405 protein-coding genes, 6 tRNA genes, 5 pseudogenes and 1 riboswitch (2 of these 417 cut by a window edge) are annotated in these 461373 nt (G+C 66.7%); of the genes and pseudogenes, 179 read left to right on the forward strand and 237 right to left on the reverse strand.

Annotation, left to right across the window (positions count from 1 at the left end; genetic code table 11):
- Nucleotides 1-1195 carry the 3' portion of an SLC13 family permease gene (locus AC4AMJ_RS16225; RefSeq protein WP_489913309.1) on the forward strand. Its footprint begins 617 nt before the window's first position, so the window shows 1195 of its 1812 coding nt (coding positions 618-1812); its start codon lies beyond the left edge, outside the window; the stop codon is at nt 1193-1195.
- Between the two features lie 93 nt (nt 1196-1288).
- Nucleotides 1289-2350 (forward strand): beta-ketoacyl-ACP synthase 3, encoded by a 1062-nt coding sequence (locus AC4AMJ_RS16230; protein WP_489913311.1) that lies wholly within the window; start codon nt 1289-1291, stop codon nt 2348-2350.
- A gap of 314 nt (nt 2351-2664) precedes the next feature.
- Here the strand turns inward: AC4AMJ_RS16230 and AC4AMJ_RS16235 are convergent, their stop codons facing one another.
- Together AC4AMJ_RS16235 and AC4AMJ_RS16240 are read right to left on the reverse strand one after the other, a co-directional pair.
- Nucleotides 2665-3426 carry an ABC transporter permease gene (locus tag AC4AMJ_RS16235; protein WP_489900105.1) on the reverse strand — a complete coding sequence of 254 codons (762 nt, stop codon included), beginning with the start codon at nt 3424-3426 and terminating at the stop codon, nt 2665-2667.
- On the reverse strand, nt 3423-4442 hold the full coding sequence (locus tag AC4AMJ_RS16240) for an ATP-binding cassette domain-containing protein (protein ID WP_489900104.1): 1020 nt from the start codon (nt 4440-4442) through the stop codon (nt 3423-3425). Before AC4AMJ_RS16240 ends, AC4AMJ_RS16235 begins: the two co-directional genes overlap by 4 nt.
- A gap of 205 nt (nt 4443-4647) precedes the next feature.
- On the opposite strand from AC4AMJ_RS16240, the gene AC4AMJ_RS16245 reads away from it, so the two are divergent.
- From AC4AMJ_RS16245 to AC4AMJ_RS16260, 4 genes are all read left to right on the forward strand, one after another.
- A complete protein-coding gene (locus tag AC4AMJ_RS16245) occupies nt 4648-5316 on the forward strand; it encodes a PadR family transcriptional regulator (RefSeq protein ID WP_489913313.1) in 669 nt (222 codons plus the stop codon).
- A 51-nt stretch (nt 5317-5367) separates the two neighbouring features.
- The gene (locus AC4AMJ_RS16250; RefSeq protein WP_489900102.1) at nt 5368-6384 is read left to right on the forward strand and encodes a beta-ketoacyl-ACP synthase III; all 1017 of its coding nucleotides are present in this window, start codon (nt 5368-5370) and stop codon (nt 6382-6384) included.
- Nucleotides 6385-6540: 156 nt separating this feature from the next.
- Nucleotides 6541-8154, forward strand: coding sequence for a peptide chain release factor 3 (locus AC4AMJ_RS16255; protein ID WP_489900101.1), 1614 nt, complete (start codon nt 6541-6543; stop codon nt 8152-8154).
- Between the two features lie 40 nt (nt 8155-8194).
- Nucleotides 8195-8944: a hypothetical protein gene (locus AC4AMJ_RS16260; protein ID WP_489913315.1), complete on the forward strand. Its 750-nt coding sequence runs from the start codon at nt 8195-8197 to the stop codon at nt 8942-8944.
- Nucleotides 8945-8954: 10 nt separating this feature from the next.
- On the opposite strand, the gene AC4AMJ_RS16265 is transcribed toward AC4AMJ_RS16260, so the two are convergent.
- Nucleotides 8955-9959 carry an enoyl-CoA hydratase/isomerase family protein gene (locus AC4AMJ_RS16265; protein ID WP_489900099.1) on the reverse strand — a complete coding sequence of 335 codons (1005 nt, stop codon included), beginning with the start codon at nt 9957-9959 and terminating at the stop codon, nt 8955-8957.
- Between the two features lie 250 nt (nt 9960-10209).
- Here AC4AMJ_RS16265 and AC4AMJ_RS16270 point away from each other — a divergent pair, with 250 nt between their 5' ends.
- The 3 genes from AC4AMJ_RS16270 to AC4AMJ_RS16280 all read left to right on the forward strand — a co-directional run bounded on the left by AC4AMJ_RS16270 (nt 10210) and on the right by AC4AMJ_RS16280 (nt 13540).
- Nucleotides 10210-11754, forward strand: coding sequence for an ABC-F family ATP-binding cassette domain-containing protein (locus tag AC4AMJ_RS16270; RefSeq protein WP_489913317.1), 1545 nt, complete (start codon nt 10210-10212; stop codon nt 11752-11754).
- A gap of 51 nt (nt 11755-11805) precedes the next feature.
- On the forward strand, nt 11806-12540 hold the full coding sequence (locus AC4AMJ_RS16275; protein ID WP_489913319.1) for an alpha/beta fold hydrolase: 735 nt from the start codon (nt 11806-11808) through the stop codon (nt 12538-12540).
- 166 nt (nt 12541-12706) lie between these two features.
- Complete coding sequence (locus AC4AMJ_RS16280; protein ID WP_489900096.1) at nt 12707-13540, forward strand: SGNH/GDSL hydrolase family protein; 834 nt, start codon at nt 12707-12709, stop codon at nt 13538-13540.
- Nucleotides 13541-13638: 98 nt separating this feature from the next.
- Here AC4AMJ_RS16280 and AC4AMJ_RS16285 read toward each other — a convergent pair whose 3' ends face one another.
- Nucleotides 13639-15465: an ABC-F family ATP-binding cassette domain-containing protein gene (locus tag AC4AMJ_RS16285; RefSeq protein ID WP_489913321.1), complete on the reverse strand. Its 1827-nt coding sequence runs from the start codon at nt 15463-15465 to the stop codon at nt 13639-13641.
- A 218-nt stretch (nt 15466-15683) separates the two neighbouring features.
- On the opposite strand from AC4AMJ_RS16285, the gene AC4AMJ_RS16290 reads away from it, so the two are divergent.
- Nucleotides 15684-16400, forward strand: coding sequence for a glycoside hydrolase family 25 protein (locus AC4AMJ_RS16290; RefSeq protein WP_489900094.1), 717 nt, complete (start codon nt 15684-15686; stop codon nt 16398-16400).
- Nucleotide 16401: 1 nt separating this feature from the next.
- Here the strand turns inward: AC4AMJ_RS16290 and AC4AMJ_RS16295 are convergent, their stop codons facing one another.
- From AC4AMJ_RS16295 to AC4AMJ_RS16315, 5 genes are all read right to left on the reverse strand, one after another.
- Nucleotides 16402-17337, reverse strand: a complete 936-nt coding sequence (locus tag AC4AMJ_RS16295) for a 4-(cytidine 5'-diphospho)-2-C-methyl-D-erythritol kinase (protein WP_489913323.1) — start codon at nt 17335-17337, stop codon at nt 16402-16404.
- A 119-nt stretch (nt 17338-17456) separates the two neighbouring features.
- Nucleotides 17457-18344 carry a 16S rRNA (adenine(1518)-N(6)/adenine(1519)-N(6))-dimethyltransferase RsmA gene (gene rsmA / locus AC4AMJ_RS16300; RefSeq protein ID WP_489913325.1) on the reverse strand — a complete coding sequence of 296 codons (888 nt, stop codon included), beginning with the start codon at nt 18342-18344 and terminating at the stop codon, nt 17457-17459.
- A complete protein-coding gene (locus AC4AMJ_RS16305) occupies nt 18308-19429 on the reverse strand; it encodes a transglycosylase family protein (protein WP_489900091.1) in 1122 nt (373 codons plus the stop codon). The genes rsmA and AC4AMJ_RS16305 overlap by 37 nt, the downstream gene beginning before the upstream one ends.
- A gap of 143 nt (nt 19430-19572) precedes the next feature.
- Entirely contained in the window at nt 19573-20451 is an 879-nt protein-coding gene (locus AC4AMJ_RS16310; protein WP_489900090.1) for a TatD family hydrolase, read from the reverse strand.
- On the reverse strand, nt 20448-21290 hold the full coding sequence (locus AC4AMJ_RS16315) for a PhzF family phenazine biosynthesis protein (RefSeq protein ID WP_489900089.1): 843 nt from the start codon (nt 21288-21290) through the stop codon (nt 20448-20450). The genes AC4AMJ_RS16310 and AC4AMJ_RS16315 overlap by 4 nt, the downstream gene beginning before the upstream one ends.
- 700 nt (nt 21291-21990) lie before the next feature.
- Here AC4AMJ_RS16315 and AC4AMJ_RS16320 point away from each other — a divergent pair.
- From AC4AMJ_RS16320 to AC4AMJ_RS16340, 5 genes are all read left to right on the forward strand, one after another.
- On the forward strand, nt 21991-22701 hold the full coding sequence (locus tag AC4AMJ_RS16320; RefSeq protein ID WP_489900088.1) for an HAD family hydrolase: 711 nt from the start codon (nt 21991-21993) through the stop codon (nt 22699-22701).
- Nucleotides 22698-25049 carry a glycoside hydrolase family 65 protein gene (locus AC4AMJ_RS16325; RefSeq protein ID WP_489900087.1) on the forward strand — a complete coding sequence of 784 codons (2352 nt, stop codon included), beginning with the start codon at nt 22698-22700 and terminating at the stop codon, nt 25047-25049. The genes AC4AMJ_RS16320 and AC4AMJ_RS16325 overlap by 4 nt, the downstream gene beginning before the upstream one ends.
- 62 nt (nt 25050-25111) lie before the next feature.
- A complete protein-coding gene (gene metG / locus AC4AMJ_RS16330; protein ID WP_489913327.1) occupies nt 25112-26692 on the forward strand; it encodes a methionine--tRNA ligase in 1581 nt (526 codons plus the stop codon).
- Nucleotides 26689-27858, forward strand: coding sequence for an aminodeoxychorismate synthase component I (locus tag AC4AMJ_RS16335; RefSeq protein ID WP_489913329.1), 1170 nt, complete (start codon nt 26689-26691; stop codon nt 27856-27858). The genes metG and AC4AMJ_RS16335 overlap by 4 nt, the downstream gene beginning before the upstream one ends.
- Before the next feature lie 64 nt (nt 27859-27922).
- Nucleotides 27923-29227 (forward strand): helix-turn-helix domain-containing protein, encoded by a 1305-nt coding sequence (locus AC4AMJ_RS16340; protein WP_489900084.1) that lies wholly within the window; start codon nt 27923-27925, stop codon nt 29225-29227.
- On the opposite strand, the gene rsmI is transcribed toward AC4AMJ_RS16340, so the two are convergent.
- Nucleotides 29130-30026, reverse strand: coding sequence for a 16S rRNA (cytidine(1402)-2'-O)-methyltransferase (gene rsmI, locus AC4AMJ_RS16345; protein ID WP_489900083.1), 897 nt, complete (start codon nt 30024-30026; stop codon nt 29130-29132). The genes AC4AMJ_RS16340 and rsmI overlap by 98 nt on opposite strands.
- An 86-nt stretch (nt 30027-30112) precedes the next feature.
- Here rsmI and AC4AMJ_RS16350 point away from each other — a divergent pair, with 86 nt between their 5' ends.
- Together AC4AMJ_RS16350 and AC4AMJ_RS16355 are read left to right on the forward strand one after the other, a co-directional pair.
- Nucleotides 30113-31669 carry a dolichyl-phosphate-mannose--protein mannosyltransferase gene (locus AC4AMJ_RS16350; protein WP_489918446.1) on the forward strand — a complete coding sequence of 519 codons (1557 nt, stop codon included), beginning with the start codon at nt 30113-30115 and terminating at the stop codon, nt 31667-31669.
- 498 nt (nt 31670-32167) lie between these two features.
- The gene (locus AC4AMJ_RS16355) at nt 32168-33559 is read left to right on the forward strand and encodes an IS1380 family transposase (RefSeq protein WP_489895676.1); all 1392 of its coding nucleotides are present in this window, start codon (nt 32168-32170) and stop codon (nt 33557-33559) included.
- A 353-nt stretch (nt 33560-33912) separates the two neighbouring features.
- Here the strand turns inward: AC4AMJ_RS16355 and AC4AMJ_RS16360 are convergent, their stop codons facing one another.
- The 6 genes from AC4AMJ_RS16360 to AC4AMJ_RS16385 form a co-directional block, all read right to left on the reverse strand.
- Complete coding sequence (locus AC4AMJ_RS16360; RefSeq protein ID WP_489913331.1) at nt 33913-34290, reverse strand: GntR family transcriptional regulator; 378 nt, start codon at nt 34288-34290, stop codon at nt 33913-33915.
- A gap of 14 nt (nt 34291-34304) precedes the next feature.
- The gene (locus AC4AMJ_RS16365; protein ID WP_489900081.1) at nt 34305-35531 is read right to left on the reverse strand and encodes an arginine deiminase; all 1227 of its coding nucleotides are present in this window, start codon (nt 35529-35531) and stop codon (nt 34305-34307) included.
- A gap of 47 nt (nt 35532-35578) precedes the next feature.
- The gene (locus AC4AMJ_RS16370) at nt 35579-36802 is read right to left on the reverse strand and encodes an MFS transporter (RefSeq protein WP_489913333.1); all 1224 of its coding nucleotides are present in this window, start codon (nt 36800-36802) and stop codon (nt 35579-35581) included.
- 10 nt (nt 36803-36812) lie between these two features.
- Nucleotides 36813-37772: a patatin-like phospholipase family protein gene (locus AC4AMJ_RS16375; RefSeq protein WP_489900079.1), complete on the reverse strand. Its 960-nt coding sequence runs from the start codon at nt 37770-37772 to the stop codon at nt 36813-36815.
- Nucleotides 37773-37826: 54 nt separating this feature from the next.
- Nucleotides 37827-38273: a redox-sensitive transcriptional activator SoxR gene (gene soxR, locus AC4AMJ_RS16380; RefSeq protein WP_489900078.1), complete on the reverse strand. Its 447-nt coding sequence runs from the start codon at nt 38271-38273 to the stop codon at nt 37827-37829.
- A gap of 61 nt (nt 38274-38334) precedes the next feature.
- Nucleotides 38335-39192 (reverse strand): universal stress protein, encoded by an 858-nt coding sequence (locus AC4AMJ_RS16385; RefSeq protein WP_489913335.1) that lies wholly within the window; start codon nt 39190-39192, stop codon nt 38335-38337.
- A gap of 136 nt (nt 39193-39328) precedes the next feature.
- Here AC4AMJ_RS16385 and AC4AMJ_RS16390 point away from each other — a divergent pair, with 136 nt between their 5' ends.
- Nucleotides 39329-39661 carry a hypothetical protein gene (locus AC4AMJ_RS16390; RefSeq protein ID WP_489913337.1) on the forward strand — a complete coding sequence of 111 codons (333 nt, stop codon included), beginning with the start codon at nt 39329-39331 and terminating at the stop codon, nt 39659-39661.
- Nucleotides 39662-39740: 79 nt separating this feature from the next.
- On the opposite strand, the gene AC4AMJ_RS16395 is transcribed toward AC4AMJ_RS16390, so the two are convergent.
- Nucleotides 39741-41537, reverse strand: a complete 1797-nt coding sequence (locus tag AC4AMJ_RS16395; protein ID WP_489913339.1) for a cation:proton antiporter — start codon at nt 41535-41537, stop codon at nt 39741-39743.
- A 187-nt stretch (nt 41538-41724) separates the two neighbouring features.
- On the opposite strand from AC4AMJ_RS16395, the gene AC4AMJ_RS16400 reads away from it, so the two are divergent.
- The 5 genes from AC4AMJ_RS16400 (at nt 41725) to AC4AMJ_RS16420 (ending at nt 46818) form a co-directional block, all read left to right on the forward strand.
- A complete protein-coding gene (locus tag AC4AMJ_RS16400) occupies nt 41725-42741 on the forward strand; it encodes an AurF N-oxygenase family protein (RefSeq protein ID WP_489913341.1) in 1017 nt (338 codons plus the stop codon).
- A gap of 35 nt (nt 42742-42776) precedes the next feature.
- Nucleotides 42777-44312: a 4Fe-4S binding protein gene (locus AC4AMJ_RS16405; protein ID WP_489913343.1), complete on the forward strand. Its 1536-nt coding sequence runs from the start codon at nt 42777-42779 to the stop codon at nt 44310-44312.
- 80 nt (nt 44313-44392) lie between these two features.
- Nucleotides 44393-44887, forward strand: a complete 495-nt coding sequence (locus AC4AMJ_RS16410) for a hypothetical protein (protein WP_489900072.1) — start codon at nt 44393-44395, stop codon at nt 44885-44887.
- A 1-nt stretch (nt 44888) separates the two neighbouring features.
- On the forward strand, nt 44889-45827 hold the full coding sequence (locus AC4AMJ_RS16415) for an EamA family transporter (RefSeq protein ID WP_489900071.1): 939 nt from the start codon (nt 44889-44891) through the stop codon (nt 45825-45827).
- 193 nt (nt 45828-46020) lie between these two features.
- A complete protein-coding gene (locus AC4AMJ_RS16420) occupies nt 46021-46818 on the forward strand; it encodes a maleylpyruvate isomerase family mycothiol-dependent enzyme (protein ID WP_489918447.1) in 798 nt (265 codons plus the stop codon).
- Here AC4AMJ_RS16420 and AC4AMJ_RS16425 read toward each other — a convergent pair whose 3' ends face one another.
- Complete coding sequence (locus AC4AMJ_RS16425; RefSeq protein WP_489913345.1) at nt 46819-47427, reverse strand: helix-turn-helix domain-containing protein; 609 nt, start codon at nt 47425-47427, stop codon at nt 46819-46821.
- A gap of 19 nt (nt 47428-47446) precedes the next feature.
- Here AC4AMJ_RS16425 and AC4AMJ_RS16430 point away from each other — a divergent pair, with 19 nt between their 5' ends.
- Together AC4AMJ_RS16430 and AC4AMJ_RS16435 are read left to right on the forward strand one after the other, a co-directional pair.
- Nucleotides 47447-48178 (forward strand): AzlC family ABC transporter permease, encoded by a 732-nt coding sequence (locus tag AC4AMJ_RS16430; protein WP_489900069.1) that lies wholly within the window; start codon nt 47447-47449, stop codon nt 48176-48178.
- Nucleotides 48175-48495: an AzlD domain-containing protein gene (locus tag AC4AMJ_RS16435; RefSeq protein ID WP_489913348.1), complete on the forward strand. Its 321-nt coding sequence runs from the start codon at nt 48175-48177 to the stop codon at nt 48493-48495. Before AC4AMJ_RS16430 ends, AC4AMJ_RS16435 begins: the two co-directional genes overlap by 4 nt.
- A gap of 30 nt (nt 48496-48525) precedes the next feature.
- Here AC4AMJ_RS16435 and AC4AMJ_RS16440 read toward each other — a convergent pair whose 3' ends face one another.
- A complete protein-coding gene (locus AC4AMJ_RS16440; protein ID WP_489900067.1) occupies nt 48526-49917 on the reverse strand; it encodes a DEAD/DEAH box helicase in 1392 nt (463 codons plus the stop codon).
- Nucleotides 49918-50379: 462 nt separating this feature from the next.
- Between AC4AMJ_RS16440 and AC4AMJ_RS16445 the strand changes: the two genes are divergently transcribed.
- Both AC4AMJ_RS16445 and AC4AMJ_RS16450 read left to right on the forward strand, forming a co-directional pair.
- Nucleotides 50380-50877 carry an FBP domain-containing protein gene (locus AC4AMJ_RS16445; RefSeq protein ID WP_489900066.1) on the forward strand — a complete coding sequence of 166 codons (498 nt, stop codon included), beginning with the start codon at nt 50380-50382 and terminating at the stop codon, nt 50875-50877.
- An 84-nt stretch (nt 50878-50961) separates the two neighbouring features.
- The gene (locus tag AC4AMJ_RS16450; RefSeq protein WP_489913350.1) at nt 50962-51825 is read left to right on the forward strand and encodes a metallophosphoesterase; all 864 of its coding nucleotides are present in this window, start codon (nt 50962-50964) and stop codon (nt 51823-51825) included.
- A gap of 10 nt (nt 51826-51835) precedes the next feature.
- On the opposite strand, the gene AC4AMJ_RS16455 is transcribed toward AC4AMJ_RS16450, so the two are convergent.
- Entirely contained in the window at nt 51836-52741 is a 906-nt protein-coding gene (locus AC4AMJ_RS16455) for a LysR family transcriptional regulator (protein WP_489913352.1), read from the reverse strand.
- Between the two features lie 99 nt (nt 52742-52840).
- On the opposite strand from AC4AMJ_RS16455, the gene AC4AMJ_RS16460 reads away from it, so the two are divergent.
- The 3 genes from AC4AMJ_RS16460 (at nt 52841) to AC4AMJ_RS16470 (ending at nt 55413) form a co-directional block, all read left to right on the forward strand.
- Nucleotides 52841-53047, forward strand: a complete 207-nt coding sequence (locus tag AC4AMJ_RS16460) for a hypothetical protein (RefSeq protein ID WP_489900063.1) — start codon at nt 52841-52843, stop codon at nt 53045-53047.
- A gap of 144 nt (nt 53048-53191) precedes the next feature.
- Nucleotides 53192-54397, forward strand: a complete 1206-nt coding sequence (locus tag AC4AMJ_RS16465; RefSeq protein ID WP_489900062.1) for an arylsulfotransferase family protein — start codon at nt 53192-53194, stop codon at nt 54395-54397.
- A 191-nt stretch (nt 54398-54588) separates the two neighbouring features.
- Nucleotides 54589-55413 carry a formate/nitrite transporter family protein gene (locus AC4AMJ_RS16470; protein WP_489913354.1) on the forward strand — a complete coding sequence of 275 codons (825 nt, stop codon included), beginning with the start codon at nt 54589-54591 and terminating at the stop codon, nt 55411-55413.
- A 764-nt stretch (nt 55414-56177) separates the two neighbouring features.
- Here AC4AMJ_RS16470 and AC4AMJ_RS16475 read toward each other — a convergent pair.
- The 3 genes from AC4AMJ_RS16475 to AC4AMJ_RS16485 all read right to left on the reverse strand — a co-directional run bounded on the left by AC4AMJ_RS16475 (nt 56178) and on the right by AC4AMJ_RS16485 (nt 57352).
- Nucleotides 56178-56471 (reverse strand): HepT-like ribonuclease domain-containing protein, encoded by a 294-nt coding sequence (locus AC4AMJ_RS16475; protein ID WP_489913357.1) that lies wholly within the window; start codon nt 56469-56471, stop codon nt 56178-56180.
- Nucleotides 56472-56524: 53 nt separating this feature from the next.
- Complete coding sequence (locus tag AC4AMJ_RS16480) at nt 56525-56830, reverse strand: nucleotidyltransferase family protein (RefSeq protein ID WP_489900058.1); 306 nt, start codon at nt 56828-56830, stop codon at nt 56525-56527.
- A gap of 449 nt (nt 56831-57279) precedes the next feature.
- Nucleotides 57280-57352, reverse strand: a tRNA-Ala gene (locus AC4AMJ_RS16485).
- 279 nt (nt 57353-57631) lie between these two features.
- Here AC4AMJ_RS16485 and AC4AMJ_RS16490 point away from each other — a divergent pair.
- The gene (locus AC4AMJ_RS16490) at nt 57632-58399 is read left to right on the forward strand and encodes a hypothetical protein (protein ID WP_489913358.1); all 768 of its coding nucleotides are present in this window, start codon (nt 57632-57634) and stop codon (nt 58397-58399) included.
- Nucleotides 58400-58441: 42 nt separating this feature from the next.
- On the opposite strand, the gene AC4AMJ_RS16495 is transcribed toward AC4AMJ_RS16490, so the two are convergent.
- Both AC4AMJ_RS16495 and AC4AMJ_RS16500 read right to left on the reverse strand, forming a co-directional pair.
- Nucleotides 58442-59179 (reverse strand): IclR family transcriptional regulator, encoded by a 738-nt coding sequence (locus AC4AMJ_RS16495; protein ID WP_489913360.1) that lies wholly within the window; start codon nt 59177-59179, stop codon nt 58442-58444.
- A gap of 4 nt (nt 59180-59183) precedes the next feature.
- Nucleotides 59184-60641, reverse strand: a complete 1458-nt coding sequence (locus AC4AMJ_RS16500) for an APC family permease (protein WP_489913362.1) — start codon at nt 60639-60641, stop codon at nt 59184-59186.
- 209 nt (nt 60642-60850) lie between these two features.
- Between AC4AMJ_RS16500 and eat the strand changes: the two genes are divergently transcribed.
- The 3 genes from eat to eutC are packed head-to-tail and all read left to right on the forward strand — an operon-like array spanning nt 60851 to nt 64451.
- Nucleotides 60851-62275: an ethanolamine permease gene (gene eat / locus AC4AMJ_RS16505; protein WP_489913364.1), complete on the forward strand. Its 1425-nt coding sequence runs from the start codon at nt 60851-60853 to the stop codon at nt 62273-62275.
- A complete protein-coding gene (locus tag AC4AMJ_RS16510) occupies nt 62272-63675 on the forward strand; it encodes an ethanolamine ammonia-lyase subunit EutB (RefSeq protein WP_489913366.1) in 1404 nt (467 codons plus the stop codon). The genes eat and AC4AMJ_RS16510 overlap by 4 nt, the downstream gene beginning before the upstream one ends.
- Nucleotides 63672-64451: an ethanolamine ammonia-lyase subunit EutC gene (gene eutC / locus AC4AMJ_RS16515; RefSeq protein ID WP_489913368.1), complete on the forward strand. Its 780-nt coding sequence runs from the start codon at nt 63672-63674 to the stop codon at nt 64449-64451. Before AC4AMJ_RS16510 ends, eutC begins: the two co-directional genes overlap by 4 nt.
- A 93-nt stretch (nt 64452-64544) precedes the next feature.
- Here eutC and sepX read toward each other — a convergent pair whose 3' ends face one another.
- From sepX to AC4AMJ_RS16535, 4 genes are all read right to left on the reverse strand, one after another.
- Complete coding sequence (gene sepX, locus AC4AMJ_RS16520) at nt 64545-65891, reverse strand: divisome protein SepX/GlpR (RefSeq protein ID WP_489913370.1); 1347 nt, start codon at nt 65889-65891, stop codon at nt 64545-64547.
- A 198-nt stretch (nt 65892-66089) separates the two neighbouring features.
- Nucleotides 66090-66746 (reverse strand): GNAT family N-acetyltransferase, encoded by a 657-nt coding sequence (locus tag AC4AMJ_RS16525; protein WP_489900050.1) that lies wholly within the window; start codon nt 66744-66746, stop codon nt 66090-66092.
- Between the two features lie 21 nt (nt 66747-66767).
- On the reverse strand, nt 66768-68072 hold the full coding sequence (glp, locus tag AC4AMJ_RS16530; protein ID WP_489913372.1) for a molybdotransferase-like divisome protein Glp: 1305 nt from the start codon (nt 68070-68072) through the stop codon (nt 66768-66770).
- A 553-nt stretch (nt 68073-68625) separates the two neighbouring features.
- Complete coding sequence (locus tag AC4AMJ_RS16535) at nt 68626-69582, reverse strand: UTP--glucose-1-phosphate uridylyltransferase (protein WP_489900047.1); 957 nt, start codon at nt 69580-69582, stop codon at nt 68626-68628.
- A 112-nt stretch (nt 69583-69694) separates the two neighbouring features.
- Here AC4AMJ_RS16535 and AC4AMJ_RS16540 point away from each other — a divergent pair, with 112 nt between their 5' ends.
- Complete coding sequence (locus AC4AMJ_RS16540; protein ID WP_489900046.1) at nt 69695-70264, forward strand: 5-formyltetrahydrofolate cyclo-ligase; 570 nt, start codon at nt 69695-69697, stop codon at nt 70262-70264.
- Between the two features lie 405 nt (nt 70265-70669).
- Here AC4AMJ_RS16540 and AC4AMJ_RS16545 read toward each other — a convergent pair whose 3' ends face one another.
- Nucleotides 70670-70984 carry an FmdB family zinc ribbon protein gene (locus AC4AMJ_RS16545; RefSeq protein WP_489900045.1) on the reverse strand — a complete coding sequence of 105 codons (315 nt, stop codon included), beginning with the start codon at nt 70982-70984 and terminating at the stop codon, nt 70670-70672.
- Nucleotides 70985-71170: 186 nt separating this feature from the next.
- Between AC4AMJ_RS16545 and AC4AMJ_RS16550 the strand changes: the two genes are divergently transcribed.
- The gene (locus AC4AMJ_RS16550; protein WP_489900044.1) at nt 71171-72715 is read left to right on the forward strand and encodes an alanine/glycine:cation symporter family protein; all 1545 of its coding nucleotides are present in this window, start codon (nt 71171-71173) and stop codon (nt 72713-72715) included.
- Between the two features lie 151 nt (nt 72716-72866).
- Here the strand turns inward: AC4AMJ_RS16550 and nhaA are convergent, their stop codons facing one another.
- Nucleotides 72867-74129, reverse strand: coding sequence for a Na+/H+ antiporter NhaA (gene nhaA, locus AC4AMJ_RS16555; RefSeq protein ID WP_489900043.1), 1263 nt, complete (start codon nt 74127-74129; stop codon nt 72867-72869).
- 242 nt (nt 74130-74371) lie between these two features.
- Here nhaA and AC4AMJ_RS16560 point away from each other — a divergent pair, with 242 nt between their 5' ends.
- Both AC4AMJ_RS16560 and mscL read left to right on the forward strand, forming a co-directional pair.
- Nucleotides 74372-75046, forward strand: coding sequence for an SAF domain-containing protein (locus AC4AMJ_RS16560; RefSeq protein ID WP_489900042.1), 675 nt, complete (start codon nt 74372-74374; stop codon nt 75044-75046).
- A gap of 253 nt (nt 75047-75299) precedes the next feature.
- Complete coding sequence (gene mscL, locus AC4AMJ_RS16565) at nt 75300-76016, forward strand: large conductance mechanosensitive channel protein MscL (RefSeq protein ID WP_489900041.1); 717 nt, start codon at nt 75300-75302, stop codon at nt 76014-76016.
- A 719-nt stretch (nt 76017-76735) separates the two neighbouring features.
- On the opposite strand, the gene AC4AMJ_RS16570 is transcribed toward mscL, so the two are convergent.
- From AC4AMJ_RS16570 to AC4AMJ_RS16605, 8 genes are all read right to left on the reverse strand, one after another.
- Nucleotides 76736-78598 (reverse strand): ABC transporter ATP-binding protein, encoded by a 1863-nt coding sequence (locus AC4AMJ_RS16570; RefSeq protein WP_489913375.1) that lies wholly within the window; start codon nt 78596-78598, stop codon nt 76736-76738.
- A gap of 159 nt (nt 78599-78757) precedes the next feature.
- Nucleotides 78758-79411, reverse strand: a complete 654-nt coding sequence (locus AC4AMJ_RS16575) for an MspA family porin (RefSeq protein WP_489913377.1) — start codon at nt 79409-79411, stop codon at nt 78758-78760.
- 75 nt (nt 79412-79486) lie between these two features.
- Nucleotides 79487-80146, reverse strand: coding sequence for an MspA family porin (locus tag AC4AMJ_RS16580; RefSeq protein WP_489913378.1), 660 nt, complete (start codon nt 80144-80146; stop codon nt 79487-79489).
- Nucleotides 80147-80536: 390 nt separating this feature from the next.
- Complete coding sequence (locus AC4AMJ_RS16585; RefSeq protein WP_489913380.1) at nt 80537-80761, reverse strand: hypothetical protein; 225 nt, start codon at nt 80759-80761, stop codon at nt 80537-80539.
- Nucleotides 80762-80799: 38 nt separating this feature from the next.
- Nucleotides 80800-81393: a MogA/MoaB family molybdenum cofactor biosynthesis protein gene (locus AC4AMJ_RS16590; protein WP_489900036.1), complete on the reverse strand. Its 594-nt coding sequence runs from the start codon at nt 81391-81393 to the stop codon at nt 80800-80802.
- Nucleotides 81394-81437: 44 nt separating this feature from the next.
- Nucleotides 81438-82865, reverse strand: a complete 1428-nt coding sequence (locus tag AC4AMJ_RS16595) for a S1C family serine protease (RefSeq protein ID WP_489913382.1) — start codon at nt 82863-82865, stop codon at nt 81438-81440.
- Between the two features lie 138 nt (nt 82866-83003).
- A complete protein-coding gene (locus AC4AMJ_RS16600) occupies nt 83004-84479 on the reverse strand; it encodes a sensor histidine kinase (protein WP_489900796.1) in 1476 nt (491 codons plus the stop codon).
- A gap of 23 nt (nt 84480-84502) precedes the next feature.
- Nucleotides 84503-85189 (reverse strand): response regulator transcription factor, encoded by a 687-nt coding sequence (locus AC4AMJ_RS16605; protein ID WP_489900034.1) that lies wholly within the window; start codon nt 85187-85189, stop codon nt 84503-84505.
- Nucleotides 85190-85782: 593 nt separating this feature from the next.
- Between AC4AMJ_RS16605 and AC4AMJ_RS16610 the strand changes: the two genes are divergently transcribed.
- Together AC4AMJ_RS16610 and AC4AMJ_RS16615 are read left to right on the forward strand one after the other, a co-directional pair.
- Entirely contained in the window at nt 85783-89901 is a 4119-nt protein-coding gene (locus AC4AMJ_RS16610; RefSeq protein WP_489918448.1) for a bifunctional nitrate reductase/sulfite reductase flavoprotein subunit alpha, read from the forward strand.
- Nucleotides 89902-90200: 299 nt separating this feature from the next.
- A complete protein-coding gene (locus AC4AMJ_RS16615) occupies nt 90201-90923 on the forward strand; it encodes a hypothetical protein (protein WP_489913384.1) in 723 nt (240 codons plus the stop codon).
- An 86-nt stretch (nt 90924-91009) separates the two neighbouring features.
- Here AC4AMJ_RS16615 and AC4AMJ_RS16620 read toward each other — a convergent pair whose 3' ends face one another.
- From AC4AMJ_RS16620 to AC4AMJ_RS16640, 5 genes are all read right to left on the reverse strand, one after another.
- Nucleotides 91010-91327, reverse strand: coding sequence for a Rieske (2Fe-2S) protein (locus AC4AMJ_RS16620; RefSeq protein WP_489913386.1), 318 nt, complete (start codon nt 91325-91327; stop codon nt 91010-91012).
- The gene (gene nirB, locus AC4AMJ_RS16625; protein WP_489900031.1) at nt 91324-93837 is read right to left on the reverse strand and encodes a nitrite reductase large subunit NirB; all 2514 of its coding nucleotides are present in this window, start codon (nt 93835-93837) and stop codon (nt 91324-91326) included. The genes AC4AMJ_RS16620 and nirB overlap by 4 nt, the downstream gene beginning before the upstream one ends.
- Nucleotides 93837-94184 (reverse strand): molybdopterin oxidoreductase, encoded by a 348-nt coding sequence (locus AC4AMJ_RS16630; RefSeq protein ID WP_489900030.1) that lies wholly within the window; start codon nt 94182-94184, stop codon nt 93837-93839. The genes nirB and AC4AMJ_RS16630 overlap by 1 nt, the downstream gene beginning before the upstream one ends.
- Nucleotides 94185-94624: 440 nt before the next feature.
- Nucleotides 94625-96247, reverse strand: a complete 1623-nt coding sequence (locus AC4AMJ_RS16635) for an FAD-dependent oxidoreductase (protein WP_489913388.1) — start codon at nt 96245-96247, stop codon at nt 94625-94627.
- A complete protein-coding gene (locus AC4AMJ_RS16640) occupies nt 96247-97206 on the reverse strand; it encodes an AurF N-oxygenase family protein (protein WP_489913390.1) in 960 nt (319 codons plus the stop codon). Before AC4AMJ_RS16640 ends, AC4AMJ_RS16635 begins: the two co-directional genes overlap by 1 nt.
- 180 nt (nt 97207-97386) lie before the next feature.
- Between AC4AMJ_RS16640 and AC4AMJ_RS16645 the strand changes: the two genes are divergently transcribed.
- Nucleotides 97387-98157, forward strand: coding sequence for an SDR family oxidoreductase (locus AC4AMJ_RS16645; RefSeq protein WP_489900026.1), 771 nt, complete (start codon nt 97387-97389; stop codon nt 98155-98157).
- Nucleotides 98158-98256: 99 nt separating this feature from the next.
- Here the strand turns inward: AC4AMJ_RS16645 and AC4AMJ_RS16650 are convergent, their stop codons facing one another.
- Nucleotides 98257-98988 carry a HemK2/MTQ2 family protein methyltransferase gene (locus AC4AMJ_RS16650; RefSeq protein ID WP_489900025.1) on the reverse strand — a complete coding sequence of 244 codons (732 nt, stop codon included), beginning with the start codon at nt 98986-98988 and terminating at the stop codon, nt 98257-98259.
- A gap of 41 nt (nt 98989-99029) precedes the next feature.
- Nucleotides 99030-100046: an iron-containing redox enzyme family protein gene (locus AC4AMJ_RS16655; RefSeq protein WP_489913392.1), complete on the reverse strand. Its 1017-nt coding sequence runs from the start codon at nt 100044-100046 to the stop codon at nt 99030-99032.
- 66 nt (nt 100047-100112) lie between these two features.
- Here AC4AMJ_RS16655 and AC4AMJ_RS16660 point away from each other — a divergent pair, with 66 nt between their 5' ends.
- Nucleotides 100113-100424 (forward strand): CDGSH iron-sulfur domain-containing protein, encoded by a 312-nt coding sequence (locus AC4AMJ_RS16660; protein WP_489900022.1) that lies wholly within the window; start codon nt 100113-100115, stop codon nt 100422-100424.
- Nucleotides 100425-100447: 23 nt separating this feature from the next.
- On the opposite strand, the gene AC4AMJ_RS16665 is transcribed toward AC4AMJ_RS16660, so the two are convergent.
- The 4 genes from AC4AMJ_RS16665 to AC4AMJ_RS16680 form a co-directional block, all read right to left on the reverse strand.
- Entirely contained in the window at nt 100448-101317 is an 870-nt protein-coding gene (locus AC4AMJ_RS16665) for an IS5 family transposase (protein WP_489896485.1), read from the reverse strand.
- Between the two features lie 105 nt (nt 101318-101422).
- Nucleotides 101423-102061, reverse strand: coding sequence for a trimeric intracellular cation channel family protein (locus tag AC4AMJ_RS16670; protein WP_489900021.1), 639 nt, complete (start codon nt 102059-102061; stop codon nt 101423-101425).
- Nucleotides 102062-102200: 139 nt separating this feature from the next.
- Nucleotides 102201-102374: a 50S ribosomal protein L32 gene (gene rpmF / locus AC4AMJ_RS16675; RefSeq protein ID WP_489900020.1), complete on the reverse strand. Its 174-nt coding sequence runs from the start codon at nt 102372-102374 to the stop codon at nt 102201-102203.
- 176 nt (nt 102375-102550) lie between these two features.
- The gene (locus AC4AMJ_RS16680) at nt 102551-102790 is read right to left on the reverse strand and encodes a DUF4190 domain-containing protein (RefSeq protein WP_489918449.1); all 240 of its coding nucleotides are present in this window, start codon (nt 102788-102790) and stop codon (nt 102551-102553) included.
- A 63-nt stretch (nt 102791-102853) separates the two neighbouring features.
- On the opposite strand from AC4AMJ_RS16680, the gene AC4AMJ_RS16685 reads away from it, so the two are divergent.
- Nucleotides 102854-103237 carry a pentapeptide repeat-containing protein gene (locus AC4AMJ_RS16685; RefSeq protein WP_489918450.1) on the forward strand — a complete coding sequence of 128 codons (384 nt, stop codon included), beginning with the start codon at nt 102854-102856 and terminating at the stop codon, nt 103235-103237.
- A gap of 138 nt (nt 103238-103375) precedes the next feature.
- Here AC4AMJ_RS16685 and AC4AMJ_RS16690 read toward each other — a convergent pair whose 3' ends face one another.
- Nucleotides 103376-103927, reverse strand: coding sequence for a DUF4190 domain-containing protein (locus tag AC4AMJ_RS16690; RefSeq protein ID WP_489913394.1), 552 nt, complete (start codon nt 103925-103927; stop codon nt 103376-103378).
- A 79-nt stretch (nt 103928-104006) separates the two neighbouring features.
- Here AC4AMJ_RS16690 and AC4AMJ_RS16695 point away from each other — a divergent pair, with 79 nt between their 5' ends.
- Nucleotides 104007-104954: an AEC family transporter gene (locus tag AC4AMJ_RS16695; protein ID WP_489900018.1), complete on the forward strand. Its 948-nt coding sequence runs from the start codon at nt 104007-104009 to the stop codon at nt 104952-104954.
- Between the two features lie 351 nt (nt 104955-105305).
- On the opposite strand, the gene AC4AMJ_RS16700 is transcribed toward AC4AMJ_RS16695, so the two are convergent.
- From AC4AMJ_RS16700 to AC4AMJ_RS16790, 19 genes are all read right to left on the reverse strand, one after another.
- The gene (locus tag AC4AMJ_RS16700) at nt 105306-105941 is read right to left on the reverse strand and encodes a DUF1707 SHOCT-like domain-containing protein (RefSeq protein WP_489900791.1); all 636 of its coding nucleotides are present in this window, start codon (nt 105939-105941) and stop codon (nt 105306-105308) included.
- Nucleotides 105942-106056: 115 nt separating this feature from the next.
- A complete protein-coding gene (locus tag AC4AMJ_RS16705; protein WP_489913396.1) occupies nt 106057-108054 on the reverse strand; it encodes a VWA domain-containing protein in 1998 nt (665 codons plus the stop codon).
- A gap of 289 nt (nt 108055-108343) precedes the next feature.
- Nucleotides 108344-109789: a sigma 54-interacting transcriptional regulator gene (locus AC4AMJ_RS16710; RefSeq protein WP_489900016.1), complete on the reverse strand. Its 1446-nt coding sequence runs from the start codon at nt 109787-109789 to the stop codon at nt 108344-108346.
- A 22-nt stretch (nt 109790-109811) separates the two neighbouring features.
- A complete protein-coding gene (locus AC4AMJ_RS16715; protein WP_489913398.1) occupies nt 109812-110396 on the reverse strand; it encodes a maleylpyruvate isomerase family mycothiol-dependent enzyme in 585 nt (194 codons plus the stop codon).
- A gap of 5 nt (nt 110397-110401) precedes the next feature.
- The gene (locus AC4AMJ_RS16720; RefSeq protein ID WP_489900014.1) at nt 110402-110896 is read right to left on the reverse strand and encodes an SRPBCC domain-containing protein; all 495 of its coding nucleotides are present in this window, start codon (nt 110894-110896) and stop codon (nt 110402-110404) included.
- Nucleotides 110893-111294: an ArsR/SmtB family transcription factor gene (locus AC4AMJ_RS16725; RefSeq protein ID WP_489900013.1), complete on the reverse strand. Its 402-nt coding sequence runs from the start codon at nt 111292-111294 to the stop codon at nt 110893-110895. Before AC4AMJ_RS16725 ends, AC4AMJ_RS16720 begins: the two co-directional genes overlap by 4 nt.
- 184 nt (nt 111295-111478) lie before the next feature.
- Nucleotides 111479-112375, reverse strand: a complete 897-nt coding sequence (locus AC4AMJ_RS16730) for a TauD/TfdA dioxygenase family protein (protein ID WP_489913400.1) — start codon at nt 112373-112375, stop codon at nt 111479-111481.
- A gap of 392 nt (nt 112376-112767) precedes the next feature.
- Nucleotides 112768-113511 carry a sulfite exporter TauE/SafE family protein gene (locus AC4AMJ_RS16735; protein ID WP_489900011.1) on the reverse strand — a complete coding sequence of 248 codons (744 nt, stop codon included), beginning with the start codon at nt 113509-113511 and terminating at the stop codon, nt 112768-112770.
- 12 nt (nt 113512-113523) lie between these two features.
- Nucleotides 113524-115098: a bifunctional phosphoribosylaminoimidazolecarboxamide formyltransferase/IMP cyclohydrolase gene (gene purH, locus AC4AMJ_RS16740; RefSeq protein ID WP_489900010.1), complete on the reverse strand. Its 1575-nt coding sequence runs from the start codon at nt 115096-115098 to the stop codon at nt 113524-113526.
- A complete protein-coding gene (purN, locus tag AC4AMJ_RS16745; RefSeq protein WP_489918451.1) occupies nt 115095-115673 on the reverse strand; it encodes a phosphoribosylglycinamide formyltransferase in 579 nt (192 codons plus the stop codon). The genes purH and purN overlap by 4 nt, the downstream gene beginning before the upstream one ends.
- 136 nt (nt 115674-115809) lie before the next feature.
- Nucleotides 115810-117279: a cell division protein PerM gene (locus tag AC4AMJ_RS16750; protein WP_489913402.1), complete on the reverse strand. Its 1470-nt coding sequence runs from the start codon at nt 117277-117279 to the stop codon at nt 115810-115812.
- 201 nt (nt 117280-117480) lie between these two features.
- Nucleotides 117481-118620, reverse strand: coding sequence for a hypothetical protein (locus tag AC4AMJ_RS16755; RefSeq protein WP_489913404.1), 1140 nt, complete (start codon nt 118618-118620; stop codon nt 117481-117483).
- 105 nt (nt 118621-118725) lie between these two features.
- On the reverse strand, nt 118726-120735 hold the full coding sequence (locus AC4AMJ_RS16760; protein ID WP_489918452.1) for an acetoacetate--CoA ligase: 2010 nt from the start codon (nt 120733-120735) through the stop codon (nt 118726-118728).
- Between the two features lie 61 nt (nt 120736-120796).
- Complete coding sequence (locus AC4AMJ_RS16765; protein WP_489913406.1) at nt 120797-122437, reverse strand: AMP-binding protein; 1641 nt, start codon at nt 122435-122437, stop codon at nt 120797-120799.
- A gap of 39 nt (nt 122438-122476) precedes the next feature.
- Nucleotides 122477-123367 carry an HpcH/HpaI aldolase/citrate lyase family protein gene (locus AC4AMJ_RS16770; protein WP_489900006.1) on the reverse strand — a complete coding sequence of 297 codons (891 nt, stop codon included), beginning with the start codon at nt 123365-123367 and terminating at the stop codon, nt 122477-122479.
- A 4-nt stretch (nt 123368-123371) separates the two neighbouring features.
- The gene (locus AC4AMJ_RS16775) at nt 123372-123872 is read right to left on the reverse strand and encodes a MaoC family dehydratase (RefSeq protein WP_489900005.1); all 501 of its coding nucleotides are present in this window, start codon (nt 123870-123872) and stop codon (nt 123372-123374) included.
- Nucleotides 123869-125014, reverse strand: coding sequence for an acyl-CoA dehydrogenase family protein (locus AC4AMJ_RS16780; protein WP_489900004.1), 1146 nt, complete (start codon nt 125012-125014; stop codon nt 123869-123871). Before AC4AMJ_RS16780 ends, AC4AMJ_RS16775 begins: the two co-directional genes overlap by 4 nt.
- Nucleotides 125014-127068, reverse strand: a complete 2055-nt coding sequence (locus AC4AMJ_RS16785) for an acetyl/propionyl/methylcrotonyl-CoA carboxylase subunit alpha (RefSeq protein WP_489900003.1) — start codon at nt 127066-127068, stop codon at nt 125014-125016. Before AC4AMJ_RS16785 ends, AC4AMJ_RS16780 begins: the two co-directional genes overlap by 1 nt.
- A gap of 5 nt (nt 127069-127073) precedes the next feature.
- A complete protein-coding gene (locus AC4AMJ_RS16790; RefSeq protein WP_489913408.1) occupies nt 127074-128687 on the reverse strand; it encodes a carboxyl transferase domain-containing protein in 1614 nt (537 codons plus the stop codon).
- Between the two features lie 231 nt (nt 128688-128918).
- Between AC4AMJ_RS16790 and AC4AMJ_RS16795 the strand changes: the two genes are divergently transcribed.
- Nucleotides 128919-132482, forward strand: a complete 3564-nt coding sequence (locus AC4AMJ_RS16795) for an indolepyruvate ferredoxin oxidoreductase family protein (protein WP_489913410.1) — start codon at nt 128919-128921, stop codon at nt 132480-132482.
- Nucleotides 132483-132611: 129 nt separating this feature from the next.
- Here AC4AMJ_RS16795 and AC4AMJ_RS16800 read toward each other — a convergent pair whose 3' ends face one another.
- From AC4AMJ_RS16800 to AC4AMJ_RS16815, 4 genes and pseudogenes are all read right to left on the reverse strand, one after another.
- Entirely contained in the window at nt 132612-133238 is a 627-nt protein-coding gene (locus tag AC4AMJ_RS16800; protein ID WP_489900788.1) for a TetR/AcrR family transcriptional regulator, read from the reverse strand.
- 46 nt (nt 133239-133284) lie between these two features.
- A complete protein-coding gene (locus AC4AMJ_RS16805; RefSeq protein ID WP_489900787.1) occupies nt 133285-133905 on the reverse strand; it encodes a nitroreductase family protein in 621 nt (206 codons plus the stop codon).
- Between the two features lie 192 nt (nt 133906-134097).
- Nucleotides 134098-134394: pseudogene (locus tag AC4AMJ_RS16810) on the reverse strand (NUDIX domain-containing protein); the annotation flags it as partial.
- Entirely contained in the window at nt 134391-135821 is a 1431-nt protein-coding gene (locus tag AC4AMJ_RS16815; protein ID WP_489899998.1) for a carboxyl transferase domain-containing protein, read from the reverse strand. The gene AC4AMJ_RS16815 and the pseudogene AC4AMJ_RS16810, both read right to left, overlap by 4 nt.
- A gap of 77 nt (nt 135822-135898) precedes the next feature.
- On the opposite strand from AC4AMJ_RS16815, the gene AC4AMJ_RS16820 reads away from it, so the two are divergent.
- On the forward strand, nt 135899-136357 hold the full coding sequence (locus AC4AMJ_RS16820) for an SRPBCC family protein (protein WP_489900786.1): 459 nt from the start codon (nt 135899-135901) through the stop codon (nt 136355-136357).
- A gap of 27 nt (nt 136358-136384) precedes the next feature.
- Here AC4AMJ_RS16820 and AC4AMJ_RS16825 read toward each other — a convergent pair whose 3' ends face one another.
- The 4 genes from AC4AMJ_RS16825 to sucC all read right to left on the reverse strand — a co-directional run bounded on the left by AC4AMJ_RS16825 (nt 136385) and on the right by sucC (nt 139761).
- The gene (locus AC4AMJ_RS16825) at nt 136385-136876 is read right to left on the reverse strand and encodes an RDD family protein (RefSeq protein WP_489899996.1); all 492 of its coding nucleotides are present in this window, start codon (nt 136874-136876) and stop codon (nt 136385-136387) included.
- Nucleotides 136869-137579 carry a hypothetical protein gene (locus AC4AMJ_RS16830; RefSeq protein ID WP_489913412.1) on the reverse strand — a complete coding sequence of 237 codons (711 nt, stop codon included), beginning with the start codon at nt 137577-137579 and terminating at the stop codon, nt 136869-136871. The genes AC4AMJ_RS16825 and AC4AMJ_RS16830 overlap by 8 nt, the downstream gene beginning before the upstream one ends.
- 114 nt (nt 137580-137693) lie before the next feature.
- Nucleotides 137694-138584 (reverse strand): succinate--CoA ligase subunit alpha, encoded by an 891-nt coding sequence (gene sucD, locus AC4AMJ_RS16835; protein WP_489913414.1) that lies wholly within the window; start codon nt 138582-138584, stop codon nt 137694-137696.
- Nucleotides 138585-138597: 13 nt separating this feature from the next.
- Nucleotides 138598-139761, reverse strand: coding sequence for an ADP-forming succinate--CoA ligase subunit beta (sucC, locus tag AC4AMJ_RS16840; protein WP_489899992.1), 1164 nt, complete (start codon nt 139759-139761; stop codon nt 138598-138600).
- A 425-nt stretch (nt 139762-140186) separates the two neighbouring features.
- Between sucC and AC4AMJ_RS16845 the strand changes: the two genes are divergently transcribed.
- A complete protein-coding gene (locus tag AC4AMJ_RS16845) occupies nt 140187-141302 on the forward strand; it encodes a M23 family metallopeptidase (RefSeq protein WP_489899990.1) in 1116 nt (371 codons plus the stop codon).
- Nucleotides 141303-141566: 264 nt separating this feature from the next.
- On the opposite strand, the gene AC4AMJ_RS16850 is transcribed toward AC4AMJ_RS16845, so the two are convergent.
- Entirely contained in the window at nt 141567-144095 is a 2529-nt protein-coding gene (locus AC4AMJ_RS16850; RefSeq protein ID WP_489913416.1) for a UvrD-helicase domain-containing protein, read from the reverse strand.
- Between the two features lie 188 nt (nt 144096-144283).
- On the opposite strand from AC4AMJ_RS16850, the gene AC4AMJ_RS16855 reads away from it, so the two are divergent.
- Nucleotides 144284-145885 carry a hypothetical protein gene (locus AC4AMJ_RS16855; protein ID WP_489913418.1) on the forward strand — a complete coding sequence of 534 codons (1602 nt, stop codon included), beginning with the start codon at nt 144284-144286 and terminating at the stop codon, nt 145883-145885.
- Nucleotides 145886-145903: 18 nt separating this feature from the next.
- On the opposite strand, the gene AC4AMJ_RS16860 is transcribed toward AC4AMJ_RS16855, so the two are convergent.
- Nucleotides 145904-147832, reverse strand: coding sequence for a hypothetical protein (locus AC4AMJ_RS16860; protein WP_489913420.1), 1929 nt, complete (start codon nt 147830-147832; stop codon nt 145904-145906).
- A gap of 88 nt (nt 147833-147920) precedes the next feature.
- Here AC4AMJ_RS16860 and AC4AMJ_RS16865 point away from each other — a divergent pair, with 88 nt between their 5' ends.
- Together AC4AMJ_RS16865 and pgi are read left to right on the forward strand one after the other, a co-directional pair.
- Nucleotides 147921-148214: a chorismate mutase gene (locus AC4AMJ_RS16865; protein ID WP_489900785.1), complete on the forward strand. Its 294-nt coding sequence runs from the start codon at nt 147921-147923 to the stop codon at nt 148212-148214.
- A gap of 74 nt (nt 148215-148288) precedes the next feature.
- Complete coding sequence (gene pgi / locus AC4AMJ_RS16870) at nt 148289-149980, forward strand: glucose-6-phosphate isomerase (protein ID WP_489913422.1); 1692 nt, start codon at nt 148289-148291, stop codon at nt 149978-149980.
- 196 nt (nt 149981-150176) lie between these two features.
- On the opposite strand, the gene AC4AMJ_RS16875 is transcribed toward pgi, so the two are convergent.
- The gene (locus tag AC4AMJ_RS16875) at nt 150177-150707 is read right to left on the reverse strand and encodes a hypothetical protein (RefSeq protein ID WP_489899981.1); all 531 of its coding nucleotides are present in this window, start codon (nt 150705-150707) and stop codon (nt 150177-150179) included.
- A gap of 22 nt (nt 150708-150729) precedes the next feature.
- On the opposite strand from AC4AMJ_RS16875, the gene AC4AMJ_RS16880 reads away from it, so the two are divergent.
- Complete coding sequence (locus AC4AMJ_RS16880) at nt 150730-151401, forward strand: hypothetical protein (protein ID WP_489899979.1); 672 nt, start codon at nt 150730-150732, stop codon at nt 151399-151401.
- A 189-nt stretch (nt 151402-151590) separates the two neighbouring features.
- Here the strand turns inward: AC4AMJ_RS16880 and AC4AMJ_RS16885 are convergent, their stop codons facing one another.
- Genes AC4AMJ_RS16885 through AC4AMJ_RS16905 form a run of 5 tightly spaced genes read right to left on the reverse strand, consistent with a single transcriptional unit; the run spans nt 151591 to nt 156845 of the window.
- Nucleotides 151591-152340, reverse strand: a complete 750-nt coding sequence (locus AC4AMJ_RS16885) for an SDR family oxidoreductase (protein WP_489899978.1) — start codon at nt 152338-152340, stop codon at nt 151591-151593.
- A gap of 44 nt (nt 152341-152384) precedes the next feature.
- Nucleotides 152385-153425, reverse strand: coding sequence for a pyridoxal phosphate-dependent aminotransferase (locus AC4AMJ_RS16890; RefSeq protein WP_489913424.1), 1041 nt, complete (start codon nt 153423-153425; stop codon nt 152385-152387).
- On the reverse strand, nt 153422-154453 hold the full coding sequence (locus tag AC4AMJ_RS16895) for a 3-oxoacyl-ACP synthase III family protein (RefSeq protein ID WP_489913426.1): 1032 nt from the start codon (nt 154451-154453) through the stop codon (nt 153422-153424). The genes AC4AMJ_RS16890 and AC4AMJ_RS16895 overlap by 4 nt, the downstream gene beginning before the upstream one ends.
- Nucleotides 154450-155115, reverse strand: coding sequence for an SRPBCC family protein (locus AC4AMJ_RS16900; RefSeq protein WP_489899974.1), 666 nt, complete (start codon nt 155113-155115; stop codon nt 154450-154452). Before AC4AMJ_RS16900 ends, AC4AMJ_RS16895 begins: the two co-directional genes overlap by 4 nt.
- Entirely contained in the window at nt 155112-156845 is a 1734-nt protein-coding gene (locus AC4AMJ_RS16905) for a thiamine pyrophosphate-binding protein (protein WP_489913428.1), read from the reverse strand. The genes AC4AMJ_RS16900 and AC4AMJ_RS16905 overlap by 4 nt, the downstream gene beginning before the upstream one ends.
- A gap of 155 nt (nt 156846-157000) precedes the next feature.
- On the opposite strand from AC4AMJ_RS16905, the gene AC4AMJ_RS16910 reads away from it, so the two are divergent.
- Entirely contained in the window at nt 157001-158455 is a 1455-nt protein-coding gene (locus tag AC4AMJ_RS16910; RefSeq protein ID WP_489913430.1) for a sensor histidine kinase, read from the forward strand.
- A gap of 10 nt (nt 158456-158465) precedes the next feature.
- Here the strand turns inward: AC4AMJ_RS16910 and AC4AMJ_RS16915 are convergent, their stop codons facing one another.
- Together AC4AMJ_RS16915 and AC4AMJ_RS16920 are read right to left on the reverse strand one after the other, a co-directional pair.
- Nucleotides 158466-159131, reverse strand: a complete 666-nt coding sequence (locus tag AC4AMJ_RS16915; protein WP_489899971.1) for a response regulator transcription factor — start codon at nt 159129-159131, stop codon at nt 158466-158468.
- A gap of 6 nt (nt 159132-159137) precedes the next feature.
- Nucleotides 159138-160037, reverse strand: a complete 900-nt coding sequence (locus AC4AMJ_RS16920) for an Fpg/Nei family DNA glycosylase (protein ID WP_489899970.1) — start codon at nt 160035-160037, stop codon at nt 159138-159140.
- 25 nt (nt 160038-160062) lie between these two features.
- Between AC4AMJ_RS16920 and AC4AMJ_RS16925 the strand changes: the two genes are divergently transcribed.
- Entirely contained in the window at nt 160063-160803 is a 741-nt protein-coding gene (locus tag AC4AMJ_RS16925) for a 3'(2'),5'-bisphosphate nucleotidase CysQ (protein WP_489913432.1), read from the forward strand.
- A 507-nt stretch (nt 160804-161310) separates the two neighbouring features.
- On the opposite strand, the gene cobF is transcribed toward AC4AMJ_RS16925, so the two are convergent.
- Genes cobF through AC4AMJ_RS16940 form a run of 3 tightly spaced genes read right to left on the reverse strand, consistent with a single transcriptional unit; the run spans nt 161311 to nt 163792 of the window.
- The gene (gene cobF / locus AC4AMJ_RS16930; protein ID WP_489913434.1) at nt 161311-162066 is read right to left on the reverse strand and encodes a precorrin-6A synthase (deacetylating); all 756 of its coding nucleotides are present in this window, start codon (nt 162064-162066) and stop codon (nt 161311-161313) included.
- An 8-nt stretch (nt 162067-162074) separates the two neighbouring features.
- Entirely contained in the window at nt 162075-162896 is an 822-nt protein-coding gene (locus tag AC4AMJ_RS16935) for an SDR family oxidoreductase (RefSeq protein ID WP_489913436.1), read from the reverse strand.
- Nucleotides 162897-162931: 35 nt separating this feature from the next.
- Complete coding sequence (locus AC4AMJ_RS16940) at nt 162932-163792, reverse strand: sunset domain-containing protein (RefSeq protein WP_489913438.1); 861 nt, start codon at nt 163790-163792, stop codon at nt 162932-162934.
- A gap of 444 nt (nt 163793-164236) precedes the next feature.
- Between AC4AMJ_RS16940 and AC4AMJ_RS16945 the strand changes: the two genes are divergently transcribed.
- Complete coding sequence (locus AC4AMJ_RS16945; RefSeq protein WP_489913440.1) at nt 164237-165670, forward strand: MFS transporter; 1434 nt, start codon at nt 164237-164239, stop codon at nt 165668-165670.
- Nucleotides 165663-166349 carry an ArsR/SmtB family transcription factor gene (locus AC4AMJ_RS16950; protein ID WP_489913442.1) on the forward strand — a complete coding sequence of 229 codons (687 nt, stop codon included), beginning with the start codon at nt 165663-165665 and terminating at the stop codon, nt 166347-166349. Before AC4AMJ_RS16945 ends, AC4AMJ_RS16950 begins: the two co-directional genes overlap by 8 nt.
- Here the strand turns inward: AC4AMJ_RS16950 and AC4AMJ_RS16955 are convergent.
- A complete protein-coding gene (locus tag AC4AMJ_RS16955; protein WP_489913444.1) occupies nt 166333-167025 on the reverse strand; it encodes a nitroreductase family protein in 693 nt (230 codons plus the stop codon). The two genes, AC4AMJ_RS16950 and AC4AMJ_RS16955, sit on opposite strands and share 17 nt — an antisense overlap.
- 42 nt (nt 167026-167067) lie before the next feature.
- Complete coding sequence (locus AC4AMJ_RS16960) at nt 167068-167565, reverse strand: MarR family winged helix-turn-helix transcriptional regulator (protein ID WP_489913446.1); 498 nt, start codon at nt 167563-167565, stop codon at nt 167068-167070.
- A 60-nt stretch (nt 167566-167625) separates the two neighbouring features.
- Between AC4AMJ_RS16960 and AC4AMJ_RS16965 the strand changes: the two genes are divergently transcribed.
- On the forward strand, nt 167626-168792 hold the full coding sequence (locus AC4AMJ_RS16965; protein ID WP_489913448.1) for an FUSC family protein: 1167 nt from the start codon (nt 167626-167628) through the stop codon (nt 168790-168792).
- A gap of 77 nt (nt 168793-168869) precedes the next feature.
- Here the strand turns inward: AC4AMJ_RS16965 and AC4AMJ_RS16970 are convergent.
- Nucleotides 168870-168942: transfer RNA gene (locus AC4AMJ_RS16970), tRNA-Arg, on the reverse strand.
- A 330-nt stretch (nt 168943-169272) separates the two neighbouring features.
- On the opposite strand from AC4AMJ_RS16970, the gene AC4AMJ_RS16975 reads away from it, so the two are divergent.
- Both AC4AMJ_RS16975 and AC4AMJ_RS16980 read left to right on the forward strand, forming a co-directional pair.
- A complete protein-coding gene (locus tag AC4AMJ_RS16975) occupies nt 169273-170637 on the forward strand; it encodes an acyltransferase (RefSeq protein WP_489913450.1) in 1365 nt (454 codons plus the stop codon).
- A 90-nt stretch (nt 170638-170727) separates the two neighbouring features.
- Nucleotides 170728-172899 carry a glutamine synthetase III family protein gene (locus AC4AMJ_RS16980; protein ID WP_489913452.1) on the forward strand — a complete coding sequence of 724 codons (2172 nt, stop codon included), beginning with the start codon at nt 170728-170730 and terminating at the stop codon, nt 172897-172899.
- A 186-nt stretch (nt 172900-173085) separates the two neighbouring features.
- Here AC4AMJ_RS16980 and AC4AMJ_RS16985 read toward each other — a convergent pair whose 3' ends face one another.
- Nucleotides 173086-173394: a TraR/DksA family transcriptional regulator gene (locus tag AC4AMJ_RS16985; protein WP_489900784.1), complete on the reverse strand. Its 309-nt coding sequence runs from the start codon at nt 173392-173394 to the stop codon at nt 173086-173088.
- 59 nt (nt 173395-173453) lie between these two features.
- Nucleotides 173454-173852: a VOC family protein gene (locus AC4AMJ_RS16990; RefSeq protein ID WP_489913454.1), complete on the reverse strand. Its 399-nt coding sequence runs from the start codon at nt 173850-173852 to the stop codon at nt 173454-173456.
- 90 nt (nt 173853-173942) lie between these two features.
- Here AC4AMJ_RS16990 and AC4AMJ_RS16995 point away from each other — a divergent pair, with 90 nt between their 5' ends.
- Nucleotides 173943-174596 (forward strand): PadR family transcriptional regulator, encoded by a 654-nt coding sequence (locus AC4AMJ_RS16995; RefSeq protein WP_489913456.1) that lies wholly within the window; start codon nt 173943-173945, stop codon nt 174594-174596.
- Here AC4AMJ_RS16995 and AC4AMJ_RS17000 read toward each other — a convergent pair.
- On the reverse strand, nt 174579-176216 hold the full coding sequence (locus AC4AMJ_RS17000) for a PucR family transcriptional regulator (RefSeq protein ID WP_489913458.1): 1638 nt from the start codon (nt 176214-176216) through the stop codon (nt 174579-174581). The two genes, AC4AMJ_RS16995 and AC4AMJ_RS17000, sit on opposite strands and share 18 nt — an antisense overlap.
- 74 nt (nt 176217-176290) lie before the next feature.
- On the opposite strand from AC4AMJ_RS17000, the gene pruA reads away from it, so the two are divergent.
- Nucleotides 176291-177925, forward strand: a complete 1635-nt coding sequence (gene pruA, locus AC4AMJ_RS17005; protein WP_489913460.1) for an L-glutamate gamma-semialdehyde dehydrogenase — start codon at nt 176291-176293, stop codon at nt 177923-177925.
- 8 nt (nt 177926-177933) lie between these two features.
- Nucleotides 177934-178884: a proline dehydrogenase family protein gene (locus AC4AMJ_RS17010; protein WP_489913462.1), complete on the forward strand. Its 951-nt coding sequence runs from the start codon at nt 177934-177936 to the stop codon at nt 178882-178884.
- 290 nt (nt 178885-179174) lie between these two features.
- On the opposite strand, the gene AC4AMJ_RS17015 is transcribed toward AC4AMJ_RS17010, so the two are convergent.
- From AC4AMJ_RS17015 to AC4AMJ_RS17040, 6 genes are all read right to left on the reverse strand, one after another.
- On the reverse strand, nt 179175-179717 hold the full coding sequence (locus AC4AMJ_RS17015) for a molybdenum cofactor biosysynthesis protein (RefSeq protein ID WP_489913464.1): 543 nt from the start codon (nt 179715-179717) through the stop codon (nt 179175-179177).
- A gap of 19 nt (nt 179718-179736) precedes the next feature.
- Entirely contained in the window at nt 179737-181320 is a 1584-nt protein-coding gene (locus AC4AMJ_RS17020) for an AAA family ATPase (RefSeq protein WP_489913466.1), read from the reverse strand.
- Between the two features lie 121 nt (nt 181321-181441).
- Nucleotides 181442-182317, reverse strand: coding sequence for a catechol 1,2-dioxygenase (catA, locus tag AC4AMJ_RS17025; RefSeq protein WP_489913468.1), 876 nt, complete (start codon nt 182315-182317; stop codon nt 181442-181444).
- Between the two features lie 54 nt (nt 182318-182371).
- The gene (gene catC, locus AC4AMJ_RS17030) at nt 182372-182656 is read right to left on the reverse strand and encodes a muconolactone Delta-isomerase (protein WP_489899940.1); all 285 of its coding nucleotides are present in this window, start codon (nt 182654-182656) and stop codon (nt 182372-182374) included.
- A gap of 2 nt (nt 182657-182658) precedes the next feature.
- Nucleotides 182659-183765, reverse strand: a complete 1107-nt coding sequence (locus tag AC4AMJ_RS17035) for a mandelate racemase/muconate lactonizing enzyme family protein (RefSeq protein ID WP_489899939.1) — start codon at nt 183763-183765, stop codon at nt 182659-182661.
- Nucleotides 183762-184733: a LysR substrate-binding domain-containing protein gene (locus tag AC4AMJ_RS17040; RefSeq protein ID WP_489913470.1), complete on the reverse strand. Its 972-nt coding sequence runs from the start codon at nt 184731-184733 to the stop codon at nt 183762-183764. The genes AC4AMJ_RS17035 and AC4AMJ_RS17040 overlap by 4 nt, the downstream gene beginning before the upstream one ends.
- 269 nt (nt 184734-185002) lie before the next feature.
- On the opposite strand from AC4AMJ_RS17040, the gene benA reads away from it, so the two are divergent.
- The 4 genes from benA (at nt 185003) to AC4AMJ_RS17060 (ending at nt 192703) form a co-directional block, all read left to right on the forward strand.
- On the forward strand, nt 185003-186388 hold the full coding sequence (gene benA / locus AC4AMJ_RS17045; RefSeq protein WP_489899937.1) for a benzoate 1,2-dioxygenase large subunit: 1386 nt from the start codon (nt 185003-185005) through the stop codon (nt 186386-186388).
- Between the two features lie 261 nt (nt 186389-186649).
- On the forward strand, nt 186650-187183 hold the full coding sequence (benB, locus tag AC4AMJ_RS17050) for a benzoate 1,2-dioxygenase small subunit (RefSeq protein WP_489899936.1): 534 nt from the start codon (nt 186650-186652) through the stop codon (nt 187181-187183).
- 11 nt (nt 187184-187194) lie between these two features.
- Entirely contained in the window at nt 187195-189984 is a 2790-nt protein-coding gene (benC, locus tag AC4AMJ_RS17055) for a benzoate 1,2-dioxygenase electron transfer component BenC (protein ID WP_489913472.1), read from the forward strand.
- Between the two features lie 52 nt (nt 189985-190036).
- On the forward strand, nt 190037-192703 hold the full coding sequence (locus AC4AMJ_RS17060; protein WP_489913474.1) for a helix-turn-helix transcriptional regulator: 2667 nt from the start codon (nt 190037-190039) through the stop codon (nt 192701-192703).
- Nucleotides 192704-192831: 128 nt separating this feature from the next.
- Here the strand turns inward: AC4AMJ_RS17060 and AC4AMJ_RS17065 are convergent, their stop codons facing one another.
- The 4 genes from AC4AMJ_RS17065 to AC4AMJ_RS17080 are packed head-to-tail and all read right to left on the reverse strand — an operon-like array spanning nt 192832 to nt 196287.
- Nucleotides 192832-193488: a 3-oxoacid CoA-transferase subunit B gene (locus AC4AMJ_RS17065; RefSeq protein WP_489899932.1), complete on the reverse strand. Its 657-nt coding sequence runs from the start codon at nt 193486-193488 to the stop codon at nt 192832-192834.
- Between the two features lie 26 nt (nt 193489-193514).
- Nucleotides 193515-194297 (reverse strand): CoA transferase subunit A, encoded by a 783-nt coding sequence (locus AC4AMJ_RS17070; RefSeq protein WP_489899931.1) that lies wholly within the window; start codon nt 194295-194297, stop codon nt 193515-193517.
- On the reverse strand, nt 194294-195064 hold the full coding sequence (gene pcaD, locus AC4AMJ_RS17075; protein WP_489913476.1) for a 3-oxoadipate enol-lactonase: 771 nt from the start codon (nt 195062-195064) through the stop codon (nt 194294-194296). Before pcaD ends, AC4AMJ_RS17070 begins: the two co-directional genes overlap by 4 nt.
- Nucleotides 195061-196287 (reverse strand): acetyl-CoA C-acetyltransferase, encoded by a 1227-nt coding sequence (locus AC4AMJ_RS17080; RefSeq protein WP_489899929.1) that lies wholly within the window; start codon nt 196285-196287, stop codon nt 195061-195063. Before AC4AMJ_RS17080 ends, pcaD begins: the two co-directional genes overlap by 4 nt.
- Before the next feature lie 76 nt (nt 196288-196363).
- Here AC4AMJ_RS17080 and AC4AMJ_RS17085 point away from each other — a divergent pair, with 76 nt between their 5' ends.
- Nucleotides 196364-197257 (forward strand): LysR substrate-binding domain-containing protein, encoded by an 894-nt coding sequence (locus AC4AMJ_RS17085; RefSeq protein ID WP_489899928.1) that lies wholly within the window; start codon nt 196364-196366, stop codon nt 197255-197257.
- Between the two features lie 54 nt (nt 197258-197311).
- Here the strand turns inward: AC4AMJ_RS17085 and AC4AMJ_RS17090 are convergent, their stop codons facing one another.
- Together AC4AMJ_RS17090 and AC4AMJ_RS17095 are read right to left on the reverse strand one after the other, a co-directional pair.
- On the reverse strand, nt 197312-199288 hold the full coding sequence (locus AC4AMJ_RS17090) for a substrate-binding domain-containing protein (protein WP_489913478.1): 1977 nt from the start codon (nt 199286-199288) through the stop codon (nt 197312-197314).
- A gap of 17 nt (nt 199289-199305) precedes the next feature.
- Nucleotides 199306-199743, reverse strand: coding sequence for a type II toxin-antitoxin system Rv0910 family toxin (locus tag AC4AMJ_RS17095; protein WP_489899925.1), 438 nt, complete (start codon nt 199741-199743; stop codon nt 199306-199308).
- Here AC4AMJ_RS17095 and AC4AMJ_RS17100 point away from each other — a divergent pair.
- A pseudogene (locus AC4AMJ_RS17100) lies at nt 199721-200308 on the forward strand (DNA-3-methyladenine glycosylase); the annotation flags it as partial. The gene AC4AMJ_RS17095 and the pseudogene AC4AMJ_RS17100 sit on opposite strands and share 23 nt — an antisense overlap.
- Nucleotides 200309-200333: 25 nt before the next feature.
- On the opposite strand, the gene AC4AMJ_RS17105 reads toward AC4AMJ_RS17100, so the two are convergent.
- From AC4AMJ_RS17105 to AC4AMJ_RS17115, 3 genes are read right to left on the reverse strand one after another with little or no spacing between them, the layout of a single operon-like run.
- Entirely contained in the window at nt 200334-200612 is a 279-nt protein-coding gene (locus AC4AMJ_RS17105; protein WP_489913480.1) for an antitoxin, read from the reverse strand.
- 57 nt (nt 200613-200669) lie between these two features.
- Nucleotides 200670-203132, reverse strand: a complete 2463-nt coding sequence (locus tag AC4AMJ_RS17110; protein ID WP_489918453.1) for an HAD-IC family P-type ATPase — start codon at nt 203130-203132, stop codon at nt 200670-200672.
- A gap of 5 nt (nt 203133-203137) precedes the next feature.
- The gene (locus AC4AMJ_RS17115) at nt 203138-204319 is read right to left on the reverse strand and encodes an MBL fold metallo-hydrolase (RefSeq protein WP_489913482.1); all 1182 of its coding nucleotides are present in this window, start codon (nt 204317-204319) and stop codon (nt 203138-203140) included.
- A gap of 184 nt (nt 204320-204503) precedes the next feature.
- On the opposite strand from AC4AMJ_RS17115, the gene AC4AMJ_RS17120 reads away from it, so the two are divergent.
- Entirely contained in the window at nt 204504-205127 is a 624-nt protein-coding gene (locus AC4AMJ_RS17120) for a TetR/AcrR family transcriptional regulator (RefSeq protein ID WP_489899922.1), read from the forward strand.
- A gap of 112 nt (nt 205128-205239) precedes the next feature.
- Here AC4AMJ_RS17120 and AC4AMJ_RS17125 read toward each other — a convergent pair whose 3' ends face one another.
- Together AC4AMJ_RS17125 and AC4AMJ_RS17130 are read right to left on the reverse strand one after the other, a co-directional pair.
- On the reverse strand, nt 205240-206958 hold the full coding sequence (locus AC4AMJ_RS17125; RefSeq protein ID WP_489899921.1) for a purine-cytosine permease family protein: 1719 nt from the start codon (nt 206956-206958) through the stop codon (nt 205240-205242).
- 208 nt (nt 206959-207166) lie between these two features.
- On the reverse strand, nt 207167-207898 hold the full coding sequence (locus AC4AMJ_RS17130; protein ID WP_489913484.1) for an enoyl-CoA hydratase: 732 nt from the start codon (nt 207896-207898) through the stop codon (nt 207167-207169).
- A gap of 43 nt (nt 207899-207941) precedes the next feature.
- Between AC4AMJ_RS17130 and AC4AMJ_RS17135 the strand changes: the two genes are divergently transcribed.
- The 5 genes from AC4AMJ_RS17135 (at nt 207942) to AC4AMJ_RS17155 (ending at nt 212114) form a co-directional block, all read left to right on the forward strand.
- Nucleotides 207942-209069 carry an NAD(P)-binding domain-containing protein gene (locus tag AC4AMJ_RS17135; RefSeq protein WP_489913486.1) on the forward strand — a complete coding sequence of 376 codons (1128 nt, stop codon included), beginning with the start codon at nt 207942-207944 and terminating at the stop codon, nt 209067-209069.
- Between the two features lie 93 nt (nt 209070-209162).
- Nucleotides 209163-209456, forward strand: coding sequence for a helix-turn-helix transcriptional regulator (locus AC4AMJ_RS17140; protein ID WP_489899918.1), 294 nt, complete (start codon nt 209163-209165; stop codon nt 209454-209456).
- A complete protein-coding gene (locus AC4AMJ_RS17145) occupies nt 209453-210043 on the forward strand; it encodes a hypothetical protein (protein WP_489899916.1) in 591 nt (196 codons plus the stop codon). Before AC4AMJ_RS17140 ends, AC4AMJ_RS17145 begins: the two co-directional genes overlap by 4 nt.
- Nucleotides 210040-210945: an ABC transporter ATP-binding protein gene (locus AC4AMJ_RS17150; RefSeq protein ID WP_489899915.1), complete on the forward strand. Its 906-nt coding sequence runs from the start codon at nt 210040-210042 to the stop codon at nt 210943-210945. Before AC4AMJ_RS17145 ends, AC4AMJ_RS17150 begins: the two co-directional genes overlap by 4 nt.
- The gene (locus AC4AMJ_RS17155) at nt 210942-212114 is read left to right on the forward strand and encodes an ABC transporter permease (RefSeq protein ID WP_489913488.1); all 1173 of its coding nucleotides are present in this window, start codon (nt 210942-210944) and stop codon (nt 212112-212114) included. Before AC4AMJ_RS17150 ends, AC4AMJ_RS17155 begins: the two co-directional genes overlap by 4 nt.
- Here the strand turns inward: AC4AMJ_RS17155 and AC4AMJ_RS17160 are convergent.
- The 5 genes from AC4AMJ_RS17160 to AC4AMJ_RS17180 form a co-directional block, all read right to left on the reverse strand.
- A complete protein-coding gene (locus AC4AMJ_RS17160; protein ID WP_489913490.1) occupies nt 212100-213101 on the reverse strand; it encodes an enoyl-CoA hydratase/isomerase family protein in 1002 nt (333 codons plus the stop codon). The two genes, AC4AMJ_RS17155 and AC4AMJ_RS17160, sit on opposite strands and share 15 nt — an antisense overlap.
- 191 nt (nt 213102-213292) lie before the next feature.
- Entirely contained in the window at nt 213293-214576 is a 1284-nt protein-coding gene (locus AC4AMJ_RS17165) for a cryptochrome/photolyase family protein (protein WP_489918454.1), read from the reverse strand.
- Nucleotides 214577-214596: 20 nt separating this feature from the next.
- Nucleotides 214597-214965, reverse strand: a complete 369-nt coding sequence (locus tag AC4AMJ_RS17170; protein ID WP_489899912.1) for an FKBP-type peptidyl-prolyl cis-trans isomerase — start codon at nt 214963-214965, stop codon at nt 214597-214599.
- Between the two features lie 48 nt (nt 214966-215013).
- The gene (locus tag AC4AMJ_RS17175) at nt 215014-216336 is read right to left on the reverse strand and encodes a citrate synthase (protein WP_489899911.1); all 1323 of its coding nucleotides are present in this window, start codon (nt 216334-216336) and stop codon (nt 215014-215016) included.
- A gap of 71 nt (nt 216337-216407) precedes the next feature.
- Nucleotides 216408-217352, reverse strand: coding sequence for a carbohydrate kinase family protein (locus AC4AMJ_RS17180; RefSeq protein ID WP_489899910.1), 945 nt, complete (start codon nt 217350-217352; stop codon nt 216408-216410).
- Between the two features lie 65 nt (nt 217353-217417).
- Between AC4AMJ_RS17180 and AC4AMJ_RS17185 the strand changes: the two genes are divergently transcribed.
- Genes AC4AMJ_RS17185 through AC4AMJ_RS17195 form a run of 3 tightly spaced genes read left to right on the forward strand, consistent with a single transcriptional unit; the run spans nt 217418 to nt 220043 of the window.
- Nucleotides 217418-218062 (forward strand): 5-oxoprolinase subunit B family protein, encoded by a 645-nt coding sequence (locus AC4AMJ_RS17185; RefSeq protein ID WP_489913492.1) that lies wholly within the window; start codon nt 217418-217420, stop codon nt 218060-218062.
- On the forward strand, nt 218059-218946 hold the full coding sequence (locus tag AC4AMJ_RS17190) for a 5-oxoprolinase subunit C family protein (RefSeq protein ID WP_489899908.1): 888 nt from the start codon (nt 218059-218061) through the stop codon (nt 218944-218946). Before AC4AMJ_RS17185 ends, AC4AMJ_RS17190 begins: the two co-directional genes overlap by 4 nt.
- Before the next feature lie 56 nt (nt 218947-219002).
- Nucleotides 219003-220043 (forward strand): oxygenase MpaB family protein, encoded by a 1041-nt coding sequence (locus AC4AMJ_RS17195; protein ID WP_489899907.1) that lies wholly within the window; start codon nt 219003-219005, stop codon nt 220041-220043.
- A 347-nt stretch (nt 220044-220390) separates the two neighbouring features.
- Here AC4AMJ_RS17195 and AC4AMJ_RS17200 read toward each other — a convergent pair whose 3' ends face one another.
- From AC4AMJ_RS17200 to pdxH, 3 genes are all read right to left on the reverse strand, one after another.
- Nucleotides 220391-221476 (reverse strand): isopenicillin N synthase family dioxygenase, encoded by a 1086-nt coding sequence (locus tag AC4AMJ_RS17200; RefSeq protein WP_489899906.1) that lies wholly within the window; start codon nt 221474-221476, stop codon nt 220391-220393.
- Nucleotides 221477-221544: 68 nt separating this feature from the next.
- The gene (locus AC4AMJ_RS17205) at nt 221545-222819 is read right to left on the reverse strand and encodes an MFS transporter (RefSeq protein ID WP_489899905.1); all 1275 of its coding nucleotides are present in this window, start codon (nt 222817-222819) and stop codon (nt 221545-221547) included.
- Nucleotides 222820-223003: 184 nt separating this feature from the next.
- Nucleotides 223004-223729, reverse strand: a complete 726-nt coding sequence (gene pdxH / locus AC4AMJ_RS17210; RefSeq protein ID WP_489899904.1) for a pyridoxamine 5'-phosphate oxidase — start codon at nt 223727-223729, stop codon at nt 223004-223006.
- A gap of 125 nt (nt 223730-223854) precedes the next feature.
- On the opposite strand from pdxH, the gene AC4AMJ_RS17215 reads away from it, so the two are divergent.
- Together AC4AMJ_RS17215 and AC4AMJ_RS17220 are read left to right on the forward strand one after the other, a co-directional pair.
- Complete coding sequence (locus AC4AMJ_RS17215; protein WP_489913494.1) at nt 223855-224985, forward strand: citrate synthase 2; 1131 nt, start codon at nt 223855-223857, stop codon at nt 224983-224985.
- 212 nt (nt 224986-225197) lie between these two features.
- Nucleotides 225198-227057, forward strand: coding sequence for a BCCT family transporter (locus tag AC4AMJ_RS17220; protein ID WP_489899902.1), 1860 nt, complete (start codon nt 225198-225200; stop codon nt 227055-227057).
- Here AC4AMJ_RS17220 and AC4AMJ_RS17225 read toward each other — a convergent pair.
- From AC4AMJ_RS17225 to AC4AMJ_RS17235, 3 genes are read right to left on the reverse strand one after another with little or no spacing between them, the layout of a single operon-like run.
- Entirely contained in the window at nt 227014-228663 is a 1650-nt protein-coding gene (locus AC4AMJ_RS17225) for an ABC transporter permease (protein ID WP_489913496.1), read from the reverse strand. The two genes, AC4AMJ_RS17220 and AC4AMJ_RS17225, sit on opposite strands and share 44 nt — an antisense overlap.
- Nucleotides 228660-229568: an ABC transporter ATP-binding protein gene (locus AC4AMJ_RS17230; protein ID WP_489913498.1), complete on the reverse strand. Its 909-nt coding sequence runs from the start codon at nt 229566-229568 to the stop codon at nt 228660-228662. Before AC4AMJ_RS17230 ends, AC4AMJ_RS17225 begins: the two co-directional genes overlap by 4 nt.
- A complete protein-coding gene (locus AC4AMJ_RS17235; protein WP_489899899.1) occupies nt 229561-230226 on the reverse strand; it encodes a TetR/AcrR family transcriptional regulator in 666 nt (221 codons plus the stop codon). The genes AC4AMJ_RS17230 and AC4AMJ_RS17235 overlap by 8 nt, the downstream gene beginning before the upstream one ends.
- 207 nt (nt 230227-230433) lie before the next feature.
- Between AC4AMJ_RS17235 and serC the strand changes: the two genes are divergently transcribed.
- The 3 genes from serC to AC4AMJ_RS17250 all read left to right on the forward strand — a co-directional run bounded on the left by serC (nt 230434) and on the right by AC4AMJ_RS17250 (nt 233891).
- Complete coding sequence (serC, locus tag AC4AMJ_RS17240; RefSeq protein ID WP_489899898.1) at nt 230434-231579, forward strand: phosphoserine transaminase; 1146 nt, start codon at nt 230434-230436, stop codon at nt 231577-231579.
- A 522-nt stretch (nt 231580-232101) separates the two neighbouring features.
- On the forward strand, nt 232102-233088 hold the full coding sequence (sepH, locus tag AC4AMJ_RS17245; protein WP_489913500.1) for a septation protein SepH: 987 nt from the start codon (nt 232102-232104) through the stop codon (nt 233086-233088).
- Nucleotides 233089-233099: 11 nt separating this feature from the next.
- On the forward strand, nt 233100-233891 hold the full coding sequence (locus AC4AMJ_RS17250; protein WP_489913502.1) for a DUF6928 family protein: 792 nt from the start codon (nt 233100-233102) through the stop codon (nt 233889-233891).
- 22 nt (nt 233892-233913) lie between these two features.
- Here AC4AMJ_RS17250 and AC4AMJ_RS17255 read toward each other — a convergent pair whose 3' ends face one another.
- Nucleotides 233914-234213: a DUF2537 domain-containing protein gene (locus AC4AMJ_RS17255; protein ID WP_489900781.1), complete on the reverse strand. Its 300-nt coding sequence runs from the start codon at nt 234211-234213 to the stop codon at nt 233914-233916.
- Nucleotides 234214-234424: 211 nt separating this feature from the next.
- Here AC4AMJ_RS17255 and AC4AMJ_RS17260 point away from each other — a divergent pair.
- Nucleotides 234425-235198: pseudogene (locus AC4AMJ_RS17260) on the forward strand (Acg family FMN-binding oxidoreductase); the annotation flags it as partial.
- Between the two features lie 65 nt (nt 235199-235263).
- Nucleotides 235264-235392 carry a hypothetical protein gene (locus AC4AMJ_RS17265; RefSeq protein ID WP_489913504.1) on the forward strand — a complete coding sequence of 43 codons (129 nt, stop codon included), beginning with the start codon at nt 235264-235266 and terminating at the stop codon, nt 235390-235392.
- A gap of 81 nt (nt 235393-235473) precedes the next feature.
- Here AC4AMJ_RS17265 and AC4AMJ_RS17270 read toward each other — a convergent pair whose 3' ends face one another.
- On the reverse strand, nt 235474-236064 hold the full coding sequence (locus tag AC4AMJ_RS17270; RefSeq protein ID WP_489899894.1) for an Rv1733c family protein: 591 nt from the start codon (nt 236062-236064) through the stop codon (nt 235474-235476).
- Nucleotides 236065-236154: 90 nt separating this feature from the next.
- On the reverse strand, nt 236155-237039 hold the full coding sequence (locus AC4AMJ_RS17275; RefSeq protein ID WP_489899893.1) for a universal stress protein: 885 nt from the start codon (nt 237037-237039) through the stop codon (nt 236155-236157).
- 189 nt (nt 237040-237228) lie between these two features.
- Here AC4AMJ_RS17275 and AC4AMJ_RS17280 point away from each other — a divergent pair, with 189 nt between their 5' ends.
- Nucleotides 237229-238107: a universal stress protein gene (locus AC4AMJ_RS17280; RefSeq protein WP_489899892.1), complete on the forward strand. Its 879-nt coding sequence runs from the start codon at nt 237229-237231 to the stop codon at nt 238105-238107.
- Between the two features lie 13 nt (nt 238108-238120).
- On the opposite strand, the gene AC4AMJ_RS17285 is transcribed toward AC4AMJ_RS17280, so the two are convergent.
- Nucleotides 238121-238969, reverse strand: coding sequence for a TrmH family RNA methyltransferase (locus AC4AMJ_RS17285; RefSeq protein ID WP_489899891.1), 849 nt, complete (start codon nt 238967-238969; stop codon nt 238121-238123).
- A gap of 111 nt (nt 238970-239080) precedes the next feature.
- On the opposite strand from AC4AMJ_RS17285, the gene AC4AMJ_RS17290 reads away from it, so the two are divergent.
- Nucleotides 239081-240325 (forward strand): GNAT family N-acetyltransferase, encoded by a 1245-nt coding sequence (locus tag AC4AMJ_RS17290; protein ID WP_489913506.1) that lies wholly within the window; start codon nt 239081-239083, stop codon nt 240323-240325.
- Nucleotides 240326-240688: 363 nt separating this feature from the next.
- Here AC4AMJ_RS17290 and AC4AMJ_RS17295 read toward each other — a convergent pair whose 3' ends face one another.
- Nucleotides 240689-241138, reverse strand: coding sequence for a MarR family winged helix-turn-helix transcriptional regulator (locus tag AC4AMJ_RS17295; protein WP_489900780.1), 450 nt, complete (start codon nt 241136-241138; stop codon nt 240689-240691).
- A gap of 203 nt (nt 241139-241341) precedes the next feature.
- Nucleotides 241342-242805, reverse strand: coding sequence for an NCS2 family permease (locus AC4AMJ_RS17300; protein WP_489899889.1), 1464 nt, complete (start codon nt 242803-242805; stop codon nt 241342-241344).
- Between the two features lie 145 nt (nt 242806-242950).
- Here AC4AMJ_RS17300 and AC4AMJ_RS17305 point away from each other — a divergent pair, with 145 nt between their 5' ends.
- From AC4AMJ_RS17305 to AC4AMJ_RS17325, 5 genes are all read left to right on the forward strand, one after another.
- Nucleotides 242951-243199: a DUF2530 domain-containing protein gene (locus tag AC4AMJ_RS17305; RefSeq protein WP_489899888.1), complete on the forward strand. Its 249-nt coding sequence runs from the start codon at nt 242951-242953 to the stop codon at nt 243197-243199.
- A 95-nt stretch (nt 243200-243294) separates the two neighbouring features.
- A complete protein-coding gene (locus tag AC4AMJ_RS17310; RefSeq protein ID WP_489913507.1) occupies nt 243295-244056 on the forward strand; it encodes an IclR family transcriptional regulator in 762 nt (253 codons plus the stop codon).
- A gap of 73 nt (nt 244057-244129) precedes the next feature.
- Nucleotides 244130-245107: a PDR/VanB family oxidoreductase gene (locus tag AC4AMJ_RS17315; RefSeq protein WP_489913508.1), complete on the forward strand. Its 978-nt coding sequence runs from the start codon at nt 244130-244132 to the stop codon at nt 245105-245107.
- A 12-nt stretch (nt 245108-245119) separates the two neighbouring features.
- Nucleotides 245120-246322, forward strand: coding sequence for a cytochrome P450 (locus AC4AMJ_RS17320; protein WP_489913509.1), 1203 nt, complete (start codon nt 245120-245122; stop codon nt 246320-246322).
- A gap of 163 nt (nt 246323-246485) precedes the next feature.
- The gene (locus AC4AMJ_RS17325; RefSeq protein WP_489899884.1) at nt 246486-247859 is read left to right on the forward strand and encodes an MFS transporter; all 1374 of its coding nucleotides are present in this window, start codon (nt 246486-246488) and stop codon (nt 247857-247859) included.
- Nucleotides 247860-247916: 57 nt separating this feature from the next.
- Here AC4AMJ_RS17325 and AC4AMJ_RS17330 read toward each other — a convergent pair whose 3' ends face one another.
- A complete protein-coding gene (locus tag AC4AMJ_RS17330; RefSeq protein WP_489899883.1) occupies nt 247917-248771 on the reverse strand; it encodes an aldo/keto reductase in 855 nt (284 codons plus the stop codon).
- A 15-nt stretch (nt 248772-248786) separates the two neighbouring features.
- Entirely contained in the window at nt 248787-249182 is a 396-nt protein-coding gene (locus AC4AMJ_RS17335) for a (R)-mandelonitrile lyase (protein WP_489899882.1), read from the reverse strand.
- Between the two features lie 218 nt (nt 249183-249400).
- On the opposite strand from AC4AMJ_RS17335, the gene AC4AMJ_RS17340 reads away from it, so the two are divergent.
- Nucleotides 249401-250057 (forward strand): TetR/AcrR family transcriptional regulator, encoded by a 657-nt coding sequence (locus tag AC4AMJ_RS17340; RefSeq protein ID WP_489899881.1) that lies wholly within the window; start codon nt 249401-249403, stop codon nt 250055-250057.
- Between the two features lie 89 nt (nt 250058-250146).
- Here the strand turns inward: AC4AMJ_RS17340 and AC4AMJ_RS17345 are convergent, their stop codons facing one another.
- The 4 genes from AC4AMJ_RS17345 to AC4AMJ_RS17360 are packed head-to-tail and all read right to left on the reverse strand — an operon-like array spanning nt 250147 to nt 254636.
- The gene (locus AC4AMJ_RS17345) at nt 250147-250824 is read right to left on the reverse strand and encodes a GntR family transcriptional regulator (RefSeq protein ID WP_489899880.1); all 678 of its coding nucleotides are present in this window, start codon (nt 250822-250824) and stop codon (nt 250147-250149) included.
- A gap of 56 nt (nt 250825-250880) precedes the next feature.
- Entirely contained in the window at nt 250881-251777 is an 897-nt protein-coding gene (locus AC4AMJ_RS17350) for a dihydrodipicolinate synthase family protein (RefSeq protein ID WP_489913512.1), read from the reverse strand.
- A gap of 38 nt (nt 251778-251815) precedes the next feature.
- Nucleotides 251816-253216, reverse strand: a complete 1401-nt coding sequence (locus AC4AMJ_RS17355) for a protoporphyrinogen/coproporphyrinogen oxidase (RefSeq protein ID WP_489913514.1) — start codon at nt 253214-253216, stop codon at nt 251816-251818.
- Nucleotides 253217-253274: 58 nt separating this feature from the next.
- Nucleotides 253275-254636 carry an MFS transporter gene (locus tag AC4AMJ_RS17360; protein ID WP_489918455.1) on the reverse strand — a complete coding sequence of 454 codons (1362 nt, stop codon included), beginning with the start codon at nt 254634-254636 and terminating at the stop codon, nt 253275-253277.
- A 307-nt stretch (nt 254637-254943) separates the two neighbouring features.
- On the opposite strand from AC4AMJ_RS17360, the gene AC4AMJ_RS17365 reads away from it, so the two are divergent.
- From AC4AMJ_RS17365 to AC4AMJ_RS17380, 4 genes are all read left to right on the forward strand, one after another.
- Nucleotides 254944-255159, forward strand: coding sequence for a FitA-like ribbon-helix-helix domain-containing protein (locus AC4AMJ_RS17365; RefSeq protein WP_489918456.1), 216 nt, complete (start codon nt 254944-254946; stop codon nt 255157-255159).
- The gene (locus AC4AMJ_RS17370; RefSeq protein ID WP_489899877.1) at nt 255156-255551 is read left to right on the forward strand and encodes a type II toxin-antitoxin system VapC family toxin; all 396 of its coding nucleotides are present in this window, start codon (nt 255156-255158) and stop codon (nt 255549-255551) included. Before AC4AMJ_RS17365 ends, AC4AMJ_RS17370 begins: the two co-directional genes overlap by 4 nt.
- A 279-nt stretch (nt 255552-255830) precedes the next feature.
- Nucleotides 255831-256067, forward strand: coding sequence for a FitA-like ribbon-helix-helix domain-containing protein (locus AC4AMJ_RS17375; protein ID WP_489899876.1), 237 nt, complete (start codon nt 255831-255833; stop codon nt 256065-256067).
- Nucleotides 256064-256501: a type II toxin-antitoxin system VapC family toxin gene (locus tag AC4AMJ_RS17380; protein WP_489899875.1), complete on the forward strand. Its 438-nt coding sequence runs from the start codon at nt 256064-256066 to the stop codon at nt 256499-256501. Before AC4AMJ_RS17375 ends, AC4AMJ_RS17380 begins: the two co-directional genes overlap by 4 nt.
- A 96-nt stretch (nt 256502-256597) precedes the next feature.
- On the opposite strand, the gene AC4AMJ_RS17385 is transcribed toward AC4AMJ_RS17380, so the two are convergent.
- Nucleotides 256598-257542: an EamA family transporter gene (locus AC4AMJ_RS17385; RefSeq protein ID WP_489913516.1), complete on the reverse strand. Its 945-nt coding sequence runs from the start codon at nt 257540-257542 to the stop codon at nt 256598-256600.
- An 84-nt stretch (nt 257543-257626) separates the two neighbouring features.
- On the opposite strand from AC4AMJ_RS17385, the gene AC4AMJ_RS17390 reads away from it, so the two are divergent.
- Nucleotides 257627-258535, forward strand: a complete 909-nt coding sequence (locus tag AC4AMJ_RS17390; protein WP_489913518.1) for a LysR family transcriptional regulator — start codon at nt 257627-257629, stop codon at nt 258533-258535.
- Between the two features lie 33 nt (nt 258536-258568).
- Here AC4AMJ_RS17390 and AC4AMJ_RS17395 read toward each other — a convergent pair whose 3' ends face one another.
- The 13 genes from AC4AMJ_RS17395 to AC4AMJ_RS17455 all read right to left on the reverse strand — a co-directional run bounded on the left by AC4AMJ_RS17395 (nt 258569) and on the right by AC4AMJ_RS17455 (nt 272687).
- Entirely contained in the window at nt 258569-259453 is an 885-nt protein-coding gene (locus tag AC4AMJ_RS17395) for a PucR family transcriptional regulator (RefSeq protein ID WP_489913520.1), read from the reverse strand.
- A 143-nt stretch (nt 259454-259596) separates the two neighbouring features.
- Nucleotides 259597-260445: an enoyl-CoA hydratase-related protein gene (locus AC4AMJ_RS17400; protein ID WP_489913522.1), complete on the reverse strand. Its 849-nt coding sequence runs from the start codon at nt 260443-260445 to the stop codon at nt 259597-259599.
- Nucleotides 260445-261191: an enoyl-CoA hydratase-related protein gene (locus AC4AMJ_RS17405; protein WP_489918457.1), complete on the reverse strand. Its 747-nt coding sequence runs from the start codon at nt 261189-261191 to the stop codon at nt 260445-260447. Before AC4AMJ_RS17405 ends, AC4AMJ_RS17400 begins: the two co-directional genes overlap by 1 nt.
- Nucleotides 261192-261330: 139 nt before the next feature.
- Nucleotides 261331-262293, reverse strand: a complete 963-nt coding sequence (locus AC4AMJ_RS17410) for a PDR/VanB family oxidoreductase (protein ID WP_489913524.1) — start codon at nt 262291-262293, stop codon at nt 261331-261333.
- Nucleotides 262294-262384: 91 nt separating this feature from the next.
- Nucleotides 262385-263371, reverse strand: a complete 987-nt coding sequence (locus AC4AMJ_RS17415; RefSeq protein ID WP_489913526.1) for a GNAT family N-acetyltransferase — start codon at nt 263369-263371, stop codon at nt 262385-262387.
- Nucleotides 263368-265800, reverse strand: coding sequence for a CaiB/BaiF CoA transferase family protein (locus AC4AMJ_RS17420; RefSeq protein ID WP_489913528.1), 2433 nt, complete (start codon nt 265798-265800; stop codon nt 263368-263370). Before AC4AMJ_RS17420 ends, AC4AMJ_RS17415 begins: the two co-directional genes overlap by 4 nt.
- 39 nt (nt 265801-265839) lie before the next feature.
- Nucleotides 265840-267279, reverse strand: a complete 1440-nt coding sequence (locus AC4AMJ_RS17425) for an aldehyde dehydrogenase (protein ID WP_489913530.1) — start codon at nt 267277-267279, stop codon at nt 265840-265842.
- A gap of 56 nt (nt 267280-267335) precedes the next feature.
- Complete coding sequence (locus AC4AMJ_RS17430) at nt 267336-268520, reverse strand: thiolase C-terminal domain-containing protein (RefSeq protein ID WP_489913532.1); 1185 nt, start codon at nt 268518-268520, stop codon at nt 267336-267338.
- Entirely contained in the window at nt 268517-268954 is a 438-nt protein-coding gene (locus tag AC4AMJ_RS17435) for a Zn-ribbon domain-containing OB-fold protein (protein WP_489913534.1), read from the reverse strand. Before AC4AMJ_RS17435 ends, AC4AMJ_RS17430 begins: the two co-directional genes overlap by 4 nt.
- The gene (locus AC4AMJ_RS17440; RefSeq protein ID WP_489913536.1) at nt 268951-269271 is read right to left on the reverse strand and encodes a hypothetical protein; all 321 of its coding nucleotides are present in this window, start codon (nt 269269-269271) and stop codon (nt 268951-268953) included. Before AC4AMJ_RS17440 ends, AC4AMJ_RS17435 begins: the two co-directional genes overlap by 4 nt.
- Nucleotides 269272-269348: 77 nt before the next feature.
- The gene (locus tag AC4AMJ_RS17445; protein WP_489913538.1) at nt 269349-270830 is read right to left on the reverse strand and encodes an acetyl-CoA acetyltransferase; all 1482 of its coding nucleotides are present in this window, start codon (nt 270828-270830) and stop codon (nt 269349-269351) included.
- The gene (locus AC4AMJ_RS17450; RefSeq protein WP_489913540.1) at nt 270827-271864 is read right to left on the reverse strand and encodes an LLM class F420-dependent oxidoreductase; all 1038 of its coding nucleotides are present in this window, start codon (nt 271862-271864) and stop codon (nt 270827-270829) included. The genes AC4AMJ_RS17445 and AC4AMJ_RS17450 overlap by 4 nt, the downstream gene beginning before the upstream one ends.
- 7 nt (nt 271865-271871) lie before the next feature.
- Nucleotides 271872-272687: an enoyl-CoA hydratase/isomerase family protein gene (locus AC4AMJ_RS17455; protein WP_489913542.1), complete on the reverse strand. Its 816-nt coding sequence runs from the start codon at nt 272685-272687 to the stop codon at nt 271872-271874.
- A gap of 109 nt (nt 272688-272796) precedes the next feature.
- Between AC4AMJ_RS17455 and AC4AMJ_RS17460 the strand changes: the two genes are divergently transcribed.
- Nucleotides 272797-273636: a glucose 1-dehydrogenase gene (locus AC4AMJ_RS17460; protein ID WP_489913544.1), complete on the forward strand. Its 840-nt coding sequence runs from the start codon at nt 272797-272799 to the stop codon at nt 273634-273636.
- Nucleotides 273637-273697: 61 nt separating this feature from the next.
- Here the strand turns inward: AC4AMJ_RS17460 and AC4AMJ_RS17465 are convergent, their stop codons facing one another.
- Genes AC4AMJ_RS17465 through AC4AMJ_RS17485 form a run of 5 tightly spaced genes read right to left on the reverse strand, consistent with a single transcriptional unit; the run spans nt 273698 to nt 282074 of the window.
- Complete coding sequence (locus AC4AMJ_RS17465; RefSeq protein ID WP_489913546.1) at nt 273698-274438, reverse strand: SDR family oxidoreductase; 741 nt, start codon at nt 274436-274438, stop codon at nt 273698-273700.
- Complete coding sequence (locus AC4AMJ_RS17470; protein ID WP_489913548.1) at nt 274435-276600, reverse strand: molybdopterin-containing oxidoreductase family protein; 2166 nt, start codon at nt 276598-276600, stop codon at nt 274435-274437. The genes AC4AMJ_RS17465 and AC4AMJ_RS17470 overlap by 4 nt, the downstream gene beginning before the upstream one ends.
- 44 nt (nt 276601-276644) lie before the next feature.
- Complete coding sequence (locus tag AC4AMJ_RS17475; protein WP_489913550.1) at nt 276645-278168, reverse strand: class I adenylate-forming enzyme family protein; 1524 nt, start codon at nt 278166-278168, stop codon at nt 276645-276647.
- Nucleotides 278169-278220: 52 nt separating this feature from the next.
- Entirely contained in the window at nt 278221-279831 is a 1611-nt protein-coding gene (locus AC4AMJ_RS17480; RefSeq protein WP_489913552.1) for an FAD-dependent oxidoreductase, read from the reverse strand.
- Nucleotides 279828-282074 carry a molybdopterin-dependent oxidoreductase gene (locus AC4AMJ_RS17485; RefSeq protein WP_489913554.1) on the reverse strand — a complete coding sequence of 749 codons (2247 nt, stop codon included), beginning with the start codon at nt 282072-282074 and terminating at the stop codon, nt 279828-279830. Before AC4AMJ_RS17485 ends, AC4AMJ_RS17480 begins: the two co-directional genes overlap by 4 nt.
- A 74-nt stretch (nt 282075-282148) precedes the next feature.
- Between AC4AMJ_RS17485 and AC4AMJ_RS17490 the strand changes: the two genes are divergently transcribed.
- From AC4AMJ_RS17490 to AC4AMJ_RS17525, 8 genes are all read left to right on the forward strand, one after another.
- Complete coding sequence (locus AC4AMJ_RS17490; RefSeq protein WP_489913556.1) at nt 282149-284269, forward strand: molybdopterin-containing oxidoreductase family protein; 2121 nt, start codon at nt 282149-282151, stop codon at nt 284267-284269.
- Between the two features lie 235 nt (nt 284270-284504).
- Nucleotides 284505-285695 carry an aromatic ring-hydroxylating oxygenase subunit alpha gene (locus tag AC4AMJ_RS17495; RefSeq protein WP_489913558.1) on the forward strand — a complete coding sequence of 397 codons (1191 nt, stop codon included), beginning with the start codon at nt 284505-284507 and terminating at the stop codon, nt 285693-285695.
- Nucleotides 285692-286471 (forward strand): enoyl-CoA hydratase/isomerase family protein, encoded by a 780-nt coding sequence (locus AC4AMJ_RS17500; RefSeq protein ID WP_489913560.1) that lies wholly within the window; start codon nt 285692-285694, stop codon nt 286469-286471. Before AC4AMJ_RS17495 ends, AC4AMJ_RS17500 begins: the two co-directional genes overlap by 4 nt.
- The gene (locus AC4AMJ_RS17505; protein WP_489913562.1) at nt 286468-287094 is read left to right on the forward strand and encodes a PaaI family thioesterase; all 627 of its coding nucleotides are present in this window, start codon (nt 286468-286470) and stop codon (nt 287092-287094) included. Before AC4AMJ_RS17500 ends, AC4AMJ_RS17505 begins: the two co-directional genes overlap by 4 nt.
- A gap of 52 nt (nt 287095-287146) precedes the next feature.
- Nucleotides 287147-288340, forward strand: coding sequence for a CaiB/BaiF CoA transferase family protein (locus AC4AMJ_RS17510; RefSeq protein WP_489913564.1), 1194 nt, complete (start codon nt 287147-287149; stop codon nt 288338-288340).
- A 127-nt stretch (nt 288341-288467) separates the two neighbouring features.
- Complete coding sequence (locus AC4AMJ_RS17515) at nt 288468-290009, forward strand: class I adenylate-forming enzyme family protein (RefSeq protein ID WP_489913566.1); 1542 nt, start codon at nt 288468-288470, stop codon at nt 290007-290009.
- A gap of 25 nt (nt 290010-290034) precedes the next feature.
- Entirely contained in the window at nt 290035-290892 is an 858-nt protein-coding gene (locus AC4AMJ_RS17520; RefSeq protein WP_489913568.1) for an alpha/beta fold hydrolase, read from the forward strand.
- A 69-nt stretch (nt 290893-290961) separates the two neighbouring features.
- Entirely contained in the window at nt 290962-291786 is an 825-nt protein-coding gene (locus AC4AMJ_RS17525; protein WP_489913570.1) for a mycofactocin-coupled SDR family oxidoreductase, read from the forward strand.
- Between the two features lie 671 nt (nt 291787-292457).
- On the opposite strand, the gene AC4AMJ_RS17530 is transcribed toward AC4AMJ_RS17525, so the two are convergent.
- The 7 genes from AC4AMJ_RS17530 to AC4AMJ_RS17560 form a co-directional block, all read right to left on the reverse strand.
- Nucleotides 292458-293048: a TetR/AcrR family transcriptional regulator gene (locus tag AC4AMJ_RS17530; RefSeq protein ID WP_489913572.1), complete on the reverse strand. Its 591-nt coding sequence runs from the start codon at nt 293046-293048 to the stop codon at nt 292458-292460.
- Between the two features lie 5 nt (nt 293049-293053).
- Entirely contained in the window at nt 293054-293701 is a 648-nt protein-coding gene (locus tag AC4AMJ_RS17535) for a TetR/AcrR family transcriptional regulator (protein WP_489913574.1), read from the reverse strand.
- Nucleotides 293702-293824: 123 nt separating this feature from the next.
- Nucleotides 293825-295345: a class I adenylate-forming enzyme family protein gene (locus tag AC4AMJ_RS17540; RefSeq protein WP_489913576.1), complete on the reverse strand. Its 1521-nt coding sequence runs from the start codon at nt 295343-295345 to the stop codon at nt 293825-293827.
- A 43-nt stretch (nt 295346-295388) separates the two neighbouring features.
- Nucleotides 295389-296570, reverse strand: coding sequence for an aromatic ring-hydroxylating oxygenase subunit alpha (locus tag AC4AMJ_RS17545; protein ID WP_489913578.1), 1182 nt, complete (start codon nt 296568-296570; stop codon nt 295389-295391).
- Between the two features lie 132 nt (nt 296571-296702).
- Nucleotides 296703-297932 (reverse strand): cytochrome P450, encoded by a 1230-nt coding sequence (locus AC4AMJ_RS17550; protein WP_489913580.1) that lies wholly within the window; start codon nt 297930-297932, stop codon nt 296703-296705.
- A complete protein-coding gene (locus AC4AMJ_RS17555) occupies nt 297929-298174 on the reverse strand; it encodes a ferredoxin (protein ID WP_489913582.1) in 246 nt (81 codons plus the stop codon). The genes AC4AMJ_RS17550 and AC4AMJ_RS17555 overlap by 4 nt, the downstream gene beginning before the upstream one ends.
- Before the next feature lie 5 nt (nt 298175-298179).
- Nucleotides 298180-299049 carry an SDR family NAD(P)-dependent oxidoreductase gene (locus AC4AMJ_RS17560; RefSeq protein ID WP_489913584.1) on the reverse strand — a complete coding sequence of 290 codons (870 nt, stop codon included), beginning with the start codon at nt 299047-299049 and terminating at the stop codon, nt 298180-298182.
- A gap of 368 nt (nt 299050-299417) precedes the next feature.
- On the opposite strand from AC4AMJ_RS17560, the gene AC4AMJ_RS17565 reads away from it, so the two are divergent.
- On the forward strand, nt 299418-300077 hold the full coding sequence (locus AC4AMJ_RS17565) for a TetR family transcriptional regulator (protein WP_489913586.1): 660 nt from the start codon (nt 299418-299420) through the stop codon (nt 300075-300077).
- A 65-nt stretch (nt 300078-300142) separates the two neighbouring features.
- On the opposite strand, the gene AC4AMJ_RS17570 is transcribed toward AC4AMJ_RS17565, so the two are convergent.
- The 10 genes from AC4AMJ_RS17570 to AC4AMJ_RS17615 all read right to left on the reverse strand — a co-directional run bounded on the left by AC4AMJ_RS17570 (nt 300143) and on the right by AC4AMJ_RS17615 (nt 311167).
- Nucleotides 300143-301642, reverse strand: coding sequence for an aldehyde dehydrogenase (locus tag AC4AMJ_RS17570; protein WP_489913588.1), 1500 nt, complete (start codon nt 301640-301642; stop codon nt 300143-300145).
- Between the two features lie 851 nt (nt 301643-302493).
- Nucleotides 302494-303198, reverse strand: coding sequence for a hypothetical protein (locus tag AC4AMJ_RS17575; protein ID WP_489913590.1), 705 nt, complete (start codon nt 303196-303198; stop codon nt 302494-302496).
- 89 nt (nt 303199-303287) lie between these two features.
- Nucleotides 303288-304244 (reverse strand): MlaD family protein, encoded by a 957-nt coding sequence (locus AC4AMJ_RS17580; protein ID WP_489913592.1) that lies wholly within the window; start codon nt 304242-304244, stop codon nt 303288-303290.
- Nucleotides 304241-305242: an MlaD family protein gene (locus AC4AMJ_RS17585; RefSeq protein WP_489913594.1), complete on the reverse strand. Its 1002-nt coding sequence runs from the start codon at nt 305240-305242 to the stop codon at nt 304241-304243. Before AC4AMJ_RS17585 ends, AC4AMJ_RS17580 begins: the two co-directional genes overlap by 4 nt.
- Nucleotides 305243-305262: 20 nt before the next feature.
- Nucleotides 305263-306345, reverse strand: coding sequence for an MlaD family protein (locus AC4AMJ_RS17590; RefSeq protein ID WP_489913596.1), 1083 nt, complete (start codon nt 306343-306345; stop codon nt 305263-305265).
- 1 nt (nt 306346) lies between these two features.
- On the reverse strand, nt 306347-307351 hold the full coding sequence (locus AC4AMJ_RS17595; RefSeq protein ID WP_489913598.1) for an MlaD family protein: 1005 nt from the start codon (nt 307349-307351) through the stop codon (nt 306347-306349).
- Nucleotides 307339-308346 carry an MlaD family protein gene (locus tag AC4AMJ_RS17600; protein WP_489913600.1) on the reverse strand — a complete coding sequence of 336 codons (1008 nt, stop codon included), beginning with the start codon at nt 308344-308346 and terminating at the stop codon, nt 307339-307341. Before AC4AMJ_RS17600 ends, AC4AMJ_RS17595 begins: the two co-directional genes overlap by 13 nt.
- 2 nt (nt 308347-308348) lie before the next feature.
- On the reverse strand, nt 308349-309434 hold the full coding sequence (locus tag AC4AMJ_RS17605) for an MlaD family protein (protein ID WP_489913602.1): 1086 nt from the start codon (nt 309432-309434) through the stop codon (nt 308349-308351).
- Nucleotide 309435: 1 nt separating this feature from the next.
- Nucleotides 309436-310254: an MlaE family ABC transporter permease gene (locus AC4AMJ_RS17610; RefSeq protein WP_489918458.1), complete on the reverse strand. Its 819-nt coding sequence runs from the start codon at nt 310252-310254 to the stop codon at nt 309436-309438.
- 52 nt (nt 310255-310306) lie between these two features.
- Nucleotides 310307-311167, reverse strand: a complete 861-nt coding sequence (locus AC4AMJ_RS17615) for an ABC transporter permease (protein ID WP_489913604.1) — start codon at nt 311165-311167, stop codon at nt 310307-310309.
- Between the two features lie 257 nt (nt 311168-311424).
- On the opposite strand from AC4AMJ_RS17615, the gene AC4AMJ_RS17620 reads away from it, so the two are divergent.
- Complete coding sequence (locus AC4AMJ_RS17620) at nt 311425-311595, forward strand: hypothetical protein (protein WP_489913606.1); 171 nt, start codon at nt 311425-311427, stop codon at nt 311593-311595.
- A 27-nt stretch (nt 311596-311622) separates the two neighbouring features.
- Here the strand turns inward: AC4AMJ_RS17620 and AC4AMJ_RS17625 are convergent, their stop codons facing one another.
- Complete coding sequence (locus tag AC4AMJ_RS17625; protein ID WP_489913608.1) at nt 311623-312744, reverse strand: alcohol dehydrogenase family protein; 1122 nt, start codon at nt 312742-312744, stop codon at nt 311623-311625.
- Between the two features lie 228 nt (nt 312745-312972).
- Here AC4AMJ_RS17625 and AC4AMJ_RS17630 point away from each other — a divergent pair, with 228 nt between their 5' ends.
- The 6 genes from AC4AMJ_RS17630 to AC4AMJ_RS17655 all read left to right on the forward strand — a co-directional run bounded on the left by AC4AMJ_RS17630 (nt 312973) and on the right by AC4AMJ_RS17655 (nt 319629).
- Nucleotides 312973-313764: an enoyl-CoA hydratase-related protein gene (locus AC4AMJ_RS17630; protein ID WP_489913610.1), complete on the forward strand. Its 792-nt coding sequence runs from the start codon at nt 312973-312975 to the stop codon at nt 313762-313764.
- 35 nt (nt 313765-313799) lie between these two features.
- Nucleotides 313800-314549: an SDR family NAD(P)-dependent oxidoreductase gene (locus tag AC4AMJ_RS17635; protein ID WP_489913612.1), complete on the forward strand. Its 750-nt coding sequence runs from the start codon at nt 313800-313802 to the stop codon at nt 314547-314549.
- A 33-nt stretch (nt 314550-314582) separates the two neighbouring features.
- Nucleotides 314583-316271: a class I adenylate-forming enzyme family protein gene (locus tag AC4AMJ_RS17640; protein WP_489913614.1), complete on the forward strand. Its 1689-nt coding sequence runs from the start codon at nt 314583-314585 to the stop codon at nt 316269-316271.
- Nucleotides 316268-317476, forward strand: a complete 1209-nt coding sequence (locus AC4AMJ_RS17645) for an acyl-CoA dehydrogenase family protein (RefSeq protein WP_489899862.1) — start codon at nt 316268-316270, stop codon at nt 317474-317476. The genes AC4AMJ_RS17640 and AC4AMJ_RS17645 overlap by 4 nt, the downstream gene beginning before the upstream one ends.
- A 307-nt stretch (nt 317477-317783) precedes the next feature.
- Nucleotides 317784-318929, forward strand: coding sequence for an acyl-CoA dehydrogenase family protein (locus tag AC4AMJ_RS17650; protein ID WP_489913616.1), 1146 nt, complete (start codon nt 317784-317786; stop codon nt 318927-318929).
- A 31-nt stretch (nt 318930-318960) separates the two neighbouring features.
- A complete protein-coding gene (locus AC4AMJ_RS17655) occupies nt 318961-319629 on the forward strand; it encodes a TetR/AcrR family transcriptional regulator (protein ID WP_489899860.1) in 669 nt (222 codons plus the stop codon).
- Between the two features lie 367 nt (nt 319630-319996).
- Here AC4AMJ_RS17655 and AC4AMJ_RS17660 read toward each other — a convergent pair whose 3' ends face one another.
- A complete protein-coding gene (locus tag AC4AMJ_RS17660; RefSeq protein ID WP_489913618.1) occupies nt 319997-320590 on the reverse strand; it encodes a TetR/AcrR family transcriptional regulator in 594 nt (197 codons plus the stop codon).
- Nucleotides 320591-320662: 72 nt separating this feature from the next.
- Here AC4AMJ_RS17660 and AC4AMJ_RS17665 point away from each other — a divergent pair, with 72 nt between their 5' ends.
- Nucleotides 320663-321511 carry an alpha/beta fold hydrolase gene (locus AC4AMJ_RS17665; protein WP_489913620.1) on the forward strand — a complete coding sequence of 283 codons (849 nt, stop codon included), beginning with the start codon at nt 320663-320665 and terminating at the stop codon, nt 321509-321511.
- Nucleotides 321512-321621: 110 nt separating this feature from the next.
- On the opposite strand, the gene AC4AMJ_RS17670 is transcribed toward AC4AMJ_RS17665, so the two are convergent.
- The 3 genes from AC4AMJ_RS17670 to AC4AMJ_RS17680 all read right to left on the reverse strand — a co-directional run bounded on the left by AC4AMJ_RS17670 (nt 321622) and on the right by AC4AMJ_RS17680 (nt 324671).
- Nucleotides 321622-322698, reverse strand: coding sequence for a phosphotransferase family protein (locus AC4AMJ_RS17670; RefSeq protein WP_489913622.1), 1077 nt, complete (start codon nt 322696-322698; stop codon nt 321622-321624).
- Between the two features lie 94 nt (nt 322699-322792).
- On the reverse strand, nt 322793-324043 hold the full coding sequence (locus tag AC4AMJ_RS17675) for an acyl-CoA dehydrogenase family protein (RefSeq protein WP_489913624.1): 1251 nt from the start codon (nt 324041-324043) through the stop codon (nt 322793-322795).
- 49 nt (nt 324044-324092) lie between these two features.
- Nucleotides 324093-324671 (reverse strand): phosphatase PAP2 family protein, encoded by a 579-nt coding sequence (locus AC4AMJ_RS17680; protein ID WP_489913626.1) that lies wholly within the window; start codon nt 324669-324671, stop codon nt 324093-324095.
- A 128-nt stretch (nt 324672-324799) separates the two neighbouring features.
- Here AC4AMJ_RS17680 and AC4AMJ_RS17685 point away from each other — a divergent pair, with 128 nt between their 5' ends.
- Nucleotides 324800-326971 (forward strand): MMPL family transporter, encoded by a 2172-nt coding sequence (locus tag AC4AMJ_RS17685; RefSeq protein WP_489913628.1) that lies wholly within the window; start codon nt 324800-324802, stop codon nt 326969-326971.
- A 192-nt stretch (nt 326972-327163) separates the two neighbouring features.
- A complete protein-coding gene (locus AC4AMJ_RS17690; RefSeq protein WP_489913630.1) occupies nt 327164-327898 on the forward strand; it encodes a hemerythrin domain-containing protein in 735 nt (244 codons plus the stop codon).
- 178 nt (nt 327899-328076) lie between these two features.
- Here the strand turns inward: AC4AMJ_RS17690 and AC4AMJ_RS17695 are convergent, their stop codons facing one another.
- The gene (locus tag AC4AMJ_RS17695; RefSeq protein ID WP_489913632.1) at nt 328077-329219 is read right to left on the reverse strand and encodes an acyl-CoA dehydrogenase family protein; all 1143 of its coding nucleotides are present in this window, start codon (nt 329217-329219) and stop codon (nt 328077-328079) included.
- A gap of 61 nt (nt 329220-329280) precedes the next feature.
- Between AC4AMJ_RS17695 and AC4AMJ_RS17700 the strand changes: the two genes are divergently transcribed.
- A complete protein-coding gene (locus tag AC4AMJ_RS17700; protein ID WP_489913634.1) occupies nt 329281-329868 on the forward strand; it encodes a TetR-type transcription factor C-terminal domain-containing protein in 588 nt (195 codons plus the stop codon).
- On the opposite strand, the gene AC4AMJ_RS17705 is transcribed toward AC4AMJ_RS17700, so the two are convergent.
- Together AC4AMJ_RS17705 and AC4AMJ_RS17710 are read right to left on the reverse strand one after the other, a co-directional pair.
- Complete coding sequence (locus AC4AMJ_RS17705; protein ID WP_489913636.1) at nt 329837-332626, reverse strand: sacsin N-terminal ATP-binding-like domain-containing protein; 2790 nt, start codon at nt 332624-332626, stop codon at nt 329837-329839. The genes AC4AMJ_RS17700 and AC4AMJ_RS17705 overlap by 32 nt on opposite strands.
- Before the next feature lie 14 nt (nt 332627-332640).
- Nucleotides 332641-333432, reverse strand: coding sequence for a DUF3027 domain-containing protein (locus AC4AMJ_RS17710; protein WP_489913638.1), 792 nt, complete (start codon nt 333430-333432; stop codon nt 332641-332643).
- A 105-nt stretch (nt 333433-333537) separates the two neighbouring features.
- Between AC4AMJ_RS17710 and AC4AMJ_RS17715 the strand changes: the two genes are divergently transcribed.
- Complete coding sequence (locus AC4AMJ_RS17715) at nt 333538-335553, forward strand: MFS transporter (protein WP_489913640.1); 2016 nt, start codon at nt 333538-333540, stop codon at nt 335551-335553.
- A gap of 9 nt (nt 335554-335562) precedes the next feature.
- Entirely contained in the window at nt 335563-336114 is a 552-nt protein-coding gene (locus AC4AMJ_RS17720; protein WP_489899717.1) for a DUF2771 family protein, read from the forward strand.
- 18 nt (nt 336115-336132) lie between these two features.
- Here the strand turns inward: AC4AMJ_RS17720 and AC4AMJ_RS17725 are convergent, their stop codons facing one another.
- On the reverse strand, nt 336133-336546 hold the full coding sequence (locus tag AC4AMJ_RS17725) for a cold-shock protein (RefSeq protein WP_489900773.1): 414 nt from the start codon (nt 336544-336546) through the stop codon (nt 336133-336135).
- 244 nt (nt 336547-336790) lie between these two features.
- Between AC4AMJ_RS17725 and AC4AMJ_RS17730 the strand changes: the two genes are divergently transcribed.
- The 5 genes from AC4AMJ_RS17730 to AC4AMJ_RS17750 all read left to right on the forward strand — a co-directional run bounded on the left by AC4AMJ_RS17730 (nt 336791) and on the right by AC4AMJ_RS17750 (nt 339974).
- Entirely contained in the window at nt 336791-337000 is a 210-nt protein-coding gene (locus tag AC4AMJ_RS17730) for a hypothetical protein (protein WP_489899716.1), read from the forward strand.
- A gap of 2 nt (nt 337001-337002) precedes the next feature.
- Nucleotides 337003-337545, forward strand: a complete 543-nt coding sequence (locus AC4AMJ_RS17735) for a flavin reductase family protein (RefSeq protein ID WP_489918459.1) — start codon at nt 337003-337005, stop codon at nt 337543-337545.
- Nucleotides 337542-338630, forward strand: coding sequence for a GTP 3',8-cyclase MoaA (gene moaA, locus AC4AMJ_RS17740; protein WP_489913642.1), 1089 nt, complete (start codon nt 337542-337544; stop codon nt 338628-338630). The genes AC4AMJ_RS17735 and moaA overlap by 4 nt, the downstream gene beginning before the upstream one ends.
- A gap of 6 nt (nt 338631-338636) precedes the next feature.
- Nucleotides 338637-338885, forward strand: a complete 249-nt coding sequence (locus AC4AMJ_RS17745) for a MoaD/ThiS family protein (protein WP_489913643.1) — start codon at nt 338637-338639, stop codon at nt 338883-338885.
- Nucleotides 338886-339137: 252 nt separating this feature from the next.
- A riboswitch (cyclic di-AMP (ydaO/yuaA leader) is annotated at nt 339138-339322 on the forward strand.
- A 7-nt stretch (nt 339323-339329) separates the two neighbouring features.
- On the forward strand, nt 339330-339974 hold the full coding sequence (locus tag AC4AMJ_RS17750; protein ID WP_489913645.1) for a transglycosylase family protein: 645 nt from the start codon (nt 339330-339332) through the stop codon (nt 339972-339974).
- Between the two features lie 474 nt (nt 339975-340448).
- Here AC4AMJ_RS17750 and AC4AMJ_RS17755 read toward each other — a convergent pair whose 3' ends face one another.
- The 5 genes from AC4AMJ_RS17755 to AC4AMJ_RS17775 all read right to left on the reverse strand — a co-directional run bounded on the left by AC4AMJ_RS17755 (nt 340449) and on the right by AC4AMJ_RS17775 (nt 342829).
- Nucleotides 340449-340955, reverse strand: coding sequence for a DUF6328 family protein (locus AC4AMJ_RS17755; RefSeq protein WP_489913647.1), 507 nt, complete (start codon nt 340953-340955; stop codon nt 340449-340451).
- Nucleotides 340955-341407 (reverse strand): molybdenum cofactor biosynthesis protein MoaE, encoded by a 453-nt coding sequence (locus AC4AMJ_RS17760; protein ID WP_489899711.1) that lies wholly within the window; start codon nt 341405-341407, stop codon nt 340955-340957. The genes AC4AMJ_RS17755 and AC4AMJ_RS17760 overlap by 1 nt, the downstream gene beginning before the upstream one ends.
- Nucleotides 341407-341904: a MogA/MoaB family molybdenum cofactor biosynthesis protein gene (locus tag AC4AMJ_RS17765; protein WP_489899710.1), complete on the reverse strand. Its 498-nt coding sequence runs from the start codon at nt 341902-341904 to the stop codon at nt 341407-341409. The genes AC4AMJ_RS17760 and AC4AMJ_RS17765 overlap by 1 nt, the downstream gene beginning before the upstream one ends.
- A gap of 24 nt (nt 341905-341928) precedes the next feature.
- Nucleotides 341929-342390: a cyclic pyranopterin monophosphate synthase MoaC gene (gene moaC / locus AC4AMJ_RS17770; RefSeq protein WP_489900771.1), complete on the reverse strand. Its 462-nt coding sequence runs from the start codon at nt 342388-342390 to the stop codon at nt 341929-341931.
- Nucleotides 342391-342592: 202 nt separating this feature from the next.
- The gene (locus AC4AMJ_RS17775) at nt 342593-342829 is read right to left on the reverse strand and encodes a hypothetical protein (protein WP_489899709.1); all 237 of its coding nucleotides are present in this window, start codon (nt 342827-342829) and stop codon (nt 342593-342595) included.
- Nucleotides 342830-342893: 64 nt separating this feature from the next.
- Here AC4AMJ_RS17775 and AC4AMJ_RS17780 point away from each other — a divergent pair, with 64 nt between their 5' ends.
- Nucleotides 342894-345233 (forward strand): helicase-associated domain-containing protein, encoded by a 2340-nt coding sequence (locus tag AC4AMJ_RS17780; RefSeq protein WP_489913649.1) that lies wholly within the window; start codon nt 342894-342896, stop codon nt 345231-345233.
- A gap of 142 nt (nt 345234-345375) precedes the next feature.
- On the forward strand, nt 345376-347043 hold the full coding sequence (locus AC4AMJ_RS17785) for a DNA repair helicase XPB (RefSeq protein WP_489913651.1): 1668 nt from the start codon (nt 345376-345378) through the stop codon (nt 347041-347043).
- A gap of 330 nt (nt 347044-347373) precedes the next feature.
- On the opposite strand, the gene AC4AMJ_RS17790 is transcribed toward AC4AMJ_RS17785, so the two are convergent.
- A complete protein-coding gene (locus AC4AMJ_RS17790) occupies nt 347374-348687 on the reverse strand; it encodes an LppU/SCO3897 family protein (protein ID WP_489913653.1) in 1314 nt (437 codons plus the stop codon).
- 82 nt (nt 348688-348769) lie between these two features.
- Here AC4AMJ_RS17790 and AC4AMJ_RS17795 point away from each other — a divergent pair, with 82 nt between their 5' ends.
- Nucleotides 348770-349933: a pyridoxal phosphate-dependent aminotransferase gene (locus AC4AMJ_RS17795; RefSeq protein ID WP_489899705.1), complete on the forward strand. Its 1164-nt coding sequence runs from the start codon at nt 348770-348772 to the stop codon at nt 349931-349933.
- Nucleotides 349934-350302: 369 nt separating this feature from the next.
- On the opposite strand, the gene AC4AMJ_RS17800 is transcribed toward AC4AMJ_RS17795, so the two are convergent.
- Nucleotides 350303-351286, reverse strand: a complete 984-nt coding sequence (locus tag AC4AMJ_RS17800; RefSeq protein WP_489913655.1) for an LLM class F420-dependent oxidoreductase — start codon at nt 351284-351286, stop codon at nt 350303-350305.
- Nucleotides 351287-351390: 104 nt separating this feature from the next.
- Between AC4AMJ_RS17800 and AC4AMJ_RS17805 the strand changes: the two genes are divergently transcribed.
- Entirely contained in the window at nt 351391-352032 is a 642-nt protein-coding gene (locus AC4AMJ_RS17805) for a TetR/AcrR family transcriptional regulator (protein WP_489913657.1), read from the forward strand.
- On the opposite strand, the gene AC4AMJ_RS17810 is transcribed toward AC4AMJ_RS17805, so the two are convergent.
- A complete protein-coding gene (locus AC4AMJ_RS17810; protein ID WP_489899702.1) occupies nt 352025-353614 on the reverse strand; it encodes a GMC oxidoreductase in 1590 nt (529 codons plus the stop codon). The two genes, AC4AMJ_RS17805 and AC4AMJ_RS17810, sit on opposite strands and share 8 nt — an antisense overlap.
- A gap of 143 nt (nt 353615-353757) precedes the next feature.
- Nucleotides 353758-354708 carry an SMP-30/gluconolactonase/LRE family protein gene (locus AC4AMJ_RS17815; protein ID WP_489913659.1) on the reverse strand — a complete coding sequence of 317 codons (951 nt, stop codon included), beginning with the start codon at nt 354706-354708 and terminating at the stop codon, nt 353758-353760.
- Nucleotides 354709-354836: 128 nt separating this feature from the next.
- Here AC4AMJ_RS17815 and AC4AMJ_RS17820 point away from each other — a divergent pair, with 128 nt between their 5' ends.
- Genes AC4AMJ_RS17820 through AC4AMJ_RS17830 form a run of 3 tightly spaced genes read left to right on the forward strand, consistent with a single transcriptional unit; the run spans nt 354837 to nt 357571 of the window.
- Nucleotides 354837-355418: a TetR/AcrR family transcriptional regulator gene (locus tag AC4AMJ_RS17820; RefSeq protein WP_489899699.1), complete on the forward strand. Its 582-nt coding sequence runs from the start codon at nt 354837-354839 to the stop codon at nt 355416-355418.
- Nucleotides 355411-356931, forward strand: a complete 1521-nt coding sequence (locus AC4AMJ_RS17825; protein ID WP_489913661.1) for a flavin-containing monooxygenase — start codon at nt 355411-355413, stop codon at nt 356929-356931. Before AC4AMJ_RS17820 ends, AC4AMJ_RS17825 begins: the two co-directional genes overlap by 8 nt.
- Nucleotides 356903-357571 carry an acetoacetate decarboxylase family protein gene (locus AC4AMJ_RS17830; protein WP_489918460.1) on the forward strand — a complete coding sequence of 223 codons (669 nt, stop codon included), beginning with the start codon at nt 356903-356905 and terminating at the stop codon, nt 357569-357571. The genes AC4AMJ_RS17825 and AC4AMJ_RS17830 overlap by 29 nt, the downstream gene beginning before the upstream one ends.
- 31 nt (nt 357572-357602) lie before the next feature.
- Here AC4AMJ_RS17830 and AC4AMJ_RS17835 read toward each other — a convergent pair whose 3' ends face one another.
- From AC4AMJ_RS17835 to AC4AMJ_RS17845, 3 genes are read right to left on the reverse strand one after another with little or no spacing between them, the layout of a single operon-like run.
- Nucleotides 357603-358415, reverse strand: a complete 813-nt coding sequence (locus tag AC4AMJ_RS17835; protein WP_489913663.1) for a mycofactocin-coupled SDR family oxidoreductase — start codon at nt 358413-358415, stop codon at nt 357603-357605.
- A gap of 18 nt (nt 358416-358433) precedes the next feature.
- Nucleotides 358434-359054 carry a TetR family transcriptional regulator gene (locus tag AC4AMJ_RS17840; RefSeq protein WP_489913665.1) on the reverse strand — a complete coding sequence of 207 codons (621 nt, stop codon included), beginning with the start codon at nt 359052-359054 and terminating at the stop codon, nt 358434-358436.
- An 18-nt stretch (nt 359055-359072) separates the two neighbouring features.
- On the reverse strand, nt 359073-361310 hold the full coding sequence (locus AC4AMJ_RS17845; protein ID WP_489913667.1) for an MMPL family transporter: 2238 nt from the start codon (nt 361308-361310) through the stop codon (nt 359073-359075).
- A 198-nt stretch (nt 361311-361508) separates the two neighbouring features.
- Here AC4AMJ_RS17845 and AC4AMJ_RS17850 point away from each other — a divergent pair.
- Nucleotides 361509-362137, forward strand: a pseudogene (locus tag AC4AMJ_RS17850) (alpha-ketoglutarate-dependent dioxygenase AlkB).
- 99 nt (nt 362138-362236) lie between these two features.
- The gene (locus tag AC4AMJ_RS17855; protein WP_489913669.1) at nt 362237-362797 is read left to right on the forward strand and encodes a hypothetical protein; all 561 of its coding nucleotides are present in this window, start codon (nt 362237-362239) and stop codon (nt 362795-362797) included.
- Nucleotides 362798-362818: 21 nt separating this feature from the next.
- Here the strand turns inward: AC4AMJ_RS17855 and AC4AMJ_RS17860 are convergent.
- From AC4AMJ_RS17860 to AC4AMJ_RS17885, 6 genes and pseudogenes are all read right to left on the reverse strand, one after another.
- Nucleotides 362819-363693, reverse strand: a pseudogene (locus tag AC4AMJ_RS17860) (oxidoreductase).
- A gap of 105 nt (nt 363694-363798) precedes the next feature.
- Nucleotides 363799-365502, reverse strand: a complete 1704-nt coding sequence (locus AC4AMJ_RS17865; RefSeq protein WP_489899691.1) for an adenylate/guanylate cyclase domain-containing protein — start codon at nt 365500-365502, stop codon at nt 363799-363801.
- 162 nt (nt 365503-365664) lie between these two features.
- Nucleotides 365665-366213 carry a YceI family protein gene (locus AC4AMJ_RS17870; RefSeq protein WP_489899690.1) on the reverse strand — a complete coding sequence of 183 codons (549 nt, stop codon included), beginning with the start codon at nt 366211-366213 and terminating at the stop codon, nt 365665-365667.
- A 127-nt stretch (nt 366214-366340) separates the two neighbouring features.
- Nucleotides 366341-367099 carry an SDR family oxidoreductase gene (locus AC4AMJ_RS17875; protein WP_489899689.1) on the reverse strand — a complete coding sequence of 253 codons (759 nt, stop codon included), beginning with the start codon at nt 367097-367099 and terminating at the stop codon, nt 366341-366343.
- Entirely contained in the window at nt 367096-367896 is an 801-nt protein-coding gene (locus tag AC4AMJ_RS17880) for an enoyl-CoA hydratase/isomerase family protein (RefSeq protein ID WP_489913671.1), read from the reverse strand. The genes AC4AMJ_RS17875 and AC4AMJ_RS17880 overlap by 4 nt, the downstream gene beginning before the upstream one ends.
- Nucleotides 367897-367999: 103 nt before the next feature.
- Nucleotides 368000-368602, reverse strand: coding sequence for an NUDIX hydrolase (locus AC4AMJ_RS17885; protein ID WP_489899687.1), 603 nt, complete (start codon nt 368600-368602; stop codon nt 368000-368002).
- A 193-nt stretch (nt 368603-368795) separates the two neighbouring features.
- On the opposite strand from AC4AMJ_RS17885, the gene AC4AMJ_RS17890 reads away from it, so the two are divergent.
- Nucleotides 368796-369725, forward strand: a complete 930-nt coding sequence (locus AC4AMJ_RS17890; RefSeq protein WP_489899686.1) for a cytochrome c oxidase assembly protein — start codon at nt 368796-368798, stop codon at nt 369723-369725.
- A gap of 33 nt (nt 369726-369758) precedes the next feature.
- On the opposite strand, the gene AC4AMJ_RS17895 is transcribed toward AC4AMJ_RS17890, so the two are convergent.
- From AC4AMJ_RS17895 to AC4AMJ_RS17905, 3 genes are all read right to left on the reverse strand, one after another.
- Nucleotides 369759-370805 carry a hypothetical protein gene (locus AC4AMJ_RS17895; protein WP_489918461.1) on the reverse strand — a complete coding sequence of 349 codons (1047 nt, stop codon included), beginning with the start codon at nt 370803-370805 and terminating at the stop codon, nt 369759-369761.
- A 91-nt stretch (nt 370806-370896) separates the two neighbouring features.
- Nucleotides 370897-372408: a long-chain-fatty-acid--CoA ligase gene (locus AC4AMJ_RS17900; protein WP_489913673.1), complete on the reverse strand. Its 1512-nt coding sequence runs from the start codon at nt 372406-372408 to the stop codon at nt 370897-370899.
- Nucleotides 372409-373495: 1087 nt separating this feature from the next.
- A complete protein-coding gene (locus AC4AMJ_RS17905; protein ID WP_489913675.1) occupies nt 373496-374686 on the reverse strand; it encodes a PucR family transcriptional regulator in 1191 nt (396 codons plus the stop codon).
- 176 nt (nt 374687-374862) lie between these two features.
- Between AC4AMJ_RS17905 and AC4AMJ_RS17910 the strand changes: the two genes are divergently transcribed.
- Complete coding sequence (locus AC4AMJ_RS17910; RefSeq protein ID WP_489913677.1) at nt 374863-376584, forward strand: aldehyde dehydrogenase family protein; 1722 nt, start codon at nt 374863-374865, stop codon at nt 376582-376584.
- A 25-nt stretch (nt 376585-376609) separates the two neighbouring features.
- Nucleotides 376610-378208: a GMC family oxidoreductase gene (locus tag AC4AMJ_RS17915; protein ID WP_489913679.1), complete on the forward strand. Its 1599-nt coding sequence runs from the start codon at nt 376610-376612 to the stop codon at nt 378206-378208.
- Between the two features lie 444 nt (nt 378209-378652).
- On the opposite strand, the gene AC4AMJ_RS17920 is transcribed toward AC4AMJ_RS17915, so the two are convergent.
- The 3 genes from AC4AMJ_RS17920 to AC4AMJ_RS17930 all read right to left on the reverse strand — a co-directional run bounded on the left by AC4AMJ_RS17920 (nt 378653) and on the right by AC4AMJ_RS17930 (nt 382610).
- The gene (locus AC4AMJ_RS17920) at nt 378653-380257 is read right to left on the reverse strand and encodes a hypothetical protein (RefSeq protein WP_489913681.1); all 1605 of its coding nucleotides are present in this window, start codon (nt 380255-380257) and stop codon (nt 378653-378655) included.
- Nucleotides 380258-380469: 212 nt separating this feature from the next.
- Nucleotides 380470-381222 carry a 3-hydroxybutyrate dehydrogenase gene (locus AC4AMJ_RS17925; protein ID WP_489899680.1) on the reverse strand — a complete coding sequence of 251 codons (753 nt, stop codon included), beginning with the start codon at nt 381220-381222 and terminating at the stop codon, nt 380470-380472.
- Entirely contained in the window at nt 381219-382610 is a 1392-nt protein-coding gene (locus AC4AMJ_RS17930) for an MFS transporter (protein WP_489899679.1), read from the reverse strand. The genes AC4AMJ_RS17925 and AC4AMJ_RS17930 overlap by 4 nt, the downstream gene beginning before the upstream one ends.
- Before the next feature lie 114 nt (nt 382611-382724).
- Between AC4AMJ_RS17930 and AC4AMJ_RS17935 the strand changes: the two genes are divergently transcribed.
- Together AC4AMJ_RS17935 and AC4AMJ_RS17940 are read left to right on the forward strand one after the other, a co-directional pair.
- Nucleotides 382725-383660 (forward strand): LysR family transcriptional regulator, encoded by a 936-nt coding sequence (locus tag AC4AMJ_RS17935; protein WP_489913683.1) that lies wholly within the window; start codon nt 382725-382727, stop codon nt 383658-383660.
- A gap of 125 nt (nt 383661-383785) precedes the next feature.
- A complete protein-coding gene (locus AC4AMJ_RS17940) occupies nt 383786-385279 on the forward strand; it encodes an alpha-amylase (RefSeq protein WP_489913685.1) in 1494 nt (497 codons plus the stop codon).
- A gap of 25 nt (nt 385280-385304) precedes the next feature.
- Here the strand turns inward: AC4AMJ_RS17940 and AC4AMJ_RS17945 are convergent, their stop codons facing one another.
- The 4 genes from AC4AMJ_RS17945 to AC4AMJ_RS17960 form a co-directional block, all read right to left on the reverse strand.
- The gene (locus AC4AMJ_RS17945; RefSeq protein ID WP_489913687.1) at nt 385305-386099 is read right to left on the reverse strand and encodes an enoyl-CoA hydratase/isomerase family protein; all 795 of its coding nucleotides are present in this window, start codon (nt 386097-386099) and stop codon (nt 385305-385307) included.
- Nucleotides 386100-386283: 184 nt separating this feature from the next.
- Nucleotides 386284-386357: transfer RNA gene (locus AC4AMJ_RS17950), tRNA-Phe, on the reverse strand.
- A 38-nt stretch (nt 386358-386395) separates the two neighbouring features.
- Nucleotides 386396-386469: transfer RNA gene (locus AC4AMJ_RS17955), tRNA-Asp, on the reverse strand.
- A gap of 47 nt (nt 386470-386516) precedes the next feature.
- Nucleotides 386517-386589 (reverse strand) — tRNA-Glu (locus AC4AMJ_RS17960).
- 227 nt (nt 386590-386816) lie between these two features.
- Between AC4AMJ_RS17960 and AC4AMJ_RS17965 the strand changes: the two genes are divergently transcribed.
- Complete coding sequence (locus tag AC4AMJ_RS17965) at nt 386817-387227, forward strand: hypothetical protein (protein WP_489899675.1); 411 nt, start codon at nt 386817-386819, stop codon at nt 387225-387227.
- A gap of 106 nt (nt 387228-387333) precedes the next feature.
- A tRNA-Lys gene (locus AC4AMJ_RS17970) sits at nt 387334-387409 on the forward strand.
- Between the two features lie 314 nt (nt 387410-387723).
- Here the strand turns inward: AC4AMJ_RS17970 and AC4AMJ_RS17975 are convergent.
- Nucleotides 387724-387927 carry a YgaP family membrane protein gene (locus tag AC4AMJ_RS17975; protein WP_489913689.1) on the reverse strand — a complete coding sequence of 68 codons (204 nt, stop codon included), beginning with the start codon at nt 387925-387927 and terminating at the stop codon, nt 387724-387726.
- A gap of 190 nt (nt 387928-388117) precedes the next feature.
- On the opposite strand from AC4AMJ_RS17975, the gene AC4AMJ_RS17980 reads away from it, so the two are divergent.
- From AC4AMJ_RS17980 to AC4AMJ_RS17990, 3 genes are all read left to right on the forward strand, one after another.
- Nucleotides 388118-388909 (forward strand): hypothetical protein, encoded by a 792-nt coding sequence (locus AC4AMJ_RS17980; protein WP_489913691.1) that lies wholly within the window; start codon nt 388118-388120, stop codon nt 388907-388909.
- A gap of 140 nt (nt 388910-389049) precedes the next feature.
- Nucleotides 389050-389478, forward strand: coding sequence for an ester cyclase (locus tag AC4AMJ_RS17985; protein ID WP_489899672.1), 429 nt, complete (start codon nt 389050-389052; stop codon nt 389476-389478).
- Nucleotides 389478-389945, forward strand: coding sequence for an ester cyclase (locus tag AC4AMJ_RS17990; RefSeq protein ID WP_489913693.1), 468 nt, complete (start codon nt 389478-389480; stop codon nt 389943-389945). The genes AC4AMJ_RS17985 and AC4AMJ_RS17990 overlap by 1 nt, the downstream gene beginning before the upstream one ends.
- Nucleotides 389946-390050: 105 nt before the next feature.
- On the opposite strand, the gene AC4AMJ_RS17995 is transcribed toward AC4AMJ_RS17990, so the two are convergent.
- Together AC4AMJ_RS17995 and AC4AMJ_RS18000 are read right to left on the reverse strand one after the other, a co-directional pair.
- Nucleotides 390051-392057 (reverse strand): hypothetical protein, encoded by a 2007-nt coding sequence (locus AC4AMJ_RS17995; RefSeq protein WP_489913695.1) that lies wholly within the window; start codon nt 392055-392057, stop codon nt 390051-390053.
- 59 nt (nt 392058-392116) lie between these two features.
- Nucleotides 392117-393370 (reverse strand): ATP-grasp domain-containing protein, encoded by a 1254-nt coding sequence (locus AC4AMJ_RS18000; protein WP_489899669.1) that lies wholly within the window; start codon nt 393368-393370, stop codon nt 392117-392119.
- Between the two features lie 259 nt (nt 393371-393629).
- On the opposite strand from AC4AMJ_RS18000, the gene AC4AMJ_RS18005 reads away from it, so the two are divergent.
- The 5 genes from AC4AMJ_RS18005 to AC4AMJ_RS18025 all read left to right on the forward strand — a co-directional run bounded on the left by AC4AMJ_RS18005 (nt 393630) and on the right by AC4AMJ_RS18025 (nt 400189).
- Nucleotides 393630-395327 carry a BCCT family transporter gene (locus AC4AMJ_RS18005; protein ID WP_489899668.1) on the forward strand — a complete coding sequence of 566 codons (1698 nt, stop codon included), beginning with the start codon at nt 393630-393632 and terminating at the stop codon, nt 395325-395327.
- A 100-nt stretch (nt 395328-395427) separates the two neighbouring features.
- Nucleotides 395428-396168: a (Fe-S)-binding protein gene (locus AC4AMJ_RS18010; protein WP_489913697.1), complete on the forward strand. Its 741-nt coding sequence runs from the start codon at nt 395428-395430 to the stop codon at nt 396166-396168.
- Nucleotides 396165-397682, forward strand: coding sequence for a LutB/LldF family L-lactate oxidation iron-sulfur protein (locus AC4AMJ_RS18015; protein ID WP_489913699.1), 1518 nt, complete (start codon nt 396165-396167; stop codon nt 397680-397682). Before AC4AMJ_RS18010 ends, AC4AMJ_RS18015 begins: the two co-directional genes overlap by 4 nt.
- On the forward strand, nt 397679-398314 hold the full coding sequence (locus AC4AMJ_RS18020; protein WP_489913701.1) for a LutC/YkgG family protein: 636 nt from the start codon (nt 397679-397681) through the stop codon (nt 398312-398314). The genes AC4AMJ_RS18015 and AC4AMJ_RS18020 overlap by 4 nt, the downstream gene beginning before the upstream one ends.
- 96 nt (nt 398315-398410) lie before the next feature.
- Entirely contained in the window at nt 398411-400189 is a 1779-nt protein-coding gene (locus tag AC4AMJ_RS18025; protein WP_489899664.1) for an NAD-binding protein, read from the forward strand.
- Nucleotides 400190-400201: 12 nt separating this feature from the next.
- Here the strand turns inward: AC4AMJ_RS18025 and AC4AMJ_RS18030 are convergent, their stop codons facing one another.
- Nucleotides 400202-401086: an alpha/beta fold hydrolase gene (locus tag AC4AMJ_RS18030; RefSeq protein WP_489899663.1), complete on the reverse strand. Its 885-nt coding sequence runs from the start codon at nt 401084-401086 to the stop codon at nt 400202-400204.
- A gap of 41 nt (nt 401087-401127) precedes the next feature.
- Nucleotides 401128-402162: an alcohol dehydrogenase AdhP gene (gene adhP, locus AC4AMJ_RS18035; protein ID WP_489899662.1), complete on the reverse strand. Its 1035-nt coding sequence runs from the start codon at nt 402160-402162 to the stop codon at nt 401128-401130.
- A gap of 170 nt (nt 402163-402332) precedes the next feature.
- Here adhP and AC4AMJ_RS18040 point away from each other — a divergent pair, with 170 nt between their 5' ends.
- Complete coding sequence (locus AC4AMJ_RS18040) at nt 402333-403241, forward strand: alpha/beta fold hydrolase (RefSeq protein ID WP_489899661.1); 909 nt, start codon at nt 402333-402335, stop codon at nt 403239-403241.
- A gap of 678 nt (nt 403242-403919) precedes the next feature.
- Here the strand turns inward: AC4AMJ_RS18040 and AC4AMJ_RS18045 are convergent.
- Nucleotides 403920-404939 carry an NAD-dependent epimerase/dehydratase family protein gene (locus AC4AMJ_RS18045; RefSeq protein WP_489899659.1) on the reverse strand — a complete coding sequence of 340 codons (1020 nt, stop codon included), beginning with the start codon at nt 404937-404939 and terminating at the stop codon, nt 403920-403922.
- 98 nt (nt 404940-405037) lie between these two features.
- Between AC4AMJ_RS18045 and AC4AMJ_RS18050 the strand changes: the two genes are divergently transcribed.
- The 5 genes from AC4AMJ_RS18050 to AC4AMJ_RS18070 all read left to right on the forward strand — a co-directional run bounded on the left by AC4AMJ_RS18050 (nt 405038) and on the right by AC4AMJ_RS18070 (nt 410971).
- Nucleotides 405038-406057 carry an AraC family transcriptional regulator gene (locus AC4AMJ_RS18050; protein WP_489899658.1) on the forward strand — a complete coding sequence of 340 codons (1020 nt, stop codon included), beginning with the start codon at nt 405038-405040 and terminating at the stop codon, nt 406055-406057.
- 175 nt (nt 406058-406232) lie between these two features.
- Complete coding sequence (locus AC4AMJ_RS18055) at nt 406233-406793, forward strand: 2,4'-dihydroxyacetophenone dioxygenase family protein (protein WP_489913703.1); 561 nt, start codon at nt 406233-406235, stop codon at nt 406791-406793.
- Nucleotides 406793-407875, forward strand: a complete 1083-nt coding sequence (locus tag AC4AMJ_RS18060) for a zinc-binding dehydrogenase (RefSeq protein ID WP_489913705.1) — start codon at nt 406793-406795, stop codon at nt 407873-407875. The genes AC4AMJ_RS18055 and AC4AMJ_RS18060 overlap by 1 nt, the downstream gene beginning before the upstream one ends.
- Nucleotides 407876-408008: 133 nt before the next feature.
- Complete coding sequence (locus AC4AMJ_RS18065) at nt 408009-409478, forward strand: WS/DGAT/MGAT family O-acyltransferase (RefSeq protein ID WP_489913707.1); 1470 nt, start codon at nt 408009-408011, stop codon at nt 409476-409478.
- The gene (locus tag AC4AMJ_RS18070) at nt 409475-410971 is read left to right on the forward strand and encodes a wax ester/triacylglycerol synthase family O-acyltransferase (RefSeq protein ID WP_489899654.1); all 1497 of its coding nucleotides are present in this window, start codon (nt 409475-409477) and stop codon (nt 410969-410971) included. The genes AC4AMJ_RS18065 and AC4AMJ_RS18070 overlap by 4 nt, the downstream gene beginning before the upstream one ends.
- 26 nt (nt 410972-410997) lie before the next feature.
- Here AC4AMJ_RS18070 and AC4AMJ_RS18075 read toward each other — a convergent pair whose 3' ends face one another.
- The 4 genes from AC4AMJ_RS18075 to AC4AMJ_RS18090 all read right to left on the reverse strand — a co-directional run bounded on the left by AC4AMJ_RS18075 (nt 410998) and on the right by AC4AMJ_RS18090 (nt 413896).
- Nucleotides 410998-411936 (reverse strand): copper resistance D family protein, encoded by a 939-nt coding sequence (locus tag AC4AMJ_RS18075; protein ID WP_489913709.1) that lies wholly within the window; start codon nt 411934-411936, stop codon nt 410998-411000.
- Between the two features lie 15 nt (nt 411937-411951).
- A complete protein-coding gene (locus tag AC4AMJ_RS18080; RefSeq protein WP_489899652.1) occupies nt 411952-412497 on the reverse strand; it encodes a copper resistance CopC family protein in 546 nt (181 codons plus the stop codon).
- The gene (locus AC4AMJ_RS18085) at nt 412490-413236 is read right to left on the reverse strand and encodes a YcnI family protein (protein WP_489899651.1); all 747 of its coding nucleotides are present in this window, start codon (nt 413234-413236) and stop codon (nt 412490-412492) included. Before AC4AMJ_RS18085 ends, AC4AMJ_RS18080 begins: the two co-directional genes overlap by 8 nt.
- A gap of 132 nt (nt 413237-413368) precedes the next feature.
- On the reverse strand, nt 413369-413896 hold the full coding sequence (locus tag AC4AMJ_RS18090; RefSeq protein ID WP_489913711.1) for a YtxH domain-containing protein: 528 nt from the start codon (nt 413894-413896) through the stop codon (nt 413369-413371).
- A gap of 67 nt (nt 413897-413963) precedes the next feature.
- Here AC4AMJ_RS18090 and AC4AMJ_RS18095 point away from each other — a divergent pair, with 67 nt between their 5' ends.
- Both AC4AMJ_RS18095 and menC read left to right on the forward strand, forming a co-directional pair.
- Entirely contained in the window at nt 413964-414779 is an 816-nt protein-coding gene (locus AC4AMJ_RS18095) for a GNAT family N-acetyltransferase (RefSeq protein WP_489913713.1), read from the forward strand.
- A 28-nt stretch (nt 414780-414807) separates the two neighbouring features.
- Nucleotides 414808-415908 carry an o-succinylbenzoate synthase gene (menC, locus tag AC4AMJ_RS18100; protein WP_489913715.1) on the forward strand — a complete coding sequence of 367 codons (1101 nt, stop codon included), beginning with the start codon at nt 414808-414810 and terminating at the stop codon, nt 415906-415908.
- A 37-nt stretch (nt 415909-415945) separates the two neighbouring features.
- Here menC and AC4AMJ_RS18105 read toward each other — a convergent pair whose 3' ends face one another.
- Together AC4AMJ_RS18105 and AC4AMJ_RS18110 are read right to left on the reverse strand one after the other, a co-directional pair.
- A complete protein-coding gene (locus AC4AMJ_RS18105) occupies nt 415946-416686 on the reverse strand; it encodes a GntR family transcriptional regulator (RefSeq protein WP_489899647.1) in 741 nt (246 codons plus the stop codon).
- Nucleotides 416687-416707: 21 nt separating this feature from the next.
- A complete protein-coding gene (locus tag AC4AMJ_RS18110) occupies nt 416708-417859 on the reverse strand; it encodes an acyl-CoA dehydrogenase family protein (protein ID WP_489913717.1) in 1152 nt (383 codons plus the stop codon).
- 172 nt (nt 417860-418031) lie between these two features.
- Here AC4AMJ_RS18110 and AC4AMJ_RS18115 point away from each other — a divergent pair, with 172 nt between their 5' ends.
- The 3 genes from AC4AMJ_RS18115 (at nt 418032) to AC4AMJ_RS18125 (ending at nt 421082) form a co-directional block, all read left to right on the forward strand.
- Nucleotides 418032-418874, forward strand: a complete 843-nt coding sequence (locus tag AC4AMJ_RS18115; RefSeq protein ID WP_489913719.1) for an HpcH/HpaI aldolase/citrate lyase family protein — start codon at nt 418032-418034, stop codon at nt 418872-418874.
- Nucleotides 418871-419875: a MaoC family dehydratase gene (locus AC4AMJ_RS18120; RefSeq protein WP_489913721.1), complete on the forward strand. Its 1005-nt coding sequence runs from the start codon at nt 418871-418873 to the stop codon at nt 419873-419875. Before AC4AMJ_RS18115 ends, AC4AMJ_RS18120 begins: the two co-directional genes overlap by 4 nt.
- Before the next feature lie 61 nt (nt 419876-419936).
- Nucleotides 419937-421082 carry a CoA transferase gene (locus tag AC4AMJ_RS18125; protein WP_489899643.1) on the forward strand — a complete coding sequence of 382 codons (1146 nt, stop codon included), beginning with the start codon at nt 419937-419939 and terminating at the stop codon, nt 421080-421082.
- Nucleotides 421083-421397: 315 nt separating this feature from the next.
- On the opposite strand, the gene AC4AMJ_RS18130 is transcribed toward AC4AMJ_RS18125, so the two are convergent.
- Nucleotides 421398-422555 carry a CaiB/BaiF CoA transferase family protein gene (locus AC4AMJ_RS18130; protein WP_489913723.1) on the reverse strand — a complete coding sequence of 386 codons (1158 nt, stop codon included), beginning with the start codon at nt 422553-422555 and terminating at the stop codon, nt 421398-421400.
- A gap of 188 nt (nt 422556-422743) precedes the next feature.
- On the opposite strand from AC4AMJ_RS18130, the gene AC4AMJ_RS18135 reads away from it, so the two are divergent.
- From AC4AMJ_RS18135 to AC4AMJ_RS18150, 4 genes are read left to right on the forward strand one after another with little or no spacing between them, the layout of a single operon-like run.
- Nucleotides 422744-423853, forward strand: a complete 1110-nt coding sequence (locus AC4AMJ_RS18135) for an MBL fold metallo-hydrolase (RefSeq protein WP_489913725.1) — start codon at nt 422744-422746, stop codon at nt 423851-423853.
- A complete protein-coding gene (locus AC4AMJ_RS18140; protein WP_489899640.1) occupies nt 423850-424611 on the forward strand; it encodes a crotonase/enoyl-CoA hydratase family protein in 762 nt (253 codons plus the stop codon). Before AC4AMJ_RS18135 ends, AC4AMJ_RS18140 begins: the two co-directional genes overlap by 4 nt.
- Nucleotides 424612-424644: 33 nt before the next feature.
- Nucleotides 424645-425562, forward strand: coding sequence for a LysR family transcriptional regulator (locus AC4AMJ_RS18145; RefSeq protein ID WP_489913727.1), 918 nt, complete (start codon nt 424645-424647; stop codon nt 425560-425562).
- Nucleotides 425563-425567: 5 nt separating this feature from the next.
- Complete coding sequence (locus AC4AMJ_RS18150; RefSeq protein ID WP_489899638.1) at nt 425568-426443, forward strand: LysR family transcriptional regulator; 876 nt, start codon at nt 425568-425570, stop codon at nt 426441-426443.
- A gap of 235 nt (nt 426444-426678) precedes the next feature.
- On the opposite strand, the gene AC4AMJ_RS18155 is transcribed toward AC4AMJ_RS18150, so the two are convergent.
- On the reverse strand, nt 426679-427902 hold the full coding sequence (locus AC4AMJ_RS18155; protein WP_489899637.1) for an acetyl-CoA C-acetyltransferase: 1224 nt from the start codon (nt 427900-427902) through the stop codon (nt 426679-426681).
- Between the two features lie 43 nt (nt 427903-427945).
- The gene (gene fabG, locus AC4AMJ_RS18160) at nt 427946-428704 is read right to left on the reverse strand and encodes a 3-oxoacyl-ACP reductase FabG (RefSeq protein WP_489913729.1); all 759 of its coding nucleotides are present in this window, start codon (nt 428702-428704) and stop codon (nt 427946-427948) included.
- A 189-nt stretch (nt 428705-428893) separates the two neighbouring features.
- Here fabG and AC4AMJ_RS18165 point away from each other — a divergent pair, with 189 nt between their 5' ends.
- Together AC4AMJ_RS18165 and AC4AMJ_RS18170 are read left to right on the forward strand one after the other, a co-directional pair.
- Nucleotides 428894-430060, forward strand: a complete 1167-nt coding sequence (locus AC4AMJ_RS18165; RefSeq protein ID WP_489913731.1) for a copper resistance D family protein — start codon at nt 428894-428896, stop codon at nt 430058-430060.
- Between the two features lie 93 nt (nt 430061-430153).
- Nucleotides 430154-431338 carry an acyl-CoA dehydrogenase family protein gene (locus tag AC4AMJ_RS18170; protein WP_489913733.1) on the forward strand — a complete coding sequence of 395 codons (1185 nt, stop codon included), beginning with the start codon at nt 430154-430156 and terminating at the stop codon, nt 431336-431338.
- Nucleotides 431339-431456: 118 nt separating this feature from the next.
- Here the strand turns inward: AC4AMJ_RS18170 and AC4AMJ_RS18175 are convergent, their stop codons facing one another.
- From AC4AMJ_RS18175 to AC4AMJ_RS18190, 4 genes are all read right to left on the reverse strand, one after another.
- Nucleotides 431457-433091 carry a class I adenylate-forming enzyme family protein gene (locus tag AC4AMJ_RS18175; protein ID WP_489913735.1) on the reverse strand — a complete coding sequence of 545 codons (1635 nt, stop codon included), beginning with the start codon at nt 433089-433091 and terminating at the stop codon, nt 431457-431459.
- A gap of 8 nt (nt 433092-433099) precedes the next feature.
- Nucleotides 433100-433864, reverse strand: coding sequence for an SDR family NAD(P)-dependent oxidoreductase (locus AC4AMJ_RS18180; protein WP_489899632.1), 765 nt, complete (start codon nt 433862-433864; stop codon nt 433100-433102).
- Nucleotides 433865-434167: 303 nt separating this feature from the next.
- Complete coding sequence (locus AC4AMJ_RS18185) at nt 434168-435301, reverse strand: thiolase family protein (RefSeq protein ID WP_489899631.1); 1134 nt, start codon at nt 435299-435301, stop codon at nt 434168-434170.
- Nucleotides 435302-435426: 125 nt separating this feature from the next.
- The gene (locus tag AC4AMJ_RS18190; protein ID WP_489913737.1) at nt 435427-436797 is read right to left on the reverse strand and encodes an MFS transporter; all 1371 of its coding nucleotides are present in this window, start codon (nt 436795-436797) and stop codon (nt 435427-435429) included.
- A gap of 363 nt (nt 436798-437160) precedes the next feature.
- On the opposite strand from AC4AMJ_RS18190, the gene AC4AMJ_RS18195 reads away from it, so the two are divergent.
- The 3 genes from AC4AMJ_RS18195 (at nt 437161) to AC4AMJ_RS18205 (ending at nt 441612) form a co-directional block, all read left to right on the forward strand.
- The gene (locus AC4AMJ_RS18195; protein ID WP_489913739.1) at nt 437161-438357 is read left to right on the forward strand and encodes an acyl-CoA dehydrogenase family protein; all 1197 of its coding nucleotides are present in this window, start codon (nt 437161-437163) and stop codon (nt 438355-438357) included.
- Nucleotides 438358-438420: 63 nt separating this feature from the next.
- A complete protein-coding gene (locus AC4AMJ_RS18200; RefSeq protein WP_489899628.1) occupies nt 438421-439578 on the forward strand; it encodes an acyl-CoA dehydrogenase family protein in 1158 nt (385 codons plus the stop codon).
- 18 nt (nt 439579-439596) lie between these two features.
- Nucleotides 439597-441612, forward strand: a complete 2016-nt coding sequence (locus AC4AMJ_RS18205; protein WP_489899627.1) for an NAD(+) synthase — start codon at nt 439597-439599, stop codon at nt 441610-441612.
- Between the two features lie 507 nt (nt 441613-442119).
- On the opposite strand, the gene AC4AMJ_RS18210 is transcribed toward AC4AMJ_RS18205, so the two are convergent.
- Nucleotides 442120-443520 (reverse strand): WS/DGAT/MGAT family O-acyltransferase, encoded by a 1401-nt coding sequence (locus tag AC4AMJ_RS18210; protein ID WP_489913741.1) that lies wholly within the window; start codon nt 443518-443520, stop codon nt 442120-442122.
- Between the two features lie 144 nt (nt 443521-443664).
- On the opposite strand from AC4AMJ_RS18210, the gene gad reads away from it, so the two are divergent.
- The 7 genes from gad (at nt 443665) to AC4AMJ_RS18245 (ending at nt 451556) form a co-directional block, all read left to right on the forward strand.
- On the forward strand, nt 443665-445068 hold the full coding sequence (gad, locus tag AC4AMJ_RS18215) for a glutamate decarboxylase (RefSeq protein WP_489913743.1): 1404 nt from the start codon (nt 443665-443667) through the stop codon (nt 445066-445068).
- A 43-nt stretch (nt 445069-445111) separates the two neighbouring features.
- Nucleotides 445112-445624: a nuclear transport factor 2 family protein gene (locus AC4AMJ_RS18220; protein ID WP_489899624.1), complete on the forward strand. Its 513-nt coding sequence runs from the start codon at nt 445112-445114 to the stop codon at nt 445622-445624.
- A gap of 306 nt (nt 445625-445930) precedes the next feature.
- A complete protein-coding gene (locus AC4AMJ_RS18225; RefSeq protein WP_489899623.1) occupies nt 445931-446923 on the forward strand; it encodes an acyl-ACP desaturase in 993 nt (330 codons plus the stop codon).
- A gap of 128 nt (nt 446924-447051) precedes the next feature.
- On the forward strand, nt 447052-448137 hold the full coding sequence (gene dusB, locus AC4AMJ_RS18230; protein WP_489899622.1) for a tRNA dihydrouridine synthase DusB: 1086 nt from the start codon (nt 447052-447054) through the stop codon (nt 448135-448137).
- Nucleotides 448138-448293: 156 nt separating this feature from the next.
- Nucleotides 448294-450426 carry an LCP family protein gene (locus AC4AMJ_RS18235; protein ID WP_489899621.1) on the forward strand — a complete coding sequence of 711 codons (2133 nt, stop codon included), beginning with the start codon at nt 448294-448296 and terminating at the stop codon, nt 450424-450426.
- Nucleotides 450427-450526: 100 nt separating this feature from the next.
- Nucleotides 450527-451189 carry a phosphate signaling complex protein PhoU gene (gene phoU / locus AC4AMJ_RS18240; RefSeq protein WP_489899620.1) on the forward strand — a complete coding sequence of 221 codons (663 nt, stop codon included), beginning with the start codon at nt 450527-450529 and terminating at the stop codon, nt 451187-451189.
- A 217-nt stretch (nt 451190-451406) separates the two neighbouring features.
- Nucleotides 451407-451556 carry a hypothetical protein gene (locus AC4AMJ_RS18245; RefSeq protein WP_489913745.1) on the forward strand — a complete coding sequence of 50 codons (150 nt, stop codon included), beginning with the start codon at nt 451407-451409 and terminating at the stop codon, nt 451554-451556.
- Nucleotides 451557-451622: 66 nt separating this feature from the next.
- On the opposite strand, the gene pstB is transcribed toward AC4AMJ_RS18245, so the two are convergent.
- The 6 genes from pstB to AC4AMJ_RS18275 form a co-directional block, all read right to left on the reverse strand.
- Nucleotides 451623-452399, reverse strand: a complete 777-nt coding sequence (pstB, locus tag AC4AMJ_RS18250) for a phosphate ABC transporter ATP-binding protein PstB (RefSeq protein WP_489899618.1) — start codon at nt 452397-452399, stop codon at nt 451623-451625.
- 41 nt (nt 452400-452440) lie between these two features.
- Nucleotides 452441-453367 (reverse strand): phosphate ABC transporter permease PstA, encoded by a 927-nt coding sequence (gene pstA, locus AC4AMJ_RS18255; RefSeq protein ID WP_489899617.1) that lies wholly within the window; start codon nt 453365-453367, stop codon nt 452441-452443.
- Entirely contained in the window at nt 453364-454455 is a 1092-nt protein-coding gene (gene pstC / locus AC4AMJ_RS18260; protein ID WP_489899616.1) for a phosphate ABC transporter permease subunit PstC, read from the reverse strand. The genes pstA and pstC overlap by 4 nt, the downstream gene beginning before the upstream one ends.
- Nucleotides 454456-454496: 41 nt before the next feature.
- Nucleotides 454497-455618: a phosphate ABC transporter substrate-binding protein PstS gene (gene pstS / locus AC4AMJ_RS18265; protein ID WP_489899615.1), complete on the reverse strand. Its 1122-nt coding sequence runs from the start codon at nt 455616-455618 to the stop codon at nt 454497-454499.
- A 233-nt stretch (nt 455619-455851) separates the two neighbouring features.
- Nucleotides 455852-456772 carry a mycothiol synthase gene (mshD, locus tag AC4AMJ_RS18270; RefSeq protein WP_489899614.1) on the reverse strand — a complete coding sequence of 307 codons (921 nt, stop codon included), beginning with the start codon at nt 456770-456772 and terminating at the stop codon, nt 455852-455854.
- Nucleotides 456753-457541, reverse strand: coding sequence for a winged helix-turn-helix transcriptional regulator (locus AC4AMJ_RS18275; protein ID WP_489899613.1), 789 nt, complete (start codon nt 457539-457541; stop codon nt 456753-456755). The genes mshD and AC4AMJ_RS18275 overlap by 20 nt, the downstream gene beginning before the upstream one ends.
- Before the next feature lie 147 nt (nt 457542-457688).
- Here AC4AMJ_RS18275 and AC4AMJ_RS18280 point away from each other — a divergent pair, with 147 nt between their 5' ends.
- The 3 genes from AC4AMJ_RS18280 to AC4AMJ_RS18290 all read left to right on the forward strand — a co-directional run bounded on the left by AC4AMJ_RS18280 (nt 457689) and on the right by AC4AMJ_RS18290 (nt 460333).
- On the forward strand, nt 457689-458609 hold the full coding sequence (locus AC4AMJ_RS18280) for an LmeA family phospholipid-binding protein (RefSeq protein ID WP_489913747.1): 921 nt from the start codon (nt 457689-457691) through the stop codon (nt 458607-458609).
- Nucleotides 458610-459185: 576 nt separating this feature from the next.
- Nucleotides 459186-460025, forward strand: coding sequence for a sulfurtransferase (locus AC4AMJ_RS18285; protein WP_489899611.1), 840 nt, complete (start codon nt 459186-459188; stop codon nt 460023-460025).
- Nucleotides 460026-460027: 2 nt separating this feature from the next.
- A complete protein-coding gene (locus tag AC4AMJ_RS18290; protein ID WP_489899610.1) occupies nt 460028-460333 on the forward strand; it encodes a DUF1416 domain-containing protein in 306 nt (101 codons plus the stop codon).
- A 77-nt stretch (nt 460334-460410) separates the two neighbouring features.
- Here AC4AMJ_RS18290 and AC4AMJ_RS18295 read toward each other — a convergent pair whose 3' ends face one another.
- Entirely contained in the window at nt 460411-460860 is a 450-nt protein-coding gene (locus tag AC4AMJ_RS18295; RefSeq protein WP_489899609.1) for an SRPBCC family protein, read from the reverse strand.
- A 255-nt stretch (nt 460861-461115) separates the two neighbouring features.
- Here AC4AMJ_RS18295 and AC4AMJ_RS18300 point away from each other — a divergent pair, with 255 nt between their 5' ends.
- Nucleotides 461116-461373: the 5' portion of a heme-binding beta-barrel domain-containing protein gene (locus AC4AMJ_RS18300; protein ID WP_489900768.1), read on the forward strand. Its footprint extends 336 nt past the window's final position; only the first 258 of its 594 coding nucleotides appear in the window; its start codon is at nt 461116-461118; its stop codon lies beyond the right edge, outside the window.

Below are 461373 nucleotides of genomic sequence, written 5' to 3' on the forward strand. Positions count from 1 at the left end.
GACACTGCCTGCCGACTTCAGCAATTACGTCGGAACGGTCGCCGATCACTACGGTCTCGGCGAGCGCATCTACCGACTCCATGTCGGACCCGAATCCCCGTTCCTCGGCCGGTCGGTACGCCATGTGCTCCCGGCTGACGGAGACGTCGTGGGTATCGCAGTGCAGGGCGGACGCGGAGCCCCCTCCCTCGACGGCGGACAGAAGATCGAGGAGGGGGACGTGCTGGTGATGTCGGGCCAGGGAGACCAGATCGAGCAGTTCGCCCGCGACAATGACCTCACCGTCGAGGACGTGGCAGGCCGACACGGGACGCGGGGTCGACTCGTCGATCGCGACACCGGGATCAGTGAGATCGTGATCCCGCCGCGATCGGAGTGGATCGGCACCGAGGTGTTTCCCGGAATGGTGCGGCCGGAGGACGGGCTTTTGGTGCTGTCCATCCGACGTCGCAACACGGATGTGGGCGCCCGCACCGTCGATCTCGTCGAAGGCGACACGATGCTCGTCCACGGGCCGTGGCGGGCTGTCGACGCACTCGCCTCCGACCAGCGCATGCTGGTGGTCGCGTCATCGGAGCAGCTGCGGCGCCAGACAGTAGCGCTCGGGCGCGGCGCCGCGCGTGCCGCCGTGATCCTGGTGGCGATGATCGTCCTGTTGGCGACGGGCCTCGTGCCCCCGGTAGTGGCCGGCCTTCTTGCTGCGGTGGCGATGGTGCTCACCAAGGTCGTCACGTCCGAGCAGGCCTACCGCGCCGTATCGTGGCCGACACTCGTCCTGATCGCGGCACTGATCCCGATGTCGACCGCGATCACCGACAGCGGCGGCGCGGAGAAGATCGCCCGTCCGATCGTGGATCTCGTCGCCGACCAGAGCTCCTACGTACTGCTGATCGTGTTGTTCCTGCTCACCGCGTTACTCGGGCAGTTCATCAGCAATGCCGCGACGACCTTGATCGTCATCCCGATCGCGCTGGCGGCAGCGGGCGACGTCGGCGTCAATCCGCAACCGATCCTGATGCTGGTCTGCACCGCCGCCGCGGCCGCGGTCCTGACGCCGATCGCGACACCCGCCAACATGATCGTGATGAACCCGGGGGGTTACCGATTCGGCGACTACTGGCGGCTCGGCGCCGTCGTGATGGTCTGCTGGCTGGCGGTCGCCGTCCTACTGATTCCCGTGTTCTGGCCGTTGTGACGCCATGTCGACAGCGGTTTGTGCCACGGCTTCACGCTGCGCCGCAACCCCAACGCATACACTCTGGGTCGGCGCAACCCGAAGGGGGAACAAGTGGCGAAAATCGCGGCGAACACCGGCCACCAGAACGTGGCGATGCTGGGCATCGGGGCATACCGGCCGACGCGTCTGGTCAGCAACGACGAGGTGTGCCAGGTCCTCGACAGCACCGACGAGTGGATCTTCGAGCGCAGCGGCATCCGTAACCGCCGATGGATCAGCGGCGAGGAGACAGCCCGGTCGATGGCGGCCTCCGCCGCGGAACGCGCGATCCGGAACTCGGGAGTCGACCGGGAGAAGATCGGCGCGCTCATCCTCGCCACCAACAGCTGGAAGACCAAGATCCCGCACGGGGGTCCGATCGTGGCCTTCGACATCGGCCTCAACGGCATCCCGGCCTACGACGTCGCCGCCGGCTGCGGAGGATTCGGCTACGGCCTGGGAATTGCTGCCGACACAGTGCGCTCAGGGTCGGCCGAATACGTGCTCGTCGTCGGCGTGGAGACGATGTCGGTGGTGATGGAGCCGACCGATCGCAACACCGCATTCATCTTCGGCGACGGCGCCGGCGCGGTGGTCGTCGGGCCGAGCGAGGAGAACGGCATCTCGCCGACCGTCTGGGGCAGCGACGGCGAGAACGCCGAAGCCATCGGGCAGAACCTGGACATCCCTGCCTACATGGACCGCGCCGAGGAGTACCAGCACAAGGACCCGGAGACCGACCCGGTGGGCCGGATGTTCGTCACCATGCAGGGTCCGCGGGTGTTCCGCTGGGCGGCGATCACCCTGCCGAAAGCCTTGACGACGGTCCTGGAGACATCCGGGGTGGGGATCGGCGACATCGAGGTGTTCGTCCCCCATCAGGCCAACGCCCGCATCAACGAACTCATGAAGAAGAACCTCGGGCTTGCCGCCGACGTCCCGATGGCCAACGACATCGAGAACACCGGCAACACGTCGGCGGCCTCGATCCCGCTGGCCATGGAGGAGATGCTGGCCACCGGCAAGGCCAAGGGCGGGCAGACCGCGCTGCTTCTCGGTTTCGGTGCGGGGCTCAGCTACGCCGGCGCCGTGGTCACGCTGCCGCCGGCGCCGGAGGAGACGAGTTTCGGGTAAACCACTCGGAGTCGACCAAACCGCCGGTCGAGCAACGGTACAGCCCCCAAAACCCACAAAGCCGCCCAACCGCCGGTCGAGCAACGGTGCAGCCTCCAAAGCCCACAGAGCCGCCCAACCGCCGGTCGAGTAGCGGTGCAGCCCCCAAAGCCCAAAACTGCCTGCTGATCGAGTAGGCGCCGAGCCCCTGGGCGAGGCTCCGTATCGAGATCACTTGGGGTGCAGATGGAACCGGGTCTCGATACGCGACTCGGCTAGCGCCTCGTCGCTACTCGACCGGCGGTTGGGTTGACTCCGTCCGCCCGACCAGCCGCCTACGCGTTCTCCTTGCGGAACACCGCTGTCCCCCACCAGGTTCCGAGGGCGGCAAGGATGATCGCGGTGATCAGACCCCACGCGACCTGCGACGTCGCGATGTCGCCGACGAAGGTGTCGCGCACGGCGTCGACGACATAGCGGAACGGCATGAAGTCGCTCACCTTCTGCAGCCATTCCGGGCCGAGTGTCATCGGCAGGAGGATGCCCGACAGCAGCAGCACGGGCATCATCACCATGTTGATCACCGGTGCCATCACGTCCTCGCTCTTCGTGGTCAGCGCCAACGCGTTCGAGGCTGCCGCGCACGCCCCGCCCACCAGCAGGGTGATCAGGATTCCGACGACGATGCCGATGAAGGACCCGCGCAACCCCATCGCGACGCCGAGGAGAACCAGGATGACCGCCTGGACGAACAACTGCAGGACGTCACGCATGAGGCGTCCGGCGAGCAGTGACGTCCGGTTCGCCGGCGTGACCCGCTCGGCCTCGATGACACCCTCGCGCCACTCCCCGATCAGGCCGAAGCCGGCGAAGAACGCGCCGAACATGCCCAGCTGGACCAGCAGACCGGGCACCAGGAATGTGTAGGCGTTGTCCGCGGCGCCGGGAAACTGGCTGACGATCGGCTCCAGCAAGGGTCCGAACAGGACCAGGTAGAGCACCGGCTGCATGATGCCGATCAGGACCCACGCCGGGTTGCGCAGGTTCATCCGGATCTGGCGCCGGAAGACGATGTGACTCTCACGCAGAATGGTCATCGGGAGGCTCCTTCGGTCTGGAGTTCGCCCTGCGGCTGGGCTTCGGAGGGTGTCTCGTCCTGGGCGTCACGCAGGGAGCGCCCGGTCAGAGTGAGGAAGACGTCGTCGAGGGTCGGGCGGATGACCTCGATGGAGTCCAGCGACACCCCGGACGAGTCGAGTTCACGCAGCAGCCCGGGCACCTCGCGACCGGCTCGGCGGACCCGACCACGCAGGTGACGCCCGTCGGTCTCCACGTCGGTCGCGATCGACCCGAGCTTCTCGGCGGACACCGCCACCAGCGCCTCGTCGGTGACCTCTAGGTCGACCAGATCTCCCGAGACCTGCGCCTTGAGGTTGTCCGCGGTGTCGGCGGCGACGATCCGGCCGTTGTCGATGATGAGGATGCGGTCGGAGAGTTCGTCGGCCTCGTCGAGGTAGTGGGTGGTCAAGAAGACCGTGGCGCCGCGTTCGGTTCGGAGTCGTCGGATGTGCTCCCACAGATTGGCGCGCGCCTGCGGGTCGAGCCCTGTGGTCGGCTCGTCGAGGAACACCAGTGTGGGGTCGTGCACCAGCCCCATCACGATGTCGAGTCGGCGCTTCTGGCCGCCGGACATGTTCTTGGGCATGCGCTCCCAGAGGCCGTCGAGTTGCAGCTGGGAGAACAGCGCCTTGCCGCGCGCGGTGGCGTCGGCGCGCGACAGGCCATAGAGCATCCCGTGGTCGACGACCTCGTCACCGGCCTGTGCCTGACTGAAGGTGCCGCCCGCCTGAGACACATACCCGATGCTGCGGCGCACCATCACCGACTCGGTGACGACGTCATAGCCGTTGACCGTCGCGGTGCCGGCAGTCGGCCGCAGCAGTGTCGTCAGCATGCGCAACGTCGTGGTCTTTCCCGCGCCGTTCGGTCCCAGGAAACCGACGACCTCACCCTCTTCGATGTCGAGATCGACACCGTCGACGGCGCGTACCTCGCGTTTCTGCTTGCCTCGGCCGGTATGGAATGTCTGCACCAGCCCACGTGCGTGGATCATGAGTTCCCCTCTCACGGCGTGTTCACGAAACTAACTATTCAAGTTTGAATACCGACAAGTGTTCCACTCGTCTTGTCGGGAGTCAACGGACGAATCCGACGCCGACGACTCGCGTTGACTGACTCGCCTAAGACCCAGGATTCATCGAATTGCGGTCAACCACGGTCCTGGTAAGCGCACCGATCACGACCTACCCTTCTCAGTCATGGCAGCGACGACCACCAGACTGTTACTGCTGGGTGCCGTCGCGCTGTTCGAACCGGTCAACGGCTACCAGATCCGCCGCGAGCTGATGTCGTGGCAGGTCGACCAATGGGCGAATGTGAACCCGGGATCGATCTACCACGGACTGAGCAGCCTGGTCTCGGGCGGACTCGCCATCCGCCACGATCTCACCGACGGCGCCCGCGACGTCGCGGTCTACGAATTGACCGACGCGGGCCGAGCAGAGTTCGATCGCCTCCTGACCGAGGCCGTCGTCGAGGTCAACGTGTTCGACCGCCGCGATTTCCACGCGGCGTTCGGGATGTTGCCGATGCTTGACGGGACCCGCGCGACCGAACTGCTCCAGCAGCGTTACGACACTCTGTCGGCGGTCGTCTCGGAGTTCCCCACCGACAGCGCACCGGCGGATCTCCCGTACGTTCCGCCGCATGCCCTGCGGGGCATGCAGTTGTGGGGAGCCGAGGCACGCGCTGAACTGAACTGGCTGGCCGACGTGCTCGCCGACCTGCGATCAGGCCGCCTCGACCTCGAGAACGCAGACTGGACCCCGCCCGCCGACGACCCCGGCCACCAGATGACCGCCGATCGCGAACGATATCGAGCGATGATCGAGGACATCGGTGCAAACCGGGAGGCTACTTCCCAGTAGGCGCCGGATATGAGACCGTCTATGGCGGGTCGCATAGTGAAAGGGACACTCATGGCTGTCATCGCGGATACTGCCGGGATCAACAACATCGGCATGCTCGGTATCGGCGCCTATCGGCCCGAGCGGATCGTCACCAACGACGAGATCTGCGAGCAGATCGAATCGTCCGATGAGTGGATCTACACGCGGACCGGCATCAAGACCCGGCGATTCGCCCGGCGCGACGAGAGCGTCATGGAGATGTCGGTGAACGCGGGACGAAAAGCCATCGCCAACGCCCTGCTGTCCGGCTCGGACATCGACGCAGTGATCCTGGCCACCAACACCCATCTCCTGCTGACCCCTGCCGGTGCGGTCAAGGTGGCCACCGAACTGGGCGCCAACGGCGTCCCCGCGTTCGACATCACGGTCGGCTGCGCCGGATTCGGCTACGGGATGGCCGTCGCCTCGGACATGATCCGTGGCGGCAGCGCCACCCACGTACTGGTCATCGGCGCCGAGCAGCTGTCGGTCACGATGGACATGACCGATCGAACCAACTGCTTCATCTTCGGCGACGGTGCGGGCGCGGTCGTCGTCGGACCGACCGAGGACCAGCAGCTCGGGCCGGTCATCTGGGGCAGCGACGGCTCCCAGTTCAACGCGATCCGCCAGGACATCGACTGGGTCACCTTCCTCGACAGCGACCGCACCCAGCGACCCTATCTGCGCATGGAGGGCACCGCCGTGTTCCGCTGGGCCGCATTCGAGATGGGCAAGGTCGCCCAACGCGCCCTCGACGCCGCCAAGGTCGGCTCGGAGGAACTCGACGTCTTCGTCCCGCATCAGGCGAACTCGCGGATCAACGACCTGCTTGCCAAGAACCTGAAGCTGCGCGAAGGCGCGGTGGTCGCCAACGACATCGAACACACGGGCAACACCTCGGCCGCGTCGATCCCGTTGGCCATGGAGGACCTGCTGTCCACCGGGCGCGCCAAGCCCGGCGACACCGCCCTGCTGCTCGGCTACGGCGCCGGCCTGAGCTACGCGTCGCAGGTCGTCAAGATGCCGCCCGTTCCGTTCGAGTAGGCCCGGTTCCCCACCCCGCGCTTCCACCGATCATTCGCGCGCGCAGCTGCACGCGCGAATGGTCGGTGGCCGAGCGATAACCGAGCGCGTCCGATATCGACCACGGTCGTCCGATGAGTTTTGCCCACGCGACGGGCCGACCGGTAGCCTCGTCGGGTGAGTTCTGATGCTGCCACCCTGTCCCGCGAGGTGAAGCGGCGTCGTACCTTCGCGATCATCAGCCATCCCGACGCCGGTAAGTCGACGATGACCGAGGCGCTGGCGCTGCACGCCCGCATGATCAGCGAGGCCGGCGCGATCCACGGCAAGGCGGGCCGGAAGTCCACCGTCTCCGACTGGATGGAGATGGAGAAGGCCCGCGGCATCTCGGTCAGCTCGACGGCACTGCAGTTCAACTATTCGTCCGACAACGCCGACACCGACGTTCCCAACGTCATCAACCTCGTCGACACCCCCGGCCACGCCGATTTCTCCGAGGACACCTACCGGGTACTCACCGCGGTCGACGCCGCCGTCATGCTCATCGACGCCGCCAAAGGCCTCGAGCCGCAGACCCTGAAGCTGTTCCAGGTCTGTCGTCACCGCGGCATCCCGGTCATCACGGTGATCAACAAGTGGGACCGGCCGGGTCAGACGCCGCTCGAACTCATCGACGAGATCAGCGAACGCATCGGACTGGTCCCGACGCCGCTCTACTTCCCGGTCGGCATCGCCGGTGATTTCCGCGGCCTTCTCGATCGCCGGACCGGACAGTACGTCCACTTCACCCGTACCGCAGGCGGTGCCAAGGTGGCGCCGGAGGAGATCATGGACGGCGAGTCCGCCGCCGCGCGCGAGGGCGACGAGTGGACTGCGGCACTCGAAGAGAGCGAACTGCTCAGCGAGATGGGGCAGGACCACGATCAGGAGCTGTTCCTGGCCGGGCAGACCTCCCCGATGATCTTCGCCTCGGCGATGCTGAATTTCGGTGTGCGCCAACTCCTCGAGACCCTCGTCGAACTGGCCCCACCACCGGCCGGGCGCGACGACGTCGACGGCACCGTCCGCGAGGTCACCGACCCGTTCAGCGCGGTGGTGTTCAAGGTCCAGGCTGGTATGGACACCAGCCACCGCGACCGGCTCGCGTACATGCGAATCGTCTCGGGCGAGTTCGAGCGGGGCATGGTCGTCACACACGCCCAAACCGGAAAACCCTTCGCCACCAAGTACGCCCAGGCCGTCTTCGGTCGCGATCGCTCCACCGTCGACCGCGCCTACCCCGGTGACGTCGTCGGCCTGGTCAACGCGATGGCACTGGCACCCGGCGACACCCTCTTCGTCGAGTCGAAGGTCCAGTACCCGCCGATCCCGTCGTTTGCGCCGGAACACTTCTCGGCGATCCGCGTGACCACCGCCGACAAGTACAAGCAGTTTCGCAAGGCCATGGAACAACTCGACAGCGAAGGCGTCGTGCAGGTGCTGCGCAACGAACTGCGCGGGGACGCCTCCCCGGTCCTCGCCGCCGTCGGACCGATGCAGTTCGAAGTCGTCACGGCCCGCATGAAATCCGAGTTCAACGTGGACACCGTCATCGAGCCGCTCGGATACGCCCTGGCCCGGCGCACCGACCCCGACAGCGCCGTCGAACTCGGCCGCCAACGCGGCGTCGAGGTCTTCACACGGACCGACGGAGCTGTACTCGCGTTGTTCAGCGACAAATGGCGGCTTCAGTACGTCCAGAAGGAACATCCCGACCTCACGCTCGAACCCCTTGTCGCAACAGCGGATTGAGAGGCGTGCGGCCAGATCGGCGCGACTCCTCGTCAGGTCGATGGTCGCGGTTGCGGCTCTGATCGTGCTGTCGGCGTGCGGCTCTTCGGATACGACGGCCCCCTCGACATCCTCGACGTCGACCTCGGTGCCGGCCACCGCATCGGCCCGTCTCGACGCCGCCCGATGTCGCGAAGAGCCATCCCGCGGCCGCATCGAACGTGCCGGACACGACCTCGAATTCCGTTCCGGAACGCTGTATGTCGCCATGTCCGGGACCGGGCAGACGGCCGACGGCCGCGACCGAACCGCATCGGCTCGCGACGCCGACGTCGCCTGCTACGGCTTCAGCCGATGGGGCAACCCTGACCCGGAGGTACCTCCGGACAGTTTGTTGTTCGTGTTCAAGGGTCCGGGCACCGATGGCGCACAGGTCGAGTTCCTGGTCGGCGACCTCACGGGCGGGGTGTTGCCGCCCATCGGCGATGTCCGCCCGAAGGTGGGGCCGCTCACCGGGCCGATCAACGCCGCCGTCGGGATCTCTGTCGCCGGCACGTACTACCACTCGCCGACCTGTGCGCTGTCGATCAGATCGATGTCCGCGCAACGCGCTTCCGCGACGTTCACCTGTCCGACGGCGCCACGCTCCGATGCCGATCCGTTCGCCCCTGACGACGATGTCTCCTACGACGTCGACGAGTCGACCCCGTCGAGCGGATCCCCATCCCCCGCAGTGGGGTCCGTGCCGTCGGCGACGGCGGCCGCACCGTCGGCCGTGACGTTGTCGGGCTGGTTCGAACTGAGCCCCTGAACTGTCGTTGTCAGGCGACTCCGACGATCCGGGCGACCACCTCGGGGTCGACGTCGTCGATGGACACGGGGTCGAACCGCGGCTCGCGGTCCTTGTCCACCAACACTGCCCGCACCCCTTCGGCGAAGTCGTTGGTCGCCGTGATCCGCTCCGCCGCATACAGTTCACGGTCAAAGCATTCGTCGAGCATCGATCGCGCGCCTGCCTCGATCATGGCTGCGGTGACCCAGAGACTGGTCGGCGACGCCTGCTCGATGAGCTCGATCATCTGTGCCGCCCACTCGTCACCGACGGCGCCGCGCAGACCGCCGAGGATGGCCGAGGGGTTCTCGTCCGCGAAGTACTCGCCGACCTTGCGCAGCGGTATCGCGGACGTTGGACGATCCCGATGATCGCCGAGAACCTCCACCATCGGTGCACCGGCACGCAGCCGCTCCGCGACCCCGCCGATCTGCCTGGAATCGACGAAGTGCGTGGCCATGCCGATCTCCACGGCATCCGCACCACGGATGCGAGCACCCGTCAGGCCCAACCACATTCCCACTCCGTCGGGCAGCCGCGGAAGGAAGTAGGTGGAGCCGATGTCGGGGAAGAACCCGATCGCCGTCTCCGGCATGGCGATCATGGCCTTCTCGCTGACGATCCGGACCTCGCCGTGCACACTGATCCCCAAGCCGCCGCCCATGGCCGCACCGTCGATCACGGCGACATACGGCTTCGGGTAGTCGGCAACCAGTTGATCGAGCCGGTATTCACTCGCGAAGTAGCGGCTGACCGCCGCGTGATCGCCGGCCAGGGCGTACTCCCGGATGGCCCGGATGTCGCCGCCGGCGCAGAACGCGCGATCGCTCGCCGACGTCACCAGCACGGTGTCGATCGTGTCGTCGTCCCCCCACTCCGAGAGCACGCGATACATGTCGTCGATCATGATCTGATCCAGGGCGTTGAGAGCTTTCGGCCGGTCGAGAACGATCTCACCGACACCGTTGGCAACCGAGGTGCGAATGAACGACATGCGGCCACGTTAGCGCCTCGCCGGGTCGCCGCGGACCCTCGGCCGCGAAGCTTCGGCCACGCACCGTCGGCCCCCGGTATCGACGGAAAGGGATTGGCACATTCGACGGACTGCGCTACCGTGGTGGGGTCGTCGGCGATGCCGACTCCGTCGAATAAAGGGGAATGCCCGCATCATGAACATCTGAGGTTGGTCCCAAGCCGTCCCGTGCGCCATTGCGCCGACGCCACCCACCCTCAGGAGGCAGTTCATGTCCATGTCCCCATCTGCCCGTCCGGCACCGTCGATCACGCTGTCGCACCTCACGTTCGCGTGGCCCGACGGCACCCCGGTCGTCGACCATGTCTCCCAGACCATCTCGGACGGGATCTACGCCCTGGTCGGCGCCAATGGCGCCGGGAAGACCACCCTCCTGAGGCTCATCGCGGGTGACCTCAGACCCCGATCCGGCAGCGTCGGTGTCCGCGGCGACGTCGCCCTGGTGGCGCAACATCCCTACGACGATGGTGACGTCACGGTGGCCGAGGCACTCGGGATCGGCGAGATACGCGCCGCCATCACACGGATCGAGAACGGTTCGCTCGACGAGAACGACTTCGCGGTCGTCGGCGACGACTGGGACATCGAGGACCGGGCGATCGGCCAGCTGTCCGCACTCGCCCTGCCCACGGATCTCGATCGTCGTATCGACAGTTTGTCGGGTGGTGAGGCGACACTGCTCGCAATCGTGGCCCAGCTGCTCCGGCGACCGGCGGTACTACTCCTCGACGAACCGACCAACAACCTCGATACCAGCTCGCGCACAAGGTTGTTCGACGTCATTGCCCGGTTCGGCGGCACCGTCGTGGTGGTGAGCCACGACCTCGAGTTGCTCGAGCGCGTCGACGCCACCCTCGAGTTGTATCGCGGTGACATCCGTCTGTTCGGCGGGCCGTATTCGCTCTACCGCGCGACTCTCGAGGCCGAGCAGGAGAGCGCCGAGGCCTCGGTCGCGGCCGCCGCCAACGATCTCCGCAAGCAGCGGCGCGAGATGGTGGAGGCACAGATCAAACTCGATCGTCGCGCGCGGACGGCGGCGACCGCGGAGCGCGAGAAGCGGGTTCCGAAAATTCTCGCCCACGCACGCCGCAATGCCGCACAGGTGTCGGCCGGCAAACTGCGCACCGCACACCGCGACGATGTGACAACGGCATCCGCGCGACTCGACGCGGCCCGCGAGGACGTCCGCGACGACCGAACCGCCCGCATCACGATGCCGGCGGTCGAACTCGCCACCCGCGCACAGGTGATCGACGACGACAGGTTGCGAATCGACGGCCCGGAACGCGTCGCATTGGTCGGCGGCAACGGATCCGGCAAGACCACGCTGCTCACGAGCCTCATGTCCGCGGGCCGGGTGGTGGTGCCGTATGCGTATGTTCCCCAGCGGATCACGTTCCACGACGATCAGATGTCGATCGCGGAGGCGGTGATCCACGCCCATCCCGAGGTTCCGGTCCAGGATGTGCGAGCGCACCTGGCGCGCTTCCTGTTCCGCGGAGCTCGCGCCGATCGGGTCCTGCGCGAGCTGTCGGGTGGTGAACGACTTCGGACCGCGATGGCCATCGCACTGATCGCCGACCCGGCCCCGAAGCTCCTCATCCTCGACGAGCCGACGAACAATCTCGACATCGTCACCACCGAGGAACTCGTCGCCGCGCTGTCCGAGTGGACCGGCGCGCTCCTCGTGGTGTCGCACGATCGCGGCTTCCTCGACCGCATCGGGATCGACCGGACCGTCGACATGTCGGGATAGTTCACCGGGAGTTCGGCGATTCGGTCACCTCGGGTGGGATACTGGCGCCCGATGAGCACAGCGCGCGAAGTGTTGCCGGTCCCTGTCGTCCTCGTCCATGGACTCCGGGTCAGTGGAGCTTCCCTACACCGCATCGCCGCCGGAATCCCGGGCCGAGAGGTACGGACCCCCGACCTTCCCGGCCACGGCACCCGCGCGGACGAGACCTTCACGATGGACGGCGCGGTCCGGGCAACCCTCGACGCCGTGCGTGAGGTCGGCGAACCGGCGGTGGTCGCGGGCATGTCCCTCGGTGGTTACGTCGCGATGGCCCTGGCCGGTCGCCATCCCGAGGCGGTGTCCGGACTCGTGGTGATGTGTGCGACCGCGCAGCCGAGCAGACTACTGGCGGCCCCGTTCCGGCTGTTCGGGACCGCGACCAGTGTCCTGCCCCGGCAAGCGGCCTCGATCAGCAAAGGTCTGACGCGCCTGGCCGTGGGACAGCGGGTCGCGCACGACATGGAGGCAGGCGGGCTCGCGCTGCACTCGATTCGCGATGTGGTCGGCGAACTGTCGAGGTTCGACGCGCTCGACGAGATCGCCCGGTATCCCGGACCCGTCGAGTTCCTCAACGGCGGTTGGGATCAGTTCCGCATCCATGAGCAGCGATTTCTCGGTCTGTCGCCGAACTCCGAACTCCGCGTGCTGCCCCACGCCACCCACTTGTTCCCGCTGATCCAGCCCACCCGAACCGCCGAGCTCATCGACGATTTCGCGGTCCGATGCAACGATCTTCGACGGGTGTGAGTCGCGTCGCGAGGGCGCTCACTGCGAGGCACGGGTGTGTTCTCCCCTACAATCCTGTGGACGCGGGGTTGACCCGCGGGTAGTCGCGTCGTGAGGGGTTGCGGTGGGTCCGCGAGAGGTACGGGGTGGCCGGGGTGCCGTCCTACTGATGGTGACGATGGTCGCGATGACCGTCGTGGGTGCCGTCACAGCACCAACTGCGCACGCTGCGCCCGCATCGTCGCCGGTGCGCTACACCGGTGGGGTCTACGTCGCGATGGGTGATTCCCGAGCGTCCGGCGGTTTCTTCACCCCGACGCCCGACTACTTCCTCGGCTGCAAGAGGTCCGCTTTCAACTATCCGGCGATCGTGGCGGCCATGACGCTGCCGCGACGCTTCGTGGACACCTCCTGCGCCGGAGCGCAGGCACCGAACCTGTACCGCGCCGGACAGCGGACGGCGGCGGGTGTGAAGCCGCCCCAGCTACGGCTCGTACCGTCCGACGCCCAGGTGATCACCGTGAGTATCGGCGGCAACGACATGCGGTGGGGAGCGATCGTCTCACACTGCAACACCGCACCGTTCACCGATCGGTTCTGCCGCTCCGATCGGCGCCTCGCCGCCGAGGTCCGCTGGCGTGTCGCCCGGATGGAGAACCGGGTGACGCCGGCGCTGCGTGCGATTCGCGCCAGAGCCCCACGCGCCCAGATCATCGTGGTGGGCATCGGCGGCTTCATGGGCGCCCACGGATGCTGGCCGATGGTCCCGATCAGTGACCCCGACGTCCGGTGGATGAATCGCGTCTTCGACCGCGCCGGTGATGCGCTGCGCCGGGCGACGGCCAAGGTGAACGGCACGTTCATCGACGCCAATCGCCGTTCGGCAGGCCATGATCCGTGCAACCTGATCAACCCGTGGTATGAAAGCGCACTCTCGCGGACGATCGCCTATCCGTATCACATCAATCAGGCCGGCGCCGTTGCGATCGCCACGATGGTGAACGCCGCGATCCGGCGCTGACCACGCGCGTATCGGGTGCTGCTGGTGCTTCCGGCGCATCGGGCGCATCGGGCGCATCGGGCGCATCGGGCGCATCGGGCGCATCGGGCGCCGAAGGATCACTCGACGCGCTCGGCCGCCTCCAACCATTCCGTCTCGGCCGTCTCCTTGGCGTCGACGACCTCCTTGAGCTCGGCGTGAAGCTTCATCAGCTTGTCGGGTTCCGTTGCCGCTTCGACCAATTCGGCGTGCAGGCGCTCCTCCCGAGTGCTCAGCTGCGCGATCTGACGCTCGAGCCGATTCATCACCTTGCGCGCCTCCCGGTGTTCGGACGCACTCACCGCCGGACGTGAATCCGTGGGGGCATCGGTGCCACCCGATTGCGCGGCCGTCGAACGGCCCACCGTCGAGGCCGAAGCGTTTGCCGAGCCACGGATCTCGCGGCGGCGTTGCAGGTACTGGTCGATCCCGCCCGGCAGGTTGGTCAGCCTGCCGTCGCCGAACAGCGCCCATGTGCTGTCGCAGATCCGCTCGATCAGGTAGCGGTCGTGGCTGATCACGACGAGTGTGCCGGCCCAGTTGTCGAGCAGATCCTCCACCTGCTGCAACGTGTCGATGTCGAGGTCGTTGGTCGGCTCGTCGAGGAGCAGCACGTTGGGTTCGGCCATCAACACCCGGGTCATCTGCAGTCGTCGGCGCTCCCCGCCGGAGAGGTCGCCGACGGGTGTGCGCTGCCGGGCCGGCGTGAAGCCCAGACGCTCGGCGAGCTGGGCGGCAGACAACTCCTTGTCCCCCACCATGATTCGTGTGGCCACAGCCTCGACGGCGTCGAGCACCCGCTGGTCTTCGTCGAGGTCGTCGAGTTCCTGGCGCAGCCACCCGATCGAGACGGTCGTGCCCTCTTTGCGACGGCCCGGCGAGACGTCGACGGTGCCGGCGAGGGCACGCAGCAAGGTCGTCTTACCCGAACCGTTGACGCCGACGAGACCGATGCGTTCACCTGGTGCGAGTCGCCAGGTGAGGTCGTCGAGCAGAGTGTCCCCGGCCGGGGTGGTGATGTGTGCGTCCTCGAGTTCGATGACGACCCGGCCCAATCGGCGTTTCGCGAACGCCGACAGCGTGACCGAGTCCCGCGGTGGCGGGACGTCGGCGATCAGGCGTTCGGCCGCCTCGATCCGGTAGCGCGGTTTGGACGTGCGGGCCGGGGGGCCACGGCGCAGCCAGGCGAGTTCCTTGCGGGCCAGGTTACGTCGGCGCTCCTCGGCGGCATCGGACAGGCGGGACCGCTCCGCACGCGCAAACATCCAGTCGTTGTAGCCGCCCTCGTATTCGTCGACGCGGCCCGAATGTACTTCCCAGGTGCGGGTGGCGACGGTGTCGAGGAACCATCGGTCGTGAGTGACCACGACGAGGGCGCTGCGTCGGGAGACGAGATGCTCGGCCAGCCACTGCACCCCCTCGACGTCGAGGTGGTTGGTCGGTTCGTCGAGGATCAGCAGATCCGCCTCCGACACGAGCGCGGTCGCCAGTCCGACCCGACGGCGCTGCCCGCCCGACAGTTCGTCGACCCGCGCGTCGAGCAGGCCGTCGATGCCGATGCCGTTCAGGATGCCGCGGATTCGCGGGTCGCCGGCCCATTCGTGTGCAGCGACCTCGGGGCCGCCGACGACGACCTCGGCGACGGTCGCGCCGACCGGGAGTTCGCCGCGCTGGGTGACCGTCGCGACCCGGATGTCTCCGGCATGCGATATGCGCCCACTGTCGGGCTCGGTGATGCCGCCCAGAATCTCCAGCAGCGTCGTCTTGCCACCGCCGTTGAGGCCCACCACACCGATGCGCTGACCTTCGTGAACACCCAGGGACACCGATTCCAGCAACGGCTTGATGCCGTAACTCTTGCTGATGCGGTCGGCGTTGATCAGCGCGACCGGATTCGATGGTGCCACTCGGTAGACCCTAGCGCCTCGGCATCGGCACCCACGAACGGGCGACGTCGGACAGCGCCCCAGAGAAAGGCCAGCGCCGCCGTCGACATCATGTCAGCGGCCGCGTTGCCGAGGGCGCATTTCTGGGCTTCCTGCCTGATATCGCTCGCTCGGCGAATGACCTGCGTGGACACCGCCGATCCCCTAGCGTGGGTCGAGTGATCCTTCGTCGAGTGATCATGACCACAGCCATCGCGACCACCGTCGGACTCATCCCGGCGATGGCATCGGCACCCGCCCCCGCGGCCCCGCAGGTGGGACCCGACGTCTCCAGCCATCAGCACCCCGGCGGTGCGTCGATCAACTGGTTCGCCGTGCGTGCCGCGGGCCAACAGCTGGCGATGGTGAAGGCGACCGAGTCCACCTGGTACGTCAATCCGTACTTCGTCCCGGACAGTCTCGCGATGCGGGCCGCCGGCCTCATCCGCGGCACCTATCACTACGCGGACCCGAGCCGTTCGGCCGCGCAACAGGCCATCTTCTACGCGACCGTGGTGCTCGGCCAGAACGGCATCCTCGACCTGCCACCGGTCCTCGATCTCGAGCATTCCGGCGGTCTCGGTCCACGAGCTCTGGCGGCATGGGTGCGGGAGTTCTTCGCGGTACTCGAACCGCTGACCGGCCGCAAGACCATCCTGTACACCTACCCGCAATTCTGGAACACCGCGATGGGCGCTACGCGTGAGTTCGCCGACCATCCGCTGTGGATCGCGTCCTACAACGGCCGCGGTGCCCCGCAGATGCCGCGCGGCGGCTGGCGGACCTGGACGTTTTGGCAGTTCACCAGTTCCGGCTGGTTGCCGGGCGTGCCCACGCGGGTGGATCTGAGCCGGTACAACGGCTCGATCGCGGCGTTGCGCGCCTACGGCAACGCCATCAACGTCTTCGGCAGCTGACTCACTCCGTCATCACACGGGCACCGGGCACCGGACCGCTCGCGGTCCGCACTGCCCGGGCCACGCCGGCACCCGACAACTCCGCCGCGACGTTGACCGCCGACGTCTCGTCGGCACAGAGGAACGCGCAGGTCGGCCCGGAGCCGGACACAATCCCGTTGAGTGCCCCGGCGTCGATACCCGCTCGCAGCGTCCGGCGCAGCGTCGGCTGCAGGCTCAGTGCGGCCGGCTGAAGATCGTTGTGCAACAGCGGCGCGACGACCCGCGGATCACCCGAGGTGAGCGCCGACATGAGGGCGTCCGGTCGTTCGGTGACGATCTCGGTGTCGGACCGGTTCTCCCGCAACCGGTCCAGTTCGCGATAGACGGCCGGTGTGGACAATCCGGACCGAGACATCGCCAGCACCCAGTGGAACTCGCCGCGCGCCAGGATCGGCATGAGCTTCTCACCACGACCGGTGCCCAATGCCGTTCCTCCGTGCAGGGCGAACGGAACGTCGCTGCCCAGACCGGCGGCGATCTCGGACAACTCGGTGCGGTCCATGTCGAGGCCCCAGAGATTGACGGCGCCGACCAGGGCGCCGGCAGCGTCCGCGCTCCCACCCGCCATTCCTCCGGCCACCGGTATGCGCTTGGTGACATCGATGGCGACCCTCGGCGGTCGGCCGCCGCGCAGCGCCACCTCCTTGACCGCACGCACCGCGAGATTCGAGTCGTCGGCGGGAACCTCGGCGGCCCCTTCGCCCTGTGTGGCGATGTGCAGTTCGGTGGAACGACTCAGCCGCACGTCATCGCACAACGACAACGCCTGGAAGACCGTCACCAGGTCGTGATAGCCGTCGCCGCGGAGCGGGCCCACACCGAGGTACAGGTTGACCTTGGCCGGGACCCGCACGGTGACTGCGTCGGACACCACCGACAACGACGTTCGAGACACAGGAATTCAGCGTAATCGACGCACGATGAATGCTCTGACCGTGCCGACCGGCGAGGTTGGCGTGTGGTCCGCCGACCGGACCCGACGGCAGAGGTCTCGGCCCCCGCCAGTGCGCTCGGCTACTCCACTGTCGCGAGCCGGACGAAGGCGTCGACGTCGAGGCGTTCACCACGCACACCGGGGTCGATGCCGGCGGCGCGTAGGCGGCGTTCGGCCTCGGCGGCGCCTCCGGCCCAGGAGGCCAGGGCCGACCGCATGGTCTTGCGGCGCTGCGCGAACGCCGCATCGATCACCGCGAAGACCTTCGCGCGCAACACGGGGTCGTTCGGGTAGGTGTCGGTGCGATCGACCCGCACCAGTCCGGACTCGACTTTCGGCTCGGGCCAGAACACATTGCGCCCGACCGCACCGGCGCGCCGAACCGCACCGTGGTAGCGCGCCTTCACGCTCGGGACGCCGTAGACGCGGCTACCGGGACCGGCGGCGAGACGGTCGGCCACCTCCGCCTGCACCATCACCAAAGCGGTTGCGATATTGGGGAGTTCGCCGAGCAGATGAAGGAGGACGGGCACTGCGACGTTGTACGGCAGATTCGCGACGAGCGCGGTCGGCGCCGTGGGGAGATCGTCGCGTCGCACCGACATCGCGTCGGCGGTGACCACCTCGAAGGAGGCCGCCTGGCCGGGCGCGAAGTCGGCGACGGTCTGTGGGAGCCGCCCGGCGAGCACGGGATCGATCTCGACGGCGATCACCCGTCCAGCGGTGCCGAGAAGGGCCAGGGTCAGCGAACCGAGCCCTGGGCCGACCTCGAGCACGACATCAGCGGGCCCGACGCCCGACTCGGCGACGATACGGCGCACGGTGTTGGCGTCGTGCACGAAATTCTGGCCGAGCGTTTTCGTCGGCCGTACGCCGAGTTCGTCGGCGAGTTGACGGATCTGCGCGGGCCCGAGGAGCCGCGGCGCGTCGCTCAGCGCAGGCCCAGCTTCGACGAGCAGGACGGCCATGCGCCCCACCCCTGAGCCGCCTGGGTCTTCTTGGCGATCGCGATCTGCTCCTCGCGGCTGGCCAGGTCGGGACGCGGCGCGTACTCCAGGCCGCCCCACCGGGCCCAGGTGTTCTGATCGAACTGGACGCCGCCGTAGAAGCCGTTGCCGGTGTTGATGGCCCAGTTCCCGGTCGCCTCACACTGCGCGAGCTGGTCCCACACCGAGCCGTCCGGCACGAACGGCGCACCTGCCTTGGTACCGACCTTGACGGTGGCGGCGATCGGTTCGGTGAGCACCTCGGAGTCGAGCTTGTCGCGCTTGACGACCTTGCCGTTGACCATGGTGATCGAATAGGTGACCTTGGCCTCACCCGGCTTACCCGGCTTTACCACGACCTTGCGGTCGCGCACCAGCGTCGGATCCTTCTGCTCGATCTCCGGCGGCGCGACGTCTTCGGTGACGGTGCTGTCCATGGAGCGGATACGGGTCACCGTGATCTTCATGTTCTCGCTCACCGGGGTGTCGGCGGCCGGGGTCACCTTGTCGTCGCCGCCGAGGGGCTTGCCACTCTCGGCGAGCAGTTCACCGACCGTCTTGGCCGCGAGCACCGGACGGTAGGTCGTCACACCGTCGGTGAGGACCACACGCTTGGGTGTCGCGACATCCACGACGGCGCCGTCGACGGGCAGAGCCTTCGTCTTCGGGAAGTTGGTGTCGCTCGCACTGTCGGTCAGTCCGCGTTCGGCGAGGAACTGCTGGAGGTCTGTCGCGGTGGTCTTGACCACCTGGCGTCGACCGTCGACGTCGAGAGTCACCTCTTTGAGTCGGTTGAACGTGATCGTCTGCCCATCTCCGACACCCGCGTGCAGCGGCGGCGACACCTGGTCGCCGGATTCGGGGTCGAAGCCCTGCGAGCGGAGCACGGAGTCGACCGACAACGCCATGGTGGAGACGTGGTGGACCTGGCCGTCCACGTCGACCTTGACGTCCTTGTGGACGACGACGCCCATGATGCCGCCCGCGGTGAGGGTGGCCAGCACGGCGCCGACGGCGACGCGAGCGCGCGTGGACTGCGACTGGTTGATGCGAGCGAGAACAGACAAAGATCTACATCCTGATCGGGGACACGGGCCTCCGCACTGCGACAACAAGCGACCCCTGAGCCCCCCGGACTACACAGCCCAATCTGGCCGGAATCGCTGCCCCCACGGCAGCGGGATCACAATACGATAACGAACAGGGATGATTACTGCAAAGGCAGCTGATACGCGCGTCGCGCATTGGCCCCGAGAATGCGGGCCATCGCCACGTCGTCGATACCGCGCACCTCCGCCAATGCCCGGGCGGTGTACGGCAGGCAGTATGACTGATTTGGCTGGCCACGATAGGGATGCGGCGTCAAGAACGGCGCGTCGGTCTCCACCAGGATCTGCTCGTCCGGCACGATCTCGGCAGCCGCCCGCAATTCTGCCGCGTTCGCGAAGCTGACCGTGCCCGCGAAGCTCAACAGATAGCCCCGCTCGATACATTCGCGTGCAACGTTTTGGTCACCGGAAAAGCAGTGCATGATCACGGTCTCCGGCGCCGTCTGGGCAGCCAGGATGTCGAGCAGATCACGGTCGGCCTCGCGATTGTGGATCATCAGCGGCTTGCCGACCCGCTTCGCCAGGTCGATATGCCAGCGGAACGCCTCGGCCTGCACCTCGGGGCTCGCGCAGGATTCGGACTTGCCGGGCCAGTAGTAGTCCAGGCCGGTCTCTCCCACAGCGACCACGCGCGGATCGGTGACCATCTGTTCGAGTTCGGCCTTGGCGGCGTCGTCGAGGTCGCCGGCATGCATGGGGTGCAGCGCCACCGCGGCAAACGCGCGCTGATCCCACCGCGCCGCGTCGACCGCCCAGCGTGCGTCGACCATGTCGTCCGCGACCGTGACGACCTGATCGACGCCCACACGTGCCGCGTGATCGAGGATGTCGCGGACCGATTCGGGATCCCGCCCACCACAGGCGGCGAGATGCGTGTGGGAGTCGACCAGACCGGCCAGCGGCGTCGGGTCCGGCGGCGGCTCCCGACGACGACGCTTGCGCGCGGCCTTGTTGCTCTCGGTCTCCGCTGTCTGACTCACAGCACCACTGTGCCAGCGACGACCGTGACCGTCGCACCCCCCACCCAGATGTCGGTGCCGTCGTCGACGACGTGAACCCGCCCCGATCGGCCGAGTGCGGTGCCCTGCGCGGCGACGTACGACGCGGGCGCGAGTCCTTCCTCGCGGAGCCAGACGGCGATCCCCGCATTGAGGCTGCCGGTGACCGGGTCCTCGGCCACCCCGAGACCGGGCGCGAACGCGCGGACCTCGAATGCGACGTCGGGCTCGCCCGGCAGGCCGCCGTCGTAGGCGCCGATCAGTCCCACCTCGTAGGTGCCGAGCGCCGCCATATCGGGTTGGACCTCCACCACCCGATGGCCCGATGCCAACCTCAGCACCATCCAGTCGGGCCCGTTGGCGACCCATTCGGCCGCGGAGACCTCGTCGGTCGTCAGCCCGAGCGCCCCGACGACCTCACGCACGACCGCTTCATCGACCGCCCCGGATCGAATCCGCGGCGGGGCCGCGAACGCCAGCCGCTCGCCCTCGGACCGGAGCGGCACCAGCCCGACGCCGCACTCCTGGACGATCCGCTCCCCCTTGGGCGACCCCCCGGCGGCCAGCCACGCGTGTGCCGAACCCAGGGTCGGATGTCCGGCGAAGGGCAATTCCGCCGACGGGGTGAAGATCCGCAGACGGTAGTCGGCGTCGGGATGCGTCGGAGGCAGCACGAAGGTCGTCTCCGAGAGGTTCGTCCAGCGGGCGAATGCCGCCATCTGCGCATCATCGAGGCCTTCGGAGTCGATGATGACGGCCACCGGATTTCCGGCGACCGGGATGGAGGAGAAGACGTCCACTTGTGCGAATCGGCGAGTCATCGGTCCATCTTCTCCGGAGACCTTCGAGCGGCCAATCCAATTTCCACACGGCGCCACCGAATCCTGTTCCAGGTGCGACATCGGAAATCTGGTACTGTGCGTTCTCAGTTGACAGCGGGATCACAGTCACGGTCGGGGTGACTGTGCACCGACGACGTCGGCATGTCGGACCGGCGCGGCAACGCATACGCGGTATCTCGAAGTTGTCTGGGCCACAAAGAATCAGGCACCGACCCGCCGATGCCGCGACGGGTCGGCCTCGGCGGGGCATGGCAGCGGCGAGGGTCGGATGCGGAAATGTCGGTGACGCAGACTGTTTCGACGCCGTCGACGGCGTCGTCACATGGCCCGATCGTGGCGTGACCTGGACGACGGGCTCGCCCCCCGCGCGGTTGAGGACTCCGTGCTCCACCGGCCTCGCGCCCCTTCGCGACCCCCGCGCTGGGACCCGAGGCGGTCGCCGGCCTTCCACGCCTGATCGAAATCCTGAACTCCGGTGACACCGCTGCGATCCGCGATGAGGTGCACGCCGGTTCACCGAGAAACGTGATCGCCCGCTCGCACAACAGGAGTGGATCAGGTTCCGGAAGCACGATGCCGGCGTCACCGATGATCGACCGCACCGGCGCCGACGCGGCAGGCTCCTGTCAATCCCGCGCACGCCGCGCCAGCCGCCCTCCGGACAGGTAGCGTTCCCCCTGTGTTGGGTTTGCCAGATGCCATATCGGTCGCACTCTTCGATCTCGACGGCGTGTTGACGTCCACCGCGGTCCTGCATCGCCATGCGTGGAAAGAGGCATTCGACTCCTTCCTCTCCCAGCGGGATCCCGAGGGCTTCACCCCGTTCACCGAGCAGGACTACCTCGACTACGTCGACGGTCGTCCCCGCGACGACGGGGTTCGCGCATTCCTCCACTCGCGCCGGATCGATGACGTGTCCGAGCAGACGATGGCCGCCATCGGAGACGGAAAGAACAAACAGTTCGTGTCGACCCTGGAAGCCGGGGGTGTGGATCCCTACCCTGGTTCGGTGCGGTACCTGGAGGCCGCCCGCGAAGCCGGCCTGCGCATCGCGGTCGTGACGTCGTCGAAGAATGGAGCAGCCGTGTTGGACGCCGCCGACCTCACGAAATTCGTGGAGGTGAGGGTTGATGGTCTCGACATCGTCGCCAAGGGCTTGCGTGGCAAGCCCGCGCCCGACTCGTTTCTGTTGGGCGCCGAGCTGATGGGTGTGGAACCGGCGCAGGCAGCGGTCTTCGAGGACGCCATCTCCGGTGTCGAGGCGGCGGTCGCCGGGAAGTTCGGCTACGTCGTCGCCATCGATCGGGTCGGCGGCGGACAGGCTGCCGCCATGGCCGCCGCAGGCGCCGACCGCGTCGTCAACGATCTCGACGAGCTGGTGTCCGCATGAGCCCGGGCGCGGTGGAACACGGTTTCGACATCCACCCCTGGCAGCTGCGTTGGCGCGGACTCGATGTCGACATGCTCGGGCGCACCGAGACGCTGTTCGCCCTCTCCAACGGGCACATCGGGCTGCGGGGCACCTTCGAAGAGGGTGAGCCGGTCGATCATCCCGGGACCTATCTGAACGGCTTCTACGAACTGCGCGGTCTGCCCTACGCCGAAAGTGGCTACGGTTACCCCGAATCCGGCCAGACCGTGGTGAACGTCACCGACGGCAAGATCATCCGGCTGCTCGTCGAGGACGAGCCGATGGATCTGCGGTACGGCCGCACCGTGGAACACGAACGAACCCTGGACTTCCGGACCGGGACACTGCGGCGTCACACGCTGTGGACCTCGCCGACGGGCCGGACCGTCCGGATCCGCTCCGAGCGTCTGGTGTCGTTCACCAAACGCACGATCGCGGCGATCCACTACGAGGTCGAACCGATCGGCGAGGACATGAAACTGGTCCTGCAGTCCGATCTGCTGGCCAACGAACCGGTGCCCGCACCGGGGAACGACCCCCGTCTGGCCGCAGCCCTGGACCAGCCGCTGGTCTCCGACCTCGCCGCGTGCCGCAACTATTGGGGCATGCTCGTCCACCACACCAAGCAGTCGGGTCTGCACGTGGCGGCCGGGATGGACCACGAGATCGAGTTCCCCGACAAGGCCGATGCGTTCATCCGCGCCGACGCCGACCTGGCCCGACTCACCGTCGCCGCGAATGTGCCGGTCGGCAAGAAGCTCACGCTGACCAAGTACATGGGCTATGGATGGTCGGCACGCCGCTCGGTGCCCGCCCTACGCGCCCAGGTCGACGCGGCCCTGGCCATGGCCATGGAAACCGGCTGGGAGGCACTGAAAGCCGACCAGATCAGCTATCTGGAAGACTTCTGGCGCGATGCCGACGTCGAACTCGACGGCGATCCGGAGCTGCAACAGGCGCTGCGCTTCGCCCTGTTCCACGTGCTGCAGGCCGGCGCCCGAGGGCAGTCACGGGCAATCCCGGCAAAGGGACTGACCGGCCCGGGATACGACGGCCACACCTTCTGGGACACGGAGAGTTTCATCCTCCCGATGCTCACCTACACCGTGCCCGCGGCGGCCGGTGAAGAACTCCGGTGGCGGCACGCCACGATGGACAAGGCGAAGAGCCGCGCCGCCGAACTCGGGCAGCGCGGGGCGATGTTCCCGTGGCGCTCCATCAACGGCGACGAGTGTTCGGGCTACTGGCCCGCCGGCACGGCCGGGGTGCACGTGAGCGCCGACATCGCGAACGCCACGGCCCGATATCTGCGGGCCACGAACGACGAACAATTCGAGACCGAATGCGGCCTCGAGCTGCTCGTCGAGACGGCACGGCTGTTCGCCGGCCTCGGCCACCACGATGTCAACGGCAAGTTCCGCATCGACGGCGTCACCGGCCCCGACGAGTACACCGCCGTGGTGAACAACAACGTCTTCACCAATCTCGCAGCGCAACAGAACCTTCGGGATGCGGTGGCGGCGGTACACCGCCGTCCCGATGTGGCGCGTGAACTCGGGGTGACGGATGCGGAGGCCGCGCACTGGGAGTCCTGTGCCGACGACATGTCCATCCCGTACGACGACGCGCTCGGGGTGCATCAGCAATGTGAGTCGTTCACCTTGCTCGGCGCCTGGGACTTCGAGTCCTCCGTGGGCCGGTACCCACTGCTGCTGAACTATCCGTATTACGACCTGTACCGCAAACAGGTGGTCAAGCAGGCCGACCTCGTCTTCGCGATGTACATGTTCGGCGATGCATTCACACCCGAGCAGAAGCTGCGCAATTTCGACTACTACTACCCGCTCACGGTGCGCGACTCGTCGCTCTCGGCGTGCTGCGAGGCGGTCGTCGCCGCCGAGGTCGGCTACCTCGACCTGTCATATGACCTGATGTGTGAGTCGGTGTTCACCGACCTGCACGATCTGCACAACAATGTCTCGAGCGGACTGCACATCGCCGCACTGGCGGGCGCATGGACCGACTGCGTGGCCGGGTTCGGTGGAATGCGCGACTTCGGCGGGAAGATCACCTTTGCGCCGCGGCTGCCGAACCGACTGACCTACCTGTCCTTCCGGATGGCTGTCGGCGACGCCAAGATCGTGGTGGCGATCGACCGGTCGAGTGCCACCTATCGCCTGCTGTCGGGCCCGGGAATCGACCTCGCCCACCATGGCGAGAAGTTCCACCTGGACTCGACCCCGGTGACCAAGGAGATCCCCGAGTTGGTCAAGCGTGAGGCGCCGAAGGCGCCGCCGGGATGCGAGCCGTATCGCCGCTTCGACTGAGCATGCCGAACACGGGTGTGCAATCCGTGCACGGCGGTCCACCAAGTATCCTTGGCGACACTATGCCCGACGACTCGACGCGCACCGTATCCGCTGATCACGCCTCGCACGGCGCAGGCGAACCGTTCTACCTCACCACAGCCATCGCGTACCCCAACGGCGCACCCCACATCGGTCACGCCTACGAATACATCTCGGCGGACGCGCTCGCCCGGTTCAAGCGGCTCGACGGCTACGACGTGCGATTCCTGACCGGCACCGACGTGCACGGGCAGAAGATGCAGCAGACAGCGCAGGCCGAGGGCATCGATACCGCAGACCTGGCCAACCGCAATTCGGACCGTTTCGAGACGCTGCAGCGACGCCTCGGGTCCAGTTTCGACCGGTTCATCCGGACCAGCGACGCCGACCACAAGCGTGCATCCGAGGCGATCTGGCAGCGCATGTTCGATGCCGGCGACATCTACCTCGACACCTACTCCGGCTGGTACGACGTCCGCGACGAGACCTTCTACGCCGAGGCCGACACCACGGTCGACGACGACGGCAACCGCGTCGCCGCCGACAACGGGCACATCGTGACGTGGACCGAGGAGCAGACGTACTTCTTCCGCCTGTCGGCCTATCAGGACAAACTGCTCGAGCTCTACGAGACGCGCCCGGAGTTCCTGCGTCCCGATGTGCGTCGCAACGAGATCGTCAGCTTCGTCAAGGGCGGTCTCACAGACCTGTCGATCTCCCGTACCACCTTCGACTGGGGTGTCCCGGTCCCGGGCCACCCCGAGCACGTCATGTACGTGTGGGTGGACGCGCTCACGAACTATCTCACCGGCGTCGGATTCCCCGATGACGCCGCGTCATTCGACCGGTTCTGGCCGGCGGATCTGCACATCATCGGCAAGGACATCATCCGGTTCCACACCGTCTACTGGCCCGCGTTCCTGATGAGTGCGGCCATCGAACTCCCCGACCGTGTGTTCGCCCATGGCTTCTTGTTCAACAAGGGCGAGAAGATGAGCAAGTCCGTGGGCAACGTCGTCGACCCGAACGCGCTGATCGACGAGTTCGGCCTCGACCCGGTGCGGTTCTTCTTCCTGCGCGAGTTCTCCTACGGCCAGGACGGGTCGTACTCCACCGAGGCGATCATCAGCCGTATCAACGCCGACCTCGCCAACGAGTTCGGCAATCTGGCGCAACGCACCCTCTCGATGATCGGTAAATACTTCGGCGGTGCGGTGCCGACACCCGGACCGCACACGCCCGAGGACACCGTCCTGCTGGACAAGGCCGCCGCCCTGTTGCCCCGGGTCCGCGAACATTTCGACGTCCAGGCGATCCACCTCGGGATCGAGGCGATGTGGTCGGTGCTCGCCGACACCAACCGCTATATCTCGGCCCAGGAACCGTGGAAGCTCGCCAAGACCGACCTCGACCGGACCGCCACGGTGCTCCATGTGTGCGCCGAGGTGGTCCGCATCGTGGCGCTGCTGGCACAGCCGGTGATGCCCGAGTCGACCGGCCGCATGCTCGACCTGCTCGCCGTCGATCCGGACCGCCGTCAGTTCGTGGCCGTCGACGACCGCCTCGTCGCCGGCACCGAGCTCCCGAAGCCGAGTCCGGTCTTCCCCCGCTACGAGGCGTGACCACCCCGGCGCTCGACGTCTTGCGTGCACTGCACGCACATACCGTCGCGGCCGGACTGCCGCCACCCGCTGCGCTGATCGGCGACTGGTGGGACGCCGACGCGGTGATCGCACCGTCGATCCACCTACGGCCGGGCTTCGCGCCGCCCGACGCCCCGGACCGCTTCTGGTTCGGATATCTGGGTTTCCCGGTGCGCGCAGGCGAATCGTCGTTGCCCGCGGCCGTCGGTGGGCTGACCGACGAGATCGTGATCCTGCGGGACGGGCAGTGGCACCACGAGCACGTCGACGGATCGCCCTGTGCACCATGGATTCAGCGGTCGCTGAGCAATCCCCTTCCACCCGGGGACACCCGGTGGTCCGCGAAATGGGTTCCGCCACCGCGTGAGCCACATCTGGATGCGATCGGGAAATGCCTGGAGGCCATCCGCGCGGGCGAGGTCTACCAGGCCTGCGTCTGCACCGGGTTCACCGGCGAGATCGGCGGCGACCCGATGGAGTTCTTCGGCGACCTCACCGCTTCCACTCTTCCTGCGAAATCCGCCTTTCTCCAAGGAGATTGGGGGTCGGTAGCCAGCTTCTCACCAGAATCTTTCCTGCGGCGGACCGGAAACCTGGTGTCGTCAGCGCCGATCAAGGGGACCCTCCCGGCAAGTGAGGACCCCGAGACGCTGGCCGCGTCGGCAAAGGACGTTGCGGAGAACGTCATGATCGTCGACCTCGTCCGCAACGACCTGGGACGGGTCGCGGTCACCGGATCGGTCCGGGTGGCAGATCTGTTGACGGTGATCCGCGCGCCCGGTGTCTGGCACCTGGTGTCGCGCGTGGAGGCCATCGTCGACCCGGCCGTGGGCAACAACGAGTTGCTGCGCGCGACCTTTCCGCCCGCCTCGGTGACCGGCACACCGAAACTGCGCGCCATGACATTGCTCGCGCAGTGGGAGACCCACGCGCGCGGCGTCTACTGCGGGGCGATCGGGATGGCCGGTCCGGGCCAGGGTCTGGATCTCAACGTCGCGATCCGCACGGTCACGGTGACCCCCGACGGCGCCGCGACCCTGGGAGTCGGCGGTGGTATCACCATCGATTCCGATCCCAGTCGTGAATGGCAGGAATGCCTCGACAAGGCCGCCAGCATCGTCGGCGCCGACGTCCCCCATTCGTAGGATCATCACGCCCGGAAGCCGCGGCCACGCGGGCATGTCAGACCTCGTGCGGTAACATCGGAGAATGCGACGATCCATACTTCCAAGTACGGAAGGTACGGGTTCGGTCCGCGGTCGGGGTGATGAAAACGCATGCGAGATCACTGCCGAGCTGGCGGTACCGGCCGCACGTGCCGAGGTCGTCGAGTCGTGGCAACGGTCGCTCGACGCCGGGGTGCGGCCGGACAAGCACACGCCGATCCATCTCACATCCGATGAGTTCGCCGACCGCCGGTCCAACAACCCATTGGGCGATGGCGCCAAGCGGTTGCAGCGGGTCTTCCTCGAGTCGACCGATGACTCCGAACTGATGATGGGCATCTTCGACGCCGACGGGGTCCTGTTGTGGCGCGGCGGGACCCAACGCTGGCTCGAGGCCGCCGACTCGGTCGAACTGATCGAGGGCAGCCGTTGGGACGAAGGGTCCACGGCAACCACTGCGGTCAGCCTGGTGATGACCGACGACCGGGCCGCTCGCGTTGTCGGGTCCGAACACTTCAGCCACGCCCTGCACTCGCTGTACTGCGCGGCCGCACCGATCCACGATTCCCGCACCGGCGCGATGATCGGCATCGTCGGACTCGCCGGTCCTGCCGAAGCCATCCAGCCGTCGTCGACAGCATTCGCGGTGAGCATGGCCGGGCTGGGGGAACACGAGATCGCCGCGGCCCACATGCGTTCCCTCGCCGACCTACGACGCAATGCCGGCGCCCGCCTCACCGGCATACGCGGGCCTGCACTGCTGGTGGATCGTGACGGGTGGGTGGCCGACAGTCGAGGATGCACCGCACCGGCTGCAGTGGCCGCACCTGTCGACGGCGCCCATCAGTTCGTGCCGGGCATCGGCAGCTGCGTCACCGAACGGGTCGGTTCCGGATGGCTGCTCCGGCGCGTCGGACCAGCCCATCCCATCGTCGCCGAACTCGATCTCCGCGGGGAGCCGTCGCTGACCGTCGTCGGCGACGGCGACGAGTGGCGGACCGTGCTGACCCGACGACACGCGCAGATACTCCTGCTCCTGGCCGAGGCGTCCGAATCGGGTCTCACGTCCGCACGCCTGAGCCGCCTGATCTTCGGTGACGCAGGCCATGTCGTGACCGTCAGGGCCGAGATGTCCCGCCTCCGACGCAGCGTCGGCGCCCTGCTCACCAGCAGGCCCTACCGGCTGGCGCCGGGGGTGACCCTGCACATCGCCGCCGAAGGGTCCGGCGAGGGCACCGAAGCGGCGGTCGCTAGCCTTGCTGCTCCTGACGTCGCGCAAGCACCGCTTGATACACATCACGGCGGGAAGCACCGCCGTCCTGCGTCACCTGTGCACACGCCTCTTTGAGGCGCATCCCGTCGGCGACGAGCTGCTCCACCTCGTCGACCAGGTCTGCGGCGTCGCGCTGCTGCGCGACGTGACCCGCCAGCACCACGGTGATCTCCCCCCGGACTCCCTCGGCGGCCCACTCGGCGAGCTCGGCGAGTGGGCCGCGTCGTACCTCTTCGTAGGTTTTGGTCAGTTCGCGGCAGACGACGGCGCGGCGGGTCGGTCCGAGCACCTCGACCGCATCGGTCAACGTGTCGGCGAGCCGATGCGGTGATTCGAAGAACACGATGGTCCGTGGCTGATCGACCAGGCCGGCCAGCCACTCTCGGCGAGCGCCGCTCCGTCTCGGGGCGAAGCCGTCGAAACAAAAGCGCTCCGAGGGCAACGCCGACACCGCGAGTGCCGTGGTCACCGCCGACGGGCCCGGCAGACACGTCACCCGCAGATCGGACTCGGCACACGCCGCGACCAGTTTGTAGCCGGGATCGCTGACCGACGGCATCCCGGCGTCGGTGATCAGCAACACCGTGGCGCCACCGGCGATCGCATCGATCAGGCCCGGGGTGCGCGCCGCCTCCACCTGGTCGTAGTAGCTGAGCAACTTGCCGCCGATCACCACCTCGAGCGCCGCGGCGAGGTTGCGGGCACGCCGGGTGTCCTCCGCAGCGACGATGTCCGCGGAGGCCAGTGCGGCGCGTAGCCGCGGCGATGCGTCGTCGACCTGACCCATCGGGGTGGCGGCGAGGATCAGGAGGCCCTCGGCGTCGGTGTCCGCATGGTCCGGCGTCATCGCGAGATCCTGTTCTGCTGAGTTCATCATCAGTCAGCTTACGAGCGGCCGTTACGATCGGACGCGTGACCGACACCGCCCTCCTCGACCGAGCGATACGCGAGGACCGTGGTCTGGATGCGACAGTGGATCGCGGGCGCACCGAAGATCTGGGCACGAGCCCGGCACCGGAAATCCCCGCACCGTTGTTCGGGGCCCCGGATCGCCTGCGGGGATTCGTGGTCGGCCTGGTGATCACGGTGGTCGCCGCCGTGACCCGGTTCTGGGGACTGGGGCATCCCACCGACCAGGGCACGCCCGTGTTCGACGAGAAGCACTACGTACCGCAGGCCTGGCAGGTCCTGACCGGTGGCAACTGGATCGAGGACAACCCGGCATATGGCCTGGTCGTCCATCCGCCGGTCGGAAAATGGGTGATCGCCGCGGGCGAGGCGGTGTTCGGCTACGGCCCGGTCGGCTGGCGGATCACGCCGGCGATCGCGGGCGTCGCCATCGTCGTGATGATCTACTGCACGGTGCGACGGATGACCCGGTCGACGCTCGTCGGTGGGATCGCCGGCGTGTTCGCGATCTGCGACGGGGTGCTGTTCGTCCAGTCGCGCATGGGCATGCTCGACATCATCCAAGCAGTCTTCGTGGTGGCGACGTTCGCCGCCGTCATCGCCGATCGGGACCAGGTCCGGGCACGTCTGCACCGCGTCTATGTGGAGGGACGGATCGGCGACACGCCGTTCGGTCCCCGACTCGGCTTCCGGTGGTATCGCTTCACCGCGGGTGTCATGCTCGGGCTGGCGTGCGGTACCAAATGGTCGGGCATCTACTTCGTGTTGTTCTTCGTCGTACTCGCACTGGGCTTCGATGTCGCGGCCCGCAAGGCATATCACGTGCAGCGACCGTGGATGGGAGTGCTGCGGCGCGACCTCGTGCCGTCCGGGATGAGCCTGGCGGTGATGCCGGTGGCGATCTACCTCGCCACATTCATCCCGTGGTTCAACAGCGAGACCGCCGTGTACCGCTATGAGGTCGGCAACCAGATCGGTGTCGACGGACCCTTCTCCTGGGTACCCGGCGCGTGGCGTTCACTCTGGTTCTACGAGGCCGGCATCCTGCAGTTCCATGCCGGTCTGACCAATTCCGCCGGCTACCACCATCCGTGGGAATCCAAACCGTGGACGTGGCCGATGAGTCTGCGGCCCATGCTCTATGCGATCGAGAACGGTCCGGATCAGTGTGGTGCCGGTGAATGTGTCCGCGCCCAGATGCTGATCGGATCACCGGCGATGTGGTGGCTCGCGCTGCCCATGGTGGCGTGGGGACTGTGGTCCTGGCTGGTGCGGCGCGACTGGCGCTACGCCGCGGTGACCACCGCCTATCTCGCCGGGCTGCTCCCCTGGTTCGCCGACCTCGACCGCCAGATGTACTTCTTCTACGCGACCGTGATGGCACCGTTCCTCGCGATGGGCCTGGCGCTGTGTTGTGGTGACCTGCTCCGCTTCGCCGGCCGAACCGCAACCCGACGACCCGAGCGACGGACGCTGGCCATCCTCGTCGTGGCGATCTACATCGGACTCGTGGTGGCGAACTTCATCTGGCTGTGGCCCATCCTGACGGGAAGTCCGATCTCGCCCGCGGAGTGGCATCAACAGATCTGGCTGCCGAGCTGGGGGTGACGCGCCGCAGAGGTGACGGGTTCACGGAATCTCACGGCCTGATCCCTAGGAGCGAGCGTCTCCTCCGATCCCTGAGGAGCGAGGTTGCGAGCCGACCACCCGATCCCTGAGGAGCGAGGTTGCGAGCCGACCACCCGATCCCTGAGGAGCGAGCTTGCGAGCCGACCACCCGATCCCTGAGGAGCGAGCTTGCGAGCCGACCACCCGATCCCTGAGGAGCGAGCTTGCGAGCCGACCACCCGATCCCTGAGGAGCGAGCTTGCGAGCGTCACGAAGGGGCACGAGGGCCGGCCCTTCGTGACGGCCCTCCGCTGGCGCTCCGGGCCTCCTCAGGGACCGGGGGGGCGACGGCCTCCGCCGGCGCTGCGGGCCTCCTCAGCCTGGATCCACCGATGTTGTGGGTTGTTGGGGGTGTTGGTGAGACGAAATGCCCTGTCGGAGTGAGAGGATGGGACTTGTCGAAGGTCTGTCCAGTCACTCAGAAAGGGCATCTCGTAGATGCAATTGTGTCATACCGCGCCGGTGCGGTCGGTGAGGTTCGATGACCCGAATTTGCTGGCGGCGGCCGGGGTGGTGCCGGTGATGGCGTTGGCGCATCGCTGCGGGCTCGATGAGCTGGTGGATCAGTTCGTGCAGCTGCCCACCGATAAAGGTGCGCACGCGGGGGCCAAGGTGGCCTCGCTGATCGCCGGGATGGTCATGGGTGCTGACAGTATCGATGACATGGCGGTGCTGCGCCATGGTGCGATGGGCTCGGTGTTCGACCACCCGTATGCGCCCTCGACGTTGGGCTCGTTCCTGCGGGCCTTCACCTTCGGTCATGTGCGCCAGCTCGATGCCGTGGCCTGCCGGCTGCTGGCCGGGTTGTGTGAGACGACCCCGGCCGGTGGTAGCGGCGAGGAGCCGACGATGCTCGACCTCGACGACACCGTGGTGCAGGTCCATGGCTATCAGAAACAGGGCGCCGGGATCGGCTACAACGGCACCCGTGGTCTCAACGCGCTGCTGGCCACGGTGAGCGCCACCGACGCCGCACCGCTGATCGTGGCGCAACGATTACGTGCAGGTCCGGCAGGCTCGGCGCGCGGGGCGGGCAGTCTGCTGACCGAAGCGCTGCACACCGCCGCAGCCTGCGATCACCGCCGGATCCTGGTGCGTGCCGATTCGGCGTTCTACAGTCGCAAAGTCATCGCCGCAGCGCGGCGTGCCGGCGCCCACGTCTCGATCACCGCGCGCATGAACCCCGACGTCAAACGCGCCATCACCCAGATCGACGAGCGCGACTGGACCCCGATCCACTACCCGCGGGCGGTGACCGACCCCGATACCGGCGAGCTGATCTCGGATGCCGAAGTCGCTGAGATCGCGTTCACCGCCTTCGCGTCCGACCCGGCATCCGCGCAGGTGCCCGGACGACTGATCGTGCGCCGCACCCGCGCACTGCGACCCTCGGCCACGCCGGTCGAGCAACAATCCCTGTTTGAGCTGTGGCGTTTCCACGCCTTCTTCACCACCACCCCCAGCGAGGATGCCGACACCGTCACCGCCGACAAGATCCACCGCCGCCACGCCATCATCGAACAAGTCCACGCCGATCTGAAAGCCTCCGCACTGGCCCACATGCCCTCGGGGTGCTTCGCGGCCAACGCGGCCTGGCTGACGTGCGCGGTCATCGCGTTCAACCTCACCCGCGCGGCAGCCTCGATCGCCGGCCCACGCCTGGCCGCGGCCACCACACCCACCATTCGCCGGACCCTGATCCAGGTACCCGCCCGCACCGCCCGATCCGCGCGCACCCTGACCCTGCACCTGCCCGCCGACTGGCCCTGGCACAACGAATGGCAACGCCTGTTCGCAGCCACCCACCACCGACAACCCGCCGCAGCCTGACCTATCCACCCGCCACCCCGGCCCAACACGAGGACCCAGTGAAACAAGCCGAACTCAGAGATCGGCGAATACCCCCTACTCACCACACCTCAACGCGCACAACACAAGTCACGAAAACACAAAAGTCCACCCCACCCACCAATCGGTGGATTCAGGCTCAGGGACCGGGGGGCGACGGCGTCCGCCGGCGCTCCGACCTCCCGCAGGCGATGACGGGTCCACGGAAACTCACCACCCGATCCCTGAGGAGCGAGCTTGCAAGCTCACCACCCGATCCCTGAGGAGCGAGCTTGCAAGCTCACCACCCGATCCCTGAGGAGCGAGCTTGCGAGCGTCACGAAGGGCACAAACCGTCACTGCTCAGACGTGGCCTGCTTGACCAGCCGGACGATGGTGGCGTCGTCGATGCCCATCGTGCGGAGCGATTCCACGTGGGCGACGGTGGCCTGTTGCGCCTGATCGAGCGTCGCGTTGCGGCCGGATTTGATGAACGATCCGTGCCGCCCGCGGGTCTCGATGACTCCGGCGGCCTCCAGCTCCCGGTAGCTTCGCGCCACGGTGTTCGGCGCCAGATCGAGATCGGCGGCCAATTGCCGGACGGTCGGGATGCGCTGCCCCACCAGCAGCTCACCGCGGCCCACCAGATCGATGATCCCGATCCGTACCTGTTCGAACGGCGCGACACCGCCGTGGGCGTCGATGGTGAGCCGTGCCGCCATATCCACAGACATCGAAACCGCCGGCGTCAGAGCTCGTCCCGCGCCAAGGGACATGACATACACCGCGGCCCGCCCCGACCCGACCCGAGTTCGCGTCCCTCGATCTCGAGCACCTCGATGCCCGAATCCCGCAGGCGCTGGTTGGTCTCGACATTCCGGTTGTAGGACACGACGATTCCGGGCGCCAACGCCAGCGTGTTGTTCCCGTCGTCCCACTGTTCGCGTTCGGCCGTGATCGGATCGAGCCCGGTGTCGATGACCCGCAGTTTCTCGATCTCCATGGCATCCGCGGCGGCCTCCACGAACGGGCGGGCGCCCGTCACCGTGACGTTGCCGTCGACGGAGCGAAGGGTGAAGGCCGACATGGTCTCCGCGATGTTCGGGTACATGACCACCGCGTCGACGTCCACCATCGTGCACACGGTGTCGAGATGCATGAAGGCACGGGCCTGTTCGATCGGGACCGCCAGCACCGTGTGGGCCAACCCGTCATCGAAGAGGCTGCGCGCCAGAGCTTCCGCGCCGGCGGGTGTGGTCCGCTCCCCCACACCGACCGCGACGACACCGGGTGACAGGAGCAGCACGTCGCCGCCCTCCACCGGCGCCACCTGTGATTCATAGGCGCGCCGGGCGCCGGTGAAGCGCGGGTGGTGCGCATAGATCAGGTCGGTCAGCGACGTCTCGCGCACCCGGGCCGGCAAGGCGAGTGACGTGATGGCGAACCGGGGACCGATCCAGAACGAACTGTCCCGCGTGAACAGCAGATTCGGTAAGGGCTCGATGGCGAACTCAGGGCCGTGATGCATACGGCGGACCAGAGATGACGTGGCCGCCGCCGGGGTGAGAGGCAGTTCGTCGAACGTCATTCCGGCGGTGAGGACGTGTGAGAGTTCCGCCGCGGGCAGTCCACGCAGGTGACCGGCGAGATCGTCGGCGAGATGGGCGCCGAGTCGACGGGCGCTGACGGAGGCGGCGATGCCCTGGATGCGGGCCGCACCACTGTGTTCGATCGTCTCGGCGAGGAGATCGCCGAGGAGGTAGACGTCGACGCCGTTGGCACGCAAGACGTCGGCGAAGGCGTCATGCTCCTCCTGCGCCCGGGCCACCCACGGCAACCCGTCGAACAGAAGCTGGTCATTGTTGCGCGGAGTCAGTCGTCGCAACTCGTCGCCCGGGCGGTGCAGCATCACCGCACGCAATCTCCCGACCTCCGAGGTCGAACCCAGCAGGTAGTCCGCCGCAGCACTGCTCATGGATCAACGGTAGTTCGTCGGTGCCCATCGCACCGCTGTTGTGGCGACTATTCCTGCGTGTCGCGATCGACCTCGGTCAGGTGCGGGCCGCCACCGACCACGGCGGGAGCGGTTTCCGCGGCGACCAGCCACAACACGAAGGCGACGGCGGTGACGCCCCCGGTCAGGACGAAGGCCGGACCGAATCCCGCTCGGTCGGCCACGAAGCCGACCACGATCGGTCCACTGACGGCCCCGAGATCCGATGACATACCGTACGCAGCGAGGGCCGAACCGCCCTGTTGGCGGTTGCCCAGGACATCGGCGAGCGCGGCCTGATGAGTCGGCGCGAACAATCCCGACCCGATGCCGGCGGCCAAGCACAGCAGCAGCGCCACCCAGAGTGCCGGCGCGAAGCCGAGAGCTGCCGTGGCCACCGCGGCGACCGCGAGTCCGGGCAACATCACCGGGCGCCGGCCGAAGGTGTCCGACAGCCGTCCCGCGACGACGATCGCGGTGACATTCCCGGCGGCGAAGACCGCCAGGGCGACACCGGCCATCGCGGGTCCCTCGTCGAGTCCGTCGGTGATGAACAACGGGACCACCGCCACCCGGACACCCATCGATGCCCAGCCCTGCACGAAGTTGGACGACAGGATCGCGCGGTAGGTCTTGTCCCGCAGCGCGGTCCGGAACCCGATGACCCCGGTCTGCGGTTTGCTCGTGGCATCGGGCCGCCCACCCTGATCCCGCAGTTGGGTGGCCACCACGATCGCCGCGATCACCAATGCGATCGCATAGACCACGAACGGCATCCGCAGCCCGAAACCGACCAGTGCACTGCCGATCAGCGGGCCGGTGATGTTGCCGATCAGAAAGCCGGCCGAGAAGTACCCGGAGACCCGGCCACGGATCTCCCCCGGAGACATGCGGATCAGCAACGCCATCGCCGACACGCTGAACATCGTGGAGCCGACGCCGCCCGCGCCCCGGAACAGCAACAACTGCCAATACCCTTGGGCGAACGCGCATGCGAACGTGCTCAGGGCCACGATGAGCAACCCGATGAGGTAGATCCGACGTTCACCGAACACTGTGACCAGGCGTCCCGTGGTGGGGGCGAACAGCAATCGCATGACCGCGAACGCCGACACCACCGCCGACGCCGCGGTGAAGCTCACGTTGAAGCTACGGGCGAAGGCCGGCAGCGCGGGCGCGATCAGTCCGTATCCGAGTGCGATGACCACGTTGGCGGCCAACAACACCCAGATCCCGCGGGGAATCTGTTTCACGTCCGGGCCCTCATCCGCCCAGCTCGGGCAATTGGTCAAGCGCGTCGGCGGTCAACGATCGGCCCAGCTCGATCATCTCGGGAGCCTTGTGGAAATCCAGGGTGCGCACCGATTTCCGCGGTACGCGGATGAGGATGTCGGGCGGATATCCGGCCACCTGATAGCGGGTCAGCGTCTCCTGCATGATGTCCAGCGACCGGCTCAGCACCTCGATCCGACCCATCCGGTTGGGATCCGGACGTGCGTCGGAGTCATCCGGGGCGGACGCATCGGGAACGCTGGTGTCATTGGTGGCCGCGTCGAGCCCGAAGCGGTCGCGCACCGACCGGACGAAATCGGAGTCGAGGAAGGGCGCCACGTTGCGTCGCAGCAACCCTTTGGTCTTCGGCTCGCGCGACGCGCCCTCGTCCGGCCCACCGTCGGAGCCGAGAACCACGCCGATCGTCACATCGCTGCTGACCGACGCGGTCGGCGCGACCGGCAACGGATCGAGAATCCCCCCATCGCCGAGCAGACGTCCCTCGTATTCGTGGGGGCTGATCACGCCGGGGATGGCGATCGAGGCCCGTATCGCATCGACCACACTGCCGCGCTGGAACCACACCGCGCGTCCGGCATTGAGATCGGTGGCCACCGCGGTGAACGGCGTCGACAGTTCCTCGATGCGCATGTCGCCGAGGATCTCGCGCACCCGCGTGAGGACACGTTCGGCTCCGATGACCCCCGGCTTGGACAGGGACACGTCCATCAACCGCACGACGTCGAGCTGGGAGAGCCCGGTGATCCAGTCGACGTAGTCGTCGAGTCGACCGGCGCAGTGCAGGCCGCCGACCAACGCACCCATCGAGGAGCCGGCGACCGTGACGACTTCGAAGCCTCGACCCTCGAGTTCGGCGATGACGCCGATGTGCGCGTAGCCGCGTGCCCCGCCGCTGCCGAGGGCGAGCGCAACACGGGTCGTTCGGGCCATGAGCCGAGCCTATCGACTGCGCCGACTGCTGCGTCCACCACCGCCCGTCCGGGATCAGTCCCGCATCAACCTGCGTGGACCCGGACCGAGCTTGTTCATCTCGTCGCCCGGGTTCAACAGATGACACTCGCCCAGCGAGAGGCAGCCGCAGCCGACGCACGAGCCGATCATGTCGCGCATGTTCTCCAACAGCGCGATCCGGTCGTTGATGTCATCGATCCAGCGCTTGGACGCCGCCTCCCACATCGACTTCGGCGGGGATTCGTGGTCGCCGAGCTCGGAGAGGACGTCGGCGATCACCGCGAGCGGGATGCCCGCCGCCTGCGATGCCCGGATGAATGCCACACGGCGCAGCATCGCCCGGTGATAGCGACGTTGGTTGCCGGATGTGCGACGGCTGAAGATGAGCCCCTGGTCTTCGTAGAATCGCACCGCCGACGACGCGATGCCCGCACGTTGCGCCAACTCGCCCACCGACAGTTCGAGCTTCTTGAGGGACATGCGCCCAATGCTAGGCGACTTCAAGTGAACTTGAAGTCGCCTGGCATCGGGCGTCGATACCTCAGCTCCGGATCACCATCACGGGACAGTCGGCCTGATGGATGATCTTCTGGCTCGTCGAACCGAGCAGCAGGCCTTTGAAGCCGCCGCGGCCACGGCTCCCGACGACGATGACCTGGGCGTCGTCGGCCGCGTCGAGCACCGCCTTGGCCGGCTCCTCCGGAATCACGACACGTTCGACGACGACGTCGGGATAGTCGGCGCTGTAGCCCGACAACCGTTCGGCCACCGCCTCCACCGCCTCCCCCGACATTCGGGTGACCTCTTCTGGTTCGATGCCATACCCGTGCAGGGCGTCGACGTCCAACGGGGTCCACGTGTGCACCGCCAAGAGCTTCGTGTTGCGCAACGCCGCCTGTCGGAAGGCCTCGGCCACCGCAGCATCGCTGACCGGCGAATCGTCGACACCGACCACCACCGGGCCGTCACCACCCGGCCCGGCGACAACCACCACGCGACCGTGGAAATGAGCCGCCACGGTGACGCTCACCGATCCGAGGAAAAGCCCCTTGATCGAGCCCAGACCGCGAGTGCCGAGCACGATGGTGCCGGCGTCCTTGCCGAGATCGAGCAGAGCCCGCGCCGCATCGCCCTCGGCGGTCGAGGTGTGCACCGTGACCTCAGGCGCGGTCTGTTTGGCGAGTTCGGCCGCAGCATGCACCGCATCGGTCGCATCCTGGCGGATCGCGTCCACCACGTCCTGCGGGATGATCAGACCCGGCGCATAGTTGCTGGTACTGATGTCGTAGACACCGACGAGTTTGAGGTCGACGCCTTCGATCGAGGCGGCGTTGGCCGCCCATCGCACGGCGGCATCCGACGCATCAGACCCATCAACTCCGACGAGAATCGCACTCATGGTAGTTCTCATCTCCTCACTTCGGTCACGGTCAAGACCTTCATCTTCCATCCTGCCCCCTGGGCTGCGTGGCGGCAATGAGCAAAAGGTCCCGGTCACAGCAGATTTCGCACGGGGTAAGGTGGAGCCGAGGTGAATGACCATCAACCAGGACCAGAACCCGAACGAGGGTGCCCAACCACCATCCACGGGCGACGAGATGCGCCAAGCGGTCGTACACGGTGTCGTGACAATCGGTTTCGCGTTCGCCGCCCTCCTGATCGCATTGGCCTCCGACGACGGCGTCCGCAAGGCGCTGATCATCGTCGCGCCGCTCATCGTGTTGGCCGGCGGACTCGCCGCCCTCTGGCGCACCTATCGCAACTGGCGTGCGGGTGGACGCTGGCAGGTCTGGCAGGGCGCGTCGTGGTTTCTCCTCGCGCTGTTCATCGTCTTCCTGTTCAGCACCGGGCCGATCCTGGTGGAATGACCCCGCACGACGTGTCGGTCGGCGCGTGAGCGGCGGAAACAGATTGTTCGCGTGCAGATCTCGGCCCGACCTGATCCGATCAGTCGTCGAGCCGCATCTCGAGGCTGAGCTCCTCGGCGTCGAGTTGCTGGAGTTCCTTGGTCAGCAGATGCGAATGGTAGGTCCCCTCATCGCGCATTCGCAGCAACGTCTCACGCTGCGCGGCGATCATCGCTCGACGGGTCTCCTCGAAAGCCGAGCGGTACGCCAGATTGGCACCCACGACGTCGTCCTGCGACTCGGCCTCCAGGCGTTCCATCCGATCTCGAATCCACGGATTCCTCTTGGCGACGTCGGATTCGGCGAGCACCTCCTGCGCTGTCTGCGCCAGCTCCGACCGCAACCGGTCATGCTCGGCGGCCCGGTCATCGGTGACGTCCTGCAGGCGGAGCATGCGGATCAACCATCCGAGCGTGCCGCCCTGCAGGATCAGCGATGACGCGGCCACGACGAATGCGATCAGCACGAGCAGTGCGCGAGCCGGAGTGTCTGCCGGAAGGGTCTGCGCGGCGGCGAGAGTGACGACACCACGGAGTCCGGCCCAGACGATGATGGTCCCTTCCTTGGGTCCCATCGGCGTCGAGGTGAAGTAGTCGATGTCGGCGATCCGGCGAGTGATCCTGGTTCGATAGTGTTCGACCGCAGCAGGATTGGCAGCGAAGGCAGCCGTGGAGATCTGGCCGGTGTCGGGCATCTGACGGCGCTTGCCGCCGGGCCGTGGGGTCAGCCGTAGGCGTCGTGGCGGCCGGCCCACCGGCGGCGCCGGCTGATCGGGGATCTTCCTGGCCTTCTCGCTGATCCTCGAGTCGATCTTCTCGAAGTAGGGACGCAGTTGGGTACCCCGTCGGGCGATCCGATCGAGCCACCAGATCAGTGGGGTCATGTAGACCACCCGAACGAGCAGGGTGAGACCGAGTCCCGCCAGCCCGATCCAGACCGCCGTGGTGATGCCGCCGTGCTCCTCCCGAACATCGACGAGCAGCCCCCAGAGCTCGAGCCCCATCAGCAGGAACACGCCACCTTCGGCGAGGAATTCGACGGTTCGCCAGTTCTGACTGTCCGACAGCCGGTGCCTCGGTGACAGGTAACGCACCGCTCCGGCCCCGGTGATGAGGCCGGCGGTCACCGCGGCGACGAGCCCGGAGGCTCCCAGTTCCTCGGCGGGCAGATACGCCAGGTAGGGCACCGTGAAGGAGATCGCGGTGTTGACAGTGGCGTCACCCACGCGCCGACGGACCCACAGGTTGCAGTACCCGACGACGGCGCCGATGACGACCGCGGCGACGACGGCCCACACGAAGCTCAGCGCGACGTGCCCGAACGAGAAGCCGGCCGCCGTCGCCGCGACGGCGGAGCGCAGCAGCACGAGAGCCGTAGCGTCGTTGAGCATGCTCTCGCCCTCGAGAATCGCGGTGACCCGACTCGGAACGCCCAATCTCTTCGCGATCGACGTCGCGACGGCGTCGGTCGGTGACACGATCGCGCCCAACGCGATCCCGGTCGCGATGTCGATGCCGGGCAGCACCCAGGCGAAGAAGACACCCAGCAGGACGGAGCTGATCAGCACCAGCACCACGGACAGTGCGCTGATGGCGGTGAAATCCCGGCGGAAGTCCATCGTGGGCATCGAGACGGCGGCCGAGTAGAGCAACGGTGGCAGCACCCCGACGAGAATCCATTCGGGGTCGACGTCCACAGCCGGCACGAAGGGCAGCACGCCGACGATCGCGCCGGTCACCACCAGCAGCAACGGCGGCGCGATACGGATTCGGGGCCCCACGACATGAGCTGCGGCGATCCCGAGGACCGCGATGATCGCGAGCAGGATTTTGTCCATGCGGACCATCCTGACGCACCCGTGCAGCGCCGGTCACGGCATGCTGCGCCATCAGGGATTGTGACATTGAGTGTTGACAGATAAAGGTTACCCGAACTACGGTCACACATATCGACCGATCCGCCGGCACGACTCGCCCCGCGGTTCGCACGGAGGATCCGGACTACGAGAAGGACCAGCCGCCACCATGACCAGCACACTGCACAACGCCGGACAGACCTACGTCCCCGAGCGCGACAAGCCCGACACCGACGACAACTACACCCAGGTCCTCGATGACCTGTCGTCGGCGTCGGTGCACCGCAACTTCGATCCGTACATCGACATCGACTGGGATGATCCCGCGATGGCGATCGTCCCCGACGACCCACGCTGGGTGCTGTCCAAGGAGGTCGATCCGGTCGGCCGTCACCCCTGGTACCAGCAGTTGCCGCTCGACAAACAAATCGAGATCGGTATGTGGCGTCAGGCGAACGTGGCCAAGGTGGGCCTGCAGTTCGAGTCGATCCTGATCCGCGGACTGATGCAGTACAGCTTCAAGCTCCCCAACGGCGCCAAGGAGTTCCGCTACACGACGCACGAATCCAAGGAGGAGTGCAATCACACCCTGATGTTTCAGGAGTTCGTGAACCGCACCGGGATGAACGTGCCGGGCGCCAAGATCGGCTACCGGCTGATCTCGCCTCTGGTGCCGCTGGCGTCGACCATCTTCCCCACCGTCTTCTTCTTCGGAGTGCTCGGCGGCGAGGAACCGATCGATCACATCCAGAAGGACTTCCTGCGCACGCGCGCCACCCTGCACCCGACGATGGCCGCGGTGATGCAGCTGCACGTCGCCGAGGAGGCCCGTCACATCTCCTTCGCGCATCATCTTCTGCGGGAAACCGTCCCGCGCAAGGGCCGCATCCAACGCTTCCTGCTCTCGCTCATGTTCCCTCTCACCATGCGCATCCTGTGTGGCGCGATCGTCGTGCCGCCGAAGAGCTTCCAGAAGCGTTTCGATGTGCCCGACGAGGTCATGCGCGACATCTTCTGGCGGTCGGCGGAGTCGAAGAAGTTCCTGCGCAACGTGTTCGGCGACGTACGGATGCTCGGTGAGCAGTGTGGCCTGATGAATCCGGTGTCACGCCTGCTGTGGAAGATTCTCGGTATCGGCGGCCGTCCGTCACGCTTCCGCAGCGAACCGACCTACACCGCGGCCTGATCCGCGCTCGCCCACCTCTCACATCGGATCCGACCATGCCCCATGTCGTCACGCAGGCGTGCTGCGGCGACGCCTCGTGCGTCTACGCGTGCCCGGTCAACTGCATCCATCCCACGCCCGACGAGCCCGGTTTCGGCACGTCGGAGATGCTCTACATCGACCCGTCGACGTGCGTCGACTGCGGCGCGTGCGTCAGCGCCTGCCCCGTCGGCGCCATCGTCCCGGGACACCGACTGACCGATCAGCAGGCGCGCTTCACCGACATCAATGCCGCACAGTTCGTTTCGGCCGAGGACACCGCGGCGCGCTTTCCGGTCGATCCCGCCCGACGTCTACCGCTGGCGCCCCTGGACAAACCGCGACGCCTCGCTGTGGACGAGCCGCTCTCGGTCGGCATCGTCGGATCCGGACCGTCGGCGATGTACGCGGCCGACGAACTCCTGCGCCACCCGCGGGTGACGGTGACCATCTACGAACGTCTGCGCCGACCGTTCGGTCTCGCCCGCTACGGGGTCGCCCCCGATCACCTCGCCACCCGCTCGGTGATGCGGCTGTTCGACGACATCGCCCGTAATCCCAGGTGCGACATCCGGTTGGGTGTCACCGTCGGGCGCGACGTCGCCCTCGAGGATCTGCGGGACCGTCACCAGGCGCTGATCTGGGCCGGCGGTGCGCCCACCGACCGACCACTGGCGATCGAGAACGCCACCGCACCGGGCGTCCTGAGTGCGACGTCGTTGGTCGGTTGGTACAACGACCACCCCGACCACGATGATCTCGAGGTCGATCTCGAGACCTCGCGAGCCGTCGTGATCGGCAACGGCAACGTGGCTCTCGACGTCGCGCGCATTCTGACATCCGACCCGGATTCGCTGGCGGATACGACGATCTCGCGCCACGCTCTGCGTGAGCTGCGACGTTCCCAGCTCGAGGAGGTCATGGTGTTGGGTCGCCGCGGACCGGCGCACGCCGCGTTCACCCTGCCCGAGCTGGTCGGTCTGGTCGACGGCGGTGCGAACGTCGTCGTCGATCCCGAGGACCTCGCGCACGCCCCCGCGCACGTCGAGGACCCCACCGTCCGCGCCAAGCTCGACCTGCTGACCGAGGTCGCGGCTCGGCCCGCGCAGGGCGGTCGGCGGATTCGTCTCGCGTTTCACCGCTCGCCGTCGGCGATCGGCGTCGACGACACCGGTCACACCGATCGGCTCGTGGTGCACCGGACCGAGGTCGACGCGGCCGGCGCGATCCAGCAGACCCCCGACACCGAGATCATCGAGACATCACTGGTCCTGACCTCGATCGGATACCGCGGCCTCGCTGTGCCGGGCCTACCGTTCGACGATCAGCGCGGGGTCATCCCCCACGACGCCGGGCGTGTCCTCGACGACGGCACTCCCGTACAAGGTGTCTACGTGACCGGCTGGATCAAACGCGGACCGTCGGGATTCATCGGCACCAACAAGACCGACTCGGCCGAGACGGTCGCATCACTGCTCGCCGATTTCGAGGCCGGCGGGCTGTCGCGACCGGACCGGTCACCTCGTCGTCGGCTTCTCGACCTGCGGGGCTGACCATCGTGAGGGTGGCCGGACAGACCACCAACCTTCGCCAGGTGAGTGCCTGGGCGGGCAGGACGCCGTAGATTTGGCGCATGGGCTCCGGGTACGAACGCACCACCGTGTCCACCGACATCGACGACTTGCCGGCGGACATGCGCCGATCGCTCGACACCCACGCGCGCACGCATCAGCTGGCCCTCGACGACGCGTTGCCCGCGTGGCTCACCCGCAGCGTCAACCCGCCGTCGACAACGTTGCTGGGCAGGCTCTTTCATCGTCGGGCCAATCCGACCGATCCCGACTCCGAGCATCAGACCGCGGTCATCGTGCACCCGCGATACCTACTCGTGGTCATCTCCGGGGCCGAGCGGGGTGTGAGTGTGCTCGCCGCGCCACTGGCGACGGCGTCGGTTTCGCCCGGCGTGGCACTCACCGGCGCGAGCGCCGAGGAGCCGGGGTTCACGGTGTCCGGGTTTCCCGGCGCGGGTGGTCCCGGCAGCTTCTACGTGGGCCTGGGTCCCGAACCCGCTGCACGGCAGTGCTACGAGTCCGTGCGGGCGGCGGTGGCAGCGGCAAAGCAGCCCTGAGGTGGCGAGCGGCGCCGATCGGACATCGACCGGACTGGTCCTCGCCCTCGGCTCGTCGGCCGCATTCGCATTGTCGGGGGTGCTGGCGCGGGCGATGATCGACTCCGGATGGTCGGCGGGTGCGACCGTGACGGTCCGCATCGCGATCGGCGCGGCCGTGCTGCTGGTGCCCGGACTGCTCGCCGCCCGCGGTCGGTGGGCGGCGCTGCGCGAGGCGTGGCCGATTGTGCTCGCCTACGGTGCACTGGCGGTGGCGACGTGCCAACTCGCGTACTTCTATGCCGTCACCTATCTTCAGGTCGGCGTGGCCCTGCTCATCGAATACACCGCACCGGTCGCCGTCATCGGCTGGATGTGGGCCCGACACCGACAACGCCCCGGCCTGGGCACCGTGATCGGCGCGGTGGTGGCGATCACCGGGTTGGGTCTGGTTCTCGATCTCGGCGGCGGCGCCGACATCAGTGGTGTCGGAGTGGCGTGGGCACTGACGGCGATGGTGGGTGCGGCCACGTACTTCGTCATCTCTGCCGATGACCGGGTGGCCGTGCCGCCACTGACGCTGGCCGCCGGCGGCCTGCTGATCGGGGCTGCGGGTCTGGCAGCGGCGGGGGTGCTCGGCGTCCTGCCCATGCAGGCCGGGACGACCGATGTGCTGCTGTCGCGCATCCGCATGCCGTGGTGGCTGCCCCTGATCCTGCTCGGCGTGGTGACCGCCGCCCTCGCCTACTCGCTCGGCATCGCGGCCGGCCGACGGCTGGGCTCGCGGGTGATGTCGTTCGTCGGCCTGTCCGAGGTGCTGTTCGCGGTCCTGTTCGCCTGGGTGGCACTGGGTGAACTGCCCTCGTCCGTCCAGCTCGCCGGTGGTGTCCTGATCATCCTCGGTGTGCTCCTCGTGCATGCCGGCGAGGCGTCCACACGACGCGAGGAGACGGTGATGTGAGAACCCCGCACGTCGCGAACCTGGGACGGATGTCCCACTGCGCGACAGCAAGAAAAGGCGGAAATCCCGCCATTCACAATTGAATACAGGACGTCACATCTCGCAACAGTTGCGTCACGATCGCCCTCGCAGGCAGTGTGACGAGGGTTATCCTGAGGCCCTCGTCTTCTGGGGGTGGCCACGAGTGAGGACCATGTTCTCGCGGTTCGACTACATCGACGCCGCACGCGAATCCGGCGCACGGTTCGCCGGGTTGGTGCGCACCGTCGACGACCCCGAGACCCGGTTGCGACACACGCCCGGATGGACGGTCACCGACTGCCTGGGCCACGTCGCCTGCGCACCGTCGCGCTATCTCGACCTCACGCGCGGCGAGGGATCCGTGACCCGGCACGCGACCGACATCCCCGACTTCAACGCCAAACAGATCGCCAATCTGAGCACCCGCGCCGTCGCTCCGCTGACCGACCGGCTCCTCGACGACCTCGACGACCTCCTCGACACCGTCTCGCATTTCGGGGCCAGGGTTCCGGTGATGGAGTTCGACGCCGACTCACGTATCCGCTCCGATGCGGCACTCGGCATCCTGCTCGGGGAGTTCGTCGTCCACGGGCACGACATCGCGAGTGTCATCGGCACGCCCTGGCAGATCGATCCGCACCTGGCGCCGCTCATCGCCCGCGGACGACACCAGGTCCTGACCGGTTGGGTCGATGGATCGGCTTGCGCCGGACACACTGCGACCTACGACATCCGATTGCGCGGATGTACCGAACGGTTTGTGTACGAATTCACTGACGGATGCCTCGTGATCGATCCTGCCGACCCGCGGCCACCCGACGTGCACATCAGCGTCGACCCGGTCGTCGCTCTGTTGGTGGCCTACGGCCGGATGTCGCCGACGTGGGCCGCCCTGACCGGGCGCGCATTCGCCTGGGGGCCGAAACCGTGGCTGGCTGCGGGACTGTCCCGGCGGTTCGTGCCGGCCTGATCAGGTCGATTCGCTGATCATCACCGCAACGGTGCCCGGTTCGATCGCGGCGAAGGCATGCTCGATGTCGCCCGCGTACGACACATAGTCTCCCGGGCCGAGTTCCACCTCGGCGCCGGTCGGACCCACCATGGCGCGCCCGGCGCTGAGGACCACGAGCTCGACGACTCCCCGCGCGTGCGGGGCCGAGATGCGGGGCTGACCGGGTTCGGCCCGGATCAGGTACATATCCCGTCGCGTGCCGGGCCGCGCAGTGGACAACAGGGTGGCCGAATAGTCGGCGTCGGCAGCCGGGATCACCGGCCCGTCACCGAAGCGGATGACCTCCACGGGCCGGGCAGGCGCGTCGAGCAATGCCGAGAACTGCACGCCGAGCGCGGTGGACAATGCCCACAGCGTCTCCACGCTCGGATTCCCCTCACCCGACTCCAATTGCGAGAGAGTCGATTTCCCAACACCCGCACGGCGGGCGAGCTCCCCGATCGACAATCCGGCCCGTAACCGTTCGCGCTTGAGCGATGCGGCTACGAGCTCCTTCGGATTGACCGCGGCCGCCGCGCTGGCGTTCGATTCGTTGAACGATCGTCCTTCTTGACGAACATCACCCATAGTGTCCATCATAGTGGCCATGCGTTCGTTTTGGAGAACACTGGAATCGTCGACGGTCCGCGCCGTCGTGGTGATGAGTGCATCGATCCTGGTGATCGGAATGTCCTACGGAGTGGCTGCGCACACCGCGGGACTCGCATGGTGGCAGATCCTGCTGATCGCCACCGTCGTGCTCGCCGGATCGTCGGAATTCGTGTTCGTCGGCATCATTGCGGGCGGTGGCGCCCCGATCGTCGCCGCGCTCGCCGGACTGCTCGTGAACACACGAAACTTCGGTTACGGACTATCGGTGGGTCGGCATCTCGGGCGCGGACTGCCACTGGCCCTGGGCGCGCATCTGATCAACGACGAATCTGCCGCGATCGCGAGTGCCGAACCCGACTCTCGTCGGGCCAGGGCGGTGTTCTTCCTCTGCGGTGTCGGTGTACTGATCACCTGGCCGCTGGGTTCGGTGCTGGGTGCGGCGATCGGCGGCCTGGTCGCGAGCCCCGAGTCGCTCGGTCTCGACGCGGCGTTCCCGGCACTGCTCGCCGCGCTGGCACTGCCCGCGTTGCGTGAGGGGACCACTCTGGCCGCAGCCCTGGTCGGCGGTGGCATCGCGGTGGCGGCCGCGCCGTTCCTGCCCGCGGGAGTGCCGATCATGCTCGCTCTGATCGGCGTGCTCGTCGTCGAGGTCATCCGGCGCCGCCGTGCATCGGCGTCGGAGCGTCCGACCGCGGTCGAGGAACGGCAGCCCGAGGTGGCCCGGTGAGCGGGGCCGGATTGTTCACCGGCGTTGCCGTGCTGGCCGTCGGTACGTATCTGATCCGTCTGGCGGGGCCGGCCCTACGCAGCCGTTACGAGGTGGGTCCGGACATGGCGGCATTGATGGATCGTGCCGCGATCGTACTGCTGGTGGGTGTTGCGGCCACGGGGGCGTTGTTCGTCGGCCACGATTTCACGGGCTGGGCACGCCCGGCCGGAGTGGCCGCGGGTGTGATCGCCGCACTGTGCAAGGCGCCGCTGGTCGTCGTGGTCCTGCTGGCCGCCGCTGTGGCGGCCGGCCTGCGGGCGATCGGCGTGGCGTGAGCGCACGCCGACCGGACCGTCAGGAATGAATCAGGCGCCCGTACCCGCGGTGGCGCGGCGACGCTGCGGACGGCGGCGCGACGACGATCCGTCTCGCGACTGACCGGCCGCCGAGGTGTGCCCGGAACCGCGTCCGCCCTGCGAACGCGAGCCACGGCCACCGTTCGAGCCACGGCCGCCCTGTCCCCCACGGCCCTGGCCACCACGCTGAGCAGGTCGCGTATTGCGAGGCTGCTCGGTCCTCGGCGCAGGCGCGACGAACTCGGCGCGCGGACCGACAAGCGTGTCGACCTCAGGCGAGGTCGACGCCACGCGGGTCGGGGCAACCTTGATGTTGGCTCGACGCAGAAGTCCGGCGAGGTCCCGGCGCTGCTCCGGAAGGCACACGGTGACCACGTCGCCGCTGCTGCCCGCACGCGCGGTACGGCCCGAACGATGCAGGTACGCCTTGTGTTCGGCCGGCGGGTCGACGTGCACTACGAGCTGCACGTCATCGACGTGGACACCACGGGCCGCGACATCGGTCGCGACGAGCACCTTCACGTCGTCGCCACCGAACGCCTTGAGGTTCCGGTCCCGCTGCGCCTGGCTGAGATTGCCGTGCAGGTCGACGGCGGGGATGCCCTCATCGGTGAGTTTCTTGGCCAACTTCTTGGCCTGATGCTTGGTGCGCATGAAGAGAATGCGGCGTCCCTGGCCCGATGCCAGCTCGCGGACGAGGGCGTTCTTGTCACCGGGCGAGACCTCGAAGACATGGTGGGTCATCTCGACGGGTGCCGTGGTCTCCTTGGTGGAGTGCACCGTCGGGTTGTCGAGGAAGCGCTTGGCAACCTTGTCGACGCCGTTGTCGAGTGTCGCGGTGAAGAGCATCCGCTGCCCGTCACGCGGGGTGGCCGCCAGAATGCGCGTGACACCCGGGAGGAAGCCGAGATCGGCCATGTGGTCGGCCTCGTCGAGCACGGTGATCTCGACGTCGTCGAGGCGCACGATGCGTTGCTGCATCAGGTCCTCGAGGCGTCCGGGGCAGGCGACGACGATGTCGACGCCACGGCGGAAGGCATCTTCCTGCCGCTTCTGGCTGACGCCGCCGAACACGGTGGTGACGGTGAGGTTCATCGCGCGGGCCAGCGGTGCGATGACCGCGGCGATCTGGGTCGCGAGTTCACGGGTCGGCGCCAGCACGAGGCCGGTGGGGGCGCCCGGCCGGCGGGTCACCTTGAGATCGGCGAGCCCCGCGACCAGCGGAAGCGCGAACGCAAGGGTCTTACCCGAGCCCGTCTTGCCCGAGCCGATGACATCGTCGCCGGCCAGAGTGTCCTTGAGGGTGTCCGCCTGGATGCGGAACGGTTCGGTCTTGCCTTCGGCGGCAAGAACGTCGACGAGTTCGGCGGGCACGCCGAGGGAAGCAAAGGTGAGGGACAAGGTCCGTGTCTTTCTGTAGTGGACACGCGGCAGCGGAAACGATCCGGCCCTGCAAGGTGTCGATGGCGAAGACGCATCTGTGCGTATTCGTTCGCCGTACGAAGTCAAAGAGCAGGCGCTGACTGGCCTGTCGAAGAAGCGTTCTACGACGCGTTGACGGCACCCTTCGGTGCATCAATTGAGTCCAACGCTACGCGATGGGCGGCGATGTGGCCAAACAGGGTGACGGAGATCATGCGATATCCGACTCGCCGCGAATCCGGTTGACGAGCACCGGGCCGCCTGGGCACGATGCCATGCGTGCATGCAGTCTTGCCGTTGCCCGCAGGGCGTGGGGAGGTTGTCGGCGTCGCGCACGCCGACAACTGACGACCCCGCCCCGACCGACACGAGTGTCGCAATCGCGACCGTGTCGGTCTTAGTCCTGCCCTGATCACGACGACGCAAGGTCATTGAACACTGATGCATTCCCTGTCTGAACCACAGATCCGTAAATCGTTCGTCAATGCGACGCTGCGCGAACGCAACTCACTCACACTACCCGCCGGATTCGACGAACTCCGTTGGGAGGAACTGGATTTCCTCGGCTGGCGCGATCCGAAGCTGCCACTGGTCGGCTACCTGATCGTGCCGGCCGAGGACGCACCCGTCGGGATCATGCTCCGCCTGGGCGGGCGTCAGCCGCGCAGGCGCCCGCAGTGCTCGTTCTGCGAGGACGTCCAACTCCCCAACGAGGTCGCGTTCTACAGCGCCAAACTGGCCGGGGCCGCCGGGCGCAACGGCGACACCGTGGGGACCCTCGTCTGCTCGAACTTCGAGTGTTGCGCCAATGTGCGGGTACGTCCGTCGGCGATCTTCGCCGGAGACGACCCGGAGGCGATCCGTGCGCTGCGCATCGAGTCGCTGCAGAACCGCGCCCAGGGATTCGCGGCGCGCGTGCTCGGCCGACGATCGGCCTGACCGACCACCCTGGCGATGGCGATCACACGATCGACGATCGCTATCGCCGGCGGGTCGGTCGACCGGTCGGATCAGACTGAGTGCATGACCGGCCCCACGTCCACCGTCATCCAACTCAGCGACACACACCTGACCGGCTCGGGTCCCGGGACTCGCCCCGGACTCGACCCCGCACTCAATCTGCGGAGGACGTTGGCGCACCTCGACGCCTTCGGACACCACGTCGATGCGATCGTGGTCTCCGGAGATATCGCCGACACAGGTGAGGTCGGCGCCTACCGCGAACTCCGCGTGATGCTGGAGCCGACCGCAGAGCGACTGGGCGCCGAGATCTGCTACGCGATGGGCAATCATGACGATCGCGCGGCGTTTCGTACCGGGCTGGGGCTGGGCCGCAACGGTGCCGTGGATCCCACCATCCCATATGACGCCGTGCACCAGATCGGCGGACTACGGGTGATCGTGCTCGACACCACCACGCCCGACAGACACGACGGCGCACTCAGCGACGTCCAATTGACCTGGCTCGACAAGCATCTCGCGCATGCGGCAGAAAGCGGAACGATGCTGGTGATGCACCACCCGCCGATACGGTCACCGATACCGACGGTCGACTTGTTGCGGCTGAGGAACCCCGGCGCTCTCGCGTCGGTGATCGCCGGCTCTGACGTGCGCATGATCGTGTGTGGTCATGCGCATTACACGGGGGCCTCGGTGATCGCGGGTATCCCGGTGTGGATCGGCCCGCCACTGTCGTATCGCACCGATCCGACGCCACCGACCGGGCGGCACCGCGCAAGGTTCGGATTCGGCTTGAGCCGGATCGACTTCTTCGGTGACCGTGCGGTGGCCACCGCCATCGATGTCGTCGATGTCGACGATGTATACGACGAGCCGCAATCCGTTGTGCTCGCGCGACTCCGGGAGCTGACCCCGAACCGCCCGTGACGGGGTCACGTCAACTCCCGTCGGTGGCGGTCGACACACAGTCACGGAACTTCCCGACTGCCGGATTGGTCGACCGGACCGACCAGGCCATGTAGAGATCAACGGTCGGGATCGGGTCGATGAGCTTGATGGCCACCGTTGCGGCTCCCGCGGTGCCCATGCCCTCCGCGATCGCGCGCGACCGAGATGCAAAGGCGACAAGCGGTTTAGCCGCCACCAACTGTCCGGTCCCACCGGGGTCATCGGCAGTCTGCGCACCCGAGAGCGATACACCCGCCTCGGCTGCCGACGACACAAGAGCGTCGTACATGGCCGGGCACTGGTCGCGCGCAGAGAGCAGACAGTGTTGGGAGCTGAGTTCGGCGCACCGCACCGTCCATCGCCCGGCCCAGGGATGGGAGCGGCCGACCACCACCACGATCGGCACCTTCGAGAGGATCCGCTGCGAACCGATGTGGCGTCCCACGGGCCGCCCATACACGAATGCCACGTCGAGCGATCCGTCGACGACGGCGGCGACCTGCGGGCCGCTACGCTTCTCCCACAGCGACACCACGATCTCGGGATGACGCCCATCGAGCAGGCGCAGGGCCGCGGGCAACACATGACGACCGGCCGGGAGGTTGTAACCGATCTTCAGCGAACCCGTCGTGCCGGCCGCCGTCGATCGCGTGGCCTCGATCGCCGTGTCCAGGTCGGTGAGGATCGTGCGCACCCGCTCGGCGAACTCGATGCCGGCGCCGGTCAACTCGACCCGATGGGAGTCACGGATCACCAAGGTCACCTCCAACGAACGCTCGAGCTTCTGCAGTTGGGCGCTGAGTGAGGGTTGGGTGATGTGCAGACGCGCCGCGGCCCTCCCGAAGTGTCTTTCCTCGGCGAGCGCGATGAACGATCTCAGATGTCGGAGTTCCATGTCCGCCCTTGCTACGGCTTGTCACATCGGTTATGACACGGCTCGCGACTGATCGGCATTGCCTCACGGTGAACACTTTGTGTCCGTACGATGTACGCCGTGGGCAGTGATATCGACGAGGTCGCCCGAGCCCAGGCGATGATCTTGATCGTCGAACTCGAGCGCGTCGCCGACGATCTGGTCGATCAGCTCGAGAAGCCCGGCGTCACGCACCACCATCTGGTGACCGCCCGGCGAGAACTCTACGAGGTTCGCGAACACGTCCGACGCCTGCAGCAGACGTACTCGATCGGCCACGGATCGTGATGTCGGACCGTCGGCCCCTGCGGCGAGCCGGTGACCGACGCTTCACCGAACACCGCGTCAGCCCGATTCGGCCCTGTTGAGGCCTGCCGGCGACTACGATCACGTCGACGACGCGTCCCTGCAGTGCCCGGTAGGGAGGACACGATGCGGAAGAAGACTCGGCTGCGTGGACGGATCATCGGAGCCGCGCTGCTGATGGCGGGGATTGTCGGGATCTCGACCGGCTTCACTCCGGTGGCGACCGCCGAGCCCACCCTGCCCTATGGCACGCCGTGGTACACCGCCTGGATCAACAAACCGAACAGCCACCCAGGTTATGTCTTCTACACCACCGGGATGGCGGTCGCGCTCCCGATCCCGATCGACACGTCCGCCTTGCCCCAGCTCCGACCGGCCGCCATCATCGCCGACAAGTCCGGACGCGAAGTGTGGCGCTACACCCCGCCGGACGGTCAGCAGATCGCCGACTTCCGCCCCCAGACCTACCGGGGCCGCAAGGTGCTCACCTGGTGGCAGGGCGGCGGACCATTGTCCAAGGGGATCGGCTTGGGCGTGCACTACATCGCCGACACCCGCGGCCGCATCATCAAGACGGTCAGGGCGGGCGCCGGAATGACGTCAGACCTCCATGAGTTCCGGCTCACACCCGACGGGCGCGCCCTGATCATCTCCTACGTGCCGGTCCGTGCCGACCTCACCGCGGTCGGCGGGCCACGCAACGGCACGGTGTACGACTGCGTCGCCTCGGTGGTCGACGTCGCGTCCGGGAAGGCACTGATGCACTGGTCAGCGCGCGCCCACATCCCGCTGACCGAATCGACGATGCCCCTCGGGACAGGCAGCACCGGCTACGACGCGTTTCACATGAACTCGGTCTCGCTCGATCCTTCCGGAGACCTGCTCATCTCGTTCCGGAATCTCGATGCCGTCTACGACGTCGACATCCACACGGGGGCGGTGAAATGGCGGCTGGGCGGCAAACACCCAACTCTCGCCATGGGTCCCGGGACCTCCATCGCCGGGCAGCATGACGCCGAGTTCACCGACGCCCACACGATCCGCGTGTTCGACAACAACGAGGCCGGCAACACCCAGCTCGGCAACTCGAGTATCAAGTGGATCAGGATCGATCCGGCACGACGCACAGCGCGCCTGGTCCGCGCCACAACACATCCGGTCGGTCTCGCGAGTTTGGCGATGGGCAACGCCCAGAGCTTGGCCAACGGCGGCGTCTTCGGCAGCTGGGGGTCGTCGCCGCACATCGCAGAGTTCTCCCCCTCGGGCGAACTCGTCTACGAGGCCACGCTGCCGATCGGGACGTACCGGGCGTTCCTGGGCGACTGGCCTTGACGGATTCACCGTCGCCGACCGTTCATCCTCCACTTCTCGGTTCGTTCCCCCTCGCGGTGGACGAACCGAGAAGTGGGGAACGAACATACAAGCAGGTGAGTCTCCTACGATCGACCCTGTGACCTCCGACAGGAGTTGCCGAGAAAATGGCGGCGACACAACAGACTCCGCATTTCGATGAGTAGGCAGTGATGAGTGACGACGCACAGCGACGGCGTATCGGACGCAACGACGGCCCCGTCGAAGACGAACTCGAGCGCAGCTTCGAGGCCGTGGTCACCGAAGGTGCCGAACGCCTGCACCGCACAGGACGCGCCGTCATCGTCACCGGCCTCTTCGGCGGGATAGAGGTGTCGGTCGGCATCATGGCGATGCTGGCCGTGCTCGACCAGACTGGAAATCACCTTCTGGCCGGCCTGGCGTTCTCCATCGGACTCATCGCCATCTACCTCGCGCACAGTGAGTTGTTCACCGAAGACTTCCTGATGCCCATCACGGCAGTCGTGGCACGGGACGGCAGGATTCGTGACCTGGCCAAGCTGTGGAGCGGCACCCTCGCAGCCAATCTGGTCGGTGGCGCGATCATGATGTGGATCGTGACCCGCGCGTATCCCGAGTGGAGTTCGACGCTGGCCGAATCGGCCGAGCACTTTGTGAACGCCCCCCTCAATCTGCAATCCATCTGCCTGGCGGTGCTCGGCGGGAGCACCATGACCCTGCTGACCCGGATGCAACAGGGCACCGATTCGCCCGTCGCGCGGATAGTTGCGTGCGTCGGTGCGGCATTTCTGCTTGCAGGTCTCCAACTGTTCCACTCGGTTCTCGACTCGCTGCTGATCTTCGGCGCCATCTTCACGGGTGCTGACGTCAGCTACCTCGATTGGCTCGGATGGTTCTGGTACGCGGTGCTGTTCAACATCGTCGGCGGAGTCGTGCTCGTGACGTCGCTCCGGCTCCTCCGGACGAAGGAGCTCGTCGAAGAAGAGCGCCGGGACGGCAATTACAGCGAGGGGTGACCACGATCGTGGTCGTCGACGAGCTCGACAACCACGCCCACGTCCGCGCGAGCAGGTACTTCCGTCGTTACGCGGTCACGCTCTCGGTGGACCGGGTGATCCTCCGCGAAACCCATCCGGTCGGCGCACTCACGAGGTACCGCCCTCGTCCCGGAGACCGTCGAGCAGGACGACGCTTCGCCGGGGCGACCTGTGATCTCGACCTCGTAGCGGGTGCCCGTGAACGAGATTCGGGCCCTCGAGGTGAACTACTGCGGGACAGGGCCGCCGGGAACAAGCCCTCGCCCTTCTGACTACCGAATACTGCCCTGCACTGGGCTTTTCTCTGGTGGAGGCAATCCGAAGAAACTCGAACCTTGCGCACATGTCAAGAAAGTGGCGTGACCCGCGAGAACGGATCGTATCGACGCCACGCAGGTCGCCCAAGGCTAACTCCGACACCCCTCCGCCGCGCTCCAGACGCTCCCTGACCGCCGAAGACACAGCCGAGATCGCGCAGGCCTACGAAACCGGCCAGTCCACCCAAAACATCGGCACGCGCTACGGATTATCCAAGACTCGCGTTGCCCCCATCCTCCGCGAGCAGGGTGTTCCACTCCGCCGCCAAGCCCTCACCGATAAACAAATCAGCGAAGCCGCCCAGCTCTACGACGAGGGCAGGTCACTGGGTGGCTCGGCGTCCACTTCGGCGTCTCCCACGCCACAATCGGCAATGTCCGCAAGCGTCGCGGCATCCGACTGCGGCCGCGTCCAGGCTGGTGAAGCTACAGCTCCTTCTCGAACTGGCCAAGCAGTGCCTCCAGCACCGGTATCAGCTCCGACACATCCATCGTCGCGGCTGTCCAAACAATCGAGCTGTCTACCTGTGCATAACCATGCACAAGGCCATTGCGCTTGCCAATGATCTTGTGCACGTGCGGTATTCGACCAGCCATATCCTCATCGACTCTCCGAAGGTTGCGAAGGGCCTCTCCGATGATCTCCATTTGGCGCTCGGTCGCAGACTCCAAAAGTAGGTTACCGGCGTAGCCATCGAGTGAGACCTCGGCGAGGATCAACCGCGTTTCGCGCGGCGGTCAGCGCGTCCCAGATATAGGCGGCCGATCGGTTGTCAGGCCGCGTAGACATCTTCGGCTCCGTCGAGGATGGACTTGGCGACATAAGGGTTTTTCACCGCATTGGCCACGACGAGATCGACATTGCACCCAACGATCTGTTCAAGCGCAGCCTTGAGGTCGAAATAGTCATGAAACACGTTCTCGCGGCCGCTCTTGAACTCCACCAAGAAATCGACGTCGCTCCGGCCGGGATCGAAGCGGTCGGTTAGTACCGAACCGAAGACTCGCAACCGCTCGACCCCATGCCGCACGCACACAGCAGCGATCGCTTCAGCGTCGAGAGGGATCGCGGCGGTCATGGAGTTCAGTGTTCCAGATTCACCGCTTCGGCCACGAGCGTCGGAAGGACGCCGCGCGCGGATCTGGCTGCACAGGTCTCGCCAGCCGTCCGAACTCGCCGCTGCTTGGCAGCCAGTGCACTGCCTCCGGCGGCAAATACCATTCGCCATCGGTGAGGAAGAAGTACGAGGTGCCATCAGTCGACGGGCCACCAAGGCGAGCAATCTCACCAAGCGTGTACGGCGCGAGGGGTGATCATAGGTTGTTCACGACAACCGATCGGATTTGCTCATTCAGCCTCGGCCACCAGACGTCGATGGGGCTCGCTGGAGTTTTCGTCACCCAGCGACCATAGCCACGCCTACCGTCCAGATCAGCAGCACGCGATCAGGGGCCAGGAAGATTCAGCTTCCCAGAGAACAGCATCGGTGTAGATAATTCGAGTAAGGACCTTTGCCTGTCCGATCTGTGGAGCTAAGGGGAATCGAACCCCTGACCTACTCGATGCGAACGAGTCGCGCTACCAACTGCGCCATAGCCCCGGGCGACCATCAGATCGACCGTTGGCCACTTTAGTGGTGCGTCTCGGAAATAGGCAACTCGTCTCCGGCGTCCGATCGACGCCTGGCTGCGTTGTCGTCGGTCACGATAGCGCCGCTATCGCTCCCTCCTCCGCCTTGCCAGATCGCCGATCGCTCCACCGGATACGGGTCACCTATGTCGGTGACACACCACAAGCAGTTCTGCCCGGTCATCTCGCCAACCGCCCACCCAGGTCGCCGACGCGCGTCGCGACGGTGATTTTCGCATAGCCTCGGGTGATGGCTGACATGTCGGATGCGCAGGTCGCGGCGGTGCTCGACCGGGCGGTTGCGGGCATCACCCCGGTGCTCGACACTCTCGCGACGCGCGACCCTCTCGGGCTCAAGAAGCACACGTTTCACGACGATTCGCACGACGGCTCACCGGTGCAGCATGCCCTGCATCTGCTTGCGAACGGTCTCGAGTTCGCGGACTGGCCGGGAACGAAGGGGTGGACGGAGCGGTCGATGAACAGCCGCGCCGACTGGTGGGTCAACCGGATCGGCACGGTGAACACCATCGCCGTGGCCTATCCCGGATTGTTCGGGGCGTGGACGCGCCGACTACCTCTCGCGTCGGTGCTCGGTTTCGCCAACCAGGCCATGGTGCTGGTCGCGGTCGCCCGCGAATACGGCGTCACCGAGCGGTCGGGTCAGGTCGAATTGTTGACATCCGTGCTGTGCGGCCGCGACCTGAAGGTCACCGGCGCCTCGAGCGACCTTGCGCCGACCGATCCCGCCACGACACCCGCCGACGACACCACCGAGCATCATCGGACCCTGATCGGCGCAATATGGGACACCGCCTCCACCTTGCGCAGCCTGACGAACGAGTTCGAGCGCCGACCCCAGCCGATCTTCCCGTTCCGTGCTCTCGCCTACATCCCGATCCTCGGCGCCCCGGTCACCTACGTCGGCGAGCGATTCGCGTTGTCCCGGGCGGCGAAGCTCGGACGGCGATGGATCGTCGATCATCCGGCTGCCGTCACCGCGGCACCGGCCGGGTGAATCGCGATGGGCCGCCGCCTCAGCACAGAAGCGCACCCAACGTCAGTACAGAAGCGAACCCAGCGTCGTCGCCAGCTCACGGCATCCGGGTGCCAATCCCGCCAGGACGTCGATCCGGTTCGCGACACCGGTGACCATCACCGCGCCACGCACCTCGCCGGTGATGTCGTAGATGGGGACCGCGACGCTTGCCTGCTCCGGGACGAGCTCGCCGACGTCGCGTGCGAGATCGGTACGCCGGACGTCGTCGATCTCCCGGGCGAGGTCGGGCATGTCGACGAGGGTGTGCACGGTGAGGGCGGCCAGCGGTGGCCGGAGCACGTCACGCCACCGCGACATCGAGGCCAGGAGCAGTTTGCCCGCGGACGACGCGTGCGGATATCGCATCAGGTCGCGTTCACCGTAGAACGGGTGGTCGGGGTCGGCATCGAGCAGCCGAACGCTTTCCGGCCGGAAGTGCACGAGGTGCACCCCGAACCGAACGGTTGCACGGAACTCCTCGACATGTGCCCGCGCGGTGGCGTTGACGATCGGTGTGCTGGCCGCATCGACCATCGAACCCAGTCGCGCGCCCAGACCGAATCCGCGCAGATCGGCGGTGCGGACCAGGAATTCTTCGGCGACCAGCGAATTCAGCAGTCGGTACGTCGTCGCCTGTGGGAGGCGCAGGCGATCCGCGATCTCCTTCGCGGTGGTGCCGAGACCGAAATCGGCCACCGCCTCGATGATCTGCAACGACCGCGCGACCGCGTCGGGCTTCTCGCCCCTGCCTATCGCCACCGACTCACCTCAAGGTCGCCGTGGTGAGGACATCCCCGCGGCGCGTCTCGTCGAAGACGCCGACGCGCTCGAGCCGCTGGGGCGCGAGCCGCGCGATCGCCACCACGGCGACAATGGCGACCACCATGGTCGACGCGTACACGAGGAACAGCACCGTGCTGTGTCCGATACCGGCGAAAGCCGAACCGATCAGCAGGGCCGCCAGGATGAGCGCCGCGGTCACGGCCGATACCGCGATGCGACGACTCGGCTCGCCGATCGCCCGCAGTAGCGCGGGTGAGGCCAGGCAGGCGGACAGGTAGCTCCCCCCATAGCCCAGGGCACTGAGCGTCAGGAAGTCGCGGATACCCGCCTCCGGATCGCCACCGCACCACAGGAATACCAGGGGCCCGACCGCCACGACCGTCATGGCCACGATCGCCGCCACCGCCGGGGTGTGGAAACGCGTGTGGGCCCGCCCGAACGCGGCCGGCGCGACCCGTTCGCGGCCGAGGCAGAACAGCACACGGACCAGCGCGTTCACCGACGCGAGAGCACAGGCGAAGAACGAGGTGGCGATCCCGATGTCGAGGATCACCGAGGCGAATCGGGAGCCCTCGGAGAGGAACAGCGCCGCGAGCGGCGTGCTGCTCGACCGTATCTCGGGACTCGCCCCAAACATCGCCACCGACTGCGAGATGACGGCCAGGAGGTAGATCACGCCGGCTGCCACCGGGGTCCAACGCAAGGTGCGCGGGACCGAGAGGAATGGTTTGCGCGCCTCCGATGACAACGTCGTCGCGCTCTCGAAACCCACGAACGCGCTGACGGCAACGATGGTGCTCAGCCCGTACTCGTGATAGTCGCCCTTTGCGGCGAACACCTGCGACCACGGCGCATCCCAGTGGGCGATCCCCACGGCCACCATCAACCCGACCATGATGACCACCGCGACGATCTCGATCATGAGCGTGGCCGCCGCCGACACCTTGATGCCCCGAACCATCAGGACGCAGGTCGCAACGGCGCTCACGACGATGATGATCGTCATCGTCACCAACGGCACCGATGCCGCGACCCCGATACTGACGGCGATGTGCCCGAGATAAAGACCCACGGCGAGCAGGCCGGCCATGCTGACCGACCCGTACCCGACGATCGCCGACCACGCGGTGGGTAGCGCCACCCGCGGCCCGAGTCCCAGTGCGACATAGGAGTACAGGCCGCCCACCACGGCGATGCGTTGCGCCATCGGCCGGATACACGACGCGACCAGCAGGACCACCAGCAGCGCCGTGGTGAACGACACGATGCCGCCGAGTCCGCCGATCGCGGCGATGACGAACAACGGGGTGACCGCCGACGTCCCGGCCGGGGCGATGGCCGCGACGGATTGTGCGAACACGGGTATGAATGGGAGTTGCCGTCGCGACAGTCCGGCCACCGAGGACTGCTCGACGTAGAGCTGCGGGCGCGATGTCATGGCGCGTTTCAGAGTGGACGATCCGCGATGTCCACGCCGCATCCTTGTGTTACATCCACGTTAACGCGGTTGAGAAATTCTCTCGCCGATTCTCTCGGGTCGCGAAACGTGAGCGAGATCACACAGTCATCCGGCGTGCCTAGCCTTTCTTGCGTCACCACACCGTCGGCAACGACGCCGCACGTCACCGATTCCTTGAAGGAGACAGCATGACGCGCATCGACCCCGCCACCACTGCGGCGGCCCCACCCGATTCCGGCTACATGGACAAGCGACGACTGAAGACGGGCAGCGCCGGCTGGGTCCTGCTGGCCGGCCTCGGCGTGAGCTACGTCGTCAGCGGCGACTACTCGGGCTGGAACTTCGGCCTCGCCCAAGGCGGTTTCGGTGGTCTCGCGATCGCCGCCGTCGTCATCGCGGCCATGTACATCGCGATGGTCCTCGGCATGGCCGAGATGTCGGCGGCGCTGCCCGCGGCGGGCGGCGGCTACACGTTCGCGCGCCGCGCACTCGGCCCCTGGGGCGGGTTCGCGACCGGGACGGCGGTGCTCATCGAGTATTCGATCGCGCCCGCGGCGATCGCCACGTTCATCGGCGCCTACGTCGAATCGCTCGGGCTGTTCGGCATCACCGACGGGTGGTGGGTGTACCTGGCGGTGTATGCGCTCTTCATCGGCATCCACATCGCCGGCGTGGGCGAGGCGTTGCGCGTGATGTTCGTGATCACCGCGATCGCCCTGGTCGGCCTGTTGATCTTCGCGATCGGTGCCATCGGCCACTTCTCCTGGTCCAACCTCGTCGACATCACCCCCACCGACGCCGCCGGTGCGAGCGCGTTCCTGCCGCACGGCTACCTGGGAATCTGGGCGGCCATCCCCTTCGCCATCTGGTTCTTCCTCGCGGTCGAGGGTGTGCCCCTGGCCGCCGAGGAGGCCAAGGACCCGTCGCGCAACGTTCCCCGCGGCATCATCGCCGCGATGACCGTTCTGGTCGTGACCTGTGCGCTGGTGCTGTTCCTCGTACCCGGCGCCGGCGGTGTGGCGGCGATGCAGGAGTCGGGTAACCCGCTCGTCGAGGCCTTGGGCAGCGGCACCGTCGCGACCGTCGTCAACTACATCGGCCTGGCCGGTCTGATCGCGAGCTTCTTCTCGATCATCTACGCCTACTCGCGCCAGCTGTTCGCCCTGTCGCGGGCAGGCTATCTGCCGAAGTCGTTGTCGGTGACCAACTCCCGCAAGTCGCCGACGCTGGCGCTGATCGTTCCCGGCGTCATCGGGTTCATCCTGTCGCTGACCGGCGAGGGCGCGATGCTGCTGAACATGGCCGTGTTCGGTGCGGCGCTGAGCTACGTGCTGATGATGGTCAGCCACATCGTGCTGCGGGTGCGCCAACCCGACCTGCCGCGGCCGTACCGCACTCCGGGCGGCATCGTGACCACCGGGTTCGCGCTCGTGGTCGCCGTGCTCGCCGTGGTCGCGACCTTCCTCGTCGACGTCAAGGCCGCCATCGGCTGCGTCATCGTGTTCGCTCTGTTCCTGGCCTACTTCGCCCTCTTCAGCCGCAAACGCCTCGTGTTCGCCACCGCCGACGAGGAATTCGCCGCGATCGCCGAGGCCGAGGAGGGACTGTCGTGACCTACACCCAGACCATCCGCGGACACTCGTACCGGTTCGGCACTCTCGTCGAGGTGATGGCCAAGGCCACGCCCGCACGATCCGGCGACGAGCTCGCCGGCTGCGCCGCCGAGTCGGATGCCGAACGCGCTGCCGCCGCCTGGGTACTCGCGGACCTGCCGTTGACGGTGTTCCTCGAAGAGATGCTGGTCCCGTATGAGACCGACGAGATCACCAGGTTGATCATCGACGGACATGATCGTGCGGCGTTCGCGCCCCTCGCGCACCTGACCGTCGGCGGCCTGCGCGACTGGCTGCTGGAGCGGGCCACCGAACCGCTTGGCGGTCAACAGATCCGAGCCATCTCCCCGGGACTCACCCCGGAGATGGTGGCGGCGGTCTCCAAGCTGATGCGCAATCAGGATCTGATCGCGATCGCACGGCGCATCGAGGTCACCGCCGGCTTCCGCACCACCGTCGGACTGCCCGGCCGACTGTCGACGCGACTGCAGCCCAACCATCCGACCGACGACCCGCGCGGGATCGCCGCCGGGTTGCTGGACGGGTTGCTGCTCGGCGCAGGCGATGCGGTGGTCGGCATCAACCCGGCCACCGACTCGCCGCACGCGACCGCCACCCTGCTGGAGTTGCTCGACGAGGTGCGGGTGCGCTTCGACATCCCGATGCAGTCCTGCGTACTGTCGCACGTCACCACGACCGTCGACCTGATCGACCGCGGTGTCCCGGTGGATCTGGTGTTCCAGTCGATCGCGGGCACCGAGGGCGCCAACCGCGGGTTCGGGGTGGACGTCGCGCTGCTGCGTGAGGCCAACGAGGCCGGACGGTCATTGCACCGCGGCACCGTCGGCGACAACGTGATGTACCTGGAGACGGGTCAGGGTTCGGCGCTGTCGGCCGGCGAACACCTCGGCACCGGTGGTCACCCGGTGGATCAGCAGACGCTGGAGACCAGGGCGTACGGTCTGGCACGAGTCCTGGACCCGCTGCTGGTCAACACGGTCGTCGGGTTCATCGGGCCCGAGTATCTCTACGACGGCAAGCAGATCATCCGGGCGGGCCTCGAAGACCACTTCTGCGGCAAGTTGCTCGGCCTGCCGATGGGTGTCGATGTCTGTTACACCAACCACGCCGAAGCCGACCAGAACGACATGGACTCACTGCTGAGTCTGCTCGGACTCGCCGGTGTCGCGTTCGTCATCACCGTGCCGGGCGCCGACGACATCATGCTCGGCTACCAGAGCCTGGCGTTCCACGACGTCCTCTACCTGCGCGACGTGATGGGCCTGCGGGCGGCACCGGAGTTCGAGGCCTGGATGCAGCGCGTCGGTATGGCCGACGGCGCGGGGCGGGTACTGCCGATGGACCCGACGGCATCGCCGCTTCGGAGTCTGGCGTCATGAGCGGCGCGCACGAGCAGGAGGCAGTCGTCGCCGATCCCTGGGCCGCACTACGGCGCTCCACCCAGGCCCGAATCGGATTGCGGCGCAGCGGGTCCTCGGTGTCGACCACCGAGGTACTCGAGTTCCAGAGCGCCCACGCCGCGGCCCGCGACGCGGTGCACGCACCCATGGCCGTCGACAACCTCGTCGAGCGACTGTCCGGACTCGGCCTGGGCCCTGCGGCGACGGTGAGCAGCAGGGCGTCGTCCCGAGCAGAGTATCTGCGACGTCCCGATCTCGGCCGCCTCCCCCAAGATCTGTCCACGCTGTCGGCCTCGGGTGCCGATGTCGGCGTCGTGGTGGCGGATGGGCTGTCGGCGACGGCGGTCGACACCCACGCGGTGGCCCTGGTCGGCGCACTCGTGAATGCACTGGACGGGATGTCTGTCGCCCCACCCGTGCTCGCGAGCAGCGCCCGCGTGGCCCTCGGCGATCACATCGGCGCGGCTCTCGACGTCGAGACACTGGTGATGATCATCGGTGAGCGACCGGGCCTGTCAGTGGCCGACAGCCTCGGCATCTACGTCACCTACCGCCCGCGTCCGGGGCGCCGCGACTCCGAACGCAACTGCATCTCCAACGTCCATCCGCCGGACGGATTGGGCTACACCGACGCCGCGCGCATCACCCGCGGATTGATCGTCGGCGCCAGGCGGCTCGGGGCGTCGGGGGTGGCACTCAAGGACACCTCGAGTGCTCCGCTGGAGCCCGCCTCGCAGGACCGGGAGATCAGCTGATCTGCCGACGGAGCCGGCGCTGACGCAGCATGGGTCCCGACACCGTGCGTGTCGGGACCCATGCTCGCTCGGGATGTGGCCGCTTGACGTCGGTCAGCCGGCGACTCGGCGCAATCCGTCGTCCTCGCGCATCATGCGGCGCCGTTGGAACGGCGGAAGGTGGTCGAACACCGGGTCCTCGTCGTCGATCTCCAAGATGGTCGCGCCCCCCGGGCGGCGCAGCCGAGGTGGCGGCGGCGCGGCAGCGAACTCGGGGACGGCCTCTGCACGACGTCGCCGTTCGGCGCGTTCCCGCTCCGCACGGCGCGCGCGGGCGGCGCGCTGAGCACGGATACGCTGCTCCGTCGCAGCACTGCGCCGCAGATAGGCGAGGTAGGTCAGCAACACAAAGCCGATGACACCAGTGGCGACCCAGCCGGCGAGTCCGAGGAAGATTCCCGACGCCGCGGCGCCGATCAGCAGTATGACCAGCGCGATCAGCACCCGCTGACGCTCGCGGTAGCGCATCTCGGAGCGCTTGGCATCCGGGGAATAGGCGGTCCGCCGACGGCGCGACGGCGCCCGTTCCTCGACCTGGGGCTCCTGCTCCTCCGCGTCCTCGGCATCGACTTCGTCATCCGCATCGCGGGCGGTCGCCGACTCGTACTCGTCGTAGTCGTCGATGTACTCGTCGTCGGCCTCGTACTCGTCTGCGTCATATTCGTCTGCGTCATATTCGCTGTCGACGTCATCGTCGTACTCGTCGTCGAGCTCGTACTCGTCCTCGAGGTCATCCTCGTAGTCGTCGTCGAGATCTTCGTCGGCTCCGTCGGCGAGCTCGGCTCCATGATCGTCGGCCTCGAGTTCCTCGGCGGTCGCGATCTCGGCGTCCTCGACGTCGCCGAGATCATCCTCCACATCGTCACGCTCGGGATCGACGAATTCGCCATCAACGGTGATCTCGTCGTCGACCTCGTCCATGTCGGTGCCGCTGTCGGACTCGTCGGCAGCGTCCCGCGACTCCGAGTCGGGGTGCTCGGTGTCGACCGTGTCCGCGTCGACCATGCCCGCAGAGTCGACGTTGTCCGCCTCATCGGTGGCCGGCGCGTTCACCGCAGCGCCGGTCGCCCGCCGAACCGTCGTCTGCTCGGTCGAGTCGTCGCCGGTCGAGGTCTCGTCGGAATCCGTTGAGGTCGTGGCATCGTCCTCGTCGAGGACGGCGGTCGCCGATGCCCGCGTCGAACGCTTCGCCCGCTCGGACTTCCACGAAGGATCGTGCGGATGTGCGCCCGCAGACCGTCGGCGTGCGGTGTGGGTGCGGGTGCCGCCGCGGTGCAACAAACGCGTCTCCTTGACCGCGTCTGTCGTCTTCCGCATCTGCGGTCGACCCTTGATGACCATCGGAACCAGCACGAAAAGCCATACGGCCACGAGGCAGACCCACAAGACTGAGTTCGGCATGCGACTCTCCCTTCTTTCACTCTGGTTACACGAAGCCACCTCACAATCTAGGGCCGAGATAGTCGCGGCCAGCGCAGACGCGCCGGTCGTCGGCGACATTGCGCGAATTCATAGGCCGCTCTCAGGCCCACGCGACGAGCCATGACGCAATGCGGACGCTCAGCCGTGTTGTCAGCCCACTCTTTGCGGCGGCCGTGATCAGTGGAACGATGCGCGTCCGGCGCGGACGAGCGTCTCGACGGCGCTGCCGACCACTTCTTCGGCCGTGATGGCGAACAGTATGTGATCGCGCCAGCGCTTGTTGACGTCCATGTACCGCTCGAGCAGGCCCTCGCGGCGGAAGCCGATCTTCGTGAGCACCGCCTGCGACGCCACGTTTGCCGGTTGCACCGTCGCGTCAAGTCGATGGAGTCCGACCGGCCCGAAGCAGTGGTCGACGCCCAAAGCCACTGCGGCGGTGGCGATTCCCTGACCACCGTGCTTGGCGTCGACCCAATATCCGATCCACGCGCTACGCACCGCACCACGCTGGATGTTGCCGACGGTGAGCTGACCGATGTACACGCCGTCGAGTTCGATCACGAAGGGCAGTACCGTCCCCCGTTTGGCCTCCGAGCGCAGGACGGAATACAGCGGTGGCCACGCCGTCGGGTGGTGGCGTTCGGCCCATGACCCGATGCCCGTGGGTTCCCAGGGCAGCAGCGTGTTCTGGTTACGAATCCGCAGCTCACTCCACACCTTCGCATCCCGCAGGCGCACCGGCCGCAATCCCACCGCTCCCGCCTGCGTACGCAGCGGACCGAGATTCGCGGGCCAACCCGGATTGATCTGCGCCCCAGACAACCACCTCAACACGGATCCGAGTTTATGTGTGCACTAACCCCGCTGCGCCAGGAATGCCACCTCGACCTCATCACCGGTCCCGAGCTCCTCCACGTCGGGTTCGACGATGATCAGGCAGTTCGCCTCCGCGAGCTCGGCGAGCAGGTGTGAGCTTCCCGTCGCAGACGCACCGATCACCTGGACCAGATACTCACCCGAACGTTCGTCGCGCATCAGCTGACCGCGCAAGTAGCCCTTGCGGCCCTGCACCGAGGCGATCGGTCCGATGGTGCGCGCCGTGATGACCCGTCGCATGGGCTGACGTTTGCCGAGCGCGATCCGGATCAACGGACGCACGATGACCTCGAAGGTGACCAGCGCACTGACCGGGTTGGACGGCAGCAGGAACGTCGGCACCTCGTCGCGGCCGAGCCTGCCGAAGCCCTGCACCGACCCGGGATGCATGGCGACCCGGACGATCTCGAGTTCTCCCAGGTCACTCAGGGCTTCCACCACGGCGCGGCTCGCGGCGCCGCCGACCGCACCGCAGATCACCACGATCTCCGATCTGATCAGCTGCGCCTCAACCACTTCCCGCATCCGGGAGGTCTCGCGTTCGGCGATCCCCACCCGATTGACGTCGGCACCCGCGTCCCGCGCGGCGGCGGCAAGTGCATAGCTGTTGACGTCGTAGATCTGTCCCGGGCCCGGGGATCGGTCGATGTCGACGAGTTCGCTGCCGATCGAGATCACCGACAGTCGTGGTCGTGGATGCACCATGACCCGGGCCTGCCCCACCGCGGCGAGCAGGCCCACCTGTGCCGGCCCGATGATCGATCCCGCACGGACGGCCACATCACCGGGTTGCACGTCGTCGCCGACCCTGCGGACGTAGTCGCCGCTGTCGACGGCATGGCCGACCTTGACCTTCTGCTCGCCGCCGTCGGTCCACCGCATCGGTACGACGGCGTCGGCGAGCGTGGGCATCGGGGCACCGGTCTCGACCCGGACCGCCTGCCGCGGCTGCAGACGGGTGGGTGTCCGCGCCCCGGGTTCCACCTCGCCGACGACGGGCAGTTGCACGATCATCGCCTCGCCGGCGGTGAGATCGGCGAGATCTGCCCCACCGGCGTCGAAGTCCTCGATGTCGTCGGGGGCGATGGTTCCGGCGAGATCGACGTCGACGGCACGCACTGCGTATCCATCGATCGCCGCCTGGTCGAAACCTGGCATCGGCCGCTCGGTGACGACCTCCTCAGCACACATCAGGCCCTGCGCCTCTGAGATCGCCACCCGGACCGGCCGCGGTGCGACCGCAGCGGCGGTCACCCGGGTCAGATGATCTTCGACCGAACGCATCTCACCTCTCGCCCCATCTCTGCTGACAGACTTGGACTAGACGTTAGCCGTCGCGGGTCCAAGGTTGACCGAGGCGCGCTGACGCCGGCCCCGACCCTGAGGAACGGGCTGGACCCTCGGCCTCTGCCGACCGGGGGTCACTCTGCCTGAGGAACAAGCGTCACCCCCCGGAGGAACGGGTGTCACGCCCTGCCCCTGGGGAAGAGGCGTCACCACCCCCCGGAGGAACGGGTGTGATGCCCTGCCCCCTGAGGAAGAGGCGTCACCACCCCCCCGGAGGAACGGGTGTCACGCCCTGCCCGTAGGAACAGGCGTCACCCCCCGGCCCCTGAGGAGCGAGCTCGCGAGCGTCACGAAGGGCGCCCTTCGTGACGGACCTCCGCAAGCTCCGGGCCTCCTCAGGGACCGGTGGTGAAGTCCCTGAGGAGCCTCGCGAGGAACGAGCGATGCGTCACCACCGATCCCTGAGGAGCCTCGCGAGGAACGAGCGATGCGTCACCACCGATCCCTGAGGAGCCTCGCGAGGAACGAGCGATGCGTCACGAAGGGCCCGTCACCCCTCGGCGAGCCGCTTCTCCAGCCATTCGCGCAAGTCGGGACCGTAGTCATCCCGATCGAGCGCGAAGTCGACGGCCGCCTTGAGGTAACCACCGGGGTTACCGAGGTCATGGCGGGTGCCGCGGTGCACGACGACGTGGACGGGCTCGCCTTCCTCGATGAGCAGGGCGATCGCATCGGTGAGCTGCAACTCACCGCCGGTGCCCGGCTTGATCCGTCGCAACGCGTCGAAGATCTTGCGGTCCAGGATGTATCGGCCGGCGGCAGCCAGGTTCGAGGGCGCGTCCTCGGCCTTCGGCTTCTCCACCATCCCCTTCAGCCGCATCACGTTGGGGTTGTTGGCGTCGGGCAGTGCCTCGACGTCGAAGACGCCGTAGGCGCTGATCCGGTCCGGGGGGACCTCGATCGCGCACAGCACCGAGCCGCCGCGCCGTTGCCTGGTGCGCGCCATCACCTCGAGCACGCCACCCGGCAGCACCAGGTCGTCGGGCAGGAGGACGGCGACGGCGTCCTCGTCGTCGTCGAGGTACTCCTCGACACGACCGACCGCATGGCCGAGTCCGAGCGGTTTGTCCTGGACCACCGACGCCACTTCGAGCAGCGACGGCGCCTTGCGCACCTTGGCGAGCATGGCCGCCTTGCCCCGCTTGGCGAGGGTGTTCTCCAGGACGAGGTCCTCGACGAAGTGCGCGACCACGCCGTCCTTGCCCGGCGAGGTGATGATCAGCAGCCGCTCGGCTCCCGCCGCCTTGGCTTCCTCCGCGACGAGTTCGATGCCAGGGGTGTCGACGACCGGCAGCAGTTCCTTGGGGACGGTCTTGGTCGCCGGCAGGAAACGGGTGCCCAGCCCGGCAGCGGGCACCACGGCGGTTCGCGGGATCGGCGGGGTGTTGGGCACCGACGAGTACTCGGTGAACGCGTCGGTATTCTTGCCCACGTCGCTGGTGTTCATGGGAACACCCTAGTGGCGATTTCTGCCAAGATCCTGTTGGAGAAACTTCACATTCCTGCGTGCGGTTGCTCACAGACACGGGTGACGATACGAAGGCGGTCGGGTGCGGACGATGAAACGTCGGTTACGTGCGGAATTCGAAGAACGACGGGTCTCCCGCCCGATCGCGGTCCGCAAGAAGGCCGCCGCGGATCTGGCCGAATGGATGTACTCGGCACCCTTTCGTCTCGAGTACGACGTGACGGTGGCGGCCTACGTACCCTTCGGTTCGGAACCCGGTTCACCCGCCTTGCTCGATGCCCTCGCCGATCGCGGCGTCACAGTTCTCGTCCCGGTGGTACCCGCCGGTGAACCGACGGCCCTGGACTGGGTGCGCTACGACGGCGCGGACTCGCTGACACGTGGCCGATGGGGACTGCTGGAGCCGACCGGCGACCGCCTCGGTCCCGATGCCGTGGCCGCCGCATCGGTGATCATCGTGCCCGCCTACGCGGTCGACAAGTCGGGCACCAGACTCGGCCGAGGCGCCGGATATTACGACCGGACGCTGACCGGCCTCCTGGGCGAGACCGTGGCGATGGTGTACGACGACGAGGTCGTGGAGTCGCTCCCGTCCGCACCGCACGACGTCCGTGTCGGGTGGGCGCTGACCCCCGACGCCGGCTTCCGTCAGCTCGGCTGAGCCGCGCCCGGTCCGCGGATGCTGGTTCGTCCGCGGGTTCCTTACTCGTCCGTCGGTAATTTCGCGATGTGCATCGTCGGACCGGGACGGCAGGTAGACACGCCCTGCCAGACACGGCTCGCCTGTTTGCGCTTGACGGCGTGGGCCAGGTCACGGTCGGTGATGCCGGCGCTCAGCGCATCGGCCCGATGGATCGCAACGTCCGCGGCGGGATCTATTGGGTCAGGTCGCAGGTCGTCCACGGCCGTGACGATGCCCGCTCACCCACCGCGAAAGACCCCACGAGCAGCGGTTATCCACAGCTAAGCCAGTTGAGGCAAATTCGTCCGCCGGATCTGCATTCGTCGGTGCGAAATATCACGCGGACGAGTGGAGAACCGACGGACGAACTGCAAAGTCGGTGTGTCAGGCCGAGGCGGCGGCCGCCGGTGCGGCGGGCTTGCTCTCGGACTTGGTCGACTCCGACGAGGACGAACTCGACGAGCTGCTCGAGGATGAGCTGTCGCTCGACGAGGACGAGGAGCTCTCGCTCGACGACGACGCCGACCGCGAATCGGTGCGGTAGAAACCGCTGCCCTTGAAGACGATGCCGACAGAGTTGAACAGCTTGCGCAGGCGGCCGGAGCACTCCGGGCATTCGGACAGCGAGTCGTCGGAGAACGACTGAACGATGTCGAACTTGTTGTCACACTCCGTGCATGCATACGAATAGGTGGGCACCGACAACCTCCGGAAGACTAGTGAATCGTTGCACAGTGTAACCGATCTTGGCACTCCGGCATTCCGAGTGCCAGCCGACCGCGCGCTCGCACCTCACGGCAACCCTGCATACCTGTGAAAGTCATGAGAAAGTAATGGCTTGGCAAACCTCTGACCATGCAGGATCGATCCGGGAGCACAGCCTTTATGTCCGACTTCCTCAGTGACGTGAACGGTTACATCTGGAGCAACGCGCTCGTCTACCTCTGCCTCCTCGCCGGGGTCTACTTCTCCATTCGCACCCGGTTCGTGCAGGTGCGGCAGATCCCGGAGATGATCCGGCTGATGTTCAAGGGCGAGAAATCGCCCTCGGGTGTCTCGTCGTTCCAAGCGCTCACCATGTCACTCGCCGGCCGCGTCGGCACCGGCAACATCGCCGGCGTCGCGACCGCGATCGCCTTTGGTGGGCCCGGCGCGTTGTTCTGGATGTGGATGGTCGCCTTCCTCGGGGCCTCCACCTCGTACGTCGAGTGCACACTGGGTCAGATCTACAAGACCCGCGATGCCCTCACCGGTGAGTACCGGGGCGGGCCCGCGTACTACCTGAGTCGCGCATGGGCCCACACCAAGGCGGCACCGGCGTTCAAGGTCTACGGCATGGTGTTCGCGGCAGTCACCGTGCTCGCCTGTGGTCTGCTCCTGCCGAGCGTCCAATCGAACTCGATGGCCGTCGCGATGAACGAGGCCTGGGGCGTCTCCACCTGGGTGGTGGCGGTCGGCACTGTCATCATCCTGGCCTTCGTCATCATCGGAGGCGTCAAGCGCATCGCCGCGTTCGCGTCGATCGTGGTCCCGTTCATGGCGATCGTCTACATCATCGTCGCCCTCATCATCGTGCTGATGAACGCATCCGAGGTGCCCGAGGTGCTGCGCATGATCTTTGCGAGCGCGTTCGGGATCGACTCCACGTTCGGCGCCATCATCGGCACCGCCGTGATGTGGGGCGTCAAGCGCGGCATCTACTCCAACGAGGCCGGTCAGGGTACCGGTCCGCACGCGGCCGCGGCTGCCGAGGTCTCACACCCGGCCAAGCAGGGCCTCGTGCAGGCCTTCGCGGTCTACGTGGACACCCTGTTCGTGTGCACGGCGACAGGATTCCTCATCCTCTCGACGGGCGCCTACCGGGTCTTCGAGGGCGAGTCGGAATCCGGCGCGGTCCTCGCCGATGGCGGGTTGCTCCCGTCCGACGTCACGGTCGGTCCGACCTTTGTGCAGACCGGCTTCGACACCCTGTGGAGCGGCGCCGGCTCGACCTTCGTCGCGTTCTCGCTGGCGTTCTTCTGCCTGACCACGATCATCGCCTATTACTACATGGCCGAGACCAATCTTCGGTTCCTGCTGGGGAAGGCCTCGACGATCTACATCCGTCCGCTTCGCAGCACACTGGGCGCGAATCTGACCATGGCGCTGCAGGCGTTGATCCTGGTCTCCGTGGTGATCGGCGCGGTCTCCACAGCCACGGAGGCGTGGACGCTCGGCGATATCGGCGTCGGACTGATGGCCTGGCTCAACATCGTCGGCATCATCATCCTGCAGCAACCGGCGTTCAAGGCGCTGCGCGACTTCGAGCGACAGCAGAAACAAGGGATCGACCCGACGTTCGACCCGAAGTCGCTGGACATCGCCGGCGCCACGTTCTGGGAGTCCTACGATCCCCGCGAGCAGAAGACCCGCGAAGAGATCATCACCTGACCCGGTCCCGGGCCTTGAAAAACTTTCACCGAGAACCGCCCTCGAGCGGGCGTCCGCCGGCGATAGGCCGGCGGCGCCCCGCCCGAGGGCGGTTTCCGGTTGACGATCTCCCGGTGCGATGTCCAGAGTCGGGTGGCCGGAATGCCCTACCTCAGTCGATGACCTCGACGTTCTGATCCGGCACGTTGTCGCGATTCATGTCCGGGTCCCGCTTCTGGTGCGCGTCCCAGCGCAGCAGGAAGCCGGCCAGGACTGCGGCGACGACACTTCCGGCGAGAATGGCAGCCTTGGCCGCCGAGGCATGGTGTTCGTCGCCGCCTTCGAAGGACAACTCGGCGATCAGCAAAGCCACCGTGAAGCCGATGCCGGTGAGCATGCCGACCGGCAGCAGGTCGCGCACACCGATGGCGTCCGGTAGGCGCAACGGCGTGAACCGGGTCATGAGCGCGGTCGCGCCGAGCACACCGATCGACTTGCCGACGACGAGCCCGAGGAAGATCCCGATCGAGACCGGCTGCACGATGCCGGACTCACCCACCACGGTCACACCTGCGGACAGGAACGCGAAGATCGGTAGCGCGATGGCCGACGACGTCGGCCGGATGGCATCGTCGAATTGATGGGTTCGCGAGCTCGTCTCGCCGTGTACCAGCAGTGCGGGCACCGTGAAACCGAGCAGCACACCGGCGACTGTCGCGTGGACACCGGACGCGTGCATGAGCGCCCATGCGACGACCGCGACCGGAACGAGGACGATGGGGATCAACGCGCGGATGCGGGGACGCCGGAGCCGCACGAGCACGCCGAACACCGCGATGACCAACAGCGCGGCGCCGAAGAGAACGAAATTGATCGTCTCGGTGTAGAACGTCGCGATGACGGTGATGCCGAGCAGATCGTCGACGACCGCGAGGGTCAGCAGGAAGGTGCGCAGGGCGACGGGCAATCCACGGCCGAAGATGGCCAACACGGCCAGCGCGAAGGCGATGTCGGTGGCGGTCGGGATGGCCCATCCGCGCAGCGCCTCGGGATCACCCACCGCCACGACGCCGACGTAGAACAGTGCCGGCACGATCATGCCGCCGATGGCCGCGACGATGGGCACGCCCGCCAATTTCAGATCACGCAGGCTGCCGGCGACGAACTCCTGTTTGAGTTCCACGCCGACGATGAAGAAGAAGATGGCCAGCAGACCGTCGGCCGCCCATTCGCCGACCGAGAGGTGCAGGTGCAGCGACTCGGGGCCGAACTCGTAGGAGACCAAGGAGTCGTAGGCATCCCGCCAGGGAGAGTTGGCCCAGGCGACGGCGGCGACGGCCGCGATCATCAGCAGCACGCCGCTGGTGACGTCGGAGGACACCCATCGCCGGAACCGCTGGCGGGGCGATGGATGGTGGACAACAGCGCTCGACATCAAGACTCCTGGTCATTCGTAGTGGACACAAACCACTTGCGTAAGCGACACCATCCGTGCGGATGGCGGCCGACCAGACTTCCCGGCACACCGTTTCGGACATTCTCCCCGAAGGCCGGGACGGGGTCCAATCGAGAGGTCGATGCGCCTCGGGTTCTCCACAACGGCGACACCGCCGCCCGCTTGTCCACAGATCCCGCGGACCGACCTTCGCCGGATCATCGCGCGCCTACGGTCCGCTCATGCGTCTGTTCCCACGCGACGAGCTGGCACCGCGCATCGTCGACCGTGTCCGCCACGTCCTGCGGCCCGGTTGGGCTCGGTCGATCATGGTGCGCCGGGCCGCCTCGGTGATGCTGATTCTCGCGGCGATCGCGGTCACCGTCGCGGGTCACCGGACCGAACAGGCGCGGTCGGCCGTCGTCGCCGCACGTGATCTGCTCCCTGGTCACGTCGTGTCGGCCGATGATCTGGCGGTCCGCGAGGTCCCGAGCGGGCTGATCCCCGCGGGCGCACTGCGCCTCACCGCAGACGGACTCGGGCGACGACCGGCAGGCCGGGTCCACGCCGGCGAGATCCTCACCGACGCACGACTTCTGTCAGCGCGATTGCCGACACAGCTCACCGGACGAGCAGACGCTCGCCTGGTGCCCGTGCGCCTCGCCGACGAGGCGACGACGTCGCTGCTGCGGGAAGGCGATGTGGTCGACGTGCTGACCACCGCAGACGGACACACCTCGACGACCATCCTCGCGCGCGGCGCCGTCGTGGCCGTCGCCACGTTCACCGCGGACACGGGCGGCCTCGCCGCGGCACGGTCAGATGGCCGACCGGTCCTCCTCGCCATGGCCGAGACGGAGGCGCACCGCGTGGCCACCGCAGGCCTCGACGCCCCGCTCGCGGTCGTCCTGCATTGACCGGCGTGTGTGGCGACGCCATCGCCCGACCATGTCGCGTTTCGGCATCCCGTCGACCGTCGGTCCCGGAGTGTCGACCGTTTTCGTCGAGATGTGCGGCTCGCGCGCTTTCAGCAAAACACTGCAATGGTCGTTTACGATCCTGGATAGGGTTGCCGAGTGCGGTAGGGATGTCACCGCTCTCTTGGGTCGCACCAGCCCATGCGAATACCTGAAACAAGAGCGGGAAGCCGATACGAGAGGACCGCACACCGTGCTCAAGGGATTCAAGGAATTCATACTCAAGGGCAATGTCGTCGAGCTGGCCACCGCGGTCATCATCGGTGCGGCGTTCACCGCGATCGTCACTGCGTTCACCGAAAAGATCATTCAGCCGCTGATCAATGCGATTCCGATCGGCACCGATGCGGCCGAGGGACTCGGTTTCCAGATCACCGACAATCCCTCGACCTTCGTCGACATCGGTGCCCTGATAACCGCGCTGATCAACTTCCTGATCGTCGCGGCAGTCGTGTACTTCCTGATCATCGTCCCGTACAACAAACTCTCCGAACTCGGTGGATTCGGCAAGAAGTCGGAGGTCTCCGAGGTCTCACTGCTCACCGAGATCCGCGATCTGCTGGACCCGGAGGGAACGTCGAAGGCCAAGGAAGAGGCCGAACGCGAACTGCCCGACCATCTGTCGGACCCGGGCGCCGCGCCCGGAGGCTACAACGACCCCGGCGTCACGCAGCGGTTCACCGCGCCGCCACCGGCAGAGGCAGCCGCGCCCACGCATACCGGCCCGACCCATACCGGTCCGCCGCCCCAGTCGGGTCCGCCGTATCCGACGCCCGCGCCCGCACCGGGTTCCTATCCCCCGCCCGGGACTTACCCACAGGGCAACTATCCGCCACCGGGAACCTATCCCCCGGGACAATTTCCGGGCGAGTATCCGCCGCCGGATGCCCCGGGACGACATTCCCGCTGACCATCGACTCAATCGGGCCGCGCTCTTCGCCGAGGGCGGCCCGATTGTCGTTGTGCCGGACACCGCTGTTGCCCGACGTACAGCGCCTTGCCAGGTTCGCGGGCAGCTAACCGCAAGGTTACGACCCTAATGTCGCTCGAGTCGGTGGTGAGTTGTGCCGACAGACCTGATTCGAATCGACACGGAGGTTGCATCAGCAATGCCGCAGAAGCCGGGCCCGCAGGGTCACAACAACAATCGTCCGGGACACCAGGCACCGCGCCGCCCGCAGCAGCAGCAGCGCCGGCGGCCGCAGCCTCGTCCCTTCTTCCCGTTCCCCTTCTTCGGGAGCTGAGAAGCGGCAGTTCCAACTGACGAGTGACGACACGGGCCCATCCCCCTCCCGGGCCCGTGTCGTCGCGCATCAGGGCTTCGTTGAGCCATGCAACTATGAATGGCTATAGTCGACTGCTGGACTCATTCCGAGTCCGGCAGTTCGTCACAGGGAGGGATTTCATGCCACGAGGACACAAGCCGCCGCATCACCACGGCCCCGGACCCCGCCACGGCGGTCCGCGTCGCGGACGGCCGCTGCCTCCTCCGCCGGCTCACGGTCGGCACAAGGGGCCGCGTCGCGGACGGCCGATGTTCGGCATCTTCTTCGGAAGCTGACACGACCGGCACAACAACAATGTCGACGATCCCGCCGCTGTCCGTCGCAGCGGCGGGATCGTTGCGTATCAGGCCCTGCCGGTGGGATTCTGGGATGCCGACGCCGGATCGGCACGCACGAGACGGCCGGCCGATACGGTCAGCGTGTAGTCGGCGACGGCGGCGATCTCGGGATCGTGGGTGATGAGCACGGTCGTCCGCGCCCGCGCCAGGCGCAGGAGTGGGTCGAGTACGCGTCCGGTGGTTGCGGCATCGAGGCCGGTGGTCGGCTCGTCGAGGATCAGCAGCGGCGCGTCGCGCAGGAATGCGCGTGCCAGCCCGATCCGCTGTCGCTGACCGCCGGACAGATTCCCGCCGGCGTCGCGGAGGATCGTGTCGAAACCATCGGGCAGCTCCCCGATGAATCCGGTGGCGTCGGCGGCCCGGGCCGCAGCGATGACCTGCGCGTCGGTCGCATCCGGCCGGCCGTAGCGGATGTTGTCGGCGACGGACGCGTGAAAGATCGCGAGACGCTGTGGGAGCATGGCCATTCCGGCCCGGAGGCTCTGCAGCTTCAACGTTCTGATGTCGGTCCCGTCGAGGCGGATCACACCGGCGGTCGGATCGTAGAAGCGCAACAGGAGATACATCAGAGTGCTCTTGCCGGAACCGCTGTCACCGAGCAGCGCGACGAAGTCCCCGGCGGCGATCGACACCGACGCACCCTCGAGAACAGGCCGGTCGTCGTCGGGATAGGTGAAGCCGACATCGTCGAACTCGACTGTCACACCACCGGGTTCGGCGGAAGTGACTACCGTTGGCGCTGCGACGGATTCACCGATCCAGGTCGGCTCGTGATCGGCGGCAAGCGCGAATCTCTCTGGCTCCTCGGCATCTTCGGGGTCAGAGACGCCGATCGGGGCGTCGAGTATCTCGGCGACGCGTTCGGCGCTGGCCGTCGCCGAGGTCACCGACACCGCCAGCTCTCCGAGAGCCTGGATCTGCGGATACATGTACCCGAGGTAGCCGGTCAGCGCGATGAGTGTGCCGATGGTGGCCTGCCCCCGCGAGATCTGCCACGCGCCGACGACGATGACCGCCATGACACAGAGCATCTCGACGATGCCCACCGTCTGGGCGAAGGCGGCGTTGGCGCGGATCTCCGCGATGCGGGCGTCTCGCCAGAGCCGCGCCTGCACCAACACCCCGTTCCGGTCGCGGGCACCCTGATTGTCGGCCTGGATCGAGATCGCGTTGGTGATGCCCTCCTGGATGCGGGAGGTGATGCGTCCATTGGCTTTTCGTTCTCGGCGGGCCGCTGTCTTGACGACCTGGCCGAACCGCTGTGACACGACCCAGAGTAGCGGTGCGAGGACGAACGCGACCAGTGCCAGTTGCCAACTCGTCACGAACGCGGCAATCGCGTAGATGAGGGCACTGCCGATCGCCACCGCGGCGGCCATCACTCCAGACGACAGCAAGTACTCGATCTCGTCGACGTCGCTGCTGTGCCGCGCGATGAGATCACCTGTCTCGAACTCCCGACGGGTGTACGGCGCCAGTCGTTGCGTGTGCCCGTAGAGGCGATCGCGCAGGCGGAGCAGGATGCGCTCGGTGACCACTCCCCCGATCATCTCGGCGCCGAACGACAGCGCCGAGCCGATGAGGGTGACCACCACCCACAACACCAACGGCGTCCACAGTGCGGACAGGTCGCCGGTCACCAACACCGAATCGGTGATGTGCGCGAACAAGGCGACGGTCACGACGCTGGTGCCGACCTCGAGATAGAGCAACACGATCGCCAGCGCGAGCTTCCATCGCTGTCCCGCCATGACCGGCGAGAAACGGCGGATCGCGGAGAGGACGTTGAGAGTCGGTGGCTCGCCGTGAGCGTCGGCGCCCGCGCCGATCTCGGCGCCCCCGGGGTGTCGCTGTTCGGTTGCCGCCACCTGTGTTCTCCTCCCGGACCGTCCTCCCGATCGGGCGGACACGGTCCCGGAGCGACTCTAGTCACCGTCGGGCGAACACCGACGGGGCGGGATCGGATGTACCGATCCCGCCCCGCGCGGTTCGTGCTGGAGTCCGTTCACCGAACGGACTGCGGTCGATCAGCCCAGGCTGAACGGCTTGCCGTACAGGGTGATGACGCCCTTCACCGAATCGGTGTTGACGGTCACCTTGACCTTCGCCTTGGCGGAGGCGTAACCGGCACAGCCGTCCATGCCGAACTTCTCCTGGCTGTAGGCCACACCACCGGTGTTGCCCTTGAACGAGTAGCCGTTCACCGTGTAGTTCTTGTAGGCCGTGTCATCGCCCGAGGTGGTGTTGATGATCGGGACGTAGGTGGCCTGCCCGGGCGCGAGAGTGAAACCGCCGCCGGCGCTTGGGCTGTTGTTGCCCGTTAGTTCACCAAGGACGTTGGCCGAATCGGCCCCACCGCTGGCACCGAAGTTCACCTGGCAGCCGACGAGGTAGCCAGCGTTGACCGAACCTCCCTCAGCTTTGCCACCGACGGTGATCTTGACCTTGCCCGACATCCAGACCTCACGGCTGGTCGGTACGTTCGTGACCGCGCGCTGAATGTTGACGTATTCGTCGTATAGCCGGACTGTGACGGGCGTGCCGTCGACCAGGGTCTTGGTTACATAACCGCCAGGCAGCGGACCGGCCGCGGCGCCACCGGCACCCAGGCTGGTCAGGCCCATCACAGCGGCACCGGCGAGGCCGACACCGGCGGCCACGCGAGTGTTGATCTTCTTCATGATTCCCCTTCGTGGAATATCAATCTGCTCGGGGCAGATAAGTCAGAAAGTTGTGCTGGAGTTATCTGCTGCCGCTCAGTTGAGGCTGAAGGGCTGTCCGTAGAGGGTCGACTGCATGTACGAGCCGGATCCGTTGACCGAGCCGTCGTCGGTGTTGTAGCCCTTGGCGCCGACCACCTGCACTATGGTGCGGGCCGATGCGTAGCCGCCGCATCGCTGCACATCGATCCCGAACTGGTCGATCTGAATCGCGGCGACACCGCCCTCGCTGATGTCCTTGTCGGTGACGTCAGCGATCACAACCTGACCGGGGGTCAACGGGATCGAGAGCGAACCGCTCAGTGACGGGGACAGCGCTTGACCCACGATGTCAGCGGAAATGCCTCCGTTCACACCGCCCTCGAGACCGGTGATGTCGACCTGGCAACCGATCAGAACCTTGACCGCGATGTTGCCGTTCACGCCTGCGCTGGCCTTGGCCCGGTAGGTGCCGGAGACGACGGCGGCGCGACCTGCACCGTTGTTCGCCACGGACGGAGCGGGCAATGCCGACTCTCCGGTGCGCCAGGTCTGGAGGGATTCGCCCTCAATGCCGACGGTCTTCTTGTAGCCATTCGCCAGCGGGCCCGCCGCTGCGTTTCCCGCCCCCATGCTGGCCAGGCCAACGGCCGCCACCGCGGCGACGGCGCATGCACCAGCCACGCGGCGCAGCCCAAGCTTGCTGAACTTGCTCATTCGTTCCCTCTCACAGGATTCGGTTTTTTGTCCTGCACAACACACCCGTGTGTGATGCAGGTCGACCCTCGTGGGCTGCGGACCCCCGCCCCGCAACCGAACCCAATGTCGGTTTCGGTTCGCTGGAAGTCGCCTTCCGCATACCCCTGGCCACTGCTGCGTTGTCACCTCGCGACAGATCGCAGGACTCCCCGTCGGTGCTCATTACAAGTACCGATGCGTTGTCGTTGCGAACGTTATCGGAGCGAGATCGAGACGAGCAACAGATGCGATCAGCCGTGTCTCGATACCCACAATCATGATTGCAAACATCACATTCACGATTCGTAGATTTGAGAATGTTAACGGAAGGAAAACACGCTGCGTCAGCCATGTCAGCAGCACCCAGACCTAGTGGTGATGTGGCGGTCGATTGACCTCATACCAATCGCTCGACATCCCCTTGTGACCTTCCTCACACTCGTCGGTTGTGACCTCGGGGATCTCGACGCCGAAGATGTCGTCCAACGTCCGCCGAGCGCGCCAGTCCTTGTCAGGGCGTTTGCCAGGGCGTTTGGCGGTGCCGGAGTCGCTGGTAGGCAGCGTCTTGGGGGTGTGATCCGGGTTACTGTCCACGGCGGGTTCCGCCTTTCGGCGATTCTGATTATTCGCGATCAGAATTCGCTGATCGCCTCGATCACGTGCTGCGCCAGCGGGGCGACGGTGGCCATCCCGTCACGCACGGCCGCCCGCGAGTTGGCGATGTTGACCACCAGGGTCTGGCCGGAGATCCCGGCGAGACCGCGCGACAGCCCTCCGTCGGTGGCGCCGGCCGCCAGACCCGAACTGCGTACGGCTTCCTCGATGCCGCGCAGGCGGCGGTCCAGGAGCGGTTCGGTGGCCTCGGGCGCCACGTCACGCGCTCCGACGCCCACTCCGCCGACCGAGACCACGAGATCCACTCCACCGATGACGGCGGTGTTCAGCGCGTTACGGATCTCCACCTCGTCGCCGGAGACGGCGACTGTGGCGTCGACGTGGAAGCCGGCCTCAGCGAGGAGTTCACCGACGAGTGGGCCCAGGAGGCTCTGATCTTCACCGTGTGCGGCGCGATCGTCGACGACCACAACCAGTGCGCGACCGATCTCGTCGCCGCTCCTGGCGGCACGTGAGTCGTCATCACTGTGGCGCGCGACGAACTCACGCGCGGCCGCATCGGCGGCGACCACGTCGTCGGGGTCGATGGCGGTGGATCCGGTGTCGCTCATTCTCTAGCCTTTCTGCTCCACGAGGAGATACCCCGTGTGCTGTTCTAGCCGACGTGCAGGGTCTCCAAGGTGACCTGCGTTGTCTTGGTCTGGCCGTTGATGACATAGGTGATCGTGACAGTGTCGCCCGGCGCATGAGACCTCACCGCAGCCACCAGGGCGTCGCCGCTGGAGATGGCGCGGTCGTCCACCTTGGTCACCACCGCACCCGAGGGAATCCCCGCCTTCGCGGCAGGCCCACCCGCCGTGACGTCGGAGATGTAGGCACCGGGCTGGTCCACGTCGGTGTTGGCGCGTACCGAGACCCCGAGTCCCGCCTGCGTCGCCTTGCCGGTGTCCCGCAGTTCCTCGGCGACCCGGATCGCCTGGTCGATCGGGATCGCGAAGCCCAGGCCGATACTGCCGCTCTGCTGCTCCGCCGATGCGCCCAGGGTCGCTATCGCGGTGTTGACACCGATCAGCGCACCCTTGGCGTTGACGAGCGCACCACCGGAGTTACCCGGGTTGATGGCCGCGTCGGTCTGGATCGCGTCGATCACCGACGTCGTCCCCGACTCACGCGACGTGGACACCGGCCGGTTGAGCGCACTGATGATGCCGGTGGTCACGGTGCCCTCGAGCCCGAGTGGTGCGCCGATGGCGATGACGTCCTGCCCGACGGCGAGATTGTTGGACGTACCCACCGTGATCGGTTTGAGCCCGGACTTCTCCACCTTGATGACCGCGATGTCGGAGATCGGGTCTGCGCCGAGGACGCGTGCGGGCGCGCGGCTGCCGTCGGAGAAGATCACCAGAACCTGGCTCGCCCGGGCCTCACCGCCCTCCGACACGACGTGATTGTTGGTCATGATCACGCCGTCGTCGGAGAGGATCACCCCGGAGCCGCCACCCTCGGCATTACCCGAGCGCACGATGATCGACACCACCGACGGCAGAACGTCGGCCGCGACCGCCTGCACCGATCCGGCAGGCGCCTGCAGCTGCCCGTCCGAGCCGCTGTTCGGATCGCCGCCGAGCGGACCTCTGTGCGCCGTCGAGGAGACATTGTCGTCGGTGACGTTCGCGCCGACGACACCGCCGACCCCGCCCGCCACGAGTGCGAGCACGACCGCACCTGCGGCCAGTGCCGCCTTGCGGCCACCACCGGATCTCTTGGGGCTCGGAGACGGTTCACCGGGCCCGAACGGCGCTCCGGCCGGCGGCATCCCGGGGCCCATGGCGTAGTGGGGTTGCGCCGGGATCTGCCCCGATGCCGGTGCACCGTAGGGATCGGCGAATCGCTGTGTCGAAGCGGCATGGTGCCCGTAGGTGTTGGCGTCGGGTGCCGCCGGTCCCGAAGGCGCGTACGGGCCGGCCCCCTGGCCGGAGTTGGCACCGTACCCGGGTGCGCCGAACTGGCCCGTTCCATACGGACTCTGGCCCGGTCCATTGCCGGTGCCGTACGGGTCGCCCTGCGAACCGCCACTGGTCATGTCGTCTTCCTCGTTCTCCACGATCGCCTCACCCGGCGATGGTTCCCCGATGCACTCGCCGTCGGCCGACCGCCGACGTTGATCTCACCCTAGGCGATCGGGCCGAGGCGGCGATGACCAAAGTCGAGGTCCGTCACACTATTGACGAACCACCTGAGGGGAAGGTTCCACAGGAGTCGGACTTCCCGGCAAGGTCATTCGAATGAGTGCGCCGCCGAGATCGGACTGTTCGGCGGAGACGGTGCCACCGTGACGGGACACCACCTGGCGCACGATGGCCAGTCCCAGGCCCGACCCGGGCATCGACCGCGATTGTGTCGACCGATAGAACCGCTCGAAGACCAGCCCGCGGTCCTCCTCCGGAATGCCCGGGCCGGCATCGGCGACCGTCAGTTCCGCCGTGGTCGCATCGATCTGGCCGAGCCTGACCTGCACCGGCCGGCCCCGCGGACTCCATTTCGCGGCGTTGTCCAGCACATTGAGGACCGCGCGGTTCAGGCCGTGTTCCTCGCCGAAGACGTACCACTGGGTGAGGTGCGTCTGGAAGTCCACATCGCTGCGCCGACGACGAACCCGGTCCAGTGATCGGGTGATCACCTCGATCAGGTCGACCTCCTCGTGCACCACCTCTGGCGCATCCTCCCGCGCCAGGTCGACCAGATCACCGACGAGCGTGGACAGTTCCTCGATCTGGGCCATGACGTCCGAGCGGAGCTCGACCATGTCCTGCGGCGGCATCGCCGGCGCTCCGGGTTCGCTGGACGCGATGAGCAACTCGAGGTTCGTGCGCAACGACGTCAACGGAGTGCGCAGCTCGTGTCCGGCATCGGCGACGAGCCGCGACTGTCGATCGCGGGAATCGTCCAGTGCCCGCAACATCGTGTTGAAACTCTCCGTGAGGCGCGCCAACTCGTCGTTTCCGGTCACCGGCATCGGCGTCAGATCCTGTGTCCGGGCGACTCTTTCGGCGGCACGCGTCAGCCGCGCCACCGGTCTGAGGCCGGCGCGCGCGACCGTGGTACCCGCGAGCGCCGCCAGCGCCACGCCACCGCCGCCGACCACCAACAGCACCCAGGCCAACCGTTTGAGCACACGGTCGGTGTGTAACAGGCTCTGCGCCAACACAAGTGTGTTGCCGTCATCGAGCTTGCGCGCCAGGACACGCTGATTGTCGACGGTCCGCAGACTCTGCTGGTTGTTGCCGGGGAGCGTCGTGGACCGGGCGATATCCCGTTCGACGTCGTCGAACGGAACCTCTCCGATGAGATACGCACTGCCGTCGGGATGCACCAGCGCCAGCGAGATGTTCGTCGCGAAGACCGTGCCGGTCACCAGGGACTCCGGTCGCTGGCTCAGCAGTCCGGTCTTGGCCATCGCCGTCAATCCGTCGGCGCGACTCTCCAGTTGAGCATCCACCTCGTTGTACATCGCGCGGTAGACGACGAAATAGGCGGCCGCGGCCATCAGGCTGACCGAGACCAGCACCACGGTGGCCGACAGCAAGGTCACACGGGTCTTGAGCGACACCGCACGCGTCAACGGCATCGGCGCACGCATCTCCTTCGCGGTGCGCCGGGAGTGGAGTAGTCCGAGCCGCACCGACGACACCTGCATGGGGTCGGTGTTGTCGGCAACCACTAGGGCGGTGTCTCCCGCAACACGTAGCCGACGCCACGCACGGTATGGATCAACCGGGACTCCCCTTCGGCCTCCGTCTTGCGGCGGAGGTAGCCGACGTAGACCTCGAGGGCGTTGCCGGACGTCGGGAAGTCGTAGCCCCAGACCTCCTCGAGGATCCGGCTGCGGGAGAGCACGCGCCGCGGATTCGCCATCAGCATCTCCAGCAGCGCGAATTCGGTTCGGGTCAGGCTGATGGCGCGCTCGCCGCGGGAGACGTCGCGGGTCACCGGATCGAGGGTGAGGTCGGCGAACGTCATCGCCTCGGAGTCGGCCGCGTCGTCGGGAGTCGAGCGACGCAGGAGGGCCCTCAGCCGCGCCAGCAGCTCCTCGAGCGCGAACGGCTTCGGCAGATAGTCGTCTGCGCCCGCGTCGAGGCCCGACACCCGCTCCGAGACGGTGTCACGCGCGGTCAGCACGAGAATCGGCAGGTCATCGCCCGCCGAGCGCAGCCGGCGACACACCTCCAGACCGTCCAGACGTGGCATCATCACGTCGAGGATGGCGACATCGGGACGTTCGGCGACGATCTTCTCGAGGGCCTCGAGCCCATCGGCCGCGATGTCGACCGTGTAGCCGTTGAAGGACAGGGACCGACGCAGCGACTCACGAACCGCCCGATCGTCGTCGACCACAAGGATGCGCATACCTACAGTCTTATCGCGAACTGCTGAGAGCTGTCTGAGCCATGCCGAGGTTGCGTCGCGTCTCGTCAAATTTACTGCAGGCGATCTTCAGAGAAAAACAATGCGGCTGGGGACCCGCAGGTCGCCAGCCGCACAGTCGGCAATCTAACGCAGATTCGCGCGAATCAGGATCCGAAGAAGATCATCGGAAAGTTCCCGATGAATTCGCCGAGCGCTGTGATGTTTGTGATGACCGTCTCGATTGTTTGGAGGATCATGCGCACACTTTCTTCTTGAGGAACACGAGTACAGCAGGCTGTATCGTACCGGTCGACCGAGTTCCGTGCAGGTCTGGGAAGCCGGGACCACGCGTTGTATTCTTCGGGCATTTCATCGCCGTGGACGCACCTGTCGAGACCTAGAGCCGGGACTGGCCAGGACCGACGTCGGACTGCCGGGGCCGCTCACCGAGGGCCATTCGCCCTGTGAGGTCAAGTTGATAGGCGCGTAACTGGACGCTTTGCATCCAGAAACACGCCCCGACGACGCTGGGATGCGTGAAGTCCGTCGACGTCGTGCATTCGCTGTGTGCCTACTGCGGGGTGGGTTGTGGCATGGACCTCGCCGTCGGCGAGAACGGTCAGGTCACCAAGACCGTGGGCCGCAAGGACCACCCCACCAACTACGGCCGACTCTGCACAAAGGGCTCGACCACCTCCGACATGCTGGCCGCCGGCGGACGGCTCACGACCCCGATGGTGCGCACGGACCGCGGCACCGAACCACGACCCGCGGACATGGATCAGGTGATCACCGACACCGCGCGGCGACTGCGCGCGATCATCGACGAGGACGGTCCCGACGCCGTCGCCCTCTACGTCTCCGGGCAGATGTCGATGGAGGCGCAGTACCTGTCCAACAAGTTGGCCAAGGGATTTATCGGTACCAACCAGATCGAATCGAACTCGCGCCTCTGCATGGCCAGCGCCGGCACCGGCTACAAGCAGTCACTGGGCTCCGACGGTCCGCCCGGCTCGTACCAGGATTTCGACAACGCCGACGTCTTCTTCGTCATCGGATCGAATATGGCCGACTGCCACCCGATCCTGCACATGCGCATGATGGACCGCGTCAAGGCGGGCGCCAAGCTGATCGTCGTGGACCCCCGGAGAACCGCGACGGCCGACAAATGCGATCTGTTCCTCCAGGTCAAGCCCGGCACCGACCTCGCCCTGCTCAACGGCCTGCTGCACCTGCTCATCACCGGCGGGCATGTCGACGACGATTTCGTGGCGGCCTATACCGACGGGTTCGAGCAGATGCCGGATTTCGCCGCGCAGTACCCGCCGGAGACGGTAGCCCAGATCACCGGCATCCACGCCGACGACCTGCGCCGCGCGGCCGAGATGATCGGCACCGCCGACAACTGGATGAGTTGCTGGACGATGGGACTCAACCAGTCCACGCACGGCACCTGGAACACCAACGCGCTGATCAACCTGCACCTGGCGACCGGCGCGATCTGTCGGCTCGGCAGCGGCCCGTTCTCGCTGACCGGCCAGCCCAACGCGATGGGCGGCCGGGAGATGGGATACATGGGTCCGGGACTGCCGGGCCAGCGCGCCGTCATCTCCGACGACGACCGCGCCTTCGTCGAGACCAGATGGGGTGTCGAGCCCGGCACCCTGCGCACCGACGTCGGCGGTGGCACCATCGACATGTTCCGCCGGATGGCCGACGGCGAGATCCGGGCCTGCTGGATCATCTGCACCAATCCGGTTGCCTCGGTGTCCAATCGGGCCACGGTGATCGAGGGGCTCGAACGGGCCGAGCTGGTGATCACCCAGGACGCCTTCGCCGACACCGAGACCAACGCCTACGCCGACGTCGCGTTGCCGGCCGCGTTGTGGTCGGAGTCCACCGGCACGATGGTGAACTCCGAGCGCAACGTCACGCTCTTCGAACCCGCTCTCGGCGCGCCCGGGCAGGCACTGCCCGACTGGCAGATCATCGCCCGCATCGCCTGCGAGATGGGCTATGCCGACGCCTTCTCCTACTCGAATGCCGAGGAGATCTTCGACGAGATCCGCGGATTCGCCAATCCCCGAACCGGATACGACCTGCGCGGCATCACCTACGACGGGCTCCGTCGCACACCGATACAGTGGCCGTGCCCGCCCGCCGACCTGGTGGACGCGCCGGATCCCGGTGGCCGCAATCCGATCCGCTATCTCAACGACGGTGTCAGTCAGACGCTGTATCGCGCCGAGGACGGCTCAACCCCTGCCCTGGCCTTCGCGACCCCGAATCGACGTGCTCAGTTCTTCGCCCGGCCGCACGTGGATCCGGCCGAGATGCCCGACGACGACTACCCGATCCTACTCAACACCGGCCGCCTCCCCCACCAGTGGCACACCCTCACCAAGACCGGCCGCGTCGCCAAGCTGAACAAGCTGGCCCCGGGCCCGTTCGTGCAGATCCATCCCGACGACGCGGCACGTCTCGGTATCGGCCCCAAGGATCAGGTCGAGGTGGCTTCCCGACGCGGCCGTGCGGTGCTGCCGGCATCGGTCTCCGATCGGGTGCGGCCGGGCAACTGCTTCGTGCCCTTTCACTGGAACGACATGTTCGGTGAGCACCTGGCGATCAATGCCGTCACCTCGGATGCGATTGATCCGCAGTCGCAGCAGCCCGAGTTCAAGGTGTGCGCGGTGACGCTGGCAAAGGTGGCCGGACCGCCGGCAGAGGAAGAGTCCTCGACCGACGCAGCAGGTGTGACCGCACCCACCGACATTCGCGTCGCACACAGTCCCGTCGATGCTCTCGCGTCTGCGCTGGGTCTCTCCGCGCTCGACGATGTCCGGCCGTCCGATGCCGAACGCACCTACCTCGCGGGGCTCATCGCCGGACTGCGGGCACAGCCTCCGGTCGACGAGCGGCCGTATCTGCCTGCGGGAGCGCCCCTGCGCGCGAACGTCCACGCCTGGGCTTCGGGCCTGCTCGACGGCGTCTTCGCGCGCGCACCGCACCGTGCCGGCGACGTGCCCACCGACTTCGGGAGGGACGCCGCGGCCCAGGCGGCACGCGATTCGATCACGGTGCTGTGGGCCTCACAGATGGGCAATGCCGAGGAGTTCGCCACCGAGACCGCCGATCACATCCGGGCCAAGGGATTCGACGTCAACGTCACCGAGATGGATGCCGCCGACGTGGGCTCCCTGGCGGGTACGGCCCTGTTCGTCAGCTCGACGACCGGCGACGGCGAGCCCCCGGACAACGGGTCGGCGTTCTGGGACGTGCTGAGCGGTGACTCGGCTCCGGACCTGTCCGGATTGCGTTACGCCGTACTGGCATTCGGCGATTCCAGCTACGACAACTTCTGCGGACACGGCCGCAACCTCGATCAGCGTCTCGGCGAACTGGGGGCGAAGCGACTCCTCGAGCGCGTGGACTGCGAACCCGACTTCGAAGAACCGGCCGGCCAGTGGCTGGACCGGGTACACACGGTGATCGGCTCAAGTCAGAGTCATGTGTCGGCTTCGTCGGCCGATCGAGTCACCGTGGTGAGCGAACCGGCCGACTCATCCGCGCAACCGTCGGTGCGGACCGCGCCGGCCTACTCGAAGAAGAGTCCGCTGGTGACCCATCTGTCACGCAACGTGAAGCTGAATGCCGACGGATCTGCGAAGGACGTGCGCAACTTCGGTTTTCATCTGCCCGCCGACACCCTGAGCTACAAGGCCGGCGACGCATTGGGGGTTTGGCCGCTCAACAACGCCGCTCTCATCGACGAATGGCTCGACGCCACCGGTCTCGATGGAGGTGAGATCGTCTGCGCCCCAGGCGGCGACGAAATGCCCCTTCACCGCGCCCTGCGTGAACGGATTGAGTTCGCCAAGGTCACACCGGATTTCATGCGTTTCGTCGCCGAACGTAACGGGTCCGCGCACCTGCATTCGCTGGCTGCGGCGGGCAACAAGCAGGACATGGAATCCTGGACGTGGGGCCGCCAGTCGGTCGACGTGCTGACCGAGTACCCGGTCAAGGCGGACGCGGAGGAATGGATCTCTGTCTTGAAGCCACTTCAGCCACGGTCATATTCGATCTCTTCCAGTCAACTGCACAATCCCGAGGAGGTCGAACTCACCGTGTCGGCCGTGCGGTACAACCTGCACGGCAAACCGCGCGGCGGAGTGTGCTCGACGTTCCTCGCCGACCATTGCGACGGACAGGAGATCGGCGTCTTCGTGACATCGACGACGCACTTTCGGCCCCCCGCCGATCCGGACACGCCGATGATCATGATCGGACCGGGAACCGGTGTCGCGCCCTTCCGCGGATTCCTGCGGGAGCGACAGTCATTGGGACACGAGGGCAAGAATTGGCTGTTCTTCGGTGAGCAGTTCTCGGCCACCGACTTCTACTACCGCGACGAGCTCACCACGATGCTCTCCGACGGGTTGCTGACCCGCCTCGACGTCGCCTTCTCGCGCGATCAGGAACGCAAGATCTACGTGCAGGATCGAATGCGAGAACACGGTGAGGAGATCTATGGCTGGCTCCACGACGGGGCGCACGTCTACGTGTGCGGCGACGCCACCCGGATGGCCAAGGACGTCGACGCAACCCTGAAGGAGATCGTCGCCCACCATGGACGCCGTTCCCCTGCCGGTGCGGAGTCCTACGTCAAGGCACTCGCGGCCGACAAACGGTACGTGCGAGACGTGTACTAGCGGTGTGTCACGGAAATAGGTGTCGTCGAGCGCGCACGCACCGAGTGCACTGACCGAGAACGTCCCCGTGAGCGACGTCCGAGGGAGCATTCCTTCGGACGTCGCTCACGGGGACGTTTTCCGTCACGCGGCAGGGAACATTTCCGAGACGCACGACGAGGAGGGGTCGGGACACGCGGAGTCGAGGTTCGCATCCGCGGCACCCGACGGGGCTAGGGTCAGACGAACCGGGTCCGAGCATCCGCCTCGCGCCACGACCGCCGAGACAATGGGGTCCAGAGACATTGGGGTCTATCAGAATGCACACAGTCCGTTCATCTCTGCTGCTCGCCATGCTGGCCACCGCGGCCGCCGCAGTCGCCGGCTGCACCTCGACGTCCAGCGAGATGACGACGAGTTCGACGTCGAGTGCGGTCGTGTCGAGCCAGACCTCCACGACGAGCACCACTTCCTCGACATCCGCGAGTGCATCGGCAGCGCCGACGATCCCGGCCTCCCTCGCACCGTTCGGAACCGGCTATCCCACCGACGGCTCACCGTGCCGCCGGCTCGGCGAGAGCCCGCAGACGTCGCGCTGGCTCGATGACAGCGCGATCCTGATCGGATGTCCGTCCGAGGACGCGGCAAAGGCGCTCAACGGCACGGTCGTCGGTGTCGTCGACGGAGTCACCATCGTGTCGATTCCGCTCGGCGAGGCCAATCCCGGCCTGAGCGCGGTGCCGTCCCCGGCCGTGCAGACCACCAGCATCGCCTGCGCCGCGGTCGCGGCCGAGGCGACATCGGACTGCGTGACAAAGGTGACCCGCAAGTGGGGTGAGGACGGCACCACCCTCGTCGAGGTCACCAAGCCGGACGGGAAGACCCGTGCCCTGTTCTTCCATGGCACCACCCCGTACGGTGCCGACAGCGCCCAGGCCGACGGCTCCGCCGGCTTCGTCTTCGCCGTCACCCGGCAGGGTGACAACAGCGTCATCACCTTCGGCCCCGAGCGTTACATCGTCCCGGACTCAGCGGTCAGCTGAGGACCCGGCACGGACCGCACCAGAGTCGGCCCACCGGCCCTCGGTGGGGTGTCGGCCGGTCGCCGAGGTGTCGCCGGGCGCAGGCCCTACTGCCACACCACGATCCGGCCGTCCCGATCCTCCACGCGATACACACTCAGCGAACCGATCCCGTCTGCCGTGCAGCCCCCGTCCGAGAAGCGGAACACATACTGGTGCAGAGGACACACGACGTGACCCAGGTCGAACTGGCCGTCAGCGATGGGACCCGCCCGGTGTGGGCAGACGGCGTCGGTGGCCCGCAGGGTGCCGTCAGTCATCCGAAAGACCGCGACCTGTCGGCCGTCGACCGCGTAGGCACGCCCCTCGCCGGGCAGCAGATCCTCGGTCGGGCCGACCGGGACACCGGTGTCTACGCTGGTCATCGGACGGGCACCTTCGGCAGCGGGAGCAGCGGCAACGCCGACGTGAACTGTGCCGGTGACCGGGGCTCGTCCCGATCGAGCCACGGGTCGACGTAACCGGCGACGGCCTCGTCGATGCGTTCCTGCAGCCCCGAGACGATGCCGTCGCGGTCCTCGACGAGGATCGCGCGCAGTTCCTCGATACCGACCCGCGGTACCCAGGCGTAGGTGCGTTCGAGCCATTTGGCCTGCTCGCGGTAGTACTGGATGAAGATGCCGCACAAGCGAATCACCTCGTCCGGCGAGTCGACCGTCGCGAGCACGTCGCCCTTACGGATGTGGGCGCCCGCGGCTCCGCCGACGTAGATCTCCCATTTGCCGTCGCCGACGGCCACCACACCGAAGTCCTTGCACAGCGCCTCAGCGCAGTTGCGCGGACATCCGGTGACCGCCAGCTTCAGTTTGGCCGGCGACTCCAAACCCTGATAGCGATTCTCGATCGCGATCCCCAGCGACGTCGAGTCGCCGAGGCCGAAGCGGCAATAGTCCGTCCCCACACAGGTCTTCACGGTCCGGAACGACTTGCCGTAGGCGTATCCCGACGGCATGTCCAGGTCCTGCCATACCTTCGGCAGGTCTTCCTTCTTCACCCCGAGGAGATCGATACGCTGCCCACCGGTCGCCTTGATCATCGGGATGTCGTACTTCTCGGCGACGTCGGCGATCTTGCGTAGCTGTTGCGGCGAGGTGACACCGCCCTTCATCTGCGGCACCACCGAGAACGTCCCGTCGCGCTGGATGTTCGCGTGCACCCGGTCGTTCACGAAGAGGGCACCCGGCTCACGCTTCCAGTCCTGACCCCAGATCACCCGGAGTAGCGACGACAGCGGCATTTTCGACGCCGCGTCCTCACCGTCGGGCGCCAGCGCGGCGAAGACCTCCGTCACCGACCGCAGGTTCTGCCTCCGGATGGCGTCGATGAGTTCCGGTTTGGTCAGGCCGATCGCGGGCACGTACCAGTCCGCAGACTTGTCGACGGTGAGGGTGTCACCGGCCGCGAACTCCACGATGTCGCCGACGAGCTGCTTGCACGAACCACATCCCTTGCCCGCCCGCGTCTTCGCGCAGACCTCGCTCACGCTCGTGCACCCGCTCTGCACACACGAGACGATGTCCCCTTTAGTGACGCCGTTGCAGTTGCACACCTGCACGTCGTCGGCGAGTTCGGCAGCACCGGTCGCGGCGGTGGGGGTACCCATGTCGAACAGCATGGAGATCCGCTCGTCGGGCAGCGGCACCTTGTCGTCGAACGCCTGGGTGAGGAAGTTTGCCTTGGAGATGTCGCCGAGAAGCATGGCGCCGATCAGCTTGTTGTCGCGGACCACCACGCTCTTGTATGTGCCGCTGCGTGGTTCGTAGAACTGGACGAACTCGTCGTCCTCGCGTTCGGGGCCCTTCACGCCCATCGCGGCGACATCCACTCCGGCCACCTTGAGTTTGGTGGTCAGCCGCGACCCGTGATACTCGGCACCGGGATTGCTGCCGGTGATCACATCGGCCAGGACCACGGCCTGTTCCCACAGCGGCGCGACCAGCCCGTACACCTCACTGCGATGCTGTGCACATTCGCCGACGGCGAAGATGGAACCCTCGTCCTCACAACGCATCTGGTCGTCGACCACGATGCCGCGTTCGATCACCAGTCCGGCACTGCGCGCGAGGGCAACGTTGGGACGGATGCCGGCCGTCACCACGATCATGTCGGCGGGCAGTGATTCACCGTCGTTGAATCCGACGCCTGCGACACGGCCGGCGTCGTCACGCAGTACCGCGGTGGTGCGCTTGCCGGTGTACACGCCCACGCCGAGCTCCTCGATCTTGTTGCGCAGCACCTTTCCGCCACGCTCGTCGAGCTGCTGATTCATCAGATGTCCCGGCGAGTGGACCACGTCGACGTCGACGCCCTGCGTCTTGAGTCCGTAGGCGGCCTCCAAGCCGAGCAGGCCACCGCCGATGACGACGGCGCGGATGCCGTCCCGCGATGTCGCCATCTGCAACATTCCATTGGTGTCCTCGATGGTCCGGAAGCCGAAAACCCCGCGCGCCAGGCGGCCGTCGGATTCGCGCAGCCCGTCCATGTTGGGAAAGAACGTGTTCGATCCGGTGGCGATGATCAGCATGTCGAAGTCGATGACCCGCCCGCTGGCGCAGGTGACGGTCTTGGCGAAACGGTCGATGGCTTCCGCGCTGTCCCCGGCGCGCAGCGTCACACCGTTCTCCCGGTACCACGCCATCGGGTTGAGCATCAGATCGTCGTCGTCGATCGAGGTCTCACCCGACAGCACATGGCTGAGCATGATCCGGTTGTAGTTGCCGTACGGTTCGTCGCCGATCATCGTCACGTCGAACTGCACGCCACCACCACGAGTGAGGATCTCCTCGACGGTCCGCGCCCCGGCCATACCGTTGCCGACGACGACCAGCTTGCGTTTCGCCGTCGGTTCCCCGGCAGCCGTCACATCGACGGGCATCAGAAGACGACCATCCCGAAATCGATGACGACCTCCCCGGTCGTGCCCTCCGGCGCGGCGAGCACCAGCTCGAGCGTCGTGTCCGGATCGACGTCCTCGACGACGCGCAGCGGCACATTCACCGACGACTTCGCGCCCATGGGGAAGATCCGCATCGGTTGGCCGTCCCGCAGCAGGGTCACGTAGACGAGTTCGGCGGAGCTGTTGCCGCCGCGGAAGTAGAGCGGCTGTGCGGTCATTCCCGACGGCACCACATAGCTCAGCGACGGATCGATCGGTGCCGGCTTGGTGAGACCCGTGCCGGAGAACGCGTAGACGCCTTGCAGAAATCGCGGGGTGCTGGACATATCAGCCACTATCGTCACCGCGCGTGAATCGGTTCTTGCCTCGGTGTTACAAGGCGATTGTCAGGACCTCACCGCGCAGGTCGGCGGGTGTGATCGTGCGCGCCACCACTCGGCCGAGTCCACCACCCACGAGTCGAGTCGACCCAGGCACCAGCCGAGACCTACCAGCCGCTGGTTGAGTAAGCCCAGGCACCACCCGAGACTTCCCAGCCGCTGGTTGAGTAAGCCCAGGCACCACCCGAGACCCTCCCAACCGCCGGTTGAGTAGGCCGAGGCGCCACCCGAGACTTCCCAACCGCTGGTTGAGTAAGCCCAGGCACCACCCGAGACCCTCCCAACCGCCGGTTGAGTAAGCCCAGGCACCACCCGAGACTTCCCAACCGCTGGTTGAGTAGGCCGAGGCGCCAGCCGAGGCCGTATCGAAACCCCACCGCACCCGATCACCGGGGCACGCGGCTGAACCTCCCCGCGGCGCCGACCATATCGGCGACCTCGGTGAACTTCACCCTCGGTCGGCCCTCGCGAACACCGCGACGACGCTCGCTGCTGTCGATGGCCCGGATCCCGCGGTAGCCGATGACATGCCGGGTCCGCTTGCGCAACAGTGCACTGAAGGCCCTCGGCGGGTGTTCGGTACGGATCAGGGTGCCGTCGGCGGCGTCGCGGATGAAGTCCTCGACGGTCGACTCGGCGCACACCTTGTTGGCGCCGATCCCGCCGCTCGGACCGCGCTTCGCCCAGCCCAGGACGTACACGCCGGGGATGACCGCGCCTGCCTCGTCGACCATTCGGCCATCGGTGTTGGGGAACACGCTCCGGTCCTCGTCGAAGGGCAGGCCGGCGATCGGCGTGCACCGGTATCCGATCGACCGCACCATCAGATCGGCGGTAATGGTGTGGCGACGCTCCCCTGTCCGGACGGCCACGGCCTCGACGCAATCCTCCCCGATGATCTCCTCGGGTGCGGTGTGGAACAGGAAGACGATTCGACGCCGGGTCGGGTCGGCCGGTGCCGCGAGATCGGGCACGGCGGAGGGGTCATCGTGGACGACGACCTCCACACCCGGAATCGTCGCCAGGGCACGGTATTCCGCCGACGTGTAGGCGGCGTCGGCCTGATCTCGACGACCGAGCACCACCACCTCGTGGATGTTCTGCTCCTCGAGGATCCGCAGGGCACGGTCGGCGATGTCGGTGGTGGCGAGCGCCGCAGGCGGAGACACCAGGATTCGCGCGACGTCGAGCGCGACGTTGCCGGTCCCCACCACGACCGCCCGTCCCGAACCATCGGCCGGGATCGGCGGCGCCGCCTTGTCGGGCACGGCGTTGTACCAGGCCACCAGGTCCGTCGCCGACGTCGAACCCGGCAGATCCTCACCGGGGATCCCCAGACGACGGGACTGCATGGCACCGACCGCGTAGAACACGGCGTCGAAGTGCTCGGCGAGCTCGGCCGGGGTGATCTGGCCGGCGGCGGTGTCGGTGCCCACCTCGACGTTGGTCGCCATGGTGACCCGCGGATCGCGGTAGAGCAGGTCGAATCCGCGCAGCACTCCCTTGGTGCCGGGATGGTCGGGCGCCACACCGGCGCGGACCAGTCCGCCCGGCGTCGGCAATTTGTCGATGACGGTCACCGACGCCTCGGTGCGGTCCAGGATGGTGCGCAGGGCATAGCCGCCCGACGGTCCGGTACCGACCAGCGCAACCCGCAGCCCGGCAGGAAGTTTCGGGATCTCGGGGTACTCGACCGTCGGTGTGTCGCCGGTCGGCTCCGATCCCGGCGCAGGCCCCCACCCGGAGGTGATGTCGGCATTGTTCTTGTAGAAGTCCGCGTTGATGTCGATGAACACCGTGTCGCGGGCGCTCAACTTGTCCGCCGGATAGATCGCATCCACCGGGCACGCGTCCGCGCATGCGCCGCAGTCGATGCAGGCCTCGGGATCGATGTGCAGGATGTCGGAGCTACCGAACCCGCGTTCCTCGGGCGTCGGGTGGATGCAGTTCACCGGACACACGGACACACACGCCGCGTCGCTGCAGCAGGATTGAGTGATGACGAACATCAGAGCATGTTCGCTTTCCGGTAGTAGTACATCGCCGGGCGGGTCAGCAGCCCGACATCGTCGAGGAACTCCATCAGGTGTGCGCAGCTGCTGCGGATCATCGACTGGAAGTGGGAGTTCGAACGCATCTCGGCGACCGCACGATCAGCGTCGAGTCCCGCGTCGGCGAAGGCCTGCTTCTGCACCAAACTGGTGACGATGAAGTACGCGCCGAGCGCCACATAGAGCGCGCTGAACTGACGCCGGGCCCAGCCGACCCCGTTGAGCGATTCGCGCACCTCCTCGCGCGCGAACTTCATGTGTCGCGACTCCTCGAGCACGTGGATCTCGTTGACGGTCCGGATGAACGGCAGCACGCGGTCGTCGCGCATGCATCCGCGCTGGAAGACGTCGAGCACCTCCTCGGCGACCAGGATGCCGGCGTAGGCGACCTCGTTCTTGGCGGTGCGCTTGAACAGCTTGCCCAGACGGCCGACCTTCTTGGTCGGCTTGTACGACGTACCGACCATCTTCTCCGACGCCTTGGCGAACATGATCGAGTGGCGACATTCGTCGGCGATCTCGGTGAGCGCGAACTGGAACTCGGGACTGTGGTAGGCGCCGAGGTACTGATCGCGAATGACCATCTCCTGCAGGATCATCTCGAACCAGATGCCGATGTTCATGATCGACGCGAACTCGTGTCGGGTGACGTTGATGCGCTCGTCCTCGGTGAGTTCGTCCCAGTAGGCGGTTCCGTACAGCGACGACCACTCGGGGCTGCATCCGTACTTGGTGGGGTCCATCGGCTCCGACCAATCGATCTCGGTCATCGCGTTGCGCGACAGCCGCGCCGCCGACGCCAGCAGACGCTCGGAGACCTCGTTGGGCCCCTGATCACGCATGCTGATCACGTTCTCTGTGTGAGCGGTGTCTGGGCGAGCGCCATCGCTCTGCGTCCGTTCCATCGCTGCAGTCATCGGTGTCGACCTCCGGGCCGTTTGGTGAACAAGTGTTCTTTCATGACAATGAGCACTGTTATGACAATGCGTGTTGTCACGATAGCATCAGGGCGTGGGGCAGTAAACAGTCTCGGATATATACTCACGAGTAAGTTCCGTGAGAGCGACGAAATAGCAGGTCAAAGGCGGGAGAGCCATATGTCATCGATCTTCATCACCGGCGGGGCGTCGGGTATCGGACTCGCGACCGCCGAGCGTTTCGGCCGCGAAGGGTGGACCGTGGGGGTATACGACGTCGATGCAGAGGCTCTCGCCAAGGTCGCGGCGAATCACCCCCGGTTCATCACCGGAACCCTGGACGTCCGCGACCCCGAGCAATGGGGCACAGCCCTCGCAGAGTTCACCGCACACACCGGCGGCACCCTTGATGTACTCGACAACAACGCCGGCATCCTCGTCGAGGGCCCGCTGCACGAGATCTCGCCCGACGCCGTGCGTCGCCAGATCGACATCGACGCACTCGGCGTGGCGCTGGGCGCGCAGGCGGCCTACCCGTACCTCCGGAAGACACCGGGAGCCCATCTGGTCAACATCGCGTCGGCGTCAGCGATCTACGGACAGCCCGGCATCGCCACCTACAGCGCCACCAAGTTCTTCGTGGGCGGCCTGACCGAGGCACTCGAACTGGAGTGGGAACACGACGACATCCGTGCCGTCTCCATCTGGCCGCTGTGGGCCAAGACCGCCCTGGCCATGAACGACGCGAAGTCGACGAAGACGCTCGGGGTTCGCATCACGCCCGAACAGGTGGCCGAGAAGGTGTGGGAGTCAGTGCATCCGACCCGGCAGGACAAACTGCTGCACCGCACGAGCTACGCGGTGGGGACGCAGACCCTGGTTCTCGGCAACGCGGCGAAGTTCATTCCGAACTTCGTCAACCGGGCCGTGAACAAGTTCATCGCACAGTAGAAGACGAGAGCTGCTGTCGCGCAGCACCTCCCCGGTTCCGGCCGGCGTCGCCGGGCATCGGGGAGGTGCACGCGAAACTGCCCGTTGCGACCCCCGCCGTCACCACGGTCGACGCGCACGCACCACGACGAGATCCTCGTGCCGCTGTTCCCACGTGATCAGCCCGCGCTTGGCCAACCAGCCTGCCCGCGAATCCATCACGGGCCCGAACGGGATGGTCCACCGCTGCTGCACCGCAGCGTCGAACCCCGCTGCGCCGAGCGCCGCCACCGTGTGGTCGACGCCGGAGATCGCCGAGTGCACCAACAGCATCGTCCCGCCGGGCCGTACCAGCATCGGCCCACGGTCGATGATCGCGTCGATCACATCTCGGCCGTGTTCACCTCCGTCACAGGCGAAGCCGTGTGCCGACGGCGGTGTGTCGGTGGGGGCGGGAACGTAGGGCGGATTCGCGAACACCACGTCCGCGGCCCGACATTCGAGCTCGGTGATGTCGGCGCAGCGGGCGTCCAGCCTGACGCCGTTGGCGCGTGCGTTGGCCCGCATGGCCTCCACCGCGGCCGGATTGCGGTCCACCGCAGTCACATCCGTGGCCCACCTGGCCGCATAGAGGCTGGCCACGGCACTACCAGCACACAGCTCAAGAGCCGATCCGCCGCTCCCGCGGAGCCGAAACTCCTCGGCGACAGCCAGACACAGCAACGCGGAGTCGACGGCCGGTCGGTACACGTCGGGATGATCGGTGATGACAGGTATCGGAACGGGAAGGCTGGCGATGAGAGCCGACGTCGCCTCATCCCATGCCGCGCCGAGTGCGCTCTGGGTGGACATCCCGCGCACACTAACCGGAGTTCCTGAAGAGCTGCTGAAACTCACGATGTAACGCCCTCGAGCGGGTGCAATAGCGAGCTCGTCCCGGCTTCCCAGCGCTGCCAGATGTGCTCGGCCGCCAGTGCATCCAAGGCGATCGCGGTCAGCGCACCACGGAGAAGTGCGGGCCCGGCAGTCGGTTCGGCGCGTGCGAGGCGCCCGGCGACCTCCCGCACGATCAGCTGTTCGTGCACCGAATCTGCCTCGATGTGTTCGTCGTAGAAGAGCCGGGCCGAGCGATCGAAGCCGAGTCGCGCAAGGCCGCGACTGTAGTTCTTGCTCGGTAGCGCCGACGTCATCTCGACCGCACAGAGGTGGCCGACCAGTTCGTGCCGCAGCCGGCGCTGCATCCCGAACATCGACAGCGCGTTCACGCCGGTGAGCGTCGCTGCCGGAATCAAATCGACGTAGTGCGCATAGCCCGGGGACAACCCCATCGCACCCATCATCTGGGCGTACAGCGTCGCGTGCATCCGGTCGAGAACGCCACCGCCGTATTCGTCCATCTGCACCTCGATCAGGGCAGCCTTCGCGGCACCGTGCAGGCGCGGTATCGCCATCGTGTGCACATCGGCTTCGCGAAGCTGGTGCAGCGACCGATGGACGACCAGCTCGCGGAGGTGTGTCACGTCTGCTGTGCGCGCGATGAATTTCGACAGCGGCGGTCCGTCGTCGCGAGCCCCGATCAGCCACAGGGCTGCCGGCACGTCGCCAGTGGAGTCCACCGGGCCCACCAGATGATCGATCGCCTCGAGGAATTCGGCTTCGAGTAGCGAGCGTGCGGTGAGCAGGTCGATATCGGTCTCCCAATCGTCGGAGACGCCCTCGATGCCTCGCAGCTGTAGCTCATAGAGCATCGTCAGGGTGATGGCGACGTCTTCGTCGAGCAGGAAGTCGCGCCCGGTGGGCAGATCTCCTCCGACCAGGCCGGGCAGGTCGCGCGCGCCGCCCGGAGGAGGCTCGACGAGCGCCGCGATCAGGGCCCGACTACGCGGCCCGCGCGCGGCAGGAAGCGGCATCCGCGGCTGAGGGTCGCTGGTAGCGTCGTCGAGGTCGCGAATCGGATACGTGGAAAGTGAGGGCACATGGACTCCGGCGATCACATTGAGGGCGGACAGGTGGACGGCAACCAGGGAAGTGAGCTCCCCGCCTCACACCACACCTCGATCGTCGTCTGTGACGACGGCCCACTGTTGGTACGCGGACCGATCGATCTCTACCAACCCGACGGTAGCCGAATCCCCGTCCGACGTTCCACCATCGCCCTCTGCCGGTGCGGTCGCACATCCACGGCACCCATGTGCGACGGGACACACAAACTGCGCCGGCGGCGGCCCGGAAGCGAGTCCGACGATGCCGCCGATGACACGGGCGGCACCGGCCGATCCGACCGCTGACGCCTCAGAGCGTGTTTGAAAACTCAGGCAAGTTTGGCCAGTCGTCGTGACATGGTAGCGATGAGGGCGATGTACACCATGTTTTCGTGGTGGTCGGGTCGGGTTTCGTAGTCGCGGACGCAGCGGCGGTGTTTGACGATCCAACCGAAGGTGCGTTCGACGACCCACCTGCGCGGTAGGACGTGGAATCCAGTCATGTCGTCGGTGCGTTTGACGATCGTAACGGTTAGTGCCAGAACGTTTTTCGCCCAGATAAGCAGTCTGCCGCGGTAGCCGCCGTCAGCCCAGACCATAGTGATGGTGGAGAACTGGGCGCGCAGCGCGGCCAACACTCGGGCACCACCGTCGGCGTCCTGGATGTTGGCGACGTGGACCACGATCGCCAGCAGCAGACCGGTGGTGTCGACGGCGATGTGGCGTTTGCGTCCGTTGACCTTCTTGCCGGCGTCGTAGCTGCGACTGGCACCGGGCACGGTATCGGCGCCGGGGATCGATTGAGCGTCGATGATTGCCGCGGTCGGCAGCGGGTTGCGGCCGTCGGCCACGCGCAGCATGTCGCGGAGGCAGTTGTGGATGCGGCGCCACGCTCCACTGGTGACCCAGCGGTGGAAGATCGCGTAGACGGTCATCGCGGGTGGGAACTCCGAGGGGAGTTGTCGCCAGGCGATACCGCCGCGGACAACATAGAAAACGGCGTCGAGAACGGTTCGGCGACACCACTTCTCGGGTCGGCCACCGCGTCCTGCGGTGTTCCCGGCCGGTGGCAGGAGCGGTTCGAGGACCGCCCACTGGGCATCGGTGACACTGGAGGACGGATAGACCTCGCACCGATGACCAGACCCGTGGGTGGGGGTCGGGCAGGACGGGCACGCACCGATGGGTGATGATGGCATGGTGAACTCCTGGTGAGTACGTGTTGTTAGCACTCACTGACCTACCAGGAGTTCACTCAAATCCCATCCGTCACACGCCGCACATCCGAGTTTTCAAACACGCTCTCAGGACGGCCTCGATCGCCGTCGCAGCACACCCTCGGGTGCTGTCGGCAGCCGCCATCCGAACAGGAGTCCGGCAAGCCGCAGGCCGGTCGCGACCGCCGTCCCGACGATGAGCCAGATCCAGACCGGCCCCCACGCGTAGGTCCCGCACACGCCGACGATGCCGGCGCCGATCACCGCAGGCACGGCATAGAGGTCAGCGGGCTGCAGCAGCAGGGGCACCTCGTTGGCCAGGACATCACGCAGGATGCCGCCGCCCACCGCGGTGAGCAGACCCACCAGAGCGGCTGCGAACGCGCTGGTGTGCCGATCGAGTGCGAGCGCGGCGCCGCTGGTCGCGAACACACCCATGCCGACGGCATCGAAGATCAGGATGGTGCGGCGGAGTTCGGCGAAGGCCGGGTGGAAGAAGAAGACCGCGAGACTGGTCGCCGCACCGATGACGATCGGCGGCCAGTTCTCGATGGAGGACGGCGGAGTGATCCCCAAGACGACATCGCGGAGGATGCCACCGCCGACGCCGGTGAGGGCACCCACGGTGATGATGCCCCAGAGGTCGAAGTCCTTGCGCACGCCCAGCAACGCGCCGGATGCGGCGAAGACGACGATGCCGACGTCGTTGAGAATCTCCTGCAACACGGGAACATCGTGTCAGTTCCCCGGTGCCGCTTGCACAGAGCACGCCGACGACCGCCCCGGGAGATCCCGGGGCGGTCGTCGGTATGTCTTTGTGCGTGCGGGCGATGAGCCGACCGTGGTCGAGCTCAGTGCACGTCGCTCAGCGGCGATCCAGGTCGATGATGCCGGCCTTGGCGGCCTTCACGAGACGACGCGGCATACGCTGTGCGACGCCGTTCACCTTCACCTCTTGCAAAGCGGGGTTGTCCGCCTTCCACTGAGCACGACGGCTGCGGGAGTTCGCCCGCGACATCCGGCGCTTGGGTACAGCCATGGTTGAGCCCTTCTCCTACGTGTAAGTCTGTGGGTTCCCATCCGACCTAGGTCGACAGGTCCCGCCGATCGGTGCGCCCGGTCCGTCACAGCTCTTCAGCCGGTAAGGCGCGGCACACAACCTCCCCAGACTACCGGGCCGGGGTGCGAAGCTCCAAAACGTGCCGGCAGCCTTCGTCAGGCGGCCGCGAACGCCCCGATGATCAGGGCGATGAGCATGATCACCAAGACCACGACGATGATGGCGATCGAGATCCAGCCGAGGATCAGTCCCGCCTTGGCCATCCCCTCCCCCTCCTGGGTTCCCCCCGACGCCGCGATCTCGTCGCGCGCCGAGTTCCCCAGGATCACCGCGACCACGCCGAGCACACCGGGACATGCCACGAAGGACCCGATACCGCAGATCAGCGATGCGATGGCCTTGCCGTTGGTCTGACGGGCGACCGGATAGCCGACGCCGTAGGCGCCGGCACCGCCGTATTGCGGCGGAGCGCCGTACTGACCCCCGTAGTACGGCGAGCCGTACTGACCGGAGCCGTACTGAGCGCTGCCGTACTGACCGGAGCCGTACTGAGCGCTGCCGTACTGACCGGAGCCGTACTGAGCGCTGCCGTACTGACCGGAGCCGTACTGACCAGGGCCGTACTGAGCGCTGCCATATTGACCAGAGCCGTACTGACCGGAGCCGTACTCGGGGTTCGAACCGTACGGGGATGCCGCGTCGGGCTGGGGTGGTGTGGTGCCGCCATAGGGCGACGCCTGGCCATACTCTGGTGCGGCGCCGTACTGATGCGGCGGGCTCGACTGTGGTGCGCCCTCGTAGCCCGGAGTCGGCGGCGACGGCTCATCCGGCTGCGGTGTTGAGGCCGCGGGATCAGCGGGCTGTGCGTGCCTGTCCTCGTCCGGAGAGTTCGGTGTCGGATCGGTCGGGTTGGTCATCGATTCGTCCTTCCCCGGGACGGTGCCCGGACTCCAGCGTAGTTTGCCGACACCTCTGTGAGGTCAGCGCGCGATCTCTCTGCCGAGTATGGCCAGCATCACGAGCATCAGCACGATGCCGATCGCGCCGAAGACGATCCCGGCAACCGCCATACCCATCCCCGCGCTGCGACCACCGGACGACCTGATGTCCCGGCGGGACAGAATTCCGAGGACGACGGCGATGACCGGCAGCGGCAGCAGCAACCCACTGCACATCACGGCGAGTGGGAAGGACAACAGACCGCAAACCAGTGCGGCGATCGCGCGCCCGTCGGTCTGCGGCCGCACCCCGTCGTGGTACGGGTAGGGATAGTTCGGGCCTGGCTGGTTCGGCCCGACCGGACCCGGTTGATGCGGCCCCGGTTGATACGGCACCGGTTGATGAGGCACCGGTTGATGAGGAACCGGTTGATGAGGCGTCTGTTGGTACGGCCCCTGTTGATACGGCTGATACGGCGGCACGGAGGGATTCCGAGTCGACGGGTCCGCGAACGGCCACCCGGTATCCGGCGGCACCGCACTCCACTCGTCGTCGGACCGCCCTTCGGGTCCCGAACCGGGAGGATTGGTCACGACGCCCCCTTCGTGCGTGCCGGTCGGCGGCCGGCCACCACCGAATGTCCGATCCAGACTAGGGCAATACACTCGACCGGTGTCAGGCGTGGTCTCGGGCTTCACCGTCATCTTCATCGTGGTGGGGATCGGCTATCTCCTCGGACGAACCCGGGTCCTCGGCGACAGCGCGCACGAGGTGCTCTCGCGTCTCGTCTTCTTCGTGTGTACGCCGGCACTCCTGTTCCACTCGCTGGTGACGTCGGACCTGTCGGTCATCTTCTCCAAGACCCTGATCATCGCCGGCGGCAGTGCGCTCACGATCGGCATCGTGTACGTGATGGTCGCCCGGCTCTGGCTGCGACGGGAGATCCCTGAACTGGCGATCGGCGGGCTCGCGTCGTCGTATGTCAACAGCGTGAACCTCGGACTACCGATCGCCATCTTCGTGCTCGACGACGCATCGTTCATCGCACCTTTGCTGTTGTTCCAGATCCTGATCTATTCGCCGATGGCGCTGATCACGCTCGACGCGACCGTGACCGATCCGGCGCTGGGACACGCGTCGCGATCGACGACTCTGCGTGACGCGGTGATCGCACCGCTCACCAACCCGATCGTCTTGGGCGGCGTGGCCGGGCTGGTGATCTCGGCGATCGGGCTGCGCCCACCGGCGGCGATCCTCGAGCCGATGAAGATGCTCGGCAACGCCTCGGTGCCGTGCGCCCTGCTCGCCTTCGGCCTGTCGCTGACCGGCGCGACGGTGTTCAAGAAGGGCCACAGCCCACGCCGCGACATCGCCTTGGCCAGCGTGCTCAAGATCATCGCCATGCCGGTGCTGGTGTACGTGGTGGCGCGATTCGGTTTCGGCGAAACGGGTCACGCACTGTTCGCGCAGGTGGTCATCGCCGCGCTGCCGACCGCCCAGAATGTCCTCGTGTACGCGACGCGCTACCGTCGGGCGCAGATCATGGCGCGCGACACCGCCCTGATCACCACGCTGAGTTCCATCCCGGCGATCGCCGTCATCGCGCTTCTCCTGGCCTGACCGATACTCGGCCGTCTGACCCGAGCGCCCGCGCACCGACCGACCTCGTGCTCGCACCCACGCGCCGACAGAACCCAGAATCCCGCCGACAGAACCCATGATCTCGTCGACAGCACCCAGAATCTGCCGCGACGGAGAACCACCCTTCGTGACGCTCGCAGGCTCGCTCCTCAGGGAGCGGGCGGTCACCGTCGCAGGCTCGCTCCTCAGGGAGCGGGCGGTCACGCTCGCAGGCTCGCTCCTCAGCGAGCGGGCGGTCACGCTCGCAGACTCGCTCCTCAGGGAGCGGGCGGTCACGCTCGCAGACTCGCTCCTCAGGGAGCGGGTGACGCTCAGCACCCAAACCGGTGCTCACACCCGCGGAGGCTTGCGGTCTTTCCGCTTGACGTCGACCCCACCCATGAACGCGATGCCGACGACCCGGATCGTCGGAGCACCCGGGACGCCCTGACCCGACGCACGGCCACCGAATCCGCCCATGATCGCCCACCCGCCGACCTCAACCGTCACGTCGGGCGGAACCGTGATGTCCACCGACCCCATGATGGCGGTGCACCGGATGGTGAGGGTGGGCGCGGTGAACTCGGCGTCGCGAAGATCGAGGTCGACGCCACCCATGATCGCCGTCGCCGAGAGACTGTCCGCGAGCGCCACATTGCCGCGCACCTCGGTGGCGGACATCAGCGCGAACCGATGCTGAATGGGCCGACGATCCGAGGGCACGGCGACCCGGCTCACCCTGGTCTCCCCGACGAAGGGCATGGGCACTCCGAGCTCGCCCACGGGCAGATCGTCGGTGAGCTCATCGAGCTCCCCGAACGTCTTCGCCACCACGGCTTTCCCTGCCCGCTCCTCGTACTCGGCCGGCGACAAGCTGCCAACGGCCATCGCCGCGGACAGGATCCGATGCACGAGTTCGCGATCCGCGTCGGCGGCACGCAACCGCGCCCTGCGATCGTCGGGGGCCGGGAGATCGTCCGGGTTCATCACAATCAGCAAGCCTAGTGGCCGCCCAGGCACAGAACCACCCTGATTTCGATGGCCGCGAACACTCGAGAACCCCAGGAAAACCCCGAGATTTCCCCCGAGTCGTCCACCCGTATCACTTGCGGCGGCCCCGATGCGCGCTGAGGTAATCGCCCACCACGGCGGCACCGAGCCCGTCGATGTCAGGCGCTACCACTCGGCCACCGATCCGCCGCGCGATCTGATCGATGAAATGCGCCAGCCCCGGGTCCTCACCGAGCCGGAAGAACGTCACCTGCGCACCGAATCGGGCCACATGGTCGAGTTCACGCACCGTCAACGCGATCGTCTGCGGATGCGGCGGATAGAAGAAGAATGGCTCCCCACTCGGATCCAGATGCGCTGTCGGCTCGCCGTCGGTGACCACGAGGACCACCGGTTGTGCATTCGGGAAACGTCGCAGATGACGCTGCGCCAGCAGCAGGGCGTGATGCAGGTTGGTGCCCTGCTCCATCCGGGGCTGCAGGCCGGTCAGTTCGGCGATGTCGATGGACCGTGCATATCGGCCGAACGCGATCAGGTGCAGTTCATCGCTGCGGAACCGGGTGGAGATGAGGTGATTGAGCGCGATGGCGGTGCGCTTCATCGGCGTCCACCGACCCTCCATCTCCATGGAGAACGAGGTGTCGACGAGCAGCACGACCGCCGCTTGGGTTCGGGCCTCGGTCTCGGCGACCTCCACATCTCGCACGTCGATCCGCACTCCGGACCTGGCCATCTCATTGGAGACCAACGACGGTTCGTCGCTCTCGGAGATGGTCCGCAGCACCGCATTCGACACGGTTCGCGTCACGTCCCAGGGGTCGGTGTCGCCGAACTCCCATTCGCGTGACGCACCGGTCGGTTCGCCGAGTGCCCCGCTGCGACGCGTCTGCCGATCTCCACGTCCCGACAACTGTTCGGCGATGTCGCGGAAGATCGACTGCCCCAACTGCCGCATCGCCTTCGGACTCAGCCGCAGCTGACCGTCGGAGGTCCTGTCGAAAAATCCCTCCTCGGACAGCGCCTTCTCCAGCTCCTGCAGCGTCCGCGCATCCACGCCCGCCTGCTCCCCGAGCTGGCGTTCCAGGGCGTCGATGTCGATGTCGTCCATCTGTGCGCCGGCATACTGTTGGGAGAGTTGCTCGCTGAGCGCCTCGAGTTCGGAGATGTCGCGCAGTGCAGCCGCACCTTCGCCGAGACCCATCGGCTGGTCCCCCGAGAACGACTGCGCGTCGTCCCAGTCCAGACCCGGGCGCGCCTGACGAAGCGCCGAATCCATCTGCGACAGTTGACTCATCAGCTCCGGCGAGCCGAAGGCCTGCTGCGCCAGCTGATCGAGTTCGGCCCGCTGTTCCGGGGTCAGCGAGTTGTAGAACTGCTGAGCCGCCGCGGCACGCTGGGCCAGCGAGTCGATGAGTTCTTCGGTGTTGCGCGGGTTCTCGGGGAAGAACTCGCCGTGCTTGTCCATGAACTCGTCGAACTGCTCGGTGGTGTCCTCGCCACGGTTGTGCGCGTCGAGAAGCTGGTTGAGATCTTTGAGCATCTCCGAGATGCGCTGGCGGTCCTGCTCGCCGGCACCTTCGAGGGCCTCTTTCATCCCGGCGAAGCGCTGGTCGAGCAGCTCCCGTCCGAGCAGGTCCTTGATCTTCTCGTAGTCCTCCCGGGCCTGCGGGCTGCGCCAGTTGTATTCGGACAGTTCCTCGACGGCCTGCGCCGTCGACGCCGGAAGGCTGCCGATCTGCATCTCCGCGAAACGTGCATCGTCGTCGAGGTCGCGGGCGAGCTGCTTGCGCTCCTCCAGAACCGCCCGGTCGAGCAGTTCCCGGATCTCGGCGAATGTCCCGTCGAGATTGCGCTTCTTCAACAGCTCCTGGCGACGCCGGTTCACCTGTTCCCGAAGCCGGTCGAGCCCACGCATGTCCTGGGTTCCGCGACGCAAGAACTCACGCAATGCCCGCTGCGGCGACGCACCGGCCATCACGTCGTCGCCGATGTCGCGCAACGCCTCCCGCAGATCCACCGGAGGCGCAAGCGGGTCTGGACCACCGGTGTACCGCTGATATCGGGACCGGTGAAAACTCTTGTGCGCCATGGTCTGTGCCCCTCAGTTCAAGTGTGTGGAGAGCGAGGTTGAGCCCCGTGGAAGACAGAGCTCGCGAGCGTCACCCCCCGGCCCCTGAGGAGCGAGCTTGCGAGCGTCACGAAGGGCCGACCCTTCGTGACGGCCCTCCGCTAGCGCTCCGGGCCTCCTCAGGGATCGGGGGCTGAGCCGCACACCCTCGGCACCCAGGGATCGGGGGTTGCGCCGCACACCCTCAACCCACGTGGGACGGAGGTCGCGGCGCGCGCACTCACCCCTCACCGCCGCGAGCTGCGGCTGCTCAGCCATAGATCGTCTGCCCGGACTCGTCGGCCTCTTTGCCAATACGTCGTGCGAGGAACAATCCTTCCAGCGCGAGTTCGACCGCGCTGGCGCGTTCGCCGTCCACCTCGGCGTCGAGACGTTCGGCGATCGCGTCGAGCACCTCAGCGGTGACCTCCGGCGCGGGGATCGACCCGAGGAGATCCGCGGCGGTGACGCGGTCCCCGGTCACGACCGGTTCGCCGTTCTCCAAGGCGTCGACCAACGGCGCCATGTCGATGCCGCCGAGGTGCGCGCGCACTGTATCGGCGACCGACTTGCGCATGAGGTGCTCGAGGATCTCGAGTTCGCGGCCTTCCTCGCCGGATTCGAACTCGATCTTTCCGCGCAGCACCTCGATCACCGACTCCAGATCGACGACGCGGGCCACCGGAACGTCCTCGCCGGTCACGGTCGCGCGGTGCAGGGCGGCGGCCGCGACGGTCTCCGCGCCTGCGATCGAGAACCGCGCCGAGACCCCGGAACGCTGGTCGATCGACGGATGGTCACGCGCGTACCGCGTGAACCGCGCCAAGATCTCGGTGATGAACGTCGGCACGGTCGCGGTGAGGTCCGACTCCTGCTCGATCACCGCGACCTCGTCGTCGAGTTCGAGCGGGTAGTGGGTACGGATCTCCGCGCCGAATCGGTCCTTGAGCGGCGTGATGATCCGCCCACGATTCGTATAGTCCTCGGGGTTCGCGCTGGCCATCACCAACACATCCAGCGGGAGGCGGAGCGTGTAGCCGCGGACCTGGATGTCACGCTCCTCCATCACGTTCAGCATCGAGACCTGGATGCGTTCGGCCAGGTCTGGCAGCTCGTTGATGGCGACGATGCCGCGGTGGGCCCGCGGGATGAGGCCGAAGTGGATCGTCTCGGGGTCACCCAGGCTGCGGCCCTCGGCCACCTTCATCGGGTCGATGTCACCGACGAGGTCGGCGACCGAGGTGTCCGGCGTGGCCAGCTTCTCGCTGTAGCGCTGGCTACGGTGGCGCCACTCGATCGGCAGGTCGTCGAGTAGATTCGCCGCTTTGCGGATCGACCCCGGTGTGATCGGTTCATAGGGGTGTTCGCCCAGGTCGGAACCCGCGATGACCGGAGTCCACTCGTCGAGGAGCCCGACCAGGGTGCGCAGGATGCGCGTCTTGCCCTGACCACGCTCACCGAGCATCACCACGTCGTGGCCGGCCAGCAACGCCCGTTCGAGCTGCGGGATGACCGTCGCCTCGAACCCGACGATGCCCGGCCACGGATCGCGACCCTCGCGAAGGGCGGACAGCAGGTTGTTGCGGATCTCATCACGCACGCTGCGTTGGATGTGACCACTGGCGCGCAGTTCACCCAGCGTGCGGGCGGACGGATGGCGGGTTTCGGTGGTCTGAGAGGTATGGGACGTGAAATTCTCCTCTGGCACCCTGTCCACGGTACTCCGCTTGTGCGGCCCGTCACCGTGTGACAGAACCGGACCACTCCGGATCGCGGCCGATGAATGCGGCCAGGCGGGTCACCGGATCGGCGTCGTCGGCGACGGGAACGGCCGGGCCGTACTGGCCCGACGACCGCAACAGATCCTCGATACCGACCATCCCGGCGAGCAGCTGCTCGGCGAAGTCCGGATCGAGATCGGGCGGGTTACCCGCGGCGACGGCGAGGTCCCACGTGTGCATGAACACGTCGGCTGTATAGAACCGGTCGACTGCGTCCGCCAATCGGTGCTCGCCTGCCATCGGGTGACGGAATGTGTCGTCGGCGGAGGGCCCGTCGAGCAACTCCTGGACGGCCGCGGCATGAGCCAGCCACGCCGAGAGCGGATCCTCGGATACCTTCGGGCCCTGGCGAAGATCCACTCCCCCGCCCGCGAGAAATCCGGGGAACCACTCGACGAGGTGGGCGACGACATCGCGTGCCACCCAGCCGTCGACCGGTGTCGGGGCATCCCAGTCGGACACAGCGGCAATCTGATCGGCAAAATCTGCGGCCACGGCACGATGACGTTGGGCCACGGAGAGACCGGAGATCGAATCGGACACTGTGATCACACCTCACCCGAGGCCAGCAGCTTCTCGAGCGCGGCGTATCCCTCGTTGACGCCGGTCTCCATGCCCGAGGCCAGCCAGCCGTCGCGGGCTTCGAAGCTGTCGCACAGGGATTGGGCGTGTAGCCGGGTGGTGCCGTCGCCGAGGTCCTCGAACGAGAGAGTCTCCAGCGCCACTTGATCGGGCATGCCCTCGAAGGTGAAGGTCTGCACGATCGTGTCGTCGGACACCGTGTGGAAACATCCACGGAAACCGAACTCCTCGTCGCCCCGTGTCGACACGTATCGCCAACTCCCGCCATCGCGGGCATCCCATTCGATGACGCGGCTGCTGATCGAGTCGGGTCCGACCCAGCGGACGAACAGGTCCGGGTCGATGTGCGCCTTCATCAGTTGCGCCGGCGTTCCGCGGAAGTCGCGCGTGATCCGGATGATGGGCACCTCTTTGTCCGCCTCGATCGCGGCCTCCGCGTAGCGGGTCTGCACTGCACTCATGACGCCTTTCCTTTCCTTCGGGGTTTCTCGTCCTCGCGACGTCGTGCCGCGGGTCCGTCGTTCATGGCGATGGCGGGGCCATCATTCATTTCTGCCAACAGGGCGTCGAGTCGCTGATAGCGCTCCTCGGCCTGCCTGCGATAGCGCTCGATCCATTTGGTCATGAGGTCGAACACCTCCGCTTCCAGATGGACCGGGCGGGTCTGCGCCTCCCGGGTGCGGGTCACCAGGCCGGCATCCTCGAGCACCTTCAGATGCTTGGACACGGCCTGAATGCTGACGTCGTACGGGTCGGCGAGCTGGCTGACCGTCGCGTCGGACACCGCCAGACGGGCAACCATGTCGCGCCGGGTCGGGTCCGCGAGAGCGGCGAAAACCTTTGACAGCTCGTCTGCCACCTGACGCCTCCTCAACCGTTCGGTTGAATACGACTCTGCGCTCCTGACGCTCCGTTGTCAACCCTTTAGTTGAATACGATCGCGGGCCAGGCCATGGAATGCAGAAACCTCATCTGTCGTCTGAAACCCTTCGTGCGCGGAAGATTGCTGACGAGAGATGAGGTTTGGTGTTCTCCAGAGGCCGTCAGTCGGCGGGACCGAGCGGTGCATCGCCGCGCAGCGTGATCCGGTGCATCACCCGCCGGGTGTCGCCGTAGTCGCGGTTCGCGTAGTGCAGGGTGTTGCGATTGTCCCACATCACGATGTCACCGAGACGCCACCGATGACGGACGATGTGCTCCGGCTTGGTGATGTGGGCGTACAGCAGATCGAGGATGCCTCGGCTCTCGGCGTCGGAGACGCCCTCGATGTGGGAGGTGAAACCCGGGTTGACGAAGAGTGATCTGCGCCCCGTCTCCGGATGGATTCGTACCACTGGATGAGCGACCGGCACGAGTTCGGTGACTTCCTCCCCGTCCCAGGTGTTTCCGCGGCCATCACGCCGCTGTTTGAGGTAATAGCCGAAGGCACGGTTGCCGTCATGTACCGCAGTGAGCGAATCCACCAGACGGCGCATCGGCTCCGACAACGACTGATAGGCCAGCTCGGCGTCGGCCCAATTGGTGTCACCGCCATTGCGCGGCAACACGACCGGACGCAGGATCGATCCCATCGGCGGCCTGGGCATGAAGGTGACGTCGGTGTGCCAGACGTCGGCGAATCCGTCGTCGCTGCTGTCGAGCGCGTAGACCTCGCCCGGAACGTCACCGCTGTTCCACACCGGATGCCCGAACGTCAGATCCCCGATCCGACGGCCGAACTCGATGTGGGTCGCGTCGTCGATGTGCTGATCGCGCACGACGACGACCTTGTAATCGATCAGCGCGCGTCGCAGCGCGATGATCTGGCTGTCCGTGAGCACCGCGACATCGACCCCACGGATCTCCGCACCGAAGTGCGGACCGAATTCGTGGATGTCGAACTCGACGCCAGACGAGATCGTTGCGCTTTTCACCTGGCCGAGGGCTGAATCGATACTCACGGTGCATGTGTAGCCGTCCGGTGCGCGGACGACCAGACTTTTCCTCGCCGCGAGCGAAACGCCGCGGGTTCTCTCGACGCGATCCCGGATTCCGTCGACGCGATCCCGGGTTCCGTCGACGCGATCCCGGATTCCGTCGACGCCATTTCGGGTTCCGTCGACGCCATTTCGGGTTCTCTCGGCGCAGTTCCGGGTTCTCTCGGCACGATTCCGGGTTCTCTCGGCGCGATCCCGGATTCCGTCGACGCGATCCCGGATTCCGTCGACGCGATCCCGGGTTCCGTCGGCGCGATCCCGGGTTCCGTCGGCGCGATCCTGGGTTCCGTCGGCGCGATTTGGGGTTCTCTCGGCGCGATTTGGGGTTCTCTCGGCGGTGCCGGGACGGTGCGAGGTCAGCCGACGGCGAGCCAGGCCGCGAGGCAGAGTCCGCCGATGCCGACGACGATCCGCAACGGTTCTGCGGGCAGCCGCCGGACCACCGGGGGCCCGCACCAGCCGCCGGCGAGACACCCGATCGCCATCGCGAATGCGGCCGCCCAGTGCACCGGACCGAAGATCATGAAACCGACAGCGGCAACGGTGTTCGCGATTCCCAGGAACACCGACTTCGACAGCGCGGCGCGCCACAACGGCTCACTGGTGAGCACCAGCATCAATGCAAGGACCATGATGCCCGCACCCGCACCGAAGTAGCCGCCGTAGACGGAGATCAGGACGAGGCCGATGAGCCACGGTCCGGGGCGGTCGGCGTGGCTCGTGGCCCACCGCCGCAGCATCGGCTGGCCCAGCAGACACAGCGCGGCGAGCGCCACGAGGAACGGGACGATCGCCTCGAAGGCGCCTGGCGGGGTGAGCAACAGGGTCACGGCGCCGATCGTGCCGCCGACCAGGGAGGCGACGATGCCGCCGATCAATCGACGCCGGTCGCCGTCGAGCAGAACACGTCCCGACTGCGCCGTACTACCGATACCGACGGCCACCAGGGACACGGTGTTGGTGACGTTGGCGGCGATCGGTGGCAGCCCGACCGCGAGCAGCGCCGGATAGCTCACCACCGACGCCAATCCCGTGATGTAGCCGATGAGTCCGGCACCGAATCCGGCGGCGACGAGAAAAGCGAACTCGGCCGGACTCACGAACTCGGGGACTCAGTGCGCAAAGTGCCGCGCACCGGTGAGATACAGCGTGACACCGGCTTCGGACGCCGCCTCGATGACCTCGTTGTCACGGATGGAACCGCCCGGCTGCACCACCGCGCGCACACCGCCGGACAGCAGGACCTGCAGGCCGTCCGGGAACGGGAAGAAGGCGTCCGACGCCGCGACACTGCCGGCGGCACGGTCACCGGCACGCTGAACGGCGAGGTGTGCCGAGTCGACCCGGTTCACCTGCCCCATCCCGACGCCCACCGAGGCACCGCCGTCGGCCAGCAGGATCGCATTGGACTTGACCGAACGGCATGCCCGCCAAGCGAATTCGAGGTCCGCAAGGGTGTCCGGATCGGCCGGTGATCCGGCCGCGAGGGTCCAGTTCGCCGGGTCGTCGCCGTCGGCGTCGAGCACATCGCGCTGCTGCATGAGCAGCCCGCCGGAGATCGGTCGGGTCTCCACCCCGGTCCGCGCCGGAGCGGGCGCGGTGAGCACGCGGATGTTCTTCTTGCGGGTGAGCACCGAGAGCGCACCGTCGGCGAACCCGGGAGCGATGATGACCTCGGTGAAGATCTCCGCCACCTGTTCGGCCATCTCGACGGTGATCTCGCGGTTGGCGGCGATCACGCCGCCGTAGGCGCTGACCGGGTCGCACGCGTGCGCCTTGCGGTGGGCCTCGGCGATGTCCGCGCCGACGGCGATGCCACACGGATTGGCGTGCTTGATGATCGCGACGGCCGGTGTGTCGAAGTCGTGCGCGCTACGCCATGCCGCATCGGCGTCAGTGTAGTTGTTGTAGCTCATCTCCTTGCCGTGCAGTTGCTCGGCGGAGGCCAGTCCGCCGCCGGCCTCACTGACATAGAGGGCGGCCGCCTGGTGCGGGTTCTCGCCGTAGCGCAGCACCGACGACCGGTTCCAGGTGGCGCCCACCCAGTCCGGGAAGTTCGACGAATCGGCCGGCGGTGCCACCACACTGGACATCCACGAGGCGACCGCCACGTCGTAGTCGGCTGTGTGCCGGAACGCCTTCGCCGCCAGCGCTTTACGCTCATCAAGGCTGAAACCGCCGTCGGCGACCGCACCTCGCACCGCCTCGTAGTCGTCCGGGTTGACCACGACCGCGACCGACGGATGATTCTTGGCGGCACCGCGCACCATGGACGGCCCGCCGATGTCGATCTGCTCGACGCATTCGTCCGGGGCGGCACCCGACGCGACGGTCTCGGTGAAGGGGTAGAGGTTGACGACGACGAGATCGAAAGCGGCGACACCGAGTTCGTCGAGCTGGTCCACGTGGCTCTGCTTGCGGGTGTCCGCGAGGATCCCCGCATGCACCTTGGGGTGCAGGGTCTTCACCCGGCCGTCGAGGCATTCCGGGAATCCCGTCAGTGCCGAGACCTCGATGACCGGAACTCCGGCGTCGGCAATGGTTTTCGCCGTGGATCCGGTCGAGACGATCTCCACGCCCGCCTCGTTGAGAGCGGTGGCGAGATCGGCGAGTCCGGTCTTGTCGTACACACTGACGAGTGCGCGGCGGATGGGCCGGCGACCACCGGCGGGGCTCTGTGTGTTCACGGGATGTCGGCCTTTCGTCCGTCGATCACTACACCTCTGGTGACGAGTGCCGTCACCACGTCGGCGAGCAGTTCACGCTCGACCGATTTGATTCGCTCATGAAGACTCTCCTCGGTGTCATCCGGTCGCACCGCCACCGGCTCCTGGGCGAGGATCGGACCGGTGTCCACCCCGTCGTCCACGAGATGCACGGTGGTGCCGGTCACCTTCACCCCGTGGGCAAGGGCGTCGGCGACACCGTGAGCGCCGGGAAAAGCCGGCAGCAGCGCCGGGTGCGAATTGACGATCCGGCCGCCGAAACGTGAGAGAAAGGCCGGGCCAAGGATTTTCATGAAACCGGCGGTGACGACCCAGGCCGGGTCGAATGCCGCGACTTCCTCGGTGACCGCAACGTCCCAGGTGGCCCGGTCGGCGTGATCGGCCACTCGGCAGTCGACCAGGGGGACGCCGTGGTCTGCGGCTATCTCGGCGGCGCGGCATTGCCGATCGACCACGATCGCGACGATCTGGAACGGCGCATCGTCGGCGACCCGTCGGAGCAACGATTCGAGCAACGAACCGGTACCCGATGCCATCACCACGATCGGCACACGGCCCGAGGAGGGTACACGAACTGCAGATACTCCAGGCCCGGCAGCTGCGTTCACACTGAAGAAGCCTAGTGGTCGGTGCACCCGCCCGGATCGCCGGGGGCGGTGGCGGTCTGCGACGTCAGCGATTCTCGCTCGAGTATTCGACCTCGGTGGTGCGAGCGTCGGTGGTCTGGTCGGTGCGGTCGAACGGGCCGGGCACTGCGCCCTCGTCACCGTCGACGACCTCCCACTCATCGCCGTCGGCCCACTCGACGTCATCCGATTCGGTGGACCGGGCCTCGGTGTACCCCGAGTCCTCCTCCGCCCAATCCTCGCCTTCGTAGTCGTCGAACTCGCCGTACTCGTCGTCGAGGTCCTCGGGATCCTCGTAGTCATCGGTCAGGTACTCGTCCTCGTAATCGAGGTCGTAGTCGTCGTCGAAGTCCGCGTCGACACCATTGCGGCGAGCGGCCCGGGTGGACGGAAGCGCCCCGTAGATCAACGCGACGATCAGACCGACCACCGCGATCCATCCGAGTGTGAACACTCCCGCCGTGGGCAGCGTGACGCCCGCGTCACCGAACTCACCCAGTTCCCCGCCGGCCATCACACAGAGCACGACCACGGTCGTCGCCGCAACCGCCGAGGCCACCGCCACCGACCGCACGTTGGCGAGTGGATCTAGGTCGCGGCAGCGCAGTGCGACCACCAGCGCGATCGATGCGGGTATCAGGAAACCGATCAGACCCAGCATCCCGGCCGCGGATTCGGGGAGAGCGCCCAGGATCGGCACCGGTGGAAGCGGTCCGCCGCGGACATCGAGCAAATCGACCGACGCGGTCCCGATGTGGAAGTCGGACCCGACCAGGACCGAGGCGGCACCGACGACAGCGTTCGGCAGGTAGAGCACCGACAAGGCCGCCAACCCGAGGTAGCCGTCGAAATCGTTGCCGTCGGCCAGCAGCTGCCCGGTCACGTGCCAGCCGATGATCAGCCGCACGACGACCAGGCCGGCGGCGCAGGTGAGCAGCGCGGTGATTGCCAACACTCCACAACGCACACCGCGCCGCACGGATGGCGGGACCCCGAAGCGGTCGCAGAGCTCTTCTCGGCGACGCCATCCGATTCCGAGCAGAGCCGCGGAGCCATGGATGGCGAGTGTGTAGCCGAACGCCATCAGCGCAGACGGACTCTGGACCGGCATCACCGATGTCCCGTCCATCACGACGGCCAGCGACAGAGCGGTGATCAACATGGGCCCGCCCACCGCGGAACAGAAAACCGCCGCGAGCTCGGAGGCGGGACGCTCGGTGCCACTCGCCGATGCGGACATCCTGGCCGCGGCAACCGCGATCGCCAGGGTGGGCAGCATCGGCAATATCCCGATGGTCACGCCGCTGAGCGTGACCGGTACCTGATGGACAGCCAGCCAGATCGCACCGATGGCGATGCCGAGCCCGTCGAGTCCGCTGCCGGCGAAAAGCAGGACCGTAACGGTCACCGCGGCGATGATGACCATCGTGATCACCGGGACGGCGAACGCGACCATGACCAGTGCGCGCGCGGAACCCTCGGTCACCGACCGCTGGGCGCGGTTGAGTTGTCGCATCTGGCGGAGACGCGACGCGAGACTGTCAGCGGTAGGCGAGGGCATCGGTTACGAGACTGACACGATTGCTTCGCCTCACCGGGCAGACGCGCCGCGCAGACCTCAGAAAGCGACATGCGTCGCAGCAGTCGCATGGACGCTCGGGTCCCGACAGCACGATGCCCCGCCGATCGCGGCGGGGCATCATGGGAATTCTCGAGATCAGTGACCGTTCGGCTGCTCCGGCTTGCTGATCTTCGTGGTGGCATCGCCGGACGCCTCAGCGGTCGGGTGGTAGCCGGACGTCGACGAGCCGGACTCCGAGGCGCCGGCGGTCGGCGTGTACCCCGCACTCGAGGTGGTCGGCGACTGCGACTGCACCTGGCTGTAGGCCGACGGATCGTAATTGGCCTGCTTGGTGGCGCCTGCGCTCGAGGCGCTGTGGCCACTCGACTGTGTATCGCCGTAGGCGACGGCCTGAGTCGGTGCGTGGGCCGCAGATGCGGTGGCCGGGGGCTCCGAGGTGCCGGCAGCGTCGGATGCAACCTTCACCATCTCCAGGACGACGAGCAGCCAGAACACCGCGAGCGCCGCGATGATCAGGGTCAGAGCCAGCTGGGAGTAGTCGACACCCGAGTTGGAGATCAGGTTCGAACCCTTCGAGGCGGTGTAGATGACGTCATACAGCTGGCTGATCGCGGTGGCGACCGCGACGGCACTGATCACCGGAACCGTGACCCTGGTCTGCACCTTGGGATGCAGCGTCAGCAAGGCGAGTACGGCTATCAGCGCCAGATACGGGAGATAGGCGCCGCGGTTCCAGAAGCTGACGACCGCTTCCACCGCCGCGATGGAACCCACCGCGATCGCGAGGAGCTGACCGATGTTGGCGGGCAGCCCTTGCCCGACGGGCTTGGGTGCAGGTTGGCCGTACTGCCCGTAACCCTGCGGATATTGCTGCTGCCCGTAGCCCTGCTGCGGGTACTGCTGTCCATACCCTTGTGGGTACTGCTGTCCATACCCCTGGGGATACTGCTGACCGTAACCCTGCTGCCCGTAACCGGGTGTCGCCTGTCCCACACCAGAGGGTGCGTCGGCGCCGCCGGACCCGTAGCCCTGCTGGCCGTAACCGGGCTGGGCACCGTACCCGGGCTGGCCATAGCCCTGCTGGCCGTACCCCTGCTGGCCGTACCCCTGCTGGCCGTAACCGGGCTGGCCATAGCCCTGCTGCCCGTAGCCCTGCTGTCCGGGCGCCTGCTGGCCGTAGCCCTGCTGGCCGTAGCCCTGCTGACCAGAGTCTTCCTGGCCCTGCCCCTGCCCCTGCTGGCCATGCTGGCCGTAACCGCCCTGCTGGTAGGTCATCGCTTCTCCTGCTCGGTCGTGATTCGCCCCCGCGGTGAGCGCTGGTGTCGCGCCCCACGCTAGTACATGGTCCACGCGCGATCGTGTGCCGCGCTCATTCCCTCACTACCACCGATGGGCGCGACCCTGCGCGGCATACCAGTCGATCAGCCCGTAGTCGTCGACCGACTTCGGGTCGATGCTGACCTCGGCCCGGCCGGCGAGGATACCGGTCACGGGCACCTCCAGCTTCTTCCCGGTCCGGGTGTGCGGGATACCCGGCGCCTCGATCACCTCGTCCGGCACGTGACGCGGGGACAATCTCGCGCGAACCTCGGACGCCAGCCGCGCCCGCAGGTCGTCGTCGAGCACCGCGCCCGGGACGAGCGTGACGAACAGCGGCATCCAGTACGCCCCGCCGGGACCGTCGACACCCAGCACGAAACCCTCCGCGATCTCGTCGATGCCCTCCACCACCTCGTAGATGTCGGCCGATCCCATCCGGATGCCGTGGCGGTTCAGGGTGGCGTCGCTGCGACCGTGGATGATCAGTGACCCACGTGCGGTGACCGTCACCCAGTCCCCGTGGCGCCACACCGCGGCGTCGGACGGGGTCTCCCACTCGTGTTCGAAGTAGGCGCTGCGGTATCTCGATCCGTCCGGGTCGTTCCAGAACGAGACCGGCATCGACGGCATCGGCGCGGTGATCACCATCTCGCCGACCTCGTCGATGAGCGGCGTCCGGTCGGCAGCCCAGCTCTCGAGTGCGACGCCCAGATAGCGGACCGACAGTTCACCTGCCACGACCGGCACTCCCGTCGAGCCGCCGGCGAACGCGGTCACCACGTCGGTTCCACCGCTGATCGACGAGATCGGGACGCCGCCTCTGACGTTGTCGTCGACCCAGGTGAACAGATCGGCGGCCAGCGTCGACCCGGTGCTGCCCAGGGTGCGCAAAGCGGACAGATCGTGGTCGCGGCCCGGCACCAGGCCTGCCTTGCGGGAGGCCTGAAGCTGGCCCGGGCTCGTCCCGAAATAGGTCACGCGCTCCGATTCGACGATCTGCCAGAGCCGATCGGCGTCCGGATACAGCGGCGAGCCGCTGTAACAGACGATCCGTGCTCCACACAGCAGTCCGGCGACCTGGAAGTTCCACATCATCCAACTCAGGGCCGTCTGCCAGAAGAAGACGTCCTCGGGCCCCAGGTCAGCGTGCAATCCGCCCGCCTTGAGGTGTTCGACCACCACTCCCCCGTGGCCGTGCACGATGCCCTTGGGTTTTCCGGTGGTACCGGAACTGAACAGCACCCACAACGGATGATCGAACGGCACCGCGACCGGGTCGATCACGCCGGTGTCGGCCGGGTGCACCGCCTCGGTGTAAGCAATCCGACGCGGCCCGTCACCTGCCGACACCGCCTCACCTGCCGACATCGCCTCACCTGCCGACATCGCCTCACCTGCCGACGTCGCCTCATCGGGGGCGTCGACGACGACATGCGCGAGGAGTCCGGGCAGCAACCCGGCCAGCGCCACACTGTCGGCCGACTTGTCGACGACCTTGCCGTTGTAGCGATAGCCACCCGCACTGATCAACACCTTCGGCTGCAGCTGCGCCAATCGGCCGGCAGCGCCCTCGGGTGCATAGTCCTGGCCGCAGCCCGACCAGATCGCCCCGACATACGCGGTGCCGAGGAAAGCGATGACGGCCTCCGGGATGTCCGGCAGGTAGGCGGCGACCACGTCACCACGGCCGACGCCGAGCGAGCTCAGGGTCCGAGCAAAACCGTTCACCAGTTCGGGCAGCTCCGACCACGCGATCTCGGTGCGAGCACCATCCTCACCGATGCCGACGATCGCCGCGCCGGTACGGTCGGCGTGCCGCAGCACCGCGGACACATAGTTGAGCTCGACCCCGGGAAACCATTGCGCGCCCGGCATGTCCGCGATGGCGAGCACATCGGTGGCGGACTCCACGGCCGGGGATCCCGGACCCGCCATCGCACCGAGGTCGTAGAAATCCCAGATGGCACGCCAGAAGTCACCGGGTTCGTCGACCGACCATTGCCACAACGCTGCGTATCCGTCCAGGTCGCGGCCGGTCCGGTCTCGGACCAGGCGCGTGAACGAGGCCATCTGCGTTGCGCCGGAATCACTCCGGTCAGGTTCGGTCACATCATCTCACCCTAGGGCATGTCTAGCCGTGTCCGAACCCCAGGATCTCGACGGCCTCCTCGCGCATCTGGACCTTGCGCACCTTGCCCGTCACGGTCATCGGGAACTCTTTGACCACATGCACGTAGCGGGGGATCTTGTGCCGCGCGATCTTCCCGTTCGCGAAGACACGCAGGTCCTCGACGGTGAACTCGGTTGCGTCGTCCCGCAGTCGGACCCACGCCATCAGCTCCTCGCCGTACTTGTCGTCGGGCACACCGATGACCTGTGCGTCGAGGATGTCGGGATGGGTGTAGAGGAACTCCTCGATCTCCCGCGGGTAGATGTTCTCGCCACCGCGGATGACCATGTCCTTGATACGGCCGGTGATGCGGACGTACCCGTTGTCGTCCATCACCGCGAGGTCACCGGTGTGCATCCAGCCATCGGCGTCGAGTGCCTCGGCGGCCTTGGCGGGCTCGTTCCAATAGCCCTTCATCACCGAGTAACCCTTGGTGCAGAACTCCCCGGTCTCGCCACGCCGCAATGTCTCCCCGGTTCCCGGGTCGATCACCTTGATCTCCAGATGTGGACCGACCCGGCCGACCGTTCCGACGCGGAGTTCGAGCGGGTCGTCGACCCGGGTCTGGGTCGACACCGGCGATGTCTCGGTCATGCCGTAGCAGATGGACACCTGTTCCATATGCATCCGGTCGACGACCTGCCGCATCACGTGTTCCGGACAGGGCGAGCCGGCCATGATCCCGGTCCGCAGGCTCGACAGGTCGAAGCCGTGTGCGTCACCGCGCTCGTCCATCAGTGCGAGTTCCGCGATGAACATCGTCGGCACCCCGTAGAGGCTGGTACAGCGGTACTCCGACACCGCCGCCAGCGTGGCCTCCGGGTCGAAGGCCGGCGCGGGGATCACCATGGCGGCCCCGTGACTGGTCGCTGCCAAATTGCCCATCACCATGCCGAAGCAGTGGTAGAACGGCACCGGCAGACAGATCCGGTCGGCGTCGGTGTAATCGAGCAGCTCTCCCACGAGATACCCGTTGTTCCCGATGTTACGGTGCGAAAGGGTGGCGCCCTTGGGGAATCCGGTTGTGCCGGAGGTGTATTGGATGTTGATCGCGTCGTCGGGAGACAGCGATGTGGCAATCTGCGCGACGGCTGCCGCCTCGTCGGCCGTGGGTTCGGCCAGCAGGGCCGTCCACTCCGGTGTGTCGAACAGGATCACCTCACGCAGATCCGGACGTTTCGGCCGCGCCTCGGCCAGCATGGACGCATACGCGGAGTCCTTGAACCGTTCCGCCGCGAGCACAACGCTGCTGCCCGACTGGGCCAGTGCGTACTCGATCTCGTTCTGCCGATACGCGGGGTTGAGGTTCACCAGGATGGCGCCGATCTCGGCGGTCGCGTACTGGGTGAGCACCCATTCGAACCGGTTCGGCGACCACAGCCCCACCCGGTCGCCCGGGGCGACACCGAGGCGGACGAGGCCGGCAGCAAGCGCCCGCACATCGCGGTGGAACTCGGCATAGGTCCACTGCCGTCCGGCGGCCGCGTCGATGAGCGCCAGGTTGCCGGCGAACGACGCAACCGTCCGCGCCAACGTGGCACCGATGGTCTCGGTGAGGAGTTCGGGTGTGCTCTCACCCTCGGCGTAGGCCATTTCTGTCATGTCTCGCTCCGGTTCTCGTGAGGACTGGTGGGCCGACGATCATTCGGCGGTGGTGGACGGGCCCGTGGTCGCGACATCGCGGAGCGCGGCGGCCCGGGCCAGGACCACCTCGGCCTGCCGCAGCACCGGACCGTCGATCATCTGGCCCTCGATGCTGAACACCCCACCCCGATGCTCTTCGTTGCCGTCCATCACGCGCCGGGCCCAGTCGATCTCGTCATCCGACGGCCGATAGCCGGCACGGATGTGCTCGACCTGCGAGGGATGAATACACGCGGTGGCGGTGTATCCGAGTGCGACGGCGTCGCGGACCTCGGCGACCAGGCCGTCGACGTCACGGATGTCCAGATGCACCGAGTCCACCGCGAATTTTCCGTGTGCCGCGGCCGCGATGCGCACCGACGAACGGACGAAACGGGCGACGTCTCGGTAGGTCCCGGCGCGATCCTCGTCGGGTCCGAACCGGCTGGATTTTCCGCCGAGTCCGGCGACGAGATCCTCGGCACCCCACATGAGTCCGATGCAGTTGACGGCTTCGGCGATCTCGCTCACGCGGGTGGCGCCGAGCGGGGTCTCGATCAGCGCGATCGTCTGCAGCGCGGTGTGGATGATCGAATCCGCATCCTCGGCCTTGGCCTGCATGACCACCCGGTAATTGGTGTCACCGATGGCGGCGAGATCGCGACGGTAATCGCCGGTACCCGACGGATTGATCCGCACGATGGTGCGATCGGGATCCAGCGGGTTGGCGACCAGGGCCTCCCGCGCGGCCACCCGGTTCTCGGCGGCGACGGCGTCCTCGAGGTCGAGGATCACCACATCCGCACGATCGAGTGCCTTCTGGTAGCGCTCGGGCCGGTCGGCCGGACAGAACAACAAAGCCGGTCCGGGCGGTGTCCAGGGGTTGTGCAATTGCTGGCCGGGCTGCATTTCTCTACTCCACCGTCTTCTTGCGCACCAGCGTGGCCCGCGCCGCACGCGCAACGACCTCGCCGTGCTGATTACGTCCGATATGGGTCAAGTTCACCACGCCCTCACCCGGCCGGGACCGGGATTCGCGTTTGCCGGTGCACTCCGTTTCCGCATACAGGGTGTCACCTGCGAACAGCGGCGCCGGAAAGGCCACCTCACTGAATCCGAGGTTGGCGACGAGTGTGCCCTGGGTCAGCTGAGACACCGACAGACCCACGATGGTGGACAGGGTGAACATCGAGTTGATCAGCCGTTGGCCGCCGAAGCCCGGTTGCTCGGCCGACCACGCGGCGTCGAGGTGCAGGGCCTGGGTGTTCATCGTCAACGTGGTGAACAGGACGTTGTCGGCCTCGGTGACCGTCCGGCCCGGCCGGTGTTCGTAGATGGTGCCCTCGGTGAACTCGTCGAACCACAGACCACGTTGGACCACCCGTACCCGGTCGGCGGCACTCTGCTCGGTCATGCGAAACCCAGCTCCCGTGCGATGAGCATCAGTTGCACCTCGGTGGTGCCCTCGCCGATCTCGAGGATCTTCGAGTCCCGGTAGTGTCGGGCGACCGGGTACTCGTTCATGAAGCCGTAGCCGCCATGGATCTGCGTGGCCATCCGGGCGTTGTCCATCGCCGCCTCGCTGGAGACCATCTTGGCGATGGAGGCCTCCTTCTTGAACGGCTTGCCCGCCAGCATCTTCGCCGCCGCATCGTAGTAGGCGGTCCGCGCCACATGCGCGCGGGCCTCCATCCGGGCGATCGCGAACGACACCGATTGGTACTGCCCGATCGGTTTGCCGAACGACTGGCGCTCCTTCGCGTACTTCACGCTCTCGTCGACACATCCCTGCGCCACGCCGGTGGCGAGCGCGGCGATCGCGATCCGGCCCTCGTCGAGGATGGACAGGAAGTTGGCGTAGCCCCGCCCGCGCTCACCGAGGAGGTTCTCGGCGGGCACCCGAGCGTCGGCAAACGACAGCGGATGAGTGTCCGACGCGTTCCACCCGACCTTGTTGTAGGCGGGTTCGGCGGTGAAGCCGGGGGTGTCGGAGGGCACGATGATCGTCGAGATCTCCTTGCGGCCGCCGTCGCGGGTGCCGGTGACCGCGGTGACCGTCACCAGCGACGTGATGTCGGTGCCCGAGTTGGTGATGAACTGCTTGGCGCCGTTGATGATCCAGCTGTCGCCATCCTCTTTGGCGGTGGTGGCGGTCGCGCCGGCATCCGAGCCGGCACCCGGTTCGGTGAGACCGAAACCGGCGAGTGCCCGACCGGTGGTCAGGTCCGGCAGCCATCGCTGTTTCTGTTCCTCGGTGCCGAACTTGTAGATCGGCATGGCGCCGAGACCGACACCGGCCTCCAGGGTGATCGCCACGGACTGGTCGACCTTGCCGAGTTCCTCGAGGGCCAACGCGAGTGCGAAATAGTCACCGCCCATCCCACCGTATTCCTCCGGGAAGGGCAGCCCGAACAGCCCCATCTTGCCCATCTGCGACACGACCTCATAGGGGAAGCTGTGCTCCGCATCGTGTTTCGCCGATACCGGGGCGACGACCGACTGCGCGAAGTCGCGGACGCTTCCGATGAGGTCGGTGTACTCCTGACTGAGTTCCATCAGTCCTCCTTCTGCACGTGTGCGATTGTCTGTCCGGCGGCGACCTTGTCGCCGACCTTCGCCGAGACGGCCACCACGCCGTCCACCGGCGCCGTCAACGTGTGTTCCATCTTCATCGCCTCGACCACGATGATCGGGCTGCCCGCGGAGACGGTGTCGCCGGCCGTCGCCGGGACCGCGACGACGGTGCCCGGCATGGGACTGAGGATCTCGCCGGCGTTCTCGTCGGCAGCCTCTTCCAACAGTGGTCGGGCCAGGTCGAGCTGCCAGGAGCCATGCGGGCCGGCGACCCACCAGGTGCCGTCGACCTCGGCCTTCGACCAGGACTGACTGACCCCGTCGATGATCAGGCGACGCGTCTGCGAGCCGGGCGAGCTGCCGTCATGGCGATCGATGAGCCGATACTCGACCGCGGCCTGCCACGGCTCGCGGTCGGTGTCCTCATAGGTCACCGTCGCCCGCCCGGTCAGCTTCTCCTCGGTCGCGGACTCGACCAGGATCGAGACGGTGAAATGACTTGTCCCCGAGACCAAGCGGGTCACCACGGGTGTCGGTTCGCCGATGCGCCAACCGACCGCCGACTGCCAGACGTCGCCGCCGTCGCGGGGCCCGATACGGGCGACACCGACCAGCACCATGGCCTCCGGTACGGGTTCGGGCGCCGCATAGTCGATGACCAGCCGATCGAGCAGTTCGGTGTCGAGTGCGGCGTCGCGCACCGATTGCTGGGCGAGGACGTAGCGGCAGAAGTCGATGTTGGTGACCAGCCCGAGCACGCGGGTGTGCGCCAGCGCCTGGTCGAGGCGTTCGAGCGCCTCCTCACGGTCGCTGCCGTGTGCGATGACCTTCGCCAGCATCGGGTCGTAGTCGCTGCCGACGACCAGATCGTCGGCCATCGCGGAATCCACACGAATCCCGGTGCCCGGTGCGGTGTCCGGGTGTTCGAGATGCGCTATCCGGCCGCCGGTGGGCAGGAATCCGTTCGCCGGATCCTCGGCGTAGACGCGCGCCTCGATGGCGTGCCCGTGCAACACGATGTCGTCCTGGGCCAGGCCGAGGACCTCCCCGCGGGCCACCCGGATCTGCTGCTCGACGAGGTCGACGCCGGTGACCAGTTCGGTGACCGGGTGTTCGACCTGCAGGCGCGTGTTCATCTCCATGAAGAAGAACGCGTCGGGGCGATGCGCCGACACGATGAACTCGACCGTGCCCGCGCCCGTGTAGCCGACGCTGCGCGCCGCGTCACACGCCGCTTCGCCGATGCGAGCACGGGTCTGGTTGTCGAGCAGTGCCGACGGCGCCTCCTCGATCACCTTCTGGTGACGACGCTGCAGCGAGCATTCGCGCTCGCCCAGGTGGATGACATTGCCGTGTTCGTCGGCGAGAACCTGCACCTCGATGTGTCGCGGGGTGTCGACGAAATGCTCGAGGAACAGGGCATCGTCACCGAAGGCCGACCCGGCCTCGCGGCGTGCGCGCTGCAGTGCAGCGGGTAGCTCCGCAGCGTTCTCGACGCGGTGCATACCCTTACCGCCACCACCGGCGCTCGGCTTGATGAGCACCGGGAATCCGATGTCGGGTGCGGCGGCGATCAGGTCCTCGTCGGTCAGGCCCGGCCGGGACAGACCCGGCACCACCGGCACATCGCGTTCGGTGACCGCTGCGCGTGCGGTGATCTTGTCACCCATCGTCGCGATCGCCTCGGCCGGCGGACCGATGAAGGTGACACCGGCGTCGGCGAGTGCCGCGGCGAACTTCTGATTCTCCGACAGGAACCCGTAGCCGGGGTGCACCGCGTCCGCACCGGTGTCGACCGCCGCGCGCACCACCGCATCGATGTCGAGGTAGCTCTGGGTCGCGGCAGCGGGCCCGATCCGGACGGCGACGTCGGCCTCGCGGACATGACGTGCGTCCGCGTCGGCGTCGGAATAGACCGCGATGCTGCGGATGCCCATGCGGCGCAGCGTGTCGATCACGCGGCAGGCGATCTCGCCGCGGTTGGCGATCAGCACACTGCGGATGGGCCTGGTTGTTGTGAGAGTGGTCTGGTTCACGGTGATCACATCCGGAAGACGCCGTAGCGCGGTTCGGTGAGGGGGGCGTATCGGCATGTCTCCAATGCCAATCCGAGGACTGTCCGGGTTTGTGCGGGATCGATGATCCCGTCGTCCCAGAGGCGCGCAGTCGAGTAGTACGCGTCCGACTGGCGGTCGAACTGGTCGCGGATGGGCGCCTTGAACGCCTCCTCGTCCTCGGCCGCCCACTCGTCGCCGGAGCGTTCGACCTGGTTGCGACGGACGGTGGCCAAGGTGTCGGCGGCCTGCGGGCCGCCCATCACCGAGATGCGGGCGTTCGGCCACATCCACAGGAATCGCGGCGAATATGCCCGACCGCACATCGAGTAGTTGCCCGCGCCGAACGATCCGCCGACCATGACGGTGAGCTTGGGCACCCGCGCGCAGGCCACGGCGTTGACCATCTTGGCGCCGTTCTTCGCGATGCCGCCCTCCTCGTAGGCACGGCCCACCATGAACCCGGTGATGTTCTGCAGGAAGACGAGTGGGATGCGCCGCTGGTCGCAGAGTTCGATGAAATGCGCCCCCTTGAGCGCGGATTCACTGAACAACACCCCGTTGTTTCCGATGAAGCCCACCGGGTGTCCGTGCACATGGGCGAAGGCGGTGACCAGGGTGGTGCCGTAGTTGGCCTTGAACTCGGTGTATTCGCCGGCGTCGCTGAGGATCTCGATGACCTCCCGCACGTCGTAGGGTGTCCGCGAATCGGTGGGCACCACGTCGTAGAGGTCGGTCTGCGGGCGACGCGGCTCGCGCGACCCGATGGTCTCCCACTGCGCGTCATCACGCGGACCGAGCGTCGCGACGATCTCGCGGACCTTGGCCAGCGCCTGCTCGTCATTCTCGACGAGATGGTCGGTGACACCGGAGACCGACGAGTGCATGGCGCCACCGCCGAGCTCCTCGGCGGTCACATCCTCGCCGGTGGCCGCTTTCACCAGCGGCGGGCCGGCCAGGAAGATCGTTCCCTGATTGCGCACGATGACCGTCTCGTCGCTCATCGCCGGGACATACGCCCCGCCTGCTGTCGACGACCCGAGCACCGCCGCGATCTGCGGGATGCCGGCCGCGCTCATCGTCGCCTGGTTGAAGAAGATGCGGCCGAAGTGATCGCGGTCGGGGAACACCTCGTCCTGTTGCAGCAGCATCGCCCCACCCGAGTCCACGAGGTAAATGCAGGGCAGCCGGTTGGCCGCCGCGATCTCCTGCGCGCGCAGATGCTTCTTCACCGTCACCGGGTAGTAGGTGCCGCCGGAGACCGTCGCGTCGTTGGCGACGATCATGCATTCGCGTCCGGCGATCCGCCCGACACCGGCGACCACCCCGGCTGAGGGCACACGACCGTCGTACATCTCATGAGCCGCGAGTGGCGCGACCTCCAGGAACGGCGAACCGACGTCGATGAGTCGATCCACGCGATCGCGTGGGAGCAGTTTGCCGCGGGAGATGTGCCGGTCGCGGGCCTTGTCGCCGCCGCCCCGCCGAGCCTGCGCAAGCAGCTCGCGCAACCGGGCGACACCGGCGAGATGGACCGCGCGAAATCCCGCGGCCGAGTCGGCGGTATCGGCCGCTTCATTACTGAACGTGCTGGTCACCATCGACCTTTCAGTTAGTAGCGATTAACTGAATGCATCGTACGACACAGTCCGGCGACTTGTCACGCCTCACGTGGACCGCCATCTCATTGTCGCAGCCGACGTGACGTGGCTCACGTGTATTGCGTAGTGTGAAGGCAGGCCCACCACCCACGGGCCCGCACAACCCGACGCCCGCGCCGCCACACCCCCGGTGGTCGCGGACCGACATATGACAGAAGGCCAGGTAACCCCATGACCCTCGCAGACGATCGTGCGCACCGACTCGGTGCCCGCTCCGACGACACCGCCGGATTCACCGGCGCCTCGTTCTCACTCGACGAGCGCTACACCCGGGAGACCGGGACCATCTATCTCACCGGCATTCAGGCCCTGGTCCGGATGGTCCGCGACCGCGCCTACATCGACCGGCGACAGAATCTGCACACCGCGTCGTTCATCTCCGGATACGAGGGCTCACCACTCGCCGGTTACGACCTCGAGATCGCCCGCCGCCGGGAATACCTCGAGCCGTTCGACATCGTCCACCGCCCCGGCCTCAACGAGGAGCTCGCCGCGACATCCGTGATGGGGTCACAGGTCGCCGGACAGGTGGCTGAACTCGCCGCCGACGCCGAAGGCACCACACGTGACGGCGTCGTCGGCTATTGGTACGGCAAGGCAGCCGGTCTCGATCGCGCCACCGACGCATTGCGGCACGCGAACATGATCGGCACCCATCCCTGCGGCGGAGCCGTCGCGATCGTCGGCGACGATCCGGGCGCCAAGAGCTCGACCATCCCGTGCGCCTCGGAGATGGCGCTGGCCGATCTCTACATGCCGATCATCTATCCCGCCGATTCGCAGGACATCGTCGACCTCGGCGTGCATGCGGCGGTGATGAGCCGGGTCAGCGGGCTGTGGACGTCGATGAAGATCTCCGCGCACGTCGCCGACGGCTCGTCGACCGCCGAGGTGGACCCGAACCGGATCATGCCGGTCTATGGCGACCTGGGACGCAGCCCGCACGTGCCGAGTGGGCGGCTGTTGGGCGCGAGTCTCATGGAGCTGGAACAGAATCAGCTCACAACCCGCATTCCCCGAGCCCAGGAGTACGCCCGCCTCAACGGCCTGAACAAGATCGTGGTCTCCAGCCCCGACGACCGCATCGGCATCGTGACCGCGGGCAAGACCTACCTGGATCTGCGTGAGGCGTTGCGGCTCATCGGCATCACCGACTCTGACCTGAACCGCGCGGGAATCCGCATCCTGAAACTGGGCATGGTCTACCCGATCGAACGAGACATCCTGAACCGCTTCATGTTCGACACGGCCGGCGGGGACCTGGACGAGGTCATCGTCGTCGAGGAGAAGCGCGACTTCATCGAGACGATGATGCGCGACATCCTGTTCCGGCATCCACGCGCACCGCGGATCGTCGGCAAGACGAATGAGGACGGCTCGACGCTGTTCTCCCGCTTCGGCGAACTCGACACCGACGCGGTGGCCCGCGGACTTGCCAAGCGGCTCGCCAAGCACCACCACGTGGACGCCGCACAGGACTGGCTGGACCGGAAGTCGAAGCGGCGTGGGCGGATCGAGCTGCCGCTCGCGGTCCGCACGCCCTATTTCTGCTCGGGGTGCCCGCACAACAGCTCGACCAAGGTCTCCGACGGGACACTGGTCGGCGCCGGGATCGGATGTCATGCGATGGTGCTCCTGATGGACGAGCGCCAGGTCGGCGACATCGCCGGCGTCACCCAGATGGGCGGGGAAGGAGCCCAATGGATCGGGATGGCGCCGTTCGTGACCGCCGATCATTTCGTCCAGAACGTCGGCGACGGAACATTCATGCACTCCGGTTCTCTGGCGCTGCGCGCCGCGGTGGCATCGGGCGAGAACATCACCTACAAGCTGTTGTACAACGGCACCGTCGCGATGACCGGCGGACAGGACCCGGTGGGCGCGATGAGCCTGCCGCGACTGACGTCCCTGCTGCTCGATGAAGGGGTGAAACGGATCGTGGTCACCTCCGACGATCCGGAACGGACACGGGCGCTGCGCCTCCCGGGGCAGGTCGAGGTGCGCTCGCGCGACGACATGCTCGAGGTGCAGACCGAGCTCGCAGCAGTGCCCGGGACCACCGTCCTCATCCACGATCAGCACTGCGCAGCCGAGAAGCGCCGTAAGCGCAAGCGGGGCACCATGAGTACGCCCAACCAGCGGGTGATGATCAACGAGCGCATCTGCGAAGGCTGCGGCGACTGCGGCGAGAAGTCCAACTGCCTGTCGGTGCACCCGGTGCAGACCGAATTCGGCCGGAAGACACAGATCGACCAGAGTTCGTGCAATCTCGACTTCTCCTGCCTCAAGGGTGACTGTCCGTCGTTCGTGACCGTCACGCCCGGGACCAAACGCGCCGGCCGCCGCGCCGACGCCATCTCGGCTGCGATCCTGCCTGCACCGGCACTTCCCGCACTCCGGGAGTCGTTCGCCATCCGTGTCACCGGAATCGGTGGAACCGGAGTGGTGACCGTCTCGCAGGTCGTGGCGACAGCGGCGGTGCTCGACGGTCACGCCGCGCGCACCGTCGACATGACGGGGCTCGCGCAGAAGGGCGGTGCCGTCGTCAGCGATGTGAAGGTGACGCGCAGCGTCGTCGAACAGGCCGGCAAGGTGGCCTCCGACGACTGCGACCTCTATCTGGTGTGCGATTCGCTGGTCGGCACCGACCCGGCCAACCTCAAGGTCGCGGCGCCGGAGAAGACCGTGGCCGTCGTGTCGACCACCCAGATCCCCACCGGCTCGATGGTCATCGACACGAGTGTCGGATTCCCCGCCGACGCCGCGGTCCACTCGGCGATCGACGCGAAGGTCTCGCGCGCGGTGTATCTCGACCCGGGCACGCTGTCGACGGATCTGTTCGGCGACGAGCAGTACGCCAACATGCTGATGGTCGGTGCCGCGTATCAGGCCGGGGCGCTGGCGATCTCGGCGGAATCCATCGAACGCGCCATCGAACTGAACGGCGTCGCGGTGGATGCGAACATCCAGGCGTTCCGGCGCGGTCGGCAGATTGTCGACGACCCGGACGCGGTGACGCGCGCGTTGTCGGCGTTGCACGGTGTCTCGACGGTGGAGGTGGGCCCGAGTTCTCGGGCCACGTCCGCGGTGAGCACGCTCGGGAACCTCACCGAGGACCTGGCCCACACCATCGCCATCCGCTATGACGAACTGATCGCCTATGCCGATGAACGGTACGCCCGTGAGTATCTCGACCTGGTGGACCGGGTGCACCGCACCAGTCCGGCGGATGATCTGACCGACGCCGTGGCCCGCAATCTGTACAAGTTGATGGCCTACAAGGACGAGTACGAGGTTGCCCGGCTCACGCAGGACGAGGCATTCGCGGCCCGCATCGCCGAGCAGTTCGGTGACGACGCCAAGGTCGCCATTCGCCTGCACCCGCCGACGCTGCGCGAGATGGGGATGAAGGAGAAGATGTCGCTGGGCGCATGGGCCGACCGCCCTCTGGCCGGCCTCGCCAAGATGAAGCGGCTCCGCGGCACCAAGCTGGACCCGTTCGGCCGCAACGAGATCCGACGCACCGAACGCGCGCTGATCGTGGAGTACCGGGAGCTGATCGAAACCCTGCTCTCGGCCCTGCACGACGGCCGGTTGAGCACCGACCAGCTCTCCGCGATGGTCACGCTGGCCGATCTGCCGGACATGGTCCGCGGCTACGAGAGCATCAAGATGGCCAACGTCGAGCGCTACCGCGAGGAGGTCACGAAGCAGCGAGCTGCGCTGGGGCTGTGACCTCGGGTCACACTCGGGCGGTCTCGATACGCACTCACTGCGTTTGCGCTACTCGACCAGCGGTTTGCTGGTCGAGTAGCGCGCGAGGAACGAGCGAGCGAATCGAGACCACCGCACCGTGCAGGTGGCCTATCGCGCAGCCAGCAACGCCGACCACGCCATCGCGCTCAGCACTGCCCGCAGGTCGCTTCCGCCGAACGGGGGAAGTCGAGGCGACGAGTTCAACAACCCGAAGGTCGCATGGACCCGGACCCGCGCCTCTTCCCGGGTCAGCACCCGGTCGGAATCGGCGACGACGTCGAGCAGCACGTCCACCCACTGCTCGACGTAGCGTCGCTGCAACGACCGCACCCGATGGTTGGCCTCCGCCGTCATCGACGAGAGATCGCGGTCCTGGACCGAGATCAGATCCGGTTTGGTGACGAGCACATCGATGTGGAACCGGATCAGGTCACTCAGTGTCTGCTCGGGGCCGGCGCCGCGGGCGACCACCTCGGCCCCGCCCTCGTGCAGGCGCTGACTGATGTCGACGAGCATCTGGTCGAGCAGATCGGTCTTCGACGAGAAGTGCCGGTACATCGCCGGCCCACTCACCCCGACCGCCCGGCCGATGTCCTCCAGTGTCACACCCGAGAAGCCACGTTCGGCCATGAGTCGGGCGGCGGCCTCGAGCAGTTCGGCCCGCCTCGCCGCCTTGGCCTGACCACGACGTGTGCGAGCGGGCGGCTCGGGGGACGGCGACGGCGAGGTGGTCATGGTGAACTCGAACTCTACCGCCACCGCCGCTCGCCCCGGCGACGTCTCACCAACCGTTGACGTGCAGGATGTCGTCGAGCGGTTTGCGTCCGGCCGGCTTGAAATCGGTACCCGTGTAGTAGGCAACCGGAAGCAGCACCCCCTGGTGCACGGTGGGCGGGATGCCCAGGATCTCGGCGACCTCCTTCTCGTACACCAGGTGCAAGGTGGTCCACGCCGACCCCAGCCCGCGTGCCCGCAGTGCCAGTTGCAGACTCCATGCACCGGGCAGCAGCGATCCCCACAGACCGGCCTGATTGCCCTCCGGCAGCTCACCGCCGCTGTAGATGGCGCCGATCACCAGCACCGGAACCTGCGCCATCGTGTCGGCGAGATACTGGGCACTGGACGCGACGCGACGGGCGGTGTCGTCTCGCCTCGGCTGGTTGGCCGAATACGTGGCGAACGACTTCGCATACAGGTCGGCGACCTTCTGCTTGAGTTCTGGATCGGTCAGCACGATCCAGTGCCAGGTCTGGCTGTTGCTGCCGCTCGGCGCCTGCAACGCCACCTCGAGTGCCTCTTTCACGACCTCCAACGGAACCGGTCGTTCCAGGTCGAGACGTTTACGCACCGATCGGGTGGTGGTCAGCAACTCATCGGGATCCAGAGGCAGCAGTTCGGTCATGTCGTCCTTTCCGTCACAGTGGCCGACAACGTCGGTCACCTGCCCAGCTTGCGCCACGCCGTCCGGCTCTGTCGACGTCGCCGTCGCAGTCGAACGCATCAGACCGTGGCGATCGAGATGTTCGATCAGTCCCGCCGTCAACGGCAGTTCGGCGAGCTCGGGAACCGACACCCAGCGTGCATCGGCCGCATCGTCGCCGGCCTGCAATGTCCCCGACCGCACCTCGGCGACGAAATCGTGCACCTCGAAGACCACGCCGTCGTCGCCGGGAATGTCCACCACCCAGGCTTTGTCCCCGACGTCGACGTGCAGTCCGGTCTCCTCCACGACCTCCCGCTCCACCGCCCCCAGCAGGCTCTCGCCCGGCTCGACCTTGCCGCCGGGCACAGTCCATCGACCGGCCTGCGGCGGATGCCGCCGCTGCACGAGCAGCAGCCGGTCGTCGGCGTCCCACACGATGGCGCCGACGCCGACGATCCGACGGGTCACCGCTCACCGCCCGGAGTCCGGGTGCGCCGTCGCATCGACGGCCGTTTGCGCCGGCCGAGTTCCTCGCCGATCACCGTGCGCAGTGCGACGAAGCCGTCTGGGGCGGTGATGTCGACGAGGTGGTCGAGCGTTCCGTTCGCGTGCAGGGCCGCCGCCGCAATGCCCTGCTCGTCGGCCAGTTGCGCGGCGTGCTCGGTGTCGCGGTGCACGATGATGCTCGCACCTTCGGGCGGCAGCGGCGACAGCCATGCGTCCACCGCGGCCACCCGCACGTCGGCCGGGAACAAGGCCAGCGCGGCCCCGCCGGCACCCTGCCCGAGCAACACTGACACGGTCGGCACCGTCAGCTGCACCAATTCCGCCATGCAGCGCGCTATCTCGCCGGCGAGTCCACCTTCCTCGGCGGCCACCGACAGCTCCGCGCCGGGTGTGTCGATGACCGTCACCACGGGCAGCCGTAGGTCGGCGGCCATTGCCATCCCCTGACGGGCCATCCGGAGGTCGACGGGCCTGATCAGCTCACCAGCGGCCTGCCGGTCGCGGTCCTGGCCGATGACCACCGCGGTTGTGCCACCGAATCGGCTCAGCGCCAACCAGATCGGGGCGTCGCCGCGCAGCACGACCGAGTGGTCCGGGTCGAGGACCTCGGTGAGACCGGAGCGCCCTGCCGCACGGGTCGCGACCACGGCGGCCCAGGTCCCCGGGACCCGATGGTCGGTGTGCGCCGTCGATGCCGTCTGGTCTCCGGCGGACCGGAGCAGTCGGAGAACGCGGCCCAGCTCGGCACCGAGTCGGGGTAGCGGGACCAGCGCATCGACGACGCCGTGGGCGTGAAGGTTGTCCGCGGTCTGGACGCCGTCGGGGAACGGCTCGCCGTACAGACCCGCGTACACCCTGGGCCCGAGGAAGCCGACCAGCGCCGAGGGCTGTGCCCAGGTGATGTGGCCGAGCGACCCCCACGACGCGAACACCCCACCGGTCGTCGGATGGCGCAGGTACACCAGATACGGCAGCCCGGCTGCCTTGTGCGCGTTGACCGCCCCCGTGATCGCGACCATCTGCAAGAAGGCGGCGGTGCCTTCTTGCATCCGCGTGCCTCCCGATGCGGGTAGCGCGAGCAGCGGGAGCTGCTCGGCCGTCGCCCGTTCCACGGCGGCGACCACACGTTGCCCGGCACTGCGTCCGATCGAACCACCGAGGAAACCGAACTCACTGATCACCATCGCGACCCGGATGTCGTGGATGCGTCCGCTGCCCGTCACGATCGACTCGTCGATGGCCGTTCGTTCACGTGCACGTTCCAGAGCTGATCTGTACTCCAGACTGTCCGGCTCCCAGTCGACCGCCCGGTCCCACGACTCCCAGCTGTGCTCGTCGACGATGAGGTCGACCACTGTGCGAGCGTCGACGCGTTGTGGGTTGGTCACGTTTTCACCCTAGACCGATGAACTCGGCGATCGTCCTCGGTCATACTGCACGAAACCATCCACGACAGGAGATCCACATGGGCGACTACACCGTGACCCGGACCGAGACCATCGCTGCGCTGCCGGAGAAGATCCATCCACTCATCGTCGATCTCCACGAGTGGCGTCGATGGTCACCCTGGGAGGACATCGATCCCGATCTGAGCCGGGAATACTCCGGCGCCGAGAAGGGCATCGGCGCGAAGTATGCGTGGTCGGGAAATCGTAAGGCGGGCAAAGGCACCATGGAGATCACCGACGTCACCGAGCCGACCAGGGTTGCCGTGCAGGTCGCTTTCGAGAAGCCGATGAAGTCGACCAGCACAAGCGTTTTCACGCTGGCTCCCCGCGGAGCGCAGACCGAGGTGACCTGGACCATGACCGGACCGCACTCCCTGTTCTCCCGCGTTGCGGCACCATTGGGCCTGTTCGACAAGATGCTCGGCAAGGACTTCGAAAAGGGCTTGGCGACATTGAAGTCCGTGGCGGAGGTCTGATCGCGACCGGGTGGCCGGGTCACGGTCTCAGCGCGAGTACACGACCCGGGTCCCCAGCACGACATCTTGGATGGACCGACGCCGCAGATCGACGGCGACCCAGACGAGGCCGACCGGAAAGAATGTGTAGAACACCGCGCGCAGCAGAGCAACGCTGGGGCGCATCACATCTCGCTTGCGGCCACGCACCCGCAGTCCCATCACGACGCAGCCGAGCGTACGACCGGAGATCGCCCAGCACAGCGTGTTGTAAGCGATCGATCCGCCGATCAGGCCCGTCGCGGTGAACAACGGCCCCGGGTTGGGGAAGCTGAAGGTCGAGGCGTTGACGATCAGCATGGCGATCGCGAAACCGACATAGGCGCTGCCGAGAAGTGCCCAGACGGTGGCCAGATCGATGAAGGCGGCGATACCGCGGCTGACGATGCCCGCCGTCTTGTCGGTGTCGTGCAGTTCATGGTGCGAATGCTCACCCGACCCGGGAACCCGATTGGTCCCGGCGTCCTTCGCGTCAGTCATCCGCGCGGCCACCGACCTGCGGCGGCTCGTCCGCCACACCATTGACGCGCCGACGCAAGACGCGTCCGACGATGTTGGCGACCGCATCGTCGGCGCGCTCGCCGCTGCTGCGCACGTCGGTCATCACATCGGCCGTGACCGAGGTACTCGCCTCCCGGATGATGTCGGTGAGGTCAACGCCTTCGATGATGTCGTTGGCGAGGCCGATCAGGTCGACCCGATCGAGGATCGCCTCGACGTCGATGCGGGCGGCGATCGCGTCGATGTCGAGGGTGCCGGCAATCGCGTCGAGGTCGACGTGGGCGACTGCAGCGTTCAGGTCGACCCGGTTGCGGATGACGGCGTCGAGATCGACGCGGTCCAGGATCGCCTCGATGTCGAGGCCGGCCGCCACCGCGTTCAGATCGACGTTCTCGCGCACCAGGGTGGTCAGGTCCATCTCGGCGATGATGGCCGAGATGATCGCCACGACAATCGCCTGCACGCGCTCGACCACGACCGGCGCGGTCTCGAGCACCCGCTCCCCCTCGACCGCCAGTCGGGCCACCCCGCGTCGCCCGGCCGGGCCCACCACGGGAAGTCGCAGCACGAATCGGGCTCCCGCCGCCGCGAGCCGTGCCGACGCGATCGCTGCGCGCGTACCGACCGCGACCGCACCGACGGCCACGACGATCTCTCGCGGCACCTCGTTGTCTCGACCCACGCATGAATCGTAGTCACAGGTGAAGCCGAACAACGGCGTTGGCATCGAAGAAAGATGTAGCCGTTGTCCCCGCGTGACGGGGACAACGGCTACAGATCTCGGCGAGCGGTGCGGCTACAGAGCCTGGTACAGCTCGCGCGCCAGGTTGGCGGTCTCGCTCGGGGTCTTGCCGACCTTCACACCGGCGGCCTCGAGGGCCTCCTTCTTGGCCTGCGCGGTACCCGAGCTCCCGGACACGATGGCGCCCGCGTGGCCCATCGTCTTACCCTCCGGCGCAGTGAATCCCGCGACGTAGCCGACGACCGGCTTGGACACGTTGGCCTTGATGTAGTCGGCTGCACGCTCCTCGGCATCGCCACCGATCTCACCGATCATCACGATGACCTTGGTGTCGGGGTCCTTCTCGAAGGCCTCGATCGCATCGATGTGAGTGGTGCCGATGACCGGGTCGCCGCCGATGCCGATGGCGGTCGAGAAGCCGATGTCACGCAGCTCGTACATCATCTGGTAAGTCAGGGTGCCCGACTTGGACACCAGGCCGATCGGGCCGGTGCCGGCGATGTTGGCCGGGGTGATGCCGACCAGCGACTCACCGGGGGTGATGATGCCGGGGCAGTTCGGGCCGATGATGCGGGTCTTGTTGCCCTTGGACACGTTGTACGCCCACGCATAAGCACTGTCCTGCACCGGGATTCCCTCGGTGATGACCACCAGGAGCGGGATCTCGGCGTCGATGGCCTCGATGATCGCATCCTTGGCGAACTTCGGCGGCACGAACGCGATCGAGACGTCGGCGCCGGTCTCGTTGATCGCCTCCTCCACGGAGCCGAACACCGGCAGCTCGACGCCGCCCTCGTGGCTCACCGTGGTTCCGGCCTTACGGGCGTTCACGCCGCCGACGATGTTGGTGCCGGCCTTGAGCATGAGTGCGGTGTGCTTGGTGCCCTCGCCGCCGGTGATGCCCTGGACGATGACCTTGTTGTCTTTGTTCAGAAAAATCGACATTGCTCTGGTTCCCTTACTTGCTCGCCAGTTCGGCGGCCTTGTCGGCGCCGGAGTCCATGGTTTCGGCGAGCGTCACCAGCGGGTGATTCGCATCGGCCAAGATCTTGCGGCCTTCTTCGACCTTGTTGCCGTCGAGACGGACAACCAGCGGCTTGTTGGCCTCGTCACCCAGCTTGTCCAGGGCGCCGACGATGCCGTTGGCGACCGCATCGCACGCGGTGATGCCGCCGAACACGTTGACGAACACACTCTTGACCTGCTCGTCGTTCAGGATGACGTCGAGACCGGCGGCCATCACCTCGGCGGAGGCGCCGCCACCGATGTCGAGGAAGTTTGCGGGCTTGACGCCGTCGTGCGCCTCACCGGCGTACGCGACGACGTCGAGGGTGGACATGACCAGGCCTGCGCCGTTGCCGATGATGCCGACCTGACCGTCGAGCTTGACGTAGTTGAGGTCGTTCTCCTTGGCCTTGAGCTCGAGGGGATCGGTGGCGTCGCGGTCCTCGAAGGCCTCGTGTCCGGGCTGACGGAAGTCGGCGTTGGCGTCGAGGGTGACCTTGCCGTCCAGCGCCAGGATCTGATCGTCGGGGGTGCGAACCAGCGGGTTGACCTCCACCAGCAGGGCGTCTTCGTTGATGAAGACCTCCCACAGCTTCTGGATGGTCACGGCCGCGGCGTCGAGCACCTCGGCGGGCAGCTTGCCGGCCTCGGCGATGCTGCGAGCGAAGGCGAGGTCGACGCCCTTGACGGCATCGACGGGGATCTTGGCCAGCGCGTCGGGGTTCTCCTCGGCGGTGACCTCGATCTCGACGCCACCCTCGACCGAGCACATGGCCAGGTAGGTGCGGTTGGTGCGGTCGAGCAGGAAGGAGATGTAGTACTCCTCGGCGATGTCACTCGCCTCTGCGACCAGCAGCTTCTTGACGACGTGGCCCTTGATGTCGAGGCCGAGGATCGCCTCGGCGTTCGCGACCGCCTCGTCGACGTCCTTGGAGTACTTGACGCCGCCGGCCTTGCCGCGGCCGCCGACCTTGACCTGTGCTTTGACCATGACGGGTTTGCCGATTTCCTCGGCAATCTCACGTGCCCCGGCAACCGTGTCGGTAACACGGCCGGCCGAGGTGGGCACCTCATGCTTGGCGAAAAGTTCCTTCGCCTGGTATTCGAAGAGATCCATTCAGCTCACCATCTCGTAGGTTCGTCCGCAGAAGGATGTAACACCGCGGGGTGTATTGCGGGCCATATCGGACTCTAAACCTGCCGCGTATGGGCTTTGCCGCCGCACCCGCCGCTTGTGCGACAGATCACTCGCTCGGTCGGCTCTGTATACATCGGCAGCCACATCCGGACCCGACCGCCGGGGCGGCTCGAGCGTTCATGTACTGTCGCTGGTCGGAACGATCCGAGAGGGTTTGGCAAAGCGAATCCACCGTTCGCTCAAGTCATCTCCACTGTGGCCATCTTGTGATGCATCTCACATACGCACGGGTTTTACCCCCGTAGCGTTGGACTTGCCGCAATCATTTCGTTACCGTCGGCTGGCAGTTGGTCACAAAAGGATTACGGGCAACAACGGGTAATCCTCGTTGGTGAAGAGATGGGGTGGACGATTTGACGGGACGTGGTTATCCGGGCCGACCGGTCACGACCGCCGGGCAATCCGCCGCGCGCCTCGTCGACGACGAGTCTGCGTCGGAAGTCACCACGATCATCCCGATCGACGAGTTCGCTGACGAGTCGACCACCTGGGACTCCACCGACGAGGCGTGGGATGCAGGGTCGTGGGAACGCTACTACCGGCCCACCCGCTCGGAGATCACCCAGGACATCCTGATCCCCGAGAGCGAGTTCGACGCCTACGAGCACGACGAGCCGTTCGACGTCGACGGCGCCCGCCCCGACACCTTCTCCCTGAGCAGCACCGAGAGCGGCGAGCTCCCGCTGCGGATCGACGGCGAAAAGCCGTTTCGGACCAAGCCCGCCTCCGGCGCCACACGCCAACGGGGCAAGCACCGCCTCAGTGCGCCGCCCACGGCCCTCAAGGGTGGCCGGGCCGCACTCATCGCGATGGCTGCCGGCGCTGCCGTGGCCGCCGTCGCGCAGGTCGGTTCGACCGACACCACGACAGCCACCCCCACCAACGCCGCCAACGTCGGCACCACCGGCGAGGCCACCGACCTGGGTCCCGGACTCGCCGCCACCGCCCCGACGAAGGACCTGGGCACCTTCACCGACCAACTCGCCGTCGGCAAGCAGATGGCGGACGCGGAGGCACAACGCGAAGCGCTGGCCCGCCGCCCGATGTTCGAGTCGCCCATCCCGCTCGGCAAGTACGACTTCACATCGACGTTCGCGATGCGCTGGGGCAGCTTCCACGGCGGCATCGACCTGGCCGCGCCGCTCGGTACCCCGATCCACGCCGCGACCGACGGTGTCGTGATCGAGGCCGGCCCCGCATCCGGCTACGGCAACTGGGTCCAGATCCGCGCCGCCGACGGCACGGTCACGATGTACGGGCACATGGCGTCCTCCGGCGTCCTGGTGCAGAAGGGCCAGCGCGTCACCGCCGGCGACGTCATCGCCCTCGTCGGCAGCGAAGGCTTCTCCACCGGACCGCACTGCCACTTCGAGGTCTGGAAGAACGGGACCATGAAGATCGATCCGGCCCCGTGGCTCGCAGAGCACGGCGTCAAGCTGGCGGCCTACACCGGCGGATAGGGCTCGGCGGCACCCCAGGCGACTGCGGTTCCACCTCCTCAAGCGACTGCCGCGCCACCTCCTCAAGCGACTGCCGCGCCACCTCCTCAGGCGACTGCCGAGAGAACCCAAAATTTCGCCGAGAGAACCCGCAGTTCGCGATTTTCGCGCGGATGATCAGCGCGGCGGGTTCTCTCGGCGAAATTTTGGGTTCTCTCGGCCTCCATGCTGGTGGCGTGAGAGGGATGGTGCGGCTGCGCTGGTGGCGGTGCGGCCGGGCGGGGGCTAGATCTTGTCGCCTGGCAGGCCGCCGGCGGTCAGGAGAGTGACCCGCCCGACGTTTCCGCCGAAGTCGAACGTGATGCGTTCGGTCGCCCCGCTGCCCTCCTTCGCCACGGCCTTGCCGAGTCCGTACTTGGGGTGATTGATGCGGTCGCCCACCTCGTAGTTCACCTGTTTGTTCCGGCCGCGGGTCGGATCGGTCGAATACGACGAACGCCCGAGGCCACTGCCCCCGAACCCGGAGTCGCCACGGCCGAAGACCCCGCCCGACGATCCGAGGTGTCGGCTTGCGGACCGGCGCGGTTCGGTGCGGCGCCAGTCCACCAGATGCTGCGGAATCTCTTGTAGGAAGCGGGATTCCGGATTCGAGACCGGCTGCCCCCAAGAGGCCCGGGTCATCGACCGGGTCACGTAGAGACGCTCCTTGGCACGTGTGATGCCGACGTAGGCCAGGCGACGCTCCTCGCTGAGCTCGGCGGGATCCCCCAGCGCCCGCATGTGCGGGAAATGTCCGTCCTCCCAACCGGTCACGAACACGACGGGGAACTCCAAGCCCTTCGCGGTGTGCAGCGTCATGAGGGTGACCACACCGTCGCCCTCGTCGGGAACCTGATCGGCGTCGGCGACGAGCGAGACCTTCTCCAGGAACGCGGCCAGCGAGCCCGGCTCGGGTTCGCCGTCGTTGACCGGAACATCCTCGTCGAGTTCGTCGACTTCGTCGGCCGGGCTCGCGAGTCCGGCCGCGTCGGCGCTGAATTCCCTTGCCACCGCGACCAACTCGTTGATGTTGTCGAGTCGGGCACCGTCCTGCGGATCGCGCGACGCCTCGAGTTCGGCACGGTAGCCGGTGCGTTCGACGATGGCGTCGACCAGTTCGCCGATGTCGGCACCCTCCTCGGTGGCGTCCACGACGGCGACGTCCTCACTCGCCTCGCCCGCCGCGCCGAAGGTCGCGAGGAAGTCGTTGCGGAGCCCTTCGATCAGATCGACGAAGCCACCGATCTGCTTGACCGCACGGGTGTTCAGCAATCCGACCTTGCCTTCGGCACCCTCCAGCAACGCCTCGTAGAAGCTGATGCCTCGATTCTCCGAATGTACGGCGACACAGGCCTCGGCGCGGTCGCCGATGCCGCGTCGCGGCGTGTTGAGGATGCGTCGCAAACTGACCGCGTCGTCCGGGTTCGCCACCACCCGCAGATAGGCGACGACGTCGCGAACCTCTTTGCGTTCATAGAACTTCGTCCCGCCGACCACCTTGTACGGGATGCCGTGCCGCACGAAGACCTCTTCGAGGGGCCGCGAGCCGGTGTTGGTGCGGTAGAAAACCGCGATGTCCGAGTAGGAATACGGCGACAGAGGGCCCGCTCGCTCCGCTCCCGGCGCCCGGGACAACCCGCCGATCGAGTAATCGGTGAGATCCTCGATCTCCTTTGCGATGAACAACGATTCGTCGCGGTCCGAGTCGGCGACATAGCCGACGATCAGCTCACCGTCCCCGGAATCGGTCCACAGCCGCTTCTCCCGCCGGTTCTCGTTGCGAGAGATCACCGCATTGGCGGCCGACAGGATGGTCTGGGTGGACCGATAGTTCTGCTCGAGCAGGATCGTCTCGGCGTTCGGATAATCCCGTTCGAACTCCTCGATGTTGCGGATCGTCGCGCCACGGAACGCGTAGATGGACTGGTCCGCGTCCCCAACCACGCAGAGTTCCGACGGCCCCACCGGCGAATCCGTCTGCTCGTCTCCGACGAGTTCGCGGACGAAGACGTACTGGGCGTGGTTGGTGTCCTGGTACTCGTCGACCATCACGTGGCGGAACCGGCGACGGTAGTACTCGGCGACCTCCGGGTGACGCTGCAGCAACGAGACCGTCTCACCGATCAGATCGTCGAAATCGAAGGCGTTGGCCGCTTGCAGGCGCCGCTGATACTCAGCATAGATCTGCGCGACGACCACCACCGACGGTTCCCCGTCGCCTGCCTTCGCAAGCGCCTCGTCGGGGTCGATCAGCTCGTTCTTGAGGTTCGAGATGCTCACCGCGACACCCCGCGGGCTGAACTTCTTCGGATCGAGCTCCAGATCGCGGATGATCATGCCCAGCAGCCGCTTCGAGTCGTCGGAGTCATAGATGGAGAAGTTCGAATTGCGCGCCCCCAACAGCGCCGATTGGGCGCGCAGAATGCGTACGCAGGTGGAGTGGAACGTCGACACCCACATGTACACAGCACGCGGGCCCACCAGATCGATCACCCGCTCACGCATCTCGGCGGCGGCCTTGTTCGTGAAGGTGATCGCGAGGATCTGCCCGGGCGATGTGTCACGCTCGGCGAGCAGGTAGGCGATCCGGCGCGTCAGCACAGCCGTCTTCCCCGACCCCGCACCGGCGACGATCAGCAGGGGCGAACCGGCATGCAGAACCGCCGCGCGTTGCTGCGGGTTGAGACCGTCGAGCAAACGGGCCGTGGGGTCATCGGACGTGGCGACGCCGGCTCCGTGGGAGCGTTGCGCCGTCTCTCGGGTGGAGCTTGTCATCAGGAGACAAGGCTACCCCCGACGGCGGACAACTCCCGCGCCGCGCCGTTGCCCAGGCGTTACGATGTGCCCGAATCGGGGGTGGGGTCGGGTCATTCATCCGGCCCATGTCGCCGACCGGGTACGGCATGATCTGCTGTTTACATCGACGATCGTGGAGATCGTCTCGGTTTCGGAGGGTCTGGGTGATGAACGGTCGGTCCAACACCGTCCCCGCTCTGGTGTTCGGTCTGGGCGCACTCGCGCTGATCGCGGCGCTGGTGGTGACCTTCGTACCGTTCCCCACCGACGGGTCGTCGGCACCGACGTCGGCGTTCACCGCCCAGAAGGAACTCGACGAGGTCGCCTTCGCGCTCGGCAGCAGCCCGGGGGCGCGGTACACGGGCACGCTGACAACGACCGGCGAGGAACCGGGCGCGACACCGAAGACGGTGGAATTCGACGATCTGACGGTCGCATCCACAAAGAATGCCGACGGTGAGATCACCTACCGCTCGACCGCCGCCCAGTATCGCCAGATCGGCAACTACCGGTATGTCAACGCCCCGTCGCAGTTGTGGACCGACCTGTTCGGTGGCTCCGCAGGTGCCGGCCGGGTCGATCTCGGCCCGACCGAGAACAAGTGGACCGACCTGCGCTACTCCGGGCTTCCCGACCTGGGTTATCTGCTGTCCCCGGCTCTGCTCGCCGGCCGGATCGGCAACACCGAGCGGGTCGAGGCGCCCGAACTGGGCCTGCAACTGCCCGCGCCCAACGCGGGCCTGCCCGACGCCCGCTACTGGCCGACCAGTGACCCGGTGGTCACCGCGGTCGGCGATGACAAGGTCCGGGTCGGATCGATGGAGACCACGTTCGACCCGACCTCGAAGAAGGTCACCCACATCAAGGGAGAGTTCGTCCGCGGGGGCTATCGGGTGTCCATCGACACCGCGGTGACGCCGTTGCAGCCGGAAGATCTCACCACGCTGTTCGCCGACGAGCATGAGCTCGTCGACGACCTCGTCAGCGTTCCGGCACCCGCGGTTCCCCTTGCCGACAACGCGGTCGTCGCACGGGGCACGGGCTCATGTACGACTGCCGCATGCGAATTCGCACTCACCGCGAACGGCACCGTCGCAGCGGATGTGGCCGCCGACATGCGCGGGGTGAACGGCCACGTCAATTTCGGACTGACCGTCAGGTTCGCCGTCGACAACTTCCGGCCCGGCGAACGCGGCGGGACCTGCACGCGAGTGCTGACGACACCGTTCGGCGGGCAAGCCCAGACGAAGTGCTCGGCCACCGACCTCCCGCCCGGCTCCCGCAACGTCCGGACCGACACGACGATCCAATACCTGCCGTTCATCGACCTCGCCGCATCGGATCTCGACGACTACATCGTCAGTCAGGAGAAGTCGAGCACCCTGCCGATCACCATGGTGCGCACGGGATCGAAGAAGCCCGAAGCGGCTCGCTACAACGACCAGGAGGCGGGCTTCCCGAGCAGTTACGGGGTGAAGGCGGGCAACTACATCTTCGACGGGGTCGGTCCCGAGGGCAATCTGTTCGTCGCCTTCGCACCGGGCTACGCGGCGACGCACGTCATCGCCGGCCGCCTCGACCCGAGTTGGTCCGGAACCGCGCTGCTCACCGACCAACTCCGGGCGCAGGTGACCGCCGCCGGCGACCGCCCGATCACCTACGTGACCGCCGAAGAGGAACTGGCAACCGCGCTGCGCCGGCTCGCGCTCCTCGAAGGGGTCGGTCTGGACAAGGTGACAGTGTTCTCCGCACCGGTCGAGACGTCCTAGGTCGAGCGGACTCGGCGATCAGCCGACCAGCCGCGCCTCGGCGACTTCCCCCACCCGGCCCTCACCGGTGTGCAGCGCCAGCCCATCGGTGACAGGACGCACCGAGATGCTGCGGCCGCGACCCTCCAACTGCACGTAGGCGACGTGCAGACCCGGCTCGACAGCCACCCGTACGGGGGCGCCGTGGTCGAGTGACAGGTCGATCTGACCGGCGGTGTTGGCGCAGTAGCTCACGGCGATGGTCCATCGCCACTGCAGAAGTGGGCCGTCGAGGGTCAGCCGCGCGGGACCGGTTATCTCCGGTCGATCGCATGCGCCCCGACCGGGCCTGATCGTGCGTGCCGGGGTCACCGCCCCCGGCACCATGGTGCCGCTGCTGTCGAGGACGTTCAGCCGGTCGGTCGTCACGCCGAACTCGGGTCGGTCGCGCAGCCGCCCGAAGGTGTGGCTGATCTGGTTGTTCGGGTAGGCGACGGGCAGCAGTACCTCGAGCGGCAGGGACTGGTCGAACATCGTGTGGTCCTGATTGGCAGCGAGTGAACGCTTCGCGTTCGCGAGGTAGTCGCCGGTCGGGTCGTCACGCCACGAGGTCGCGAACGATGCCAGCGAGATCATCGCCGATGCGATCGCCAGGCCGGCCGCGATCGCCACACCCACGCCGACGAGTTGACCGCGCTCCGCTCGCTGGCCGGCGTGCCGACCCGACGCCGCCGCACGCGCGCCCTCCGTGCGCGACGCCACGGCCGGCGACCCGACGATGAGCGCGATCGCGATGGTGAAGACCAGTGCGGTATCGGGCAGATAGCGCATGGTCTGCGCCAGTTCGAGTGCCGTGTTGGCACTCGAGCGATTCCACATCACCGGGATCTGTGCGGCAATCATGTACCCGGCGGCACACAGCACGACGGCGAGCGCACCGCGCCGTCGTGCCACCGCCCACCCCACCAGCGCCGCCACGACCAGCCACCCGAGAATGATCATCCAGACTGGAGGGAAGCCCATCGGCGGACTCGGGACCCAGCGCTCCCACTCCCAGGGTCCGCCCACCATCGAAGGGACGACGGCATCGTTGATCGTCCGCCACACCAATCGCGCCGTCTGCGCCACCGAATGCTCACCGGCCGTGGCGTCGGACACCGAGAAGAAGATCAGTGTCCACACCACGAAGATCCCGCCCATCGATGCCCACAGGGCGCGCCCACGGGTGAACGCTCGGACGAGTGCGGACTCCGGGTAGGCGGTGGCTGCGGCCGAGTCGGGATCGTCGGCGATGCGAGTCGTGGCGGCACCGCCGGAGGCACCGGGTACACGCGGGGCGTCCGTGCTGCCGGAGAACCGCACGGCCAGCACCGCCGCCGCGAACGCCACGGGCAGGATGAACAACGACTTCTCGAAGAACGCCAAGGCCACCACGAAGATCACCGTCGATCGGATCAGGATCGATCGGGCGTCCGGGCGTCGACTGCTCGACCGCGCCAACAGCACCGCATCGGCAACAATCCAGGCCATCGCGGCCTGCATCGGCAGTGAGTTGAGTGCCGCCGCCCACCAGGCGAAGGCCGGCACCGTCATCGGCGTGAAGAGGTAGAACGCCAGCGCGCCCAGCGCACCGAGTCCCGCGGCGGGACCGGCGAGAACCCGGATCATCCGCCAGACCGCCAGCGACGCGAGTACCTGCAGCACGATCAGAGTGATCGCGGGGACGATCCAGTTGACCGGTGCGATCAGCGTCGACACCCCGGCCACGAGGAACGCCGCCGGCATGAAGTGACCGTCGTGGCTGTGCCCGAGGTAGTCCCAGCTGAGGATCGGGTTCGACGATGCACGTCCGATGAGGACCAGGTCATCCCAGTAAAAGTTGCTCGACAGGGCAAGCCAGCCACGGATCACGAGTTGTGCCACGATCAGAGCGATGGCCACCCACGAGACCGTCCGGCTGCTCAGCATGCGGTCCAGTCTCACGGCGTGAACCGCCCGTGGCAAAATCGGTCTGGTGACTCACGCCAACACACCTGACGAGACGGCCGGTGCCGCGATGCCGTTCGACGCGGATGACTACGACCTGTCTGACGACGTCTCGGGCTTGGCCGACGACATCGACGTCCTCCGTCTGGAGATCGACAGGCTCGACGCGATGATTCTCGCGTCGGTCAAGCGACGCTCGGCGGTCTCGAAGAAGATCGGTGCCATGCGCATGGCGTCGGGCGGTCCGCGCCTGGTGCACAGCCGTGAGGTCAAGGTGCTCGATCGGTTCGCCGAACTCGGTCAGGAAGGCCACACGCTGGCCATGCTCCTGCTGCGACTGGGCCGCGGTCCGCTCGGCCGTTAGCGGGGTGACTCCGACCCGATCACGGTCCGCGCATGACGTCGCGGGTCCACCGGCGACAGCATAGGGTGAAGGCCATGAGTGACGTCTCCGGCAGCGACTTCGACATCAGTGACCACGACGACATCACCGCCACCCAGTCCTGGCAGGCCCTCGCCGCGCATCAGCCGCACGTCTACGCGATGCATCTGCGTGAGGTCTTCGCCGTGGACCCGGAGCGTGGCCGGGAACTGACCATCGACGTCGGCGACCTGCACATCGACTATTCCAAGCATCGCGTGCTGCGGGAGACGCTGGAACTGCTCACCAGTTTGGCCCGCGAGGTCGGGCTGGAGGACCGGCGCGACGACATGTTCGCCGGCGAGCACATCAACACCTCTGAGGACCGCGCGGTCCTGCACACCGCGTTACGTCTCCCGGCCGACGCCTCCCTGACCGTCGACGGGCAGGACGTCGTCGCCGACGTGCACGAGGTCCTGACCGCGATGGGCGCGTTCACAGACAAGCTGCGCAGCGGGGAATGGAAGGGACACACCGGAAAAGCCATCACCGACGTCGTCAACATCGGGATCGGCGGCTCCGACCTCGGACCGGTGATGGTGTACCGGTCGCTGCGCCATTACGTCGACTCGAACATCCGCTGCCACTTCGTGTCCAACGTCGACCCCGCCGACATGGTCGGCACCCTCGCCGATCTGGACGCGGAGACCACACTCTTCATCATCGCCTCCAAGACATTCACCACATTGGAGACGCTGACCAACGCCGCGGCGGCGCGGAGTTGGCTGTTGGAGAAGCTCGGTGCCGGGGATGACGCGGTTGCCAAGCACTTCGTCGCCGTCAGCACCAATGCCGACGAGGTCGCGAAGTTCGGCATCGACACCGTCAACATGTTCGGGTTCTGGGACTGGGTGGGCGGGCGCTACTCGGTGGACTCGGCCATCGGCCTCTCGGTCATGGCGGCGATCGGCAAGGAGCGGTTCGCCGACTTCCTGGCCGGGTTCCACGTCGTCGACGAACACTTCCGCACTGCACCGCTCGAGCAGAACGCGCCGGTGATCCTGGGTCTGATCGGCCTCTGGTACAACAACTTCTGGGATGCCCAATCACGCGTGGTGCTGCCCTATTCCGACGACATGGCACGGTTCGCGGCGTATCTGCAGCAGTTGACGATGGAGTCGAACGGCAAATCGGTGACCGCTCACGGACATCACGTCACGACGGATACCGGAGAGATGTTCTGGGGTGAGCCCGGCACAAATGGTCAGCACGCGTTCTACCAGTTGCTGCATCAAGGCACGCGGATGATCCCGGCGGACTTCATCGGCTTCGCTCAGCCCACCGACGATCTGCCGACTGCGGACGGCTCGGGCTCGATGCACGATCTGCTGATGAGCAACTACTTCGCCCAGACCAAGGTCTTGGCGTTCGGCAAGACCGCCGACGAGATCGCCGCCGAGGGAGTCGCTCCAAACATCGTGGCGCACAAGGTGATGCCCGGCAACCGACCGTCGACGTCGATCCTCGCGCCGGAGCTGACCCCCTCGGTCATCGGGCAGCTTATCGCCCTCTACGAGCACCAGGTGTTCGTCGAGGGCATGATCTGGGGCATCAACCCCTTCGACCAATGGGGTGTGGAATTGGGCAAGACCCAGGCCAAGGAACTGCTGGGAGTCCTCGTCGACGACACTTCCCCAGCGCCCCAAGATGATTCATCGACCGACGCGCTGGTCCGCTGGTACCGCCAACACCGCGGCCGCAAGGCCTGACGCTGCGCCGCTCGCAAGCGTCACCCGCCGATCCCTGAGCAGCGAGCAGGCGTCACCCACCGATCCCTGAGGAGCCTCGCGAGGAACGAGCGAAGCGTCACGAAGGGCCTCCCTGTGGAGCGAGCGCGCTCGCGAACTTCACCCCGATCCCTGAGGAGCCTCGCGAGGAACGAGCGAAGCGTCACGAAGGGCCCGGCTACCAGCGTGATTCGTCGAAGACCTCGTCGGGGATCTCGTCGCCCGGTTGCACACCGAGCGCCTCGAGACGGCCCATCAACGCTGCGGCCACCGCGATGAAAGTGATCAGATCCTGTGGTTCCGTGGAGCGTTCGGCGGGATCGCCGCCCATGAACTCGTGCACGGCCGGCGGCACACAGTCCCCCATGTCGATCGCTCGCAGACCAGTCGCCGTGCGCCACGCGTCGAAGCTCGCGGCATCCACGGCTTCGGCGATGTCGCCGTTGCGCACCGCGGCGAGCACCTCACCCACCGACGCCAACGGCCCGCTGCTGCCGCTCGACGGATCGAAACCGACCACGGTGTCGCCGCCGATATCGGGATCGTCGGCGAGGGTGAAGTACACGATCCCCCGCCAATCGGCGCCGAGCGCCGCCACGTCATCGCGCCCGAAGACGTCGATCAGCAGTTCGCTGACCTCGTCACAGCGCCGCTCACCGAACAATTGAAACGCGCCATGGGCCACAACCTGCCCCTGCTTTGCCGACACATCGGCTACCTTACGCAGGGTGATGGGATCACAGACCGCGACGCAGGTGGCACGGCGTGTGAGTCTGCTCGCGTGCGCCGCGATCGCGGTCGTCACTGCCGGGTGCACATCGTCATCCACCTCTGACGAGGTGACGCCCACCTCGGTTCCGACCAGTGCTGCCGTCGCGGCGCCGCGCGGCCAGACCGATCTCTCCGCCACCGGGACCCCACTCACCTTCGGCGAATCCGCCGTCCTGCCCGCCCACACCTTCGCGGCCACCGGCCCGCACGCGATGTTCACCGTCACCGGGATCACCCCCGCCGAGGGTGTTCCCGACGACGCCACCAACGGCGGCACCGCCTACTTCTTCTACGTCACGGTGACCTCGTTGTCGACGCGTCCGGCGTCCGCACCCGACGTTTTCGGGTTGAGCGCCAGCGCCGACGGAAAGACCCCGGCCTTGACGTTCTCCCCTACACCCGGACTGCCCGACTGTCCTGCTTCGACGCCGCCCGAACAGATGCGACGGGGCGAGTCGTACTCCACCTGCCTGGTGTCCGTGGCGGATCGGGGGCAACGCCTCCAACGGGTGATCTACTGGGCCGACACCGCCGGCCAGGAAGCGCTCGACTACAAGAGCGCGCCCGTCGTGTGGTCACCGGCCGGATTGCCCGCATCCGCCTCTCCGAGCGCGGGCCCGGCCGCGGGCTGACACCCCATCGCGGTGCGAACCGGACCAACGGCCCGGGATCTACCTCCGACAGCACCATGAAAAGCGCCCTCGACATGCGCCCTGTGGAACGAGGCCGGCGACATAATGTCGGCGGCCGCTTCCTGTGGGGGCGCTTCTCAGGGGCGCTTCTCAGCTAAGCATGTCAATGCAGGGGCACACCGAACCGCGTCACACCATCCGACGGGTGATCGCCGACGGTAGATAGCGCAGGGCAGCCGCGATCGGCAGCCAGGGCCAGGTCGGGACGGGCGCCCAGGCGGACTCCTTCTCGATGGCGGCCACCATCGCCGCGACCCCCTTGTCGGTGCCGGTCATCATCGCCGTCTGCACACCTCGGTTGATGTCGGTCTCGATGTACCCGGGCAGAAGGACCGACACCGTGATCGGCGATCCGGCGAACTCGGCCTGCAGCCCCTGGCCGAGTGCCGAGAGTCCGGCTTTCGACGCCGAGTACGCGGCCTGGGCCTTGGGCAGGCCGCGGATCGCGCTCATCGAACTGACCAACACCAGATGTCCGTGCCCCTGGGCGCGGAAGATCTCCAGGGCCGCCTCGGCCTGGGCCAGTGCCCCGACGAGGTTCGTCTGGATCGTTTCGATGTTCGCAGCGGCGTTGCCGGTTCCCAACGGCGCCCCTTTCCCCAGGCCGGCGTTGACGATCACCCGGTCGAGACCACCGAGTTCGTCGGCCAGTGCGGTGAAAACCCCGGGGACCGAGTCGGTGTCGGTGACGTCGAGCCGCGCGGTGGCCACCTGCGCGGCGGCCGGCCGCAATTCGAGTGCGAGCTCATCGAGCCGATCGAGACGTCGGGCACACAGGGCCAGCGCCCGACCCCGGGCGGCGAACATGCGTGCCATTCCTTCACCGAGCCCGGAGCTGGCGCCGGTGATCAGGATCTTCTGCCGTGTCGTTGCGGTCACGGCACCCCAACCTACCCGGAACGGAGGGCTCGCAGGTCGACCGGTCAGGCGGTCATCGCGGTCATGCGCAGCACCGCGATCAGGTGATCGGTACTCGCGCGATCGCCGACCGTGATGCGGATTCCGTCGGTTGCACATTCTTTGGTCGCGACACCGCAGCTGCGCAGCAGTCTGCCGATGTCCACGCCCTCCGGGCCGGGCACGAACAGGAAGTTGCCCTGGCTCGGCAGGGTCGGGCATCCGATCGCGGCCAGCATGTCCGCCATCCGGCGACGTTCGGTCTGCATCGCCCGAACACGCTCGGCGAGTTGCTCTTCGGCAGCCAGCGCGACGGGCACGGCGGCCATCGCCGGGGCGCCCACCGCGAACGGGACCTCGTGTCGGTGCAGTGCCGACACCAGGTCGCGGGCACCGATACCGTAGCCGACCCGGAGGGCAGCGAGACCATAGGCCTTCGAGAACGTGCGCAGGACCAAGACGTCGGCGTTGATCGTCAGAAGATCCCTGAGATCGGGAGGGTTGTCACAGAATTCGACGTATGCCTCGTCGACGATGGCAAGCACACCGGGTGGCAGCGCACCGATGAACGCATGGAGTTCGGCGGTGTCCACGACGGCGCCGGTCGGGTTGTGTGGAGTGCAGACGATGACGGCGACCGTGTCCGCGGAGACGGCGGCCTGGAGGGCGTCGAGGTCGGGGCTGCCGTCAACGGCGAGCGGTACCGCGTCGACGCGCAGGCCGACCATGGACGCGAGGATCGGGTAGCCGTCGAAGGTCGGCATCGCGGTCACGATCGCGGGCGAGTCGATTCCACACGCGGCCGCCCGACGGCGACACATCTCGAGCGCGGACAGGGCGACCCCGGTGGCGCCGGCTCCCACCGTGATCTGGCCGGACGGCAATCGCAGATGATCCGCTATCTGGCTGCGCGTGCGGTCGGGACGAAAGTCGGGATACCGATTGACGTCGGTCAGGCAGTCCCGCAACGCCGCTGACACGGATGGCAGCGGCCCATACGCGGATTCGTTGAGGTTCAGCCGGACGGACGGAACCGCAACCGTTCCACAGTCGAACGGAGGACTCACGAGCGGCCACCCCACCGGAGCGCGGCGGCCGCCGCGAAATCGCCGGCGTGGGCGAAGGCCGCGGTCATCACCACGTCGCCCTCCTGGATACGACCGTCGGTGATCGCCGTGTCGAGGGTGACCGGGATGCCGACGGCGAACAGATTGCCGCACTCGTCGAAGGTGTCGGGATGTCGTTGCTCCGGGAGTTCCATGGCCTCACGCCAGTTGCGCAGGAATATCCGGTTGGGCTGGTTGGTCACGAACCAATCGAGGCCCGCGGGTGCGATGCCGATGCCGTCGGCGACCTCGATGGCCGCCTCCGGCACCATCCGGTTTCCACGGGCCAGCACCTTGGCGATCTTGGCCTCGTTGAAGCCGATGTGGATCTGGCCGGGCCCGGCCTCCCAGTACTTACGCGGCGGATTCGAGACGCCGGTCATGTCGGCGGAATACTGACCGTACGAGTGACAGGTCAGCCCGAGTATCGGGCTCCCGCCCTCACCACCGATACGCACCAGCGCCACTGCCGAACCATCGCCCGGGATACAGGCCTGCGGCTTGCCACGCACCTGTTCCTGCGTGAACACCTGGCCCGCGCTGTTCTGGGCCAGACCGATCAGCGCGGTGCGGCCGCCGTTGGCGCGCAGCAGCGCTCCGGCCAGATCGATCATGTGGATGAACGCCGCGCACCCACCGTTGTGGACGTCGAGAACCGTCGTCGGACGCAGGCCGAGTCGATGGGCCACTTCCCCGCCACATCCCCGCACGGGCACTTCGGGAAGCTGACTGTGTGTGAGCACCACATCGACGTCGTCGAAGATGTCGGCGCCGTGCCGCTCGGCGAGAACGCGCGCCGCAGACATCATCATGTCGGCCGACGTCTCACCGTCGGCTGCGTGATGGCGGAAGGCCGGTGACCGGAACATCGCGTTGCCGCTCAGGTCGTCTTCTTCGGCGTACTGAGCGAAATACTCTGCCGGTACCCGATTCTCGGGCAGGTAGGTGGCGAGATCCACCAAGGTCGTCGGCATGTCGGTGACGGTCATGAGCGCATCCAATCGGGGGTGATGGGCAGGCCGTTGCGGTGTCGGTACTCCGCGATGGCCTTGAGGTTCTCGAGTTCGAGTTGGTGGCCCCCGGAGAATGTCTCCCAGAAGTCGCCCACCCAGACCGGGCGCTCCGGTGGAGCGGTTTCCGGGTACGGGTTCTCGTCGTAGAACGGGTGATGACAGTTGGTCCACAACACCACCGAGCCGGGCCGGTCGAACACCACCTGCGCGTCGACGACCCGCATGAGGTAGATCATCCACAGGTGCCGGCCCTGATCCCACGCGCAGTGGTAGTCGACCGTCATCGCTTCGGCGTTGGCGACGGTACGGGTGTAGATCTTCGTGTCCGAGCCCAGCCGGTCCTGTGCGACCCACAGCCCGTCCTCCTCGGTCCGGGTGAATCCGCGCAGGCTATACGTCCACTCCTCCAACGACCTTGTGTCCGCGAGCCATTCGAAGAGCTCGCGCGGTGGCGCGGCCACGAAACTCTGGACCGGACAGAACTCGCCGTAGATCTGGTCGTGTGGGTAGACCGACCGCAGCCGATCCAACAGGATCGGTGTGGCGATCTTGCGCGGATGCGTCTCGATACGCGTCAGCCCCTCGAGGCCGGCCGCATCGTCTCCGAGATCGGACAGAGCGGGCAATACTGAGGTCATGAGTGGCCTTTCGGGATCAATGGTGCGAATGGAGGGATCTCGTCGGGATCCACGTCGATGACGAGACAATTGGGGCCATGTCGGGACAGCAGATCCGCCGCCGCGGAACGAAGACCGCTGCGGTCCGTCGCATGCGCGACGCCGAGATCCGGAAACATCGCATCGAGCCCGGCAGCAAGGTCAGTGGGCCGGAATCGGTTGATACTCGGTACGTTCGGGAAGAACAGGTGCTCACGGGTGATGCACATTCCGTGTGCATTGTTGTTCAGCAGCACGAAGGTGACCGGCGCGTTGTGTTCGATGGCGGTGTGGATCTCCATGCCGTGCATGAAGAATGCACCGTCCCCGGCGATGACCACGGTGCGCGTCGGCTGTCCGGTCGTCGTCGAGTGGATGGCGGTGCCGACGCCCGCCGCGAGAGCGTAACCCATGCCGCCCATGCCCAGCGCGACGACGAATCGGCCCCGGCCGAATGGCAGATGGTGGATCGCCGCCGCCCCCGCATTCCCGGCATCGGCGAAGACGACCGTGTCCGGCGGCAGCGCAGCGCCGATCTCGGTGATCGCGGTCTGCATGTCGAGGTCGACGCGAGGGGCGGGCACCGGGAGACGGGTCACCTCGATCGGCGGGCGGTGTGGCGGTGTGGCGACCGATTCCCGGATGCGATCGGTCAGGGCATCCAGACAACCACGGAGGTCGCCGCAGGACAGGTGGTCGACGGGTTGTGCCGATCGCGGTGGCTCGGCACCCAGGTGGATCACCCGTATCCGGCCAAGGGCGTCGTCAAGGCCGGCGCGATCGGTCATCGTCATGCGACAGCCGATCGCCAGGCAGAGCTCGGCTTGCTCGACCGACCGATGCGCCGAGGGGTGACCCATCACCCCGGTCACTCCCGCGTTTCCTTCTGCGTCGGCCAGGATGTCGCGGCCCCCGGGCGACGCGACGACGTCGGCACCCAACCGCGCGGCGAGGGCTGCGATCTGCTCGCCGAGACCGGCAACCGACGCCTCGTCCCCCGCCCAGATGACCACCCGGCCGCCCGAACGGACGACGGAGGCGAGGTCGTCGGCTATCCGGCTCAGTTCGGCCCGGACCTCATCGTGGGGCGGCCGTGTGTGCCGGATATGGTGCCCTGGATCTGCCCCGGCGGGCAGTGCCGAACGCTGAACATCCTTGGGCAGCAAGACAACGGCAGGTTGTCCTCGGTGCAGTGTCGCGATTGCGGTGGCGAGTGCCGCCGGCACCTCGGCCGGTTCGGACACCACCGAACAGGATCCGGCGACTGCGGACATGACGCCGGTGATGTCGATGGTGTCCGGCGGGGACAGCATGTCCTGAAATGCCCCTCGCCCGACCAGCGTCGTCGGCGCGGTCCCGATCAGCGCGAGCACCGGGACGCGACTGTCGTAGGACTCGGCCAGCGCGGGCACGACGTTCATCGCCCCGCCGCCCGACGTGGTCATCACGGCGGCGGGTCGTCCGGTGATCCGTGCGACCCCGTCAGCCATCGCGCCGGCCGCGAACTCGTGCTTGGCGACGACCGGCGTCATGCCCTCCGCACGGACCGCCGCGTCGTAGAGATCCTCCACGTTGGCGCCATGGACTCCGAACACTGTGGTGATCGACTCGCAGAGGAGTTGCTGCACAATGTATTCCGCTACAGTGCAGGAAACGGCTGAAGCCGGGTTCGCCTGTTCGGGCGTCGGGGTGCGGCTCGCGATCACGGTCATGTGCCAACTGTGCGTCGGTCTACCTGAAGGTCCGCTGAAAGCCGCAGCGCCAAGATCTTTGTCGGACGTTCACATGACATTTACGATGAGACGAACAGGTGCGATCGCCTCAACCGGCAGCGGCCGGATCAGTCGACACACCATGAGGAGCTCTGATGTCTGGCACTTTGCCCGGATGGCAGGCCCTGTTCAGCAGGCGCCAGGGCGTGCGTGTGCGCTCCACCGTTGTCGGGACCTGCCTCGTCGCCCTGGCACTCGCCCTCGGAGCGGTGGCCATGCTGTTCATGCTGCACCGCGCCGACAGTCGTTCGATGTACGACTCGACCAGCTATCGAGCCTATGAAATCGCCGACTACATCCGACAGGGTGGAGTGGGCGCCATCCCGCACGAGGAGTTGATCGTCGGGTCCGGGGTGGACATGATCCAGGTCATCGACTCGAACGGGCGGATCGCCACGTCGTCTCCCGGCGCGCCCCAGGTGCCGCTCACCGACCGGCGGCCGAGCCCCTGGACCTCGGTGACGGTCGAAGGCCAGATGATTCCCGGTGACCAGGGTGACTACTGCGGCACGATCGTGGGCGCACGACACGGCGCCGATCGCTACACCGTTGTCGCCGCCATCTACGCCGGCCCCTACCGCGAAGGCCTGGTCAACACGGCGCTGCTCCTCGCGATCGGGATACCCATCCTCGTCGTGCTCAGCGGGGTGTCGATCTACTACTTCGTCGGCCGCGGCCTGCGGCCGGTCGGCAAGATCACCCATCAGGTCAACCAGATCACGAGTTCGGATCTGTCGCTTCGGGTTCCGGTTCCCACCACCGACGACGAGGTGACCGAGCTGGCCACCACCATGAATGCGATGCTCGGCCGGCTCGACCAAAGCCAGCAGGCGCAGCTTCGGTTCGTCCAGGACGCATCGCACGAGCTTCGCAGTCCGCTGACCACCGTGGTGGGCATCCTCGACCTGGCCGACGACACCGACTCGCAGATCGACCTGCCGACGGTGCGCACGATCCTGCTGCCCGAGGCCCGCCGTATGCAGAACATGGTCGACGATCTGCTGCTTCTCGCGCGGGCCGACGAGCGCGGCGTGCCGCTACAACGCGAGGACGTCGATCTCGACGATCTCGTGGTCGACGAGGTACGTCGGCTCCGGGCGCTCGGACTGGCCCGCGTGGAGACCTCGATCACCCCGATCCGGGTGTCCGGTGACCGGGACAAACTCGCACGGTGTGTGCGGAACGTGGCCGAGAACGCAGCGCGGCACGCGACGTCACGGGTCCGGTTCGAGATGCACGCCGACGACGACCAGCCGATCGCGACGATCTCGGTGACCGACGACGGGCCGGGTATCGCCCCCGATCAGCGGGCCGCGGTGTTCGAACGCTTCACGCGGCTCGACGTCGATCGGAACAATCGCGGCGGCTCGGGGCTGGGGCTGTCGATCGTCCACGAGATCATCCGCGCCCACGGCGGGACGGTCACGATCGAGGATCCTCCGGCTTCGTTCGGTCACGGCACCACCTTCGTGATCTCGCTGCCGACCGCCGCTCGAACCACCGTCGACGACACCGCGGTCGGCGCGGAACTCGCACCGCCGAGCACGTGACGCCGGCCGACTATCGGATCCGGTAGCCGGCACCCCGGACGGTCTCGATGCTGCGCACACCGAACGGCGCATCCACCCGTTTGCGCAGGTAGCCGATATACACCTCGACGATGTTGGGATCGCCCTCGAAGTTCGTGTCCCAGACCGAGTGGAGGATGTCGGACTTCGAGACCACGGTGCCCGTGTTCCGGATCAGGTATTCGAGCACGGCGAACTCTCGCGGGGTCAAGGAGATGGGGGTGTCCCCTCGGCGCACAGAGTGCTCGGCCGGGTCGAGAACCAGGTCACCCACCACGAGCTGCGCCGGGCGCTCCGGCGCACCGCGCCGCAGCAGGGCGCGCAATCGCGCCTTGAGCACGACCACGGAAAACGGCTTGATCAGATAGTCGTCCGCGCCCCAGTCGAGCGCCTCGGCCTGATCGTATTCACCGTCCTTGGCACTCAGAACCAATACCGGGGTCCAGATGTCACGGGCGCGCAGTTGCTGGAGCACCTGGAAGCCGTTCAAACCCGGCATGAGGATGTCGAGCAGGATCACGTCGAAGTGACCTTCGGTGGCCCGCCAGAGCCCGTCGGTACCGTCGTGCGCAACGGTGACCGCCCAGCCATCGCTGACCAGCATGCGTCGGATCGTCTCCGCGGCCCTGGTGTCGTCGTCTACGACAAGGGCATGCACGGCAGCTCATTTCAATAGTCGCGACATCCGGCGGTCGGCCAACACCTTGCCACCGGTCTGACAGGTCGGACAGTACTGGAAGGATCGGTCGGAGAACGAGACCTCGCGAACCGTGTCCCCACACACCGGGCACGGCAACCCCGTACGGGCATGCACTCGTAGTCCGGTCCGCTTCTCGGACTTGAGACGGGCCACTTCTTGACCTTCGAGCCGACCGATGGCGTCGGTCAGCACCGAGCGTACCGCCTCGAAAAGCGCCTCGAACTGTGCGTCGGTCAGTGACTTCGCCGAAGCGAACGGCGACAGCCGCGCGGTGTGCAGGATTTCGTCGGAGTAGGCGTTCCCGACGCCGGCCAGCACACGTTGATCGGTCAGTACGTTCTTGATCCGGCCGGATGACGCGGCCAGGATCGCGGCGAACTCGTCTCGTCCGACCGACAGCACGTCCGGGCCCAGTGTGGCGATCCGCTCCACCTCGGTGACGTCGCGGACGACCCACACGGCCAGTCGCTTCTGCGTGCCGGCCTCGGTGACATCGAAACCCTCACCGGGCAGGCCACAATGGACCCGGATGGCGATGGGCCCTTTACCGCCGGGCCGCGGTGGCGTCTGCGACAGGTGATCGCTCCAACGCAGCCAGCCGGCCCGCGAGAGATGGATGACGAGGTTGATCACCGGCTCCGCGTCGGCGGACCCGTTCCCCGCCCCACCGGGAACTGTGCGGATGACCAGGTACTTTCCGATCCGGCCGACCGATTCGATCAGGCGTCCGGTCAACGCGGTGTAGGGCGGGTCCGCGGTCTTGAGCACCGCCAGCGATGCGACGTCCACACGCCGGATCGGAAACCCGGCCGCGCGACCGTCCACGTACTCCGCGATCGCCGCCACCTCAGGAAGCTCAGGCATGACTCCAGTGTGCTCTAGTAGGAGGATGATCTCGCGCCTTTCTGACGTCGACCTGGCGGCGCGCCTCGCCGAAGGCGCGGGCGAGATCCTGGTGGGCGTCCGGCACGGCGAGCTACTTCAGGGCCGCCACCTCGGTGATGTCGGGGATGCGATGGCGCAGGCCTGGATTGCGAACGTGATCGTCCGGCATCGCCCGCACGACGCGGTGCTGTCCGAGGAGGGCGCCGACATCGGCGACCGCTCGACCGCCGAGCGTGTGTGGATCATCGATCCGCTCGACGGCACGCGCGAGTTCGCGTCCGGCACTGCGGACTGGGCTGTTCACGTGGCGCTCACCGAGCACGGCGACGTGACGTCGGCGGCGGTCGCACTTCCCGCGGTCGGCGAGGTGTTCCGCTCCGATACCGTCAAACCCCCCAGCGGCCCGCTCACCGGACGGATGGCTGCGTCCCGTCACGGCGGGTCGTACGAGAGCGCGTGGGTGTCGCGCCGGCTCTCGCTGAACATGATCGGGATCGGCTCCGCAGGCGCGAAAGCGATGGCCGTGGTCCGCGGCGACGTCGACGCCTACGTGCACTCCGGGGGCCAGTACGAGTGGGACAACTGCGCGCCGGTCGGCGTGGCCCTGGCCGCCGATCTGCACTGCAGCAGACTCGACGGCTCGCCGATCGTCTACAACCAGCCACAGCCCTACATGCCCGACTTCGTCATCTGCCGCAAGGAGATTCGCGACGACATCCTCGCCGCACTCGGCGAGATCTGGTGACCGGTCGAACCAGGTGCGGGAGGGTACAAAAGTCACCCTTCGCCCCACTCGACCCGCCACCCGACAACGCAAACACCACCCCCGCGCCCTGAGTCTGAGGAGCCTCGCGAAGAACAAACGACGCGCCACCCACCGCTCCCCGAGGAGCCTCGCGAAGAACGAGCGACGCGTCACCCACCGCTCCCTGAGGAGCCTCGCGAGGAACGAGCGACGCGTCACGAAGGGCCCTTCGTGACGCATCCTCGCAAGCTCGGACGCTCCTCAGGGACCGGGGTCACGCCCCCAAGCACGGAGCTCCTCAGGGACCGGGGTGACCCCCCAAGCACGGACGCTCCACAGCAACCAGGGTGACGCCCCCAAGCACGGAGCTCCTCAGGGACCGGGGTCACGCCCCCAACCTCGGACGCTCCACAGCAACCAGGGTCACGCCCCCAACCGCGGAGGCTCCTCAGGGACCGGGGTCACGCCCTCGGACCAGCGACCGGGCGACACCCGCACACCGCGAGATCAAACCTTACGCAGCAAGTAGATGTCCATGATCCAGCCCACTCGCTCCCGCGCCTCCGCTCGCAGCGCGACGATCCGGTCGGCCACGTCGGCGACACGCCCGCTGACGAGGATCTCGTCGTCGGTCCCCACGTAGGCGCCCCACCAGATGTGGTCGTCCGGGTCGGCTGTGTTCCGGAAGGCGAGGTCGCCGTCGAGCATCACGATCTGGTTCGAATCCGCACCGGCAGGGGTGTCGGCGAGGCGTCGCCCGGTGGTGATGTGGATCGGTTCGCCGATGCGGTTGGCGGCGATGCGATGCGCCGCGGTGAGTGCACTCGCGCTCGTCACTCCGGGAATGACCTCGACGTCGATCGACAGGTCGGAATGCTCACAAAGGTCGTCGACGATGCGCAGGGTGCTGTCGTAGAGCGCCGGATCCCCCCACACGAGGAACGCCGCGACCCCGGCGTCGTGTACCTCCGCGGTGAGCACATCGGTGAAGATCGCCGCCCGGGCGGCGTGCCAGCGCCGCACCTCGGCGTCGTAGTCGTCGGGATCGCGGTCCCGCGGCGGGTCGAGTACCTCGATCACCCGATGCCCGGGCGCCGCGTGGCGGGCCAGGATGTCCCGGCGCGCAGTCGCCAACGATTCTTTGACACCGCCCTTGTCGAGCATCAGGAACACGTCGACGTCGGCGAGCGCGTCGATCGCCTCGAGGGTGATCTGCCGCGGGTTGCCCGGCCCGATGCCGATGACACGCAGGGTGATTCGCATCGGACCGGTCAGATCCGGACCTTACGCAAACCGTGTTTGCGCGCGGTCATGTCCAGGATCAGTTGGCGGGGCATCAGCCGCCGCAGAAGGAACACCACTCCGGCCTGATTCCCCTTGGCGTAGAAGGGTTTGGGATGCTCGGCAAGCGCCGCATCCACGATGACCCGGGCCATGGTGGGCGCATCGATTCCTTCGTCCTCGTTCTTACGGGTCGCTCGCGCGAGGGTGTCGTATTCGGCCTTGTAGGGCGATCGATCGCCGATGTGAATGCTGCGACGGTCACCGATACCGGTGGCGATCGTGCCTGGCTCGACCGAGATCATCCGGATGCCGTAGGGCGCGACCTCCCGTCGGGTGGCGAGTGCGAACGCCTTGAGCGCCGATTTCGTTGCGGCATAGTTGGACCGGAATGCCACCGGGAAGCTCGACAGCATCGATCCGACCATCACCACCGTCCCGCCACCGCGCTCACGCATCCCTGGCAGCACAGCCTTTGTGATCGCCACAGGACCGAACACGTTGACCGCGAACAGCTTTTCGATCGCATCCATCGGGGTGTCCTCGAGTGCGCCGGCCTGGCTCTCACCGGCGTTGTTGATGAGGATGTCGATGACACCCACCTTGTCGACGCACTCGTCGGCGCTCAGGTAGTCCGTGTTGTCCAGGCGCACATAGTGGACTCCACGGACCGGATCGGCGACCGCGTCGGGCCGACGACTCGTGCCGTAGACGGTGTGGCCGCGCTCGACGAACTGGCGGGCGACCTCCGCGCCGATGCCGCTCGAGGCGCCGGTCACGAGCACGACCTTGGGATCTGCTGCATCAGCCACGTCGAACACCGTAGCGCGTCACCCCGGATGGCCGGTCAGACAGCGTCGGCCTTCCGGAAGTGGGCGGCTTCGGCGGCCGATTCGCTGGCAAACCAGATCTCCGGCGCGACGTCGGCGTATGAGGGAAGGTCGGGGGTGTGATAGACACCGGCGTCTGCGTCGGCCTTGATCGGATAGCCGTCCGGCGGGTCGGCCGTGTCGGGCACCGGCAGGTGTGCACCCAACGGCACCGGCAACTCCTCGCCGTTTCGGTGGTAGGACCCCACGCCGTCCCCTGAACCGTGGTGGGTGGTGTCGCCGACGCCGAGTTCGGCATCGGCGGGCGGCGACATCACCTCGCCGATGTCGACGTTCATCAGTTCGTCGAGTGACTCGGGGCCGGGTGCCGGTTCGGGTTCATCGTCCCCGGCTCCTTCGACATCCCGTTCGACCTCGGCATCGGCTTCGACGTCGGCTTCGGCATCACCTTCGACGTCCGCTTCGGCGTCCGCGTAGACTTCCGCATCGGCTTCCGCCCCGACCGTGGCCTCGTCACCGCCCACGCCGCCGCCGACGGTCGTCATCTCGTCCTCTCGGGCCGGTTCGGGCTCCACCGCGGCGGCACCCTCGTCCGGTTCACGCCCATCGCCCACGACCGTCGACTCCTCCGCCGGGGACAGACGCAGCCTGCGCACGAGCCAGACGATCAGCAGACCGGCGAGGATCAGCAGGAACGGGATCAACAGCCACCACCAATCCGAACCGGCGTCCTCATCGGCGGCGTTCACGGTCCGGGCCTCCGCGAGCGAATGCGCGGCGGCCGGTGACGCCGACAGCAGCGCCGCGCCCGCCACCACGGCCAGGCCGAGCGCCAGTGCGCCGACTCGCTGCGGCCGAATCCGTGATGTCGTCGCCATGGCACCCCGACCTCGCCCATCGAAGTTGTGATCGAACTCGTCATTCCGAGGCGGATCGATCCGCCCGAAATACCAATTTGCCTCAATTGAGCCCCGGACGCGGGCCGATCGCAGAAAGTGATTCCACGGCGTGCCGGAAACCATTTCTTCCACCGTGCCGCAGCGCTTGAGCAGGTGGGGACGCACATACGCCGATTCACTGATCACCGGAGGAATGCAAACCGCATCGCGCGAGAAATGCGCGATCGATCAAGCCTCGATTTCCTCCGACAATGAAACGCTTCTCAACGGGATTTCGGATGCAGCCAGACGTGTGGCCCGCCGGGCGAGATTCCGACCAACCCACCCTCGCGGCGCTTGACCTTCGGCCGATATTCCGATATTCGTTAGAATATGGCGCGAAGGCCTAACGCGTCGGATGCGCGCGGTCCTGACCCCGCCGCGGTGAGCCCTGGTACGTGGCGCGAACTGTTCCACCCGGCCCACCGGACCGCGGTGGCGGTGTTCGCCGGCGGTATCGCGGTGTTCGCCATCAACACGTATCTGACCGCGGCCTCGCTGCCGAGCGCAGTGGCCGACATCGGCGGATCACGCCTCTATGCGTGGGTCATGACGGTCTTCCTGATCACCTCGGTGTTCTCGTCGATGATCGTCACCCGCACCTTGACCCGCTACGGGGCACGTGGTGCATACCTGATCGGGTTCGGCCTGTTCGGCGTGGGCTCGCTGGTGTGCGCGGTCACCCCGACGATGCCGATCCTGCTGGCCGGCCGAGCCGTCCAGGGCCTCGGCGGCGGCCTGTTGACCGGTCTCGCTTTCGCGGTCATCCGAGTTGCCCTGCCCGAGCGTCTCTGGGTGCGCGCAGTCGGGCTCACCTCCGCGATGTGGGGGGTCGGCAACCTGATCGGACCGGTCCTCGGCGGGTTCTTCGCCCAGATCGGCTTCTGGCGCGGGTCATTCTGGCTGCTGGTGGTGGCCACCGCGATCATGGCCGGGCTGGTTCGTGCGCTGCCCGCACGCCGGCGCGACACCGGACAGAGCGCCCCGCTGCCGATCGGGTCCCTCGTGATCCTGGTCATCGCCACCGTCGCGGTGTCGATCGCCGGGGTTGTCGACGACATCCGCACGGTGCTGGTCCTGATCGCCGTCGCCGCCGTGACCGCGGTCGTCTTCATCGCGGTCGACCGACGTCGCGCCGACGGACTCCTTCCCCGGCTGACCTATACGCGCGGCAGTCCGCTGAAGTGGATCTACGTATCGATCGCCATCCTGGCGATCGGATCGACCTCCGAGGCCTTCATCCCGCTGTTCGGTCAGCGGATCGCCGGCATGGCGCCGCTGTTCGCCGGGATGCTCGGTGCGGCGCTCTCCTGGGGATGGACGAGTGCCCAGATCGCGAGCACGACGTGGGCAGACGGCGCCCGGTCCCGCATCGTGCGCATCGCCGGACCGGCACTGCTGGCCGCGGGGCTGGCCGCCTACGGAGCGCTGCAGTTCGCCTCGTCCGGCTGGGCGGTACTGGGATGGTTCATCGCGTTGTTCGTGGCGGGAGCCGGCATCGGAATGGCCTTCCCACACATCGCCACCGCAGCGATGACCATCACCTCCGACGATGCCGAGGCCGCGCGGGCATCGGCCGGTGTGAACACCGTTCAGATGGTCGCGAACACCTTCGGGTCGGCAACCGCCGGGCTGCTGGTCAGTGTCGGCGCGGTCATCGGCGCCGACGCCGATCCCGACGTCACGTCGGCCCGATTCCTCGCCTTCGGCTTCGCCGGTCTGGCGCTGGCCGGAGTGTTCGCGGCCGTCGCCTCGGTCCGCCGGGCGCCGTCGACCGCACCCCGCACACACCGATGGGAAGGAGTCCGCCGTGTCTGACGACGGCCACACCGACGACCAGGAGTTCTCGGAGGCGGGCATCTACACCGAGCTGAGCCGGGTCGGCAAAGCGCTCGCAAGTCCCGTCCGACTACGCCTGCTCGACATTCTCGAGGAGGGCGAGCGAACCGTCGAAGAGCTCTCCGCAACGGCCGGATTCGGCCTGAAGAACACGTCGTCGCAACTACAGATCCTGCGGTCGGCGCAACTGGTCAGCAATCGCCGCGACGGAGTCCGCATCCATTACCGCATCGCCTCGCCGGAGGTCTCGCGATTGCTCGGGGTGTTCCATCGGTTCGCAGCCGACAACGTCGCGGCGGTGCGCGCCGAGATCGACACCTACTTCGCCGGCCATCGGGATCTGACACCGGTCACCGCCGATGACCTCGCCGCACTGATCGACGACGGCTCGGTGCTCGTCGTCGACGTCCGCGAGCCCGCCGAGTTCGAGCGCGGCCACATTCCCGGCGCGATCTCGGTGCCGCAGAATCGCATCCGCGAGCTGCTCGACACGCAGCCCACCGACCGCCGGATCATCGCGTACTGCCAGGGGCCGTATTGCCTGGCGTCGCCGAACGCCGCGCGCCGGCTTCGAGACGCCCACCGTGACGCCGACATCGTCGCCGGAGGCCTCACCGCCTGGATCAGATCCGGCCGTGAGCTCAGTCGGTCGAGCTGACCGACGTCGGGTCCGCCCCGAAGCCCGGTCCGTCGTACCGCTCGAGCGTGACGAACTCGTCGACGGCCTGTCGTCGCAGCTTCGTCAGCTGCCGCACCGGCTTGCCCAAGGTGACGACCGCCGCGACGGCATGGGATTCCGGGATGCCCAGCAGATCGCGGATCGCGGACTCCTCCGGAATGGCCATCGAGGTGAGGTTCCCCCCGAATCCCTCACTGCGAGCCCCGAGGAGGATGTTCCAGATCAGCGGGTACACCGACGCGCCGCTCACGACCCCCACGCGGTCCAGGTACTGGTCGACGGCGGCCACCTGCCGCAGGTCCACCGACACGACCAGCACGACCGGCGCGGTGCGGATGGGCTCCACGAAACTGGCCGGCACCGCGGTACGGTCGATGTCCTCTTGCGAAACTGCCGTGGGCACAACGGGATTCCAGGGGTTCTCGCCGACCTTTCGCTGGGCGACATAGCGGCGCACCGTCGGTTCGCCCAACTCGCCGAGCCGCTGCTTGGTCCCGGCGTCACGCACCACCACGATGTGCGCGCCTTGCCGGTTCCCACCACTGGGCGCGAACCGGGCATTGTCGAGGATGCGCCCCAGCACATCGTCGGGTAGCGGGTCATCGGTGTAGTCGCGGGCGGCGAAGGTGGTCCGCATGACGTCGTAGAGCTCCATGACCCCACTATGCCCCCGGCCCGCGCGGGCCCGGACAACTGCCTACAGCCGCACCGCCGCCGACACCTTCCGGAGCAACACCGTGAGCTCCGCACGTTCCTGGGGGGTGAGCCCCGACAGTGCGCTTTCGTCGTCGGCGAGCCGGCGCGGCAGCTCGGCCTCCACCAGGCGACGTCCCTCGTCGGTCACCTCGAGCAACACCACGCGACCGTCGCGCTCCGACTTGCGCCGGAGCAGCAGACCTCGGCGCGACAGGTTCTCGGTGATCTTGGTGATCGACGCCCCGCTCAGCATGGTGGTCGACACGACCTCACTGGCGCGAAGCGGACGCCGCGAACGCGCCAGCGCACTCAGGACGTCGTACTCCGATCGCGACACACCATGCGGTTCGAGATTGCGATCCAGACGATGGCTGCTGACGGTCGCGATGTGCTGGATGCGACCCATGATGCCGATCGGCCGGACGTCGTGGTCGGGGTACGCCTCGGCCCACTCCTGCTGAATCCGGTCGACGAGATCGGGCGCATCGGGGCTACTCACAGGAACATCGTAGGCACCGTCACATTTATTTCACTTATAAAATAGTGTTAAAGTACTTTCATGCACGTTGCCCTCGCCGATCACGCACGCCGTCGCCGCGACGCGCTCGCGCAGGCCGCCCACCCGACTGTGTGGCGATCCTCGCTGGCACTCAACGGGGCCCGCGCCGATGTCGGCGCTCCCGTGCGGGTCGGCATCGCCGTCGGACTGGCACTCGTGGTCGGTGGGCTGACCGGATATCGCGACGTCGCCGGACTGGCCGCCCTCGGTGCGCTCATCTCCGCGTTCTGTCGTCCCGACCCCTACCGTGTGCGCGTCGGGCGCCTGGCCGTGTTGGGCGTCGGGATCACCGCGTCGGTGGGCCTCGGTGCTCTTCTCGGCCTCGCCGGCGCATCGACGATGGTCGAGATCGTGGTCATCTCCGTACTGGGCAGCATGGCCGCCCTGCTACTCGGAACGTTGCGCATCGTCGGGCCCGGTGCCGTCGTGTTCGTGTTCGCGGCCACCGGCGCGATGGGATTCGCCACCGCGGGCGGTGACCTCGCCCGCGGGCTGATCGCGACCGTCCTCGGCGGCATCTGCGGCGCCCTCGCCTCACTCGCCCCGTGGCTGTGGCAGGGCGTGCGGTCGCTGGTACGGCCATCGATCGATGCCACAGCCGAGGGTGCACACGCGGCACCCCACTACGAGACGATCTGGACCACGCTACGCCGCCGACCTCGACATGAACTGGTGGCCAACAGCATCCGCATCTTCGTGGCGATGACCGTCAGCGCGGCGGTGGCCACCGCAGCCGGCTTCTCGCACCCGATGTGGGCGGCCATGGGCGCCGTCGCAGCCATGCAGGGCGTCGCGTATCACGTCACCGTGCAACGCGGGGTCCAGCGCCTGCTCGGCAACGTAGCGGGTGCGGTGATCGCCGCGGTGTTGCTCGGCGTGGGCCTCGGCTACTGGGGTGCCGTCGTGGTCATCGTGATCTGTCAGATCGCAGCGGAGACGTGGGCGACGGTCAACTACGCGATCACGTCGACCGTCGTCACACCGATGGCCCTGTTGCTCACAGCTCTGAGCGCCGGCCTGTCACCGGCCGCTGCGTTCGATCGGGTGGCCGACACCGTCATCGGCGTCGTCGTGGGTGTGCTCGTCGCCGCGTTGACGATCGCGCGGGGTGAGGTCGGCGACGGCGGGAAGGTCGCGGACCACCACATCGTCGGACGTGCGGCATAGGCAACTGGTGCGCCTGCATGAGTCTCTTTCACACACAGTAGGCGCACACCGGCCGGAGGCCGGCAGGGATGTCACGGTGCCCCAGGCAGGATTCGAACCTGCGACCCTTCCTTTAGGAGAGGAATGCTCTATCCCCTGAGCTACTGAGGCGAGGGACCGGGTGACGTGTCCGGGAGGCTTTACGATGTCTCGCCTGCGCTCGACTGCTACCTGCCCGCCCCGTTTCAGTCCCGTCGACCGCCACGCTGGGCGTGGTTGCCGACATCGGGAGTGTACGTCAGCAGCCGACGGAGACGATGAGGTACCTCACGGCGTCGGCGCGTCACATCGTCGAGGAGATACTCCTCAACGCTGGTCAGCGCGGGGGTTCTCGCACCGAGACGAGACCTTTCTGATCGAACTGCCAGGAACGGCCCGTACACTGCCCGGCGGCATGGTCAGACGTCGCAGGGGAGGGCGGAATTGCAGCAGGGCGCCGGCATGACGAACACGGACGCGGCAGACGTATCGGCCGACAACCTCGCCAGAGCGGGGGTGGTCACGGCATCGGATGCTGCAACGGTCGAAGCACCCGCCGCGCCGATCGAGGGCGGCAATCTCGCGTCGTCGGGCACCGCGTCGTCGGGCACCGCGTCGTCGGGCACCGCGTCGTCCAGGGCCGGTCGCGCACATACCGCCGATCTGGTTCGGGTCGTCCTGTTCACCGGCGTGGTCGTGGCGCACAGCATCAACGGCATCAACAACACCCCCGATGTGGTCCGGGCCAGCAATCTGGTCGGCACACTGCTGCATCTCACCCGCTACGGGTTCGTCGCGGTGACACTGTTCGTCCTGGTCCTCAGCACACGCAACCGCCCGATGTCCCCCGTGACGTTCTGGCGTCGGCGATTCGGCCTGGTCCTTGCTCCGTATCTGTTGTGGACGCTCATCTACGCGGTCACCGACCACCTGATCATCGCCGGCAATCCGTTCGGGTCGCCATCACAGTTCTTCGGTGACCTCGGCCTCGACATCATCGACGGCGAGGGGAAATATCAGCTGTATTTCCTGCTGATTTCCATGCAGATCTATCTGACCTTCCCGGCCATCGCCTGGTTGCTCCGCCGAACCGAGAAACACCACTGGACGCTCCTCGGCGTCGCAGGTGCGATTCAGCTCACGATGTTCGTGATCTACCAGTACGTGCCGCACCCCGGCGGCCACGCCTGGACCGTGGTCTACGACAACCTCTGGAAGACCCTCCCGATGTACGCCCTGTTCGTTGCGATCGGAGCCCTCGCGGCCTACCACCACGAGGTCGTCGAGCAGTGGCTGCGGGCGCACGTGATCCCCGTGGTGGTCGTGGCACTCGCCGCGACCACGGTCAGCATCACCGCGTACCTGCTCGCGACCTCACCGGGCAACGTGCCGCTACCGGCCAACACCCCGTGGAACCCGGCGACGCTGCCCTGGCTGGTGGGCGGGCTGGCGCTGCTGTGGCTGGGGGCGATGGCCTGGAACGATCTCCGTGCGTCCGGCCGACGCGTCGGATCCAGGGTCGTGAGCGCCGCAACCATCCGCGCCTTCGGCGTGTTCGCGGTGCACCCGCTGATCCTCGACGTTCTCGGCCGCTTCGGCTTCATGGGCGCCCTGTTCGACTGGTTCCCCAACTCCGCGGCCACTCGATCGGTCGTCCTGGTCGTCGTCACCCTGACCGTTTCCCTCGTACTGGTCGACCTGCTGCTGCGCACACCGCTGTCCCGATGGCTCGTCGCACGTTCGCGTATCCCACTGCGCCCCTCGGCCCAGCACACAGAATTCACACAAGTGACTCGTGTTTTCACGGCCGTCACATCCGAGAAATGACCCAGGTACCTCCTGCTCATAGCGTCGAAACGCTCACACAACGACCTTGCCCGTTGATCGATCCGGCAGGTGACGAACCCAGGAGTGACCATGAGTGGCAGCATGTCTCGCCGTCAGGCCATCGAGGCCGTGACGACCTACTCGGTGGAGACCGACGGTTTCCCCGAGCCGTTGGCAGACACCTTCGGGCGCAACGTCTTCACGCTTTCGGTGATGAAGTCGCGACTTCCCAAGCACGTCTTCAAGGCGGTGTCGGCGACCATCGACAAAGGCGCACCGCTCGACCCGACGCTCGCAGACTACGTCGCATCGGCGATGAAGGACTGGGCGATCGAGAAGGGTGCCTCGCACTACGCGCACGTCTTCTATCCGCTGACCGGTTTCACGGCCGAAAAGCACGATTCCTTCCTCGAACCCGACTCCTCGGGCGCATCGCTGGCCGAGTTCCAGGGCAAGACCCTGCTGCAGGGCGAGCCGGACGCATCGAGCTTCCCCAACGGCGGCCTCCGCGGCACCTTCGAGGCCCGCGGCTACACCGGCTGGGACGTCACCAGCCCGGCTTACATCCTGGAGAACCCCAACGGGAACACGCTGTGCATCCCGACGATCTTCATCTCCTGGACCGGTGAGGCCCTGGACAAGAAGACCCCGCTGCTGCGCAGCCAGCAGGCGATGAGCAAGCAGGCCATGCGCGTGCTCAAGCTCTTCGGTCACACCGACGTCGACACCGTCGTCTCCTACGCCGGCGCCGAGCAGGAGTACTTCCTGATCGACCGCCACTTCTACTTCGCACGTCCCGACCTGATGACCACGAATCGAACCCTGTTCGGCGACGCACCGTCGAAGGGACAGGAGTTCGACGATCACTACTTCGGGGCCATCCCCGACCGCGTGCTGGCCTTCATGATCGAGCTCGACCGCGAACTGTTCAAGCAGGGCATCCCCGCCAAGACCCGGCACAACGAGGTGGCCCCCGGCCAGTTCGAGCTCGCCCCGGTCTTCGAGAAATCCAACCTCGCTCACGACCACCAGCAGCTGATGATGACCACCATGAAGTCCGTCGCCGAGCGCTACGGCATGGTCTGTCTGCTACACGAGAAGCCGTTCTCGGGGGTCAACGGATCCGGCAAGCACGTCAACTTCTCGCTGGGCAACGCCAATCAGGGCAACCTGCTCAACCCCGGTGACACCCCGCACGAGAACGAGCAGTTCCTGGTCTTCTGCGCCGCGATCATCCGCGGTGTGCACAAGTTCGGCGGGCTGCTGCGTGCGTCGATCGCCTCGGCGTCCAACGATCATCGCCTCGGCGCCAACGAGGCTCCCCCGGCCATCATCTCGATCTTCCTGGGTGAGCAGCTGATGGACGTGTTCGATCAGATCGCCAAGGGCGGTGCCAAGGCAAGCAAGGAGACCGGCGTTCTCGAACTCGGCGTCGACACCCTGCCGCCACTCAAGGCCGACGCCGGGGACCGCAACCGGACGAGCCCGTTCGCCTTCACCGGCAACCGATTCGAGTTCCGCGCGCCGGGATCGAATCAGTCGATCGCGGACCCGATGGTGGCGATCAACGCCATGCTGGCCGAATCCCTGGACTATGTCGCGTCTTTCCTGGAGAAGGAGATGGCCGACGGCGTCGAGTTCGACGTGGCTGTGCAGAAGGTTCTGGAGAGCATCATCGTCGAGCACGGCAAGGTCGTGTTCAACGGCAACGGCTACTCCGACGAGTGGCAGGAGGAGGCGGCGACCCGCGGCCTGCTCAACCTGCGCACCACCGTCGATGCGATGGCGCAACTCGACGAGCCCGAGATCATGGATGTGATGAGCAAGTACGGCATCCTGAGCAACCGTGAGCTCAAGGCCCGCAAGGAGGTCGTGCTCGAGCAGTACGCCCTCGCACTGCTCGTCGAGGCGAAGGAGACCCTGGAGATCGCCAAGACGATGATCCTGCCCGCCGCGAACCGCTATCAGGGTGAGCTGGCCGGGACCGCGGCGAGCCTCAAGGCCGCGGGCATCGAGATCGATCATCCGGTCCTGCTGTCGCTGACCAAGAACATCAAGGATCTCTACGCGGCGATGTTGGTGCTCGAGGAGGCCATCGACGGCTTCCACGCCGATACCGTCGAGGGAGAGGCGGAATACGCGCTGAAGGCGCTGATCCCCGCCATGACCGATGTCCGGACCGTCGCGGACAAGCTGGAGAGCATGGTCGCCGACGACCTCTGGCCGCTGCCGACCTACCACGAGATGCTCACGATTCTCTGATCGCGGTGCGGGCCGGCCCGCACCGGCCCGCTCCCCTGCCGAAAAGCGCCCAGAGATACGCCCTCCTCAGGGTGGCCGTGAACAGAGTGTTCGCGGCCACCCTGAGGAGGGTTCTTTTCTGGGGCGCTTGTCGTATGGGCCGGGCGGCGGGTCGGCGGGTCGGGCAACGGATGACCAGCCGGCGGGTCACCACCTCCGGGTCGGGTTCCGCGTCGCACAGCCGATGCAGAGCCGCGCGGCCGGGAGTGCTTCCAGCCGTGCGAGGGCGATCGGGTCACCGCAGATCTCGCACCGGCCATAGGTGCCGCGGTCCAGCCTCCCCTGCGCCTCGTCGAGCTCATCGAGGCGAACTCGCGATCGCTCCAGCTGTGCCACCAGATGTCCCCGTTCGACGGCGAGGGTCGACCCTTCCGGGTCGTGCTCGTCGTCGGAACTGGCGTCGGCGGTCGCCTCGATCACGGCCTGCAACCGCGCCGTCAACGAGTCGATCAGCATCAGCGCCTCAGCTCGCTCGGCACGCAGAGCAGCACGGGCCACATCGGCATCCCGACCGGTCAATTGTCTGCCGCATAAAACATCTCGAACTGGATGCGGTCAGGGTCCTTGAACGTCAGCACCGCCCCGTACTCACGGTCGACAACCGGCGTGTACTCGACCCCGTGTGCCTCGAAATGCGCTTGCCATTCGAACAGTTCCTCGCGGCTGTCGACGGCGAGCCCGAGATGATCCAGGCCGGTTCGAGTGGGGTCGAAGGTCTCCCCGCGGTTGGCGGTGTGCTCCTGGAACTCGATCGGGAATGTGGGCGTGAGCCAGAGCAGGATCGCGTGCCATCCATCCTCGTCGTCAAGACGTGTGAACTCGCGTAGCCCGAAGACCTCTTTCCACCATCGGGCGCTCTTCTCGGCGTCGCTCACCGAGAACGAAAGGTGGGACAAACCGGCGTGGGTGGGCATGGTGTGCACCTCCTGATCTCGCGTGCATTGACAGCACGTCTGATGTGTTCCACGATACTCCGGATCGGAGTATTGTGGAAGGAGTCGTTCATGACCAAGCCGACGACGACCTCGTATGCCATCCTCTGCCTACTCGCGGTGCGACCATGGACCACGTACGAGTTGGCCAGGCAGATGGAGCGCAGTGTGGGCGCGATGTGGCCGCGAGCCGAGAGCGTCGTCTACGACGAACCCAAACGTCTCGTCACGCTCGGCCTGGCCGATTCCCGAACCGAGCACACCGGCAATCGTCGAAGCACCGTGTACTCGATCACGCCGGAGGGTCGACGAGCGCTGCACGCCTGGCTCGACGAACCGGGTGCGCCGCCGAGAACCGAGTTCGAGGGTCTGCTCAAAGTGGCCTTCGCCGACCACGGCTCCCTCGACGGACTGCGCGCCAACATCGCGGCGATCGGACAGCACGCGCTGTCCGAGGTCGCGCGAAGTGAGGAGCGCGCGCGGGAATACGCGGAAACCGGCGGCCCTTTCCCGGACCGCTTGCCGATCATCGCACTGGCGCAACGCTGGTTCGCCGAGCAGGCCTCGGCGCTCGCGCGATGGGCTGCCTGGGCGGAGGCCGCCACCGCGGACTGGAGCGGCGTGAGCCCCGACGAGGGTGCCATCACACCACCGGACGCGTTCGGCACGGACAGCACACCAGATCCCGGCCCGCATACCTCGGTCACGTCACACACTCCCCCCTGATCCGATGGCCCGCAAAGACAGTGCGACGACGAGGCGGGTGGCCGGGTCGTCGAGATCCATCCCGGTCACCGATTGCAGCCGACGGACGCGATAGCGCAGCGTGTTCGGGTGGACGTGGAGTTCCGCGGCCGCCGACCGGACGTCGCCGAAGTTGTCGAGGTAGGTCCGTAGCGACGCGGTGAGCTCGCTACCTGTCTGCGCATCCAGTTCTGCGAGCTCCACAACACGGGTGTCGACGAGTTCCGGATTGGCCGTCAGATGGGCGACGATCTCACCGAGCAGCACTCCGGTCTGCGACGCACCGACCGTGGTCACATCCGCGATCAGTTCGCCCTCGCGCTCGGCGGCGTCGAGCACCCGGTCCACCTGGGTGCGCAAGTCGGGCACGGCGTGCAGGCCACGCTCCGGCCCAGCGACGACGGCACGCAAACTCACGCCGAACTGTCGCTCGGCCGCGCCGACAACCGAGCGGCCCCAGGCCACCGCCGCAACGGTGTCCACCTTCGGCAGGATGACGTAGGCGCGCTCCCCCATCGTCGCCGTCACCGACAATGGGCTCAACGCGCTGGCGTGCAGCGTGAGTGCGGACACCTGGCCCGGAGCACCGAACGCACGCAACGACTTCGACGCCGCGTCCGTCGGAGCGAAGCCGACCACGGTGACCGCGACGTCGACGGCGATACCGAGCTGTCCGCCGAGGTAGTCGGCGTCGACCACCTCTCCCCGCGCGCCCAGCAGCCGCCGGACGACATCGTCGTGCGCGGTGCCGGCAGCACGTCGGCGTGAGATCATCCGCGCCGCAACGGCTGCGGCGCCCTTCAGCACCTCATCGGTGTCGGCTGCCAACGCGACTCGCCCCTCCTGCAACCACAGGACGCCGAGGAACTCGCCTGACTCGTCTGAGGACGGTCGGCGGATCGCGATCGCCCTTCGGGGACGCAACGCCAGGTCGGCGCGTTCGTCGACGACGATCACGTCGTTCGACGTCCGAAGGGCGTCCATCACACCCCACTGACGCAGCCAGGCGAGCATCTCCGGCGGTCCCTCGCGGCCCAGGATGGACAGCCTGCGCAGCTCGTCGGCTTCGTCGCCGGCCGTACTGTAGGCGAGTACATGTGAACGTTCGTCCTCGATACTGACCAGACCGCCGGTGCGTCGCGCGACCTCGCCGGCCAGATCGAACAGATCGCCGATGGTCCCCGACCGCATCGAATCGCCGCCGAGTCCCGACTCCGCGAGCGACGGGACTCCTTCGAGCACACGCATCACCAGGTGGTAGATGCGTTCCCATCGAGCGTGTGGGTCGATGGCGATCACGGCGACCCCGACAGCCCCGGCCCGCTCGACGAGACGGTCCGACGGCGACTTGCACAGGATCGCCACCGGTTGATGTGTGCCCAATCCGGACAGCCAGGTCAGGACCACGTCGTCGGGCACCCCGACGAACAGGAACAGCTCGGCGCCGCGGGCGGCGCGGCCAAGACCGAGGTGGATGTCGTCGACATCGAGCAGTGCAGCCGACGAGACCACCTGGTCAAGGCCGTTCGGGGCGGTCGACAACGTCGCGACCGTCCGATCGAGGGCCAGGAGGAGACGACCCAATTCGACACCGTTGTTCATACAGACAAAGCCTAACCTCCTTTGTTGTCCCATCGGCCATGTACTGGCGGGCCGAAGCACGATGAACTGCCTGTATGGACGCCATCACCACACCCCCACGACCATCGAACGAACCAGTCCACTCCTATGCCCCGGGCACCGCCGAACGTGGGCGCATCCTCGATGAACTCAATCGCCAGTCGACGGCCGAGCCCGTCGACCTGCCCCACGTCATAGGCGGCAAGGAACATGCCGGCACCGGCGAGCGGGTCGACGTCGTCCAGCCGCATGCGCATCACGAGGTGCTCGGCGTCATCCGCACTGCCACCCACGACGACGGACGGGCCGCCGTCGCGGCAGCCCGGGCCGCGGCACCCGGATGGGCGGCCACCTCGTTCGACGAGCGCGCCGCCGTACTGCTGCGAGCCGCCGATCTGCTGAGCGGCCCCTGGCGCGAACGAATCGCGGCAGCAACGATGCTGGGGCAATCGAAGTCCGTGCAGCAGGCCGAGATCGACGCACCGTGTGAGCTCATCGACTTCTGGCGGTTCAACGTCGCCTTCGCGCGCGAGATCCTCGCCGAGCAGCCGATCTCCTCGCCCGGGGTGTGGAACCGGATCGACCACCGTGCCCTGGACGGGTTCGTGTATGCGATCACCCCGTTCAACTTCACCGCCATCGCCGGCAACCTGCCCACGGCCCCGATGCTCATGGGCAACACCGTGATCTGGAAGCCATCGCCCACACAGGCTTTCGCCGCGCAACAGACCATGCAGTTGCTGCAGGCGGCCGGCCTGCCCGACGGTGTCATCAACCTGGTGCACGGCGACGGGGCCGAACTGTCGGAGGTGGTACTGGCCGACGAACATCTCGCCGGCATCCACTTCACCGGATCGACGAGGACTTTCCAGCACCTGTGGCGCGAGGTCGGTGCCAACATCGACCGCTACCGCAACTATCCGCGGCTCGTCGGCGAGACCGGCGGCAAGGACTTCATCGTGGCGCATTCCTCGGCCGATCCGGATGTCCTACGCACAGCATTGGTGCGCGGCGCATTCGAGTACCAGGGACAGAAGTGTTCGGCCGCGTCGCGGGCCTATGTGGCGCGGTCGGTGTGGGAGAAAATGGGCGACGACTTCCTCTCCGAGGCAAGCGAGCTCACCTACGGCGATGTGCACGACCTGTCGAACTTCGGCGGTGCGCTGATCGATCGGCGGGCATTCGACAAGAATGTGGCGGCCATCGACCGCGCGAAGACGGTTCCGCACATGACCGTCGCCGTCGGCGGACACTGCGACGACAGCGTCGGCTACTTCATCCGGCCCACCGTGCTGCTGTCCGATGACCCGACCGACGAGGCTTTCTCCACCGAGTACTTCGGTCCGGTGCTGTCGCTGCACGTCTACGACGACGCCGACTTCGACTCGACGCTCCGACTCGTCGACTCGACTGCGAAGTACGCGCTGACCGGATCGATCATCGCGACCGACCTCGACGCGGTGAAGGCGGCGGCAACGACCCTGCGTCAAGCGGCCGGAAACTTCTACATCAACGACAAGCCGACCGGAGCCGTCGTCGGACAACAGCCATTCGGCGGTGCCCGCGCCTCGGGCACCAACGACAAGGCCGGGTCGAAAGCCAACCTGATGCGCTGGACCTCGACGCGCACGATCAAGGAGACCTTCGTGCCGCCCACCGCATCCGACTACCCGCACATGGCGAAGGAGTGACACCCGCGATGAGCAAACTCTTCGACACCGCCCTGCGCCCGATCATCACCGCGGCGGCGGGCAGCGATCGCATCAAGGAGACCTCGCAACGCCTGACGATGACCCAGCGCGTGGTCGAGCGTTTCGTCCCGGGCGAAACCGAAGCCGATGTGCTGTCGGCGATCCGGACGTCGCTGGATTCCGGCTTGGCGGTGTCGATCGACCACCTCGGCGAGGGCACCACCGACGAGACGAGCGCAACGGCGACCGTCGAGGCGTATCTGTCTCTGCTGCGATCGATGTCCGGACTGACGACGAGCGTGCCGCATGCCCTGGAGGTGTCGCTCAAGCTCACCGCCCTGGGCCAGTCGCTGCCACGGCACGGTCGAAAGATCGCCGAGGAGAACGCCCACACCATCTGTGCGGCGGCGCGTGCGGCGGGGGCGTCGGTGACCATCGACGCCGAGGACCATCACACGGTCGACGAGCGACTCGACATCGTGCGGTCGTTGCGCCACGAGTTCGACGATCTGGGCACCGTGCTGCAGGCCTATCTGCGCCGCACCGAGGACGACTGCCGCGAGTTCGCCGCATCCGGGGCACGGATCCGCCTGTGCAAGGGCGCCTATGCGGAACCGCCGACCGTGGCGTTCACCGATCGTGGCCAGATCGACGAGGCGTACCTCCGCTGCCTGCGAATTCTGATGAAGGGCAACGGATATCCGATGGTCGCCAGTCACGACCCGACCATGATCGGGGCGGCGCATGAGCTGGCTGCCGAGTTCTCGCGGTCGTCGGACTCATGGGAACACCAGATGCTCTACGGCATTCGTACCGACGAACAGCAGCGACTGGCCGCCGAAGGGCATCGCGTCCGCGTCTACATCCCCTACGGCAGCGAATGGTACGGCTACTTCGTCCGCCGCCTCGCCGAGAAGCCGGCCAACCTCGGATTCTTCCTGCGCGCGCTGGCAGGTTGACGCGCGTGGTCTCGATACGCTCCGGACTCGCAAGCTCGCCCGGCGCTACTCGACCAGCGAAGGGCGCAGCCTCCGACTCCAGGGGCTACTCGACCAGCGAAGGGCGCAGCCTCCGACTCCGGCGGCGAGGAACCGTATCGAGATCACCACACCCACCGCTGATCGAGTAGGCGACGAGCCGCTAGGCGAGGAACCGTATCGAGATCACCACACCCACCGCTGATCGAGTAGGCGACGAGCCGCTAGGCGAGGAACCGTATCGAGATCACCAGGAGTGCACGCATTCTGGCCTACGACGGCTGAGCGCGCCGCACCTGGTCGGCCGCGCGCGCGGCATCGAGTTCGGCATCGGTGCGGATCACCGCCGGTCCGACCCGCAGGATGCCCGACGTCAACGGCTGTGCCCGCAGGCCACCGCGCCCGATGAGGGCCTTGCGCACACCCTCGCCGGCCACCGTGTCCATCCACGAGCACGGGTGCGCGGGGCGACCACCGCGAAACCGGACCGGCCCGTCACCCGTGTCGAGCTCGAACTCCCGGCCACGCAACGGATCGAGCTCGAGGCCGCGGACGACGACGTTGCGCCGCGCCACCGACGGGTTCACATCGCCGGCAGCCGCATGCCACGCCTCGAGGGCGAGAAACGTCACCGCGGCCTCGGTATGAGCACGCACCCCGAAGAACCGGTCGCCCCGAATCCCTTTGTCGGCGACGATCTCTACCCCGTCCGGGGTCAGGGTCTCGACCTCGCCGGCCGGTCCGTCCTTCGGACGCCCGAAATAGGCGTGCCGAGACGACACCAACAACGAGGCGATCTCGAATCGGTACTCCACAACTTCCGAGGGTAGGGCGTCAGCGCCGTTCGGCCACCGGCACGTAGTGCAATCCTCGGAACACCGCGCCTGCAGCGAACACCGACGCGTCGAGTTCGGTACCGCGGTGCCGGGCCATTCGCAACGCCATCCGCAGCAACATCTTGATGTCGCGCGGTGTGATGTCCGGGAAGCCGCCCACGAGGTCGTCGAGCAGGTCCTCACCGAGCAGAACGTCATTGCCGGCCGCGAGAATCTGCCAGACCTGACGCGCATCCTTCGGACCGGGTGGCTGGTATCCGATGACCGCCGCACATCGGGCCAGGATGGCCTCGTCGACACCGTCGATGCGGTTCGTCGTGAGGAACAGCAGGCCGTCGAAGTACTCGAGGGTGCGCAGGAACTCGGCGACGATCGCGTTCTGGGACAGATCGAGGCCACGTTCCATCACGAAGACGTCGGCCTCGTCGAGCAGCAGCACGGCATCCCAGCGCTTGGCGCGATCGAAGATCACCTCGAGGTTCTTGCGCACCAGTTCCGGGGTGACCCCCAACGAGCCGGAGTGGATGGAATACAACGGACGGCCGGTGACCTCGGCATACACCTCGGCGGTGAGAGTTTTCCCGACGCCTGGTCGGCCCTTGGCGAGGATGACGTTGCCCGCGGATTTGCCGTCGATGATGTCGCCGGTGAACACGGTGATGTCGGTGGTGAGGATGTTGAGCAACTCGCGCTGTTCCTCGGGCAGCACCAACTTGTCCTGCAGGTGAGGATCGTAGACGTAGTCGGTGAGGTCTCCGGTGTTCACATCCAGGAAGTCCTGGGCGCCGAGGTCGAAGACCCGCACGGCGGTGATCACCGGAACCGGGCCGTAGTCATCGCCGTCGAACAGGATCGACGACGCCACCATCCGCAGGGCCGCGATCTCCCCGGGTGCAACGTCGTGAACCACCTTGCGGTTCTCCCGCTTGTTCGGCGAACGGTAGTCGTCGGTACGGATCACCCGGCCGGTGAACCTGAACTGCTTGCCGAATCCTTCGTCGATGATCCGTTGATATTCGTCACGGCGAATCTGGTACTCCGCCTTGAGCTCTGGCGACTCCTTGTAGGCGCCACCGGCGACCAGGACGTCGGCAGGTACCTTGCCGACGACTTCGGTCTCCTCGAAATACAGCACCCGGGGTTTGCGCGACGGGCGCTTCACCGTGGCGTTGTCCGCCTCCATCGTGAATTTGATCCGTGGGCCATGCGTGCGGTCCGCATGCTCCATCGTGATGTCCATGACGAGGTACGGGTGGAGATAGCCATCCGACTCACGGACGTAGAGCCATCCGTCGATGAGGTCATGCCGCAAGAAGCTGTGGAAGATCTCGGTCGCCGCGTCGATATGGGGAATCCGTGGGAAGCGTCCGGAACGGGCCGACTGAATCGCGGTCACCGCCCGCGCGAACGAATCCTCGCCGGTGGACTCCGCGGTGGCCACGAGGTCGGCGAGCGCCGCATCGGTCAGGTCGCGATCGGCGATCGCGATCTCTGGTGAACGCCACGACTGTGCCTGCCGGCGGGCGGGTGCGAGATCGTCCGATGCGGTGGCGGCGACCAGCGTGGTGGGTGCGACGAGCATGAGGGTCCTTCGGCGAGCATGGGTTTCGAGCTGTTCGTGACGGCTTCCGGCCGGCGGCCGTCACGAGTCGGTCGATCTCCGCAGCGTGAGCGCGGAGATCGACCGAGGGTGACGCGACGTGTCAGTGCTCGGGGTCGAGCACGAAATCGTAGTCGACGGCGACGCCCTCACCGTTGGGGTTGTCGTGCGGGTCGAGCATGAGCTCGGGCTTCACGGCCGATGCGATGTCGTCGTCGTTGTGCGGGTCGCCGGGGAAGTAGAGCTGGGTGGTGATCAGCTCGTAGCCGGGGGCGCTGACCTTGAAGTGCAGATGCGCCGGACGCCATGCGTGCCAGCCGGCGGCGGCGATGAGCTGGCCGCAGGCTCCGTCGGTCGGGATCTGATAGGGCGCGGGACGCAGGGTGTGGATCTCGAAGCGTCCGTCCTCGTTCGCGGTCCAGGTGCCACGCAGATTCCACTCCGGAAGTCCGGGGGCGAACTGCGAGTAGAAGCCGAGATCGTCGGCGTGCCAGAGCTCGATCTTCGCGCCCGTCAGCGGCGTGCCGTCCACGGCTCGCACCTGACCGGCGAACACCAGCGGGGTACCGGGCTCGTCGTCGCGCATCGGGATGGTGCCGTTCCATGACAGCTCGGGTGAGCCGTCGATGTAGTACGGACCCTCGATGGTGCCCTTGCTGCCCTCGCGGTGCGCGCTGGCGACCTCTTCGACAGAGTGCTCGAGCCACACGTCGAGGAACAGCGGCCACTCGCCGTCCTCGCCGACCTTGATCAGCCATGCCTTGAGAGCGTTGTACTCCTCGTAGCTGACCTTGTCCTCGATGATGATGTCGTTGAGGCCCTTGATGACCTTGGACGCGAGGTAGTTGACGCGCTCGGTGTCGACGACGCCGGCCCGGGTTCCCGCCGATTCCATGCGTTCGCGGAATCGGGCCGAGGCGTTGGCGCCGGATTCGGCGGCCTTCGCGGTGACTTCGGCGTCAAAACTGATGTCGGTCATGGGTCGTGCTCCTTCTTGTGTGGCCTTGGGCTGACGCTGTGGGTGAGGGCCGACTCAGCCCGCAGCGATATCCGATGGATGGGTGGCCAGGGGGGTCACCGAGATGTTCATGTAGGGAAAAAGCGGCAATCCGGAAAGGATCTCGTGCAGTTCGTCGTTGTCGGTGACATCGAAGATCGAATAGTTGGAGTACTCGCCGACGATGCGCCAGATGTGTGGCCATTTGCCGCTGCGCTGCAGGTCTTGCGAGTAGCCCTTCTCCCGGGCCACGGTCTCGGCCCGGGTCTCGGCGTCGAGATCGTGCGGGATGTTGACATCCATGCGGACGTGGAACAGCATCGTCAGCTCCGATCGAGTCGATAGTGGTCGAGTTTGTCGGGATCGATCTCGAAACCGATCCCGGCGGCTGATGAACGGTGCAGGTGGCCATCGCTGATCTGCAACGGCGTGGCCAGCAGATCGTCGCTCATGTCGAGGAAGTTCGAGAGTTCGCCGGCATAGCGTGACGTCGATGCGAATGCGGTGCCGAACGCCAGCGCGCACGCGGTGCCGACCTGTCCGTCGATCTGGTTGCCGATCACCACTTCCACGCCGAGCCCCTCGGCGAGGTGATGCACTCGCTGCGACGCGGTGAAACCGGTGCGGGCGGTCTTGATGCTGATCGCGGTCGCCGAGCCTCCGAGGATCTCGCGCGTGACATCGGCTGCGGTCGGCACGGATTCGTCGGCGATGAAGGGAACGTCGAGTTGTCCGACCAGCCAGCGTCGGCTCATCACGTCATCCGCCGGGCACAGCTCCTCGGCGAACAGCAGCCCGAGATCGGCCATCTCCTTCATGGCGCGTGACGATTCCGACGCCGTCCAGCCGCGATTGCCGTCGACGTACAGTTCGATGTCGTCGCCGAACCGGTCACGCAGGGCGCGCACGACGTCGGTGTCCAGCGACACGGGCCGGCGACCGACCTTGACCTTGAAGGTGCTGATCCCGTAGGTGTCGCGCATCTTCTCGGCCTCGGCGACCATCGTCGCGGGGTCGTCGAAGCCGAGCATGTGGCTGACCCGCATACGGTCGGTGAAACCGCCGAGCAGTTCGGCCACCGGCAGGCCCAGCGACTTGCCCAGGGCGTCCCAGATCGCCATGTCCAGAGCCGCTTTCGCCGTCGGGTTCCCGACGGTCCGCGACACCCGGCCCAGCACCACTTCCCGTTCGAGCAGGGGCAGACCGATCACCTGTGGCGCGAACACCTTCTCGATGACCGCGACGATGCCGTCCTGGGTCTCGCCGTAGGTGAACGGGCGCGGCGGCGCCTCGGCGACACCGACGATCCCGTCGTCGGTATGCACCCGCACCAGCACGTGCTCGGCCGCGTGCACCTCGCCGGAAGCGAATTTCAGCGGCTTCGTGTACGGAATCGCGAAGGGGATCGCCTCGACCGCAGTGATTTTCATAGGTGTTCTCCAAACTGGGGATCCGACGGCAGGCCTGCGAAGCCGATCGCGGCGGGACCGGTTCCAACCGGGGCCGCGACGTCGGTCCGAACGGTGAAAGCGGAAGAAATGACGGCTGCGACGGCCTCGACGACCGGGTTGTCCTGATCGCTGCGCCAGGCGAGCGCGAGTTCGACGGTGCCGCCGTCGACCAGGTCTCGGATGACCAGGCCGTCCAGCGGCAGGGATCGCACCGAGGCCGGCAGAACGGCGACCCCGAGTCCGGCGGCGACGAGCGCGAGGAGCACCGCCGTCCCCGGCGCCTCGTGGGCGCGCTGGGGAACGAACCCCGCGCGATGGCAGGTCCGGATGGCGGCATCGTTGACGGCCGAATCGCGACTGTCGTACATCACGAACAGCTCGTTGCGGAGGTCCTCGACCGATACCACCGGTTCGACCGCGAGTCGATGATCCGCCGAGACGGCCAGCACCATCGGCTCGATGTCGATGGTGCGCATCGCGACCTCGTCACCCACCACGGGCGGGCGGAGCACACCGAGGTCGAGCGAGAAATCGCGCAGCGCCTCACACTGGACCGGCGTCAGCATGTCGGACTGGATCGCCAGGTCGACGTCGGGCAGCTCGCGCTTGATCACCCGCGCAATCCGCGGCAGGTGCGAGAACGCGGCGATCCCGGTCATCCCCAGCCGAACCAGGCCACTGCGACCCGCCGCGATGCGGCGCACGCCGTCGACGGCATCCTCGACACCGGCCAGGATGCGCTCGGCCTCGACCTTGAGGTATTCCCCGGCGGGCGTCAGTGCGACCTGGCGGGTGGTCCGGGTGAACAGGGTGACATCGAGTTCCGACTCCAGCTGGCGAATCGTGTACGACAACGCCGGCTGAGCCACATGCAACTGTGTCGCGGCCTGTCCGAAATGGCAGGTCTGGGCGACGGCTGCGAAGTAGCGAAGATGGCGGAGCTCCATGGTCGCTGCGCACCTCCTGTACTGCGTCTCGCCGTCGATCTGTCTCGTCCGGTCTGCCTCGTCGCACGTGGCGATCACTGTGACCGGCACCACGTCTGCATCCACGGTAGATCCGCCATACATACGACACAAGGACACAGATTCTCTCTATTGATCAATCTCATCGATCAATTGGATGCTTGGTCAGGACTGGCAATTGCCCTGGTGTGATCGGCAACACGCGGTGCCAGAGTCAAGGGACAGCCCACAGACCACCTGGAGGTAGAAATATGACCGCGTCGATCACCGACAACCTGCAGCATGTGCAGTCGATCCTGTCCGATGCGGTCATCGACGACCGGGAATCCGGCGTCTACCGAGCGAATCGTCGCATCTTCACCGACGAGGACATCTTCGAACTCGAGATGAAGCACATCTTCGAGGGCAACTGGATCTACCTGGCCCACGAGAGCCAGGTGCCCAACCCCGGCGACTACTTCACCACCTATATCGGCCGGCAACCGGTGATGATCACCCGCGACAAGGATGGCGAGCTGCACTGCCTGATCAACGCGTGCGCGCACCGCGGGGCGATGATCTGTCGTCGTAAGACCGACAACCGGATGACCCTCACCTGCCCGTTCCACGGCTGGACCTTCCGCAACGACGGCACCCTGCTCAAGGTCAAGGACCCCGAAGGGGCCGGCTACCCCGACACCTTCAACGTCAACGGTTCCCACAATCTCACCAAGGTCGCCCGGTTCGACAGTTACCGCGGATTCTTGTTCGGCAGCCTCAACGACGACGTTGCGTCGCTCGACGATCACCTCGGTGACACCCGACTCGTCATCGACATGCTGGTCGACCAGTCCCCCGAGGGCCTCGAGGTGGTGCGCGGCGCGTCCACCTACACCTACGACGGCAACTGGAAGGTGCAGGCGGAGAACGGCGCCGACGGCTACCACGTCACCGCGACACACTGGAACTATGCGGCGACCACGTCGCGCCGTAGCACCGGCGAATCGAAGAACGACACCAAGGCACTCGACGCCGGCGGCTGGGGCAAATCCGGTGGTGGCTACTGGTCGTACCCGAATGGCCATCTCTGCCTGTGGACCTGGGCGGCCAACCCGCAAGACCGGCCGCTGTGGGACAAGATGGACGAGCTGAAGGAGAAATTCGGAGACGCCAAAGGCGAGTTCATGGTCAAGGGGTCACGCAATCTGTGCCTGTACCCGAATGTCTATCTGATGGACCAGTTCTCGACGCAGATCCGTCACTTCCGGCCGATCGCACCGGACAAGACCGAGGTGACGATCTATTGCATCGCACCGAAGGGTGAGAGCGATGCCGCCCGCGCACATCGCATCCGCCAGTACGAGGACTTCTTCAACGCGTCCGGGATGGCGACCCCGGACGATCTGGAAGAGTTCCGCTCCTGCCAGCTCACCTTCCGCGCCCAGGCCGCACCGTGGAACGACATGAGCCGTGGCGCCGAGCACTGGCTGACCGGACCCGATCCCGTCGCGGAAACCCTGGGCATGACGGGCGTCATCTCCGCCGGCGTCAAGAACGAGGACGAGGGTCTCTATCCGGTGCAGCACGGCTATTGGCTGGAGACGATGCGCAAAGCGGCCGACGCCGCGGAAGGGGCCAACCATTCGCTGGTCGAGTAGCCCGAGGCGCCAGCCCCCTCCGCTGGTCGAGCAGCCCGAGGCGCCAGCCCCTCCGCTGGTCGAGTAGCCCGAGGCGCCAGCCGAGGGCGTATCGAGACCACGCCACCCTCGATCTCGATACGCGACTCACTCCGTTCGCTGCTACTCGATCCGCGGAAACCGCCACTCTCCAATTCGCTGGTCGAGTAGCCCGAGGCGCCAGCCGAGGGCGTATCGAGACCCGAGACCCGAGACCCCAGACACTCCGAACAGGATCACCCGATGACCACCACGCAGCCCGCGAACCAATCGACCAGTTCCGAAAAGCTCATCACCCAGAACATGATCGAGCAATTCCTCTACCGGGAGGCCCGCTACCTCGACGACCGCGAGTTCGAGAAATGGCTCGAGTGCTACGCCGACGACGTCGTCTACTGGATGCCGTCCTGGGACGACTCCGACCGGCTCACCGAAAACCCACAACGCGAGATCTCGCTGATCTACTACGGGAACAAGGGCGGACTCGAGGACCGGGTGTTCCGCATCCGGACCGAGCGCTCCTCGGCGACCTCGCTGCCCGAACCACGCACGAGCCACAACATCACCAATGTCGAGGTCATCGAACGGCGTGGCGATCTCGTCGACGTCCGATTCAACTGGCACACCATGTATTTCCGGTACAACACCGTCGACCCGTATTACGGCACCTCGTTCTACACGATCGATTTCTCCGGTGAGCAACCGTTGATCCGGCGCAAGACGATCGTGCTCAAGAACGACTACATCCACCACGTGGTCGACATCTACCACTTCTAGGAGTCCACCCCATGACCGTCACGACAGACCGCGACGCCGCGGCGTCGAGCAGTGCCGATTCCCGCACGCACCAGGTCGCCCTCGCCTTCGAGGACGGGGTCACACGGTTCATCACCTGCCGCGAGGACCAGACCGTCGCCGACGCCTCCTACCGGCAACGCATCAACATCCCGCTCGACTGCCGCGACGGGGCCTGCGGCACCTGCAAGGCGTTCTGCGAGTCCGGCGAGTACGACGGCGGCACCTACATCGAAGACGCTCTGACCGACGACGAGTCGGACGCCGGTTACGCGCTGCCGTGCTGCATGAAACCGCAATCCGATCTGGTGCTGCAGATCTCGGCGACCTCGGACATCGCCAAGACCCAGGCGGCCACCTTCACCGGCACGATCGTCGATCTCGATCGGCTCTCGGAGTCGACGATGCGGGTGGGCATCGAGATCCCCAACCGCGGTGATCTGGCTTTCCTCCCCGGTCAGTACGTGAACATCGCCGTTCCGGGCACCGACGACGGTGAGGGCGGGTTGCTGTCTCGCTCCTACTCCTTCGCCAACGGGCCGCACGAGGAACGTCTCGTCTTCCTGGTCAAGCTGACCTCGGGCGGCGCGATGTCGACCTACCTCACCGAACGGGCCACCCGCGGCGAATCGATCACCTTCACCGGCCCGCACGGTTCATTCTTCCTGCGGGAGGCGACCCGCCCGGTCCTGCTGCTCGCCGGCGGCACCGGCCTGGCCCCGATCCTGTCGATGCTGCGCAAACTGCATGACGACAACAGTCGCCGCAAGGTGCACCTGATCTACGGCGTGTCCACCGACACCGACCTCGTCGCACTCGACGACATCGAGTTCTTCGCCGGCGCGCTACTCGGATTCACCTGGGACCATTGCGTTTCCGATCCGGCCAGCACAGCGGTCAACAAGGGCTACGTGATGAGCCTGATCGAACCCGGCCACCTCTACGACGGCGACGTCGCCATCTATCTGTGTGGACCGCCACCGATGGTGGAGTCGGTGCGCAAACACGTCGCCGACGCCGGTATCGAGCCGACCGGCTTCTACTACGAGAAGTTCGCACTCGCGGTCCCGGCCGGTGCGGCTCCCGCCACCGAGGAGGCACCCGCAGACGCCGTCCCCGCTGCCACGTCGCCGGCGATCTCCGACGAGGGCGTGATCCCGGCGTCCGACGCGCGCGCCATCGCCGGTCAGATCACTCTGCCGCGCAGCGACATCGCCCCGTGGCCGGAACCGCTGACCGCAATCGCAGACGACGACTCGCGACTGCGCATCGGCGGCCAGCAGGTCTGGTCCCCGAGCGGCGGCGACGCCGTTCTCGATCCGGACGAGGGAACACTGCTCCCGGCCGCCGCCCGCGGGATCGCCGGCCACGAGGTGTTCGCGCCCCGAGACGTCACACCACTGCACCCTCGTGTCGCAGAGGAGATTTCGTCGTCACCCGAGCAGCCGTCCTCGTCGACCGAGACGCCGGACTCCCCGGCCGTTCCGGATTCGACGACGGTCACCGCCGAGGGCTACCAGATCGGCGAGGAACACCCGGAGATCCACGAGTCCGACGCGCTGTTCGAGGCGCGCGCAGCGCTGGAGCTCGGTGCGCTCGAGCTCACCTTCGGGCGTCTGACCAGTCGGCAACTGGCCGGATACCGTCTGCTCGCCGAGACCACGCTCCCGTTCGTGAAGGGTGACCAGTTCGTCGATGCCGCCGAATACACCGAGACCAACGCCAATTTCCACGATTACCTGTTCACGCTGACCGGCAACAGCCATCTGCTCGAGGCCTACAAGGCCCTCGGCGTGAAGGGCCGGATGAGTGAGGTGCTGCGCAACGCGACCTGGTGCCACCCACTGTGCGCGCAGGATCATGTGGACATCGTGGCCGCGTTCGAATCCGGCGACCACGATGCGGCGCGAGCGCTCATCTCGGCCCACGCCGATCGTTCCAAGCAGACCATGCGACGTGCGATGGCCGACGAGATGGCCGCGAAGAGACCACGTTTCGTCACCCCCGGCCGATTCGCCGGCAAGGTGGTGGTGGTCACCGGGGCCGCGCAGGGCATCGGCGAGCAGGCGGCCCGCCGCATCAGTGCCGAGGGAGGCAAGGTGGTGTTGGCCGACCGCGCCGACATCGTGGGCGACCTGGCCGACGAGCTGGCCGCCACCGGTCCCGGTGCCATTCCGGCGCTCGCCGATCTGGAGACCTACGACGGTGCGCAGTCCGTGGTGACGGCAGCACTGCGCGCCTACGGGCGCATCGATGTGCTGATCAACAACGTCGGCGGGGCGATCAACTTCAAACCGTTCACCGAGTTCTCCGATCAGGAGATCCGCGCCGAGATCGACCGATCGCTGATGACGACGTTGTTCGCCTGTCGCGCCGCCCTGCCGTCGATGCTGGAGCGGGGTGCGGGCGTGATCGTGAACGTGTCGTCGGCGGCCACACGTGGGATCAACCGCATCCCGTACTCGGCGGCCAAGGGTGGCATCAACGCGATCACCGCGTCGCTGGCGATGGAGTACGCCGACGCCGGAATCCGTGTGGTGGCCACCGCGCCCGGTGGTACCGAGGCACCCCCGCGGCGCATCTCACGAGGCACACCGGCCCCCACGAACGCCACCGAGGCGGACTGGTTCCAGGCGCACATCGACCAGACCCTGTCGGCGTCGTTGATGCACCGCTACGGCACGCTCGACGAGCAGTCCGCCGCGATCTGTTTCCTGGCGTCCGACGAGGCGTCCTACATCACCGGGACCGTGCTCCCGGTGGCGGGCGGCGACCTCGGCTGACCGGGCACCCGATTCGGGCAGGCGTCGACCGGATCGGACATACGATGAGGCGATGATCGTCGTGGCCGAGTGCGTGGGAAGGGATACCGAGATCAGCGGCCTGCTCACCCGCGCCCAGTCGATCACCGGTCCCGAGTTTCTCGTCATCCGCGGCGACCCCGGAATCGGGAAGTCCACCCTGGTGGCAAGGCTCGGGCACGGGCATCGCGACGCCCACGACGACACCCGGGCGTTGTGGGCGCAGGCCGCGCCCTGGGAGACCGACTCCCCCTGCGCGGTCGCGCGTCAGCTGCTCCAGGTCCCCGACTCGGCATCCCCGGACGAGCTCGCGCGTCTACTGGTGGGACGGCTCGACGGCACCGAGCCGGCGATCGTCGTCGTCGACGACGCCGAGTACGTCGATCCCGAATCGATGCAGATGCTCCTGTCGACGACGCGCGCACATCGGTCCCTACGGGTTCTGGTCGTCCTGACCACGTCGCGGTCCGGGGTCCTGTGGCCCGGACTGATCGCCGACGAGATGCGCCTCGACGGCCTGGGTGGTGCGGCGGTCGGCGAACTCGCCGGCATCCGGGGGCTGGTGCTCCATCCGTCGATGGTCGACCACCTGGTTCGGCACACCGGCGGAAACCCGCGAGACATCCTGGCCCTCTTCGACGAGGTCCCGACCCGCGTGTGGGCACGCAGTGACCACACGCTGCCGGCGCCCAACCACACCGTCGCCGACGTGCGCGAACGGCTGACACGGTGTACCCCGCAGGCACGTTCGCTCGTCGAAGCTCTCGCCGTGCTGGATGAGGTCGAACCGCTTGATGCCGCGGTGGCGCTCGCCGGCATCGACGACAACCCGCTCAGCGCCCTCGACGTCGCGGCCGGCAGCGGGCTGCTGGAGCGGCCCGCCGGGGTCACCCCAGCCGAAACCGAACCACGCCTGATCGATTCACTCACCCGCGCAGCAGTACTCGAGGTGATGGGCATGCGTGCCGTCGGTGACGCACATCGCCGCGCCGCGGACATCGTCACCGACCCCGCACGCCGACTGCACCATCGCGTGGCCGCGACCCCCACCTTCGATCCGGACCTGGCCGACGACCTCGATGAGTTGGCACAGCGCCGGGGCGCCGACGGGGCATGGGCCGAGGCGGCCGGGCTCTACCGGCAGGCCGGCCGCCTGACCGCGGACCCGGTCCTTCGCGACACCCGCATAACCCTCGCCGTCGATGCACTGTTGGCGGCCGGCGACTGCATCGATGCCGGCGCGCTGGTACCGGTGGTGGAGAGCATGCGTGAAACCCCTTTGCGCAACGCGTCTCTGGCATATCTCGCGATCCTCCGGGGACGCTCGGCGGAAGCACGCATACGTCTCGACCGAGCCTGGGGCATCGTCAATTTCGACCGTGATCCCGACATCGCCGCCGTCATCGCCCAACGCTATGTCCTGCACAATCTGGTGCGTTGCCAAGGCAACGAACTCGTGGAGTGGGCCGATCGCGCGATCGCCATGGCGGGCAGCCAGTCCCCCGCGGGCGTGGAGGCTGCGGTGATCCGGGGTCTGGGCCTGGCGTGGTCCGGGCGCCCGCAGGAGGCGGCGTCAGACTACGCCGGGCTTGCCGAACGGATCCGTTTCGGCGCCCAGGCCCAGCGCGCCACGATGGGTCGAGGGTGGCTGCAGCTCGGTCTCGATGACGTCGGCGCCGCGCGCAGCAATCTCGAAACGGCGGTGTCGATGGCGAACCTCGGCGGTTCCACACGGATCTCACTGTGGGCGCAAGCCTGGCTGGCACGCACCCAGTTCGTCACCGGGGATTGGGAACAGGCGCTACACACCGTCGACGCCGGCCGCTCGCTGGCCCGCGCCAGTGGTATCGAGCTGGCCAGTCCGTTGTTGAATTGGACTGCCGCGGCGATTCATTCGCTCCGCGGTGACTGGGATGAGGCCGAGCGCAGCGTCGAACTCGGTGCCACCGGAGCCGGGGATTACGAGATCATGCGCATTCCCGAGATGCTCGCCCGAGCCCAGATCGCGGAGGCGGCAGCAGATTACGCCAGGGTACAGCGCGTGCTCGATCCCTTGATCCGCTTGGCCGACGAGGTACCCGCGCTCACCGAACCGGGCTTCTGGCCGTGGGTGGACGTGTTGGCGAACGCGATGGTGATCGGCGGACGACTCGACGCGGCGGACGCATTGCTCCGACCGCACGAACAGCGGGCGTCGGAGCGCGGTCACCGTTCCGCCGGCGCACGGCTCAAGTACGCGCGCGGGCGATTCCTCGGCGCAACCGGCGAGATACCACTTGCCCGAAAGACATTCGAGGAGGCACTCGAATTACTCGACGGTCTCCCATTGCGCTATGACCTCGCCCGCGTCAACTTCGCGTACGGTCAGACCCTGCGACGCGCGGGGAAACGCCGTGCGGCCGATGCGATCATCACCACCGCCCGCGAGATCTACCTGTCGCTGGGTGCCACCACCTATGTCCAGCGCTGCGACCGCGAGCTCAAGGCGGGCGGCCTGAACGTGACCCGCGCGGATCGCGGCATCGTCGAGTTGACCCCCCAGGAGGAAGCGGTCACCGCGCTTGTCGCGCGCGGCCTCTCGAATCGGGAGGTCGCCGCCGAACTGTACATCTCGCCGAAGACCGTCCAATACCACCTGACCCGGATCTACGCGAAGCTCGGCCTGCGGTCACGCTCCGAGCTCGCCGCCGCACGCCGGTGACCGGCCTTGCCCGCCAATCGGCGTCGCCCGATGACCTCGGCACAGTTCTTCCCCCGGGTCTCGTCTTATCCGCCGAAAGCAGTTGGGGGATATGACGATACCCGGGGGAAGAACCGAGGAACAGGCCGTCAGGGGACGGGGACAGCGGCCGACGTGCGGTCCGTCAGCGGCGCGCCCGTCTTGGCCTCGACGTGTGCGAAGTCCACGCCGTCAGCCAGTTCCACGACGTCGAAACCGGTGCCGTTGACGTCGAAGACACCGAGGTCGGTGATGACGCGGGTGACCACGGAACGTCCGGTGAGCGGCAGCGAGCAGTGTGCGACCAGCTTGGGGTCGCCCTTCTTGGTGCTGTGCTCCATCAGCACGATGACCTGGCCGGCCCCGTTGACGAGATCCATTGCGCCGCCGATGCCCTTGACCATCGCGCCGGGCACCATCCAGTTGGCGAGGTCCCCGTTGCCGGACACCTGCATGCCACCGAGCACGGCGACGTCCACGTGACCGCCGCGAATCATCGCGAAGCTGGTCGCCGAGTCGAAGTAGGACGCTCCGGGCAGGACCGAGACGGTCTGCTTGCCGGCGTTGATCAGGTCGGGGTCGACCTCGTCATCGTAGGGATACGGGCCGACGCCGAGGATGCCGTTCTCGGCGTGCAGCATGATGCCGGAGTCGTCGGGCAGGTGATCGGGAATCAGTGTCGGCAGACCGATCCCGAGGTTGACGTAGTCACCGGGCCGCAGCTCTCGTGAAGCGCGGGCGGCCATCTCGGTGCGAGTCCAGGTCATGAGAGTTCTCCTACTGGTGTGCCGGGTCAGGCGTCGGTCTGGCCGGGGCGGGGACGTGTGGTGCGCTGTTCGATCTCCTTGCGCGCCGCCTGTTCCGGGGTCAGGGCGACGATGCGCTTGACGAAGATGCCGGGCAGGTGGATGTCGTCGGGCGCGAGCTCGCCGACCTCGACCACCTTCTCCGCCTCGACGATGGTGGTGCGGCCCGACATCGCGGCCGGCGGATTGAAGTTGCGGGCTGCCGCGTGGAACTTGCAGTTGCCTGCCTTGTCGACCACGGCCGCACGGATCAACGCGTAGTCGGTGACGATCGCCTCCTCGAGGACCATGTCCTGCCCGTTGAAGGTGCGCACCTCCTTGGGTTCGGAGGCCAGGGCGACGCTGCCGTCGGGGTTGTAACGCCAGGGCAGTCCGCCGTCGGCGACAAGGGTGCCGACACCGGTCGGGGTGTAGAAGGCGCCGATGCCGCTGCCACCGGCGCGCATCCGCTCGGCCAGGGTGCCCTGCGGGGTGAGTTCAACGGTGACCTCACCGGCGAGGAACTGGCGGCCGAACTCTTTGTTCTCACCGATGTAGGACGCGATGACCTTGTCGATCCGGCGTGCCTCCAGCAGCAACCCGAGGCCGGCGCCGTCGACGCCGCAGTTGTTGGATGCGATGGTGAGGTTGCCGGCGCCCTGTTCCAGCAACGCCTCGATGAGGAACCACGGGATGCCGGCGAGACCGAACCCTCCGACCGCGAGGCTGGCGCCGTCGGGGATGTCGGCGACGGCCTCGGCGGCGGAACCGGCCAGTTTGTCGATGCTCATGAGTGCTCCAAATGCTCTGTCAGTGCTGGGGTGATGATCTCGGGTTGTTCGGCGTTCGCCAGGTGTGCGGAGTGCGGGACGACCAGCAGTCGGCCGTTCTTCACGCTCTCGGCGATCTCTTCGAGTTTGGGCGGCGGAGTGGCCGGATCGTCGGCGCCGGCGATCGCCAGCGTGGGTGCGACGATCGAGGACAGGTCGGCACGTTGGTCCATGACCGCGATCGCCTCACAACATCCGGCATAACCCTCGGCCGACGTGTCGACGACCATCTGCTCGTGGTAGGCCTTGGAATCCGGCTGTGCCGCAAGGTAGTCAGCGGTGAACCAGCGCTGCACAACGGCTTCGGCCACGGCACCGCTGCCCCGCTCGCGCACGGTAGCAGCCCGATCGGTCCACGCTGATGACGGAGTGAGTTGGGCGCCCGTGCACAGCAGAGCAAGCCGCTCGACCCGCTCCGGGTTCCGCACACCGAGCCGCATGGCGGTCATTCCCCCGAGCGACAGTCCGACGATGTGCGCGCGTTCGATGTCGAGTCGGTCGAGCAGGGCGATCACGTCATCGGCGAGATCGTCGATCGTGTACGGTCCCTGCGGAACCGGCGATTGCCCGTGGCCCCGGGTGTTGTACCGGACCACGCGGAAGCGCTCTTCGAGAGCAGCCAGCTGCGCATCCCACATCCGGTAGGTCGAGCCCAGCGAGTTCGACAACACGACCGCGGGCCCCTCGGGCCGCCCGCTGACGACCGCTTCGACCTCCACGGCGCTCATCGGATCACCTCGAAGACCGCCGCCAACCCCTGGCCGCCGCCGATGCACATGGTCTCCAGCACCCGGCGTGAGCCCCGGCGCCGCGCCTCGTGGGCTGCGGTGGCCAGGATGCGGGCCCCGGTGGCCCCGATCGGATGACCGAGCGAGATGCCGGAGCCGTTGGGATTCAGGCGTTCATCTGTCGCGTCGACCTTCCATTCGGCGAGGACGGCGAGCACCTGGGCGGCGAAGGCCTCGTTGAGTTCGATGAGGTCGATCTCGTCGAGGGTCAGGCCCGCGCGGTCCAGCGCGGCTGCGGTCGCACCGACGGGACCGATGCCCATCGTCTCGGGGTCGCAGCCGGTGACCGCCCAGGAGGTCAGCGCCAGCATGGGGTCGAGGCCTCGACGTTCCGCTTCGGCGCGCGTGGTGACCACACACATGGCGGCACCGTCGTTCTGTCCGGACGCATTGCCCGCGGTGACCGTTGATTCGGGGTCGAGCTTGAGGCGGATCGGCCGGAGCTTGCCCATCGATTCGACGGTGGCATCGGCGCGCGGGTGTTCATCGCGATCGACGACGACGTCCGGCTTGCCCCGCTTGCCGGGCACCGTCACGGCCACCAGCTCGTCGGCGAAGCGCCCGGCCTCGTGAGCCGCGATCGCCCGCTGGTGCGAGGTGACGGCGAGTTCGTCCTGTTCCTGCCGCCCGATCCCGTAGCGGGCCCGGAGGTTCTCCGCGGTCTCGATCATGCCGCCGGGAACCGGATGGCTCTCACCACCCGCGGTCAGACGGCCGCGGTCGAGGCGGTCCATCAGCTCGACCCCGCCCTGCCGGATGCCGGTCCGCAGGCCCAGTGCATAGTGCTCGACGTTGGACATCGATTCGGCACCACCCGCGACGACCAGGCGCGCTCCCCCGGTCGCGACCTGCGACGCAGCGTTCAGGATAGCCTGCAGCCCCGAGCCGCAGCGTCGATCGACCTGCATGCCGGGGACTCCGACGCCCAGGCCGGCGTCGAGGGCGGCGATCCGCCCGATCGCCGGCGATTCACCGTTGGCGTAGCCCTGGCCGAGGATGACGTCGTCGACGTCCCCCTCGCCCAGTCCGGTGCGGGATGCCAGTTCCCGCAGCAGCCCGGTGGCGAGGTCGGTGACGGTGAGCGGGGCGAGAGCGCCCCCCATCCGACCTACCGGCGTGCGGAGCGGCGAACAGATGACGATGTCGGAGGCGGTGCTGGTCATACGTCAACGATAGGAACGCTCGCCGATATTGAGAAGTATCCATTTCGACATTTTTGATATGCGTAGAGTCTTAATCATGGAGTTGCGCCACCTTCGGTATTTCCGAGCGGTCGCCGAAGAGCTGCATTTCGGCCGCGCCGCGGAACGCCTGCACATCGCTCAGCCACCGCTGTCCCAGCAGATCCGACAGCTTGAAGAGGAGCTGGGCGTGCAGCTGCTGGTTCGCTCGACCCGTCGCGTCGAGCTCACCCCCGCCGGCGAGTCGTACCTCCGCCGGGTGGAGGAGATCCTCGACGCCGTCGACCTGGCCGGACTGCACGCGCAACGGATCTCGCAAGGTCGACAGGGTTCGCTGGCGATCGGGTGCGTGGGGTCGGCGACCTACTCGTTGCTCCCCCGGCTCGTCCGCGCGCTGCGTGAGGAACTGCCGGACCTGGATGTGAGTGTGCGCGGCGAGATGCTCGCGCCGGCCCAGCTCTCGGCGCTGCTGTCCGGCGAGATCGACCTGGCCCTGCTCCGGCCACCCGTCGGTGGCTCCGAGGTCGTCGTCGAGACGATCCGCCACGACCGGCTCTTCGTCGCGATGCCCGATGGCGATCCGCGTGCGGCGGGCGACACCGTGACGGCGACCGATCTCCGCGATGCGGACTTCATCGCCCACGCCGGCCAGGGCCGCTCGGTGATGAACGGGATCGTGGCCTCGATCTGCGCGGCCGCCGGATTCGTCCCGCAGATCCGCCATGAGGTCGCCGAGACGTCGACACTGGTCACGCTGGTCGCCGCGGGCCTCGGGGTGGCGATCGTGCCGGAGCCGACCGCGGCGCTCGGGATCGCCGGCGTGCGCTACCTACCGCTCGTACCCGATGCGCCCACGGTCGACCTCGCCGTGGCACGGGTCGCCGCGGAGCCCTCGCCGATGATCGAGCACGTCCTCACCGTGCTGCGCCGGGTGGCCGCCGACGACCATTGACAGCGAATCCGTCGCCGATCTCGATCTCGGTATCCCGGCTCGATCGGAAGCCGGTCAGCGGCCGGCCGCCTCGATCCTGGCCTGGATCGCATCGACGAACACGTTCTGGATGTCCTCCGGGGTCTTCGCGACATATGTGGTGCCACCCGGGGTGGCATCCGCGATCTGCTTCAACGCGTCGGTGTCCGCGTCGTCGGAGATACCGATGGTCAGCACGAGCACCGGTCGCGCCGGATCCTCGAGGCGTTTCAGCTCGGACAGCAACGTGTCCAGGCTGATGCTGTTGGGGTCCTCGTTCTGCCCGTCGGTCATGATGATGACCGAGTTCGAGTAGTTCGGGTCGTAGCTGCTCTGCACCTCCTTGAAGGCTGCGAGCGTCGTGTCGTACAGACCCGTGCCGCCCCCGAGCTGAGACGGCGCCAGACCGCGCCGCGTGGCCCGGGCCAGTTCGTCGCGGTGCGTTCCGCCGCCGACCGCGTCCGCATCGAGCCTGCGGATCGGTGACATCCACTTCCAGTCCTGGTCCGGCCCGCCCTTGTCGATGCCGAAGGCCCAGGCACCGATCATGGTGTTGTTCGGGAACAGCTTCAGCCCGGTCAGCGACGCTTCGGTCAACAGCCCGGCACGCGTCGTGTCCCCGGCCGGCGCAGCCATCGATCCGGAGGTGTCCTCGACGACGAGGGTTCGGATCGGCACACCGAGCACCTGCCACTGACGGATCGCCTTGTCGACCTGCGTCGGATCCTTCAGCTGGAGAACCTTCACCTGGCCCACGCCCGCGTTGTCCGGGAGTGGATCGCCCGCGGCATCGCGGTACCCCGACCCGTTGAGCGCCTTGACCCCCTCATCGGACGCGAGCTTGTCGGCGAGCGCCTTACCGGCCTCGGCCGCGGTATCACTGCGCGCCGCACCGGCCGTGTTCACCATCGGGTAATCCAACATGACGGTGCCGTCGGCCGGCACCGACGCCTTCAGTGCCGAGCCACTGTGGGTCCGGGTGAACAGCAGATACTGCTGCTCGGTGGTGACCACCGGGACGTCGGACGTGTTGGCCAGATTCAGCCGCACGCCGTCGCTGTCGTTCTCCAGGCGCGCATTGTTCTGCTGAATGGCCAACACCGTCATCGCCGATGTCAGCTGATTGTCGGTCAGATCGCCACTGTTCTCCTCGGCGAGCGCACCGACGATGGGGGCATCGCCGGTACTGGTGTCGATCGGACTACCGGTCCGCAGATCCTGGAGCTTCATCACGTCGACCCAGCTCGTCAGCTCGGGCACGGACTTGCCGACGACGACGGTCGGCGACGTCGCGATCGACGGCGAGATCAGGTTAAGGTCGCGACGAACCTGCGTGGTCACCCGGCGAGCCTGGATCTGCGAGTCGGCAACCCAGAGGTCGGGCGACTTGTCGCCGCTGGTCAGCTGGCCGGGCACCTCGGCGCCGGCCACTCCGGTGACCTTGAAATCGAAGCAGCTGTCCTCCGAGGCCTTCTGTGCGACCGAGCGCAACGCCCCGGTCATCGCCGGATCGGACGCGACCGCGACCGACGTGCGGTCGGCGCACCCCACCGCGCCCGTCCGCCACAGGACGAAGCCCGTGGTGAGCGCGACCACCAGCACCAACGCGGCAAGGCCCCAGATCCAGCCCGCCCGACGTCCCGACGACGCACGCCGGTGCTCGAAGCCGAACCCGTCATCGCCGGCGGATGCGCGACGGCCCGACCTGGTGTCGATCGGTCCACTCCGCGGCGCAGACCCGCCCACTCGCTGCGCTCCCGGCTCCCCGGCCACACGGCCCGCTCGCTCCGCTCCCGGCTCCCCGGCCACACGGCCCGCTCGCTCCGCTCCCGGCTCCCCGGCCACACGGCCCGCTCGCTCCGCTCCCGGCTCCCCGGCCACACGGCCCGCTCGCTCCGCTCCCGGCTCCCCAGGCACACGGCCCGCTCGCTCCGCTCCCGGCTCCCCAGGCACACGGCCCGCTCGCTCCGCTCCCGGCTCCGGGCGGTCACCGCCCGAACTATGGCGCCCCATCGCCGTCCCCCCTCAGATCAGCCGAACACCTCACGGAAAGTCGCCAACGACTTCCGCAGGTCCCCGGATACCGCCATGGCCGCGGCCTTGCCCGCCGGCCCGATCAACGGCAGGCCGCCGAGATCAACTGTGAACGTTACTGTCGACCCGGCCTCCGTCGGAAGGATGCCGAGATCGAGCTTGGCCTTGACGCCGCCCTTGCCGTTCCCCTTGAGCCGGACCTGCTCGCACGGGCGGTACTTCTCGATCGTCCAGTCGAACCGTATCCGGGTTCCCTTGACAATGACCACCGATGCGAGCGCAACGCCCTCGCCCAGTTCGTTCGGGGCCGGCAATGCGCAGCGCCACCCGTCGTGCAGCACGAGCCATTCCGAATAGCGCGTCAGATCGGACGCGGCCGCCCAGGTATCCTCGACGGACAAGTCCACGTCGATGGAGTCACTTGTCTTGGCCATGGTCAGTGAGCCTAGCGTCAGCGACCACGCCCGAGCCCTCCTGGGCACCGTTCTGATCGGGCACGGGGTCGCCGCACGCATCACCGAGGTCGAAGCGTACGGCGGACGTGACGATCCCGCGTCGCACGGATTCAAGCGGACAGCCAGGTCCGAGATCATGTACGGCCCCGCCGGGCGGCTGTATGTCTACCGGATTCACGGACACTTCTGCGCCAATGTGGTGACGGGTCCCACCGAGCAGGGTTCCGCGGTGTTGATCCGTGCCGGAGAGATCGTCGACGGGCTGGACCTGGCGCGCCGACGGCGTCCGACCGCGAAGCACACCCACGCCCTCGCGCGCGGACCGGGAAACCTCACCCGGGCGCTCGGCATCACGATGGACGATCTCGACAGTCACCTCGACGACGGTTCACCCGTCTACGTAGATCGGGGCGACCGGACGGTGCCGGCTGACATCGGTGTCGGACCGCGCGTCGGCGTTCGTCTCGCCGCCGACGTCCCCTGGCGGTTCTGGGTGCTCGACGATCCGACCGTGTCGGCCTATCGTCGACATCCCCGCGCCGACGACGCCACGAACGAGCCGACCCCTCCTACGGCTGCGGCCGATCCTGCGTCGGCGGCTCGGGCGTCGGCGAATCCTGTTTCGGCGGTTCAGGTTTCACCGGATCGGCAGACGGCTGCGGTGCCGCGTTCGGCGCCGGCGTCTCGTCGACGCCGACCGCCTTCTTGACCGCATCCTGCGCCTTGTCCACGTGTCCGGTGTACTTGCCGCCGGTCGCCTTGTTGACGGCCTCGCCGCCCTTGTCGATCAAACTCGGGTTGCCTTTGATCGCGGCCTTCGCCTTGTCCACCAGTCCCTTGAGATCCATGGGGCCAAGTGTAGAGACACGAGCCGGGGCGCTCGCTCCTGCGCGCAAACACCCCGGTCAGACAGCCGCCCGCTGCACATCCCGTCGCGCGATGATCCGCGGGACGATGCGGGACACCGCCTCCACCGCGGCGATACCCACCGCAGCGGAGACGAACGCCACCGAGATCATCTGCAGATTCGACGAGTCGAGCTTGAAGAGGTGCTGCGTCCATGGCCAGGTGAAGATGATGACGTAGGCACCCACGGACACCGCCAGCAACAGCACCTTCCACCAGTTGTACGGCCGGGCCACCACAGCAAGGACGTACAGGGCGACGGCGAGCAGCGTGATCAGCGCCGCGGTGGCGGCCTGGGTCTGCGCAGGGCTGAAGTCCACCGATTCGTGCGATCCGATGCTCATCCCATCACCGCCCGGATTGACGATCACATAGGTGGCGAAGGTGGCCAGACCGACGATGATCCCGTTCGGTACCGCCTGTGACAGCACGCGCCGCACGAACCCGGTGCGGGCGCGTTCGTTGTTGGGCGCCAGCGACAGGACGAAGGCGGGGATGCCGATCGTGAACCACGCCGAGATCGTCACGTGGATCGGCTGGAAGGGATAGCTGAGCGAACCGAACCCGAACAGCTTGCCGCAGACGCCGCCGAGACCGACGAACAAGGCCAGCAAGACCGCGTAGACGGTCTTGGTCAGGAACAGATTCGATACCCGCTCGATGTTGCCGATCACCCGCCGACCCTCGCCCACCACATAGGGAAGGGTGGCGAACTTGTTGTCCAGCAACACGATCTGCGCGACCGAACGAGCCGCCGAACTGCCTGACCCCATCGCCACACCGATGTCGGCATCCTTGAGCGCGAGCACGTCGTTGACTCCGTCGCCGGTCATCGCGACCGTGTCGCCGACCGACTGCAAGGCCTTGACCATCGACCGCTTCTGGTCCGGTCGCACCCTGCCGAAGGTGATGGATCGCCGGACGACGTCGGCGAGCGCTCCGGTGTCAGTGGGCAGGGTGCGGGCATCCACCGACGTCGCCGGCGATCCGAGGCCCAGCGACGCCGCGACCGCTCCGACCGACAGGGCGTTGTCGCCCGAGATCACCTTGACGTCCACTCCTTGGCTCCCGAAGTACTCCAAGGTCTCCTGGGCATCCGGACGTACCCGCTGCTCCAGCACCACGAGGGCGACGGGTGCGACGTTTCCGGGTGCCGGGACACCGCTGGGCGGCTCGGTGTCCACGACGACGTCGGTCTGCGCCAACAGCAGGACTCGCAGACCATGTGCGCCCAGCTCACCGGCGACCGAGGCGGTCTCGCTCGCCGGGTCCAGGAGAACGTCGGGGGCGCCTATCAACCAGTTGCCCACGTCCCGGTCGGCCTCGTCCCGGAACGACATGCCGCTCCACTTCTTGGCCGAGGTGAACGGTTCGATGGCGCTCATCGTCCAAGCGGGCGGATCGGGGTATGCCTCGGCGAGTGCCTGCACGCTGGCGTTGGGCCGCGGATCGTGTGCGGCCAGGGCGGCCAACACGTGGGCGAGCCGGTCCGACGCCGGGCCGTCGACCGGGCGGACCTCGGCGAGACGCATCCCGTTCTCGGTGAGGGTGCCCGTCTTGTCCGCACAGACCACGTTGACCCGGGCCAGGCCCTCGATCGCCGGCAACTCGTTGACCAGGCACTGCCGCTGTCCGAGCCGGATCACGCCGACCGCAAAGGCGATCGAGGTCATCAGCACCAGGCCTTCGGGAACCATCGGCACCAACGCGGCGACCATACCGAGCAGGGACGCCCGGATACCGCTGTTGCTGATGAACAGCTGATTGACGATCGTGAGGATGCCGGCGGGGATCAGCAGCCAGGTGATCACCTTGAGGATCTGATCGATTCCCGAGCGAAGTTCGGAGGACACCAAGGTGAACTTCGAGGCCTCCGCGGCGAGTTGGGCGGCGTAGGCGTCGGCACCGACCTTCGTCGCCCGGTACGCACCCGTCCCGGCGACGACGAAGCTGCCGGACAGGATCTGATCCCCCGGCGATTTGTCCACCGGATCGGCCTCGCCGGTGAGCAGTGATTCGTCGACGTCGAGCGCCAGGGATTCGACCAGCTCGCCGTCGACGACGACCTGGTCACCCGGACCGATCTCGATGATGTCGTCGAGGACCACCTCCTCCGGTGGGAGTGCGGCCGCCGTGCCATCGCGGCGCACGATCGGGGTGGCCTGTCCGACGATGGCGAGTTTGTCGAGGGTTCGTTTGGCACGGACCTCCTGGATGATGCCGATCCCACTGTTGGCGATGATCAGCAGCCCGAAGAGACCGTTGATGAATGATCCCGTGGCGGCGACGACGGCGAACAACACACCGAGCAACGCGTTGATGCGGGTGAAGACGTTGGCACGGACGATGTCGCCAACGGTGCGGCCCGAGCGGTCGGGGCGCTGGTTGACCCGGCCGTCGGCCACCCGCGCAGCGACCTCGTCGGCGGTGAGGCCGGGGTTACCGGTGGTCGCGGCGGACACCTGGGTCACGCCGACGCCTCCCACCACGCCGGGTGATCGAGTCCGGTCCCGACGCGGGAGACGAGGTCGATGGCGCCGCCCGGTGGCGGAACCATCACCGTGGTCGCGTTCGCCGCGGCCGCCGGAAGCAGACGCGCGATGGGATCGGCCCACGAGTGGCGGGCGAGATTGAACGTGCCCCAGTGGATCGGCAGCATCACCGAGTCACGGTGGTGGCCCCGGGTCATCATGCGATGCACGGTGACGGCCTCCTCGGGATTCACGTGCACATCCGGCCACACCGGGTCGTACGCGCCGACCGCCACCAACGTCAGGTCGACCGAACCGGCGCGGGCACCGACCTCGTCGAAGTGCTCCGAGAATCCGGTGTCACCGGAGAAGAACATTCGATGCGTCGGACCGGCCACCACCCAGCTCGACCACTGTGTGAGATTGCGCGTCAGGGAACGTCCGGAGAAATGCCGTGCCGGATAGCAGCTGAACGTGAGGTCGGTGTCCCCGACGCGCACCGCCAGGTCGTCCCACCAGTCGGCCTGGTCGATGCGTTCGGGCGCGATCCCCCACCGCATCAGGTGCGCACCGACACCCAGCGGCATGACGAATCTGGCCTGGGGTTGCCGGGTGGCGAGCTCGACGACGGTCTCCATGTCGAGATGGTCGTAGTGGTCGTGGCTGATCAAGACCACATCGATGGGCGGGAGGTCGTCGACGGTCACGGGCGACGGGTGCATCCGGGCCGGACCGACCAGCTGAGAAGGCGAACACCGGCGACTCAGGACCGGGTCGGTGAGAATCCGGGTCCCGTCGAGTTCGACGAGAACCGACGCATGCCCGAGCCATGTGACGCGCAGGTCGCCGGGTTCGTCGCCGAACCCGGGTGTGAGCACCTGGATCGCCCGTTTCGGGCGCCCGGGCCGACGGGCCATGTCCAGAATCACCCGCAGGTCGGCGTCGACCGCGGATTCGATGTCGTGCAGATTGCGGAACGCGCCGTCACGCAGCTGGGGAGATCCGACCGTGTGCGTCAAGATCTCGTCGGCGTCGGCGCCGAATGCACGCGCCGAGGTCACCCCGCGGCGGGCCAGCATGGCGGTGGCCGACTCCGTTGCGGATCGGCCGGCCGTCGACAGCGTCGACACCGCGCGCCGGGCCAGGCCCGCACTCCCAAATCCGGTCGTCGTGGTCACGAGGTCAGCCTAGTGCGGTCGGGCGCGCGAGAGGGACCGTTGGGTCCGTGTTCACCGCCCGATGACCCGTTTGGCGGGTTCGCCCCCGCCATCTCGCGCACGGTGTCCGATCTGCACTGATATTCTTCGGCGAACAGATTCACGCACATGCGCAGGCCGTGTGTGCTCATGGGGGTAGGCCTCGTTGGCACGAATGTCAGTCGAACAGCGGCGCGCGGCCCTGATCGAAGCCGCATACCGCGTGATCGCCGATCACGGCGTCGAAGGCGCGACCACGCGCCGTATCTGCGCCCATGCGAACATGCCGCTGGCGAGCTTTCACTACGCGTTCGACAGCCGCACGGCGCTGCTGTGCGCGGTGATGGAGACCGCCGTCCCATCCGACATCAGCCGGATGCTCGAGACGATCCTGCCGATGGCGGGCGGCACCGAGGCTCGTGGCCTGGAAGCGATGCGGAAGAACATGCAGGGCCATCTCGAGGCCTTCTACACGTTGCTCAAGGCTGATCCCGGGCGGATGCAGGCCACCATCTCACTCGGCATCTATGCGCACAATCACGCGGAACTGCAGGCCGTCGGCAAGCAGATGTATGAACGGCTCTACGAGGTGGCCGGTCTCGGCCTCGAGGTGACCGCCGAGCAGGCGAATGTGCGGTGGACCGAACCGGTCGCCAATCTCAGTCCGGTGATCATCGCGGCGACGAACACGATCACCCTCACCTATCTGAGTACGTCCGACGACGTGGCCATCGGGAAGATCATCGAAGTCACGGTGACCGGCCTGATGACCTACCTCGTCGAGGACTGAGCGGCGCCACCCCAGACTGCCGCATCGACGACGGCGACCGCCCGAATCGACAGCGCCCGGCGAAACGAGACATATCGCTTCGCCGGGGCGCGCCGAGACCAACTCGTAGCTGCTACGTCGCCGGCTGGGCGGGCAGCACGTGCTCGCCGGTCTTGTCACAGGACAGTGCGAGCGAGCTGATGTACTGCTTCTCACCGTTCGGCCCTGGAACCGCGGAGGCGATCATGTCCGGGCGCTCGAAGTCGATGCCGGTCACACAGCAGGTCAACCGCACATCGGTCGGGTTGCCGTGGTCGTCGTACATCGGGATGTCGATGCCGTCGTCGGTGCGTCGCAGGTAGTACTTTCCCTTGGTCGACAACGCGATGATCGGCGGCAGCACCAACGCGAGAATCAGCGCCACCAGCGGCGAGTACGGCTGGATGGTGTCGCCGAAGGCGTGGAAGTACACCAGGATCGACGCGCCGGCCGCCACGATCAGGGAGACGAATCCGACCGGGTTGAAGTTGAAGAGCATACCGCGACGGAACTCGGGTTCCTTCGGCGAGATCTTCAGCAGGTACTTGTTGATCGCGATGTCCGACGCCACGGCGACGATCCAGGCGATACCGCAGTTGGCGTAGAAGTTCAGCAGATTGTTGAGGAAGCTGAACATGTCGGCCTCCATCAGCACGATCGCGATGGCGACGTTGAACACCAGGAAGACCAGGCGACCCGGGTAGGTCTTGGTGACGCGGGTGAAGCTATTGGTCCATGCGAGCGAACCCGAGTAGGCGTTGGTGACGTTGATCTTGATCTGACTGATGACCACCAGGATCACGGCCAGCGTAAGGGCGAGCCAGTGCGGTAGGAAGTCCTGGTAGATCTCGACAAACTGGTGCACCGGCTGATTGGCGATGCCGGCGTTGTCGACAGAGATACCGATCAGGTACACGGCCAGGAACAGGCCGACGATCTGCTTGATGGCGCCGAAGAAGACCCAGCCCGGACCGGCGGTCAGGGTCGCGATCCACCACTTGCGGGAGTTCTCCGGGGTCCGCGGAGGCATGAATCGGAGGTAGTCGATCTGTTCGGCGATCTGCGCGATCAACGACAGGCACACACCAGCGGCGAGCATCGTGCCGGCAAAGCTGACACCCTTTCCGGCCGGGCTTCCGTCGGGATTGGCACCGCTGAAGGCGAAGAAATCGCCGATGGCGTCAGGATGCGAGATCACCAGGTACGCGAACGGCAGAACCATCATGACCAGCCACAGCGGCGTGGTCCACACCTGCAGTTTCGCCAGCGTGTTCATGCCGTAGATGACCAGCGGGATGATCAACACCGACGACAACAGGTACCCGAGCCACAACGGGATACTCAGGCCGAGTTCGAGGCCCTGGGCCATGATCGAGCCCTCGAGCGCAAAGAATATGAACGTGAACGACGCAAAGATCACGTTGGTCAGAACCGAACCGTAGTAGCCGAATCCGCTACCGCGCGTGATCAAGTCGAGGTCGATGTTGTATCGGGCGGCGTAGAACGCGAGCGGATACCCCGTCAGCACGATCACGATCGCGAAGAACCCGATGCCCAGCAGCGCGTTTCCGGTGCCGTTCGCGATGCCGATGTTCGCACCGATCGCGAAGTCGGCCAGGTAGGCGATACCACCCAGTGCCGAGATGGCGACGACGCCCGGACCCCACTTGCGGTAGCTGCGTGGCGCGAACCGCAGTGTGTAGTCCTCGAGCGACTCCCGGGCGGCCGCCGCCTGGGCGCCCGTCGCGATGATGCTGTGTTCGGCGTTCTCTATCTCACCGATGTCCGCGGTGAATTCCGCCTCTTTCGACATGCGTCTCCTCGAAGGATTCCAGGCGCACTCCCGGGGTGGAGAACGCCATTGGAGAAAGATATGGATGCTCAGTTTCGTTCACTTGACCGGTATGTTTCGAGCACGAAAACTGCGACGCCGCAGGGATTTCTACGGCCGGTAATGTCCGAAATCGAGGGAGACGCAACAGGGCCGCCGACCGGCCCGAGAACTCAGGAGTGCTGCAGATCTAACGTCCTGAGAAGACGGGGGCCCGCTTCTCTGCACGCGCGGCACGCCCCTCGGCCAGGTCGTCGCTTTCCCATGCCCGCATCATGGCCGCAGTCCGTTCGGGCGCGGGTCGGTCGCGAGCGCCGTCGTCGTTGAGCACCATCTTGTAGTGCTGGAGGGTCAACGGCGCCAGGTCGGCGATCATCGCGGCCCAGTGCTGCGCGTCGGTCAGATCACCGATCCGATTGGCGAATCCGAGCGCGTGCGCACGGTCGGCCGACAGCGGGTCGCACCCGATCAGCATGCCCCGGGCAGGACCGGAACCGACGAGCGACACCAGCCGCCGGATCGTCCATTCATCCACGGCCACACCGATCCTTGCCGCCGGGATACCGGCCAGCGCGTCCGGTGCCATCACCCGCAGATCGGCGGCCATGGCCAACTGCAGGCCGGCGCCGAGCGCAGATCCGTTGAGAGCTGCGATCACCGGGATGGGTGTGGCCTCGATCTGCTGCAACGTCGCCACCAGTTTGTCGAGGAAAGCCGGGTCGTAGACGGGCCCCGAGAGGTCCGCCCCGGCACAGAACACCGGCCCACGCCCGGTGATCACGATGGCCCGGGCCTCGGCGTCCACCGCCGCCGCGAAGGCGTTCGACAGGCCGGCGACCATCTCCTCGTCGAGAGCGTTGCGTTTGTCGACACGGTCCAGCTCGATGGTGATCACGGCATCGGATGCAGTCGAGTGAATCATGTGCCGCAGCCTACCCAGAGTCGTGATGACACACTGAACCATTGTGGGTGCCCCCGACCATGCGGAACCAGAAGCCTCCTGCGACGTCGCGGTGATCGGAGGCGGCCAGGCCGGTCTGTCCGCCGCCTACTTCCTTCAACGATTCGGGCTCGACGACCGCTACCAGGTACTCGATCACGCCTCCGGCCCCGGCGGAGCCTGGCAGTTCCGGTGGCAGACGCTGACCCTGGCCGCCGCCAATCGGGTGCACGATCTGCCCGGATACGGTCTGGTCGAAGCGCTGGGCCGCGACTGCAACACCTTTCCGGCCGCGACCGCGGTACCCGAGTACTTCGGCAAATACGAACGGAAGTTCGGACTGCGGGTGCACCGCCCCGTGGACGTCCGGACCGTTCAGCGCAGCGACGGCGGGTTCGCCGTCACTCTCGCGAGCGGCGCGCAGATCACCGCCCGGACGATCATCAACGCGACCGGCACGTGGGAACGACCTTTCGTCCCGCATGTGCCCGGCATCGGCGACTTCCGCGGCCGGCAACTGCACACCCATGACTACGTCGGACCCGATGAGTTCGCCGGAAAGCGGGTACTCGTCGTCGGCGCGGGAATCTCAGCGGTCCAATTGCTCATCGAGATCGCGCGCAATGCCGCAGATGTGCAGACGTTCTGGTGCTCGCGATCCGAACCCGTCTTCGACTCCACTCCGTTCGACCCGGAGAAGGGTCGGCGCGCCGTTGCCCGGGTCGAGGAGCGCGTCCGCGCCGGGCTGCCACCGACGTCGGTGGTCTCGGTGACCGGCCTGGCGCTGACACCGGCGATCAAGGCCGCTCAGGACGATGGCATCCTCGCCTGGCGGCCGATGTTCACCCGGATCACCGAAACCGGGGTCTGTTGGGACTGCGGCGTCGCCGACAGTTCGGGCGCCGACGCCCTCGACGTCGACGTCATCTTCTGGAACACCGGATTTCGCAGCGCCCTCGATCATCTGGCCCCGCTGCGGCTTCGCGGCGCGGGTGGCGGGATCACCATGACCGGTCGACTCGCCACCACCGTCGCCGACGACCCGCGCATCCAGCTGCTCGGGTACGGTCCGTCGGCCTCGACCATCGGGGCGAACCGTGCGGGACGCGAGGCGGCGCGCAACGTCGCGGACTACCTCGATCATCGCGGCTGATCTCGCTCTCGACGAACGAAGTGGGAACGGATCGAGATCCCTCTCCTGAGATCCAACTTGACAGAATGTTGTGTTTTCACAACACTTGGTTAGGTGAGTCCGGTCCGACGGGGAGAGAAGCTCCCGATTTTCAACCGCATCGGCGTACTGCGCGCGGAGCGGAAGATGTCACGGGCACAGCTCGCCGACCTGGTCGGCATCAATGTCCAGTCGGTGGGCGCCCTCGAACGCGGTGACAACTACCCCAGCCTGGACCTGGCGTTCCGCATCTGCGCCGTGTTCGACCTTCCGGTCGAGGCGGTGTTCGCCCGCACGGAGTTCGGGGCCATGTCGGCGGAGCTGTATCGCGGAACCACCGAAGCTCAACGAACCGGAGGTGAACCATGACCGACCCGAATTCGGCCATCCCGGCGGACGCGACGCCGGCACTGTGGCGACGTTATGACGAGTGGCGCGCCGAGCGCCATCTGCGGTTCAACGAAAAGCACTCCGGGAAGTTGACGGCACTCCGCAACCGCCGGGGAGCCCGACGGTTGGTGCTGCTCCAGGCGGCCGCGGTGGCCGTGGCGCTGGTGGGCGCGGTGATGGCGTACTTCACGCCCTGGTTCGCGATTCCGTTCATCCTCGGCGTCGTCCTCTCGTTGGCTGCTCAGTTCGCGCTGCGGATCGTGACCGGCTCGATCGCCGACACACCGATCCCGGCCCTCGACGAGATTCAACTCGCCCAGCGGAATTCGGCCCGATCCATCGGCTTCGTCGCCCTGTACCTACTCATGTTCATCCCCTACGTGATCCTCTTGGGTCTCGGCTTCCAGGACAGCGTGAGCGGCGACCTGGTCTATGCCACCGGCGTTCTGCTCATCACCCTCGTCGTGGCCGCGGTGGTCCTGCCGACGATGCTCACCGCCTGGTGGATGAACGACCCCGACCCCGAGGACCTCGCCGCGCGCGACGACGAACGGAGTGCCCCATGAACGACCCGTTGATCATCGACGGCCTGTACAAGCGGTACGGAGATCTGATCGCTCTACAGGACATGACCTTTCACGTCGAGCCCGGCGAGATCTTCGGCTTCGTCGGGAGCAATGGCGCCGGCAAGTCCACCACGATGCGCATCATCCTCGGCGTACTGGCCGCCGACGGCGGGCGGGTCCGTCTGGGTGATCACGCGATCGATCTGCAGACCCGTCGGGGCATCGGCTACATGCCCGAAGAACGCGGTCTCTATCCGAAGATGAAAGTCGGTGAGCAGCTGGTGTTCCTGGCCCGCTTGCACGGGATGTCCCCGGACCAGGCCCGCGAGAGCATGCGTCGTTGGACCACCCGCCTCGGCGTGGAGCAGCGTGTCGATGACAACGTGGCCGATCTGAGCCTCGGCAACCAGCAGCGCGTCCAGCTCGCCGCCGCACTGATCCACGACCCACAGGTCCTCGTGCTCGACGAGCCCTTCTCCGGTCTGGATCCCGTCGCCGTCGACGTGATGAGCGACGTCCTCAAAGAGAAAGCAGCCGAGGGTATTCCGGTGATCTTTTCGTCGCATCAACTCGACCTGGTACAACGGCTCTGCGATCGCGTCGGCATCGTCGTGCGCGGACAGATGCGTGCACTCGGTGCCGTCGCCGAACTGCGCGAACGCGACGGCGTCACCCTCGAGGTTCACGGGCCCCCCGCACTGACTCGGTGGGCGGACGGCCTCGCCGGTGTCCTGCACGCCGACTACGACACGTCGCGGGACGCGACCTCCCTGCGCATCGACCCCGACGTCGCCGACGACCAGGCGATTCTGACCGCTGCTCTGCGGATCGGCCCGGTGCACCGCTTCGCGCGGTCGACCCCATCGCTGACCGAACTGTTCCGAGAGGTGGTCGCGGCATGAGGACATCGATCCGACTTGTCGCGGAACGCGAGATCCTGACCCGCGCGAGAACCCGATCTTTCCTGATCAGCACCGGCTTGGTGATGGTCGTGATCATCGTCGGCGCGGTCGTGTGGTCGGCGTTCTCGGGGCACTCCGAACCCGACCGGGTCGGTGTGGTCGGCACCGATGCAGCACTCACGAGCACCATCGAACAGGTCGGCGAGGCCACCGGAAACCCTGTCGACGTGGTCGCGGTCTCGTCGGCCGAGGAGGCCCGGGCCCAGGTGGCCGCCGGTGGCCTCGCGGCGGCACTCGTCGCGGGCCCGGCATCACACACGTATGTGGCGATCTCCAAGAGCGGGCTGCGCCCCGCCGTCGACGGAGTCCTGCGGTCGTCGGTGAATCAGGTCGAGCTCGAAAGTTCTCTGACGCAACGTGGCATCGACGCGACATCGCTGGCCCGCCCCTCGATCACCACCGAACAGACCACCCCGGACAAACCGGACGAAGGTCAGCGGATCGTGATCGCGCTGGTCGGCACGATTCTGTTGATCACCGCGATCATGATGGGCGGGTCGATGGTCGCCGTGGGGGTCGTCGAAGAGAAGACATCTCGGGTCGTCGAACTGCTGCTCGCGACCATCAAGCCGCTACATCTGTTGTGGGGCAAGATCATCGGCATCGGCGTCGTCGCGTTGGCGCAGGTACTGATTCTTGGTGCGACGGCGCTCATCGCCGGTCGGATCACCGGTCTGCTGACGATCCCGACCGCCGCGATCAGCATGTTCGCCGCGGTGATCGCCTGGTTCGTCCTGGGCTTCCTGTTCTTCGCCACCCTCTATGCGGCAACGGGTGCGCTCGTGTCGCGACAGGAGGAGTTGTCGGCCAGTTCGGCGCCGCTCACCACCCTGGCCATGGCGGTGATGTACTCCGGGGTCTTCGGGATCCAGGCGCTCGATTCCACCTTCATCAAGGTGCTGACCTGGATTCCGCCGTTCAGCGCGGCGCTCATGCCGATCCGGATCGCCACCGGCGACACCACGATCGTGCAGGTCATCGTGACATTTGCGCTGATGGTGGCGGCCTGCGCGGCCGCCACCTGGTTTGCTTCCCGAATCTATGAACGAACGATCTTGCGTACCGGAACGCGCGTCAAGTGGTCGGAGGTCGTGTCACTGGCCCGATGATGGCTCGACAGTCGCGATCTCATCGGCGAGACCCCACGAGAGCGCGGTCTCGGCACCGATCGTCGTACCCGTCACGGCGAGATGAAAGGTACGCCAGCGATCGATTCGCCGCGGAATCCCCACGGTGCCACCGGCGCCCGGGATGAGCCCCATGCCGACCTCGGGCAGGCGGATCGCGACTCCGGGGTCGACGACGACCCGACCGGCCAGGCTGGGCAGCTCTATGCCCGCACCGACACAGGCGCCGTGCAGAAATGCCGTGGTGCGATCGGCCGTCTCGCCGATCCGCACCCCGGCGCCGCCGACCGTGCGGATGAAGTGTGCCGTCACCGGGTCGGGCGTGGTGCCGAACTCGTCGAGATCCCCGCCAGCACAGAACACCGGGCCTGTGCCGCGCAGATGGATCTCGGTGATCGAATCGTCGAGGACCGCGACATCGAGGGCTTCCACGAGGGCATCCCGCAACGCCGCGCCGAACGCGTTGCGGCGTTCCGGCCGATTCAGGGTGATGGTCATCCGGTGGTCGTCACGCTCGGCGAGCACCGGCGGGGCGAGCGGTGTCGGTGGCAGGGGCCGTGGGCCGCGCGCGCTGAGCCATGCAGCGAACTCGGCACCCCCGAGCAGGGTCGAATAGGCCCAGGACTCGATGTCGAGCGCCTCGCGAACCGTGGCGCGGACCCCGGCCCGCAGAACCGCGGCCAGCACCGTGGCCGCCTGCGGGTTGCGTGCGACGTGATCAGCCAATTCCTCTGCCGCCGAGCGGGGGTCGTCGGCGCCGACGATCGCTCGTCGGGTGAGGGCGACCTCCGGGTGCGCGTAGACGACATCGCACTGCTGCGTGACCTCGACCCAGTCAACCGGGCGATCCGCCTCCCCGAGGTAGCCGATCCGCACGTTTCCGGCGGAGCGATCCGGCGACCACTCCGCGTGTTCCCACTCCGCATGAGCGGCGACGTCGGCGAGAAACGGGGCAGGCGAACCGATCATCGTGTCAGCCTAGTGGTGTGTCTCGGAAGGAGGCGACGGGTCTCCGGCGTTCGATCGACGCCTGGCCGCGTTGTCGTCGGTCGAGATAGCGCCGCTATCACTCCCTCCTCCGCCTTGCCAGACGCCGATCGCTCCACCGGATACCGGCCACCTCCTTCCGAGACACACCACCAGCGAAGCCAGCCGTGCCGTCAGATCTGCCGGAAGCGGCGCAGGGCCTCCTCGCGCTCGGCCTTGTGGTCGACGATGTTCTCCGAATAGTCGTCGGAGTCGATCTCGGGGACCCACCGTCGCACGTACTCGCCGTCGGGATCGAACTTCTTTTGCTGGGTCTCGGGGTTGAACACCCGAAAGTACGGTGCCGCATCGGTTCCGGTCCCCGCCGCCCACTGCCAGCCGTGCTGGTTGGAGGCCATGTCGCCGTCGACGAGTTGCTCGAGAAACCACCGGGCACCCCACCACCACGGTAGGTGCAGGTCTTTCACCAGGAACGACGCGGTGATCATGCGGACACGGTTGTGCATGAACCCGGTCTCGGCGAGCTGCCGCATGCCTGCGTCGACGAGGGGGAATCCGGTGCGGCCCGAACGCCATGCGTCGAAACGTCGGTGGGCATCGGAGTCGGTGTCCAGATCGATGTCGTCGAACTGGCTGTTCCAGTTGTGCCACAGACTGTCCGGCCAGTGGAACAGCACCGAGGCGTAGAAGTCGCGGAACGCCAGTTCCCGGAGATATGCCTGGGCGCCTTTCGAGCGACCGAGGTCGGCGACCATCGTCCGGGGATGGACGTTGCCGAACTTGAGGTAGGCCGACATCCGGCTGCTCGCATCGAGATCTGGTCGGTCACGGTCGGTGTCGTAGTCGGCGAGGCCGCCCTCGACGAACTCCGACCACCGCGCGAGCGCGGCGCTCTCCCCTGCCGGATGGTCGAGTGTCACCGGGGCTGCTGGAATACGAATGCGCCCAGAACGTCGGATATCGCTGGGATTCACCAGGTCCGACGGATTCACCGTCGACGACGCCGGGCTGCGCCAACCATGCTCGCGCCACTGCTTGAAGTACGGGGTGAAAACCTTGTACGGGTCGCCGTCCGGCTTGGTGACCCGGCCGGGCGATACGAGGTACGGCGACCCGAGGGCTTCGAGCGGAACGTCCTTGAGAGCCGCGGCCACCGCAGCGTCGCGGCGCCGTCCGAAGGGCGAGAAGTCCTCGCTCACATGCACCGACGTGGCGTTCACCGCTGTCGTCAGCCGAGGGATCTCCTCCTGCGGCCGTCCGCGTACAACGAGGAGCCGCCCGGACAGTTGATCGTCCAGGTCGCGGAGCGAATCGAACAGAAAACTCAGACGTCGTGGACCCGACGACTGTTCGAGTCGCGGGTCCACGACGAAGCAGACCAGTATCTCGTCGCCTGCCTCACCGGCGGCGATGAGCGGCGGAAGGTCACTCAGACGCAGATCGCGTCTGAGCCACAGCAGTGCCGGTGCGCTCGTCGCTACCCCACGCCCAGCAGATCGATCACGAACACGAGGGTCTTGCCCGACAGTCGATGTCCGGCCCCGGCGGGACCGTAGGCGAGCTGGGGCGGAACCGTGAGCTGTCGACGTCCACCGACCTTCATGCCGGGAATTCCCTCCTGCCAGCCGGGGATCAGCCGATCGAGCGGGAAATTGGCGGACTGGCCGCGATCCCACGAGGAGTCGAACTCTTCACCCGACTCGAATTCGACGCCGACGTAATGCACATCCACGACGCCGCCGCGCTGCGCCTCGGCGCCGTCGCCGACGACGAGATCGGCGATCTGCAGTTCACTGGGGGCGGGGCCTTCGGGGAAATCGACTTCTGGCTTCTCAGCACTGGTCAACGGGACTCTCCTTTGAGTCGTCGGATCAGGGTCGGATCGAGCAGAGCGTCAGCGCTGCTGCATGGCCACGTAGTCACGCTCGGTGTAGCCGGTGTACAGCTGGCGCGGACGACCGATCTTCCCGGACGGATCCTCGTGCATCTCGCGCCAGTGGGCGATCCAACCGGGCAGCCGGCCGAGGGCGAATAGCACGGTGAACATCCGTGTCGGGAAGCCCATCGCACGGTAGATGACGCCGGTGTAGAAGTCCACATTCGGGTAAAGCTTGCGCTCGATGAAGTAGTCGTCGGACAGCGCCACTTCTTCGAGGCCCTTGGCGATGTCGAGCAGGTCGTCCTGCACGCCAAGCGATTCCAGGATCGTGTCGGCGGTCTTCTTGACGATGGCGGCGCGCGGATCGTAATTCTTGTACACGCGGTGACCGAAGCCCATGAGCTTCACACCGTCTTCTTTGTTCTTCACCTTGTTCATGAAGGCCTGGGTGTCGCCGCCGGACTCACGGATCTCGTCGAGCATCTCGAGCACCGCCTGGTTGGCGCCACCGTGGAGCGGACCCCAGAGTGCGTTGATGCCGCCGGAGATCGAGGTGAACAGGTTGGCCTGCGACGAGCCGACGAGGCGCACGGTCGAGGTGGAGCAGTTCTGCTCGTGGTCGGCGTGCAGGATGAACAGCATGTCGAGGGCCTTGGCGACCTCGGGGTTCACCTCGTAGGGCTCGGCCGGGAAGCCGAAGGTCATCCGCAGGAAGTTCTCCACGAGGCTCAGCGAGTTGTCCGGGTAGAGGAACGGCTGCCCCACCGACTTCTTGTAGGCATAGGCCGCGATGGTGGGCAGCTTCGCCAACAGACGGATCGTGGACAGCTCCACCTGCTCGGGGTCCTTGGGATCCAGCGAGTCCTGGTAATACGCCGACAGTGCGTTGACCGCGGAGGACAGCACGGGCATCGGGTGCGCATTGCGCGGGAAGCCGTCGAAGAAGCGCTTGAGATCCTCGTGCAGCAGCGTGTGCCGACGGATCTTGTCGGTGAACTCCTCGAGCTGAGCCGGGGTGGGCAGTTCCCCGTAGATCAGCAGGTAGCTCACCTCGATGAAGGTCGACTTCTCGGCGAGCTGATCGATCGGGATGCCCCGGTAGCGGAGGATGCCGGCGTCACCGTCGATGTAGGTGATCGCGGACTTCGTCGACGCCGTGTTGACGAAGCCACCGTCGAAGGTGGTCAACCCGGTCTCGGCGAGGAACTTGCCGAGGCCGACGGAGTCGGAACCCTCGGTCGCCTTCAGGATCGGAAGCTCCAGCTGACCACCGGGGTAGGTAAAGGTCGCTGATGCCGTATCGGACGCCTGGTCAGCTGGGACTGTTTCAGCGGACACTCGAACCCCTTTACTCAGGTGAGAGTTTATGTTCTACGCAGATCCGGATAAGGAAGCTGTTGGGTATCAACCTAGTCGCTTGCCAGCTCGCTCGCCCACGGAGGGTCCGCGCCCGGACGTGAAACGGTGATCGCAGCCACCTGACCTGCATATTCAGCGGTCTGCCGCCACTGGTCGGGACCGAGCTCGGCGAGAGCCCGCGGAGACAGTGCGCCGGTGCGGTCCAGATGTCGGAGCACTCCACCCATAACGCTGTCACCTGCACCGATCGTGTCGACCACGGTGGTCGCGGAGGCCGGCGAACGTACCGTTCCGGCCTTGGTGGCGACTGTGATCCCCTCGGCGCCGGCGGTCGTTATGATCGCGCTCACACCTGCCGCGAGCCAATCCTGCGGCCCGGTCCCGTCCGGGCCGACACCCAGCCAGTCGGCGTCCTCATCGGACAGTTTCACCAGGTCGACCGCATCCATCCAGGACGCGAACCGCCGACGATAGGCGTCCGCGTCGTCGATCACCGCCGTCCGGATGTTGGGATCGATCGCCACCAGACGGCCCTCCTCGTGACACTTGTGCAGCAGTGATTCATACACCGACGCACCGGGTTCCAGCACCATCGACAAGGTGCCGAAACAGACGGCGGCCACCGTCGACGGCAGTGTTCGGGGCGGCTCGACCAGCCGATCGGCGGTGCCTTCCACATAAAACGAGTACTGGGCCGCACCGTCGGCTCCGATGGTGGCCAGTGCCAGCGAGGTCGGCTCGGACCGACGCTGGACCAGCGTGGTCCCGACTCCCGCGGCATGCAGAGCCGCGATGATCGCGTCGCCGTAGGTGTCCGTGGACACCGCGGAGCACAACGAGACCGCGCTGCCGAGCCGGCCGAGCGTCACCGCGACGTTGAACGGACCGCCACCGAGCGCAGGCTGCAGCGCCGGGAGCCTGCCGGTGTTGCCCGCGGCCGATTCGGCCTGGACGACGTCGACCAGAGCTTCTCCGCAGACCACGATCTCACGCATCAACGACCTCCTGTTGCTGGTGTCATGGTGCCACTTGTGCGCATCGGCGCCGGTAGGTTGGGCATATGCGAGAGTTGCCCGCCGGATTCGATGCGGTGTTGCTCGATTTCTCCGCCGAACCGGCCCCACAGGCTGCCGTCGGCCGTGCGGCGTCGGCACTGCGCCGCGCCGTCGAGTCCGGCGCCTTGCAGGTCGCTGACCTGATCCCGAGTGGACAGACCCTCCTCGTGCAGTCCGAACGCGGCAGCGGTGTCGACATCCTCGGTATTCATCGGGCTCTTCGCGGTCTGGCCGACATCGCGGACGAGGATTCGACGCCGCGTGAGGTCCGCATCCCGGTGACCTACGACGGCCCCGACCTCGCCAGCGTCGCCGACATTCTCGGCATCACCGTCGACGACGTCATCGAGATCCACCGGTCCACGGTGTGGCGGGTGCAGTTCATGGGTTTCGCTCCGGGGTTCGGTTACCTTGTGCCGCACGATGTTCCGGACCATCCGTTTGAGCACGTCGGCCGGCGCGACGAGGCAAGGACCCGGGTTCCGGCGGGCTCGGTCGCCCTCGCCGCCGGCTACAGTGCGGTCTATCCCCGCGTCAGCCCCGGCGGATGGCATCTGCTGGGCTCGACCACGATCACCCTGTGGGACGAGACCGCCACTCCCCCAGCTCTGCTGGAGCTGGGATCACTGGTGAGGTTCGTCGACGGATGACCGAGGCACAGACGAAGGCGCTCATCGTCGCCGAGCCCGGACCGCTTGCCACGGTCCAGGACCTGGGACGGCCGGGCTACTCCCACCTCGGGGTACCCGTGTCGGGCGGCGCCGACCGAACCTCCATGACCCTCGCGAATCGTCTCGTCGGCAATCCGGAATCCGCCGCCGTCATCGAGACGACCATGGGCGGCTTACGCATTCGCGCGACCGGCGTGCTCGTGACCGCGGTGACCGGGGCACGTGCCGACGTGCTCGTCGACGGCTCACCGGTCGGTACCGACGCCGCGATCACGGTGCCCCACGGGTCCGAGCTCGCCGTCGGTATCCCGAGGTCGGGCTGTCGCAACTACGTCGCCGTGCGCGGGGGCATCGACGTCGCCCAGGTCTTGGGGTCACGATCCACCGATACGCTCTCCGGCCTCGGACCGGAGCCGTTGCGCGCCGGCTCGCGACTGTTGGTGGGTGTGGTGGCCGGCGCGTGGCCGACGGTGTCCTCCGCGCCGGTGGCCAACGACGATTCCGACGTCGCGGAGCTCGAGATCACCGCCGGACCCCGCCGCGACCAGGTGGCGTCGCCCCGCGACCTGCTGCGCGGGTTGTGGGAGGTCAGCGTCGACAGCAACCGGGTCGGCGTGCGTCTCGATCGTCCGACCGGCTCGGAGGAGCCGCTCGTGACACATCGATCCGATAGTGACGAGTTGGCCTCGGAGGGCGTGCCGCACGGTGCGGTGCAGATCCCGCCCAGCGGCCGTCCCGTCCTGTTCCTCGCCGACCATCCGGTGACCGGCGGCTATCCGGTGGTCGCCGTCCTGACATCCGGCGCGATCGACCTCACCGCCCAGCTCGTCGCCGGCCGGCTGGTCCGATTCCGGGAACGGTGACGCGCCGGCATCCTCCCGATTGACACCCCGCTGAGACGATTCTAGTCTTTCGTCTCATGACCGAGGTGCTGACGACCACTCCCGATGGCGCGACCGACGACCCGCGTGACGTGCGCGGTCCACGCGCCGAGGACTACGAGCCGTTGGGCCCCGACTCGCTGACGTGGCAGATCTGGGGCACCTGGACGGGCATGTTCCAGGGGCTGTGGGCGGGCTCGATGCAGAACATGCACCCGAAGTTGGGCGCCGCCGTCTGGGATCACTCGGACTTCTTCGGCGAGCGGTGGCAGCGCCTGATGCGCTCGCTCTATCCCATCAGCGGCGTGGTGTTCGACAGCGTTGCGGTGGGCAACACGACCGGACGCGAGGTCCGGGACTATCACCGTGACATCAAGGGGACCATGGAGGACGGCTCGCGCTATCACGCGCTCGATCCGGACGTCTTCTACTGGGCGCACGCCACCTTCTGGTACGGCAACGTCCGCTTGTGTGAACGATTCGGCCCGTGGCTCAGCGACGATCAGAAGCGTCAACTGTTCGAGGAGTCCAAGGCCTGGTACGCGATGTACGGCGTGTCGATGCGTCCCGTCCCAGAGACCTACGAGGACTTCCTCGACTACTGGGACCACATGTGTCGCAACGTTCTTCGCGATCATCCAGCGGTGCGCACGGTGCTTGACATCGGTCAGCTGCCGCCGCCCCCGTTCCTCCGGTTCATCCCGGAGTCGATCTGGTTCCGGCGCATGGCACCGACCAATCAGCGCTTCTTCACCTGGCTCACCACCGGGTTCTACGACGAGCCGGTCCGCGAGATGATGGGCCTGTCCTGGACCGAACGCGATGAACGCCGGTTCCGACTGCTGGGCCGCGCGATCAATCTCGTGATGCACCGTGCGCTGCCGAAACGCCTCCTGCGCCATCCGCGACCACGTGACGCCTGGGATCGGGTGACCGGCCGTGTCGCCACGGATGCGCCGCTGGTGCAGACCCCCACCCGTAACCTCCCGCCGGAGGCCGAGCACGACAACCCGATGCACTACTGCCCCGTGCACGCCGCGCGCCGGGCCACCTACCCGGGCCGGGTCAGCACCAGTTGAGCGTCCCGCCCTGTGATTCCCTCCCCCGCTGAGCCATCCTCCGCTGATCGAGTAGGCGACGAGCGCCTCTCTCCGCTGATCGATAAGCGAGGAGCGCCCCTCTCCGCTGATCGAGTAGGCGACGAGCGCCCCTCTCCGCTGATCGAGTAGGCGACGAGCGCAGCGAGGAGCCGTATCGAGATCACGCCCTCCCCGCTGATCGAGTAGGCGACAGCCTTATCGAGATCCCGCCCTCCCCGCTGATCGAGTAGGCGACAGCCTTATCGAGATCACGCCCTCCCCCGCTGATCGAGTAGGCGACGAGCGCAGCGAGGAGCCGTATCGAGATCCCGCCCACACCCCACCCCCTACTGCTGGCCCAACCCTCGTTGCATCGCCTGACGGACCCGCTGCGCCTCCCGCCGGGCGTATGGATTCGATTGTCCGGCACGTGAACCCGCAAGCTTGGCGCCGATGTGCTCGCCGACGGTGATCGGCGAGTATCGGCTGCCGGCACCCACACAGGACGGCAGGGTCGAGATCGTCGCGTCGATGTTGCCGTCGTGGAAGAACGCCGCCGAACGACGTCGCTCGATGGACCCGTCGACGACCGGCGGCTTGACCCGGTGCAACGTCGACATCCAGCGCTCGTTGGTCCAGCGCGCCATCAGGTCGCCCAGGTTGATCAGCAGAGCGCCATCGACCGGCTCCACATCGTGCCAATCACCGTGCCGGTCGAGCACCTGCAGGCCCTTCACCTGGTCGGCCCACAACACCGTGACGATGCCATAGTCGGTGTGCTCGCCCATACCCGTGAGGTCCCCGTCCAGTTTCACCTCGCCGGGCGGGAGCGCGTAGTTGTTCATCCGCAGGACGTCGAGCGAATGATCGGTGTAGCTGTCGAAGAAGTCGGGCGGAAGGTCGAGCGCGTCGGCGAAGATGCGGGTCAGCGCGTGGGCCACGCGAGAGGCCTCGGCGAAATAGGCCGACACCGCCGCCTCGAAGTGGTCGACCGATGGCCAGGTGTTGCCGGCGTACTGATCGTCGGGGAGGTCGAGGTCGGGATAGGCCGTCGCCTCCACACCGACGTTGAACGCCTCGAAGAAATCGTTCATACGATCGGCCGGCTCGACGCCGAGGCTCAACGACAGCGACTCCGACTTCGGCGGCGAATAACCGCGATTGATCTCGGGCGGCGTGCGATAGGCCTTCTTGGCGTCGAGTGGCAGCGCGAAGAAGTCGTCCATCACCGCGGTGAACTCGTCGATGACGGCCGGCGGGATCTCGTGGCCGACGATCTGGATGAAGCCGACGGTACTCGCCGCGTCATCGAGCTGAGTGGCCACCACCGCACGCTCGGCCGCGCTCCCGTTGGCCGTGTACGGGGTGATGTCGATGACCGGCACCGAAAAGGTCCCCGCGGGGTGGTCGACTACCGCGCTCATGGCTCCCATAGTGGCACCGAATCAGCGATCTCGCTGATCAGGCAGGTCGCCGCGCACGCCGGTCACGACCTGCGAGGTCACGCGAGCTGTCCGGCGCGGTACCGGACGAACGCCGGAATGGCCAGCGCGGCAACGATGGTCAAGACGATCACACCGATACCGCCGCCCGCGGTCGCCACCGCGGTGCCGACGACCGCGGCCGCCGCCCCGTGTGTGACGTCCGCGATTCGCGGGCCGCCGGCGACCACCACGATGAACACGCCCTGCAACCGGCCGCGCACCTCGTCGGTCGCGGCCGCCTGCAACATGGTCTGGCGAAACGCCGCCGAGGCCATGTCCGCGGCCCCTCCCACCATCAGCGCGACGACCACCACGGGCAGGATCGGCAACGCGGTTCCGTGGGCGAAGAACAGGGCACACCCGGCCACGGTGATCGCTGCACCCCAGATCAGGATGCACACGATGACCGCGAGCCCCTGCCGACGCACCCGCCCGACCCAGCCGGAGAACACTCCGCCGATCACCGCACCCAGCGGAATCGCCGCGAAGAGCAGGGCGAAAGCCCATCCGCCACCCTCCGGCCCGCCGAAGTTCTCGTTCGCCATCTGCGGGAACAGGGCACGCGGCATGCCGAAGATCATCGCGATCAGGTCGACGAGGAAGCTGGCCAACAGCACGCGATGATCGCGCAGGTAGATGAAACCGTCGAGGACCGAACGTAATCCGGCGACGGGCCGACGCTCACCGGGTGTGTGTTCGGGCTTGAGCGACGGCAACCGGATCACCGCCCACAGGGTGGCGAACAGGCCGATCGTGTCCACCAGGTAGAGCGTGGAGTAGCCGAGGACCGGGATCAACGCACCACCGGCGAGCGGTCCTGCGATGGCGCCGGCCTGCATGACGGTCATGTTCAAGGAGTTGGCCGCCGGAAGTTCGGTCAACGGCAGCAGGCGCGGCAGCACCGCCGTTCGCGTCGGCTGGTTCACCGCGAAGAACGCCTGCTGAACGGCGAAGACGCACAACAAGAGCCAGACATTCCCGACATCGAGCGCCGCCTGCAGCCAGAACACCGCACTGCATCCGATGAGGCCGAAGGTGCTGATGATCAGGATCAGTCGGCGGTCGAAGACATCGGACAACGCACCGCCCCAGAGTCCGAACACGATCAGCGGAACCAGGCCGAAGACGCCGGTCAGACCGACATACGCGGAGCTGCCGGTGATCTGGTAGATCTGCGCGGGTACGGCCACGACCGTGAGCTGTGCACCGATGACGGTGATGATGTTCGCCGTCCACAGCCGACGGAAATATGCGTTGGCGAGCGGGCTGGTGTCGGCGAGCAAGCGGGGCACCAGCGAAGTTTAGTGGAGGTAACGATTGCCGCGGTCGGCACGGCTCCCCTACCCAAAACCGCCCCAGACAGTGCGGCGGTCGGCATTTCGCCGGCGGCGGCGCCGTGCCGGGCGGAGTTCAGTGGGAAGTTGGGTGCGGACTCAGTGCGGACTCAGTGCGGACCCCGACGTCGCCGGGCGCACCTCACGGCTGCAGCCGCTGCACCCGCCAACCATCGTCGACCCACGTCAGCCGGACCCGGTTGTGCAACCGGTTCGCCCTGCCCTGCCAGAACTCGACGACCTGCGGCACCAGGCGGTACCCACCCCAGGTCGGCGGTACGGGCACCTCGTCGACGGAATCGAAGCCGCCGAACCGGTCGGCCACCGCGGCGGCACGGGCCTCGAGTTCGGCGCGGCTGCCGATCGGCTGCGACTGCTCGGACGCGAACGCGGACAGCTGCGACCCCCGGGGCCGCATGTACCAGTACTCCTGGGTCTCCTCGGGTGTCACATGTTCCACCGGCCCCCGGAAGTGCACCTGGCGCTCCAGGGCGATCCACGGAAATGTCACCGCGGCATACGGATTGGCCGCGAGATCCTGGCCCTTGTCGGAATCGTAACCGGTGTAGAAGACGATCCCGCCGGCATCGGCACCCTTGCAGAGGACCGCGCGCGTCGACGGCCTGCCCCCGGCGTCGGCGGTCCCGAGCACCATGGCGTTGGGTTCGGCGATCCGCGAGTCGATCGCCTCGCGCAGCCAGACGGTGAACAGGTCGAGCCATGGCGGATCACCGCGCAGCCAGGACGGATCGAGATTCTCACGGACACCGTCCGCACCCGCGGCTCGATCCCCCTCCCCGACGTTCGGCGGTATGCCACCGCCATAGCCGACACGCATGTTCGGCAGGTCTATCGGTTGATCCGCCATTTTCGAGAGGCTACTCCGCGAGGCATTGTTACTCTCCGGTATGACGGCTCATGGCACCTGATTTAGAGTCCTCAGTGTTTCCCACGCGCTCCACCACGGCACAGCGTCGACGTTAGGCGGTATCGATGTCCAACACAGTTCCCGACGACTTCGTACCCGGCCTGGAAGGTGTGGTCGCGTTCACCACCGAGATCGCCGAACCCGACAAGGACGGCGGAAACCTGCGGTATCGCGGCGTCGACATCGAAGACCTCGTGGAGAACAACGTCACCTTTGCCGACGTGTGGGCGCTGTTGGTCGACGGCAGGTTCGGCGACGGGCTCCCACCCGCCGAACCGTTCCCGCTGCCCATCCACACCGGCGACGTCCGGGTCGATGTCCAGGCCGCGCTCGCGATGCTGGCCCCCATCTGGGGTTACCAGCCGCTGCTCGACATCGACGACGCCACCGCGCGTGCCAATCTCGCCCGGGCCTCGGTCATGGCGCTCTCCTACGTCGCCCAGTCGGCGCGCGGCATTCATCAACCAGCCGTGCCGCAGCACGTCATCGACGAATGCGACACGGTGACGGCTCGCTTCATGACCCGATGGAAGGGCGATCCGGACCCCAAGCACATCCGCGCCATCGACGCCTATTGGGTCAGCGCGGCCGAGCACGGACTCAATGCGTCGACGTTCACCGCGCGGGTCATCGCGTCGACCGGCGCCGATGTCGCGGCCGCGTTGTCGGGTGCGATCGGCGCGATGTCGGGCCCGCTGCACGGTGGCGCGCCGGCGCGGGTGCTGCCCATGATCGAAGAGGTGGAGACCACCGGCGACGCACGTGGTCTGGTGAAGGGTGTGCTCGACCGCAAGGAGAAGTTGATGGGCTTCGGCCACCGGGTCTACCGGGCCGAGGACCCGCGCGCCCGGGTGCTGCGTCGCACCGCGCAGGAGCTCGGCGTCCCGCGCTACGAGGTGGCCGCCGCACTCGAACAGGCTGCCCTGACCGAGCTCCGCGAGCGGCGACCTGACCGCGCGATCGAGACGAACGTCGAGTTCTGGGCGGCGGTGATCCTCGACTTCGCGGAGGTGCCGCCGCACATGATGCCGGCGATGTTCACCTGCGGCCGAACCGCCGGATGGTGCGCGCATGTCCTGGAGCAGAAACGGCTCGGCAAACTGGTCCGGCCTGCGGCCATCTACACCGGTCCCGGACCGCGCCGCCCGGAGGACGTCACCGGCTGGAACGACGTGAAACCCGCGCCCGGCCTCTGATCCGGGGCCTTGTCGCCGCCGCACACGCCTGTGCTCCCGCGCCGCGCGTCAGGGCAGGCGATGTCGTAGGGTCGGTAAAGAGCGACCGTGGAAACGGTAAAGCAAACGTAACGATTGTCCGTCTTCCACCGCCTGACCACGCATTCGCCGCAGTACGGTCGAACGTGACGCGCCGAATGAGGACCGCGCAGTGCTCTTAGAGGGAGCGGAACATGTTTGCCCATGCCTGGCGGGAACAACACAAGCCGGTGTTCGTGACCGCATCACTGATCATCTTCGCGTTGCTGACCTTCGCGGTGATCTACGCGAGCACGGCGGCCGACGCCTTCCAACAGCTCAACGACTGGATCACCTCCGGCGTCGGCTGGTGGTACATCCTGATCGTCACCGGCTTCGTCATTTTCGCGCTGTACTGCGCGATCAGCCGCATCGGCAGCATCAAGCTCGGTAAGGACGACGAGGAACCCGAGTTCGGTGTGCTGTCGTGGTTTGCGATGCTCTTCGCCGCCGGTATGGGCATCGGCCTGGTCTTCTACGGCGTGGCCGAGCCACTGTCGCACTACGTCACCCCGCCGGAGGCCGGCGGCATCGAGGGCTCCACGGATGCCGCGGCCAACCAGGCGATGGAACTGACCCTGTTCCACTGGGGGCTGCACGCCTGGGGCATCTACGTCGTGGTCGGACTCGGTCTCGCGTACATGACCTTCCGCAAGGGGCGTCCGCTGGCGGTGCGCTGGCTGCTCGAGCCGCTCATCGGGCGCGAGCGGGTCGAGGGCTGGATCGGACATCTCGTCGACGTCGTCGCGATCGTCGGCACCCTGTTCGGCGTCGCCACCTCGTTGGGCTTCGGCATCCAGCAGATCTCCGCGGGCCTGGAGTATCTGGGCTGGCTGACCGTCAACAACTGGGTCGTGGTGATCATGATCACCGCGATCACCGGGCTGGCGATCTTCTCCGTCGTCACCGGGGTCACCAAAGGTCTGCGCTGGCTGTCCAACATCAACATGGCGGTGGCGGCAATCCTGGCCGCTTTCGTCCTGATCCTCGGCTCGACCCTGTTCTTGCTGCAGTCCTGGGTACAGAACATGGGCAACTACATCGCCAGCCTGCCCGAGCTGATGCTGCGGACCGCCCCGTTCGCCGACGACGGGTGGATGGGCTCGTGGACCATCTTCTACTGGGGATGGTGGATCAGCTGGGCGCCTTTCGTGGGCATGTTCATCGCGCGCATCTCGCGAGGCCGCACCATCCGTCAGTTCGTGAGCGGCGTGCTGCTACTGCCGACGTTCATCAGCGCCATCTGGTTCACGATCTTCGGTGACTCCGGCATTCTCCGTCAGCAACAGGAAGGCAACATGCTCGACGACGGGAGTGTCAACGCGAGCACCTCGTTGTTCCAATTGCTCGACGGTTTTCCGCTGGCCGCGGTCACCAGCGTGATCGCCATCATCGTCGTGGTGATGTTCTTCGTGACCTCGTCGGACTCCGGGTCACTGGTGGTCGACATGCTCGCCACCGGCGGAAAGATGGAGACCCCGTGGGTGACGCGGGTCTACTGGGCGGCGCTGGAAGGTGTGTGTGCCGCCGTCCTCTTGCTGGTCGGTGGCACCGATTCACTGACCGCGTTGCAGACGATGTCCATCGCCACCGCCGTCCCGTTCTCCATCGTCATGGTGCTCGCCTGCATCTCCCTGCTACGCGCGTTCCACTACGACCTCGCGGTGCGTCCGAGGTATCTGCATCTCAGTCTCGGCGACGGGACCGGGACACTCGCGCAGACCGAGCCCGCGCCGGGCGCGCATCGGCACGAGCGACACCGGGTACCCATCTCCGCGACGTTCGCCGGGTTGCCCGAGGAGGCCGACCAGCCCGAGCACGACGGTCTGATCGTCGCCGTCCACGAGGTTCCCCATCACGCCGTGACCGTCGACCCGGACACCGGTTCGTTCTCGATGGGCTCCTACGACGAGCCCGAGGATCCCCTCGGTGAGCATGTCGACCTCGCCGGCCCGGTGGAGGACGAACTGATCAACCAATCTGACGACGTCGAAAGCTCACCCAGCCAACCGTAGCGAAAACCGCTGACACACAGAGCATCACCACGACGGGCGTCCAGTTCATCGACTCCACCGGCACCAACGGTGAATGAGTGAAGGGCGACAGGTCATCGACCCACTGCGGTAGATCGAACATGCCCGACAGCGGGCCGAGGAACAGCGAGACGACCACGACGATCCAGCCGACATGCGCCAACACCGGCCGGATCGCATACAGCGCGAGCGCGAGTGTGACGACGACCAGGATTGCCGGGAGCTGTGCGGCACCCGTCTGCACCGCGTTGACCGCCGGTGTACTCCACCCGCCACCGGCGACTCCGGACCCGATCACCATGCCCAGCCCGACAGTGACCATCAGGATGACCGCGCCTCCCGCCGCGATGGCGACATACGTCCGGTAGTAGCGGGTGCGCGAGGTCGGCGTGGCGAGCAAGACCTCGGTGCGGGCACCGGTCTCTTCGGCCCGCAGCCGTTCGGCGAGATTCACTCCCCAGGCGCTCGATGCGACCGCGAGGAATCCCATCATCGTCATGCCGAACAAGGTGCTCAAGGTGGCATCCCCGAGGGCCGCGCGCAGGATCTGATCGAACTGCTGGTTGCCCTTCGTCAGATCCTCGACGGAGGGCTGCATGAAACCGACGATCAGCGAATAGACGAACAGCCCGCCCATCCAGGAGATGAGCAGCGGTCGGGACAGGCGCACGCCGAGGGCCTCGATGCTGGTCAGTCCGGCACTCTCGGCCGGACCCGCCCTCGGGGCGATCAGGCCTGCCCCCAGGTCACGCCGCACCGCCACCCATCCCGCCACGACGAGTCCGAACACGAAGACCGCCAGCGACAGGAGGGCGGGAAGCAGGTTGTCCGCACCGAACGGATCGATCTCCTCTGCCCAACCAATCGGATTCGACCATCGCAGCCACCCCCACCCGTCAGTCGCGTCGGCGGCACCACGCAGCAGATATCCCACGAGCACAACCGAACTCGCGGCGAGATTGGCGATGTGCGACGTGGTCGCGATCTGGGCAGCGACCAATGCCACGGCGATGGCGGCGAAACCGGTGGCCGCGTACTGGGCGAACACGGCCGCCACATCGGCCGGCCCGGCTCCCATCGGGACCAGGATCAGCGACATCGCCAGCGACACGATCACGGTGAAGCCGGCCGCGACACAGACCGCTGCCGCCGCGGGAGCGAGCCCGCCGACCGCGCCGGCCCGGATGAGCTCGGTTCGTCCGAGCTCCTCCTCCTTGCGGGTCTGGCGGACCGTCATCAACGCCGCGCAGACGCCGAGGGCCGCGATCAGGAAGAGACCCGCACGCCACGAGACCAGCGCTGCGGTGGGCTCGAGATGATCCAGTTCGCCCAGCAGGAACCGGAATGCGGCGTTGGACCCGGGGCCGAGCTGGAGATCGGCACGCTGCCCTGTGGTTCCGTACATCGCGGTGATCGCCCTCGCGGTGGACAGGTCGATGATGACGAAGAGGGCGATGGTGACCGGAGCGATGATCCGCTCGCGCCGCAGCCCGAGTCGAAACAACGTCCCGAAGCGCGCGAACTCGCGCGTCATCACTCCGGCGTCGGTCCCGACCCCCACCGGGGTCGGTGTGGTGGTCGCGGTCATGCCGGCATGTCCGTCCGGTCGTCGTAGACGTGTAGGAACAACTCCTCGAGGCTGGGTGGCTCCACGGCAAGGCTCGTGACGTCGTGTTGTGCGAGAACCCGGGTGACGCCGCCCAGCCCTGAGTCCTCGACCGTGAAGGTGACCGCCTGGCCGTCGACGACGAAATCGTGCACGCCGTCGACCGATTCCAGATCGGTGGCGCCCGAACGGATCGTCGCGGTGACCCGGGACCGGCGCAGATGCCGCAACTCGACCAGCGGACCGGACTGGATGGTCTTCCCGGCACGGATGATGGTGACCGACTCGCAGAGTTGCTCGACCTCGTCGAGCAGATGGCTCGACATGAGCACCGCGGCACCGCGGGCCGCGACGTCGCGGACACAATCGGTGAACTCACGGGTCATCAGCGGGTCGAGTCCCGAGGTCGGCTCGTCGAGCACGAGCAACTCACACTCAGCGGACAGCGCAGCGACCAGAGCGACCTTCTGCCGGTTGCCTTTCGAGTACGTGGACGCCTTCTTCGTCGGGTCGAGGTCGAACCGATCGATGAGTTCCGCTTTGCGCGCGGCAGATTCGCGACGCACGCCTCGCAGGGACAGGAGCAGGTCGATACATTCGCCGCCGGAAAGCTGCGGCCACAGGTTGACGTCGCCCGGAACGTAGGCGAGCCGTCGATGGATCGTCACCGCATCGACCATCGGGTCCATTCCGAACACCTCGGCGTGCCCACCGTCGGGCCGGTACATCCCCAGCAGCGTTCGGATCGTGGTGGACTTGCCCGCGCCGTTGGGCCCGAGGAAGCCGGCGATCTCGCCGCGCCGCACGGTCAGATCCAGCCCGTCGAGCGCGACGAATGTACCGAATCTCTTTCGGAGACCGGATACCTCGATCACCACATCAGCCATGTTCAGCATCATGTTCCTCCCGGTAGGTCAACACCGCGTCGAGCAGGGAGTCATCGGCCATGACCCCGTGCACCGCCAGTTCGGTCGCCGGCACCACGACCCGATCGACGTAGGACCGCAGGATCGCTCCCGCGTCGGACCAGTCGTCCGGCGGATTCATCACCACATCGACCAGCAGCGCACCCATCGACTGCGCGACCATGTAGCGCGCCCTGGCCGCCTCGTCACGCGAGGGCCGTATCGTGCCCGCCGCGACACCGCCGCGGAACGTTGCCTCGGCATCCTGCGCCAAGTGCTCGAGCAGTTGGCGTGCCATCTCGCCACCGGCCTGCAGACTGCGGATCAGATAGACGATGCGAGGACCGTCGGTGTCGATCGAATCCATCTTCGCCAGGAATCCGGAAAATGCCGAAGCACCCGGCTGCGACTCGAGACCCCGTTCGTTGGCCTCCCGCGTCTGGCGCAACACGTGCGCATCACACTCGGCGCGCAGCTTCTCCTTGCTGCCGAAGTGGTGGATGACCAGACCCGGACTGACCCCCGCAGAGTCGGCGATGGTCCGCACGGTCGCGGAGAACCCGTCGCGAGCGAACACCTCGACGGCGGTGTCGCGTAGACGTGCCCGGGTGGAGCGGTCATCCGCGTCGACTAAACGCATGTTCAACACGTTAAACACGCGTTCAGCCCGGGTCAAGAGCGCGTTCGCACCATCCGCGCACCCGGCACGTGTCCACGCACGTCGCGAGGCGTGCGCGACCACAGCGGGTGCGCGGGTGCCGACAGCTCATGCCGCCGGGACCAGGAGAATCCGCCCACAAGGGGCCGCAGCCCGGGTGGTCGGCGCCACAACCTTAGAATTGCCAGCATGAGTGACACCGCAACCGCACCGATCACGATCCCCGCCGACCTCCTGCCGTCGGACGGCCGCTTCGGCTGCGGGCCGTCGAAGGTGCGCCCCGAACAGCTCCAGTCCCTGGTCGACACCGGCGCGTCGGTGTTCGGCACCAGTCATCGGCAGGCACCGGTCAAGAACGTCGTCGGGTCCATCCGCGCCGGCATGTCAGAACTGTTCGCGCTCCCCGACGGCTACGAGGTCGTCCTCTCCAACGGCGGCACCACCGCGTTCTGGGACGCCGCCGCCTTCGGGCTGATCAAGCAGCGGTCGCTGCATCTGACCTACGGAGAGTTCTCGTCCAAGTTCGCGACGGTCGCCAAGAAGGCCCCCTTCCTGGATTCGCCGTCGGTGATCTCCACCGATCCCGGCACCGCCCCTGACCCGGCCGCGCTGACCTCCGAGGACTTCGGCGGTATCGACCTGATCGGCTGGGCCCAGAACGAGACCTCGACCGGTGTCGCAGTGCCGGTGACACGCCCCGCAGGCTCGGATGACGCACTCGTCGCGATCGACGCGACCTCCGGTGCGGGCGGTCTCCCGGTCAATGTCGCCGACGCCGATGTCTACTACTTCGCGCCGCAGAAGTGCTTCGCCTCCGATGGCGGGATCTGGATCGCGTTGATGAGCCCTCGTGCGCTCGAGCGGATCGCGCAGATCGCCGAGACCGACCGTTGGTGCCCGGAGTTCCTGTCACTGCCGACCGCCGTCGACAACAGCAGCAAGAACCAGACCTACAACACCCCGGCAGTAGCCTCGCTGCTCCTGCTCGACAACCAGATCCAGTGGATGCTCGGACAGGGCGGCCTGGACTGGTGCGTCTCACGGACCGCCGACTCGAGTTCACGGCTGTACTCCTGGGCCGAGGCCAGCGACTACGCGACACCATTCGTCGCCGATCCGTCGCAGCGCAGCCAGGTGGTGGGCACCATCGATTTCGACGACGAGGTGGACGCCGCCGCCGTGGCCAAGACGCTCCGGGCCAACGGTGTCGTCGACACCGAGCCGTACCGAAAGCTCGGCCGCAACCAGCTGCGCATCGGGATGTTCCCGGCAATCGAGCCCGACGACATCTCGCGGCTGACCCAGTGCATCGACTTCGTCGTCGAGAAGCTCTGATAGTCCCCCGCTGATCGAGTAGCCCGCGAGCAACCCCCCGCCGATCGAGTAGCCCGCGAGCCGCCAGGCGAGCGCGCGTATCGAGATCACCGCACACCCCACCAGGTCTCGATACACCGCCTCGCCTAGCGGCTCGACAGCTACTCGACCAGCGAAAAAGCAACCCCCCGCTGATCGAGTAGCCCGCGAGCCGCCAGGCGAGCGCGCGTATCGAGATCACCGCACACCCCACCAGGTCTCGATACACCGCCTCGCCTAGCGGCTCGACGGCTACTCGACCAGCGAAAACAAGCGGCTCGACAGCTACTCGACCAGCGAAGGGGATCAGCAAGCTCGACGACTGCCCGATCCACGCCACCCAGCGGGTAGCGTGGATCCCATGGGCCACTTTCGACCCTGTGGCCACGCCCGCCACAACCTTGCTGATCTGCGGTTTTGCCGCGTGTCCCGCACGGCCGCGGCGACAGCGTGGATTAACCTGACCCCAATGCCCGCACTCGTGGTCACCGGAGGAGGAGCAGAATGCGTGAGCTTCGCGTCGTCGGCGTCGAGACCGACGGCACCCATGTGATCTGTCGAGACGCCGAGTCGGGTGAGAAGTACCGGATCGCTGCCGATGAACGGCTCCGGGCCGCGGCTCGCGGTGACATCTCACGATTGGGGCAGATCGAGATCGAAATGGAAAGCTCACTACGGCCACGAGAGATTCAGGCCCGCATCCGGGCCGGCGCAACGGTCGCGGAGGTCGCGGCTGCGGCCGGGGTTCCGGTCGACAAGGTCGAACGATTCGCCCATCCCGTGCTGCTCGAACGTACCCGGGCCACCGAACTGGCGTCGATGGCCCACCCCATCCGTGAAGACGGGCCGTCGGTGTCGACGCTCGGCGAGACCGTGTCCGAGGCGATGACCGCGCTGGGCCACCACCAGCAGGACGTCGAGTGGGACGCGTGGAAGGGCGACGACGGCTACTGGGTCGTACAGATCTCCTGGCACATCGGACGCACCGACAACCACGCGCACTGGAGGTTCCAGCCCGGCTCACACGGCGGAACTGCCGACCCGCTCGACGACCTCGCCGACGAGCTGACACACCCCGAATCCATCGCTCCACGCCGTCGGCTCACACCGGTGGCGACACCCGAGCTGGCACCCGAACCCGAGCTCTCCCATCAGGACGACGGCCACGACGAGGTCACCTTCGACGCCGACCGCCTCATCGATGCTCAGCGCACCCGCAACGGTTCGGTGCCCCCGACTCACGACGAACACGGCACCGTGGCGATCGATTTCGGAACCCCCGACGATTCGTCGTGGACGGAACCGACCGACGACCCGAAGCCGTCTGCCGACACCCGGGACGAACCGGCGGCCACCACCGCATCCGGCGAGCACGCGCCCGACGGCCCCGCGGCCGATTCCTCTCCGAAGCCGCGACGCCGGTCACGCAAGCCGGCCGTCCCGGCCTGGGAGGACGTGTTGCTCGGTGTCCGCAGTAACGGCAACAGCTAGAGCCGCACGACGTGTCGGCACGCGCAGTCACCCTCTGGTTCATCGACAGCGACGACCCGGTCGCGCTGCTCCGTGATCTCCCGGCCACCAACGGCCCCGCCACCGACGTCGTCGCAGCCCACAAGCTCGCCGGGGCGATATACGGAGACCGGGTCCTCGTTCCGATGCACGACACCGACCTCGCGACGGCCGCGGCAGCGCAGGACCCGCATGTGTACGCGGGCTGGTATGGACCGATCTCCGTCATCTGTTGCTCGTTGTTCGCAGCGACCGAACCCTCGACGCTGACCCGGACGATCAACTCGATCCGTCGCAGCGCGGCCGCCACCTTGCTGCACACCGATCCCGAGCGGGCCCTCGGCGCATTCGCACGTTGGGAGAACGGTGAGCTGCGCCGGTCGTTCTCCGCCGAACCCGTCACGATCCTCGAGGACACCGGACTGCCCTACCCATTCGAGCGCCCGTTCTGGGCCGGCGAGCACCCCTTGCGGTATGCACCCGGCGTCGCCGCGGAACCATTGGCGTTGCCGTTCCATCCCCAGGAACTCGCCGAGCAGGCCAATCGCGAGTGGCTCGGCTTCCGATTCACCACACCGCTTGCCGAGACGGACCTCGATCCGACACGAATCCCGGTGACCGCGTTCGCCATTCATCCGGCGGATTACGAGCCTGGGGAATCGGACTGGCTCCGATACCAGAACAGCGGCCACCCGTCGCGACCCGACGACGCCCCCACCGAGGAAGCGGCCGCCGCGACGCCGAAGCGGCGGGGACGGATCGCCCGCTATTTCGGGTTCGGTTGATCCACCGACACGCGAGACATCGTCACCGGCCGAGGGCCAACAGCGCAACCGACGAACCCAGCCCCGCCAACAGGCCGATGATGAAACCCCACACGATCCACCGCCAGACAGGGCGTTCGCGCAGATCCCATAGCGTCCATCCCAACCCGACGGTGACGACCAGTACCGCGATGAGACCGAGCCATCGGACGAGACCGCCGATCAGTTCGTAGATGCCCACGAGGAGGAACGTCGCGAAGAGGGCGCAGAAGAGCGTGACGATCAGACCGAGCACCCAGGGCGTGGGTTCGTCGGTCCTCGCGTCGTCCGGTGGGGGCAGCATTAGCCTCGTGGACGCACCGCGGTCGTCGGCGGAGATCATCCTGTCATCATCCCCGATGGGTGAATCGCGGGCACGCGGACCATCTCCCGAGATCAGGGGTCGACAGTGAGAGGCGAAAGGCCTTCGTGGGTGGTGCGGGCGACCCTTGGGCCGTCCACGAACGTCGACAAGGATGGCACTTGACCGACGGGAGAATCCGATGTCCGGTGAGATGCCCACTGATCAGACGTTGCGCGAGATCATCGAGCTCGCCTGCCGGGCACCGTCGATACACAACAGCCAGCCGTGGTCCTGGCGGCAGGTCGGTCCGGAGCTGCGTCTGTTCGCCGACTACGCGCGAGCGGTTCCGGTAGCCGATCCGCACGGCAGGCAACTGATCATCAGCGTCGGCGCCGCGCTGCACCATCTGTGTGTCGCCGCTGCAGCACAGGGGTGGGTCGCGGAGGTCACCCGACTGCCCAGCCCGCCGCACCCCGAGCACCTCGCCACGGTCGAGTTCGTCAGCCGGCATCCACCCTCGGCGGCAGATCGCGCGCGGGCACGCGCGATCACTGACCGGTTCACCGACCGCTTGCCGATGCAGGCGCCACCGCAGTCTCGCCTGCGTGATGTGATCGGCGACGTCTCGAGCCGGTGGGATATCCGGTTGGTGGCCGTCACCGCCGAAGTGCATCCCACGCTGGCGCACGCGTCGCGGATCAGCGCCTTCAACCGACGCTACGATGCGTCCTACCAGGACGAGTTGCGATGGTGGACGTCGGACGACGAGGACCGGGACGACGGGATACCCGCTTCGTCTCTGACGTCACCGGTCGAAATCGAGCGCGTAGAGGTTGCCCGAGACTTCCCGAGCGTTGCCACAGTCGGTTCGCGTCGCGCGGACGTGGCCGTCGACCGGGCGAACGTTCTGGTTGTCACCGGTCCGGACGACACGGTGGCCGACCATCTCGCCTGCGGTGAGGCACTCTCGGACCTCCTCTTGGAGTCCACCGTCGCCGGACTCGGCACCTGCGTGGTGTCCCATGTGCTCGAGGTACCTGCAGCAGGGCGATGGTCGACAGACTGGTCGGCGCCGGCGCCGAGCACGCTCAGCTCCTGGTCCGGGTCGGCATCGGCGAAGGCCATCGGCCGCCGTCCACTCCGCGACGGCCGGTCGACGAGGTGTTCGCTACAGGATGATCTGGTGCCGACCAGGATGATCTGGTGCCGACGCGCAAGGCCGACAGCACCGACGTTTCGCCGCTCGTCCGGCGGGGACCATCACCGCCGAGTCGGTGAGTCCAGTGCCGCCCAGTCCTGTTCCCACAAGCGGAAGCGGTGGCGGTCCACGAGCCGTCGCACCCACCAGGCCAACGAGTACCAGATACCTGCCACCACGGCGATCGACAAGCTCGTGGCGACGAGGCCGGTGGTCAGCGCGTCGGTTTCCGACCGAGGCTCGGACACCACCGTTCCGCTCCGGTCGAGCCAGATCGTCTGTGTGCTTCCCGGTGCAGCTTGCGATTCGGAGGGGCTCGACAGTGGTCGCGGATCGGCGAGGTCGATCCGCCCGGTCACGACACGACCGTCGGTATCGGTCCATCGGGCCGTCACCGGCGCCCCCGGGGTCCGCGGTAGTACGGTCGCGGTCACCGGATGTCGTTCCTGCTGTTCGACTTTGACGGCATGCTGCACCTCGGCGAACGCGTTGCTCCCGATCATCAGTCCGCCGATGATGCCCAGGGCCGCGATCATGCCCAGCACGGTCAACGTCAGCGTCTCCACACGGTCCACCTGCCGGACGAGTCCGTTCGTCGACAGATGCATCACCCGCCACCAACGCAGTTCCCGGGCAAGCGAATCGAGCATCATCGGCCTCCGTTCACACGGGCTGGGACATCCGCGTCGGAGAGGAGTCCGAGGTCTGTGCGCCCCGCATCGGCTTCCCGGCGGTGAGGGTTGTCATCGCACCACCAGAACGGGACATCTGGAGTGGTGCACCACGTTCTGACTCACCGAACCACGAACGACTCCACTGACCTCACCCAGACCTCGGGAGCCGACGACGATCAGCCCTGCTCTCGCGGAGAGGTCGACGAGACCTCGTGCCGCCGCGCTGTCGCCATACTCGAAAGCCACTGTGACGTCGGGAAACTTCGCGCATGCGTCGGCGCACCGCGTTTCGAGCCATCTCAGGCCGTCGCGTCGGATCGCTTCCCAGTCGACCAAGGTCGTGGCGTACCCGACACCGACCAGCGCCGATACCGGCCAGAACGATGCGACGGTGAGCGGCGTTTCGCTCGACTGCGCGTGGTCGAGTGCCGTCAGCAAGGCAGCCTCGGAGGCGGCGGAGCCGTCGAATCCGACGACGATCCGTCTGCGGTCGGCCGAGGGGGACGGACGCTCACGCCACACGAGCACAGCACATTGCGCCGCATGGACGATCGCCATCACGTGACTGCCCAGCACCAGGTCACGTATCGGTCCCGAGTGTTGCGATCCGATGGCCACCATGCGCGATCGGGCGGAGAGATTGTGCAGGTGTGCAACGATCGATCCATCGACCAGTGATGTGGCGACGTCGACCTGCGGCGCGAGCTCCCGCACGACGTCGCGCGCTCCGGCGATCGCGGCCTCGCCGAGGTCATGCATACGTTTCCGACCGTTCTCTTCGCCGAACAGCGCGCCTTCATATGCGGCGTACCAGGCCGACTCGGGAACGGCGTGGACGAGGTGCAGCGGTGAGCCTGTGCGCACACATTCCGCGACCGCCCAGCGCAGCGCGCCGAGCGAGGTATCCGATCCGTCGACGCCCACGATCACCGGTGCCGCTTCGCCGTCATTCATGACCATCCCCTTCCGGGATCATCCCGCTACCCGCGCCTTGACGGTAGATCCGACGCCCTCCCCATCGCTGCCGTAATCCGGCCCCGCATCGGGGGTCTTTGGTCACTCGGTGCGGTGATCTCAGGCCGCTGTACCACCCGCCGGCGAAGCGTTGACTGATAGCCACAGGTACGTGGATAGGAGATGGCAATGTCGACAACCGGCGAGATCGTGGTGGGAGTGGATGGTTCCCCGGCTGCCCAGCGTGCCGTGGCGTGGGCAGCGCATCATGCAGCGCTGCACTCGAATCGCCTCCGACTGGTGTCGTCGTACTCGTCACCGGTGAGTGCGCGGGTACCGCAGTCCTACGGCGAAGCTCTGCGGGCCGCGGCAGAGCGTGACGTGGCCGATGCGCGAACAATTGCCCGCGCTGCGCTCGCGCAGCCCGACGCCGTCGAGATCACCTCCGAGATCATCGCGGGCGCGCCTATTCCCGAGCTCCTCCGCCGGTCCGAGGCCGCCAGGATGCTCGTCGTCGGAAGCCGTGGACTAGGCACGATGAGTCGAGCACTGCTCGGCTCGGTCAGCGCCGCGCTCGCCGCGCACAGCCACTGCCCCCTGGCGGTGGTGCGGGACTCACGCGACGTGCCGGCCGAAGCACCGATCGTCGTCGGCACCGACGGCTCGGCGGGGAGTCGGCCGGCGCTGGAGTTCGCCTTCGAAGAAGCCGGTGCCCGTGGTGTCGGCCTGACCGTGCTGCACGCATGGTCGGATGCGGACCTCGCAGCGATTCACGCGAGTCAGGGACTGCCAGTCTGGGATTGGGCAACTCAGCGCACCGAGGAGAAGTCCCGACTCGACAGCGAACTGGTCGATCTGTGTGCCAAATACCCCGACGTGCCGATCAGGCCCGTCGTGGTCCGTGACCGTCCGGCACGCGCCCTGCTCGACCACGGGCAGGGGGCCCAGATGTTGGTCGTCGGAAACCGTGGGCGGGGCGGCTTCAGCGGGATGTTGTTGGGGTCGACCAGCCGAAATGTCCTCTACTCGGCACAGTGTGTGGTCGTGATCGTGCCGGATGGCCGCTGATCGTCCCTCGCCTCTATACCGGCTCTGCTCTCGCACGTTCGTAAAACGCGATCGCCGCCGCGGTCGCGACATTGAGCGAATCGGTGCCCCGACTCATCGGGATGCGGGCCCGAACATGGCTGGCGCGCATCACGGTTTCGGAGAGGCCCGGCCCCTCGGCGCCGACCAGAAACGCCACCCGGTCCGCGTCCACAGCCTGCGCGAGCGGCACCGATCCCTCACCCGGCGTCAAGGAGACGAGCCGGAAGTCGTTGTCACGCAGCGCCGCCAGACCTTGCGGCCACTCGTCGAACCGGGCGAACGGAACGAGCAGTGCGTGACCCATCGAGACGCGTACACACCGCCGGTACAGCGGGTCGGCACACCCTGCGCCGAACAGGACCGCGTCCACGCCGAGGCCGGCCGCGTTGCGAAAGATGCTGCCGATGTTCTCGTGGTCGTTGACGCCCTCGAGAATCGCCACCGTGCGCGCACCGGCGATGGCGTCGTCCACCCCGAGAGGATCGGGTCGGCGCGCTGCCCCGAGCACGCCGCGATTGAGATGGAATCCGACCACGTCGGCCATCGCGCCGGCGGTCATCCGGTAGAACGGCACGCCGTCCAGCGACGGGTCGGCGAGGTCGTCGGCGAGTTCGGCCAGCCGCTTGTCGACACCGAGGAACGCGTGCGGGGCGAAGCGGGACGCGATCATCCGCTGCGCGACGAGAACGCCTTCGGCGATGACCAGGCCCTTGCCGATCCGGCCTCCGGGCAGTGCGGGCAGATCCGGACGCCGATCCACGGAGTTGAGATCTCGGAAGTCGTCGACCCGCGGATCGTCGGGGTCGTCGATGTCGATGACGTCGACACGCTTGCTGGGCACCTCGACAGTCTGCCAAGGATCACCCGTCCGGATGTGACCGCCCCGACCGCTCGTGGGGGTAATCGGCGGGTTGGCCGAACCGTTGTGATCGTGTTGTGAAACGGTTGACGGGTGAGTACTCCGCAGGCCACATCCTCTGCGCTGTCCGTCGCCCGTGCCACCGACGCCGACTGGGACGAGATCTTCGCGACCGACGCGCGCGCCTTCCTGATGACCAATCCGCTGTCGCCGGCCGAGCAGGCCGACCTGCGTGGAAAGGTCGTCGACGACGATGTCGTGCTGGTGCGCGATCCCGAGGGGCTGGTCGGGCAACCCCTGGTCGGGGTCTCGATGTACTACCGCATGACGATGACCGTTCCGGGCGGTGTGCAGCAACCCGCGGCCGGTCTCTCCTGGGTGTCGGTGGCCGCCACCCACCGTCGTCGGGGCATTCTGCGCACGATGATCACCGAACTGTTCGATCGGTGGGAGTCCGAGGATCAGGTGTTCGCCATCCTGACCGCCAGCGAGGCGACGATCTACGAGAGGTTCGGTTTCGGCCCGGCCTGCTTCGCACAGGACGTCACGATCGATCTGTCGGCGGCCAAGATGCGTCATCGGGCCGATCGGCACGATTCGCCCGTCAACTACGCCGCCGGTGATGAAGTCGCCCGACGAGTCCCCGAGCTGCATGCACGGTGGGCGGCGGCCCGAGCCGGTGCGTTGACTCGTCCGTCCTCGTGGTGGGACCCGATCCTGGCCGACCGGCAGTCCCAACGGCCGAACAACAGCAGCGGGCTGCACTATCTACTGCACGCCGACGGCTACGCGAGCTACCGGATCAACCAGTCGGCGGAACCGACCCGCGCCGATATCGAGGAGGTCATCGCGGTCACCGACGCCGCGCACACCGACCTGTGGCGGGTTCTCGTGGGTCTCGATCTGTTGTCGACGGTCACCGCGTCGATCCCCGTCGACGACCCTCTGCAGGCCAAACTGACCAACCATCGGGCCGTCTCGGTGACCGGGTTGCACGACAAGATGTGGCTGCGCATCCTCGATGTCCCGCGGGCGCTGACCGTCCGGCGGTATTCCGCCGACCTCGACATCGTGCTCGAGGTGACCGATCATTTCCGCGGTCACGGAGGGGTCTTCGACGTCTCGGTTCGCAACGGTGGCGCCATCGTTGCCCCCAGCACCGCGGAACCGACTGTGCGCCTGGACATCTCAGTGCTCGGATCGCTGTTCCTGGGCGGCACACCCGCCCGGACGTTCGCGGCCGCGGATCGACTCTGGACCGACAGCCCCGACACCCTCGCCGCCGTCGAGCACGCCTTCGCGGCCGACAAGGCCCCGTTCTCGGGAACCTTCTTCTAGGCGCGATTCACTCCGGTGTGCCACCCACCGGTGCTTGAGCCACCAACCGCTCCCTGCGCAACCAAACCGCTCCCTGAGGAGCCTCGCGAGGAACGAGCGATGCGTCACGAAGGGCCCACCCCCAGCCGCGGAGCCTCGCAAGAACGCGCCACCCACCGCTCCCTGAGGAGCCTCGCAATAACGCGCAACCAACCGCTCCCTGAGGAGCCTCGCGAGGAACGAGCGACGCGTCACGAAGGGGCCCTTCGTGACGCATCCTCGCAAGCTCGGAGGCTCCTCAGGGACCGAGTGGATGGAACCCTCGCAGGCCCGCCAACTCTTCAGCGACCGGGTGGATGAGACTCTCACCCGATCCCGTCGGCGTCAGCGAACGTCGTCGCCGCCGTTGATGAGCTTGTTGATGATGGGGACCACCGCCGACAGCGTCTCCCGCTCGGACGGCGTCAGTTCCTCGAGCCGCCCGCTGAGCCACTCCTCGCGGGCGTCGAGCTCGGCCGTGATGACGTCACTCCCCTTCTCCGCGAGCGTGACGATCGCCTGGCGGCCATCCGTGGGATGCGGCTCACGCTTGACCATCCCCAGATCGGACAGCGAGGCGATCACCCGCGTCATCGAGGGCGGCTGCACCCGCTCTGCCAGCGCGAGGGCCCCCGGCGTCATCGGGCCCTCGTGGTGCAGGGTCGACAGCGCGGACAGCTGGGTCAGCGACACGACCTTGCTGACCCGCCGACCACGTAATCGTCGGGCGAGGCGGACCACCGCGAGCGACAATTCTCCGGAGAGGCCCGAGAAAGTCTTGTCCGACAGGTCCATGTTCGACACTGTCATTTCCGAGGGTGCAAGTTGCGAGATCGTCATGCCTCGATGCTCCGTTCCGAGCGGGTCCAATCTGAGACCACGTGGTTCCCGACACTAAGCGTAATTCACTTTTTCGATCACGCAATGCAATAGTGTCATTTCTTGCTAATGCGAACGATCGAATTCTCGGCCGCCCATCGCTGCGGATACGGAAGTTCTCAGCCGACCAGGTCGTAAATCGGACCGCGCGCAAAGTAGGCGAGGAACACCGCGGCGATGATCCAGAGCAACGGATGGACCGTCCGTGCCTTGCCGGCGGCCGCGGCCATCACCACCCAGCTGATGAACCCGACGCCGATGCCGTTGGCGATGGAGTACGTGAACGGCATGATCACGACGGTCAAGAAGGCCGGCAGCGCGTGCGAGAACTTGGTGAAGTCGACCGCCGTCAGCTGACCGATCATCATCGCGCCGACCACGACGAGTGCCGGTGCGACAGCTTCGAGCGGAACGATCTCGTACAGCGGGGTCAGGAACATCGCAAGCAGGAACAACGCCCCCGTGACCACGTTCGCGAGGCCCGTGCGCGCCCCCTCGGCGATACCGGAGGCCGACTCGACGAAGACAGTGTTGGACGACGACGATGCGACACCGCCGGCAATCGCGCCGGTGCCCTCGACGACCAGTGCCTTGCCCACCCCGGGCAGATTGCCCTTGGGATCAGCGAGGCCGGCCTCCTTGCCGAGCCCGGTCATCGTGCCCATCGCGTCGAAGAAGTTCGACAACACCAGGGTGAACACCAACACCGACGCGGCGAGCACACCGATGCGGGTGAACGCGCCGAACAGGTCGACATCTCCGACGAGTGCCAGGTCGGGTACTCCCCCGAGTCCGTCGGGGATCTTCGGGATGGACAGACTCCATCCGCCGGGGTTGACGGCACTCGACCCGAGGTCGAGGGTCGCCTCCAGAATGATCGACAGGATGGTGGTGATGACGATCCCGATCAGCAGCCCGCCCGGCACCTTGCGCACCACCAGCACACCCATCAACAACACGCCGATGCAGAAGATGAGTGTGGGAACGGTGTTGATCGAGTTGTCGGTACCGAGTTGCACCGGAACGGTGGTGTTCGCGGCATCGGGCACGCGACGCACGAAGCCTGCATCGACGAACCCGATGAAGGCGATGAAGGCACCGATGCCGGCGGCGATCGCCGCCTTGAGCTCGGTCGGGACCGCGTTGAACACTGCGGTACGGAACCCCGTGACCGCCAGCAGCACGATGATGATGCCGTCGATGACGACCAGACCCATCGCCTCCGGCCAGGTGACCTGCGGGGCGATCGTGACCGCCAGCAGGCTGTTGATGCCGAGGCCCGTGGCGATGGCGAACGGATAGTTCGCCACGAGGCCGAAGATGATCGACATGACACCCGCGACGAGCGCGGTCACCGCGGCGACCTGCGCGAGCGGCAGCACGTTGCCGAGGACGTCGGCGTTCTTCGGTTCGCCAGGGATGCCGCCGATGATGATCGGGTTCAGCACCACGATGTAGGCCATCGTGAAGAAGGTGACAAGGCCTCCGCGGAACTCGCGGGTCAGCGACGATCCGCGCTGGCTGATCTTGAAGAACCGGTCGAGGCCCCCGGTGGGCTCACGCGGCGGCCGGTCGGGTTCCACGGCCCCCGGGTTGGATGCTCTCGGCGAAATCTCGGGTTCTGTCGGCAAGTTTTCGGGTTCTGTCGACGGATTTCCGGGTTCTGTCGACGATGTCGTGGGCTCGCTCGACGGATCGGTGGGCACAGTCGAAAGTTACTCTGGTGGCATGACCGACGCACCCGACATTCCCGAACTTTCTCGTGCGTTGCGTGCACCCGAGCCGGTGATCATCGTCGGCATGGTCGCGTGGCTGATCGCCACGATCGTCGTGTGGCTGACGGACTGGGGCGGGGACCGGTCGCTGCAGGTGTGCCTGGTCGGACTCGCCGTCGGCGTGCTCGGTACGACGATCGTCCTCATCCAACGTGCCGCGGTGCGGCGCGGTGACCGGACGGCGCAGCAGGGGTTGGACTGAGCGCGCGCCGCCGAATCGGGCCGCATCGACGACCGGATGGTCGATAGCCCGAGCCCAACGGCCGGCACCTGCGAGTAGGAGCACAATCTACAGACGTGCCACGCGTGTCGACTGGTGAGTCAGTCACCTCCCGAACCGTTCGTGTCGTCGAGGCGTTCGGCCTCGACGACACGACGCTGACCGTCGGTGAGATCGCTCGGCGTTCCCGATTGCACGTCGCCACGGCGTCGCGGCTCATCGACGAACTCGTGAAGGCGGACTGGCTCGAACGAGTGGACGGTGGCGTCCGCATCGGTGTCCGCCTGTGGGAAGTGGCATCACGGTCGTCGCCGGCCGTCGGACTGCGCGCCGCTGCCATGCCGTTCATGCAGGACCTGCAGCATGTGATCGGCTACGACGTCCAACTCGCTGTGCGCGAGGGCAACGAGGTTCTGTTCCTCGAACGCCTGACTTCCCCGACGCCGGTGGTCAACTATTCGCGGATCGCCGGGCGACTGCCCCTGCATGCGTCGTCGTCGGGGCTGGTGTTGTTGGCCTACGCCGACACCGAGGTGCTCGACGCCGTGGTGGCCGGGCCGATGAAGGCCTATACCGACCAGACGATCACCGATCCCGACAGGCTGCGGGCGGCGCTGTCCCACATCCGCCGCGAGGGATACGCCCTGTGCGCCGGCCACATCTTTCCCACCACCACAGGCATTTCCGTGCCCATCCGGGACCACCGAGACATGGTGGTCGCCGCACTCGGACTCATCGTTCCGAACGACGACGCCGCGTTCGGACGTGTTCCGGCGTTGCGGGCCGCCGCGAGGGGCATCAGCCGTGTGATGTCTACGTCGACAGTCCGCGGGAAGTGACCCACAGCACGAACTCCTCTCTCAATGATTGAGAAGCGGATAGCGATGCCTCCCCCAGCGCAGCGAATCTGGGATGACCGCGAGCAAGGGAGAGAACATGGGTCGCGACGTCGATTCGGGCAATGCGCTGCGCATCGTGAACAAGACACCGGCCGCCACCGACGTGGTGCTGCTGACGCTGGCGCATCCGGACGGCCGCCGGCTGCCCGACTGGGCGCCCGGCGCCCATCTGGACCTGATACTGCCGAACGGGTTGAGCCGCCAGTATTCGCTGTGCGGCGACCGGTGGGACGCACAGAGCTATCAGATCGCCGTTCGGCGCGAGAGGACGAGCCGCGGCGGATCCGGCTACATCCACGACCATTTGCAGGTCGGGGACGACGTCGAGGTCGGCGGGCCGCGCAACAACTTTTCGATGACGCCTTCAGAAAGCTACCTGTTCATCGCCGGCGGGATCGGCATCACCCCGATCATCCCGATGATCGCTCAGGCGATCATCGTCGGCGCTGACTGGCGGCTGCTCTACCTGGGCCGCACGCTCGACTCGATGCCGTTCCTCGAGCAACTATCCGCCCACGGCGAACGAGTCATCACCGTGGCCAGCACTCGCGACGGTCGGACCGACCTGGCCGCCCACGTGTCGACCGTCGACGACACCACCAAGGTCTACGCGTGCGGACCACTGCCGATGCTCGACGAGTTGACGGCCCACGCCGCCGGCTGGCCGCCCGGAAAGCTTCGCATCGAACGGTTCAGCGCAGCCGAAGCCGCTCCGGCCAGGACCACACCGTTCGAGGTGGAACTCGCCCGCACGCAACGGGTCCTCACAATTCCGCTGGAGGAGAGCATCATCGACGCGCTGTCCGCAGCGGGCGTTCCCGTGTTGTCCTCCTGCCGCGAAGGAGTCTGCGGCACATGCGAAACCACAGTTCTGGCGGGACGGCCCGATCATCGTGATGCCATTCTCGAGCCACACGAACGCGACGCGGGTGACTGCATGTTCGTCTGCGTCTCCCGCTCTCGCTCCGACCGCCTCGTCCTCGACATCTGACCAGGAATACTCATGACCATCGCCGCCTCACCCACCCTGCCCACCTCCCAGGCCGACCCGTTCGACCTCGATCTCCTCGCGGACCCGCTGGCCTTTCAGGAGGACCTGCGAAACGCGGGGCCCGTTGTCTATCTGCCGAAATACGACGTCTTCGCCATGGGCCGCTACGAACAGGTTCGCGCCGCACTCACCGACTGGCAGTCCTTCCAGTCCGCGGCCGGAGTCGGGCTCAGCAACTTCCGCCACGAGAAGCCCTGGCGGCCACCCAGTGTGCTGTTGGAAGCGGATCCCCCGTTTCACGACGCGCCGCGGGCAGTGGTGTCCAAAGTGCTCGGGCCGCGTGCTCTCATGCGTCTGCGCGACGAATGGATCGCCGACGCCGAACAGCTCGTCGATCAGGTGCTCGACGGGGACGGGGAGATCGACGCTGTGCCCGCCCTGGCACAGGCCTTCCCGCTGCGCGTGTTTCCCGACGCGGTCGGACTGCCCCAGGCGGGACGCGAGAACCTACTGCCCTACGGCAATCTCACCTTCAATGCCTTCGGCCCGCACAACAGCCTCGTCGAGGAGGGCGAGCCGCTGGTAGCGGATCTCAGCGCCTGGGTCAACGACCAATGCCACCGGGAGAATCTGTCGGAGAACGGTTTCGGGGCGCAGATCTGGGCAGCCAGCGATCGTGGCGACATCACCACCACCCAAGCGCCCCTCATCGTGCGATCGCTGTTGACCGCCGGGGTCGACACGACCGTCAACGGGTTGGCCGCCGTACTCTATGCCTTCGCCACCCACCCCGAGCAATGGCAGCGTGTCCGTGAGGATCCGACTCTGGCCCGCACCGCATTCGACGAGGCCGTCCGCTGGGAGTCACCGGTCCAGACCTTCTTCCGTACCGCCACCAACGACATCCGCATCGGCGACGCCGTGATCCCGGACGGCGAGAAGATTCTCATGTTCCTGGGTGCGGCCAACCGCGATCCCCGCCGATGGACACGGCCGGACGCCTTCGACCTGCAGCGCGACCCGTCCGGTCACGTGGGATTCGGTATGGGTATTCATCAATGCGTCGGTCAACACGTCGCGCGCCTCGAGTCCGAGGCGTTGCTGTCGGCGCTGGCCACACGCGTCACGAGGATCGAATTGGCCGGTGAACCGCAACGGCATCTGAACAACACGTTGCGTTCCTGGAAGTCCATTCCACTGCGACTGCTGACCTGATCCGCCGTCGCACCTGACACACCAGGTGGCCACAGACCTCCACACCCCAGGGTGCCGGAGGTGATCGCGCATGCCCCATGTCCGTCCACTTTTGCGATTTCACACCACATCCGACCGTCCCGCGCATCCGACAACCAGCCATCAACCACAACGGAGACCAGCCATGACCCTTGACCTTCGGCGCAGCATCGACGAGGGACCGATGTCCCGCTACCAATGGACCGCGATCGCGATCTGCGTCCTGCTCAACGTTCTCGACGGGTACGACGTCCTCGCCATGGCCTTCACCTCGACGTCGGTGTCCGACGAGTGGAACCTGTCGACCAGCGCGCTGGGCGTGCTGCTCAGCGCCGGTCTGTTCGGTATGGCCATCGGTTCTCTGGGACTCGCACCTCTCGCCGACATCGTCGGGCGACGCAAGCTGATCCTGGCATGCCTGATCCTGTCGTCGGCGGGAATGATGCTGTCGTCGATCAGTCAAAATGCCGGCCAACTCGGCATGCTGCGGGTGCTGACCGGAGTCGGCATCGGCGGAATCCTCGCCTGCAGCAACGTTATCGGCGGAGAACTGGCCTCCAATCGTTGGCGCGGCCTCGCGGTGAGCCTGAACTCGACAGGCTATGCCATCGGAGCCACCGTCGGCGGGATCGCCGCGCTGGTGCTCATCGACAGCTTCGGCTGGCGCTCGGTGTTCCTGGTCGGCGGTGCCTGTACCGCGGCACTGGTCCCGTTGGTCCTGCTGCGGCTCCCGGAGTCCATCGACTTCTTGCTCATTCGCCGGCCGGGCGACGCCTTGGCCCGCATCAACACCTTCGCCAAACGCGCTGGGCATGAACCGCTCCGGGAGCTACCGGCCAGGACGGCCACCACCGCGCCCAGGAACGGTGTCGTCGACACCGCCCGACAGCTCTTCGACCGGCGGAACCGACGGACCACGCTCCTCGTCTGGACGGCGTTCTTCTTCGCCATGTTCGGGTTCTACTTCGTCACCAGCTGGACGCCCAAGCTCCTGGTCGAAGCGGGGATGTCGGCCAAGGAAGGCATCACCGGCGGTATGGTTCTCAACCTCGGCGGAATCCTCGGCACGTGTCTCCTCGGTGCACTCGCGGCCCGCTTTCGCCTGGCGAAGGTCCTCGTCTGCTATTTCCTCGTGTCGGCTGCACTCATGACGATCTTCGTCCCCTCCGCCGCCGCGTTCGCCGTCGCCCTGGCGGTGGGATTCGGACTCGGTGTCGTCGTGAACGGCTGTATCGCCGGGCTTTACGCTCTGACGACGACGTCCTACGCCGCACCGATCCGAGCCACCGGCATGGGCTGGGCCATCGGCATCGGACGGATCGGCGCCATCCTGTCGCCGTTGGTCGCAGGCACTCTGCTCGACGCCGACTGGTCACCCGCCTCGCTGTACACCCTGATGGCGGTGCTGTTCGTCGGCGCGGCAGGCGCGGTCATGCTCATCTCCCGCAGCGGTCGTCCTGCCGGGACACGCTCCGGCGTTCAGGCACCCGTGCCCCGGCCGGACATGAGTCGCAACTGACCCACAGCCCACGGTGATCCGATGCCCGCCGACCCGAGGTCGGCGGGCATCGATGGGTCAGCTCCCGCTGAACACCGGGAACGCACTCGACTCGCCATAGTCCGCGATGCGCAGGGAGCGCAACGCATCCATGTCGTCGGCGGAGATGGTGAAGTCGACCCGCGCGTTGCTGCGCATGTGGTCGGGGTTGGCGGTCTTCGGTAGTGACACCGCGCCCAGCTGTAGCGTGTAGCGGATGCAGAGCTGCGGAACGCTCACATCGTAGCGCTCGGCCATCGCCGCGATATCCGGATTCTCGAGCACCTCTCCGTGCCCGATCGGCGAGTACGCCTCGACGAGGAGATCGTGGCTCTCGCAGTAGGCGATGAGGTCGGCCGGGGTGTTGCCGGCGTGCACCAGGATCTGATTCACCTGCGGCGCAACAGTGCTCGTCGCGATGATGTTGTCGAGGTCGTTCTGCTCGAAGTTGGAGACACCGATCGACCGGAGTTTGCCTGCCTGGTAGGCGTCCTCCAGGGCGCGCCACGCCTCGCGGTTGCCCTCGGCGTAGTCGCCGCCGCGCCAGTCGGCCCACGGCTGTGGGCTGTGGATCAACATCAGGTCGAGGTGGTCGAGGCCCATCGTGAGCAGTGACTCGTCGATCGCCGTGGCTGCCTCCTGGTAGTTCTTGATCTCGGCGGCCAGTTTGGTCGATACGAACAGCTCGTCGCGGGCGACGCCGCTGGTGCGGATGCCCTCGCCCACGCCGCGCTCATTGCCGTAGGCCTGCGCGGTGTCGATGTTGCGGTAACCGATGCCGACGGCCTCGGTGACCGCACGGGCGGCCTTGTCGTCGTCGATGAACCAGGTACCCAGGCCCAGTTTGGGGATCTGAACGCCGTTGGACAATGTGTAGGTCTCGTTGAGAGCCATGACTTTTCGCTCCCCTCAGGCCTTGTACTCGTCGTCGCTGACGTGCTCGAGCCAGGTGACGACCTGGCCGTTCTCATCGGCCTCCTGCATGGCGACGTGGGCCATGAAGCGGTCGGGTGTGGCTCCGTGCCAGTGCTCCTCGCCCGGCTCGATGTAGACCACGTCGCCGGGACGGATCTCCTGCACACCGCCCTCACGGGTGGCGACGAGGCCGATCCCGTCGGTCACATACAGCGTCTGCCCCTTCGGATGGTGATGCCAGGCGGTACGGGCGCCGGGCGAGAATCGGACGTGGGCGCAACCGATCGCCGATTGCTCGTCGGGGTTGCGGATGCCGTCGATAGCGACGGTGCCGGTGAACCAGTCAGCGGGTCCGGGGGCAGACTGTCCTCCGCTTCGGGTGTACTTCATGACTGGTGATCCTTTCTCCTGTCGTGGGTCACGCTCGCCACCGAACATGGTCCTGCCAACGCGCGTTACGTGGATCGCGATCAGACGATGGCGGCGTCCACCACTGCGCGGATGAGCGTGCACCCTCCTCCGTCATTAACGGATGTGGGATATCCGCTTATCCACGGTAGGCGCTTAAGCGGATATCGTCAATCCGCTTATGCTGCTACCGTGGTGACATGGCGAAGGCGCAGGCTCCGCGTCCACTGCGTAAGGACGCGTCCATCAACCGCGACCGGCTGCTGGAGGCTGCTCGGGAGTTGTTTGCCGAGAAGGGACTCGGTGTCACGCTCAACGACATCGCCCATCACGCCGGCGTCGGTGTGGGCACCGCGTACCGACGCTTTGCCAACAAGGAAGAAATCATCGACACGCTCTTCGAGGAGCGATTGCAGGCCGTTGAGGCGGTCGCTCGCGAAGCACTCGATGAATCAGATCCCTGGAGGGCACTGACCGACTACCTCAGGCGCGCGCTGGCGATGCAGTTCGGCGATCGCGGGCTCCACCAGATCCTCGACGACCCCACACTCGGCGACGAACGGATCAACGACGTCCGGGTGCGGATCGCACCGCTGATCGTCGAACTGGTCAGCCGCGCCAAGGCAGCCGGAGTCGTCCGTGACGACTTCGAGCCGACCGATGTCACGTTCATCCAGTCGGCGATGGCGCCGATCATGAACAGCACCCGCGACGTCGCACCCGAGGTCTACGAGCGGTACCTGACCTTCTTCCTGGACGGAATCCGCAGCGACGACCGGCGATTCACCCCACTTCCGGCGCCCGCGCTCAGTTCAGCAACAACGCACGCCGCCATGACACATCGCCGCCGCTCGTAGTCGCACCCGCGCGGGCACGAGAGCCGATCCACCGGGGCAGCCCGCTACGGCTGGATCGATCGGCTCCCGCCACGCGAGTCCCGTCGGGCTCATCCGCCGGAAGTCTGCGCGGCGAGTAACTCCTCGATACGTTCGGTCGCATCGATCAATGACCGGTCGTTGATCGCAGCCGCCGCGGCGCTGTCGTGGCCGGACGCCGCATCGATCAACTCGAGCTGATACGTCCACAGGTGTTCGCCACGTTCGGAACCCAGCGTGCCTTGGGCACCCACCAGTTTGTAGGCGCGACACCGGCTCCAGAGGGAACGAATGGTGCTCACGAGCACCGGGTTGCCAGACGCCTCGTACAAGATCGCCAGCAGCGCCTCGTCACGGTCGAGGTACTCCGGAACGTCTTCAGCGATGATCGCAGTGCGCATCGCCTCGTATTCCGTGGTCATCCGCTCGACGTCGGCCGCGGAAATACCCTCGGCCCCAAGGCGGGCGCCTTCCACCTCGAGCAGGCGCCGGACGTCGTAGACGCTTTTCAACTCCGCCAGCGAGAGTTCCTTGACCACTGCACCCTTGTGCGGTTCGCGTTCGGCGAGGCCGGCCTCCTCCAGGCGCCGGATCGCCTCACGGACCGGCATCACACTGGTGCCGACCATTGCCGCGAGGTCGCGAACTCGCAACCGGTGGCCCACCGGGAACTCGCCACTCAGGATTGCATCGCGGATCTGCTCGTAGACCTGATCCGTCAGCAACGAGGATTGCACTTCTGTGACCACAGATCACATCTTAGGGGTATCGGCCGCGTAGGCCGATACCCCTGATGAGGCCGCGTCTAGACCAACGACGCCTCACGCAGGCCTGCGAGAGCCGCCTCGACCTTGGCGAGTTCGTCGGAATTGAGATCGGACACCGGTCGTCGTGGCGAGCCCACGGGCTCCCCCACGATCCGCAGCCCGGCCTTGACCGCCGAGATGAACGGCACCGAGATCAATGCGTCGATGACCGGATACAGGAGGCGCCACTGGGCGCGAGCGCCGTCGAGGTCGCCGTCGGCGATCGACCGATACACCGCGACGATCTCGTTCGGGACCACGTTGGCGGCCCCGGCCATCACACCGGTCGCACCTTCGGCGAGTGCGCTGTAGAGGTAGCTGTCCCAGCCGATGAAGGTGCCGAGCACATCGCTGTGATGATGGATGAGCTGTAGCGCCTGTTCCCAGTTCGCGCTGGAGTCCTTGATGTAGCGGATGTTGTCGATCTCGCGGGCGAGGCCGGCCGCTGTGGCGGCATCGAGGTTGACGCCCGTGGCGGCGGGGATGTTGTAGAGCATCACCGGCAGGTCGACCGCACCGGCGACGTCTTTGATGTAGGCGACCGTCTCGTCGAGCGAGAGAGGCTCGTAGTACGGGGTGACGAGCATCAGGACATCTGCGCCGGACGCTTGCGCGGCACGGGAGAGTGCAACGGCCTCACGGGTGGTGGTGGCACCTGTCTGCGCGACGACCGGGACCCGACCGGCGGTGTGAGCGACGACGGTGTCGACGAGTTCGCGACGCTCGTCGTGGCTCATCGCGGCGAACTCGCCGGTCGATCCGCCCGCGACCACGCCGTTGACGCCCGCATGGATGGAACGGTCGACGATTCGCTTCAGCAGTGTGGTGTCGATGTTCTCGTCGGCGTCGAACGGGGTGGTCAGGGCGGTGAGGACGCCGCGCAATTCGTTGGTCATGACAGTGGATCTCCTTCTACGAGAATTGTTCTGGTGGGTCAGATGGCCGCGGTGGTGAGCTTCAGGTCGGGGACGCTGACCAGCGAGCGAGTCTGGTAGTCGCGGGCCAGCCGGCTGGCGGCTTCCTGGGCAGCGGTGAATGCGGAGCCGATGGCGGTCTCGGTGTACAGAGTGCCGAGATAGTCGCCGGCGAGAAACACGCGATCCGACGGCCGGGTGAGCGTGGTCTGCAGCTTGCCGCGTCCCGGGAAGCAGTAGGGGGCGCCAGTGTGCCACCGCTGCACGTGCGCCTCCTCGATGTTGCCGGCGAAGCCGGGGAAGATGTCGTCGAGGTCGTCGACATAGGTGTCGACGATTTCGGCGTCGGTGCGGTCGAGCAGCTTGCACGCCAGACTGGCCGGCGAGAAGGTCATCAGGCTGCCACCTGGTTGACGGGTCCGTTCTGATCCGCGGACGATGTTGCCCATGTTGAGTGCGACGTTGAACGACCGCTTGGGGGTGGCGATGCCGTAGGCACCGTCGTAGGGCTGCGGGCCGGTCTCGTTGGTGAGGAATGCTGCGCTCACGTACGGGCCGTACTGGATCTTGCCCAGCGCGTCACGCAGCTCCGCAGAGAGGTCGACGGCGACCTTGTGGCTCACCGTCGCCGGCGTGGCCAGCACGGCATACCGCGCCTCCACCTCCCGCTCGACATCATCCTGGGTGTAGCGGACGACGACCGAGTTCTTCTTGTGCACAACCTCGTTCACCGCCGCACCCAGCTCGATGCGGTCCCGCATCGACGCGGCGATGTTCTCGATCAGCGTCGATGGCCCACCGAGGATGCTGCGGTCGAGACCCGCACCGATGTTCCAGACGAGGCTGAAGTAGCCGATGCCGGCTCCGGCCGACAACTCGTCGGGATCACCGGCCGACCGGGTCACGGTCGGGCGGAAGAGCGCGTCGGCGTCCTCGGGCAGCACTCCGGTGTAGTCGGCGAACGAGCGGTCGTTCTCGAACTCGTAGATCCGCTGCTGTCGCACCTGAGTGGATTCACCCGGCCGGACCCGCACCGCACGGGCGTACCGCAGGACGTCGAACCCGACCTTGGCGCCCGCCTTGAGCAGAGCCACGCGGGACGAGAACGGCATCGGCACACGGAAGGGGTAGCTCTGCACCGGGCCGTCGAGAAGTACCTTGCCGTTCATCGCCAGGCCCGACAGCGATCCGGGCACCTTGGTCGATGCGGTCCCGGTCTCGGACAGCAGGGCGTCGGTGGAGGTGCCGGCGCCGGCGAAGACGTGTCCACCCCAGTTGAGGAAGTACTGTCCCCTCTTCTCCGAGCGGATGCGGCCGCCCACGCGGCTGCCGGATTCCAGGACCACGGTGTCCCAGTTCCGCAGTCGCCAGGCTGCCGACAGTCCGGCCAGTCCACCTCCGACGATCACTACGTCCTTCATGATTGTTCCTCTCGCTCAGGGTGATTGATGTGATGTTGCAGTGCGCTGATGCCGAGCCTCACGCGGCGGCCCGGACCGCCGGACGAGACGGGGCGGGCGCGGTGCTCAGCGCGGCGCTCTCGGTCAGCGTCATGCCGCGCGTCTCTGGTGCCATGAACTGCGACAGGACCGCCCCGAGGAGGGTGATGGCGGCACCGATGAGCATCGTCATGCCGATGCCGAGTGAGTCCAGTGCCATCGGCACCAGGAAGGTGCCGATCGCGGCGCCGACCCGGCTCAGCGAGGACGCCATGCCCACCGCTGTCCCGCGGATTTCCGTGGGGAACAACTCGTTCGGATAGACCCACTGCATGATCTGCGTGCCGCCGATCACCACCGCGTAGATGGCGAAGAGCGCCATGATGATCCACGTCGAGGCGTTCGGGAAGAAGCCGAGCAGCGCCAGCGCGATACCCGACCATCCGAAGCTGTGGATGAGCAGCGGGCGACGTCCCACGCGGTTCACGAGGAACAGGGCGATGACGCACCCGACCAGGAACAGGATGGTGATCACGGCCGATCCGATGTGCACTGCGTTCCCGGAGAGGTTCAGCGCTCCCAGGATCTTCGGCGCGAACGCGTAGACGGCGAACAATGGGACGATGGAGAAGGTCCAGAACAGCGTGATGAATGCCATCCGTGTGCCGTATCCCGAGCGCAACAGATCCTTGACGCCGACGTTCGCGTCAGCTTCCTGCGGCAGATCGGCAACAGTGACCCCGGGGCCGTAGACCTTGCGCATCACCTCGTCGGCCTCGTCGTTGCGGCCCTTGCTCGCGAGCCACCGCGGCGACTCCGGCGTGCCGATTCGGGCGAGGACGATAATGATCGCCGGGATGGCGGCACTGGCCAGCATCCACCTCCATGCGTTCACGTCCCCGGTCTGTGCAAGGAGTTGCCCGACGATGTAGGCGACGGCCGCACCCACGAACCACATGGCGACAAACGCACCCAGGAACGGGCCCCGATACTTGCGCGGAGTGAACTCGGTCAACAGCGAGGTCGCGATCGGGTAATCCGCGCCGACGGCCATGCCGATGAGCAGACGCAGCATGATCAGCCACAAAACGTTCGGGGCCCAGAACTGGGCCACCGAGAAGACGATGATCGCGATCAGATCAATGGTGAACAGCACCTCCCGACCGAATCGATCGGTCAGCCGGCCACCGGCATAGGCGCCGAGCAGGATGCCGACCAGCGTCGACGCGGCGATCAAACCCTGCGCGGCCGCGGAGAGATGCCACTGATCGGAGATCTGGACCATCGCCACCCCGATGATCGACAGGATGAACCCGTCGAGAAACGGTCCCCCGGAAGAGAAGACCGCGAGCTTTTTGTGAAACCTCGTCAAAGGTGCGTCGTCGATCGGGTTGGTGATCATGGTGGGCTCCTCGGTGGAGTAATCGGGAATTGTGATCCGCGTCTCAGTCATCAGGGTAACTTGTGATCACAGATCACACAATGCCTGACTTCGGTGCACTTCATTTGTTGCCCCGCCACGTGGCGGCTTAAGCGCCTGGACATGACCGACGATGCGCGCGTGGAGTGATGAACGGTCGGCCACACTCCACCCTGAGATCCCGCGAGGTGCCGCTCATGCTTACGTACGTGCGCGAGCCGAGCCGAGCCGAGCCCTGGAAGTATCGTCTTGAATCGATATCGACCTCAATCGATACTCGATCCGCAATCTGCCGGACGACCTTCATGCTCAGCTCAGCGAGCGCTCCGCCAAGCTACATATGTCCATGTCCGAGTACGTCACCAAGCTTCTGCGCGACGACCTGAATCGCCCATTGTTCGACGAATGGGCCGCGACTCTCCGCAGCGACGGGCCAGGACGGAGCATCGACGTCGTGGGCGCTCTGGATGTGGTGCGCGACGAATACGACGCCGGCGATAGATGAGGCGAGTTGTCGACGCAAGCGCGCTGATCGACTCCGTGCTACCGACCGCACGGCAGGCAGCCGCCCTGAGATCAATGTCGGGCTACGAGCTCTGGGCCCCGACAGTTCTGGACATGGAGGCAGCGTCGGCGATCTGGCGCCTTCAGCGGACGTCGCAATTCAGTTCCGCGGAGGCCCAGCACGCCATCGAGGCGGTGTGGACAGCTCCGATCCGCCGTGCCGAAGGCAATCAAATATCCAGCGCAACATGGGATCTGAGAATGTCGTTGCGTATCTCGGATGCGTTTTATGTCACCACTGCCAGATTCCTCGATGCTGATCTCGTCACCTCTGATGCGCGACTATCCCGATCACCTGACATCGGAGTCCCGATTGTGGTTCTGCCGCAATGAGTTACATCTCTACGACGAAGCGTCCGGAAACGGTCAACGGTGAGGAGATTGTGATCGGACGCCCACTGCATGCCCAATCAACACTCAGCACACCGGCACGTTGACAGCACGACCGGCTGACTCGTCATCGTCGGTTCCCTTCGTCAGTTCACCGGTCAGCCTCGACGATCAACACCGCACCCGGTTCGGCGAACCATCAACGATCCGATCAGCAAGTACTTCTCCGCCGACGAGAGCGCCTGCTATCATTTCTAGAAACTGATATCAAGGAGGGGCGACGTGGCGGCGATCACCGTGAGGGGACTCTCGGACGAGACCCATCGGGCACTGAAGGCGCTCGCAGCGCAACATAATCGGAGCACAGAGGCAGAAGTACGGGCCATTCTCGATGAAGCCGTCCTGCCGGCCGAACGCGTAAAGCTGGGGACACTGCTGACCGAAATTGGCAAGGAGGCGGGAATCGGCATCGAGATCGAACGCAATCGCAAACCTGACGAGCCCATCAGTTTCTCATGATCGTTCTGGACTCCAATGTGATTTCCGAGGTCATGCGTCCGCAACCTCATCCTGAGGCCGCGGCGTGGCTGGACGAGCAGTCGACGCAGACCCTGTACTTGACTGCGATCACTCTTGCAGAAGTACGGTACGGTATCGCGGCACTGCCGCGAGGCAAGCGCCGTGACCGGTTGGCAGACCTCTTCGAGAGCCGATTGCTGCCCCAATTTGCCGGACGAGTACTGGTTTTCGATGATCAGGCAAGTGCCAGTTACGCGCGACTGGCCGCCGCCGCTCGCCGACGCGGCGCGTCCATCGGCATGGCTGACGGATTCATCGCCGCAATCGCCCTCGTGCACGGATTTGGCATCGCCACAAGGGATATCGAACCATTTGCCGCCGCCGGCGTTCGGGTCATCAATCCGTTCGACCGGGCCAGGCCCGCAGGAAGTTGACATCCGGCGACAACGTGGATGGGACCCACATCCTGCAAGCACACACGTGGACCACATTCTCGATGACCGCGCATAGGCGCGTGCACAGTCGTGAGCTCAGCCGGCCGGCGAACGCGCTCCGCACAACGCTTCCCCCCCGACCAGATGCTCCCCCGACACGGGTGCGACATGCTCCCCCGACACGGGTGCGACGACCACCTCGCGGCTGCGCGCACCCGCGCGAGCCGCGCCGATGCCAGCGATCACCACCAGCACACTGCCCAACAACGATGCGGGACCGGGAATCTGGTGCAGGATAAGCAGTCCGATGACCATCGCGAACCCCGGCTCCAACGCCATCAATGTGCCGAACGCCGACGTCGTCAGCCGCTGCAACGCCTTCATCTCCAACACGAACGGCACCACTGGCAGCAAGATCGCCAACCCTACGCCGATCAACCACAACTCCGGCGTCATCCGGCCGATCGTCGACGGTCCGGCCACGATCGTCGCAACCAGTGCGGCCACGGGCATCGACACGGCCAACCCCTGCACCCCGACCACCTCGTCGCCGACACGTTGCGTCAGCAGGATGTAGCTGCCCCAGCATCCGGCGGCCGCCACCGCGAAGAGCACACCGGCCCAGTTGACGGCACCAGACCACGGATGGGTCAGCAGCACCACACCGATCGCCGCCAGCAACGGCCACACCACACGTCGGCCTCCGCGCCCCGTCGCGACCGCAACGCCCAACGGCCCCAGGAACTCGATCGCGCTGGCTGTGCCGAGCGGGATGCGCGCGACCGCGGCCATGAACAACAGCACGATGCCTCCGGTGACGACGCCGAGCGCCACCGCCATGCCGAATGTCTGCCGGGTGAATGCCGACGGCCGAGGCCGCACCACCACCAGGAGAATCGCTCCCGCCCACACCAATCGGAGCCAGCCCGCACCCTCGGCGCCGATACGATCGATAAGGGTCACCGACGCCGCCAGGCCGAGCTGGACACACAACATCGACACGACGGCCATCGTCGTCCCGGAGCGCACAGAGTTCTGCATGCACTCCATTGAAGACTCGATCGACCGTTCATGTCCACGTGATTATCCTGTACAAACCGTTCACGAATCATGGACAATTGCGGGGTGGACCTCCGGCGTCTGGAACTGTTACTGGCCCTGTCCCGGCTGGGTTCGATGCGTGCTGTCGCCGACAGTCACCACCTGACGACCTCGACGGTCTCCCAGCAGATCGCCGCCCTGACCCGACAGGTCAAGACCCCGCTCATCGAACCCGACGGACGACGGGTGCGGCTGACCCCGGCCGGTCAGCGCCTCGCCGATCACGCGGTGACCATCCTCGCCGGGGTCGACGCCGCCCTGCGCGATCTCGATCCCGACGCCGAACCCGCCGGAATCCTGCGCGTCGGCGGCTTCGCCACCGGCATCCGCGTGTCGCTGTTACCCGTCCTGGCCGAACTGGCCGACACCCATCCGGGCGTGCGCACCGTCGTCAGCGAGTACGAACCGATCGAGGCCTTTCGACTGCTGGTTGATGACGACCTCGACCTCGCGCTGTCCTACGACTACAACCTGGCGCCCGCCACCCCTGATCCGGTGCTGCAAGCCATCCCACTGTGGTCCAGCCCGTGGGGACTGGCCGTGCCGGCCGACGCACCCGACACCGTGGAGCTGTCCGACTACGCGGAGACCTACTGGATCGTCAACTCTCGCAACACCGCCGACGAGGTTGCGGTGCGCGCGTTGGCCGGGCCGGCCGGATTCACACCCACCATCGGCCATCAGATCGACAGTCTCGAGCTCGTCGAGGACCTGATCCTCGCCGGCTACGGTGTCGCCCTGTTACCCCTGCACCGGCCGGCGCGCGCAGGACTGAAAGTACTACCACTCGATCAACCCGGCCTCCACCTGACCGCCTACGCCGTCACCCGCAAGGGCCGCGACGCCTGGCCACCGCTGCGACTTGTGGTGGAACGCTTGACCTCTCCCGACCACACTCCCCCGGTTCTGGACGGGTGGCCGCGAGTCGGCTGATGGCGGCGAAAGTCACCTTCTCACCGCGGTACCTCACCCGGTCACCGCCCGACCGTCACACATCAATCTCGGCCAGGTCCGATCCAGCGCGCAGAGCCCCCGTGAAGGCCAGCCAAAACAGCGCGGTCCCCTCGGCGGAGGACGGGTGCAATCCGTCAGCTGCTGCACCTTTTTGAGTCGGTAGACCACCGTCTGTCGATGCACGTTGAGCTCCTCGGCTGAACGCTGCCAGGCACCGTCGTTGTCGACGAACGTTTGAACCGATGCGAGGAGCTCGCTGTCGTGCTCACGGTCGTACCTGATCAGTGGTCCGAGAACGCGCTGGACGAGGCGCCGGATGTCTTCGACTCCGCCCTGTAGCAGGTCGAACCCGGTGGATTCGTCGCCGTAAGTCACCAGATCGTCATGCTGGTCGTGGGCCCGGACAACAGCAAGATGAGCTTGTCGCGCCGCTTCAGACACTTGCGAGTTCAACGCCAGTAGTGGTGAGACGCCGACGGCGCAGTCTGGTGCGAGGACGCATCCGATGGCGCGAAGAACTCCGTGGTCGTTCGGCACGATGCCGACGAGCATCGTTCCACTTGGCAGCAGCAGCGGGGCGTAGTTCTGCAGGCAGATCTGCTGGTGGATCTGGGTGTGGTCGAGCGCGGCCCCCGACGCGGACTGCCAGCATGCGACCACGACCTCGCCGCTCATTCCGTGATGCCTGAGTTCCGGCCAAACAGCCGACAGGGTGATGGACTCGTCGAGTAGACCACTCATCATGGCTTCGCCCGACGCCCGCGTGCGGTCTCTGGCCGCGGCCGCATGCTCGAGCTCGAGTGCGATCAGTCCGGCCAGGTGCTCCAACAGTGCGAGGTCAGCCACGTCTCGGCGATCGGGCCGCGCAGCGAGGGCGATGTGGGCGCCGCCGGGCATGTCGACGGTGACCTCGTGGTCACGAGTGCCGTCCCTGTGTGTGAACGCACGTCGGCCAAGCGCGACCGGGATGTTCGAATCGAGCTCGCGCAGCCTTCAGACTTCAAAAGGAGCGGGTGAAACTCGGAACAGCAACTCGCCGATCAGGCGAACAGATCGGGCAATCCTGCCGACACCTGATCCGGAAAGTCGGGATCTCGTTTGGTGAGAAAGGCATCGACACCCTCACGGACGTCGGCCGAGGCACCACGTCGGTAGATGCCGATGGACTCGGCCCGGTGCGCTTCCTCCGGGCCCGAGGCACCCAGCATCCGCCAGAGCATCGACCGGGTCAGCGCCACCGATACCGGCGCCGTACCGGTCACCATTGTGCGTGCGACCTCGATCGCGCGATCCAACACCTGATCGGCAGTTACGACCTCGCGGACCAGGCCTCGCTCGAGGGCCTCCTCGGCCGACACCATTCTGCCCCCGAGTGCCCATTCCGCTGCGGTCGCGATCCCGACCACCCGGGGCAGGAACCAGGTCGAACATGCCTCCGGGACGAGCCCGCGCCGGGTGAACACAAACCCGAAACGCGCCGTGTCCGAGGCAATACGAACGTCTGCCGGCAGCGTCATGGTGACGCCTACGCCGGCACACGGGCCGTTGACCGCCGCGATCACCGGTTTCGTCGACCGGAAGATGCGCAGCGTGACCTGGCCACCCGCATCCGGTGGCGCTTCCCCGGTCTCCGCATCGCCGTCGAGAACGAAGGTGTCGCCTCCTGCGGCGAGATCTGCGCCCGCACAGAAGGCCCGGCCCGTGCCGGTCAGCACGACGGCACGCACCGTGTCGTCGGCATCGCACTCGTCGAACGCCGCGATCAGGTCCCGACGCATGTCGGCGGTGAACGCGTTCAGCCGGTCCGGCCGGTTGAGCCGGACGATCGCGATCGCCCCTTCTCGCTCGATCTCAACGACCCGAGCCTCGGTTTCGGTGTAGGCACTCATCATCGTCCTGTCCACTGTGGTTCGCGTTTGGCGGCGAATGCGCGAGGCCCTTCTTTGGCATCCGCGCTGGTGAAAACCGTCCGGATCGCGCCGCGGTTGATGTGCCACGACTGGTCGTCCCAGCCTCGCTGGGCGATGGAGGTCTCGTGCATGACGCGCTTGCTCTCCGACACCGCCAGGGGCGCGTTGGCCGCGATCATCGCTGCCAGTTCCAGCGCCACGGTGAGTGAGGTGCCGGCGCCGGCAACGCGATTGACGAGTCCGAGCTCGTAGGCGCGCGCAGCGGAGATCGGTTGCCCGGTCAGGGCGATTTCGGCGGCGACCTTCTGCGGCACCTGTCGGTGGATGCGGAGAAGCCCACCGGCACCGGCGATCAGCCCGCGGCGGACCTCGGGCAGACCGAGCGTTGCCTGCTCATCGATCACCGCCAGGTCGGCGGTCAGGACGATCTCGGTTCCACCGCCCAATGCGAACCCGTTGACCGCGGCGATCACCGGTTTGGGAATCCAGTGCCGGACAATGCCGGCGAAATCCCATTCCCGGTGCTCCGGATCATCGATACGGCCACCCGCCGCCAGCTCCTTGAGGTCCGCACCCGCGCAGAAGGCACGGCCTGAACCGGTCAACACCACAACCCGAATCTGCGGATCTTGGGCGGCCCGTTCCAGAGCGGCCCCGGCGGCCACCGACAACGCGGAATTCACGGCGTTGAGTGCGTCGGGACGGTTGAACGTGACGATCGCGATGTGGTCACGAACCTCATAGCGGACGACATCCTCGCGCGAGGTTCGCTCGGATGTCGTCGGATCGGATGTCGTCGGATCGGATGTCGTGGGATCGGATAGACCGGTCACAGTGTTTCCCCTTGTCGGACAGACGTTCTCATCAGAGATCGAGAACGAGACGCTTCGAGCAGCTGCGAGACACGCAGACCATCATGCAGTCGTTCTCCGCCCGCTCGTCCTCGGTCAGCACCGAATCGCGATGATCCGGCTCGCCGCCGAGGACCGCCGTCTCGCACGTGCCACACGTACCTTCGCGGCAGGAGAAGTCGACATCCACGCCCTCGCGCAGCAGTGCGTCGAGCACAGACTCGGACTCGGCCACGGAGATCTCACGACCACTGTGCTCGAGGACCACGTCGAAGCTGTTGTCCACCAATCCGGGGGGGAGCTCTTTGGGGGCGAATCGCTCAGTGCGCAATTCGACGCCCGGACGCTCGCGACACAGATTCTCGATGGCGTTCAGCAGCGGCTCCGGGCCGCAACAGTAGACAGCCGTTCCGGGTGCGACATCATCGAGGGCAGCCTCGAGGTCGAGCAGGCCGAACTCGTCCTGCGGACGTATCCGCACCCGGTCGCGATGCGTTTCGACTAGCTGGTCGGCGAACGCCATTCCGGAGCGCGTCCGGCCACCGAACAACAGTGACCAGTGCGCGCCGGCCGCGTCGACCTTGTCGATCATCGGGCGCAGCGGCGTGATCCCGATTCCGCCCGCTACGAACAGATACGACGAGTTGTCCACGAGCGGAAAGTGATTGCGCGGCCCTTTGACGGTGACCAGGTCACCGACCCGCACGTCTTCATGCACTGCTCGCGAACCGCCACGGCCATCCACCTCACGCAACACGGCGATACGGAACTCGCCGCGGTTGGCCGGATCTCCACACAGCGAGTACTGCCGGATGGTGTCGCCGTCGAGCACGACGTCGATGTGCGCACCCGGTCCCCAGCTCGGCAGGTCCGCACCGTCGGGGTCCTCGAACGTCAGGGAAACCACCCCGTCGGCCACCGCGTCCTTCGCGGTCACCTGCAACTTACGTTCTTCTTGGGAGGTGTCGTGAACCATGGCCACATTCCATCTCGTCGGGGCAACTGATGGCATTAACCTTATGTCATTAGATTAAGCGCTGCAACCCACCCGTGCTCCAGGACCGGGATCAGCGAAATGGCGGTGGCGGATCGTCGGCTTTACCGAGTTGGAAGCACGAATGGGCTTCTTCTTGCTCGTAACCGAGAAGGCGGCACATCCGCACCGCACCAACATCGTCCGGGTTCATTCGCAATGTCGACAGTTGCACTCCGGCCTCCCGCTGGTCCTCCATCGCGTGCGTCAGCAGGGCCGTCCCGAGCCCCTCCCCCCGCGCGGCCATGGCGAGAAGGACGGCGTGCACTGGCGCGGCACGCAATTCGAGATGGACCGCGACGTCCGTCGAGTACCAGACGAAACCGACTGCGGCACCCGATGAATCCCGAGCCGTGATCACCCGACCGGATCCGCGGCGGAGGTCGGCTTCCAATCTGTCCCGATGAGTGGTCGGCAGCACCGAGTTCTCGATCACCTCGGACACCCTGGCATCCGGAACATCCACCGGGCGTGGCGAATCAATCGTCAACCCGTCTGGGACAGCGGGGGCGTCGAACTCGAGCGCGAACGGACCGGTCAGGTGCCGCAGCAGCGTCCACTGCCGACTGACGGCCGGGATGTCGAACCGAGTGGTGAGCCGGACGGCCGCCGGGTGCGTGGAATAGGCCCAACACCGTAGTGCGGTCGCCCCGGTGCCCACCCAACCGTCAGGTTTGTCCACGTCGAGGCCGAGCTCCTCGACGAGCTGTGTCGTGATGCCCCGAGAGCGATAGTCGGGATGCACCACGTAAGAGACGGTGCCGAGGCCGTCACCGTCGACGCGCAGGTGGAGGTACGCCACGACGACCATCGGCACATCGTCGAACGGACTCAGGTCCCGGCGGGCCTTGATGGGCAGATGGAGCACACGAACCCCATCACGCGCTCGGTCTCGGACATCAGCAGGATCGATGCGCGAGAACCCTGCCTCCTCGTCGAACCGCGCGGCCGTCGTGACGAGCGCGAGCACATCGGCCTGGTCGTCCTCGGACAGTTCCGCACACCATTGATAGGTGATCATCGCGTGCTCACCCGCTCGCCGGCCATCGCATCCGCCGATCCCGGTTGCAGGATATCGGCATCGACCAGTGCCTGGACCTCGGATTCGGCGAGCCCGAGGAGTTCGCTCGCGATCTCCCGCGTTTGCTCCCCGGGCAGCGGTGCCGGTCGTAGCGGCGCGGCGGGAATCGTGTCGAAATGTGCCACCCGGGTGGCCGTGGGCAGGGCAAGCGGCAGCAGCGGATGCTCGAGCGGCGTGTATGCCGCGCGCGCCGTCAGGTGTGGGTCGGTCAGGAGTTCGGGAAGTCGCTTCATGGCGCCCGCCGGTACCCCGGCCCGTTGCAGAATCTCCATGGCCTCGGTGGGCGTCTTGCCTACCAGCCACTCGCCGACGATCGCCTCTGCCTCGGTTCGATGGGCGATGCGGCCCGCGACCGTCGAGAAACACGGGTCGGCGGCGAGGTCCGGTCGCCCGATCACCGTGCAGAACCTGGCCCAGTCGTCGTCGTCGCGGACGGAGACCACACACCATTCGTCGTCGCCGGCGCAGGCGAAGACGTTCGCCGGCGCTGCGAAGGGGTCGGCATTTCCCATCGGCACAACCGAACCCGGGGACACCGATTCCTGGGTCAGCTGGCAGCCGAGTTGCACAACAGCCGTATCCGCCTGTGCCACCTCGATCGCGGTGCCCCGAGATGTCTCGAGCCGCGCGATCAGAGCGGCCAGGATCGAGACCGCGCTGACCTGCCCGGCGATGTGATCGGGATAGACGGTCTGCCCGTCGCACAGGCCACCGGACGTCTCGGAATACCGCCAGAGCGAGGAGATACCCACCGACGCCCGCACCAGCGGACCATAGCCCAGACGCGTGTTCCACGGTCCGACACCGCCGAACGCACTACTCTCCGCGACGATGATGCCTGGGTTCACCTCAGTGAGTTGTTCCGGACCGAGTCCCATCGACGTGAGGGTGCCGGGCTTGAAGTTGGCGAGTACCACGTCGGCGGAGGCGGCGAGTTCCAGGAACAGTCGACGCCCCTCGTCGGAGCGCAGGTTCAGACCCAAGGAGCGTTTGTTGCGATGACCCCATGCCACCGATGCCGCCAGTGCCGCGCCACGTTTGGACTGGCGTAGCCCGTCGGGGAAGGCCGCGTTCTCGATCTTGATCACGTCGGCGCCGTTGTCGGCGAACTGTCGTCCGAGCTCGGCGCCGAAGACCACCACACCCAGGTCGAGGATGCGCAGCCCGGCGAAGGGCGCTGTCCCGGCAGCGCGTCCGGACTCGGCCGGCTTCGGATGTCGCCGGCTGGTGTCAGGTGCCGTCAGGACCTCGGTGTCGTGCTCGCCGAGTTGCGGTGCGCGCCGACGGAATCCGGCTCGGCTGCCGTCGATCTTCGCATAACCTGACGGCACCCGCGCGGCCACGCCGCCGGCGATCTCGGTGTCGATGAACGTGCCGGCGGCCTCGAAGTGGTCGTTGTCCAGCACCTCACCGGGCCGCAGCACACCCCCGATCGGGATTCCGCGGGCGGCGCCTTCGGCGACGAGTTCGTCTCGTGTGTAGCCGGCGAAGAGTGCGTCGATCAGCGGATGAAGCCGGTCGGCGGCAGCGAAGCGTGCGGGGATCGTGTCATAGGCAGGATCGGCGAACTCTTCCGGCTCGCCGAGCCACGCGAACATGGCGCGCCACTGCCGCTTGGCCAGCAGGCAGATCCGTACCTGCCCGTCGGCACACCCGAAGACCGGATAGAAATTCGCCGCGTCGGGCCGACCTCGAGGAAAGTCCTCGGACCGTCCGGCGGCGGCCGAACCCTGGACCCCGAAGCCCGGATCGAAGCCGTGCACGATCGCTTCGAACGCCGAGATGTCCACGGTCTGACCACGACCGGTCTGCAGCCGGTCGTAGTACGCGAGCAACGCCGACCACGCCGCATGGACACCGAGGGATTCCTCCACGAGACCGCTCGGCGGGAGGAGTGGCTCGCGCCCGGGCTCCCCGGACCGGGACAGCACCCCGCTCAGCGCGTAGATCACGGATTCGGTGGCCGTCCAGTCACGGTAGGGCCCGGTCTGCCCGAACCCACTGATCGACAAGACCACCAGCGTCGGTGCGGCAACCACGAGATCGTCGGGCGCCAGCCCCTGGGCAGCAAGCCATCCCGGGCCCATCGACTCGATCAGGATGTCCGCGTCAGCGAGCAGCCGACGGAACTGGTCTCGCCCGTTGTCGGTGGTCAGATCCAGGATGATGCCGCGCTTGTTGGCGTTGCGCAGCGCAAACGGGATGCTGATCCTGTCAACCGTCGGTTGCGCAGTGCGCGAGAGTGATCCGCCCGGCCGTTCGATACGCACGACGTCGGCCCCGAGGTCGGCGAGAAACCGACCGCACGACTCACCGAGGCCGTCCGTCAGGTCCAGAACTCGAATGCCGACGAGAGGGAGGGCTGTCATGAAGTACTCCAGACGTGATGGGCTGTGAAAGTGGACCGGTCAGCGGGTGCCGAAGTAGACGGATTTCGGCGCGAGATACGGGCTCAATCCCTCCGGCCCCAGCTCGCGACCCAGTCCCGACGCCTTGACCCCGCCGAACGGGGCCGCGACGTCGAGGGCGTAGTAGTTCACTCCGACAGTGCCGGTGTGGATTCGGGCCGCGAGATCCAGGCCGTGCCGCTCGTCGGCCGTCCACACGGTGCCGCCCAGGCCATACTGCGAGTCGTTGGCGATCCGGACCGCGTCGTCTTCGCCGTCGTAGGCCGTGATGGTCAGAACCGGGCCGAAGATCTCCTCCTGCGCGATCTGCGCAGCGTTGTCGACACCCTCGAAGACCGTCGGCTCGACGAACCAGCCGAGCTGCTGTTCGGCGGGAATGCCGCCGCCGGTGGTGATCCGATGGCCGGCAGCGCGCCCCGCCTCGATGTAGCCCAGTACGCGGTTGCGCTGCGCCGCACTGACCAGCGGTCCGATCGCCGTCGCCTTGTCCAGTGGATCGCCGACCGACAGCGAGCGCACGGTCTCCGTCACCGCATCGACGACGTCGGAGTATCGGCTGCGTGGCGCGAGGATTCGGGTGCAGGCGTGGCAGGTCTGACCATTGTTCACCAACGAGACCTCAGGCAGGCTCCGCGCGAACAACTCGAGATCGGCGTCCTCGGCAACGATCGAGGCGGACTTGCCGCCGAGTTCGAGCGTCACCGGACGCAGGAGTCGGCCGCAGACCTCACCGATCATGCGGCCGGCGCCTGTCGAGCCGGTGAACGCGACCTTGTCGACACCGGGGTGCCCGACGAGATATGCACTGGCCGAACGGTCGGCAGGCACCACATTCAGGACCCCGGGTGGAACGCCCGCGTCCACGGCGGCATCGGCGAACACGAACGCGTCGAGTGCCGTTTCGGGTGCGGGCTTCAAGACCACGGTGCACCCGGCGGCGAGCGCCGGCGCGAGTTTCATCGCCGCGAGTGGCTGGGGATAATTCCACGGTGTGATCGCCGCGACCACACCGACAGGCTCGCGGCGGACCACCGTGCGTCCGCCGAACGCACTGGGCCGCACGTCGTCTGAGTCCGCGCGTCGGATGAGGTCGGCGTAATAGGTGATCATCGCAGCCGGACCGAAACCGTTGACCGGCTTGGACAGGGAGATCGGCATACCGTTCTCCCGGGTGACCAGCTGCGCGGTTTCGCGTGCCCGCGCCTGCAGGGCAGCTGCAAACCGGTCGAGGATGTCCGCACGCTCGGGGGCGCTCAGATCTGCCCATGGTCCGTGCAGCGCGTCGTTGGCCGCCGCGACTGCCGCGTCGATGTCGGCGTTCTCGGCGAGCACACATCTGCCGAGCACCTTCTCGGTCGATGCCTCGATGATGTCGGTCGTGGTCGACGAGGCAGGCGCGGTCCACCGGCCACCGATGAAGAGCTCAGTGCGATCGAGCATTGTGATGAATTCCCTGGGTCGAGGTGGATGCGGACAGTGAGGGGTGCGCCGTGGTGTCAGAGAGTGTCGGAGTGGCCGAACAACACCGAGCTGACCAAGGGCGCCATCGGCCCGCCGATGAACAATGATGTGCGGGCATCGGCGACCTGGTTCGTCGAGGTTCCGCGGATCTGCCGCACCGCCTCCACCGCGAGGTTGAGTCCGTTGACGAATGCGTCCGCAAGGTTGCCGCCGCTCGTGTTGAGTGGCAGTTTGCCGTGCGGTGCCGTCAGGTTCTCCACTGTCATCACGCTGCCGGCCGCCTCACCCGGAGGACACAGCCGATGGTCGATGAGCGCCGCGACTGCAGGTCCGCTGAAGTTCTCGTAGACCTGCACGACGTCGACATCATCAGGGCCGAGCCCTGCTGCCGACCAGAGACGTTCGGCGACACCAGGTTTGCCGTTGTTCGCGGGCCCGAATCCGGCCGTCGAGTACTGAGCATCGTTGTCGATCCGCTCGCAGTAGCCGCCCGGCGCGCCCTGCGCTCCCGCGAGTAGATAGGCAGGGTCCGGACGCATCGCGCGAGCACGCTCGGCCGACACGAGCACAAGCGCGACCGCGCCGTCACTCTCCCGCGAGCAATCATAGAGGTGGAACGGTTCGGCGATCAGTCGCGACGAATCGTAGGTCGCCTCGTCGAGCGGCCGCCCGTATCCCTGGGCTGTCGGGTTCTTCTGCGCGTGTTGATAGGCGGCGAGCACCAGCGAACGCATGGCCTCACGCGGAACACCGTCGTGCTCGAGCATTCGCTGAGTGCGCATCGCACATATCTGGGCCGGCGAACCGACGCCATGGGCCAGGAAGTGGGGTCCGTAGTGGTACTTGGCATAGCCGAGCCGACCGGTGTCGGCCTGCGACATCGCCCGATAGACGACCACACACTCAGCCTGCCCCGTCGCGATCGCGGTGGCACCGTTGATGATCGCGGCGGCGACGCTACCGCCGCCGCCACCCCACATCATGTTGGACCAACGCAGCTCGTCGACCATCAGCGCGGCACCCAGGATCGGTCCATCGTTCGAACCACCGGCGTAGGAGACGAAACCATCGATCTCACGCGGTGACACGCCGGCGTCGGCACAGGCCTGCAGGATCGCGCGGATCGTCATCTCCTGCTCGGTGAATGGTGATTCGCCTCGCTTGTAATGCATTTCGGCCACACCGACCACGGCAGTCGTGCCACGCATCGTCGTACTCATTGCGATTCCCCCTCGGTGACGGCACGCTTCCAGCGCAGGAGCGGCCAGGTCTGGCCCTCGGTGTGTTCGAAGACCCCGACAACACGTTCACCCACGCGCGGAGCGACCTCGGCGTCGTCGGACAGCATGCCCAGCACACGGCGACCGTCCGCGTTGTCGAGTTCGACGAGCACACTCACGTACGGCAGGCGATCGGCGAGCTCGGAGATGTAGGGGTACCAGCTGCGGCTCCAGCTGTACACCGTCCCCACCGGCTCGACCGTGCGCCAGTCCAGCTCGAACCCGTAACACGTACTGCAGACCGCTTGAGGTCCCCAGATCCAGGTCTCACATCTGCGGCAGCGCTGGATACGGAGCTCGCCGGCGAGCAGGCCGTCCCAGTAGGGCTGGTCATGACCGTCGGCGGCGGGCCCCCACGGCAGGGTGGCGGTCATGCCGGTCCCCCACCCTCGGCGGGAAAGTTCTCCAGCGCCGCGGCAAGCCATACCCCGTCGTGGCGCTCCCAGATCGACCGCAGACCGATCAACCGATCACCGGTGTCGTACACGGTGTCGCCGATCATGCGATCACCGTCGGCGCGCACATCTTTGATCTCGTAGCCCGCGACGGCTGCGCGAGGCGTGTCGATGCCCTCGAACACCGCCGGCAGGTTCGCCTGCACCATGTCTGCGAGCGCCGCCTTCATGTTTCCGGCCACGACATAGCCGACGTGGCGCTCGTACCGGGGACGGAAGTCGTCGATGTCTGTCATCGCACCTCACTCCTCACCGCCGACACAGGGTCGGCGTCGTGTTGTGGAATAAACCTTACGTAATTAGATTAATTTGGTCAACGTAGTCGGCAGCTGCCGTCGTCGGCCACGTCCACCGACTTCCCGGCAACGTCTTCGGTGACGAGGACGGGTAGGTCATCGGCGTCGGTGGCGACCGCCAAGGTCCGCTCACCTGTCGCAATCCGTGCAGCGACGAACGCTTTCTCCGGGTCGCCGGCGCGGTCGTAGACCACGGTCCACGACTCGATGGCGGCCGATCCTTCGTACGACTCAAGGACCGGCGTGGTCGGTTCCCTGTCGACGGCCGCCTGAACATCCATGCGGCGGAAACCGGCCGCCGGCGGCTCGGTGCCGTAGACCCCGATGGCGTGTTTGGTGAGATATCCACTGTTGGCGGTCACCAGGCCGAGGCTGCCGGGCGTCTGGCGCAGACGCGAGACCATGGCGGCGATCGCATGGGTGCTGTAGTTGTTCCAGGGCCCGCCGGCGAATGTCAGGCCACCCGTGCAGGTGAGCGGCCGCGTCGGGTCGTCGATGTCGAGTCCGAGTTCACCGGCGGCCACCTGCACCGCCGAGGGGAAGCAGGAGTACACGTCGACGTGGTCGATTTGATCAAGGCCGACACCGGCCAGTGAGAGCGCCTGCTTGCCGGCGATCCGGATTGCCGGCGACCGGTCCAGAGCGCCCCGTCCGGCGATGGCGTAGGTGTCGTGGGATTCGGTGCCCGAGTGCGGGAACACCCAGGCAGAGCGCGAGATACCGAGTCGCTGGGCGGTCTCGACCGAACACATCAGCACCGCGGCACCCTGATCGACCATGTTGTTCGAGTTGAGTAACTTGGGGTATGGCGACGCGATCAACCGATTGTCCGGCGACGGCGTGGTGATTTCGGCTGCGGAATATTCGCGCTGAGTCCACGCGTGCGGATTTGTCGCGGCGACAGCGCTGAAGCGGGACCACAGGTCTCCGATGACCGCCGTGTGGGTCTCGATGTCGCGGCCCGCCGCGACCCGCAGCGCCTGCTCGAACAGCGGGTAGACGAATGACGGGCGATCGAGTCCGATACGACGCTCGCTCACCGCATCCATCGGGACGTCGGTCACCATGATCTCGGCGGGCGGGACGGACTCGTCCTGCCGCGTCCAGTCGGGACGCTCGCCGCGGGCGCGCAGTTTCATCCGCGTCCGCCACGCCTCGGCCCCACCGATCAGCACGACGTCGGCCCGACCGGCGGCGATGTCCTCGGCGGCCGAGTTGACCATCACCTGGGGTGTACTGCCGCCGTTGCCCGAGTAGCCGGTGTGCCGGGGCGTGGCGCCGATCCGTTGCGCCACCAGTGCACCCGGATCGCGGTAGCGCCAGGACAACAACCCGACGACCCGGACGGAATCGACGAGTTCCAGCAGCCGTAGCGAACCGGCCTCGTCGGCGGCGGCCCGCGCAGCACGGGCGATCAAGTCGACCGGCTCGACTCCCCCGTCACGTTCGGTGATCTGCCCTCCGCCGACGAGAACAGGGGTGCGTGGATCGATACTCATGCTCGGATGGCCTCCAGTATTCGTTTCCGGGTGTCCGGCCGCGGCCAGCCTCCCAAGATCAATGTGGTCAGACACGTCGATTTCCAGCACCGCTCGATCTCTTCGCAGATCTTGTCGGCGGGGCCGACCAACGCGACGTCCTCCACCATCTCGGTCGGCACGGCCTGGGCGGCGAGATCGGGCTTGCCGTCGAGGTAGAGCCGCTGGATCTCCGCACACGTCTCGCCCCAACCCATGCGGGCGAACACATCGTTGTGGAAGTTCACGCCTCGCGCACCCATCCCTCCGGCGTAGAGCGCTATCGTCGGTTTGAGTCGCGCGGCAGCCAGCTCGACGTCATCGTCTTCGACCAGCCAGCAGGTGTTGGCGATCTCGAAGTCCGCAGTGCTCCGCCGTGCCCCGTCGCGGGCGAAACCCGTTGCCAGGGCTTCCCGGTAGAACGCATCGCTCTTGGGCGAGAACCAGAGCGGAGTCCAGCCGTCGGCGATTTCCGCGGCCAGCGCGACGTTCTTGGGGCCCTCGGCGCCGAGGTAGATCGGGATGTCTCTGCGCAGCGGATGCACAATCGACTTGAGGGGCTTCCCCAGTCCGGTTCCGCCGTCGAGGGGCAGCTGGTAGTGGCGGCCCGCGTACCTGACCGGCTCCTCACGTGCCCACACCGCCCGCATGATGTCGATGTATTCGCGGGTGCGCTCCAGCGGCCGGGGATAAGGAACCCCGTACCAGCCTTCGACAACCTGTGGGCCTGACGCGCCGAGACCGAGGATGACCCGGCCGCCACTGAGATGATCGAGCGTCTGAGCGGCCATCGCCAACGCCGTCGGGGTCCGGGCCGAGATCTGACAGACGGAGGTACCGAGGGCGATCGACGAGGTGCGTGCGCCCCACCAGGCCAACGGCGTCAGCGCATCCGAGCCATACGTTTCGGCGGTCCAGAAGCTGTCGACACCCTCGGCCTCGGCCTCCGCCACGATCTGGTCCATGCGACGTGGGGGACGCGAGCTCCAATAGCCCGCCGCGATACCGACTTTCATGGTGTCCTCAGTTGTTGTGGAACTCGGGCGGACGCTTCTCGAGGAACGAATGCACCGCTTCACGATGATCCTTCGTCAACGAGCTCAGGATCTGAGTCCGGTTCTCGAGGTCGATGGCGGCGCGGAAGCCCGGGGCCTCGAGGTTCGACCACATCACCTCTTTGGTCATCCATACGCCGAACGGCGTGTGACCGGCGATGGTCTCAGCGGTGTCGAGGGCTGCCTCGACGACCTTGTCCTCCGGGACGATCGACGAAGCGAGGCCGATCCGCTCGGCTTCGTCGGCATGGACCGACCGGCCGGTGAGCATGATCTCGGCGGCGCGTGAGAATCCCACCATCCGCGGCAGCGTCCAGCTCATGCCGATGTCACAGTTCGACAGACCGCGACGAATGTAGGCGGCGTGTAGTGTCGCCGACTCCGCCATGATGCGGATGTCGGCCAAGAGCGCCAAGGACATCCCGCCGCCTGCGGCGGCACCGTTGACCGCTGCGATGATCGGTGCCCGCACCGATCGAAACGCGTCCGCGAGCTCGGCGATGTGCTGTTGGACCCGCAGGCCGAGTTGCGCGCGACCTTCGCCGTCGATCGTTCCGGGCGGGGTTCCGTACCCCCGCAGATCCAGTCCTGCACAGAACGCCTTACCCGCCCCGGTCAGGACGATCGCGCGGATGGTCGAGTCGTGCCGCACCCGGGAGAGCAGGTCGTGCAACGCCTGGACGAGTTCGGCGTTGAGCGCGTTCAGATTGTCGGGCCGGTTCAGGGTCACCCGCATGACACCGGGTCGCGGATGGTCGATCAGTAAGTGCTGCGCGTCGGACATCGATCCCCTTCGATCGCGGACAGCCCCGGGTGGCCGGAGCCGGACCTCGCTTATCCTAATTACTGTAGGTAAATTGTTCAAGAACGTCGAACACTAGAGAGGACCTGGGATGACCGAACTCGAAGGCAAAGTCGCTGTGGTCACCGGCGCGGCGAGTGGCATCGGCGCCGCCACGGCGCAGGTGCTCGTGGCCGAAGGTGCGCGAGTGGTGCTCTGTGACATCGACGATGAACGGGGATCCGCCATCGCGCACGCGCTCGGCGCACGCGCCGAGTACATCCACGCCGATGTCCGGAGCGAAACCGATGTCGCCGCAGCCGTCGACCAAGCTGTCGACCGGTTCGGTCAGCTCGATTGCATGGTCAACAATGCCGGTCGCGTGGGGGCATGGACGTTCGTCGACGACACCTCGGTCGCGGAGTGGGACGACGCGTTCGCGGTGCTCGCGCGCAGCGTCTTCCTGGGGGTCAAACACGCGGCGCGCGTGATGCGCGACCAACGCTCCGGCAGCATCGTGAACATGTCCAGCGTCGCAGGTGTGCGCGCCGGTTTCGGCCCGCATCCCTACAGCGCGGCGAAGGCCGCAGTCCTGCAACTGACCCGCACCGCCGCGTCCGAGCTCGCCGACCACAACATCCGGGTCAACGCACTCGTCCCGGGAGGCGTCGCGACCCGCATCGTCGGTCACGGAGCCGGGTTGAACGGTGCCGAGCTCGACGCCAGCGTCGACCGGGTTCGCAAGGGACTGTCCCGCTTTCAGCCGATCCCGCGTGCCGGCGAGCCGGAGGACCTGGCGCACGCCGTGGCCTTCCTGGCTTCCGACGCGTCGTCGTTCGTGACCGGCCAGGAGCTGGGCGTGGACGGCGGGCTGACACTCGGCCGACGCTGGCCGGCCAACTACCTCGACGAGGCGCGCGACCATGCGAGGCGCGTCGACAACGCACAGTAGCCGGAACGGCCCCGGCCGAAAGTCGCCTCTCGCTTCCGTTCAGCGTGCTGAACGCCGCGCATCACACCCCGACCGGACCACCACGCCACACGCCGACCTCTTCGCCCGATACGTCCTGCGCGTTCTCGCTGACGAGGAAAGACACCGTGGCGGCAATCGATTCGGCCGGAATCCGCGGCCAGGTACGGGACAGGGTGTCAACGGCATCCGCGCCGCCGGAGGAAACAATGTCTGTCTCGACGAATCCGGGCATGACAGCGTTGACGGTGATGCCACGGCGGGCGGTCTCCTGCGCGAGTGTGCGTGTCATCCCGACCAACCCGGCTTTGGCTGCTGAATATGCGCTCATCCCCGGCGAAGCACGGCGACCGCCGGACGGGCTCGTCACGAAGACCACCCGGCCCCACCCGGCGTCATACATCGCGGGCAGCGCGAAGTGGGTGCAGTAGAACGCACCCGACAGGTTGACACCGATCACCGCGTCCCAGTCCTCGGGCGACTGCTTGCGCGCCGATCCGGCGATGTTCATTCCCGCGTTGTTGACCACGACCGTCGGTGCGCCGAGTCCCGTTGCGGTGTGGGCGATCAGCGCCTCTGCCTGCGCCACGTCCGCGATGTCCGCCCGGATGGCCACCGCACGACCACCGTCGGCCCGGATCTTGTCCACCACCCCTTGGGCGGCGTCGGAGCTACGTGCGTAGTTGACCGCCACCGCGAATCCGTCGGCCGCGAGCCGCAGTGCGATCGCTGCTCCGATCCCGCGGCCGCCGCCGGTGACCACAGCCACGCGTCCTGCGCTCATCGCGCTCCCTCCAGCTGCACTCCACGCTCGCCGACACCTACGTCTCCGGTCATCGAAACCTCCTTCTCGATCGTGACCGCAACCGCGGTCATCGTCGGCATCGCGTTGATGCGCTGACGTCGGCGGGCATCGATCAGATCGTTGACGTTGCTGCCCGTCACGTACGGATCGGACTCGGCGTCGGAGTCGCCCCATCCGTGCGTCATCGAGATCGCGTCGACCGGCACCGTCGGATCGATCTGAACCACGGCACGGATCTGACCTGACGACGACGTGACGCGGACGATGTCACCGTCGCCGACACCCACCGCCGACGCTGTGTCCGGATGGATCTGGGCGGGGTTGTAGCCCAACGGAGGGAGGCCGGGCACACTGCGGCCGAGCGAGTTCATCACCGTGCGCATGCGGCGCACAAGCAACCGCATGGTCCGGACGGGAGCTGATGGGGCCTGTCTGACCCCGAGGAGGTCGCGGAGCTCGTCCGCCACGTCGGCCGGGCACAGTTCCAGACGTGCGGGTGACTCGGTGGTCGACGATTCGACGATGATCGTCCCGGGCGCCATGACACCTCGCGGCGCGTCATGCAGATCGCTCCAGTCGACCCGGCCCCGTTCTGCCATCATCCGCAACAGATCGTCGGCAGTGGGACGCGACGTCCGATCCATCATCCGGCCGGCGAACTTCACCTGATTCCCCGAGGCGGTGGCCAGCCGCAAGAAGAAGTCCCAGTCCTCGACGACACCCGTCGGCGGGTTCACGAGCGGTGGTGTGTACTGCGCAAAAGGCCTGGCGAAGAACGGTTCCATCAGCATCGTATGATCAGCGCGCTCGTAAAGGGCGGCCGGTGCGATGACGTAGTCGGCCAGGCGTGCCGTGTCCGACATGTGAGTGTCGACGCAGACGAGCAGATCGAGCGCTCGCAGCGCTCGTTCGGTGCGAGCACGGTCCGGAAGCGCACGCGCAGGGTTGCCGCCGGACACGATGAGGGCGCGCAGACGATCGGTTCCCGGCTCGAGGATCTCGTCGGCGAGTATCCCGGAGGGCAATTCGCCGTGCATGGTTCCGACGCCGTCGATGCGGCTGTGAAATCCGCGTTCCCAACTGCGTTGTGGCGCCATCACCTCGGCCCGCGGCGGAGTGGATCGGACCAGGACGTTGCGATTGTCGGTCTGCTCACCGGCGCGGAGGTAACGACCGCACACCACATTGAGGGCGGCGACGAGGTGTTCGGCGACATTCGAATCCGGTCCCATGCAGATCCCGGTACCGCTGGTGGCCATCCCTCGCGGGCCGTCCGCGAACATCCGCGCCGCGAGGACCAGTTGGGTTTCCGGTACGCCGGTCACGTCGGCGACGCGCTCGGGAGTGGCCGGTGCCACCGCGAGCCGCAGCTCGTAGAGTTGCGTGGCGAAGCTCGCACAGAACTCACGGTCATGGCGGTCCTCGGCGAGGATCACGTGCAACAGACCCGCAAAGAGCATGGCATCCGTGCCGGGATGATTCATCAGATGCAGGTGTGCCCGTCGGGCGGTCTCGGTGCGACGAGGGTCGACGACGATGAGACGCAGTCCGCGCGTGCGCGCGTTTCGCAGTGTCACGTATGGGTTCTGGGTGATCGCGCCGTCGCCGTCACCTCCGTTGAGCGACACCATCGGGTTGGTGCCGGCCAGCAGCCAGACATCGGCGGTGTCGAACCGTTGGCGTCCACCGAGATATCGGCCCATCCGCTCCTCGACGATCCACTTTGCGGATTGGTCGATGGTCATGGTGGAGAACAGTTTGTGCGACCCGGTGGTGCGGAACCACGCACGGGCCATCGGCCCGGTAAGGGTGGCGAAGTTCTGCTGGGTGCCCATGAAGAGCCCGAGGGCATCGGCACCGGACTCTCGATCGATCTCGCCGAGACGCGCCGCGATCTCCGCGACGGCGTCATCGATGTCGATCGGTTCGTAGGTGCCCTGCCGATTACGTCGAAGCGAGGTCCGCAGCCGGTCGGGTCCGTGCACGAAGTCTGCTCCGTGGCGGCCCTTGGGACAGGTGTATCCGCCCGACAGAGGATGTGCGCCATCACCGAGAATCGAGACGATCTCGTTGTCCTCCACGGTCACCCGCACGCCGCATGTTGCCGGACAGAGCCGGCAGTACGACAGATGCGTCGCCATTCCTTTCTCCTTCCCTGCCCACCCGGCCGATCTCCCGCCCGTGACTATCGAACCCGCGAGTACCGGTCCGGGATGTCCGCGTACTCGGTCCGGAGGTCCCGTTTGGCGATCTTGCCACTCGCCATGCGCGGCAACGGTTCTGTGCACAGGATCACATAGCGCGGCACCTTGTAGTCGGCAAGTGACCGATTGCAGTGGTCGATCACGTCGGACTCCGTCAACCCGCCGTGCGCACGGATCAACGCGGCCTGGGTCTCACCGAACTTCTCGTCGGGGACGCTGATCACGGCGACCTCCTCGACTCCCGGGATGGCACCGATCGTGGCCTCGATCTCGGCCGGTGAGATGTTGAGACCACCGGAGATGATCATGTCCTTGAGCCGGTCGACGAACGTCAGGTATCCGTTCTCGTCCAGCTTGCCGAGATCGCCGGTGTGCAACCACCCATCGATCAGCGCCGCTCGGGTGGCCTCCTCATTGCGCCAATACCCCGGCATCATGCCCGGGCCGCGGAGCAGGATCTCTCCGGGTTCGTCGGGCGCACAGTCCTTGCCGCTCGCATCCACCACCCGGATCTTGGTGAAGATGCCGCCCCAGCCACATTTGTCGGGATGGTTGGCCGCTTCGGCGCGTGGCGTGACGGTCGCCGACCCACCGATCTCGGTCTGCCCGTAGATCTGACGCAACGCGACGCCACGTGGTGCCCACGTGGACAGCAGGTCGGCGGGCACCCGGGCACCGCCCACGTGCGCGGTGGTGAGGTGACTCAAGTCGGCATCGTCGAAACCGGGAGCCTTGGCGATCTGTTCCCACAGGATGGGCGGTCCGGTCAGCGTATTGGCTTTGTCCTCGATGAGGACGCGCAGCGCGGCGTCCGGGTCGAATGTCGGTTGCAGGAACAGTGTTCCGCCGTGGATGACGGTGCGGGCGATCCCCCAGATGATGCCGGCGGCGCTGAACAGCGGCAACACCAACAGCGGGCGGAGATTGTTCGGCAGGATCGGCTCCATCAGCGACCATTCGTGCATCTCCCCCGCAATGCTCGCGTGGGTGAAGATCACCCCCTTCGGACGGCCGGTGGTGCCGCTGGTGAACACGATCGACGTCGGCGAGGACAGCTCCACTACCGGTGTCGACACAACGGGGTGGTGCCGACCGCGCAGTGGCCGGACGTCGCGTTCGAAGACCGCGATGGAGAAGTCCGGACGCAGTGCGTGTACGTCCCCCAGACGTTGTGCGAGCTCGGCGTCACAGAACACGACGCGGGGTTCGCAATCCTCGACCAACGCAACCAGCTCCTGCACCAGCATGCGCTGGTTGAAAGGTGCCGCGATCGCCCCGACTTTCAGCGCGCCCAACGCCGCCGCGCACCACTCCAACGAATTGGCGCCGAGGAAACTGACCCGGTCGCCCGGTTGCACACCGCGGGCGATGAGATCGTGGGCCACACCGTCGGCCCACGTGGACAGCTCTGCGTAGCTGACCCGGTCTCCGGCGAAATCGATTGCGGTCAGGGATGGCTCAGTCCGCGACCAGTAGGTGAGGGCGTCGATGACGGTACCGCTCATGTCCTTCTGTCTCCGTTTCTGCTGAATGGTTGCTGTGCCCGACCCAGATGCCTCATCCGGTCCGGGTCGCGAGTATCGCTGCGGGATCGATCAACTTCACGCGAGGCCGGCCTTGGAGTCGTCCCTCGGTCCGTTCGGCTCGATCGAGCTCGAACCAGTCGGCCGCCACCATCGCCTCGGGGCGACGAACTCGGATCAGTTCATCCAGCTGGGCCGCTCCGGCGGTGGGGGCGGCAAGGAATCCGGCCCGGTGGTCCTCGATGATCGCGGCCACGGTCTCCTGGGCGCAGAAGCGGTTGGTACCGATGACGCCGGTCGGGCCACGTTTGATCCATCCCGCGACGTACCGTCCCGGGACCGGATCACCTGACTCCGGATCACACACTCGCCCGGCCGTGTTGGCGATCGTGCCACGGTGCTCGTCGAACGGCAGACCGGGGAATGCCGCCCCGCGGTAACCGATGGAACGCAGGATCAGTCCGCAATCGATGTCCTCGACACCGTCAGATGTTCCGATCTTGATGCCGCTCACATGTCCGGTGCCCAGTACCTCGGTCGGAGGTGCGTTGAATCGTAATGTGATCCGGCGCCGTCCCGTCGCCGGGCGGTCTACCAACCCGGCGAGCACACGGGCCTTCATCGACGCGTTGCAACCCTGGTCGACGTCGCCGTCGACGACGATGTCGACACCGGGCATCGACCCGAGCCCCAGGAGTTCCGGCGTCGTGCAGGCGGCGAACTCGGGTCCTCGACGGCCGAGCACCACGACCTCTCGGACGGCGCTGTGCGCCAACGCATCAAGCGCGTGGTCGGCGATATCGGTGTGTCGTAGATCGGCGACGTTGCTGACCAGGATTCTCGCGACGTCGAGTGCGACATTGCCGTTCCCGACGATGACGGCCCGCGGGTGCGACAGGTCGAAGGTCCGCTCCGCGTGGTCGGGATGGCCGTTGTACCAGGCGACGAATTCGCGCGCCGAATGCGATCCCGCGAGGTCCTCGCCGGGGATCCCGAGGCGCCGGTCCTGCGTCGCACCGGAAGCGAACAACACCGCGTGATGATGGGCGAGGACCTCCTCGACACTCACGTCGCGGCCGACCTCCACGTTGAGGTGGAAGGTCATGCCGTCGCGGCGGATCGTCCGCGCGAACGTGCGATCCACGCTCTTGGTCCGCGCATGATCGGGTGCCACCCCGTAGCGCACCAGCCCGCCGGCGAAGGGCAGACGCTCGATCATGGTCACCTCGACGTCGATCTCACGTCGGGACAGCAGCTCTTCTGCGGCGTAGCACGCCGATGGGCCCGACCCGACGATCGCCACCCGAAGTGGCGACGATGTCGACGTCGCAGCCGAGGCGACGACCGCAGCTCGGGCAGGCTCGACGACCGCGGGCCCGGAGGTGGTGTTGGTGCGGGCGTAGTGGTCGGCGTTGAGTTCCAGATAGGGCGTGAGACTCTCGGGCAGTTCGTCTTCGGAGCTGATCGCGTCGACCGGACAGACATCGGCGCAGGCGCCGCAGTCGATGCAGACGGCCGGGTCGATGTAGAGCATCTCGGTGGTCGCGTAGCCGGGTTCGCCAGGCGCGGGGTGGATGCAGTTGACCGGACAGACCTGGACGCACGTTGCGTCATTGCAGCAATTCTGCGTCACGACGTAGGTCATGCAGTTCTCCTTGCACGTCGGGCACCTGTTCGTGCGACCGCGACCCGGATTCCGTTGAAGATGGGTGCGGAGGTCAGGGCTTCGAGTTCGATGGTGTCGTCGACCAGCGCGTTGTAGTTGGTTCCCGGCGCCGCGGCCGAACGTGATGTCCGCAGGCCGGGGCCGGTGTGCCCCCAGCCATGCGGCATGCTGACCACGCCGGGTCGGAGAGCGTCGTCGATCCGAAGCTCGGCATCGACCTGCGCAGTCCTCGATGTCACCGACACCCGGTCGCCGTCGAAGAGGTCGAGGCGGGACGCATCGGCGGGCGCCATGAACAGCGCACACTGGCCGGAATCGGGTTGCGGCAACGCATTGTGTAGCCAGGTGTTCATGCCTCGGGCCTGACGCCGATTGATCAGCAACAGTTCGTGAACTTGATGCGAGGCACACTTCCGCAGGCGGTCCAGGTCATCGACGATCATCGCCGGCACGAGGTCGATTCGCCCGGCGGGCGTGCGCAGGACCTCCGGCAGCCTGGGTCGCAGGGGGCCCAGATCGATACCGTCAGGGCTGTCCTCGAGCGCCGCGAGCGTCAGCCCGGAACCGTCGTCGGCAAATCGATCGCCGTATGGTCCACTCCGCAGCCGCAGATCAAGCAGCCGTAGCGGACCTGACCGACCCACCTCGGCCGCCAACGCCATCTCGGTGTCACACCCGGCGAGCCTGGCCGCACGGCGCGCGGCTACCGCCGCCACACCGTCGTCCATGTCGGCCACCGAGCGATCGGTCTCCCCCGTTGCCGCCGCCGCCAGACGAAGGATGATCTGCCATTCCGCGCGCTCGTGATCGGCCAAGTCGACCAGCGGCGGGCTGTAGCGGGCGACGTTGCGTATCTGAAAATGGGACAGGGTCACATCGTGGTGGCCTCGTGTGATGAGCGGAGGCGGGGGCAGGATGACGTCGGCGTGCCGGGTCGTCTCGTTCAGGTAGCAGTCGATCGAGACCATGAACTCGAGTTCGGTCAGGGCGCGCTCGACCGCATCACTGTTGGGCAGCGACCGGGCAGGGTTGCCGGCCAGGGTGATCATCGCCCGGGTGCGTCCCGGCCCGGGGGTCAGGATCTCCTCGGCCAGGCAGGCGGCCGGGAGTTCGCCCAGCATCTCCGGCAGACCGCGCACGCGGGAACGCCAGCGATCGATCCCGACTCGTGGCGGCTTGGTGACCGGCCAGGTGTTCGGGCCACCGCACGGGGGCATCGAGAACATGGCGCCGCCCGGCCGGTCGAGATTGCCGGTGACGATGGTCAGTACCTCGACCAACCAATTGGCCAGCGTGCCGAACTCCTGCATGCAGGTACCGATGCGCGAATGTGCCACCGCCGATGGTGCCGCCGCGAACTCACGGGCGACCCGATGGATCAGTTCGACATCGATCCCGCACCGCTGTGCAACGTCCTCCGGTCTGAAATCACCTGCCAATGCGAGAACTTCGGCAACGCCGTCGACCATGTCCGGGATTCGATTCGGCCGGAGGAGATTCTCGGCGGCGATGACCGAGAGCACGCCGAGCAGGAAGTGCGCGTCCGTACCGGGCAACAGCGGGACGTGGAGATCGGCGGCCTCGGCCGTGCGGGTGCGGACCGGGTCCACCACGACCAGGGTCCCGCCGCGTTCACGCAGGGCCCGCAGCCGCCGGTGCATCCCGGGCGCGGTGACCGTACTCCCGTTGGACACCAACGGATTCGACCCCAGGATCAACAGGAAATCGGTCCGGTCGATGTCCGGGATCGTCATGCCGAGACCGGTACCGTAGAGCAACATGTGCGCAAGGTTCTTCGGCCAGGTGTCGATACTGGCGGGCGAATAGACGTTGCGCGTGCCCAATGCAGCGATCAGCTCGCCGAGGTAGAAGGTCGAATCGAGGTGATGCGCAGCGGGATTTCCGTGGTAGAGCGCACAGGACCCGGGATCGTCGTTCACAAAGGCCGGCAGGCGGCGATCGATCTCCGCGTAGGCCTCATCCCAACTCGCCTCGCGAAACCCTCCGGTCGGCGTGCGCAGCATCGGGGTTCGAATCCGATCGGGGTCGTTCTCCACGTGAGCCAAACCGATCCCCTTGGCGCAGCTGTGTCCGCGACTGAAGACGTCATCCGGGTTCGCGGAGACCTCGGTCACCGCTCGCCCATCGAGCTGGAAGATCAACCCGCACGTCGATTCGCACAGGGGACAGATCCGAGGTCCTGTTCGCGTCGCCGAGTCCACCGCGCTAATCTAACAGTAGTAGATTAACCTGACAAGCGCTCGACGTGGCGCCGCGATCGATCAGCGAGGTGGACATGGGAGTCGACAGCATTCACACGTTCTGCCGCATCTGTGAGCCTGGGTGCGGATTGGTCGCCGACGTCGCTGACGGCGCAGTCACGGGCCTTCGCCCGGACGCCGCGCATCCGGTCCACAAGGGCTTCTGCTGCCACAAAGGTATTCACTATCTCGACGTACACAATGATCCCGACCGCCTTGATCGGCCACTCAAGCGCGTCAACGACCGGTCGGCCGACGAAGCCGAGTTCGTGCCGACCGACTGGGACAGCGCAGCCCGAGAGATCGCCGACACCATCGCCGACATCCGCGAACGGCACGGGACGAACGCGCTGGCGATCTACCAGGGAAATCCGTCAGCGTTCAACGGAGCCTACTTCGCAAATGCCGGCGCCTTTGCCCGGGGCTTCGGCACGCGAACACGCTTCAGCGCGGGAACCCAGGACACGTCGGCGAAGTACGCCGCGAGCGAGGCGATCTACGGCTCGGCGACGTCACATCCGATTCCCGACCTGCTGCACACCGACTATTTCCTCTGCCTCGGCAGCAATCCGCGCGTTTCGCACATGACCTTGATCCACGTGTCCGACCCCTATCAGAAGCTCAAGGACATCAAACATCGCGGCGGAACCGTGTTGTTCGTCAATCCACGCAAGATCGAGTCATCGACCCCGGAGACCGGCGACGTACTGCAGGTCCGACCCGATTCCGACTTCTATCTCCTTGCCGGACTGCTGAACGAGATCGTCTTCCACATCGGATTCGACCGTGATGAGGTCACCGCACACGCACGCAACGTCGATCGGTTGCTCGACTTCGTGGCCCGATACCCGGTCGAGCGCGTGGCACCGGTGGTCGGCGTCGAACCCGACGCGATCAGGCAGATCGCCCGCGATTTCTGCGCCGCGCCGAGCGCGAGCATCTACATGGCGACCGGAGTGAATCAAGGACGACAAGGTGCGCTCGCCTACTGGATGCTCACCATGATCAGCCTGTGGACCGGCAACCTCGGCAGGCGCGGGGGAAACATCTACTCGCGAGGTATGGCCGACACCGTCCAGAATGCGCGGCGCCGCCGGGACGATCCATACTTCGACCATCCCCTCGGGGACATGCGTACCGTGTCCGGCGACCTCCCAGGAGCCATGCTGGCGGACTTCATCGAGTCGCCGACCGATCCGATTCGGGCCCTCATCGTCGTGTCCGGAAATCCCCTTCTCTCGATGGGCGGCGAGCAACGACTGCGGGAGGCATTCGGCAGGCTGGAGCTCATCGTGTCGATTGACCTGTACCGCAACCTCACCGGTGAACTCGCCGACTTCGTGCTGCCCGCAACCGATTGGCTTGAGCGCGAGGACTTCAACTTCCTCAACACCATGGGCGTCGCACTGGAGCCGTACGTGCAGTACACGCCCGCCGTCGTGGCACCGACCGCCGAGCGTCGTGACGATTGGTGGATTCTCGCGCGCATCCTGCAGGCGATGGGGATGCCCACGCTGCTCGACGATCCCGAGCCGAACCCCTGGGACAGCGTCGATGCCCTCCTGGCAGAGTCTGGCCTCAGCATTGCCGCCCTGGCAGCGAAACCCGGACACACCCACGTGCTGCCCGAGGCGGTGCCGTCGGATGTATTCTCCCTCGCCGTTCAGCATGACGACGGGCTCATCGACTGCTGCCCCGCGCTTTTCGCACGTTCCTACGACCGTGCGGAGCAGATCCTGCATGGCATGTCGTCGAACGAGGGTGAGCTCGTGCTGATCACCCGCCGCACCAACTACATGGTGAACAGTTGGCTGCACAACCTGCCAGTGCTCAAACATGGCCCACACATGACGAATCCGCTGTGGATACACCCTGACGACGCGACAGACCGCCACCTCGTCGACGGCGACGAAGTGATCGTGCAGAACTCGAGCGGCAGCATCCGGGCCGTCGCGGTGCTCGACGAGGACCTGCGCCCCGGAGTTGTCGCCATGACGCACGGATGGGGACATGCCCGAGCCACGGGCCTCGACACGGCACGCCACCACGCCGGCGTGAACGTCAATGTCCTTGCGCCCACCGGGCGGAACGGATTCGACGAACTGAGCAACCAATCACACCTCACCGGGATCGGGGTCGACGTCCAACGCCGGTGACCACACGGTGTGGACGTCAGCTCCGCATCGGAGGCGATTCCAAAGCGGAAATCGATGATGTGATCTACATCACCTTTAATGCGCACTACTTCATACAGCGTCATCATCGTCGTCCTGCTGAGAATTGGCCTTGACATGCAGGTATCTGCAGATCGACGTCTGTCGCGGCGCGCTTTCACTAGCAATCCTCAGCGAGACACTAGACAGTATTTGTTGCATGTGGCATTCTTCGTGCATGGAACGCGAGGAAAAGATCCAGCTCACCAAGCGCCTGATCGCCCACGTCGACAACGATTCGACCGACTACGCCGACGACCTGCTGCGGGTGCCGTTCTCGGTATTCGACGATCCGGACCTGGCCAAGAAGGAAGTAGCGGTCGTCCGCCGCTTCCCGCACATCGTTGCTCATGTGGACGAGTTCACGAAGACCGGCGACTTCATCACCACCGAACTCATCGGGACACCGCTGCTGCTGATCAAGCAGGCCGACGGGAGCGTGCGGGCGTTCTCCAACGTCTGCCGCCACCGCGGGTCAAAAGTCGAGTTCGCCGAATCGGGATGCAAGCGCGTCTTCAGTTGCCCCTATCACAACTGGGCGTACGGCAAAGACGGCACGCTGCGCGGCATGCCCCACGCCGAGGGCTTCGACGGCATGGACCGCACCGAATACGGATTGGTCGAATTCCCCTGCGAGACAAGGCACGGCCTCGTCTGGGTGGTCCCCACCCAGGGCGCCGAGCTCGACATCGCCGCCACGCTCGGACCCAAACACGATGCCGAGGTCACCGACACCGGGATGGGCCACTCCTACCAGGCACGCAAAGAGACCTGGCGGCTGGGCATGAACTGGAAGATCGCCGTCGACGGCGTCCAGGACTCGTACCACCTCTGCCAACTGCATACCAAGACCGTCTGCAACTACCTCGAAGGCAACATCACCGCCTACGACCTCGTGGACCGGTCATGGCGAATCGTCGTCGCGCGCAAATCGATCACCGAGGTCCGCGATGCCGACCCGGACAGTTACGACGTGCGCGACTATTCACTCGCGAACTACACCGTCTACCCCGGCACCATGCTGGTCACCGAGCCAAACCACTTCGAGGTCTGGACGATCGTGCCCGACCCCGACGACCCCAACGTGTCCTATTGCACCATCCGACTCCTGTCGCCCGCCAAGCCGGAAACTCCGCGCGAGGAACGAATCCTCGACAAGAACTGGGAACTCCTGATGGAGACCCTGCACGCCGAGGACTGGTTTGTCACCAAGACGATCACGGAGAACGCCGCTCATGGTCAGGTCGACGAGCTCATCTACGGGCGAAATGAACTGCCCGGACAGGTGTTCCACAACATGGTCGCCGACGACGTGACCGCGATGGAGGCCACCGGCCGCCCGGTGGTCTCGGCGCGGGTGCCCCAGTGACCGACGACGGCACAACGGCCGATACCGATGTCGCGTTCGACCGACCCGGCGACGGCATCCTGCGGGTCACTCTCAACCGGCCCGCGGTGCACAATGCGATCTCGCTCGGGATGCAGCGATCGATCGATGCCCACCTGGCCACCGCGGCAGCCGACGACGACATCCGGGTCGTGGTGCTCGCCGGCGCCGGCCCCAGGGCGTTCTCGGCGGGCTACGACCTGACCGAGATGGCTGCCATGTCCGATGACGCGTTGGCGGCAACGATCTCCGAACGCGATGAGATGCTCTGGCGCTACTTCACTTTCCCCAAACCCACCGTGGCGGCGATCTCGGGCTTGTCCTACGGTGCCGGCACCCTGTACGCCGCCTGCTCGGACCTTCGGGTGGGTGGTGCGGCGACGTCGATGAGTGTCACCGCGGCGAAGTACGGCGGCGCGAACCTGACCTGGCTGCTCGGCGACATCATCGGGATGGGCCATGCACGAGACATGCTGCTGACCTCTCGGGTGCTGACGGGCCGCGACGCCCTGGCGGCGGGGCTGATCACCCGCTATGCCGACGACGGCGACGTCGATGCCGCAGCGCTCACGGCCGCCGGCGAGCTGGCTGCCCAGCCTCTGCCGGCACTGCTGGAGATCAAACGCCTCCTCAACGACGGTCCCGGCCACACCGCCCGCCTCCGATTCGATCGGGAAACAGAGGTCGGCCGCACCACCCTGCGGCCTACTTCCGTGACCTCGACCTTCACGGCGTTCTTCGAGAAGAGCACCCGATGACGTCGACGAATCGGACGACGGCGACCACTGCCTTCGGGGAGCGTTCGTGGATCGACGACCTCGGGCCGTCGGTTGTCGGCAACGACGAATTCGCGACCCTCACCGCCGCTGTGTCAGCCCTTCAGGAGGCTTTCACACGGAGTGCACCGACGCCCGAATCGGCTCTGTCCCTTGCCGAACGCATCTCGTTGCTGACCGATGAGCTCAACCGTTTCGAAGTTCCCGAGGACGACCAGCTCAGCGGGCGGTTGTGGGAGCGCGCCGGACGCGGTCAGGTGCTGGCGCCCGAGCTGCACTTCGAGCAGGTCACCCCGACATCGGTGCGGGCACACTTCCGGATCGGCCGATTCCACGCCGGACGGTATGCACTCAATGGCGGTGTCACCCCGATGATCTTCGACGAGGTCCTCTCGCGACTCGGCAACTCGTTCGGACGAGAGTGGGCACGCACGGCCCATCTCGAAATCGACTATCGGGCACCTGCACCACTCCATCGGAAACTCACGGCCACTGGCGAATTCGGCCACCAGGACGGCCGGAAACGCTATTTGCATGGCGAGATCCGAGACGGTGCAACCCTGATCGCCGAAGCTTCTGGACTCTGGGTGGTCACCCGGCCATGACACGGACCCAGCCGACATCTCCCACCACCGCCCCGTACCCAAGGAGTCCACTATGAGTGGCTATTCACTGCTCAGCGGTGTCCGCGTCCTCGAGGTCGCACAGCTCGCGCCTTCCTCCCTCGGCGGCCATCTCGCCGACCTCGGCGCCGAAGTCATCAAGATCGAATCCGGTCCCCTGGGAGACCCGGTGCGCGTCGGCGGCAACCGAGCCATCGGCGATGACAGCGGTCCCGCGTTCATGCACCTGCGCTGGAATCGCGGCAAGAAGTCCGTCGATCTCGATCTACGCACCCCCGAGGGGAAGAAGACATTCCTGGATCTCGCCGCCGACTGCGACGCGGTCATCGAGGGAATGCGCGGCGGCTACCTCGACTGGCTCGGGGTCGGGTTTGCCGAATTGCGCCGTGCGAATCCGAGGATCGTCCTGTGCACCATCTCGGGGATGGGCACCGACGGGCCATATCGCACCCTCGGCACGGGAGGTCCGGTGTTCGACGCGTACGCGGGCCTCCGCGAGGTCACGACCCCGTCCGACCCGCCAATCGAAGGGATGGCCGGGTCCACCACACCGCCCATCGCGATGTACGCGCTGGGTGCCTACGGTGCGATGGGCCTGTTGGCGGCTCTGCACAAGGCACGAGCGACCGGTGAGGGCTGCCACGTGGAAGTCGCCGGTATCGACGTCGCCGCGGCGTGGATGCCCGATCTGGTCGACGCAGCACTGAACGAGGACAAGTCGAAACCGCGATCCACCTGGCTTCCCGACGGCCGGCTGCCTGATTGGCCTCGCCTCGAGGCATACCGGACCAAGGACGGCGAGTCCGTTCTCTTCGGTTCCCACGTGGAGAAGTTCTGGCACAACTTCTTGCGGGTGGTGGGACGCGAGGACCTGATCGAAGTCGACCTGACCACCGCCGACGAAGGCGCACCGGAACGGGCGAACCTGGTATGGCGAGCGTTGGTGGAGATCTTCGCGCAGCGCACCAGGGACGAATGGGTCGAGATCTTCGTCGACCACGGGATCGCCGGCGGCCCCGTCAACACCGTCTCCGACATGCTGGACGATCCGCACTTCGCCGCGCGCGACAACACCTACGTGGTCGACTACCCCGGTGTGGGACAGCTCGAGTTCCTCAAGAGTCCCGTTCGCGTCGTCGGCGAGAAGTTCTGCCCCGACCTTCCCCCACGCCGCGGCGCCGACACCGCAGAGGTTCTCGGTACACCGCGAACTCGGCACCGCGAGTAACGGCCCCCGAACTACCGGCTGCTGGACCATTGCACCCTTTAACCTAAAAATGTTAGTTTTACTCCACTCGGCACGGGCACGGGTGGTGTCACATCCGGAATCGATTCCGAGACTGAGGAGCCAGACCATGAATCTCGCTGATCTGACCCGCTATTGGGGCAAGACCCGCTGCGACCAGGAAGCCATCGTGTTCGATGGGCGGTCGCAGACCTGGGCCGAGGTCGACGCCACGACAGATGCGCTGGCACGGGGACTCGCCGCGCGTGGCATCGGCAAGGGCGACCGTGTCGCGGTGATGATGCTGAATCGCCCAGAACTGGTCCACCTCATCCTGGCGACCGTGAAGCTCGGCGCGATCAGCGTGCCGCTGAACTTCCGCCTGACCGCCGGGGAGCTCGCACCCATGGTGCTCGACGCCGCACCCACGGTCGTCATCGTCGAGGAGACATTCGCTCCCCTCCTCGAGGTCGCGTCGTCGCAGTCGGAGTTCGAGATCTTCGCGATCGGCGGTAGCGACCATCGGCCCTACGCTTCACTCGTCGACCCCGGTACCGCCGCAGCTGTCGAGATCCATCCCGACGATCCGGCATTCATCTGCTACACCTCCGGAACCACCGGCGTGCAGAAGGGTGCGGTGATCACCCACCGCAACGCGATGACACCCGGCATCGCCCAGACGATCAGTCACGGCTTCTCGTCGACGGATCGAGTGATGTGTTCGGCCCCACTCGTCTACACCGGTTCGGTGCTGTCGATCTTCGTGCAGCTCGTGCTGGTGCCTGGTGCAACCATGGTGCTGCTGCGGGAATTCGATCCCGAGATCGCGCTCGACACCTTCGAACGCGAGCAGGTCACCGCGACGACGACGGTGCCGGTCATCTGGGAGCGGATGGCATCGCTTCCCGATTTCAGCCGCCGCAAGCTCGCCGCTTTCACTTTCGCGGGCACTGGCGGAGCTCCGGTCAGTTTGGATCTGCTGCAGTTCTACCGCGATCACGGCATCCCGCTGACCCAGGCCTATGGTCTCACCGAGGCATCCGGCATGGTGTCCACCCTGAGCTATGCAGATGCGATGAGCCGTCCCGGATTCGCCGGACTCGCCCTCGTCGGCACCCAGATGCGCATCGGTGACCCCGGTACCGAGACCGCGCCCGGCGACGTGGGCGAGATCCTGGTGCGCGGCGAACACGTGATGGCCGAGTACTGGAACAAGCCGGACGCCACCGCCCAGACCCTGGTGGACGGCTGGCTTCGTACGGGCGACCTCGGTCTGCTCGACGACCAGGGCTTCCTGAAGGTCGTGGATCGGAGCAAGGACATGCTCATCTCCGGCGGGATCAACGTCTACCCGGCCGAGATCGAGAAGACGCTGCACGCCATCGACGGCCTGGTCGATTGTGCGGTGATCGGGGTCAAGGATGACACCTGGGGCGAGGTACCCATGGTGGTCTTTCACAGCGAACGCGACGCCGCCGCCATCGTTGCAGACATCGCCGCTGTTGCCGACGCCAACCTCGCGAAATTCAAGCGCCCCAAGCACGCGGTGGCACTGGACGAACCACTACCCCGGACCTTCTCGGGGAAGTTGGCAAAGCCAAACCTCCGCAAGCGATTTCCCGCCGCACCCGACAACGCACTGCCGGTCGACCGGTCGTCGTTGAAGGCGTGAGAACTCCGCGATCCGAGAGGCGAGAATGTCGGTGAGGTCAGGTGCGCTGCACGGGTTCCGCGGTGACGGTGTGGAACTGGTCGCCGATCACTGGGAACCCGTCGGCGCGACGCGTGGGATCGTCCTCCTCCTCCACGGAGGCGGCCAAACCCGACACTCATGGCAGCGGACGGGATCCCGACTCCGGGATTCTGGGTGGCACACCTACTCGCTGGATGCACGTGGCCACGGCGACAGCGAATGGGCCGCCGATGGCGACTACAGCATTGCCGCGCACTCTCGGGATGTCGCCACGGTGGCCGCCTCGTTGCCGCAGCGTCCTGTTCTCGTCGGCGCCTCACTCGGCGGCATGGCTGCCCTCACCGCGCAGTCCGAGCACCCCGGCCTGGCTCGCGGCCTTGTCCTCGTGGACATCACGCCACGAGCCGAACAGGCAGGCCTGAACAAGATCCACGACTTCATGCAGAGCGGGCTGGCCGGCTTCGACACGCTCGACGACGCCCTGGATGCAGTGGTGGCGTACAACCCGAATCGTCGTCGACCTCCTCGTATCGACGGGCTGCGCAAGAACCTTCGACACCGCAACGGACGCTGGTATTGGCACTGGGATCCGCGGATCATCAAGCATCGGGAGAATTCGCCCGAGATGTCGAGCGCGCGGGAACGCCATGCCCGGCGGGCAGCACGCAGGATCGACATCCCGACCCTGCTGATCCGGGGCGCGCAGTCCGACATCGTGAGCGCGGAAGCCGTCGACGAATTACTCGAACTGATACCGGGCGCACAGCATCTCGATGTCCAAGGCGCCGGACACATGGTCAGCGGAGACGACAACGACATCCTCAGCGAGGGACTGGTGTCCTTCCTTGACGAACTCGGCTGACCGACACCGTCACCGACGGCCGCCAGGTCGTCATCCGAACCAATCGGTTCTGATCGAAAGGAATCAAATATGAAGCGTCTCGACGGCAAGGTGGTGTTCATCACCGGTGTGGCACGAGGCCAAGGCCGCTCGCACGCGGTGCGGATGGCCGAGGAAGGTGCGTCCATCATCGGCATGGACATCTGCGAGCAGATCCCGTCGGTCTTCTACCCGATGGCCACACGTGAGGATCTCGCCGAGACCGAGCGGATGGTGAAGGCCGCCGGCGGCCAGATCGTGACCACCATCGGTGATGTGCGCAACCGCGACGACATCGAGCGTGCGCTCGCCGCCGGCATCGAGCAGTTCGGTCGGCTCGACACTGTCATCGCCAATGCCGGCATCATGCCGGTCATCGGTCCCGGAGATCAGCCCCAGGCGTGGCACGACGCGGTGGATGTGATGTTGACCGGTGTCTGGCAGGTCCTCGACCTCACGGCACCGCGTCTCGTCGAGCAGGGCGAGGGCGGGTCGATCATCATCACAAGCTCCGCCGCCGGGCTGACCAGTATGGGACTCAACACTTTCGCCGGACAGGCCGGATACTCCGCGTCGAAGCATGGTGTGGTGGGTCTGATGCGGTTGTACTCGAAGCAGTTGGCAAAGAACTCGATCCGCGTCAATACCGTGCACCCGACCGGTGTGAACACACCGATGGTGGCCAACGCCGAGTACGGGGAGTTCGTGAACTCACATCCCGAGGTGGCCAACGACGAGGCCTACAAGAACCCCATGCCGGTCGAGCTCATCGAGGCCGTCGACGTCAGCAACGCGATCGTCTTCCTCGCCTCCGAGGAAGCCCGCTACATCACCGGCATCACCCTGCCGGTCGACGCGGGCTACAACAACCGCTGATCAAATACTCGGCCCCCTTCCCGCTGATCGAGTAGTCGGCGACCCACTCCGATGATCGAGTAGTCAGCGACCCACTCCGATGATCGAGTAGTCAGCGACCCACTCCGATGATCGAGTAGTCAGCGAGCGGCAGCGAGTCGACGTATCGAGATCACTCCGCCCGCAAGCGATCTCGATACGCCCTCCGCTAGCGCTCCGGACTACTCGATCAACGACCAGGCACCATTCCCCGCCGATCGATCAGCGAGTAGGCGCCTTTCCCCGCCGATCGAGTAGTCAGCGAGCGGCAGCGAGACGACGTATCGAGATCACCCCACCCGCAAGCGATCTCGATACGCCCTCCGCTAGCGCTCCGGACTACTCGATCAACGACCAGGCACCATTCCCCGCCGATCGATCAGCGAGTAGGCGCCTTTCCCCGCCGATCGAGTAGTCAGCGAGCGGCAGCGAGTCGACGTATCGAGATCACTCCACCCGCAAGCGATCTCGATACGCCCTCCGCCAGCGCTCCGGGCTACTCGATCAGCGAGTAGGCGCGCTCCGGGCTACTCAATCGACGAGTAGGCGCGCTCCGGACTACTCGATCAACGAGTAGGCACCTTTCCCCGCCGATCGAGTAGTCAGCGAGCGGCAGCGAGGCGACGTATCGAGATCACCGACACAGACAACGGTCAGGCCGGAACGAGTGACGGCACCAGGAATCGGCGGATCTTCTCCCGGAACCGGTCGAGCGACGCGTCACTGTCGTCGTTGTTGCTGATATACGTGAGCTCCAGTTCGGCAATCCACTCGCACAGCAGTCGTACGTCGACGTCCTTGCGCATCTCCCCCAACAATTGGGCTTCTTCCAGAATGGGCGCCCACAGTTCATGGGTCATCTCCACGGCAGCGCCCGATTGCCATAGCAGGCGCGACGACAGCGTCATCTCCTCAGGTGACACCAACAGGTGGACCATCGGGTCCCGCCGGCCGCGACGTACGTTGTGGCACATGCCCTCGACGATCTTCTGTTCGAAGGATGTGCAATTGGCGATGTAGGAGCGGGCGGGCGCAATGTTCATCCGGGCACGACGGACCACGGACGCCATGATGAGGCTCTCGCGGTCGGCGAAGTGCCGATAAACGGTGGCGCGGGACAACTCGGCCGCACGCGCCACATCTTCCATCGTTGTCTTGGTGATGCCGAAACGCTCGAAACAGGTTTCGGCAGCCGACAGGATCGCATCGGCCACCTCGGCAGTGGGTGCTGAGCGTTGACTCATGGCTGTCAGGTTCCGACGCCGGCGGTCGGCGCTTCTGCCGGCACCGCGCTCGGCAGGAAGCCTGGTAACACGAAGTTGTGCAACATCTCCCGATGCTGAGGATCGTCGGGACGGTCGAAGTCCAGTCGTCCCACGAGAATGAATTGGACGAGCGCAATCCATTCCGCGATCTTCGCCTTGTCGAGGTCCGCGCGGATCTCACCCTTCGCTATCGCCTGATCGATGACCGGGTCCCACATCTCCGCGGTCAGCCGCGCCGCCAGACCCGAGCTGCCGACGAGAGGCTCAGCCATCTGCATGTGCTCGGGACTGACCAGGATGCGGACGAGCGGGTCCTTGCGACCTCGGTCGACGAGAAAGATCAGTCCCTCCACCAGCTGGTCGGCGAAGGTGTCGTAATCGAGGATGAACTTTCGCGCCTTCACGAACAGCATGCTTGAACGCCGCTCGATCAATGCCGAGATGAGCGAGTCGCGGTCACCGAAGTATCGATACACGGTCGGGCGCGACACCCCGGCCTCGCGCCCGATGTCGTCCATCGTCGTCTTCGCTACGCCGTATCGCTGGAAGACCCGCTCAGCGGCAACCATGATCTGCTTACGTGCTTCTTCCACGTCCTCGCTGAGGACGTTTCCCGTCTTCCTCCGCGCCATGCCTCACCTCCCGCACACCCGTTGCCATCATGATACAAGCGACGCATTGCGTCGCTTGTACCGTACGCGGGCGGCGGGTTGCGCGCGCGGCGAGTCGGCGCAGGTCAGGCGCCGCGCCGCAGGCTACCGAACCTTCGCGAAACGGGTGTCGACGTCTTTGTACTCGTCTCGAATCATCGTCTTCGCGATCTTGCCGCTGGGCAGGCGCGGAAGCGGGTCCTGACGGACGACGACGTAACGGGGAACCTTGAAGTCGGCCAGCACCTTTTCACAGTGCGCGACGATGGCCTCGGCGTCGACGTCCTTGGAGACGGTGACGATGGCGGCGGGCGTCTCACCGAAGCGGTCGTCGCGAGCCGCGATGACGGCCACCTCGTCGACGCCGTCGATCGCAGCGATCGCGATCTCCAGTTCGACCGGCGAGATGTTGATCCCGCCTGAGATGATGAGGTCCTTGAGGCGATCGACGAACTGCACCCGACCCTCTTCATCGCTCACACCGAGATCGCCGCTGTACAGCCACCCGTCACGAATTGCCCTGGCCGTCGAATCGGGGTCATTCCAGTAGCCAGGGGTCACGCCGGGGCCGCGAACGACCAGTTCACCCTCCTCGCCCGGCGCGGCAGGCTCGCCCTGCGAGTTGAACACCTTGACCTCGGTGAAGATCGAGCCCGCACCGCATCGGTCCGGAAACTCCATGGCCTCTTCGCGGATCGTCGCGGTGGCCACACCGCCGGCCTCGGTCATGCCATAGATCTGCCTCAACAGCACACCCTTGTCGGCCCATCGCTTCAGCAACTGGCCCGGTACGGCCGCACCGCCGACGATCGCGGTCTTCAACGAACTCAGATCGGCATCGGCGAACTCGGGTGCCCGCGAGATCGCCTCGAAGATCAGAGGTACCCCGAAGATCGCCTTGATCGCGTGCTGCTCGAGGAGTTTGACGGCGTTGGACGGGTTGAGTTCGGGCTCGATGACCAGTGTGCCGCCGAGAACGGTGGTGATGAGCAGTCCGTAGACCAGACCCGGTGTGAACGCGAGCGGGAGTACGAGCAGAGTGCTGCTACCGGGCCGAAATCCCTCCTCCGTCAGGGTGTTCTCGAGAACGATCGACAGCAAGGTGCGGTTGGTGAGGATGACGCCCTTCGAGAGACCCGTCGAGCCGCTGGTGAACAGCACGGTGGTCGGCTGATCGGGCTCGAGGTCGACCCGGAAGTCATCGGCATCCCCTGAGCTCACGGTCTCGAGTTCGGCATAGGTCACCATCTCGAAGGGTTCACCGATCGCGGACGTGTCGTCGGCGAGTTGTTCGAACCCGGGAGCGACGATCACAACCGTGATGCCGGCGTCATCGGCGATCTTGCGCAACTCGGCGGGCTTGTAGCGACTGTTGAGCGGGACCAGGACCCCGCCGGACTTCAAGGCGCCCAACGCTGCCACCGGCCACTGGAGCGAGTTGGGGCCGAGAAGCCCGACCCGGTCCCCCGGCCGCACGCCCTTGTCCTCCACGAGGAGACGCGCGAATCGGCTGCTCCAGTCCCGTAGCCGGCCGTACGTGAGTTCGGCGCCCGAGAACACCAACGCGGTGCTGTCACCCTTGGTACGCGCCCACCAGTCGAGGGCGGCGCCGATTGATGCGGTCATGATCCTTCTCTCTTTACCGTCGGTGCGGAGGTTCGACGTGGGTTCAGTTCTGTTCTGCGCGCCCCTGCGCGACGAGCTTCTTCGTTTCGCGGCGGAACACCTGATTCGCGACCTCATTACGTCCGAGCAGCATGTCGCCGGCATCGGCGCTGCCCATGCCCCGCTGCGAATCCCGCAGCAGTGGAAAGTCCTCGTTGTGCAGCACCGCCAGGAGGATGTCCCAGTTCTTGGTCCACAGTCGCTCCCAGCGCTCCGGGTCCATGCCGCTGTCCTCGACGGTCGGCACGATGAGCCGCTGCTCCATCCGCGACCGTGTGGGGTCGGTGGGGTGTGGGCGGAAGGTCAACAACTGGAAGTGATCCGGCTGGCGGAGCAGCGTGCTGTTCGGCAGCAGAAAGTGCGTCTCGGTGACGTACTTGTCGAGATTCTGGTCACCAGGATCCTCTTCGAGGAAGCGATCGATTGATTTGCGCGGCGCAATGAATCGGCAGTGCCGCCCGAAGTCCTCGAATGCCATCACATTCGTGTGGATGATCTTGGCTGCGGTGTTCGGGTGGGCGTACTGGATGTGGTAGCCATCCAGGAACGCATCCTGCATGATCTTCCAGTTCGTCGGCTCGTCGAACCCTGCGGCCTTGAAACACACCGACTTCTCCAGGTGGTAGTCGGCGAGCATCGTGTCGATGTCGGGTCCCAGCCAACTCGCGACGTCGATCTCGGCTTTCGCATTGTCGACGACCCAGATGAATCCGTGCCGTTCCTCGGTCGGGATCTCGATCAGGCCGTGTTCGTGTCGGTCGATGTCACCGAAGGTGTTGTCGCGGGTGATCGTCCGCAGCGAACCATCCGGATCGTAGGACCACCGGTGATAGGCACACGAGAAGATCCGGCAGCGTCCCTTCTCGCTTTCCTCGAGCAGCGCGCCGCGATGCCGGCAGAGGTTGACGAACGACTTGACGCTGCCGTCCTTCTGACGCACGACGATGATGTTGTTGCGCGGCATGGTGACGGTGATGAAGTCGTTGGGCTTCGCGATCTCCGAGCCGTGCGCAACGATCGACGGCACCCGACCGAAGATGTGGTCACGCTCGTCCTTGGCGAGTACGGGATCGGTGAACTCGCCGGGCTCGAACGGAATGATCTCGTCGAACTTGTCTGTGGTCTCGTTGCGCAGCAGGTCGAGCGCCCGGCGAATCCGGTCTTGGCGCGGAAGTGATGTCGTCATTGAGTCCTCCGATTGATGCTCTCGTCGACCGATTGGGGCGGGCACCGCACCGACATCGCGGCCCAGCACTGTCGTTAAACCTACAGCAGTAAGGTTTAAAAGGCAACGTCGATACGGTGCCCGCCCGAGCCCTCAGCCTTCCGGCGTGAACCGGATCGGCATCCGCACACAGCCCCGCACCTGGCTGGCGTGGAAGATCGGCGGGTCCGCCTCCACCAGCCGGTAATCCGGGATGCGCCGGTGGAGCTCCTCGAGCGCGATGGTGAGCTCGATGCGCGCCAGATGCGACCCGAGGCACCGGTGCGCACCGCCGCCGAAGGACAGATGCCGATTCGGCCGGCGGCTGATGTCCAGGTCATCGGGCTCGGCGAACTCGCCCCCGTCCCGGTTGGCCGAGCAGAGCATCAGGATCAACTGCTCACCGGCGGCGATCTCCATGCCCCCGAGTTCCACGTCTCGGGTTGCCCGACGTCCCGGAACCACCGCGGCCTCGATCCGGAGGATCTCCTCGACGGCGTCAGGGATCATCGCCGGGTCGTCGACGATCTGCTGCCGCTGCTCGGGGTTGTTCACCAGGTGGACGATGGCCCATGCGAGGGAGCCCTGGACCGTGTGCAGGCCGGCGATGAGCAGCAGGAAGAACATCCGGTTGAGTTCTTCATCAGTGAGCAGCCGCAGGCCGTCCTCCATCTCGACCTCGGTGTGGATCAGTTGCGAGGTGATGTCGCTCCCCGGAGTCGCCCGCCGCTCGTCCACCATCTTCTGGAAATAGCCGAGCATCTGCATACCGGCGACGGCGCGGGCCTCGAGCGATTCCTCCTCGGTACCGCCGGGCTTGCCGAACAGGACTACGTCCGTCGCCTCGGTGAACAACGGCGCGTCCTCAATCGGCCAGTCCATCAACGCCAGGAAGATCCGCGCCGGCAGCTCGTGGGCAAACGCCGAGACGTACTCGGCCTCTCCGTCGTGGGCAAACCCGTCGATGAGATCGTTGACGACCGCTCGAATGTTCTCGGACAGCTTCTTCATTCGCGCAGGCCCAAAGATGGGCTGCAAGGCCTTGCGATACCCGGTGTGCTCCGGCGGATCGAGTTCGATCGGGATGAACTTCCCGAACGCCTCATTGGTCACCAGGTTGTTCGGGTAACTCGAGAACGTCTCGGCATCACGCAGAACCTCGTGGATCTCGTCATACCGGGTGACGATCCAATGACCGCCATGGGCCGTCGAGTAGACCACCGGACCCTTGGCCGCCAGTTCGGCGACCCGCTCCTGGAAGACGTCGACCGGCGCGGCAAGCGCGGGGTCGTACACGTCGAAGTCGACGGTGACGTCCTCACGAGATCGTTCGACTGTTGTCATTGCTGTTCCTTGCTCATGGTTGTGGGTCTGGATGTGGCGGACGTGACCGACAGCGCCCGTTCCGGGCACAGGGTCACGGCCTCCATCGCCGGATCGAACTCCTCTGGAGCCAGAACACGCTCTGGCACGATGGGATCACCTTGGTCGTCGCAGTCGATCAGTTGCGGAGCCGCGCCGTAACACAATCCATGTCCGGCACACGCATCCCGGTCGACGGTCAGCACTCCAGGCCGGGCCGACATGGCGCTCAGGCCGTCGGGTTCGGCTGGTTGAGGTCCTCTTCGAACCACATGCCGACCCGCGACAGTGTGCCGCCGTCGGTCGACCCGATCGTCGCACCCGAGATGTATGCCGAATCATCGGACGCCAGGAACAGCGCAACCTTGGCGTTGTCCAGCAATGACGGCGGGCGGTTGCGCTTGAGCGGGATCGGGGACACGTACGGGTCCCACGGGCCGGCCACCTCCTCATAGGACTGGCCGACGACCGGCGAACCGGGCGGCATGAGGAAGTTCGGCGACATGCCGTGTGTCGGAGCGATCGCGTTCACGCGAATTCCGTAGGGGCCCAGGTCAAGACTCAGCCCGCGAACCAGCCCGTTGACACCCGCCTTGGTGGCGCTGTAGAGCGCGATGTCGTGATAGGCGACCATCGAGGCCGCCGATGACGTGGCCAGGATCGTGCCACCGCCGTTGGCCTTCAAAGCCGGAACCGCGGCCTGTGCCGTGTAGATCACGCCACTCAGGTTCACCCCGAGCACATGCTGCCAATCCTCGGTGGTGAGATCCTCGAAGAGCACGGTCTCGCCACCGGCCACGGTCGGAACGCCTCCGCGCGACACGATTCCGGCGTTGGCCCAAGCGATGTCGAGCTTGCCGAAGCGATCCACGGTCTCACCGACCGCAGCGACGATTTGATCTTTCTGCGCGACATCGGCGGTGATGGCGATCGCCTCGCCACCCTGCTGCTCGACCAGTTTGGCCGTCTGTTCGGCACGATCTCCGTCGATGTCGACAACGGCGATCTTGGCGCCCTCCGAGGAGAACAACTGAGATGATTGACGACCGAGACCCGATCCCGCGCCGGTGATGAGTACGACTTTACCTTCGAGCTTCATGAATGGATTCCTTGCTTGATGGGATGACGCCCGAGGGTCCGCACCCATGGGCCACCACGGCTGACAACTGTGGATGACGGCCCCCGCCGAATGTGATGTCCGCCACCTACACACTGAAGGTAAGCCGTTTTACGTGAGACGTCAAGCGATATTTGTCAGCACCTCCTGATGAGGTGTTGCATGTTGGCCCGCAACCCATCTGGTTCGGCAGACAAACACATTCCTCGCCCGGCCAGCACGCCGACACCGCGCCGGCCGACCGCCCCAAACCATGCCCGTCCGCCCGGTCGTGGACCTCCCGCCGTTTGAAAACTACGCTGAATAGATACCGTGGGAGGTTCTCGCGGAAAGCTCGGAAGGGTGGAGTCTTGGCACGACCATCGAAGCCATTGATCAGCCGTGACGCGGCGGTCGCCGCATCGATCGAGATCATCGATTCCGAAGGGCTCGACGCGTTCAGCCTGCCCCGGCTGGCCAAACACCTGGGCGTGCGGGCACCCTCGCTCTATCACCACTTCTCGGACAAGAACGAGATCCTCACCGAGGTTGCGCGATACATCGCCGGCGAATCGGTGGCACGCCCCCGGCGGCGGCCGGGACCGGAGTGGCCCGAATACTTCGTTGCGCTGGCATTGAATTTCCGCCAGTCGATCTTGCGGCACCGTAACGCGGCACCGATACTGCTGCAACACCTTCCCCGCGAACTGTTTGTGGCCACGTACGAGGACACCGCACAGTTCCTGCTGGACTCCGGTGTGCCCAGCTCACTTCACGTACGCATCTTGGACGGCATGGAGACCCTTTCGATCGGTACGGTGCTGATGGAGGCGATGCGCAAGCCGAGCACGAAATCGACGATCTTCCCCAACGTCGACCGCGAATCGCAGCCACTACTGGCCGAGGCCCTCGATGAGAATCCGCTGTCGCAGAAACAGTTGTTCGAGGAGATGGTGCGCAGTTTTCTGCACGGGATCATTCGCGATCACGCGCTCGACGCCGACCAGCAGGCCGCGGCCGCATCCCACTGAACGCCGAAACGGGCGTGGCGGAGAGACTTTCTCCGCCACGCCCGTTTCGCATTCATGCGGGGTGACTACTGTGTCGGTGCGGGCGCCGCGAAGTGCACGGTCTTGGTCTCGAAGAACTCCTCGAGTCCCTCGGGCCCACCCTCGCGACCCACACCCGACTGCTTGTAGCCGCCGAACGGCACGGTGAAGTCGATCGTGGATGTGTTCACGTTCACCGTTCCGGTCCGAATGCGTTGCGCGATTTCGAATCCGCGGGCATCGTCTGCGGTGAACACGGCTCCGGACAACCCATAGATCGAGTCGTTCGCGATCGCGACGGCGTCGTCCTCGTCCTCGTAGGTGATGATCGAGATGACCGGCCCGAACACCTCTTCCTGGGCGATCCGCATGTCATTGCGCACGTTGTCGACGATCGTGGGCTCCACGAAGAAGCCCTGCTCGTTGCCGCCGCGGCCGCCGCCGTACACGATCTGGGCACCTTCGGCTCGTGCAGCGTCGATGTAGCCCTCGACCCGATCGCGTTGGCGCGCCGAGGTCAGCGGTCCGAGGAAGTTGGTCTCCTCCCACGGGTTGCCCATGGGAATCATGCCCAATGCCGCCTTGTAGGCTTCGACGACCTCGTCATGTCTGTTGCGCGACACCAGAACTCGAGTCAGAGCGATGCATGCCTGGCCGGACTGCATGCAGCCGCCCATCGGAAGTGCCGCCATGACGGTCGACAAGTCGGCGTCATCGAGGATGATCGCCGCGGACTTGCCGCCGAGTTCGAGCGAGACCTTGGCGACGCGGTCCCCCGCCAGGCTCATGATCCGCCGACCGGTGGCGGTGCTACCGGTGAAGGTGATGTGGTCGACCTCGGGATTGGTGACCAGTGACTCGGAGACCTCACGGTCGGCCACCAGCACACTCACAACACCCTCGGGGAGCCTGCCTTCGGCGACGAGTTCGCCGATGACGTCGGCGAACACCGATGGGGACAACGGCGCCTCAGGCGACGTTTTCAGCACCACCGAACATCCGGCAGCGAGCGCCGGGATGACCTTGAACGCAATGGTGCCGATCGGACCGTTCCACGGGATGATCACAGCGACAACGCCGCTGGGCTCCTTGAGGATGCGGGAGATGCCACCGTCTGCCCGAGTCCGATCCTCACTGAGGGTGACCTTGCGGGCCTCCTCGGCGACCGCCCGGAACAGGCCGAGGGTCATCTGCTGAGTCATCGCACTGACCGGAACCGGAATGCCGACCTCGGCGACACCGATGGTCGTCAGTTCCGCGAGCCTGGCCTCGAGTTTGTCGGCAATTGCGTCGATGACGTCGGCACGTTCGGCGATCGGCGTGCGCGCCCAGACGCCCGCGTCGAACGACGACCGAGCGGCGTCGACCGCGCGCGACATGTCCTCGACGGTTGCGGCGCGCACCGCGGCCACGGGGCATTCCGACCACGAATCGATGACCTCGATCGACTCACTCCCGGTCGAGTCCACCCACCGGCCACCAATGAAAACCTGATCCCTGTCGGCAATCGCTGCGGTCGGACCCGCGGCCTGTTCGGTCGTTGTCATGCGGTAGTACTCCTAGAACTAGTCGTTGCGTGACGGAATCGAGCGGCCGCCGGTTCCCCGTCGGGCGGGGTCATCAACCCGCGGCACGAAGCTCGAGCCCCCTGTGAACAGGGTCACAGAGATAGACTAATAACCGAAAGGCATTAGGTCAACAGCGGACGCTTTTTGTCAGCTGTTCGTTGGCTGGTTTCGATCACGGGAGGGTCGGCCAGCACCGATCCCTAAGGCCAGCAGCAATAGCCGAAGGCCCGTCCACCCACCGACCCCTCAGGAGGCCAGCAGCGATAGCCGAAGGCCCGTCCACCCACCGACCCCTCAGGAGGCCAGCAGCGATAGCCGAAGGCCCGTCCACCCACCGATCCCTGAGGAGGCCAGCAGCAATAGCCGAAGGCCCGTCCACCCACCGACCCCTCAGGAGGCCAGCAGCAATAGCCGAAGGCCCGCCCACCCACCGACCCCTCAGGAGGCCAGCAGCGATAGCCGAAGGCCCGTCCACCCACCGACCCCTCAGGAGGCCAGCAGCGATAGCCGAAGGCCCGTCCACCCACCGATCCCTGAGGAGGCCAGCAGCAATAGCCGAAGGCCCGTCCACCCACCGACCCCTCAGGAGGCCAGCAGCAATAGCCGAAGGCCCGTCCACCCACCGATCCCTGAGGAGGCCCGGAGCGATAGCGGAGGGCCGTCACGAAGGGCGCCCTTCGTGACGCTTCGCTCGTTCCTCGCGAGGCTCCTCAGGGACCGGGCGGGACGCTTCGCTCGTTCCTCGCGAGGCTCCTCAGGGACCGGGCGGGACACTCATAAACCCGCCCCTCGACTCAGGCCGGGGCCCGCTCCCCGACGACCAGACCTGGTCACTTGGGACCTCTCTGACCGCCCAGATTTGACCCGATACCGGAGATGTCGGTGATCAGCCAGTTGTTGTTCTTGTCGAGGGTCATCTGGTAGGTCGCCGTCGATTCGATGCCGTCAGGCGCCTGCGCGTTCCTGGTGAAGACGTTCACGAACGCCTGCACCTGGTAGACCCCACCGGACTCCGACTCGACCTTCGCCGAGATGGGTTCCGACGTCGAGGTCCACTGCAGCGGCTTGATGAGTTGCTCCATCGACTCCGATGCCTTCTCGAGTCGATCGCCGAGTTCCGGGGTGGTCCCCTTGGTCAGCCGCGACCGCCAGTCGTCCGGGTTCTCGAAACTCATCTGCGCGGCGCCCGTGGCGTAGTCGAGCGCCACCTGCTCGGCTTTCGTGCGGTCGGCACTCGCCGCGTTCAGATCATCGACCTCAGAGCGTGCCGCGGCGAGCTGCCAACTCAGCACTCCGATGACGGCGATGGCCGCGACGACGGCCAGCGTGACGAGGATCGAGCGAGTCGAGAACGATCTGTTCGTCCATCGGCTCCATCCGCCGCTCGATCCGCGAGTGGACGTTTCGCTCGCCGTGACACCGGAGTCGGTCGATTCCGACGCCGTGTCGGATTCCGAGTCGTCAGATTCCGGGTTAACCTCTTCGGTTGTCGCGGCTGGCTTCTCGGTCGTGGTCTCGGTGGTCGTGGTCGACATGGCGTCGGCCTCCTTCCGGTGTTGTTCACCTTGTCCGGTGTCTGGGTCGTTCTCGGTTCCTGAGTCGCTCTCGTCGGTGCGGTCGACCATCAACGACCTCCCGCCGGGACCCGCACGGTGAGGGCACCTCTCGGTGTGGTCGCGGCGAGTGCGCGATCGAGGACGGCGCCCACGTCGACGGTGCGGAGTGATGCAGCCCCCGCCTGGGCGGCAGGCAGTAGATTGACCCCGATCACGTTGAGGTGTGCCGAGTTCTCGTCGAGGAACTTCTGCAGCTCGGTGAACAGCGGACTACCGCCGTCGCGGATACCGGCAAGCAGCGGTCCGGTCACCGTGGCGTCCCGGACGGAGGCCAGCAGCTCCTCGAAACCCGTACCGAAGCCCAGCATTCTCGGCGAGGTCTCCCGCATCAGGGCCGGGATGGGGGCCGACCTCATCAGCAGTGGCTGCATCGTGGCGAGCAACGTGATGAACGAGTCCGACTGCTGCGTCAGCTCACCGGACAGCAGTCCGCCGGCCCGGTTCAGGGTACCGAGCACATCGACCCCGTCGGGGAGACCCTCGTCCACCGTGCCGAAGATCCGCCGGACCGCGTCCGAATCGGTCTGCTGCAGGAGGACTGTGAGCTGCTCGGACAGTTCCTTGAACGTGGTCGGGACGGAGACACGATCCGTATCGATCGTGGCGTTCTCCGCCAGGTAGGGGCCCGCAGCCGTCTCGGGCAGGACCGCCACGTAGGCCTCGCCGAGGGCGGAGAGGTTGTCCACGCGGAACCTGCTGTCGACGGGGATCTGCTGGGCCTGGTCGTAGTTCAGGGTCAACTTCACGCCTGTCGCGGTCTGGTCGATACCGACGACGTGCCCTATCTCGATGCCGCGCAACAACACCCGGGACCCGGTCATGATCCCGTTCGTGTCGGGGACCACCAACGACGCGGACCGCTCACTCGGGGTACGCACGTGCAGACCGACATTCATGATGTAGGCGACCGACACTGCGGCGAGGACGAGCATGGCGAGCACGGAGACTCTGGTCTTGGTGATCATCGAACCGCCCCCAGCATCCGCAGGACCGTGGTGGCGTCGCCGACGAGTTGGTCGCCGTCGCGACTCTGCACCGACGTGACGTTGACCGACGGCTTCTCCACGAACGGCAGGATCGTTGTTCGTAGGAAGTCGGACAACCGGGCTGCGGTCGCCGGGCCCTTGTCCCACATCCCCCGGCCGGCCTCGGTGGTCTCGGCGACCGAGGTGAGCATCGGGATCAGCCACAGTCCGCCGACGAAGATCGACCCCACCGACGGGAGCAACGTACTGATGTGCGCGACAACCGACTTGGAGACGCGAGTCCAGAAATCCGCGCCCTGTTCGCCGAACACCGCGGCGATTTGATCCTTCCGATCGGTGAACGAGGTGGACGTCCGATCCAGACCGACGAGCAGGCGGTCGATCTCGGCGGTACCGCCCGCCAGGTCGTCGAGGTCGGCGGACACAGTCGACGCCATCTTCCGGACGTCCTTCAACTGGGGCAACGTCTTGTTCAGTGTCGCCATCGTGTCCTGGACCTTCTGGATGCTGCCGCCGTTGACGAAGTAGGCGAGTACGGCGATCGTGTCCTCCAATTGCGGCGGCGACGTCGTGCGCGACTTCGGCACCACACTTCCTTCGGCCAGGTACCCGGATTGACCGGTGTCACGCGCCTGCGGCGTCAGCGCAAGGTAGGTGTCCCCGAGCAACGTGTTCTGCCGGATGATCGCGGTCGTGTCCGCCGGCACCCGAGCATCCTGAGTGAGGCCGACTTTCACATACACACCGTCCGCCGTGACAGCGGTCGATCGGACCTGACCGACGCGAAGCCCGTTCATCATCACGTCGGCGCCGGCCGGGAGGTTCAGGACGCTGTCGAACTGCAGTGTGACGTCGAAATCCTGGCTGACGCCCGCCCGCACCGAGGGAAGGTCGTTGGGGCCGAGAGCACATCCGCTGACCAGCAGAACGGGTAGAAGCGCCAACAGACAGAGCCACGTACGCAAAGTCGTTCGCATGGAGGTCGCTCCCAGGATCGTCACCGTGTCGCCGCCTTCTGCAGGATGAGGTTCAGGAGGTTCACCGAGCCTGTACGGCCCTCGGCCGAGCACGCCGCACCGAGCGCACGGCATTGAGCTGCCGAGACCCCAGGTGCCTGGTAGGGCACGGAGAGTCCGCCGGCGGCATTCTCCTGCTGGCGCAAGGCAGTGGCGATGGACGGCACCATTCCGTACAACCTCTGAAGATCCGGAGCGCGTGCGGCCGCCAAGGTGATCAGGTCGGTCACCGGCCCGTGCATCAACGGCCACAGGATCGAGCCATAATTGCGCTGGATGTCATAGATGGTCGCCACCGTCCAGCCGACCCCGCGGTCGAACTTGGAGACAGAGGCGAACAACTCTGTTCCCAGGCTCGCCACATCCGGCATCTGGTTCAGGATCGACATGATCCGCGGCCACTGACGTAATGCGTTGTCGGTGAGCGGAGCCATGTTCGCGATCGAGGCGCCGATGTCGGCGATGAACTGATCCGGGTTCTTCGATGCGGCCGCCGCGTGGCGGAACATGTTCTCGGCGTCCGGTGCGGTACCCGCGAGAGCCTTGTCGAGGCCGTTGATCGTGCCTCCGACGTCATCGGTACCCGATTTGGTCAGATTCTTGATGAAATCAGATGCGGAGCCGGTGATCTCGGAGATGCTCTTCGGAGTGTGCGTTCGCGACCCCGCGATGCACTCCCCGGACCTCAAGGTCGGTCCGCCGGAATAGTTTCCGACGAGTTCCAGGGTTCGGTCCGCGAGGAGCGATTTGGATCGGGTCACCGCCTGCACGTCGGCCGGGTAGTCCCGGCCCGACCGCAGGTCGAAGGTGACCTGGACGTGGTCGCCGACCGATCGTATGCCGGTGACCTCACCGACCGGCATGCCCATCTGGGTGACCGGGTTGCCCACGTAGAGCCCGATGGCATCGGTCATCTCGGCACAGAAGCCGTCTCCTCCGGTACCCGTTCCGCCGGTGCGGTCGGCGGCCTTGCTGATCCCGAGGCCCAGGGTCGCACCGATCGCGACGACCACGACTGCACCGATCGCGGCCAGCGACCGCCTGCTCAGATTGTGAGTTCCCATCTCAGCACGTCCGTCCGGGGATCGGCACGCAGACGTCGGAGGCGAGGACCGTGCCGCCACCGATCTCACGGATACCGTTCGGCGTCAACCACTTCGCGAGCTGATCACGCATCACCAGGAGATTGTCCAGCGCAGGTCCCATGTGGTTGCGCATCTCGGTGATCGCATCGCGGATCGCATAGATGTTCGTGCGCACGAGATCGCTGTGCTTGAGGTAGAACTTCTCGAACGGCATCACCCGACTGAGGATCATGCCGAGCAGGTAATAGGTGTAGTTGAAGCCTGCCGCGTTGTTGTTGTAGGTCGTCACCACGATGTCGATCTTCCGGATGAGGTCGAACACGAACTCCCGGTTCGCATTGAAGTTCTGCAGGTACTCGCTCGCAAGCGCCGCAACCCGGTGCATCTGAGCTCGCTGTCGGTCGAATACTCCCGTGACGGCGTTCATTCCCTCGACGATCGATCGCAGTGATGTCGAGTTGGACTGCAGTGCGCTCGCCACCTGTTCGAGGTTCGCGTTGACGTCGGTGGCGTCGACCTGATCGGTGACCGTCGGCGCACTCTGCAGGACGTCACCGATCGAGTACGGCACCGCGACACGGTCGGCGGGTATCACTCCTCCGGATGCCTGTGTCCCCATGGGGATCAGGGTGATTGCATATCCGCCGACGGGGGTCAGCATCCGCACCTCGACGCGTGACTGATCACCGACAGCGGTCGACTCGTCGACCCGCATGGACACCTTGACCCGGTTCGGTTCGAGCGTCACGTCCGACACCTTGCCGACGCTGATGCCGGCCACTCGGACATCCTGGCCGGTGGTGATGGCCGAGGCATCGGTCGTCTCGAACGCGATGGTCTTCTGGTTCGCCGGCCGCAGGTAGAAGATGCCCAATGTGGCCAGGATGGCGACCACGACGACGATGACCCCGACACCCAACAGGGCGTCGCTGGACCATGCGTTCTTGACCCGATCGCCGAATCTGCGTTGTCTCACGTCGCGCACAGCACGACCCCGCTCCCGTTCAGTAGGACCTGGACGTCGGTCGGCAGTTGTGCGCGACCCTTGCTGCATCCGGTGGACGTCGACCGCCCCGAGTTCGAGATCTGCAACCCGGCCAGCGCGCTCGGCATGAGCGTGAACGAGTTCAGTGCATCCGTCATGGAGTGGAACACCGACGTCAACAGGACGTCGACGTCCAGCTCAGGACTCACTCCCAGGGACTTCAGGATGCGCTCGATCGGCTCGAGCAACGCCGGTCCGTAGGTCGCGGTCTTCGGGAATTCGTCGAGGACCGTCATCGCGTTGCTGATCGGCAGATTCACCGCATGGAGGAACTGCAGCACGTACTTCGACCGACCGCCCATCGAGTCCGAGATCCGCCCCATGTTGCGGGCGAGCGTCTCGATGACCCGTTGGCGGTCGTCCGCGAAGGATGCGAGTTTCTGCGCGTTGTCCAGCATCGGCCCGAGGCCTGAGCCATCCCCTTGCAGAAGAGCGATGGCATTTTCGCTGAACTCGTTCACCTGTTGCGTGTTCATCGTGGACAGGACCGGCTGCAGACCGTTGAACAGTTCGGTGATATCGAACGACGGCGTCGTCTTGCTCGCCGGGATCGACGACACGGGCCGCCCGGGATTCTCACCCTCGGACACGTCGACATAGCGCACACCGGTCAGGTTCTGGTACTTGATGGCGAGCGCTGTCGTATCGGTCAGCTGGTGCTCGCTACCCATCGTGAAGGCGACATGGGCCACCGGCCGGCCGTCCACCTCTCGCAACTCGACGGAGGTCACCTTACCGATCCGCATGCCCTTCATTCGCACGTCCCCGTTCACGTTCAGACCGGAGGCGTCGGTGAAATCGGCTGAGTACGAGCTGGTCTCGACCTGTACTGGATTGCGCATGGCATTGATCACGAGGACGAACAACAGTACGGTGATGGTCGCCACCGCCAGCACCTTCACCGCGGAGACGATCGTCTGCGTTCTGTGCGACATGGTCACCTCCCCTTTCTCGGCAGGCGCTGCGTGACGCCCATCTGCGCCAATGGACCAGCGACGGCGGGCATGGAGTCGAGGACGATACGCAATTGGAGGGTCTGCTGATCCTTGGTCCCGACGAACGCGCTCTCCAGACCGTCGATGAGCGCAACCGTCTTGTCCATCGTCACCCCACCGCCGATCACGCCGGGCAATGGATCGGCCATCCTCTCCAGAAGTGTTGTCAAAGGGTTCAATTCGCTGTCATGAGACTCCAGCAGCGCACCCGCCTTGCCGAACAGATCACTCGAGGCGATCTCGAGCGCTGCGTCGGTCTCCTTGTGGAACGCGTCGTCGACCCCCCGGCTACCGTCCGGCAACGTGTTGTAGGGACTCTCCGTGATCGCATAGAGCGCACTGGTGACCTGCCGGTTGAACGCCGGGAACTCGTCGAGTACCGCATTCATCCGGCGGATCAGCGTGATGGGCATCTGCCGCTGGGTCTTGGCGACGGTGTCTGCGACGATGATGCCCGACCGGATCAACGGAGCGAGTCCGTTGGCGTATCGGATCACCTTGTCCTGACTCGCGATCATGTCCTTCGTCAGGGTGCCGTCGACGACGAGCGACCCTCGCTCGAGCATCGTCGACATCGTGTAGTCGGGGGATGAGTCCCGTGCCAGCACCTGACCGTCGCGCAGGGGCGCTCCGCCGGACTTCTCGATCAGGTTGACCGCGGTGATGCCGAAATAGTTCTCGGGCCGGAAGTCGACGTCGAGAGCGTCGGTGAGCACCGACGTCGCCGATGACCGGAGCACGACGTCGACCTGGACATCGCCTGCGCGAGGAGAGGATACGCTGGTCACCTCGCCGACCTCGGCTCCGCGGAGGAGGACCTTGGAGCCCACCTTGACCCCCGGACCGAGCGCCGGGATCACCAGCTGGACCCGGGTGCCCTCGGGCTCTGTCGCCTTGGGGTAGACGATCCACGCGACCGCGACGACGAGCACCATCACCGCGATACTGGCTGTGCCCACCACTCCGAGTGTGCGTAACTGTCCGCGGAGATCCCCGCGGATGAAATCCTGGCTCGTGTGCCTGGCCATGTCATCCTCTGAAGGGCAACTCGGGGTTCAGGCCCCAAATCGCGACGGTCATCACGAAATTCAGTACGACGATCGCCACCAGGCTCGCGCGGATGGCACGGCCCGATGCCGAACCGACCCCCGCCGGCCCGCCGTTGGCGAAATAGCCGTAGTAGCAATGGATCATCGTCACCACGGCACAGAACACCAGCGCCTTGATCACCGAGGCGATGAGGTCGGGCAGCGTGACGAACTGTGCGAAGTAGTGGTCGTAGGTCCCGCTCGGTTGCTCGTGGAACAGTTTGATGATCAAACCGCCGGTGATGAAGCTGACGACCAGCGCCATCAGATAGCTGGGCAGTACCACCAGCATTCCGCCGACGAGGCGGGTTCCGACGACGAACGGGATGGCGCGCAGGCCCATCGACTCGGTGGCGTCGATCTCCTCCGAGATCCGCATGGCCCCGATCTCCGCGGTCATCCGACACCCCGCCTGCGCCGCGAATCCGATACCGGTGATGATCGGCGCGATGACGCGGATGTTGCCGAACGAGCCGATGATGCCGGTGAGCGCACCGAAGCCGAGGAGGTCGAACGCCATGAACGCCTGGATGGCCACGACCGCTCCGACGGCGACACCCAGGAAGAACATCAGGCTCACCACGCCGCCGTCGACGATGAGAGATCCACTTCCCCAGGCCATGTCATTCATGGTCTGGGCCGTCTGCTTGCGGTAGTGACGGATCGTGGTGGGCAACAGAACGATGGTCTTCCAGACGAAGACGACGATCTGCCCGATCTCCATCGCGATGCCGAGGAGTCCTCGGCCGATCCCCTGCATCCCCCTGATGAGGAGGTTGGCGCCTGCCGGTTCACCGGTCAACGACGCCATCTCAGGCCAGCCTCGGCGGGAAGAACATCGTCTGCAACTGGCTGACCATCAGATTGGTCATGAAGATGCAGAACACGGACAGCACCACCGAGGCGTTCACCGCGTTCGCGACGCCCTTCGGCCCGCCTTTCGCCTCGAGCCCTCGCAGGCTGGCGATGATGACAACGAGGATCGCGAACAGCACTGCCTTGAGCATCGAGAACGCCAGATCGGCCGGTGTCGCGAAGGCGCCGAACGACTGCCAGAAGCTCGCCGGGACCACGTCGTTCACGTTCGCCGAGATCGCGAGGCCGGCGGCCACGCCCGACGCGATGATGATGATGCACAGCGCGGGCGCGATCATCACCATGGCGAGAAAGCGGGGGACGATGAGCCGCTGGATCGGGTTCACTCCCATCACCCGCATCGCCTCGATCTCTTCGCGAATGGACCTGGCTCCGAGGTCGGATGCAATGGCGGACGCCGCCGCACCACTCATCAGCAGGCCGGCGGCCATGGGAGCCCCCTGGCCGACGACCCCGAGACCGCTGGCGGCTCCGGCCAGCGAGTTGGCACCGACCTGGTCCATCACGCCGCCCACCTGGACGGAGACCTCCGCGCCGATCGGCACGGCCATCAACAGCGCCGGAAGCGCGGTGACCTTGAAGAGCTTCCACATCTGCTCGATGACCTCGCCGACCGGAAGTCGAAGCGCCAGCGAGTCGGTGACGGAGAACCGCAAGACGTCGGCGGCGAGCCGAGCGGATCGGCCCAACGTGTTCACGCTCCGGATCACTCTGTCCAGCAAGCCAACCGCGATTCTCCGTAGAATGATCGCCCCTTGTGGCGATGCGCGACCTGCGTCCAGCGCAACTGCGCCCATCACACTGTCCTACCTCTCGTCTGGCGGCCGTCCCACTGACTGGCGGGCGGGCGGTCAAGCGTCGTCGATGGCGGGCGTCCCCTCGGCCCTCGGTCGCTCGATTGCGAGCGCCTATCCGGGACCGGTATCGCGTGCCGTGTTCTACATCACACCCCTAGATGTATACCTTCATGAGACGTGATACGTCAATCGTTATTTGTCACCAGCTTTGTGGTCCGCACTGTCGGCCAGCGAGGGGCCCGATCGGGATGTCACTCATGTACGCCGGCACCGAACAGGCCGTCGGGAACATGGACGCCGACCGGCACGGCGCGATCATCGATGCCATCGAGATCGGCGAGCCAAACGTCGCTCGCAAGGCTGAGATCGACCATATGCGTTGGGCAGCTGACAATCTCGTGACCGGAGCGGGACAGCGTTTCGCCTGAGCGCGAACACCCCATCGATCCGCCCGGTCAGGCGGGGAGCTGCGGCGGGATCAGGACCAGCTTCCCGATGTGCTTGCGGGACAGAAAGTCTTCTTGGGCCCGCACGATGTCGGAGAGCGGATAGGTGGCCGACACCGTCGGCCGGAATTCGTCGCGCTCGATGTATCCGATCAGGTTCTCGAACACCTCGTCCTCCTGGAAGGTGCAGCCGAGTAGCGAGAGGTCTTTGAGATACAGGGTGCGGATGTCGATCTGCGCGATCGGTCCCCCGACGGCACCGGCGACGGCATATCGACCGCCTCGGCGCAGGATCATCAGCAGCTGCGGCCACGCCGGTCCGGCCACCAGGTCGATCACCACGTCGATCGACTCCTCCCCCAACGCTTCGACGAGATCGGCTCCCCGGTCCACTGTCTCGTCGGCACCGTGTTCGAGCACGGCGCCGGCCTTGGTGGGTGAGCACACGGCGATCACGACGGCACCGCGCCGTTTGGCCAGCTGCACTGCGGCCAGCCCCACACCACCGGATGCACCGGTGACCAGGACGCGTTCGCCACCAACGACCTTGGCGCGATGCAACAGGTTCTCCGCGGTCGAGTAGGCACAGGGAACCGCGGCCAGCTCCACGTCGCTCCACGAGCACTCCACGGCGAAGGTCTCCGCGGCCGCGGCCACCACGAACTGTGCAAAGCCGCCGTCACATTCGCTTCCCAGCGTCCAGTACTCGTACGGCCGACGATCGACATAGGCCCTCTGCATGGTACGTACCAGTACCCGTTCACCGATGCGCTCGGCCGACACACCGGTCCCCACCGCGATGATGCGGCCACAGACATCCGCACCCTGGATCCGGGGGAAGTGCATCGGGGTGCCCGACCACGCACCGTCGTCGCCTCGTAGCGCCGCGAACCCGGATGTCCCACCCGCATCGGTGCCCTCGACAACGGATTTCGAGTACCAGCCGATGCGAGTGTTGACGTCGGTGTTGTTGACCCCCGCGGCAGCGACCTCGATCAGCACCTGATCCGCCGAAGGTCGAGGAGTCGCCACGTCGGTGCGATACTCCAACTTGTCGAGGCCACCGTGGCCGGTGAGCAGCACGGCCGACATCGTCGCCGGCGGCGCGAAGAGCGGGCTCCGTGTGCTCATCTGGCCAATTTACTCCTCGCGACAGCCGTCGCGATCGAATCCACCAGGCCGCGACCGATGTCCTCGCCGAGGCTGCGATCCAACACCACACCCCAGCCTCCAGCGAACGAAGACGCCGCCGCCGATGCCGTTCCACCTGTGACCCTTGACACGCTCGTCGAAATGAATGTACATTCATTCACTATGAAAGCGCGGTCACACACCGCACCGATCGAAGGAGTTGCAGACATGAACTACGAGGACATCGAGTACACCGTCGAGGGCCCGACCGCGATCATCACGATGAATCGTCCGCAGCGTTACAACGCATTTCGCGCCAAGACGGTTGAGGAGATGATCCACGCCTTCCGCCGCGCCTGGGCCGACCGGGACGTGCAGGCCGTGATCCTCACGGGCGCCGGCGAGAAGGCGTTCTGCACCGGTGGCGACGTGAAGCAGCGCGCCGAGACCGGCGACTACGGTCCGTCCGAGAGCGGCATGTTCGAGATCGGCTACCTGCACAAGACCCTCCGAGACATCCCCAAGCCGGTGATCGCGGCCGTCAACGGACTGGCCATCGGCGGCGGCCATGTGCTGCACGTGCTGTGCGACCTGACCATCGCCGCCGACACCGCCCGCTTCGGCCAGTCCGGGCCCAAGGTCGGATCGTTCGACGCCGGGTTCGGTTCGGCCTTCCTGGCCCGGATCGTCGGCGAGAAGCGTGCCCGCGAGATCTGGTATCTGTGCCGCCAGTACGACGCGGAAACCGCCGAGCGCTGGGGCCTGGTGAACTGGGTCGTGCCGGCCGCGGACCTGCTCGACGAGGCGAAGAAGATCGCCGCCGAGATCGCCGAGAAGTCACCGACCACGATCAAGTTCCTCAAGCAGAGTTTCAACGCCGACACCGATCACCAGGCCGGACTGTCGAACATGGCGATGAGCGCGCTCGACCTGTTCACCCACTCCCCCGAGGGCCTCGAAGGTGCCACGGCATTCGCCGAGAAGCGCGCTCCCGAGTTCAACAAGTACGTCGGCGTCTGACCCGACCGGACCGTCGAGCACACAGAGGAAACACCATGAACAGCAACAGCATCGCAGTCGTCACCGGCGCCGGGTCCGGCATCGGTAAGGCCATCGCACTGGCCTTCGCCGAGCAGGGCACCACCGTCATCGCCGCCGACCTGAACCTCGACGCGGCCAAGCAGACCGCCGAGGCCGGCGAGAAGATCATCCCGATGAGCGTCGACGTCGCCGACCGCGCCACGGTCGACGCGCTGCGCGACGCGGTCAACGCGGAGGTCGGTGTCCCCGACATCCTGGTGAACGCCGCCGGCTGGGACCGCACCGATCAGTTCCTCAACGCGACAACCGAATTCGCCGAGAAGGTGGTGGCGATCAACTATCTCGGACCGGTGCACATGGCCAGCGCGTTCCTCCCCGGCATGGTCGAGGCATCCACGAGCGACTCCTGGCAGGGAGGCCGGGTCATCAACCTCGCCTCCGATGCCGGCCGCGTCGGCAGTTCCGGCGAATCGATCTATGCGGGCGCCAAGGGCGGCGTCATCGCGCTGTCCAAGTCGTTGGCGCGCGAGATGGCACGTCACCAGATCACCGTCAACGCGGTCTGCCCCGGCCCCACCGACACACCCTTGTTCCAGGCGCAGTCCGACAAGCTCAAAGAGGCACTCGTCAAGGCGATCCCGTTCCGTCGGCTCGCCCGTCCCGACGAGGTCGCCGCGCCTGTCCTGTTCTTCGCCTCGCCCGCGGCATCGTTCATCACCGGCCAGGTGATCAGCGTCAGCGGCGGCCTCACCATGGCCGGCTGACCGGTCGGCATACCAGATCATCGGAGACCTGCCATGAGCCCCACCGACACCGCACCCTACGTGTACGACGCGCACCAGTACCGGACCTTCTTCGAGAACGAGTTCACCTACCTGAACGGCTTCCGGCGCAACGTCGCACGGTATGCCGACGCAGTCGCCATGATCGACCCGCTCACCGACACCGAATGGACCTACGCCCAGCTGGGGCGCGCGGTCGACTCCGTCGCCGCCGCCCTCCGCGAACGAGGCGTGAACGACGGCGATGTGGTGGCCTACCAGTTGCTGAACGGACCCGAGTTCGCCCAGCTCTACCTGGCCACCCAGGCCGCGGGGGTGGTGGGCTCTCCGGTGAACTTCCGCCTCGCAGGCGGCGAGACCGCGGTCATCCTCGACATCAGCCGGCCGAAGGTCTACGTCTACGACACCGATCTGACCGCGGTGGTATCCGGAGCGATCGCCCGCGCCGACCACACCCCGGACGTGCTCGTCGGCGTCGGCGACGGCGACCTCGTCGACGGGCCGACATCCCTGCGCTTCGCCGACCTACGGTCCGATACCGCGCTGCCCACGCCGACACGGACAGTCTTCGACGAGACCACCCGCCTCTATACGTCGGGGACCACCGGGATGCCCAAGGCGGTCCCGATGAACAGCGCCATCGAGATCTTCTCGGCGCACGACGTGATCATGCACTTCCCCCTCTCCCCGGAGGACCGGACGCTGAACATGACGCCCTGGTTCCACCGTGGCGGACTGTATTGTGCGGGACCGAATCCGACCTTCTACCTGGGCTCGTCACTCGTGCCGATGCGGACGTTCGATCCCGAGCAGACGCTGGACTGGGTGCAGAGGTACCGCCTGACGTTCCTGATCGGCGCACCCACCAACCTCGCGATGCTCGCCAACGCCCAGGAAGCCAACCCGCGCGACCTGTCCAGCCTGCGCGGCATCGTCACGATGGGCGCGCCGCTGGAGCGCGAGGCGACACTGCGATATCAGCAGGTACTGACGCCGCGGATCTTCAACGGCTACGGCAGCACCGAGGGATTCTGGAACACCTTCCTGCGCCCCACCGACCTCCCCGACCATGCCGGCACCGCGGGGCGGGCCTGCATCGACGACGACGTCCGGGTGGTCAAGGTGCACGATGACGGGCAGCTCGCGAGCCCCGACGACGTGGTGTCCCGCGACGGCAAAGAGGTCGGCGAGGTCATCATCCGATCACCGAAGTGTGCTGTGGCCTACTATGACTCGCCTGCCCAGGAGAAGGCCAAATACCGGGGCAGCTGGTTACACATCGGCGACCTCGCCACCTGGGACCGCGACGAGTTCGTCACCATCGTCGGCCGCAAGGACGACATGCTCATCTCCGGCGGCGAGAACGTACACCCGGTTCAGGTCGAAGAGGCACTCAACAGCCATCCGAATGTGGCCGACTCGCTGGTCGTCGGCGTTCCCGACGACCGGTGGGGCCAAGTGGTCGTCGCCTATATCCTCCCGGTCGAGGGTGCGTCGCCTTCCGCCGAGGCACTTGACGAGTACTGCCGCACGCACCCGATGCTGTCGCAGTTCAAACGACCCCGCGCCTATCGGTTCATCGACGCCCTGCCGGTCTCGGCGACCGGAAAGAAACTTCACTACAAGGCAACTGAATCCGCCGCCGCGGAGATGGCGGCCGGCGATTTCGTCACCCCACAAACCCCCCAAGGAGCCACCCGATGAGCACTACGACCAGCATCCCGAAGTTCTCCGCCCTCGACCCCCTCAATCTCGACCTCGGCTACTCCGACGACGAGCTCGCGGTGCGGGACTCCGTGCGCGGCTTCCTCGCCGAGCACGTCACGCCGTCCATCGGCGAATGGTTCGAGGAGGGCGGCATCCCCATCGCGCGCGACCTGTTCAAACAATTCGGCCAACTCGGTGTGCTCGGCATGCACCTGGACGGATACGGTTGTGGCGGGGCGAGTTCCGTGCACTACGGCCTGGCGAGCCTGGAGCTGGAGGCCTGCGACTCGGGAATACGGTCGATGGTGTCGGTGCAGGGCTCCTTGGCGATGTACTCCATTTACAACAACGGCAGCGAGGAACAGAAGCAACGCTGGCTGCCGTCGATGGCCGAGGGCACCACCGTCGGCTGCTTCGGGCTGACCGAGCCTGACGCCGGCAGCGACCCGGCGTCGATGAAGACCCGCGCACGTCGCGACGGCGACGACTGGATTCTCGACGGACGCAAGATGTGGATCACCAACTCCCCCATCGCCGACGTCGCCGTCGTGTGGGCCAAGACCGACAACGGTGTCCGCGGGTTCATCGTGCCCACCGACACGGCCGGTGTCAGCACCCCGGAGATCAAACACAAACTCTCCCTGCGCGCCTCGACGACCGGTGAGATCGTGTTGGACAACGTCCGGCTGCCGGCGGACGCGCTGATGCCCGGCAACGACGACCTGCACAAGGGCAACGGGATCAAGGCCCCGCTGTCGAGTTTGACCGAGGCACGCTACGGGATCATCTGGGGTTCGATCGGCGCCGCGCGCTCGGCCTGGGAGGCTGCCGTCGACTACGCCAAGCAGCGCACCCAGTTCGGCAAACCCATCGGCGGGTTCCAGCTCACGCAGGCCAAGATCGCCGACATGGCGATCGAGCTGCAGAAGGGGCAATTGCTGGCCCAGCACCTCGGCCGATTGAAGGACTCCGTCGGCCTGCGGCCCGATCAGGTGAGCTTCGGCAAACTCAACAACACCCGCGAGGCCATCAAGATCTGCCGCACCGCCCGAACCATTCTGGGCGGCAACGGGATCTCGCTGGAGTACCCGGTGATCCGGCACATGGTGAACCTGGAGTCGGTGCTCACCTACGAGGGCACACCGGAGATGCATCAACTCGTGCTCGGCCAGGCGTTCACGGGCGAGAACGCCTTCCGCTGAACATCCCCATTCCGCTGGTCGAGTAGCGGCGACGAAGGAGACGCGTATCGAGTCCACAATCTCACAGGTGGTCTCGATACGCCGCCTCGCCTGGCGGCTCGGAGGCTACTCGACCAGCGGGGCCCCGCCGCTGGTTTCAGTGTGATGCGCGAGCGCAGCGAGCCCGCCACCCCACCGCTGGTCGAGTAGCGACGAGCGAGCGCAGCGAGCCCGCCACCCCACCGCTGGTTGAGTAGCGACGAGCGAGCGCAGCGAGCCCGACGCGTATCGAAACCCCCTCCACCACAAGCCCATCAGGGAGAACCCAATGACCTCACTCACCCACGACATCGAGCACAAGCATTTTCGCGAGACCGTCGTGAAGTTCGTCGCCGACCAGATCACCCCGGCACACGAGAGCTGGGAGGAGGCGGGTCTGTGGGATCGAAGCCTGTTCACCGAAGCGGGTAAGAACGGTCTGCTGGGCTTTCCGGTGCCCGAAGAGTTCGGCGGGCCCGGCGTCGACGACTTCCGCTACAACGCCATTGTCATCGAGGAGACCGCCAAGACCGGCGCGGCCGCCGAAGCGATCGCCTTCTCGCTGCAGAACGACGTGGTGCTGCCCTATCTCGTCGAGGTGACCACCGACGAGCAGAAGGCCCGCTGGCTCCCGGGCGTGGTGGCCGGCGAGACGGTCCTCGGTATCGCGATGACCGAACCCGGCGCCGGCAGCGATCTGACCGGTATCCGGACATCGGCGGTGCGCGACGGCGACCATTACATCGTGAACGGGTCGAAGACCTTCATCTCCAACGGCCGCAACGGGGACCTGTTCGTCGTCGCCACCCGCACCGGCCCGGACAAACACAAGGGCCTGACGCTGTTCGTCGTCGAGGCAAACACCCCCGGATTCGAGCGCGGCCGCAAACTCGAGAAGATCGGGCTGCACGCCCAGGACACCAGCGAGCTGTCGTTCGTCGATATGCGCGTACCGGTGGCAAACCGATTGGGCGAGGAAGGTGCGGGCTTTTTCCAACTCGTCCACAATCTTCCGCAGGAACGCCTGTCGCTGGCGATCGGCGCGGTCGCCGCCGCCGAGGGCACGTTCGCGCGCACACTGGATTACGTGAAGGAACGCACCGCATTCGGCTCGCCGATCTCGTCGTTCCAGAACACCCAGTTCGTGCTGGCCGAGCTCGCCACCGAACTCGACATCGCCCGGACCTTCCTCGACGACTGCATCGCCGAACACGTCGCAGGCGAACTGACGGCTGCGCGCGCGGCCCGCTTGAAGTGGTGGGCCACCGAGCTGCAGGTGCGGACCGCGGACCGCTGCCTGCAACTACACGGCGGTTACGGCTACATGCGCGAGTATCCGGTGTCGCGGGCGTTCGTCGACGCCCGTATTCAGACGATCTACGGCGGCACCACGGAGATCATGAAGACCATCGTCGCCAAGGACCTGGGTATCTGAGAGGATTGCAGCCGTGACGAGGAGTGCCGGGGTGTCGAGGAGCACCGGAGCAACGACGTCGACCGACGTCGCCGAGGCGGTACGCGCAGTGCGCGCGTCTTCACGCCGCCGCCAACTGCTCGACGCCGCCGTCGCGGTCATGGGCCGCACCGGCTTCCATCAGATGTCGATGCAAGCGCTCGCCGACGAGGCCGACGTCAGCGTCGGACTGTTCTACAAGTATTTCGGCAGCAAGGAGGACATCCTCCTCGCCGCGATCGTCGACATCCTCGAGACCTTCCGCGATCAACTGCAGCCCGCCATGGACGAGGCCGGTGACGATCCGGTGATGCGACTCATCGCGGGTTTCCGCCAGTACACGACCATCGTGGAAGCGAACCGTGACGCGGTTGTCCTGACCTATCGAGAAAGCCGCACACTCGATGCCGCGGGGCGCGAACGTATCAAGGAACTCGAGGTCGAGACGTCGGCGCCGATGCGTGACGCGATCAGCGCGGGCGTCGAGGCCGGCCTGATGAACGAGGTTGACGCCGATCTGGTGGTGTTCGACCTGATGATGCTCGCCCACGGATGGGCGCTCAAGCACTGGCACTTCGCACCCGAGTACGCGCTGGACCGCTACATCGCCGCGCAGCTTCGATTCGCTCTGCCGCCGTTGGTGGTTCCCGAGAAACTCGAGGAATACCTCGACCGGATCTGAACTCGCCGGAGCAGCGCAGCGAGTTACAACTGGGCCCTTGAGCGTGTTCGTGAAATCGGATATGGCCCCGGCCCCCACGCCACTGATCCATCGCACCAGCAGCCTACAACCGGTCCCTGAGGAGCGAGGCGCAGCAGCCTACAACCGGTCCCTGAGGAGCGAGGCGCAGCAGCCTACAACCGGTCCCTGAGGAGCGAGGCGCCAGCCGAGCGTCACGAAGGGCCGACCCTTCGTGACGCTCGGCTGGCTCGCTCCTCAGGGATCGGGTCACGCTCGCAAGCTCGCTCCTCAGGGATCGGGTCACGCTCGCAAGCTCGCTCCTCAGGGATCGGGTCACGCTCGCGGGACGGGGTTCACGCAAGCAAGCTCACTCCCCACGCACCGGGGTCACGCTCGCACGCATCATCGTCCGCGCGTACGCCGCCACACTCCCGCCGGCCGCGGTCAGCGGGTCCGCCGATCGCAGGGTTCGGGCCAGCACGAACGCTCCTTCCAGTGCGGCCACGAGCGCGACGATCAAGGATCTCGCGTCGTCCGCCGACAGCCCCCGCTCCCGAAACAACGCTGCACCACCGACGATCCACGAGTCGAACACCTCGGCAGCCACCTCCCGCAGTTCAGGCTCCGCGTCGGCCACCTCCCCGGCGACCGTGGCGACCGGGCACATGTTGACCCATCCGGTCTGTTCGATGTCCTCGGCGGCGGCCGCGAAGGCGGCCTCGATCCCCTCGGCCAGATCGTCGTACGGCGCCAGCAGCGATATCACCAATTCGCCGTACGCGGAGCCGGATTGCCGCAGCGCGGCCTCCGCTACGGCCCGCTTGCCGCCGGGGAAATGGTGGTACACCGACCCGATCGGCGCTCCCGCGGCGTCGACCACCTGCTTGATTCCGGTCGCCGCGTAACCCTGGCGACGCAGCAGCTCGGCCATGGCCACCGTGATCCGCTCGTCCGTTCGCATATGGCGATACTAGAACAATTGCTCTAGAGTGACTGTTCTAGAGCGTTCGTTCTAATCATGCGAGGAGACGCCATGCCTGAGGTTCGCCTACCTGCCGGTCCCGTCGAGTACACCGACGACGGTGAGGGCCCGCCGGTCGTGCTGCTGCATGGCCTGTTCATGGACGAATCACTGTGGGACACCACCCTTCCCCTGCTTCCCGCCGGCTTTCGCTACCTCCGACCGGTGCTGCCACTGGGCGCCCACCGACGACCCATGAACCCGGATGCCGACCTGTCACTCACCGGGTTGGTCCATCTGCTTGCCGACTTCCTCGAGGCCCTCGATCTACGCGACGCCACCATCGTGCACACCGACTGGGGCGGCGGCCTGTTCCTGACCGCGATCGGCCGCGACGACAGGGTGGGTGCGATGGTGATCCTGCCCTGCGAGGCGTTCGACAACTTCCCGCCCGGACTGCCGGGTCGCATGGCCACATTGGCGACGAAGCTTCCCGGCGGAATCGCGTTGGCTGCCCGACAGATCCGGATCGGCTGGCTACGCCGGACGCCGCTGCTGTTCGGCTGGATGACCCGCCGCCCGATCCCGGACGCGCTCGCTCTCCGATGGACCGCACCGTCGCTGACCAGTCCAGATGTGCGCCGCGATCTGGAGAAGTACACCGCGACGACTTTTGTCGGCGACGAGTTGATCCGCGACACCGAGGCGCTGCGCCGATTCGTCGGCGACACGCTGGTGCTCTGGGCCGACAACCGGGTGATGCCGCCCGACCACGGACGGCGTCTTGCCGCACTGATCCCCGGAGCGCGGTACGCAGAGATCGACGACGCCCACGTGTTGTCGATGCTCGATCAACCCGCCGAGGTCGCCCGGCAGATCGGCGCATTTCTGGTCGAGCGACGGGAGACCGCGCATATGTGATGGGCCGAGGATCTGCGCGGGTCTCGATACGCCCTCGGCTAGCGCCTCGGGCTACTCGACCAGCGACGCGGACTTGCGACCCCGGCGAAACGGGCCACTCGACCAGCGATTCAGGACTTACCGATGAGGGCGTTGAGCTTCCCCTCGACTGCCCCGACCGACTGACCGATGAGCGCGAACGCCTCGTTGGTGGTCTGCCCGTGGTAGTAGCGGTAGTAGATCTGCTGCGCGATCACCGCGAAGCGGAACTTCCCGAATGCCTCATACCACCGCCACTTCTCCGGGGTCATATCGAAACCCATTCGTTCACAATAGTGTTCGACAAACTCAGCGCGCGTGATCATGCCGGGCAGGTTGGTGGGCACACGACGCATCAGCTGAGTCTGTTCGTCGTCATCGGCCTGCACCCAGTAGGCCATCGACCCGGCGACATCCATCAGAGGATCACCCAGGGTCGCCATCTCCCAGTCCAGGATGCCGATGACCTTGGTGACGTCGTCCTCGGAGAACACCACGTTGTCGAGTTTGAAGTCGTTGTGGATCACGCAGTTCGCGACGTCATCGGGCTGGTTCTCCGCCAGCCAGACCATCACGTCCTCGTAATCCGGGACGTCGTCGGTGCGGGCGTTGCGGAATCGCGTCGACCAGCCCTCGACCTGCCGGCGGACGTACCCGAATCCCTTTCCCAAATCGGTGAGTCCGGCCTTCTCGGGGTCCACCGAATGCAGTTCGACGAGCGTGTCCAGGAAGTTCAGGCACAGCGCTCGGGCCTGCTCGGCCGACAGCGGGACGTCGGCGGGCCATTCCTTGCCGGGGATGATGCCGTCGATCTTGCCCATCGCATAGAACTTCGAGCCGAGGACCGCGTCGTCATCGCAGAACGCCACCATCGGTGCGATGTAGGGCAGCACCGGCGCGAGCTTCGACTGGATGCGGAACTCGCGACCCATGTCGTGGGCTCCGCGGGCCTTGGTCCCGCCGGGCGCGCGGCGCAGGATCAGTTCCCGGGTCGGATAGGTCAGCAGATAGGTGAGATTGGACGCCCCTCCGGAGAACTGCTTGACCTGCGGAGTTCCGTCGAGACCAGTGGCATCGTCGGCATGCTCCCGCAGCCAGCGCGCGACCACCTCGACGTCGAATGCGTCCTCCGCACGCACCTCGCGTGCGCCCGCGACCTGAGTACTCATATATGTCCTCTCCTCTTCTGCGAATCCACCACGCGTGGCGGCCCACCGAGCATCATCATGACCCCTACCGTCACCGACGTTCTCACCGGATGGTTCAGCGGTACTTCCCGAGTTCCAGCCGCGCGATCACGCCACGGTGCACCTCGTCGGGGCCGTCGGCCAGCCGCAACGACCGGGCGCCGACCCACGCGGCGGCCAGCGGGAAGTCATCGGTCAGCCCGGCACCGCCGTGCAGCTGGATCGCCAGGTCGATCACATCCAGCGCCATGTTCGGCACGTCGACCTTGATCTCGCTCACGGCGGAGAGGGCCTCGCGGCCGAGTCCCTGGTCGAGCAGCCACGCGGCATGCAGGACGAGTAGCCGCGATCGATTGATGGCGATCCGGGCATCGGCGATGCGTTCGCTGTTACCGCCCAGTTTCGCCAGCGGACGGCCGAACGCCGTCCGGTCCAGTGATCTGCGGACACCCAGTTCGAGCGCACGCTCGGCGAGGCCGATGGCGCGCATGCAGTGGTGAACGCGGCCGGGCCCCAGCCGGCCCTGCGCGATCTCGAAAGCACGTCCGGGGCCGAGGAGGATGTTCGACACGGGGACCCGGACGTCGTCGAAGGACACCTCGCCGTGCCCGAGCGGTTCGTCGAAATATCCCATGGTGGTGAGCATCCGGTCGATCCTCACCCCTGGCGTGTCCATCGGGACCAGCACCATGGTGTGCCGTGAATGCCGATCCGCGTCCGGGTTGGTGACGCCCATGAAGATCAGGATCTTGCAGTCGGGATTGCCGACGCCGGTGGAAAACCATTTCGTCCCGTTGACGACCACGTCGTCGCCGTCGGGGATCACGGTCGCGGCCATGTTGGTGGCGTCCGACGACGCCACCGCCGGCTCGGTCATGCAGAATGCGCTGCGGATCTCCCCGGTCAGCAACGGTTCCAGCCACCGGCTGCGTTGCTCGTCGGAGCCGTAGCGCAGCAGCACCTCCATGTTGCCGGTATCGGGGGCGTTGCAGTTGAAGACCAGCGGCGCGAGCATCGACGACCCCATCGCCTCCGCGACGGGCGCATAGTCGAGGTTGCTCAGGCCCGCACCGCCGTCGGTCCCGAAGTCCGCGGCGTAGCGCCCGGCATGTTCCTTGGGCAGGAACAGATTCCACAGTCCGGCCGCGCGTGCCTTGGTCTTGAGTTCGGCCAGAATCGGCGGCGGGGTCCACCGGTCCTCGCCGCGTTCATGGCGGCGTGCGATGTCGTGGTGGATGTCGGCCTCGACCGGAGTGAGTTCGTCGGCGATGAACGTGCGTACGCGTTCGGCGAGATCGGCCGAGCGGGCGGACGGGGCGAAATCCATACCCGACGTTAACGTGCGGATCTGCACGCGTGCGGTCGTTTGGCGGCTCTCACCGGCCAACGGGCTCCGACGTGGATGATGTTCGGCGCCTGGGCGCCCACCGCCGGCACAGCCAGGCGCATGCCGCGACCCAGGCGGCGCCGATCAGCCATCCGGCGACGACGTCGGTCGTCCAATGCACACCCAGGTAGACGCGTGTGCAGCCGATCGCGACAGCCCACATCGGCGCGATGACGAGGACCACCGGATGCGCCCGAACCCACGGGCTCACCCGGTAGGCGGCCACGGCCACCAGCCCGAAGACGATGGTGCTCATCATCGCGTGACCGGACGGAAACGAGTAGGTGTCGATGTCGAGTAACCGGTCGACAACCGGAGGACGCGGGCGGGCGATGACGTGCTTGAGGATCACCATCGCGGCGTACCCGGTCGCGTAGCCGAGCCCGACCATCACCGCCTCCGGATACCGCCGACGCGCGAGGAGACCGATCACCGCGACCAGCACTATCGTGCTGAGCACCAGGGTGTTGCCCGTCGCGGTGATGACCTGAGCGATCGAGGTGAGGACGTCGTCGCGGGCCCCGACCACGGCATCGGTGATCGCCCGGTCCAGCCCGTTCGGGCTCATCAGCACTGGTCGACGCCCTGACATCGCCGTGCCGCGCTGGGCCCCAAGTCATGCCCAAGCCGGCCACAAGTCATGGATTCCACCCTAACGGTCAGAAGCATCACGCCATTCGACCCAGAAGGAACCCCATGAAGACCACCTTGCTCTACCGGATCGGGCACGCGACCGCGGCCCATCCGATCCGCGCCCTCGTCGGCTTCGTGCTGGCGCTCGCCGTTCTGATCGGCATCTCGTCGGCCCTCGGCGGTGAGACCCGGGAGAACTGGGACGTCCCCGGGACCAGATCCCAGGACGGCATCGAACTGCTCCGCGATCACGTGCCCGGCGCCGGCAACGCATTTGCGAACGTCGTCGTCCACTCCGATCGGGGCGAGCTCGCGCCGTCGACGATCGCCGAACTCCGTGGTCGCCTCGACGAGATGCCGCACGTCGCATCGGTCAGCGGGCCACGCCAGAGCGCCGACAAGGACACCGCGGTGCTCTATGTCGGCTACGACGTCCCCGAAACCGACCCGGACCTGATGGGTGACGCCAGCGCACTGGAGGACGCGATCGCACCGATCCGTGCCGACGGCGTGCAGGTGGAGATGAACGGATCGCAGCCCGAGACGGCGGCAGCGCCGATCAAGGGTCACGCCGAGATCATCGGTATCACCTTGGCGCTGCTGATCATGGTCTTCGCGTTCGGCTCCGTGCTCGCCGCCGGCCTGCCGATCGCCTCGGCGATCGCCGGACTGATCGCCGGCTCCACAGGCGTCACGATTCTCGCCGCGTTCATCGACGTGAGCCCGTCGGCGCCGATGGTCGCCAGCATGGTCGGACTCGGCGTCGGGATCGACTATGCACTGCTTGTGGTCAGCCGCCACGTCGAGTACCTGCGCCGCGGCCACGACCCGGTCGAGGCCGCCGCACGATCGGTGGCGACAGCAGGACGATCGGCCGTCTTCGCCGCCACCACCGTGCTGGTGTCGCTGATGGGGCTGCGCCTCGCCGGGCTCGCGACCTACTCGTCGTTCGGGTTCGCGACCGCCATCGCGGTGATCGCTATGCTGGCGGCAACACTGGTCGTGGTGCCCGCGCTGTGCCGGCTCGCGGGTCGCCGGATCATTCCCCGCAAGGCCCGCAAGGCCGACCGGCCCGGTGCAATCGACACGAGCTCCCAGCCGGACCGCGTCCCGCTCACCGCTCGATGGGCCGCCCGCATCGGGGCCCGGCCCATTGTGGCGATCCTGATCGCGATGATCGTCATGATCGCCCTCGCGGCACCGGCCCTGGCGATGCGGACCTGGCCGCACGACTCGGGTGCCCAGTCCAGTGAACTGACCACACGCAAAGCGCACGACCTGCTCGCCACCGAGTTCGGCGCCGGCGCCAACGCCGAGGTCATGATCGTGGCACCGACCGATCAGGTCGACGCCGCGCAGCTGTCGAACGCCGTCTCGGCGGTCGGTCGACTGCCCGGAGTGGCGGCCGTCGCGCCGGTCACCGAATCCCCGGACGGAGCACTGGCCATGGTTCCGGTGACCATCGCCTACGACCCCGCCGATCCGTCGACGCCGGCCGTGCTCGACGACATCCGCGCCACCCTCCCCGGCGACGCGATCCTGACCGGCTACACCGCATATCTCGACGACATCTCCACCATGCTGGCCAAGCGGTTGTGGGTGGTGATCGGCTTCGTCGTCGCGGCGTCCGTGCTGTTGCTGACGGTGATCTTCCGGTCCGTCGTCATCCCCATCAAGGCCGCATTCATGAATCTGCTGTCGGTCGCCGCCGCCTTCGGTGTACTCACGATGGTGTTCCAGTGGGGCTGGGGCCTGTCGCTGCTCGGCGTGGATCATGCGGTCGCCGTGTCGAGTTGGGTGCCGATCCTCATCTTCGCCATCCTGTTCGGCCTGTCGATGGACTACGAGGTGTTCCTGCTATCCCGCATCCGGGAGGAATGGCTGGCCACCGGCGACGCCCGCGCCAGTGTGATCACCGGCCTCGCGAAGACCGGTCGGGTGATCACGACCGCTGCGGCGATCATGGTCGCGGTGTTCATCAGCTTCGCCACCGAGACCGACGTGATGCTCAAGATGCTCGGCCTCGGTATGGCGGTCGCGGTGTTCCTGGACGCCACCCTCATCCGGATGGTCCTGGTTCCGGCCACGATGTCGCTGCTCGGACGGTTCAACTGGTGGCTGCCGGCCTGGCTCGACCGGGTGCTGCCCGAGATCGGGATCGAGGGCGACGACGACACACCCGAGCCGGATGATTCGCCGGAACCCGAACGCGAATCGGAACCGGCCCTGGCCTGACCCCACCGGTCACCCCGCTGCAGCGTGGGAGAGGAGCGCGATCCGCCCTCTCCCACGCTGCAGCCGTGCCGGTTGGATTCCGTTGTTCTCACCCGGCCCCGTGCCGGCCACAAGTGCGCTCCAAGTCAGCCTCAAGCGCTCGGCGCGAACCTGATGAGGACAGATCCCCCCAACCTCGAGCTAGGAAATCAGATGACCGTCACCAACACCTCCACCGTCCCCACCACCGTCGAACAGGTCCGCCTGCCCGGACAGACCGCAGCCCCCGAAGGGCCGGTCGATCCGTTCATGATGTACCTGATGCACCACGCCTTCCGGCGCGATCTCGCCCAGTTCGCGCGGTCGGTGCCGCGCACCCCGGTCCCCGACTACGCGACCTGGCGCGCGCTGCAGGACCGCTGGGCACTGTTCCGCGAGACCCTGCACCACCATCACGAGGGCGAGGACGCCTGGTTGTGGCCGCTGCTCGCCTCGCGCTGCACGGAAGCCGAACGTGAGGTGCTCGACGCGATGGAGGCCGAGCACAGCCTGATCGACCCTCTCCTCGAGGCCTGTGACGAGGGCTTCGCGCAGATGTCGAACGCGGACGCCACGGCACGAGACATCCTCTCCTCGGTCCTGACCCGGACGCAGGAGCACTTGGCCGCCCATCTGGAACACGAGGAGACCGACGCGCTGGCCCTGGTGCAGAAGTATCTGAGTGCCGACGACTGGGCGGAGCTGGAGAAGAAGTTCGGCGAGGACAACACGTTCACCGACATGTTCCGCATCGCCCCCTGGGCCATCAAAGGGCTCGACGACGAGGCGCGCCAGGCGCTGAAGAGTCGCGTGCCGATGCCCGTCTTCCTGATCGCGAAGCTCGGGTCACGCCGTTTCGGCGCCGGCGAGCGCCGCGCGTTCCGCTACGATCCGGACGCCGCGATCTGAGGAGGGTTCGGCCCCCGGTGATCGAGTAGCCGCGAGCGGCAGCGAGACGGCGTATCGAGATCGACTCACCAGGCTTCGATACGGCCTCGGCTGGCGCCTCGACCTACTCAACCAGCGGTCGAGGTGCCGTCAGGGTGGTTGGGGACCATTCGGCACGACCGGGCCCGGCGCCGCAACGTCAGCGCGAGGCCAGCGATCGTCCGATCACGAGGCGTTGAATCTGGTTGGTGCCCTCGAAGATCTGGGTGATCTTGGCTTCGCGCATATAGCGCTCGACCCGGAAGTCGCGGGTGTAGCCGTAGCCGCCGAGCACCTGCACCGCATCCGTGGTGACCTTCATCGCCGCGTCGGTGGCAACGAGTTTGGCGGTCGCCGCCGCACGGGAGTAGGGCCGGCCGGCGTCGCGGCGCCGGGCGGCGTCCAGGTACGTCGCCCGCGCGGAATCCACCGCGGCCGCCATGTCGGCGAGCAGGAAGCATAATCCCTGATGGTCGATGATCTTGCGTCCGAACGCAGTTCGCTCCTGTGCATAGTCGACGGCAGCATCCAGGGCGGATTGGGCCAGCCCGGTGGCCACCGCGGCGATGCCCAGGCGTCCGGAGTCCAGCGCAGAGAAGGCGATCGTGAGGCCCTCACCGTCGGCGCCCAGCCGACGATCGGTGTCGATGAGTGCGTCGTCGTAGGTCGCCGAGGTGGTGGGCACCGCGTGCAGGCCCATCTTCTCCTCGGGTTTACCGAAGGTGAGGCCGTCGGTGTCGCGGGGAACCAGGAAGCAGCTCACCCCCTTCGACCCCTCGCCGGTCCGCGCGAAGAGGTTGTAGACGTCGGCGATGCCACCATGCGTGATCCAGGCCTTCGACCCATTGATCCGATAGCCGTCTTCAACGGCGACGGCCTTGCACGCGAGCGCGGCCGCATCCGACCCCGCCTGGGGCTCGGACAGGCTGTACGCGCCGACGAGCCGGCCGTTCAGCAGATCCGGCAGCCACCGTTGCTTCTGCTCGTCGGTACCGAAGTTGAACAGCGGATGGCAGGCGAGCCCATGCACGCTGACCGCGACGGCCACGGCAGCCCAGCGCGCACCGAGCTCCTCGAGCACCTGCAGATACACCTCGTAGGGCTGACCGCCGCCATCCCATTGGACCGGATATGGCAATCCGAGCAGTCCGGCCTCGCCCATCTCGGCGAACAGACCGTCAGGGTACTTCTCCGCCTTCTCGTACTCGTCGACGATCGGGGCCAGGCGCTTGTCCGCGAAATCCCTGGTAAGCGCGATGAGATCGTGGGCCTCATCGCTGGGTAGCAGTCGATCGACCGGCATGAAGGAACCTCCGAGGGATATGTATCAGTACTGAAGTACTTCTCACAGTACTATGGATCGCATGGGTGAGACCACCGGCTTCGGCACGCAACGTCGCGGGGATCTGTTCGACGGACTCCTCGCGCTCCTCCTCGCCGAGGGCTTCGCACATCTGGGTGTCGCCGAACTGGCGTCGCGCCTGCGGTGCTCCAAGTCGACGCTCTACACGCTGGCCGGCAGCAAGGAGCAACTCGTCGTCAAGACCGTCACGCACTTCTTCCGCGCCGCGACCGCTCAGGTCGAATCGGAGCTGGCCGGCGCTTCGACGGCGCGCGAGCGGGTGATCACCTATCTGGTCGCGGTCGGCGATGCGCTCACCCCGGCATCAGCGGCGTTCATGACCGATCTCCACGCCTTCGAGCCCACTCGTGCGCTCTACGAACAGAACACGGCAGCGGCGGCGCACCGGGTACAGGAGATCATCACCGACGGTGTCGCGACCGGAGAGTTCCGCGACGTCGACGCGGCGTTCGCCGCGGATCTCGCGGCATCGATGATGAGTCGCATCCAGCGGCGCGAGGTGGCCGCCATCACCGGCCTCGACGATGCCGCCGCCTACCGTCAGCTGGCGTCGATACTCACGACGGGGATCGACGCGGCAGGTGGGTGATCCCGCGGTCGTCCACCCACCACTGCACCACGACACCGCGATCCGTTCCGTTGCGGCGCACCCGAACCCACAGGTCGTCGTGCAATCGGATCTCACCATGTCCGACGTCGCGGCCCCACAGCGTGGCGAACAGGACCGCCTCGGTGCATGTCCATGTCGCCGGGTCGCCTTCGCCGCGCACCTGGGTCTGGAGTTCTTCACTCGCCGTCGCCAGGTCGAGAACGTCGGCGAGGACCAGCGCGTCGTCGGCGTCGGCGGCAGTGCCGCACACCGCCGTCTCGACGGGCCCGAGGACCTGGATCAGCCACGGCCGGTCGAGGACCAGGGCCCGTTCCACCGCTGCGCCCGATGCCGTCCGGACACGCTGCGGGACAGTGAGTTCCGTCGACTCGAAGACCTCACGCCGGACCGCCGCGACAACCGCCGCATGAACACTCGCCGCGACGCCCGGGCTGATCGCACGTGCGGGGTCTCCGAGATGGGCGAGCAGGGTGTCGGCATCCCCCGCGGTCTCGACCTCGATTCCGCCCAACGCGGCGGCCAGCAGGTCGGCGTGGGGATGATCGAGCACATCGCGCACACCCGCGACCGAGGTGTCCGACGGCGCGCGATACGAGCCCAGCCGGCGCCCATCGATCACCGCGTGGTGCCGCAACCACCAGGCCGTGTAGCCGGCGCGATCGGCCAGTAGCGGGGCGGTCGCGTCGTCGGTGACCAGCAGCGTCAGCGCCTCCGCCCAACGAGCCGGGTCCACCAGATCAAGATCACGAACGGCAGCAAGGGATTCCGGCGGTTCGACGAAAGTCTCCCACCACTGCTCCTCGTCGGGAAGATCGTGATCGGGACCGACCGGGAGATCGTCGACGACGGTGAGGAAACCCCAGCCGACCCCGATCCGGCGCAGCACGTCGGCACCGACCCGGGTGACGAGTTCAGCAGACACCACACCGAACGGGGCGTCGTCGACCAGGACGGCCGCGAGCGGACTGTCGGGGAGGAGCAGTTCGTCGGCGGCCCGGAGTTCCCCCTCCTCGTCCGGCACCGGCAAACCCGACAACCACTCCGGCGCCGACGCATCCGGGTCCGCCGCGAGCAGAGCGAACACCTCGACCGCCGTCACCTCGAGTTCCTCGTCGTCGGCCTCCTCCAGAAGCCGACGCAGAGCCGGCTCGGCCAGTGCATCCGACACGGAAATTGCTGCGGCGCCCAGCCGTTCGATCAACGCGTGCCGGGCGATCGGGTCCACGGTGGGAATCCAGCCGATCGTGGTGTCGATGCCGGCGGTGACGAACAGCCCACGGGCGCCGAAGTTCATCCGGCCGTCGGACCGCGGGATCGGCAGGGCGCCCAGCTCTTCCGCGTCGGCGGCGGTGGTGACCAACGGCGACAGCGCCGCGTACAGATCATGCCACCACGACATCTCGCGTTCGGTCCCGACGAGGCGTTCGGCGAGCTCGGCCAGTCCGATGGGGGTGACGCCGACGCTCTGCAGCCTGCCGATCAGACGACGTTCGGAGACGTCCGGATGCGCGAGATCGCCCATGAGCGGGGCCAACACGTCGGCCAACTCCGTGGTCAGATCCGCCACGACCACCGATCGGCTCGGGATGAGATCCCCACCCGACGCGCCCGGAAGCCATGCGGCGTCCCGTAAATGCTCGATGACCGCCTCGGTGAGGATCGCGTCGTCGCGGTTGCGGGTCCGCGCGGGAACAGGGATCAGCAACGGCCGCCCGGCGGGCGGGAGAGCGGCCATCAGTTCCGCATAACCCATTGCCGCCGAAGCAATGTCGGCGTCGGGGTGAAGGTGTCGACGATCCGGCGTCAACGGCACGTCGGTGATGCAGACGGCCGGCACGGACAGTTCGATGTCGGTGGGCGTCGGCGCGCGGAGCACACCGGCACGCAACGCACTGCGACGCTCGGCGAGGTGCCCGGCGCTGTCGACCTCGACCAACCAACGGGTCCCGCCACTGGCGGCCTGGACCCAGTGCATCGACTCGGTACCGTCCGACGCGACGGCGTGGATTGTGAGGTGTTGCGCGCGTTCGGCGTCCCCGACGTTCCGATCGATCGTGAATGTCGTGTCGGCGAACTCGATCTGGCCCAACCCGGCGAGTTCGAGGAGCAGATCCACCGCCTGCGCCCGCGCCGACGACACCATCGGCTCGGCGTCGATGTCATCGCGCAGATCCAGGACGATCTCGGTGTCGTACCCGGCCGCGGGGGCGGTGGCTGTGGGCCATCCCAGCCGGAGCAGAGGCGGTCGAGGTCCGTCGGGTCGATGTCGGGCGGCGGCGTCGGCGCCGATCTCCGCCACCACCTGTGCGGTCCGGGCGCGATCGAACAGCACCGAGCCGGTCGTCGACCGCACCTCCACACGGTCCGCGACGGTGGCGGCCGCGGTGAAACCGACGCCGAAGCGGCCCACACTCGATGCTCCGACGGAGTCGGATTTGGCCGAGACCCTCAGGGAGAGAAGTGAGCGCACGCCCTCGACAGACAGTGGCGCACCGGTGTTGGCGACGTGCAGCACCTGCCCGTCGGACCAGATGGCGACACGTCCGGGCGATCCGGCCATCGCGGCGGCGTCGGCAGCGTTGGCGACCAGTTCGGTGAAGAGCCGGTCCCGGTATCCGATGGTGACCAGATCCTGCTCGGCCACGGCGTCTTCGAGATATCGGGTGCGCGATGAGCGCCATCCGGACAATGTCGCGGCGCGAAGGTCGCCGAGTCCGAAGGGGTCGGGTTCGGACACGTGCGCGGTCTCGCTCAGGAGGTCGCTTCCCCGCCCGCGTTGGCGGTGACCCGGACGATCTCGAGAGCGCCGTCGTCGTAGGCGTCGTACGCGGGTGATCCGTCACCTTGTGGAGCGGTCATGTCGGAGTGGGCTCCGCAACCGTAGTCGGCGGCCACCACGTGCCCATCCGCCGAGTACTCGTTCGCGCACACACCGAACGCGGGCCGCAGTGCGCCGGCGAGCGGAAGGTAAAAGCCGCATGTCACGCAGTTGTGCAGCGCTGCGGCGGCCATCTCGCTGTTAGGGCCGAACTCTCCGTCGTGCCAGCGCTGGGCCGCGTCGTCGCGCCCTTCCGCACTGAGCAGGCGCCGACGTCCGAGGCCGAGGTCACCGGCGATCTGGCCGATGTCGTCGGGATCGAACTCGTCAGTGGGAATGTGGAACTCGTCGCCGGTGTCGATCTGATTCGGCACGAGCCGTGGATCGGTGGGCTCGGCGGCGAGCACATCGCCCGGAGACAGGTCGCCGGCGACCAGCCGCTCATTCCAGGGCACCCAGTTCGGCGCGAGCAGCGAACCCTCCCCCGGCAAAAGGACGATCTCGCTGACGGTGATCTCGTCGCTGCCCGGCGCACCGGCGAGCACGACGCACCACTGCCAGCCGCGGTACCCCGCGAGGTCCGCCTCGAAATAGTGGGCAACGGCCCATTCACCCTCAGGGGTGCTCTCCAGGTGCGTCCCGGGTCGCTGACCGTCCTCGACGAGCGCAGTGCGCGCGACGTCGATCGCGGTGAGCAGCCGGTCACCATCGAATGCAAGAGTCACCCATCAAGTGTGCAACACGACCGGGCGCCGGTGGCACCGACCCGCCCTTTTGCAGGTGGCGACCGTACCGAGAGCGAGTCGGTGCGATGAGGAACAATTGGCGGTGTGAACCGACCCAGTCCCCACTCCCCCCGCCGGGACAACGGTGGACCGTCGGCGCCCGACCCGTGGGCTCCGGGTCCCCGTGACCCGGGTCGCGATGCCACCGGAGGCGACGGCCGGCGTAGTCCCGCGCAGCATCCGGGAACGGCGAATTACCCGGCCGACCAGGGTCGTTCCGGACGGCCGACCGGACGGGGCACCTCGCGTGGACACGGCGACCACGCCTACCTGCCCCCGCGGACACACAACCCTCACCTGCCGCCGCTCGACGGCGAGCAGACGGATGACCAGCGACATCCGGCACCGGGCGACGCACCCACCGGGCGCGTCGGCGGCACCAGGAAGATGCCGTCGACCGCGCCCACCGACCCGTCGATGCCGAAGAAGATCACCGTCGCCCGGGTCGCCGCCATGCGCAGTCGCCAACTCACCGGCCGGGGCATCGGCAAGATCTATCAGGCGGCCACCGCCGACGGCGCCGACCGCTCGGGGCTGACGGCCCTGACCCTGCCGGTCATCGCGAACTTCGCCGTCGATGCCGCCATGGCCGTCGCGCTGGCCAACACGTTGTTCTTCGCCGCGGCGACCGGTGAGTCCAAGACCAACGTCGGCCTCTACCTCGCCCTGACGATCGCGCCCTTCGCCTTGATCGCTCCACTGATCGGGCCTTTGCTCGACCGCCTGCAACATGGCCGCCGGATCGCGATGGCCACGACCTTCGGCCTGCGGGTGGTGCTCGCGCTGCTCATCCTGGCGAACTCGTCATGGGATGGCGCGACACAGCAACTCCAGTACGACCCGTGGGTGCTCTACCCGTCGGCGCTGGGTCTGCTGGTGTTGTCGAAATCGTTCGGGGTGCTCAAGTCGGCCGTCACGCCACGGGTGGTGCCCCCGTCCATCGACCTGCCCCGGGTGAACTCACGCCTGACCACCTTCGGCCTGATCGGCGGCACCATCGTGGGTGGCGGTGTGGCAGCGTTCTTCGAACTGCTGCTGGCCAAGGTGCTGCCCATCCACATTCCGGGCGCGATGGCCTGGCTGGCGGTGATCGCCGCGGTCGGTGCGTACTTGTGCATGCGCATCCCGTCCTGGGTGGAGGTCACCGAGGGCGAGATCCCGACGACCCTGACCTACCACGGCGAGCGTGCGATGTCGCACGCCCCGGACCACGACTCGGGTGGTGGGAGCGGGCTCAAGGGGGCGCGCGAGACCGCCACCGCCCTCGCCCAGAAGATGCGCCAGCCCTTGGGCCGCAAGGTCGTCGCGGGGCTGTGGGGCAACGCGACCATCCGCATCCTGACCGGATTCCTCACGCTCTACATCGCGTTCTATGCCAAGGCCCAGCAGGATGTGCATTCCGACTGGACCCAGCTGGCGTTGCTCGGCGCCGTCGGCGCCGCGGCCGGCGCGGGCAACATGCTGGGCAACGGTCTGGGCACCCGCCTTGAGCTGAAGAATCCGCCGATGATCGTGGTGTGGTCCACCGCTGCGTGCTTCGTTGCCGCGGTCCTCGCGGCCATCTTCGGCAACATCATGATCGCCACGCTCGCCGCATTCGTCGCCTCCGGCACGAGCGCGATCGGCAAGGTGTGCCTGGACTCCTCGATCCAGGACGACCTGCCCGAGGAGTCGCGGGCGTCGGCGTTCGGCCGGTCCGAGACGGTGCTCCAACTCGGCTGGGTCTTCGGTGCCACGCTCGGTGTGGTGCTGCCGACCACGCTGTGGATAGGGTTCACCGTCGTCTCGGTGCTGCTGGGCATTGGGCTGGTGCAGACCGTGTTGACCAATCGCGGATCGTCGCTGGTGCCGGGTATCGGTGGACAACGCCCCGACTATGCCGAGCCGACGATCGCCATCCCCGCCCTCGGTGACACCGATCGCCTCCGCCGGCGCTCACACCGGTCACCGTCGGAGGCACCGACCCGCATGGCCCGCGCGCACCGCGAGGCTCCGCCGCAACCGCAGACCGATGACCGGGGTACCCCACCCACCAAACCCAATCGCACAGGACGGCCCTGAACGGTGAACGTGACCAGTGGAGAGAAGAAGGCGCTCGCCATCATCGCGGCGGTGATCGTCGCGTTCGTCGTTGTCGTCGGCGTGACGGTCGCGGTGCTGACCAAGGACCACTGGTCCGGGGACGGCTCAGACGACGATCCATATCTGCAGATCGCCGTCGGAGATCAGCTCGTCCGCGTCGACCCGACGCTGATGTGCACCGTGTTCCTCAAGGAGTGCGAGCCCTCGAATCCCGCCGACATCCGCGTCCAGCGGGTACCGGTCCCGGTCGGTGAATCCGCGGTTCTGTCGGTGTCCCAGGACATCGCCGAGTGGCCGTGGAATCTGGTGGTCCAGTACCTGACGCCGCAGGGACTCGAGGGCACGTCGGTACCGATGAGGTCGGGTTCCACCTATACGACGATGCTGCACTCCACCCCCGAGCGCATTCTGGTCAACATCGAGGTTCAGTTGCCGTCGGCCATCTCCGACAGTCAGACCCAGAATGTGATCGCCCGGGGCTATCTCGCCGCCGACACGGCCCCGGACAACCTTCGGTTACCGGGACCGCAGGACGGCTGAGACGTCGGCGAACCGAGCTCAGTGCTCGAGTTCGCGGGTGACCGCGCGCACCACCTCGGAGATCCGCTGCGAGGTCTTGCGATCGGGATAGCGCCCCTTGCGCAGTTCCGGCTGCACGGTGCCCTCGAGCAGCGTGATGAGGTCGGCCACCATGCCGTGCAGTTCATCCGGAGTGTGCCGCTTGACATCTTTACGCGCCGCCTCGCGGGTGTTCTTCGCGACGCTGGGCGCCGGCTCGAGCACAGCCACCTTCAAGGCCTGCGGTCCGCGACGGCCCGCAGCCATCCCGAACTCGACGCGCTGGCCCGGCTTGAGCGTCTCCACGCCCGCGGGCAACGCGGACGAGCGGACATAGACGTCCTCGCCGTTCTCCTGCGCGAGGAAGCCGAAGCCCTTTTCCGCGTCGTACCACTTCACCTTGCCGGTCGGCACTGTGCTCACCCTCATCTGTATTTCGGAAATCTGCATTTCGGACGTGTCATGACAAAAGCGCCCCTCACCTGATCAACAGCTGGCCCCATCGCGGGCCCGGCTCCACATCAGATGAGCAGAGGCGCCTATGAGCATTCAGTCTAGCCAACCGATCTGCGCCCGGTCACATGGAATACCCCACCAGCACCGCACCCAAAGGACCAGGCACCCTCCAGGCATCAGCGGTGTGATCTACCGTGGAAGCATGAAGCGCGGACCGTCCCCACGACTGCTGCAGGCAGCCGTGATCGTCTTCGCCGTCGGACTGGCGGCGATCGTGGCCCTGTTCGTGACGCCCATCGTCACCGACGGTGGCACGGCACCCACGGTCGTCTACGTGCTGACGATGTGCGCACCCCTCGGGTTCGTGTTGGGTCTCATCTTCGCCTTGCGGTCGGGCCGGAGGGTGCGGTGAGCATCGACGCTGCGCTCCCACTCGCCGGCGATCTCACGTCGGCGCAGGATTCCGCCACTCTCAAACGCGCGTACAGCTGCTTTCCGTCCGGCGTCGTCGCGGTCGCCTGCCATCTCGCCGGCCACAACGGGACCGCCGAACTGGCCGGGATGGCCGCGAGCGCCTTCACCACGGTCTCGCTCGATCCGCCGCTGGTGTCACTATGCGTGCAGAACAGCTCCACCACGTGGCCGCGGCTTCGGGAAGCCCCCGCAATCGGTGTCAGCGTGTTCGCCCGCGACCAATCCGCCCTCTGCCGTCAGCTCGCCGGTCCGAGCGAGACACGATTCGACGGCATCACGCCGTCGCGCACCGACGACGGAGCCGTGTTCATCCCGGACGCCGCCGCCGGCCTCTCCTGCTCGCTGTACAACGAGATCCCGGCGGGCGACCACACCCTGGTCCTGCTGCGCATCGAGGCCCTGCGTTGCGATCCCGACGTGGAGCCGCTCGTCTTCCATGCCAGTACGTTCCGATCGCTCGAAGCACTCAGGAACGGCTCATGACCATCGTCGCCCTCGGCCTGCCGACCACCCCGTCACCCGACCCCGGTGCGGTCGCCGACGCACCGACCAGCGGCCCGCTGCGGGACCGCTTCGGACGCATCGTGACCGACCTGCGGGTGTCGGTGACGGATCGATGCAATCTGCGGTGCACCTACTGCATGCCGGCCGAAGGGCTGCAGTGGTTGCCCACCGACGAAGTGCTCACGACCGCGGAACTGGAACGGGTGATCACCGTTGCGGTCCGCGACCTCGGTATCCGATCGATTCGCTTCACCGGTGGGGAACCGCTACTCCGACGCGATCTCGAGCAGCTGATCAGCACTGTCTCGGCGTTGCCCGCCCGGCCCGAGATCGCGATGACGACCAACGGACTCGGACTCGCCCGACGCATCGACGGTCTGGTGGCCGCCGGTCTGAACCGGGTGAATGTGTCGCTCGACACCGTGGACCGGGATCGGTTCGCCGAGATCACCCGCCGCGACCGCCTCGACAATGTCGTGATGGGAATGGCCGCGGCGCACCGCGCCGGCCTGCCCGTCAAGGTCAATGCGGTCCTCGCGGGCCACGAAGATCTCCCGCGGCTGCCCGATCTGCTGCTCTTCTGCCTCGAACACGGATATCAGCTGCGCATCATCGAGCAGATGCCCCTCGACGCCGACCATCAGTGGGACCGGTCGTCGATGGTGACCGCCGACGAGATCCTCGCGGCGCTGACATCGCGCTTCACCCTGCTCCCCGATCCTCGCCCCCGGGGCAGCGCCCCCGCCGCGACATGGCTGGTGGAGGGGTACGACGTCGACGGCGAGCCGGCACGGGTCGGCGTCATCGCTTCGGTCACGCGCCCCTTCTGCGGCGACTGCGATCGCACCCGGCTGACCGCCGACGGCGAGTTGCGGAACTGCCTGTTCGCCGAATCGGAGACGGACCTGCGTTCGCTTCTGCGCAGCGGACTTCCCGACGATGAGCTCGACGTCGCGATCGCCCAGCGATGGCGCGGCAACACGTGGGTCAAGAAGGCCGGCCACGGCGTCAACGATCCCGGATTCCACCAACCGACCCGGCCGATGTCGGCCATCGGGGGCTGACGACCCGTGCAACTCACCGTCCGATTCTTCGCTGCCGCGCGCGCGGCCGCCGGGACCGAATCCACGGTCGTCGAGCTCGACGCCGACGTCACTCTCGGCGAACTCGAGACTCTCCTGGCGTCCGGCGACGCCGATCTCGCGCGGGTCCTCGCCCGCTGCTCGTATCTGCGCGATTCGGTCGCACTCTGCGACCGCACCGCCCGACTGGGTCGCTGCGAAACCCTCGACGTGTTGCCGCCGTTTGCGGGTGGCTGAGACCACAATCCTGTTGTGACCTTCCTCACATAACGGATCGGTCACGAGAAGGACACAAGTCGACTATCGACCCGTGATCAGGCACGACGCCAAAACTGGGTCGAAAGCCCAACTCGGGCGCGGAAAATGGGCTTGCCAACAACGTGATTCGTGGTGCCAGACGTCGTAGTGTGACTGAACGACGCCCATGGGGGGTCACAAGCAAGTAACCAAATGCATACCGTCCCGGCGACCGCGCCGAACCTCGCTCCGCCGCCAGGGACGCCAGTACGACATCTAGGAGCGAGGACGGGGGACCCACCTCCCGAACAGAGATCCGGGCGTCAGACCGACGCCCTTGGGGTTAAGTCCCGGCGTGACGTTCACGTCGCGCCGAGACCGGGCACCTCTCGCCCGAACCCGACAGCTGACTTCGTAGGCGCGTGGAGAGAGGAAATACCAGCTATGTCCGGACGTCACCGCAAACCGTCGACCACCACGACCACCAAGACCTTCGCAAAGGTCGCCCTCACCGGCGCCGTCCTGGGCGGCGGTGCGGCACTACTGGGCACCGGCTCGGCGAACGCAGCCACCGACGCCGAGTGGAACCAGGTCGCCCAGTGTGAGTCGGGCGGCAACTGGGCCATCAACACCGGCAACGGCTACCAGGGCGGCCTGCAGTTCAGCCCGAGCACCTGGGCCGGACACGGCGGCACCCAGTTCGCGCCGAGCGCCGACCAGGCCACCCGCGAACAGCAGATCGTCGTCGCCGAGCGCGTTCTCGCCTCGCAGGGCAAGGGAGCATGGCCGGTCTGTGGCACGGGCCTGTCCGGCGCCACCCAGCGCACCGCTCCGGCCGTCCAGAAGCCGGCTCTGCCGCAGCTGCCCACCCTGCCTGCGCCGTTCAATTGGTCGACCACTCCTGAGGCCAAGACCACCAACGACGTGAAGACGCAGATCGACAAGGCGCTCGGCCAGGCCGTCGAGAACAACAAGATCAACCCCGAGGTCGAGAACCTGTGGAAGGCCGCCAAGCAGAGCGGCTACGAGCTCACCCCGGATCAGATCAAGCTGTTCAACCAGCACAAGGATCAGCTGCCCACTCCCTGAGCGCAGTAGCTGACACCAGCCCATACGGGCCCACAGTCGAAGGGCCCCGCACGATGGCCATGAGCCCGTGCGGGGCCCTTGTCCATTTCCGGGGTAGGCCGGAGATCCAGCGGAGGGGTGTTCCCCGATCCCTGAGGAACCCCGGAGCGCCAGCGGACGGGTGTTCCCCGATCCCTGAGGAACCCCGGAGCGCCAGCGGAGGGGTGTCACGAAGGGGCCCTTCGTGACGCATCCTCGCAGGCTCGGAGGCTCCTCAGGGACCGGGGTGGTAACGCCGGCTCGGAGGCTCCTCAGGGACCGGGGTGGTAACGCCGGCCAGGAGCTCCCTCAGGGACCGGTGGTAGCGCTCGGATGTTCTCAGGGTGGTAACGCCGGCCAGGAGCTTCCTCAGGGACCGGGTGGTAGCGCTCGGATGTTCTCAGGGACCGGGGTGGTGACGGCTCAAGACCGGGTGGTGAGGTCGGTCCCCGTGGGTCAGTTGACGTCGCCGGAGCGACGTCGCTCGCGCATCGGCAGGATCACCCAGATCACCACGAACACCAGCAGTGTGGTCGTGCCCGCGACCACCGCGGCCGCCGTGCCGAGCACGACGCTGAAGATCAGCGAGAGCACCCCTGTCATCGCCAGGCCGAGAAAGCCCAGCCCGATTAGCGCGAACACATGGGATCTGGCCACCAGATCGGCGACCGCGTGCTGGCGGAACAGCAATCGATGCAGCGCCACCGGCGCGATCAGCATCACTGCTGACAGCACCGAGAAGACCAGGCTGACAAGATAGACCAGCTGCTGTAAGTCGCTCAGTTCGGTGAACCGCTGCTGGAACGGGATCGTCAGCATGAGCCCGGTCAGGATCTGTACTCCGGTCTGCGCGACCCGCAGCTCCTGCAGCAGGCTCGCCCAGTTCCGATCGAGCTGTTGGGTCCGCGTCTCGTTGCGCTCCGGGTCACGGTCCGGTGTGGCACCGCCGTCGCCGGCGGTCATCAGGCAGACCCGACCCACTCATCGGTGCCGTCGGAGAAGAACTGGTGCTTCCACACCGGCAACCGCGCCTTCACCTCGTCGACCATGCGCGAGCAGGTCTCGAAGGCCGCCCGACGATGGTCGGCGGCAACGGCCACCACGAACGCCACGTCACCGATCGCGAGATCACCCACGCGGTGCGACACGGCTACGGCCCGCACTCCCTGCGCGGCGTCGATCACCTCCGCGACGACCTCCTCGAGCACCTGCTGAGCGGTCGGGTGCGCACTGTAGGACAGTCGGGTCACCGTGCGTCCGTCGTCGTGGTCGCGCACCGCCCCGGTGAACCCGACGATCGCGCCGGCCGCGCCATCGGCGGCCTCGGCGACCAGCGATTCGTGTTCGGCGACCCCGATCACGGTGTCGGAGAGGTGCGCTCGCGCGATAAGCGCACCAGAATTCGGACGGACCATCAATGATCACCTCCACGAATCTGATCCAACGCGTGAATCAGCACGCTGTCGAGCACGGACAAACCGTCACGTACCCCACCGACCGACCCCGGCAGGTTGACCACCAGCGTCGTGCCCGCCACTCCGGCCACACCGCGGGACAGCACCGCGGTCGGCACCTGCGGGAGTCCGGCCGACCGCACTGCGTCGGCGAGTCCCGGAATCTCGAAGTCGACCAGAGCCCGGGTTTCCTCGGGCGTCCGGTCGGTCGGCGTCAGTCCCGTTCCACCGGTGGTGATCACCACGTCGACCCCGGCGTATACCCCGGCGCGGATCGCGTCACCCACAGGTTTGCCGTCGGAGACGACGATGTGCTCCTCGACGACGAAACTTCGCGCCGTGAGCCACTCACTGATGACGGGGCCCGAGCGATCGGGGTACTCACCGCGGCTCGCCCGGGTCGACGCAACGACGATCCGCGCCACCCGAGACCCGGCGTTCGCCGACTCGTCACTCACGGCGCCACTCACTCACGATGCCACTCACTCACGGTGCCACGGCCCTGATTTGCCGCCGGTCTTCTCCAGCAGTCGGATGTTGTTCATCGATGCCCGGCGATCGACGGCCTTGACCATGTCGTGCAGGGTCAGCCCGGTCACCGCGACAGCGGTGAGCGCCTCCATCTCGACCCCCGTCTGACCACTGGTGCCGACCGTCGCGGTGACATCGATGTGGTCATCGCCGATCGCGAAATCGACCTCCACCGACGACAACGCCAGCTGATGACACAACGGGATGAGTTCATCGGTGCGCTTGGCGGCCATGATCCCGGCGATTCTGGCGGTGGCCAGGACATCACCTTTGGGGAGTTTGCGATCGCTGAGCAACGAGATCACCTCGGCGGTGGTCGAGAACGTGCCACCGGCCACCGCACGCCGCACGGTCGCAGCTTTGCCACCGACATCCACCATGCGCGCGGCGCCGGCCGAGTCGATATGACTCAGGCCAGTCTGATCCGGCCCGCTGGAACTCGGCCCGCTCGCTGCGCTCCCGGCGCCGCTGGAACTCGGCCCGCTCGCTGCGCTCCCGGCGCCGCTGGAACTCGGCCCGCTCGCTGCGCTCCCGGCGCCGCTGGAACTCGGCCCGCTCGCTGCGCTCCCGGCGCCGGTCGGACCCGAATGCTGCTCCTGCTCGGACACCCGCAGGTCAGCGGTTGATGACCGTCTTCGGCTGGACGTAGGGCAGCTCGTCGAGCGGCAGCGGGAACTCGACGTCCCCGAACGGCGACAGCGCGCCGGAGAGTCCGGCGGCGAACTCGGAGACCGCGTGAGCAGCGTCGCCGCCGTCCCCGTCCTTCGGCCAGCCGTTGTCGACATACTTCTTCTTCTCAGCCACGCGCTCATTGTGCCATGTGGCGTTCTCAGCCGTCCCGCCGAAGGCCATCGCCGGCGTGTGCTCCGAGCCTGCGCCGACGTACGACGATCGCCCGCTCAGTAGAATCGGCCGAATGAGTGCGGATGACCAGGATTTACGCCTGGCCGATGATCTGACGCTGCGCGATGACGACGCGCTCGTCGAGTTGCTCACCGCACGCCCCGATCTCGCCTCCCCGCCGCCCGCCGGCTCCGGGGTGCTGGCGTCGCGAGCGCTGTCGGCGGCCTCCTCGGCCCTGGCCGGCGAGAACCTGGACCTGCTCGCGGTGGCCGTCCTCGAGCAGGCCATCAGATCGAGCACCGAGGGCTCGGGCCGCATCCCCGCGCCAACCAGCGTCGACGCCATCGTCGCGAAACTCTCCGGCCGGGCGGAGCGTGCCGACATCATCGACCGGCTGCAGTTGCTGCGCAGCCGTGCGCTGCTCTGGGGACCCGATGACACGCTGTGGTCGGGAGCGCACGCGTCCGCGGCCCTGCCCTGGCGTGCCCACCACCTCACCGGTCCACTCGCTGAGAAGACCCCCGATGACCTGCGCGCGATGATCGACGGCCTCGACGAACGCCAGCGGGGTCTGCTCGAGACCCTGTCCCGTGGACCCGCGTTGGGCCGCAGCCGCGATGCCGCGCCCAATGCGGATCCCGAGCAGCCGGTCCCTCGGCTGATCGCCGCGGGGTTGCTCGCACGCATCGACGATCAGACTGTCGAGTTGCCACCGATGGTGGGCCAGATCCTGCGCGGCGAGCCCCCGTTGCGCACCGACGATCTACGCTCGCCGGCGCTGCACGAGGCGAAGGCGAAGGCACGCTTCTCCCGCGGCGCGCTCGAGGGCGCCGCCGGTGGCGAGGCACTCGAGCTGATCCGGCACACCACCACGCTGATCGGTGCGCTCGGGGCGACTCCCGCTGCCGTGCTGCGCAGCGGCGCGCTCGGCGTCCGCGAGCTACGCCGCCTGGCGAAAGTGACCGGGCTCGAGCAACAGCGCGTCTCCTTCATCGCCGAACTGCTCGCCTACCTGCGACTCATCGACGCCGGATTCCCGGACCCGCCGCCGCCGTCGGACACCGGCGAGCAGGCCTTCGCCCCCACCCCTGCGGCCGACAGCTGGATACACCAGCCACCGGAGCGCCAGTGGTGGGTGCTGCTCGGCGCCTGGCTGGAGATGCCGCGGCGGGCCTGGCAGGTGGGCGAACCCGACCGCGACGGCAACGCTCTGCCCGCACTGTCCGGAGACCTGCACGACGCGTACGCGCCAGTGCAACGTCGCGCCATCCTGGAGACCCTGGCCGAGGCGTCGCGTTCCGCCCCGGTGGACACGGACGCGCTCGTCGCCGCGCTGCACTGGCACCACCCTCGGCAGATCCGCCGCTTCTCGCGGCGCATTGTCGACGAAACATTAAGGGAAGCACGGGAACTCGGCGTCGTAGCGCATTCGTCGATCACCGCCGTCGGACGCGCCGCGATCGATGACAGCGTCGGGGACGAGGCAGAGGCGGCGATCCTCGCCGCGATGCGCACGGCGCTGCCCGAACCGGTGGACCACTTTCTCACGCAGGCCGATCTGACATTGACGGTTCCCGGGCCGATGACCCCGGAACTGGCCGAACAGGTTGACCTGGTCGCCGATCTCGAATCCGGCGGCGCGGCGTCGGTGTACCGGGTGTCCGAGAACAGTGTCCGGCGGGCGCTGGACGCGGGCCGCAGCAGCAGCGAACTCATCGGCATGTTCACCGCCCATTCCAGCACTCCGGTGCCGCAATCCCTGACCTATCTGATCGAGGACGTCGCGCGTAAGCACGGACAGCTTCGGGTGGGGGTCGCCTCCTCGTTCATCAGATGTGAGGACCCAACGACGTTGGCGGCGGTGTTGCGCAGCGATGCAGCTGATCACCTGGCGCTGCGGGCACTCGCACCCACGGTGGCGGTGTCACCGGCCGACATCCGCGATGTGATCGACCGCCTGCGGTCGGCCGGCTTCGCCCCGGCCGGCGAGGATTCGACCGGCACCTTGGTGGACCTGCGGGAACGCGGCAGCCGGGTCACCGTGGCCCGGCCACGTCGGCGGACGCAGCCTCGCCGGACTGCTCCGTCCGCGGAGCAGCTGCGCACGGTGATCTCGCGGATGCGCTCCCAGGACCGCGCCGCGTCGGCGCGACCGGCCTCGTCGTCGGCCTCGGCGGCGCCGGTGCGCGCCTCCGGCGGTGGCGAGTCGGCGACCGCGCTGATCCAGCTCGCGTTGCGGGTGAACCGCCGTCTGCGTGTGGACTACGTCGACGCACACGGTTCGGCGAGCCGTCATGTGGTCACCCCGCGCACCCTCGGCGCAGGTCAGCTGGTGGGCGTCGACGCCGGAACCGAGGAGGAGCAGTATTTCTCGCTGCACCGCATCACCAGCCTGGAGTTGATGGAGACCTGAGCGGACCGAGCCGTCGCGTCCTCGCGCGAGCCCGGCCCGATCTTCCCCTGACCTGCGACTCACGCGGTGTCGGCCTCCTCGGCGAGACCTGCACGACGGTCGTGGCCTGACAGGATTTGCTCCTATCTGGACAATGGACGGGGTGACCGATGGACCTTTGATCGTGCAATCCGACAAAACGCTGCTGCTCGAGGTGGATCACCCCGACGCGCCGGCGGCGCGTGCGGCGATAGCACCCTTCGCGGAGCTCGAGCGCGCGCCGGAACATGTGCACACCTATCGCGTGACGCCCCTGGCGTTGTGGAACGCCCGCGCGGCCGGTCACGACGCCGAACAGGTGGTCGATGCGCTGGTCACCTATTCGCGCTATGCCGTGCCGCAGCCGCTGCTGATGGATGTCGTCGACACCATGGGCCGGTTCGGCCGGCTGCAGCTCGTCAAGAATCCGGCACACGGACTGACCCTGGTCAGCTTCGACCGTGCGGTGCTCGAGGAGATCCTGCGGAACAAGAAGGTCGCGCCGATGCTCGGCGCCCGCCTCGACGACGACACCGTCGTCGTCCACCCGTCGGAGCGGGGCCGACTCAAGCAGGTCCTCCTGAAGGTCGGCTGGCCGGCCGAGGACCTCGCCGGCTATGTCGACGGCGAGAGGCATCCCATCGCCCTCGAGCAGAACGAGTGGCATCTGCGTGATTATCAGGAGATGGCCGCCGACTCCTTCTGGGCCGGCGGCTCCGGTGTTGTGGTGCTGCCGTGCGGCGCCGGTAAGACGATGGTCGGCGCGGCCGCGATGGCCAAGGCCGGCGCCACCACTCTGATCCTGGTGACGAACACGGTCGCGGGCCGGCAGTGGAAGCGCGAGTTGATCGCGCGGACCACGTTGACCGAGGAGGAGATCGGCGAATATTCCGGGGAGCGCAAGGAGATTCGGCCGGTCACCATCGCCACCTATCAGGTGATGACCCGCAAATCGAAGGGTGAGTACCGCAATCTGGACCTGTTCGACTCACGGGACTGGGGCCTGATCATCTACGACGAGGTGCACCTGCTGCCCGCGCCGGTGTTCCGGATGACCGCGGACCTGCAGTCGCGGCGCCGACTGGGTCTGACCGCCACGCTTGTCCGCGAGGACGGCCGGGAGGGTGACGTGTTCAGCCTCATCGGGCCCAAGCGCTACGACGCACCGTGGAAGGACATCGAGGCGCAGGGGTGGATCGCGCCCGCCGACTGCATCGAGGTCCGCGTCACGCTGACCGACGAGGAGCGCCTGCAGTATGCGGTCGCCGAGGCCGACGAGAAGTACAAGCTCTGTTCGACCGCGCACACGAAGGTGAACGTGGTGAAGTCGATCCTCGCGCGGCACAAGGATTCTCAGACCCTGGTGATCGGTGCGTATATCGACCAGCTCGAGGAGCTCGGACGTGAACTCGACGCCCCGGTGATCCAGGGCTCGACGAAGAACAAGGAGCGCGAGGCACTGTTCGATCGCTTCCGCTCCGGTGAGCTCCAGACGCTCGTGGTGTCGAAGGTGGCCAACTTCTCGATCGATCTCCCCGAGGCTTCCGTGGCGGTGCAGGTGTCCGGCACCTTCGGTTCGCGCCAGGAGGAGGCGCAGCGGCTGGGCCGGCTGTTGCGGCCGAAACGCGATGGTGGCCAGGCACATTTCTACTCGGTGGTCTCCCGCGACACCCTGGACGCCGACTATGCCGCCCACCGGCAGCGCTTCCTCGCCGAGCAGGGATACGCCTATCGCATCACCGACGCCGACGATCTGCTGGGCCCGACCATCGGCGAGGAGTCGCCCAGCTGATCCGCGTCAACCGTGGACTTGCCACATGCCGGCACGTCCAGGAAGTTCGCAGTTGACGCCGAGGCCATCTCCAGCATCGCGGAACACAGTTGAGTCGTCGGGGACACAACAGAACTCATCGAGAAAGCGATAGACATGACCTTCCGCAGAGACGCCGGCGTTGCCGCTCCCATCACTTCCCCGGGCAGCCCGACCTATCGTCGCCGGCGCCGTTTTGATCCGGCGACCAAGAAGTGGGAGTGGGTCTGGGTCCAGACGAGCTGACCCCGGCAGCACTCCCGGACGGCACCGCCGCCCTCGGATTCACCGACGGGCGGCGGTGCCGTCTGGTCATGTGGTCGGCTCGGCCAGGCAGTAGCCGATCGGCGTGGGCAGGGCGAAGTAGACCTCGAGTTGGTCACCGGTGCATGAGGGTTGACCGTTGGTGCGTTGCTCGACCTGGAAGATCGCGGTTCCCGCGCCTCTGAGCGCTCCGCAGTCGACCTTCTTGTAGTCCGAGAGACTGGCGGTGGGCAGGCCACCGATCGGGATCTGGTAGCACTCGCCCTGCGTGAGATTGGGGACCAGGCACAGTTGTTCGCCGGTCTTGTCGCCGTCGCGCAGCCAATACAGCCGCGAGTAGTCCTCGGATGGGCAGGGGGTGCCGTTCACCTTCTGGGCCACATAGAAGGTGAACTTGCTGCTCGACGAACAGTCGGTTTTCTTCGCACTGACGTTCTCGTCGCTCTGACTGCCGCTGATCGAGACGCAATCACCGATCGCCACATCCTTGCTGTCGGTGACCACATCACGCATCACGAAAGCCACGACTCCGACGATCGCGATCACCAGGACGACCACGACTCCGATGACCCACCAGAGCCGCTTGCTCGACCGCTTGCCCTGCTGCGGCGGATACGGCGGCTGGCCCGGGTAGGGCTGCCCTGGGTAGGGCTGCCCGCCGACTGGTTGACCCGGGTACGGCTGTCCGCCGGATGGCTGACCCGGGTACGGCTGGCCCGAGGGTGGCTGACCCGGATACGGCTGTCCTGGATACGACTGGCCCGGATACTGCTGGCCCCCGGATGGCTGTCCTGGATACGACTGGCCCGGATACTGCTGGCCCGCGGATGGTTGGCCGGGGCCCGGGTACGGCGCGGCGCCGGATTGCCCGGTGTCGCCGGACGGCGAAGTACCGGGGTACTGCTGAGAGCCGGGGTACTGCTGACCGCCCGGATACTGCTGGGCATTCCCCGGGTATGACGGGGCACCCGGATAGGACTGGGAGCCGGATTCCGGCCCGGTACCCGGATACGACTGGCCTCCCGGCGGCGGCTCTCCCGAGCCGGGGTACTGCGAGCCGGGGTACTGCGAGCCGGGGTACTGCGAGCCGGGGTACTGCGAGCCGGGGTACTGCGAGCCGGGGTACTGCGAGCCCGGATACTGGGCACCACCCGGATACTGCGAGCCACCCGGCTGGGCACCACCGGGATACGCCTGGCCTCCCGGGTACTGTTGCCCACCCGGATACTGGAAACCTCCGGGCTGCTGCGCTGTGTCGCCTGGGTGCTGACCCGCATCGTCGGGCTGCGATGAATCCGAGGGACCGTGATCGTCCGGCCTGTTCGGAGAATCCGGATTCGGTGGTACCGGCGGCGTGGTCATATTCGCAGATGCTACCGCCGCCGATGGCTTGTCGGGCGGTGTCTTCTGCCGGATGACCGACGAATATGTCAGCCTTGAGGCCGTGCGCACCGTATCTCGCCTCCGCCCTTTCGGCACCACGATCTTCGCCGAGATGTCCGCGCTCGCCGTCGAGCATCACGCGGTCAACCTGGGACAAGGGTTCCCCGACACCGACGGTCCGGAATCGATGCTCGAGGCCGCGCAGCGGGCCATCGCCGAAGGACACAACCAGTACCCACCCGGGATCGGCGTGCCCGAGCTGCGGCAGGCGGTGACCCGCCACCAGAGCAATCACTATGGACTCGACTACGACCCCGACACCGAGGTGCTGATCACCGTCGGGGCGACCGAGGCGATCGCCGGTTCGGTGGTCGGACTGGTGGAACCCGGTCGGGAAGTCGTGATGATCGAGCCCTACTACGACTCGTATGCGGCCACCGTCGCGATGGCGGGCGGCATCCGCCGCACCGTGCCACTGATTCCCGATGGCGACGGATTCCGTCTGGACCGGTCGCGTCTGGCCGAGGCGTTCGGCCCGGCCACCGCCCTGATCCTGGTCAACTCGCCGCACAACCCCACCGGAACCGTGTTGTCCGACGACGATCTGGCCGAGATCGCCCGGCTGTGTGTCGAACACGACGTGATCGCAGTGACCGACGAGGTGTACGAGCACCTGTTGTTCGACGGCCGGACACACCGGCCGCTGGCGACATTCCCGGGTATGCGCGACCGTACCCTGCGCATCTCGAGCGCCGCCAAGACGTTCAACTGCACCGGCTGGAAGGTCGGATGGGTCAGCGGTCCGTCCGACCTCGTCGCGGCCGCGCGGTCGGCCAAACAGTTCATGTCCTATGTCGGGTCCGGGCCCTTCCAACCGGCGGTGGCAGGTGCTCTCGACGCCGAGATGGACTGGGTCCGTAACTCGGCTGCCGCGCTGGAGCGCAAGCGTGACCTGCTCTCCGCCGCCCTACGGGATGCGGGGTTCGGCGTGCACCGGAGCGAGGCGAGCTACTTCGTGTGCGCGGATCCGCGCCCACTCGGGTTCGACGACGGCGTCGCATTCTGCCGGGCCCTGCCCGAACGCGTCGGTGTGGCCGCGGTCCCGGTCAGCGCCTTCGTCGACGACGTCGAACCCTGGCGCCACCTGGTCCGCTTCGCGTTCAGCAAACGCGACGACGTGATCGCCGAAGCCGCGCAACGACTTCGGCGATTGCATCACTCCTGACCCGAAGCAGTCGGCGACTTCCCAACGGCTTGAGGCGGCCACACCGACCCCCGGGGAACGAGCGTGCGAGCGTCGCGAAGGGCTGCCCTTCGTGACGCATCCTCGCAAGCTCGGAGGCTCCTCAGGGACCGAGTTTGCGGCGGTTCGCAGGCTCGCAGGCTCCTCACAGCCAGGGACCGAGTTTGCGGCGGTTCGCAAGCTCGCAGGCTCCTCACAGCCAGGGACCGAGTTTGCGGCGGTTCGCAAGCTCGCAGGCTCCTCACAGCCAGGGACCGGGTAGCGGCCGTTCGCAAGCTCGCAGGCTCCTCAGGGACCGGGCGGGGTGGACTGCTGCGCGAGCGGGGACTGTGGGCTCAATTCACGGACCTGTCAGCGCAGTGCCGGCATCACCTCGTTGACGAACAGATCCAGGGTGCCGGTGTCGCGAGCGATGTCGGGGAGGTAGAAGATCCCGTAGGACATGCCGAGGTCGGCCATCGCGGTGAGGTTCGCAACGACCTGTGCCGGCGTTCCCACCGCGGGCATCCCGCGGAAGGCGCCCATCGTGGCCTTGGCGGCCTCCGCGGGGACCGATTGCGCGAGTCGTGCCTCGAGATCGTCGAGCCGCCGTTGCACCTCGTCCTCGGTCTCTGCGATCACGACGTTGTAGTTTGCCGACCGCACTATCGAGTCATAGTCGCGGCCGAGGTCGGCGCAGTGCTCTTGCAGTACCGACGACTTGTGCGCGAAACCCTCCGGGGTGCCGTCGAAGTTCGTGTAGTCGGCGAACTCGGCCGCGATCCGCAGGGTCTTGCGTTCTCCCCCGCCGGCGATCCAGAGTGGGATTCGACCGGCCACCGGCTGCGGCGCGCAGATCGCACCGTCGACGGAATAGTGGGCGCCGTCGAACGTGGCGCGCCCGGACTCCCACGCCTGCTTCATGATCTGCACGCCCTCGTTCAGCCGGGCCAGCCGCTCCCCTGCTGACGGGAATCCGTAACCGTAGGCGCGCCACTCGTGTTCGTACCAACCGCCGCCGATGCCCATCTGCACCCGGCCGCCGGAAATGAGATCCGCAGTGGCCGCCACCTTGGCCAGATACATCGGATTGCGGTAGCTCATCGCCGTACACATCTGCCCGATGTCCACCCGGGAGGTGGTGGCCGCGAACGCCGACACGAGCGTCCACGCCTCGTGCGTGGCCTCGTCGGTCGGTAGCGGAACCGTGTGGAAGTGGTCGTAGACCCAGATCGAGTCCCAGCCGGTGTCCTCGGCCCGTCGAGCCACGGACGACATCACCGACCACTGGTCGGCGGGCGGGATTCCGGTGAGGTCCAGACGCCAACCCTGCGGAATGAAGAGACCGAATCGCATGGGCCCACGCTACCCGTCGAGCGACGCTGCTCGGCCGACTCCGGCACGACTAGGATGAGGTGGTCCGGCCGGTCGTGCCGGCGACAGGTGGAGGAACGAGCACGATGGCCAGGGGCCGCAGCGACCAGGTGGCAACGACACGCCACCTTCTGCTCACCACCGCCGAACGCCTCTTCGCCGAAGAGGGCATCTCGACGGTCTCCAACCGGCATATCAGCGAAGCGGCCGGACAGGGCAACAACTTCGCCGTCGGATACCACTTCGGCGGGCGACTCGAATTGGTGCGTGCCATTCTGGACCACCACAACGCCCTCATCGAACCGCTGCGCCACGAGATGATCCAGGCACTGGGACCCGATCCCGCACTGCGCGACTGGATCGCCTGCCTCGTCCAACCTCAGAACGACTATCTGGGCGCCCTCGGCACGCCGACCTACTTTGCCCGCTTCTGCGCGCAGGTCAGCACGGACCCGGGTTACGGCCCACTGTTCTACGAACAGGCCACCGCATCCGAAGGGCTGATGGCTGTGCTCACCGGCCTCTATTCGTCAGTCCCGCCGCTCCCGGGGCCGATCCTGGACAACCGGGACACCATGGCGCGCAACATGATCGTCCTCACGATCGCCGACTTCGAGCGGGCCGTGGCGACCGGAGAGGCCAATTGTTCGTGGGCCGAGATCAGCGATCAACTGGTCGACGTCCTCGTCGCCCTGTGGCTCGCGCCGGTGACGCGGGAGACTAGATGATCGTGCCGACGTCCTTGGCCACGATGCTGTCGAGAGCACGCTCGGCGACCGCCGCGATCGTCATCGACGGGTTACAGGCTGCGGCATTGCCCGGGATCAACGCGCCGTCGAGCACGTAGAGGCCCCGCTGGCCGTGCACCCGTCCTTCCAGATCGCAGACCGGTCCCATGTTCGCGCCGCCCAGCGCGTGCCACGTCGACGGGAAGACCGCATTGGTGTCGGTGAGCACTCCGCTCGGACCGACGATCGCCGACGCCGTCGGATGTATCGCCTTGGTCTGGATGCGGGCGTCCCCCTCGTGCGGCCACCACAGTTTGGCCTCGCCGGCGCCCGAATCGTAGGTGAAGTGCCCCCGCGCGTCGCTGACCCCGTAGCCGACCATCATCGTGGAGTGCGCATCGACCCCGAACGACGGGATGGACGCCTGGATGACCGTATGGGCCAGTGACGGATTCGACCAGTTCAGGCTGCCGTACACGACCGGACCGCCTTGCACGGCGCCGAATCCACCGGACGGATCGGACCAGACATAGATCCGGTCGGCGTTGGTTCCCCAGCCCGCGCCGAGACCGTCGGGCAGGTCGCTGATGAGTCCACGCGCCGACGCACGCACAAGCAGCTTGGTCGTGTTCAGGCTGCCCGCCGCCATGATCAGGGCGCCGGTCGTGAGGATCTTGCGCTCCAATGTCGTTCCGTCGCTGTCGATGCGGTCGACGTGCACGGTCCATCGCCCGTCCCGGGCGCGCGCGACATCGATGACCTCGTGTTGCGGGCGCACGTCGACGAGCCCGGTACGCTCGGCTGCGGCGAGGTAGGTGACGTCGACGGAATGCTTTCCACCGTTGTTCACCCCCATCGCACCCGACCCGTCGGTGTAGGACGGCTTCATCTTGCCCTCGATCTCGGCGATCGCGTAGTTCCAGTCGATCGGCATCGGGATCTTCGACACGGGCAGACCGGCCGCACGGGCATGGCGCGCAAAGGTTCTCACCGCGCGATACTGCGGCGTGTTGATCAACCGGTCCGGCGCGGTCTCCAACTGGAGCATCCGTGCCACCCGCGGGTAGTGCACGCGGTTCATCGTCGCCCAGTCGAGCCGTTCGGGCAGCTGGGTATTGAAAACGTCTTCGGCCGGCTTGAGCGTCATGCCCTGGTAGACCAGCGACCCGCCGCCGACACCGGCGGCACACAGGGCCGTCATGTTCTCGCCGACGACTGCCTCCACCAACCCGACGTACGGGTCGAAAGCAACAGGGCGACCGAACAACTCGGGCGCCGACCGATACCAGAGCATGCGCTTGTCGGGATTGGTCGGACTCGGGAAGGTCGTGGCGTTCGGGCCGGTTCGCCATCGGCGCCCCCGCTCCAGCACCACCACCGGTACGCCCGCCTCGGCCAGCCGCAGCGCGGTGACACCACCACCGAAACCCGATCCGATCACCACCACCCGGTGATCTTCGCGCGTCACCCGAACTCGTTTGCCCGGTGCCGCATTGGCCAGTCCGGCCCCCATTCTCGGGACGGTTGCGGCGGCCACCCCCGCCGCCGCAACCCCACCGAGAAACGATCGACGTGCAATCACGTCAGTGTCCCCCTCGACATTGTCGTCCTCGTGACCCGCCGCGCTTGCTCGCGGGTCCCGGCCATTGAAACATGTTTCAGTCGTTTGACTCAATAGCAGGGGCGAATTGTCCGGTTCAGGCGCGCCGGCCAGACGACGGGCAGTCAGCGACGCAGCGCGATCCGCAGCACGGCGCCACTCTCGGTGCCCGCGACGAGCTCATCGGGGCGGTTTGGTCGCATCGCAACCGACGTCACCGGCTGACCCACCGCGGACGAACACACCGAGCCGGTGGGCACGTTCACGATCGCGATCGTGCCGGTCGTCGACGTGACGGCCAGGGTCCGGTGGTCGAGTACGGCCAGGTCGTCGAGCAGCCCCGGAAGCGGCGACGTCACGTCCGCCGCGACCGAGGCCGCGGACGGATCGGCGATGGGAACGCGCAGAACACGGCCGGTGGCACTCACGGTGAGCGTGACGTACAGGTTGCCGTCCAGCGCGACGATGCCGTTCGTACCCGTGCCGTTCACCACAGCCGAGGGCGCGAGGTTGTGGGGCGCCGAGCGCGACCATTCGTCGTCGATCGTCCCGTCGCGATCGACGCGCAGAACACCGAGCCTGCCGTCGGCCACGTAGAGCCGTCCGGCATCGTCGAAGGTCATGCCGTTGGGCATGCCCAATCCTGCCGCGAACACGCTCGGCCGCGGATGCTGTGCGTCCGTGGGCATCCGAAGTATCCGCCCCGTGCGGGGAGCGCCGGGAAGCATGTTGACCGCAGTGTCGCCCGAGGCGACATAGAGCATGCCGTCGGGTCCGGGCCGAATCGAACCCGGGGCGACGACGTGCACTCGGGCGGTGCGGCGGCCGGCGCGATCGAACCGTTCGACGATGCTGTCGAACGATCGTGACACCCAGAGGTTGCCCCCGGCGTCGAAGGTCACATTCTCCGACCAACCGGTGGTGCCGGGAGTCGGCGCCAGGGTTCTCACCGACACCTGCGGGCACCCCTGCGCCGATACCGGACCGGCCCCTACCGCCGAGGCCACCGCGGCGGTGAGGGCCACCACCGACATCGCGATCCCACGGGTTCCCCTGTGCCGCCGTGCAGATGCCATCGATTCCCTCCCTGGCCGAACGTCCGAGCAGGTCGAACGCTATCCGATCGTGCGTACGCCGTACAGCCTCCTCATCGAAAGTAAAAAGCAGTCTGGACTGTTTCTTCTTTCCCGGCTACGCTCACGCCATGACCGACGATCCCGGCGAAGGGCCGCGCACACAGGCCCAGCGCACGGCCGCCACGCAGGCGAGAGTGTTGGACGCAACGATCGACGCACTCGTCGAACTCGGTTACGCGCGGACGACGACGCAGGAGGTGAACCGTCGGGCGGGGGTATCGCGCGGGGCCCTGCTGCACCACTTTCCCACTCGTGAATCGCTGGTGGTGGCGGCCGTCGGGCACCTCGTCGAACAGCGGATGAGCGAGATCCTCACCCGGCCACGAACCGGAGACGAGGACATCTCGGTGATCTTCGAGGCGTTCGGCGGACGCCTGTTCGATGCCGCCCTCGAATTGTGGGTGGCCGCGCGCACCGACCCGACCCTGCGGGCGGCGATGATTCCGCTGGAACAGAAGGTATCCGACGCGCTGATCACCGGCAGCACCGAACTGTTCGGCACTCGATACACCCCCGAACAGATCCTTTTGACGGTCGAACTGGCACGCGGTCTCGCGGTGTCGCGCATCCTGCGCAGCCCCGAGACCGACGACGCTCTCATGACACGGCTGCTCACCAGTTGGAAAGGCTTGCTGACGAACGATGAGTGAGAACACCACGAATCTCCCCGCTCGTGTCGACATCCTCGTCGTCGGCGTCGGTTTCGGCGGTCTGGCAGCGCTGCACCGCCTGCGCGACGACCATCCCGATCTCCGCATCGTGGCGATCGAGCGCGCATCCGGAGCCGGCGGGGTATGGCGGGACAACGACTACCCGGGCGCGGCATGTGATGTGCCGACGTCGCTGTACTCCCTGTCGTTTGCACCCAACCCCGACTGGTCACACAGTTACGGCCGCCGGCACGAGATCCGCGACTATCTCGTGAAGGTCGCCGGTGACCATGCGGCCCATATCCACTACGACTGCGCGTTGATCGATGCCGAATGGGATGCAACGCAATCCGACTGGGTCGTCGTCACCCAACAGGGCACCGTCCGGTGCCGATTTCTGGTGACGGCACCGGGAGCGCTCTCCGAACCCGGCACCCCGGACCTGCCGGGCTCGGCCGACTTCGGCGGCACGGTCTTCCACAGCGCGCACTGGGACCACGGCCACGACCTCACAGGTCGGCGGGTCGCCGTGGTCGGCAGCGGCGCGTCGTCGGTGCAGATCGTTCCCGAGATCGTCGACGACGTCGAACATCTGACCCTCTTCCAGCGCACCCCCGCGTGGGTGGTGCCACGGCTGGACCGTCGTATCAGTCGCGCCGAGAAAAGCATCTACCGCCGCTTCCCGGCGGTACACCGGCTGATGCGGCGCGTTGTGTACCACTACCGCGAGCTCTATGTGATCCTCATGGCACGTCGGCCTCAGCTGCTGCCCATCGCCACCGCGATCGCCAAGGCGCAGTTACGCATCCAGGTTCGCAACCGCACGCTGCGCCGACGGCTCACCCCCGACTACACGATCGGCTGCAAACGCATGCTGCTGACCAACAAGTGGTTCCCGGCCCTGCAGCGCCCCAATGTCATGGTGACCGGCGCGATCACCGCGCTCGACGAGAAGGGCGCGGTCGATGCCGACGGCCGGATCCACCCCGTGGACACAGTGATTCTCGCGACCGGGTTCACCCCTACCGAACCTCCCATCGCGAAACACATTCGCGGGCGTGGCGGGATCTCGCTCGCCGACTGCTGGGCGGGTTCACCGAACGCGTATCGCGGCGTGTCCGTCCACGGTTTCCCCAACCTGTTCCTCCTCTACGGACCCAACACCAATCTCGGCCACAGCTCCATCGTGCTCATGCTGGAACCGCAGGCGCACTACGCGAGCACGACGATTCGCCATCTGCGCGATCACGGATACGACACCGTGGAGGTCAGCGCCGCTGCGCAGGACCGCTACAACGCCGACCTCGACGACGAATTGCGCGGCACCGTCTGGAACACCGGCGGTTGCGCGAGCTGGTACTTCGACTCATCTGGACGCAATTCGGTCATGTGGCCGACCTTCACCCGGACGTATCGGCGCATGATGTCGGTCTTCGACGCCGACGACCATATCCTCGATCGCACGCAAGAAACCTGGAGTGACCATGTGGAGTGTCGCCGAATCCGGTACTGATCGCGCCGACTGGCCGGTCAGTCCGCCCGCACCCTGGCCCGCGACGGTCCGGGCCTGTCTGTGGTGGCACCGCAGCACACCGGATGCCGAGGCTCTCACGATCGGAGACCGGCCGACGCTGCCGATGACGGTCGGCATGATGGTCGACTACCTGGAGTCTCCGGTCGGCCCTTACCGCGAGGTCCTCGCCAGTCCCGTCCTGCTCGCGCCGTCACGCCGCTTCGGCGCGCTGCCGCGGCTGCAGGTGCCGTTCATCGCGGTCGACTCCGAACGATCGGTCCATGGTGGGCGTTGCCATTGGCTGCTGCCGAAGGTGCTCGCGAAATTCACCGGCGATGTCACCCGCGGCAGCGCCGTCGCAGGTGACAACTGGTCGGTGACCGCCGACGTCCGACCCGCTCGGCTGTCACCTCCGCTCCCGCTCTCCGGCGCGCTCGGTTTCGCCCAGCCGATCAGCCGCCCAGGCGGAGCCGAGCACTTCCTCTGCGGGACAGCACGACTCGTCGGCGCCTTCCGGCCCGCGCGGGTCACGGTGAACTGTGACGGCCCGACGTTACCGGGCTGGCTCACGCCCGGGGACCACGCCGGGATCGTGATCACGCGGGGCCGGATGACGACCGGCCGAGGGCGGCGGCGTTGACACCGCCTGTCACCTCGGCGGTGCTCCGCGATCAGAAGTACTGGGCGCCACCGTCGACCGAGATGTGTTCGGCCGTGATGAACTTCGACTCGTCGGACGCCAGGAACGCCACCACGTTCGAGATCTCCTCGGCCTCGGCGACGAACTGGTTGAGGAACGTCATGCCCATGCCCGCGAGCCGCGGATTCGCCGCGTTCGTCTGTTCGATCCGCTCGACCATCTGACCCGAACCCATCGGCGTGGCCACGGCACCCGGATGCACGCTGTTCACCCGGATGTTGTGGTTGCCCAGCTCCGCGGCGAACGCGCGCGTCATACCGACCATCGCATGCTTGCTGGTGGTGTAGTGAACCATGAACGGCTGCAGCTTCTTACCGGCCAGCGAGCTGATCAGCACGACCGATCCCCCACCACGTTCGATCAGGTGATGCGCGGTCGCGGTGACCGTGTTCCAGGCGCCGATCACGTTGATGTCGATGGTGTCGCGGAAGCTGGTCGGGGTGACCTCGTCCCAGGTCTCCGGAATGCAGATGCCTGCGTTCGCGACCACCACATCGATCCCACCGAATCGTGAGACACCCTCGTCGACAGCAGATTTCAGCGCATCGAGATCACGGACGTCGCACCGCTGGAGGTACGCCTTGGGGCCCTGCTCCTCGATCAGCCTGCGGGTCTCGTCGAGATCGGCCGGCGTGGCGGAGTCGTACGGCACCCCGGGTAACGGCCCGGCGAGATCCACACCGACGATCTGTGCTCCCTCACCGGCGAGCCGAACAGCGTGCGCGCGCCCCTGTCCGCGCGCTACGCCCGTGATGAAGGCAACCTTGTTGTCGAGACGCCCCATGGCGGAGTTCCTTTCGATTCACAGTGGTAGTCCCTGCTCGAGCAGATCGATCGCTTGGAGCAGGGTGGTCAACAGATCGTCGCCCGCGAGGTCAGTCTCGGACTGGGCGAAGTGGAACATCACTCCTCCGGCCGCGGCGATGAACACCCGCAGCCGCAGATCGTCGACGTCTCTGCCGATGTAGTCGGCGAAGAAATCGGTGGCCTCCGAGATCGCTCGATCCGACTCGATCTGATACGCGGTGCGCAGCACCGGTTCCGATCGGATGAGCCGCGCCCGTTGGGGGCTGCTGGCCCACTCGTCCGCGGAGCCGACCGCATACAGTTCGGTGAGCAGCCGCCGGAGCAGGTCAAAGTGCCCGAGCCCGGGCTGGATCGATGCGATCGCCTCTTTGCGAACCTCGTCGAGGTCGTCGGAGATGACCACCTGTTCCTTGGAGGAGAAGTACCGGAAGAAGGTGGTGTGGGAGACCTCGGCCTCGCGCGCGATCTGCTCGACGGTGGTCTGCGCATAGCCCTCATCGGCGAACAGCCTCATCGCCGCGTCGCGGATCGCCTTGCGGGTACGCATCTTGTTCTTCTCCCGCAAACCGATGCGACGCCCCGGGCAGGCGCCCGGAAACGTCGTCGGTGTGGCCACGGTTTCGACCTCCTCGGATCAGGTCGCCGACGCGACCGGTTCTCGCGACCCCGACCCACCCTCGGTGGGCTCCAATCCGCGGTCACGGACTGCGCCCCCCTCGATGTCGAAGTCCAGCACGAGTCGATCCAACCACTTCGGCAGACCCCAGGCGCGGTCACCCAGCAAAGCGATGATCCCGGGCACCACCATCATCCGGATGATGAAGGCGTCGAACGCGACCGCGACCGCCAGGGCGAATCCGATCATCTTCGAGGTCGTGTCCGGCGCGAGCATGAACGCGGCGAACACACTGATCATGATGATCGCGGCAGAGGTCACCACGCGGGCACCATGCCGGTAACCGGCGATGATCGCATCCTTCGCCGACATCCCGTGGATGTATTCCTCCCGCATACGGGTCACGAGGAACACCTGATAATCCATCGCGAGACCGAACACGACGCCGATCAGGAAGATCGGCAGGAACGACAGGATGGGCTGGGTGTTGTCGATCAGCCCGAGTGCGCCCTCCTGGAAGATCGCCACCGTGACACCGAACGTCGCGAGCACCGAGAAGATGAAGCCCAAGGTGCCGATCAGCGGCACCCAGATCGATCGGAACACGCCGATCATGATCAGGAATGCGAGGCCGACGACGACCACCAGATACGGGATCAGTGCCTTGTCGAGCTTGGACGACAGATCCGACATGATCGCCGTCTGCCCACCGACGTGTAGTTCCACACCCGCGGCCTCGGCCGTCGGTGCATAGGAACGGATCTGCTCCATGAGGTCATGCGTCGCCGTATCCGACGGTGCGCTCCGTGGGGTGACCGAGATCAGGGCGGTGTTCGCGCCCACCTGCGGCTGCTGCGCTCCATTGCCGACCCAGGTCAGCGAATTGGCGTTGGCGACGTCGTCGAGACCGGCGATGTGATCGACGGCCTGCTGCGCAGCCGCCGAGACGTCCCCGTTCTCGGTGTGCAGCACCACGAGCAGCGGTCCGTTGATGCCCTCGCCGAAGCCGCGCTGCAGCAGGGTCTGCGCCTGTGCCTCGTCATCGGTGGCCAGCGACATGCCCAGCTCGAGCTTCGACATCGGGATGGCGGCCAACACCAGCACCGCGAGTCCGGCCACGATGAACGGCACCGGCCGCTTGACCACGGTGCGCCCGAACTTCACACCGACGGTGTCGGCGGTGTCGGATTCCTCGGCGTGCTTGATCCACGGGATGCGCGGGCTGAAGGCGAACCGCCCGACCGCCCCGAGCAGGGCGGGGATGAGGGTCAATGCCGCGAGCACGGCGACCGCGACGGCAACCGCCGCACCCATGCCCATCTGGGTGATCAGAGGGATGCCGATGACCATCAGGGCCACGACGGCGATGATCACCGTGAGCCCGGCGAAGACCACTGCCGAACCGGCCGTACCGACCGCCCGGCCGGCCGCGTCTGCCCGACTGCCCCCACGTTTGGTCTCACTGCGATACCGCGACACGATGAACAGCGCGTAGTCGATCGACACCGCGATCCCCAGCATCGTGACGATGCCGGTGGCGGTCTCGTTGATGCTCAGGAACTCGGCGGAGAGTGTCAGCAGCATGATCGTGATCATCACGCCGAGAAGTCCGGTCACGAGCGGGATGAAGGCGGCCACCAGCGCGCCGAACGCGACGATCATCACCACGAATGCGACCGCGAAGCCGATCAACTCGGCCTTGCCGCCGGCCTCCTGGACCTGCATGAGTGAGCCTGTCGCCTCCACCTGGAGTCCGCCACCGCGATGGTCGGCGAGCAGGTCCTGCAACTGCTGTTTCTGATCGACGGTCAGATCCATGATGTCGATGTTCTGCCGGATCTGGATGAGGCCGACCTTGCCCTCGTCGCCGATCACCGACGCGGCCAGCTCGGGTTTGGCGGCGGCCACCGTGAGCGGATTGACCACCGTGGCGGGATCGGTGAGCTCGGGCAGCGCATGCAGGTCGGCGACCAGCGCATCGATCTGCGGTTTGTCTGCCGCGAGACCGTCATCGGCAGCGACCAGAACACTGGTCGAGGCCTGCTTCTGCTGCTCCATGACCTGGGGGAAGTAGTCCTGGATCTGTGAGGTCGCCGTACCCGAGTCCGTGCCGGGGAGGCTGAAGTCCTTCGCGAACTTGGGGTTGAGCGCCCCGACGAGACCGGCGATGGCGACGGCAGCCAGCAGCCACGTCGCGATCACCCACCACTTGTGCCGGAAGGAGAACCTTCCGACCCGGAACAAGAACGACGCCATGGCCTCCCCTTCGGGTTCGGTGTCGAGTCAGACGACGCAACAACAGAAAGTGTTAGTGACTACCACTTGTTACTGGATAACAACTATTCCGACGGAGTGCCACTTCCGACCGGCCGGTTGTGGCGAAGAACTCCGGGGGCCGCGACGGCGACGAAGAACATCGAACATGTGTTCGCGAGAATGGGTATCCTGGTCGTCATGAGTACGGGCATCCAGGGGTCGCTGTTCGACCAGCCGGCCGACTCGGCGATCGAGCTGCGCGACCTCGACGCCACCATCCGACGGCCGCTGACCGACGGGCGTGGGTCGACGTCCGCCCGGGGTGGATCGCCGGCTCCGACCAGCTGTTCGACCGGCTGCACACGGGCGCGGCATGGCGGGCGGAGCGGCGCCGGATGTACGACCGCGTCGTCGACGTCCCTCGGCTCGTGGCGACCTACCACACGGCGGACGAGTTTCCCGATCCACTGCTCGTCGCTGCGCGGGACAGCCTCAGCCGCCGCTACCGCACCGAGCTGCCGGAAGGATTCGCGACCGCCGGCCTGTGCCTGTATCGCGACGGCTCCGACAGCGTCGCCTGGCACGGTGATCGGATCGGCCGCGGGTCGAATGAGGACACGATGGTCGCGATCGTCTCGCTGGGGTCACCGCGCCCGTTGATGCTGCGGCCGCGTGGCGGTGGCGCGGCGCTGCGATTCGTCGTCGGGCCCGGCGACCTCCTCGTGATGGGCGGCAGCTGCCAACGAACCTGGGAGCACGCGGTGCCGAAGGTCGCCGGAGTCGGCCCGCGGATCAGCATCCAGTTCCGCCCGCCCGGAGTGTGGTGACGGCGGCCCCCCACCGGGACGGCACCCGACCGAGGCAAACTCACCCGGCATGGTTGAATCGGGGGCGTTGCCCACGTCCCCGGCGCCGAAGTGAGAGTCATGTTCCGTAAGTCCGTTGCCGCCGCCCTGATGGCCACCGCAGCAGTCGCCGCCGTCGGCGCCGGTGTCGCCTCACCCGCCGCCGCAGGACCGCTCGACAGCCTCTTCGGAAGTAGCGGGAGTGCCGATTCCGGCAGCTCCGGTTCGGGGAGTTCAGACCTGCTCAACGCCGGCAGTTCAGCACTGGGCTCGTCGGACAACAAGCCGAAGCACTACGGCAAACTGGGCCGCGACGATGCGCCCAACGGCGTCAAGTCGATCAACGTCTGGGTGTACGCGCCCAAGGCGACCGCGATCAGCCCTGGGGTCTATCCCAAGAACTCGCAGATCGGCGTGCGTTACAACTCAACCATCGACGCCGGACCCGTCGTCGACGGAAACGAATGCAAGATGGACATCCGGCTGTCCGGGCCGAAGATCCCGAAGAAGGCCCAGCTGACCAAGACCGAGGACTGCACCTCGGTGAAGTCGTTCATGCTGCGGACCCCGGGCTCCTACTCGATCAGCGTCACCGACACGATCTCGGGAGCGTCGAACTCCATCACGTTCGACGTCCAGTAGCCGAACCGGCCCGGTAGCCGATCAGAACGTGTAGGTGGTGTCGGTCAACTTCTCCGACACCGTCCACAACCCTTCACGAACCGCTTTGTCGTCGGCCCGCTTGTGGTAGCTCGAGATCCCCGGCGATCCATGGGCACCGAACATCTCCGTCGGGCCGTAGAAGACCCCGTTCGCCGCATCGGGTGAGGTGGCCGCGTACAGCGTCGGGAGAGCGCCGTCGGCGGCCGACTGCGCGAACACCTTGTTCGCGAACTTCATGAAGACGTCTTCGAAAGACTCCGAGCGTCCCTGCAGTTCGGTCGCGGCGTAGCCCGGATGGACGATCATCGAGGACACCGTCGAGCCCGCGGCCGCGAGCCGCTCGGCCAGTTCCTTACCGAACATCAGATTGGCCATCTTGGCATCGCCGTACGCGCGCCAGCGGCGGTACTTCCGCTTCTCCCAGTTCAGGTCGCCGAGGTCGATCCGGCCGATCTGATGCATCGACGACGACACCGTGACGATCCGCTCGGCGATCTTCGGCAGCAGCAGCGCGGTGAGCGCGAAATGGCCGAGATGATTTGTGCCGATCTGCATCTCGAATCCCTGCGCGGTGCGCCGCAACGGGATCGCCATGACACCGGCGTTGTTGATCAGCACGTCGGCGCGGTCGAAATTGCCCGCGAACGCCCGGACCGATTCGAGGTCGGCCAGATCCAATTGCGCGACAGTCGCTTCGGACCGATCTCGGTCGCGACCGGCTGCGCCTTGGCCACGTTGCGGCACGCGAGGACAACCGACGCGCCCGCCTTCCCCAACGCCTTCGCGGTCTCTGCCCCCAGACCGCTGTTGGCCCCGGTGATCACGATTCGCCGTCCGGTCTGATCCGGGATGTCCGACGTCGTCCAGTTGCTCATCTGCGCTCTCCCCTGTTCGTTTCACCCGCGGCCGACAGACGTGTCTTCGAGTGATCGCTCCCGACAGCGACGCTATGGCCTGCCACTACTGGAGTCAACGACACGTCACGATTGGCCTGTCATACGCCTCGCCGGACGCAGCAGACCGGCGACCATAGCGCCCATCGAGATCCCTGGCACGCGTCGAGCGACCATCGAGCGCGGCGCAAAGACCTCGGTCGGCGTGTGGCGACCCCGAAGCAGTCGCGTCCCCACCGGCACCCATTCGGCCGCCTCGGTTTCCACGGTCGCCGCGAGCGCCGCGCCACTGGCCATCACCACCGTGCCCGACTGCTTGGCCAGATCGGACAGCCGTGCGCTCTCGTTCACCGCGTCGCCGATCACCGTGTACTCGTAGCGCGTTTCCGCACCGATGTTGCCGGCGAAGACGGTGCCGAACGAGATGCCCATCCCCCAACCGATGTCGAGTTCCGCCGACAGACGCGACGACAACTCCCGTGCGGCTGCGAGCACCGATGTGGCGGGATTGTCGAGTTCCACGGGCGCGCCGAAGATCGCGAGCGCGGAATCCCCTTCGAACTTGTTGACGAAGCCACGGTGGTCGTCGACCACCTCGGCGACGATGGTGAAGAAGTCGTTGAGCAGGTCCGCTGTGGCCTGCGGGTCCTGTCGGGCGGCGATTCCGGTGGAGTCGATGATGTCGACGAAGAGGACCCCGACCGTCGCGTTGACGCCCCGCATGCCGGTGCCGTGTTCGAGTGCCTGTGCGGCAACGGTGTCGCCGACGTGGCGAGCGAACAGTTCGCGCATCCGCTCGCGCTCCTGCAGTCCGGCCACCATCGTGTTGAACCCGTGTTGGAGTACTCCCAACTCCGACGAGTCGTACACCGGCACCCGGGCGGCGTAGTCCGACTGGTCCACCCGGTCCACCGCATCGTGCAGATCGCCGAGAGGATCGGCGATGGACCGGCCGACGAGGGTGATCACCCGGATGCCCGCAACCAGCGCGACGATGCCGAGGATGACGATCGTCCAATCGACCCGGCCGGTGACCGGCGGGATCATGTCCAGCCATCGCCCGACGTTGAGCATGAGCAGACCGATCATCGGGACAGCCGAGCTCACCAGCCAGACCGCGATCATCCTGGTCCGGACACCGTGGACGACGTGTCGCGCCGGGAAATCGCGGAAGGCGACGACCGCCAGCGGGCGGGCGGCCCGCTCGGCGAACAGGTAGGTGATGCACGAACTCGACATCGCCGCGAGCAGAAAGGCCACGGCGACACCGGCCGTTCGCGTCGACCGCGGATCGTCGGCGACCAAGGCGTAGGAACCCACCGCGGTCGCCCAGGCGGTGATGGTCGCGATGACCTGATTACGGGGAATGTGCTGGATGGCGGCGCGGCGTTCGTGGTCGGCGGGCACGCCGCTGACGAACCACTCCAGTTGCGGCTTGATGAGCAGGACACCGAACACGACGTTGGTGATGGTGCCGACGATGATGCCGGTCAGCACGGCCGGGAAATTGGGGGCGCCGACGGTTTCGTCGAAGGTGAGTTGGCTGCCGCTGTAGGCGAGTTGTACCAGTAGAAACGTCTCGATGCCGATGGCGCAGTTCGTCCCGACCAGGGCGATCGCGGCGGCCGCCGTCGCCCGCCGCGACATCTTCGACCGTTGGGTCCGGGGCAGCTCGCCGAGTTCGCGGACGTCCGTCGACCGGTGCGGGCCCCAGACGAATCGGGGCAGGGCTTCACCGTGGATGTGCGGCCACGCCCGGTGAAATGCGGCGCCACCGAGCGGTCGCGACATGCCGGCCACCTCCTACCCCGATAGGTACCTCACGTTACCCATCGCGCATGGGTGAGAGGTACCGGCGGCGGGCGGCCACGACAAAAGCCGACTCCACGGTCGAGGGGATTGACCGTGGAGTCGGCTCTGATGACCGGCCGCAGGCGACCGGAGTCGGTGGGGTCAGGCAGGCTGACCGGCTTCGATCTCGAGGGTGATGGTGACCTTGTCGCCGACGACGACGCCGCCGCCCTCGAGGGGCATCTCGATGTCGATGCCGAAGTCCTTGCGGTTCAGCACGGTCTTGGCCTCGAAACCGGCGACCGGGCCGTGGCCCATGCCCGGGTTCACACCGTTGAATTCCAGCTCGAGCTCGACCGACTTGGTGACACCCTTCAGGGTGAAGTCACCGGTCAACACGTAGTCGTCGCCCTTGGGTGCAACGCCGGTGGACACGAAGGTCGCCGTCGGGAACTTCTCGGCGTCGAAGAAGTCGGCGGACTTGATGTGCCCGTCGCGCTGCGCGTTGCCGGTGGTGATCGAGGTGACATCGATCTCGGCCTGCACCGACGGGGTTCCGTCCTCGGCGACGGTGATGGTGCCGGAGAAGGTCTCGAAGTTGCCACGCACCTTGCTGACCATGAGGTGCTTCACGGAGAAGGCAACCGCGGAGTGGGCCGGGTCGATGGTCCAGGTGCCGGTGGCGATGGGGGCGGATACGGCTGTGGTCATGGTGATTCCTCCAGGTGAACGTGTTTGTTCGTAGGTACTGGTCCGTGGGCCCTCGCGACCCAACACCACTTTAAACGGACCATGGTCCGATTCCATTCCCGGGAGGGGAAACTTTTTTCCGGCGCGCTCAGCGGGTGGTCGAGATGCCTCCGTCGACGGGGATCACGGCGCCGGTGAGGTAGCTGCCCGCTCGGCTGGACAGGAACACGACGGCGCCGACCACGTCGTCGGCCCGCCCGATCCGTCCGAGCGGAGAAGTCGCCTCGATCTCCTCGCGAAGGTCGGCGAGGATGGGAGCCATCATCCGGGACTCGAACGGCCCCGGCGCGATGGCGTTCACGGTGACATGTCTCGGCCCGAGGTCGCGTGCGAGATGCCTCGTGACCTGGTGGACGGCCGCCTTGCTCGCCGAGTACGAGTACGAGTCCGTCCGCGGGACCCGGATCCCGTCGATACTGCCGATCATGATCACGCGGGACGGATCGTCGTCGGTGGCCCCTCGGGTCAGCGACGGCAGCAGCGCCTGGGTCAGTGCGAAAGGCGCCTTCACGTTGAGGTCGAGCGTCCGGTCCCAGGCCGAATCGGGGAATTCCTCCAGCGGCGCACCCCAGGTGGCCCCGGCGTTGTTGACCAGGATGTCGAGCCGATCGACCTCGCCGGCGACCTGCGCCGCCAGTTCCCGGCAGGCGTCCGGCGTCGAGAGGTTCGCCTGGAACGCGGTGAGGCCGGCCGCACGGGCCTCCGCCAGCGCTGCCTCCTTGCGGCCGGCGATCAGCACCCGCGCCCCGCGCTCATGCAGTCCGTGCGCGATCATGGCGCCGATTCCGCTGGTGCCGCCCGTGACGAGCGCGGTCTTGCCTTTCACATCGAACAGGTCGGTCGTCATCGTCGTCGATACTCCGGTCGTCGTTTCTCCAGGAACGCGGCGGTTGCCTCGCTCCGATCGTCGGTCATGGCGGTGATCATCTGCTGACGGTTCTCGAACTCCACCGTCGCGGCGAAGGAGTTCGACTCGACCGCGGCCCACATACCGACCTTGGTCAGCTCCACCGAGAGCGGAGGATTCGCGAGGATCGACTCTGCCGTGGCGATTGCGGTGTCCAGCAGCTCCGGCGGTTCGACGACGTCGACGAGAAGCCCGTAGCGCTGCGCCTCCGCTGCGGTGAACCGGCGTCCGGTCAGCATCAACTCGTGCGCGCGGCCGGTCCCGACCAGTCGCGGCAGCAGCCACGACACGCCGATGTCGCAGGCGGAGAAGCCCGCCCGGATGAAACCGACCGCGTACACGCTGCTGGTGGACCCGATCCGGATGTCGCTGGCGCACACCAGCGCCAGACCACCGCCCGCGGCAGCGCCGTTGACCGCGGCGATCACCGGCTGGCGCAGCCCGTGAATCCGTTGGGCCAGGCCGGCGATGTCCTGCTGCCGCGAGAACGCCGACACCATCACGCCACGCCCCTCGACGGATTCGTCGTCACCATAGCCACGAAGATCCAGACCGGCGCAGAAGGCCCGTCCGGCGCCGGTCAGGATCACCACACGGCACTCGTCGTCGGCGTCGATCGCGTCCAGCACCTCGGTGAGGTCGCGCACCAGATCGACGGTGAGCGTGTTCATCGCGTCTCGCCGATCCAGGGTCACGATCGCGATCTCGCCGCGCCGCTCGACGGTGACGGTGCCCATCACTGCCTTTCCTTCGCGAAGCGTCCGATGCTCAGAGTCATGACCTTGTTGGTACCACCGCTGTGATGTCGCGTCCGAGTGGGGTGGGTCACGCCTGGTGTCACTAGCGCCAGGCGAACACCGGTTGCTCGAACCCGTCCACACGGGTGTGCCGATCGCGCAGGACGACCTCGGCGAATTGGTAGATGACCGCGGCTGTGGGCGCATGGACGAGCGCTCCGACGATCGGGAGCTGGATCACCGGACGGTCGGATTCCGGGATCGTGAGGAACCGCGGTTCCACCATCAGCTCATCGAAGGTCACAAAGAACAGTTGCGCGACCTCATCGGGGTTGGGATCGGGGACATGGGTCTCGTCGGCCCAGCAGACGACGGGTGTCATCACGAAACCGGATCGGGTCGCGTAGTCGTCGAGCGTGCCGATGACACTGTCGGCGGGCAGGTCGATGCCGATCTCCTCGTGGAGTTCGCGAAGCGCGGCGGTCTGCTGGTCCTCCCCGGGATCGAGCCGACCACCGGGCAGCGCGTACTGCGCCGCGTGTCGACGCATCGTCGCCGGGCGCTTGGTCAGCCAGATCCCCTGACGTCCGTCCCGTTCGGCGATCGTGATCGCGACTGCCGCCAACCGGGCGTCGGGGACGTCGGCGGCCCGCCGTCGGAAACCGGAGATGCGGGCGCTCACGGTGGCGCGGTCGAGAGTGTTCACACTCTCAGTTGATCATGCGAATCCGGCCCCGCGATGTGCCCGGTACCGCAGCAACCTCGGCCGAACGTCGCCGCTCGGCTCGGTTTGGGATGCGATCCTGCTCAATTCGCTTTTGTCCGTATAGATTTCACACATAAGCGACATCCCTGGCGGGCCTGCGCATCCTCGGACGTGGCGGCGCATACTGGTCGCCGTGACCGCAGCCCAGGCCCCGCTGACACTCGGCACCGCGTTCACCGCGTGGCGTGTCGACGCGCCGACGGTGACGATCATCCTCGTCGTGGCGGTGGCGTACGGACTCGCCTGGCGACGCTCGTCGGTGCCCGCTCGGCGAGCAGTCCTCTTCGGCGCCCTCGGGTGCGGAGTCTGGTTGGTGAGCGCGTGCAGCTTCATCGGTGTCTACAGCGACACCTTGTTCTGGGTGCGGGCTCTGCAGTTCGTGCTGGTCTTGATGGTCACACCGTTTGGTCTCGCACTCGGCATGCCGCTGACAGTCGCCCGCGACGCGCTCGGGCCGCGGGGCCGGGCCCGGGTCGATGCCGCGCTGCGGTCACGTGCCGCGCGGGTCGGCCTGTCACCGGCGACCACGTCGGCCGCTCTCCTCATGACGCCGTGGCTCATCTACCTGACCGGTTGGTACCCGGCGCTGTTGGACAACGGTGTCGTCGATGTCGGGACACGGATTCTCCTGGTCGTCGTCGGCGTCGTCTACTTCTACGCGCGTCTGCAACTCGACCCGGTGCCGCGGCGACAACCCCAGGGTCTGTCCCTGTTGATCACGCTCGGCGAATCGATCGGCGACGGCGTGCTCGGCGTGATCCTGTGGCAGGGTTCGCTGATCGCCGCGAGCCACTACGCCGCACTGGATCGCACCTGGGGTCCGTCGCTGCGCACCGACCAGACGATCGGCGCGGGCGTGTTCTGGATCCTCGGCGACGCCGTCGGGCTGCCGTTCCTGATGACCTTGTTCGCACGGTTCCGGTCCGATGAACATGAGCATGAGGCGCAGATCGACGCGGAGCTCGATGTGCCCTCGGTCGACCGGCCGGTCGTCGACGATCATGAGCCTGCACCCACCCTGTGGTGGCACGACGACCCGAACCTGCGGGACCGGTTCCGCTGACCGCGACGGCCGCTCACGCGCGAACGAGAATCCTCAGACTCCGAGTCGCTCACGCGCCGGGCCGCGCGCGGCCACCTGCTCACCGAGGTGGTAGGTCATCACGGCGAGCGCGAAGAGTCCGACGGCGAGGTTGAACAATGCGCCGAAGCCTTCGAGCGCGAAGTCGACGAGCGCGTTGGTCAGGGTGAACACCAGCGCCGCCAACCGGAGCGAGCGCATCGGCCAGAGGCTCGCGGTGCGTCGCCGCGCGATCATCGCCGGCAGCGACAGCGCGAGCGTCACGATGCCGCTGATGAACAGAATCCAGCTGGCCGGGGTGCTGCGGCTGATCTCGAAGTACACGTCGACGTCATCGCCCAGGTCGCGATTGTTGAAGTACCAGGCGAGCCCGCCGACGATGAGGGTCAACGCCGAGCTCGCCACCAGCAGCCAGCCGACCACCGTGACCCAGCGGGGGCTGCGGAAGAAGCCCGGGATCAACGCGGTCGCGTGATCGCGCAGCCGCATGAGGCGGTCCGGACTGTCCCGGCCGGCATCGAGCAGTCCCCGGATGTGGGCGATCAGCTCAGGGTCGGCATCCTGTTCGGCGGCCGACTGAAGAAACTCGAGCGCTTGTCGTCGGCGACGCGCCGGTAGGCCGTGCGAGATCCCATCGGCGGCGATGGTGGCCGCATTCGCCATCGCCTCGGCCACTGTCGGCCGCTTGACGTCCCGGACGATCCGGCTGATCACCAGGACAAGCACCACGAGGACGTACATGATCTCGGCCGATGGACCGTAGAAGTAGTCGTTGTCCTTGGTGACGAACTTCCCCACCTCGTCGAGGAACAACCCGAACCCGATGCCGCCCATGATGATCGCCGTGATCCGGGTGGCCGCACCGAGGAACAGCCAGCCGATGATCAGGGCGAGCATCATGAGCGCACCGCCCCACAGCGCGTGCGCGATATGCAGGGTGCCGCCACCGACCTGGGGGTAGCCGGTCACCTCCAGATACAGGCGCGTGACGAGAATGGTGCCGATGGCGAAGATCAGGAACCACTCGACGGCCGAGGTCCCGTAGATACTCCGGATCACCACCGCGCTGGCCGGTGGGCGTCGCGATTCGGTCATTCTCGCAGTATGGTCAGACTTCCTCGCCGCCCCACCGGATTCGGTCGATCCGGCCGTATCACCGGATGTTCTGGACCTCCGGCACGGTGATCTCGCGGCGCAGGATCTTGCCGGTGGCGCCCTTGGGCAGCTCGGCGAGGATCCAGATGTGACGCGGGTACTTGTAGGCGGCGACGCGCTCCTTGACGAACTCCACGAGCTCGGCGGGGTCGGCGAAGGCGCCGGGCTTCAGTGCGACCGCGGCGCCGATCTCCTCCCCGAGGGACTCGTGGGCGATACCGACGACGGCGGCCTCGGCGACCGCGGGATGCTCGTAGAGCACCTCCTCGATCTCGCGTGGGTAGACGTTGTATCCGCCACGGATGATCAGGTCCTTCTTGCGGTCGACGATGAAGAAGTAGCCGTCGGAGTCCACCTTCCCGATGTCTCCGGAGGAGAACCACCCCTGCTCGTCGATCGCTGCCGCGGTGGCGTCCGGAAGGTTCCAGTAGCCCTTCATGATGTTGTGTCCGGCGATCTGGATCTCGCCGGGCTCACCGGTGGCGACCTCCTTGCCGGCGGCGTCGACGACGCGCATGCGCACGCCCTCGATCGGGGTACCGATCGAACCGGGCTTGCGCTCACGGTTGGGGTGGTTGAACGAGGCGACCGGTGAGGTCTCCGACAGGCCGTAACCCTCGAGGATCATGCATCCGAAGGTCTTCTCGAAGTCGCTCAGCACCCGCACCGGCAGCGAGGCACCACCGGACGCGCAGGTGCGCAGGGTCGCGGTCGCCGACGTCGGGAACTCCTGCGCCACACCCAACATTGCCGCATACATCGTCGGGACACCCAGGAACACGGTGACCTTGTCGCGCTCGATCACCTCGACCGCTGTGCGCGGATCGAAACGCGGGATCAGCGTGAGTGTCGCACCGACCAGCACCGAGGTGTTCATCCCGCAGGTGAGTCCGAACACGTGGAACAGCGGCAGGCATCCCATGACGACGTCGCCGAACTCGATGCCCAGCAGGGTCCGCGCGGTCACCTCACCGTTGCGGGCGAGGCCGCCGTGGGTGAGTTCGGCGCCCTTGGGCTTGCCGGTGGTGCCGGACGTGTGCAAGATGACCGCCGTGTCGTCGTCGGTCCGCTCGACGGGGCCGGGCTGCGCCGGCAGGTCGGCGATCAGCTCCGCCAGTCCGGCGTCGTCGACCAGCCACAACCGGCTCCCCGCTGTCTCGGCTGCCGGGCGCGCCTCGTCGGCGAACAGGGGTGTGGCGAACAAGGCGGAGGCCCCGGTGTTGGTCAGGTAGAACTCGATCTCGCGGGCCTTCAGCAATGGATTCATCGGTACCGCGATCGCGCCACGACGCAAGATCCCGTAGAACGCCAATGCGAACGCCGGTGTGTTGCCCAGCATGATCCCGACCCGATCGCCAGGGCCGATCCCTTCCCGCTCGAGCAGCGTCGCCACGCGGGCTGCGGCGGCGTCGAACTCGGTGTAGGTCAACGCGAACTCGCCGCACTTCAGCGCGACGGTGTCACCGTGATCGCGTGCCGTGGCAACGAGATTCATGGAAAGGTTGGTCATCTGCTCAGTCTCCCGGGCCTCGATTTCGTGGATGATTCAAGTGTTGCGTCAATCACGTTCGGTGTCGATGGTCGCGGTGACAACACAGTCCGGCAGACACTTGTGCCTGTGCACAGCGAGGGTGCGGAACGGACGCAGGCTCGCTCCCCCGGTCCGGTGCCGAGGCTCGCACACCGGTAGAGAAAGCCCAGCCACCCGATCCTCGAGAGAACCCGAAACGCCGCGCGCACCACCCGACCCGAGGAGGCCCGAAACGCCGCGCCCAACCCCCGACCCCGAGAAGGCCCGAAACGCCGCGCCCAACCCCCGACCCCGAGAAGGCCCGAAACGCTGCGCCCAACCCCGACCCGAGAAGGCCCGAAACGCTGCGCCCACCACCCGATCCCTGAGGAGCCTCCGAGCCTGCGAGGATGCGTCACGAAGGGCCGCCCTTCGTGACGCTCGCACGCTCGCTCCTCAGGGACCGAAACGGCCACGCTCGCACGCTCGCTCCTCAGGACCGGGTGGACAAGCTCGCTCCTCAGGGACCGAAACGGGCACGCCCGCAAGCCCGCCCAACCCCCGCTCCCTGAGGAGGCCCGAAGCGCTAGCGAAGGGCCGTCACGAAGGGCCGCCCTTCGTGACGCTCGCAAGCCCGCTCCTCAGGGACCGGAAGGGCACGCTCGCACGCTCGCTCCTCAGGGACCGGAAGGGCACGCTCGCAAGCTCGCTCCTCAGGGACCGGAAGGGCACGCTCGCACGCTCGCTCCTCAGGGACCGGGTGGACAAGCCCGCTCCTCAGGGACCGAAACGGGCACGCCCGCAAGCCCGCCCAACCCCCGCTCCCTGAGGAGGCCCGAAGCGCTAGCGAAGGGCCGTCACGAAGGGCCGCCCTTCGTGACGCTCGCACGCTCGCTCCTCAGGGACCGGGAGGACACGCTCGCAAGCTCGCTCCTCAGGGACCGGAAGGGCACGCTCGCACGCTCGCTCCTCAGGGACCGGGAGGACACGCTCGCACGCTCGCTCCTCAGGGACCCGGGAGGGCACGCTCGCTCCTCAGGGGCCCGGAGGGCACGCTCGCTCCTCGGGGACCGAATGGGACGCTTGGTCAGGTCCTTGAATGACCGAGCAATCGGATCGCCCGCAGCGCCACGTAGAGTTCGGCGGCATCGATCGGTTTGTCGACGGAGCGGCCGGTCAGATCACCGATCTTGCGAAGCCGGTAGAGCACCGTGTTGCGGTGATAATGCAGCCGATCCGCGGTGGCGGCGGTCGACCCGTCGCATTCGAACCAGGCTTCCAGCGTTGCCAACATCTCGTCGCGTTCGCCGTCGGGCAACTCCAGCAAGGCTCCCAGGGTGCGGCTCGCAACCTCGCGGGCGGCATCCGGGACACGGACGAGTAGCAGTGCGAGCGAAAGGTTTTCGTATCGGATCAGGGTGGCGACGTCGGCGGGCGCACACCGTCGCGAAAGACGTGCCTCGTCGACGGCACCGGCGATGTCGGCGGGGACCGCGAACGCCCGGCTGACCCCGACGCGGCGCTCGAACACCGAGCCCACCTCGCCGACCGCGATGTCGACGTCGGCGTCGGACCGGCCGCAGATCAGTCCGAGGTAACGGTCGGGCTGGGTGTCCCAGACCGAGGTGATGCCCTTGTTCTGCAGCCGGGTGGCGGTGTCGCCGGCGATGGCCGGACGAGGCTCCGCGCCCTCCGCGCAGACCACCGCGAAGCATGCGCGTTCGGGCAGACCCAGAGCGCGCATCGCATCGATGATCGCGGTGGGGTTGTCGGAGTGGTCGTCGAACACCGTCCGCACGAGCAGTGCTCGCGCCTCGGCGTCGGCATGAGTGCGCAGGATCTCGGCCTCGCGATAGCCATCGACCGCGGCATCGGAGTAGGTGTCGATCGCCTCCCAGAGATGCGCGGGAATGTCGAGCAATTCCTCCGGCGACACCTCCTGCGCCCGGCGCAGCATCTGTTCCCAGATCAGTTGCCCACCAAGCCGGTAAGCACGAAGGACGGCTGCGAGAGGGATTGCCTGCTCGGCTTTGAGACGCCCGGTCGCGCGGGCGACGTCGACGCGCACCCGCCCCTGCCCGGCGAGGACCGTGAGGATCGAACTGAGGTTCTCGGTGCAGGCGCTGCGGAGTTGCTCGAGGGTGAGAAGTTGCGCATCGAGGTACGTTTGCTCGGCGGCCTCGAGCCGCTCCACCAGGGTGTCGGTCAGCTCCGACAGGTCGTCGAGCACGTCGGCGGCGAGTGCAGCTGCGCGCGAGCTGCCCGTTGATACGGCCACAGCCCACATCGTAACGATGAAGGGTGAGCCACGCCATATCCGGCCTGTGCCGTGGCACAAAGTCACAGCGTCGGCGCTTTTGCGGCCGCCCATGGTGAGGACACGGCTGCTCGCCGAGAATTCAGGTACCGGCGAAACCGCCACCCCCATCCTCACGGCAGGAGTTGAAGCACGCGATGAGCGTCGACACACAGCACAACACCGAGAACAAAGCCCTGGTCGAGAGCGCTCTCGCCGATCTGTCCGCAGGTGAGAAGGTCTGGGCCGAGTTGTCGGTTACCGAACGAGCGGACCTTCTCGACCGGGTGCGGGCACTGACCGGAGTTCATGCGGCCGACTGGGTCGCCGCCGCATCCTCGATCAAGCGGCTCGGGCCACATTCGGCGCTCGCCGGCGAGGAGTGGATTTCGGGTCCGTACGCGTTCGCGACGGGGCTCGGTGCGGCCGCACAATCACTCCGTGACCTCGCCGCCGGTCGCAGTCCCGTCGCCGAGGCCACGTTCGGCACCGCATCCGGTCGCACCACCGTGCAGGTGCTGCCGACCTCGGTCTACGACTCGTTGTTGCTCAGCGGCTTCCGCGTGGACGTCTGGCTGCGGCCGGGGATCGACACCGCACAGGCCAAGGCGACCGCAGGCCTCGCCCAACTCGATCCCACCACCACAGGCGGTATCGGTGTGGTGCTCGGCGCGGGCAACATCACCTCGATCGCCCCGCTGGATGTGATCTACGAGATGCTCGCACACAATCGGGTCGTCGCCCTCAAGCTCAATCCGCTCACCGACCCCCTGCTCCCCGTCCTCGAGCGGGTGCTCGAACCCTTGATCTCGCTCGGCGCGATCCGCATCCTCACCGGCGGTGCCGACGTCGGCGAATATCTGGTGCACCACAACGCGGTCGCGCATGTGCACATGACCGGCAGCGCCGCCACCCACGACCTGATCGTGTGGGGAACCGGGGAGGAAGCACAGCGCCGTAGAGAGTCCGGAGCTCCCCGACTCACCAAGCCGATCACGAGTGAACTCGGCGGCGTGTCACCCACTATCGTGGTGCCCGGAAGGTGGAGTGCCGCAGATCTGAAGTTCCAGGCCGAACACATCGCGACGCAGCGTCTGCACAACGGTGGGTACAACTGTGTCGCCGCCCAGGCCGTGATCATCTCTGCCGACTGGGACCAGAAGCAGGAGTTCCTCACCGCGCTGCGCAAGGCCTTCCACAACGCGCCCGCACGGGTCGCCTACTACCCGGGCAGCGACGGCCGCGTCGCAGCCGCGCACACCGCCTACCCCGACGCGGAGCGGTGCGGGACCGCCGGCGAGCGGCTGCTGGTCACCGGCCTGTCGCCCGACGCCGACGAGGACCTCCTGTCCACCGAATACTTCGGCCCCGTCCTCGGCGTCCTCGAACTGCCCGGTTCCGGAACCGACTTCCTCACCACTGCAACCGATGTGGTGAACAACCAGTTCATCGGCACGCTCGGGATCAACGTGATCGCGCACCCACGGTCCATCGCCGATCTCGGCACCGACTTCGAGGCGATGATCGCCGACCTCCGCTACGGGACCATCGCCGTGAACTCGTGGACCGCGGTCGGCTTCCTCACCGCCGCCGCCACCTGGGGTGCCTTCGGAGGACACACACTCGATGACATCCAGTCGGGAACCGGAGTGGTGCACAACGCGTTTCTGCTCGCGGACACCGAACGCACCGTGGTTCGCGGACCCTTCCGGCCCGCACCGCGCTCGATCCTGCACGGCGAATGGTCGCTGTCTCCCAAGCCCCCGTGGTTCGTGACCAACCGGACGTCGGCCACCACCGGCCGCCTGCTCGCGGAATTCGCCGCGGAGCCGAGCCCCCGACAACTGCCCGCCATCTTCGCCTCCGCGCTGCGCGGCTGACCACATCCGAGAACGAAAGGCCATCATGCCCAGCACCACACCACGCACCGTCGACTTCGTCGTGGTCGGGACCGGTTCCGCCGGTGCCGTCGTCGCGAATCGACTCAGCGCCGACCCCCGCAACGAGGTCCTTGTCCTCGAAGCGGGAACCAAGGACTCCGACAAGTTCATCCATATCCCGGCGGCCTTCTCGAAGCTCTTCGGCGGCGCGTCCGACTGGGACTACTCCACCGAGCCGCAGCCGGAACTCGGCGGGCGTCGAGTCTTCTACCCGCGTGGCAAGACCCTCGGCGGGTCGTCGTCGATGAACGCCATGATGTGGGTGCGCGGATTCGCCGCCGACTACGACGAATGGGCCGAGCACGCCGGCGACGACTGGTCGTTCGACTCCCTCGTCGAGCACTTCCGGCGAATCGAGAATGTCGCCGGCGCCACCGAGAACGACGAAGGCACGACCGGGCCGCTGCAGGTGTCGCATCAGCGTTCGCCGCGCTCATTGACGCGCGCCTTCCTCGATGCGGCCGCCGAGTGCGGCCATGCCGTCGAGCGGGCGAATCTGCCAGAGCCCAAGGGCTTCTCACAGACGATGGTCACCCAGCACAAGGGCTCGCGGTTCAGCACCGCCGACGCGTACTTGCGCCCCGCCCTCAACCGCAAGAACCTGCACCTCATCACGGAGGCGACCGCCACCAAGGTGCTGTTCGAGGGCACCCGCGCGGTCGGTGTCGAATACTCTCGCGCGGGACGATCGCTGACCGTCCACGCGCGGCGCGAGGTGGTGCTGTGCGGTGGGGCGGTCAACACCCCGCAGCTGCTGATGCTCTCGGGTGTGGGACACGGCGAGGAACTCGCCACCCACGGAATCCGCACCGTCGCAAACAATTCCGGCGTCGGGCGCAACCTGCTCGATCACCTGCTCGCCCCGATCGGCTGGGATGTCGAATCCGGTTCTCTCGCCGACGCGGAGAGTCCCCTCGAGCTCGCGAAGTACCTGCTGCGACGTCGCGGGATGCTCACATCGAACGTCGGCGAGGCCTATGGCTTCATCCGCAGCCGCGATGATCTGCGACTGCCGGACCTCGAGCTGATCTTCGCCCCGGTGGCCTTCTACAACGAAGGCCTCGGCGAGCCATATCCACACCACGCCGTCGCCATGGGGCCGATCCTGGTCAAACCGGAGAGCACCGGAACGATCACGCTGCGCTCGGCGGACCCGACCGCGAAGCCGCTCATCGACCCGCGCTACCTCAGCGATTCCGACGGCGTCGACCGGGCTGCCATGATGGCGGGTCTGCGGGCCACCGTCGAGATCGCGCAGGCGCCGTCGCTGCGCGGGCGTCTCGGTGTGGTGTCACAACCACGCACAAACTCCCGCGTGCCCGATGAGGACACGCTCGCCGAGGTGCTGAACCGTCACTCGCACACGCTGTATCACCCGGCGGGCACGTGCCGGATGGGCAACGATCCCGACAGCGTCGTCACCCCGACACTCGCAGTGCGTGGCGTCGCGGGCCTGCGCGTCGCCGACGCCTCGGTCATGCCCACGATCATTCGAGGGCATACGCACGCCCCGTCGGTGCTCATCGGCGAGAAGGCCGCGGACCTGATCCTCGCCGATCGCTGAATCGACGAGCATCGCTTCTCGCCGGCCGGTCCCTGGGGAACCGTCCTGGTCGGAAGAGTTGCCGGATCAGCGCGCCGCGCAACCCAACCCCGGTCCCTGAGGAACGAGGCCAGCCGAGTGTCACGAAGGGCCCTTCGTGACGCATCCTCGCAGGCTCGGAGGCTCCTCAGGGACCGGGGGTGGGTTGGGCACGGTGGACCGCTCAGGGACCGGGGGTGGGTTGGGCACGGTGGACCGCTCAGGGACCGGGGGTGGGTAGGGCGCGGTGGACCGCTCAGGGACCGGGGGTGGGTAGGGCGCGGTGGACCGCTCAGGGACCGGGGGTGGGTAGGGCGCGGTGGACCGCTCAGGGACCGGGGGTGGGTAGGCACGGTGGGCCGGCCCTGAGACCGGGGGTGAGGACTCTTTCTGTCCCACAACGGCGTTGAGAGACCCCCACGCTCGTCACCTGTTCACGTACCGGTCCCGTACGTCGATGATGGCCGCGCGTCGCTCGGATATCAGCAGGTCCGGCGCACCGAGGTCCATCACGCCGTACAGCCCGTGAGGGTTGACGCCGTTGGCCCGCAACATGGGCTCGGCGCGTTGGGAGACGCTGCCTTTGACACCGAATGACGCCAACAACTCCTGCACGGACAGACCCGAGTCGTACTGTCCGACGGTCCTGTTGGCGCGACAGATCACCCAGGCGACGGCTGCCGCACCCCTGGCGGGCGACGCCTTGCGGCGGAAGATCTCCGGGTCACCGGCCGCCGCTCGGCTGAGGAAACGTCTCATCGCCGTGCGGTGTTCGACATCGAGAAGCTCGTCGGCGCAGGCATCGCAGGCAGCGAGCACCTCCCGGACCGCGGGCACGACGTCATCGGGAATACCGGCCCATTCGAACGATTCGTCGGGGAGAGGTGCGTCGTCGAGGTCCATCAAGGTCAGGCGGTCGCCGACCGAACGGTCGAGGAACTCGAGCATGGACCCGCCCGTGGTTGACTCGGCCCCGTCCTCGACGTCCACATGGGTGTCCATCAGTCCGGCCAACAACGCCTGCGGTCCCTGCGGCCGTGCCGACCGGATGACCCGCTGATAGTCGGGCTCGAAGTCGTCGACAGCGTCCAGCGCGGCCTCGGTCAGCGACGCCACGATCCCCTCGTGATCGTGGGCATAGCGGATGAAGGCACGCAACAGGTTCGGTAGTTTGGCGAGGTATACGGGCTCGGCGACGATCTTGCGGGGGAACCAGTCGGCCAGCAGCAGCTCGACGGTGACGCTGCTCCAACGGAACGGGTCCCCGTTCGCGTAGTCCGTACCGAACCACAACAGGTTGTCCATCAACCCGCGCTCGTCCTCGCGGTCCACCGGCTGGCCGAACGGCGAGGCGAAGAAGTCCGCCGCGATCGCCGCCCGCTCCTCGTCGGACCACTCCTTGCGGCGTGGCACCACTCCATCCGGCGGCAGCATCCGCAGCATCCACTCGACGAGTGGGCGGCATATCGGCCACGTCTCGGATTCGAGCGGGGGAAGCATCCGTGCCCCGTGATCGATCGCGTCCTCCATCACCGCCCGTGCGGTGGCCGCGTCCGTGGTCTTCAGGGTCTGTGTTCTGTCGCCGATCAGGTCGGCGAGCTTGTTCGACAACTCCGCCAAGGAGTCGGGGACGACAAAGGCATCCTTGACGACCGTTCCGAGATTGTGATCGACGTACACCAGCGCCGACAGGGTATGCCCCGACGGCAGCGAGACACCGAGCAGATAGTCGTCGCCGTCGGCCAATATGTGGGTCAAGAACCACACGTCGGGCTCGAGCCGGGCCCGATCGAGCCCGGTCAGCCAGTCCGGCATCGGGTGCCGGCGGGTGGCCAGTTCACGGCCGATCCGGGCAGCGAGCAGCTCGTCGGTCGTCAGGGCCCGGATGACCATCAGCGCCGCGGTCGTCTCGGCGTACGGCGTGCCGATGAACGACTCCACGACATCGACCAACGCCGGGATCTCTTCGTCGCGAGCGAACGGGTTGCGGCTACGCCGGTCGGTGGCCGCGATGAGCGCTCCGACGGTCATGAGCAGGTCTAACGGCTCATCGGACCGCAGTGCCGGACGCAGTTGCTGAAACAGCGCCTGATCCTCCGGACTCGCCTCCGGTCTCGCGGGGCGTGGCCTCACGGGATGCCGTTGGGGCTTTCGCTTGTCTCGACCCTTCTTTTTCTTTGCCACAGTCAGAGCCTAACGAGGACGGGATCACCCGACCGGCCGACCGACCGGGTGCCCCGACGTCACCGTGCGCTCCACCCACCGTCCATCGGATAGGACGACCCGGTCACCATCGACGCCTCGTCCGAGGCCAGCCACCCCACCAGGGACCCGACCTCATGCGGGCGGACCAGCCGCTTGATCGCGCTCTCGGTCAGCATGATCTTCTCGACCACCTCGTCGGTGTCCATCCCGTGCACCCGCGCCTGGTCGGCGATCTGCTTGGTCACCAGCTCGGTCTCGACATAGCCCGGGTTCACACAATTGCTGGTGACGCCGCGAGACGCACCCTCGAGCGCCACCGTCTTCGACAATCCTTCGAGGGCATGCTTCGCCGCGACGTAGGCCGACTTGTAGGCCGACGCGCGCAGACCGTGCACCGACGAGATGTTCACGATCCGCCCGTGCCCCCGTTCGTACATCCGTGGCAACGCGGCACGGATCAGCAGGAACGGCGCCTCGACCATCAACCGCTGCATCCGCCGGAACGTCTCGGGGTCCAGCTCCTCGATCGGTGCCACGGACTGGATCCCGGCGTTGTTGACCAGGATGTCGATGTCGAGATCGAGTGAGTCCAGTTCGGCGGTCTCACACAGATCGACCTGCCAGGCGGTGCCACCGATGTCGGCGGCCACCTGCTTGGCACCGACGTCGTCGATGTCGGCGACGACCACCTGGGCTCCGCGTGCCGCCAGAGCGCGGGCACACGCCTCGCCGATGCCGGCGGCGGCCCCGGTCACCAGGGCCCGGCGTCCCTCCATACCGGTCGCGGTCATGCCGGCACCTTCACTCCGCGCGCCGCGACATCGACGTGCGCAGCGGCGTCCGCGGCATCGATCGTCTCCAACGCGATGCCCTTGGTCTCCCGGGCGGCGATCACGGCGACGATCGTGATGGCGGATGCCACGGCGAGGTAGATGGCGATCGGCACCGACGAGTCGAACCGACTCAGCAGTGACGCAGCAATGATCGGCGCCAGCGATCCGGCCACAATGGACGTCACCTGGTACCCCAGGGACACACCGGAGTAGCGCATGCGGGTCGGGAACATCTCCGCCATGATCGCCGGCTGCGGGGCGTACATGAAGGCGTGGAAGATCAGGCCCAGGATGATGGCGAACATGATGACGCCGTAGTGGCCGGTGTGCATGAGCGGGAAGGCGAAGAAGCCCCAGGTGGCGGTCAGAACCGCTCCGATCAGGTAGACCGGGCGGCGACCGACCCGGTCGGCGAGACGGCCCACGAGGGGAATCGTCGCGAAGTGCACGGCGTGTGCCGCGAGCATCCACCACAGGATGTCCGCGGTGGGAGCGTGCACCACGACCTTGAGATAGGTGATCGAGAAGGTGACGACGAGGTAGTACATGATGTTCTCGGCGAACCGGAGGCCCATGGCGGTGAAGACGCCTCGCGGGTAGCGCTTGAGCACCTCCACCGCACTGAACGACGAGGTCTTGATCTCCTCTGCTTCACGCTGCGCCGCAACGAAGATGGGCGCGTCGGTGACCTTGGTCCGCACGTAGTATCCGACCAGCACGATGACCGCCGACAGCCAGAACGCGACACGCCAGCCCCAGCCCAGGAACGCCTGGTCGGAGAGCGTGGTCGTCAGGACCAGCAGCACGATCGTGGCGACGAGGTTGCCGGCCGGCACTCCTGCCTGCGGCCACGACGACCAGAACGCCCGAGAGCGGTTGGGGCTGTGCTCGGCGACCAGCAGCACCGCACCTCCCCATTCACCGCCGACCGCGAATCCCTGGATGAACCGCAGGGCGACGAGCAGCGCGGGCGCCCAATAGCCGACCTGACCGAACGTCGGCAGGCAGCCCATCAGGAACGTCGCGGCGCCCACCATGATCAGACTGAGCTGCAGGAGCTTCTTGCGGCCGTACTTGTCACCGAAGTGTCCGAAGACCACACCGCCGAGGGGCCGCGCGATGAAACCGACCGCGTAGGTCACGAAGGCCGCGATGATCGCGTCGAGCTCGTTCCCTCCGGCCGGGAAGAACACCTTGCTGAACACCAGCGTTGCGGCGGTCCCGTACAGGAAGAACTCGTACCACTCGACGACTGTGCCGGCCATCGACGCGGCGACGATCCGGCGAAGTCCCGATGGTTTGGCGTCGCCCGGTGTGGGCGGGCTTGTGCTCGTTGCACCGTGCATGGTGTCTCCTCACGATCTGCGTGTGATGCGGGTCACGTACTCGGTCGAGTATCGATAACCAAAAGTGCGCACGCAATAACCGAAAGGGCGGATCACATCTGCAAGAATGCAGATATGCCCGTTGACAAGCTCAGTTCCGACGACTTGCTCGTCTTGCTCGCGGTCGGCCGGAGTGGCCGTTTCACCACCGCGGCCGATCTGCTCGACCTGAACCACACGACCGTGGCCCGTCGGATCGAAGCCCTCGAACGCGCGATCGGTGGCCGGGTCCTGTCCCGCGGCAGCGCCGGATGGGAGCTCACCGATCGGGGGCGACGGGCGTTCGCCGCGGCCGAGCAGGTGGAGGGCGCGGTGCGTCGGCTCGAGACCGACATCGACGGTTCGCCGACCCTGAGTGGCGTCGTGCGGATGTCGGCGACCGACGGTTTCTCTGCCTATCTGGCGGCCCCTGCGGTGGTGGCGGTGCGTCGTCGACATCCGGGCGTGAACGTCGAGATCGTGACGGCGACGCGTCTCGCCTCTCAGCACCGCACCGGCCTCGACATCGAGATCGTCGTCGGCGAGCCCCATGTCCATCGCGCCGAGGCGATCCGACTCGCCGACTATCGGCTCGGCCTGTACGCCTCGGCGAGGTATCTCGCCGAGAACCCGGCACCGCAGACTCCCGAGGACCTGACGGCGCACCCGTTGATCTACTTCGTCGACGCGATGCTGCAGGTCGACGACCTCGACCTCGCCCGTACCCTGGTGCCGCAGATGGCCGAATCGGTGACGTCGACCAACGTGTTCGTCCATGTGGAGGCCACTCGGGCGCACGCCGGCATCGGTCTACTCCCCTGCTACATGGCCGACCGCCACGACGACCTGGTGCGTGTCCTGCCCACCGTCGGAGCGCAATTGACGTACTGGCTGGTGGCCCGCACCGAGTCGTTCCGGCGGCCCGAGGTGGCCGCGGTCGTCGATGCCATCCGCGCTGTGGTGGATGTGCGGCGTCCGGAATTGATGGGCGAGGGCCCCGCCCCGGAACCGCCCGCCGCCCCGCGCACATGACATCGCGGCACGCCGTCAGCCGACCGCGACCGGAAGGAATCCTCGGTGAACACCGCGCCCGCCGGTGACGCCGGGTGGTTAGCTGGGCGCTGACCGGTCTCGACCGATCGGAAGGCGGTGTCATCGTGACCCGGACAGCCGTTGCGTCGCGGTGGGCCGACGCGGACCACCCGTTTGTCTTCGAGATCAACACGTGGCCATGGCTGCGGGAGCTCAGCGTGACGGCCGGACAGCCCGTCGACCTCGGATCCGTCCCCGACGAGCAGTGGGACACCATCGCCGACAACGGTTTCGACGCCGTGTGGCTCATGGGGGTGTGGCAGCGCAGCCCGGCCGGTGTGGCGATCGCACTGCAAAACGCCGATCTGGTCGCCGATTTCGAGGTGGCACTGCCCGACTTCACCCCTGACGATGTCGTCGGGTCGCCGTATTGCATCCGCGACTACCGAGTGGACGCAGCGCTCGGCGGTCCGGCCGGCCTCGCGGCGGCGCGGGCGGCCCTGGCAAAGCGGGGTGTCGGGCTGCTACTCGATTTCGTGCCCAATCACGTTGCTCCCGATCATCCCTGGACCACGGCACATCCGGAGTTGTTCGTGCACGGCAGTGTCGAGGATCTGCGCAGCGATCCATCCTCCTTTGTCGAGGTCGCGGGCACGATCCTGGCCAACGGCCGCGACCCACACTTTGCGGCATGGCCGGATGTCGTTCAGCTCGATGCATTCGCGCCGGCGCTGCGGTCCGCCGCCATCGACGTGCTGCGCACGATCGCCGACCAGTGCGATGGGGTGCGCTGCGATATGGCGATGTTGATGATGAACGACACCTTCGCACGCACTTGGGGGTCGCGGGTCGGCGACCGGCCCACCGACGACTACTGGCCGACCGTCATCCCCGCGGTCCGAGAAACCCACCCCGGGTTCACGTTCATCGCCGAAGCGTACTGGGACCTCGAACGGCAGCTACAGCAGCAGGGGTTCGACTTCTGCTACGACAAACGTCTCTACGACCACCTTCGTCACGGCGACGGTGAGGCGGTACTGCAGCACGTGCGCGCCGACACCGACTACCAGAACAAGCTGCTGCGATTCGTCGAGAACCACGACGAACCGCGCGCAGCCGAGGTGTTCGGGCGGGCACAGCTCAAGGCCGTGACGGTCACGACCCTGACCCAGACCGGGGCACGCCTGGTCCACGACGGCCAGATCGAGGGTCGCCGGGTGCGGCTACCGGTCTTCCTGGGCCGGTTCCCGGACGAACCGGTCGACCGGGACCTCGCAGACTTCCATCGGTCTCTGCTCGCGGCAGTGCGCGACAGGACGTTCCGTACCGGCAGCTGGCAGCTCTGCGATCGGTCCGGCCGACCCGGCAACGCCACAGTCGGCAACCTCGTCGCGTGGTGCTGGACCGGCGAACACCGGTGGCTGATCGTGGTCAATCTCGGTGACGAGGTGGCCGGCGGCCACGTGAAGTTCCCCTGGAAAGACGCGCCGGGAAGCAGGTTTCGCCTCGCCGACGCCACCGGCGGCATCACGCTCGAGCTCAGTGACGCGGTGGACGGGTTCCCCGTCGAACTCGAGCCGTGGCACTGGCACTTCTTCCGCGTCGAGGCCGACCGGTAGTACGCGTGAATGCGGGCCGCGGTCGTCAGCGACCGGTGAATACCGGTCGGCGCTTGTCGAGGAAGGCGCCCGCAGCTTCGCGAGCGTCGTCGGAATGGAAGCAGCGCACCATCCGGTCGGTTTCGTCGAGCAGATACTCGCTCAGGGGCGCGGTGGCGGACTGGAGCAGATTCTGCTTCATCGCCTGCAGCGCCAGCGGCGCCGAGGATGCCAGCCGGTGTGCGAGCTCGCCGGCTCGCTCGTGCAGCACATCAGCGGACACCACAGTTGAGACCAGCCCCAGATCGTGCGCCTGGGCCGCAGTCAACTTACTCGGCGTGAGAAACAGTTCACGGGCGCGGGCACCACCGATCAGATTGCTGATCAACCAGACACCCCCGAGATCACCCGACAGCCCCGCGGTGACGAACGCGGTGTTGAATACTGCGCGCTCGGACGCGATCCGGAAGTCGGCGGCCGCAGCGAGCGACAGGCCGGCGCCGGCACACGCGCCGTCGATCGCCGCGACCGTGATCTGCGGTAGACGGTGGAAGGCGAGCAGGGTGTTGCCCACCTGCCGCATCCGGGCCGTGTCCGCCTCGACCGAATCGCGGCGCAGCGTCCTGGACTCTAGCGGCGCGGACAGATCACCACCGACGCTGAAGTCCTGACCCTGCCCGGCGAGGATCACCACCCTGAGGTCCGGCGACCTGGAGACCTTGTCGACGACCTCGCGCAGTTCATCGAGAACGGCCCAGGAGACCGCGTTACGCCGACCGGGGTTGTCGAGCAGCACGGTCGCGATCGCCCCGTCGATGGTGAGCTGCGTATGACCGGTCAATGGTCCTCCTCGGATTGTTCTGACGCCCGCGTGAACTGGCACACAACAATTCAATTGAGAGAGATCGACCGCGTCAAAGACACGATCCCACCTGGAGGGTTTGCCATCGCCTATCGATGTGGGTGTTCGGACTCGACACGCCAGTGAGACGAGAAAACCCCCGAACGATGTCGGGGGTTTGACGTGGCCAGGGCCGGGATCGAACCGGCGACCTTCCGCTTTTCAGGCGGACGCTCGTACCAACTGAGCTACCTGGCCGGACGGCACCCTAACCGAATGCCAATCGCAATAAATTGCGACCCTGACGGGACTCGAACCCGCGACCTCCGCCGTGACAGGGCGGCGCGCTAACCAACTGCGCCACAGGGCCATGTTCTGTTGTGTGCTCCCCCCGGTCCGCAGGGGGCCGGGCAAGCGTACCCCCTACGGGATTCGAACCCGCGCTACCGCCTTGAAAGGGCGGCGTCCTAGGCCGCTAGACGAAGGGGGCCGGTTCTCCGTTGGGAGCCGACTTAGCTTAGGACACTCCTCGAACAATTCACAAATCAGGTGGTCGGAGCCGGTTTTGGTGGCTCTGGCGCCCACCTTGAACACCGGATGTTCAGACACGTGACTCGCGCCCACCCTTCGCTGACAACGATCCGTCGTTCATGATAAGCAAGAGCAATGGGGGAACAGCTTGTCGTCCGTCCGGCCGATCCGAGCGATCATCGAACGGTGGCGACACCGTTCGACGAGGACGCCATCCGGCGATTTGTCGCACGCCACCTGCTGGCGATGCCGATCGAGGATCTCGACGCCGACGACGCGCCGTTCGTCGACGGACACCGACCCGCCGGCGCCGCCTACATCGCTCCCTCGGGCATCCGGGTCGACGTCGGGCCCGGCGCGATCGTCTTCCACGAAGGCGGCAGCGCTGCCGAACAGACCATCTTCGCGGCGCTCAACGAAGTCGGCGGGATCGCGGTCGACGCGGACCATGCCCTGGCGATCAGTTGCGACCCGTCGTGGCTCGATGCCGGCGCCAGCCCGGCGAACACCCTGGTCGTGGTCTCGACCATCACGGAGTTGCGAGAGGCGATGCGGATGGGCGCCAACCGATCCGGCATCGTCGACGGCCGCACGTGATGCCCACCGAGGTCGAGCGTGCGCCGCGAGTGCAGTGCGCGGCAGGCCCCTGCCGCAGCGATCCCCGGGACCTGTAAACTCATCGACGCCCTGCTCGCAGGGCACGGCCCCTATAGCTCAGTTGGTAGAGCTACGGACTTTTAATCCGCAGGTCCCAGGTTCGAGCCCTGGTGGGGGCACCATGAATCGCCTGGTCACGGGCGGAACACGCGCAACCGCGTGGCGCGACTCACGATGGAGGTAGCGCACCCGCCCTGGCGATCGACATCGTCGCGGGCGCCGTCAGCGAGTTGTGATCACGCCGACCACGCGCACCGCAACAACCGATTCGGGTGGCGTTGCGTCGACATCCGGCAACCCTTTCCGAGTATCCACGAAACCACCCGTCTCGCCGCCCCCGATCGCGCGGCGTCCCGACGAGTCAAACAGCCAGTACCACAGTAATTTTCAGTGTTCTGCCGTCCTGCGCCCACGAGGGCAGCAGACCCCCCCCCGATCAGCGGAAGGCCACGCCGGGCCTGAGCCCCACCTTCTTGAAGATCAGGGCGGCCGGACAGAATCCGGTGAAGGCCGACTGGATCAGGTTGAGGCCGACGAACACCGTCAGCACCAGCCACCAGTTCGAGACGAGGACAGCCAGCACTACCGAGATCAGCACGATGGTCCCGGCCATGGTCAACACAGCACGATCGATGGTCACAAACATTCCTTCCGATGACTTCGTGGACAGAATACCCCCGGGGGTATTCTGTCCACCAATCGGGGTATGTGTCGGTCTGCCTGAGAAGCGGCCGACAGGCAGTGCGATCGAGGGTACGAAAACCGCGGAATCGCCGACCGTGAGCGTTAGCCTGAGGGCACGATTTCTGGGTCGAACCCACGGAGAGCACATGAGCGGCGGCATCGGATTCCGCGACGCGCTGAGCGCCGAGTTCACACGCATCCGACAGCACCCGGGTGACACCATCGCCGTCGTCGTCAGCAACGGACTGCTGATGACCTTCGTCTGGTTTGCCTTGCCGCGCAGTTGGTTCTTCCACTTCACCGGACCCTCGGGATATGCGGTCGCGTTGTCCTGCTGGATGTACGCCGACGTCACCGCGACGAATGTCCTGGCGGCAGACAGTGATCGCGTGCTGACGTTTCTCGACGACCCCGACACGCTGCGCACCGTCCTGCGCGCCAAGGAAACCGCCCTCTGGCTGATCATCGCGCCCGTGTGTGTGGTGGCAGCGGTGGTGTGCGGCTTCTTCGAAAACGACTGGCGGTACACGGCGGTCGTCATACTCGCGGTGACTGTGGTGCCGATCGGCGCGCTCGCGGTGAGCGGAGTACTCGGAGTGCTGTTCCCGTACCACCAGCGACCGCTGCGCTGGCGCTGGCGTGAGCGGTCCCGATTCCGACCGGTGATCCTGCGATGGTCGGTGCTGACGGTGATGCCGTTCCTGGTGTATCCCGCGTCGGCCATAGCCATCCTGGCGATTCCGCTCGGCATCTGGTGGCTGATCACCGACATCGACGGCAGTCAGCGGCTACCGACGTCCGATGCCGCGGTGTGTGCGCTGATGGCCATGGCGATCAGCGGGGTGTGCTGGTGGTGGGCGCACCGGTTCGCGGTGACCTGGGCGGCGCGACACTCGGACGCCCTCCGTGACTATCTGTCTGACCGGGAGCGTGGGTGAGAAGCACGGAGGTGGCTCGTTTCATGGTCGTCGGTCCGAGGCCGGCTTCACCTCAGTGATGGGTACAGATCTGGAACTATCCAGCGCCTGAGGATCGGGCGAGTATCAGGAGGCAACCACAACTCGCAAAGGAACCCATCGTGACCACGACTGATTACACCGCCACCATCGCCAACGCAGTGGACAAACTCAACGCCGGGAACGTGCAGGGCTATGTGACCTCTCTGTACGCGCCCGACTGCCGGTTCCATGGGTTTCCCGACGCCTTCGCCCCTACCCGCGACGGCATTGCCGAGTTCTTCCGTACCCTCATCGAAGCGGTACCGGATGCGCGGATCACGGCGACCGACGTCCTCACAGATGGAGATCGTGTCGCGCTCCGATTCACTCTCACCGGTACCCACCGCGGGGAACTGTTCGGCGCCGCCGGAACCGGCCGTCCGCTCGCCGTGGAGGGCATCACCATCGTGCGCTTCGTCGACGGGCTGATCGCCGAGCGATGGAACCGACTCGATGACATGAGTCTGCTCGCCCAACTCGGCGCGCTCCCGGCCGCGGCGAGCGCCTGATGTCTCTTCTCGACGCCGAGCGGGGCGACGAAACGAGCACGACCGAGGCGAACAAGGCGCTGATCCGGCGACTGTTCCACGACATCGATGCGCTGAGTCCCACCCTGCACACGGACTATTTCGACCCGAACTACGTGGACCACACACCGCTTCCCATTCCCGGACTCGCGGCCGGCATCGACGGGGCCCGACAGGTCTACGAGGTCAACCAGTCGGCGTTCTCCGCACCATCACACGTCATCGAGGGCCAGATCGCCGAAGGCGACCTCGTGGCCACCTGGCTCACCGCCGGTGGCCGCCACACCGGCGAACTACTGGGCATACCGGCCACCGGCAAGGATGTGTCGATGCGCGGTGTCACCATCTTCGAAGTCGTCGACGGGAAGATCGTCAGCCGTTGGGGCATCAGCGACCTGCTCAATCTGTTCGTCCAGATGGGAGCCGTCCCGCCGCCCGGCGTCCACTGACCGACGGTGCCGAGGGTGACAGGCGCCTGTCGCTCCCCCATTTCGTTCTCGCTCCTTCGATCGAGGGAGCGGGAACGTAATCGGGGAGCGAGAATCCATCCGTGGCTACGCGCCGGCTTCTGAGGTGGCCGGCATCCGATCGGCGCCCCAGCTGCGTTCGATGTAGCCGACCACATCGGCGACGTCGGCGGCCGGGACCTCCTCGGGTGCACCGTCCTCGAGCGGGTCGGCGTGGAAGATGTACAGCCGGGAGGCGAACTGCTCGAACGGCAACGACCCCTCGCCCGGCCGCTCGCCGTTGCCGGCGGTGCCGACGACGACACCGTCGCCCCAGTCCTGGCCGCTGTCGTTGTTCGGGTTGAAGAAGTACACGCGGACGACCCCGTTCGGGTCGTCGGTCACGCGCAGGATCGTGATCGCGTGCCAGCCGACATAACGGGCCGCGCTGTCGGTGAAGGCGATCCCGGCCGGCTGGGGGTGGATGAGCGGTTGGCCGCCGTTGTAGGCGGGGTGATACGCCGCATAGAACTGGCGGATGAAGTCGTCGAGGTCGATCAGGTTACCGGTCTCGACGTCGACGTTGATCCGGAATCCCCGGGCCGACCACCAGCCGTGGAACTCGGGGTTCACCCAGCGATGCGGGTCACCGGGCCGTCCCGCGCAGCGGCGGACCATCTCCGCATAGATCCGGTCGAGATGCGGGACGACCAGCAACGACACCGGATCGAGGTCGATGGGGTCGGTGGCGGCGACCCCGCCCACACTGTCGGCCGATGAGATGGCCTGCCCCTCGAAATGGGCGACGACCTCATCGTCGCGGGCCGCCCACGCCACGACCTGCAGAAGGTAGTCGGGATCGTTGTAGGCCCACATGGACAGCGCTCGGGCTGCCTGGCACGTCGGGTTGTCGCCCTGTCCGACCCCGAGTGGCTGGCCCAACATGGACAGCAGGCCACCCAACAACAGCGCGGCGGGATCGACGTCCGGGCCGAACGCGGCATGCATACGCTCACTCACCCGCGGTGTGAGGGTGAGTCCCGCCTGTCGCCACAGCGACGGGACCACCGGCGGCTGATGCAGGATCCCGCGATCCAACAGCAGCGCGAGGCCGTACAGACACTGCGGCGAGTGCGGATGGACCGCCCGCATGATCAACTCGTGCACGAGCTCCGGGTAGCGCAGCAGGCAGTTGCGGCCCACGTCCGACACCCCCAGCGCCTCGGGCAGCAGGTACATGTTGTCGTCGACCAGGAAGCGCACCAGCGCAGCGTGATACGCCGAGACCAGTCCGGTGTCGTGCATCGCGCGGGCGAAGCCACGGGCCTCGAACTCCAGCCCCTCGGCGTCCATCGCGGCCACCCGGGACAGATACACGTCGACGCCGGGGTCCTCTCGACACGCCTCGGTCGGGCCGAACAGGGCGCTGGTCAGGCGATCGAGTCCCTGACCCGCGGACCCGAGGTCCACCGACGGGTCGTTGCGCTGGATCGCGATCCGCGTGACCATCGCGGTCACGTGGTCCACCTGGATGGGACGCTGCCGAAGTATCCGCCAGAGTTCCTCGACGAGTTCGTCGAGCACGCTGTCGTAGCCGATCTGATCGACGATGTAGCCGAACACGTCTCGAGTCATGTGCGCGGTGCGGCCCTGTCGCACACGGTCGGCTTCCGACGGCGCGGCGAGCAGCACCTCCAAGTTCATCGCGAGGATCTGGGAGAGAAACCGACGGGCATCCTCGGCGGTCACGTCGTCGCGACTGTGCTCCCCCATGGCGATCGCCAGCATCCGCAACTCACTGGTCACCTCGAGGACCACGGTGTCGGCGTGATCGCTGCGCAAGCTCGGCCCGGCGAGGCCGGGCACCAGGATGGCCGGGTGATCCCAGTCCGACCCCGCGAACACGCCCGCCGCCTCCAGCGCGCCGGCACGATCGCGGATCGCCGCCGCCCCGCCGTCCTGCGTCAGCACACGGCGCAGCGAGTCCAGGACCCGACGCAGCTTGCCCGGCTTGGCATAGTCCGGCGCATCCCGGATCGCCGCGACCGCGTGATCGAGCTGTTCGATCCGGGATGCGAGCGCCCGGCCGGGATCGGGGGCGTCCAAAGTGGCCACGAAAACCTCTGCTGTCCTCGAGGTCCGCGCGGCGCCGTCCTGTGGCCCAACGCGAACCGTCATACGTAAAAGTCGAGCTCTTCCTGCTGCTTGAGGAGATCACGCATCCGGTACGGGTCCTCGCCGAAGAAGTAGAGCAGACCCCAGTGCGTGCCGAAAGCCGTGCGTTTGGTGACGGTCTCCTCCAGCGGCTCGGAGAGATCGTTGGTCTCGTAGTAGTCGTCGTCGGCGGTGACCTCGGGGATCTCCAGATTGGACACCACGCGGCGACGCGGGTACACCCCGAAACACCCGGCGATACCGTTCGCGTCGACCACCTCACGCGGGAAGAACGCGTCGATCTCCTCCTCGGTGGTCTTGGGGTCGAACGAGAGCACCAGCGCCTGATAGGCATTGAAGCCGTAGGCACGTTCGAGCAGCTCGAACACCTTGAAACCCGGTGGCCGGTAAGCGACTTCGCCGAAGTACATCTCGCCGTCGTTGGTGACGAAGTACTCCGGATGCACGAATCCGAAGTCGATGTCGAACGTCTTGATCAGCTTCTCGATCTGCGCGGTGATCTGTGGCCGGTACTTCTCGAGCTCGGGCGTGGCCGGTACGAAGACCGAGTACCCCAAGGTCACATACTCCGAGATGTTGAGGAACTTGATCTTTCCGTTGTGAATCCATGCCTCGACCGCGAATTCCCAACCATCGAGATGTGATTCCATCAGCACCGGGAATTCTTCGTCCGGGATCGAGTCGACCTCGTCGGGAGTTCGGATGACGCGATGACCCAGGCAGCCGGCCTTGTCGAAGGCCTTGAGGTGGATCGGGTCGTTCGGATCCCCGTCGAGTTTGAGCAACGTCTGGTTCACGCGGCGCAGAAAGCGGATCACGTCCTCGCGATCGTGCGCCTCCTCGAAGATGCCGACCCGGATGCCACCGAGCTGCGCGCGACGCTTCATCAGCGCCTTGTCGCGCAACAGCATTGCCTGACCGAAGAGTCGAGGCTTGTTCATCAGGACCGAGTTGATGGCACCGGCCCATTCGACGGTCTCCTCGAACAGCGGGATCGCGACGTCGACGCCCATGTCCTGCAGCGTCTCGGCGATCTCCAGCGACCGGTCGTTGAGTCTTTCGAAATTCCATGACACATAAGGGATGTCATGCTCAGCGCAGTACTCCTCGGCCCAATCGGGCGCCACCACGACGTAGCGGCGGTCGAATCTGTCGACGGCCTCGATGGCCCCCAGACTCCAGCCGAGCAGTGCCACATAGCCCTTGGTCGGATCCTTCTCTCTCTTTGCCTCGATCGTCGCGGGCTGCGACATACATGTCCTTTCGCTCAGGATCTTGCGCGGTCATGTGGACTCGATTCAACCGTACAGATGTGCCAATCGCATCGCGCCCGCCGTCTGCACCCAAACCGGACAAACTTCGCAAATGTAACGACTCGATTGCATCGGTGGCCAACGCCGCCGCGAACGACGATGCTGAGAAACAGTCGACGGTACTCCCGATCACACGCGATCCGACCAGCAACGAAACCGAACCCACGATGGAGCCGTCGAGAATTGGAGACGGCGAAAAGTGGATACTCTCGCACGTAAACTCGGCCTTCGGACGAATCCGCACATCTTCTTCTGGTCAGCCGGCCTGACGATCTCCTTGCTCGTCCTGTTCCTGATCTTCCAGGACTGGGTGGGCGATGCGTTCGGCAACGGGCGTGAATGGATCGTCACGAATCTGGGATGGTTCTTCATCCTCGGTGTGACCGTCTGGTTGATATTCCTCATCTGTGTGGCGTTGAGCAAGTACGGCCGGCTGCGCCTGGGCGACGACGGGGACAAACCCGCGTATTCGAATCTCTCCTGGTTCGCCATGCTCTTCGCCGGAGGGATCGGCACCGTACTCATGTTCTGGGGTGTCGCAGAGCCGATCTCACACTTCTCGAATCCCCCGTTCGAGGGCGTCGCGCCGTACAGCCCCGAGGCGGCCGAGGATGCGATGAACATTTCGCTCTATCACCTCAGCCTGCACACCTGGGCCATCTTCACCCTGCCCGGACTCGCCTTCGGCTTCTTCATCTACCGATACAAATTGCCGATGCGCGTCTCGTCGGTGTTCTACCCGGTCCTCAAAGAGCGCATCCACGGGCCGATCGGCAAGGCCATCGACGTCGCTGCGGTACTGGGAACGGTCTTCGGCCTCGCGGTGTCCCTCGGCCTGGGTACCTCGCAGATCAACGCCGGGCTCAGCGAACTCATCGGACTGCCCGACTCGGTCTGGGCGAAGGTCATCATCATCACCACCCTCACCGTCGTCGCGACCTCGTCGATCGTCGTCGGGTTGGAGAAGGGCGTGAAACGCCTGTCCAACATCAACATCCTGATGGCGGTCGGCCTGATGCTGTTCGTGTTGGTCTTCTCCGACACCGTCTTCCTGCTACGACAGGTGATCGAGAGTCTCGGCTCCTACGCCGCCGAGATCGTCCCGCTGGCGTTCTGGAACGACGCGATGGCCGACTTCACCAAGGAGGGCGGCTGGGGCTGGCAGGGCGGCTGGACGGTCTTCTATTGGGCATGGACCGTCACGTGGGCACCATTCATGGGCGTATTCCTCGCCCGCATCTCCCGGGGCCGCACCATCCGGCAGTTCGTCGGCGGTGTGCTCGTCGCCCCGTCGCTGTTCACCCTGGTGTGGTTCGTCATCTTCGGATGGTCGGCCATGGAGATCGACGGCATCGGCGGCGATGGCGGACCGATCTCGGCGGCAGTGGCCGACAGTGTGCCATTGGCGATGTTCGAGTTCTTCGCGAACTTCCCGCTCACGACGCTGATCCAGGGCATCGCCGTGGTCGTGGTGGCGCTGTTCTTCGCCACCTCGTCGGATTCGGCGTCGCTGGTCGTCGACATGTTGTGCTCGGGCGATGCCGAGGCGGGACCGGTCCGGCAACGAGTGTTCTGGGGACTGACCGAGGGAGCGGTCGCCGCGACCCTGATCGTGGTCGGTGGCGAGGCCGGACTCAGCGCACTGCAGGAGGTCATCACCGTCGTCGGGCTGCCGATCTTCATCCTCGTCAGTCTGATGATCGTCACCTTGTTCATGGGTCTGCGTGCCGAGAAGCACAAGGTGACACCGATGACGCACGCGCACTTCCTGGACATGTACAAGGATCAGCTCAAACCCGACGGAGCCGCTTCACCGCCGCCTCCGTCGGACGCCTCCGAACCCAGCACCTCGGTGGACATCGGGTCCGAGGCGAGACCGACCGCCGACACCTCCTGACGGGCCATCGGCCTGCGCGGATCGGCCCGCCCCACGCCGGTCCCGAACAGCCTTCGACGATCGGGCTGCGCACGATCCCCCGGTGGAGGATGATCGCGTCATGAGGGTCGCACTGTTCGCCACCTGCTTCAACGACACCATGTGGCCGAACACCCCGAAAGCGGCTGTGCTCCTGCTCGAGCGCCTCGGGGTCGAGGTCGAGTTCCCGATCGAACAGACCTGTTGTGGACAGATGTTCACCAACACCGGCTATGCCGAAGAAGCAATTCCCGGCGTGCGGCAGTTCACCGAGGTGTTCGGCGACTACGACGCCGTGGTCGCGCCCTCGGGGTCGTGTGTGGGATCGGTCCGGCATCAGCACCGCGACATCGCCGACCGGGCGGGCGACCGACGACTCCTCAGTGCGGTGGACTCGCTGACCCCAAAGGTGTTCGAACTCAGCGAGTTCCTCGTCGACGTCCTGCAGGTCACCGATGTCGGCGCATACTTCCCGCACCGTGTGACCTATCACCCGACATGCCATTCGCTGCGCATGCTGCGGGTCGGCGACAAACCTCTGCAGCTGCTCCGCCAAGTGCGCGGCATCGACCTGGTCGAGTTGCCCGCCGCCGAGGACTGCTGCGGCTTCGGTGGGACCTTCGCGATGAAGAACGCCGACGTGTCCGTGGCGATGGGGTCGGACAAGGCGGCCAACGTCAAGGAAACCCGGGCCGAAGTGCTTGTCGCGGGAGATAACTCGTGTCTGGCACATATCGGCGGACTGCTCTCTCGAGAGCGATCCGGGATCCGGATGATGCACCTGGCCGAGATCCTGGTGTCCACCGAGGAGGAACCGGCATGAGCACCGCTGACGAGACCGTCGACGCCGCACATCCACACGTGGGGGTGACGTCCGCCTTCGTCGGCATGCCGAAGTTCCCGATCGCCGCGCGCGACGAGCTGACCAACACGACGCAGCGCCGCAACCTCGCCCACGCCACCGGGATCATCCGCAGCAAGCGCGCCGAGGTGGTGAGCGAGCTCGACAACTGGGAAGAGCTCCGCCTGGCGGCCGAGGCCATCAAGAACCGGACGCTGCGCCACCTCGACGACTACCTCGTCCAGTTCGAGGAAAACGCCACCGCAGCAGGCGCCGTCGTACACTGGGCCCGAGATGCCGAGGAGGCCAACCGGATCGTCGTCGACCTCGTGCGCGCGACCGGCGCCGACGAAGTGGTCAAGGTGAAATCCATGGCCACCCAGGAGATCGAGCTCAACGAGGCGCTCGCGGCCGCCGGGATCGATGCCTGGGAAACCGATCTCGCCGAACTCATCGTGCAACTCGGCGACGACTGGCCCAGCCACATCCTGGTTCCGGCCATCCACCGCAACCGCAGCGAGGTCCGCGACATCTTCCGGCGGCGAATGGGCGAGGTCGGACGCGCGGCACCCGACGACCTGACCGACGAACCGAAGCGGCTTGCCGAAGCGGCGCGGCTTCACCTGCGGGAGAAGTTCTTACGAGCCAGGGTGGGCATCAGCGGCGCCAACTTCGCCGTCGCCGACACCGGCAGCCTCGTCGTCGTCGAATCCGAGGGAAACGGCCGGATGTGCCTCACCTTGCCCGAGACCCTCATCTGTGTGGTCGGCATCGAGAAAGTTCTCCCGACCTGGGCCGACCTCGAGGTCTTCCTGCAGGTGCTGCCGCGATCGAGCACCGGCGAGCGCGAGAACCCCTACACGTCCATCTGGACCGGCGTCACTACGGGCGACGGACCGCAGGACATGCACATCGTCCTGCTCGACAACAATCGGAGCACGGCGCTGGCCGACGAGATCGGGCGTGCCGCGTTGCGCTGTATCCGCTGCTCGGCCTGCCTCAATGTCTGTCCGGTCTATGAACGCGCGGGCGGCCACGCCTACGGCTCGGTCTATCCCGGCCCGATCGGCGCGATCCTCACGCCGCAGTTGCGGGGCACGACGTCGGCGGTGGACCAGTCGTTGCCGTTCGCGTCGAGCCTGTGTGGCGCCTGCTCGGATGTCTGCCCGGTTCGTATCCCGATCCCCGAACTGTTGGTGCACCTGCGAACCCGGGTGGTCGACGAGCACCGAGGCGGGTTGCCCACCCCGGAGTCGGGCGCGATGAAGGCCATGGCCTGGATGTTCGGCAGCCACAAACGTCTGGAGGCCGCGCAGAAGGCCGCCACCACCAGCCACCGGTTCTTCGGCCGACGCATGACCATCGGCGCGCTGCCCGGTCCGCTGTCCGGTTGGAGCTCGGCCCGCGACATCCCGGTGCCGCCGGCGGAATCGTTCCGCGACTGGTGGAAACGCGAGCGCGGTGGGCGCTCCGGCGACCGAGGGCCGCGATCATGAGCGCCCGCGAGGAGATCCTCGGCCGGGTCCGGTCGGCCCTCGCCGATGTGGCGAACACCGATGTCACCGAGACACCGGTCGACTGGTCGTATGGGCGGCCGGTCGGCACCGGGGACCTCGACCTCGTCGACAGATTCGCCGAGCGGGTGGCCGACTACCGGGCAGCCGTCGTGCACGTGAGCGAGGACGAGCTCGGCTCGGCGGTGGCCACGGCCCTGGCGGCGGTCGACGGCCCGATCCTCGCCGACGAGACGATCCGGCAGCGGGTCCACACAGACCTGACCTGGGTCGACGACATCCTCTCCGCGGCCGACCTGGACACCGTGGGGGCGGTCGTCACCGAGGCGACCGTGGGGATCGCCAACACCGGCACCATCGTCCTCGACCACGGTGCCGGGCAAGGTCGACGCGCGCTGTCACTGGTCCCCGACGTCCACATCTGCATCGTCGACGCCGCACGGGTGGTCGACGACGTCCCGCAGGCGGTCGCCCGGCTCATCGAACTCGGTGTCCAGTCGCGGCCACAGACGTGGATCAGCGGCCCCAGCGCCACCAGCGACATCGAGCTCGACCGCGTCGAAGGGGTGCACGGGCCGCGCACCCTGCACGTGATCATCACCGGGGCGCCGTGAACCGCCCGCACCGGACCACCGGCGCGAACAGCCGAGGACTCGTACAGTCGTCTCGTCAGGCGTGTGCCTGAGGAGACGCTCCGAGGAAAGGATTCGATGGCCGACCGAGGGCACCTGATCGTCTGCGGATTCTCCGCAATGGGTGTCCGCATCGTGGAGCAGCTGATCGGCTCCGGCGAGCGGGTGGTACTCGTGGTGCGCAGCGTCGAGCCCGAACTCGTTGCCGCGCTGCGCCGGTGGGAGATCGATCATCACACCTCGGTGGTGAGTGTCAGCGCCGCACTGGTCGATGCCGGCATCGAATCCGCGCTGGCCGTGGTGTGTGTCGCCGACGACGAACTGTGGAATCTGGAGACCGCACTGACCGCCGGGGAGCTGCGACCCGATGTCCGCGTGGTCACGCAGATGGCCAACACCACGGTGCGCGGTGCGCTCTCCGACGGCATATTCCCCGGCGCCACCCTCGACATCGCCGAGCTGGCGGCGCCGTCGGTGATCGAGGCCTGCGAAGGCCACCCCGAGTATCACCTGGAGATCGAGGGCGTACCGTTCGTCGCCGCCCAGCTGCCGATCCAGACCGAATCCACCCTGCGGGAACTCTTCGGCGACCTCGCGCCCGTCGCGGTCGCGGCCGGGCCGGGAGACCGGTCGCACCGCCCCGGGCTGACCGCCTGCCCCGGACGTGACGTCATCGTGCGTCCCGGAGACACCGCGACGATGTTCGGTACACCGCGGCAGTTCGCCGAGCATCGGATCGATGTCGGGCAGGAACCGGTGAGACGGTCGGACGCGACGAAACCCAGAATCGGCCCGCTGAGTCGGCTACGTCAGGCCGTATCGTCGTTCGTCCAGGACGTGAACCCGAACTTCTTCCGGATGCTCGGTGCGCTCGCGAGCCTGCTGATCGTGTCCACCATCGTGCTGCGCTTCGGCTATCAGCGCCCCGGGATGTCGGTGCTCGACGCGATCTATTTCAGTACCGAGACCGTCGCGACCGTCGGCTACGGCGACTTCAACTTCTCGTTTCAACCGACGTGGCTGCGGGTCTGGTCGATCGTGTTGATGTTCGCCGGCCTCACCACGACCGCCCTGGTGATGGCGTTCCTCGCCGAGCTGCTGGTGTCCCGGCGGTTCTCCCACACCATCGGCCGACGCCGGGCACGCATGATGTCGGGGCATGTGGTGGTGATCGGGCTGGGCACCTTCGGAATCCGCGTTGCGCGCGAGCTCCGTGCCCGCGGTCGTCAGGTCGTCATCGTCGAGATATCGCAGGCCGACCGCTATGTGTCTGCCGCCCGCGACCTCGGCATCCCGATCGTGGTCGGCGATGCCACCCTGCCGGAGACCCTGTTCGACGCCGGCGTCGACCGCGCATCCGCAGTGGCCGTCCTGACCAGCAACGACATGGTCAACGTGGAGATCGGCATCACCGCACGCGGTGTCCTGGGCGACCGGTGGGCCGACACGCCGTACCGGCGCGGCGTGCCGGTGGTGATGCGGATCTTCGACCGGCCGCTCGCCGACGCCCTCACGGCCCGGTTCGGGTTCCGCAACGTCCGGTCGACGGCCGAGCTCGCCGCGCCCTGGTTCATCGGTGCCGCGCTCGGCCTGGAGGTGCTGGGCACGATGTCGGTGCGGTCGCAGTCGTTCATGGTGGGACGGGTCGCGATCCACGCCGGCCAGGGGCTCGACGGCATCGCGATGAAGGAGCTCTCGGCACACACCCGGGTGGTCGCGATCGCCCGGACCGACGGTTCGCTCGAGTATCCGCCGCGTCGCGGGACGAGCTTCGCCGCGGGCGACCGCGCGTACCTGATGGGGCCCTACGAAGAACTGTTGTCCGTCCTGGAACAGCAGCGACAGGGCAACGCCTGAGCTGGCGTGCCGCTACGTCTCGACCGAGATGTGGCTGACCGCGTCGACCGCCTCGACGAACGGCGGGATGAACCACTGGGCCCCGAGCACACAACACGCGTGTCCGCCGTCGACCTCGAACCGTCGCGAGCCGCGGATGCCGTCGAGTAGCAGCTGCTGACGAGCGGGCTCGACGACCCGATCGCGCACCGAGACCACCACCGAGGTGGGAACGTCCACGTCGGCCAGCCACGACCGCGAGTCGAACGCGCCGAGTCCGTCGCCGAACTGTCCCATGTGCGACAGCGGGGTGGAGAAGAACTGCCGCAGAGCCCACACCGCGGTGTGCACGGATGTGTCGTCGAGGCGGCCGACCCGAGGACGCGGCAGCAGGCGGTTCATCGCCGTCAATATCCGCCCGGTGCGCTGCGACTGTGCGCGCAGGTCCGGATCATTGGTGCTGAAGTACGGACCGGTCGAGCAGAGGACCAGACCGGAGACACGCTGCCGGTGTCGACGCCACACGAGCTGGGCGATGCCGCCACCCATCGAGAAACCTGCCGCGGTGAACCGCCGGATCCCGAGCGCGTCGGCGACCGCGACCACGTCGTCGGCACAGTCGCGCAGATCGAATTCGTCCGACCGGATGCCACGCCCGTGCCAGCGCTGGTCCATGGTGATCACCCGATACCGCTTGTTCAGCTCGGGGATGACCGGATACCAGCAGAGCAGTCCGGTGGTGAGCACCGAGTGCAGCAGGAACACCACGGGCGCATCCTTGGGGCCGGAGTCGGTGACGAACACCTCACCGCGCCCCGGCAGATCGAGCATCGACCCGGACGGAATGTTGCGCGCCGGGTACGGGCGTGTGACATGGCCGAAGGCGCGGGCCGCCCCACGCGCGAAGTCAGATCTCACACTGACGACGGTACGCGGTTCAGGTTGAGAAACACCTGTGATCAGCGGTAATCGATGACCATTCGACCCTCGATCTTGCCCTCCTCCATACGGCGGAAGACATCGTTGATCTCGTCGAGGCGGGTGGTCGTGACCGTCGGCTTCACCAGGCCGCGGGCATAGAAGTCGAGCGCCTCCGCCATGTCCTGACGCGTCCCCACGATCGACCCGCGGATGGTGAGGCCCTTCAGCACGACATCGAAGATCGGCGCCGGGAAATCTCCCGGCGGCAGTCCGACGAACACGATGGTTCCACCTCGTCGGGCCATGCCGATCGCCTGGCCGAAGGCCTGCGGATGGACGGCGGTCACCAGCACGCCGTGCGCGCCGCCGGTCTGATCGACGATCGCCGCGGTGACGTCGGTGTCGGCGGCATTCACCGTCACCTCGGCGCCGAGCTCGCGGGCCAGCTCCAGTTTGTCGTCGCCGATGTCGACGGCCGCCACCCGCATGCCCATGGCCGTGGCGTACTGCACCGCGACATGGCCGAGTCCGCCGATCCCGGAGATCACCATCCACTGCCCCGGCCTGGTCTGCGACACCTTCAGACCCTTGTAGACGGTCACACCCGCGCAGAGGATCGGGGCGACCTCCACCGGGTCGAGTCCGTCGGGGATGCGGGCCGCGAACTTCTCGTCGACCAGCATGTGGGTGCCGAACGAACCATTGACCGAATAGCCGCCGTTCTGCTGCTTCTCGCACAGCGTCTCCCACCCGGTCCGGCAGTACTCGCAAGTCCCGCACGCCGACCACAGCCAGGCATTGCCGACCTTGTCCCCCACGGCGAGTTCGGTCACGCCGGGGCCGACCGCGACAACCGTGCCATACCCCTCGTGACCGGGCACGAACGGTGGCGACGGTTTGACCGGCCAGTCGCCGTGCGCCGCGTGCAGGTCGGTGTGGCAGACGCCGGACGTCTCGAGTTTCACCAGCGCCTGACCGTGTCCGGGCTCGGGTACCTCGAGCTCGGTGATCTCGAGTGGATCACCGAAGCCGGTGACCACCGCCGCCGTGAACGTCTGACCATTGCCTGTCATCTCCGCACCACCTTGTACATCTGTGTGTCCTGGCGTTCCCCAGTGTTCGCCACCGCGGGCGTCGACGGTCCGGTTTCGGGAGCGAAGCACAATGAGTTCATCGGATCGTCGCGTGCTCGCGACCAGGGCCCGTGACCCACGACACAGCCAGGCGTGGGATGCTCGAAGACATGATGGACATCGACCGTCCCAAGATCGAAGGGGCCGTGTCGGTCGGCGACGGACGACGGCGAATCGGTTTCGCCGAGTTCGGGTCGGCCACCGGCCGCGCCCTGTTCTGGCTGCACGGGACCCCCGGTGCGCGACGTCAGATACCCACCGAGGCCCGCGCCTTCGCCGCCGAGAACGGGTACCGGATCATCGGTCTGGACCGACCCGGCGTCGGATCGTCCACGCCGTACCGCTATCGCAGCGTGTCCGAGTTCGCCACCGACCTCGAGATCGTCGCCGACTCACTGGGTATCGACGAGTTCGCCGTCATAGGATTGTCCGGCGGCGGGCCGTACGCACTCGGGGTCGCGCACGCATTTCCCGACCGTGTGGTCGCGGCGGGCATCCTGGGCGGTGTCGCGCCCACGGTCGGACCCGACGCCATCGGCGGCGGAGCGATGCGCATGGGTCAGGCGGCGGCACCGATCCTCGGCGTAGCAGGCGCGCCGGTGGGCAAAGTGGTGAGTTCGGTCCTCAGCGTGGCCCGACCCATCGCCGAACCGGCGATCAAGATCTACGGCCGACTCTCCCCACAGGGTGACCGAGAGTTGTTGTCACGCCCGGAATTCCGGGCGATGTTCCTCGACGATCTGCTGCACGGCGGGTCCCGGCGCATGGAGGCGCCGTTCGCCGACATCGTGGTGTTCTCCCGGGACTGGGGATTCCGTGTGCCCGAGGTGTCGGTGCCGGTCCGCTGGTGGCACGGCGACCGCGACCACATCATCCCGCACGAGCACGGCGAGCACATGGTGTCTCTGCTCCCCGACGCCAAGCTGTTCACGATGCACGGTGAGAGCCATCTCGGCGCGCTGGGCATGTCCGTCGACATCATCAGCGAACTGATGACCGTGTGGGACCAGCCACGCTGACAGGTCACCTCGCCTTTGGGGCCGCCCTTCGTGACGCTCGCAAGCTCGCTCCTCAGGGACCGGGGAAGCTCGCAAACCAACCACCGGTCCCTGAGGAGCCTCCGAGCCTGCGAGGATGCGTCACGAAGGGCCTTCGTCACGCACCGCTCACACCTTGCTCCGCGCGGAAACGGCGTTCCCACCACCGCTCGCACCTTGCTCCGCGCGGAAACGGAGTTCCCACCACCGCTCGCACCTTGCTCCGCGCGGAAACGGAGTTCCCACCACCGCTCACACCCCTTAGCGCGGAAACGGAGTTCCCAACACCGCCCCCTGAGGAGTCCGGAGCGCTAGCGGAGGACGTCACGAAGGGCGCCCTTCGTGACGCATCGCTCGTACCTCGCGAGGCTCCTCAGGGACCGGAGTGGTCACCCATCGCCCGTACCTCGCGAGGCTCCTCAGGGACCGGGCTGGTCACCCATCGCCCGTACCTCGCGAGGCTCCTCAGGGACCGGGGTAGTCACCCATCGCCCGTACCTCGCGAGGCTCCTCAGGGACCGGAGTGGTCACCCATCGCCCGTACCTCGCGAGGCTCCTCAGGGACCGGGCTGGTCACCCATCGCTCGTACCTCGCGAGGCCCCTCAGGGACCGGAGTGGTCACGCATCGCTCGTACCTCGCGACCGAGTTTGCGCAGCGATCAGCGCGTGATGAGTTTCGTTTCCCGAGCCCACTCGCGGACGCGACTCATGCCCTCATCGATGGAGACCAGGGGCTCGTAGCCGAGCACCTCACGGGCCTTTCCGATCGAGTAGGTGCCCGGACGGTTCAGCAGCCCCATCGTGCCGGCGCACAGATCGCTGGGCTGGCCGAGGCGACGAAGCAGTCCGCCGAGGACGTCGGCGAGCGGCGCGGCCACCGACATCGGCAGTGTGCGAATGGTGCCGCCGCTCATTTCGGCGAGGTGGCCGAAGAAGTCGGCACAGCGGATACCGACGCCGTCGGTGATGGTGAACACCTGGCCGGCGGCCTTGTCGGAAGAGATGGCGAGGACCATGCCGTCGACGAAGTTATCGATGTAGACCGGCGAGAAGATGCCGTTGCCGCCATCGGGCAGGGGGAAGCCGGTCGGTTTGAGCATCTCGGCGATGGGCGAGCGCACCCACACCGAGCCCGGCCCCCAGACGTCGCCCGGCCGGATCACCGTTGCATCGATCTCGCCGGCGCCGTGTGCGGCGAGCACCACCGCCTCGGAGTTGACCTTCGTGTCGGTGTAGACGTCACCGTTCACCTGCACCGGGTAGGTCTCGTCGACACCATCGGGATAGTCGAACCCGTAGGCAGCCACCGAGGACAGGTGCACGAAGCGGGTCACGTCTGCCTTGATCGCAGCCCGCAGCACCCGGCTGGTACCCATCACGTTCACCTCGCGGGAACGATCCAGCGGGTGTGCGGCACCCAGCAGGGCCGCGGTGTGGATCACGGTGTCGACACCGTCGAGGGCGGAATCCCAGGTGCCGGGCTCGACGGTGTTACCTGCGACGACATTGGTGTCGGCGTCGGCGATCAGATCGACACCGCCGACCCGGGCTCCGAGGTCACGGAATCGCTGGGCCAGAGCCCGGCCGATGAAGCCGTTGGCGCCGGTGATGAAGATGCTGCGGCCGGCCAGCGACGGGGCGGGGCGAGCGGGAGTCGAGGTGTTGGTCACCTTGGTCATGTGTTGCCTCTCACATTCGGTTGGGAGTGACCTCCATCATGTTCAACCGACTCCCCAAGAACTTGACTCGAAGAGACACTTCCTTGACACTTGCGGACATGTCTGTGATCCGCGGCACATGTCTGACGGGGTTCATGGAGGAGACCGCGACCCTCGGCGCGGATGCCGCGGCACTCCTCCGCCCGGCCGGCATCCGACCCGAAGACGTCGGGAACTTCGATTCGTTCTTCACCTACGTCGCGATGATCCAGGTGCTCGAGGCGGCTGCGCAGACCACCGGCACCCCCGACTTCGGTCGTCGGATGGCACGCCGGCAGGGCATCGAGATCCTGGGACCAGTCGGTGTCGCAGCCCGCACCACCCGCACGGTGGCCGATGCGCTGCACGTGTTCGAGAACTATCTGGCCGCCTACAGTCCGGCGATCACCATCGAGGTCGTCCCGCTCCCGGACGCCACCACGGCCTTCATGGAGTTCCGGCTGCTCATCTCCGATCCTCCCCCGCATCGCCAGGCCATGGAGATGTCCCTGGGGGTTGCGCTACGCGTCCTGCGATTCCTGCTGGGTTCGACCTACTCACCGCTCACTGTGCACGTCCCGCATGACCCGCTGGGACCGGCGGCCGACTATGTCCACGAGTTCTCCTGCACTGCACGATTTTCTGAGCCGCGCGCCGGTTTCACCATGCAGGCGAGTGATCTGACCCGTCACCTGGTCTCCGACGAGATGGCGCACCTGGCGATGGTGAGCTACCTCGACAGCGTGATCGACCGACAGGACCGGAATCTGGCCGGGTCGGTCCGAGACCTCGTCCGACAGCTCCTGCCCACCGGCGCCGCCACCCTCTCCGTCACCGCGAGGCAGTTCCACCTTCATCCCAAGACGCTGCAACGCCGCCTCACCGCCGAGGGAACCACATATGCCGACATCGTCGACGGCGTGCGACGCGAACTCGCCGAACACTGGCTACGCGACACCGACATGGCTCTGACACACCTGGCCCACGAGTTGGGCTATTCCGAACAGAGCGTACTGACGCGATCGTGTCGTCGATGGTTCGGCACCGGACCGACCGAGTTCCGGGCAACCCACCGCAGCGCAGTGGGAACTCACGCCTGACGCTGCCCAGACTGGGCCGATCCGCATCGGTAGTCACCGCCCCACTCAAAAAACGTGCCCTGGATCACAAACTTGTCTCCAAAGATCAAGAAAGTGTCCTCTGCGGTCAAGAGATTCCGCCCACAACCCGGCATGGTGTTCATCACAGCCCAAACAGAGGTGAAAGGAACACCACATGTCCGCTCCCACAGTCCCCGGCCCAGCCACCACGATGTCCGGCGCCCTTCTCCCCGTCATGGCGCTCCCCCAGGGCGAGCTGCTGACGGTCAACGCCGAGCAGAGCCCGCTGATCCGCGACTCCCTCGGCCCGGGCGTGCACTTCAAGCCGCTGCGCCTCGACCTGGAGAAGGGTGAATGGGTCGTGCTGGCCACCTTCGCTCCCGGCGCGTCGATCCCGCTGCACTATCACACCGGCACCGTGGACGCCTACACGCTGAGCGGCTGCTGGCTCTACTCGGAATACCCGGATCAGCCGCAGACCGCGGGCTCGTACCTCTACGAGCCGGGCGCGTCGGCACACAGCCTGACCTGCCCCGAATCCAACACCGAGGACACCGTGGTCCTCTTCAGCATCTCCGGCGCGAACGTCAACTTCAACGAGGACGGCACCTTCCACTCGGTCCTCGACGCCGCGCTGATCCACCACCTCACCGGCGCCCTGTCCGAGGCCCAGGGCCTGGGGCCGATCAACTTCATCACGGGTGGTTTCGCCGGCAACACCGTGGAGACCGTCTGATGCGCGCGGTGTTGATGCAGGACGAGAAGCTTCGCGTCGCCGAGGTGCCGGAGCCCACTCCGGGCCCCGGCGAGGTCCTCGTCGACGTGCTCGCCTGCGGCATCTGTGGCTCGGACCTACACGCCATGCATCATGGCGCGGACCTGAACGCCACGACGAAGGCCGTGGTCGGCTTCGAGATGATGGACCTGTCCAAGCCGCTGGTGTTCGGCCACGAATTCGTCGGACGGGTGGCGTCGTACGGACCGAACACCGAGCAGAAGATCCAGGTCGGCCGGCGAGTCGTGTCCATGCCGATCCTGGTCCGCGAGGCACCCGTGTTCCTCGGCTTCCAGGGCCCGGAAGCACCGGGCGCATACGCCGAGAAGATGCTGCTCTCCGAGCCTCTGCTGATCGAGGTCCCGGACGAGATGTCCACCGAGCTCGCGGCGTTGACCGAGCCGATGGCGGTCGCGTACCGCGCGGTCGGACACGCCGAGCTGGGCGCCGATGACGTTCCGCTGGTCGTCGGCTGTGGTCCGATCGGACTCGCCATCATCGCGATCCTGAAGATGAAGGGCGTCGGGCCGATTATCGCCGCGGACTTCTCTCCGGAACGCCGTGACCTGGCCAAGCGTCTCGGCGCCGACGTGGTCGTCGATCCGGCTGAGAGCTCGCCCTACGAAGCGCTCGTCGCCGCGGCCGCCACCGACGACCCCGCCCGGATGGCCCCGCCGACCGGCATGCTCGGTCAGATGCCGTTCCGTCGGACCGTCGCCTTCGAGTGCGTCGGTGTGCCCAACCTGATCCAGGAGATCATCGCGGGCGTACCGGCCGGATCGACCATCGTGGTCGTCGGCGTGAACATGGAGTCCGACGCCTTCATGCCTGCCCAGTGCATGATGAAGGAGCTCGACCTGCAGTTCTCGGCGTACTACACGCCGCAGGAGTTCGCGGAGACCTTCGCACTCCTGGCCGCCGGAAAGATCGACGCCGAGCCGTTGCTCACCGGCACGGTCGGCCTCGACGGGATCGCGGACGCCTTCGAGCGTCTGGCGAACAACCCGCACGACGCGAAGATCATCGTCGACCCGTCGCTCTGAGACTCTGCGGACACCACCGACCGCCCCACCGGTCGGTGGTGTCCGCGGACCCGTTCCGCTTCCCGGCCGTCCCGGCCGAATTCTGCTGCGCCCTGCGCGAATCCCTCTCCCCGTCTGAGAAAGCCTCCCCCACATGCGCGCCCTGACCAGCCTCGACAACTTCTTCCTCGCCGCCGAGGACGGCCGAACCGTGACGAACGTGTCGAGCCTCGTCATCCTCGACAACCACACCAAGCCGCTGACCCGCGACGACCTCGCCGACCACGTCGCCGAACGACTACACCTGCTGCCACCGCTGCGGTGGCGCCTCGCGGAGGTCCCGTTCGGCCTCGGACACCCGTATTGGGTCGACGGTGACGTCGACCTCGACTTCCACATCCGTGAGCTGGCACTTGTCTCGCCGGGCGACCGAGCCGCCCTGGAAACGCAGGTCGCGCGGCTCTCCGCGCATCCGATGGACCGTTCGAGGCCGCTCTGGGAGATGTACCTGATCCACGGGCTCGCCGACGGTGGTCTGGCCGTTCTCACCAAGCTTCATCACGCCGCCGTCGACGGTATCTCCGCCGCCGACGTGATGAGCGTGCTGCTCGACGACTCCCCCGCCGGTCGGACGATCGCACCGGCCCCGCGGCATCGTGCCGAACAAGGACCGAGCCAGCTCGGCATGCTCGCCCGCGGAATCCTCGCCGAACCGCGACGCCAGCTCAACACCGTCGGCGCCGCCGGACGCACCCTGACCAACCTCGACCACGTCGCGGTCCTGCGATCGGTCCCCGGGATCCGGCCGGTCGGGCGGATGGTCCGTGGGCTCACCCAGCTGGGCCGGATCGAATCCGCGCCGCCTGCCGCGCCCGCGATCACCGCGCCGCGGCTGCGCCTGAACGGCAAGATCTCCTCGCACCGCCAGGTCGCCCTGACCAGCGTCCCGATCGAGGACATCAAGGAACTCAAGCGAGCGTTCGACTGCACCATCAACGACGTCGTCGTCGCGCTCTCCACGGGGGCCGTACGCCGCTGGCTGGAAAGACTCGGAGCACTCCCCGATCAGCCACTGGTGGCGGTCGTGCCGGTGTCGGTGCGCACCGACAGCGAGGCCGGTAACTACGGCAACAGCGTGGCGTCCATGGTCACGGCTCTGCCCACCGACGAACCGAACCTCCTCGTCCGCCTGCGCCGTTGCCGCCAGGGTATGCAGGAAGCCAAGCATCGGCACAACACCGTGCCCACGTCTCTGATGCGCGATGTCAACGATCTGGTCCCCCCGGTGCTCTTCGGCCAGGCCACCCGCACGGTCACGCGCATCGCCTCGAGCGAGTCGTTCGCGCCGGCCGCCAACCTGGTCATCTCCAATGTGCCCGGCCCTCGTAATCAGCTCTTCTTCGCCGGCCGTGCAGTGCGGGAGAACTTCCCGATCTCGACGATCAGCGACAGCCTCGGACTCAACGTCACCGTGTTCAGTTACTTCGACCGACTGCAGATCGGACTGGTCGGTGACCGCGAGATCGTCGAAGACCTGGACGGCCTGGCCTGCGCGTTCCACGACGAACTGCGTCTGATGCAGAAGGTCACCGCCGAGATCCACGCCGAAGGAGCCACCCGATGAGACGACTCAGCAGCGTCGACGCCCAGTTCCTCGCCATCGAAGACGGCCGCATTCACTCACATGTCTGCCAGCTCACCATCCTGGAGAGCACGACGATCGACGGCACCCCGGTGACCGCGGACCTCATCCGCGATCAGATCGCCGGACGCATCGACGAGCTCTCGCCGTTCCGGTGGCGGGTCCGCGAGGTACCGTTCGGCCTCGACTACCCGGTGTTCGTCGAGGACCATTCCTTCGATCTGGATTCGCACATCTGGGAGACAGCGCTGCCCGCGCCCGGCAGCGCCGCCCAGCTCTCCGATGCCGTCGGGCACATCGCCTCCCGTCCGCTCGACCGCGCGCGACCGCTCTGGGAGATCCACGTGATCCACGGTGTCGAGGGCGGTCATGTGGCGATGCTGACGAAGATGCATCACGCCGCGATCGACGGTGTCTCGGGCATCGAACTTCTGAGCGCACTGCTCGAACCGACCCCACGGTCGTTTCCCCGCGCCGTCGTCGCTGATCCGCAGGACCCGGTCGGCCACGATCCCGGCGATCTCGAACTGCTTGCCCGGGCCTTCACGTCCCTGCCGATGCAACCGATCCGGATGATGCGGGCGCTGCCGGCGACTCTGCGCCACATCGATCAGCTGCCGACGATGCGGAACCTGCCGGGCACCGAGTTGCTCTCCGCTGCGGCGGACCGTGCGGCCCGGATCGCCACCCGCAATCGCGATGGCCGCACCCTCGAGCGGCCCGGCGTCAGCCGTGCTCCCAAGGTCTCCTTCGGCGGCAAGATCTCGGCGCATCGTCGGTTCGCCTACGGCACGCTGCCACTGCCCACCGTGCGGGCCATCAAGGACGCGATGCCCGGCGCGACCGTGAACGACGTCGTGGTCGCACTGGCCGCCGGCGCACTACGCCGGCGGATGGCCGCGCGTGGCGACGACCCGAACACGGCTCTGGTGGCGATGGTCCCGGTGTCGGTGCGCACCAAGGACCCGGCGCAGGGCAACACCTACGGTAATCAGATCTCGTCTATGATCGTCACGATCCCCACCGACGAGCCCGATGCCCGCGGTCGGCTCGAGCGTGCGGGTCATGTGATGCGCTCAGTGAAGGAACGCCACCGCGCGATCCCCGCCCAGCTACTGCGCGACGCCAATCACACGGTGCCACCTGCCCTGTTCGGGCGCACCGCCCGGATGATCTCGGCGACCACCGGCGCCGGCTGGATCCGACCGCCGTTCAACGTCACCATCTCCAACATCCCCGGATCGCCGGCACCGCTGTACTGTGCGGGCGCCCGCGTGGTGTCCCAACATCCGGTGAACGTCCTCATCGAGGGTGTCGGGTTGAGTCTGACGCTGCTCAGCTACGAGGACCGGCTGGATTTCGCCTTCACCGCCGATCGCGAACTGGTGCCCGATGTGTGGCAGCTGGTCACCGAGATGGACGCGGAGCTCGATGAGCTGGCGCAGGAGTTCGGAGTCGTCGCAGCCGGCTCATGACCGGCTCGGCCTGTCGACGATCGCCGTCACGGTGCGGTCGTCGACAGGCCGGTCGCGAGTCCGAGGACCACAGCCATCATCAGCACTTCCCCGACCGCCAGGCGCAGTGAGACGACGGCGGTGACCCGGTGCCTTGCCACAGCCGGCACCCACCGCCGGCGGTGGCGGGCACCCAGCCCGATCAGCACGGCCAGGCCGACCACCTTGGCGAGCAACACTCGGCCGTAGCCGGTCTCGATGAGCTGGTCGACACCGCCGACCTCGGTCACCCCGGTGATCACGCCGGTCACCGCGATCAGGGCGACGGCCCACAGGGCGCGGGTGGAGAAGTCCGGTAGCGCTGATGCCCACCCGGCTCGCCCTCGGATCGTCAGGGCCATCGCTGCCAACGTTCCGCACCACCAGCCGGCGGCCAGGGCGTGTGCACCGACCAGGATCGGCCCGATGGCGTGTTGGCCTGCGTGGCCGGTGATCGACGTCGCGAGCAGGCCGATCGCGGCGAGGATCGCGTACACGGCGACCGGCGGATCGATTCGGCCCACCACATGGATGACGGCCAGCGCAACCGCCAGCGCGGACACGATCAGTGCGATGAGTTCGGGAGCCCCAGCGCGCAGTGTATCGGCGAACTGTCCGACGCTGACCTGCACCGGCGACGTGCCGACCTGATCCGCGGTACGCACCCACGCCGCGAGCAGCGCCGAGGCGAACCACGCGGCGCCGGCGATGCCGATGAGCCGCGCCGACGGGTCGAGACCGAGGGCGGGCAGTGCCCCCAGGCCCAGCAGCAGAACGGTGGCCCCGAGGGCTGCGGTCGCAGGCACTGCCACCGCCTCGGGTCCGGCCGGGGCGGCCAGCACCCAGCACAGTCCGAGACCGACGAACATCGCGGCGAACGCACCCGGAAGGGCGAGTTCACGGACCCCGGAATCCCGATCCGGCGTGCGTCCGCCGACGATGCTCATGTCAGCGCACGTCCGTCACGACGAGCGTCTCGGGGATCGGCGCGTCATCCACAGCACCACCCCGAGACCGCCCACCAACAGCACGATCGCGCCGGCGATGAACGGCCACAGTGGTGGTCCGCCGTCATCACCGGACGCGGTCTCCGCCGCCGGGCCGGGTGTCCCGTTTCCCGCGACGGCCAGGTCGAAGGTGCGCTGACCGTCCACGGGATGGCCGTCGGCCGACGTCACGCGGTAGTTGACGGTGTAGGTCCCTTTCGGCCCGAGGTCGCGCAGCGCGACGCTCAGTCGCGGGCCGTCGACCGTCGCATCCCCGTCCTGCCAGTAGTTGCCGTCGGGGCCGACCACGGTGAGCACCGCGAACGTCTCCTGCAGCGCCTCGTTGAACGTGATGGTGACCCGCTGCGGCCCGGTCTGCACGGTGGCGCCGTCATCCGGAACCGACGACACCACCCGGGAGTGTGCGGAGGCGATCGGCGCCACCCAGGTACCGATCATGCCGGTGAGCAGCACACCGGCGAGCACGGTGAGGACCGCGGGCAGGCGGCGATGACTAGGCATCGCCGTCTTTCTCGCCGGGCGTCGAGGTGGTCGGCGCGCCACGTCGGCCGCTGCGGACCAGTGCGGCCACACCGATCACGGCGCCGAGCGCGCCGAGTACGAGACCGATACCACCGAGCCACCGGGCGGCGCCGTCGGTCGATTCCGACTCACCCATCTCCGCCTGCCCGACGCTCGAGCCACCGTCGGTCGACGCGCTCGACCCGCCGTGATGATCGGTGCCTTCCTCGGCCGCCGGGAGAGTGATGGTGGGTGCCGGATGCTCGGGCTCGGAGCCGTCCTCGCCCATGGGTTGGGTCCAGTCGACCTTCTCGCCGTCGGCGTATGTCTGGGTGGCGGGAAGCGTCACGCTGTCCTGTTCGGGGAATGGACCGCCGGAGAAGCGGAACTGCGCGAACTCACCGATCGGCACCCCCGGAGTGCCGGGCAGGGCGGTCCAGGTGATCGAGGTGACCTCCTCGGTCGACGGGTCCTTGACGACCGTCGTCTTCCACCCGGACATGACCTCGGGACGCGCCGACTTCAGCTTCGGCAGCGTCACGGTCAGCGCGGTCGTCGCGGCGGTGTCGGATTCATTCGGCACCACCAGGGTGACGACCCCGTAGCCACCCTGGGTGAGGGTCGGGGCGTTGGCGCTCACATGCGCCGATGCCGCACCGACACCGGTGAAGGTGGCGGTCGCGGCGATGGCCAGGGCCGCAGCGGGCACGGCCAGTCGTCGGATCATTCTGTTGTTCATGCGTGTGTCTTTCGGGTTCGTGTGGCCACACGGACTTTCCACGGGTCGACGACGCGTCGGACCCGGGGATTCCGGTGGGAGGAAGAATGCGCGACGATGCACCGCCCGGGATTGCGCGAGCGGTGGATCATCTCAGTCGGATACCGGCGGACCGCGCACTCCGCCGCCGCCGACCACGACCCCGGTCCTCACATGAGGCGCCACCCATCGAGCGGCGATGACCGGTAGAGCCATGACCGGGCGTGGCGGAACCCAACGCCGGATCGACGAGGTGAGGGCGGCGAGCAGACCCGTCCCGGCGACGATGAGTACCGCGCTGAGCGGGATGGCGATGACGTGGGTCAGCGTCATCGGCAGGATCGCATCATGGTGCATGGCCATCGGGCCGTGCGCCACCGTCATCGCCACGTGGGCGGCGGCTTGCGCCGCGGCCAGCACCACGGCCATGCGCACGGTGGCGGCCCATGCGGATCGACGGCGTTGCTCGCCGACGGCAAGCGCTACGAGACCACCGATGAACGCGGTGAGCAACACTCCCGCCGCGCTCGGCACCGTTCCGGCGCCCACCCCGTGAGCGGCCACCGCCACGGCCGGCACGACGATGCCGGCCGCGACGCGGGCCAGCGCGTCGGGCGACCGGTCATGTGCCGCGGAGTTCATCGAGGCCAATAGTAGGTGTCGGCGCGAGTCGACCTTCCGGCACGGTCGACGGTGAAAGAATGACGGCATGCCGCACACAGGGACCGATGTCGAGATCCGTGAACTCAGCTCCCCCGCGGATCTGGAGAAGCTGACGCGGGTGTTCGACGACGTCTGGCACCCCGACCCCGGCAACCGGCCGGTGAGTGTCGACATGATGCGGGCGTTGTCGCACGCCGGCAACTATGTGGTGGGGGCCTACGTCGGCGATCGGCTGGCCGGTGGCAGCGTGGGGTTCTTCGCGGCACCCGTCGGCACCACCTTGCACAGCCACGTCACCGGGGTCTCGCGGATCGGGCGCGGGCACAACGTCGGCCACGCCCTGAAAATGCATCAGCGTGACTGGGCGTTGGCGCACGGCTTGACCACGATCACCTGGACTTTTGATCCCTTGGTCGCACGCAACGCCTACTTCAACATCAGTAAGCTCGGCGCGGTTCCGATCCGCTACTACCGCGACTTCTACGGCGAGCTCGGCGACGAACTGGCCGGTGGCGACGAGAGCGATCGGTTGCTCGTCTCGTGGTCGCTGGATTCCTCGCCCCCGCCGGTGCCGATCGGTGAGCAGGTCGACGACCTGCTCGCCTCCGGCGCCCAGCTGGCCGTCGCGATCGCCGACGACGAGCCGCAGGCCGTCGGCGACCTGTCGTCTGACTCGATCACCGTGGTCCCGGTCCCGCGCGACATCGAGGCGATGCGCCGCACCCACCCGGTGACCGCGTCGCGCTGGCGCAGCGCGGTGCGAGAGGCGCTGGCGCCGCGCTTCGCCGACGACCACACACACGCGCCGACGACCCGCTTCCTGCGGTCCGGCCACTACGTCGTGGTCCCTCCGGGCTCATGAAGGCCGGCCACCTCCTGACGATCACCGCATGAAGATCACCGGCGTCGAACTCCGACGGGTGGAGCTTCCGCTGGTGGCGCCGTTCCAGACGTCGTTCGCGACGGAGACCGTGCGCGCTGCGCTGTTGGTCCGGGTCGTCGCACCGCAGTGCGAGGGCTGGGGCGAATGCGTCTCCATCGACGAACCGCTCTACTCGGAGGAGTACACCGACGGGGCGATCGATGTGCTGCGCCGCTTCCTGATCCCGCCGATCGTCGCCGGTGACGTCCGGGCGATCGATGTCGGTCCGACGCTCGCCCACATCAAGGGGCAACGGATGGCCAAGGCCGCGCTCGAGGCGGCCGTGCTCGACGCCGAGCTGCGCGCCGCGGGGATGCCGCTCGCGGACCGCCTCGGCGGAGTCGCCTCGTCGGTGCCGGTCGGCGTGTCGGTGGGCATCGCGTCGTCGATCGAAGAGATGCTCGACGAGGTCGCCGAACACCTCGAATCCGGTTATCGGCGCATCAAGCTGAAGATCAAGCCGGGTTGGGACGTCGCGCCGACCCGCGCGGTACGGGAGCGGTTCGGCGACGACGTGGCGCTGCAGGTGGACGCGAACACGGCCTACGGACCCAACGACCTCCGACATCTCGCGAGCCTGGACGCATTCGATCTGCTTCTCGTCGAGCAGCCCTTCGACGAGGAGGACCTCACCACCCATGTCCGGCTGCGGGAGATGATGTCGACGCCGCTGTGCCTGGATGAATCCATCGTGTCCGCTGCGTCGGCCGCCGACGCCATCGGCCGCGGCGCGTGCGACATTGTCAACATCAAACCGGGCCGCGTGGGCGGATATCTGGAAGCGGCGCGAATCCACGATGTCTGTGTCGCGCATGGGATTCCGGTCTGGTGCGGCGGCATGCTCGAGACCGGGCTCGGACGCGCGGCCAATCTCGCACTGGCCGCGATGCCGGGATTCACCCTGCCCGGGGACATCTCGGCCTCGCAACGCTACTTCCACCGTGACATCACACCGCCGTTCACGGTGACCGACGGGCGGATGGCGGTCCCCACCGGACCGGGTATCGGGGTCGACCCCCTCGACGACGCGCTGGCGGAATTCACCACGTGGAGTGAGTGGGTCGGATGAGGCTCTCGCGTGCGGTCGCCGCGCGCCGCCGTCGAGCTCAGCCGGTGCTGCGCCGCAGGGTGACGCGATAGGTGTAGTGCTCGGGCAGGAAGTAGCTGACCGCGAGTTCCACCGGGACACCGTCGGCGTCGCTGTAGAGCCGGTCCACCCGCAGCATCGGATGGCCCACCTCACAGTTCACCTGCTCGGCGACCGTCGCGTCGGCGGCGGCGACCGTGATCGACTGGGCTGCTTCGGCGATCGGCCGGTGCAGGTGCGGTTCGAGCAGCCCGATCATGGTGTGGGTGCTGGTGGCCCCGACGGCCAGCTCGGACCGGTCGAGGACCAGCCGGGCCACCTGATCCGGCCACCACACGGTCGTCAGGACAAACGGTATCCCGTCGTGGAACCGCCGAAAGGCCATGCGATAGACCAGATCCGTGTCCTGACGGAGACGACCGGCCGCATCGAGGTCGACCTGCCGTCGCGGCGATGACACGACCTCCATGGTGGTGTCGTCGGACAGGTTCATCAGGTCCTCGATGGACCCGAGCTGCCGGAGATATCGGCCACCCTCGGTCGCGAATGTCCCACGCCCGGGCACGCGGTACACCGCGCCCTCGGCGACCAGATCCTGGAATGCGCGGCGCACGGTCTGCCGGCTCAATCCGAACTCGTCGGACAGTTCGGATTCCGTCGGCAGGCGGACCCCGCCCCGATACCGGCCCTCGGCGATACGGGTACGCAGCGTGCCCGCGAGTGCGCGGTACGCGGGTTCGGCGAGGTCACGGTGAGCCATCGCGAGCATCCTATCCGCTCGTCAGATGCCACCCCGGGCGACGAGCTGACCCGCGATGACATTGCGCTGGATCTCGTTGGTGCCCTCACCGACGATCATCAGAGGGGCGTCGCGGAAGTAGCGCTCCACATCGAACTCGGTGGAGTAGCCGTAGCCGCCGTGGATGCGCACCGCGTTCAACGCGATCTCCATCGCGACCTCTGATGCGAACAGCTTGGCCATCCCGGCCTCCATGTCGCATCGTTCGCCCCTGTCGTACTGGTCGGCGGCGTGCCAGGTGAGCTGGCGGGCCGCGGTCAGCTTCGTGGCCATGTCCGCGAGGTAGTTGCCGATCGACTGGTGCTTCCAGATCGGCTGGCCGAAGGACTCGCGTTGCTGGGCATACTCCAGCGAATCCTCGAGTGCCGCGGTCGCGACCCCGAGCGCCCGACACGCGACCTGGATGCGGCCGGTCTCCAGCCCCTTCATCATCTGCCCGAAGCCCTTGCCCGGTGTCGTCCCGAGAATGGAGGACTTCGGCACCCGGTAGCCGTCGAAGGACAACTCACAGCTCTCCACGCCCTTGTAGCCCAGCTTGGGCAGGTCCCGGGAGACGGTCAGACCCGGCCCGTGCTCGCACAGCACGATGGAGATGCCGTGGTGGCGCGGCTGCGCCTTCGGGTCCGTCTTGCACAACAGGGCGATCAGCCCGGACCGTCGGGCGTTGGAAATCCAGGTCTTGGACCCGGAGATCACCAGGTCGTCGCCGTCCTCCTTGGCCGCGGTGGCCATGTTCTGCAGGTCCGATCCGCCGCCGGGCTCGGTGAGCGCCATCGTCGCCCGCATCTCGCCTGTCGCCAGTCGCGGCAGGTACGTCTGTTTCTGCTCCTCGGTGCCGAACAACACCAGCAGTTTCGCGACGACGGTGTGACCGCCCATCGCCCCCGCCAGACTCATCCAGCCGCGAGCGAGTTCCTGGGTGACCTGCGCGTAGCACGGCATCGACACCGGCGAGCCGCCGTACCCCTCCGGGACGGCGAGACCGTAGATGCCGATCTGCTTCATCTGCTCGATCCACTTCTCCGGATACTCGTTGGCGTGTTCCACCTCCTGCACCGTCGGCTTGACGTCGCGGTCGATGAACGCACGCACGGTCTCGACCAGGAAAGATTCTTCGGCGTTCAGGCTGTTCATGGACCCACCTCGGCTGGAACTCAACATTTATCTGTATTTGTACGGCCATATTTCCTGGCTCGCCCGATGCTGTCAAGAGGCGATCGATCACTTCCCTTGTCATCGCAGGTCTGGTAAGAGTCTTGGTGACCAATTTGGCCGCACATTTGGCCGTACATGGATCGAGGATCGCGTGCACACAGACAAACGACGGGCGGTGCTGGTCGCACCCGCCTCCGACGACCGCAAGGCGCGCAAGGCCCTGGCGTCCGCCGCCGATGAGGTGGTTCTCGACCTCGAGGACGCCGTCACCCCCGAGAACAAGACGTCCGCCCGGATGGCCGCCGCCGAACTGGTGGCGGAGTTCGGCGGGGACCGGCCGGTGTCGATCAGGATCAACGCGTTCGACACCGAATGGTTCGCCGATGATCTCGCCGCCTGCGCCGGAATGGGCACACTGTCGTCGGCCGTGCTGCCCAAGGCGGAATCGCCGGCACAGCTCGTCGAGGCCGATCGGCTTCTCGGTGACGCACCAGTGCGCCTGCAGATCCTTGTCGAGACGCCGACCGGAATCCGGGACATCGCCGCCATCTGCGGGGCCACCGATCGGCTCGACGCCGTGATCATCGGCTATGCCGATCTCGGTGCGACGCTGGGTCGTTCGTCGTCGGCGCCCCAGTCGGTGTGGCATCCGATCCAGGAGTCCGTCCTGGTGGCCGCCCGGGCGGCAGGGGTGGCCGTGGTGGACGGCCCGCACCTGACCATCGCCGACGACGATGCGTTCCGGAATGCCAAAACCTGGGTGCGCGATCTCGGATTCGATGGCACCTGGGTGATCCACCCGGCCCAGATCGACACGGCAACATCCATATTCACGCCCGACCCGGACGCCGTCGAGGACGCGCGACGGGTGCTCGCGGCACTCGAGGAGGCTGCGGCACGCGGTGACGGCGCCGCAAAGCTCGACGGCCGCATGCTCGACGAGGCGCTGGCGGTGTCGGCGCGACGGGTGCTGGCGAAAGCGGATCCGGCATGACCGGCACGATGATCGCGGTCGGCGGGCCGTACTTCGACGAACTGACAGTCGGCCAACATTTTGACGACGCACCGTCGGTCACGATCACCTCCGGGATCGCCGCCACGCACCAGGCGATCCTCGGTGATCGGATGCGCCTGTCGCTCGACGCGGCGCTCACCCGCCGTGTCACCGGGCACTCGGCGCCGGTGGCGCACCCCGGATTGGTCTGCGATCTCGCGATCGGCCAGTCGACGCTGGCCACTCATCACGTGAAGGCCAACCTGTTCTATCGGGGACTGCGGTTCCTGAGCTATCCCCACATCGGCGATACGTTGACGACCGCGACCGAGGTCGTCGGGCTGCGCGAGAACAAGTCGAAACCCGGCCGGGCCTTAACGGGATTGGCCGCCCTGCACATCGTCACGACGAATCAGGACGACGACGTGGTGTTGGATTTCTACCGGTGCGCCATGCTTCCGCTGAGTCCGTCCGCCGACCCCGAACGCATCCCCGCCGCCGACGATCTGTCCCGGGTCGGGCCGGACCCGCAGCCTCAACCGGTGCTGCCCGAATGGGATCTGTCGGCATACCGGGATGCCGTGGGCGGGCAGCATTTCTCCCCCGATCTCGCCGGCAACGTCTACTGTTCGAGCGGCGATGTCGTCTCCAGCGCACCTGAACTGGCCCGCCTCACTTTGAATGTCGCGGCCACCCACCACGACGCGCGGGTCGGACAGGCCGGGCGGCTGGTCTACGGCGGCCACACCATCGGGCTGGCGATGGCACAGGCGACCCGCGCGCTCCCGAACCTGGTCACGGTGCTGGGTTGGGAGTCGTGCGATCACACCGGACCGGTCCACGAAGGTGACACGCTGACCAGCGAACTGCACGTGGAGGCGGCGAACCCACTCGACGGCGACGGCGGTGTGTTGGACCTCCGCTCGATCGTCGTCGCGCACGAGAGCGACGGCACCACACGCCCGGTCCTCGACTGGCGCTATTCCGCACTCATGGCGTAACCCGTTCCCGAACAGCCTGTTTCACCCAGACCGACTTCCGTTCGATCGAAGGAGCACTTCCGTGACCACTACCGACAAGCCGCTGGCCGGACTGCGCGTCGTGGAGGTGTCGAGCTTCGTGGCGTCGCCGTTGGCGGGCCTGACCCTCTCGCAACTCGGTGCCGAGGTGATCCGCGTCGACCCGATCGGCGGCGCGGCCGACATCAACCGCTGGCCGGTCACCGCCGACGGTGAGTCGATCTACTGGACCGGGCTGAACAAGGGCAAGCAGTCGGTCACCGCCGACCTGCGCAGCGAGTCGGGGCAGGCCTTGGTGCAACGACTGGTGACCGAATCCGGCGCCGGCGGCGGCATCCTGCTGACCAACCAGGCCGGCCGGTCGTGGATGAGCCACGAGACGCTGAGCACACTGCGCCCCGATGTCATCACGTGCGAGATCCTCGGCCGCACCGACGGCACCCCCGGCGTCGACTACACGGTCAACGCCGGACTCGGGTTCCCGATGGTCACCGGCCCGGTCGAGCACACCGAGCCGGTCAATCATGTTCTGCCGGCGTGGGACGTCGTGTGCGGACTCTATGCGGCCCTGGCCATCTCGGCCGCGGTCCGGCGACGAGAGGCCTCCGGGGTGGGCGCCCACATCACGCTTCCGCTGGAGGACACCGCACTCTCGATCGCCAGCACGCTCGGCTATCTGACCGAGCCGCAGGTGAACGGCACCGGTCGGGTGGGTACCGGGAACGATGTATACGGCACGTACGGAACCGATTTCGAGGCATCCGACGGCGGTCGCTTCATGCTCGTGGCACTCACACCCCGCCATTTCCGTGATCTCGTCGAGCTCACCGAGGTGAGCGATGCGGTCGAGGCGGTGGAAAAGGCGCTCGGCGCCGACTTCCGCCGCGAGGACGACCGATTCACCCACCGGGCCGTACTCAACGCGTTGTTCGCACCCTGGTTCGCCCGCCACACCAGCACCGAGGTGGCTGCGGCCCTGGAGAAGTCATCGGTGCTCTCGCAGCAATATCGCAGCTTCGACGACGTCGTCGCCAGTGGCGAACTCGCCACCAACCCGATGTTCGCCGAGCTCGATCAGCCCCGCATCGGCCGCTTCCTCGCCGCCGGCCTCCCCGCCGCCTTCGACGGCGAGCACTACTTCACCGCCCCGGCCCGAGAGCTCGGTGCCGACACCCAAAACCCGTGGTGACTTTGGCTCCCAACCCCTCCACGGCGCCCGACAGAACCTGGTGACTTGGGCTCCCAACCCGCCAGACGGAGGCCGAGAGAACCCAGAATTTCGTCGAGAGAACCCGGCCTTGTCGCGAAAGTGATCCTCTCGCTGCAAATCCGGGTTCTCTCGGCGAAATTCTGGGTTCTCTCGGCGCGAAAGGCTTCCATCGACGTAGACACCGGGTTCTCTCGGCGAAATTCTGGGTTCTCTCGGCGCGAAAGGTTTCCATCGACGTGAACATGAGTTCTCTCAGCCTCCGCCGGGCGGGTTGGGAGACCAAGGTCACCACGCTCACCTAGGGTCTTGGAGCTCGGCAAGGATCGCATCAGTGTGCTCACCGAGTGATGGCACGGCACCCATCCGCATCTCGACGTCGGCGAAGGTCATCGGGGGCAGCAGCGCACGGATCGGGCCGGCCTCGGTGTCGACGTCGCGCCACCGGTCGCGTTCGGCCAGTTGCGGATGTGCGACGACGCCGTCGAGCTCGCGGACCTCGGCGGCCGGGATACCTGCTGCCGCGAGCTTGTCGTCGAGCTCGTCGGACGTGAAGCGTTTGGTCTCTGCCGCCACGAGCGCATCCACCTCCGCGCGTCGCCGCACCCTCTCGATGTTGGTGGCGTAGCGCGGGTCGTCGGCGAGTTCCGGACGCGCCAGCACGTCGGCGATCAGCACCCGCCAACCACGGTCGTTCTGCACCCCGATGAGGATCTCGCCGTCACTTGTCGGGTACCGGTCGTAGGGCACGATGGCCGCGTGCCCGACACCGGATCGCTGGATCTGGCGGTCTCCGTACAGACGCATGTACATCGGGTGGCCCATCCACTCGACGGTCGCATCGAACATGGACACCGCGACGGATGCTCCGGCACCGGTCGTCCCGCGACGTACCAGGGCACTCAGGATCGACGTGAGCGCGTACATCCCCGCGGCGATGTCCGACGTCGGGATACCCGTCTTCGCCGCCTCGTCGGGGCTGCCCGTCACCGAGATCAGCCCGGCCTCGGCCTGCACCAGCATGTCGTAGGCCTTGCGATCTCGGTAGGGTCCCGCCGAGCCGTACCCGGACATGTCCACGACGATGAGTTCGGGGTGATCGGCACGCAAGTCGTCGGCTCCGAAGCCCAGCCGGGCCGCCGCACCCGGCGCGAGGTTCTGCAGGAACACGTCGGACCGGGCGAAGAGCCGGTGCAGGATGTCGCGACCCTCCGAGGTCTTGAGATCCAGCTCCAGAGACTCCTTGCCGCGGTTCAGCCACACGAAATGCGAGGCCAGACCGTGTACGGCATCGTCATAGTTGCGGGCGAAGTCCCCTTCACCGACCCGTTCGACCTTGATGACCCGCGCTCCCATGTCCGCGAGGTGGCGGGTCGCCAACGGAGCCGCGACAGCTTGTTCGAGGGCGACGACGGTGATCCCGTCAAGGGGCAACAAGGAAGGATCGGCAGTCACCGAAGAACGATCACCCGCGCGTGCGTGCCACGTCAACCAGCGCGCACGGCCAGTCCACGGTATGGACATAGGTAGTTCCTCATGGGGTCTGAGTCGGACCCACTTTGAACATGAAGGACCCCTCATGATCCGATGGAAGTTGATCGCCGCAACCGTCCGGATCGTCGGCGGCGTCATCTGGAGGTGAAATGACCACGATCGAGGTCACCGGCCATCGTCAGCGCGAGGCCTGGGCGGAGAAGGTGATGCCCCCGGTCGAGGAGGTCCGGCCCGGACTCTGGTCGATCCCGGTTCCGATGCCGTCGAACCCGCTGCGCTACGTCCTCATCTACGCGCTCGCCCTGCCCGACGGCGTGGCGCTGATCGACACGGGATGGAACACCGACGAGTCGTGGGACACCCTGGTGGCAGGTCTACACACCACCGGGCACGACATCTCCGACGTCCGTCACGTGTCGATCACCCACCTGCACCCGGATCATTTCGGACTGGTCCCCCGCCTGCTCGAGCACGCCGACCCGGTCCTGGCGATGCACCGCAACGACGCCCGTCACCTGCACCATGTCACCGATGCGGAGATCGAGAGGCAGATCGACAACGCCCAGCGGGACCTCGAGATCCACGGCGCGCCGACCGACGTCGTCGACACCGGTTTCCGCGAGATCGCCCGGCTCCCGGACGGTCGCACCATGGATGTCGAACTCGACGACGGCGATGCGCTGAATCTGCCGGGCTGGAATGTCCGCGCGCTGTGGACGCCCGGACACACCGCCGGCCACCTGTGCTTCGTCGACGAGGACGCCGGCGTCATCTTCACCGGCGATCATCTGCTGCCCCGCATCAGTCCGAATGTGTCGACGAACAGATTCCAATCCCACAACCCGCTGTCGGAGTACCTCATCTCGCTGGCGAACACCGAACATCTGCCGGACCTCGAAGCGTTGCCGTCCCACGAATACCGGTTCCGCGGACTCGCCGACCGGGTCACCCATCTGCTCGGCCATCACGAGGAACGGCTCGCCGAGATCACCGAGGCCGTCGCCGCCGAACCGCAGAGCACGGCCTGGGAGATCACCCGCTCGGTGACCTGGTCACGCCCCTTCGAACAACTGTCGGTGCCGCTGAGCCGGATGGCGCTGGGTGAGACCAACGCGCACCTCATCGTGCTCCAGCAGCGCGGCATCCTGACGCCCACCGAGGGCATCCCGATCCGCTGGTCGCTGAGTGCCCCGGCCCGGTCCGTCACCGCTCCATCCACCCCCACCGCGTCCGCGATCACAGAGGAGAACCGCCGATGAGCGCAGTAGAAACCGAGTTCGCCGACGGCGTCGCCGTCATCACCATCAATCGGCCCGAGGCGAAGAACGCGGTCAACCTCGAGGTGTCCGAGGGCATCGCGGCGGCCATCGACGAACTCGAGGCACGCGACGACCTCACGATCGGCATCCTCACCGGCGCCGGCGGAACGTTCTGTGCCGGCATGGACCTCAAGGCCTTCACCCGCGGCGAGAACGTCTCCCTGCCGGGCCGCGGGTTCGGCGGTCTGTCCGAGTCACCGCCCACCAAACCGCTGATCGCCGCCGTCGAGGGGTGGGCGCTGGCCGGGGGTTGCGAGCTCGCGCTCAGCGCCGATCTGATCGTCGCCGCCCGTGACTCCAAGTTCGGCATCCCCGAGGTCAAACGCGGTCTCGCCGCCGCGGCGGGCGGCCTGCTGCGGCTGCCGAAGACATTGCCCTACCAGCTCGCCATGGAGATGGCCCTGACCGGCGATCCCCTCACCGCCGCCCGGGCCCACGAGTTCGGTCTGGTCAATCAGCTGGCCGAACCGGGCGAGGCGCTCGCCGCCGCGCGTGAGCTCGCGGCGAGGGTCGCCGCCAACGGCCCGCTCGCCGTGCGGGCGACCAAGCAGGTGATGTCGATGGCGATCCGCTACACCGACCCCGATCTGGTCAAGGCACAGTGGGAGTACCTGGCACCGGTGTTCTCGTCGCAGGACGCCCAGGAGGGTGCGTTGGCGTTCGCGGAGAAGCGCGCCCCGAACTGGACCGGAAAGTGATCGACGGGAGTTCGCGCTCCGTACGATAGCCCTGTGGACCTGCACCTCGTCACGTACTTCGTTGCGGTGGTCGATCATGGCGGGATCACCAAGGCGGCCCAGTCCCTGTACATCTCGCAACCCTCACTGTCGCAGGCCATCCGAACGCTGGAGCGACGACTGGGGGTGACCTTGTTCGACCGGTCGGGTCGGCGCCTCGAACTCACCGAGGCGGGACGCAAACTCGACGTCGCGGCGCGCCGCATCCTCGCCGACGTGGACCGCGCCAAGGCGAAGGTCGATTCGGTCCGCGAACTGAGGGCCGGCCGGGTCGACGTCGTCACCCATGCCGCGTTCAGTCTCGATCCGATGGTCGAGATGGTCCGCGTCTTCCGCGAGCGATTCCCGCGCCTGGCCGTGCGGGTCGTCGCCGCGGACGGGCCCAGCGGTGTGCTGGCGGCGCTGCGGCGGGGTGACGCCGAGGTCGGTCTGATGGACGCCGCGGCCGAACACGCGACTTTCACCGTGATACCGCTCGGCGATCAGGAACTCGCGCTGGCCGTGCCGCACCGGCTGGACTCGTCGCTCACCGATCCGGTGCCGCGGCACACTGTGCGGTCGATCCCGCTCATCGTCGACACCGGCGACCCCGGGGGCGCCGATGTGCTCGCCGACGTCATCGATGACGACGGACGCAACATCGTGGTGGATTGCGCCCATCCCACCGCGACCTGGGATCTCGTCGCCCACGGCACCGGCGCCACGATCTCCCCGCGCGTGGTGGCCGAGCAGCAGATGCCCCACGCCCGACGCTATCGACTCGATCCGCCGCTGACCCGCCCATTCGGTCTGGTGTTGCGCTCCGGCCACCCGTCACCGGCGGCGATGGCGTTCATCGCGGTTGCGAAAAGCCATGTGGGAGCGGCCACCGCGGTACCTGACGGCGATCCGACCGAGTTCGCAGATCTGTAGGGCCGATGGAACTCCGACAGATCGAATACTTCCTCGCCGTCGTCGAGCACGAGGGCATCGGCGGGGCCGCCGGCGCTCTCGGTGTCGCCCAACCGACTGTGTCGCAAGCACTTCGGGCCCTCGAACGGGAGCTGGGGGTGCCGTTGTTCCATCGGATCGGGCGTGGCATGGTGTTGAGCGCTGCCGGGCGCACGATGGTGGGCCCGGCGCGGCAGATCATCCGCGATGTCGGCGCGGTCGAGGACATGTTGTCGGCGTCGGCGGACGAACTCACCGGGCGGCTGGACATCATGTCGTCGCCCTCGGTGGCGAGCGGGCCGATCATCGACCTCATCGCACATTTCCGGGACGAATACCCGCATGTGACGGTGAGATTCGGCGAGCTCCGCGACGAGACGCGCGCGGCGTCGGTGATCGAGGACGGACATTGCGAGTTCGTGGTCGCCCACCTGCCGATCGCCGGTGACGAACTGGAGGTCGTGGTACTCGGCGAACAGGAATACCTCCTCGTCTATCCGCCCGGCACCGAGGTTCCCGACGGCCCGATCCCGTTGGAGGAACTACCGTCGATCCCCATGGTGTTCGTGCCGCGCGGCCAGTCGGTCGCCGACGAGATCGAAGAAGCCATCCGGGTCGCCGGGGTGCGGCCGCCGCTGGCCGTCCTCTCCGAACATCGCGAGGAGCGCCTCCCGATGGTCCTTGCCGGCATCGGCGGCTCCATTCTCGAGAAGACCATGGCCGAGTCAGTCGCCGACCGCGCCGTGGTCCGGACGGTGGAGCCACGGTTCGTGCGGCCCTTCGCCATCGCCTACGACCCTGCCGCACTGTCGCCGGTCGGCCAAGCCTTCGTGGAACTCATCGGCGACGCCGGACGTCGATGAACTGAGCGTCCCAGCGTGCCCCGCACGGGGGTCACTCGACTAGCCCGGACTCGCTACACGTCGAGAGAACCCAATATTCCACCGACAGCACCCAAGGCTGGTCTGCTCGTTCGGCTGACCACCGGATCGCAGGGTGCTGTCGGTGGAATTTTGGGTTCTCTCGACCTCCGTGCTGATGGCGAGGGGCGGTCGGGTGCGTTTGGGCGGGCGCGGTTGGTCGGGTGCGGTTGGTCTACTATCCGACTCGCTCGAAAATGGCGGCCAGGCCTTGGCCGCCGCCGATGCACATCGTCTCGAGGCCGTAGCGCGCCTCCCGGCGCACCATCTCGCGGGCCAGCGACGCGAGCATGCGCACACCGGTAGCGCCCACCGGGTGCCCCAGTGAGATACCGGACCCGTGGACGTTGGTGCGGTCGAAGTCGCCGCCCGAGCCGAACCGACCGAATCCCCACTCCCGGGTGACTGCCAGCGCCTGCGCCGCGAAGGCCTCGTTGAGCTCGATGACGTCGATGTCGGCGAGGGTCAGACCGGCCTTGGCCAAGGCCTTTTCGGTGGCGGGTACCGGACCGATTCCCATGGTGCGCGGCGGCACCCCGGCCACCGCCCAGGAGACCAGCCGGACCAGGGGGCGCAGGCTGTGCTTCTCGGCGATCTCCGGCGTGGTGACGATACACATCGCCGCGGCGTCGTTCTGCCCGCTGGCATTCCCCGCGGTGACCGTGGCGTCGGGATCTTCCTTGCCCATGATCGGCTTGAGCTTTGCCAGCGATTCCACGGAGACGTCGGGACGCGGGTGTTCGTCGGTGTCGATCACCTGGTCACCGCCGCGACCGGGCACCGTGACCGGGACGATCTCCTCGGCGAGGACCCCGTCCTTCTGCGCCCGGACCGCCCGCAGATGGGACTCGACGGCGAGTTCGTCCTGTTCCTCGCGGGAGATCTCGTACTCTTTACGCAGGTTCTCGGCGGTCTCGATCATGCCACCGGGCACCGGATAGTTCTTGCCGCCGGCCGTGGACCGCGCGCGAACCAGACTGTCGTGCATGGTGATACCCGACCGGGCTCCACCCCACCGCATATCGGTGGAGTAGAACGAGGCGTTGCTCATCGACTCGGTTCCGCCCGCGACGACGACGTCGTTGTCGCCGCCGGCCACCTGGAATCCTGCTTGGATGACGGCCTGCAGACCTGACCCGCATCGGCGGTCGATGTGCATGCCGCCCACCGTGATCGGCAAACCGGCGTCGAGCGCGACGACCCGGCCGATCGCCGGCGCCTCGCTGTTGCCGTTGCAGTGCCCGAGGATCACGTCCTCGACCGACTCCGGGGCAAGCCCGGACCGCTCGAGCATGCCGCGCAGCGCCGTGACACCGAGTTCGACGGCGGTCACGTTCTTGAACATGCCGCCGTACCGTCCGATCGGTGTCCGGACGGGTTCACAGATGACGATGTCTCTCATTGCAGGCCTTTCGATGTCGATGGTGAGCCGGCTACCGGGCCACTCACATGAACCGTCCGCCGGTCACCTCGAGAACGGTGCCGGTCATGTACGAGGACATGTCGGACGCCAGGAACAGGGCGACCGAGGCGACCTCCTCGACCTCACCGGCGCGCTGCATCGGGATCTCGGCCATTTTCGCGTCCCAGGCCTTCTGCGGCATCGCCTCGGTCATCGCGGACCGGATGAGCCCGGGCTGAATCGCGTTGACCCGCACGCCGTGGTGGGCCATCTCCTTGGCCGCGGCCTTGGTCATACCGACGATGCCGGCCTTGGCGGCTGAATAGTTCGTCTGCCCGACCATGCCGACCTTGCCGGACAACGACGAGATGTTCACGATCGCACCACGTTTGGCCTCACGCATGATCGCCGACGCTTTACGGGTGCCGTTCCAGGTGCCCTTGAGGTGCACCGAGATGACGAGGTCGAAGTCGTCTTCGGTCATGGTGCGCATGGTGGCGTCACGGGTGATACCGGCGTTGTTGACCATCACGTCGAGTGACCCGAAGTTCTCGACCGCGTCCGCGAGCAGAGCATCGACGTCATCGGCCTCGGTGACGTTGCAGCGCACCGCACGCGCCACCTCGGCGCCGCCGAGCTTGTCCGCCGCGGCCTGGGCGGCATCGATGTTCAGGTCACCGATGACGACGCGGGCACCGACGTCGACGAAGGAGCGGGCGATCTCGAAGCCGATGCCCTGCGCACCCCCGGTGATCACTGCTGTCTGTCCGTCGAGGGAGGCGGGGTTGTGGCTCGATCGCACCTGCGTCACCGTCTTTCTGCCGATTGATGTCGCCGTTGAATCTACCGCTCGATCTGCGCTTCGAACCCGTCGTGACCATTCGCATCAGCTATCGGAGCGTTTCACCGGACGAATCAGTGAACCTGGCACGCAGAGACGCCGCAGTGTCCTCACAGCGTTCTTGCAGGCACGTCGACTTCACTGATCTGCATGAGTTCCGTCGCCACCCTCGCCGCACAGGTCCCACCGAATCCGGAGGCCACCGAGATCATCACCAACGTCCTCTACTACCTCGGGCTGTCCGCCGTGGTCGGAATGGGGCTCACCTTTGCCTACCTCGCGCGGCCCCAAAGAGACGGCGGCATCGTGGCGGCTCGCGCGCGACGGATCATCGTCCCGGTGAGCGCCTTCGTGGTCCTCACCGCGCTGATCCAGTTCGCTGTGGCGGCTGCCTCGTCGGCCGACGTCGGTCTCGTCCACGGCCTCGACCCGAGCGTGGTGAATGCGTTCGTCCACGCCGCGCCCGGTCACGGCAGCTCGATCGGCGCCGGGACCTTGGCCCTGATCCAGCTGGGCGGCTACCTCGTATCGGTGCTGTTCCTCGTGGGCCTGTACCTGCGTCCCGGCCGTCTGTTCGGCTGGCTCAGTGTGGCGGTCGGAGTCGCGACGGCGATGGTGCCCTACCTCCCGTTCGGTGCGCTGTCTGCCGACAGCCTGGCCCGCAGCGGCCTGACCGCCCTGCATGTGCTCGGCGCACTACTGTGGATCGGCGGGCTGGTGGTGATGCTCGTCATCGGGCTCACGGGCCGAGCACAACGGCAGGAACTGTCCATCGGCGACTCGCGCCGGCTGACCGACGACTGGACACAGATCTGGACCCGGTTCAGTCTCGTCGCGCTGTGGGCGGTGGGCATGATCCTGGTGAGCGGCGCCTGGCTGGCGTGGTCGCACGTCGGGACGCCCGCTCAGTTGCTGACCACCGCCTACGGCCGCTACCTGGGCATCAAGCTCCTGATGGTGCTCGGCCTGCTGATCGCCGGCGCCTACAACGTGCGGGTCCTGCTGCCGCGCATCCGCACCGCCCGCGCATCCGGCGACGACTCGTCGGCGTTACGTCTCGCGGTCGATCACTTTCCGAAGGTGGTCGCGATCGAATCGATGCTCGCGGTGGGGGTACTCGTGGTGGTGCCCTTCCTCCGCGGGTCGGCGCGCCAGGAAGCCGGCTGGGCGGATGCCCGCTCCTTTGACCTGACAGTCTTCGGCACCGGGGTCCTGCTCGTCGCGCTGGTCGGCGTGGCACTGTGGCTGGGCACCCGGACGCGTGCGGTCGACCCGCGTCCTCGAACCGCTGCGGTGTCCCCCTCGGCTCCCCGATGACACTGTGATCAGCCGTGGCCATTCGTATCGGCTAACGGTCTGTTGCACCAGTTCGTATTGGACACGCACAGGCCGGCGGCGCAGAGTGAAGCCATGACGACCACCGAAACCCCTGTCGCGCCGCAGGTCAGCGCCGACGACTTCGCCGACATTCTTGCCGCGACACGTGAATTCGTCCGCGAGAAGGTCGTCCCGCGCGAACAGGAGATCCTCGACACCGACGCCATCCCCGACGACATCCGGGCGACCGCGAAGGACATGGGCCTGTTCGGATACGCGATTCCGCAGGAGTGGGGCGGCCTCGGCCTCGACCTCACCCAGGACGTCGAACTGGCGATGGAACTCGGCTACACGTCGCTGTCACTGCGGTCGATGTTCGGCACCAACAACGGCATCGCCGGGCAGGTCCTCGTCGGTTTCGGCACCGACGAACAGAAGTCGGCGTGGCTGGAGAAAATCGCGTCCGGTGAGGTGGTCGCGTCCTTCGCACTGACCGAGCCCGGCGCCGGCTCGGACCCCGCGGGTCTGCGGACCAAGGCGGTCCGCGATGGCTCCGATTGGGTGATCACCGGGGAGAAGCGGTTCATCACCAACGCCCCGCTCGCGGATCTCTTCGTGGTGTTCGCGCGGACCCGCCCGGCCGACAAGAACGGGACGGGCATCGCGGTGTTCCTGGTGCCTGCCGACTCGGCGGGAATCACCGTCGGCAGCAAGGACCGCAAGATGGGCCAGGAAGGCGCCTGGACGTCGGACGTCCACTTCGACGAGGTGCGGGTGCCGGACTCCGCGCTGGTCGGCGGGAGCGAGGACGTCGGATATCGGGCGGCGATGACGTCGCTGGCCCGCGGACGGGTCCACATCGCGGCGTTGTCGGTCGGTACCGCGCAGCGCGCGCTCGACGAATCGGTCGCCTGGGCGGCGACCGCCACCCAGGGCGGCACGCCGATCGGCGAGTTCCAGCTCGTCCAGGCCATGCTCGCCGACCAGCAGACCGGAGTGATGGCCGGCCGTGCGATGGTTCGCGACGCCGCGCGCGCCTGGGTCGATGAGACCGACCGGCGTATCGCACCGTCGGCGGCCAAGCTGTTCTGCACCGAGATGGTGGGCAAGGTGGCCGATCTGGCCGTGCAGATCCACGGCGGCAGCGGGTACATGCGCGACGTCCCGGTCGAGCGCATCTACCGCGACGTGCGCTTGCTACGCCTCTATGAGGGCACGAGCGAGATCCAGCGCCTCATCGTCGGCCGGAACCTGGTCAAGCAGGCGCAGCGCGGCTGACCGCTCAGCTGCCCCGCTCGGCTGCCCCGCTCGGTTCTTACGCCGTAAATGCGTTCGTCCCCTTGAAATATCAAGGGGACGAACGCATTTCCGCCGGAAGAACAAGGCGTGACTGCGATCAGGCGGTGTCGAGGCGCTCGCGCAGGGCGACCTTCTGGATCTTGCCGGCCGCCGACGTCGGCAGCGTATCCACGACGATCACGTCACGGATCTTCTTGTACGGCAGCACCTGCTCGGCGACGAAGGCCGCGACGACCTCTTCGTCGATGACGTGGCCATCCTTCGGAACGAGGAAGGCGACCGGCTCCTGGCCGACGCTGCCCGCCTCCCGACCGACGACGGCCGCCGACGCCACATCGGGGTGGGTGACCAGGATCTCCTCGAGCTCACGCGGATACACGTTGTAGCCCTTGTAGATCAGCATGTCCTTGGCGCGATCGCAGATGTAGAGGTACCCGTCGGAGTCGAGGTAGGCGATGTCACCGGTATCGAGCCAGCCGTCGACATACTGGGCGGCGGTGATCTCCGGATGTCCGAGGTAGCCCGCCGTGATCTGCGGTCCCCGCACCCAGAGCTCACCCCGCTCACCCCGTCCGAGCACGATCGCCGGGTCGTCGACGGACCGGATCTGCACCTCGGTGTCGAAGACCGGCAACCCCACACTGCCGAGTCGGTATTCGCCGCCGCGGGTCAGCGGCGCCGACGACACCAGGCAGGTGGCCTCGGTGAGACCGTATCCCTCGACGACCGAGCCGGACGAGAAGGCCGACCGCAGGTTGGTCAGGGTGACCCGGTCGATCGGAGCTGCACCGGACGACACCACCCGCACCGACGACAGGTCACGCCGGGCGACGTCGGGATGGGTTGCCAGCGCATGCCACATCGCCGGGCTGCCGGTGATGTAGGTGGCCCGGTGACGCTCGATGAGCTCGAGCATCTTTGCCGGATCGAACCGCCCGGCCAGGATCTGGGTGGCACCGCACAGCAGCAGGAACGACATGTTGATCAGGGCGTGGGCATGAAAGAGCGGCGACACCACCACGGAGGCCGCATCACCGGGATCCACTCCCCGGGACTCGCCGACACGGGGACGGAGCTGCACGTAGCCGTCACCGCCCTCGATGACCTCATGGTCGGCGCGCCACGCGATCATCTGGGTGGCATTTCCGATCACGTTCCGATGCAGGACCGAGACACCTTTGGACACACCCGTGGTCCCACCGGTGAACGCCAGATGGGCGATATCGGATGCGCTGACCGTCGTGGTCGGCGCGATGGAGTGACCCGCGGTGAAATCGGCCAGCGAGACGACGCCCCGGGGCGCCGACTCCACATCGGCCTCGGCCAGGACGACCGCCAGCAGGTGGGAGTCCTCGGCCGCTTCGAGCAGCCGACCGAGCTGTTCGGACCCGGTGAACGCGGCGACCGCGCGGGTCTCCACCAGTTGGGACCGCAGACCCGGCACCGGCTGTAGCGGATTGACCAGGGTCACGGTGGCCCCGGCACGCAGCGAACCGTAGTAGGCGATGACGAACTCGATGCTGTTGGCCAGATGCAGCAGCACCACGTCGCGGTCGGCGACGCCCGCAGACCGCAACGCCGCGGCCACGCGGGCGGTTTCGACGTCGAGTTCGTCGTAGCTCAACACCCGCTCACCGTCGACGACCGCCGCACGCGGTCCGTACATGCGTGCCATGCTCGGCGGCAGCGCCGGCATGGCGACGTCGGGATAGTGCAGTTCGGTGGTCGCCATCGCCGCGGTCACCGCGGTGCCATCCGGATTGCGCCGTCGAGGCGAATCGTCTCACCGTTGAGGTAGCTGTTCTCCAGGATGGACACGGCGAGTTGACCGAACTCCGACGGCTTCCCGAGCCGGGACGGGTTGGGGATGCTCGCGGCCAGCGACTGCCGAACGTCGTCACGCAGCCGGGACAGCAGCGGTGTGTCCATCGTTCCGGGTGCGATGGTATTCACCCGGATGAGCTTGCTCGCCAGATCACGCGCGGCCACGATCGTCATCCCGACGATGCCGGCTTTCGATGCGCTGTAGTTGATCTGGCCGATCTGCCCCTCGAACGCCGCCACCGAGGCGGTCAGCACGATGCAGCCCCGCTCGCCGTCGAGGTCGTCGAGCCGTGCCATCCGCTCGGCTCCCAGCGACAGCGCATTGAAGGAACCGATCAGGTTGAGCCTGATGACGAACTCGAAATCCTCGAGCGATCCGGCCTTGCCGTCCTTGTCGAGGATTCGCATGCGTCGTCCGGCACCCGCACAGTGGACCAGCCCTCGGAGTCCACCCCGGTCGTCCGCGATGTCGAGTGCCGTGGCGAACTGCTCCCGATCGGTGATGTCGGCCGCGGCGAAGCTCGCCGACGACCCGAGTTCGTCGGCGACGGCCGCACCGTCGGACGTGGGTAGGTCGATCAGGGTGACGAGGCCTCCGGCGTCGACGATGCGGCTCGCTGTCGCGAGTCCGAGACCCGACGCCCCGCCGGTGATCGCGAACGATTGTCCTTTGAGTTCCACTGTTCTCCTTTGGTTTACCGCCTACCCGCTGGTCGAGTAGTCGTCGAGCCGGCGCCCCCGCTGGTCAAGTAGTCGCCGAGCCGGCGCCCCCGCCGGTCAAGTAGTCGTCGAGCCGGCGCCCGCCCCGCTGGTCGAGTAGTCGCCGAGCCGCTAGGCGAGACGACGTATCGAGACCCCGCCCACCCGCTGGTCGAGTAGACGCCGAGCCGCTAGGCGAGACGACGTATCGAGACCCCGCCCCCCGCTGGTCGAGTAGACGCCGAGCCGCTAGGCGAGACGACGTATCGAGACCCCACGCTGCTGTCAGAGCAGTTCGACGATGGTGGCGTTGGCCATGCCGCCGGCCTCGCACATGGACTGCAGGCCGTAGCGAATACCATTGTCGCGCATGTGGTGAAGCAGGCGCGTCATCAGGATCGCGCCCGACCCGCCGAGGGGATGGCCGACCGCTATGGCGCCGCCGAGTGGGTTGAGGCGCGCCGCATCGGCACCGGTTTCCATCTGCCAAGCGAGCGGCACGGGCGCGAAGGCCTCGTTGATCTCGAACGCGCCGATCTCACCGATCGACAGTCCGGACCGCTTGAGGGCCTTGGCGGTCGCCGCGATCGGTGCGGTGAGCATGATCACCGGGTCGTCGCCGGCGACCACGGCTGTGTGCACCCGGGCGATGGGGGTCAGGCCACGCTCCCGGGCGGTGTCGCCACCCATGACCAGCAACGCGCCGGCGCCATCGGAGATCTGGGAGGCGTTGCCCGCGTGGATGACACCGTCTTCCTTGAAGGCCGGTTTCAGGGCCGCCATCGACTCGAGGGTGCCGCCGCGGCGGATACCCTCATCGCCTTCGAGGACGCCGGAGATCGGCGCGAGCTGTCCGTCGAAGGCGCCGGCGTCGGCGGCGGCCGCGGCCAGTTCGTGTGAGCGCAAGGAGAACTCGTCCAGAGCTGTTCGGCTCAGCGACCACTTCTCGGCCATCATCTCCGCACCGACGCCCTGGCTGAAGCGATCGACACCGTAGCGGTCGAGGACCGTGGCCGGCTGGCTCTCGCCGTTCGGGGCGGCGCTGCCCATCGGCACCCGGCTCATCGACTCCACCCCGCCGGCGACCACGATGTCCTGCTGGCCGGAGGCGACTGCGGCCGCGGCCATCGACAGCGCCTGCTGGCTCGATCCGCACGCCCTGGTCACCGTGGTGCCCGGTACCGACTCCGGCCATCCCGCCGCGAGTATCGCCGTACGGGCGACATTGCCGGCCTGCTCGGACGCCTGACTGACACATCCCCAGACCACGTCGTCGACGGCCGCCGGGTCGAGGCCGGTCCGCTCGACCAGGGCCTCGAGGACGTGCGCCGACAGGTCGGCGGGATGGATGCCCGACAGGGCGCCACGCCGGCGGCCGATCGGGGTACGGACCGCATCGACGATCACTGCATCACGCATGGGACTTCCTTCTACTGACGTGTGGTTCGGACAGCTGTGGCAGGGTCATCGGGCCCTTACTCGAATCGACCACGAAGCCGGTTGGATCACAAGTAGATTCACACTCACGGTCGGATAGCCCGCGCCTATGATCCGTGCGCCGGGGTGTCCGACGGTGCTGCCAGACCACGTCGGACCAGCACCTTGTCCCGTTCCGGGTTGGCGAAGACCAGAGCGATGACCGCGCACACAGACGCGACGATCCCGAGGATCTGGAACGACGTCGCATAACCCGCCGCCGGGCTCGACGCATTGTCGACGATGACGCCGGTCGCATACGGCGCGACGAGCCCGCCGATCGCCATGATCGCCAGGAACACCCCGAGCGTGCCGGCGGTCTGGCGTGGCGGACAGATCTCCGAGATCGCCGCGTTGAACAGCGGGAATACGGTCGTGGCGAAGCCGTAACCCACCGACACCACCAGCACGGCCAGGCCCGGTGTGCCGATCGACGGCAGGAAGGTCAGCAGCACACCCGACACCAGAACGCCCACGGCCGGCACGATCACACGGACCTTGCGTGAGGTGGCACCACGCGAGATGAGTCGGTCGCCGACGATGGAGGTCAGCAGCATCAACGCCAGCCCGGCGATCGACGGGAAGGCGAACATCGACCCGGCCTGCAGTCGGCTGTATCCCAGTCCCTTCTCGAAGTACGACGGCAGCCAGGTGAGCACGACGGTGACCATCGCGTACACGCTCATCACGAGGAGAGCGCCGCTGATGAACGTCCGCGAGGTGAAGATGCGGACCCACGGCACCGCCGGTTCGTCGGCGTCCGACAGGGCGGTCTGCTTCGCCTTCTTGGCTCCGGAGATGTACGGGCCATCGGTCCAGGTCGCGAGCCAGATCACGCACCACAGCAGGCCGGCGACCGCCAGGGCCACCAGTGCGGCACGCCACCCGAGGCTGACGCTGATCACCGCGAGCACGGGTGCGACGGCGATCTTCGCGATCGATGCCGCACCGGCCAGCAGTGCTCCGGGCAGCGCACGCTTCGCCGGCGGATGCCAGGAGTAGGCCGCTGTGTGCAGCAGCGCCGAGCTCGGACCTTCGGCGAGGCCGAGGAAGAGCCGGCTGACGATCAGCACCGCAAAGGCGGCGACCGCCACCAGCGGCAGCATCGCCACCGCCCAACACAACGCGAGCAGGACCAACGCCCACCGGAGCGTGAGCCAGCGATTGAGGGCGCCGGCGAAGAAGCCGCCGATCGTGAAGGTCAGGAAGAACAGGCTGCCGACCAGGCCGATCTGCGATGACCGCAGGCCGAGCTCGTCGGCCAGCGGTTGAGCGATGATGCCGAGGACGGCCTTGTCGGCGTAGTTGACGACGTAGAGGGCCACGAGCAGCGAGGTCAGACCCCAGGCGCGGCCTCGGCCGTCCACTGCGGGAACGGGAGCGTGGCTCACCGACAGGTCTCTGCTGGTCGTGTCCTGATCTGTTCTGCTGGTCGGCATGGGCAGCTCCTTCGGATAACCGGGGGATGAGCGGTGACACGAGACGGTGACACGAGACATGAGATGGACCGTCTCGTCACGAGTGGCTGACGTGGTGTGCATCACATCCGACTCGATTGAAGCGTCTCGTCGTGATCACGAGCAATGTCCGTTCCGTGAATCGTGAGACTGCGATTGCCTATGGGACGGCGCAGCAGGCGATGTAACACGTCACAACCACGCATCATTGGCTGCCGCTAAGGATGCGTTAGTCGATCGCGTCGTTCCACCCACACCCGTCGACGGGGCATGCTGAGGGGGTTCACCGGCGCGCCCACCCACGGGCGCGTCCGCCGCGATGCCATACGAAGAGAAGAGGTCACGATGGCCCGCCTCGCGCAGACCCTCGGTCTCACCGAGATCCAGACCGAGATCCTGGCGAATGTCCGACAGTTCGTGGACAAGCAGATCATCCCGAACGCCCAGGAACTCGAGCACGCCGACACCTACCCGACCGAGATCGTCGACGGCATGCGGGAGATGGGGTTGTTCGGTCTGATGATCCCCGAGGAGTACGGGGGCCTCGGCGAATCGCTGCTGACCTATGCGCTCTGCGTGGAGGAACTCGCCCGCGGCTGGATGAGCGTGTCCGGGGTCATCAACACCCACTTCATCGTCGCCTACATGCTGCGCCAACACGGCACCGACGAGCAGAAACAGCATTTCCTGCCGCGCATGGCCACCGGCGAGGTACGCGGCGCCTTCTCGATGAGCGAGCCCGAACTCGGCTCTGACGTCGCCGCGATCAAGACGACCGCCAAACGGATGGCCGACGGCGACTACACCATCAACGGCGCCAAGATGTGGCTGACGAACGGTGCGAGCTCGACACTGGTGGCCGCGCTCGTCCGTACCGAGGAGGGCCAGGACAAACCCCACAAGAACCTGACGACGTTCCTGATCGAGAAGCCGGCCGGCTTCGGTGAGGTCGTCGACGGCCTCACCATCCCCGGGAAGATCGACAAGATGGGTTACAAGGGCATCGACACCACCGAACTGATCTTCGACGGCTACCGTGCGGCCGCCGACGACATCCTGGGCGGCGCGCCCGGTCGGGGCTTCGGCCAGATGATGGACGGTGTCGAGGTGGGACGGGTCAACGTCTCCGCACGCGCCTGCGGTGTCGCACAACGCGCGTTCGAGCTGGCCGTGCGGTATGCGCAGCAGCGCAGCACTTTCGGCAAGCCGATCGCCGAACACCAGGCCATCGCCTTCAGCCTCGCCGAGATGGCCACCAAGGTGGAAGCCGCACACCTGATGATGGTGAATGCCGCGCGGCTCAAGGACTCCGGCGAACGCAACGATGTTGCCGCAGGAATGTCGAAGTACCTATGCAGCGAATACTGCGCCGAGGTCACCCAGGCCAGCTTCCGCATCCACGGTGGTTACGGCTACTCCAAGGAGTTCGAGATCGAACGACTCATGCGCGAGGCGCCGTTCCTTCTCATCGGCGAGGGCACCAGCGAAATCCAGAAACAGATCATCAGCAAAGGACTCCTGCGGGAGTATCGGGAGAAGTGACCGGCGAGTCCGGTACGACATCGAGCCGACTGAACCGCATCATCACTCCCAAGGGGGAAAGCCATGCAGCGCACCGTGTTCACCGATGATCACGACGCCTTTCGCAAGACCATCCGTGATTTCATCGCCAAGGAGGTCGTGCCGCAGTACCACGACTGGGAGAAGCAGGGACATCCGCCGCGCGAGTTCTACAACCGGTTGGGCGATCTGGGCGTGCTCGGCATCGAGGCACCCGAAGAGTACGGCGGCGGCGGTGCGCACGACTTCACCTATTCGATGGTGATCGCCGAGGAGACGTCGGCGGCCGGCGTGACGTTCGGCAGCTATTCGGTGCACTCCAATCTGATCCTCCCCTACCTGCTCGAGTACGGAACCGACGACCAGAAGCAGCGCTGGCTGCCCGGGTTCTGTTCCGGCGACATCATGTTCGCGATCGCGATGACCGAACCGGGCACCGGGTCGGACCTCGCGAACATCTCGACCACCGCGAAACTGTCCGAGGACGGCAGCCATTACGTCCTCGACGGTGCGAAGACGTTCATCACCGGCGGGGCGCTTGCCGATCGCGTCCTCGTGGTGTGCCGGACCTCGCCGTTCGATGCCGACAACCGCCGTTCCGGTCTGTCGATCCTCGTCGTCGACACCGCATCCGAGGGATTTGCGGTCGGGCGCAAGCTGGAGAAGATAGGTCTCAAGGCCTCCGACACCGCGGAGCTCTCGTTCAGTTCGGTGCAGGTCCCCGTCGAGGACCGGCTCGGTGAGGAAGGGGCGGGCTTCAGCTACCTCACCCACAATCTCGCGCAGGAACGCCTGACCATCGCGATCGGCGCGTCCGCCACCGCGGCCGCCGCCGTGCAGCATGCGCTGGATTACACCCGCGAGCGCGACGTCTTCGGCAAACCGGTGGCGTCGTTCCAGAACACCAAGTTCGTGCTCGCCGAATGCTCGTCCGATGTCGAGGCGATCCGGCAGTTCGTCGACCGCGCCTTGGAACTGCACAACGCTGGTGAGCTCAGCGTCCCGGACGCCGCTCGCGTCAAGCTGTTCGCCACCGAGACCGCGGGGCGGGTCATCGACAAATGTCTGCAACTGCACGGCGGCTACGGCTACATCACCGAGTACCCGATCGCCCGGCTCTACGCCGACACCCGGGTCTCCCGCATCTACGGCGGCACCAACGAGGTGATGAAGACGATCATCGCGAAGGACCTCGGGCTGTGACCGACTAGGCTCGACGGCGTGTCTGTCTACGAGCACGGATTCGCCCGAGTCACCGGAGCCGTCCCTGTCGTCTCCATCGCCGACCCGGCGGTCAACACCCGGCGGACGATCGAACTGTTGCGGTCGGCGGCCGATGGTGGTGCGGCCCTGGTCGTATTCCCTGAGTTGGGATTGTGCGGCTACAGCATCGACGACCTGGTGCAGCAGGACGCCGTCCTCGACGCCTGTCTGAACGGGCTGGCGGAGGTCGTCGACGCGAGCAGGGGCCTGCGCCCGCTGGTCGCCGTGGGTGTGCCGCTGGTCGTGGGCGACGGCTTGTACAACTGCGCAGCGGTGGTCCACGACGGTGAGATCCTGGGCGTGGTCCCGAAGTCGTATCTGCCCAACTACCGGGAGTTCTACGAGCAGCGGTACTTCGCCGCCGCCCGAGACGCGGCGGTGAGCACGGCGACGGTGCTGGGTCGTGAGGTCCCGTTCGGTGCCGACCTCATTTTCGAGGCCGTCGACCTGCCCGGGTTCGCCGTCCATGTGGAGATCTGCGAGGACGGCTGGGTTCCGATCCCACCGAGTACATGGGCGTCCCTCGCCGGGGCCACCGTGCTGGCCAACCTGTCCGGCAGCCCGGTGACCGTCGGCAAGGAGTCGTACCGGAAGTCGCTGTGCACCAGCCACTCCGCGCGGTGCGTGGCCGCGCATGTGTATGTGGCGGCCGGCTTCGGCGAATCCACCACCGACCTCTCGTGGGACGGTGACGCACTGATCACCGAGAACGGGACTCTGCTGGCCCGCTCGGAGCAGTTCGCGATGTCCGAGCAGATGATCACCGCCGACATCGACCTGGATCGGCTCCGGCAGGAGCGGATGCGGATGATCAGCCTGCGCGATCAGGTGGGCGACTTCGCAGCCGACCTGAAACCGTTGCGGCGCATTCGTTTCGAACTCGGATCGATCACGGCCGTCGAGGACACGCTGCATCGCGAGGTACCACGCTTCCCGTTCGTCCCGGCCGACGCCGCCGACCGCGACTTCCGGTGCCGGGAGGTCGGCAACATCCAGGTGCAGGGTCTCGCCGCACGGTTGCGATCCACCGGTATCGAGAAGATCGTCATCGGCGTGTCGGGCGGGCTGGATTCGACGCTGGCACTGCTGGTCGCGGTCGACACTTTCGACCGGCTCGGCCTGCCGCGGAAGAACATCCTGGCCTACACGATGCCCGGATTCGCCACCGGTTCGGCGACGCTGCGTCGCGCCCACGTGCTGATGGACTCGCTGGGTGTCTCGGGAACCGAACTCGACATCCGGCCGTCGTGTGAGCAGATGCTGGCCGACCTGGATCATCCGTACGCCCGCGGCGAGAAGGTCTACGACGTCACCTTCGAGAACGTGCAGGCCGGCGAACGCACCTCACATCTGTTCCGATTGGCCAACCACCACGGCGCGATCGTGCTCGGCACCGGTGACCTCTCGGAGCTGGCATTGGGCTGGTGCACCTACGGCGTGGGCGATCAGATGTCGCACTACAACGTGAACTCGTCGGTGCCCAAAACCCTGATCCAGCACCTCATCCGGTGGATGATCACCACCAGCGCGTACTCGCAGGAGACGACGGACACCCTGGCCGAGATCCTGGACGATGTGATCACCCCCGAGCTGGTGCCCGCCGGCGACGACGGCGAGGTGCAGAGCACGGAAGGTACCGTCGGCCCCTACGAGCTGCACGACTTCTTCCTCTACTACCTCACCCGCTACGGCTACCGTCCCGCCAAGATCGCCTACCTCGCCTCGCAGGCATGGGGCGACCGGGAACGCGGCCCCTGGTCGGACATGATCGTGACCCAGCGGCGCAACGAATACGACCCGGACACCATCGAACGCTGGCTACGCGTCTTCCTCAAGCGATTCATGGCCAACCAGTTCAAGCGCACCGCAATGCCCAACGGCCCCAAGATCGGTTCCGGCGGCTCCCTGTCCCCCCGAGGCGACTGGCGCAGCCCGAGCGACGCGAGCAGCCAAGCCTGGCTCGAGAACTGGTGACGCTGGCGCCCACCTCAGCAACCGCAACACGGGCGGCCCAACCTCACCAACCGCAACAAAGGGGCGAGCCAACCTCACCAACCGGCAACAACGGGCGGCCCACCTCACCAACCGACAACAACGGGCGGCCCACCTCACCAACCGACAACAACGGGCGGCCCACCTCACCAACCGACAACAACGGGCGAGCCAACCTCACCAACCTGCAACAACGGGCGAGCCAACCTCACCAACCGGCAACACGGAGGCCGAGAGAACCCGGAATTTCGTCGAGAGAACCCAGCCTCTCCACCAAACCGATTCTCTCGCTGTAACTCTGGGTTCTCTCGGCGAAATTCCGGGTTCTCTCGGCGCGATGCAACTCGCACGATGCAACCCGGCACGACGCAACTCGGCACGATCCAACTCGGCACGATGCAACTCACCCCCGGCCCGCCGGGTTCTCTCGCCCTCCGTGCCGGGCGCGTTGGCAAGGCCGGCGCGGTTTATATTCGAGGGGGCCTGGAGTCAGTCGCACCGCTCCAGCAACTGCTTGAGCTGGTCGTCGAAGGCGTGGGCGATCGACCACACGTCTGGGGCGTGGTCGGTGCAGGCGAGGACGCCGACGTTGAGATTGCCGTCGGCGGAGAACACGGTGATGTTGAGGCCGAGGCCGTGGAAGATCGGACCCAGCGGATACACACCGGTGACGCGTGATCCGAGGAAGTAGAGCGGGAAGTCGGGTCCGGCGACGTTGGACACCAGCACGTTGAACACCGGCGGATGTGCCAGTGCCAGTTTGCGACTGCCGTAGAGCTTCATCAGCGTCGACATGGTGGTGCCAGGCGCGAACTGCGCCCACGCCCGCAGGATGTTCGCGTCGATGTCGCCGTGATGGTCCTTCGAGGTGCGTGCCTGTGCCGCCGCCTGCTCGAGCCGTTCGACCGGGTCGTCGAGATCTGATGGGAGCAGGGTGAACATGCCGGTGACCTTGTTGGTACCGCCGGTGACCAACGAGCTCTCGTCGGCGCCGTGCACCGACACCGGCACCATCGCGACCAGCGGTTGCTCCGGCAGTTCACCGTGCTTCTCGAAGTAGGCACGCAGGGCGCCACCGGTGATGGCCAGCACGACGTCGTTGATCTTGACGCCGAATTTGTTCTTCACCCGCTTGACGTCGTCGATGGACAGCTGGGTCATCGCCAGCGATCGATGCGGTGTGATGGGCGCATTGAACCGGGTGCGCGGGGCCTGGAACGGCAGGGGCATCGCAGTTTTCGACCGGCTGCGACGGAACCAGCCGATCGGCACGCCGACAGTGCCGGGGATGAGTTTCGCCATCGCGATCGGCCGCTGGACGAAATAGTTGACCGCACCGGTGACCGCCATGGCGGTCCGCGACGCCGGGCCCGCGGTCTCGGTCACCTTGTCGCGATCGAGATCGGGCGATTCCGGCGTGAGAGTGCACAGTTGCGCCAGCATCTCCGCACTGGTGACGCCGTCCACACCGGCGTGGTGCATGCGCAGCATGGCCGCAACCTTGCCGTCCGCGAGCCCTTCGAGGACCCACAGCTCCCACAACGGCTTCCCGCGGTCGAGCGTCTGCCCGGCCAGGTGGCCACACAGTTCGGCCAGCTCGGTCTGCCCGCCCGGCGCCGGTACCGCGACGCGGTGCACGTGCCGCTCGATGTCGAAGTCCTCGTCCTCGATCCACACCGGATGGTCGATGTTCAACAGCGAATTGTCCAATTTGCGACGGAAATTCGGCATTCCGGCGATCCGGCGCTCGAGTTCGTCGCGCATCTTGGTGAAGCTGTATCCGCCCGGCATCGTGGTCGGATCGATCTCGATGAGACCGATCACGTGCACGAGCTGCGACCTCGTCTCGAGATAGAGAAACGAGGCGTCGAGCCCACTCAGACGTTGCATTGCACCCAACCACCCTCACTCGACCGACGGCGCGACCACGACCGGCGCACCGGCGTCGTCCCTCCAGATGACGCGACGACCACCCCGGCCAATGATGCCGGAAGATCAGGCCATCTGGGCGAAGTTTCGCTGTAGGTTAATGCCATGGATCACCATGAGAAGGTTGACCGCAAGGATGTCGCCGACATCCCGGTCAGTGCGAATCCGCTCTTCACGCGCCCCGGTGAAGCAACCGAGTTCCCTCGGTTCGCGCTTCCGCAGCATCCATCCCTGCCCGAGACCGCCTACCAGATCGTGCACGACGAGTCGATGCTCGACGGCAATGCCCGGCAGAACCTGGCCACGTTCGTGGGCACCTGGATGGACGAGCATGCCAATCGGCTCTACGTCGAGTCCGCCGACAAGAACATGATCGACAAGGACGAGTACCCACAGACGGCTGCGATCGAAACACGTTGCTGGACAATCCTGGCCGATCTCTGGAACGCACCGGACCCCACCCGGACCGTCGGTACATCGACCATCGGGTCGTCAGAAGCGGCCATGCTCGGCGGTCTCGCCCTCAAACGACGCTGGGCCGAGCGGCGTAAGGCCGAGGGCAAGCCCGTCGGGACGCCGAACCTGATCATGTCGTCTGCGGTTCAGGTGTGCTGGGAGAAGTTCTGCAACTATTTCGAGGTCGAGGCCCGCTACGTGCCGATCACCGACGAACACCCCGTCCTCGACGGCCACGATCTCGCGTCCTATGTGGACGAGAACACGATCGGGGTCGTCCCGATCATGGGCGTCACCTACACCGGCGCCTACGAACCGGTCGCGAAGATCGCGGCGGCGCTCGACGAGATCGAGAAGAACACCGGACTCGACATCCCGATCCACGTCGACGGTGCGTCCGGCGGCGCCGTCGCCCCCTTCCTGCAACCGGACCTGGTGTGGGACTTCCGGCTCGAACGGGTCGCGTCGATCAACATGTCCGGACACAAGTACGGGTTGGTCTATCCGGGGATCGGCTGGGTCGTGTGGCGCGAGGAGTCGCTGCTTCCGGAGAGCCTGGTGTTCCGCGTCAGCTATCTCGGTGGCAACATGCCCACCCTGGCGTTGAACTTCTCCCGGCCGGGTTCCCAGGTGCTGCTGCAGTACTACCAGTTCCTGCGTCTCGGATTCGAGGGCTATCGCGAGGTGCAACAGAATTCCCAGGACGTCGCATTGCACCTGTCGTCGGCGATCGGCGCGATGGACCAATTCGTGCTGCGCAGCGACGGCTCCGACATCCCGGTGTTCGCATGGCAACTCGCCCCCGGACACACCGAGAACTGGAACCTCGATCACCTGTCGGCCCAGCTACGCGAGCGCGGCTGGCTGGTGCCCGCCTACCCGTTGCCCGACAACCTCTCCGACCAGCGGGTGCAGCGAATCGTGGTGCGCAACGGGCTGTCCCACGACCTCGCGGAGATCCTGTTGCGCGATCTGCGGGCGTCGGTCGAGTACCTCGACAGTCTGGATACGCCGATGCCCACGCCCCACGCGACGAGCGGATTCCGCCACTGAACCCATCCCACACTAGAACAGGTTCTAGTAGGCTCATCTCACGATGAGCACCTTCACCCACGCCGAGCTCGACGATGCCTTCGGCGCGTTCCAGACCACCGTCGCCGAGGTCGCCCTCAGCCGCGACTGGGACCGTTTCGCCGATCTGTTCACCGAGGATGCCGAGTACATCGAGCATGCACTGGGCACCATGTCCGGCCGAGAGGAGATCCGCAGCTGGATCTGGAAGACGATGACCGCCTTCCCCGGCAGCCATATGACGGGGTTTCCATCCCTCTGGCATGTGGTCGACGCCGCGACTGCCCGCGTCATCTGTGAGGTCGACAACCCCATGCGCGACCCCGGCGACGGGACCCACGTCACCGCGACCAACATCACGATCCTGACCTATGCCGGCAACGGCCTCTGGCGTCGGGAAGAGGACGTCTACAACCCATTGGAGTTCGGGCAGGCGGCGATGAAGTGGTGCGAGAAGGCCGCCGAACTCGGTACCCTTGACCCGGATGCGGCCCGGTGGATGGAGACCATCGGTGCAATGTTCGCCCGGCGCAGCTGAGATACGCGGGTGATTCGGCGGTGACAACGGCTGCGAATCGGCTGTGAATCCGCGTCGGAGAATGCGACAAACGGCGCCGATCGGCGATGATCGAACGGCGCGGCGTCGAATCGGCCGATGACGGCCGATCGTGACCGACGTCATGCGAGGCGGACGTAACGCCACGTACGCGTGGTTACGATTGCGTAGGTATGGACTTGGTCGACCTGGCCTGGTGACGTACCCTGGACGACTGATCATTGTGTCGGTCGGCGCCGAGACAAGACATACATCAGATGCGGACCCCCACCCGTTCGGAGGAAATTAATGGCACGCGAGCTGACTCAGCTTGAGCTCCTCAAGGAGCTGTCGCCGGTCGCCGAGGAGAACGTCAATCGGCACCTGAAGATCGCCAAGAACTGGAACCCGCACGACTACGTCCCGTGGGACGAGGGCCGCAATTACGCAGCACTCGGCGGCGTGGACTACGACCCCGAGCAGTCGCAGCTCGGCGAGGTCGCCAAGGCCGCGATGATCACCAACCTCCTCACCGAGGACAACCTGCCGTCATACCACCGGGTCATCGCCGACAACTTCTCGATGGACTCCGCGTGGGGCCACTGGGTCGGCCGGTGGACCGCCGAGGAGAACCGCCACGGCATCGTGATGCGCGACTACCTCGTCGTCACCCGTGGCGTCGACCCGGTCGCCCTCGAAGAGGCCCGGATGATCCACATGACCAACGGCTACGACCCGATGCTGGCCGCCGCCGGACGCGCCGATGAACTCGAGGAATACGCCGACGAGTTGGGCCTGCTGCACTCCGTCGCCTACGTGACGTTCCAGGAGCTGGCGACCCGGGTCAGCCATCGCAACACCGGCAAGGCCTGCGACGATCCGATCGCCGACCGGATGCTGCAGCGCATCGCCGCCGACGAGAACCTGCACATGATCTTCTACCGCAACATCTGCGGTGCGGGCATGGACATCTCCCCCGACCAGACGCTGCGCGCCGTCACCGACATCGTCACCAACTTCCAGATGCCCGGTGCCGGCATGCCCAACTTCCGCCGCAACGGCGTGTTGATGGCCAAGCACGGCATCTACGACCTGCGCCAGCATCTCGAGGACGTCGTCATGCCCGTGCTGCGGAAATGGAACGTCTTCGAACGCGACGACTTCAGCGCCGAGGGCGAGAAGACCCGCGAGGAGCTCGCCGCATTCCTCGAGCAGCTCGAGAAGGACACCATCCGCTTCGAAGAGATGCGCGACCGCTCGCTCGCCCGCGAAGCCAAGAAACGGGAGCGGCAGGCATCCTGAGCACGACACTGGACTCGACGCGACCGGCGCCCTCAGCTTCAACCGAGGGCGCCGGTTCGCTGCTGTCCGCACAACCCGCACTGCGCATCGGATCCATCGACCTCGCCAGCCCGGTGGTGCTCGCGCCGATGGCCGGGGTCACCAACGTCGCGTTCCGCACGTTGTGCCGCGAGCTCGAGCTCGAGCGGACCGGCACGGTGTCCGGACTGTACGTCTGCGAGATGGTCACCGCCCGCGCTCTCGTCGAGCGCCATCCGGTGACCATGCACATGACCACCTTCGGGCCGGACGAGAACCCGCGGTCGATGCAGCTGTACACGGTCGATCCGGAGAACACTTACGCGGCGGCCAAGATGATCGTCGACGAAGATCTCGCCGACCACATCGACATGAACTTCGGCTGCCCGGTACCCAAGGTGACCCGCAAGGGGGGCGGATCGGCGATTCCGTACAAGCGCAAGTTGTTCCAGCGCATCGTGGCCGCCGCGGTCCGCGCGACGGAGGGCACGTCGATCCCGGTCACGGTCAAGTTCCGGATCGGCATCGACGACGAGCACCACACGCATCTCGACGCGGGACGCATCGCCGCCGCGGAAGGCGCTCAGGCGGTCGCCCTGCACGCGCGCACCGCCTCCCAGCGCTACTCCGGGACGGCCGACTGGGATGAGATCGCCCGGCTCAAGGAGCATGTGACCGACGTCCCGGTGCTGGGCAACGGGGACATCTTCGAACCGTCCGACGCGATCGCGATGATGCGCCACACGGCCTGCGACGGCGTGGTCATCGGTCGCGGCTGCCTGGGACGGCCATGGCTGTTCGCCGAACTCGCCGCCGAACTCAACGGCCTCGACGCACCGCCCGCGCCCAACCTCGGTGAGGTGTCGAAGATCATCATTCGGCACGCGGAGCTGCTCTCCGCACATCACGGCGAGGACAAGGGCTGCCGGGAGATCCGCAAGCACGTCGCCTGGTACCTGCGGGGCTTCCCCGCAGGATCCGACCTGCGCAGTCGGATGGCGCTGGTCAAGACCGTCGATGAACTGCGCGAACTCGTCGCGACGTTGCCCGCCGACGCCGAGTTCCCCGCCGACGGCCACGGCCCGCGAGGGCGCCAGGGATCACCGGCCAAGGTCGCGCTGCCCGAGGGGTGGCTCGACGACCCGGACGAGGACATCGTCCCCGAGGGCGCCGAGGTCATGCATTCTGGCGGTTGACCTGGACAATTCGGGTCTGGCCGTGGTGGCTGAGACATGTTCTCAGGTGCAATCAGTACTATGACCCGAGGCTTCCGCATGGGCGGAGGCGATGTCATGGTGCGCCGCAGCAGCTCGACGCGGCGTTGAAGTAGTCGGGGTCAAGGGGAATTCCAGTTGAGTCGTAGGAGATCGGAACCGGACGAGCCGGCCGACGAAGGCAACAAGCCTCGTCGCAGTCGGCGCGCTGGGCGATCCGGCGGCACCAACGACTTCAAGGAGTTGTACGGGCAGGCACCCACGAACGAGGTGCCGGCGCATGGCGCACTGCACGAACCGCGGGCCACCGACCGTTATGTGCGCGGCCGCACCCGGCTCACGGTGCGCGAGCTCATGGAGCAGATGAACGCCGGCCCGGCGTCGCCGTCCCCCGCCGACCCCGCGGCATCGCAATCCCCCGCCACTCCGGCGGAGTCCGACCGTCCCGCGCCCCAGCCTCCGGCCGACGACGACCCCACGACGGTCCACCGGTTCGGCGATCTGGGCCAGTACCCCGGTGGGAACGACGTCACCCAGAAGATCCCCACGGTCCGAGCCGACGACCGTCCCACCGATCCCGACGTCGACCTGTCCGACGACGCGACGCGCCAACGGGTCACCGAGGAGTCACGCGGGCAGGGCAGCCGAATCCGGCCGCTCCAGCCCACCCCCGATCTCTCTGACACCATCCCGCCCCGATCGCGTCCGCTCCGCCATCCCGGCCCCGCAGAGCGTCGCCGCAACCTCGGCCGCAACGTCACCGTCACCGGACGAATCCTGGTCGCGGTCGCATGTGTGATGGCGCTGGTGGGCACCGGCTTCGTGTGGGGTTACCTGCAGTCGGTGAACGGCAACTGGAAGACCATCAACGCGGTCAATCCGGAAGACTCCAACATCCGCAAGAAGGATGCGCAGTACGGCGACGAGAACTACCTCATCGTCGGCACCGACACGCGAAGCGGCCAGAACGCCAATGTCGGTGCAGGTACCACCGACGACGCCGCCGGCGCCCGCTCGGACACGGTGATCCTGGTGAACATCCCGGCCAATCGCAGTCGCGTCGTCGCCGTCTCGTTTCCCCGCGACCTGCAGGTCGACAGGCCGCAGTGCCAGGAGTGGGACAACAGTGCCGGTACCTATGGTGCGGATCTGGAGCCGGCCACCGGCATCAAGCTGAACAGCGTCTACGCCGACGGCGGGCCCAAGTGTCTGGTCAGCGTGATCACCCAGATGAGCGGCCTGAACATCAACCACTTCATCGCGATGGACTTCTACGGTTTCGAGAAGGTGGTCCGCGCTGTCGGCGGAGTCCAGGTCTGTTCGACGGCACCGCTCTATGACTACGAACTCGGCCAGATCCTGCGTAAACCCGGCACTCAGAAGCTCACCGGCCGTCGCGCACTGAACTACGTCCGTGCTCGCAACATCGCGTCGGAGGGCAACGGGGACTACGGGCGCATCAAACGGCAGCAGTTGTTCATGTCGTCGCTGCTGCGGTCGACGTTGTCGGGCAACGTGCTGTCCAGCCCGAACAAACTCAACAGCATCGTCAACACCTTCATCCAGTACAGCTATGTCGACGGTGTCGACACGCAGTCGCTGCTGAAGCTTGCCGAATCGATGCAGGGAATCGAGGCGGGACGTGTCACGTTCCTCACGATCCCGACGTCGGGGACGACCACCGACGGGCTCAACAACGAGATCCCGCGCACCGACGACATCAATGCGATCTTCAACGCGATCATCGATGACCAGCCGCTGCCCGGTGAGCAGGCCAAGAAGAAGCCGTCGACGTCGAGCAGCACAAAGGCATCGAGCACGTCGACCACGACGACCAGCGACCCCGCCCCGACCCGCCTGTCCGCCACCGCGCAGAGTCCCGAAAACGTCGGGGTTCGCGTCCTCAACGGCACCGGACGGACGGGAGCGGCCGGCGACACGTCCGATCAGCTGGTGTCGATGGGCTTCGATGTGCGCGGTGTCGCCGATGCGTCGGAGAACCGTACGGACACCGTCATCCGCTACGGCGGTGGCGAGGAGGATTCGGCGGCCACACTGGCCACGATGTTCCCCGGCGCGTCGATTCAGCTCGACCGAACGGTGAAGTCGGGAGTCGAGGTCATCCTCGGGTCCGACTACGACGGATCTGTGGGTCAGCCGCCCGCGACCGGACGCACGATCTCGGTCCAGCAGCTGCCCCCGGCGTCTAACTCGTCGAGCCTGCCGAACGACCTCGCGGTGACCAACGCGGGCGACACCACCTGCCGCTGACCTGCGCATTCCCGCCGAACACAGCGATGCACCGCGCGTTCACGGGGAGTTCACCGTGCCGAACCCGGGGAACATCAGCGGACCGATTAGGCTGGAGACCATGCGTACCGCCTACCATGAGCAGCTCGAGGCGCTCAATTCGACCCTCGGTGAGATGTGCGATCTCGCCGGTGCCGCGATGGCACGTGCCACGCAGGCACTCCTGCAGGCCGATCTGTCCGTCGCCGAAGAAGTCATCACCGACGCCGACCGGATGAACGAGCTGTCCGCACGCGCGGAGGAGCAGGCGTTCGCGCTGCTCGCCCTGCAGGCACCCGTCGCCGGCGACCTGCGCAGCATCGTCAGTGGATTCCAGATCGTGGCCGATGTGGACCGCATGGGTGCGCTGGCCCTGCATGTTGCGAAGGTCGCGCGCCGTCGCCATCCCGCAAAGGCGTTGCCCGAAGAGGTCAACGGCTACTTCGCCGAGATGGGCCGGCTGGCCGTCAAGCTCGCCGACACCGCGCGCGAGGTGCTGACGACGCAGAACCCCCGGGACGCCATCCGGCTACAAGAGGATGACGATGCCATGGACGACCTGCACCGGCACCTGTTCACGGTCCTGATGGATCGCGAGTGGAGTCATGGCGTCGCCGCCGCGGTCGACATCACCCTGCTCGGCCGCTACTACGAGCGATTCGCCGATCACGCCGTCCTCATCGGGCGCCGGGTGGTGTTCCAGGCAACCGGTAAGACCCCGGAGCAGTACCTCGAGGTGTCCTGACACCTCGTTCGACGCGATCCCGCGCCCGGAGCGTGCGACATCCCAGCCCGATGTCACACGCTCCGGGCGCGGTTTCTTGCTGGGGCTGCGCGTGTGATCGTCCGTACGCCGTGGTATGGCTGCGACCCAGGCCGCGTCACCGGACGGTGTGAGATGGTCCTCACCTGAGGCCCCGATCGATTTCTCCGGGCACGTGCGGGCCCGTTAGGGTTCTGACATGGCTCAGCACCCTCCGGCGGAATCCGACTTCCGCATGGTCACCGACGACGAGCAGGCCGCCGCCCACCGGCGCCAGATCCTTCTCTACGCGGGCATCACGCTGTCGCTCATCGTGTTGCTGATCGTTCTCCTGCTGAGCAGTATCTGACCCCGAAAACGACTCCGCGCCACCACCGATCGTGTCGGTGATGGCGCGGAGTCGTTGGTCTCGTGCTCAGCCGAAGCGGCCCGAGATGTAGTCCTCGGTCTCCCGCTTCGTCGGGTTGGAGAAGATCGTCTCGGTGTCGTTGATCTCCACCAGCTGACCGGGTTGGCCGACACCCTCGAGGTTGAAGAACGCGGTCTGATCGCTCACGCGCGCGGCCTGCTGCATGTTGTGGGTGACGATGACGATGGTGTAGTCCTTCTTCAGCTCGCCCATCAGGTCCTCGATCGCCAGCGTCGAGATCGGGTCGAGTGCCGAGCAGGGCTCGTCCATCAGCAGGACGTCCGGGGACACCGCGATGGCGCGGGCGATGCACAGCCGCTGCTGTTGGCCGCCGGACAGGCCGCCACCGGGCTTGTCGAGACGGTCCTTGACCTCTTCCCACAGGTTCGCGCCCCGGAGGCTGCGTTCACAGACCTCGTTGAGCTGCGCCTTGTTGCGGATACCCTGCAGTTTGAGGCCGGCCACCACGTTGTCGCGGATCGACATGGTGGGGAACGGATTCGGGCGCTGGAACACCATGCCGATGGTGGTCCGCACCGCGGTCGGGTTGATGCCCTTGGCGTAGATGTCCTCACCGTCGAGCAGCACACTGCCGACCGCGTAGGCGCCGGGGATCTCCTCGTGCATCCGGTTCAGGGTGCGCAGCACCGTCGATTTGCCGCAGCCCGACGGGCCGATGAAGGCGGTGATGCTGCGGGGCGGGACCGAGAGGGTGACGTCCTTGACCGCATGGAACTTGCTGTAATAGACGTTCAGATCTTTGATGTCGAGGCGCTTGGCCATGTCGATGCCTTCTTGGTGTCGTGCGTGATTGCGGTGAGCCGTCAGCGGGTCTTGGGGGCGAGGAGCTTGGCCAACATCGCCGCGATCAGATTGAGGATCGCGATGATGATGATCAGGGTGAGGGCCGCTCCCCAGTAGTAGAAGCTCGACGCCGACTGGGCCGAGGACCACATGTCCTTGATGAACAGCGGCAGCGATGTCATCCCGCCCTCGAACGGGTTGGTCTGCACCTGCGAACTGGCCGGGCCGGCCAGGATCAGCACCGGCGCCGTCTCACCCATGATGCGGGCGATCGCGAGGAAGATGCCGGACAGCATGCCCGACAGCGCGGTCGGGATCACGATCCGCATGATGGTCTTCCACTTGGGGATACCCAGCGCATACGACGCTTCACGCAGTTCGTCCGGCACCAGCTTGAGCATCTCTTCGGTGGAGCGCACCACGATCGGGATCATCAGCAGGATCAACGCGAGGCTGACCATGAACGCGCTCTGCCCCATGGAAAGCCCGATCACGAACACGGTGAAGATGAAGAGGGTGGCCACGATCGATGGCACGCCGGCCAGGATGTCGACCATGAAGCTCACCGGCTTGACCAGCCAGGTCGTCGGGTACTCGACCAGCATGATGGCGGTCATCACCGCGATCGGCACCGAGATCACCGTCGCGATGAGCGCCTGGATGAGTGAGCCGATGATCGCCTGCGAGATGCCGGCCCCGTACTGGCTGGTGGTGTCCACGCCGTAGGCGTTGCCGAACCACCAGTTCGGGTCGGTGATCGCCGGGAATCCCTTGGAGATGACCGTGTAGAGCAGCCACACCAGCGGGATGACCCCGAGGACGAAGCAGGCTGCGAACACGCTTCGCGCCGCATTGTTGCGGAACTTGCGGCCCGCCGACACGTCGCGGAACGCGCTCGGCGATGACTTGACGGGCCCGCTGGGCGAGACCTCCGCAGTGATTGTCATCCGTTCACCTTTCCACCGGCGATCACGCGGGCGACCGCGTTGACCACGAACGTGAGGACGAAGAGGACCAGACCTGCCGCGATGTATGCGCCGGCGGACGCCTCACTGCCGACGAACTCGCCGACGTCGCGTGCGATCTTCGACGCGAAGGTGTCGCCGCCTTCGAACAGCGACCATTTGAGGCGACCGACGGCCGCGCTCAGGATGATCATCAGTGCGATCGTCTCGCCCAGCGCGCGACCCAGCGCCAGCATCGATGCCGCGATCATGCCCGAACGCCCGTACGGGAACGAGGTCATCCGGATGACCTCCCACTTCGTGGCGCCGAGCGCCTGTGCCGCCTCTTTGTGGGCCGACGGCGTCTGCCGCAACACTTCGCGGGTGATCGAGGTGATGATCGGCAGCATCATGATCGCGAGCACGATACCGGCGGTGAAGATCGTGCCCCCACCGGAGATCGACGTCTTGCCGCTGGAGAAGAGGAAGAACCAGCCGAAGGTGTCGTTCAGCCACTCTGCGAACGGTGCGATCACCGGCGCGAGAATGTAGATGCCCCAGAGGCCGAAGATGATCGACGGCACCGCGGCCAGCAGGTCGATGACCGCGCCGAGCGCGCGGGCGATCTGGGTGGGCGCGTACTCCACCAGGAAGACCGCGATGCCGATCGCGATCGGCGTGGCCATCACCAGCGCGAAACCGGATGACAGCACGGTGGCGCGGAAGAGTTCCCACACACCGAATGCCGCGGTGCCGTTGGCGAAGTCCTGGCCACTGACGTTCCACTCGGACGAGAAGAGGAAGTTGGCGTTGTTGTCGAGGATTGCCGGAATCGCATCGACGAGAAGCGAGATGCCGATGGCGGCGATCAGGATGATGACGAGGAAACCGGTGCCCTTCGCCAGGTAGGCGAAGATCTGGTCCCCCAACTGTCCGCGAGGGCTGCTCAGACCCGGGTGGATCTGCTCTTCCAGCTCGCGTTGCTCGGGTGTGAGATTCGGATCGTTCTCGGGTGTGGGGGGCGGCGCCTGGCCCGGCGAGCTGCTGCTCGCCGGGCCGGGGCCGACTCCGGTGGTGTCATCCACGGACATCTTCTTGATCGTCTATTCCTGTGAGGGAGCCGGAGCGGCAGTTACTGGATCGCGTCGATCGAGGACTGCAGCTTGGTCTGGAACTCCTGCGGAAGCGGGATGTAGCCCGCGTTCTGCAGGTCTGCGCCCTGGTTCTGCGGAGCCGAGGCCACATTGAGGAACGTCTTGACGCCCTCCGCGGTCGGGGTGTCCGAGTACTTCGAGCACACGATTTCATAGGTGGCGAGCATGATCGGATAGGCACCCGCTTCAGCCGGCTTGTAGAACGACGAGGTGTCGATCACCATGTTGTGGTTGTCGGGTCCGTTCTGCAATGTCGCCGACTCAATGGTCTTGCCGCCGGTCTCCGACGTCAACTCCACGCCCTGGGGGTCCTGGTCGGTGATGATCTTGGCCATCGACAGATCGTTCGACTGTGCGAACGCCCACTCGACATAGGCGATCGAGCCGTTGGTCGGTTTGACCGCGGAGCCCACACCGGGGTTGCCCTGCTTGCCCTCGCCGACACCACCGTTGAAGGTCTTGCCGGTGCCCTTGTCCCAGCCGCCGGCCGCGGTCAGATACTTCTGGAAGTTGTCGGTGGTACCCGACTGGTCGGCGCGATAGATGACGTTGATCTGCTCGTCGGGCAGGTCGACGCCCTCGTTCTCGGCGGCGATGGCCGGGTCGTTCCACTTGGTGATCTGACCACTGAAGATCTTGGCCAGGGTCGGGCCGGACAGCGCGAGGTTGTCGACGCCGTCGATGTTGTAGGCGACCGCGATCGGGCCGAAGACCAGCGGCAGGTTCCATGCCTCGGAGCCACAGCGCTGGGCCGCCGCCGCGACGTCCTCGTCCTTCAGCGGTGAGTCGGAGCCGCCGAAGTCGGTCAGGTTCTGGTTGAAGTCCGAGACCCCCTGGCCCGAACCACCGCCACCGTAGGCGAGTTCGTAGCCGGGGCAGGTCTTCGCGAGCGACGTCGAGAAGATCGTCATGGCGTTGGCCTGCGCGGTCGAACCGCTGGCCTTGAGCGCCTGCTTGCCCTGGCACTGGATGTCGGCGACCGCCGACGCCGGTGCGGCGCTGGTGTCCCCCTTGTCGGCGTTGCTGCTACATGCACCGAGGACGAGAGCGGAAGTGGCCGCCAACGAGGCGAGCGCAACACCGGAACGACTCAATTTCACAGGTTTTCCTCCAGCATCAGATCATGGCGCATCGCCGTAGCGACGTCGCCCGGTCGCACTGACCCTAGGTTCGGAGGGTGGACACTCCGCGCCCCGAAGGTGAACGGAGAATGAATTACGGTCCGTTTACTGGCGTCGTTGTGACCGATCACATAGCCGGTCAGGCGACCCACTTCGCCGACGCGAAGGTATGGTTTTCCAGCCGCACGAACCGGGCCATCCGCGCGATCAAATCATCCGTACGCGACGTCGATCGCGTACTGGGTGAACCCGAGTCGTTCATACGTGCGCAGCGCCGCCGTGTTGTCGCCTTCGACGTAGAGCTCGATCTCGGCGACACCGCGATCGGCGAGATGATGGAGTCCGGCCAGAGTCAGCAGCCGCCCGAGTCCGCGACCCTGCGCCGCGGGATCGACACCGACGATGTAGACCTCGCCCAAGGACTGGTCATGTACCTTCGTCCAGTGGAATCCGAGCAGTCGCGCAGGATCTCGGCTGTCGAACGCGAGGAACAATCCGTCGGCGTCGAACCAGTCGCTGCGCACACGCTCATCGATCTGATCGAGGGTCCATCCACCCTGCTCGGGATGCCAGTCGAAGGCGGCGTTGTTCACGCGAAGGATCTCTGCGTGGTCACCTGGCCCCGAATAGGTGCGCAGCACAAGGTCTTCGGCGACCTCGAGGGCAGGCAGCGACTCGGCATCAGGACCCACCGGGCGTCGGAGCTGCAGCAGTTCGCGGCGCCGTGCCAGACCCATCGACGCGGCCAGCGCAACCGCGCCGGGCAGATCCCCGTGCGCCCACGCCTGCGGGCCCGGGTCCGCGATCAGATCCGATGCCACAGCGAACGCCGACGACACCAGCGCCCGACCGAATCCGCTGCGCCGGTCGGCCGGGTCGACGACGGCCTCGACCATCGCGGACTCGCCGGGCCGACCCGGCAGCACGTTGGCGTAGCCGGCACCGGAGATCAGATGGCGCACACCCGAGTCGGCCGATGCGTCGATCGCGTGGACCGCCTGCTCGGAGAGCGGGGAGACGCCGTCCGCGGTGGTCGCCGACGCCACCAATCCGTGTGCGAAAGCAGCCATCTCGGGGGTCAGCCGATCGAGGACCGTCGGCTCGACTCCGGACTCAGTTCCCGGTGCTCGCACTGAACTCCTCATCGAACGGGCCGTCGAGATCGTCCGCGCCGAGATCGTCGTCCTCGTCGCCGACCACGTCGAGCGAACTGTCACCGGCACCCGGTCGACCCCGATTGGGGCGCACCGCTTTGTAGCCCACGTTGCGGACCGTGCCGATCAGGGATTCGTGCTCGCTACCCAGCTTGGCGCGCAGACGACGCACGTGGACATCGACGGTGCGGGTGCCGCCGAAGAAGTCGTAGCCCCAGACCTCTTGCAGCAGTTGCGCTCTGGTGAACACACGGCCGGCATTCTGGGCGAGGTACTTGAGGAGTTCGAACTCCTTGTAGGTCAGGTCGAGCGGACGACCACGCAGACGCGCGGTGTAGGTGCCCTCGTCGATGACGAGTTCACCGAGCGTCACCTTGCCGCTGGCCTCCTCCGACGTCATGCCCCGGGTCCGCACCACCAGCAACCGAAGTCGCGCATCGAGTTCCGCCGGACCGGTGGCCGGCAAGAGGAACTCGTCGAGCCCCCAGTCGGCATTGACGGCGACGAGTCCGCCTTCGGTCAGCACCGCCGCGACCGGAACCGATGAACCGGTGCTGCCCAACAGCCGACAGAGGCCGCGGGCAGCGGCGAGATCGGTGCGGGCGTCGACGATGGCGACGTCGGCGTTACCGGCCTCCATCAACGAGGACACCTCGGTTGGTGCGACTCGAACCGTGTGCGCGAGCAGTGAAAGCGATGGCAGTACGGATTCCGGATTAGGGTCGGCCGTCAACAGCAAGAGATCCATGAACCACTCCGATCTCGTCGTTCCCCAAACCCAAGGTCGCGCCGCCCCGGAACGCACCGTCGAGCCCGGTTCGGCGTCTTTCGCGCGACGGTCGATTGTTTACGCCGCCTTACCAACGTGTGCGCGATAGATGACAGAATAGCGCCAATGTCGCGTTTCGCTGTTAACAAGGCGACCGAGCGCGGTCGGCAGCGCACGCCTGAGCCCCGACCACGCCGACGCCACCCCGGACGTCGAGTTCTGGGCATCGGCATCATTCTCGTGACCCTGGTCACAATCGGTGCGTTCCTGGCCGATACGGCGGTCGCCATGCGTAGCGAACACAGTTTCTCTCGCGCGCTGCTCTCGTCACCGCACGTGATCTACGATCCCGAGGTCACCATCAGCGGTTTCCCGTTCATCAGCCATTCACTTGAAGGCGACTTCGCCGGGGCGGTGATCACCGCGCGCGGGGTGCCGATCGGGTGTCCGCCGCCCGGCGGATGTCACGCCGAACTGGGCGCCGTACTCGACGGTACGTCGGTTGTCAACGGGTTTCAGATCGAATCGAGTGACATAGTGCACACTTCGTCGATCGACGCCTACACACGGCTCGATTCGGTGAACCTCGGTCGCATGATGGGCATCCTCGACCTCACGGTCAACACGCCCGCACCGACCGACCGCGCCGGCGGGGGCGGCCCCTCCGATGGCCTACTCGAGCGTTCCAGCGGTGTCCTCCTGTCCGGGACCGTGCCCCTGCCACCCGTGGACGCCGACAGCCCGATCCCGCCATCCGCGTCGGCCTACCCCGGCCCCACGGTGAAGGTCAGCGTCGAGGTCGATCTGTCTGTCGTCGACGGGCGCCTGCACATCGAAGCAACCGGCTTCTATACCGGCCCCGAACGCCACATCGACTCCGATGTCGCGCCGGACCTCCGCTCCTATGTGCTGTCCCGCTTCACCACGACCCTCCCCCGCCTGCCGATGCCATGGAATGTGACGCCCACTCGCGCTCACAGCGAAGGAAGTGACGTGGTGCTCGCTGGCACACAAGGCGAGTCGGACCTCGTGCCGCGAGACTTCTGACCAGGGTGCGGCTGCGCCGACAGAACCCGGCATCACGCCGACAGAACCCCGCATCACGCCGACAGAACCCCGCATCACGCCGACAGAACCCCGCATCACGCCGACAGAACCCCGCATTTCGTCGAGAGAACCCCCCATCACGCCGAGAGAACCCTGAATTTCACCGAGAGAACCCTCGACCTGCGACGCAACCGGCGCATTCGCTCTTGACGACGGGTTCTCTCGGTGAAATTCAGGGTTCTCTCGGCTCCCATCGGCCGGGTTTGGGAGGCAGGGTCGGCTCTGTGTACCCTAGGGCCATGCAACGCCGCCGTGAGTTCATGCTCACTCGCCGTCGTGCGATCGACTTCTGTCGCGTCGCCGACTGTTGCTGTCGTTAGAACGGTGAGCGCGGCGCCTGCTCGGCGCGTTCACATTCACGATGGCGGCCGCGGCAGTTCTTGCACATCTGGCATCACTCGTCCGAGTCCGGACACCATTCTCGGTGGCCACTCATCCGCGACGAACCACCGCGCCGACATCATCCCGCATCACACGCACAACACATTTCGTTCAGGTATCCGGGAAGGATCAACCATGGCACGTTCCGACGTCCTGGTCAGCGCCGATTGGGCTGAGCAGAACCTCAACACCGACAACGTCGTCCTCGTCGAGGTCGACGAGGACACCAGCGCCTACGACGGTGGCCACATCGCGGGCGCCGTGAAGCTCGACTGGAAGACCGATCTGCAGGATCCGGTCCGTCGTGACTTCGTGAATGCCGAGCAGTTCTCCAAGCTGCTCTCCGAGCGCGGCATCTCCAATGAGGACACCGTCGTGCTCTACGGCGGCAACAACAACTGGTTCGCGGCCTACGCGTACTGGTACTTCAAGCTGTACGGCCACATCGACGTCAAACTGCTCGACGGCGGACGCAAGAAGTGGGAGCTCGACGGACGGCCGCTGTCCACCGACGCCGTTTCCCGTTCGACCACCGACTACAAGGCCGCCGAGCCGGATGTGAGCATCCGCGCGTTCCGCGACGAGGTCGTCGAGGCCATCGGCAACAAGAACCTCGTCGACGTGCGCAGCCCGGACGAGTTCACCGGCAAGATCCTGGCGCCGGCCCACCTCCCGCAGGAGCAGAGCCAGCGTCCGGGTCACATCCCCGGCGCCATCAACGTGCCGTGGAGCAAGGCGGCGAACGAGGACGGCACCTTCAAGAGCGACGACGACCTCGCCGAGCTCTACAAGGAAGCCGGCCTCGACGGCCAGAAGGAGACCATCGCCTACTGCCGTATCGGCGAGCGCTCGAGCCACACCTGGTTCGTGCTCAAGGAGCTCCTCGGCCATCAGAATGTGAAGAACTACGACGGCAGCTGGACGGAATACGGGTCGCTGGTCGGCGTCCCGGTCGAGCTGGGAGAAGGAAAGTAAATATGTGTGCTGCACCCAAGCAGGGACAGAAGCTGCCCGCCGGCGTCGACGTCGAGAAGGAAACCGTGTTGACCGGGCAGGTCACCGACTCGTCGGGAGCGGCCGTGGCCGGTGCCTTCGTGCGGCTGCTCGACTCGACCGGTGAGTTCACCGCCGAGGTCGTGGCGAGCCCGACCGGCGACTTCCGGTTCTTCGCCGCACCCGGCAACTGGACGCTGCGCGCACTGTCCTCGGTCGGCAACGGCGATGTGACCATCGCACCCGAGGGACCCGGCGTTCACGAGAAGGACATCGTCGTCTCGAAGTAATTCGTCCTCCCGGACATCACGAGGGCCCGGCCACCACACAGGTGGCCGGGCCCTCGACTTCTCTGACAGCCCTGTCGCTACGCGCCCTCGACGACGGCGGCGAGTCGATCGAGCGAGGCACGCAGACGGTCCGGGGTGGTCCATCGGGCGCGGGGCAGACGTTGCTCGTCGTGCAGGTTCGTCCAGTCATAGGTGTGGGTGACCACTGTCGCGTTCTCCCCCTCCGGACTGAGCTCCCAGCGCCACACATGTCCGCGGGGTTCGCCTCCCGGCTCCGCCGGACACCACGCGATCACGCGGCCCTCGTCGAACTCGACGACATGGTTCTCCCGGACCAAACCGTTGGTGAGGGTCATCGTGAAGATGTCGCCGACACGGGTCACCCGGTGGCCGCCGGGCGCGTCGGCCAGGTTGTCGTTTCCGTCCCACTCCGGTTGTCGGGCCGGGTCGGCGATCAACTCGAAGATGCGCGCCGCGGGCGCCGACATTCGGAGAGAAGCCTGTGAGATCCGCTCTTCTTCGGTCATGTACCCATCCAACCACTCGCGCGGGGGACCTCGGGTCGATGACGATGCGGCCAGGCGCTAGACTCGGCGCGTGGTCCTTTTCTTCGAGATTCTGCTGATTCTGGCATCGATTCTGATCGCCTGGTTCGGTGTCTACGTCCTCTACCGTCTGATCACCGACGAGTCGTGAGTTCCGCCGACGCGGACAACACCGAGTCGGGCGGTGCCGATTCGGGCGATTCTCGTCCGGTCGGACGCAGGTCTGGCGACGAAGCGATCAACCTGGCGGCCGAGCGTGCCAAGGAGACCGCGGAACGCAACCTCCCGCAGTGGGGCGAACTCCCCCTCCCGCACGACACGGCCAATCTGCGCCACGGCGCCGATCTGCATTCGGGCCTGCTGGCCCTGCTGCCCATGGTCGGGGTCTGGCAGGGCGAGGGCGAGGCCAACGACCCGGAGACCGGCGAGGACTATCACTTCGCTCAACAGATCATCGTCAGCCACGACGGGCAGAACTTCCTCAACTGGCAGGCC

Source organism: Gordonia sp. LMA484 (assembly GCF_058129505.1).

Coding starts and splice junctions, on each gene's coding strand:
- AC4AMJ_RS16235 (WP_489900105.1), bottom strand. CDS start 3,426: ATGACCATTCTGCGTGAGAGTCACATCGTCTTCCGGCGCCAGATCCGG.
- AC4AMJ_RS16240 (WP_489900104.1), bottom strand. CDS start 4,442: ATGATCCACGCACGTGGGCTGGTGCAGACATTCCATACCGGCCGAGGC.
- AC4AMJ_RS16245 (WP_489913313.1), top strand. CDS start 4,648: ATGGCAGCGACGACCACCAGACTGTTACTGCTGGGTGCCGTCGCGCTG.
- AC4AMJ_RS16250 (WP_489900102.1), top strand. CDS start 5,368: ATGGCTGTCATCGCGGATACTGCCGGGATCAACAACATCGGCATGCTC.
- AC4AMJ_RS16260 (WP_489913315.1), top strand. CDS start 8,195: ATGGTCGCGGTTGCGGCTCTGATCGTGCTGTCGGCGTGCGGCTCTTCG.
- AC4AMJ_RS16265 (WP_489900099.1), bottom strand. CDS start 9,959: ATGTCGTTCATTCGCACCTCGGTTGCCAACGGTGTCGGTGAGATCGTT.
- AC4AMJ_RS16270 (WP_489913317.1), top strand. CDS start 10,210: ATGTCCATGTCCCCATCTGCCCGTCCGGCACCGTCGATCACGCTGTCG.
- AC4AMJ_RS16275 (WP_489913319.1), top strand. CDS start 11,806: ATGAGCACAGCGCGCGAAGTGTTGCCGGTCCCTGTCGTCCTCGTCCAT.
- AC4AMJ_RS16280 (WP_489900096.1), top strand. CDS start 12,707: ATGACCGTCGTGGGTGCCGTCACAGCACCAACTGCGCACGCTGCGCCC.
- AC4AMJ_RS16290 (WP_489900094.1), top strand. CDS start 15,684: ATGACCACAGCCATCGCGACCACCGTCGGACTCATCCCGGCGATGGCA.
- rsmA (WP_489913325.1), bottom strand. CDS start 18,344: ATGGCCGTCCTGCTCGTCGAAGCTGGGCCTGCGCTGAGCGACGCGCCG.
- AC4AMJ_RS16315 (WP_489900089.1), bottom strand. CDS start 21,290: ATGACTCGCCGATTCGCACAAGTGGACGTCTTCTCCTCCATCCCGGTC.
- AC4AMJ_RS16325 (WP_489900087.1), top strand. CDS start 22,698: ATGAGCCCGGGCGCGGTGGAACACGGTTTCGACATCCACCCCTGGCAG.
- metG (WP_489913327.1), top strand. CDS start 25,112: ATGCCCGACGACTCGACGCGCACCGTATCCGCTGATCACGCCTCGCAC.
- AC4AMJ_RS16340 (WP_489900084.1), top strand. CDS start 27,923: ATGCGACGATCCATACTTCCAAGTACGGAAGGTACGGGTTCGGTCCGC.
- rsmI (WP_489900083.1), bottom strand. CDS start 30,026: ATGAACTCAGCAGAACAGGATCTCGCGATGACGCCGGACCATGCGGAC.
- AC4AMJ_RS16355 (WP_489895676.1), top strand. CDS start 32,168: ATGCAATTGTGTCATACCGCGCCGGTGCGGTCGGTGAGGTTCGATGAC.
- AC4AMJ_RS16360 (WP_489913331.1), bottom strand. CDS start 34,290: ATGTCTGTGGATATGGCGGCACGGCTCACCATCGACGCCCACGGCGGT.
- AC4AMJ_RS16365 (WP_489900081.1), bottom strand. CDS start 35,531: ATGAGCAGTGCTGCGGCGGACTACCTGCTGGGTTCGACCTCGGAGGTC.
- AC4AMJ_RS16375 (WP_489900079.1), bottom strand. CDS start 37,772: ATGGCCCGAACGACCCGTGTTGCGCTCGCCCTCGGCAGCGGCGGGGCA.
- soxR (WP_489900078.1), bottom strand. CDS start 38,273: ATGTCCCTCAAGAAGCTCGAACTGTCGGTGGGCGAGTTGGCGCAACGT.
- AC4AMJ_RS16385 (WP_489913335.1), bottom strand. CDS start 39,192: ATGAGTGCGATTCTCGTCGGAGTTGATGGGTCTGATGCGTCGGATGCC.
- AC4AMJ_RS16390 (WP_489913337.1), top strand. CDS start 39,329: ATGACCATCAACCAGGACCAGAACCCGAACGAGGGTGCCCAACCACCA.
- AC4AMJ_RS16395 (WP_489913339.1), bottom strand. CDS start 41,537: ATGGACAAAATCCTGCTCGCGATCATCGCGGTCCTCGGGATCGCCGCA.
- AC4AMJ_RS16400 (WP_489913341.1), top strand. CDS start 41,725: ATGACCAGCACACTGCACAACGCCGGACAGACCTACGTCCCCGAGCGC.
- AC4AMJ_RS16405 (WP_489913343.1), top strand. CDS start 42,777: ATGCCCCATGTCGTCACGCAGGCGTGCTGCGGCGACGCCTCGTGCGTC.
- AC4AMJ_RS16410 (WP_489900072.1), top strand. CDS start 44,393: ATGGGCTCCGGGTACGAACGCACCACCGTGTCCACCGACATCGACGAC.
- AC4AMJ_RS16420 (WP_489918447.1), top strand. CDS start 46,021: ATGTTCTCGCGGTTCGACTACATCGACGCCGCACGCGAATCCGGCGCA.
- AC4AMJ_RS16425 (WP_489913345.1), bottom strand. CDS start 47,427: ATGGGTGATGTTCGTCAAGAAGGACGATCGTTCAACGAATCGAACGCC.
- AC4AMJ_RS16430 (WP_489900069.1), top strand. CDS start 47,447: ATGCGTTCGTTTTGGAGAACACTGGAATCGTCGACGGTCCGCGCCGTC.
- AC4AMJ_RS16445 (WP_489900066.1), top strand. CDS start 50,380: ATGCATTCCCTGTCTGAACCACAGATCCGTAAATCGTTCGTCAATGCG.
- AC4AMJ_RS16450 (WP_489913350.1), top strand. CDS start 50,962: ATGACCGGCCCCACGTCCACCGTCATCCAACTCAGCGACACACACCTG.
- AC4AMJ_RS16455 (WP_489913352.1), bottom strand. CDS start 52,741: ATGGAACTCCGACATCTGAGATCGTTCATCGCGCTCGCCGAGGAAAGA.
- AC4AMJ_RS16465 (WP_489900062.1), top strand. CDS start 53,192: ATGCGGAAGAAGACTCGGCTGCGTGGACGGATCATCGGAGCCGCGCTG.
- AC4AMJ_RS16470 (WP_489913354.1), top strand. CDS start 54,589: ATGAGTGACGACGCACAGCGACGGCGTATCGGACGCAACGACGGCCCC.
- AC4AMJ_RS16480 (WP_489900058.1), bottom strand. CDS start 56,830: ATGACCGCCGCGATCCCTCTCGACGCTGAAGCGATCGCTGCTGTGTGC.
- AC4AMJ_RS16490 (WP_489913358.1), top strand. CDS start 57,632: ATGGCTGACATGTCGGATGCGCAGGTCGCGGCGGTGCTCGACCGGGCG.
- AC4AMJ_RS16500 (WP_489913362.1), bottom strand. CDS start 60,641: ATGACATCGCGCCCGCAGCTCTACGTCGAGCAGTCCTCGGTGGCCGGA.
- eat (WP_489913364.1), top strand. CDS start 60,851: ATGACGCGCATCGACCCCGCCACCACTGCGGCGGCCCCACCCGATTCC.
- eutC (WP_489913368.1), top strand. CDS start 63,672: ATGAGCGGCGCGCACGAGCAGGAGGCAGTCGTCGCCGATCCCTGGGCC.
- sepX (WP_489913370.1), bottom strand. CDS start 65,891: ATGCCGAACTCAGTCTTGTGGGTCTGCCTCGTGGCCGTATGGCTTTTC.
- glp (WP_489913372.1), bottom strand. CDS start 68,072: ATGCGTTCGGTCGAAGATCATCTGACCCGGGTGACCGCCGCTGCGGTC.
- AC4AMJ_RS16535 (WP_489900047.1), bottom strand. CDS start 69,582: ATGAACACCAGCGACGTGGGCAAGAATACCGACGCGTTCACCGAGTAC.
- AC4AMJ_RS16540 (WP_489900046.1), top strand. CDS start 69,695: ATGAAACGTCGGTTACGTGCGGAATTCGAAGAACGACGGGTCTCCCGC.
- AC4AMJ_RS16550 (WP_489900044.1), top strand. CDS start 71,171: ATGTCCGACTTCCTCAGTGACGTGAACGGTTACATCTGGAGCAACGCG.
- nhaA (WP_489900043.1), bottom strand. CDS start 74,129: ATGTCGAGCGCTGTTGTCCACCATCCATCGCCCCGCCAGCGGTTCCGG.
- AC4AMJ_RS16560 (WP_489900042.1), top strand. CDS start 74,372: ATGCGTCTGTTCCCACGCGACGAGCTGGCACCGCGCATCGTCGACCGT.
- AC4AMJ_RS16575 (WP_489913377.1), bottom strand. CDS start 79,411: ATGAAGAAGATCAACACTCGCGTGGCCGCCGGTGTCGGCCTCGCCGGT.
- AC4AMJ_RS16580 (WP_489913378.1), bottom strand. CDS start 80,146: ATGAGCAAGTTCAGCAAGCTTGGGCTGCGCCGCGTGGCTGGTGCATGC.
- AC4AMJ_RS16590 (WP_489900036.1), bottom strand. CDS start 81,393: ATGAGCGACACCGGATCCACCGCCATCGACCCCGACGACGTGGTCGCC.
- AC4AMJ_RS16595 (WP_489913382.1), bottom strand. CDS start 82,865: ATGACCAGTGGCGGTTCGCAGGGCGACCCGTACGGCACCGGCAATGGA.
- AC4AMJ_RS16600 (WP_489900796.1), bottom strand. CDS start 84,479: ATGCAGGTGTCGTCGGTGCGGCTCGGACTACTCCACTCCCGGCGCACC.
- AC4AMJ_RS16605 (WP_489900034.1), bottom strand. CDS start 85,189: ATGCGCATCCTTGTGGTCGACGACGATCGGGCGGTTCGTGAGTCGCTG.
- AC4AMJ_RS16610 (WP_489918448.1), top strand. CDS start 85,783: ATGGACCTCGCCGTCGGCGAGAACGGTCAGGTCACCAAGACCGTGGGC.
- AC4AMJ_RS16615 (WP_489913384.1), top strand. CDS start 90,201: ATGCACACAGTCCGTTCATCTCTGCTGCTCGCCATGCTGGCCACCGCG.
- AC4AMJ_RS16620 (WP_489913386.1), bottom strand. CDS start 91,327: ATGACCAGCGTAGACACCGGTGTCCCGGTCGGCCCGACCGAGGATCTG.
- nirB (WP_489900031.1), bottom strand. CDS start 93,837: ATGCCCGTCGATGTGACGGCTGCCGGGGAACCGACGGCGAAACGCAAG.
- AC4AMJ_RS16630 (WP_489900030.1), bottom strand. CDS start 94,184: ATGTCCAGCACCCCGCGATTTCTGCAAGGCGTCTACGCGTTCTCCGGC.
- AC4AMJ_RS16635 (WP_489913388.1), bottom strand. CDS start 96,247: ATGTTCGTCATCACTCAATCCTGCTGCAGCGACGCGGCGTGTGTGTCC.
- AC4AMJ_RS16640 (WP_489913390.1), bottom strand. CDS start 97,206: ATGACTGCAGCGATGGAACGGACGCAGAGCGATGGCGCTCGCCCAGAC.
- AC4AMJ_RS16645 (WP_489900026.1), top strand. CDS start 97,387: ATGTCATCGATCTTCATCACCGGCGGGGCGTCGGGTATCGGACTCGCG.
- AC4AMJ_RS16650 (WP_489900025.1), bottom strand. CDS start 98,988: ATGTCCACCCAGAGCGCACTCGGCGCGGCATGGGATGAGGCGACGTCG.
- AC4AMJ_RS16655 (WP_489913392.1), bottom strand. CDS start 100,046: ATGCCGCTTCCTGCCGCGCGCGGGCCGCGTAGTCGGGCCCTGATCGCG.
- AC4AMJ_RS16660 (WP_489900022.1), top strand. CDS start 100,113: ATGGACTCCGGCGATCACATTGAGGGCGGACAGGTGGACGGCAACCAG.
- AC4AMJ_RS16665 (WP_489896485.1), bottom strand. CDS start 101,317: ATGCCATCATCACCCATCGGTGCGTGCCCGTCCTGCCCGACCCCCACC.
- rpmF (WP_489900020.1), bottom strand. CDS start 102,374: ATGGCTGTACCCAAGCGCCGGATGTCGCGGGCGAACTCCCGCAGCCGT.
- AC4AMJ_RS16700 (WP_489900791.1), bottom strand. CDS start 105,941: ATGAACCCGGACGATCTCCCGGCCCCCGACGATCGCAGGGCGCGGTTG.
- AC4AMJ_RS16705 (WP_489913396.1), bottom strand. CDS start 108,054: ATGGCGCACAAGAGTTTTCACCGGTCCCGATATCAGCGGTACACCGGT.
- AC4AMJ_RS16720 (WP_489900014.1), bottom strand. CDS start 110,896: ATGAGTGCAGTGCAGACCCGCTACGCGGAGGCCGCGATCGAGGCGGAC.
- purN (WP_489918451.1), bottom strand. CDS start 115,673: ATGGCATCGGGTACCGGTTCGTTGCTCGAATCGTTGCTCCGACGGGTC.
- AC4AMJ_RS16750 (WP_489913402.1), bottom strand. CDS start 117,279: ATGCGACAACTCAACCGCGCCCAGCGGTCGGTGACCGAGGGTTCCGCG.
- AC4AMJ_RS16755 (WP_489913404.1), bottom strand. CDS start 118,620: ATGACCTACCAGCAGGGCGGTTACGGCCAGCATGGCCAGCAGGGGCAG.
- AC4AMJ_RS16760 (WP_489918452.1), bottom strand. CDS start 120,735: ATGGCCTCGTTCACGCGCCTGGTCCGAGACCGGACCGGCCGCGACCTG.
- AC4AMJ_RS16765 (WP_489913406.1), bottom strand. CDS start 122,437: ATGACAGAAATGGCCTACGCCGAGGGTGAGAGCACACCCGAACTCCTC.
- AC4AMJ_RS16770 (WP_489900006.1), bottom strand. CDS start 123,367: ATGCAGCCCGGCCAGCAATTGCACAACCCCTGGACACCGCCCGGACCG.
- AC4AMJ_RS16775 (WP_489900005.1), bottom strand. CDS start 123,872: ATGACCGAGCAGAGTGCCGCCGACCGGGTACGGGTGGTCCAACGTGGT.
- AC4AMJ_RS16780 (WP_489900004.1), bottom strand. CDS start 125,014: ATGGAACTCAGTCAGGAGTACACCGACCTCATCGGAAGCGTCCGCGAC.
- AC4AMJ_RS16790 (WP_489913408.1), bottom strand. CDS start 128,687: ATGGTGACCAGCACGTTCAGTAATGAAGCGGCCGATACCGCCGACTCG.
- AC4AMJ_RS16795 (WP_489913410.1), top strand. CDS start 128,919: ATGACCCTCGCAGACGATCGTGCGCACCGACTCGGTGCCCGCTCCGAC.
- AC4AMJ_RS16800 (WP_489900788.1), bottom strand. CDS start 133,238: ATGACCACCTCGCCGTCGCCGTCCCCCGAGCCGCCCGCTCGCACACGT.
- AC4AMJ_RS16805 (WP_489900787.1), bottom strand. CDS start 133,905: ATGACCGAACTGCTGCCTCTGGATCCCGATGAGTTGCTGACCACCACC.
- AC4AMJ_RS16820 (WP_489900786.1), top strand. CDS start 135,899: ATGGGCGACTACACCGTGACCCGGACCGAGACCATCGCTGCGCTGCCG.
- AC4AMJ_RS16825 (WP_489899996.1), bottom strand. CDS start 136,876: ATGACTGACGCGAAGGACGCCGGGACCAATCGGGTTCCCGGGTCGGGT.
- sucD (WP_489913414.1), bottom strand. CDS start 138,584: ATGTCGATTTTTCTGAACAAAGACAACAAGGTCATCGTCCAGGGCATC.
- sucC (WP_489899992.1), bottom strand. CDS start 139,761: ATGGATCTCTTCGAATACCAGGCGAAGGAACTTTTCGCCAAGCATGAG.
- AC4AMJ_RS16850 (WP_489913416.1), bottom strand. CDS start 144,095: ATGACAAGCTCCACCCGAGAGACGGCGCAACGCTCCCACGGAGCCGGC.
- AC4AMJ_RS16855 (WP_489913418.1), top strand. CDS start 144,284: ATGAACGGTCGGTCCAACACCGTCCCCGCTCTGGTGTTCGGTCTGGGC.
- AC4AMJ_RS16860 (WP_489913420.1), bottom strand. CDS start 147,832: ATGCTGAGCAGCCGGACGGTCTCGTGGGTGGCCATCGCTCTGATCGTG.
- AC4AMJ_RS16865 (WP_489900785.1), top strand. CDS start 147,921: ATGCCGTTCGACGCGGATGACTACGACCTGTCTGACGACGTCTCGGGC.
- pgi (WP_489913422.1), top strand. CDS start 148,289: ATGAGTGACGTCTCCGGCAGCGACTTCGACATCAGTGACCACGACGAC.
- AC4AMJ_RS16880 (WP_489899979.1), top strand. CDS start 150,730: ATGGGATCACAGACCGCGACGCAGGTGGCACGGCGTGTGAGTCTGCTC.
- AC4AMJ_RS16895 (WP_489913426.1), bottom strand. CDS start 154,453: ATGACCGTCACCGACATGCCGACGACCTTGGTGGATCTCGCCACCTAC.
- AC4AMJ_RS16900 (WP_489899974.1), bottom strand. CDS start 155,115: ATGACCTCAGTATTGCCCGCTCTGTCCGATCTCGGAGACGATGCGGCC.
- AC4AMJ_RS16905 (WP_489913428.1), bottom strand. CDS start 156,845: ATGACCGTGATCGCGAGCCGCACCCCGACGCCCGAACAGGCGAACCCG.
- AC4AMJ_RS16910 (WP_489913430.1), top strand. CDS start 157,001: ATGTCTGGCACTTTGCCCGGATGGCAGGCCCTGTTCAGCAGGCGCCAG.
- AC4AMJ_RS16920 (WP_489899970.1), bottom strand. CDS start 160,037: ATGCCTGAGCTTCCTGAGGTGGCGGCGATCGCGGAGTACGTGGACGGT.
- AC4AMJ_RS16925 (WP_489913432.1), top strand. CDS start 160,063: ATGATCTCGCGCCTTTCTGACGTCGACCTGGCGGCGCGCCTCGCCGAA.
- cobF (WP_489913434.1), bottom strand. CDS start 162,066: ATGCGAATCACCCTGCGTGTCATCGGCATCGGGCCGGGCAACCCGCGG.
- AC4AMJ_RS16940 (WP_489913438.1), bottom strand. CDS start 163,792: ATGGCGACGACATCACGGATTCGGCCGCAGCGAGTCGGCGCACTGGCG.
- AC4AMJ_RS16955 (WP_489913444.1), bottom strand. CDS start 167,025: ATGGAGCTCTACGACGTCATGCGGACCACCTTCGCCGCCCGCGACTAC.
- AC4AMJ_RS16965 (WP_489913448.1), top strand. CDS start 167,626: ATGCACGTTGCCCTCGCCGATCACGCACGCCGTCGCCGCGACGCGCTC.
- AC4AMJ_RS16975 (WP_489913450.1), top strand. CDS start 169,273: ATGACGAACACGGACGCGGCAGACGTATCGGCCGACAACCTCGCCAGA.
- AC4AMJ_RS16980 (WP_489913452.1), top strand. CDS start 170,728: ATGAGTGGCAGCATGTCTCGCCGTCAGGCCATCGAGGCCGTGACGACC.
- AC4AMJ_RS16985 (WP_489900784.1), bottom strand. CDS start 173,394: ATGCTGATCGACTCGTTGACGGCGCGGTTGCAGGCCGTGATCGAGGCG.
- AC4AMJ_RS16990 (WP_489913454.1), bottom strand. CDS start 173,852: ATGCCCACCCACGCCGGTTTGTCCCACCTTTCGTTCTCGGTGAGCGAC.
- AC4AMJ_RS16995 (WP_489913456.1), top strand. CDS start 173,943: ATGACCAAGCCGACGACGACCTCGTATGCCATCCTCTGCCTACTCGCG.
- AC4AMJ_RS17000 (WP_489913458.1), bottom strand. CDS start 176,216: ATGAACAACGGTGTCGAATTGGGTCGTCTCCTCCTGGCCCTCGATCGG.
- pruA (WP_489913460.1), top strand. CDS start 176,291: ATGGACGCCATCACCACACCCCCACGACCATCGAACGAACCAGTCCAC.
- AC4AMJ_RS17010 (WP_489913462.1), top strand. CDS start 177,934: ATGAGCAAACTCTTCGACACCGCCCTGCGCCCGATCATCACCGCGGCG.
- AC4AMJ_RS17020 (WP_489913466.1), bottom strand. CDS start 181,320: ATGCTCGTCGCACCCACCACGCTGGTCGCCGCCACCGCATCGGACGAT.
- catA (WP_489913468.1), bottom strand. CDS start 182,317: ATGACCGACATCAGTTTTGACGCCGAAGTCACCGCGAAGGCCGCCGAA.
- catC (WP_489899940.1), bottom strand. CDS start 182,656: ATGCTGTTCCACGTCCGCATGGATGTCAACATCCCGCACGATCTCGAC.
- AC4AMJ_RS17035 (WP_489899939.1), bottom strand. CDS start 183,765: ATGAAAATCACTGCGGTCGAGGCGATCCCCTTCGCGATTCCGTACACG.
- AC4AMJ_RS17040 (WP_489913470.1), bottom strand. CDS start 184,733: ATGGAGCTCCGCCATCTTCGCTACTTCGCAGCCGTCGCCCAGACCTGC.
- benA (WP_489899937.1), top strand. CDS start 185,003: ATGACCGCGTCGATCACCGACAACCTGCAGCATGTGCAGTCGATCCTG.
- benB (WP_489899936.1), top strand. CDS start 186,650: ATGACCACCACGCAGCCCGCGAACCAATCGACCAGTTCCGAAAAGCTC.
- benC (WP_489913472.1), top strand. CDS start 187,195: ATGACCGTCACGACAGACCGCGACGCCGCGGCGTCGAGCAGTGCCGAT.
- AC4AMJ_RS17060 (WP_489913474.1), top strand. CDS start 190,037: ATGATCGTCGTGGCCGAGTGCGTGGGAAGGGATACCGAGATCAGCGGC.
- AC4AMJ_RS17065 (WP_489899932.1), bottom strand. CDS start 193,488: ATGACCTGGACTCGCACCGAGATGGCCGCCCGCGCTTCACGAGAGCTG.
- AC4AMJ_RS17070 (WP_489899931.1), bottom strand. CDS start 194,297: ATGAGCATCGACAAACTGGCCGGTTCCGCCGCCGAGGCCGTCGCCGAC.
- pcaD (WP_489913476.1), bottom strand. CDS start 195,064: ATGAGCGCCGTGGAGGTCGAAGCGGTCGTCAGCGGGCGGCCCGAGGGG.
- AC4AMJ_RS17080 (WP_489899929.1), bottom strand. CDS start 196,287: ATGACCAGCACCGCCTCCGACATCGTCATCTGTTCGCCGCTCCGCACG.
- AC4AMJ_RS17085 (WP_489899928.1), top strand. CDS start 196,364: ATGGAGTTGCGCCACCTTCGGTATTTCCGAGCGGTCGCCGAAGAGCTG.
- AC4AMJ_RS17090 (WP_489913478.1), bottom strand. CDS start 199,288: ATGGGGCGCCATAGTTCGGGCGGTGACCGCCCGGAGCCGGGAGCGGAG.
- AC4AMJ_RS17095 (WP_489899925.1), bottom strand. CDS start 199,743: ATGGCCAAGACAAGTGACTCCATCGACGTGGACTTGTCCGTCGAGGAT.
- AC4AMJ_RS17105 (WP_489913480.1), bottom strand. CDS start 200,612: ATGGATCTCAAGGGACTGGTGGACAAGGCGAAGGCCGCGATCAAAGGC.
- AC4AMJ_RS17125 (WP_489899921.1), bottom strand. CDS start 206,958: ATGTCGAAAGAGGCGGAATTCACCGCGGACATCGGTGAGATAGAGAAC.
- AC4AMJ_RS17130 (WP_489913484.1), bottom strand. CDS start 207,898: ATGATTCACTCGACTGCATCCGATGCCGTGATCACCATCGAGCTGGAC.
- AC4AMJ_RS17145 (WP_489899916.1), top strand. CDS start 209,453: ATGACCGACCCGAATTCGGCCATCCCGGCGGACGCGACGCCGGCACTG.
- AC4AMJ_RS17150 (WP_489899915.1), top strand. CDS start 210,040: ATGAACGACCCGTTGATCATCGACGGCCTGTACAAGCGGTACGGAGAT.
- AC4AMJ_RS17155 (WP_489913488.1), top strand. CDS start 210,942: ATGAGGACATCGATCCGACTTGTCGCGGAACGCGAGATCCTGACCCGC.
- AC4AMJ_RS17160 (WP_489913490.1), bottom strand. CDS start 213,101: ATGATCGGTTCGCCTGCCCCGTTTCTCGCCGACGTCGCCGCTCATGCG.
- AC4AMJ_RS17180 (WP_489899910.1), bottom strand. CDS start 217,352: ATGCGTGAGATCGTGGTCTGCGGAGAAGCTCTGGTCGACGTCGTCCAG.
- AC4AMJ_RS17185 (WP_489913492.1), top strand. CDS start 217,418: ATGCGAGAGTTGCCCGCCGGATTCGATGCGGTGTTGCTCGATTTCTCC.
- AC4AMJ_RS17190 (WP_489899908.1), top strand. CDS start 218,059: ATGACCGAGGCACAGACGAAGGCGCTCATCGTCGCCGAGCCCGGACCG.
- AC4AMJ_RS17195 (WP_489899907.1), top strand. CDS start 219,003: ATGACCGAGGTGCTGACGACCACTCCCGATGGCGCGACCGACGACCCG.
- AC4AMJ_RS17200 (WP_489899906.1), bottom strand. CDS start 221,476: ATGGGAGCCATGAGCGCGGTAGTCGACCACCCCGCGGGGACCTTTTCG.
- pdxH (WP_489899904.1), bottom strand. CDS start 223,729: ATGGCGGATCAACCGATAGACCTGCCGAACATGCGTGTCGGCTATGGC.
- AC4AMJ_RS17215 (WP_489913494.1), top strand. CDS start 223,855: ATGTCCAACACAGTTCCCGACGACTTCGTACCCGGCCTGGAAGGTGTG.
- AC4AMJ_RS17220 (WP_489899902.1), top strand. CDS start 225,198: ATGTTTGCCCATGCCTGGCGGGAACAACACAAGCCGGTGTTCGTGACC.
- AC4AMJ_RS17225 (WP_489913496.1), bottom strand. CDS start 228,663: ATGACCGCGACCACCACACCGACCCCGGTGGGGGTCGGGACCGACGCC.
- AC4AMJ_RS17230 (WP_489913498.1), bottom strand. CDS start 229,568: ATGGCTGATGTGGTGATCGAGGTATCCGGTCTCCGAAAGAGATTCGGT.
- AC4AMJ_RS17235 (WP_489899899.1), bottom strand. CDS start 230,226: ATGCGTTTAGTCGACGCGGATGACCGCTCCACCCGGGCACGTCTACGC.
- serC (WP_489899898.1), top strand. CDS start 230,434: ATGAGTGACACCGCAACCGCACCGATCACGATCCCCGCCGACCTCCTG.
- sepH (WP_489913500.1), top strand. CDS start 232,102: ATGCGTGAGCTTCGCGTCGTCGGCGTCGAGACCGACGGCACCCATGTG.
- AC4AMJ_RS17255 (WP_489900781.1), bottom strand. CDS start 234,213: ATGCTGCCCCCACCGGACGACGCGAGGACCGACGAACCCACGCCCTGG.
- AC4AMJ_RS17265 (WP_489913504.1), top strand. CDS start 235,264: ATGGTCGACAGACTGGTCGGCGCCGGCGCCGAGCACGCTCAGCTCCTG.
- AC4AMJ_RS17270 (WP_489899894.1), bottom strand. CDS start 236,064: ATGATGCTCGATTCGCTTGCCCGGGAACTGCGTTGGTGGCGGGTGATG.
- AC4AMJ_RS17275 (WP_489899893.1), bottom strand. CDS start 237,039: ATGAATGACGGCGAAGCGGCACCGGTGATCGTGGGCGTCGACGGATCG.
- AC4AMJ_RS17280 (WP_489899892.1), top strand. CDS start 237,229: ATGTCGACAACCGGCGAGATCGTGGTGGGAGTGGATGGTTCCCCGGCT.
- AC4AMJ_RS17295 (WP_489900780.1), bottom strand. CDS start 241,138: ATGGACCTGTCGGACAAGACTTTCTCGGGCCTCTCCGGAGAATTGTCG.
- AC4AMJ_RS17305 (WP_489899888.1), top strand. CDS start 242,951: ATGACCGACGCACCCGACATTCCCGAACTTTCTCGTGCGTTGCGTGCA.
- AC4AMJ_RS17315 (WP_489913508.1), top strand. CDS start 244,130: ATGACCGCGAGCAAGGGAGAGAACATGGGTCGCGACGTCGATTCGGGC.
- AC4AMJ_RS17320 (WP_489913509.1), top strand. CDS start 245,120: ATGACCATCGCCGCCTCACCCACCCTGCCCACCTCCCAGGCCGACCCG.
- AC4AMJ_RS17325 (WP_489899884.1), top strand. CDS start 246,486: ATGACCCTTGACCTTCGGCGCAGCATCGACGAGGGACCGATGTCCCGC.
- AC4AMJ_RS17330 (WP_489899883.1), bottom strand. CDS start 248,771: ATGGCTCTCAACGAGACCTACACATTGTCCAACGGCGTTCAGATCCCC.
- AC4AMJ_RS17335 (WP_489899882.1), bottom strand. CDS start 249,182: ATGAAGTACACCCGAAGCGGAGGACAGTCTGCCCCCGGACCCGCTGAC.
- AC4AMJ_RS17340 (WP_489899881.1), top strand. CDS start 249,401: ATGGCGAAGGCGCAGGCTCCGCGTCCACTGCGTAAGGACGCGTCCATC.
- AC4AMJ_RS17350 (WP_489913512.1), bottom strand. CDS start 251,777: ATGACCAACGAATTGCGCGGCGTCCTCACCGCCCTGACCACCCCGTTC.
- AC4AMJ_RS17355 (WP_489913514.1), bottom strand. CDS start 253,216: ATGAAGGACGTAGTGATCGTCGGAGGTGGACTGGCCGGACTGTCGGCA.
- AC4AMJ_RS17360 (WP_489918455.1), bottom strand. CDS start 254,636: ATGATCACCAACCCGATCGACGACGCACCTTTGACGAGGTTTCACAAA.
- AC4AMJ_RS17370 (WP_489899877.1), top strand. CDS start 255,156: ATGAGGCGAGTTGTCGACGCAAGCGCGCTGATCGACTCCGTGCTACCG.
- AC4AMJ_RS17380 (WP_489899875.1), top strand. CDS start 256,064: ATGATCGTTCTGGACTCCAATGTGATTTCCGAGGTCATGCGTCCGCAA.
- AC4AMJ_RS17385 (WP_489913516.1), bottom strand. CDS start 257,542: ATGCAGAACTCTGTGCGCTCCGGGACGACGATGGCCGTCGTGTCGATG.
- AC4AMJ_RS17395 (WP_489913520.1), bottom strand. CDS start 259,453: ATGCCCGGCGGCGCCCACATCGCCCTCGCTGCGCGGCCCGATCGCCGA.
- AC4AMJ_RS17400 (WP_489913522.1), bottom strand. CDS start 260,445: ATGAGTGCCTACACCGAAACCGAGGCTCGGGTCGTTGAGATCGAGCGA.
- AC4AMJ_RS17410 (WP_489913524.1), bottom strand. CDS start 262,293: ATGGTTCACGACACCTCCCAAGAAGAACGTAAGTTGCAGGTGACCGCG.
- AC4AMJ_RS17415 (WP_489913526.1), bottom strand. CDS start 263,371: ATGATCACCTATCAATGGTGTGCGGAACTGTCCGAGGACGACCAGGCC.
- AC4AMJ_RS17420 (WP_489913528.1), bottom strand. CDS start 265,800: ATGACAGCCCTCCCTCTCGTCGGCATTCGAGTTCTGGACCTGACGGAC.
- AC4AMJ_RS17425 (WP_489913530.1), bottom strand. CDS start 267,279: ATGCTCGATCGCACTGAGCTCTTCATCGGTGGCCGGTGGACCGCGCCT.
- AC4AMJ_RS17430 (WP_489913532.1), bottom strand. CDS start 268,520: ATGAGTACGACGATGCGTGGCACGACTGCCGTGGTCGGTGTGGCCGAA.
- AC4AMJ_RS17435 (WP_489913534.1), bottom strand. CDS start 268,954: ATGACCGCCACCCTGCCGTGGGGGCCCGCCGCCGACGGTCATGACCAG.
- AC4AMJ_RS17440 (WP_489913536.1), bottom strand. CDS start 269,271: ATGACAGACATCGACGACTTCCGTCCCCGGTACGAGCGCCACGTCGGC.
- AC4AMJ_RS17445 (WP_489913538.1), bottom strand. CDS start 270,830: ATGAGTATCGATCCACGCACCCCTGTTCTCGTCGGCGGAGGGCAGATC.
- AC4AMJ_RS17450 (WP_489913540.1), bottom strand. CDS start 271,864: ATGAAAGTCGGTATCGCGGCGGGCTATTGGAGCTCGCGTCCCCCACGT.
- AC4AMJ_RS17455 (WP_489913542.1), bottom strand. CDS start 272,687: ATGTCCGACGCGCAGCACTTACTGATCGACCATCCGCGACCCGGTGTC.
- AC4AMJ_RS17460 (WP_489913544.1), top strand. CDS start 272,797: ATGACCGAACTCGAAGGCAAAGTCGCTGTGGTCACCGGCGCGGCGAGT.
- AC4AMJ_RS17465 (WP_489913546.1), bottom strand. CDS start 274,438: ATGAGCGCAGGACGCGTGGCTGTGGTCACCGGCGGCGGCCGCGGGATC.
- AC4AMJ_RS17470 (WP_489913548.1), bottom strand. CDS start 276,600: ATGGCGACGCATCTGTCGTACTGCCGGCTCTGTCCGGCAACATGCGGC.
- AC4AMJ_RS17475 (WP_489913550.1), bottom strand. CDS start 278,168: ATGAGCGGTACCGTCATCGACGCCCTCACCTACTGGTCGCGGACTGAG.
- AC4AMJ_RS17480 (WP_489913552.1), bottom strand. CDS start 279,831: ATGACCTACGTCGTGACGCAGAATTGCTGCAATGACGCAACGTGCGTC.
- AC4AMJ_RS17490 (WP_489913556.1), top strand. CDS start 282,149: ATGGGAGTCGACAGCATTCACACGTTCTGCCGCATCTGTGAGCCTGGG.
- AC4AMJ_RS17495 (WP_489913558.1), top strand. CDS start 284,505: ATGGAACGCGAGGAAAAGATCCAGCTCACCAAGCGCCTGATCGCCCAC.
- AC4AMJ_RS17505 (WP_489913562.1), top strand. CDS start 286,468: ATGACGTCGACGAATCGGACGACGGCGACCACTGCCTTCGGGGAGCGT.
- AC4AMJ_RS17510 (WP_489913564.1), top strand. CDS start 287,147: ATGAGTGGCTATTCACTGCTCAGCGGTGTCCGCGTCCTCGAGGTCGCA.
- AC4AMJ_RS17515 (WP_489913566.1), top strand. CDS start 288,468: ATGAATCTCGCTGATCTGACCCGCTATTGGGGCAAGACCCGCTGCGAC.
- AC4AMJ_RS17520 (WP_489913568.1), top strand. CDS start 290,035: ATGTCGGTGAGGTCAGGTGCGCTGCACGGGTTCCGCGGTGACGGTGTG.
- AC4AMJ_RS17525 (WP_489913570.1), top strand. CDS start 290,962: ATGAAGCGTCTCGACGGCAAGGTGGTGTTCATCACCGGTGTGGCACGA.
- AC4AMJ_RS17530 (WP_489913572.1), bottom strand. CDS start 293,048: ATGAGTCAACGCTCAGCACCCACTGCCGAGGTGGCCGATGCGATCCTG.
- AC4AMJ_RS17535 (WP_489913574.1), bottom strand. CDS start 293,701: ATGGCGCGGAGGAAGACGGGAAACGTCCTCAGCGAGGACGTGGAAGAA.
- AC4AMJ_RS17540 (WP_489913576.1), bottom strand. CDS start 295,345: ATGACCGCATCAATCGGCGCCGCCCTCGACTGGTGGGCGCGTACCAAG.
- AC4AMJ_RS17545 (WP_489913578.1), bottom strand. CDS start 296,570: ATGACGACATCACTTCCGCGCCAAGACCGGATTCGCCGGGCGCTCGAC.
- AC4AMJ_RS17550 (WP_489913580.1), bottom strand. CDS start 297,932: ATGACAACAGTCGAACGATCTCGTGAGGACGTCACCGTCGACTTCGAC.
- AC4AMJ_RS17555 (WP_489913582.1), bottom strand. CDS start 298,174: ATGTCGGCCCGGCCTGGAGTGCTGACCGTCGACCGGGATGCGTGTGCC.
- AC4AMJ_RS17560 (WP_489913584.1), bottom strand. CDS start 299,049: ATGAAGCTCGAAGGTAAAGTCGTACTCATCACCGGCGCGGGATCGGGT.
- AC4AMJ_RS17570 (WP_489913588.1), bottom strand. CDS start 301,642: ATGACAACGACCGAACAGGCCGCGGGTCCGACCGCAGCGATTGCCGAC.
- AC4AMJ_RS17575 (WP_489913590.1), bottom strand. CDS start 303,198: ATGTCGACCACGACCACCGAGACCACGACCGAGAAGCCAGCCGCGACA.
- AC4AMJ_RS17580 (WP_489913592.1), bottom strand. CDS start 304,244: ATGATCACCAAGACCAGAGTCTCCGTGCTCGCCATGCTCGTCCTCGCC.
- AC4AMJ_RS17585 (WP_489913594.1), bottom strand. CDS start 305,242: ATGCGAACGACTTTGCGTACGTGGCTCTGTCTGTTGGCGCTTCTACCC.
- AC4AMJ_RS17590 (WP_489913596.1), bottom strand. CDS start 306,345: ATGGGAACTCACAATCTGAGCAGGCGGTCGCTGGCCGCGATCGGTGCA.
- AC4AMJ_RS17600 (WP_489913600.1), bottom strand. CDS start 308,346: ATGTCGCACAGAACGCAGACGATCGTCTCCGCGGTGAAGGTGCTGGCG.
- AC4AMJ_RS17605 (WP_489913602.1), bottom strand. CDS start 309,434: ATGGCCAGGCACACGAGCCAGGATTTCATCCGCGGGGATCTCCGCGGA.
- AC4AMJ_RS17610 (WP_489918458.1), bottom strand. CDS start 310,254: ATGCAGGGGATCGGCCGAGGACTCCTCGGCATCGCGATGGAGATCGGG.
- AC4AMJ_RS17615 (WP_489913604.1), bottom strand. CDS start 311,167: ATGGGCGCAGTTGCGCTGGACGCAGGTCGCGCATCGCCACAAGGGGCG.
- AC4AMJ_RS17620 (WP_489913606.1), top strand. CDS start 311,425: ATGTACGCCGGCACCGAACAGGCCGTCGGGAACATGGACGCCGACCGG.
- AC4AMJ_RS17625 (WP_489913608.1), bottom strand. CDS start 312,744: ATGAGCACACGGAGCCCGCTCTTCGCGCCGCCGGCGACGATGTCGGCC.
- AC4AMJ_RS17630 (WP_489913610.1), top strand. CDS start 312,973: ATGAACTACGAGGACATCGAGTACACCGTCGAGGGCCCGACCGCGATC.
- AC4AMJ_RS17635 (WP_489913612.1), top strand. CDS start 313,800: ATGAACAGCAACAGCATCGCAGTCGTCACCGGCGCCGGGTCCGGCATC.
- AC4AMJ_RS17640 (WP_489913614.1), top strand. CDS start 314,583: ATGAGCCCCACCGACACCGCACCCTACGTGTACGACGCGCACCAGTAC.
- AC4AMJ_RS17645 (WP_489899862.1), top strand. CDS start 316,268: ATGAGCACTACGACCAGCATCCCGAAGTTCTCCGCCCTCGACCCCCTC.
- AC4AMJ_RS17650 (WP_489913616.1), top strand. CDS start 317,784: ATGACCTCACTCACCCACGACATCGAGCACAAGCATTTTCGCGAGACC.
- AC4AMJ_RS17660 (WP_489913618.1), bottom strand. CDS start 320,590: ATGCGAACGGACGAGCGGATCACGGTGGCCATGGCCGAGCTGCTGCGT.
- AC4AMJ_RS17665 (WP_489913620.1), top strand. CDS start 320,663: ATGCCTGAGGTTCGCCTACCTGCCGGTCCCGTCGAGTACACCGACGAC.
- AC4AMJ_RS17670 (WP_489913622.1), bottom strand. CDS start 322,698: ATGAGTACTCAGGTCGCGGGCGCACGCGAGGTGCGTGCGGAGGACGCA.
- AC4AMJ_RS17675 (WP_489913624.1), bottom strand. CDS start 324,043: ATGGATTTCGCCCCGTCCGCCCGCTCGGCCGATCTCGCCGAACGCGTA.
- AC4AMJ_RS17680 (WP_489913626.1), bottom strand. CDS start 324,671: ATGAGCCCGAACGGGCTGGACCGGGCGATCACCGATGCCGTGGTCGGG.
- AC4AMJ_RS17685 (WP_489913628.1), top strand. CDS start 324,800: ATGAAGACCACCTTGCTCTACCGGATCGGGCACGCGACCGCGGCCCAT.
- AC4AMJ_RS17690 (WP_489913630.1), top strand. CDS start 327,164: ATGACCGTCACCAACACCTCCACCGTCCCCACCACCGTCGAACAGGTC.
- AC4AMJ_RS17695 (WP_489913632.1), bottom strand. CDS start 329,219: ATGCCGGTCGATCGACTGCTACCCAGCGATGAGGCCCACGATCTCATC.
- AC4AMJ_RS17700 (WP_489913634.1), top strand. CDS start 329,281: ATGGGTGAGACCACCGGCTTCGGCACGCAACGTCGCGGGGATCTGTTC.
- AC4AMJ_RS17730 (WP_489899716.1), top strand. CDS start 336,791: ATGAAGCGCGGACCGTCCCCACGACTGCTGCAGGCAGCCGTGATCGTC.
- moaA (WP_489913642.1), top strand. CDS start 337,542: ATGACCATCGTCGCCCTCGGCCTGCCGACCACCCCGTCACCCGACCCC.
- AC4AMJ_RS17750 (WP_489913645.1), top strand. CDS start 339,330: ATGTCCGGACGTCACCGCAAACCGTCGACCACCACGACCACCAAGACC.
- AC4AMJ_RS17755 (WP_489913647.1), bottom strand. CDS start 340,955: ATGACCGCCGGCGACGGCGGTGCCACACCGGACCGTGACCCGGAGCGC.
- AC4AMJ_RS17760 (WP_489899711.1), bottom strand. CDS start 341,407: ATGGTCCGTCCGAATTCTGGTGCGCTTATCGCGCGAGCGCACCTCTCC.
- AC4AMJ_RS17775 (WP_489899709.1), bottom strand. CDS start 342,829: ATGGCCTTCGGCGGGACGGCTGAGAACGCCACATGGCACAATGAGCGC.
- AC4AMJ_RS17780 (WP_489913649.1), top strand. CDS start 342,894: ATGAGTGCGGATGACCAGGATTTACGCCTGGCCGATGATCTGACGCTG.
- AC4AMJ_RS17790 (WP_489913653.1), bottom strand. CDS start 348,687: ATGACCACGCCGCCGGTACCACCGAATCCGGATTCTCCGAACAGGCCG.
- AC4AMJ_RS17800 (WP_489913655.1), bottom strand. CDS start 351,286: ATGCGATTCGGTCTCTTCATTCCGCAGGGTTGGCGTCTGGACCTCACC.
- AC4AMJ_RS17805 (WP_489913657.1), top strand. CDS start 351,391: ATGGCCAGGGGCCGCAGCGACCAGGTGGCAACGACACGCCACCTTCTG.
- AC4AMJ_RS17815 (WP_489913659.1), bottom strand. CDS start 354,708: ATGGCATCTGCACGGCGGCACAGGGGAACCCGTGGGATCGCGATGTCG.
- AC4AMJ_RS17820 (WP_489899699.1), top strand. CDS start 354,837: ATGACCGACGATCCCGGCGAAGGGCCGCGCACACAGGCCCAGCGCACG.
- AC4AMJ_RS17825 (WP_489913661.1), top strand. CDS start 355,411: ATGAGTGAGAACACCACGAATCTCCCCGCTCGTGTCGACATCCTCGTC.
- AC4AMJ_RS17830 (WP_489918460.1), top strand. CDS start 356,903: ATGTGGAGTGTCGCCGAATCCGGTACTGATCGCGCCGACTGGCCGGTC.
- AC4AMJ_RS17835 (WP_489913663.1), bottom strand. CDS start 358,415: ATGGGGCGTCTCGACAACAAGGTTGCCTTCATCACGGGCGTAGCGCGC.
- AC4AMJ_RS17845 (WP_489913667.1), bottom strand. CDS start 361,310: ATGGCGTCGTTCTTGTTCCGGGTCGGAAGGTTCTCCTTCCGGCACAAG.
- AC4AMJ_RS17855 (WP_489913669.1), top strand. CDS start 362,237: ATGTTCCGTAAGTCCGTTGCCGCCGCCCTGATGGCCACCGCAGCAGTC.
- AC4AMJ_RS17865 (WP_489899691.1), bottom strand. CDS start 365,502: ATGTCGCGACCGCTCGGTGGCGCCGCATTTCACCGGGCGTGGCCGCAC.
- AC4AMJ_RS17870 (WP_489899690.1), bottom strand. CDS start 366,213: ATGACCACAGCCGTATCCGCCCCCATCGCCACCGGCACCTGGACCATC.
- AC4AMJ_RS17875 (WP_489899689.1), bottom strand. CDS start 367,099: ATGACGACCGACCTGTTCGATGTGAAAGGCAAGACCGCGCTCGTCACG.
- AC4AMJ_RS17880 (WP_489913671.1), bottom strand. CDS start 367,896: ATGGGCACCGTCACCGTCGAGCGGCGCGGCGAGATCGCGATCGTGACC.
- AC4AMJ_RS17900 (WP_489913673.1), bottom strand. CDS start 372,408: ATGACCAACCTTTCCATGAATCTCGTTGCCACGGCACGCGATCACGGT.
- AC4AMJ_RS17910 (WP_489913677.1), top strand. CDS start 374,863: ATGAGCGTCGACACACAGCACAACACCGAGAACAAAGCCCTGGTCGAG.
- AC4AMJ_RS17915 (WP_489913679.1), top strand. CDS start 376,610: ATGCCCAGCACCACACCACGCACCGTCGACTTCGTCGTGGTCGGGACC.
- AC4AMJ_RS17920 (WP_489913681.1), bottom strand. CDS start 380,257: ATGACCGTCGGAGCGCTCATCGCGGCCACCGACCGGCGTAGCCGCAAC.
- AC4AMJ_RS17925 (WP_489899680.1), bottom strand. CDS start 381,222: ATGACCGCGACCGGTATGGAGGGACGCCGGGCCCTGGTGACCGGGGCC.
- AC4AMJ_RS17930 (WP_489899679.1), bottom strand. CDS start 382,610: ATGCACGGTGCAACGAGCACAAGCCCGCCCACACCGGGCGACGCCAAA.
- AC4AMJ_RS17935 (WP_489913683.1), top strand. CDS start 382,725: ATGCCCGTTGACAAGCTCAGTTCCGACGACTTGCTCGTCTTGCTCGCG.
- AC4AMJ_RS17980 (WP_489913691.1), top strand. CDS start 388,118: ATGAGCGGCGGCATCGGATTCCGCGACGCGCTGAGCGCCGAGTTCACA.
- AC4AMJ_RS17990 (WP_489913693.1), top strand. CDS start 389,478: ATGTCTCTTCTCGACGCCGAGCGGGGCGACGAAACGAGCACGACCGAG.
- AC4AMJ_RS18000 (WP_489899669.1), bottom strand. CDS start 393,370: ATGTCGCAGCCCGCGACGATCGAGGCAAAGAGAGAGAAGGATCCGACC.
- AC4AMJ_RS18010 (WP_489913697.1), top strand. CDS start 395,428: ATGAGGGTCGCACTGTTCGCCACCTGCTTCAACGACACCATGTGGCCG.
- AC4AMJ_RS18015 (WP_489913699.1), top strand. CDS start 396,165: ATGAGCACCGCTGACGAGACCGTCGACGCCGCACATCCACACGTGGGG.
- AC4AMJ_RS18020 (WP_489913701.1), top strand. CDS start 397,679: ATGAGCGCCCGCGAGGAGATCCTCGGCCGGGTCCGGTCGGCCCTCGCC.
- AC4AMJ_RS18025 (WP_489899664.1), top strand. CDS start 398,411: ATGGCCGACCGAGGGCACCTGATCGTCTGCGGATTCTCCGCAATGGGT.
- adhP (WP_489899662.1), bottom strand. CDS start 402,162: ATGACAGGCAATGGTCAGACGTTCACGGCGGCGGTGGTCACCGGCTTC.
- AC4AMJ_RS18040 (WP_489899661.1), top strand. CDS start 402,333: ATGATGGACATCGACCGTCCCAAGATCGAAGGGGCCGTGTCGGTCGGC.
- AC4AMJ_RS18045 (WP_489899659.1), bottom strand. CDS start 404,939: ATGACCAAGGTGACCAACACCTCGACTCCCGCTCGCCCCGCCCCGTCG.
- AC4AMJ_RS18050 (WP_489899658.1), top strand. CDS start 405,038: ATGTCTGTGATCCGCGGCACATGTCTGACGGGGTTCATGGAGGAGACC.
- AC4AMJ_RS18055 (WP_489913703.1), top strand. CDS start 406,233: ATGTCCGCTCCCACAGTCCCCGGCCCAGCCACCACGATGTCCGGCGCC.
- AC4AMJ_RS18060 (WP_489913705.1), top strand. CDS start 406,793: ATGCGCGCGGTGTTGATGCAGGACGAGAAGCTTCGCGTCGCCGAGGTG.
- AC4AMJ_RS18065 (WP_489913707.1), top strand. CDS start 408,009: ATGCGCGCCCTGACCAGCCTCGACAACTTCTTCCTCGCCGCCGAGGAC.
- AC4AMJ_RS18070 (WP_489899654.1), top strand. CDS start 409,475: ATGAGACGACTCAGCAGCGTCGACGCCCAGTTCCTCGCCATCGAAGAC.
- AC4AMJ_RS18075 (WP_489913709.1), bottom strand. CDS start 411,936: ATGAGCATCGTCGGCGGACGCACGCCGGATCGGGATTCCGGGGTCCGT.
- AC4AMJ_RS18080 (WP_489899652.1), bottom strand. CDS start 412,497: ATGCCTAGTCATCGCCGCCTGCCCGCGGTCCTCACCGTGCTCGCCGGT.
- AC4AMJ_RS18085 (WP_489899651.1), bottom strand. CDS start 413,236: ATGAACAACAGAATGATCCGACGACTGGCCGTGCCCGCTGCGGCCCTG.
- AC4AMJ_RS18090 (WP_489913711.1), bottom strand. CDS start 413,896: ATGAACTCCGCGGCACATGACCGGTCGCCCGACGCGCTGGCCCGCGTC.
- AC4AMJ_RS18095 (WP_489913713.1), top strand. CDS start 413,964: ATGCCGCACACAGGGACCGATGTCGAGATCCGTGAACTCAGCTCCCCC.
- menC (WP_489913715.1), top strand. CDS start 414,808: ATGAAGATCACCGGCGTCGAACTCCGACGGGTGGAGCTTCCGCTGGTG.
- AC4AMJ_RS18105 (WP_489899647.1), bottom strand. CDS start 416,686: ATGGCTCACCGTGACCTCGCCGAACCCGCGTACCGCGCACTCGCGGGC.
- AC4AMJ_RS18110 (WP_489913717.1), bottom strand. CDS start 417,859: ATGAACAGCCTGAACGCCGAAGAATCTTTCCTGGTCGAGACCGTGCGT.
- AC4AMJ_RS18120 (WP_489913721.1), top strand. CDS start 418,871: ATGACCGGCACGATGATCGCGGTCGGCGGGCCGTACTTCGACGAACTG.
- AC4AMJ_RS18135 (WP_489913725.1), top strand. CDS start 422,744: ATGACCACGATCGAGGTCACCGGCCATCGTCAGCGCGAGGCCTGGGCG.
- AC4AMJ_RS18140 (WP_489899640.1), top strand. CDS start 423,850: ATGAGCGCAGTAGAAACCGAGTTCGCCGACGGCGTCGCCGTCATCACC.
- AC4AMJ_RS18150 (WP_489899638.1), top strand. CDS start 425,568: ATGGAACTCCGACAGATCGAATACTTCCTCGCCGTCGTCGAGCACGAG.
- AC4AMJ_RS18155 (WP_489899637.1), bottom strand. CDS start 427,902: ATGAGAGACATCGTCATCTGTGAACCCGTCCGGACACCGATCGGACGG.
- AC4AMJ_RS18165 (WP_489913731.1), top strand. CDS start 428,894: ATGAGTTCCGTCGCCACCCTCGCCGCACAGGTCCCACCGAATCCGGAG.
- AC4AMJ_RS18170 (WP_489913733.1), top strand. CDS start 430,154: ATGACGACCACCGAAACCCCTGTCGCGCCGCAGGTCAGCGCCGACGAC.
- AC4AMJ_RS18175 (WP_489913735.1), bottom strand. CDS start 433,091: ATGGCGACCACCGAACTGCACTATCCCGACGTCGCCATGCCGGCGCTG.
- AC4AMJ_RS18185 (WP_489899631.1), bottom strand. CDS start 435,301: ATGCGTGATGCAGTGATCGTCGATGCGGTCCGTACCCCGATCGGCCGC.
- AC4AMJ_RS18190 (WP_489913737.1), bottom strand. CDS start 436,797: ATGCCGACCAGCAGAACAGATCAGGACACGACCAGCAGAGACCTGTCG.
- AC4AMJ_RS18195 (WP_489913739.1), top strand. CDS start 437,161: ATGGCCCGCCTCGCGCAGACCCTCGGTCTCACCGAGATCCAGACCGAG.
- AC4AMJ_RS18200 (WP_489899628.1), top strand. CDS start 438,421: ATGCAGCGCACCGTGTTCACCGATGATCACGACGCCTTTCGCAAGACC.
- AC4AMJ_RS18210 (WP_489913741.1), bottom strand. CDS start 443,520: ATGCAACGTCTGAGTGGGCTCGACGCCTCGTTTCTCTATCTCGAGACG.
- gad (WP_489913743.1), top strand. CDS start 443,665: ATGGATCACCATGAGAAGGTTGACCGCAAGGATGTCGCCGACATCCCG.
- AC4AMJ_RS18220 (WP_489899624.1), top strand. CDS start 445,112: ATGAGCACCTTCACCCACGCCGAGCTCGACGATGCCTTCGGCGCGTTC.
- AC4AMJ_RS18225 (WP_489899623.1), top strand. CDS start 445,931: ATGGCACGCGAGCTGACTCAGCTTGAGCTCCTCAAGGAGCTGTCGCCG.
- dusB (WP_489899622.1), top strand. CDS start 447,052: ATGGCCGGGGTCACCAACGTCGCGTTCCGCACGTTGTGCCGCGAGCTC.
- phoU (WP_489899620.1), top strand. CDS start 450,527: ATGCGTACCGCCTACCATGAGCAGCTCGAGGCGCTCAATTCGACCCTC.
- AC4AMJ_RS18245 (WP_489913745.1), top strand. CDS start 451,407: ATGGCTCAGCACCCTCCGGCGGAATCCGACTTCCGCATGGTCACCGAC.
- pstB (WP_489899618.1), bottom strand. CDS start 452,399: ATGGCCAAGCGCCTCGACATCAAAGATCTGAACGTCTATTACAGCAAG.
- pstA (WP_489899617.1), bottom strand. CDS start 453,367: ATGACAATCACTGCGGAGGTCTCGCCCAGCGGGCCCGTCAAGTCATCG.
- pstC (WP_489899616.1), bottom strand. CDS start 454,455: ATGTCCGTGGATGACACCACCGGAGTCGGCCCCGGCCCGGCGAGCAGC.
- AC4AMJ_RS18275 (WP_489899613.1), bottom strand. CDS start 457,541: ATGGATCTCTTGCTGTTGACGGCCGACCCTAATCCGGAATCCGTACTG.
- AC4AMJ_RS18280 (WP_489913747.1), top strand. CDS start 457,689: ATGTCGCGTTTCGCTGTTAACAAGGCGACCGAGCGCGGTCGGCAGCGC.
- AC4AMJ_RS18285 (WP_489899611.1), top strand. CDS start 459,186: ATGGCACGTTCCGACGTCCTGGTCAGCGCCGATTGGGCTGAGCAGAAC.
- AC4AMJ_RS18290 (WP_489899610.1), top strand. CDS start 460,028: ATGTGTGCTGCACCCAAGCAGGGACAGAAGCTGCCCGCCGGCGTCGAC.
- AC4AMJ_RS18295 (WP_489899609.1), bottom strand. CDS start 460,860: ATGACCGAAGAAGAGCGGATCTCACAGGCTTCTCTCCGAATGTCGGCG.